423 protein-coding genes, 4 tRNA genes and 15 pseudogenes (2 of these 442 running past the window's edge) are annotated in these 461,373 nt (G+C 45.2%); 134 read left to right on the forward strand and 308 right to left on the reverse strand.

The window, feature by feature from the left end:
• From NQ542_RS04630 to NQ542_RS04650, 5 genes are all read right to left on the reverse strand, one after another.
• On the reverse strand, positions 1-1,645 hold the 5' portion of the coding sequence (locus tag NQ542_RS04630) for a RagB/SusD family nutrient uptake outer membrane protein (protein WP_005641820.1). It extends 47 nt beyond the left edge of the window; the window shows 1,645 of its 1,692 coding nt (coding positions 1-1,645); it begins with the start codon at positions 1,643-1,645; its stop codon lies beyond the left edge, outside the window.
• Positions 1,646-1,663: 18 nt separating this feature from the next.
• Entirely contained in the window at positions 1,664-4,936 is a 3,273-nt protein-coding gene (locus NQ542_RS04635) for a TonB-dependent receptor (RefSeq protein WP_224204509.1), read from the reverse strand.
• Between the two features lie 423 nt (positions 4,937-5,359).
• The gene (locus tag NQ542_RS04640) at positions 5,360-6,388 is read right to left on the reverse strand and encodes a FecR family protein (RefSeq protein ID WP_005641823.1); all 1,029 of its coding nucleotides are present in this window, start codon (positions 6,386-6,388) and stop codon (positions 5,360-5,362) included.
• Between the two features lie 40 nt (positions 6,389-6,428).
• Positions 6,429-7,019 (reverse strand): RNA polymerase sigma-70 factor, encoded by a 591-nt coding sequence (locus NQ542_RS04645; protein WP_005641826.1) that lies wholly within the window; start codon positions 7,017-7,019, stop codon positions 6,429-6,431.
• Between the two features lie 444 nt (positions 7,020-7,463).
• The gene (locus NQ542_RS04650) at positions 7,464-7,598 is read right to left on the reverse strand and encodes a hypothetical protein (RefSeq protein WP_005641828.1); all 135 of its coding nucleotides are present in this window, start codon (positions 7,596-7,598) and stop codon (positions 7,464-7,466) included.
• 195 nt (positions 7,599-7,793) lie between these two features.
• On the opposite strand from NQ542_RS04650, the gene NQ542_RS04655 reads away from it, so the two are divergent.
• Together NQ542_RS04655 and NQ542_RS04660 are read left to right on the forward strand one after the other, a co-directional pair.
• A complete protein-coding gene (locus tag NQ542_RS04655; RefSeq protein WP_005641830.1) occupies positions 7,794-9,671 on the forward strand; it encodes a glycoside hydrolase family 127 protein in 1,878 nt (625 codons plus the stop codon).
• A 135-nt stretch (positions 9,672-9,806) separates the two neighbouring features.
• On the forward strand, positions 9,807-12,119 hold the full coding sequence (locus NQ542_RS04660) for an ATP-dependent helicase (protein WP_005641833.1): 2,313 nt from the start codon (positions 9,807-9,809) through the stop codon (positions 12,117-12,119).
• A gap of 438 nt (positions 12,120-12,557) precedes the next feature.
• On the opposite strand, the gene NQ542_RS17920 is transcribed toward NQ542_RS04660, so the two are convergent.
• From NQ542_RS17920 to NQ542_RS04695, 8 genes and pseudogenes are all read right to left on the reverse strand, one after another.
• On the reverse strand, positions 12,558-12,674 hold the full coding sequence (locus NQ542_RS17920; RefSeq protein ID WP_370686458.1) for a DUF4248 domain-containing protein: 117 nt from the start codon (positions 12,672-12,674) through the stop codon (positions 12,558-12,560).
• On the reverse strand, positions 12,665-12,790 hold the full coding sequence (locus NQ542_RS17925) for a hypothetical protein (RefSeq protein ID WP_370686459.1): 126 nt from the start codon (positions 12,788-12,790) through the stop codon (positions 12,665-12,667). The genes NQ542_RS17920 and NQ542_RS17925 overlap by 10 nt, the downstream gene beginning before the upstream one ends.
• Before the next feature lie 212 nt (positions 12,791-13,002).
• The gene (locus NQ542_RS04670; protein ID WP_005641843.1) at positions 13,003-14,169 is read right to left on the reverse strand and encodes a MalY/PatB family protein; all 1,167 of its coding nucleotides are present in this window, start codon (positions 14,167-14,169) and stop codon (positions 13,003-13,005) included.
• A 126-nt stretch (positions 14,170-14,295) separates the two neighbouring features.
• Positions 14,296-14,472 (reverse strand): annotated as a pseudogene (locus tag NQ542_RS04675) (MATE family efflux transporter); the annotation flags it as partial.
• A gap of 7 nt (positions 14,473-14,479) precedes the next feature.
• Entirely contained in the window at positions 14,480-15,379 is a 900-nt protein-coding gene (locus NQ542_RS04680) for a DUF3737 family protein (protein WP_005641847.1), read from the reverse strand.
• Between the two features lie 38 nt (positions 15,380-15,417).
• A complete protein-coding gene (locus NQ542_RS04685; RefSeq protein WP_154647511.1) occupies positions 15,418-15,567 on the reverse strand; it encodes a hypothetical protein in 150 nt (49 codons plus the stop codon).
• Positions 15,530-16,086 (reverse strand): annotated as a pseudogene (locus tag NQ542_RS04690) (cupin domain-containing protein). Before NQ542_RS04690 ends, NQ542_RS04685 begins: the two are co-directional and overlap by 38 nt.
• Before the next feature lie 7 nt (positions 16,087-16,093).
• Positions 16,094-16,489, reverse strand: a pseudogene (locus tag NQ542_RS04695) (putative quinol monooxygenase); the annotation flags it as partial.
• Positions 16,490-16,742: 253 nt separating this feature from the next.
• On the opposite strand from NQ542_RS04695, the gene NQ542_RS04700 reads away from it, so the two are divergent.
• A complete protein-coding gene (locus NQ542_RS04700) occupies positions 16,743-17,639 on the forward strand; it encodes a helix-turn-helix domain-containing protein (protein ID WP_005649338.1) in 897 nt (298 codons plus the stop codon).
• A 17-nt stretch (positions 17,640-17,656) separates the two neighbouring features.
• Positions 17,657-18,487, forward strand: coding sequence for a helix-turn-helix domain-containing protein (locus NQ542_RS04705; RefSeq protein ID WP_005641856.1), 831 nt, complete (start codon positions 17,657-17,659; stop codon positions 18,485-18,487).
• A gap of 54 nt (positions 18,488-18,541) precedes the next feature.
• On the opposite strand, the gene NQ542_RS04710 is transcribed toward NQ542_RS04705, so the two are convergent.
• From NQ542_RS04710 to NQ542_RS04725, 4 genes and pseudogenes are all read right to left on the reverse strand, one after another.
• Positions 18,542-18,673 carry a hypothetical protein gene (locus NQ542_RS04710; RefSeq protein ID WP_005643406.1) on the reverse strand — a complete coding sequence of 44 codons (132 nt, stop codon included), beginning with the start codon at positions 18,671-18,673 and terminating at the stop codon, positions 18,542-18,544.
• Between the two features lie 4 nt (positions 18,674-18,677).
• The gene (locus NQ542_RS04715; protein ID WP_005641860.1) at positions 18,678-19,169 is read right to left on the reverse strand and encodes a cupin domain-containing protein; all 492 of its coding nucleotides are present in this window, start codon (positions 19,167-19,169) and stop codon (positions 18,678-18,680) included.
• Positions 19,170-19,258: 89 nt separating this feature from the next.
• Positions 19,259-20,934 (reverse strand): annotated as a pseudogene (locus NQ542_RS04720) (carboxymuconolactone decarboxylase family protein).
• Between the two features lie 112 nt (positions 20,935-21,046).
• The gene (locus NQ542_RS04725) at positions 21,047-21,559 is read right to left on the reverse strand and encodes a hypothetical protein (RefSeq protein ID WP_036723644.1); all 513 of its coding nucleotides are present in this window, start codon (positions 21,557-21,559) and stop codon (positions 21,047-21,049) included.
• A 161-nt stretch (positions 21,560-21,720) separates the two neighbouring features.
• Between NQ542_RS04725 and NQ542_RS04730 the strand changes: the two genes are divergently transcribed.
• Entirely contained in the window at positions 21,721-22,620 is a 900-nt protein-coding gene (locus NQ542_RS04730; RefSeq protein WP_005641868.1) for a helix-turn-helix domain-containing protein, read from the forward strand.
• A gap of 139 nt (positions 22,621-22,759) precedes the next feature.
• Here NQ542_RS04730 and thiC read toward each other — a convergent pair whose 3' ends face one another.
• Genes thiC through thiD form a run of 4 tightly spaced genes read right to left on the reverse strand, consistent with a single transcriptional unit; the run spans position 22,760 to position 26,651 of the window.
• On the reverse strand, positions 22,760-24,466 hold the full coding sequence (gene thiC / locus NQ542_RS04735; RefSeq protein ID WP_005641869.1) for a phosphomethylpyrimidine synthase ThiC: 1,707 nt from the start codon (positions 24,464-24,466) through the stop codon (positions 22,760-22,762).
• A 21-nt stretch (positions 24,467-24,487) separates the two neighbouring features.
• On the reverse strand, positions 24,488-25,225 hold the full coding sequence (locus NQ542_RS04740; RefSeq protein WP_005641871.1) for a thiamine phosphate synthase: 738 nt from the start codon (positions 25,223-25,225) through the stop codon (positions 24,488-24,490).
• Positions 25,216-25,815, reverse strand: coding sequence for a thiamine phosphate synthase (locus NQ542_RS04745; protein WP_005641873.1), 600 nt, complete (start codon positions 25,813-25,815; stop codon positions 25,216-25,218). The genes NQ542_RS04740 and NQ542_RS04745 overlap by 10 nt, the downstream gene beginning before the upstream one ends.
• Positions 25,812-26,651: a bifunctional hydroxymethylpyrimidine kinase/phosphomethylpyrimidine kinase gene (gene thiD, locus NQ542_RS04750; RefSeq protein ID WP_005641875.1), complete on the reverse strand. Its 840-nt coding sequence runs from the start codon at positions 26,649-26,651 to the stop codon at positions 25,812-25,814. The genes NQ542_RS04745 and thiD overlap by 4 nt, the downstream gene beginning before the upstream one ends.
• A 436-nt stretch (positions 26,652-27,087) precedes the next feature.
• Here thiD and NQ542_RS04755 point away from each other — a divergent pair, with 436 nt between their 5' ends.
• Positions 27,088-29,643, forward strand: coding sequence for a DUF5686 and carboxypeptidase-like regulatory domain-containing protein (locus NQ542_RS04755; RefSeq protein WP_005641880.1), 2,556 nt, complete (start codon positions 27,088-27,090; stop codon positions 29,641-29,643).
• A 106-nt stretch (positions 29,644-29,749) separates the two neighbouring features.
• Here NQ542_RS04755 and NQ542_RS04760 read toward each other — a convergent pair whose 3' ends face one another.
• Positions 29,750-31,024, reverse strand: a complete 1,275-nt coding sequence (locus NQ542_RS04760) for a BamA/TamA family outer membrane protein (protein ID WP_005641882.1) — start codon at positions 31,022-31,024, stop codon at positions 29,750-29,752.
• Between the two features lie 275 nt (positions 31,025-31,299).
• Here NQ542_RS04760 and NQ542_RS04765 point away from each other — a divergent pair, with 275 nt between their 5' ends.
• Positions 31,300-31,836, forward strand: a complete 537-nt coding sequence (locus NQ542_RS04765; RefSeq protein ID WP_005641883.1) for a hypothetical protein — start codon at positions 31,300-31,302, stop codon at positions 31,834-31,836.
• 419 nt (positions 31,837-32,255) lie between these two features.
• Entirely contained in the window at positions 32,256-32,756 is a 501-nt protein-coding gene (locus NQ542_RS04770) for a thioredoxin family protein (protein WP_005641889.1), read from the forward strand.
• A 134-nt stretch (positions 32,757-32,890) separates the two neighbouring features.
• On the opposite strand, the gene NQ542_RS04775 is transcribed toward NQ542_RS04770, so the two are convergent.
• From NQ542_RS04775 to NQ542_RS04785, 3 genes and pseudogenes are all read right to left on the reverse strand, one after another.
• Positions 32,891-33,172, reverse strand: coding sequence for an AIR synthase-related protein (locus NQ542_RS04775; protein ID WP_005641892.1), 282 nt, complete (start codon positions 33,170-33,172; stop codon positions 32,891-32,893).
• On the reverse strand, positions 33,111-33,347 hold the full coding sequence (locus NQ542_RS04780) for a hypothetical protein (protein WP_005649327.1): 237 nt from the start codon (positions 33,345-33,347) through the stop codon (positions 33,111-33,113). The genes NQ542_RS04775 and NQ542_RS04780 overlap by 62 nt, the downstream gene beginning before the upstream one ends.
• 9 nt (positions 33,348-33,356) lie before the next feature.
• Positions 33,357-33,503, reverse strand: a pseudogene (locus tag NQ542_RS04785) (hydrogenase formation protein HypD); the annotation flags it as partial.
• A gap of 126 nt (positions 33,504-33,629) precedes the next feature.
• Here NQ542_RS04785 and NQ542_RS04790 point away from each other — a divergent pair.
• The 18 genes and pseudogenes from NQ542_RS04790 to NQ542_RS04875 all read left to right on the forward strand — a co-directional run bounded on the left by NQ542_RS04790 (position 33,630) and on the right by NQ542_RS04875 (position 55,318).
• Entirely contained in the window at positions 33,630-35,489 is a 1,860-nt protein-coding gene (locus NQ542_RS04790) for a Kae1-like domain-containing protein (RefSeq protein ID WP_005649326.1), read from the forward strand.
• A 96-nt stretch (positions 35,490-35,585) separates the two neighbouring features.
• Positions 35,586-35,927 (forward strand): annotated as a pseudogene (gene hypA, locus NQ542_RS04795) (hydrogenase maturation nickel metallochaperone HypA).
• Positions 35,928-35,941: 14 nt separating this feature from the next.
• The gene (locus NQ542_RS04800; protein ID WP_005641903.1) at positions 35,942-36,514 is read left to right on the forward strand and encodes a P-loop NTPase family protein; all 573 of its coding nucleotides are present in this window, start codon (positions 35,942-35,944) and stop codon (positions 36,512-36,514) included.
• 79 nt (positions 36,515-36,593) lie between these two features.
• Positions 36,594-38,654, forward strand: a complete 2,061-nt coding sequence (locus tag NQ542_RS04805; protein WP_005641906.1) for an acetate--CoA ligase family protein — start codon at positions 36,594-36,596, stop codon at positions 38,652-38,654.
• A 267-nt stretch (positions 38,655-38,921) separates the two neighbouring features.
• A complete protein-coding gene (gene ppdK, locus NQ542_RS04810; protein WP_005641908.1) occupies positions 38,922-41,642 on the forward strand; it encodes a pyruvate, phosphate dikinase in 2,721 nt (906 codons plus the stop codon).
• Positions 41,643-41,864: 222 nt separating this feature from the next.
• Positions 41,865-42,257: a LytTR family DNA-binding domain-containing protein gene (locus NQ542_RS04815; RefSeq protein ID WP_005641912.1), complete on the forward strand. Its 393-nt coding sequence runs from the start codon at positions 41,865-41,867 to the stop codon at positions 42,255-42,257.
• Positions 42,254-42,907: an FHA domain-containing protein gene (locus tag NQ542_RS04820; protein WP_005641914.1), complete on the forward strand. Its 654-nt coding sequence runs from the start codon at positions 42,254-42,256 to the stop codon at positions 42,905-42,907. The genes NQ542_RS04815 and NQ542_RS04820 overlap by 4 nt, the downstream gene beginning before the upstream one ends.
• A 134-nt stretch (positions 42,908-43,041) precedes the next feature.
• Entirely contained in the window at positions 43,042-43,281 is a 240-nt protein-coding gene (locus NQ542_RS04825) for a hypothetical protein (RefSeq protein ID WP_005641915.1), read from the forward strand.
• A complete protein-coding gene (locus NQ542_RS04830; protein ID WP_005641917.1) occupies positions 43,278-43,793 on the forward strand; it encodes an FHA domain-containing protein in 516 nt (171 codons plus the stop codon). The genes NQ542_RS04825 and NQ542_RS04830 overlap by 4 nt, the downstream gene beginning before the upstream one ends.
• A 14-nt stretch (positions 43,794-43,807) precedes the next feature.
• Positions 43,808-44,611, forward strand: a complete 804-nt coding sequence (locus tag NQ542_RS04835; protein WP_005641919.1) for a PP2C family protein-serine/threonine phosphatase — start codon at positions 43,808-43,810, stop codon at positions 44,609-44,611.
• A 45-nt stretch (positions 44,612-44,656) separates the two neighbouring features.
• Positions 44,657-46,483: a serine/threonine-protein kinase gene (locus NQ542_RS04840; protein WP_005641920.1), complete on the forward strand. Its 1,827-nt coding sequence runs from the start codon at positions 44,657-44,659 to the stop codon at positions 46,481-46,483.
• A gap of 7 nt (positions 46,484-46,490) precedes the next feature.
• Entirely contained in the window at positions 46,491-47,438 is a 948-nt protein-coding gene (locus NQ542_RS04845) for a hypothetical protein (RefSeq protein ID WP_039850246.1), read from the forward strand.
• Between the two features lie 12 nt (positions 47,439-47,450).
• Positions 47,451-49,655, forward strand: coding sequence for a Kelch repeat-containing protein (locus NQ542_RS04850; RefSeq protein WP_005648993.1), 2,205 nt, complete (start codon positions 47,451-47,453; stop codon positions 49,653-49,655).
• 2 nt (positions 49,656-49,657) lie between these two features.
• Complete coding sequence (locus tag NQ542_RS04855; RefSeq protein WP_005641925.1) at positions 49,658-50,545, forward strand: serine O-acetyltransferase; 888 nt, start codon at positions 49,658-49,660, stop codon at positions 50,543-50,545.
• Between the two features lie 223 nt (positions 50,546-50,768).
• A complete protein-coding gene (locus tag NQ542_RS04860; RefSeq protein WP_005641927.1) occupies positions 50,769-51,167 on the forward strand; it encodes a (2Fe-2S) ferredoxin domain-containing protein in 399 nt (132 codons plus the stop codon).
• Between the two features lie 32 nt (positions 51,168-51,199).
• A pseudogene (locus NQ542_RS04865) lies at positions 51,200-52,993 on the forward strand (NADH-ubiquinone oxidoreductase-F iron-sulfur binding region domain-containing protein).
• A gap of 33 nt (positions 52,994-53,026) precedes the next feature.
• Positions 53,027-54,817 (forward strand): NADH-dependent [FeFe] hydrogenase, group A6, encoded by a 1,791-nt coding sequence (locus tag NQ542_RS04870; RefSeq protein ID WP_005648987.1) that lies wholly within the window; start codon positions 53,027-53,029, stop codon positions 54,815-54,817.
• Between the two features lie 12 nt (positions 54,818-54,829).
• Positions 54,830-55,318 carry an NADH-quinone oxidoreductase subunit NuoE family protein gene (locus tag NQ542_RS04875; RefSeq protein WP_005648986.1) on the forward strand — a complete coding sequence of 163 codons (489 nt, stop codon included), beginning with the start codon at positions 54,830-54,832 and terminating at the stop codon, positions 55,316-55,318.
• A gap of 98 nt (positions 55,319-55,416) precedes the next feature.
• Here the strand turns inward: NQ542_RS04875 and aldA are convergent, their stop codons facing one another.
• From aldA to NQ542_RS04905, 6 genes and pseudogenes are all read right to left on the reverse strand, one after another.
• Positions 55,417-56,853 (reverse strand): aldehyde dehydrogenase, encoded by a 1,437-nt coding sequence (aldA, locus tag NQ542_RS04880; RefSeq protein ID WP_005641934.1) that lies wholly within the window; start codon positions 56,851-56,853, stop codon positions 55,417-55,419.
• Between the two features lie 1,173 nt (positions 56,854-58,026).
• Positions 58,027-58,338: a helix-turn-helix domain-containing protein gene (locus NQ542_RS04885; protein ID WP_004295270.1), complete on the reverse strand. Its 312-nt coding sequence runs from the start codon at positions 58,336-58,338 to the stop codon at positions 58,027-58,029.
• An 8-nt stretch (positions 58,339-58,346) separates the two neighbouring features.
• Positions 58,347-58,811: an IS5 family transposase gene (locus NQ542_RS04890; protein WP_005650024.1), complete on the reverse strand. Its 465-nt coding sequence runs from the start codon at positions 58,809-58,811 to the stop codon at positions 58,347-58,349.
• Complete coding sequence (locus tag NQ542_RS04895; RefSeq protein WP_226769917.1) at positions 58,765-59,052, reverse strand: helix-turn-helix domain-containing protein; 288 nt, start codon at positions 59,050-59,052, stop codon at positions 58,765-58,767. The genes NQ542_RS04890 and NQ542_RS04895 overlap by 47 nt, the downstream gene beginning before the upstream one ends.
• The gene (locus NQ542_RS04900) at positions 58,988-59,242 is read right to left on the reverse strand and encodes a type III secretion system chaperone family protein (RefSeq protein ID WP_005650026.1); all 255 of its coding nucleotides are present in this window, start codon (positions 59,240-59,242) and stop codon (positions 58,988-58,990) included. The genes NQ542_RS04895 and NQ542_RS04900 overlap by 65 nt, the downstream gene beginning before the upstream one ends.
• Positions 59,243-59,360: 118 nt before the next feature.
• A pseudogene (locus tag NQ542_RS04905) lies at positions 59,361-59,677 on the reverse strand (helix-turn-helix domain-containing protein).
• Between the two features lie 73 nt (positions 59,678-59,750).
• Here NQ542_RS04905 and NQ542_RS04910 point away from each other — a divergent pair.
• Positions 59,751-59,927, forward strand: a pseudogene (locus tag NQ542_RS04910) (Ppx/GppA family phosphatase); the annotation flags it as partial.
• 128 nt (positions 59,928-60,055) lie between these two features.
• Positions 60,056-60,184, forward strand: a pseudogene (locus NQ542_RS04915) (transposase); the annotation flags it as partial.
• Positions 60,185-60,394: 210 nt separating this feature from the next.
• Here the strand turns inward: NQ542_RS04915 and NQ542_RS04920 are convergent.
• From NQ542_RS04920 to NQ542_RS17835, 14 genes and pseudogenes are all read right to left on the reverse strand, one after another.
• Positions 60,395-60,931 carry a methylglyoxal synthase gene (locus tag NQ542_RS04920; RefSeq protein WP_004295275.1) on the reverse strand — a complete coding sequence of 179 codons (537 nt, stop codon included), beginning with the start codon at positions 60,929-60,931 and terminating at the stop codon, positions 60,395-60,397.
• Positions 60,932-60,985: 54 nt separating this feature from the next.
• Entirely contained in the window at positions 60,986-61,795 is an 810-nt protein-coding gene (locus tag NQ542_RS04925; protein WP_004295276.1) for an arginase family protein, read from the reverse strand.
• Positions 61,796-61,811: 16 nt separating this feature from the next.
• Entirely contained in the window at positions 61,812-64,370 is a 2,559-nt protein-coding gene (gene glgP / locus NQ542_RS04930) for an alpha-glucan family phosphorylase (RefSeq protein WP_004295277.1), read from the reverse strand.
• A 21-nt stretch (positions 64,371-64,391) separates the two neighbouring features.
• The gene (locus NQ542_RS04935; protein WP_004295278.1) at positions 64,392-66,638 is read right to left on the reverse strand and encodes a cation:proton antiporter domain-containing protein; all 2,247 of its coding nucleotides are present in this window, start codon (positions 66,636-66,638) and stop codon (positions 64,392-64,394) included.
• Between the two features lie 13 nt (positions 66,639-66,651).
• On the reverse strand, positions 66,652-67,635 hold the full coding sequence (gene pfkA, locus NQ542_RS04940; RefSeq protein ID WP_004295279.1) for a 6-phosphofructokinase: 984 nt from the start codon (positions 67,633-67,635) through the stop codon (positions 66,652-66,654).
• Positions 67,636-67,660: 25 nt separating this feature from the next.
• Positions 67,661-67,735: pseudogene (locus NQ542_RS17930) on the reverse strand (RNA polymerase sigma factor); the annotation flags it as partial.
• Positions 67,701-68,156, reverse strand: coding sequence for an RNA polymerase sigma factor (locus tag NQ542_RS04945; RefSeq protein ID WP_005641942.1), 456 nt, complete (start codon positions 68,154-68,156; stop codon positions 67,701-67,703). The pseudogene NQ542_RS17930 and the gene NQ542_RS04945, both read right to left, overlap by 35 nt.
• 85 nt (positions 68,157-68,241) lie before the next feature.
• Positions 68,242-68,670 carry an Hsp20/alpha crystallin family protein gene (locus tag NQ542_RS04950; RefSeq protein ID WP_004295281.1) on the reverse strand — a complete coding sequence of 143 codons (429 nt, stop codon included), beginning with the start codon at positions 68,668-68,670 and terminating at the stop codon, positions 68,242-68,244.
• 67 nt (positions 68,671-68,737) lie between these two features.
• Entirely contained in the window at positions 68,738-69,487 is a 750-nt protein-coding gene (gpmA, locus tag NQ542_RS04955) for a 2,3-diphosphoglycerate-dependent phosphoglycerate mutase (protein WP_004295282.1), read from the reverse strand.
• A 13-nt stretch (positions 69,488-69,500) separates the two neighbouring features.
• Positions 69,501-70,550, reverse strand: coding sequence for a class I fructose-bisphosphate aldolase (locus tag NQ542_RS04960; protein ID WP_004295283.1), 1,050 nt, complete (start codon positions 70,548-70,550; stop codon positions 69,501-69,503).
• Positions 70,551-70,578: 28 nt separating this feature from the next.
• Entirely contained in the window at positions 70,579-71,061 is a 483-nt protein-coding gene (locus NQ542_RS04965) for a ferritin (protein ID WP_004295284.1), read from the reverse strand.
• A 50-nt stretch (positions 71,062-71,111) separates the two neighbouring features.
• Complete coding sequence (locus tag NQ542_RS04970) at positions 71,112-71,759, reverse strand: MarC family protein (protein ID WP_039850248.1); 648 nt, start codon at positions 71,757-71,759, stop codon at positions 71,112-71,114.
• Positions 71,760-71,861: 102 nt separating this feature from the next.
• Entirely contained in the window at positions 71,862-72,314 is a 453-nt protein-coding gene (locus NQ542_RS04975) for a ferritin-like domain-containing protein (protein WP_005641945.1), read from the reverse strand.
• Between the two features lie 161 nt (positions 72,315-72,475).
• A complete protein-coding gene (locus NQ542_RS17835; RefSeq protein WP_004295287.1) occupies positions 72,476-72,685 on the reverse strand; it encodes a hypothetical protein in 210 nt (69 codons plus the stop codon).
• A 1,379-nt stretch (positions 72,686-74,064) separates the two neighbouring features.
• On the opposite strand from NQ542_RS17835, the pseudogene NQ542_RS04980 reads away from it, so the two are divergent.
• A pseudogene (locus NQ542_RS04980) lies at positions 74,065-75,087 on the forward strand (site-specific integrase); the annotation flags it as partial.
• 68 nt (positions 75,088-75,155) lie between these two features.
• On the opposite strand, the gene NQ542_RS04985 reads toward NQ542_RS04980, so the two are convergent.
• The 4 genes from NQ542_RS04985 to NQ542_RS05000 form a co-directional block, all read right to left on the reverse strand.
• Positions 75,156-75,695, reverse strand: a complete 540-nt coding sequence (locus NQ542_RS04985; protein ID WP_004295290.1) for a flavodoxin — start codon at positions 75,693-75,695, stop codon at positions 75,156-75,158.
• A 42-nt stretch (positions 75,696-75,737) separates the two neighbouring features.
• Positions 75,738-76,769: an alpha/beta hydrolase gene (locus tag NQ542_RS04990; RefSeq protein ID WP_005641952.1), complete on the reverse strand. Its 1,032-nt coding sequence runs from the start codon at positions 76,767-76,769 to the stop codon at positions 75,738-75,740.
• 7 nt (positions 76,770-76,776) lie between these two features.
• Positions 76,777-77,949 (reverse strand): aldo/keto reductase, encoded by a 1,173-nt coding sequence (locus tag NQ542_RS04995; protein ID WP_004295292.1) that lies wholly within the window; start codon positions 77,947-77,949, stop codon positions 76,777-76,779.
• A gap of 126 nt (positions 77,950-78,075) precedes the next feature.
• Positions 78,076-78,633 (reverse strand): PPC domain-containing DNA-binding protein, encoded by a 558-nt coding sequence (locus tag NQ542_RS05000; protein WP_005641953.1) that lies wholly within the window; start codon positions 78,631-78,633, stop codon positions 78,076-78,078.
• Positions 78,634-78,716: 83 nt separating this feature from the next.
• Between NQ542_RS05000 and NQ542_RS05005 the strand changes: the two genes are divergently transcribed.
• Positions 78,717-78,869, forward strand: coding sequence for a hypothetical protein (locus tag NQ542_RS05005; RefSeq protein ID WP_005641954.1), 153 nt, complete (start codon positions 78,717-78,719; stop codon positions 78,867-78,869).
• Between the two features lie 103 nt (positions 78,870-78,972).
• Here the strand turns inward: NQ542_RS05005 and NQ542_RS05010 are convergent, their stop codons facing one another.
• The 5 genes from NQ542_RS05010 to NQ542_RS05030 all read right to left on the reverse strand — a co-directional run bounded on the left by NQ542_RS05010 (position 78,973) and on the right by NQ542_RS05030 (position 87,867).
• Positions 78,973-79,575 carry a Crp/Fnr family transcriptional regulator gene (locus NQ542_RS05010; RefSeq protein ID WP_004295295.1) on the reverse strand — a complete coding sequence of 201 codons (603 nt, stop codon included), beginning with the start codon at positions 79,573-79,575 and terminating at the stop codon, positions 78,973-78,975.
• Between the two features lie 9 nt (positions 79,576-79,584).
• Positions 79,585-81,201 (reverse strand): RagB/SusD family nutrient uptake outer membrane protein, encoded by a 1,617-nt coding sequence (locus NQ542_RS05015; protein ID WP_005641955.1) that lies wholly within the window; start codon positions 81,199-81,201, stop codon positions 79,585-79,587.
• Between the two features lie 12 nt (positions 81,202-81,213).
• The gene (locus NQ542_RS05020; protein WP_005641956.1) at positions 81,214-83,910 is read right to left on the reverse strand and encodes a SusC/RagA family TonB-linked outer membrane protein; all 2,697 of its coding nucleotides are present in this window, start codon (positions 83,908-83,910) and stop codon (positions 81,214-81,216) included.
• A 1,218-nt stretch (positions 83,911-85,128) separates the two neighbouring features.
• On the reverse strand, positions 85,129-86,688 hold the full coding sequence (locus tag NQ542_RS05025) for a carboxymuconolactone decarboxylase family protein (protein ID WP_004295299.1): 1,560 nt from the start codon (positions 86,686-86,688) through the stop codon (positions 85,129-85,131).
• Positions 86,689-86,712: 24 nt separating this feature from the next.
• A complete protein-coding gene (locus tag NQ542_RS05030; RefSeq protein WP_004295300.1) occupies positions 86,713-87,867 on the reverse strand; it encodes a lactonase family protein in 1,155 nt (384 codons plus the stop codon).
• Between the two features lie 279 nt (positions 87,868-88,146).
• Here NQ542_RS05030 and NQ542_RS05035 point away from each other — a divergent pair, with 279 nt between their 5' ends.
• Positions 88,147-89,067 carry a helix-turn-helix domain-containing protein gene (locus tag NQ542_RS05035; protein WP_004295301.1) on the forward strand — a complete coding sequence of 307 codons (921 nt, stop codon included), beginning with the start codon at positions 88,147-88,149 and terminating at the stop codon, positions 89,065-89,067.
• Between the two features lie 68 nt (positions 89,068-89,135).
• Here the strand turns inward: NQ542_RS05035 and NQ542_RS05040 are convergent, their stop codons facing one another.
• The 5 genes from NQ542_RS05040 to NQ542_RS05060 form a co-directional block, all read right to left on the reverse strand.
• Entirely contained in the window at positions 89,136-90,062 is a 927-nt protein-coding gene (locus tag NQ542_RS05040; protein ID WP_005641960.1) for a site-specific integrase, read from the reverse strand.
• A gap of 7 nt (positions 90,063-90,069) precedes the next feature.
• A complete protein-coding gene (locus NQ542_RS05045) occupies positions 90,070-90,831 on the reverse strand; it encodes a hypothetical protein (protein WP_004295303.1) in 762 nt (253 codons plus the stop codon).
• Positions 90,832-90,860: 29 nt separating this feature from the next.
• A complete protein-coding gene (locus NQ542_RS05050) occupies positions 90,861-91,781 on the reverse strand; it encodes a relaxase/mobilization nuclease domain-containing protein (protein WP_004295304.1) in 921 nt (306 codons plus the stop codon).
• 4 nt (positions 91,782-91,785) lie between these two features.
• Positions 91,786-92,157, reverse strand: a complete 372-nt coding sequence (locus NQ542_RS05055) for a plasmid mobilization protein (RefSeq protein WP_005650044.1) — start codon at positions 92,155-92,157, stop codon at positions 91,786-91,788.
• A gap of 227 nt (positions 92,158-92,384) precedes the next feature.
• Positions 92,385-92,879, reverse strand: coding sequence for a DUF3408 domain-containing protein (locus NQ542_RS05060; RefSeq protein ID WP_004295306.1), 495 nt, complete (start codon positions 92,877-92,879; stop codon positions 92,385-92,387).
• 477 nt (positions 92,880-93,356) lie between these two features.
• On the opposite strand from NQ542_RS05060, the gene NQ542_RS05065 reads away from it, so the two are divergent.
• Positions 93,357-93,668, forward strand: coding sequence for a helix-turn-helix domain-containing protein (locus NQ542_RS05065; protein ID WP_004295307.1), 312 nt, complete (start codon positions 93,357-93,359; stop codon positions 93,666-93,668).
• Positions 93,669-93,711: 43 nt separating this feature from the next.
• Positions 93,712-94,035, forward strand: coding sequence for a helix-turn-helix domain-containing protein (locus tag NQ542_RS05070; protein WP_004295308.1), 324 nt, complete (start codon positions 93,712-93,714; stop codon positions 94,033-94,035).
• A 340-nt stretch (positions 94,036-94,375) separates the two neighbouring features.
• On the opposite strand, the gene NQ542_RS05075 is transcribed toward NQ542_RS05070, so the two are convergent.
• From NQ542_RS05075 to NQ542_RS05085, 3 genes are read right to left on the reverse strand one after another with little or no spacing between them, the layout of a single operon-like run.
• Entirely contained in the window at positions 94,376-94,555 is a 180-nt protein-coding gene (locus tag NQ542_RS05075; protein ID WP_004295309.1) for a hypothetical protein, read from the reverse strand.
• A gap of 4 nt (positions 94,556-94,559) precedes the next feature.
• Complete coding sequence (locus NQ542_RS05080) at positions 94,560-94,952, reverse strand: hypothetical protein (RefSeq protein WP_004295310.1); 393 nt, start codon at positions 94,950-94,952, stop codon at positions 94,560-94,562.
• Positions 94,953-94,983: 31 nt separating this feature from the next.
• On the reverse strand, positions 94,984-95,544 hold the full coding sequence (locus tag NQ542_RS05085; protein WP_004295311.1) for an RNA polymerase sigma factor: 561 nt from the start codon (positions 95,542-95,544) through the stop codon (positions 94,984-94,986).
• A gap of 323 nt (positions 95,545-95,867) precedes the next feature.
• Between NQ542_RS05085 and NQ542_RS05090 the strand changes: the two genes are divergently transcribed.
• Positions 95,868-96,119 carry a hypothetical protein gene (locus tag NQ542_RS05090; RefSeq protein WP_224205373.1) on the forward strand — a complete coding sequence of 84 codons (252 nt, stop codon included), beginning with the start codon at positions 95,868-95,870 and terminating at the stop codon, positions 96,117-96,119.
• 370 nt (positions 96,120-96,489) lie between these two features.
• On the opposite strand, the gene NQ542_RS05095 is transcribed toward NQ542_RS05090, so the two are convergent.
• The 10 genes from NQ542_RS05095 to NQ542_RS05140 form a co-directional block, all read right to left on the reverse strand.
• On the reverse strand, positions 96,490-97,089 hold the full coding sequence (locus NQ542_RS05095; protein ID WP_004295313.1) for a GNAT family N-acetyltransferase: 600 nt from the start codon (positions 97,087-97,089) through the stop codon (positions 96,490-96,492).
• A gap of 5 nt (positions 97,090-97,094) precedes the next feature.
• Entirely contained in the window at positions 97,095-97,262 is a 168-nt protein-coding gene (locus NQ542_RS05100; RefSeq protein ID WP_004295314.1) for a hypothetical protein, read from the reverse strand.
• 33 nt (positions 97,263-97,295) lie between these two features.
• Positions 97,296-97,763: a hypothetical protein gene (locus NQ542_RS05105; RefSeq protein ID WP_004295315.1), complete on the reverse strand. Its 468-nt coding sequence runs from the start codon at positions 97,761-97,763 to the stop codon at positions 97,296-97,298.
• A 4-nt stretch (positions 97,764-97,767) separates the two neighbouring features.
• The gene (locus NQ542_RS05110) at positions 97,768-99,015 is read right to left on the reverse strand and encodes a site-specific integrase (RefSeq protein ID WP_005637871.1); all 1,248 of its coding nucleotides are present in this window, start codon (positions 99,013-99,015) and stop codon (positions 97,768-97,770) included.
• 1,052 nt (positions 99,016-100,067) lie between these two features.
• The gene (locus tag NQ542_RS05115; RefSeq protein WP_005637883.1) at positions 100,068-102,752 is read right to left on the reverse strand and encodes a glycoside hydrolase domain-containing protein; all 2,685 of its coding nucleotides are present in this window, start codon (positions 102,750-102,752) and stop codon (positions 100,068-100,070) included.
• A 13-nt stretch (positions 102,753-102,765) separates the two neighbouring features.
• A complete protein-coding gene (locus NQ542_RS05120; protein WP_005648985.1) occupies positions 102,766-105,582 on the reverse strand; it encodes an NPCBM/NEW2 domain-containing protein in 2,817 nt (938 codons plus the stop codon).
• A 20-nt stretch (positions 105,583-105,602) separates the two neighbouring features.
• Positions 105,603-107,861 (reverse strand): alpha-N-acetylglucosaminidase, encoded by a 2,259-nt coding sequence (locus NQ542_RS05125; protein ID WP_005637887.1) that lies wholly within the window; start codon positions 107,859-107,861, stop codon positions 105,603-105,605.
• An 18-nt stretch (positions 107,862-107,879) separates the two neighbouring features.
• The gene (locus NQ542_RS05130) at positions 107,880-110,156 is read right to left on the reverse strand and encodes a hypothetical protein (RefSeq protein WP_005637888.1); all 2,277 of its coding nucleotides are present in this window, start codon (positions 110,154-110,156) and stop codon (positions 107,880-107,882) included.
• 78 nt (positions 110,157-110,234) lie between these two features.
• Complete coding sequence (locus tag NQ542_RS05135; protein ID WP_005637890.1) at positions 110,235-111,500, reverse strand: mechanosensitive ion channel family protein; 1,266 nt, start codon at positions 111,498-111,500, stop codon at positions 110,235-110,237.
• A 239-nt stretch (positions 111,501-111,739) separates the two neighbouring features.
• Positions 111,740-112,909 carry a mechanosensitive ion channel family protein gene (locus tag NQ542_RS05140; RefSeq protein WP_005637892.1) on the reverse strand — a complete coding sequence of 390 codons (1,170 nt, stop codon included), beginning with the start codon at positions 112,907-112,909 and terminating at the stop codon, positions 111,740-111,742.
• 112 nt (positions 112,910-113,021) lie between these two features.
• Between NQ542_RS05140 and NQ542_RS05145 the strand changes: the two genes are divergently transcribed.
• From NQ542_RS05145 to hisB, 7 genes are all read left to right on the forward strand, one after another.
• A complete protein-coding gene (locus NQ542_RS05145) occupies positions 113,022-115,910 on the forward strand; it encodes a M16 family metallopeptidase (protein ID WP_005637893.1) in 2,889 nt (962 codons plus the stop codon).
• Complete coding sequence (locus NQ542_RS05150; protein ID WP_005637895.1) at positions 115,911-116,366, forward strand: DUF4268 domain-containing protein; 456 nt, start codon at positions 115,911-115,913, stop codon at positions 116,364-116,366.
• A 16-nt stretch (positions 116,367-116,382) separates the two neighbouring features.
• A complete protein-coding gene (locus tag NQ542_RS05155) occupies positions 116,383-118,929 on the forward strand; it encodes a M1 family metallopeptidase (RefSeq protein ID WP_005637896.1) in 2,547 nt (848 codons plus the stop codon).
• Between the two features lie 285 nt (positions 118,930-119,214).
• The gene (hisG, locus tag NQ542_RS05160) at positions 119,215-120,066 is read left to right on the forward strand and encodes an ATP phosphoribosyltransferase (RefSeq protein ID WP_005637900.1); all 852 of its coding nucleotides are present in this window, start codon (positions 119,215-119,217) and stop codon (positions 120,064-120,066) included.
• Positions 120,067-120,123: 57 nt separating this feature from the next.
• The gene (gene hisD, locus NQ542_RS05165; RefSeq protein ID WP_005637901.1) at positions 120,124-121,413 is read left to right on the forward strand and encodes a histidinol dehydrogenase; all 1,290 of its coding nucleotides are present in this window, start codon (positions 120,124-120,126) and stop codon (positions 121,411-121,413) included.
• Positions 121,410-122,441 carry a histidinol-phosphate transaminase gene (gene hisC / locus NQ542_RS05170; RefSeq protein WP_005637903.1) on the forward strand — a complete coding sequence of 344 codons (1,032 nt, stop codon included), beginning with the start codon at positions 121,410-121,412 and terminating at the stop codon, positions 122,439-122,441. Before hisD ends, hisC begins: the two co-directional genes overlap by 4 nt.
• Before the next feature lie 11 nt (positions 122,442-122,452).
• Positions 122,453-123,580, forward strand: coding sequence for a bifunctional histidinol-phosphatase/imidazoleglycerol-phosphate dehydratase HisB (hisB, locus tag NQ542_RS05175; RefSeq protein ID WP_005637905.1), 1,128 nt, complete (start codon positions 122,453-122,455; stop codon positions 123,578-123,580).
• 75 nt (positions 123,581-123,655) lie between these two features.
• Here the strand turns inward: hisB and NQ542_RS05180 are convergent, their stop codons facing one another.
• Positions 123,656-124,768, reverse strand: a complete 1,113-nt coding sequence (locus tag NQ542_RS05180) for a glycoside hydrolase family 43 protein (protein ID WP_005637908.1) — start codon at positions 124,766-124,768, stop codon at positions 123,656-123,658.
• 103 nt (positions 124,769-124,871) lie between these two features.
• On the opposite strand from NQ542_RS05180, the gene NQ542_RS05185 reads away from it, so the two are divergent.
• Positions 124,872-125,273: a lipocalin-like domain-containing protein gene (locus NQ542_RS05185; RefSeq protein ID WP_005648980.1), complete on the forward strand. Its 402-nt coding sequence runs from the start codon at positions 124,872-124,874 to the stop codon at positions 125,271-125,273.
• 3 nt (positions 125,274-125,276) lie between these two features.
• Positions 125,277-125,365 (forward strand): annotated as a pseudogene (locus NQ542_RS17840) (helix-turn-helix domain-containing protein); the annotation flags it as partial.
• A 63-nt stretch (positions 125,366-125,428) separates the two neighbouring features.
• On the opposite strand, the gene NQ542_RS05190 reads toward NQ542_RS17840, so the two are convergent.
• The 3 genes from NQ542_RS05190 to NQ542_RS05200 all read right to left on the reverse strand — a co-directional run bounded on the left by NQ542_RS05190 (position 125,429) and on the right by NQ542_RS05200 (position 129,274).
• On the reverse strand, positions 125,429-126,262 hold the full coding sequence (locus NQ542_RS05190; protein ID WP_039850062.1) for a DUF6261 family protein: 834 nt from the start codon (positions 126,260-126,262) through the stop codon (positions 125,429-125,431).
• 391 nt (positions 126,263-126,653) lie between these two features.
• Complete coding sequence (gene ybaK / locus NQ542_RS05195; RefSeq protein WP_005637917.1) at positions 126,654-127,136, reverse strand: Cys-tRNA(Pro) deacylase; 483 nt, start codon at positions 127,134-127,136, stop codon at positions 126,654-126,656.
• 5 nt (positions 127,137-127,141) lie between these two features.
• Complete coding sequence (locus NQ542_RS05200) at positions 127,142-129,274, reverse strand: Tex family protein (protein WP_039850010.1); 2,133 nt, start codon at positions 129,272-129,274, stop codon at positions 127,142-127,144.
• Positions 129,275-129,400: 126 nt separating this feature from the next.
• Here NQ542_RS05200 and NQ542_RS05205 point away from each other — a divergent pair.
• Positions 129,401-129,571: pseudogene (locus NQ542_RS05205) on the forward strand (ATP-binding protein); the annotation flags it as partial.
• On the opposite strand, the gene NQ542_RS05210 reads toward NQ542_RS05205, so the two are convergent.
• The 3 genes from NQ542_RS05210 to NQ542_RS05220 form a co-directional block, all read right to left on the reverse strand.
• Positions 129,568-130,950, reverse strand: coding sequence for an ATP-binding cassette domain-containing protein (locus tag NQ542_RS05210; RefSeq protein ID WP_005648975.1), 1,383 nt, complete (start codon positions 130,948-130,950; stop codon positions 129,568-129,570). The pseudogene NQ542_RS05205 and the gene NQ542_RS05210 sit on opposite strands and share 4 nt — an antisense overlap.
• A 7-nt stretch (positions 130,951-130,957) precedes the next feature.
• A complete protein-coding gene (locus tag NQ542_RS05215; RefSeq protein WP_005648973.1) occupies positions 130,958-131,872 on the reverse strand; it encodes an ABC transporter substrate-binding protein in 915 nt (304 codons plus the stop codon).
• A 112-nt stretch (positions 131,873-131,984) separates the two neighbouring features.
• Positions 131,985-134,573, reverse strand: a complete 2,589-nt coding sequence (locus NQ542_RS05220; protein WP_005637928.1) for an ATP-dependent Clp protease ATP-binding subunit — start codon at positions 134,571-134,573, stop codon at positions 131,985-131,987.
• A gap of 369 nt (positions 134,574-134,942) precedes the next feature.
• Between NQ542_RS05220 and gyrA the strand changes: the two genes are divergently transcribed.
• Both gyrA and NQ542_RS05230 read left to right on the forward strand, forming a co-directional pair.
• Positions 134,943-137,552: a DNA gyrase subunit A gene (gene gyrA / locus NQ542_RS05225; RefSeq protein ID WP_005637931.1), complete on the forward strand. Its 2,610-nt coding sequence runs from the start codon at positions 134,943-134,945 to the stop codon at positions 137,550-137,552.
• A gap of 41 nt (positions 137,553-137,593) precedes the next feature.
• Positions 137,594-138,820: a tetratricopeptide repeat protein gene (locus tag NQ542_RS05230; protein ID WP_005637933.1), complete on the forward strand. Its 1,227-nt coding sequence runs from the start codon at positions 137,594-137,596 to the stop codon at positions 138,818-138,820.
• Between the two features lie 184 nt (positions 138,821-139,004).
• On the opposite strand, the gene NQ542_RS05235 is transcribed toward NQ542_RS05230, so the two are convergent.
• Positions 139,005-139,634: a recombinase family protein gene (locus NQ542_RS05235; protein WP_005637936.1), complete on the reverse strand. Its 630-nt coding sequence runs from the start codon at positions 139,632-139,634 to the stop codon at positions 139,005-139,007.
• A 215-nt stretch (positions 139,635-139,849) separates the two neighbouring features.
• Between NQ542_RS05235 and NQ542_RS05240 the strand changes: the two genes are divergently transcribed.
• The 3 genes from NQ542_RS05240 (at position 139,850) to NQ542_RS05250 (ending at position 143,120) form a co-directional block, all read left to right on the forward strand.
• A tRNA-Pro gene (locus NQ542_RS05240) sits at positions 139,850-139,924 on the forward strand.
• A gap of 362 nt (positions 139,925-140,286) precedes the next feature.
• Positions 140,287-141,711 (forward strand): 23S rRNA (uracil(1939)-C(5))-methyltransferase RlmD, encoded by a 1,425-nt coding sequence (gene rlmD / locus NQ542_RS05245; protein WP_005637939.1) that lies wholly within the window; start codon positions 140,287-140,289, stop codon positions 141,709-141,711.
• Positions 141,712-141,725: 14 nt separating this feature from the next.
• Entirely contained in the window at positions 141,726-143,120 is a 1,395-nt protein-coding gene (locus NQ542_RS05250; RefSeq protein WP_005637941.1) for an MltF family protein, read from the forward strand.
• 99 nt (positions 143,121-143,219) lie between these two features.
• On the opposite strand, the gene NQ542_RS05255 is transcribed toward NQ542_RS05250, so the two are convergent.
• From NQ542_RS05255 to NQ542_RS05280, 6 genes are read right to left on the reverse strand one after another with little or no spacing between them, the layout of a single operon-like run.
• On the reverse strand, positions 143,220-143,747 hold the full coding sequence (locus tag NQ542_RS05255) for an ATP-binding protein (protein ID WP_005637943.1): 528 nt from the start codon (positions 143,745-143,747) through the stop codon (positions 143,220-143,222).
• Positions 143,744-144,484 (reverse strand): PHP domain-containing protein, encoded by a 741-nt coding sequence (locus tag NQ542_RS05260; RefSeq protein WP_005637945.1) that lies wholly within the window; start codon positions 144,482-144,484, stop codon positions 143,744-143,746. The genes NQ542_RS05255 and NQ542_RS05260 overlap by 4 nt, the downstream gene beginning before the upstream one ends.
• The gene (locus tag NQ542_RS05265; RefSeq protein ID WP_005637947.1) at positions 144,481-144,819 is read right to left on the reverse strand and encodes a DRTGG domain-containing protein; all 339 of its coding nucleotides are present in this window, start codon (positions 144,817-144,819) and stop codon (positions 144,481-144,483) included. The genes NQ542_RS05260 and NQ542_RS05265 overlap by 4 nt, the downstream gene beginning before the upstream one ends.
• Positions 144,806-146,182, reverse strand: coding sequence for a [Fe-Fe] hydrogenase large subunit C-terminal domain-containing protein (locus NQ542_RS05270; protein WP_005637949.1), 1,377 nt, complete (start codon positions 146,180-146,182; stop codon positions 144,806-144,808). The genes NQ542_RS05265 and NQ542_RS05270 overlap by 14 nt, the downstream gene beginning before the upstream one ends.
• A gap of 2 nt (positions 146,183-146,184) precedes the next feature.
• On the reverse strand, positions 146,185-146,610 hold the full coding sequence (locus NQ542_RS05275) for an ATP-binding protein (protein ID WP_005637951.1): 426 nt from the start codon (positions 146,608-146,610) through the stop codon (positions 146,185-146,187).
• A gap of 18 nt (positions 146,611-146,628) precedes the next feature.
• Positions 146,629-146,973 carry a DRTGG domain-containing protein gene (locus tag NQ542_RS05280; protein WP_005637954.1) on the reverse strand — a complete coding sequence of 115 codons (345 nt, stop codon included), beginning with the start codon at positions 146,971-146,973 and terminating at the stop codon, positions 146,629-146,631.
• Positions 146,974-147,069: 96 nt separating this feature from the next.
• Here NQ542_RS05280 and coaW point away from each other — a divergent pair, with 96 nt between their 5' ends.
• The gene (gene coaW, locus NQ542_RS05285) at positions 147,070-147,912 is read left to right on the forward strand and encodes a type II pantothenate kinase (RefSeq protein WP_005637957.1); all 843 of its coding nucleotides are present in this window, start codon (positions 147,070-147,072) and stop codon (positions 147,910-147,912) included.
• Positions 147,913-148,086: 174 nt separating this feature from the next.
• Here coaW and NQ542_RS05290 read toward each other — a convergent pair whose 3' ends face one another.
• Entirely contained in the window at positions 148,087-148,518 is a 432-nt protein-coding gene (locus tag NQ542_RS05290; RefSeq protein ID WP_005637959.1) for a DUF6078 family protein, read from the reverse strand.
• Between the two features lie 195 nt (positions 148,519-148,713).
• Here NQ542_RS05290 and NQ542_RS05295 point away from each other — a divergent pair, with 195 nt between their 5' ends.
• From NQ542_RS05295 to NQ542_RS05310, 4 genes are all read left to right on the forward strand, one after another.
• Entirely contained in the window at positions 148,714-150,090 is a 1,377-nt protein-coding gene (locus tag NQ542_RS05295) for an aminopeptidase P family protein (protein WP_005637961.1), read from the forward strand.
• Positions 150,091-150,328: 238 nt separating this feature from the next.
• Complete coding sequence (gene serB, locus NQ542_RS05300; RefSeq protein WP_005637964.1) at positions 150,329-151,555, forward strand: phosphoserine phosphatase SerB; 1,227 nt, start codon at positions 150,329-150,331, stop codon at positions 151,553-151,555.
• Between the two features lie 40 nt (positions 151,556-151,595).
• Positions 151,596-151,898, forward strand: coding sequence for a Dabb family protein (locus NQ542_RS05305; RefSeq protein ID WP_005637967.1), 303 nt, complete (start codon positions 151,596-151,598; stop codon positions 151,896-151,898).
• Positions 151,899-151,913: 15 nt separating this feature from the next.
• Complete coding sequence (locus NQ542_RS05310) at positions 151,914-152,387, forward strand: C-GCAxxG-C-C family protein (protein ID WP_005637969.1); 474 nt, start codon at positions 151,914-151,916, stop codon at positions 152,385-152,387.
• A 4-nt stretch (positions 152,388-152,391) separates the two neighbouring features.
• Here NQ542_RS05310 and NQ542_RS05315 read toward each other — a convergent pair whose 3' ends face one another.
• From NQ542_RS05315 to NQ542_RS05345, 7 genes are all read right to left on the reverse strand, one after another.
• A complete protein-coding gene (locus tag NQ542_RS05315; RefSeq protein WP_005637970.1) occupies positions 152,392-153,096 on the reverse strand; it encodes an MgtC/SapB family protein in 705 nt (234 codons plus the stop codon).
• Positions 153,097-153,138: 42 nt separating this feature from the next.
• Positions 153,139-155,298, reverse strand: coding sequence for an alpha-galactosidase (locus NQ542_RS05320; protein WP_005637973.1), 2,160 nt, complete (start codon positions 155,296-155,298; stop codon positions 153,139-153,141).
• A gap of 202 nt (positions 155,299-155,500) precedes the next feature.
• Positions 155,501-156,412: a dihydroorotate dehydrogenase gene (locus NQ542_RS05325; protein ID WP_005637975.1), complete on the reverse strand. Its 912-nt coding sequence runs from the start codon at positions 156,410-156,412 to the stop codon at positions 155,501-155,503.
• Positions 156,400-157,179: a dihydroorotate dehydrogenase electron transfer subunit gene (locus tag NQ542_RS05330; protein WP_005637977.1), complete on the reverse strand. Its 780-nt coding sequence runs from the start codon at positions 157,177-157,179 to the stop codon at positions 156,400-156,402. Before NQ542_RS05330 ends, NQ542_RS05325 begins: the two co-directional genes overlap by 13 nt.
• Positions 157,180-157,241: 62 nt before the next feature.
• Entirely contained in the window at positions 157,242-157,691 is a 450-nt protein-coding gene (locus NQ542_RS05335) for a helix-turn-helix domain-containing protein (protein ID WP_005637979.1), read from the reverse strand.
• Positions 157,692-158,537: 846 nt separating this feature from the next.
• Positions 158,538-159,560: a DNA polymerase III subunit delta gene (gene holA, locus NQ542_RS05340; RefSeq protein WP_005637981.1), complete on the reverse strand. Its 1,023-nt coding sequence runs from the start codon at positions 159,558-159,560 to the stop codon at positions 158,538-158,540.
• Between the two features lie 24 nt (positions 159,561-159,584).
• Positions 159,585-160,361: an AMP nucleosidase gene (locus NQ542_RS05345; protein ID WP_005637985.1), complete on the reverse strand. Its 777-nt coding sequence runs from the start codon at positions 160,359-160,361 to the stop codon at positions 159,585-159,587.
• Positions 160,362-160,415: 54 nt separating this feature from the next.
• On the opposite strand from NQ542_RS05345, the gene NQ542_RS05350 reads away from it, so the two are divergent.
• Entirely contained in the window at positions 160,416-160,865 is a 450-nt protein-coding gene (locus NQ542_RS05350; protein ID WP_005637987.1) for a type I restriction enzyme HsdR N-terminal domain-containing protein, read from the forward strand.
• Positions 160,866-161,708: 843 nt separating this feature from the next.
• On the opposite strand, the gene nqrF is transcribed toward NQ542_RS05350, so the two are convergent.
• Genes nqrF through NQ542_RS05380 form a run of 6 tightly spaced genes read right to left on the reverse strand, consistent with a single transcriptional unit; the run spans position 161,709 to position 167,712 of the window.
• On the reverse strand, positions 161,709-162,998 hold the full coding sequence (gene nqrF, locus NQ542_RS05355) for an NADH:ubiquinone reductase (Na(+)-transporting) subunit F (RefSeq protein ID WP_005637994.1): 1,290 nt from the start codon (positions 162,996-162,998) through the stop codon (positions 161,709-161,711).
• 27 nt (positions 162,999-163,025) lie between these two features.
• Positions 163,026-163,643, reverse strand: a complete 618-nt coding sequence (gene nqrE / locus NQ542_RS05360; RefSeq protein WP_005637996.1) for an NADH:ubiquinone reductase (Na(+)-transporting) subunit E — start codon at positions 163,641-163,643, stop codon at positions 163,026-163,028.
• Positions 163,644-163,668: 25 nt separating this feature from the next.
• On the reverse strand, positions 163,669-164,298 hold the full coding sequence (gene nqrD / locus NQ542_RS05365) for an NADH:ubiquinone reductase (Na(+)-transporting) subunit D (RefSeq protein ID WP_005637998.1): 630 nt from the start codon (positions 164,296-164,298) through the stop codon (positions 163,669-163,671).
• A gap of 7 nt (positions 164,299-164,305) precedes the next feature.
• The gene (gene nqrC / locus NQ542_RS05370; RefSeq protein WP_005638000.1) at positions 164,306-165,124 is read right to left on the reverse strand and encodes an NADH:ubiquinone reductase (Na(+)-transporting) subunit C; all 819 of its coding nucleotides are present in this window, start codon (positions 165,122-165,124) and stop codon (positions 164,306-164,308) included.
• 13 nt (positions 165,125-165,137) lie between these two features.
• Positions 165,138-166,340, reverse strand: coding sequence for an NADH:ubiquinone reductase (Na(+)-transporting) subunit B (locus NQ542_RS05375; RefSeq protein WP_005638001.1), 1,203 nt, complete (start codon positions 166,338-166,340; stop codon positions 165,138-165,140).
• 22 nt (positions 166,341-166,362) lie between these two features.
• Positions 166,363-167,712, reverse strand: coding sequence for a Na(+)-translocating NADH-quinone reductase subunit A (locus tag NQ542_RS05380; RefSeq protein WP_005638003.1), 1,350 nt, complete (start codon positions 167,710-167,712; stop codon positions 166,363-166,365).
• Between the two features lie 132 nt (positions 167,713-167,844).
• Here NQ542_RS05380 and NQ542_RS05385 point away from each other — a divergent pair, with 132 nt between their 5' ends.
• Entirely contained in the window at positions 167,845-169,113 is a 1,269-nt protein-coding gene (locus NQ542_RS05385; RefSeq protein WP_005648964.1) for a type IX secretion system plug protein, read from the forward strand.
• Here NQ542_RS05385 and guaD read toward each other — a convergent pair.
• Both guaD and NQ542_RS05395 read right to left on the reverse strand, forming a co-directional pair.
• Positions 169,110-170,420, reverse strand: a complete 1,311-nt coding sequence (guaD, locus tag NQ542_RS05390) for a guanine deaminase (protein ID WP_005638008.1) — start codon at positions 170,418-170,420, stop codon at positions 169,110-169,112. The two genes, NQ542_RS05385 and guaD, sit on opposite strands and share 4 nt — an antisense overlap.
• Positions 170,413-171,324: a cation diffusion facilitator family transporter gene (locus tag NQ542_RS05395; RefSeq protein WP_005638010.1), complete on the reverse strand. Its 912-nt coding sequence runs from the start codon at positions 171,322-171,324 to the stop codon at positions 170,413-170,415. The genes guaD and NQ542_RS05395 overlap by 8 nt, the downstream gene beginning before the upstream one ends.
• A 243-nt stretch (positions 171,325-171,567) precedes the next feature.
• Between NQ542_RS05395 and NQ542_RS05400 the strand changes: the two genes are divergently transcribed.
• Both NQ542_RS05400 and NQ542_RS05405 read left to right on the forward strand, forming a co-directional pair.
• On the forward strand, positions 171,568-174,153 hold the full coding sequence (locus tag NQ542_RS05400; RefSeq protein ID WP_005638012.1) for a DUF5686 and carboxypeptidase-like regulatory domain-containing protein: 2,586 nt from the start codon (positions 171,568-171,570) through the stop codon (positions 174,151-174,153).
• Between the two features lie 18 nt (positions 174,154-174,171).
• On the forward strand, positions 174,172-175,485 hold the full coding sequence (locus tag NQ542_RS05405; RefSeq protein WP_005638014.1) for a Na+/H+ antiporter NhaC family protein: 1,314 nt from the start codon (positions 174,172-174,174) through the stop codon (positions 175,483-175,485).
• Here NQ542_RS05405 and NQ542_RS17845 read toward each other — a convergent pair.
• Positions 175,482-175,697, reverse strand: a complete 216-nt coding sequence (locus NQ542_RS17845; protein WP_005638016.1) for a hypothetical protein — start codon at positions 175,695-175,697, stop codon at positions 175,482-175,484. The genes NQ542_RS05405 and NQ542_RS17845 overlap by 4 nt on opposite strands.
• 449 nt (positions 175,698-176,146) lie before the next feature.
• Between NQ542_RS17845 and NQ542_RS05410 the strand changes: the two genes are divergently transcribed.
• The 9 genes from NQ542_RS05410 (at position 176,147) to NQ542_RS05450 (ending at position 184,902) form a co-directional block, all read left to right on the forward strand.
• Positions 176,147-177,448 (forward strand): phenylacetate--CoA ligase family protein, encoded by a 1,302-nt coding sequence (locus NQ542_RS05410; RefSeq protein WP_005648961.1) that lies wholly within the window; start codon positions 176,147-176,149, stop codon positions 177,446-177,448.
• A 34-nt stretch (positions 177,449-177,482) separates the two neighbouring features.
• Complete coding sequence (locus NQ542_RS05415) at positions 177,483-177,908, forward strand: hypothetical protein (protein WP_005638024.1); 426 nt, start codon at positions 177,483-177,485, stop codon at positions 177,906-177,908.
• A 13-nt stretch (positions 177,909-177,921) separates the two neighbouring features.
• Positions 177,922-178,062 (forward strand): symporter small accessory protein, encoded by a 141-nt coding sequence (locus NQ542_RS05420; protein WP_005638026.1) that lies wholly within the window; start codon positions 177,922-177,924, stop codon positions 178,060-178,062.
• Entirely contained in the window at positions 178,059-179,615 is a 1,557-nt protein-coding gene (locus NQ542_RS05425) for a sodium:solute symporter family protein (protein ID WP_005638028.1), read from the forward strand. Before NQ542_RS05420 ends, NQ542_RS05425 begins: the two co-directional genes overlap by 4 nt.
• 319 nt (positions 179,616-179,934) lie before the next feature.
• Complete coding sequence (htpG, locus tag NQ542_RS05430; RefSeq protein WP_005638030.1) at positions 179,935-181,986, forward strand: molecular chaperone HtpG; 2,052 nt, start codon at positions 179,935-179,937, stop codon at positions 181,984-181,986.
• Between the two features lie 229 nt (positions 181,987-182,215).
• Positions 182,216-184,531 (forward strand): patatin-like phospholipase family protein, encoded by a 2,316-nt coding sequence (locus NQ542_RS05435; RefSeq protein ID WP_005638032.1) that lies wholly within the window; start codon positions 182,216-182,218, stop codon positions 184,529-184,531.
• A 75-nt stretch (positions 184,532-184,606) separates the two neighbouring features.
• Positions 184,607-184,683, forward strand: a tRNA-Arg gene (locus NQ542_RS05440).
• Positions 184,684-184,716: 33 nt separating this feature from the next.
• Positions 184,717-184,793 (forward strand) — tRNA-Arg (locus NQ542_RS05445).
• Positions 184,794-184,828: 35 nt separating this feature from the next.
• Positions 184,829-184,902 (forward strand) — tRNA-Arg (locus NQ542_RS05450).
• A 49-nt stretch (positions 184,903-184,951) separates the two neighbouring features.
• On the opposite strand, the gene NQ542_RS05455 is transcribed toward NQ542_RS05450, so the two are convergent.
• Positions 184,952-185,131: a hypothetical protein gene (locus tag NQ542_RS05455; RefSeq protein ID WP_147295488.1), complete on the reverse strand. Its 180-nt coding sequence runs from the start codon at positions 185,129-185,131 to the stop codon at positions 184,952-184,954.
• Positions 185,132-185,703: 572 nt separating this feature from the next.
• On the opposite strand from NQ542_RS05455, the gene NQ542_RS05460 reads away from it, so the two are divergent.
• The 3 genes from NQ542_RS05460 to NQ542_RS05470 all read left to right on the forward strand — a co-directional run bounded on the left by NQ542_RS05460 (position 185,704) and on the right by NQ542_RS05470 (position 190,613).
• Positions 185,704-186,759: a Gfo/Idh/MocA family oxidoreductase gene (locus NQ542_RS05460; protein WP_005638038.1), complete on the forward strand. Its 1,056-nt coding sequence runs from the start codon at positions 185,704-185,706 to the stop codon at positions 186,757-186,759.
• A gap of 108 nt (positions 186,760-186,867) precedes the next feature.
• Complete coding sequence (gene glyA, locus NQ542_RS05465) at positions 186,868-188,148, forward strand: serine hydroxymethyltransferase (protein WP_005638041.1); 1,281 nt, start codon at positions 186,868-186,870, stop codon at positions 188,146-188,148.
• A gap of 116 nt (positions 188,149-188,264) precedes the next feature.
• Complete coding sequence (locus tag NQ542_RS05470) at positions 188,265-190,613, forward strand: family 20 glycosylhydrolase (protein WP_005638045.1); 2,349 nt, start codon at positions 188,265-188,267, stop codon at positions 190,611-190,613.
• A gap of 145 nt (positions 190,614-190,758) precedes the next feature.
• On the opposite strand, the gene NQ542_RS05475 is transcribed toward NQ542_RS05470, so the two are convergent.
• A complete protein-coding gene (locus NQ542_RS05475; protein ID WP_005638048.1) occupies positions 190,759-193,209 on the reverse strand; it encodes an alpha-L-arabinofuranosidase C-terminal domain-containing protein in 2,451 nt (816 codons plus the stop codon).
• A gap of 200 nt (positions 193,210-193,409) precedes the next feature.
• Between NQ542_RS05475 and NQ542_RS05480 the strand changes: the two genes are divergently transcribed.
• Together NQ542_RS05480 and NQ542_RS05485 are read left to right on the forward strand one after the other, a co-directional pair.
• Positions 193,410-194,528 (forward strand): hybrid sensor histidine kinase/response regulator, encoded by a 1,119-nt coding sequence (locus tag NQ542_RS05480; RefSeq protein ID WP_005638052.1) that lies wholly within the window; start codon positions 193,410-193,412, stop codon positions 194,526-194,528.
• A 6-nt stretch (positions 194,529-194,534) separates the two neighbouring features.
• A pseudogene (locus NQ542_RS05485) lies at positions 194,535-195,398 on the forward strand (transposase); the annotation flags it as partial.
• A 207-nt stretch (positions 195,399-195,605) separates the two neighbouring features.
• Here the strand turns inward: NQ542_RS05485 and NQ542_RS05490 are convergent.
• On the reverse strand, positions 195,606-196,364 hold the full coding sequence (locus tag NQ542_RS05490) for a polyprenol monophosphomannose synthase (RefSeq protein WP_005638061.1): 759 nt from the start codon (positions 196,362-196,364) through the stop codon (positions 195,606-195,608).
• 172 nt (positions 196,365-196,536) lie between these two features.
• Here NQ542_RS05490 and mfd point away from each other — a divergent pair, with 172 nt between their 5' ends.
• On the forward strand, positions 196,537-199,896 hold the full coding sequence (mfd, locus tag NQ542_RS05495) for a transcription-repair coupling factor (protein WP_036723558.1): 3,360 nt from the start codon (positions 196,537-196,539) through the stop codon (positions 199,894-199,896).
• A 5-nt stretch (positions 199,897-199,901) separates the two neighbouring features.
• Positions 199,902-201,809 carry an AMP-dependent synthetase/ligase gene (locus NQ542_RS05500; RefSeq protein WP_005638066.1) on the forward strand — a complete coding sequence of 636 codons (1,908 nt, stop codon included), beginning with the start codon at positions 199,902-199,904 and terminating at the stop codon, positions 201,807-201,809.
• Positions 201,810-201,891: 82 nt separating this feature from the next.
• On the opposite strand, the gene dnaB is transcribed toward NQ542_RS05500, so the two are convergent.
• The 3 genes from dnaB to NQ542_RS05515 are packed head-to-tail and all read right to left on the reverse strand — an operon-like array spanning position 201,892 to position 206,035.
• On the reverse strand, positions 201,892-203,415 hold the full coding sequence (gene dnaB, locus NQ542_RS05505; protein ID WP_005638069.1) for a replicative DNA helicase: 1,524 nt from the start codon (positions 203,413-203,415) through the stop codon (positions 201,892-201,894).
• A 12-nt stretch (positions 203,416-203,427) separates the two neighbouring features.
• Positions 203,428-203,604, reverse strand: a complete 177-nt coding sequence (locus NQ542_RS05510; protein ID WP_224204465.1) for a helix-turn-helix domain-containing protein — start codon at positions 203,602-203,604, stop codon at positions 203,428-203,430.
• Between the two features lie 55 nt (positions 203,605-203,659).
• On the reverse strand, positions 203,660-206,035 hold the full coding sequence (locus tag NQ542_RS05515; RefSeq protein WP_022322106.1) for an outer membrane beta-barrel protein: 2,376 nt from the start codon (positions 206,033-206,035) through the stop codon (positions 203,660-203,662).
• Positions 206,036-206,798: 763 nt separating this feature from the next.
• On the opposite strand from NQ542_RS05515, the gene NQ542_RS05520 reads away from it, so the two are divergent.
• The gene (locus NQ542_RS05520) at positions 206,799-208,235 is read left to right on the forward strand and encodes a sensor histidine kinase (protein WP_005638076.1); all 1,437 of its coding nucleotides are present in this window, start codon (positions 206,799-206,801) and stop codon (positions 208,233-208,235) included.
• Positions 208,236-208,240: 5 nt separating this feature from the next.
• Complete coding sequence (locus NQ542_RS05525; RefSeq protein ID WP_005638078.1) at positions 208,241-208,924, forward strand: response regulator transcription factor; 684 nt, start codon at positions 208,241-208,243, stop codon at positions 208,922-208,924.
• On the opposite strand, the gene NQ542_RS05530 is transcribed toward NQ542_RS05525, so the two are convergent.
• The gene (locus NQ542_RS05530) at positions 208,914-209,171 is read right to left on the reverse strand and encodes a TIGR03905 family TSCPD domain-containing protein (RefSeq protein WP_005648949.1); all 258 of its coding nucleotides are present in this window, start codon (positions 209,169-209,171) and stop codon (positions 208,914-208,916) included. The two genes, NQ542_RS05525 and NQ542_RS05530, sit on opposite strands and share 11 nt — an antisense overlap.
• A 301-nt stretch (positions 209,172-209,472) precedes the next feature.
• Between NQ542_RS05530 and NQ542_RS05535 the strand changes: the two genes are divergently transcribed.
• From NQ542_RS05535 to NQ542_RS05545, 3 genes are all read left to right on the forward strand, one after another.
• Positions 209,473-209,718, forward strand: coding sequence for an RNA recognition motif domain-containing protein (locus NQ542_RS05535; RefSeq protein WP_005638083.1), 246 nt, complete (start codon positions 209,473-209,475; stop codon positions 209,716-209,718).
• Positions 209,719-209,860: 142 nt separating this feature from the next.
• Complete coding sequence (locus NQ542_RS05540; protein ID WP_005638087.1) at positions 209,861-211,168, forward strand: bifunctional folylpolyglutamate synthase/dihydrofolate synthase; 1,308 nt, start codon at positions 209,861-209,863, stop codon at positions 211,166-211,168.
• Positions 211,169-211,189: 21 nt separating this feature from the next.
• Positions 211,190-212,632 carry an MFS transporter gene (locus NQ542_RS05545; RefSeq protein WP_005638089.1) on the forward strand — a complete coding sequence of 481 codons (1,443 nt, stop codon included), beginning with the start codon at positions 211,190-211,192 and terminating at the stop codon, positions 212,630-212,632.
• 63 nt (positions 212,633-212,695) lie between these two features.
• On the opposite strand, the gene NQ542_RS05550 is transcribed toward NQ542_RS05545, so the two are convergent.
• Positions 212,696-216,049, reverse strand: a complete 3,354-nt coding sequence (locus NQ542_RS05550) for an InlB B-repeat-containing protein (RefSeq protein WP_005638091.1) — start codon at positions 216,047-216,049, stop codon at positions 212,696-212,698.
• A 101-nt stretch (positions 216,050-216,150) separates the two neighbouring features.
• Positions 216,151-216,588 carry a DNA-binding domain-containing protein gene (locus NQ542_RS05555; RefSeq protein WP_005638092.1) on the reverse strand — a complete coding sequence of 146 codons (438 nt, stop codon included), beginning with the start codon at positions 216,586-216,588 and terminating at the stop codon, positions 216,151-216,153.
• 410 nt (positions 216,589-216,998) lie between these two features.
• Between NQ542_RS05555 and ispE the strand changes: the two genes are divergently transcribed.
• Genes ispE through NQ542_RS05575 form a run of 4 tightly spaced genes read left to right on the forward strand, consistent with a single transcriptional unit; the run spans position 216,999 to position 221,539 of the window.
• Positions 216,999-217,808, forward strand: a complete 810-nt coding sequence (gene ispE / locus NQ542_RS05560; RefSeq protein ID WP_005638094.1) for a 4-(cytidine 5'-diphospho)-2-C-methyl-D-erythritol kinase — start codon at positions 216,999-217,001, stop codon at positions 217,806-217,808.
• Positions 217,805-218,389 (forward strand): class I SAM-dependent methyltransferase, encoded by a 585-nt coding sequence (locus NQ542_RS05565; RefSeq protein WP_005638096.1) that lies wholly within the window; start codon positions 217,805-217,807, stop codon positions 218,387-218,389. Before ispE ends, NQ542_RS05565 begins: the two co-directional genes overlap by 4 nt.
• Positions 218,390-218,402: 13 nt before the next feature.
• On the forward strand, positions 218,403-220,895 hold the full coding sequence (locus NQ542_RS05570) for a S9 family peptidase (protein WP_005638097.1): 2,493 nt from the start codon (positions 218,403-218,405) through the stop codon (positions 220,893-220,895).
• Between the two features lie 11 nt (positions 220,896-220,906).
• The gene (locus tag NQ542_RS05575; protein ID WP_005648946.1) at positions 220,907-221,539 is read left to right on the forward strand and encodes a chloramphenicol acetyltransferase; all 633 of its coding nucleotides are present in this window, start codon (positions 220,907-220,909) and stop codon (positions 221,537-221,539) included.
• 103 nt (positions 221,540-221,642) lie between these two features.
• Here the strand turns inward: NQ542_RS05575 and NQ542_RS05580 are convergent, their stop codons facing one another.
• Positions 221,643-222,644 carry a malate dehydrogenase gene (locus NQ542_RS05580; RefSeq protein ID WP_005648944.1) on the reverse strand — a complete coding sequence of 334 codons (1,002 nt, stop codon included), beginning with the start codon at positions 222,642-222,644 and terminating at the stop codon, positions 221,643-221,645.
• 205 nt (positions 222,645-222,849) lie between these two features.
• Here NQ542_RS05580 and NQ542_RS05585 point away from each other — a divergent pair, with 205 nt between their 5' ends.
• Positions 222,850-224,664: a YgiQ family radical SAM protein gene (locus tag NQ542_RS05585; protein WP_005638100.1), complete on the forward strand. Its 1,815-nt coding sequence runs from the start codon at positions 222,850-222,852 to the stop codon at positions 224,662-224,664.
• A gap of 111 nt (positions 224,665-224,775) precedes the next feature.
• Here the strand turns inward: NQ542_RS05585 and NQ542_RS05590 are convergent, their stop codons facing one another.
• The 14 genes from NQ542_RS05590 to NQ542_RS05655 all read right to left on the reverse strand — a co-directional run bounded on the left by NQ542_RS05590 (position 224,776) and on the right by NQ542_RS05655 (position 236,535).
• Positions 224,776-225,156 (reverse strand): RidA family protein, encoded by a 381-nt coding sequence (locus tag NQ542_RS05590; protein WP_005638101.1) that lies wholly within the window; start codon positions 225,154-225,156, stop codon positions 224,776-224,778.
• Positions 225,157-225,177: 21 nt separating this feature from the next.
• A complete protein-coding gene (gene rlmB, locus NQ542_RS05595) occupies positions 225,178-225,927 on the reverse strand; it encodes a 23S rRNA (guanosine(2251)-2'-O)-methyltransferase RlmB (RefSeq protein WP_005638102.1) in 750 nt (249 codons plus the stop codon).
• Between the two features lie 108 nt (positions 225,928-226,035).
• A complete protein-coding gene (locus NQ542_RS05600) occupies positions 226,036-226,476 on the reverse strand; it encodes a hypothetical protein (RefSeq protein ID WP_005638103.1) in 441 nt (146 codons plus the stop codon).
• A gap of 2 nt (positions 226,477-226,478) precedes the next feature.
• Positions 226,479-227,255: a hypothetical protein gene (locus NQ542_RS05605; protein ID WP_005638104.1), complete on the reverse strand. Its 777-nt coding sequence runs from the start codon at positions 227,253-227,255 to the stop codon at positions 226,479-226,481.
• Positions 227,256-227,320: 65 nt separating this feature from the next.
• On the reverse strand, positions 227,321-228,985 hold the full coding sequence (recN, locus tag NQ542_RS05610) for a DNA repair protein RecN (protein WP_005638106.1): 1,665 nt from the start codon (positions 228,983-228,985) through the stop codon (positions 227,321-227,323).
• Positions 228,986-228,997: 12 nt separating this feature from the next.
• Entirely contained in the window at positions 228,998-229,903 is a 906-nt protein-coding gene (porD, locus tag NQ542_RS05615; protein WP_005638107.1) for a type IX secretion system protein PorD, read from the reverse strand.
• A complete protein-coding gene (gene coaBC, locus NQ542_RS05620; protein ID WP_005638108.1) occupies positions 229,900-231,102 on the reverse strand; it encodes a bifunctional phosphopantothenoylcysteine decarboxylase/phosphopantothenate--cysteine ligase CoaBC in 1,203 nt (400 codons plus the stop codon). The genes porD and coaBC overlap by 4 nt, the downstream gene beginning before the upstream one ends.
• A gap of 117 nt (positions 231,103-231,219) precedes the next feature.
• Complete coding sequence (locus NQ542_RS05625) at positions 231,220-232,371, reverse strand: iron-containing alcohol dehydrogenase (protein WP_005638109.1); 1,152 nt, start codon at positions 232,369-232,371, stop codon at positions 231,220-231,222.
• 5 nt (positions 232,372-232,376) lie between these two features.
• Positions 232,377-233,147 (reverse strand): 3'-5' exonuclease, encoded by a 771-nt coding sequence (locus NQ542_RS05630; RefSeq protein ID WP_005638110.1) that lies wholly within the window; start codon positions 233,145-233,147, stop codon positions 232,377-232,379.
• Between the two features lie 10 nt (positions 233,148-233,157).
• A complete protein-coding gene (gene dnaN, locus NQ542_RS05635; protein ID WP_005638111.1) occupies positions 233,158-234,282 on the reverse strand; it encodes a DNA polymerase III subunit beta in 1,125 nt (374 codons plus the stop codon).
• A gap of 205 nt (positions 234,283-234,487) precedes the next feature.
• Entirely contained in the window at positions 234,488-234,640 is a 153-nt protein-coding gene (locus tag NQ542_RS05640; RefSeq protein WP_005638125.1) for a DUF4295 domain-containing protein, read from the reverse strand.
• Positions 234,641-234,654: 14 nt separating this feature from the next.
• Entirely contained in the window at positions 234,655-234,843 is a 189-nt protein-coding gene (rpmG, locus tag NQ542_RS05645; RefSeq protein WP_005638127.1) for a 50S ribosomal protein L33, read from the reverse strand.
• 19 nt (positions 234,844-234,862) lie between these two features.
• Positions 234,863-235,102: a 50S ribosomal protein L28 gene (gene rpmB / locus NQ542_RS05650; protein WP_005638129.1), complete on the reverse strand. Its 240-nt coding sequence runs from the start codon at positions 235,100-235,102 to the stop codon at positions 234,863-234,865.
• A 170-nt stretch (positions 235,103-235,272) separates the two neighbouring features.
• Positions 235,273-236,535, reverse strand: coding sequence for a hypothetical protein (locus NQ542_RS05655; RefSeq protein WP_005638135.1), 1,263 nt, complete (start codon positions 236,533-236,535; stop codon positions 235,273-235,275).
• Between the two features lie 168 nt (positions 236,536-236,703).
• Between NQ542_RS05655 and NQ542_RS05660 the strand changes: the two genes are divergently transcribed.
• The 6 genes from NQ542_RS05660 to NQ542_RS05685 all read left to right on the forward strand — a co-directional run bounded on the left by NQ542_RS05660 (position 236,704) and on the right by NQ542_RS05685 (position 244,036).
• Positions 236,704-237,306, forward strand: coding sequence for a nitroreductase family protein (locus tag NQ542_RS05660; protein WP_005638138.1), 603 nt, complete (start codon positions 236,704-236,706; stop codon positions 237,304-237,306).
• Between the two features lie 12 nt (positions 237,307-237,318).
• Positions 237,319-238,668 carry a dihydrolipoyl dehydrogenase gene (gene lpdA, locus NQ542_RS05665; RefSeq protein ID WP_005638141.1) on the forward strand — a complete coding sequence of 450 codons (1,350 nt, stop codon included), beginning with the start codon at positions 237,319-237,321 and terminating at the stop codon, positions 238,666-238,668.
• Positions 238,669-238,670: 2 nt separating this feature from the next.
• On the forward strand, positions 238,671-239,411 hold the full coding sequence (locus tag NQ542_RS05670; protein WP_005638145.1) for a lipoate--protein ligase family protein: 741 nt from the start codon (positions 238,671-238,673) through the stop codon (positions 239,409-239,411).
• A 16-nt stretch (positions 239,412-239,427) separates the two neighbouring features.
• Complete coding sequence (locus tag NQ542_RS05675) at positions 239,428-240,789, forward strand: dihydrolipoamide acetyltransferase family protein (RefSeq protein WP_005638147.1); 1,362 nt, start codon at positions 239,428-239,430, stop codon at positions 240,787-240,789.
• 542 nt (positions 240,790-241,331) lie between these two features.
• Entirely contained in the window at positions 241,332-243,368 is a 2,037-nt protein-coding gene (locus NQ542_RS05680; RefSeq protein ID WP_005638153.1) for an alpha-ketoacid dehydrogenase subunit alpha/beta, read from the forward strand.
• A 161-nt stretch (positions 243,369-243,529) separates the two neighbouring features.
• Positions 243,530-244,036: a flavodoxin gene (locus tag NQ542_RS05685; RefSeq protein WP_005638155.1), complete on the forward strand. Its 507-nt coding sequence runs from the start codon at positions 243,530-243,532 to the stop codon at positions 244,034-244,036.
• 170 nt (positions 244,037-244,206) lie between these two features.
• Here the strand turns inward: NQ542_RS05685 and NQ542_RS05690 are convergent, their stop codons facing one another.
• The 7 genes from NQ542_RS05690 to NQ542_RS05720 form a co-directional block, all read right to left on the reverse strand.
• Positions 244,207-245,499 carry a TolC family protein gene (locus NQ542_RS05690; protein ID WP_036723673.1) on the reverse strand — a complete coding sequence of 431 codons (1,293 nt, stop codon included), beginning with the start codon at positions 245,497-245,499 and terminating at the stop codon, positions 244,207-244,209.
• 5 nt (positions 245,500-245,504) lie between these two features.
• Positions 245,505-248,546, reverse strand: coding sequence for an efflux RND transporter permease subunit (locus NQ542_RS05695; protein ID WP_005638160.1), 3,042 nt, complete (start codon positions 248,544-248,546; stop codon positions 245,505-245,507).
• A gap of 11 nt (positions 248,547-248,557) precedes the next feature.
• Positions 248,558-249,607: an efflux RND transporter periplasmic adaptor subunit gene (locus tag NQ542_RS05700; protein ID WP_039850063.1), complete on the reverse strand. Its 1,050-nt coding sequence runs from the start codon at positions 249,605-249,607 to the stop codon at positions 248,558-248,560.
• A gap of 148 nt (positions 249,608-249,755) precedes the next feature.
• Complete coding sequence (locus NQ542_RS05705; protein ID WP_005638162.1) at positions 249,756-250,748, reverse strand: DNA/RNA non-specific endonuclease; 993 nt, start codon at positions 250,746-250,748, stop codon at positions 249,756-249,758.
• Positions 250,749-250,920: 172 nt separating this feature from the next.
• On the reverse strand, positions 250,921-251,574 hold the full coding sequence (gene trhA / locus NQ542_RS05710; RefSeq protein WP_005638163.1) for a PAQR family membrane homeostasis protein TrhA: 654 nt from the start codon (positions 251,572-251,574) through the stop codon (positions 250,921-250,923).
• 4 nt (positions 251,575-251,578) lie between these two features.
• Entirely contained in the window at positions 251,579-251,785 is a 207-nt protein-coding gene (locus NQ542_RS05715; protein ID WP_005638164.1) for a heavy-metal-associated domain-containing protein, read from the reverse strand.
• Positions 251,786-251,864: 79 nt separating this feature from the next.
• Positions 251,865-254,075 (reverse strand): heavy metal translocating P-type ATPase, encoded by a 2,211-nt coding sequence (locus NQ542_RS05720; RefSeq protein WP_005638165.1) that lies wholly within the window; start codon positions 254,073-254,075, stop codon positions 251,865-251,867.
• A 187-nt stretch (positions 254,076-254,262) separates the two neighbouring features.
• On the opposite strand from NQ542_RS05720, the gene NQ542_RS05725 reads away from it, so the two are divergent.
• Positions 254,263-254,715, forward strand: coding sequence for a YhcH/YjgK/YiaL family protein (locus NQ542_RS05725; RefSeq protein ID WP_005638166.1), 453 nt, complete (start codon positions 254,263-254,265; stop codon positions 254,713-254,715).
• 30 nt (positions 254,716-254,745) lie between these two features.
• On the opposite strand, the gene NQ542_RS17850 is transcribed toward NQ542_RS05725, so the two are convergent.
• From NQ542_RS17850 to nspC, 17 genes are all read right to left on the reverse strand, one after another.
• Positions 254,746-254,931, reverse strand: coding sequence for a hypothetical protein (locus NQ542_RS17850; protein ID WP_005638167.1), 186 nt, complete (start codon positions 254,929-254,931; stop codon positions 254,746-254,748).
• A gap of 317 nt (positions 254,932-255,248) precedes the next feature.
• Positions 255,249-256,364 carry a universal stress protein gene (locus NQ542_RS05730; protein ID WP_005638168.1) on the reverse strand — a complete coding sequence of 372 codons (1,116 nt, stop codon included), beginning with the start codon at positions 256,362-256,364 and terminating at the stop codon, positions 255,249-255,251.
• 113 nt (positions 256,365-256,477) lie between these two features.
• Positions 256,478-256,753: a hypothetical protein gene (locus NQ542_RS05735; protein ID WP_008153583.1), complete on the reverse strand. Its 276-nt coding sequence runs from the start codon at positions 256,751-256,753 to the stop codon at positions 256,478-256,480.
• 115 nt (positions 256,754-256,868) lie between these two features.
• Positions 256,869-257,561 carry a phosphatase PAP2 family protein gene (locus NQ542_RS05740; RefSeq protein ID WP_005638170.1) on the reverse strand — a complete coding sequence of 231 codons (693 nt, stop codon included), beginning with the start codon at positions 257,559-257,561 and terminating at the stop codon, positions 256,869-256,871.
• A gap of 75 nt (positions 257,562-257,636) precedes the next feature.
• Positions 257,637-258,404 (reverse strand): tetratricopeptide repeat protein, encoded by a 768-nt coding sequence (locus tag NQ542_RS05745; RefSeq protein WP_005648908.1) that lies wholly within the window; start codon positions 258,402-258,404, stop codon positions 257,637-257,639.
• 4 nt (positions 258,405-258,408) lie between these two features.
• Positions 258,409-260,223: a BatD family protein gene (locus NQ542_RS05750; RefSeq protein ID WP_005638173.1), complete on the reverse strand. Its 1,815-nt coding sequence runs from the start codon at positions 260,221-260,223 to the stop codon at positions 258,409-258,411.
• A gap of 49 nt (positions 260,224-260,272) precedes the next feature.
• Positions 260,273-261,025 carry a tetratricopeptide repeat protein gene (locus tag NQ542_RS05755; RefSeq protein WP_005642944.1) on the reverse strand — a complete coding sequence of 251 codons (753 nt, stop codon included), beginning with the start codon at positions 261,023-261,025 and terminating at the stop codon, positions 260,273-260,275.
• A gap of 15 nt (positions 261,026-261,040) precedes the next feature.
• Positions 261,041-262,060, reverse strand: coding sequence for a VWA domain-containing protein (locus NQ542_RS05760; protein WP_005638177.1), 1,020 nt, complete (start codon positions 262,058-262,060; stop codon positions 261,041-261,043).
• Positions 262,061-262,073: 13 nt separating this feature from the next.
• Positions 262,074-263,060: a vWA domain-containing protein gene (locus NQ542_RS05765; RefSeq protein WP_005638180.1), complete on the reverse strand. Its 987-nt coding sequence runs from the start codon at positions 263,058-263,060 to the stop codon at positions 262,074-262,076.
• A gap of 1 nt (position 263,061) precedes the next feature.
• The gene (locus NQ542_RS05770) at positions 263,062-264,078 is read right to left on the reverse strand and encodes a hypothetical protein (RefSeq protein ID WP_005638182.1); all 1,017 of its coding nucleotides are present in this window, start codon (positions 264,076-264,078) and stop codon (positions 263,062-263,064) included.
• A 9-nt stretch (positions 264,079-264,087) separates the two neighbouring features.
• Positions 264,088-264,957 (reverse strand): DUF58 domain-containing protein, encoded by an 870-nt coding sequence (locus tag NQ542_RS05775; protein WP_005638184.1) that lies wholly within the window; start codon positions 264,955-264,957, stop codon positions 264,088-264,090.
• Positions 264,958-265,062: 105 nt separating this feature from the next.
• On the reverse strand, positions 265,063-266,058 hold the full coding sequence (locus NQ542_RS05780; protein WP_005638186.1) for an AAA family ATPase: 996 nt from the start codon (positions 266,056-266,058) through the stop codon (positions 265,063-265,065).
• A gap of 158 nt (positions 266,059-266,216) precedes the next feature.
• Positions 266,217-267,371, reverse strand: a complete 1,155-nt coding sequence (locus NQ542_RS05785; RefSeq protein ID WP_005638188.1) for an HU family DNA-binding protein — start codon at positions 267,369-267,371, stop codon at positions 266,217-266,219.
• On the reverse strand, positions 267,364-267,654 hold the full coding sequence (locus tag NQ542_RS05790) for an HU family DNA-binding protein (protein ID WP_005642933.1): 291 nt from the start codon (positions 267,652-267,654) through the stop codon (positions 267,364-267,366). Before NQ542_RS05790 ends, NQ542_RS05785 begins: the two co-directional genes overlap by 8 nt.
• A gap of 83 nt (positions 267,655-267,737) precedes the next feature.
• A complete protein-coding gene (gene rimO / locus NQ542_RS05795) occupies positions 267,738-269,033 on the reverse strand; it encodes a 30S ribosomal protein S12 methylthiotransferase RimO (protein WP_005638192.1) in 1,296 nt (431 codons plus the stop codon).
• A 20-nt stretch (positions 269,034-269,053) separates the two neighbouring features.
• Positions 269,054-270,007 (reverse strand): signal recognition particle-docking protein FtsY, encoded by a 954-nt coding sequence (gene ftsY, locus NQ542_RS05800; protein ID WP_005638194.1) that lies wholly within the window; start codon positions 270,005-270,007, stop codon positions 269,054-269,056.
• Positions 270,008-270,156: 149 nt separating this feature from the next.
• The gene (nspC, locus tag NQ542_RS05805; protein WP_005648903.1) at positions 270,157-271,296 is read right to left on the reverse strand and encodes a carboxynorspermidine decarboxylase; all 1,140 of its coding nucleotides are present in this window, start codon (positions 271,294-271,296) and stop codon (positions 270,157-270,159) included.
• A 288-nt stretch (positions 271,297-271,584) separates the two neighbouring features.
• On the opposite strand from nspC, the gene NQ542_RS05810 reads away from it, so the two are divergent.
• Both NQ542_RS05810 and NQ542_RS05815 read left to right on the forward strand, forming a co-directional pair.
• The gene (locus NQ542_RS05810; protein WP_005638199.1) at positions 271,585-271,944 is read left to right on the forward strand and encodes a BlaI/MecI/CopY family transcriptional regulator; all 360 of its coding nucleotides are present in this window, start codon (positions 271,585-271,587) and stop codon (positions 271,942-271,944) included.
• A 20-nt stretch (positions 271,945-271,964) separates the two neighbouring features.
• Positions 271,965-273,284, forward strand: a complete 1,320-nt coding sequence (locus NQ542_RS05815; protein ID WP_005638201.1) for a M56 family metallopeptidase — start codon at positions 271,965-271,967, stop codon at positions 273,282-273,284.
• A 175-nt stretch (positions 273,285-273,459) separates the two neighbouring features.
• On the opposite strand, the gene NQ542_RS05820 is transcribed toward NQ542_RS05815, so the two are convergent.
• The 7 genes from NQ542_RS05820 to NQ542_RS05850 form a co-directional block, all read right to left on the reverse strand.
• Complete coding sequence (locus tag NQ542_RS05820; protein ID WP_005638203.1) at positions 273,460-275,676, reverse strand: alpha-L-rhamnosidase-related protein; 2,217 nt, start codon at positions 275,674-275,676, stop codon at positions 273,460-273,462.
• A gap of 11 nt (positions 275,677-275,687) precedes the next feature.
• Positions 275,688-278,267, reverse strand: a complete 2,580-nt coding sequence (locus NQ542_RS05825) for a family 78 glycoside hydrolase catalytic domain (protein ID WP_005638205.1) — start codon at positions 278,265-278,267, stop codon at positions 275,688-275,690.
• Positions 278,268-278,284: 17 nt separating this feature from the next.
• Positions 278,285-280,036 (reverse strand): alpha-L-rhamnosidase-related protein, encoded by a 1,752-nt coding sequence (locus tag NQ542_RS05830; RefSeq protein WP_005638207.1) that lies wholly within the window; start codon positions 280,034-280,036, stop codon positions 278,285-278,287.
• 107 nt (positions 280,037-280,143) lie between these two features.
• Entirely contained in the window at positions 280,144-280,944 is an 801-nt protein-coding gene (gene rhaD / locus NQ542_RS05835; protein ID WP_005638209.1) for a rhamnulose-1-phosphate aldolase, read from the reverse strand.
• Between the two features lie 164 nt (positions 280,945-281,108).
• Positions 281,109-282,134: an L-rhamnose/proton symporter RhaT gene (rhaT, locus tag NQ542_RS05840; protein ID WP_005638211.1), complete on the reverse strand. Its 1,026-nt coding sequence runs from the start codon at positions 282,132-282,134 to the stop codon at positions 281,109-281,111.
• Positions 282,135-282,178: 44 nt separating this feature from the next.
• Complete coding sequence (locus NQ542_RS05845; protein ID WP_005638214.1) at positions 282,179-283,435, reverse strand: L-rhamnose isomerase; 1,257 nt, start codon at positions 283,433-283,435, stop codon at positions 282,179-282,181.
• A gap of 4 nt (positions 283,436-283,439) precedes the next feature.
• Positions 283,440-284,918, reverse strand: a complete 1,479-nt coding sequence (locus NQ542_RS05850) for a rhamnulokinase (protein WP_005642921.1) — start codon at positions 284,916-284,918, stop codon at positions 283,440-283,442.
• 101 nt (positions 284,919-285,019) lie between these two features.
• Here NQ542_RS05850 and NQ542_RS05855 point away from each other — a divergent pair, with 101 nt between their 5' ends.
• On the forward strand, positions 285,020-285,907 hold the full coding sequence (locus NQ542_RS05855; protein ID WP_036657699.1) for an AraC family transcriptional regulator: 888 nt from the start codon (positions 285,020-285,022) through the stop codon (positions 285,905-285,907).
• 18 nt (positions 285,908-285,925) lie between these two features.
• Here NQ542_RS05855 and NQ542_RS05860 read toward each other — a convergent pair whose 3' ends face one another.
• Positions 285,926-286,291, reverse strand: a complete 366-nt coding sequence (locus tag NQ542_RS05860; RefSeq protein ID WP_005642918.1) for a GtrA family protein — start codon at positions 286,289-286,291, stop codon at positions 285,926-285,928.
• A gap of 126 nt (positions 286,292-286,417) precedes the next feature.
• On the opposite strand from NQ542_RS05860, the gene NQ542_RS05865 reads away from it, so the two are divergent.
• Positions 286,418-286,969 (forward strand): TlpA family protein disulfide reductase, encoded by a 552-nt coding sequence (locus NQ542_RS05865; RefSeq protein WP_005638224.1) that lies wholly within the window; start codon positions 286,418-286,420, stop codon positions 286,967-286,969.
• On the opposite strand, the gene dapA is transcribed toward NQ542_RS05865, so the two are convergent.
• From dapA to NQ542_RS06000, 27 genes are all read right to left on the reverse strand, one after another.
• Entirely contained in the window at positions 286,966-287,859 is an 894-nt protein-coding gene (gene dapA / locus NQ542_RS05870; RefSeq protein ID WP_005638226.1) for a 4-hydroxy-tetrahydrodipicolinate synthase, read from the reverse strand. The two genes, NQ542_RS05865 and dapA, sit on opposite strands and share 4 nt — an antisense overlap.
• Positions 287,860-287,908: 49 nt before the next feature.
• Positions 287,909-288,424, reverse strand: coding sequence for a DUF6913 domain-containing protein (locus NQ542_RS05875; RefSeq protein WP_005638228.1), 516 nt, complete (start codon positions 288,422-288,424; stop codon positions 287,909-287,911).
• Positions 288,421-290,421: an NAD-dependent DNA ligase LigA gene (gene ligA / locus NQ542_RS05880; protein WP_005638230.1), complete on the reverse strand. Its 2,001-nt coding sequence runs from the start codon at positions 290,419-290,421 to the stop codon at positions 288,421-288,423. The genes NQ542_RS05875 and ligA overlap by 4 nt, the downstream gene beginning before the upstream one ends.
• An 84-nt stretch (positions 290,422-290,505) precedes the next feature.
• A complete protein-coding gene (locus NQ542_RS05885; RefSeq protein WP_005642906.1) occupies positions 290,506-291,468 on the reverse strand; it encodes a PCMD domain-containing protein in 963 nt (320 codons plus the stop codon).
• A 63-nt stretch (positions 291,469-291,531) separates the two neighbouring features.
• Positions 291,532-292,635 (reverse strand): sulfotransferase family protein, encoded by a 1,104-nt coding sequence (locus tag NQ542_RS05890; RefSeq protein WP_005638233.1) that lies wholly within the window; start codon positions 292,633-292,635, stop codon positions 291,532-291,534.
• A gap of 3 nt (positions 292,636-292,638) precedes the next feature.
• Positions 292,639-294,102: a sulfate adenylyltransferase subunit CysN gene (gene cysN, locus NQ542_RS05895; protein ID WP_005638235.1), complete on the reverse strand. Its 1,464-nt coding sequence runs from the start codon at positions 294,100-294,102 to the stop codon at positions 292,639-292,641.
• A 100-nt stretch (positions 294,103-294,202) separates the two neighbouring features.
• Positions 294,203-295,111, reverse strand: coding sequence for a sulfate adenylyltransferase subunit CysD (cysD, locus tag NQ542_RS05900; RefSeq protein WP_005638236.1), 909 nt, complete (start codon positions 295,109-295,111; stop codon positions 294,203-294,205).
• Positions 295,112-295,221: 110 nt separating this feature from the next.
• Positions 295,222-295,887 (reverse strand): adenylyl-sulfate kinase, encoded by a 666-nt coding sequence (gene cysC, locus NQ542_RS05905; protein ID WP_005638237.1) that lies wholly within the window; start codon positions 295,885-295,887, stop codon positions 295,222-295,224.
• Positions 295,871-296,236 (reverse strand): four helix bundle protein, encoded by a 366-nt coding sequence (locus tag NQ542_RS05910; protein ID WP_005638238.1) that lies wholly within the window; start codon positions 296,234-296,236, stop codon positions 295,871-295,873. Before NQ542_RS05910 ends, cysC begins: the two co-directional genes overlap by 17 nt.
• Before the next feature lie 34 nt (positions 296,237-296,270).
• Complete coding sequence (locus NQ542_RS05915) at positions 296,271-297,824, reverse strand: SLC13 family permease (protein ID WP_005638239.1); 1,554 nt, start codon at positions 297,822-297,824, stop codon at positions 296,271-296,273.
• A gap of 189 nt (positions 297,825-298,013) precedes the next feature.
• Complete coding sequence (gene cysQ, locus NQ542_RS05920; RefSeq protein WP_039850064.1) at positions 298,014-298,829, reverse strand: 3'(2'),5'-bisphosphate nucleotidase CysQ; 816 nt, start codon at positions 298,827-298,829, stop codon at positions 298,014-298,016.
• A gap of 134 nt (positions 298,830-298,963) precedes the next feature.
• Entirely contained in the window at positions 298,964-299,830 is an 867-nt protein-coding gene (locus tag NQ542_RS05925; RefSeq protein WP_005638241.1) for a patatin-like phospholipase family protein, read from the reverse strand.
• A 93-nt stretch (positions 299,831-299,923) separates the two neighbouring features.
• Positions 299,924-300,922, reverse strand: coding sequence for a 2-hydroxyacid dehydrogenase (locus NQ542_RS05930; protein WP_005638242.1), 999 nt, complete (start codon positions 300,920-300,922; stop codon positions 299,924-299,926).
• Between the two features lie 368 nt (positions 300,923-301,290).
• A complete protein-coding gene (locus tag NQ542_RS05935; protein WP_005638246.1) occupies positions 301,291-302,469 on the reverse strand; it encodes a sensor histidine kinase in 1,179 nt (392 codons plus the stop codon).
• A complete protein-coding gene (locus NQ542_RS05940; RefSeq protein WP_005638248.1) occupies positions 302,466-303,143 on the reverse strand; it encodes a response regulator transcription factor in 678 nt (225 codons plus the stop codon). The genes NQ542_RS05935 and NQ542_RS05940 overlap by 4 nt, the downstream gene beginning before the upstream one ends.
• A gap of 49 nt (positions 303,144-303,192) precedes the next feature.
• Positions 303,193-303,654 (reverse strand): septal ring lytic transglycosylase RlpA family protein, encoded by a 462-nt coding sequence (locus NQ542_RS05945; RefSeq protein ID WP_005638250.1) that lies wholly within the window; start codon positions 303,652-303,654, stop codon positions 303,193-303,195.
• A gap of 62 nt (positions 303,655-303,716) precedes the next feature.
• Positions 303,717-305,096, reverse strand: a complete 1,380-nt coding sequence (locus NQ542_RS05950) for a cytochrome c peroxidase (RefSeq protein WP_005638252.1) — start codon at positions 305,094-305,096, stop codon at positions 303,717-303,719.
• A gap of 102 nt (positions 305,097-305,198) precedes the next feature.
• Positions 305,199-305,921, reverse strand: a complete 723-nt coding sequence (locus NQ542_RS05955; protein WP_005638253.1) for a tyrosine-protein phosphatase — start codon at positions 305,919-305,921, stop codon at positions 305,199-305,201.
• A 9-nt stretch (positions 305,922-305,930) separates the two neighbouring features.
• Positions 305,931-308,303 carry a GumC family protein gene (locus NQ542_RS05960; protein ID WP_005638254.1) on the reverse strand — a complete coding sequence of 791 codons (2,373 nt, stop codon included), beginning with the start codon at positions 308,301-308,303 and terminating at the stop codon, positions 305,931-305,933.
• A 13-nt stretch (positions 308,304-308,316) separates the two neighbouring features.
• Positions 308,317-309,090 (reverse strand): polysaccharide biosynthesis/export family protein, encoded by a 774-nt coding sequence (locus NQ542_RS05965; protein ID WP_005638256.1) that lies wholly within the window; start codon positions 309,088-309,090, stop codon positions 308,317-308,319.
• A gap of 51 nt (positions 309,091-309,141) precedes the next feature.
• Entirely contained in the window at positions 309,142-310,380 is a 1,239-nt protein-coding gene (locus NQ542_RS05970) for a carboxypeptidase-like regulatory domain-containing protein (RefSeq protein WP_227945664.1), read from the reverse strand.
• Between the two features lie 79 nt (positions 310,381-310,459).
• Positions 310,460-312,004, reverse strand: a complete 1,545-nt coding sequence (locus tag NQ542_RS05975; protein WP_005638258.1) for a YjbH domain-containing protein — start codon at positions 312,002-312,004, stop codon at positions 310,460-310,462.
• A 9-nt stretch (positions 312,005-312,013) separates the two neighbouring features.
• Positions 312,014-312,256, reverse strand: a complete 243-nt coding sequence (locus NQ542_RS05980) for a DUF4248 domain-containing protein (RefSeq protein WP_005638259.1) — start codon at positions 312,254-312,256, stop codon at positions 312,014-312,016.
• Positions 312,253-313,464 (reverse strand): DNA primase, encoded by a 1,212-nt coding sequence (locus NQ542_RS05985; protein ID WP_005638261.1) that lies wholly within the window; start codon positions 313,462-313,464, stop codon positions 312,253-312,255. The genes NQ542_RS05980 and NQ542_RS05985 overlap by 4 nt, the downstream gene beginning before the upstream one ends.
• A complete protein-coding gene (locus tag NQ542_RS05990; protein ID WP_005638262.1) occupies positions 313,461-314,852 on the reverse strand; it encodes a replicative DNA helicase in 1,392 nt (463 codons plus the stop codon). Before NQ542_RS05990 ends, NQ542_RS05985 begins: the two co-directional genes overlap by 4 nt.
• Complete coding sequence (locus NQ542_RS05995) at positions 314,849-315,355, reverse strand: hypothetical protein (protein WP_005638263.1); 507 nt, start codon at positions 315,353-315,355, stop codon at positions 314,849-314,851. Before NQ542_RS05995 ends, NQ542_RS05990 begins: the two co-directional genes overlap by 4 nt.
• A 325-nt stretch (positions 315,356-315,680) precedes the next feature.
• Positions 315,681-316,148 (reverse strand): hypothetical protein, encoded by a 468-nt coding sequence (locus tag NQ542_RS06000; RefSeq protein WP_005638265.1) that lies wholly within the window; start codon positions 316,146-316,148, stop codon positions 315,681-315,683.
• Between the two features lie 356 nt (positions 316,149-316,504).
• Here NQ542_RS06000 and NQ542_RS06005 point away from each other — a divergent pair, with 356 nt between their 5' ends.
• The 3 genes from NQ542_RS06005 (at position 316,505) to NQ542_RS06015 (ending at position 317,831) form a co-directional block, all read left to right on the forward strand.
• A complete protein-coding gene (locus NQ542_RS06005) occupies positions 316,505-316,963 on the forward strand; it encodes an HU family DNA-binding protein (protein WP_005638266.1) in 459 nt (152 codons plus the stop codon).
• A 106-nt stretch (positions 316,964-317,069) separates the two neighbouring features.
• Complete coding sequence (locus tag NQ542_RS06010; RefSeq protein WP_005638267.1) at positions 317,070-317,537, forward strand: glycoside hydrolase family 73 protein; 468 nt, start codon at positions 317,070-317,072, stop codon at positions 317,535-317,537.
• A 3-nt stretch (positions 317,538-317,540) separates the two neighbouring features.
• Positions 317,541-317,831, forward strand: a complete 291-nt coding sequence (locus NQ542_RS06015; RefSeq protein ID WP_005638269.1) for a hypothetical protein — start codon at positions 317,541-317,543, stop codon at positions 317,829-317,831.
• 136 nt (positions 317,832-317,967) lie between these two features.
• Here NQ542_RS06015 and NQ542_RS06020 read toward each other — a convergent pair whose 3' ends face one another.
• The 41 genes from NQ542_RS06020 to NQ542_RS06215 all read right to left on the reverse strand — a co-directional run bounded on the left by NQ542_RS06020 (position 317,968) and on the right by NQ542_RS06215 (position 363,759).
• Positions 317,968-319,212 (reverse strand): DegT/DnrJ/EryC1/StrS family aminotransferase, encoded by a 1,245-nt coding sequence (locus NQ542_RS06020; RefSeq protein ID WP_005638270.1) that lies wholly within the window; start codon positions 319,210-319,212, stop codon positions 317,968-317,970.
• 18 nt (positions 319,213-319,230) lie between these two features.
• Positions 319,231-319,881, reverse strand: a complete 651-nt coding sequence (locus NQ542_RS06025) for an HAD family hydrolase (protein ID WP_005638271.1) — start codon at positions 319,879-319,881, stop codon at positions 319,231-319,233.
• Positions 319,871-320,836, reverse strand: coding sequence for an ATP-grasp domain-containing protein (locus tag NQ542_RS06030; RefSeq protein ID WP_005638272.1), 966 nt, complete (start codon positions 320,834-320,836; stop codon positions 319,871-319,873). The genes NQ542_RS06025 and NQ542_RS06030 overlap by 11 nt, the downstream gene beginning before the upstream one ends.
• Positions 320,826-321,938 (reverse strand): glycosyltransferase family 4 protein, encoded by a 1,113-nt coding sequence (locus tag NQ542_RS06035; RefSeq protein WP_005648862.1) that lies wholly within the window; start codon positions 321,936-321,938, stop codon positions 320,826-320,828. Before NQ542_RS06035 ends, NQ542_RS06030 begins: the two co-directional genes overlap by 11 nt.
• A 13-nt stretch (positions 321,939-321,951) precedes the next feature.
• The gene (locus NQ542_RS06040) at positions 321,952-322,560 is read right to left on the reverse strand and encodes a sugar transferase (RefSeq protein WP_005638275.1); all 609 of its coding nucleotides are present in this window, start codon (positions 322,558-322,560) and stop codon (positions 321,952-321,954) included.
• 10 nt (positions 322,561-322,570) lie between these two features.
• The gene (locus NQ542_RS06045) at positions 322,571-323,698 is read right to left on the reverse strand and encodes a glycosyltransferase family 4 protein (RefSeq protein WP_005638276.1); all 1,128 of its coding nucleotides are present in this window, start codon (positions 323,696-323,698) and stop codon (positions 322,571-322,573) included.
• A 121-nt stretch (positions 323,699-323,819) separates the two neighbouring features.
• On the reverse strand, positions 323,820-324,671 hold the full coding sequence (locus NQ542_RS17935; protein ID WP_005638277.1) for an acyltransferase family protein: 852 nt from the start codon (positions 324,669-324,671) through the stop codon (positions 323,820-323,822).
• Between the two features lie 145 nt (positions 324,672-324,816).
• The gene (locus NQ542_RS06050; protein WP_005638279.1) at positions 324,817-325,878 is read right to left on the reverse strand and encodes a glycosyltransferase; all 1,062 of its coding nucleotides are present in this window, start codon (positions 325,876-325,878) and stop codon (positions 324,817-324,819) included.
• The gene (locus NQ542_RS06055) at positions 325,875-326,429 is read right to left on the reverse strand and encodes a serine O-acetyltransferase (protein WP_005638280.1); all 555 of its coding nucleotides are present in this window, start codon (positions 326,427-326,429) and stop codon (positions 325,875-325,877) included. Before NQ542_RS06055 ends, NQ542_RS06050 begins: the two co-directional genes overlap by 4 nt.
• On the reverse strand, positions 326,426-327,343 hold the full coding sequence (locus tag NQ542_RS06060) for a glycosyltransferase family 2 protein (RefSeq protein ID WP_005638281.1): 918 nt from the start codon (positions 327,341-327,343) through the stop codon (positions 326,426-326,428). The genes NQ542_RS06055 and NQ542_RS06060 overlap by 4 nt, the downstream gene beginning before the upstream one ends.
• Positions 327,340-328,347 (reverse strand): EpsG family protein, encoded by a 1,008-nt coding sequence (locus NQ542_RS06065; protein WP_227945665.1) that lies wholly within the window; start codon positions 328,345-328,347, stop codon positions 327,340-327,342. Before NQ542_RS06065 ends, NQ542_RS06060 begins: the two co-directional genes overlap by 4 nt.
• Before the next feature lie 92 nt (positions 328,348-328,439).
• Entirely contained in the window at positions 328,440-329,180 is a 741-nt protein-coding gene (locus NQ542_RS06070) for a glycosyltransferase family 32 protein (protein WP_005638283.1), read from the reverse strand.
• A gap of 1 nt (position 329,181) precedes the next feature.
• Positions 329,182-330,381: a glycosyltransferase gene (locus tag NQ542_RS06075; protein ID WP_005638284.1), complete on the reverse strand. Its 1,200-nt coding sequence runs from the start codon at positions 330,379-330,381 to the stop codon at positions 329,182-329,184.
• 568 nt (positions 330,382-330,949) lie between these two features.
• Positions 330,950-332,017 (reverse strand): glycosyltransferase, encoded by a 1,068-nt coding sequence (locus tag NQ542_RS06080; RefSeq protein ID WP_005638286.1) that lies wholly within the window; start codon positions 332,015-332,017, stop codon positions 330,950-330,952.
• Complete coding sequence (locus NQ542_RS06085; protein ID WP_005638287.1) at positions 331,998-333,314, reverse strand: UDP-glucose dehydrogenase family protein; 1,317 nt, start codon at positions 333,312-333,314, stop codon at positions 331,998-332,000. The genes NQ542_RS06080 and NQ542_RS06085 overlap by 20 nt, the downstream gene beginning before the upstream one ends.
• 1 nt (position 333,315) lies before the next feature.
• Positions 333,316-334,044 (reverse strand): acyltransferase, encoded by a 729-nt coding sequence (locus NQ542_RS06090; RefSeq protein ID WP_005638288.1) that lies wholly within the window; start codon positions 334,042-334,044, stop codon positions 333,316-333,318.
• Between the two features lie 115 nt (positions 334,045-334,159).
• On the reverse strand, positions 334,160-335,692 hold the full coding sequence (locus NQ542_RS06095) for an oligosaccharide flippase family protein (protein ID WP_005638290.1): 1,533 nt from the start codon (positions 335,690-335,692) through the stop codon (positions 334,160-334,162).
• Between the two features lie 6 nt (positions 335,693-335,698).
• Positions 335,699-336,709 (reverse strand): DUF4407 domain-containing protein, encoded by a 1,011-nt coding sequence (locus tag NQ542_RS06100; RefSeq protein WP_005638292.1) that lies wholly within the window; start codon positions 336,707-336,709, stop codon positions 335,699-335,701.
• Positions 336,696-337,262: a hypothetical protein gene (locus NQ542_RS06105; protein WP_005638294.1), complete on the reverse strand. Its 567-nt coding sequence runs from the start codon at positions 337,260-337,262 to the stop codon at positions 336,696-336,698. The genes NQ542_RS06100 and NQ542_RS06105 overlap by 14 nt, the downstream gene beginning before the upstream one ends.
• 5 nt (positions 337,263-337,267) lie before the next feature.
• Positions 337,268-337,555, reverse strand: a complete 288-nt coding sequence (locus NQ542_RS06110) for an HNH endonuclease (RefSeq protein ID WP_005648851.1) — start codon at positions 337,553-337,555, stop codon at positions 337,268-337,270.
• Between the two features lie 34 nt (positions 337,556-337,589).
• On the reverse strand, positions 337,590-338,651 hold the full coding sequence (locus NQ542_RS06115) for an endonuclease/exonuclease/phosphatase family protein (RefSeq protein ID WP_005638295.1): 1,062 nt from the start codon (positions 338,649-338,651) through the stop codon (positions 337,590-337,592).
• Positions 338,626-340,551 (reverse strand): polysaccharide biosynthesis protein, encoded by a 1,926-nt coding sequence (locus NQ542_RS06120; RefSeq protein ID WP_005638296.1) that lies wholly within the window; start codon positions 340,549-340,551, stop codon positions 338,626-338,628. The genes NQ542_RS06115 and NQ542_RS06120 overlap by 26 nt, the downstream gene beginning before the upstream one ends.
• Positions 340,552-341,550: 999 nt before the next feature.
• Entirely contained in the window at positions 341,551-342,438 is an 888-nt protein-coding gene (locus tag NQ542_RS06125; RefSeq protein WP_039850023.1) for a beta-propeller domain-containing protein, read from the reverse strand.
• A 103-nt stretch (positions 342,439-342,541) separates the two neighbouring features.
• Positions 342,542-343,411, reverse strand: a complete 870-nt coding sequence (lsrF, locus tag NQ542_RS06130; RefSeq protein ID WP_005638299.1) for a 3-hydroxy-5-phosphonooxypentane-2,4-dione thiolase — start codon at positions 343,409-343,411, stop codon at positions 342,542-342,544.
• A gap of 44 nt (positions 343,412-343,455) precedes the next feature.
• Positions 343,456-344,070, reverse strand: coding sequence for a DAK2 domain-containing protein (locus NQ542_RS06135; RefSeq protein WP_039850024.1), 615 nt, complete (start codon positions 344,068-344,070; stop codon positions 343,456-343,458).
• Between the two features lie 7 nt (positions 344,071-344,077).
• Complete coding sequence (locus NQ542_RS06140; RefSeq protein ID WP_005638301.1) at positions 344,078-345,094, reverse strand: dihydroxyacetone kinase subunit DhaK; 1,017 nt, start codon at positions 345,092-345,094, stop codon at positions 344,078-344,080.
• A gap of 39 nt (positions 345,095-345,133) precedes the next feature.
• Complete coding sequence (locus NQ542_RS06145; protein WP_005638302.1) at positions 345,134-345,448, reverse strand: hypothetical protein; 315 nt, start codon at positions 345,446-345,448, stop codon at positions 345,134-345,136.
• 116 nt (positions 345,449-345,564) lie between these two features.
• A complete protein-coding gene (ccsA, locus tag NQ542_RS06150; protein ID WP_005638303.1) occupies positions 345,565-348,000 on the reverse strand; it encodes a cytochrome c biogenesis protein CcsA in 2,436 nt (811 codons plus the stop codon).
• Positions 348,001-348,130: 130 nt separating this feature from the next.
• Positions 348,131-352,126 (reverse strand): SUMF1/EgtB/PvdO family nonheme iron enzyme, encoded by a 3,996-nt coding sequence (locus NQ542_RS06155; RefSeq protein ID WP_005642801.1) that lies wholly within the window; start codon positions 352,124-352,126, stop codon positions 348,131-348,133.
• A gap of 29 nt (positions 352,127-352,155) precedes the next feature.
• Positions 352,156-352,917, reverse strand: a complete 762-nt coding sequence (locus NQ542_RS06160) for a cupin domain-containing protein (protein WP_005638305.1) — start codon at positions 352,915-352,917, stop codon at positions 352,156-352,158.
• Between the two features lie 128 nt (positions 352,918-353,045).
• Complete coding sequence (locus tag NQ542_RS06165) at positions 353,046-354,140, reverse strand: chorismate transformation enzyme, FkbO/Hyg5 family (RefSeq protein ID WP_005638306.1); 1,095 nt, start codon at positions 354,138-354,140, stop codon at positions 353,046-353,048.
• A complete protein-coding gene (locus NQ542_RS06170) occupies positions 354,137-355,912 on the reverse strand; it encodes a YncE family protein (protein WP_005638308.1) in 1,776 nt (591 codons plus the stop codon). Before NQ542_RS06170 ends, NQ542_RS06165 begins: the two co-directional genes overlap by 4 nt.
• Before the next feature lie 6 nt (positions 355,913-355,918).
• Positions 355,919-356,728 (reverse strand): IclR family transcriptional regulator, encoded by an 810-nt coding sequence (locus NQ542_RS06175; protein WP_005638309.1) that lies wholly within the window; start codon positions 356,726-356,728, stop codon positions 355,919-355,921.
• A gap of 150 nt (positions 356,729-356,878) precedes the next feature.
• The gene (locus tag NQ542_RS06180) at positions 356,879-357,049 is read right to left on the reverse strand and encodes a hypothetical protein (protein ID WP_224204891.1); all 171 of its coding nucleotides are present in this window, start codon (positions 357,047-357,049) and stop codon (positions 356,879-356,881) included.
• Positions 357,050-357,129: 80 nt separating this feature from the next.
• Positions 357,130-358,128, reverse strand: a complete 999-nt coding sequence (locus NQ542_RS06185) for a glycoside hydrolase family 43 protein (protein ID WP_022321363.1) — start codon at positions 358,126-358,128, stop codon at positions 357,130-357,132.
• Positions 358,129-359,346, reverse strand: a complete 1,218-nt coding sequence (locus tag NQ542_RS06190; RefSeq protein ID WP_005638314.1) for an L-serine ammonia-lyase — start codon at positions 359,344-359,346, stop codon at positions 358,129-358,131. It lies immediately after the preceding gene.
• 76 nt (positions 359,347-359,422) lie between these two features.
• Positions 359,423-360,553, reverse strand: coding sequence for an acyltransferase family protein (locus NQ542_RS06195; protein ID WP_005638315.1), 1,131 nt, complete (start codon positions 360,551-360,553; stop codon positions 359,423-359,425).
• A gap of 108 nt (positions 360,554-360,661) precedes the next feature.
• Positions 360,662-361,774, reverse strand: coding sequence for an acyltransferase family protein (locus NQ542_RS06200; RefSeq protein ID WP_005638316.1), 1,113 nt, complete (start codon positions 361,772-361,774; stop codon positions 360,662-360,664).
• A gap of 211 nt (positions 361,775-361,985) precedes the next feature.
• On the reverse strand, positions 361,986-362,441 hold the full coding sequence (locus NQ542_RS06205) for a DUF6078 family protein (RefSeq protein ID WP_005638317.1): 456 nt from the start codon (positions 362,439-362,441) through the stop codon (positions 361,986-361,988).
• Positions 362,442-362,552: 111 nt separating this feature from the next.
• Positions 362,553-363,236 (reverse strand): DUF418 domain-containing protein, encoded by a 684-nt coding sequence (locus NQ542_RS06210; protein WP_005638318.1) that lies wholly within the window; start codon positions 363,234-363,236, stop codon positions 362,553-362,555.
• 28 nt (positions 363,237-363,264) lie between these two features.
• Positions 363,265-363,759: a DUF418 domain-containing protein gene (locus NQ542_RS06215; RefSeq protein WP_005638319.1), complete on the reverse strand. Its 495-nt coding sequence runs from the start codon at positions 363,757-363,759 to the stop codon at positions 363,265-363,267.
• A 226-nt stretch (positions 363,760-363,985) separates the two neighbouring features.
• Here NQ542_RS06215 and NQ542_RS06220 point away from each other — a divergent pair, with 226 nt between their 5' ends.
• From NQ542_RS06220 to NQ542_RS06260, 9 genes are all read left to right on the forward strand, one after another.
• A complete protein-coding gene (locus NQ542_RS06220) occupies positions 363,986-364,543 on the forward strand; it encodes a LemA family protein (RefSeq protein WP_005638322.1) in 558 nt (185 codons plus the stop codon).
• 182 nt (positions 364,544-364,725) lie between these two features.
• On the forward strand, positions 364,726-365,514 hold the full coding sequence (locus NQ542_RS06225; protein WP_370686451.1) for a M48 family metallopeptidase: 789 nt from the start codon (positions 364,726-364,728) through the stop codon (positions 365,512-365,514).
• Between the two features lie 86 nt (positions 365,515-365,600).
• Positions 365,601-366,779 carry a M24 family metallopeptidase gene (locus tag NQ542_RS06230; RefSeq protein ID WP_005638327.1) on the forward strand — a complete coding sequence of 393 codons (1,179 nt, stop codon included), beginning with the start codon at positions 365,601-365,603 and terminating at the stop codon, positions 366,777-366,779.
• Positions 366,780-366,813: 34 nt separating this feature from the next.
• Positions 366,814-368,508, forward strand: a complete 1,695-nt coding sequence (locus NQ542_RS06235) for an alkaline phosphatase (protein ID WP_005638329.1) — start codon at positions 366,814-366,816, stop codon at positions 368,506-368,508.
• Between the two features lie 254 nt (positions 368,509-368,762).
• On the forward strand, positions 368,763-369,869 hold the full coding sequence (locus NQ542_RS06240; RefSeq protein WP_039850068.1) for an efflux RND transporter periplasmic adaptor subunit: 1,107 nt from the start codon (positions 368,763-368,765) through the stop codon (positions 369,867-369,869).
• Positions 369,870-369,880: 11 nt separating this feature from the next.
• Positions 369,881-373,075 carry an efflux RND transporter permease subunit gene (locus NQ542_RS06245; RefSeq protein WP_005638335.1) on the forward strand — a complete coding sequence of 1,065 codons (3,195 nt, stop codon included), beginning with the start codon at positions 369,881-369,883 and terminating at the stop codon, positions 373,073-373,075.
• A gap of 3 nt (positions 373,076-373,078) precedes the next feature.
• Complete coding sequence (locus NQ542_RS06250; RefSeq protein WP_005638336.1) at positions 373,079-374,440, forward strand: efflux transporter outer membrane subunit; 1,362 nt, start codon at positions 373,079-373,081, stop codon at positions 374,438-374,440.
• A 407-nt stretch (positions 374,441-374,847) separates the two neighbouring features.
• A complete protein-coding gene (locus NQ542_RS06255; protein WP_005638338.1) occupies positions 374,848-376,155 on the forward strand; it encodes a tyrosine-type recombinase/integrase in 1,308 nt (435 codons plus the stop codon).
• Positions 376,137-376,334, forward strand: coding sequence for a hypothetical protein (locus NQ542_RS06260; protein WP_005638340.1), 198 nt, complete (start codon positions 376,137-376,139; stop codon positions 376,332-376,334). Before NQ542_RS06255 ends, NQ542_RS06260 begins: the two co-directional genes overlap by 19 nt.
• 105 nt (positions 376,335-376,439) lie before the next feature.
• On the opposite strand, the gene NQ542_RS06265 is transcribed toward NQ542_RS06260, so the two are convergent.
• The 45 genes from NQ542_RS06265 to NQ542_RS06485 all read right to left on the reverse strand — a co-directional run bounded on the left by NQ542_RS06265 (position 376,440) and on the right by NQ542_RS06485 (position 411,142).
• Positions 376,440-377,567: a hypothetical protein gene (locus NQ542_RS06265; RefSeq protein ID WP_005638343.1), complete on the reverse strand. Its 1,128-nt coding sequence runs from the start codon at positions 377,565-377,567 to the stop codon at positions 376,440-376,442.
• A gap of 118 nt (positions 377,568-377,685) precedes the next feature.
• A complete protein-coding gene (locus NQ542_RS06270) occupies positions 377,686-378,150 on the reverse strand; it encodes a DUF6808 domain-containing protein (RefSeq protein WP_005638345.1) in 465 nt (154 codons plus the stop codon).
• A gap of 110 nt (positions 378,151-378,260) precedes the next feature.
• A complete protein-coding gene (locus NQ542_RS06275) occupies positions 378,261-378,749 on the reverse strand; it encodes a hypothetical protein (protein ID WP_005638349.1) in 489 nt (162 codons plus the stop codon).
• Between the two features lie 16 nt (positions 378,750-378,765).
• Positions 378,766-379,971: an XRE family transcriptional regulator gene (locus NQ542_RS06280; protein ID WP_005638351.1), complete on the reverse strand. Its 1,206-nt coding sequence runs from the start codon at positions 379,969-379,971 to the stop codon at positions 378,766-378,768.
• 183 nt (positions 379,972-380,154) lie between these two features.
• Complete coding sequence (locus NQ542_RS06285; RefSeq protein WP_039850030.1) at positions 380,155-380,628, reverse strand: N-acetylmuramoyl-L-alanine amidase; 474 nt, start codon at positions 380,626-380,628, stop codon at positions 380,155-380,157.
• A gap of 16 nt (positions 380,629-380,644) precedes the next feature.
• On the reverse strand, positions 380,645-380,992 hold the full coding sequence (locus NQ542_RS06290; protein ID WP_005638355.1) for a hypothetical protein: 348 nt from the start codon (positions 380,990-380,992) through the stop codon (positions 380,645-380,647).
• A gap of 119 nt (positions 380,993-381,111) precedes the next feature.
• Positions 381,112-381,465 (reverse strand): hypothetical protein, encoded by a 354-nt coding sequence (locus tag NQ542_RS06295; RefSeq protein ID WP_039850070.1) that lies wholly within the window; start codon positions 381,463-381,465, stop codon positions 381,112-381,114.
• A 32-nt stretch (positions 381,466-381,497) separates the two neighbouring features.
• Positions 381,498-384,758 carry a hypothetical protein gene (locus NQ542_RS06300; protein ID WP_005638358.1) on the reverse strand — a complete coding sequence of 1,087 codons (3,261 nt, stop codon included), beginning with the start codon at positions 384,756-384,758 and terminating at the stop codon, positions 381,498-381,500.
• 117 nt (positions 384,759-384,875) lie between these two features.
• Positions 384,876-385,391 (reverse strand): hypothetical protein, encoded by a 516-nt coding sequence (locus tag NQ542_RS06305; RefSeq protein WP_005638360.1) that lies wholly within the window; start codon positions 385,389-385,391, stop codon positions 384,876-384,878.
• A gap of 250 nt (positions 385,392-385,641) precedes the next feature.
• The gene (locus tag NQ542_RS06310) at positions 385,642-386,277 is read right to left on the reverse strand and encodes a LamG domain-containing protein (RefSeq protein WP_039850033.1); all 636 of its coding nucleotides are present in this window, start codon (positions 386,275-386,277) and stop codon (positions 385,642-385,644) included.
• 158 nt (positions 386,278-386,435) lie between these two features.
• The gene (locus NQ542_RS06315; RefSeq protein WP_147295492.1) at positions 386,436-387,206 is read right to left on the reverse strand and encodes a glycine-rich domain-containing protein; all 771 of its coding nucleotides are present in this window, start codon (positions 387,204-387,206) and stop codon (positions 386,436-386,438) included.
• Between the two features lie 92 nt (positions 387,207-387,298).
• The gene (locus NQ542_RS06320) at positions 387,299-388,318 is read right to left on the reverse strand and encodes a hypothetical protein (RefSeq protein ID WP_005638368.1); all 1,020 of its coding nucleotides are present in this window, start codon (positions 388,316-388,318) and stop codon (positions 387,299-387,301) included.
• Positions 388,319-388,328: 10 nt separating this feature from the next.
• Positions 388,329-389,231: a hypothetical protein gene (locus NQ542_RS06325; RefSeq protein ID WP_005638370.1), complete on the reverse strand. Its 903-nt coding sequence runs from the start codon at positions 389,229-389,231 to the stop codon at positions 388,329-388,331.
• 16 nt (positions 389,232-389,247) lie between these two features.
• Complete coding sequence (locus tag NQ542_RS06330; protein ID WP_005638372.1) at positions 389,248-390,234, reverse strand: hypothetical protein; 987 nt, start codon at positions 390,232-390,234, stop codon at positions 389,248-389,250.
• Positions 390,227-391,762, reverse strand: a complete 1,536-nt coding sequence (locus tag NQ542_RS06335; protein ID WP_005638374.1) for a hypothetical protein — start codon at positions 391,760-391,762, stop codon at positions 390,227-390,229. The genes NQ542_RS06330 and NQ542_RS06335 overlap by 8 nt, the downstream gene beginning before the upstream one ends.
• A 1-nt stretch (position 391,763) precedes the next feature.
• Positions 391,764-392,687: a hypothetical protein gene (locus tag NQ542_RS06340; protein WP_005638376.1), complete on the reverse strand. Its 924-nt coding sequence runs from the start codon at positions 392,685-392,687 to the stop codon at positions 391,764-391,766.
• Entirely contained in the window at positions 392,684-393,091 is a 408-nt protein-coding gene (locus tag NQ542_RS06345; RefSeq protein WP_005638378.1) for a hypothetical protein, read from the reverse strand. The genes NQ542_RS06340 and NQ542_RS06345 overlap by 4 nt, the downstream gene beginning before the upstream one ends.
• Before the next feature lie 4 nt (positions 393,092-393,095).
• Positions 393,096-397,502 (reverse strand): tape measure protein, encoded by a 4,407-nt coding sequence (locus tag NQ542_RS06350; RefSeq protein ID WP_005638380.1) that lies wholly within the window; start codon positions 397,500-397,502, stop codon positions 393,096-393,098.
• Positions 397,503-397,600: 98 nt separating this feature from the next.
• Positions 397,601-397,768 carry a hypothetical protein gene (locus NQ542_RS06355; protein WP_005638382.1) on the reverse strand — a complete coding sequence of 56 codons (168 nt, stop codon included), beginning with the start codon at positions 397,766-397,768 and terminating at the stop codon, positions 397,601-397,603.
• 38 nt (positions 397,769-397,806) lie between these two features.
• On the reverse strand, positions 397,807-398,220 hold the full coding sequence (locus NQ542_RS06360) for a hypothetical protein (RefSeq protein WP_005638386.1): 414 nt from the start codon (positions 398,218-398,220) through the stop codon (positions 397,807-397,809).
• 42 nt (positions 398,221-398,262) lie between these two features.
• The gene (locus NQ542_RS06365) at positions 398,263-398,790 is read right to left on the reverse strand and encodes a hypothetical protein (RefSeq protein ID WP_005638390.1); all 528 of its coding nucleotides are present in this window, start codon (positions 398,788-398,790) and stop codon (positions 398,263-398,265) included.
• A gap of 2 nt (positions 398,791-398,792) precedes the next feature.
• Positions 398,793-399,182, reverse strand: a complete 390-nt coding sequence (locus tag NQ542_RS06370; RefSeq protein ID WP_005638393.1) for a hypothetical protein — start codon at positions 399,180-399,182, stop codon at positions 398,793-398,795.
• The gene (locus NQ542_RS06375; RefSeq protein WP_005638399.1) at positions 399,179-399,574 is read right to left on the reverse strand and encodes a crAss001_48 related protein; all 396 of its coding nucleotides are present in this window, start codon (positions 399,572-399,574) and stop codon (positions 399,179-399,181) included. Before NQ542_RS06375 ends, NQ542_RS06370 begins: the two co-directional genes overlap by 4 nt.
• Positions 399,571-399,870 carry a hypothetical protein gene (locus tag NQ542_RS06380; protein WP_005638402.1) on the reverse strand — a complete coding sequence of 100 codons (300 nt, stop codon included), beginning with the start codon at positions 399,868-399,870 and terminating at the stop codon, positions 399,571-399,573. The genes NQ542_RS06375 and NQ542_RS06380 overlap by 4 nt, the downstream gene beginning before the upstream one ends.
• Positions 399,861-400,184 (reverse strand): hypothetical protein, encoded by a 324-nt coding sequence (locus NQ542_RS06385; RefSeq protein WP_005638405.1) that lies wholly within the window; start codon positions 400,182-400,184, stop codon positions 399,861-399,863. Before NQ542_RS06385 ends, NQ542_RS06380 begins: the two co-directional genes overlap by 10 nt.
• Positions 400,181-400,495, reverse strand: coding sequence for a DUF6706 family protein (locus NQ542_RS06390; protein ID WP_227945666.1), 315 nt, complete (start codon positions 400,493-400,495; stop codon positions 400,181-400,183). The genes NQ542_RS06385 and NQ542_RS06390 overlap by 4 nt, the downstream gene beginning before the upstream one ends.
• A gap of 12 nt (positions 400,496-400,507) precedes the next feature.
• Positions 400,508-400,873: a hypothetical protein gene (locus tag NQ542_RS06395; protein ID WP_005638409.1), complete on the reverse strand. Its 366-nt coding sequence runs from the start codon at positions 400,871-400,873 to the stop codon at positions 400,508-400,510.
• A 57-nt stretch (positions 400,874-400,930) separates the two neighbouring features.
• A complete protein-coding gene (locus tag NQ542_RS06400) occupies positions 400,931-401,281 on the reverse strand; it encodes a hypothetical protein (RefSeq protein ID WP_005638411.1) in 351 nt (116 codons plus the stop codon).
• Between the two features lie 11 nt (positions 401,282-401,292).
• Positions 401,293-402,414, reverse strand: a complete 1,122-nt coding sequence (locus tag NQ542_RS06405; protein WP_005638413.1) for a TrbJ/VirB5 family protein — start codon at positions 402,412-402,414, stop codon at positions 401,293-401,295.
• A gap of 11 nt (positions 402,415-402,425) precedes the next feature.
• Positions 402,426-403,022 (reverse strand): head fiber protein, encoded by a 597-nt coding sequence (locus NQ542_RS06410; protein WP_005638415.1) that lies wholly within the window; start codon positions 403,020-403,022, stop codon positions 402,426-402,428.
• A 2-nt stretch (positions 403,023-403,024) separates the two neighbouring features.
• Positions 403,025-403,660, reverse strand: coding sequence for a hypothetical protein (locus NQ542_RS06415; RefSeq protein ID WP_005638417.1), 636 nt, complete (start codon positions 403,658-403,660; stop codon positions 403,025-403,027).
• A 168-nt stretch (positions 403,661-403,828) separates the two neighbouring features.
• Positions 403,829-404,203: a hypothetical protein gene (locus NQ542_RS06420; RefSeq protein WP_005638419.1), complete on the reverse strand. Its 375-nt coding sequence runs from the start codon at positions 404,201-404,203 to the stop codon at positions 403,829-403,831.
• Between the two features lies 1 nt (position 404,204).
• Complete coding sequence (locus NQ542_RS06425) at positions 404,205-404,597, reverse strand: type II toxin-antitoxin system HicB family antitoxin (protein WP_005638420.1); 393 nt, start codon at positions 404,595-404,597, stop codon at positions 404,205-404,207.
• Positions 404,598-404,631: 34 nt separating this feature from the next.
• Positions 404,632-404,820, reverse strand: coding sequence for a type II toxin-antitoxin system HicA family toxin (locus tag NQ542_RS06430; RefSeq protein WP_004288889.1), 189 nt, complete (start codon positions 404,818-404,820; stop codon positions 404,632-404,634).
• A 167-nt stretch (positions 404,821-404,987) separates the two neighbouring features.
• A complete protein-coding gene (locus NQ542_RS06435; RefSeq protein ID WP_005638428.1) occupies positions 404,988-406,487 on the reverse strand; it encodes a phage portal protein in 1,500 nt (499 codons plus the stop codon).
• An 11-nt stretch (positions 406,488-406,498) separates the two neighbouring features.
• The gene (locus NQ542_RS06440; protein WP_005638431.1) at positions 406,499-407,767 is read right to left on the reverse strand and encodes a PBSX family phage terminase large subunit; all 1,269 of its coding nucleotides are present in this window, start codon (positions 407,765-407,767) and stop codon (positions 406,499-406,501) included.
• The gene (locus tag NQ542_RS06445; RefSeq protein ID WP_005638433.1) at positions 407,764-408,165 is read right to left on the reverse strand and encodes a hypothetical protein; all 402 of its coding nucleotides are present in this window, start codon (positions 408,163-408,165) and stop codon (positions 407,764-407,766) included. Before NQ542_RS06445 ends, NQ542_RS06440 begins: the two co-directional genes overlap by 4 nt.
• A 36-nt stretch (positions 408,166-408,201) precedes the next feature.
• The gene (locus tag NQ542_RS06450; protein ID WP_005638436.1) at positions 408,202-408,918 is read right to left on the reverse strand and encodes a ParB N-terminal domain-containing protein; all 717 of its coding nucleotides are present in this window, start codon (positions 408,916-408,918) and stop codon (positions 408,202-408,204) included.
• On the reverse strand, positions 408,896-409,585 hold the full coding sequence (locus NQ542_RS06455; RefSeq protein WP_005638438.1) for a phosphoadenosine phosphosulfate reductase domain-containing protein: 690 nt from the start codon (positions 409,583-409,585) through the stop codon (positions 408,896-408,898). Before NQ542_RS06455 ends, NQ542_RS06450 begins: the two co-directional genes overlap by 23 nt.
• Entirely contained in the window at positions 409,578-409,718 is a 141-nt protein-coding gene (locus NQ542_RS06460) for a hypothetical protein (RefSeq protein ID WP_005638440.1), read from the reverse strand. The genes NQ542_RS06455 and NQ542_RS06460 overlap by 8 nt, the downstream gene beginning before the upstream one ends.
• A 76-nt stretch (positions 409,719-409,794) precedes the next feature.
• Positions 409,795-410,247 (reverse strand): hypothetical protein, encoded by a 453-nt coding sequence (locus NQ542_RS06465; RefSeq protein ID WP_005638442.1) that lies wholly within the window; start codon positions 410,245-410,247, stop codon positions 409,795-409,797.
• Between the two features lie 106 nt (positions 410,248-410,353).
• Complete coding sequence (locus tag NQ542_RS06470; protein ID WP_081446985.1) at positions 410,354-410,560, reverse strand: DUF3873 family protein; 207 nt, start codon at positions 410,558-410,560, stop codon at positions 410,354-410,356.
• 12 nt (positions 410,561-410,572) lie between these two features.
• Positions 410,573-410,770, reverse strand: a complete 198-nt coding sequence (locus NQ542_RS06475; RefSeq protein ID WP_005638444.1) for a hypothetical protein — start codon at positions 410,768-410,770, stop codon at positions 410,573-410,575.
• A gap of 12 nt (positions 410,771-410,782) precedes the next feature.
• Entirely contained in the window at positions 410,783-410,965 is a 183-nt protein-coding gene (locus NQ542_RS06480; RefSeq protein ID WP_039850071.1) for a hypothetical protein, read from the reverse strand.
• A gap of 36 nt (positions 410,966-411,001) precedes the next feature.
• The gene (locus tag NQ542_RS06485) at positions 411,002-411,142 is read right to left on the reverse strand and encodes a hypothetical protein (protein WP_005638447.1); all 141 of its coding nucleotides are present in this window, start codon (positions 411,140-411,142) and stop codon (positions 411,002-411,004) included.
• 191 nt (positions 411,143-411,333) lie between these two features.
• Between NQ542_RS06485 and NQ542_RS06490 the strand changes: the two genes are divergently transcribed.
• Both NQ542_RS06490 and NQ542_RS06495 read left to right on the forward strand, forming a co-directional pair.
• Complete coding sequence (locus NQ542_RS06490) at positions 411,334-411,609, forward strand: helix-turn-helix domain-containing protein (protein WP_005638451.1); 276 nt, start codon at positions 411,334-411,336, stop codon at positions 411,607-411,609.
• Positions 411,610-412,231: 622 nt separating this feature from the next.
• A complete protein-coding gene (locus tag NQ542_RS06495; protein ID WP_121955725.1) occupies positions 412,232-413,317 on the forward strand; it encodes a hypothetical protein in 1,086 nt (361 codons plus the stop codon).
• Positions 413,318-413,500: 183 nt separating this feature from the next.
• On the opposite strand, the gene NQ542_RS06500 is transcribed toward NQ542_RS06495, so the two are convergent.
• The 24 genes from NQ542_RS06500 to NQ542_RS06615 form a co-directional block, all read right to left on the reverse strand.
• Positions 413,501-413,905, reverse strand: coding sequence for a type II toxin-antitoxin system HicB family antitoxin (locus NQ542_RS06500; RefSeq protein ID WP_039850043.1), 405 nt, complete (start codon positions 413,903-413,905; stop codon positions 413,501-413,503).
• Between the two features lie 58 nt (positions 413,906-413,963).
• Positions 413,964-414,149: a type II toxin-antitoxin system HicA family toxin gene (locus NQ542_RS06505; protein ID WP_039850072.1), complete on the reverse strand. Its 186-nt coding sequence runs from the start codon at positions 414,147-414,149 to the stop codon at positions 413,964-413,966.
• A 117-nt stretch (positions 414,150-414,266) separates the two neighbouring features.
• The gene (locus tag NQ542_RS06510) at positions 414,267-414,683 is read right to left on the reverse strand and encodes a hypothetical protein (RefSeq protein ID WP_005638461.1); all 417 of its coding nucleotides are present in this window, start codon (positions 414,681-414,683) and stop codon (positions 414,267-414,269) included.
• A gap of 96 nt (positions 414,684-414,779) precedes the next feature.
• A complete protein-coding gene (locus NQ542_RS06515; RefSeq protein ID WP_005638463.1) occupies positions 414,780-415,184 on the reverse strand; it encodes a single-stranded DNA-binding protein in 405 nt (134 codons plus the stop codon).
• Positions 415,181-415,459 carry a hypothetical protein gene (locus NQ542_RS06520; protein WP_005638465.1) on the reverse strand — a complete coding sequence of 93 codons (279 nt, stop codon included), beginning with the start codon at positions 415,457-415,459 and terminating at the stop codon, positions 415,181-415,183. The genes NQ542_RS06515 and NQ542_RS06520 overlap by 4 nt, the downstream gene beginning before the upstream one ends.
• On the reverse strand, positions 415,456-415,932 hold the full coding sequence (locus tag NQ542_RS06525) for a YopX family protein (RefSeq protein WP_005638467.1): 477 nt from the start codon (positions 415,930-415,932) through the stop codon (positions 415,456-415,458). Before NQ542_RS06525 ends, NQ542_RS06520 begins: the two co-directional genes overlap by 4 nt.
• A gap of 2 nt (positions 415,933-415,934) precedes the next feature.
• Positions 415,935-417,557 carry a DNA cytosine methyltransferase gene (locus tag NQ542_RS06530; RefSeq protein WP_005638469.1) on the reverse strand — a complete coding sequence of 541 codons (1,623 nt, stop codon included), beginning with the start codon at positions 417,555-417,557 and terminating at the stop codon, positions 415,935-415,937.
• A gap of 4 nt (positions 417,558-417,561) precedes the next feature.
• On the reverse strand, positions 417,562-418,215 hold the full coding sequence (locus NQ542_RS06535; RefSeq protein WP_147295491.1) for a hypothetical protein: 654 nt from the start codon (positions 418,213-418,215) through the stop codon (positions 417,562-417,564).
• Between the two features lie 2 nt (positions 418,216-418,217).
• Positions 418,218-420,725, reverse strand: a complete 2,508-nt coding sequence (locus NQ542_RS06540; protein ID WP_005638472.1) for a DNA methyltransferase — start codon at positions 420,723-420,725, stop codon at positions 418,218-418,220.
• Positions 420,726-420,992: 267 nt separating this feature from the next.
• On the reverse strand, positions 420,993-421,439 hold the full coding sequence (locus NQ542_RS06545; RefSeq protein ID WP_227945667.1) for a DUF6633 family protein: 447 nt from the start codon (positions 421,437-421,439) through the stop codon (positions 420,993-420,995).
• Between the two features lie 67 nt (positions 421,440-421,506).
• Positions 421,507-422,391, reverse strand: a complete 885-nt coding sequence (locus tag NQ542_RS06550) for a hypothetical protein (RefSeq protein ID WP_005638478.1) — start codon at positions 422,389-422,391, stop codon at positions 421,507-421,509.
• Positions 422,392-422,393: 2 nt separating this feature from the next.
• Positions 422,394-422,561, reverse strand: coding sequence for a hypothetical protein (locus NQ542_RS06555; RefSeq protein WP_005638480.1), 168 nt, complete (start codon positions 422,559-422,561; stop codon positions 422,394-422,396).
• A gap of 4 nt (positions 422,562-422,565) precedes the next feature.
• Positions 422,566-423,738, reverse strand: coding sequence for a DEAD/DEAH box helicase (locus tag NQ542_RS06560; RefSeq protein ID WP_005638482.1), 1,173 nt, complete (start codon positions 423,736-423,738; stop codon positions 422,566-422,568).
• Positions 423,735-424,214: a recombination protein NinG gene (locus tag NQ542_RS06565; RefSeq protein WP_005638484.1), complete on the reverse strand. Its 480-nt coding sequence runs from the start codon at positions 424,212-424,214 to the stop codon at positions 423,735-423,737. Before NQ542_RS06565 ends, NQ542_RS06560 begins: the two co-directional genes overlap by 4 nt.
• A 173-nt stretch (positions 424,215-424,387) precedes the next feature.
• The gene (locus NQ542_RS06570; RefSeq protein ID WP_256445843.1) at positions 424,388-424,513 is read right to left on the reverse strand and encodes a hypothetical protein; all 126 of its coding nucleotides are present in this window, start codon (positions 424,511-424,513) and stop codon (positions 424,388-424,390) included.
• 20 nt (positions 424,514-424,533) lie between these two features.
• Positions 424,534-425,277, reverse strand: coding sequence for a radical SAM protein (locus NQ542_RS06575; RefSeq protein ID WP_227945668.1), 744 nt, complete (start codon positions 425,275-425,277; stop codon positions 424,534-424,536).
• Positions 425,278-425,596: 319 nt separating this feature from the next.
• A complete protein-coding gene (locus NQ542_RS06580) occupies positions 425,597-426,466 on the reverse strand; it encodes a DEAD/DEAH box helicase family protein (RefSeq protein WP_005638491.1) in 870 nt (289 codons plus the stop codon).
• A 2-nt stretch (positions 426,467-426,468) separates the two neighbouring features.
• Entirely contained in the window at positions 426,469-426,906 is a 438-nt protein-coding gene (locus tag NQ542_RS06585; protein WP_005638493.1) for a hypothetical protein, read from the reverse strand.
• Positions 426,903-427,679 (reverse strand): hypothetical protein, encoded by a 777-nt coding sequence (locus NQ542_RS06590; RefSeq protein WP_005638495.1) that lies wholly within the window; start codon positions 427,677-427,679, stop codon positions 426,903-426,905. The genes NQ542_RS06585 and NQ542_RS06590 overlap by 4 nt, the downstream gene beginning before the upstream one ends.
• On the reverse strand, positions 427,669-428,601 hold the full coding sequence (locus NQ542_RS06595) for an ATP-binding protein (RefSeq protein WP_005638497.1): 933 nt from the start codon (positions 428,599-428,601) through the stop codon (positions 427,669-427,671). Before NQ542_RS06595 ends, NQ542_RS06590 begins: the two co-directional genes overlap by 11 nt.
• Positions 428,602-428,625: 24 nt before the next feature.
• The gene (locus NQ542_RS06600) at positions 428,626-428,907 is read right to left on the reverse strand and encodes a hypothetical protein (protein WP_005638499.1); all 282 of its coding nucleotides are present in this window, start codon (positions 428,905-428,907) and stop codon (positions 428,626-428,628) included.
• A complete protein-coding gene (locus NQ542_RS06605) occupies positions 428,897-429,295 on the reverse strand; it encodes a helix-turn-helix domain-containing protein (RefSeq protein WP_005638502.1) in 399 nt (132 codons plus the stop codon). The genes NQ542_RS06600 and NQ542_RS06605 overlap by 11 nt, the downstream gene beginning before the upstream one ends.
• Before the next feature lie 24 nt (positions 429,296-429,319).
• A complete protein-coding gene (locus NQ542_RS06610) occupies positions 429,320-429,517 on the reverse strand; it encodes a hypothetical protein (protein ID WP_005638510.1) in 198 nt (65 codons plus the stop codon).
• 145 nt (positions 429,518-429,662) lie between these two features.
• Positions 429,663-429,854 (reverse strand): hypothetical protein, encoded by a 192-nt coding sequence (locus NQ542_RS06615; protein WP_039850076.1) that lies wholly within the window; start codon positions 429,852-429,854, stop codon positions 429,663-429,665.
• 289 nt (positions 429,855-430,143) lie between these two features.
• Between NQ542_RS06615 and NQ542_RS06620 the strand changes: the two genes are divergently transcribed.
• A complete protein-coding gene (locus NQ542_RS06620) occupies positions 430,144-430,464 on the forward strand; it encodes a hypothetical protein (protein ID WP_005638516.1) in 321 nt (106 codons plus the stop codon).
• Positions 430,465-430,647: 183 nt separating this feature from the next.
• Here the strand turns inward: NQ542_RS06620 and NQ542_RS06625 are convergent, their stop codons facing one another.
• The 4 genes from NQ542_RS06625 to NQ542_RS06640 all read right to left on the reverse strand — a co-directional run bounded on the left by NQ542_RS06625 (position 430,648) and on the right by NQ542_RS06640 (position 432,256).
• Positions 430,648-430,998, reverse strand: a complete 351-nt coding sequence (locus tag NQ542_RS06625; RefSeq protein WP_005638521.1) for a hypothetical protein — start codon at positions 430,996-430,998, stop codon at positions 430,648-430,650.
• A 348-nt stretch (positions 430,999-431,346) separates the two neighbouring features.
• Entirely contained in the window at positions 431,347-431,628 is a 282-nt protein-coding gene (locus NQ542_RS06630; RefSeq protein ID WP_005638523.1) for an SH3 beta-barrel fold-containing protein, read from the reverse strand.
• 66 nt (positions 431,629-431,694) lie between these two features.
• Positions 431,695-431,979, reverse strand: a complete 285-nt coding sequence (locus tag NQ542_RS06635) for a hypothetical protein (protein WP_005638525.1) — start codon at positions 431,977-431,979, stop codon at positions 431,695-431,697.
• A 19-nt stretch (positions 431,980-431,998) separates the two neighbouring features.
• Positions 431,999-432,256: a hypothetical protein gene (locus NQ542_RS06640; protein WP_005638527.1), complete on the reverse strand. Its 258-nt coding sequence runs from the start codon at positions 432,254-432,256 to the stop codon at positions 431,999-432,001.
• A gap of 156 nt (positions 432,257-432,412) precedes the next feature.
• Here NQ542_RS06640 and NQ542_RS06645 point away from each other — a divergent pair, with 156 nt between their 5' ends.
• The 15 genes from NQ542_RS06645 (at position 432,413) to NQ542_RS06710 (ending at position 444,988) form a co-directional block, all read left to right on the forward strand.
• Complete coding sequence (locus tag NQ542_RS06645; protein WP_005638529.1) at positions 432,413-432,727, forward strand: hypothetical protein; 315 nt, start codon at positions 432,413-432,415, stop codon at positions 432,725-432,727.
• Positions 432,724-432,927 (forward strand): DUF4364 family protein, encoded by a 204-nt coding sequence (locus NQ542_RS17940; RefSeq protein WP_081446987.1) that lies wholly within the window; start codon positions 432,724-432,726, stop codon positions 432,925-432,927. The genes NQ542_RS06645 and NQ542_RS17940 overlap by 4 nt, the downstream gene beginning before the upstream one ends.
• A gap of 524 nt (positions 432,928-433,451) precedes the next feature.
• A complete protein-coding gene (locus NQ542_RS06650; RefSeq protein ID WP_005638534.1) occupies positions 433,452-433,799 on the forward strand; it encodes a helix-turn-helix domain-containing protein in 348 nt (115 codons plus the stop codon).
• Position 433,800: 1 nt separating this feature from the next.
• A complete protein-coding gene (locus NQ542_RS06655) occupies positions 433,801-434,163 on the forward strand; it encodes a DUF6864 domain-containing function (protein WP_005638536.1) in 363 nt (120 codons plus the stop codon).
• A 1-nt stretch (position 434,164) separates the two neighbouring features.
• Complete coding sequence (locus tag NQ542_RS06660; protein ID WP_005638537.1) at positions 434,165-434,476, forward strand: hypothetical protein; 312 nt, start codon at positions 434,165-434,167, stop codon at positions 434,474-434,476.
• A gap of 82 nt (positions 434,477-434,558) precedes the next feature.
• Positions 434,559-435,137, forward strand: coding sequence for a hypothetical protein (locus NQ542_RS06665; protein ID WP_005638538.1), 579 nt, complete (start codon positions 434,559-434,561; stop codon positions 435,135-435,137).
• A 386-nt stretch (positions 435,138-435,523) separates the two neighbouring features.
• Positions 435,524-436,243, forward strand: a complete 720-nt coding sequence (locus NQ542_RS06670) for a hypothetical protein (RefSeq protein ID WP_005638540.1) — start codon at positions 435,524-435,526, stop codon at positions 436,241-436,243.
• A 20-nt stretch (positions 436,244-436,263) separates the two neighbouring features.
• Positions 436,264-436,623 (forward strand): leucine-rich repeat domain-containing protein, encoded by a 360-nt coding sequence (locus NQ542_RS06675; protein ID WP_005638541.1) that lies wholly within the window; start codon positions 436,264-436,266, stop codon positions 436,621-436,623.
• A gap of 348 nt (positions 436,624-436,971) precedes the next feature.
• Positions 436,972-437,913, forward strand: coding sequence for a helix-turn-helix domain-containing protein (locus NQ542_RS06680; protein ID WP_005638542.1), 942 nt, complete (start codon positions 436,972-436,974; stop codon positions 437,911-437,913).
• A 133-nt stretch (positions 437,914-438,046) separates the two neighbouring features.
• The gene (locus tag NQ542_RS06685; RefSeq protein ID WP_032537759.1) at positions 438,047-439,165 is read left to right on the forward strand and encodes a tyrosine-type recombinase/integrase; all 1,119 of its coding nucleotides are present in this window, start codon (positions 438,047-438,049) and stop codon (positions 439,163-439,165) included.
• A 245-nt stretch (positions 439,166-439,410) separates the two neighbouring features.
• Positions 439,411-440,259 carry a hypothetical protein gene (locus tag NQ542_RS06690; RefSeq protein ID WP_005638544.1) on the forward strand — a complete coding sequence of 283 codons (849 nt, stop codon included), beginning with the start codon at positions 439,411-439,413 and terminating at the stop codon, positions 440,257-440,259.
• 182 nt (positions 440,260-440,441) lie between these two features.
• Positions 440,442-440,816: an excisionase family DNA-binding protein gene (locus NQ542_RS06695; protein WP_005638545.1), complete on the forward strand. Its 375-nt coding sequence runs from the start codon at positions 440,442-440,444 to the stop codon at positions 440,814-440,816.
• 5 nt (positions 440,817-440,821) lie between these two features.
• Positions 440,822-441,961, forward strand: a complete 1,140-nt coding sequence (locus tag NQ542_RS06700) for an AAA family ATPase (RefSeq protein WP_005638548.1) — start codon at positions 440,822-440,824, stop codon at positions 441,959-441,961.
• A gap of 161 nt (positions 441,962-442,122) precedes the next feature.
• Complete coding sequence (locus NQ542_RS06705) at positions 442,123-443,235, forward strand: DUF6371 domain-containing protein (RefSeq protein WP_005823427.1); 1,113 nt, start codon at positions 442,123-442,125, stop codon at positions 443,233-443,235.
• Positions 443,236-443,521: 286 nt separating this feature from the next.
• Entirely contained in the window at positions 443,522-444,988 is a 1,467-nt protein-coding gene (locus NQ542_RS06710) for a hypothetical protein (protein WP_005638551.1), read from the forward strand.
• A gap of 65 nt (positions 444,989-445,053) precedes the next feature.
• On the opposite strand, the gene NQ542_RS06715 is transcribed toward NQ542_RS06710, so the two are convergent.
• From NQ542_RS06715 to NQ542_RS06750, 8 genes are all read right to left on the reverse strand, one after another.
• Complete coding sequence (locus NQ542_RS06715) at positions 445,054-446,106, reverse strand: DUF3644 domain-containing protein (protein ID WP_005638553.1); 1,053 nt, start codon at positions 446,104-446,106, stop codon at positions 445,054-445,056.
• A 68-nt stretch (positions 446,107-446,174) separates the two neighbouring features.
• The gene (locus NQ542_RS06720) at positions 446,175-449,303 is read right to left on the reverse strand and encodes a type I restriction endonuclease subunit R (RefSeq protein WP_005638554.1); all 3,129 of its coding nucleotides are present in this window, start codon (positions 449,301-449,303) and stop codon (positions 446,175-446,177) included.
• The gene (locus tag NQ542_RS06725) at positions 449,296-449,781 is read right to left on the reverse strand and encodes a restriction endonuclease subunit S (protein WP_005823429.1); all 486 of its coding nucleotides are present in this window, start codon (positions 449,779-449,781) and stop codon (positions 449,296-449,298) included. Before NQ542_RS06725 ends, NQ542_RS06720 begins: the two co-directional genes overlap by 8 nt.
• Before the next feature lie 10 nt (positions 449,782-449,791).
• Positions 449,792-450,892 (reverse strand): PDDEXK nuclease domain-containing protein, encoded by a 1,101-nt coding sequence (locus NQ542_RS06730; RefSeq protein ID WP_005638559.1) that lies wholly within the window; start codon positions 450,890-450,892, stop codon positions 449,792-449,794.
• Positions 450,893-450,899: 7 nt separating this feature from the next.
• A complete protein-coding gene (locus NQ542_RS06735; RefSeq protein WP_005638561.1) occupies positions 450,900-452,093 on the reverse strand; it encodes a restriction endonuclease subunit S in 1,194 nt (397 codons plus the stop codon).
• A 10-nt stretch (positions 452,094-452,103) separates the two neighbouring features.
• Positions 452,104-452,850, reverse strand: coding sequence for a restriction endonuclease subunit S (locus NQ542_RS06740; protein WP_005638565.1), 747 nt, complete (start codon positions 452,848-452,850; stop codon positions 452,104-452,106).
• A gap of 1 nt (position 452,851) precedes the next feature.
• A complete protein-coding gene (gene xerA, locus NQ542_RS06745; RefSeq protein WP_005638568.1) occupies positions 452,852-453,844 on the reverse strand; it encodes a site-specific tyrosine recombinase/integron integrase in 993 nt (330 codons plus the stop codon).
• Positions 453,845-453,888: 44 nt separating this feature from the next.
• The gene (locus tag NQ542_RS06750) at positions 453,889-455,430 is read right to left on the reverse strand and encodes a type I restriction-modification system subunit M (RefSeq protein WP_005638571.1); all 1,542 of its coding nucleotides are present in this window, start codon (positions 455,428-455,430) and stop codon (positions 453,889-453,891) included.
• A 561-nt stretch (positions 455,431-455,991) separates the two neighbouring features.
• Here NQ542_RS06750 and NQ542_RS06755 point away from each other — a divergent pair.
• The 9 genes from NQ542_RS06755 to NQ542_RS06795 all read left to right on the forward strand — a co-directional run.
• Positions 455,992-456,627 (forward strand): leucine-rich repeat protein, encoded by a 636-nt coding sequence (locus NQ542_RS06755; protein ID WP_230199217.1) that lies wholly within the window; start codon positions 455,992-455,994, stop codon positions 456,625-456,627.
• An 11-nt stretch (positions 456,628-456,638) separates the two neighbouring features.
• On the forward strand, positions 456,639-456,965 hold the full coding sequence (locus tag NQ542_RS06760; RefSeq protein ID WP_121955727.1) for a hypothetical protein: 327 nt from the start codon (positions 456,639-456,641) through the stop codon (positions 456,963-456,965).
• Between the two features lie 213 nt (positions 456,966-457,178).
• Complete coding sequence (gene pyrB / locus NQ542_RS06765) at positions 457,179-458,099, forward strand: aspartate carbamoyltransferase (RefSeq protein WP_005638580.1); 921 nt, start codon at positions 457,179-457,181, stop codon at positions 458,097-458,099.
• A gap of 56 nt (positions 458,100-458,155) precedes the next feature.
• Entirely contained in the window at positions 458,156-458,620 is a 465-nt protein-coding gene (pyrI, locus tag NQ542_RS06770) for an aspartate carbamoyltransferase regulatory subunit (RefSeq protein ID WP_005638582.1), read from the forward strand.
• A 75-nt stretch (positions 458,621-458,695) separates the two neighbouring features.
• Positions 458,696-459,262 (forward strand): flavin reductase family protein, encoded by a 567-nt coding sequence (locus NQ542_RS06775; protein ID WP_005638584.1) that lies wholly within the window; start codon positions 458,696-458,698, stop codon positions 459,260-459,262.
• A 2-nt stretch (positions 459,263-459,264) separates the two neighbouring features.
• Entirely contained in the window at positions 459,265-459,990 is a 726-nt protein-coding gene (locus NQ542_RS06780; protein WP_005638586.1) for a porin family protein, read from the forward strand.
• A gap of 39 nt (positions 459,991-460,029) precedes the next feature.
• On the forward strand, positions 460,030-460,374 hold the full coding sequence (locus NQ542_RS06785; protein ID WP_005638588.1) for a TIGR04076 family protein: 345 nt from the start codon (positions 460,030-460,032) through the stop codon (positions 460,372-460,374).
• 144 nt (positions 460,375-460,518) lie between these two features.
• Positions 460,519-461,058 carry a flavodoxin family protein gene (locus tag NQ542_RS06790; RefSeq protein WP_005638590.1) on the forward strand — a complete coding sequence of 180 codons (540 nt, stop codon included), beginning with the start codon at positions 460,519-460,521 and terminating at the stop codon, positions 461,056-461,058.
• A 166-nt stretch (positions 461,059-461,224) separates the two neighbouring features.
• Positions 461,225-461,373: the 5' portion of a GlsB/YeaQ/YmgE family stress response membrane protein gene (locus NQ542_RS06795; RefSeq protein ID WP_039850049.1), read on the forward strand. The gene runs 103 nt beyond the window's last position; only the first 149 of its 252 coding nucleotides appear in the window; it begins with the start codon at positions 461,225-461,227; its stop codon lies beyond the right edge, outside the window.

Genomic DNA, 461,373 nt, shown 5'->3' on the forward strand with positions numbered 1-461,373 from the left:
TCTGTTCCAGGTTCGGATTGTTACTCATCTCGCTGCGTTTCATCGGCAGGAAGTAGATGTTCTGGTTGGTGATCATCGGCGTGTTATCACGGTCGAACAGATAGGTCGTGTATGTATTATCGGCCTGCTTGTTCATCACTAAGGCATGGCGTTTGCCTTGCCCGTTCATCAATTTGTCGTAGATCATCCAGCGGCGCATATCCCATAAACGTTTTTGTTCGAACAACAATTCGATAAAACGTTCTTCGCGAACTGCTTCACGCATTTCCGTCTGGTTCATGTTTGGGTTCAATCCGTAAACTTTGCCTTTCATTTCCGGATTGGAACTAGTTTCATTGATGCCTGCACGCTTGCGGATCTGTTTCAACATATCGAATGCTTCGTTTGTCTTTCCGACCTCGACGGCAGCTTCGGCATAGTTCAGCATTACTTCGGCCAGGCGAATGTCAATATAGTCGGTTCCAGATTTTTGGCAGTCTGTCACTGAAAGGCTTTCGTCAATGGCTTTACGGGAATAATAGCCGGTTTTCGATCCGACGTTTTTGCCGTAGGCATAGTCGTTTTGCGCATTTTCGTTCAGTTCCATTACGGTATTGAAATAAGTCACCCCCTGATAGACGATTGTCGCATAAAAACGTTTGTCCCGATTTTCCCACAAGGCGAAGATATCTTTGCCTTCCTTTTCCCAATCGGCATAGGTGTAAGTCCCTCCGTCTATAGTAGGGAAGCGGTCAATCACTTCCTGTGTCGGGTGGTTACCACCGGTGTTGTTCATCGAGAACGTGATCGGACGGACGGTTGCATCTCTTTTCTGTGTGCGGGTCGGGTTTTCGTAGCGGATGGCAAAAATTACCTCTTTGTTCATCTCATCTAGGAACAGTTTTCCGTAATCATCATACAAGGCATGGCCTTGTCCGATCAGGTAATTCAGTGTCTCTTTGTTGTAGTTGTAGGCGGTTTGCCAATGTTCGTTGTTGTTGTTCGGGTTGAACTGTGGACTAGCACGGAACAAGAATACGCGTCCGAGGAATGCCTTGGCTGCACCTTTCGTCACGCGGCCCAAGTCTTCAGCCGAATGAGAGTCTGGCAACCCTTCTGCACAAGCTTTCAGTTCGTCGATAATGAAATCGAAACATTCTTTTGTAGAGTTACGTTTCACATAGAGGTCGTCCGTCATTTCTTGCGGGATAGTGATCAGTGGGACACCACCGTAACGTTTGACCATTTCGAAATAGAGGTAAGCACGAATGAAACGGGCTTCGTAAGTCAGACGGTCGGCTAGTTCACGGTCTATCGTACAGACTTCGGGATTCTGTGCATTCTGAATGAAAATATTGCAGTTTCGGATGTCAGAATAGGGCCAGTACCAGGTCGGGGCGGAATCTTTCGTGTCACTCATATTGTCCGGTGTGGTGGTTCCCTGTGTCCAGTTGCCTCCGCCCGTCGCTTCGTCGGTCGCATCGGCCGCGGCCGTATCCCAACTTGGGATGGAAACATATAAAGCATTGAGAAAAGCTGTAGTCAGCGTTTTGTCAACCCAAACCTTGTCCTCCGAGATTGAACTTAGGTCTTCCTTATCCAGTACGCTGGTGCAGGAAGAGAATAATGCCAGAATGGCAGCACATGTTATAAATATCTTTTTCATATCTAATTACTCAAATTGTTAGAAACTTACATTGATACCAAAGTTGAAACTTTTTGTCAACGGATACTGATAAGCTCCACGGTCACCGCTGTTTTCGGGATCGTAGATGCCGATGTGGTCGAATACGAACAGGTTTGTGCCTGAAACGTAGACACGGCAACGATCTACACCGATCGAATTCACCCACTGTTTCGGCAACGTATAGCCGAGCTCGATGTTTTTGCAACGGAAATAGTTACCGTTCATCAACCAGAATGAAGAAGCCTGTCCGTTGGCGCCTTTCGAGCCTGTACCACCGACGCGCGGATATTTACCGTCTGTGTTGTCGGGTGAATAAGCGTCCGACCATATGTTCAGAACGGTCTGTTCTGTCCAGGTATCGCCGCGGTTCGGGAACATGATGCTTCGATGGCCTACGCCTTGGAAGAAGGCTGTGAAGTCGATACCTTTCCATTCACCTCCTAAACTGATACCGTAGATGATTTCCGGGTCTTTGCTGTAGAGCGAAAGAACGGCTTGGTCGTTACCGTCGACAACTCCGTCAGGGCCTCCGACGCCGCCTGCACCGTGGATATCTTTCAGGATAATATCGCCTTTCGACCATTCGAATCCGCCGTTATAGAGCGGCAGTCCAGCTAAATCTTCATCCGTACGGGCGATACCGTCGGCGATGTAGCCAGTGATGAAGTTGATCGGGCGTCCTGTCTTTATTTCCCATTCATAGGCGTTTGCCGATTCGTCGATATACGTGTAATGGTTGCGGGCGAAAGAGAAGTTACCGGATACATAATATGTGAAGTTACCGATCTTATTATCGTGGCGCAACATGAACTCACATCCCTGGTTTACCATCTCTGCGTAGTTCTCTTTCGGTAATGTGGCTCCGAAAGTCCCCGGAATCGTACGTTTACGGTCCATCAGGATATCTGAAGTTTTCTTATGGAAGTAATCAAATTCGAGGCTTAGCAGTCCGTTCCACAATCCCAAGTCAAAGCCGACGTCGGCTGTCGTGGTTGTTTCCCAAGTGATGCCTTTGCTTGGATAAACACCCGGTAGAATACCGGTTGCACCTGAACCGAAGACGGCATTGGTTCCTGTTGTAAATTTACTTAAATATTGGTAATAAGCAACATCGTCTCCTCCGTCGTTCCCTAATGTACCATAGGATGCACGTAATTTCAGATTACTGATAAAGTTCAGTTTTTCGTTCTGCTTGAAGAAATTTTCTTCAGTCACGCGCCAACCGGCTGAAACAGACGGGAAAAATCCCCAACGCTTGCCCGGAATCCATTTTACGGACGAGTCGTAACGGAAGTTGGCTTCTAATAGATAGCGGTTGTCGAAACCGTAGTTCACACGGCCGACGTAACCGATGCGTCCAATTTCCGATTCGTGACCATCAGCATCTTTCCACTGGCTGTCCGCACTTCCGGCGAATAGCTGTTCAAGGGAAGATGAAAGCAATTGCTTGCGCTGTGCCCAAAACATATCACCCCATTCTTCGTATTGCTCATAGAGGAACATGGCGCCGATGTCGTGTTTGCCGAATGTCCGGTTATAGTTTAATTGCAAGTTTAGCGTATAAGCGCTCGTTTCGTTGAAGTCTTTTCGGACGAAGTTTCCGTTTTCGGTTCTCGTACGTGTGCCGACAACCGGGGCGTCGTCGCGGATGATGTGGTTATGTCCGCCGCTCGTTTCGTGTATATATAAGGTATACTCTTTTCCTACCTGTTTTTCATTCTCGTAATAACGGCGATAGTTGAACATCGCGTTTGCTGTCAAGCCTTCTACCCAAGGAATTTCCCATTTGGCGCTTAACTTCGTGTTCAGTGTGTTATGTTTTTTGGAAACATGCCCGTTGTTGATTGCTTCCAGAATATTCCAGTTGTAGATGGTTGCGTTCGGCTTTCCGTTTATATAGGCCGGCTCGGTAGTCGGGAAGTTTAGTAGGGCACGATACATATCGTTCATCAAATCTTTATCAGAGTCATGAGGCCAGTAAGGTGTGCGTTGGTCGCTCATATTACCGTCCACATCCAATCCGATCGTAAAGTTATCCGCAACTTTGGCATCTACATTCGAACGGAAACTGTAACGTGTGAAGTCCAGGTTGTTGAATGTTCCGCTCTGGCTGTAATAACCGGCTGACATAAAGTAATTGATACGTTCGCTACCCCCGTTGACACTTAGGTTGTGCTGTGTCGTAAACGGGTTTTTCCAAGCGAGGTCGAACCAGTTTGTACTGTGTGTTTTGAAGTATTCTTGTTCGTCGGCTGTGTAGTAGCGGGAATCTGTTTCCGGGATGCCATTATACATGAATTGGTTATTCAGATATACAGTCCGGTCATAAGCGTTCATCACTTCCGGTGTGCGGGTTGGACGGTCCGTTCCGAATAGACCTGAATAGCTAAACTGAGGCTTTTGGTTTTTACCGCGTTTTGTCGAAACGACAATCACGCCGTTAGAGGCACGAGAGCCATAAACGGCAGCGGATGCTGCGTCTTTCAATACGGAAATGTTCTCGATCGTGTTTGGATCCAAAGCATCGAAGTCTGCTTTTTCACGAACAACGCCGTCGATGACGTAAGTCGGATTTGTATTGTTGGGTGTATTGACGCCACGGATCGTGATCGGGGAAGATACACCCGGCATACCGGATTTATTGTAAGAGAAAATACCCGGCATACGTCCTGCCATCGCATTGGAGATATTGGAAACTGGGATTGTCGCAATGTTATCTGCCGAAATAGTGGCGACCGAACCGGTCAGGTTCATTTTCTTTTGCGTACCGTAACCGATCACGACCACTTCATCCAGCTTTTGTGTATCTTCCGTCAGTGTGACATTCAGGTTGCTTTGTCCTGCAACTTTCACAAAACAAGTATTGTAACCGATAAACGAAATTTGTAAAGTCGCGTTTTCAGGAACTTCGATCGTGAAGTTTCCGTCCATATCAGTAATGGTCCCGACGGTCGTTCCCTGGATTGAAACGTTTGCTCCGGCGATAGGACCAAATTGGTCGGAAACAACACCTTTAACGGTTTTCTGCTCTTGTTGGACCTTGGCAACGATATCCATCTCTTTCGGACGAAGGATAATTTGTTTCTCATTTACCTTGTACTCGACATTGGTGGATTTGAAAACTTTCTTTAGGATGGATTCGATTGTCTCATTGTCGAATTTTACATTGACTTTTCTGTCTACATTTACCAGTTCATTGTTATAAATAAAATGGAATTCAGAGTTTTCCTCTATTTTGTTCAATACCTCTTCTATCGAAACGTTGTTCATTTCTATAGAAAGACGTGCAGATTGCGAATATAGACTATTTGCATTTGCTGCACTAAGAAAGCAGGTTAAACATAAAGCGGCGATTTTCATACGCGTAGGAATTTGAGGAGACAAGTCGAAATATGACCTGAAACCTTTTTGTTTTGATGTAATTTTCATAACTTTACATTATCAAATTTAATTAGGTAGTTATATGACTTAATTAGACAATTATCATTCGTCAGGTGAGATTTTCGGATTGATAATTATTGTTGATCACGGGATGGGAAGATGTTGCAAGCATCTTTCCATCTTTTTGATTCAGATGTGTGTAGCAGCTATGTCTTCATGGTATTTCAATTTTTGTGTTAATCATTCATTTCTGTTTATTACGGCTATTAGACGTAGGAGATAAAAAATCCCCTACGCCAAAATGCAATTTTTTTATCTTGCTTCGATAATAACGGTCCGACGGGTATAAGAATAGTCGCTGGCCTGTTTCGGTTCGATCATTGTGCACTTGATAGGAGCAGTCTTTTCGAGCAGTTGCAGGATCTCTTCAAAGGTTTCGGTCGTAAAGGTTGCAGAATATTTGTAATTGAATATTTTTTTGCTTTGTAAGATGATGTTTACGTTGAAATGGCGTGACAGGCGTTGAGCTATCTCTGCCATTTCGGTCCGGCGGAAGACCATTTTTCCTTCCTTCCATGAAGTAACCATATACAGATTGATGTCTGAAACCTTAGTGTTATCTGTTATCTTATTATATACGGCCTGTTCACCCGGATTCAGAACTTGGGGGATTGGTTTCTTTTCATTTCTGATTTCTATGGAACCGTTTGCCAGAGTGGCTTGTATTTCGTCATCATCTTCATAAGCATTAATATTAAATTCTGTGCCGTAGGCGCTTACCGTAATTCCGTTTGAAAGTGCTACATCGAAGCGGTGCTTTTTATCTGATGAAACCTTGAAATAAGCTTCGCCGGACAGATATACTTTACGATGGTCTCCGACGAACTGTTTAGGATAATGCAGCTTGGAACCTGAATTCAGCCATACTTCGGAACCATCCGGCAGTGTAATTTTAGAAACAAGGCCATAAGCGCTTGACAATTCCACCTGTTCGATCGGCTGATTTTCCAATCTGTAGATACGCTGGTAAAAGTAGATACTGCTAATTAAGGCTGGAATGAGCAATATGGCTGCCGTGTAACGAAAATAGCGACCGATCTTTTGTCGGAATCGGTTTTTCTGCATGGTTCTCGATACATTTTTCCAGTGGTTGTCTACATCTATTTTTTCTTGCAAATATAGCATCTGGCTGGTGTCACAGATAAAACGGAGATCACCGACCTCTTTCCGTAATTCAGGTGAATCCAACATTTGTTTTTCAAAAGCAAGGCTATCTTCTTTCGATAGTTTGCCTTCCAGATAGGCTATGATATGTTCGGTTTGTATATTCACGTTTGTCATGTATTTGTGATTAGACGCATAAAGGGGAGATTCCCCTATGTTAAATATATTTATCAGGAGTTTGAAATAATAAAATAAGGAATGGCAGATAGTCTTTCAGTTCGACGCGTAAAATTTTAAGTGCTTTACTTATATGCGCTTCGACTGTTTTGACTGATATTTGTTGTTCCTCGGCGATCTCTGTATATTTCTTTCCTTCGAAACGATTCTTTTCGAAAATGAGGCGAGTGTTCTCCGGTAGTTTATCCAATGCTTCAGCCAACATCGTTCTAAGTTCGACAATCGAATAGATATCTCCACTTGGTTCGTCCCCCTTGCTTATCTTCCATTGTTTCCAGGCCAACTCGAGTTCCTGTTTTCGGAGATAGTCGATACAATTATTGCGTACGCTTGTGACCAAAAAATTGCGGGCAGATGTTTCGATTCTGATACTTTTTCTGTTTTCCCAGATTTTGAGAAAAGATTCCTGTACGACGTCTTCACATGTTTCCCAACGTTCAATGTACCGGTGGGCAAAGATGCAGAGGGGAGAAAAGAATTGGAAGAATAATGTTTTAAAGGCATTCTCGTCGTCGTTTACAGCGATGTTCCAAAACAACTTGTCGATTGTATGTGGCAGTGTCTCCTTCATGTTTTCGTTTGATGACAACAAATATTTACTAAGTTCTCATAGGACTACGTTAATTAGGCTGTCTGTATATAAAAGAATATCAATTGATTATGGAATTTAATAAGAGAAACACTTCTCCAAATGGAGGCAAATTCGATTTGAATATCATGTCGAATTTAGACCTCACTATTAAAAGTTTATGATAATTTTATTATAACTTTGTACATCTAAATTGAATTAGTCCTATGAGAACTATGTGTATCAAAGAGGCAATGAGGTAGAAATAGGTCAAAAAAATAAGGCGTCCCATCACGAGAAACCTTATCTTTGGTATATTCAAATTCAATAGATGTAGGCTTTACCTCTGTATTCTTGATGTGTCATACCTACATGCTGACATATATGGTTTGTAGGTAAAACACCTATGTTTTAAATTCAGATGTCTTTCCTTAATTATATATTGGTTCATTGGCCATCGGATGAATCCTTTCCACTAATGTCCAGTATATCCTTGACTATGTACCAAATCACGAATAGGACCATGATGCTTCCGATCAGGATACCTCCGACTTTGATGACTGTACCGATGTATTCTTCCATATCTATTAAGTATTATTTGGGGTAAATATAGAAATAAAATAATCGATTCTCGTTTTTTTTTCATGAAATATGTTGGCGGAGTGTAGTAGAGGAGTAGACACTTATCATAATTGACAGGTATTCTGTCAATTTTATAACATAATATCACGGTTAACTCTTTATTTTTGTTCTTATAATTCTTAAATTCTCAATATTATGATGATTCCGTTTAAGGTGAAGACTTTCTCTTTCCTGTTGGCTTGTGCCTGCTCGACGGCAGGGATGGCGCAAGTAGGCAATGACTCTCCTGTAAAGCAGGTAAAAATATCTGGGTATGTAGGGACTCGAATCACAGATTGTATCGAACATCGTGTGAAAGCGCAGGATGTGGACCATTTGGTCGAACCGTTCCGCCACCAGAACGAGAAGTCGCGCTGGCAAAGCGAGTTTTGGGGGAAATGGATACAGGGTGCGATCGCCTCCTATCGTTATAACCGGGACCCCGAACTGTACCAGATCATAAAGGATGCGGCCGAATCGCTTATGGCAACGCAGTTGCCGAACGGTTATATCGGGAATTATGCGCCGGAATACCAGTTACAGCAATGGGATGTCTGGGGGCGCAAGTATACATCATTGGGATTGATCGCTTGGTATGACCTGTCGGGTGATAAGAAGGCATTGGAAGCAGCTTGCAGAGTTGTCGACCATCTGATGACGCAGGTTGGGCCCGGAAAGGTGGATATCGTCTCAACCGGCAATTACATTGGCATGCCGAGCTCGTCCGTCCTCGAACCTGTCATGTATCTGTATAACAGAACGAAAGAAAAACGTTATCTCGATTTTGCCAAATATATTGTCGGACAATGGGAGACACCCGGTGGTCCGCAGCTGATCAGCAAAGCTATTGCCGATGTGCCCGTAGCCAACCGTTTTCCGCATCCGAAAACTTGGTTTTCGAGGGAAAACGGACAAAAAGCTTATGAAATGATGTCCTGCTATGAAGGCTTGTTGGAACTGTATAAGGTAACGGGCAATCCACTCTATCTCTCTGTCGTGGAAAAGACGGTCGGGCATATCGTACGCGAAGAGATCAACGTGGCCGGATCGGGTAGTGCATTCGAATGCTGGTATGGCGGGAAAGAACGGCAGACGCAACCTACTTACCATACGATGGAAACTTGCGTGACCTTTACCTGGATGCAGCTCTGTAACCGTTTGTTACAGATGACGGGTAACTCCCTGTATGCTGATTATATGGAAACGGCTATCTATAATGCTTTGATGGCATCTTTGAAGGCGGATGCTTCGCAGATAGCCAAATACAGCCCGTTGGAAGGTTGGCGTCATGAAGGGGAGGAGCAGTGCGGCATGCACATCAACTGTTGCAATGCGAACGGCCCGCGTGCCTTTGCCATGATTCCTCAATTTGCCTATCAGGTTCAGGACGATTGTGTCCGGGTAAATTTTTATGCTCCCTCGGAAGCGGAGTTGGTATTGCCGGGCAAGAAGCCGGTCCGGTTGAAGCAAACGACCGATTATCCGCGGACTGATCAGATCGAGATAGAGGTCGATCCTGCGAAAGAGACGGCTTTCACCATTGCCTTGCGCATCCCGGCATGGAGCAAGATTGCGGTGGTTTCCGTAAATGGCCAACCCCAGGATGGTGTCCTGCAGGGTGCATATTTGCCAGTGAACCGTAAGTGGAAAAAGGGCGACCGGATCACTGTCAAACTCGATTTACGTGCCCGTCTGGTGGAAAGGAATCAGGCGCAGGCCATCGTGCGCGGTCCGATCGTCTTGGCTCGCGACAGCCGTTTCGGGGATGGCTTTGTCGATGAGGCGTCTGTTGTTGTTAGTAAAGACGGGTATGTGGCGTTGACGCCTGTAAAGGCTCCTGGTTTTGCCTGGTTGGCCTTTACTGCCCCGATGGTGTTGGGTACGGACTTGGAAAGCAACCGGGCTCCGAAACAGATTCATTTCTGCGATTTTGCTTCTGCCGGAAATACCTGGGACAAGACGCAGCGTTACCGGGTGTGGCTGCCGAAGACATTGAATGTGATGCATTCGCCTTATAGGCCGTATAATCAGTGAACGGGGGCATTTTTACACACTTGGTAATCCGAAGAATGAGTACGGATAGTGGCACACATAGCATCGAGAACAGTGACCTGAGGCAGGACAGTAAATAAAAATTCGTACCTTTGTATCCCTAAAAATACAAGATACGTGGAAGAATATCTGAAACAATTGAATGAAAGTCAGCGCGAAGCAGTTGTCTATACAGACGGGCCTTCGCTTGTGGTAGCCGGAGCCGGATCGGGAAAGACACGCGTGCTGACCTACAAGATAGCCTATCTTTTAAGGCAGGGACTGCCTCCCCAAAGCATTTTGGCACTGACTTTTACGAATAAGGCGGCACGCGAGATGAAAGATCGTATCGCCTCCCTGACAGACGAACGGATGGTACGGCGGTTGTGGATGGGGACGTTCCATTCCGTTTTTTCCCGTATTCTCCGTTCCGAGGCGGAGTGCATCGGCTATCCATCTAATTTTACCATTTACGATGCGACAGATTCCAAAAGTCTACTCCGTTCCATAATGAAGGAGATGCAGCTCGATGACAAGGTGTATCGGCCGGGAATGGTACAGGGCCGTATCTCGAATGCAAAAAATGCACTTATTACCTATAAGGCATACGAACAGAACAAGGAGCTGGTGCAACATGATATAGATTCTAAAGTTCCTTTGCTGCGTGAAATATATAAGCGGTATCAGAATCGTTGCCAGCAAGCGGGGGCGATGGATTTCGACGATTTGCTGTTGCAAACGAATATACTCTTCCGCGATCATCCGGACGTATTGGAGAAGTACAGGAGCTTTTTTCAGTTTGTGCTGGTGGACGAGTATCAGGATACGAATTTTGCCCAGCATCTGATTGTACAGCGCTTGTGCGAAGTACACCGACGTATCTGCGTGGTCGGAGATGATGCGCAAAGTATCTATTCTTTCCGGGGAGCCAATATCGATAATATCCTGCAATTCAAGAACCAGTATCCGGGTTGCCGTATTTTCAAACTGGAACGAAATTATCGTTCGACGCAGAATATCGTAAATGCGGCGAACAGTTTGATACATAAGAATACGAAGCAGATCCCAAAAACCGTTTATTCAGAAAAGGAGGAGGGTAGCAAGGTCTCCATTTGTTCGTCCTATTCCGATTATGAAGAGGGATATGCCGTTGCTGGTAAGATTAACGATATGAGGATGCAGAATTACGATTATGCTGATTTTGCCATCCTGTATCGGACAAATGCACAGTCACGCATCTTGGAAGAGGCCTTGCGTAAAAGGGGAATTCCTTATAAGATATACGGAGGCTTGTCTTTCTATCAGCGTAAGGAAGTGAAGGATGTCATTTCGTATCTTCGTCTGATTGTCAACCCGCATGATGAAGAGGCTTTCAAACGTGTGATAAACTATCCGGCTCGTGGGATAGGCGATACGACTCTCAATAAATTGGTCGTTGCCGCTACAGATCATAATGTCAGTTTGTGGACCGTGTTGAACGATCCGATCGGGTACGCTCTGCCGGTCAATAACGGTACGGCAAAGAAGCTAAGCGATTTCCGGGAGCTTATTTCCGGTTTTATCGAACGGAATGTTAAGCTCTCTGCCGAGGAAATCGCCGCTGCAGTAGTGAAGGAGAGCGGCATTGTCAGTACCTTGTTTCAGGATCGCTCGGTGGAAGGAATCAGCAAGCAGGAAAACTTGCAGGAGTTGTTGAAAGGTATTGCCGAGTTTTGCGAGATACGCCGCGAGGAAGGAACGGAGCATGTCTCGCTTGCTGACTTTCTGTCTGAAGTCTCGCTGTTGACAGATCAGGATAATGATAAGGAAGAACAGGCAAACAAGGTGACGATGATGACGGTGCACGCCGCCAAAGGCCTGGAGTTCCGGAATGTTTTCGTTGTCGGGCTGGAAGAGGACCTGTTTCCCTCCGCCATGTCGAAAGACAATCCGAGAGCGGTGGAGGAAGAACGCCGCCTCTTCTACGTCGCCATTACTCGTGCGGAAGAAAATTGTGTATTGACACACGCCAGAAGCCGTTATCGCAATGGCCAGAGTACGATGTGTTCGCCCAGTCGTTTCTTGAAAGATATCGATCCCAAATATATTTATACGTCGGCAGATGCCGTTACTACCAACGGTTTATTGGCTACTCGTCGTTCCTCGGTTTTCCAGCAACCGAAGGCAATGGAAGGAGAGGCCTATGTCTCTCCGGTCGCTCAGGCAGTCGGACGGCAGGCTCGTCTGACACGGATGGAAACGGCTTCTTTGTCTTCGGCCCCGTCTTCGTCTTCTGCGCCGGCTCTGTCGGGTTTGCATGTCGGGGCTAAAGTCCGGCACGATCGTTTCGGAGAAGGTGAGGTAACTGCCATTGAAGGAGAAGGGGGTAATGCGAAAGCAACCGTTTCATTTGCTCATTTCGGTCAAAAACAATTGCTTTTGAAGTTTGCACGCTTGACAATTGTTGAATAAATCGGCTAGAAGTTCGGATATGTCATTCAAGTAGAATAGAAGGCTCTACCGAAGCTATGAATTAGCGTTTGATTCGGCAGATGGAACGGTTAAACTGGCTGCTATAAGATTGTTATTGAGGAAAATAGAAACAGGCTCTAAATCCGACATTTCACATCAAATAAAAACGGTGCAGTCAATAGCTCAATATAAACCATTAATTATGAGTGGCTTATAGAGGTTTTCCGTTCATTGTGGTTCAATCCTACATCTTAAAATAAATATATTAATATATATATATATATAAGCTCATTTCCTTGTACCCCTTTAAACCGGCAAAGACACGACAGGAACGAGAAAAATCCCTTCTTTCGCATCCGGAAGTCCGGTCTTTCACCTCCCGAACTTCGTGGTTTGACACGTCAAAGTCCCTTATTTCGCACACAGAAGTCCCTTGTTTCAAGGCTCACCCAGATATTGCACGATCGTCCTCACCTGCAGGGGAGTCAACATCTTTTTCCCTTCCCTCCAACCGTTACCCTGCAGCTCTGTCTTTAGCTCCGGGTTTACCCCCACCCATTGGGAAACCGTTTCCCTGCCGATGCCGGCATCAAATCCGGACCGTAAAGGACCGCCAATTCCTGCCACCCGTAACTCCTGACTTCGAATTCATCCATCATCATAATTTCCATCGTTTTATTGTCCTGTAAAGATAAGCAATAATTATTGATATTCAAAATATAATGGCGTTTATATTCTACCTGTTTCTGCACCTATCTTCACCGATATTCGCCGATATTCCCCAAACCGTATTCCAACCTGTTGCGAAGCCCTATCTTCGTGTTGTCATCGATAATGAGATTTGCAGGAGGTTGTTGCCAATTGAGCGTTTGGCAAAATTCTCTTAGAAATTTTGTACCAACACATGGGCTATCCGTTCCAGGCCGTCGGCAAGCAACGTCCGGGGACAGGCTATATTCAGACGAATGAACCCCTCTCCACCAGGACCGTACAGTGTACCAGAATTGACCATCAGCTTCTGTTCCTCTTGCAAGCGCAGGGTCGTGGCATCCGAGCCGATACTCGATGCTCGGCAATCTATCCAGACCAGATAGGTTCCTTCGAGTGGCAACACAGGATATTGCGGTAGCCGTTGCTCGAAAAAGCGGCAAAGATATTCGTAATTCTCCCACAAGTATTTCCGCAAAGCATCGAGCCATGCACCGCCTTCATTGTAAGCGGCTATCGTGGCGATAACGCCGAACGGATTAACGTCGCACACTTCGTTGATGTTGATGGCGCGGTCGATACGGCGGCGTACCCCTTCATCGGCAGCGATGATGTTGGCGATTTGCAATCCGGCAAGGTTGAATGCCTTACTCGGCGAAACGCAGGTTACGGAGTTTTGGCGGAAACGTTTGGACAGGGAGGCGAAAGGCGTGTAGTCATGTCCTTCATAGACCAGCTCACAATGAATCTCGTCTGCCACAACGAACACCCCGTTATGCAGGCAGATGTCACCGATGCGCCACAGTTCCTCCGGCGTCCAGACCCGTCCGACCGGATTGTGAGGATTGCACAACAGCAGGATTTTCGCCTTCGGATCGGCCGTCTTTGTTTCGAGGTCGTCGAAGTCAATCGTGTAGCGGCCGTCCCGATAAACGAGGTAGTTGGCCGACAGTTCGCATCCGTTATTGCGAATCGACGAATAGAAACAGTTGTATGCCGGAGTCTGGACGATTATCTTGTCACTCGGTGCAGCCAAAGCTTTGATAATAGCGGACAGAGCTGGCACGACACCGTTCGTATAGATAATCCACCGGGGATCTATCTGCCAGCGATGCCGGTCATCGAACCACCGGACAACCGCGTCGTAGTAGGCTTTGGGGACTTTGGTATAGCCGAAAATACCATGCGCTATCCGCTTTTGCAAGGCTTCAACAATAGCTGGTGCTGTACGGAAATCCATATCCGCCACCCACATAGGCAATACATTCTCCTCTTCGGGAGTATCCCATTTGTAAGAATTCGTCCCGCGCCGCGGGATGATTGTATCGAAATCGTATTTCATAATTTATCTTTTTATTCGTAATTTATAAATCCAGTTACTGCCCTAAAGCCTGACAAGAAAAATCGTTCCCCGGAAGCAAAGCTCGATATCCAATATATTAAAGCTCCCATGACACCCATAATCAGCATCCCCGACCAGCCAACTGGGAAGCATATCACTGATGGTAATACCGGTCACCGCCAGCAGGGAACTGAAAATAAGCGTGGCTGTAACCGACTGGCGCAGTATCTTTCTGGCTTCCGCGAAATCCTCGGCTCCGATCCGGTGTGCTACCTGCACGGAAAATCCTGTTGTGGCTGCTGCTTCAGCGTCATACTCTTCCCTTCGCGGATAAGTGACAACAAGTAATCGGTCTTTCTCTTTTCTCTTCCCAAAGCCTCAATTCACAATCGGCAGGAGCCTTTATATTTTCATCGAGGATGATCTCCCCATAGCTCTCGGCGGTAATACAGCCTGTCCGCGGATTCTTCACTCCGCCTATTGCACCTTTGATGGTTGCCTGCACCGAACTGTACTCGAAAGCCCGGTCACAATCTGGGCCGAAGGTGCAATTCTCCAACACGAGGTCGTGGGCATAGCAGAGCGGCTGTTCGCCGGTAATGTGACAGTTCACTAACCGAAGATTGCGCGAATGCCAGCCCAGATATTCACCGTTGAGTGCGGAATCGTAGATCGTCACATTCTCCACCTCCCAGAAGGCATCCTTCGTAGTGATTTTGGCATTGCGCAACTCCACATTCTTCACATACTGGAAAACGTATTTGCTGTCGCTTTCCAATCCGTCTATACGGATGTTGCTGCTGAACATAAACGGATAAGTTCCTCCATGCAGTTTCAGATTTTTGATGTTCAGATTCTGGCAACGCCAGAACACTTCATCAGCATCGTTCATCTCTACGTTCTCGACTTCGATGTCGTGCATCTCGCGGAACATTTTGGGGGCGTCGATACGTGTATCGGTCATTTTCAGATGGTCGGAGTACCACAGTGCCGAACGTCCGCCTATATCGAAAAAGCAACGGTCAATAACGAAACCATGCACGTGCCAGAAAGGGTAGTTTCCTTCGAACCGGCAATCAATGGCTTCGATGTTGCTGCATTCCTTGATGGCCGACTCCCCGGCACGGATGACGACGTTCTCCAATCTGAGATTATGTGATTCGAACAAAGGTCTTTCTCCGCCGAACTCTGTGTTTGATATTACTTCCATATATTCCGTTCTTTAATTGTTATATAAATTATGTTTTGTCAGCCATGCCCTAATGTCGTTTCGCAGTGAGCAGCCACCGCTGTCATGCGGGCTTCGCTGACTGAAGTCGAGATTCCGCTACTGCCGCTTGTGGCGGACAGAGCGATTCGTTTACCGGCGAGTTTCCTTATTTTGTTCGAGTTTGTCATACTCTTCGTCCGTGACCGGTTCGAGCCATTCGTTGGATGTCTTTTCTCCCGGAACCTCGAAAGCCAGATGTGCAAACCAACTGTCGGCTGCCGCTCCGTGCCAATGCTTCACGTTAGCCGGGATATGGATGACCGTACCGGGTAGAATCTCTATCGCCGGCTTGCCTTCTTCCTGATACCAACCTCGTCCGGCTACACCGATAAGCATCTGTCCACCCCCTTTTGTCGCTTTATGGATATGCCAGTTATTACGGCTGCGAGGCTCAAAAGTTACGTTTGCTATCGGCACCTGTTCGCTCGAAACGGGTGCGAGGTAACCGTTACTAAACTGCGGTCACGCAGGCCCAATTTATTAGTGCGGCTCCACACTTCGCCGAAAAGAACATCGTCGTTGAGTTCCGCAAATTTGGGTGCGAACTCAACGAGTTGGGTGCGTCCTGCTGTCTGTACTATTTTTTCCTGTGCCATAACATTGAGTGTTAAAATGCTGAATACTGAAATTAAAAAGATCTTGTTCATAGTTGTTTTATTGTATGAAATTATTGAGTTTATTAGCCGGATTGAGCGGCGTCTGGTCAGACAATATTAACGACTTGACCATGTGCAGCGTCTCCAGCTTGTACCTCTGAAAGTGTTCCGATGCGATATGTTTTTCATAAGCCGCATGACTCGCATACGTTTCAAGAATCGTTATATTGCAGGGATTCTCCTTTTCACCAATCGCATACATTGTCAATACGCCCGGCTCGTTACGCAGGGATATTTCGCCCACTTCGGTCGCATAGTTTATGTACTTGTCGAGATACTGTGGATAAACCTCTATTTTCGAAAGCCTTATGATACCATCGGCCGTCATTGGCTCTTTGGCACACATACCTGGCAGCTTATCCAGATTCAAATATTTGCCGATGCTCTCTCCTGTAGTACGGGAAGCATCTGTTGTTGCTCCGACTGTGAGCAATGTAAAACTCGATGCCGTCCTTAAGAAATTTCTGCGATCCATCATCTTTTGTTTTTTCATTGTTTTTTCTGATTGCAAATTTATCGCGGTCGAATAAGCTGACTTGTATACGATTTACGGATATTTATACCCGAATCCTCGATTCAGTAATAACGCTGTATGTAATTCAATTCAAATGAATTACTTTTGCTCAAAAGAAATAAAAGAAAAGCTTATGGAAGAAGTTATAAAACTCAATGAGGTAGATAAATACAACAAACTGTTCGGACTCGAAACACGGCATCCGTTAGTAAGTGTAGTCGATTTATCGAAGGCGACGCGGTGGCCGGAACATTTCAAGGTCAACTACGGCGTGTACGCTCTTTATCTGAAAGATACCTACTGCGGGAATATCACGTATGGACGTCAGAGTTACGACTATCAGGACGGTACGATAGTCGGTTTCGCCCCTGGTCAAGTTGCGGAAACCGAGATGCTGAAAAATATCCAGCCGAATGCTCACGGCATTCTGTTTCATCCCGACCTGATTCGAGGAACTGCTCTTGGTCAAGAAATTAAGAACTACTCATTCTTCTCTTATGAAACCCGCGAGGCGTTGCATCTTTCGGAGGATGAGCGTGAGATTGTAATGGACTGCCTGCATAAAATAGAGACGGAATTGAAGCATAGTATCGACAAACACAGCCGCCGGTTGATTTGTGCCAATATCGGACTGTTGCTCGACTATTGTATGCGTTTCTATGAAAGGCAGTTCACGACACGAGAACAGGTAAACAAAGATATTATCGTCCGTTTTGAACGACTATTAGACGATTATTTCGACAGCGATGGTCCCTTACGGGAGGGGTTGCCGACCGTCAAGTATTTTGCCGATAAGGTGTTTCTGTCTGCGAATTATTTCGGAGACATGATCCGTAAACAGACAGGGCAGACTGCCTCGGAATATATTCAAAATAAACTGATCGAACGGGCTAAAGAAGCCTTACTTGGCACAGATAAAACAACAAGTGAAATTGCTTACGGGCTGGGATTCCAATATCCGCAGCACCTGAGTCGGATGTTCAAACGGGTGACAGGTTATACTCCCAATGAATTTCGTTCTCAAAACTAGTCTTTGTATAGTAAACTATGAACGAACTGCAATTTCCTGTGCTTTATATCGACGATACAGCTAACCCTCATGCAATTCTTTCGTTCTTATGTCAGTCGGGATACTATTGTCTGATATTAACGGATTTTCTTGCTGAATTCGAAACAAAGTGTGGTCGGGTGTATTGCGACTACTGCGACGGAACACTCATCAGTTATCGTCCAGATACCGTCTGTGTGGAAATTCCCGCACCTTGCCTATGGATGGTTGCGTTTCACCCTGATCTGTTCAAGGGAAAAATGCTTGAAAAGACTATTGAAGAATACACGTTCTTTTCGTATGCACTCAAGGAAGCGTTGCATGTATCCCTAAAAGAAAAACGGATACTCTCTTCATGTGTTGACGATATTCGTAGGGAATTTCATCATGGTGCAGATTCCTACAAACGGACTATCTTGATACGGCATATTACCCGTCTGTTGGATTATACCACTCGTTTTTATGAACGGCAGTTCATTGTCCGTGAATTGAACAATGAACTGCTGATACGGCAATACGAAAAACTTGTCAAACAATATATTGGAGATGGAAAACTTGCACAGAAACCGCTTACTTCTGCCTATTGTGCCGGACAACTTCATTTGTCGGAAGCCTATTTCAATGATCTGCTCGAATTGCAACTCGGACACACGCACAGCTGCCATCTTCAATTGAAACGTATCGAAATGGCAAAGGAGAAGCTACGTTCCTCAGGAGAATCCCTTTCTCAAATCGTTCATGAACTCGGATTTCCTTCGATACAGTATTTCAGTTTTCTTTTCAAGAAGATAACGGGGATAACGCCAAATAGTTACAGATCATTAAATTAACAATGCTTGATTTATTCAGTCATTCCTATTCGATACTGCCCAGCTTCTGTTCCGTCAGCACTGTCCGGCATATGCAAAGCTACCCTGGCGGGCTATTGTAATCGGGGTCTCGTTGGGAGAAGTTGCTTGTCCGTATCCTGTCACTCCCAGCCATGACATGAACAAAATCAAGATATTTCTATTCATTTCTCTATTCTTTATAATTATCGTATTCTTCGTTTGTTACAGGTTCATACCACTGGGTTGCACCCAAATGAACCTTTGTGTTGATAGCTATATGTGTGAATCCGCTGTCGGAAGCTGCTCCGTGCCAATGCACCACGTCTGCCGGAATAGCGACTACGTCTCCGGGATTCAAAATTTGTATGGGCTTCCCTTTTTCCTGATAGTAACCTTTCCCGGCAGTGGCGATCAGAATCTGGCCACCTGGATGCGAATGCCAACTGTTGCGGGCTTTCGGTTCGAATATCACATCGGAAATCACGACATCGAATGTTCCGCTGTCGGTCATCAACCGTTGGAGATATGCCGTACCGTTAAAATTAGTACCTTCAATGGCATTTCCTTTGGGGAAGATGGAAACAAATGCGGCAGGCTGGATTGTTTCTACCTTGTTTGACGGTTTCGGGGTGCAAGCACCGAGTGCTGCAGCCAGTAAAAATAAGTAAGTTATTTTTTTCATGTTGAATAGTTATTTCTAATTTCATTTGCGATAAACGCTATGCCTCGGCACTATCCGGACAAGTTCGGTCCTCCACTCGGCTTTGCGGTTTATTTTAGATATTGTTTGAAGAAAGTGTCCAGTTTCGGAAGCGTGATTTTCAGATATTCCGGTTGGTCGTACAAATCCACGTGCGTTGCTCCGGGTACGACAAACAGTTCTTTTGGTTCGGCAGCTTTCTCGTATGCGTCTTCAGAAAAATATTTCGATACAGCATTTTCTCCCACGATGAAAAGTAACGGACGCGGCGATATGGTCTCGATTTGCGTGAACGGAAAGAAGTTCATCATCGGTGCAAGGCTCGTGTAGGAGTAATAGCCCGTAGAGTTGGGATGCTGGCCACGCTCAGGATTGTCGTAATAGTCGAGGAAGTCGATTGCAAACTTCGGTGTGTTCTCATCCACTTTTTCGGGCAGGGCGCGAATATCTTTACGTGCAGCTCCACCATATTCAGCTGTGCGCTGACGACCGATTTCATCAAGGATAGACATACGCTGTTGATAGGTCTGCGTCACCTATGCCTTGACGGCGGGCACGTCCTATGTCATACATACTGATTGATGCGGTGATCGATCTGTGTTGCACTGACAGAGTAGCATCCTCCGCCACAGATACCGATCACACCTATCTTGTCAGCTTCGACTGCCGGATGGTTCGTGAGGAAATCGACCGCCGCGCTGAAATCATCCACTCGTACTTCAGGCGATTCCATGCGACGTGGATAACCGCCGCTCTCACCATAGTAGGACGCATCGAAAGCCAATGTCACATAACCTATTTCCGCGAGCTTACGGGCATGAAGCCCCGAAGTCTGCTCCTTGACACCGCCGAAAGGATGACCGACGATGATGGCGGCATATTTCTTTGCTGGACTATAGTTTGCAGGAAAATAAAGATCACCGACCATATCGATCAGAAAACGGTTGTGGAACGTTACTTTCTGTTTCTTCACACCATTTCCTATTGTCACGGCCGGCGCTTCCGGAGCAGTGGTCAAACCTTTGCTTTGCAACACTTCGTTTAAGGCCAGTCTGCCACCGTCAGCTTCGCCGCGTCCGATGTTCTTTTCGACAATAGCCAACACACTGCGTAATTCGTCTGGTGTTATGCCTACGTTCAGTGCAATACCCATGTGCCCTTTCAGCATCGGTTCCACGCCTTTGCCCAGCGAGGCGATTACGGCAACGGTCGTCAGTTCCCGTTCGGCGTATGTCAGCACGTCCCGTTCGAAAAGGTCGGCGAAGAGGTGCTCTTTAAGGAATACTTCGATTTCCGGAGCCAGTATAGCATAATCAGCTTTTGGTGCATCCGCTGGAATACCTGAGATCTCAACAAGAATGTCGCGTCCGCGCTCGTATTTGCTGCGGGTATCGGTTATCGGCGACGCTTTGCGTCCCCAGTCATCTTCGATGCCTTTTGCTTTACGCTCGTCAAGTACCGCAACCAATGTTTGCAATCCGCGCAGGGCACGAGGAAAACCGCAATAAGCATAGGCGTGTACCATTACTTCTTTAAGCTCGCTGACAGCCATGCCGTCATTCAGCCCGTCGATAAGGACGATTTTCAGTTTGTCGAGGTCACCCTTACCCGTAAGGGCTGCGACCTCTGTAATGTGTTGTCGTTTACTGTCCATAGCTTGTTCTGCTTTCGGTGTTTGGGAGGTTACGATTCCGCATCCGAAGAAGACACCGAGTAACGTTGTTATAATTTTCAATTTTATATTCATAATCTCTATTATTTTATTTATCTGTTTTTACTTGGTGCAAAATTAGGCTGAGATTCCCGCCTCGACCAGTCGTGGATTACGGTTTGAAGGATAATTATTACGGTTTTATTATTTACTGATTGCAAAAGCGTATACAGTAGTTGAGTAGCAGTTCGATATGTGAAGCGATGATTGATGCACTATGTCGGTCAATGGCATGATGTAACTCTTCTCCGATTTCCCGCAAGTTATCGGTTATGATGTTTCTTTCGTGCTCCGACAATGTTCCTTTACAGCAACAGCGTTTCGGATAGGTTTCGATACGGTTTTCGAGCGATGTGTCGCATAACAAATCGGGATGAAACAACACGCCCGAACAACATCCGGTATGTCGATGTCGGTTCAAAGGGATTTCGACTGTTTCACCGGGATAAATCAGTCGCAACCACTCTTTTCCCGATATTTTGTCTTGTTCTGGATCGTTGTAATACAACAACCCGTAAAAATCACACATCATCCGGATATCCTCGTTTAGATTTGTTCTTGACAAATCTACCATGCAGATCAACGGATGCAGCGTTTCATGTCCCGTTAATTTATTGAATCGGTCGATGGTCATAAGTCCTGAATTACTCATTTGTATCATTGTTATTTCTTTTATTCAGTTTTCCACGATGCAAAATTATAGGCTGTCCTAGTACCTCATAGGGTATGAATCACGGTTTCATGCATAATTATTACAGATTGGAACGGAGATAAGCCAAAGATATTTTCTACATTTGCACAGAAACAATGAAATAGACTGTTATGGAGAAGATTATAAAGCTAAATACTGTCAAGGATTATAATGACTTTTTGGGTATAGATACTCCGCATCCACTAGTGGGCGTAATTGATGCTTCAAAAATAAAACCACTGCATCATATCCGCAAGAGTATCGGGTTCTATGTCATTTATCTGAAAGATATAAAGTGCGCCGATCAGATAAAGTATGGTCGGAAATTCTACGATTTTCAGGAAGAAACCCTGGTATTCGCAGCACCGGGACAAGTCATCGGCAATGATGATACGGGAGAGCCGTTTCAGCCAAAAGGCTGGTGGCTGACATTTCAACCCGAATTGTTACATGGTACCCCCTTGAACCGTCACATGCAAGATTACACATTCTTTTCCTATGCCGTCAACGAGGCACTGCATCTCTCGAAGCAGGAAAGACAGACCGTGATAGACTGCATGATGAAAATAGACGATGAAATCAAAGGTGCTACGGATAGACATAGCAATCTGATTGTCGTTTCTGCTATCGAGTTGTTGCTCAACTATTGTATCCGCTTTTATGATAGACAGTTCATTACCCGCAAAAAGGAGAACAAGGACACACTCAGTTCGTTTGAAGCATTATTGAACGACTATTTCACTTCGGATAAACCCTCCAAATTCGGTACACCGACCGTAGCTTATTGTGCTGACCAGTTGCATCTGTCTGCAAATTATTTCGGAGACTTGATAAAAAAGGAGACAGGTTCATCTGCACAAGAATATATATTGGCAAAAACAATGGATACTGCAAAAGAGTGGCTGGCAGATCCGGATAAATCGATCAGTGATGTTGCCTATGCTTTGGGCTATCAATACCCGCAGTATTTCAGCAAAGCCTTTAAAAGAATTGTCGGATGTTCTCCGAATGAATACCGAACCTTAAACTGATTTTCCATTTCGTTAAATTCGAACAACCTTTCGTCTCTTTCGTTCTTTTATCCCTTTTGATTAAGAAAAACTTGTACAGCGGCAAGGATATAAGGCACATTGTGTATATATCCTTGTCACTGCACAAAATGAGTGACCTTTATATATCGCAGTTTTCTTTATGTAAATCCTTGCTCAGCCGCATGGCACAGAAGTTGGGGCCGCACATCGTGCAATATTCACCGTCCGTCACGGCACTGTCCTTGTAATATTGAAAGGCGCGTTCCGGATCGAAAGACAGATTGAACTGGTCTTTCCAGCGGAATTCGAAGCGGGCTTTGCTCAGAGCATTGTCACGGACTTGTGCTCCGGGATGTCCCTTTGCCAGGTCGGCGGCGTGGGCGGCGATCTTATAGGTGACGACACCCGTGCGGACATCTTCCTTATCCGGTAAACCGAGATGTTCTTTCGGAGTGACGTAACAGATCATTGCTGTGCCGTGCCAGGCAATCTGGGCGGCTCCGATAGCCGATGTGATATGGTCGTAACCTGGGGCGATATCTGTTGTCAGCGGGCCTAACGTGTAGAACGGGGCATTATGGCAAGCATATTGCTGTTCTTTCATGTTCTCTTGGATCTTATTCATCGGGACATGGCCCGGACCTTCGATGATGACCTGCACAAACTGGTCCCAGGCAACCTGGGTTAACTCACCCATCGTATGTAGTTCGGCAAATTGGGCGGCATCGTTCGCATCGTAGATGGAGCCCGGGCGAAGCCCGTCGCCGATCGAAACGGCGATATCGTACATTTTCAATATCTCGCATATTTCGGCGAAATGTGTATACAAGAAATTCTCTTCATTATGGATTTGCATCCACTTAGCCATGATTGAGCCTCCGCGTGAGACGATACCTGTCAAGCGCGTTTGTGTCAGTTCGATATGCTTTTTAAGCAAACCGGCATGGATGGTGAAATAGTCGACTCCCTGTTCAGCCTGTTCGATCAGTGTGTCGCGATAGATTTTCCAACTCAAGTCTTCTATCTTTCCGTTCACCTTTTCCAAAGCCTGGTAGATAGGGACTGTTCCCATCGGAACCGGACAGTTACGAATGATCCATTCGCGGGTTTCATGGATATTGTCTCCTGTCGAAAGATCCATCAAGGTGTCGCCTCCCCATTTGCAGCTCCATACAGCCTTTTCGATCTCTTCGTCTATACCGGACGAAAGGGCGGAGTTGCCGATATTGGTGTTGATCTTCACTAAGAATTTCCGGCCGATAATCATCGGTTCTGCTTCGGGGTGGTTGATGTTTGCTGGGATGATGGCACGCCCGGCGGCAATTTCTTTGCGGACAAATTCGGGAGTGATATATGATTTCAATCCTAACGCCTCGATCTGCTGGTTTTCGCGGATGGCGACATATTCCATTTCCGGAGTGATGATGCGCCGTTTCGCATAATACAGTTGGGTGATGTTTTTCCCCGCTTTGGCACGATAGGGTAGATGATGTTTTGGGAAACGGATGTGATCCAGTGAGGAATCGGCGAGGCGCTGCCGGCCATAATCGGAAGTCAGCTCTTCCAGGCGGATCAAGTCTTTGCGTCCTGCATACCAGGATTCGCGGATACGGGGAATGCCGTTTTGCGTATTGACCGGGATTTTCGGGTCCGAATAAGGTCCACTGGTATCATACACGATGACGGGATTGTTTTTTTTGTGGACCAACTCTCCGTTCTCATCGCGTGTGACGGTATCCAGTATTTTGATCTTTCGCATACCCACATTTATCTTATGTATCTTGCCGGGTATGTAGATCTTTTCCGATGAAGGATACGTGATGCGTATTCTGTTTTTATTTGCCATAGCTGTATTATTTTATTCTTTTTATATTTCAGAATCGTCCCTGCAAGGGTCCGGTTTATGTTTGTTGATCTCCCGGATGAAACGGCGTGTCTCTTCGACCGGATCTTCAGCATTGATGATCGCTCCGGAAACGGCGATGCCTTCTATTCCTGTTTCCATCAATGGTGCAATATCTTCAAACTCGATCCCTCCGATGGCAAAGATAGGAATTTCAAGGCCAGCTTCTCTGCATTGTTCCATGATTTTTCGATACCCTTCCAACCCCAACACCGGACTCAGGTTCTTTTTGGTCTCGGTGTAGCGGTAGGGGCCCAAGCCTATGTAAGAAGCTCCTTCCCGATCTGCTTTCAGGATATCTTCGAACGTGTTGGCTGTTGCCCCCACCAGGAAAAGATCCTCTTTCCCTTTTTCGATAATACGGTGCCAGGCTTCGGAGACCGGTATGTCGTTTTTACCTAAATGGACACAGTGAATACCGGCTTTGAAAGCCATTTCCAGATCGTCGTCCAGACAGCAGGCGCAATCCGTATCGCAGTCAAACAGGGTAAAATGGGCGATTGCTTTGGCAACTTCCAGGTTCAAATTCTCTTTCATGCGGAGCTGTACCCAAGTACAACCGCCTTTGGTCACCATCTTGACCTCATCCAGTTCTGTGTATTTATTCGTACGGTGTGTGATGAACATCAACCGATTAGTACCGGTAAAACAGGCATACCTTCCTCTACCTGCACTTGTATATAAAAAATCGTCTAATTCCATGCTTGTAGCTTTTTATATTGTGTGATAATAGAATCCTCTTTATCTGCCGAAGGGGAGTTTCCCCAAACTGCTCCCAACACGGCAGCTCCCCCGAAGCGGAAAGGGCGTAGAAGGGGAAGGGTCGTCAGGTCTATGCCTCCTAAGGCTATGACTTTATCATTGATGATCCCGGCATTGGAAGCCTGTCTGAGTGTTTCCGGCTTGAAACCGTTCCCATAACCTTCTTTGGATATGCTTTGAAAAATCGGGCTAAGAAACAGATAGTCGAGTTTCCCGAACTGTTCGAGTTCCTCGATCGAATGGCATGAACAGCTGATTGTGCCTGTAAAACCGTCTGGCGACTGGTTGTTGCGTCTGTTCAGGTGTATGCCGCCTAGGCCATATTCTACTGCCAGGTTGAAACAGTCATGAAGCACGACTTTCGGATAGTAGATATCCGGAATCCGATCCAGCAACTTGCGCAATTCATTTGCTTCGCTATCCGGTTTACGCAGGTGAAGATGTTGCATCCCTTCATCAAACAGATGTGAAAGGATGCAATCCTCTCCCTTGAAAAAATAGGGCGAAGTAATAACGATCAGCTTTTTCATACTTCTATTTTTATGAGGGGAACCGGATCGAAAAAATGATTGAGAGGTCCGTGTCCATGTCCAGTCTCAACATTGGCCCCGGCATGAAGGGCTGCCGTTATGTAATCTTTTGCCGCACGTACAGCATCTGGCAGTTCTTTTCCTAAAGCCATATAGGCGGCGATGGCGGACGAGAGTGTGCAACCTGTACCGTGTGTATTTTGAGTCTGAATGGTCGGCACAGCCAGTCGGAGCGGAGCTTCATCGTGTGTAAACAAAATATCGGCCATTTCTTTACCTTCCAAGTGGCCGCCTTTCATCAATACGGCACGGCATCCCAAGACCAACAGCTTTTGTGCGGCTATTTCCATTTCTTCCTCGTTGCGTATCTGCATACCGGAGAGAAAGGCTGCTTCGTCAATATTTGGGGTGATCAGTGTGACGCGGTGGAAAAGTTCTTTCACGATGACTTCGATGGTTTCATCTTCTATCAGCTTGCTGCCGCTTGTCGAAATCATAACTGGGTCGAGAATGATTTTCGACGGGCAGAAATGATCGATTGAGCAGGCAACGATCCGGGCTGCTTCCCAGTTATGCAACATCCCGATCTTAACGGCATCGACGGTTAAGTCTTCGAATACGGCATGAATTTGCCCTTCGACGATTTCTGGAGAAACTGCGTGTATGCCTCTTACTCCCTGTGTGTTTTGGGCTGTGATCGATGTGATGGCAGAGGTTCCGAAGACTCCTAAAGCCGAAAATGTTTTCAGATCCGCTTGTATTCCGGCACCACCACTACTGTCTGAACCAGCAATAGTAAGTGCCACCGGATAGCGAAACGTCGTGTTTATTTTCATTTCTATATACAAAAGGAGGGAAAAAGCCTAATCTGTTCTTTCCTACGGCGGCATTACCCGCATCAGGTTCATGAGGGTATAATCTCAGCCCGTTAACAGTATGGCACCCCTTTCGGGAGACAAAGGTAGGAAGATTTTTTGTAATTGGAATATAATGTGCGTGTTTTGGAACACTCTGTAAAAAGAATCTGTTATACTTTTGCAGCGGTTTATTTAGAAACTGTTTTGATTTTTTACCAACAGCTTATTTTGCTGTTGGTTTTGTCTATGCTTTGAGTATCTTTTGGTCATATCCGTCCTGCTCCTTCGCTAGATAGCCCGCTATCTTTCTCATTAGGGTGACGAATATGTTCCAAAAAGCTATCTCGAATCATGAGGTAAAAAATAAAAACAGTTTCTTGGGAATAAAGTAAAAATAAAAGGATAAAAAATCGTGATGGGGAAGAAGATTGTTTTTTTGCTGGCATCCTTGTTTACGGTATGGATAGCAAACGGACAGAATACTATTATAAAGGGAGTTGTAACCGATTCAATTACAGGAGAAAGATTACCTTATGTTTCTCTTATATTTAAAGGAACGACAATTGGAACAGCAACTGACGGGGATGGCAACTTTTCATTCTCCGCTTTGACCGATGTCAAGAATTTGGAGGTATCTTATTTAGGGTATGACACGAAAGAAGTGAAGGTCATTCCGGGTAAAACGAATAATCTGAAAATAAAATTGGCTCCGAACGGGATCACGTTGAATGAGGTCGTCGTAAAGCCCAAGAAGGAGAAATACAGCAAGAAAGAGAATCCGGCCGTTAAGTTTGTAAAGCAAGTGATTGCTTCACGGGAAAGCAATGATCCGCGTAACCACGATTATTTCCAATACGATCAATATGAGAAGATGGTCTTTGCGATGAATGACTATCATCCCAAACCCAAAAAGAACGGAAAACCGGGCAAATTCGATTTTCTGATCGATTTTGTCGATACGCTTGATGTCGGTACGACTATTCTTCCGGTGTCGGAAAAGGAAAAGGTGGAATCTGTCTATTACCGTAAAGAGCCGAAGTCGGAAAAGCGTATTGTGAAAGGAAACAAGTCATCAGGTGTGGATGAGATATTCTCGCGTGATGGTATCCAGCAGTTTTTGAATGAGGTTTTCCGGGAAGTCGATATTTTCAAGAATGATATTCCTCTGTTTTTACAGAGATTTGTCAGTCCGCTGTCTACTATCGGACCGAATTATTACAAATATTATCTGCTCGATACGTTAAATGTGAACGGACAGAAATGTGTGGATTTGGGGTTTGTTCCTTTCAACTCGGAAACATTTGGTTTCACCGGCCATCTGTTTGTTACACTTGATTCTACGTTCTTTGTACAGAAGGCAATTTTGAATGTCCCCAAAGACATCAACCTGAACTTCGTTTCCGGAATGACGATCGAACAGACATTCGAACGCACGCCCGACAGTACCCGGATCATTACGAAGGACGACATCAACGTCAACTTCAAATTGAGCGAGAAATCGAAAGGTATGTATGCGCGGCGATTGAATATCTACAGCAACCATTCTTTTGATGAACCCGATGCCGAACGGGCGCTTGTGTTTAAGGAGAGTGCACCCGTCATTACGCTAAAAGACGCTTATCAGCAATCGGAGGATTTTTGGACAAGTAACCGTCCGGAGGAGGCAATAAAGAAGAATCCGAACTCGGTCGAAAAGCTGATGGCTAAATTCCGTTCTGTTCCGATCTTTTATATAACGGAGAAAGTAGTTTCAGTCCTCGTGTCCGGCTATATCCCGACGAATAAGGACCCGCTGAAAAGTAAATTTGAGTTCGGGCCCATGAACACGGCAATCAGTGGCAATGCAATCGAAGGAGCCCGTTTCCGTGTGGGAGGAACAACAACGACGGCATTTAGCAGGAACCTGTTTTTTGACGGATATATGGCGTATGGAACAAAAGATGAAAAGCTGAAATATGATGCTCTTGTCGAGTATTCGTTCAATGATCGTAAAGAATACCGTAAGGAATTTCCGCTGAACTCGATCCGCCTGGAATATATGTACGATATCAACCAGTTGGGACAGCAATACATGTATGCCAGCAAGGATAATATGTTCTTGGCCTGGAAACGCCAGAAAGATACACGGGCCACTTATCTGCGGCAAGCTGAACTGACCTACTACCACGAACATTATAATGGTCTGGCTTATGGGGCTGTCATCCGTAACCGTCGCGAATATGCAACCGAATATGCGGTGTTTGACCGGATCGGACCGGATGGAGCCATTAGCCCGGTCAAGAGCTATGATATGACGGAACTGGAGTTGAAATTCCGTTATGCCAAGGATGAAAAGTTCTACCAGACACGTAACCTTCGCTATCCGATTACTTTCGATGCGCTGATCTTCAATTTCAGCCATGTAATGGCAAAGAAAGATTTGCTGGGTTCATCGTACGATTATCACCGTACGGATATCGGTATTCAGAAGCGTTTCTGGTTCTCGGCTTTCGGTTATGTCGATCTTATCACGAAAGCGGGAAAAGTATGGAACAAGGTTCCATATCCTTTGTTGATCCTGCCGAATGCAAATCTTTCGTATACGATCCAGCCGGAATCTTATACGAACATGAATGCGATGGAGTTCATCAGCGACGAATATGCCTCCTGGGATTTGACATATTACATGAACGGAAACTTGTTGAACCGCCTGCCGCTTGTCAAGAAGTTGAAATGGAGAGAAGTATTCTGTTTCCGCGGCCTATGGGGACATCTGACCGACAAGAACAATCCGATGAATGGGGGAGAGGGGCTGTATCTTTTCCCTAACGGTTCGTACACCTTGGGCAAAGCTCCTTATATGGAAGCCAGTATCGGCATTGAAAACATCTTTAAGTTCCTTCGCCTTGATTACGTATGGCGTTTGAACTATCGCGACCATCCGGGTATCCAGACGAAAGGGGTTCGGTTCATGATGCGAATGTCATTCTGATATTATGTTTTTTCAGGCACGGATTTCACGGACAACTGTTTTCTTTTCGTGGTGGTTTCCGTGTAATCCATGCCTAAATTATAGAAAGTTGGATTTATTTCCCTTCTTAGAAAGCCTCTGTCATATTCATATAGACCTGCATGCCCGGCTGCCCGGGTTCTTTCCCTACGTCCAGTCTGAAGTTTTTTCCCGGTTGCATCTGAAAGCGGAGGCCGGCTCCGAAATTTAGTTTCCATTTATTCCAGTCAAAAGGAGTTTCCCCGATCGTTCCGGTTCCGACCCATGCCACAAAACCGCATTTTGCCCAAAAATTCCCGCTTTTGTATTTGGCCGGAGAGCCGAACATATGACGGTATTCAACGATTCCGTAAGCCATCGACTTGTCCCGGTACTTGCCCATATAGTAACCACGAAGGTCGAAAGGAGAACCGAAAGTCGGGAGTTCCGTAAAAGGAATGTCCCCTAAGCCGATCTGGCTTTTGGCAATCCAGGCAAGCGTACTGCGTGGACGAAATACGTTTTTAAACTGTCGGTATTCAAGCTCGATGATCTCGTAGTTATAAGCGCCTCCCCAATATTTACCGAACAATTTGAAATTAGCTCCTAACAACATACCGCGCGTAGGTGTCGCCACATCATCACGAGTGTCATATTGGATAAGTCCGCCGATACCGACGTTGAAGTATTTCCTTTTGAACTGTTGGAAATAGGGATCTTCCTCCATCACCGGATTAACATCCGAAACCTTTGTGTAGTTCAAGTCAAACAAGCCGCCTAAATAAAAATGTGGGCGGACTTCCCATACGAATCGGGGGTACAATTGAAAATAGCTTCGATGAAACCGAGTAGTGGAATCACCCCTTTCGAGATTCTCCGCCTTTTCAAATCCTTTCCCGTAATAGTGTGAAGGCTCGTTCCGATAACCATAATTCATATAGATACGGAAACGGTTTTCATTGAAGAAAAACGTTCCAGCGCCAGCTACAACAATGGTCCCATTTATAGACAGGTTCAAACCGGCAGGCAGGAAAGAACGTTGGGAAATAGTGTCTTGTTTATTCATTCGGAAGCTGGCAAGGACGGCACCACCCACACCGAACGAAGCTTCTGGTGTATATGAAGGACCGCCCAGTACAGACCACCATATGTTTTTGTGGGCCCGGATGGAATCTTTACGCAATTGACGATAGTAACGTTTCAACTGCTTTTCGTTCAATTCCACTCCGTCTACGATGACAGTCTTCTTTCGAGGCACGGTATCTGAAGGAGTCATTATTTCTTCAGAGGAGAGCGCAACGATATCGCGTTGTTCCTGAGCCTTTGCTGGCAAAGAAATCGCAAGTAAAGAGGCTCCCGCAAATACAACAATATATTTAAGCATTGACTAATCCTATTAATGAGGGCAAATGTAGAAAAAAAATCGGATTTATTTCAGAGGGGCAAACGGAACCAAAAGGTCAGCCTTTCATCTTGCTGTAGATCTACATCTATTATTCCCCCGAATTTGTCGGTAATCATGGCAATATAGCATGGGCTGTACAAAAAACGATTGTTTGTGTAAACAAACCATGTGTATTAATTGTTATTAATTTAGAGATATTGTTTAATAACAGAACCTGGCAACCTTAAGAAGTCCTGACTGGCAGGCACACGAAGATGAAAATTCAGTTTGAAATTAAGGAAAAATTGCCTGAGATTATTGCAGAAATAATGCATTCAGACAAGTGGCAAACGAAAATTCTTGAAAAAATGCATGGACTGGAGCGGATAACGATCAAGGATCCGAACTATAAGTCAGAAGCTTGTATCGAAATCTGGCAACATGAAATCCATATCCGGACAGCATGGTCCAATTATACTTATCGTATTTTTACGCGTGGAAATGCCGTCTGGTGTGAATACATCGGAGCCTATCGCGGTTTACTCGAACAGAAGCTCTTGCCGTCTCTTACCCCCAAAATGAATATTTTGGATTCGGAAGTAGTGGAAAGTTCATTAACTGGGAATAAGAGGCAGACCTTGCGTACTTATAGTTCGGAGAACTTGAAATTGAAGAACTTCCGTCGCGATAATTTCAAAGAAGAATATAATGTCACATCTCCGCAGGATCATCCGACTGTTGTATATGACGAATATATAAAGGAAGGGATGCCAATGCCTTCTCCCTATGGGGACAGTCAGCAAAGTAAATAACTACAAAAAGAAAGCACTTGGCTTCAGAACCAAATGCTTTCTTTTTGTAGTTATTTGTCACTTTCGACAATATCTGTGTCGGTCGGTATCTAAAGTTCCAGCGATGAAATTGTCCCATTGCCATAAGTTCTGGTTTATCGACAGACAGGTATATGTGAAATAAGATTAATGATATGTTGCAAAACATATCATTTTTGATCTGTTTATGCGATAAAACATATAAAAAACCTTGCTTTTCGGCTGAAAAGTGTTATATCATTTGGCTAAATAGGGCTTTTGCCTGTATATTTGCAGCCGTTAAAAATAAGAAAGCGATCCTTTAGCGAAGGTGAAGCCCTTGTTTATTTCCTGAAAATCAGGAGTCGGAGAAAAAGGCAATTAAAGGATGCTCCGATTAAGTTTAACATAAAAATGATGATATGAAAGTAAGAGCTTATGTTCTCTTTGTTGCGGTTGCATTGCTTGCTGTGTCTGCCGGAACTAAAAACGCAAAGCCGACAGTCGGCATTAACCCTGGCGACTTTGCTCCGAGAATAGAGTCTTTAGGAACCGAGAGCAATTTCAGTTTTCAAAATCATTCAGGACGTTACACATTGCTGAATTTCTGGGCAACTTACGATGCTGAATCGCGGGCTCGTAACGTTCAATTATGGAATGAAGTCAACAAGTTGAGTTCAGACAAGATTGCAATGTATTCGATCTCTTTAGACGAGAAAGAATCCATTTTTACTGAAACGGTAAAAGCCGACAAATTGGAAGGTACAAAGCAATTTCATGAAGAACTTGGCAGAAAGTCAGAATTGTTTGGGAAGTATAACCTGCAAAAGGGATTCTGTAACTTCCTGATTGACGACAAGGGGGTTATTATTGCTGCCAATGTAGCCCCGGAAGATCTGACGAAGGTATTGAAGAAGGGTTAATCAGCAGATTATTAGCAAAAAAGAGTTGTCCTTATCAAAAGGGGCAGCTCTTTTTTTATTATATTAGTCTATTTTGTTGATTCTTCTTAGTAAGTAGTGCGGTGCGTATGCACTGTTTAATGGTGCCTTTGTCATCATATCCTCGGCAACTGTTCATCACTGAGCATATCGACGATCCTGTAATTGCCATACAACGTTTTCATTTTAACCAGTGCATAGCCTTTTTCCTGAATACAGCCGATAACAGCTGCGTTCTTTCCTTCCGGATAATTCTGCATGACGGCAAGAGCCTGCTCCGTCTTTTCATCCGGTAAGATCACCAGCACCAGTCCTTCGTTGGCGATATGAAGCGGATCAAGTCCTAAAATCTCTGAAGCGCCGCGCACGGCATCGGGAATCGGGAGCAATGTGGACACCTTTGGGAACGACGCCGATTACGCATCCGCCATGATCTTGTTCCAACAAGGATTTGCGGAAAGCAGGATAGAAGATGCTGCTTATCAGTTGGTGCGTCATTCGTCCGCCGCCACCGTGTGCCAATAACACACAGTCGGAATCGGAGAAAGGAATGGGACAATTTGTCGTTATCATATTCTGTATCTATTTATATCTATAGTAAGCAGCACAAACCCCTTCCGAAGAAACCATCGGTGCACCGATCGGATGCTCGGGTGTGCAAATCGTTCCAAAGAAAGGGCAGTCTTTCGTTTGTTTTGTTCCTCGCATAATATCACCAGCGATGCACTGTCTCTTTTCCACGCTCGACGCAAGATCGTCAAAGCACTTTTTATACGCCTCCGTGTCTGCCGAGAGAAGAAGGTATGAGGCATCCTTGTGAAAGGGATTACATTTGTCAAAACATAAATGAAGAAGATGAAAGAGGAGGAAGTTGTCATATCAGTCCTGACCATTCAAGGTTTGGTACAAAGTGTCGGTTTCCGTCCGTTTATCTATCGGATCGCCAGTGAAATGAATATCTGTGGAGAAGTGGACAACCGGAATAATGGGGTCTGTATCCGTACGGCCCTTACTCCCGTGCAACGGGAACTCTTCATCGAACGCATACGTCGCGAACATCCGAAGGTGGCTTCCATACATAGGATAACCGTTTCGGAAAGGATAGAAGTTAGGAATCCATATATGGGTTTTCGTATTACTCCCAGTCGGTCGGAATCGGACGAGGTGACGCAGGTTGCTCCCGATATTGCCGTCTGTCCCGAATGCTTACGTGACCGGAAGACACAAGCGCAGCGCTTGCAATACCCTTTTGTCAACTGTGCGCATTGCGGACCTCGTTTTTCTATCATCCGTGATCTGCCTTATGATAGGAGCCGAACAACCATGTCAGCTTTCTCGATGTGTCCGTCCTGCCGAAAAGAATATATAACGGTCAGCGACCGGCGTTTTCATGCTGAGCCTGTTGCCTGTAACCATTGCGGTCCGTCTTATTACGCCTTATATAATAAGGTAAAGGTAACAGACTATTCGGAACTGCTCAACCTTTCATCCCGTTTGCTTCGTGAGGGTGAAGTGATTGCCGCGAAAGGGATAGGAGGCTATCACCTGATTTGTGATGCGAGGAGTGAAAAGGCAGTTTCCCGGCTACGGGATATCAAGCAGCGGGATGGCATGCCTTTTGCCGTACTGTTTCGGGATATAGAGAATATCCGCCGATACGTTTTCTCGAATGGGGTGGAAGAAAAGGCTTTGCTTTCCTGGCGTCGCCCGATCGTTCTGTTGAAGCAACTCCGGCTGTTGGCTTCGTCCGTCAATCCGGGAATGGAGACATTAGGATGTATGCTTCCTTATATGCCGCTCCATTCCGATTGGTTTGAACGGTTGGATACACCCGCATTGGTGATGACGAGTGGCAATATCAGCGAATGTCCGATAACCATTACCCCCGAAGAGGCAGAAAAGCAATTGGCCGGTAAAATACCCCTCTTGCTCCACCATAACCGGGTGGATGACTCTGTGTTACAGGTCTGTGGCGGTCAGTCCTGCTTGATACGTCGTTCGCGAGGATATGTGCCGGAACCGTTCTTTGCTGACGTTCCGGTTGAAGGAATCTTGGCTTTCAGAGCCGAAAAGGTAAATACGTTTGCTTTAGGGGAGGGAGAAACGATTCTGCAAAGCCAGTATATCGGTGACCTAAAGAATTGGGAGACCTTTCGATTCTATAAGGAATCACTTGAACGTTTTCAACATCTTTTTCGTTTCCGGCCATCCCTTTTGGTCTGCGATCTGCACCCTGACTATCTTTCCAGTGCGGGCCGGTTATTCGATGCCGTTTCATCTTTACTGGGCGTCTGCGATGTCTCCACGCATCAGGCGGAAGCACCTGTTAAGCTGGAACAACTGGCTTCCGATGAATATCAAAGTCGTTATTCTGTTTTAATAGAAAAGGAGTCTATCTCCATGCGTCCCGTATTGGAAGGAATATTGGAAGATCTGGCAGCCGGAGTTCCGGTAACCTGGTTATCCGCCCGTTTTCATAATACGTTGGCATGGCTTTTGGTAGAGATGGCGAAACAGTACAGGATGCAGACCGGAACGGACAAAGTCGTGATCTCAGGTGGCTGTTTTCAGAATAAACGTCTGACGGAACAGTTGCAGCGCATGTTTGCCGAAGCTGGTATCCCGCTGTTCGTACCGGGACATATACCCTGTAATGACGGAGGTGTGGCGGTCGGGCAACTGGCAATAGCGGCTTCCCGGAAGAGGCAGTTATAGTATGAATGCAAAACATATATGTTTTGAAAACGAATCATATATGTTTTGATTGCAAAACACCTATGTTTTAAATGAAGTAGTTATATCGTTAAAGTTATGCATGAATTGTCGATCGCTCAAAGTATCGTTCAGCTATCCGAACAGCAGGCTCGCGAACATCATTCTTCGCAGATAGAAGAAGTGGAGCTTGAGATAGGGTGTCTTGCCGGAGTATAGCTGCAAACATTGGAGTTTGCGATGGAAAGTGCAGTTAAAGGCACTTTGCTTGAAAAAGCGAAGATAATCCGCCGCTATGTAGACGGAGAAGGGCAGTGCTGCGATTGCGAAACGGTCTTTCCTATCGGGAATTTGTTTTCTCCCTGTCCTAATTGTGGTTCTTATTTGATAAATATAACAAAAGGGCGGGAACTTCGGATTAAATCAATTGTTATAAAATAAAAAGACAAACGCTTATGTGTGGAACTTGCGGATGCGGAGAGCATCATCATCACGATCACCTTCATGACCATGAATACTGGCACGGACATGAACATCACCACCGTCATCACGGTGAAGGGAAAGTAATAACGCTGGAACAGGATATTCTCCAGCGCAATAATCTGTTGGCTGAACGTAACAGAGGCTATTTTGAGGCGAAATATATTTTTTGTCTGAATCTGATGAGTTCTCCAGGTTCCGGCAAAACGACATTATTGGAAGAAACGATACGCCAGTTGAATTCTGATGCCACTCTCGTTTGTCCTGCCATGTTCGATTTGGGAGAAGCGAAGAAAGTCGTTATCGTCAGTACCACCGAAGGGGATGACAAGCCGTTGAAATATCCTCATATCTTCTTGGAGGCAGATATCTGTGTGATCAACAAAATCGATTTGGCGCCTTATCTGGATACGGATGTGGAGACGTTGCGGAATAATGCCTTGAAAGTAAACCACCACTTGCAACTATTCGAAGTGTCTGCGACAAAAGGCACAGGAATGGATGCCTGGTGTGATTGGTTGGTGAAAGAGTGTGCAAAATGTAAATAATTTACCCCAGATTTGATAGATAAACGGAGAAATAGACTATATTTGTTCCCGTTCATTGAATCAATTTAATCAAAATGTCATGATTAACCGAGAATTAATTAATCCTCAGAGCATCGTAGTGGTGGGAGGATCCAATAATGTACATAAACCGGGTGGCCGTTTGGTTCGCAATCTACTAGACGGGAAGTATAAAGGCGAACTATATGTCGTAAATGCTAAAGAAGACGATGTGCAGGGCCTGAAATCCTATCATTCAGTGCATGATATCCCAGAGACGGAACTGGCAATCATTTCTATTCCCGGTCCGGCCTGTCCGGAAGCTGTGGATGTGCTTGCCAAACAGAAAAACGTAAAGGCGTTCATTGTCATTTCGGCTGGTTTCGGAGAGGAAACGCATGAAGGGGCGATTCTGGAAGAACAGATGCTGAAAAGTATTAACGAAGCCGGTGCTTCATTGATCGGTCCGAATTGCATCGGTCTGATGAATATGCATTATCATGGTGTTTTTACTCAGCCGATTCCCGAATTTCATGCAGACGGGGTCGATTTTATTTCCAGTTCTGGCGGTACGGCACTTTTCATTATTGAATCGGCTCTGACAAAAGGACTCCGTTTTTCTTCGGTTTGGTCTGTCGGTAACTCCAAGCAGATCGGAGTGGAAGAAGTGATCGAATATATGGATCGCAACTTTGACCCGGTCCTTGACTCCAAAATAAAGATGCTCTATATCGAGCAGATCAAAAATCCGGATAAGCTCTTGTATCATGCTTCTTCCCTGATTCGCAAGGGTTGTCATATCGCAGCTATAAAAGCGGGTAGTACGGATGTCGGTAAGCGTGCCGCATCTTCCCACACAGGAGCGATTGCCAACTCGGACTCGGCGGTGGAAGCCCTGTTTCGCAAAGCGGGTATTGTGCGTTGTTTCAGCCGTGAAGAATTAACAACCGTTGCCAGTATCTTTACCTTGAAAGAAGTGAAGGGTAAAAACTGTGCGATTATCACGCATGCCGGAGGTCCGGCAGTAATGTTGGCGGATGCACTGGAAAAGGGACGGCTGAACGTTCCTAAGCTGGACGGTCCGCTTGCCGCAGAATTGAAATCCAAACTATATCCGGGAGCTGCTGTCGGCAATCCGATAGATATTATCGGTACAGGTACTCCCGAACATTTGGCCACCGCTATCGATTTCTGTGAGAACTGTTTCGAAGATATTGACCTGATGATGGTTATCTTTGGCAGTCCGGGTTTGGTAAAATTATACGATACTTATGAAGTGCTTCATAAGAAAATGGAGGAGTGCAAGAAGCCGATTTTTCCGGTATTGCCATCCATCGTAACAGCGGGTCCGGAAGTGAAAAGTTTCGTGAAGAAAGGTCATGTGAACTTTTCGGATGAAGTGACGTTGGGTACAGCCCTCTCGCGTGTGCTCAACACGCCGAAGCCCATGAGTACGGATATACAGTTGTATGGTGTTGACGTGCCCGAAGTTCGCCGTATTATCGACCGGTTGCCGGGCAGCGGTTATTTGAATCCTGAAGAAGTCCGTACTTTGCTGAAAGCGGCCCAGATACCGTTGGTAGAAGAGTTCACGTCGACTGACCGCGACGAACTGGTCGCTTTCGCCAAGAGAGTTAAGTTCCCGGTTGTAGCCAAGGTAGTCGGTCCTATACATAAGAGCGATATGGGGGGCGTTGCCTTGAATATCCGAAGTGAGGAGCATCTGATATTCGAATATGAACGGATGATGCGTCTGCCTGATGTGACGGCCGTTATGGTACAACCGATGTTGAAAGGGCAGGAGTTGTTCTTAGGAGCTAAGTATGAAGACCGGTTCGGTCATGTCGTGCTTTGCGGTCTGGGAGGCATTTTTGTCGAAGTGCTGAAAGACGTCTCTTATGGTCTATCACCTCTGTCGTATGACGAAACTTATTCCATGATCCGTTCCCTGCGCGGTTATCCTATTATAAAGGGAACACGCGGCCAGCGGGGAGTGGATGAACAGCAGTATGCGGATATCATAGTCCGCCTGTCCACATTGCTCCGTTTTGCATCCGAAATCAAGGAAATGGACATCAATCCTCTTGTTGCGACTGAGCGGGGGTTGTTTGCCGTAGATGCACGTATACGAATTGAGAAGTGATTGATCTTGGATAAATTTCTGATACTAAATGTCCTGTATTCCGAAAGTCTTATAAAAAACTTTTGGAATACAGGACATTTCTTTTAGGCTTTAAAAATTCCCGCACGCAAATGTAGTTATTTACCGAATATGGATGGTAAAAAATAGTTGTAAAACATCTAAAATTATTTAACCATACATGCGAATGCGATCTTTAAATAGCATATATTTGCAGCATTGCAATCTGGAGATAGCAAAACTAAAATCTAAAATTAAATACTGTCGAATATGGAAAGAAAAAGAGTTTACACATTCGGAAATGGAAAAGCCGAAGGTAAAGCAGATATGAGAAATCTGCTGGGTGGTAAAGGTGCTAACCTTGCCGAAATGAATCTGATTGGTGTTCCGGTTCCTCCGGGTTTTACTATTACCACAGAAGTATGTTCCGAATATTATGATTTAGGAAAAGACAAAGTGGTTGAATTGTTGAAATCAGACGTTGAAAAGGCAATCGCCAATATTGAGACGTTGATGAATTCAAAGTTTGGAGATGTTGCCAATCCGTTGTTGGTATCCGTTCGTTCCGGTGCACGTGCATCTATGCCGGGTATGATGGACACAATCCTGAATTTAGGTTTGAACGATGAAGTGGTGGAAGGACTAAGCCGTAAGACGAACAATCCTCGGTTTGCATGGGATTCATATCGCCGTTTCGTACAAATGTACGGAGACGTCGTGTTGGGTATGAAACCGACCAACAAGGAAGATATCGATCCATTTGAAGCAATTATCGAAGAAGTCAAGGAAGCGAAAGGAGTGAAGCTTGACAATGAACTGGATGTGGAGGATCTGAAAGCACTGGTCGCTAAATTCAAAATGGCTGTCAAGGCTCAGACTGGTAAGGATTTCCCGACTTCCGCCTATGAACAACTTTGGGGCGCCATTTGTGCTGTGTTTGACAGCTGGATGAACGAACGCGCTATCCTCTATCGTAAGATGGAAGGGATTCCTGCCGAATGGGGCACGGCTGTCAGCGTACAGGCTATGGTGTTCGGCAATATGGGCGATACTTCCGCTACCGGTGTATGTTTCTCTCGTGATGCCGGTAACGGAGAAGACCTCTTCAATGGTGAATACTTGATCAACGCACAAGGCGAAGACGTGGTGGCTGGTATCCGTACACCGCAACAGATCACGAAGATTGGTTCGCAGCGTTGGGCGGAACGTGCTGGTATTTCAGAAGAAGACCGCGTCGCCAAATATCCTTCAATGGAAGAAGCCATGCCGGAAATCTATAGGCAACTGGACGAACTGCAAACAAAGCTGGAAAACCATTATCATGATATGCAGGATATGGAATTCACCGTGCAGGAAGGAAAACTGTGGTTCCTGCAAACCCGTAACGGAAAACGTACCGGTGCTGCAATGGTTAAAATCGCAATCGACTTGTTGCATCAAGGTATGATTGACGAGAAGACAGCATTGAAACGTATCGAACCGAATAAACTGGATGAACTGCTTCACCCGGTATTCGACAAGGTGGCCGAGAAACAGGCGAAAGTTTGGGTGAAAGGCTTGCCGGCATCTCCGGGAGCGGCAACAGGGCAGATCGTGTTCTTCGCCGATGATGCGGCAAAATGGCATGCTGACGGAAAGAAGATCGTAATGGTCCGTATCGAAACATCCCCTGAGGACCTGGCTGGTATGGCTGTTGCTGAAGGTATTCTGACTGCTCGTGGTGGTATGACTTCGCATGCTGCCGTTGTTGCACGCGGTATGGGTAAATGCTGCGTATCCGGTGCCGGAGCTTTGGAAATCGATTATAAGAATAAGACCGTAGAAGTCGATGGTATTAAGCTGAAAGAAGGCGACTATATTTCTATAAACGGTACGACCGGTACGGTTTATGTCGGAAAGGTAGAGACGAAGGCTGCCGAACTGTCCGGTGATTTTGCCGAATTGATGACTTTGGCAGATAAATATACGAAGTTACAGGTTCGCACGAATGCCGATACTCCGCACGATGCTACGATCGCACGCAATTTCGGTGCTGTAGGTATTGGTTTGTGCCGCACGGAACATATGTTCTTCGAAGGTGAAAAAATCAAAGCCATGCGTGAAATGATCCTGGCGGAAGATGCGGAAGGGCGTAAGAATGCACTGGCAAAGATCCTGCCTTACCAGAAGGAGGACTTCAAAGGTATTTTCAAGGCAATGGCAGGTTGTCCGGTAACCGTGCGTCTGCTCGATCCTCCTTTGCATGAATTCGTTCCTCATGATCTGAAAGGTCAGGAAGAAATGGCTGAAGCAATGGGCGTATCGGTAAAAGAGATCCAGAAACGAGTTGAATCATTATGTGAACATAACCCGATGTTAGGACATCGGGGTTGCCGTTTGGGTAATACATATCCCGAAATCACAGAAATGCAGACACGTGCCATTTTGGGAGCCGCTCTTGAACTGAAGAAGGAAGGTATTGAAGCTAAACCTGAAATCATGGTTCCGCTGACGGGTATCTTATACGAATTCAAGGAACAAGAAAAAGTGATCCGTAAAGCTGCCGCACAGTTGTTTGAAGAAATGGGAGACAGCATCGACTTCAAGGTCGGTACGATGATCGAAATTCCGCGTGCGGCATTGACTGCCGACCGTATTGCTTCTTCTGCCGAGTTCTTCTCGTTCGGTACAAACGACTTGACACAGATGACCTTCGGTTACTCTCGCGACGATATCGCTTCCTTCCTGCCTGTTTATTTGGAAAAGAAGATTCTGAAAGTCGATCCGTTCCAAGTTCTCGATCAGAATGGAGTGGGACAGTTGGTGCGTATGGCTACAGAAAAGGGACGTGCTATCCGCCCGGATCTGAAATGTGGTATCTGTGGCGAACATGGCGGTGAACCTTCTTCTGTGAAGTTCTGCCACAAAGTAGGACTGAACTATGTATCCTGTTCACCCTTCCGCGTTCCAATTGCACGTATCGCAGCGGCGCAGGCTGCTATAGAAGACTGATCCGGTTATGAATGTTCGATTTCATAATAGTGAAATTGGAGTTCCATGACTATGAAAATAAAGTTCCATGCCTGTGAAACAAAAGTTTCATGGGTATGGAATTCTTATTTTATCGTAGTATCCGATGATTTTCGAGAATAATTTATGAAAAAAAGTACCGAAGAAATCACAAAATAATGTACATTTGTTTTTTGATGATGAACGAATAAACAATATCTACGTATGGAGCGATATTTAATAATTAAGACGAGAGATGAATTATTGCGTATCAAAATAGGGCAGATCCTCTATTTTGAAGCAGATAGAAATTACACTAAACTACTTTTATCTAACGGAATTCAATTCACATTTGCAATCAACATAGGAAAAATTGAAGAAATATTGGAGAAACAAGTCGCAGGTTGTAACACAATCCTGATGCGTGTAGGTAAAAGCCATATCATTAATAAAAATCACATCTTGCAGATAAATTTACCCAAGCAGAAGCTATTATTGCTAACGCAGGATGGAAAACCGAGGGAGTTGGTGATATCCAAGGATCCCTTGAAGGTATTGAAAGATACGCTCGAAAAGGAAATGGGAAAACCTGAAGAACCAAAAGTTGTTACAGAATGATCATCAGAATTGGAAAAGCTAGCGATAATGATTTTGTAGTAAACGACCCTCATGTAAGCCGGTATCATGCAAAGCTGATCCGTGAAGAGGGGGGATGTTGGCTACTTGAAGATTTGGGATCGACAAACGGAACATTTGTCAATGGTGCCCAGATCGTTAAGAAGCATGTTACTCCCAGCGATACGATCAAGCTGGGAGATAATTATGTGTTAAACATTTCCGAAGCCTTGAAGTCCAACAACGATTACAGCGAAGAGTTTGCTGCGCTGAAGCAAGTTTACGATAATTACATTCAAGCAAAGGTTAAGATACAATCTTCTAATCAATTTAAGACCAGATTATTCCAGTCTCTTCCATTTGCTCTTCCCGGTGTAGTGGGGGTTGTGATCGGTTTCCTAGGGAAAGGAAGTCCGGAACTGTTCGGATTGAGTCTGTTTATTACGATCTGTGCTCCGACCGTCGGTATCTACCTGGGTGCGAAACAGTCGGCCAAGATCCCACAGTTGCTGCAAGATCTGACCAATCAATTCAAAATCGATTATGTTTGCCCCAAATGCGGAACGTTTTTGGGTGAAATACCCTGGGAATCATTGCGCAATAGAAAACAATGCCCGATGCCTTCTTGTAAAGCTAAATGGGTGAGCGAATAAGAATCTGTTTCATATACTAAAAGTAATACTTTCGTACAGTAAACCCAAACATTTGATTATAAGGAACTATTTTGTGCTTGGATGTCAGCTCGTTTCCCTACTTTTGTTTCCAGAAAATTTAATTATAACATTTTATGCAAGAAGAGGATTACACATTCGTGACTTTAGACAGCGACGATGCTATACTGACCGACGCTGTTATTGTGGGTGTGGACGGGGAAAACGACTTGTCGGATGTTGTAATGATTGACGAAAGTATTGATGTTTCTGATTTTATTACATTATCCGATGACACTATTATGTTGTCCGACGCAGATATGCTGGATACATATTCAACCGATATTGACGGATCTGATATATCGTTCATTTTATGATTTCCGTTAAATGTCCACATTGCCATGTTGGGTTAAAGGTAGACGAGGGGAAAATTCCCCTCGATATCACCTCTTTCAAATGCCCGAAGTGCAGACAACCGATTCCAGTCTCTTTGCTATCTATGGAGAAAGGAAGTGTCGCATCTGAATCGGAAACGGTTCTGATACAGCCTTTTCGTATGACGACCGGACATCTCTCTGTAATTGCAAATGCTGATACGCCGGAGCAAACTTTCCCTCTTCAGGAAGGTGTCTATATCATCGGACGAAAATCCAAGGCATCTACTGCTACGATCGGTATTGTGACGGCTGATAAATCAATGAGCCGAGAACATATCCGGATCGAGGTAAAAAAAGATGCCAAAGGAGGCTATAAACATTATCTTTCTGACAATAATAGTAAAAATCATACGTTATATAATAGCAATTACTTAGAGAATGGAGAGATTGTCGTACTCAATAATAATGATGAAATTATTATTGGTCGCACAGTTCTCCGATTTAATGAATAAAAATAGTCTATGCTATGAATATAACGATCGGCAACCCCTGGGCAGTCAGTGAAAAAGGAGGCAGATTGAATAATGAAGATTCTATCTTTCCTTTGCCGGAAACGGCAAATTCCAATCAAAACTTATTTTTGGTATGTGATGGTGTCGGGGGGGCTGAAAAAGGGGAGATTGCAAGTTCATTGGCTTGCGAGTCTTTCCAGACTTTTTTCTCAACTTTTCGTGAAGGTGAGCCGAACGCAGATTTTATAAATAAAGCGATTCGTTATACCGAAGCACGTTTTGATGACTATGTAGCAATTCATCCGGAAGCCAAAGGAATGGCAACCACCTTGACCATGACCTTTGTAGGTACGACCGGCATAACCTTGGCGCATGTGGGGGACAGTCGGATTTACCATTTCCGGAAAGGAGAAATCTTGTTCCAGACTGAAGATCATTCATTGGTTAATTCGTTAGTGAAATTAGGAAAAATCACCCATGAAGAGGTTGCACATCACCCACAGCGGAATGTGATCATACGGGCTATCCAAGGGACGGACCGTCCGACAGAGGCTGATGTCGTACTTTTGGATGATATCAAGGCTGGTGATTTTTTGTTCATGTGTTCGGATGGTGTACTCGAACGTCTTAACAATGATGAGCTTTCGGATATATTCAAGCATTTAGGTGGTCCGGAAGAGATTAAAAACGCAATCATGTCCGCTTGTAGCGGGAAAACACACGATAACTTTTCTTTTTATATCATACCTATACAAAATGTGTTAGATTCCGTAGGAATTAAACAAAATATTCTTTCATTCCTTTATTCTTTTATATAAATAACGTAATTTTGGCAGACTAATAGAATTGCGCATAGTATAGTTATGAATTTGCCAAACGGACATGTTCTTCAGAATGGAAAATATCGGATCACTCATGTAATCGGTCAGGGCGGCTTTGGTATAACATACAAAGGCGTCTGGTATACGGAGGTGAAGGGATCGTTAGGAACCGTACAGACAGAGGTGCCTATTTGCATAAAAGAATACTTCTTTAAAGACTATTGTTACAGGGAAGCAGAATCATTTGCTGTCAAGGTGCATTCCGAGACAGGAAGGGTTCTTTTCGATAAATTCAAAGAGAAACTTATCAAGGAAGCCAAAATTCTTTCTGAAGTTCACCATCCTCATATAGTGAATGTGCTGGAAGTTTTCGAAGAAAACGGCACGGCTTATATTGCCATGGAATATATTCCCGGTTGTTCACTCAAATATATGATGGACAGGGAAGGCATATTGCCGGAACCGAAAGTCCTCAGATATGTTCGCCAGATAGGAGAAGCACTCCAGTTTGTACATGAAAAGAACATTCTTCACTTGGATATCAAACCCAGCAATATCCTGATTGACTCGTCAGGGAAAGCACGTCTGATTGATTTCGGTGTGAGCAAGCGATATGACATCGAGCAACAGGAAACAAGTACGACCATGCTTACCTTATCAAAAGGATTTGCCTCGATCGAACAATACGATAACGAAGGAACACAAAGTTTTTCACCCTGTCCGGATATCTATTCGCTCGGTGCTACCATGTATAACCTTTTGACAGGGAAGATTCCGACCGAATCTATTTTGCGGGCAACACGTCCTTTGCAGAATCCGTCGGAACTGAACAGGAATATATCTCCTAAGACAGAAGCCGCTATAATCAAGGCAATGCAAATCATTCCGGCCGATCGTTTCCAAACGGTGGATGAAATGATGGCTGCATTAGATTTTCCTGCGGAAGAAGAAATACCTGCAAATGAGTTGCAAAATACAGACGGGCAGGAGGCGGATGGTGAGACAACGGTCATACATCCGAATGAGCAATCGCCTCTGAATGAGGAGGACGAAGATCGTACGATTATAAATAGCGAAGAAATTATTTCTCAGCCCTCTAAGAAAAAAAGAAAAGGGATGCTGATATCCGTGCTTATTGCTATATTTGCCAGTGCAGGATCTGTTGTCGCTTTTCTGGTGCTGGGGAACAAAACCTCTACGAAACCGGATGTAACGGAGTTGATTAGCCCGGTCGAAGAGGAAAAAGATTCAATAGGCATCTTTCAAGACACAACTGTTTCGGAGGTGAAAGAAGCATCTATGCTTAGCGAGAAGGATAAGAAAACAGAGGCAGCAATGGCCCGACAGCCGGAAAAGGTGACGCCCGTTGTTGTTGATGAACCCCGGAAGCAACCGGATACAAAGCAGGTTCCGGCTGAAGGAAATAAAATAACAATACAGCCAGTACAGCCTACTGCTGAAGAAATTGAGGCGAAATATGTCGCTTTAATAGCTTCTGGCAAGGAGAAGATGGGAAAAGCGGACTTTACGAACGCAAAGAAAGATTTCACGAAAGCGAAAGAAACCAAGTTGACGGAAGAGGTCGTACGTCTTTTGATTTCTTGTGATGAAAAGGAAGCAGCCAAACTTTTGGCCGACAGGAAAGCTCAATATGAGATGAAGAAAACTTTCGGGAACTTTACAATTGTACGAAAGAAATCGACCATGTTATATGGGGCGATCGATTCGGATGCGAACGAGCGTATACCATGTAAATATCGTAATGTCGGGATTGCCGAAAATGGCCGTGCTTTCGAACGTAAAGATGGTTTGTTCGATATCTATAATGCTGATGGCGTGTTGGTAAATGAAGGATCAACGTATTATTAACGTGTTTATGAAAAGACTTTGGATTTTAACTCTTTTTGTTGCGTTGCCGATGTGTTTGCTGGCTCAACAAAAAACAGAATATAACAGAAAAGGTGACGAGGCGATGAAACGCTTGGACTATAGCGATGCAAGGATGTGGTATGAAGAAGGTGTCGTGCAATGTGATCCTTACAGTATCGAGCAGCTCACATCGATTTGGTTAGCCAACCAGAGAATGCGTCCATCAATGCACAGTCTGATGAACAAGTGTCGGGCTTGTCTGGGACTGATGGCCAATAATGAGGATACAACAGCCATTTCGCAGCTGATAATCTATTATACCGAGGGGATAGGAACTTCCAAAAACGAAACTTTGGCCCAATCCTGGCAAGATCGTCTGGAAACACTTCGCAAACCGGTAGAGCCCGTTTTCTATCCTTCTGCCAACCCAATAAAGCCAGATACCCCCAAAGAACCGATGAAGTTCTTTATTGGTTATGCCTACTCCATAGAAGCACCTTATGGCTTGACAGTGGGAGGGGTGAAATCTCGTTTGGGTTGGTTCCTGCGTTTTAAGACCAATCTAGGTTTTAAGGAGTACGACGGGGAATGCCGGGGAACAGATGAGTTTGTCGGTCCTACTCCCGATAATCCGTTTTATTTCACGAATAAGAAAAAGGTGAATAACTATGCCGGTACAGCTGGTTTGGTTGTAAAATGTACATCCTGGTTATATACGTCCGTAGGTTTAGGATATGGCAGTCGGGAATTATTATGCGAATATATCACAATCGATAATTCGGATTATAGAATAGAAAAATCCTATTGGGTGAAGAATTTGGATTATTCTTATAGCGGGTTAGCTGCCGATCTGGATGTAATGGTTAAGTTCGGTCCTGTGTTTGTAAGTGCAGGGTGCAATACGTTGAATTTTAAATATGTTGATTTGAATGCCGGTGTCGGTCTGTTTTTCTAATAAGAATTATTTATGAAACACATATACTCAATCTTTTTATCAGCTGTTTCACTTTTATGGATGCTTTCCGGATGTGTGGAAGATCCGGATATGGATACGCGTTTGCAGAAAGCAAAGGCTCCGGAGGTTTCCGAGACTTCAATGGAAGGAGAAGCATATGCTTCTTCGATCACTTTAAAGGCTCAAATAATGAAAGAGAACGGTTTGCCAGTAAAAGAATGTGGGGTTTGTTGGAGTACCCAAACAGGAACGGAGCCGCTTGAGAACATGCGTAACAAGCGATATACAAAAGCTGATAAAATAGAAAACCACAATTTTACAGCTACCATATCCAATTTGGAAGATAGTACAAAATATTATGTATATGCTTATGCTATTAATGATATAGATACTGCATTTTCAAAAACAGAAGGAGCGTATACGACAATAAATGGTATTGGAGAAGTTGCGACTTTGGATGTGGATAGTGCCACAGTAAAAGCAACTTCCACTTGGGTAAAAGGGAAAGTTAAGAATCGGGGAGTCGGCATTGAGAAATTAGGTTTCTACTATAAGAAAAAGAAACAAACCGGAGATATCGAACCTTCGGATCAAGATTCCGTTATCACATACGAAGGGAGTGACTTGGCAACTGTCGATACTTTCTCCTGCCAGATTACGAATCTGGAGCCGGAAACTTGGTATTATGTCCGTGCTTTTGCCAAAAATCAGTTTGGCGAGTTTGCTTTTAATGTGGACTCTTTTAGGACTACAGATGGCAAACCTTTTGTCGGTAAGTTGAGTCTGATAAAAGACAGTACGACTTTCACCACAGCCGATCTGTCTGCTTTCTTGATCAACGAGGGAGATGCACCTGTCAGTGCCTATGGTTTCTGCTGGAGTGTAGAAGAAGAGCCAACGATAGAAGCCGATACAATCACTTGTACGAATCTTGCGGATAATGGCAAATTTACAGGAAGGATCCGGGGCTTGGAATCGGCCAAAAAATATTATGCAAGGGCCTATGCCATAAATGACTTCGGTACGGTATATAGTGAAGAAGAAATTACGATTTCGACAAAAAGCGAGAAGCCGAATATTATAACATTCCCCATCACCCTTGATTCGATCAAAAGTGATGGAACAGTTCACATTGGCGGGGAGTTGCAGAATGGCGGAAACAGTGCTGCTACAGAGTGGGGAATTTGTTGGTCTTCAAGCAATAAGGAGCCGAGTATCAAGGATAATCATGTTGCTGTAGAAGACTCGATTTTCACATATGCTTTATCGGCATTGAAAGGGGCTACAAATTATTATGTAAGAGCTTACGCTGTAAATGAACATAGCCTTGTCGGGTATGGCCAGACACAAACATTCAAGACACCTGACATCTTTACGGAAAAGAGCATATACATAGGTGAAGACCGTCAATATTCGGCAAGCTTTGTGCTAAACGGACAAGCCTATATCGTTGGTGGGGATTTAGGAGATAAACGCAGTAACGAACTTTTTAGTTATAATGTGGAAACAAATGAATGGAAATCCCAACAAGGATGCAGTGTCGCCTATTCGCACATGGCTGCTACCGTCTACAATAATAGAGCCTATGTCATTGGAGGACTTGACAAACAAGTGGGAATAGAATGTCAAGTGTATACATCTGAAAATAATAGTTGGTTATTCGAATTCCCTTCGTTGCCGAAGGGACGATTTAACTCTGTCTGTTTTGTGTATCGTGATTCCTTGTACGTTTTTGGTGGTACTGACAATAGTAGCAATATGAATGAAATAGTACGTTATGATCTTTCAACTCAAAATAGTGGAGAATGGACTACAATTGCCAAAGTGAACGAAGCAAACCAAAGAGGAGGCGTCGCATTTGTTGTAGAAGATAAAGTATATGCAGGTTTAGGAGAAAAGAGTAATGGTATTCGTAACGGCTTCTACGTCTCTTCGGATAGCTTGACAAAATGGGAGCTGATTCCCTCTATACCTGCACAGCTCGGTGTTATTTCTTCTGGTGTTTATGATGAACAGAAAAAGAGCTTCTTTATGATTGACAACGACGGAAAAATTTGGGAATACAATTTGACTACAGAGCAATGGACTTCACGCTCGTTATGGATTCGTATGAAAAATTATCACATGTTCATGCTGGATGGATCGATCTATATTTTAGGGCAAGATATCTATCAAAAGAATAAATTCACTGTATACAATCCAATATGGGATAATTGAATATGAACAGAGCAACTATCTTAGAAGAAATCCGGAGAAATGTTGATTTGCTGTCAGTGACAGATCAGCCGGAATACCAATACATTCCGCTACACCAGAAACCTTCACCATCGGTGACGGCACTCAGGGAGATCATGACCTTGCTCCGCAAGGTTATTTTTCCCGGTTTCTTCGGAACGGAACAGGAGGCACAGACGGATTCCATACAATATTATACGGGTGTATATCTGGAGCAGGCCTACGACCTGTTGCAGGAACAAATCTATAATGGCTTGTGCTTTGAAGTCGAACGTTGTTGTGATTCCAAAGATCGTGCTTCTGAAATAGCCATTGCTTTTATCAATAAGGTTCCACATATCAAGTATCTTCTATCGACAGACGTGAAAGCTATCTTGGATGGTGATCCGGCAGCCAAAAGCCCCAGTGAGATTATTTTCTGTTATCCGGCAATTCATGCCATTCTTTATCAGCGCGTAGCACATGAGTTACTGAAGCTCGGTGTGCCTGTGATTCCACGTATTATAACGGAAATGGCCCATTCGGATACAGGAATAGACATTCATCCGGGAGCGCAAATCGGAGAATATTTCAGTATCGATCATGGTACGGGGGTTGTGATCGGGCAGACGGCTATAATCGGTAATCATGTCCGCCTTTATCAAGGTGTGACATTGGGTGCAAAAAGCTTTACCTTGGACGAAGAAGGATTGCCTCTGGACGTACCGCGCCATCCGATTATCGAAGATTATGTTACAATCTATTCCAATGCCTCCATTTTAGGGAGGATCACTATTGGTCACGGCTCCGTGATTGGTGGTAACATCTGGCTTACCCATAGCGTTCCACCTAATTCCAAAGTATTGCAGACTCGTGCTGTCGAAGATAAATAGCAGAGGGCGACATATTGTTTTCACTTTCATTTCAAAACCCATAGCTTTAGGCTCCATAACCCATAGCATTAGATACCCTAAAGCTATGCTTTATTAATCCCCTAACGATTTTTGCACAATAGCCTTGGGATTAAAGAGAAAAGGTAGGCTTTATTCCGGAAAAATATGTATGTTTGCAGATATACCTTGTTTGAGCGAATTATACCTTAAAATAGTGTAGACCATGAATAAAGTGAAAACATTGGATGATCTTCGGAAGATGCGTGAAACCTTGCGCTCGACCTTGGATATTAGAGAAAAAAGTAATCATCCTGAACAAATGGTACAGATCCGGATATCTATGGCAACTTGCGGGATCGCTGCCGGAGCCAAAGAGATCATGAATTATTTCATTGAAGCACTGGATCGTGAAAAAGTAGATGCATTGGTGACACAAACCGGATGCATGGGGTATTGCTATGCCGAACCGACTGTCGAGGTTACCCTGCCAGGTAAAGAACCTCTTGTTTTCGGACATGTGAAGAAAGCGAAAGTGGATGAAATCATTGATCGGTATATCCGAAATGGGGAACTGCTGGACGATATTATCCCGGTCACTTACACGGTTGTTAAACCGGAATAACAAAACTTCCTTAAACACTTAATACTTACATAATGGCACAGTACAATAGTTATATACTGGTGTGTGGCGGTACCGGCTGTCGTGCATCACAGAGTGAACTTATACTTTAAAATCTGAAAGAGGCCGTCGAACGACATAAGTTGCAGGATATTGTCCAAGTGATCCGTACCGGTTGCTTCGGTTTTTGTGAAAAAGGGCCGATAGTTAAAATGGTTCCGGACAATACGTTCTATGTTCAGGTAAAACCGACGGATGCCGAAGACATTGTCCGGGAGCATTTAGTGAAGGGACGTAAGGTAGAACGGCTTCTATATGTCAATCCCGAAACTAACGAGCAAGTACCGGATTCCAAGCATATCAATTTTTACAAGAAGCAACTCCGCATTGCTCTCAGGAATTGTGGTTTTATCAATCCCGAAAATATAGACGAATATATCGCCCGAGATGGTTATGTAGCTTTAGGTAGAGCCTTGACCGAGATGACGCCCGAATCGGTGATCAAAGAGATCATGGACAGTGGTTTGCGTGGCAGGGGAGGAGGCGGTTTCCCGACTGGCTTGAAATGGCAGATAACCCGTAAAGTGAAAGCTCCCCAGAAATATGTCGTCTGTAATGCGGATGAAGGCGATCCGGGAGCATTCATGGATCGTTCCATCCTGGAAGGTGACCCGCATTCCATCGTTGAAGCGATGGCGATCAACGGATATTGTACGGGAGCCACGAAAGGGCTGGTTTATATCCGGGCCGAATATCCATTGGCCGTAGAGAGGTTGAAGATTGCAATCCGGCAAGCCAAAGAATATGGTCTACTGGGTGAAAACATCTTCGGGACGGATTTCTCTTTCGATATCGAGATACGCTATGGGGCAGGAGCATTCGTTTGTGGTGAAGAAACGGCGTTGATTCATAGTATGGAAGGGCTTCGCGGAGAAGCGACTGTTAAACCGCCTTTCCCAAGCGAACAGGGTTACAAAGGTTGCCCGACCAATGTGAATAATGTGGAAACATATGCCAACGTGCCGGTTATCCTGTTGAAGGGAGCTGAATGGTTCAGTAGTATAGGTACGGAGAAAAGTAAGGGGACGAAAGTCTTTGCCCTTGCGGGAAAAGTAAACAACGTCGGGCTGATAGAGGTTCCGATGGGGACGACGTTACGCGAAGTGATCTTCGGTATAGGAGGAGGCATCAAAGATGGAAAGAAATTTAAGGCTGTGCAGACAGGTGGTCCTTCAGGTGGCTGCCTGACTGAGAAGCATCTGGATTTGCCGATCGACTATGACAATCTTTTGGCTGCCGGTTCGATGATGGGGTCGGGGGGGATGATTGTGATGGACGAAGACGATTGTATGGTCGCTATGGCCAAATTCTATCTGGATTTCACGGTCGAGGAGTCATGTGGCAAATGTGCTCCTTGCCGGATTGGCAACAAACGGTTGCACGAGATGCTGCAAAAGATTACGTCCGGCAACGGAACGATCGAGGATCTGGAACGGCTTCGTAACTTGGCTGGTGTGATCAAAGACACTGCCTTGTGCGGTTTGGGACAGACATCGCCCAATCCAGTTTTGTCTACGATGGATAACTTCTATGATGAATATCTGGCTCACGTGAAGGAAAAACGTTGTCCGTCTCATCAATGTCGCGAACTGACGCAATATTTTATCAATCCAGAGAAATGCAAGGGATGTACGCTTTGTGCCCGGATGTGTCCGGTGAATGCGATCACGGGAGACAAGAAAGTTCCGCATGTGATTGATCCGCAGACTTGTATCCGGTGCGGTTCATGTATAGAGAGATGTAAGTTCGGTGCTATTTATGTGCACTAAAGTAGTGAAGAATGGACAATGACAATTAAATGTATGGAAACAGTAAAGCTTATTATAGATAGAAAACCAGTGGAAGTCCCCAAAGGAACCACGATCCTGGATGCTGCAAAAGGAATGGGTATCCGCATTCCGACTCTTTGCTATATGAAGTTGGAAGATTTGCACTATGAAAATAATCCGGGTGCTTGCCGTATCTGCGTAGTTGAAATAGAAGGTCGCCGTAATTTGGCTCCTTCCTGTAAAACGGAGTGTATGGAAGGGATGGTTGTGCAAACACACAGCCCACGCGTGATGAATGCCCGGAAAACCGTAATGGAACTGATCCTGTCCAACCATCCGGCAGAATGTCTGACTTGCAGTAGCAATGGACATTGTGAACTACAAGCAATTGCTCACGACCTGGGGATACGTGAGATTCGCTATAAAGGCGAGATGTCCACATTCCAGATAGACCGTTCACCGTCTATCGTGCGCAACATGAACAAGTGCATCATGTGCCGCCGTTGCGAGACCATGTGTAATAATATCCAGACCGTTGGGGCTTTGACTGCTGTCAATCGAGGCTTTAATGCAGCCGTCTCTACGGCTTTCGAACGGGATATTGCCGGTAGTACGTGTTCCTATTGCGGCCAATGCGTATCGGTCTGCCCGGTAAACGCGTTGAGCGGACGGAATACACAACAGCCGGTGTTGGATGCGCTGGCCGATCCGGACAAAATCGTGATAGCCCAGACAGCTCCGGCTGTCCGTACGGCTTTGGGACGCGATTTCGGATATGAACCGGGGACATTGGTAACGGGTAAAATGGTTTCCGCCCTCCGCAGGTTGGGCTTCGATTATGTTTTCGATACGGATTTTGCCGCCGACCTGACTATTATGGAAGAAGGGACAGAACTGTTGCAGCGGATCGGGAAATACTTGAAAGGCGATCAGGAAGTAAAAATGCCGTTGATGACGAGTTGCTGTCCGGGGTGGGTCAGTTTCGTCGAACAGCATTTCCCGGAATTATTAGACAACCTGTCGACAGCTAAGAGCCCACAGCAGATGTTCGGTGCAATTGCCAAAAGTTATTTTGCCGAAAAATTGGGAGTAGACCGAAAGCGGATCGTTGTCGTGTCGATCATGCCCTGCCTGGCAAAGAAATATGAAGCCAGTCGTCCGGAATTTGCGGTCGATGGCAATCCGGATGTCGATATTTCGATCTATACGCGCGAATTGGCCCGCCTGATCCGCTATGCAAACATAAACTTCGCGGAACTGCCAGATAGCGATTTCGATCGTCCGTTAGGCGAATCGACAGGAGCCGGAGTTATCTTCGGAACAACCGGTGGCGTGATAGAAGCTGCTTGCCGTACGGCGTACGAGCTATATACGAAAAAAACTCTTCCTAAAATTGATTTTGAAGAACTCCGCGGGCTGGAAGGCATTCGCAGTGCAACAATAGACTTCGATGGGACACCGATAAAAATAGGAATTGCACATGGTTTGGGCAATGCCCGTAGATTGGTTGAAGAAGTCAAAAACGGCATGTCGCCCTATCATGCCATCGAAGTTATGGCATGTCCGGGCGGTTGTATCGGTGGTGGCGGCCAACCGTTCCACAGGGGCAGGATGGAGGTGCTGCGCAAACGTGCGGCGGCTCTCTATCAGGAGGATCGCAGCAAGACGCTTCGCAAGAGCCATGAGAATCCTTATATTCAAGCTCTTTATGCTGACTATCTGGGAGAACCGTGTGGACCGCGTGCCCACAAGCTGTTGCATACGCACTACTTCGACCGCAAGGAAGCCATTAACATGTTTACGCAAGAAAATCAGGAGGGATAAACGATGGATAAGATGAAGATACATTTGATTCAGATGAAGATCGATGAATTGTTGGCCGTCTGTGATGAACATAATAACGATCCGGGAGAACTGATCAACATATTGCATGCCGCCCAAGGCATATTCGGTTATCTGCCTCGCGAAGTGCAAGAGATCATCGCCGGCCGGTTGTATATTCCGGTTTCCAAAGTATATGGAGTTGTGACGTTCTATTCGTTCTTTACCATGACTCCGAAGGGGAAATATCCTATTTCCGTCTGTCTGGGAACGGCCTGTTATGTACGTGGAGCCGAGAAAGTCTTGGAAGAGTTCCAGCGCCAGTTGGAGATCAAAGTTGGAGAGACTACATCCGACGGCCTGTTTTCATTGGACTGTCTACGTTGTGTGGGGGCTTGCGGACTGGCTCCGGTCGTCACGATTGCCGGAAAAGTTTATGGACGTCTGACACCAGAGAAAGTGCGGGATATCCTTTCCGAATACTACCTGTTGGAGCAAGTATAAGCGACTCGTCTGTTGTGCCAATGCTGTGGCACAACAGACGAGTCGCATTGGCACAATTGTGTCGTAACGATGGCACGGCCATATAATAAAGGCGATCTTTATTCTTTGGTTTCTATATAAACGACATGCGTCTGTAAATATTCTTCAAGACCGTGTTTCCCATCTGCACCACCGATTCCAGACTTACGCCATCCGGCATGGAAACCTTGCATAGCTTCAAAGTTCTCACGATTGATATATGTTTCGCCAAATTTCAGCGAGCGCATGATCTTGAATGCATAGTCCAGATTTTGGGTATAGACGGAAGATGTCAGTCCGTACTCACAGTCATTTGCCCATGCAATCGCATCATCGATATCCGTATATTCGACAATGGGCAGGATAGGGCCGAAGGTCTCTTCCCGTATGATATCCATTTCTTGTGTGGCGCAATCCAGCACTGTAGGTTCGAAGAAATACCCTTTTGTTCCGATCCGATGACCGCCACATAGAAGTTTGGCTCCCTGCCGAACCGCCTTTTCAACTTTTTGCTCCATGGCAGCCAAAGCATTTGCTTCGATCAGTGGTCCCATATCCAAGTCTGCGATCTCGTTCGGATTGCCGACTTTCACCTGCTTCATACCGGCCACAAGCTTTTCCATAAAGATATCTTTGATCTTTTTATCTACATAAACCCGCTCCGCACAATTACATACCTGTCCGGTATTGATAACGCGTGAAGCGATGATCGACTTCACCGCCAAGTCTATATCTGCGTCTTCCATCACGATTGCAGGAGCTTTTCCTCCTAATTCCAAAGATACTTTTGTTATATTAGGAGCTGCTGCTGCCATTGTCTGTTGTCCGGCACTTACACTTCCCGTAAGGCTGACCATGCCAACTTTCGGATTTGCTGCCAACTCATGACCTATCACCGAGCCACGTCCGTTCACTAAGTTGAAAACTCCGGCTGGCAAACCGACTTCTTCTACAATTTGTGCAAAAACGTATGCATTTTCAGGTGTCAGCTGACTCGGTTTTACCACGATCGTATTACCGGTAATCAAAGCCGGGGCTGCTTTGCGTGCAACCAAGAAAAATGGAAAGTTCCAAGGAAGAATACCGGTTGTTACACCAATTGCTTTCTTGAACAGGAATATGCTTTCACGCGGACGGTCGCTGGGGATGATTTCACCTTCATACCGGCGGGCCCATCCAGCCATATAATCGATATAATCTGCCGTAAAAAGAACTTCCACATTAGCCAGGCCTTGCGTCTTTCCACCTTCACGAACAATTATATCAGTCAGTTCCTTTTCTCTTTTGCGGATACCGGCTGCAATTTTGGTCAGATAAGCGGCCCTTTCTATAGAAGGTGTCCTTTCCCATTGACCCTGAGCTTTTTCTGCTGCATCGATCGCTCTTTTAGCATCTTCGACCGTACCGTCCGGCATTAATGATATAACTTCTTCAGTAGAAGGATTTAATACCTTAATCCATTTTCCAGATTCATGTTCTATGAATCTGCCATCAATAAACATTTTCAATTCCTTCATGGTAATATCTTTTTAGGTTGAATTTTGATTTTAAAAGTACAAGAAAGAAAAAATGATCATGTTTAAAAAATGATATTACTTATTACAGAAATGATATATTTCTGTAATACAGGATTATAATGTATGGCTAAGCTGATCGGAAGATAGTTTTTTTCATTATTTCTGAACCAAACTGAATTATGTGCTGTTATATGATAAAATGAATTAGGAATTATATCCAAAGAAATTCCTAAGACGATTAAGTTAGTAGTATTTGTTTTTTCATATAAGTAGAGTTTGTTATTTGTTTGGTCCGTATGTAACTGTGAAGTTGGATACGGGCTTTTTTTGTGTTTCTTAATATGTTTACTTTAAATTCTTATCAATTTGATGGATTAATTTGAAAGACAAACGCTTATGGAAGTTCTGAAAAGTCTAAGGTAACGATTTGGAGATTGTGCTAATTTCAGTACTTTACAGTCTCATACTTATGAACAACTTTTATAGGACAAAGATACTATTTTTTTTGAATAAGAGAATAATTTCACAGGAAAAATAGAAATTTTATGGGGAAGTGTTCTGATAGCATGTCGTTGTAGATTGTAGGGAGGGGATGTAAAACGGCAGGCACATAGAATTTCCGATATTCAGAAAGCCGTATTCCCAAAATAGAGATTATTTTTGAAAGAATCACATAATCCGCTAAGAATAAAAGTTTATGCGGATCATCAAAAAACGAGGTAACGAGTTGGCAACCGTTCTGGTTTCTACATACTTGCATCAATTGCGTTGATGTGCAACTCACTTTATGTAAAGGTACGATTTTTTACGGAACATGCAAAACACCTTTGATTTTTCTTTTTTAGCAACCGTCAAAAACAATCTTTCGGTTTCATATCCCGGTCACAAAGGCGGTACAGTCTCTTTATGAAAAGTAAACAAAGGTCAGGCAGGATTGAAACAGACTGTTACGAGAACAGTCAGAAAAGGATTGCATACAGGAATTACAGTCTGATACCGGGCAGGGGACGACTTTGTGCCAAAGTCCAAAAAGAGGTTCTTTTTCCAGACGGCAAACTCCCTCACCTCTAAAAAACAGTCTGTGGCTGGCGCACGCAAACGTCCAGCCTTTATGCGGACAGTCTTAATGCCCGCAGCCTGTACAAGTGCGTAAAAAACAGGTAAATGGAATCTTCATCCGCTTCCCCGCGCCTTGCCGACACTCCTATATTCCCGTTCCAACACCTGCTCGATCTCGCTCCTCTTGTACAAGACCTTGCCACCAAGTACATAGTAAGGCAGCGTGCCGTTGCTCCGATACTCGCCCAATGTCCTGCGGCTGACTTTCAGCATACACGCCACCTCACTGTCGCACAGGTACACGTCTTCTTTTGGCGGAACCGCGCCATCTCCGAAAATGCCGTCAATCATCGCCGACAGCCGGTCGATACGCTCGTGGATGGACTGCATCCACGCATCGTCTTTCGTTTTCAATTCATTAAACATTATATAGATTAATTTGTTATATGACTCATTTTGTGACTGATTCTGAAGTTGTGTAATCCACAAGCAATAAGAATCACCATATCTTCGAAACCGAATTTATGGCATCTGAATCGTTCTTTGACAATACGGCATTTTTTCATACCACCTATGGCATGCTCCACTTTAATCCTAACTCCGGAAATCCGCTTGTTCTCTTGTTTTTCAACACAAGTAAGCTCTTTCCCTTTAGGTTTCTTTTTGGGCATGCATATTTCAACTCCATCCGGTTTGTGTCCGATGAAACCTGTATCCTGCCAGAGCCTAATACCTTTGGGAAGTAGAAGAGGTTCTTCATCACAAATCTTTTTGTCATGGACATGACCTTTGTATGTGGAGCTCAACCATACAATCCGAAGATTGTTAGTACATAACAGGTTATTCTTTATGCTATGAGTTTTTTTTACCACTATAGCATGCAGACTGCCAGTCTTCATCCAAAGGACGCTGAATAGGTCGCTCGGTTCCGTCCAACAAGACTTCTTCGCACCCTTGAAGAATGTGTATCAGACGTTTGGAGTTACGGTCAGGCAATTCACCAAGCGTTTTCAATGTACGCCGGAGAATCTCAGAAAGAAGGTGAATCCATCTATTGGCCTGGGGCTGGGTCATCTCAAACTGAATAGCATGGAGTTCCTGAAGGGGATTGGTCTTCAGATATACCAATATGAAGAACATTTTGTCCTGAATCAGAGACAACACTGTTGTAAGATATACGTTGGCGCACTTTACCTTCCAAGGTAAAATGGCTGTAATATTCATCCCAATGGTACTTGAAAGTTATTAGCAAAGCGTCAAACTCTGCAGGAGTTAATCCTGTCGCAGCAAGCACTTGGCTATGACGGTGGCGAATCTTGTCGTAATACATCAATTGAACTTTTTAGATCACAAAGATAAATCAAAGAACGCTTTAATCAATTATTCGATATAAACTCTATTATACATACTGCTCATTTGTCTTTTGTTGATACTTCAGTTCAATTCCTTCAAATGGTGTGCCCCCTGTAGCGTGCATCCTTGCGTCTGTCCTCCACTTTCGTGACGATACGCTCCACGTCTTCCGGCAGGTAATAGGTACGGTTGCCTATCTTGGTATAGGCGAGCGTGCCGTTATCCCGCAAGGTCTGCAAGGTGCGCTTGCTGATTTTCAGCTTCAGGCAGACATCCTGGTGGTCGAGCCAGCCAGCCGTCCTCTTCACGCCTTTCAAATCCAGATGGGGATTCCCTCCACCCTATGTATGAACCGTTCGATTTTCATGGCAAATTCCTCGAACGCCTTCCTTTCAAAACATACGGTTTCCATAACAATCCGATTTTATGTTGATACTTCAAATTCATACCATCCGGAGAAACGGTCACTCGTGGTGCCGGTATAACAGCGCATGGAAGAATTTAATCTGAAAACTGACCGTGCAGATGTTATTGTTCCCGCCGCTGAGATATTTCTGATAATTGCAGGTATTGTCAAAGCTGAGTATATCCATGTTCCGGTCATTGGCTTAGCAGATGGTATTATTGACAATTTGTATGCCATATACCTGAAAACGGAATAAAAGGAATTGTGCATAGCTGTTTTAACTAGGGGATATTCAGTAAATCCTATAAAATTAGCCAACTAATTCATACTAAAAGTATTGCGAATTAGTTGGCTTTTTGTATCTTTAGGTATTTCCCCTAAAATTTTGAAGAACGATTGACAAATGCTTCAGCGGAGTCGTTCAATGCTAAAATCAAAGCTCTTCGAAGCCAGTTTAGAGGGGTGGCTGATCTGAAATTCTTCATGTTCAGACTGGCTAGGCTATACGCTTAAAGGAAAGCTTGCCAACCGGAAAAATCCGCTGCCCCTGGAAAAAGCAGCATAGCCAAAAGAAAATATAGCAGAACTGTAAAATATAAAAGAGTTTGTGCCAACGTTTTGACACAAACTTAGCAGATTACTATTCAGCTGATACCTATTCTGAAAGATGTAAACAACTTGTTTCTTAGATAGCCTTATAAATATTCTACTACTTATTACAGTTCATTTAGAAATGTTATTCTCACTTTTATTCCTCCGCTTTTTCACTTGCTCCACTGCTTCAGATATGATTCCCTTGTTTTCAAAACGCTGCGTGTAATTGGTGTAATCCGGGTGAATACGTTCGTAAGTTGGGTCAGTGAATAAGGGACTCGTAATAATGTGGTCCGCAGTCGAACGGTTACAGCAGAAAACAATATTTTCAACTCCAGCCAGTCTGGTCAATGCTTTCACATCCGTATCATGCGGCTGTAGTGTCATCGGATCTGTAAAAAAGAACAGATAGTCTATTTCTCCTTCTACGATCCGCGAACCAATTTGCTGGTCACCTCCTAAAGGACCAGATTTCAGGATTGTGATATCCCATTTGATTTCAGGATGTTTTTCTTCAAGGGCTTTTTTAATTAGTGTACCGGTTGTACCCGTACAATAGAATTTATGTCCTATCAGACGTTCCGAGTTCCAGAGAACCCACTCTATCATGTCTTTTTTCATTGCATCGTGTGCAACAAGTCCAATTCTACGAACAATTGTTTCCATAAAGCTAAATTATTTTATTTTTATATGATAATTATAATAACAAAAAAACTAATTCTATTGAAGGCCGGAGGATGACCGGATAAATCTGAGCAATTCTTTGTTTGCCTGGCTATCCATGACGGTTTCCCGTTTTTCTTCAAAAAGATTGAGTGTTGTGGAGCATTCCCCACAGATGTCAATGCCTACTACCTGTTCTTTCTGAAGAATAACAGCCAGCAGTTTCTCCAATTCCCATAAGCTGAGAGAACCTTGATCCCAGTTTGTTGCTGCCGAAGCCGGATTCAAGACATCCTTGTCTATGGAAATGTAAACCGGTCCGTTGATATGTCCGGAAGAAAAGTTCTGCCAACCCTCTTCGTGCATGAGCGTAGTTTCACTGTAAAACCGAACTTGTCTTTCATATCCTTTCGGCACAGCCTGTATCAGTTTGTCTGAAGAACCTACGATAATTACTTTCTTGCAGTTGTTGTTATGGTCCAATATATCCTTTACCCAACTTCCGCAAGAAAGTATGTTGTCAAACAACGGTGGCTGCATATCGGGATGGTGGTCGAACACAATCAGCGAAAACGGAGTTTCAAGTTTGTCTGTCCAGAATTTAGTCAAATAATGATAATTGCCTGAATCGATGAAATGGACTCCCTCCGCCGGATAATCAGCAATCATCCCCTTCAAAGCCAAAGCCCCCTCCCTGTCACAGTAGCCATCTGTACCATAAAGATGACGACAATCCAGCCATATAAATTTATTGTTCCGGGCAAACGCCTCGTAGTCATACACTCCCGTGAAGTTCATGATGATGATCGGCCATGCTATCCGTTTATCTGTTTTTTGATTTTGCCCGCTCATACGTTGTTTTTGCATATCCTTTTACTGTTCATTAAAACCATCGTACATAACAGAAATCTTGTCGGTGAGGTAACAAAGCATTCTTGGGATACATACGGAAGGCCTGCTTGAAGCTTCCAGCGTTGAAAATGCCGGATGTCGCCTTAAAGGTATATAAATTCCCATTCTTGGAAACCGGCAAAAGGGGAATAACCTCATATATGTGATCCTGACCGTCTTCACGCCTGATAATGACCGATTCTATTCCGATTGCGTCATCCAGGCCTTTCTCATCAACGACAACCGTCACCTCATATTCCTTTCCGGCTTCAACCGTGGCATTCAGCCCATTCCCTGCCTCTATGGATTTGATTTCTATGGCATCCCATCTGCTTCGGACGTTTGCTTTCCAGTCAGCCATCATTTTCGCCTTCGCAAAGTTGTCGGCTGCCAGAATGTGGAAATGCTCTGACAGTTTGTTATAGAACCTGTCATAGTAGTCGTCCAACTGTCTTTTCATGGTAAAATGGGGAGCGATTTGTGCGATTGAGTTCTTGATATACTTGACCCAGTCTTCCGAATAGTTCTTCCCCCCATGCTCGTAATACAGTGGCAGGATGTCATGCTCCAACAAATAATAGATGGCTTCGGCATCCAGCTGGTTTTGGTACTGTTCATTCTGATAAGTCCTTTTATCAGTCAGTGCCCATCCAGCATCCTTACGGTATCCTTCATACCACCAACCGTCCAGCACGGAGAAATTAAGCACACCGTTCATCAATGCCTTCTCGCCCGACGTACCCGAAGCTTCTGCCAACCGCGTAGGGGTGTTCATCCAAATATCCACCCCCGAGATAAGATGGCGTGCCAGGTCCATGTCGTAATTCTCCAAGAATATGATTTTACCTAAAAATTCCGGACGCCGGGATATTTCCACGATTTGCTTGATCAGCCCCTGCCCGGCACCGTCATTGGGATGGGCTTTGCCTGCAAAGATGAACTGTACCGGATATTTCGGATTATTCACAATCCTGGCAAGTCGGTCTATATCCGTGAACAGAAGATGAGCCCTCTTATATGTAGCAAAACGGCGTCCGAAGCCTATTAGAAGAGCATCGGGATTGAATCTCTCAAAAATGGAAACGCTCAATGCCGGATCAATCTGACTCCTGAGCCAGTCCTTGCTGCATTTGCTTTTGATATAGTCCAGCAATTTTGCTTTCTGTTTTAACCGGGTATTCCATATCTCTTCATCCGGGATGCCATAGACGGCCTCCCAGATTTTCTGATTGGACTGGTCGCAGAAAAAATTCTCATCAAAATTGTCCTTGAAAAGCTTTTTCCATTCTGCCGCACACCAGGTAGGCAGATGTACCCCGTTGGTTACATAACCCACATGGTTCTCTTCCGGGAAGTATCCCTTCCAGATCGGCGCAAACATTTGCTGGGATACCGATTTATGCAACTTGCTGACACCGTTTACCTCCTGGCAGGTCTTGCAGGCGAAGACAGACATGCAGAAACGTTCCTCCTTGTCTCCCGGATTGTGACGCCCGAGATCCATCAGGTTATCCCAGGTTATACCCAACTTGCCAGGATATCCCTTCATATATTTATTGAAAAGCCCTTCGTCAAAATAATCATGACCAGCGGGTACGGGAGTATGTACGGTATAAAGTGAGGAAGCACGTACCAGCTCCATGGCCTGCCCGAAATTCAAGCCGCCATTTATGTAATCACAAAGCCGCTGGATATTGATCAGTGCGGCATGCCCCTCATTACAGTGATATACATCTTTCGTTATACCTAAAGCTCTCAGCGTTATCATCCCGCCTATGCCAAGCAGTATTTCCTGTTTTAGCCGATTCTCCCAGTCGCCTCCATACAGATGGTGAGTGATAGGGCGGTCAAACTCGCTGTTGAGTTCATTGTCCGTATCCAGCAGATAAAGGGGAATACGCCCCACACTGGCTTTCCAGACATTGGCATGTACCACAAAACTGTCGGCATAGGGGACGTGGATTACCAGTTGTTTCCCATCCGGTTGCATTACCTTTTCAATCGGGAGCTGCCCGAAATTCTGCGCTTTATAATTGACTGTCTGCTGGCCGTCCATGGAAAGCGACTGGTCAAAATAACCGTAACGGTACAAAAGTCCTATGGCACAAAGGTCCACATTGCTGTCCGACGCCTCTTTCAGGTAATCCCCCGCCAACATTCCCAAACCGCCGGAATATATCTTAAGGACTTCATCCAAGCCGTATTCCATGCTGAAATAAGCTATTGACGGGCGCTGGTGATCCGGTTCCACATCTACGTATTTTTTGAAGGCGGAATAGACGGCATCCATTTTATAGACAAAGTTCTCATCATGTGCCAGCGCTACAAGCTTCTCATAATTTATCCGCTCCAGAAACAATACCGGATTCTGTTCCACCTCTTTCCAAAGTTCCGAATCCAAATCACAATACAGTTTCTTTGCGTCATCATTCCATGTCCACCAGAGATTATGTGCGATTTCTGCAAGTTTTCGCAGTTCTGCAGGAAGATGTGAACCTACTGTAATCTCCCTCCACTGAGGGGTATTTACATTATAACTTGAATATTCCATGACATTTTAATTAAATAAGTCCTAATCTTTATTCAGTCCTTTTATTATTTTTCGTTTACCGACAATCCATACCGTATCATTCTCCTTGAAAATTGTATCAGGGTCTGGATTCATAATATTCACGGTACTCCTCTCTATTCCGATAATGATGCTATCCGATATGTCTGCCTCCCGGATCGTCTTTCCGATCAATGGTGAACCTCCTTCGACAGGAAATTGCCCTATTTCCATCTCATCCTGCGAGGATGTTCCGTTCCCGTTCCTTTCTACCTTCTTTTGCTCCATGGATGTCCGGAAGCTTTCCAACTGTCGGTCCGTACCTACGACCGTAACCTTGTCATATGGATAGAGATGTTCTTCCCCTTGTGGTATATCTAGGCGTTTTTCTCCACGGGTGATTGAAATCACATTTATCTGAAACAAGGTGCGCAAGCTGCTTTCTTTTAATGTTCTGCCCACATATATGGAATCAGGGGATACTGTGAAATCCGCCAAATGTAATTCCTTGAACGGGATATTGCTGCCAAGGGTGGAGCCTGTATCACTTTCTGTAGAAAGTCCATTCCCGTCCGTCCCCTGAAAGTTTGCCATAAATTGTCTCTCTATAGTCAGCGACCGTTTCTTGATCCGCTTGGAAAAATAAATGACGGCAATGATAATGGAAGAGACTACCAACCCGGCTCCCAAGGCAACATTGAAAAGATGGGTAATGATACTCATCATGATAATCGTGCAGATCAGTATTTTGACAAGTACTATTGATACCAAAGGCCCTCTGTTGAACTTGTTGTCCGTCCAGAGTTTACGGAACTCGGTTGAATTGTTCCTTTTCATGATGATGGCCCATAGAAACGGGGATATGACAAGAAAGATGATGATGAAGCCCAACAAGTTCCCTTCCATTCCCGGCAGACTTTTCCTAATCAAAGGATGCACATAGGAAAAATATAAAGTGATGAAAAAAACGCATACGACCAGATAGAGTGTGACAGACACCAGCATAGACCGGATCAGTTTATGCCAAGTACCCTGGTGTTTTACAGTCATTGCCCCGGACGTATAGTGTACGAGATAATCTTTCAGGGATTCAGGCATGTGGATGTCTATAAACCGGTATGCTGGTTCCGAAAGCCGTATCATATAGGGGGTAAGAAAAGTCGTTATGACAGATACTGCCACTATGACCGGATAGAGATACTTGTCCGTAACATTCAGACTGACGCCTAAAGATGCGATGATGAATGCGAATTCACCGACCTGTGTCAGTGAAAAGCCGGACTGTATGGCAATTTTCAACGGCTGGCCGGAAAGCAAGACACCAAAGCTCCCGAACAGTACCTGACCGGACAGTACCAGCAATGTCAGGATGAGAATAGGGACGGCATATTCCCACATCATGGCAGGATCGATCATCATTCCTACCGACACGAAAAATATGGAAGCGAACAGGTCTTTTACCGGCTGTACGATATGTACGATTTTTTCCGCTTCAACGGTCTCTGCCAGCAGGGACCCCATGACAAAGGCTCCCAATGCGGCAGAAAATCCCGCTTTTGTCGCAATCATCACCATTCCCAGGCAAAGTCCCAGAGAGGTTATCAATAAAATCTCGTTGCTGGTGAAACGGCGTATCTTCTTCAGCAGGGTAGGTATCAGATAGATACCCAATGCCGACCAGAAAATCAGGAAAGCGGCCAGCTTCAATATACTTTCCAGCATCTCCTTCCCTTCAAAATGTTTGCCTACCGCCAACGTGGAAAGAACAACCATCATCACTACAGCCACCAGATCTTCGATAACAAGAATCCCCAAGACAATGCCAGTGAATTTCTGTTGGAGAAGTCCCATGTCATTGAAGGCCTTGAATACGATGGCCGTGGACGACATGGACAACATTCCACCCAGAAAAATACTGCTCATGTGGGAGAACCCCATTGCATTCCCCGCTGTATAACCTATGAACATCATGCCACATACAATAGTGACAGTGGCAACGATAGCCGTAATGCCCACATTTATCAATTTCTTGAACGAAAAGTCCAGTCCCATCGCGAACAGCAGAAAAATGACACCGATGTCCGCCCATATTTTGATATTGGCAGGATCGGAAACAGTCGGGACCAAAGAAACGGAAGGACCCGCCATAATACCGGCTACAATGTAGCCCAATATGACCGGTTGCTTCAGCCACTTGAAAATGACGGTTACAATACCGGCAATAATCAGAATTATGGCAAGATCCGATATTAAGGGAGCAACTTCTGACATATTAACGGTTATTTTAGATCGATAATTCGTTAAGGACCCGGATCAGGCTTTTGTCAATAGGCTTGTCCTTTTTGATTGCCTGGACAAAAGGAACATAAACAATCTCGTTGTTCCGTATGCCTATCATAACATTTCGCTGGCCTTCCATTAAGGCCTGGATTGCGGCTTCACCCAGCCGGCTTGCCAGTATACGGTCATTGGCACTCGGAGCACCACCCCGTTGCAGATGGCCCAGGATAGAAACCCTGACATCATACCCGGGATATTCCTTCTTTACCCGGTCGGCGTAATATATGGCACCTCCATTCTTGTTTTCAGGACTTTCGGTCACAATTACGATGCTGCTGTTTTTCGTCTTTCTGAATCCGCGCCCGATGAATGTTTCCAACTGGTCCACGTCCGTCCTGTCCTCCGGGATGATGGCCGCTTCAGCACCGGAAGCTATTGCGCTGTTTTGTGCCAGGAAGCCCGCATCACGCCCCATCACTTCGACAAAGAAGATACGGTCATGGGAGGTTGCCGTGTCCCTGATTTTATCCACGCATTCCACAATGGTGTTCAATGCCGTATCATATCCTATGGTAAAATCGGTACCATATAGGTCATTGTCAATGGTGCCGGGCAATCCTATGCACGTCACATCATACTCCTCCGCAAAGATACGGGCTCCCGTCAGGGAACCGTCTCCACCGATAATTATCAAAGCATTGATGTTCTCTTTCTGTATGACCTTATAAGCTTTCTTGCGTCCTTCGGGAGTGGTGAAAGTCTCGGAGCGAGCTGTTTTCAGTATGGTGCCTCCCCTCTGGATAATGCTACTTACATCTTCCGTCGTGAGTTCTTTCACTTCACCGGCAATCAGCCCCTCGTAACCTCTATAAATTCCTTTCACTTTAAATCCGTTAAAAATGGCGGCGCGGGTCACGGCACGGATAGCCGCGTTCATTCCTGAAGCATCCCCTCCGGAAGTCAGAATTCCAATATACTTGTTATCCATAATTTGTTTTTTATATTTTAATTAATCAGGCAAAATTAGAAAGCAACTGTTTTAGCCTTTTTCTGCTATAAAAGATACGGCTTTTTATCGTACTCAGTGACACTCCTATCTTTGCGGCTATTTCCCGATATTTGACTCCGGTACAACATAAAAACGACATAATGTGCTTTAGGCAATGTTTTAAGGGCTTCCCTTATCTCTTTTGCATCATGCCCGTTATCCACGAAAATGAAAGAGTCATCCCTTAACAGGAAATGATATTCAGGTTCTGATAATACATATAAATTCCCTCGTATTTTCTTTGTCCGGCAATTATTGATAAATGCATTGCGCATGATGGTATACATCCAGCCTTTAAAATTCGTACCGGAATCAAACTTATCCTTATTATCCAACGTCCTCAACATTGTTTCCTGCAACAAGTTTTCTGCTTCATCCTTGTCAGCAGTCAGTTTATATGCAAAACAATGCAGTTCATTCTGAAGGGCTACCAGCGCTTTATCGAAATCAAATCCTCTCATTATATTTATTTTGGAATTCAAATATCCGGGTGAAGGCATTCCCTGATAATAAGAAATGCCTTCTGTAGAGTCTCATCAAGATATCTTATTTGACATCAATAGTTTTGGTGGTTTCCTGAACCTTCTTATCTACGACTTTGGGAATATCGATAAACAGGACCCCGTGTTCCACTTTGGCCGAAATTTTATCTTTTTCCACATTATCCGGCAGCAGGATACTCTGCTGGAATCGGGAATAGGAGAATTCACGGCGCAAGTATTTTCCGTCTTTCTTCTCCTCCTTTTTCTCGTCCTTTTTTTCCATGCAGATTACCAGATTGTTGCTTTCATCCACACTTACCTTAAAATCATTCTTGGTCATTCCCGGAGCTGCCAGTTCTACCTTGTAGTCCTTTTCATTCTCAATCACATTGATGGCTGGAGCCGTAGCGTTTGCTCTTGCCATCCATTCATTGTCAAAGAAATCGTTAAAAATACTCGGTAACCAATTCTGGTTTGTTTTTACAGGTACCATTTTTACCTCCTCTTTAAAAGTTAATAATTAAAACTTAAAAAAAAGCATCTGCTTGATAGACAGATTTTTATTTTTTAGCCATCCCTTGTTTGGCCACAGCTTCTGCCCGTTTCCGTATCTCTTCCGGGTTTCCAAGGTAGTAGTCCTTGACAAGAACCAGCCTGTCGTCAAATTCAAAGACATAAGGAACTGCCGTAGGCAGGTTCAGGTTGGAAATATCCGTATCGGAAATTCCTTTGAGATGCTTGATGATTCCGCGCAGGCTGTTACCATGGGCGACTACCAGCAGGCTGTCCTTATACATCAATGCGGGAAAGATGATGCATTTCCAGTAAGGCATGACACGCCCAATAGTATCTTTCAGGGATTCCGTACGGGGAAGTTCGCTATCTGGTACACCGGCATAGCGGATATCCATGCCCGGATTACGGGGATCATCTTTGCCTACCGGAGCGGGAGCCACGTCATAGCTTCTTCGCCAGATGTGTACTTGTTCTTCACCATATTGGACCGCTGTTTCACTCTTATTCAGTCCCTGAAGCATGCCGTAATGCTTCTCGTTCAGCCGCCAGGTCTTTTCAACCGGAATCCAGTCTTTATCCAGCCGGTCCAAGACACAGTTCAACGTTTTTACGGCACGTTTCAAGTAAGAAGTGTAAGCTGCCTCAAAAGAAAATCCAGCCTCCCGTAATGCATCGCCTGCCTTGCAGGCTTCTTCAACTCCTTTCTCGCTTAAATCCACGTCCGTCCATCCAGTAAAACGGTTTTCTTTGTTCCATAGACTTTCGCCATGACGTAATAACACTATTCTTTTCATGGATACTTCTTCTTTATGCAATGGTTATTGAAGAATCCAGATATACGTCCTGAATGGTGTTCAGAAGTTGAATTCCGTCTTTCATCGGTTTCTGGAAAGCCTTACGACCGCTGATCAGCCCCATACCACCTGCACGCTTATTTACTACTGCCGTTACGACAGCATCATGCAGGTCGGATTCCCCATGGGATTCACCGCCCGAGTTAATCAATCCGACACGTCCCATATAGCCATTCGCCACCTGATAACGGCAAAGGTCTATCGGATGGTCAGTGGTCAGTTCCGAATACATACACTCGTTTGTCTTTCCGAATCCGATAGCCTTGAAACCGCCGTTATTGGATGGGAGCTTCTGCTTCACGATATCGGCTTTAATGGTAACCCCGATATGGTTGGCTTGTCCTGTCAAGTCGGCAGCGGCATGATAGTCGGTACCATCCTTTTTGAAGCTGCTGTTTCTCAAATAGCACCACAGAATAGTAGCCATTCCCAGTTCGTGGGCATATTCAAAAGCCTGTGACACTTCCACTATCTGGCGGCGGCTTTGTTCCGAACCGAAATAAATGGTAGCACCGACAGCTACGGCTCCCATGTTCCATGCCTCTTTCACCGTACCGAACATTACCTGGTCGTAGCTGTTCGGATAAGTCAGCAACTCATTATGGTTCAGCTTGACGATAAAAGGTATCTTGTGTGCATATTTGCGTGCCACGGCGCCCAACACACCGAATGTGGATGCCACGGCATTACACCCTCCTTCAATGGCCAGCTTTATGATGTTTTCGGGATCGAAATAAAGCGGATTGGGGGCGAAAGACGCTCCTGCAGAATGTTCTATGCCCTGGTCTACAGGCAGAATGGATACATAGCCCGTATTGGCCAGACGTCCATGTCCGTATAAAGCCTGCAAACTTTCCAATGTACGGATATTCCTGTCGGAATTCATCCATACCTTATCTATCATATCCGGTCCCGGAATATGGATAAGTTGTTTGTCTATCGTCTTACATGTATGGTTCAGGTAGTACTCAGCCTTTCCTCCCAATAAATCTACTATTTTCATTTTATTTATTTTTATTGATTATTCTGGTTTATGACTCCCGTTCACCCAGTTTTGCATCCATAAAAAGGATAGCACAGTCTCCGGCTTTCCTCAGATGACTAACAATATTGAGTACATTCGCTTCATCTTCTACTTGCTCACGAACAAATTGCCACAAGAAGTCCTGAGTGGCATTGTCTTTCTCTTCGGATGCTACCTGTACCAACTCATCAATCAGTTTGGAAACATGTTTTTCATGCTCCAAAGCATGCTCGAATACTTCAACAGGGTTACCCCAACCTTGTGGAACCACATCGACCTTGTCTACTTTCGGGGTTGCCTCACGCTTAATCATGTACCCGGCAATGGCATATGCATGCCCGGTCTCTTCTGCAGACTGTTTCTGCATCCAGCGAGCCATTCCGGAAAAGCCCTCTCTTTCCAGATAAAAAGACATTGATAAATACAGGTTGGCAGACCATAATTCTGCTGTGATTTGCTCATTCAGAGCATTTTGCAATTTTTCAGTCATGATGAATCAAACTTTTAATGTTAATAATAAATCCAAATTATCTCTCTTCTTTAAGAACAAGCATGGGCTTGTTTCAAGATTTCAATTAATACCGGACGTATCCCGCTGATAAAACATTCCACGGCGATCACCATTAGAATAAGTCCCATCAGTCTCATCATCACATTGTTTCCCGTCTCTCCCAAGATTTTTAAAAGCTGGGTGGACGCGCACAGAATAAAGAAGGAAAGAATGCAGACCAAAGCGATTACGCCAAGCAATACTATTTTGAAAGTATATTCCGAAGCATCTTCCATCAATGTTATTCCACTGGAAATCGCTCCCGGACCGCATAACATCGGAATGGCAAGAGGTGTGATGGTTATATCTTTGGAATATTCTTTTCGTTCAGTTTCATTCAGTTTCACATGGGTAAAATGTGCCTGCAACATATCATATCCGATTTTAAAGATGATGATACCTCCCACAATCCGGAATCCGTTTGTTGAGATGCCGAAAAAATGAAACAGAAACCTGCCCGATAATGTAAAAAGGACTAATATGATAAATGCAATGATACATGCTTTCAAGGCGATATATCTGCGTTCTTTCGTATCCATTCCATCAGTCATTTGCAGGAATACCGGCATTACTCCAAGAGGGTCCATCAAGGTGAATAGCGAAGTGAAACACAATGTTAAATATACAAATATATCCATGATGACATATAGTTTATTATCGATTATTATATCGCAAAAAACATACCAGATAGCATTCTGCAATATTAAATTTTGCATAACATCAATCTTAAATCCATACCGTCAAAAATAAGGTAGTTTCCGTTCGTTTTCCTTGGCGAGGATACGTAACAATTCCATAAATGCCGTACTTACATATATACGGTCTGCATACAGCCCGCTGATGAAAGAATGGAAGGACATGCTTACATTCCAGCATAATATGAGAAATGTGTTTACCTGACGTGATATGTACTGCTCATGTTCAAGCAATTCATTCAAGGCATTCAATGGCGTTGTCCATTCATGTGTATCCCGTTTCATTTCATTGATTACAACACATCCTCCATCATGGCATATCCGATTCATCATCTGATAAACCTTGTTCATATTGTCCTGTGCTTGGGAGTTCAGCCAGGAGCTAAGTATTGGAAGCCGTTCATCTTCAAAATAAACCTGCAATGACAGGTATAAACCGGTTGACCATATTTCTGTATTGATCAACTCATTCATGGCGTTTTCTATTCGTTTATCCATTATCACTCTGAATATTGAAAATCCATTACTAATATCATGTGTTATTCTCAGTATATAAAAATTCCATTCGATTGTGGGTAACCCATAAAACGGAATTCTTAAACGAGGCTTAAATAATAGGATAACTTATCGGCGTAGACAAATTGTCATAAAAAATAGCACTATGATGTCTTTTTGTCTTGCCTCCCTTGCAGAATATCCAATAAGACATCCAGTTCTCTTTCTATTCCTTCAATCTTATCGGAAATACAGTCCAAAGTATTATGGTGCAGACTAGCTTTACACTCCTGCAACTCTCTTGACAGAGAAAGTATCTGTAACCAAAGTTCTTCCTCTATGTGATAGGGGGAGTTACTATTATCTAGTACCATAGCAGGAGAAGGCAGAAAAGTGCTTTGGCATGTAATTTGTATGATAATGAACGGTATGTTCCGAAAGAGACAGGAATGGAAATGAAAGGATAGAATATTCCACAAAAGACAGTAACAAACAAAGGGGGAAAGTCGTTGGAGACAGTTGTCTCGCTTTTAAAACAAGTTGCTTTCATAATGTTTATTATAAGCCAACCCTGTTCCCTGGAGTTGTGTTTATATAAAGTTAAGCGTGGGAACTTTGGTATTACCGTTCAGAAGTATCCCCATACTCAACAACATATAATACACAAAGCCCCACGCCTATATATAACAAAAATCTATATAGATAGAACGTGGAGCGTCCAATGTATTATCCAATTGTTGTTTCGAAATTGGGGATTTCCTGAACTTGGATAATGCCTTAACGCTTTACTATAAATCTTCTATTTTCAAAAGACTAATACAAATGTAATAAAAGAAATGAATTCTTTGAAAGGAAATATCTCTTTTTTTTAAGGGGTGGCTTAATTTTTCTTTATTTAAAGTCTTAGAATTACTGCCCACCAAAGCCCGTCACGAATGTTTTGAAATCCTCAAGCTGTACATTAAGCTCTATATAGTATAGCAGAATAGCAGAAAAACAGATCATGATACCGCAGGTATATAGGTCATAACCCACTCTTCCGTAAGTATCTTATCTATTTGACAATAATAAAAATGTAAAGGAGGATAATGACATGGACAATATTCGTATCCCAATACATATAGGTTAACATATAAGGGAGAATGGTCACGGAGTCCACAAACCATAGAATGAAAAAATATATTTCCATCGTGTACGGTTTATGTCTCTATCCGGATATTTGACCGGTGCCGCAAATGCGCAATGCATACTCCACAAAAAAACACCAGGGAGGAAAAATAAGTCATACTGAATAACGCCTGTCTGTAATGGGCCATGGATACAAATGAACTACAGATAATAGCTGCAATAGATATAACGATACAAGCACAAAATAATGTACGAACGTGTCCATCAGTTGCATTTGGATGAAACAGTACCACTTTATGCAATGTTTGGTTAGATTGAGTCTGAACATAGGACCTTAAAAATTAGACGGATATAAATTTACTAAAAATCTGTGGAAAAGAGGAATAGAAAGGCGGAAATGTTTTTAAAACGGCTATGAATAAAGCGTTTGTGAGGACAAATGAGGACAAAGGCATAAAACGAGGTAACGCAAAAAAAAGTAAATTTATGAAGTAGAAAGGTTGCTAAATCATTACCCCGTGAAAGGTGGTTTTTGATACTCCGTGCTGAATTTTTCTCCGTATGGCTTCGGTTGGTTTACAAGGCATAACTCATTGATACTTAATTTTAAACTTAAAAAACGAGTATGGCAAGAAGTACATTCAAAGTGCTGTTCTACGTGAACGGCAACAAGGAGAAAAACGATATTGTCCGCATCATAGGACGGGTAACGATTAACGGGATTGTGACGCAGTTCAGCTATAAGTAGAGTATCCCGAAAACGCTTTGGGACGTGAAAGGGAACAGGGCGAAAGGCAAGAGTGCGGAAGTACGTGATATCAACCTTGCCCTTGACAACATCAAGGCTCAAATCATCAAGCACTACCTGCGTATATTCGACCGTGAAGCGTTCGTGACGGCTGAAATGGTGAGCAATGCTTATCAGGGTATCGGCAGTGAGTATGAGACACTGCTCAAAGCGTCCGGACGTGAGAACGAAGTATTCAAGAAGCGTGTCGGAAAAGACAGGGTAATGGCAACCACCGTTCACGGGTGGTGGCAAGAAACCATGTGGCAGCGTTCATCAAGTCTTTTTACAGACGGACGGATATGTTCATGCTGGAGATTAAGCCCGACTTCATCAAGGGGTTTGCAGCCTACCTATCAACGAAAGCGGGACTTCACAACGGGACGATATGGGAAAAATGCATGTGGCTGAAAGGCGTTGTCATGTGTGTGCACTTTAACGGACTAATACCGAAAAAAACGTTTGCCCAATTCCACATCAGCCCTAATGTGACGGAACGTGAGTTCCTGACGGAAGATGAACTGAAAACGTTGATGACGCACGAGTTGGGGATGTCCAACTGTTCTATATTCGTGACATTTTTGTTTTCGCCAGCTTCACTGCCCTCTCTTTCGTGGACATCAAGGAACTAACCAATAGCAACATCGTAGAAGTGAATGGTGAGAAGTGGATATTGTCCAAACGGTACAAGACAAAAGTGCCGTTCCAAGTGAAACTGTTGGATACTCCTTTGCAGATTATCGAGCGTTACCGACCCTGTCAGGAAGACAATCTCATATTCCCTAATCTCAACTACTGGTCTATCTGCAAATCTCTGAAAAAGGGGATGAAAGAGTGCGGATAACAAAGGATATTTCATTTCAGTATTAAAACTATTGAACGGGCGTAATTTAATTCGACAGAAAATCCGGCTTCTGACAGCCATTTTTTCACTTCATTCCGAGAGTTTGCAGTTTGACTGCCATAAACAGCAATATTTCAGCATGGGGACATAGTTTGCGGATATTATCCACACTTTGTGCTGTTCCGCTTCCTCCATGTGTACAGAATGGGAGTATCTTTTTCCCGGACAAATCATAACCGGACAGGAAACTTTTTACAGGAGAAGACAGAAGACCACCCCAAATAGGACTACCGATAATCAATGTATCATAATCATCCATATTCTCTACTTTTGTACGCAGAGCTGGAAGAATATGATTGTCTCTTTCATTTTTGAAACGGTCAACCACTTCATTATATTCATCAGAATAGGGTTCTTCCGGTTCAATCTCCACCATGTCGCATCCAATAAGTTCATGGATAATGTTGGCTACAGTTTGCGTATGTCCGCTCCATGAGAAATAGACTATCAATGTTTTCCCCGGCTCTGAGTGAGGCAACGAATCTATCTTATCTTCAACAGCCGGAGTGTTGCTGCACGAAAGGAAGGTTAAGAGCAGCATTGCCAATAAGCACTTCAGTTTCATAACTATTTTTATTTAGGTTTTGGGGTTATCCTCTGTTAATTTCTATCTGTCCAGCTGTTTCTCATACAGCCACTTCGACAGCAGGTCAGCTACTTCCACATTGTTCAAATCCGACATCGGGAAGTGCGTATTCCCATGCAGACCGACATCGGGCAGATGAATGACCGTCACGTCACCGCCCAGCTTATTGAGCATTTCGGCCCACTTGCGCATGAGATGCAGACGGCGTGTCCATTCGTAAAGTTCCGGATGTTCGTCTGTTTCGGGCAGGTTATCCCCATAGTAAATGATGATGGGAATTTCCATGTATCTCTTGAAAACTGCCATAGGGACTTCTATTCCTTCTGTTTTTTTAGACCGTGTCAAGACTTTGCCTTCTTCGGGAACTTGACCGGTTGGGAAGGGTACACTTCCACCGGGTTCGTATGCTACAATGGCTTTGATGTTCTTCGTTTTGAGCAAAGTAAACCAACCCACCGGACCGCCTTGTGAATGAGTGACAAATATGGCCGGACCGATTTTGTCAAAAAGAGCAGCATAGGCATCGGAATAGACATCGAAGTCCAAAGGTCCGATGGTCGGCGTCATCTGCCGGAAGTACTGGTTTAAGGCTTCCCGGTCGCGACTGAACTGTACACCCTCGAAATAATCAGGATAGATTCCCACACGGAAACGGTTGAACCATTCTTCTTCATCGAATACCGGTTCCAGTGTGACAGCTTCCGTACTCCGTCCGGCATTTCCCCGGCGAGGCTGGTCGACAAGATAGGTGGAGAAACCTTTGCGAAGAAATATATTCTGAAACCCTTCGCGTCCGTCAGGAGTGGTCTCCCATGTTTTGGAAAACTGGCCGACACCATGTGCAAAAACAAGCGGATATTTCCGTGCATCAACCGGTTTCTGATAAAATACATAAGCATGGTCGCCGTGGTATTTGTGTCCCAATGAATCGGTCAGTACGGTGCCACCTACGGCAAAACTGCCTTGTTCCTCTATTTGCAGAATATTCCCTTTGTAACAATTACAGCCCGACAGTAAAGCGATGAACGTCATGTAAAATATCTGTTTCTTCATACACGGATTATTTTGGGATTTTAGACTCCTGCAAGGCATCGTAGCGGCTACCCACCACAGGAATGGCAGCTACGGCTGTTTCCAGTTCTTCTATCTCTTCTGCCGTGAAACGGATGTCGCAGGCACGAAGGTTCTCTTCCAGATGAGAGAGTTTGGTGGTGCCCGGAATAGGCACGATAAAAGGCTTCTTGTTCATCAGCCAGGCCAAAGCTATCTGTGCCGGGGTAATGCCTCTTGTACGGCCGAAAGCGTTAAGAACTTCCACAATACGATAGTTGGCGCGTATGGCTTCGGGCTGGAAGCGTGGCAAGGTCTGCCGGTTGTCGTTGGTAACATCAAACTTGGTATATTCATTGATCATACCGCCCAAAAAACCACGGTTCAGCGGACTGTATGGAACGAAACCGATGCCCAAATCCTCGCACAGCTCCAACACTCCGTTCGTCTCTACCATGCGGTGCATCAAGTGATATTCGCTTTGGATTGCCGTAACCGGACATATCTTGTGCGCACGGCGGATGGTATCAACGTTTACTTCACACATGCCCCAATGCAGGATTTTACCTTCCTTGATGAGTTTGCTGCATGTTTCAGCCACCGCTTCAATCGGTGTGTTCGGGTCTATGCGGTGCTGGTAGAACATGCCCAATGTTTCAACTCCGAGATTGCGCAACGAGTTTTCACAAACCCGGCGGATGTTGGCCGGAGTGCTGTCCTCTTCGGTTTTAATCTGCACACCGTTTACAAACTTATGTCCGAACTTCGATGACACAAATACCCGGTCGGTATATCCTTTCAAGGCTTCGCCGACCAATTTTTCATTGATGTGGTAGCCGTAGCTTTCGGCTGTATCGAAAAGGGTCACCCCACGTTCAACAGCTTCATGCACCAGGGCGATTTCTTTTTCCCTGCTCGGGTACTGGCTGCGGTTATGGTTCAAGCCCATACAGCCATATCCCATTGCAGAAACAGTGAATGCCGTATTTCCGTGTCCCAATGTTCGCCGAGTGCGCACCGCCGCCATGCCTGCAGGGATGTTGTTTGCAACTTGTTGTTTCCCCATCCATACCCGTTCTGCTGCCGTTACCTTGTTCAAGGTAGGCCCGACACACATGGCAGCTCCTGTCAATGCCGCCATTTTAAGGAATCTCCGGCGGCTCATATCCTTGTCTTTATCCATATTTGATAGTCTTTAAATTATTTCTGTTGCAAAGTTAACGTGACAGAATTGATAAACTTTTTTTGATATATATCATCTAAGCTGAATGATGTATTATCCTGTATTCCAAGCGATATTTATAGGCAACTATCTTTCAAAATCGTATATATTCAGTCCTAAATCCGGATTATATGTGCGACTTATCCGCTCGCTATAATCTTCCACCACGAACTCCCCTGCACCATTCTGTATTGCGGAAAGTAGATGTCCGGCTAAAGCGGAATAGTCGCTCCTGCCGACGGTTATATGCAAATGAAGATATACCTGCTCATTCATAGATGATATATTCCCTGTAAGGTTGGATATTTCCATTTGCTCCCGGAATGTCTTATCATCATATGCTTTTGTCTTGGGATTGAAGAAACGGAGGGTCAGCTCTCCGATAGCACCAATCCCGTTGATAGAACCCGACAGAATTCCTTTCTCCTTGCAGAAAGCATTCAGGGCTTTCACAATTTCAGTATGATTGTTAATGCTGACAATATACTTGTTGCCAATTTTCTTGTACGAATACATATTCTTTTCGTTTTGTGCGTTTGCCGGAGCAATCAGTACCCCGACAAACAGCAAGATAAACAATAATTTCTTTATAAAATGCCCCATCAGTACACTTATGACTGTCTCTGTTTTGATTAATCTTACCATAATAGATAAAATTATCCCACATCAGTGCTTTCCACTTTTGTTTTTAATCTGCACACCGTTTACGAACGTTACCTTGTTCAAAGTTGGCTCTTCCTTCTTATTTTCCATATTCTAACAATAAAAAGAACTATCATTTTGATTTAACAGGAGCTTTTAGTAACATTATTGAAGAAAGTGAAGCAATAGAATATGATGATGACGATGAGGATGAATTCGATGATGATGACGATGACTAACATCTCATTAATCCATAGCTTTTAAGTTTATTAAAGAAACAGGTCAGGACGCTATATCCTGACCTGTTTTTGATGTTAGTTAAGTCCTAATAGTTAGTTTGCTTTATTTGCTCTCAGCATTAGCTATTGATACACGTACTCTGCTTAATGTTTCCAATGTCATCTGAAGATATGAAGCAATCATTGTCAAAGGTGCTCTTCTAGTTATTTCAGGAAAATGTTGCTGTAATCTAGCGTATCTGTCATTTGCTGATTCGAAACGTAAAATGTCAGCCTTTAATTGTGATAACATTAAGGAATTTTCAAAAAAACTCCGATATAGATAAGCTATATCACCATTAGCATCAGAAAGTTCTTCCATTATATCACGCGGAATTTCCCATAAAACACTGTTTTCTACAGCATCCATCATAAGATGTGTTGGCTCTCGGTTAAAATAGCTGTCAATACACCAGACAACATCTTTTTCACATGCTAAATGTTCTATCACATCCTTATCATGCTTTAGGTAGTGCTGTCTAATAAATCCCTTTTCTATATAAAATAGGCAATTACAGATATCACCTTCATTTAGAATTATATCACCTTTTTGATATTTCTTAGGCTGAATAATATCTGCAAAAAGGCGAATATTCTCCAACTTAAGTTTGCGATTAGGGCATGTTTCAGCTATAATCTGTTTTGCAATGTCAAATTGAATACTCATAGGCTAAAGTTATTTATATCCAACATTTTGTTTCAATTTTGGGTTCAAGTCTATACTTTTTTGTGGAATAGGAAAAACTGTGGTATACCCATTTTTCTCATCAGCCAGTTGGACTCGCTGATCGTATGATTTGTGATAAACTCCAAAACGCACCATATCTTGTCGTCGCCAGCCTTCCCATACTAACTCCAACAAACGCTCTTTCAATATGTTCTCAAGCGTAGCTTCTCGATATGGCATACCAACACGACCTCGGACTTCGTTCAACTCCAACGAGCCATCCTCACCATTACGTACCTTTGCCTCGGACTTCATCAGGAGAGCATCGGCATAGCGGAATAGCACGATGTCGTTATCCGGTTGTCTACCGTCGGAATGTGAGGTCCTATCAACCTCATATTTTGCCATACGAGCACCAGCTGTCTTGACATAGGAGCTTCCCGTAAGATTCAACTTTAGCTCCAATGGGAAATACTCCAACTGCTGTCCATTGTCCATCATTACAGGCTTTCCATCAACCTCTACGATGCCGGCATAGAAGTTCTTTTCAAAGCGAGCATCTACATCATCTGTGCCGTATCCGTTGGCTAAGACTGTTGAGATATTGGCACTGGTACCATTTTCCGATGAGCCACCCAACGCACCGCCATGGTTGTAGTGTCGTGATCGGAAGAGATACCAGAACTGCGCAGCATAGAGGTTCTTATCCAACGGAATGGTGAATATGTTTTCGTTGGAGTTCTCGTTATGCACAGAGAAATTATAGCTATAATCGTCCTCCAACCGATAACCTACCTCGGCAAGTTTATTGCAATATTTGATACAGGTCTGCCAAGCGTTGAGTTTCTCACCATCGACGGTGAAAAATATCTCTTTACCGTTCCGTGGAACGCCATCAGTCCAATTATCATCACAATATATCTCGGCATTAAGAGCCAACTTAGCCAAAAGGAAATTAGCTACAGGTGTTGTTATACGACCATAGTAGTTACCCATCTTATTACTACGCTCATTTGGCAACAACTCGGCAACCTCCTGCAACTCATTCACGATAAAACGGAAAACCTCGCTACGCTCGCTCTGCACAACTTCATCCTGCGGTTGTTCATAGGATGTTACGATGGGCACTCTGCCATACATATCCATAATGTAGTAGTAGAAAAGTGCTCTCAGAGCTCGCACCTCAGCTTCGTAGGCCACTCTCTGCTCCTCAGATAGGTTATGGCTATACTTATCGATGATATGCAGAGATTTGTTCGATAACACAACAACCTTGTAGAGGTATTTCCAAGTATTGTAGAGTGGTAAATCATTAGGACTCCACTTATGCTGATACATATTCGTCCACAAACCTCCATCGTACCAGTCGCCACCACGAATAGGTATCATGGCTTCGTCTGTAGTAAGTGTGTTATAGTCATAAATCCCACGACAGGTCCCCTGTAAACCCTCACTGTCTGCACTGCCACCAATGTAATTGTAGAGCACAGCCACTGCATTAATATATATGTTGTTGGCATTGTTGTAAATGTCTTCTTCATAAAGTTGATCTCTAGGGTCTTCAGTAAGACAAGAGGTCATCATCGTTGCCAAAGCAACCATCAATATGTTTATATATCTTTTCATAACTGTAAGCGGTTAGAATTGAATACTAAGACCTAACGAATAGGTACGATATAAAGGATAGGTGCGTTTGTCGTCAATGCCCAAAGTGTTGCTTACTACATAACTGTTTATCATTGGAGTAAGACCGCTATAGCCTGTGATTGTTGCAAGGTTGCTAATGCCTGCCGAAAGACGCAATGACTTCACAGCCTTGGATTTCATTGGAATATTGTAGCCTATGGTAATATGTTCAATATTTACATAGTCACCTTTTTCCAACCAATAGTCTGAAACATTCTGATCAATAATATTTTTTTCAGGAGCACCCTTCAATACATTGTAGTCAGGGAATATAGACATATTGGTATAAGCCAAGCCCGTGCCATTGAATATCTTATGACCGAAAGCACCATTTATCTGCATGGCAATATCAAAGGACTTGTAACGGAAACTGATGTTTGATCCAATAGTTACCTTGGGGGTTGCCTGACCTGCTATATACCTGTCTCCGCCATCGCTAAAATCAATCTCGCCATCATCATTCAAATCTTCAATATCGTAACTGTAGCCACCAAGTTCATTTTCTTTAAGCCCTTTGCAGTGAGGTAGATAGAATACCCCCAATGGCTGACCTACAATCTGATATACTACATTATTGTCTCCACCGTTCTGACCTGCACCATAAAGCGAGCCAATCGGAGTAATATCTGAAGCTGTCATATGCATACCATTATACTCTCCACTAAGCGAAAGTAACTTATTCTTCTGGTAGGACATATTGAAGTTGATATTCATCTCCATATCCTTTCGTTGAATGGGAACTACCGAGATTCCTAGTTCGACACCCTGGTTAGACATCGAGCCGATATTTGCCATCAGTTTATCGAACGCAAAGGTCGGAACGGGAACATCATACTCATAGAGCATATCAGTTGTCTTTGAGTAATATAATTCCGAGGTAAGCATCAACCGATTATCCCATATACCTAAGTCAAAACCGATATTAAATGTTGAACGAGTCTCCCACTTAAGGTCCGGATTCGTGTTGCGTATACTTCCCATTGTTACGGTAGGTGCACCGTTGATGGATACGATACCATTCTCCTTTACGGTATTAAGTGTTGTATAGGATGTTATACCTCCAAGATTTCCTGACCGACCATATCCGGTTCTTAGTTTCAACATTGTTATAAAGTCAGTATCAGAGAGGAAGCCTTCTTTTTTTACATCCCAACCCAGTGATACTGATGGGAAGAATCCGAAAGTATTGTTATCGCTTACCATTGAAGAGCCATCTCCACGGAGTGCTGCCGCAATAGAATATCTATCCTTGTAACTATATGTGACACTACCCATTATTGAAGCAAGTGACGGGTCTTCATAGCTACTGCTCGTACCACCGAAAGGACGCGATGATGTTGCTCCGATGTTATTATAGGAGAAATCATTTGTTGTTATTCCTTTTGCCTGCACCCATAAACCAGTCCTTACCTGTTTAAGATATTCTGCGCCAACAACAGCATCAAGGTGTGAGTCTCCCCAAGCATTGTTATATGAGAGGGACACATTTGTAAAGTAGTCTTCACCCTTGAACTCTCCACGATAAACATTGCCTTGCGCCCACACCCATGTAGGACAAAATTGAGCATTTCCCGTAGATGAATATGAATAAGAGCCGAAAGCCGACAATATCAAATTGTCAAGGATATTAAATTTCAGCCCCAAATGTGTATTGAAATTCCGTTCTTCGGAGTCATTTTTCTCATAGAGGAGTGCTCCGGGGTGGTTGATGTGTGATGCAGCCGAGTTCTTCACCCAGTTGCCATTAACATCAGTTCCTGCTGGATATGTAGGATTCTGTGCAGCTGTCGAGTAAAACAGCATTCGTGTATCGAAAATGTCGTGTATCTTTGAAGAGTAGCCATATACACCAAAATCGCCAACTAAGCGACCATCGAAAGCCTTTTGTGTAGCATCAAGTTTTACCACTAAATTTCGGTAATCGTTAACTTTGACAATTGTATTATGATCCATAAAACCGAACGATGCTCGATAGTTTGAGTTTTCCGAACCACCGCTAAAAGCCAAGTGATGCTGATGTATCAAGCCCGTACGAGTAATTACATCGTGAAAATTGGTGTTGTAGCCACCATTATTGTAATCTAATCCAAGTGCCTCTGCTGTAGCTATATACTCCGGGCCGTTGAGCATTTGCAGATGTTTATACATTGACTCGAATCCGTAGTTGCCATCATATGATATTTCGAAACCTCGCCCCGTTCCTTTCTTGGTCTTAATCTCAATTACACCTGAAGCACCACGGGAACCGTACATTGCCGTTTCGGTAGCATTCTTCAAAATAGTGAAACTCTCGATGTCTGCGGGATATATGGTAGATAGCGTAGCGATGTCAGATGTCACTCCGTCAATAATTACTAACGGGTCATTGCCACCCATAATGGATGTGGTACCACGCACACGGATACTATTCAGCATAGCGAGCCTGTCAGTCCCATTAGTGGTGACGTTCACACCGGCAGACTGACCACTCAATACATCCAAAGCATTATTCAATGGTCCCTTCTTGATATTCTCGGGCCTGATATGCTCTAATGATTTAGTCGCCGAAATGGTATCTTGTTTCTCTCTGATATTCTGTACTTGTGCATCAATTTTTTGAGCACTACAGATGAAGAACATTATGACAAGACAAAGACTGACTCTTCCCATCTTGATTCGTTAAATCTCTGTAGATTCCCCAGACCAGACAGTTAATAAATCTTATACGCAATGTATTATAAAGAGGGGGATTGGGAATCTGTACTATTTCCCTGCCTGTCCGTCCGCTTAGCCATTGTATATTTTTTTTTGTTATTTCATATCAGTGATGCTGATAATCCAAGCAAGAACAGAGTAAACATCTACCTCTTTTATACATAAATCCTTTCCAAGGACTTTATAAGCGCAACCATTAACTACATTACATTACAAAGGTAACAATAATTTGTCATTTGAAGAAATTTAGAAAAAAGAAAAAGTCATTATGCGTGATATTTTTTATTTAATTACGACATTTATCAAATACAAAAAATCATAGAAGGACAAAAATCTTTAAATGATTTGATTATAAACAAACTTTAAATAGTTAAATTGCAATAATACTATACCATGGTTGTTCTTTACCTTAATGTAATACTACTGTTATATATCTGGTCATTTATCTCCTTTTGTCGGATGCAAAGGTTGCCAAACCTCTTTTAGAAAACGAAAAGTTCAAGCGGTAAACCATTTGGAGCAGTTTCGTCCTCCGTTGGAGAGTAAACAGCTCCAAAACCTTTTCTTATTCATCGGCTTGGCTGAAAACTGCATCCGGCAACGGAGATAAACGACTGACGAAATAATAGCATAAAACAGCATAGCCCCCCCTTAATAAGGCAATTTTATCAATGCTGTTTTCATTCTTTTCAGAGGACTATTATTTTCGACAGAGAGAAATTTGGCAAGCGGCAGATTTCACTCCCTCAAAAATAATAGATTTGAATTGCTGTCCTCTTGCCTTTATTGGAAATTGTAGTACCTTTGTAGTGGCTTGTGCGAACGAGCCAAGCAATGTGGAAAGATGGGAACATCGAACCATCAATAAAGTACCGAAAAGAGGGAAAATACCCTCTACCACCGCTCTTTGAGTGTTAAGAAATAATAAAAAGGTTAAATCTTCACCTTTTAGAATGTACCCCTAAAGGTTATGCCCATATTTCTGACTTATAACTCACAAAATATTGAGTAATAACTGGTTGCAAATACTATAATCTTTAAATTGTTTCTGTTGCAAAGTTACCCTCCTGCGTATTCGCTTTGCTGTATCATAATCACGGATAGCATTACCATTTTCATCTGAATTACCGCAAAGCATACCAGAAGAATTCCGAAATTTTTTCGAACGGTATCTTATCCATCCGGGTCATACAAGTCTACATGATTGGCTCCGGGAACGATATACAGTTCTTTCGGTTCGCTGGCTTCTTGATAGGCATCCTCACTGAAATAGCGCGAATGTGCATGCTCGCCTGCAATGAATAGCACGGGGCGTGGTGAAATCTCTTTAATCATGGCAAACGGATAGAAGTTCATCAATGCCGCCTGACTGGTAAAGCGTATACCTTGATAGCGCGGATGATAGCCACGCAAGGGGTTGCGATAGTAATCGAAAAACTCCTTCTGCACGGCATTGGCATTTCCCAGCAGTTTCTCCGGTGTGCCAAAGCGGATACGTGCTTCTCCCGTTTCTGCTTCCTTCCAACGTTGTTCGGCAACTTCATCCAACAGTTTGCGTCTTTGTTCATCCGTCATCGAATCCCCCAAACCGTTACGGGTGGCACGCCCCATATCATACATGCTCACGGTTGCCAATGCCTTGATGCGGGGGTCGAGAGAAGCCGCACAGACAGAGAACCCGCCGCTTCCGCAGATGCCAATCACACCGATACGGTTGCGGTCAATAAACGGTTGTAGTCCGAGCCAGTCTACAGAAGCACTGAAGTCTTCCACCAATGCGTCGGGCGATACCGTGTGACGCGGTTCTCCTCCACTTTCGCCTTGATAGGAAGCATCAAAAGCCAGAGTCACGTAGCCTCGCCGTGCCATTTCCTGTGCATAGAGTCCGCTACACTGTTCTTTCACAGCCCCGAACGGGTGTCCGATGATGAGGGCTGCATAGTGTTGCGCTTCATTGAAATCCTTCGGGAGGTACATTTCGGCGCAAAGCATGATATCATACCTGTTTTTATAAAAGACCTTACGGACAGTAATTGTCGGATCTGTTTGAAAAGTCTTTGCCGGTTCATCGGATTCAGAAAGCACCATTCCGTTCCGACAGCGTGCCGCCATGATAAGTACTTCGTCTATCTGAGCCTGTGTCACGCCGTTGTGCTTGGCATGGGCAATGTGAGTATTCAACTCATTCTTCACGCCGTCCAACACCGACAAGGCAGCCACAGTAGACAGTTCACGGGTACGCCAGTCGAGATTGTCACGGCTGAATATGTCACCGAACAGATGAGCTTTCAGAAATTGGTCCAATGCCGGAGCAAATGTCAGCACTTCTCCTAGTGCCGGACGACCGAACAGTTTCAGCTGGTTTTGTCCACCGACAACAAACATATCCGAACTCTTTACCGGAGAAGGCTCCCGTCCGGCTTCATCCTTTATGCCTTGTGCTGCACGCTCTTTGGTGAGATTCATCAGCGTAACCAATGCACCCATGCTGCGTGGAAAGCCGCAATAGGCATAGAGCTGGGTAAGTACTTCTTTTTCTTCGCTCACGGTCAGCCCACAGTCAAGTCCTCTGGCAAGGATCACTTTGAGGCTGTCCTGATTGCCACGTGCGGCATACATACTGATGGCGGCAATACTTTGTTCTTTCTTGCTTAACATATTGTCCTTGTTTTGTGCCTGCGTATAAACGATACAGCATATCAGGCAGGCGATGGTTGTAATTAACTTGTTCATATTGCTTTCTGTTTAGTGATGAATTTATAAGAACTTGACAAACGCCGGTCTTTCCAGTCGGATATTTTTTCCCGTATTCTTCAGTAACCCCGTATTTCGGTTTCTTTCGAATATCTGTATGCAGTTGGCATCCCTGCAAACCACTGCCAAATAGCAACCATCCGGAGAGATGGCAAAACTTCGCGGATAAAGACCTGTTGGCTGAAATCCTATTTGAACCAATGTTCCTTTTTGGGAATCAATGGAATAAACAATTATGCCATCTTCTTTCAAGTGCTTGGAAGCATAGAGGAATTTGCCATCGGATGAAACATGGATATCTGCATTTCCCTCTGCAACGAAAGGGTCGCAGACAATTGTTTGTAAACGTTCCAACTTGCCTTCATTATAGGAGAATACAGTTATTTTACCCGAGAGTTCACTGATGAGATAAGCAAATCTGCCATTCGGGTGAAAACATATATGTCGAGGTCCTGAGCCGGAATCCATCTGTATGCGGACTACTCTTGATTCATCCAACAGAGAATGAGCCTTACCTGCTTCCGGTCGTTTGCCTATCGGAAACAGATAGATACAATCTGTTCCCAAATCGGTAGCAAGAAGGAATTTGCCATCAGGTGTAAAGGTCACGCAATGCAGATGCGATTGTTCCTGCCTTTTTTTATTCGGCCCATTTCCAGCAAAACGAATTATTTTTGTATCACGTTGCAACTTTCCTTTCTTATCCTGTGAGAATACCGTGATGCTGCCACCCTTATAATTTGCTGTCAGAACAAAGTATTCCTTTGGACTGAGAGTAATATAAATAGGAAGTTCACCGTCTGTAGATTGCGAGTTAAGCAGAGACAGCAGACCACTTTCCTTATCAAAAAGCAAAGCATTGGCAGTCGAACTTTTCCCTTCATCATCGCCTATGGCATAAATTCGATTACCAGTGCTATCAGATGTAAGGAAAGCAGGATTTGAAATCCCTCTCAGCCCACACGGATAGTCGACATCGGCAGTTTGTCCGTCAAACCGGTACATTCTGACACCTTCTTCGTCTGGCTTCATATAACATCCTACCAACAGAAATTTTGCATAAGTTCCCTTATCCGGGACATCTTCGGTTGACCGCGCTTGAATCGTAGTGAAGCTAAGCCATAAGATTAACATGACAAATAAAGCTTTTGGTTTCATCTTATTTACCTTTTTGGTTTCACTTGCAAAATTACAGCATTCACATACTGAAGATTAGACCTCAATCACTGATAAAATTACCACTTTCATCGGGCTTGGACCGGGTTAAATGTTATCTGTGAAAATGGTAAGACAGTCTGTGATTAGGGTTATATGTTCGTTGATTGAATGAACTAACTTTGTCGTCATGGAATAAAATAAATAAGGGATAGAAAAGAAACAGCTGTTCCTCAGACAGCAATGTCAATATAAATACTTATTTTTGTAAAAAACAAAAGGATGGTTATGGGAGATATAACAAGAATAGATACAGTTCAGCAGTACTGCGACCTTTTCGAAGTCGAAGCTCTGCACCCGTTGGTCAGCGTTGTGAATTGTTACGAGGTGCAGCCCATCAGACACTCAAAGAAACTGTACAACATTTATGCTGTGTTGCTGAAAGATACTGACTGCGGTACGATGAATTATGGACGGAGCCTCTATGACTATGAAAAAGGCTCCATGCTGTTTATCGCTCCGGGGCAGGTAATGGGTTCTGACGATGATGGCAGTCTGCACCAGCCGGCCGGATGGGCCCTGATGTTCCATCCCGAACTATTGCGCGGTACTTCCCTTGCACATATAATAAAAGAGTATTCTTATTTCTCATATAATGCCAACGAAGCACTGCACCTGTCAGAACAGGAGCGCAAAGTAGTCATTGAATGTATAAACAATGTAGCAGAAGAATTGAGGCATCCTATTGACAAGCACAGCCGTTCTTTGATTATTGATACCATGAAGCTTCTCCTTGACCGCTGCATCCGCTTTTATGACCGCCAGTTCATTACAAGGGAAAATGCCAACAACGATTTGTTGGCGCGTTTTGAATTGTTGCTCAATAATTACTATCATTCTGCCTTGCCAACGAGTAAAGGTATTCCGACGGTACAGTATTGCGCTGACCAACTGTGTCTTTCCACCAATTATTTCAGTGACCTGGTAAAAAAGGAAACCGGTATGTCAGCAATCAAGCATATCCAGCAAAAAATTATGGATATAGCCAAAGAGCGCATCATGAACACGCAAAAAAGTATCAGTCAAATCTCAGATGAAATGGGTTTCCAATACCCGCAACATTTCACACGTTGGTTCAAGAAGATGGAAGGTTGCACACCGAACGAATATCGCAATGAAATTATAAAACAAGCGATAAACTAACTGGTCTTATCATCATTTATTCGTAGAGTCTCTTACAAATAATACTCTGGATATAACCAACAAAGCAATTAATGAACAACTTTGAAATCTTGAACCGATAAACAAAAAAGTTTGATGATCTCCTGCATACACTTTTCCCATCGGATGAACAGCTGTTGTCCGGTCTTTTTCCTGCGGTAAGTCAGGATTCCGTTCGCAATGTCTCCCTTTTTCAGATAAGCCATGTCCACAAAGGACATCCCCCGTGTGTAAAAGCAGAACAGGAACATGTCACGTGCGAAATCAAGGTGGGGTTTCAGGGACAAGTCCAGTCTTTTGATACGCCTGATATCATTTAAATGAATGGCCCGTTTCAAGGTCTTTTCCACACCTGTATAAACAGACTTGAACAGGTTCCGCTGTCCGGTCAGTCCGTTCTCCACCGCACGGTTGTAGACCGCTTTCAGAATGCGCATGTAGAACGAGATTGTATTGGGTGAGTTCCCCCTGTTTTTCAGATAAGCCTCGTATTCCATGAGCAAGTCAGAGCTAAGTTCGCCAAACAGTATATCGCTACCTTTCATAAAACTGCTGAAACTTTTGAGCGCGGCTGTATAGGTTTCAGAGGTCCGTATCTTTCCCAAACGTTTCAGCCTTACTATCTGTTGCCGGATATAGTCGTTAAACGAAGGTTCTTGTCCGCTGTCATGGAAACGTATGACGATATCATCCGCTGTAAACGGACCGGATTGGCTTAATGTCCTGATAGCCTTTTCCAGTCGGATTTTGTCCCGTCTTATCCGTTCCCCTACCGATAGAAGATAATTGTCCCGTTCCATCCCTGCAGGGTGTTGACAGGGAATGACCGCTTCGGAACGTTGGTCCCATTCCGAAGCGAAAAGTTTGTATCCGGTACTGATCTGCCTGACCACACGGTTATGAATCACCTGATAATACAGTGCGCCCTCCCTGCCTTCCGCGGACGAGGACCTGAATTTGGTTCTGATTGTTGCCATAGTGCAGTCATTTTGAATTGGGATTGTCCAGTTGCTTCCTGATTTCCTGTGCCTCCCTGAACAGCCGGTGCGCCAGACTGTCCTTGTAGGCTGCCATTTCATGGTTACGGATGCGGTTCCTGACCGAGTCCTCAAAAGCGGTCACCAGCCTTTCCACACGCCGGATCTTTTCCTCGTCCCGCTTGATGGTGAAATGCTTCTCAAGGAAGGCGATGTCGGGATCATCCCCCGGCAGGCAGATCCTGATGGCTCGGTATTTCAAATCGGCATCTTTCAAAAGCCGGTTCGTGCGGTACTGGTTGCAGTTGGTCCAGACGGAAATGATCAGTGCCAGGATCAGTGCTGAAGCTGTCGTTACCACTGCCTTGGATGCGCTTTCCAGACGGTAGGTCACCAGTCTGCGCTCCGGTTCCTTTTTCAGCAGGACCATTCTCTCATCCAGCCGTCTCACTGTCTCCTTTACAGCTTGGCAGTCTTGACTCAGGCAGTATCTAATCTTTTCCATCTCCCCGGCAAACGTTTCGGCAGACAACGGCCAGCCTTCCGACAACCGGACGGTATGGTTACGTACCGCTGCTATTTCCAAGCCGTTTTTCTCCACCGCGGATTGCAGGCGTTCCAGACGGATTTTCAGTTCCGCAATCCCTTCCGGGGAACTGGTCCGGTTTCCAACTGCGGGGCTTGTGCCTTCCACGGGCAGCGTCTCCACTTTCTTCTCGATCCTTTCAAGGCATCCGTAGATGCCTTCCAGATAATTTTCCTCTTTCATCTTTCAAAGTTTTTTGTTATACATATGGTTCACAAACTCCTTCCTTTCCTGCGCTTCTTCTTTCTCCGCAGGCGTTCCGCCTCTTTCTCGTCCTCCGTCGGTGCCACCGACGGCATGAACACGCCACCCGTACCGGTGACTTCGACCAGGTTATCAATAACAGAACCATGACTTTGTTCATGGTACGGTTGCTTTTGGGAAACGTCATTTTCCAGGGACGTGACATGGTTATGGTCCAATGCCGCATCCAGCCTTGACCAGCTGAAACTGCGGTCAATCCCACTTCCCTTGAATGACAGACCGTTCTTTATAAAGCGGATGCCCTGCACTTCATTAGTGTTTCCCTTGTACTTGAATTCCATTTCCACGCCCATTTTTAAGAGCTTATTTTGAAATTCTTTCCATGTATCTGCACTCCTCAAAGCTTCCTTGACCGCACGGTATATTTCGTATTTCACCTTTTCGGAAGCATGCAGCTTTTCCGTTTTAACGGACTGTTTGCCTTCGGAATAGGTGAGCGAATACTTGTCCTTAAGCATTTTTGTCACTTTCTCGTTGCGCCTGAAATCGTTGCTGTCGGAAATCACCTTCCCGTCGAAGTCCACCCGGTTGAAGACGATGTGGCAGTGCGGGTTGTCCGTCCCGTGATGCCTCACCACGATGAACTGCGTGTTCCGTATCCCCATCAGTTCCAGGTATTCCCCCGCCAGCCTTGCCATAAACGCGTCGGTCAGCCTCGGTGCGTCCTCCGGCTTGAAGCTGAGCGCGATGTGTCCCACCGGTTTCGCCACGTCCGGATTCAGCAGGCATTGCCACCGGAAACTTCGCGCCATCTCTTCTGCCGTTCCCAGCAGCACGCCTTCCGAGGCGATGATTTCCGCGTCGTCCTTCTGCGTCACGTAGCGTATGCAGCCGCCGAACGAGCGGCCTTTCCTGATCTTCCCTATCATGAGGCTATCCTCCTTTCGGTCTGTAATCATCCATGATCCGCTTCAGCTTTCCCAGCAGCCCCTCTATCAGCAGCCTTGTCCTGTAAAAGCCGGTCTGGTGCGAGAGCTTTGTCAGCTGGTTCAGGTTGTTAGCCATTCCCGCCAGGCTGCGCAACAGTGCGTTCTCCTCCGGTGTATGCCTTGCCGTAACGGTGGCCGCCAGTGCTGCCTCCCTGATATAGACCGCCAGACTCCGGCCGGACTTCCCTGCCCTGAACCTGAGAGCCTCGTAGCTGACGGGGGAGAACTTCACCGTCACGCCTCTGGTCAATTTACGCGTCCTGCCCAGTGCCGGACGGCCACATTTTTTCTTCATCCCATTCACATCGTTTGTCATATGTTTTTTCTTTTTCGTCCGTACTTCTTTCATTCCAAAATCTGCGACCGGCGGGAGCGGATTTGCCCTCCCAGCAACCGCCGGGCGCGGGGAGCAAGGGTTTTCGGGAATCCGGAAACATACCCTTGCTCCCCCCACAGAAAAATCCCCCCGCATTTTCCACATTGAAGCGGGTACACAGGGGACTGTGCATACATCGGGTATACTCCACGCCCGGTAACAGGCTGTCAGATTTTTCTCCACTGCTCGATGTCCTCACGGTAGGCGGCAAGATGCTCCCTGGCAAGGTTCTCCAGCAGTCCGGAAACGCTCATGCCACGCCCACCGAGCCTGCGGACGATGGCGTCCAGTTCGTCCCTCACATCCTCACTGACGAACACCGTCTTGCGCTTCCTAATCTTCGGGACGGTGAGGTATGTTTCTCGGTACTCCTCCAGCGAGGCCCTACGCTGCCTGCCGCTCGTCCTTCTTCTCACGGGGTCTTCCGGTTCCGGCGGGGTGTCCTTTCTTCCCGCTTCCCCGGACACCTCTTCCGCAACGGCCCCGGATGGAATCACCGGTTCCGCATCCGTACCGGCGGATTCTCCCGAACCGGGTTCCATCATGAGTCTTTCCCACCACTCGTCGTGGCCGGCTCCGGGACTACGGCCGTTCTTTCTGTCTGCGGTTTCGGATACCGCCATTTTCTTCCCTTTCGTTTTTTCAGTCGGTTCACTTTTCATTGTACATGGATTTTAGATGGTTGATACTGTGGGCACAGTCTACCCGTTTGCCCGATTGTCGGAAGCAAATAAAACGATAATAACAAGTGCTGTGAAACGGACGGGTCCGATTGGCGGGGTTTGCCGTGTTATTCATATTGTTGGATCAGTCTGACGGTGATGACTTCACAAATATACGCACCGGAAATTTCCCACTCTTCGGGAACGGATCTGAACGTCTGTTTACTAAAAGCAAATGAATATTAAAATCCGATTTCCATGACATCTGATGACATATAATGACATCTGATGAAGGGGCGGAACCATATCCGGGAACAATCATTTACTTTGCAGATGAAACAAGTACGCATATGGTGTCAAAGGTAGTCATCCTGTCTTGAAATTCAGGACGTTCCGCCGGGATTCACTAAATTGCGGAACGGAATCCGGATCCGAAAAGAGAATGAAACAGATGTCAAACCTGAAATTACAGTGATTATGGAAATAGTGAACATTGAGGCAAGGACCTTCGAGGCGATGCTCTCGGCCTTCCGGACGTTTGCGGACCGGCTGGACACCCTCTGCCGGCTGTACGGCGACATGGAGGAGAAGAAATGGCTGGACAACCAGGAGGTGTGCCTGCTGCTGAAGGTCAGCCCGAGAACCCTGCAGACCCTCCGTGACAACGGCACGCTGGCATACACACAGATCTGCCACAAGACATATTACAAGCCCGGGGACGTGGAAAGTATCATCCGGATAGTGGAGGAGCGCCGCAAGCGGGCTGAAAGTATGGGAAGGTCGATCTGAAAGGCCATGAAAAACGAATGTCGAACAAAAAAAAGATCAAGTCATGATGAATACCGATAACCGTCTGCTCACCCGTGAGAGCAGCGAGCATATAAGAGAGTTCTTCTCCACCGTCGAACGTCTCTCCGTTTCCATGGAGCGTCTCTTTGCCGGCAGGTCACCGGCGATGGCGGGCGAGAACTTCTATACGGACCGCGAACTGGCTGAAAAGCTGAAAGTGAGCCGCCGCAGCCTGCAACAGTACCGTGACAGCGGTCTGCTTGCCTTCACCCGGCTGGGCGGCAAGATACTGTACCGTTCTTCCGACATCGAGAAGCTGCTTGACGGCTGCTACCGGGAGGCGAGAACCAGGCCGGAGGAACTTTAGAAAAGTTCCGTACGGGATCGTGAATGAAGGGGCGGTCGGTTGTCATACCGGTCGCTCCTTCATTTTCTTTCCACCGGATGAACGACTTTAATTTGCTCGTAAAATACTTATACACAGAGTGTTTTTTTCTTTATGAATTATGATCCGGTGACAACATTGGCATAACATGGCGGGACATGGAAACATTTTTCCGATATGGCAATAAGATACGGGGATTCCATTATAAAAAAAGACTCTTATTTTATTATGTCATTATGTTATTCTGAAATTGGGGCGGGCCGTTCGTGTACCGGTGGGACGATCCGTTTCCGTAATGGCGGCACATTCCGTACTGGTATCATTATCCTCCGGCAATGCCGTTTCCCGGTCTTTTCGGAGTGACCTTATGCCGGCCGGTGACAACCGCATGTCCGTGTGTAAACATGGCGGCGCATAAAAACAGGCACATCCTCCGGGCTCCTGTCCCGTCGGATGCACCTGTCTCCGTCATGTCATATACAGCCGGACTCCTCCGGCCCATGCCTCTATCTGAGTATCGGATTCGAGAGCAGTATCTTGTAATAGGCCACTCCGCCAATCTCTACCGGCATCCTCGCCATCATGAACTGCACGCTCTTCCTCTCCACCTTCGCCTGCCGCATGAGTCTCTGCACGATAAACCCCGCCGAGAACCTTGCGCATCTTTTATCCTTCCAGACAATGAACCCCTCGCTATCATCGGCCCGGCAGATGTACCAGTCATCCGTCTCGTCGTCGTGGGCGAAGTTCACCCGTCCGCCACCGAGGATTCCCAATTCGATTGACATCGTCTTTGACAGATAGACGGTCCCCCTGCTGTCAAGGTTGATGGTCCGCTTTCCCTTGTATGTGACTTCCTGCGGACGGGAGTTTTCCCTGTTGTATACTATCAGTGCCATAACTTTCTTACTTTTCCGTTAAACAATTTTTTCAATACATGAAGCTTTCCACCGCCAGCATCTGACTTCTCCATGCGAAACCGCTGTGGGTACGTACCGCGTCCACTATCCTGCATACTTTCTGCGATATGGCCGATGCCGAGATACCCATGCATTCCGCCAGTGCCTTGAACGAGAACTGCGCCTCATAGAACCTGAGCATGAACATCCGGTACTCCTCGTAGGAGAACTTCTGCCTTACGAAACGCAGTATGTCTCTTACCAGCCGCTCGCACCCGTTCAGGTCGTCCTCGGAAAGGAATTTTGCCTCTTCGCCACATCGGAGGAAGAAATCATCTTCAGGGTGTGCATACCGATTCTCCCTTTTAATCTTTACCAGGGCCGCCTTTTTGTAGCATCCGATGAAATACGCGTCATAGTCCGTTATGTCCTTTCCGGGAACCAGCACCTGCCTTCTTACAAAAAGGTAGGTGTCATGGAAATTGTCCTCGTCCAGCATTCCGTACCGGCGTAACGTCCCTCTCAACCTGTCATAGGATGCAGTGAACCACTCGTTGAACAGTCTTTCCTTTTCTGCGCTCTTGTCTGCCATAGCTTTATATTTTTTTGAGTTATACATGGCCTACACGGGTAGGCATTCTTATTTCTTGTGCTTCCTCCAGTTTGTTTTTCGGCGGTCTCCGGCAAGGCTTGCCGTGAAAAAATACGCTCACGCGAAGCGTGAGGAAGATTTTTTCACGTGCAACCAGCCCGAAGGGCCGCCTTGCGGGACCGGCCTGAAAAACAACTATTTTTGCCGCAAGAAATGAGGATGATGGATTCCTTCCTTCTATCTATTGTCTGTCCGGTGAGAATTTAGATTCCATGCAGCTTTTCTGTCTTTGGTATGTTTGGAGAAATATTCAAGGATATGAAATGAGAACGGCAATACGTGATGTTGCGGAAGGAGCAGATATGGGATTGGAAACAGGAAGCGTGCCCGGGCTTTCATGCAGTTTATACGGCGGTGTTGATTTTGGGGAGGATTACAGGGAAGTGACAGGAAAGTCGGCCGTTCCGGAGAAATTGTATGTGTACGTTGTTCCTTCCGAAATACGGAGTCTTTTAAAATCATGGAAGACCTCATTCGGGAGTGTGTCTCGATATTTGCCTGAGACAAAATTATAAGTCGCCTATTCATGGATAAGTATTTGGAATATATCAACGACATGCTACGATGCAATAAAGAGAATCGGAACGGCAGACTGAAACTCGCAATCTGCTGATAATGCGGACTATTCTAAAACAAGTGTGGAAAACTTGAAGACATCCGACGGAAAACCTTGGAAAAAGAAGAACCGGACAAAGTCTCCGCCTTCAAAATAATGCTCTATTATGCCACAGGTGCGGCATTACTTGTCATTCCGGATTGGCTTCCCATGAAATCCACCGCCCGCCATCAAGAAAACGGCCGGTGCCATATGGCAGGTAATCGTAGCGACAGCCTGTCTTTGGAACCCGTTGTCACCCTAAAGGATTTTACTGATATATTATTATGTCAGTCCTTTTTCAAATCAAAATACAGCAAACGGGTTTTCAAAGGTTCATCTTGCGGAATATCATAATATTGCTTTTCTATCACGTCTGTTTTATAGAGTGGAACGAAACCGTTTCTTTCATAATACCTGAGAATCTTTTCCTCATTGTATGCATCCACCACGATAAAACGGCATCCTGTCTTGTTGTCCTCATGACGGAACCAGTCTTTTATGAAAGCCATCAGTTGCCGTCCTACGTGGCTTGATGTACCCTGATATTCCAGGTTGACCCCCAGTCTTCCTATCAGCACGGCCGGATAGCTGCGTCCACGTTTAGGATTTACAATATTGCGTTGCAGCCTGTTTTTATCATTGGGGGATATTAATCTGGTCTTGATACTGTCATTGGACAAGGTAAACAAGGCCACAATACGATGCGGGATTTCAGTCGTCACCCAACAATATGTTTTCCCAAGGAGTTCATCCGCATACAGATCGGCATCATTGAGAAAAAAATCATCAAGGTCATTCTCGCCACAAGTGAAAGGAAGGCAATTCCTCCGTACTTCCTTGTTATAGGCAAGCATGACACAATCATCATATAAAGAAATACCGTCCATTGCTGTTAATTGAACCGGAATGAACGGGATTTCTCCAATACTTTTCGCAACCGTTTCTTTGCCTCCACTGATAACCGGGGTGTTACCTTTGCGGCGTTCTTGTCTGCACTGCGTACGAAATCTTCCGCCGTAACGCCCTCCAAAACCGGAATGTTCTTGATAGTTATAGCCATAATATTATTTTTTGCAAAAATACAACTTTGTTGTTATACAGCCAAATAATAGCCCGTCTTCCACTCTTTTTTCCGGAATGTTCCTCCATATCCGGAAAAGTCTGTGTCACGCCACCCGTTGCGGTAAGCCGTTTTTCTCAAGGAAAGGGCAGGCAATACCGGCGGACGTGGATATGGGCAAAACAACCCGCATATGCAATGCAGAGGGAGCAGGAGAGCCTTCACCACAGCCGGAGAGAAAAGTGGTTTCATGCCGGGGTACGGCATGAAAAGGGGCTCCCGGACAGTTCTTTTCCTTGTCGCACATGCACTACGTCGGTCGCAGTTTTCGCCTTCTGAATCCCTCTTACGTCCGTCCCTGCGCTTTCGGAGCGTTTTTCCGGCAGAAAATTTCGCCGTACGGAAATTTTCTGCCGGAAACCGAAGGGAAAACGCGGAGTCCCGCAGGGACGGACGAACTTTGATGAGGAAGGGGAAAATCATCCGTTTCATAAATACCATTTCCTCAGATGGCATCGCATATTTCCTTCTCCATCTTTTCCAGCTTATGGGACAGGATTTCCATGTCGCTGCTGATCTTCTGGTTGGTTATCCGGGCATATATCTGGGTGGTTTTCAAATCCGTATGCCCCAAAAGACGGCTTACGGTCTCGATGGGTACACCGTGCGAGAGCAGCACGGTGGTGGCGTTCGTATGCCGGGCCACATGATAGGTCAGCCGTATCTTGAAACCGCACTGCCTGCCAAGTTCCTTCAATATGGTGTTGCATCTGCCGTTGCTCGGTACCGGAAATACATGACCGTCCTTGGACAGTCCCTTATACTTCTCTATGATGCGCTTGGGCACGTCCAGCAGGCGGATGTTGGACTCGGTGTTTGTCTTGCGACGGCGGGTGATGATCCAGAGGTTGCCGTCGAAGAAGGTCTGGAGCCGGTCGGTCGTCAGTGCCTTCACGTCCGCGTATGCCAGTCCGGTGAACACAGAGAAGATGAAGAGGTCGCGTACCAGTTCGCAGGTCCCGCTTTTCACCGGGGTCTCCATCAACGTCTGTATCTCACACTCCGTCAGGTAGCCTCGGTCAACGCTCTCGGGGGAATTGATGTACCCGGCGAAGGGGTTGAAGGGAAGCGCACCGCTGTTGCGGGCGATGGAGATGACGTGCTTGAGCCCGATCATGTAACCCCATACGGTATTGGTGCGGCATTTCTTCTCCGTACGCAGGAAATACTCGAAGTTGTTGATGAAGGTCAGGTTGAGTTCCTTCAGGGGGATGTCGTCACGGCGGTATACTTTCGGGACGAACTCGCAAAGGTGCCTGTATATGGTACGGTAGCGGTTGTATGTTCCCTGCACGCGGCTGTGTCCCACTTTCTTGATGAACTCCTCGTTGTGCTGCTCGAAGAGCTTCAGCAGCGTCTCGCGTTTCACGCCCAGCCCGAGGCAGGCGTCCCTCAGCCTGGCGGCGGTGACATAGCCGTCGGACTGCATCAGTTCCTGGTAACGGCGGTTCACGTCCACGCGTATCCGGTCAACCGCCGCATTGATTTTCTGCGCCTCGGCGCTCTTGCCCGTGGCACGTGCCGTTTTCACGTCCCAAAGTTTCGGGGGCACGTCCAGCTTGCAGCTGAACTGCTTGATTTCGCCGTCTACCGTAAGACGGCACATCAGGGGGAGATAGCCGTTGGCTCTCTCGCTGCCCTTCTTCACGTAGAAGAGGATTTTGAAGGTCGATCTGCTCATACTCGTTTTCATACTTTTTTGATCGTTACAAAGTTAATATCAAGCGAGTTGTCCTCAGGTATGAAAAACTGTGCAAATTACTGAAATAGAATCTGTTGTGCCGTTTCTTGTTCCTGTTATATCAGTAACGATATGGGAACTGAAGTCTTTCGCAGCTTTTATCGGACCTCCTTTTTCAGCTTATGCAGTATTATGAGTTAAACACCTAACCACTTAATAGACTGCATTTTTGCTGTATTATCATCAACCTTGCTTTTTCTTTCTGCGTTTACTTTAAATAATCACGATTAGGTTGCGTAGACTAGATTTAGTAGATGATCCCGAAGAACCAGGTAACCGTAAAGACTGCCAGCACAATCAGGTATATCCTTACGATACGTTCACTTTACCGAAATTACTGCACACGGAATCCTTCTAAAATTTAAACATACAGATTTACCATAAGGAAACGAAGACAGGGCAACCGCATCAAAATTTTCCAAGGTTGCGATCTTCATACGGAGTTTTCTACAAATCTTCTATCACTCTATCACTACGAAGGTTGTAGCTATTAATATTCAAGAGTTAGAGACAGTGATACAGGACGTTTCCCTCCATCACTCCTCTATCACTTCTGAAACATTGCATTTTATCATATTATTGAAAAACAGCACATTGTTTTCTTTTGCTTTTGAAAAAGCATATGAAATAATCGAATAAACAAATGTAAAAACGAATATAATAGGTATTAAATTGGAGAAATACGGTTCTTCATTTCACAAAAGTCCTCTCTTTTTTTAGCAGAAACAAGCACATAATTCCGTAAACACCCCCATGTTGCCTTCCTTAACATCCGGGTGTAGAGAGTCGGTACATCCGGGTGTAAGAGGGGGCAACATGGGGGTGTCCGGCAACTAAAGTGCCTTGCCGAGCAATGAAAACCACCCGGTTTTACCTATTTTACAGCCGTTTTTGCATAAAATAATCGAGTGATTTGTTGCGTATTTTGTCATGGTTGTAATATTTATACTTGAAACGTAAGCTGAATGTCCTGTTTCCATACCTTACCTTATAACAGGGAATATTCATTTTTCAAGCAGGATGATCATACCACTTCTCCCCATAATTTCGCATTGTTCCAAGTTGTTCAGCCGGCTACCCCATTGTATGTCCCTTATTTCCGGCAATGAAATCGTAGCTGGGTGGAAACCTAATGCTTTCTCATCGATGGATATTTTTGCCTTTTGTGGTAGATCCGTCCAATTGGCTATCACGAGAAGAGCTTTATTTTCATTCGTATAAACGGTTGCAAGGAGATTTGCATTGTCCGTTTTAACAGGGTTGTTTTCATCCCAATAGCCATGCATGGTTGCTTTATCCATTCCGAACGAATCCCACAATTGCCAGAGTGGGACAGGATTACCGCTCCAGGGTAAACGGGGAAGCATTCCAAATACCATACCCCGAAAAGGATTGCGTGCGTCCAGTGTCTCGCTTAACAAGCCAAACGGAATACCAGACATTTCCACCAACCAGAAGTCTACCGAGTTGTCAGCTTTGAAACCTTCGCCAATCCAAGTGCGATCGATATAAGGGAGAAGCTCTGTATAAAGATGCAGGGAGTTGGCATAACCAGCCCACTGGTTCATGTGGTTCCAAGAGTGAATGTCGATCAGGCGTCGCTTGCCGTCTGCATCGAGGATGCGTCGAGCACGTTGCAGCGTTTTACGGTCAAGAGCGCTATCGTCAATATAAATGCCGTCGACTTCCAAGTTTTTCACCATCCAATCCAGTCCGGCCAGATAATAGTTGTTCCAACGGGAATCGGGAGTCGTTATAACAGAAATGTCCATATCACCTGCATATTTTCCCTCTTCGAAAGCGTTATACCAAGCAGGGATGAAATGCGTGGCAAGGTTCTTGTTCAACCACTCGTTCGGTCCGTTACGATGAATTAATGTACGCGTATCCTTTCCGGGACCGTCATGGATCACTTCTCCGCCCAAACTACGCAAAGCCCATAGTTCGGGGATTTTCACGGTCAGTTCCCGTGTCGTGTAATATAAACGGACACCGAGATTCTTACTATGAGCTTCAGAGATGAAACGTTTCAGATCGGCGACTGATTCGTCATAATACGGATAGTTGATAAAAGGATAAATATCTTTCTTATGATGGACATTGATCAAGTTTGCTCCGGCTTTCAAAGCTGCCGGAATATAACCAGCACTTACGTCGCTGTTCGAGTGGTAGAAACGTTCTGTTGCCTGTGATTTCAAGTCAATCGGTTTAACAGGGGTGATTTGCATATCGAAATTGTAGTGCAGGATTTCGTTTTTGCGTGAACAGCGTTCGCCACTGTAAACGATCATTCGTGTTTCACCATCTTTTTCCGGCTGGATGCGGATACCACCTTTGTTGTTATTTCCCCAGGAAACAGGCAGGTTCAGTTTACCAAGTGCGTAATAGATATTGACTAACGGACGCACAAAATTCTCATCCATGAAATGAAGGTTAAGGCCGGCGTTGACATTTCCCATCCAGATTTTGTCCTGTTGTTTATCGGTGTCCCATTTCCATGATATCAGTGTGTCTGGACGAAATCCGCCTTTGTGCCCCAATCCCATCATATATTTGGATGCATAAGTCGTGTAAGGGACTTCCAAACGTATATCTTTGATTTCGATATCTTGTTTCGGTTTGACTTGAAGACGGATATTACTAATACCGTCGAACCCGAAAGTTCCCCGACATACTACATTGAAGTTTTGGCTCTTTAGTATCGTTTCCCAACTAATGGAAGCGTTATTACGGTTAGTGATACGGAGACTTCCTGGCTTCAAGGCTTCCTGTCCATTGAAAGTTTCGATAATAAATGCCATTTCCTTTGCCAGTACGGCATTTGAGATAGAATCACTGAGTCTGTTATTGGCATCATAACAAGTGGTTATCCTGCAAGGTAGCCCGCTCGAAGAAAGTTCAATTTCGCCGCCCAACCAGGAAAGAGTTTTCTTCCGGATAGTTACAGGTGTATAAGGTGCAGTCGGTTCATCGGCATTTCCCAGTGTGGAGTTGAGCCAGCGCAAACGGGTTTTCCGCCAACCTTCGTTATCTCCATGATTGGCGATCGGTGAGCCGGACACGTTTAGCTCAATTGCTATTTCGACAGGTTGGGAGCTTCCTTCCTTCACAAAAGCTTTTCCTTTATATATCCCTTTGGCTGATGCAGGGATGTCCATCCCGATCCAGAGTGCCTGTACATATCCTTTAGGGATACAGACGGTTTTCCGGAATGTTTGTCCGTCGGTATCGGTGCCTTCCTGGTTGAAACATTGGAATGAGGTGGATTTTATTTTATTTCCATCGGCATTTACCAAGTCGGAGAATGAAACGGAGACACCTTTCAACTCTTTGAAAGGTGTGAAAACACCGATTTGCCACGTATAGAATTCACCAGGTTGACAGTCTCCTTTCAATTGTAGCCAAGTGTCGAAAACGCGTTCCGTCCAACGGGCCGGAATGATTTGATCAAGACGGATATCATGCATCCGATCTTCAGCAAAACAAAAATAGCCTGCTGCCGGTTTCTGTGTCAGCAATTTTTGTAGAGCCGTATCCGAGGTAGCCTGTCGCATTTCGGAGTCCTGTTCATTAACAGTTCCGGTACGCTTCAAGTCGTCGAAAGCATTCGTGATTGTCTCCTGAGCTTTCAAGTCAACATTACTCCAGGCAAGGAGCAATACAACGACTGTTAGGAATGTTTTCTTCATATTTGTTTGTTTTTTATTCTATTATATACCAATTATAACCTTTTGCCGGAATCCTTATTCTCAATAGAATCGTATAATCGCGCGACAAAGTATGGAGAACCCCTTCTTTGCCTTGCTCTTTTACAACCGCCTCCGTGGTCAATCCTGTATAGTAGAGAGGTAGTTTGACGGTACGCTCCATCGGCTCGTCGGTAGGGTTATAGACCATGACAAAACCTTTCTCTTTTTTACCGGGAGCGACATGCATGATTCCGTCCCAATCTTTACCGTCAGGACGGCGTAAGTGGATCACTTCGCTGTTTAGAATATAACGATATCGTTTATACCAGTCGATGATTTCTTTTACCGTCTGTTTTGTCTCCTCGGTATCATAAAGCCGATGTCCCCGGTAACAAGCCTGTACACCGGTTCCATAGTTTTGCATCATGTGTGCCCGATAGTCGGCAAGATGTTCGCTGAGCGGTTCCAATGTAGCGGCTGCTCCACCGCCATGATACTGGGTGAGAGGCACAAAAGTCCAACACATACTCGGAAGCCGTTCCCAAAGACCGTCATACATGACTTGTCTGCCCAGAACCAACTGCCGTTCACGCGGTAAAGACCAGTTGACTTCACGATAACCGATTCCGACTTTATTGCCTCCGTTCAGCAGATAGCCATAATCCGGGATATTCATATAGATACCATTTTCACACATCCATTGGTATAGGTTCTCAATTTGTTTACGTTGTTTCCATTGGGAATCTTTCAGCCCTTCGTGGTGAGCGTGAACGGTTGAAGCACAAACATTCCCCGGATAGGAACCGTCGTTTTCAAACACGGTCATACCTGTCTTTTCGAAAAACTGTTTGATCTTTCGGAAATAGTCATAGCCCCAATCACTGCAAAGACAGGGAGAACTGCCGAAAATCATTCCGCCTCTCTTACCTGTTTCGGGATTTATCACATCCACATCATCGCTGATCCAACGACTCGATAGCAGCGAATATCCCCCCAACTCGATACCGCGGGAGTCGGCATAGTCGCGCAATTCCTTAAACTTGGCATAGTTGGCCGGTGATTCGTCTTCCATGTTAAGGCCAGAGCCAAAGCTAATGATCAGCATTTCGTAGCCGGTATCAGCACATTGATCTATTGCCTGCTTTACGATCTTAGGATCACTGGATGTACAATGCATGAAGATCGGGTTTTCGGTTGTCCAGGGAGCAATCGTCCGGTACATCCGTTTGACAAATAGCCCTTTTCGGTCTCTGTCTTCGCTATCGAAAGGCATCAGCCAAGTATGGAAACTGGAAAAAGAACCGCCATTGCAGATTCGCTCGTCCGGTCCCATTGGCAGTTTGACCTCTAACAGGCAAGGAGTCAGCAGTGGATAATTACACTGCGAAGTGTAGCGCGGATCGGGATTCCAGTGCTCGGTCTTGTCGGCAATCTTTTCGATGAAACCCAGAAAACCCCAATCGCTTTCGACATGGATATTGGGTTTGCGGAACATTTCCGGACTCTTGGCTTCCACCGGAGACTCTGGCTCGGCCATAGCTAACTGTTCTAGGACGAAAGAATCGAGATTGATATCCGCACCTGTCCGGTTTTCAATCTCAAACCATTTGGAAATACAAGGCAGACCGTCATAAAGGGCGTAATGTAGTTTGACTTTTACGCCTTTCAGTTCGTCCGGCCCTTCTAATAGAAAGGTCAGCTGTTTGCCGGACGGGTTCCGTTTTTTTTCCAATGCCCATCGTCTACTTTTCCAGTTAATACGCGGGGTGATTTCTGAAATCCGAAAATCGATGACACGGAACGAATTGGCAAAAGGCTCCATCCGGTCGAGCCATTTGTACTGGGTGTAACCAAATTCGGGTTGACCGTCCAAGCCACCCAGCGAATAGTTTTTGCCATCAAGCGTCAAAATCCCTTCATTGCTCACGGCACGCAGCATATTCTCTCCGGTCATCAGATTTTGGATATCGACTGTCGCCAGGTTTGGAAAAATGCGGAATACGCGACTGACTAGTCCATTGCTCAATACGATATCTTTTCCTTGGTTTGCCTGATAAACCTTTGCTTTGGCTTCCTGGTTACAGATCAGCCAATCGTAACTAGGTGACGGCAAGGGCAGGCAGACTGTTTCGAGTTGTCCGATTTTCTGTTGCAGGGATCGTTCCACTTCTTTAGACATGGAGGCAATCTCTCCTTGGTATTCGGGAGCGACTAGAGACGGTCGAATTTCGAAATAGGTAATGACGGCCTCCAACCAATCAGCATGATCACCGCTAAGTCCATCATTTGCACTTTCCGCTTCCAGTTCCAAGATCTTGATTCCTTCGACGGGAAGAGAGATTGCTCTGGCAGTCTCGCCTCCACGCATGATCCCGCTGTTATACAGTTCTTTCCCGTCTCCGGTGATTTTGAAGACTACACTTCCCTTTTCCACTTCCCCGTTTCCTTTTCCCGTACCGACATATTGTTTGCGGCCGTTTGTCTGGTCGTAAAAGAGCATCGTCCCGTCGGTCAAAGGAATCTTGGCAAGATGGCTGTCCTTGTAATTAACCGACTGGTCGTTGATACCGATCTTGCATGTGAAAAGGGATGATTTTCCCTGAAGTGAAATCTTTATTTTGCTGTTTGCCTGTACACCGATACCATCCGTAAAAAACGTACCAGCTACCCGTAAAGGTTCACCTGTGACTGCTTTGCCGGATGCCGGAGTCCCGTATGGCTGATAGATGGAGGAGAGGTTCATCTCCGATAGTTTTATCTTGCTTGTCTGTGCCGTCAGACAGGGAGTCACACAGCAGAAACAAGCAAGAAGGATTTGTCTTATTGTCATAATATAATCTTTTTGAGGAGTTATTCACCCAAATTCTCAAAGATGTTACCTTCATGAATCTCATCTGCCTCGATTTCATCCTTATAATACTCGGTAGCAAGACGAGCATACTTTTTATACAGGCGGGTAGCGGTTTCCACCTCGTCTCCTTGTGTGATAGGGGTACGGACTTTATCCGGAGTGGAAACAAATTGAAGTTCCCAGTCTCCTAAAGTGCTGTAGAAATCATTGGCACGGAAAGACTCACGGCCGTGCGTTTGCGGTAAATCTTTTTCGCTGTAATTTGTCCCGGCATCGAGATGATCCTGAAGCATAGCGTAGAACTTTTCCCAGCGTTTCAGATAATATCCGTCTATCAATCCCGTCCATTCCCGCCATGAGTAGTCGAAGATAAGCGGATCGCCATCGGCCCCCCACACTGTTACAAGCGCGGTTGCGTCTTTTTCAAATAGATCTTTTTCTTCGCTATTATCCCCCCAGCTACGAGCCTGCGTCAACCATTTGTCAAAGTTGAATTCCGGACGCGTACGCAACAGTTCATCGGCATCGCGCAACATTTCGAGAAAACGGTTGCTATGCAGGGCGAATGCTTCCTTGTCTTTTTTACGGAACGCCTCTGCCGCCTGTTTATGGATAGCCTGTCCGAGGTTGGACATCAGCTGGCGCTGAATATCGACAATATCAAAACGATAAGGATCGGAACCTTTCAGTCTGCCGGCATCTTTCAGCAATAAGCCTTCGGCCTGGACTACCGACAGAGGAGAGTAGGGTATCCCCAGGCCGGCGTTCGGGCCGGATTTTTTTACGTTCACAGCTGGACGGGCGGCGATGATGGAACTGCGTTCTGTCCCGTTTGTTCCGGGGCGATAGGGCCCTTCTAACAGATGCAACCAAGCCTGATGCGCGTTTTCGGACGGTTTTCCGTAGCGACGGTCTGCGTAACGGCAGAGCCATTCTTCGATATTGACTTCATCTTTATGGAGAGGCATTTCAAAAGCCAGATCATAATATACCGGATTTTGCTCGATAGACTCCATAAAGAGACCGGAACCACAAACATTCGGATTCTTTTTCACCGCATTTACATATTGGTTGGAAGCAAGCAGACGCAAATCTCCGTGCAGGTTGATACGTCCCCCGAAGTTATGCAGATTTCCGGCAACAAGCGGATACCCCCAGCAAGCATTTTCCTGCTGGCTTTTGGCCCCGTTCAAGTCCAGGATCAGCAGATTCTCTTTCGGAACAGCTTTCACGATCGATTCGCGAAGACTCCATGCTTGCATGGCCCAAATCGAATTCGGATCAAAATCGTTGAAAAGTTTATGGATAGCGTTACCAACGGCACGCAGATATTCCGGTGTATCGACAGGCGGCTGGCTTTCGTGAAACGGATCGGCCGCATAAACACCGTGCGCTCCGTAGAGTTTCTTTTCTTCTTCCAGGAAGTCACGTCCGATCACTGTGAATAAAGAATCAGTCGGGTCCAACTGTGCAGCCCCGGTAAAACCGCACCAGGAAGGCTGCAACTGTATCTTGGCATCCGGGTATTTTTCTTTCAGTTCACGCGGAACATAGCCGGAGAATCCTTGTTGAATGGGTTGCATCCCCAATTCCAACTCCCGGTCGATAATCTGTTTTCCCAAAACGATATGCTTGTCAATCCAAGATTTGGGGAGTGGCCCTCCATAGCTTTGCAAGTTCTGCATCCATTGCCATGCGAAATGTCCCGGACCGGCCAGAAACTGGCGAGCCTCTTCATCTGTAAACTTATGTTTGAGTAGGGTATTGTACCAAACAGCTTCCAGCCCGACAACAGACAAAGGCATATTAATCGAGTTCATTGCCATAAAGTCAAGCTCTCGCTGCCAGCGTTCCCAATCCCACCAGGCAGCCGAGTAACTGACCGTACAATAATTCATATAGACACGGTATTTGCCGTTGATCGTGTTTTTAACGGGGGCGGGCATGGGCAATTGCTTCGGCAGGTCCAGTTGATTGCCGAACCAGGAAACATGTGCATTACAAGTGTATTTCAAATATTGGTTGAACGCCGTCGCCAGTGAGATCGTGTTATTTCCACGCAGTACGACTTTGCCGTTGTCGGACGTGATCTCGTATGCATCCATTCCGTCGATTGGTTCCATTAATTCCAGTTTGAATTGTTCCCCGTATCCGGGAGTCACACGTTCGATCAAGTCGTAGGCCGCCTGTATCCGCGGGTCATTTTTACATCCTGTACACACCAGGATGAAGGTAAGCAGTAGTAATTTAAGTTTCATTCTGTTTGTTGAATTATGTTATTCGATGATGTACCAATTATAGCCTTTTGCCGGAATCCGTATCTTCAGTGAGATGGAATAATCGCGGGCGAGCGAGTACTCCTTCCCATTTTTGTCCTGTTCTTTTACGATTGCCTTATTTGTCAGTCCCGTATAATATAAAGGAACTTCGATTTCTCTCTCTATCGCGATATCCAACGGATTATAAACGGAAATGAAGGCTTTCCGCTTCGATTGCGGGTTGACATGCATGATGCCATCCCAATCCTGTCCGTCCGGACGTCTCAAATGGATAATGTCCGAATCCAATATTTGGCGGTACTGCTTGTAGAAAGCAACCCATTGGGTCACCAGTTTCCGGGTTTGTTCCGTGTCATAGAGGCGGGGACCACGATAGCAAGCTTGCACACCGGCACCGAACAGGTTACGCAGCCTTGTCTCATAATGAGACAAGTGTTCGTTCAACGGTTCAATAGTGGCAGCCGCTCCACCACCGTGATATTGGGTGAGGGGAACGAACATAAAGCCCATGCTGGGCGTTTTCTGCCAGGTACCATCGTAGATATTCTGCCGTTCGATAATTTCTTGGTAGGACCTTGGCAGGGACCAGTTGGTTTCAACATACCCCATCGGAGTTTTGTTGGAACCCATCAGAAAATACCAATCCGGGACATTCAGATAGATACCTTTTGCCCGGCACCACTGATAGAACGAGCTGATCCTATTCCACTGTTTCCACTGCGAATCCAGATATCCTTTGTGCCCACTGTGGACAGTAGAGGAACAGGGATCACCGGGATAGGAACCGTCGTTCTCGAATACGTTCATACCGGTCGTATGGAAGAAGTTCTTCAGACGCTTGAAATAATCACTACCCCAATCTGAAGCGATACAAGGAGAAAGCCCGAAACGACTGCCTTCTTCGCGTGTCTTTGCCGGATAGCCCGTATGATGGCTAATCGCCGCATCTTTCGGTTTGGCACCACGGCTTGCTAATAGCGAATAGCCACCGATGGCAATGCCTTTGTCAGCAGCATAGCTATTCAAAGCTTTCATGCGTTGGAGATAAGATACCGAATCGTTTTCGATCTGGAAACCGCTACCGAAGGTCATGATTACCATTTCGAAGCCGACAGCCGCACATTGGTCGATTGCCTGTTTGACAGCCTGGTCACTTGATTCCCTTACGTGCATAAAGATCGGATTCTCCTGTGTCCAGGGAGCCATCATGCGCCAGAATCGACACTCGGCAAGTCCTCGTCTTTCCTGGTCTGTCGCATCGCGGAGCATTTCGAAGGCACGGCAGGAGGTGAAACTTTCTCCCGGTGCAATCTCTTCAGCCGGTCCTAACAGAGGTGTTACTTCCAACCGTGCCGGCTTATATTGGCCGTAATAGCGGATACCGGTAAACTCGTATTCCGGATGATCGAATACCCAACGGACGGCGGGATTGTCTTTCATCGCTTCCATATCTCCACCCATCGCATAATCCGTAACGACGAACAGTTGGGTGAAACGGTCGATATAGTCACGCGGAGCATCTGTCTGTACTGGTCTTTTGCGATAATCTTCCGTATAGTATCCCGTTTTTTGTGCCATCATGCGCACCTCATGGGGCTCACCATAGTGGACTTTCGGGGCAGTCTCAACCAACGCAAGAACTTCTGATTTGAATGAATCCAGTGTAACAGCCTTTTGTCCGTTGTTTTCGATCTCGATCCATTTAGACAGGATCGGAGCTCCATCATATAGTTCATAGACGATACGGATGGTTAACCCTTTGCATTCGTCTACAATTTTTCGGGGAGCCCTATAAGTGAAGGTGATGCGTTTGCCGGGCACAGGCCACGGATATCGATTGCTAATCCAGGCCTCGTTCGGTTTCCAAGGAAAGCGTTCTTTTGTTTCGCTAACCGTATAACCAGCCAAGACAAATGCCGAATCGCACAGCTGCATGCCGGACAGGAAATCTTTTGTCAGGAAATTATGGACAGGCTGCCCTTCCAAACCTCCGACTGGATACTCTTTTCCATTGATGACAAGCACGGCTTCCGGTCGCACGGCACGCAATTCGTTTTGTCCCGTCATCAGATTATCCAGTGCGATTGTCGCACCGTTGGGCGTTAGTGAAAAGGAACGACGAAGAAGACCGTTTGTCAATTCAATTTGTTTCTTATCCGATGAAAGATTGACCTCCGTCTTATACGGGCTTCCGTCGATCAGCCAATCCTTGTTTTCGGCAAAGAGCGGTTGCTGTAGTAAGATACAGCAAAAAGCAAGAATCGTGTTTTTCATGTATAACTATTATTTTTTACTGATGTCCTATAGACGAACAAAAAAAGCGTTACCCTATGGCGGGTGACGCTTTTTTTGTTATTGCACTATTTTCAGGCTCCTCAAATCACTGCCAGAGACATTCTGGAATACGCTGAGTCCGAATTCCGGGATTACGGCCAGCACATGGTCGAATACGTCGGATTGAATGCCTTCGTAAGGAACCCAGTCTTTCACGGAGGAGAAGAAATAAAGTTCGATCGGAATACCGGTTTCTGTCGGTTGCAACTGGCGGACCATGCAAGTCAGTTCCTTACTGACCTCTGGGAGGCTTTTCAGATAATTGACCAAGTAGGCGCGAAACACACCGATATTCGTTTGCCGACGGCCGTTTACGCGGATGGAATCGTCGATCCGGTGCGCCTCGTTATAGGCGTTCAGTTCTTTTTCTTTCTCGTCGATATAGTCTGTCAGCAAGGAGATTTTGCGGAATTTGGCCAACATCTCAGGAGTACAGAAACTCACGCTGTTCATATCGATATTGATGGAGCGCTTGATCCGCCGTCCGGGAGATTCTGACATCCCACGCCAGTTCTGGAAAGCATCGCTCACTAAGGCATAAGGGGGAATCGTCGTGATCGTATTGTCGAAGTTCTTGACTTTGACTGCGTTCAGCGTGACTTCGATAACCGTCCCGTTCGCCCCATATTTCTCCATCGTGATCCAGTCGCCCGGACGCAGCATATCGTTGGCGGAAAGCTGTATGCCGGCTACGAATCCTAAGAGCGTATCCTTAAACACCAGCATCAGGATAGCGGCGGAAGCGCCTAGTCCGGCGAACAGCGTCGTTGGTGATTTGCCGATCAGAATGCTGATGATCAGTATAAAACCAATAAAAAAAACGGCTACCTGCAATAGTTGGATGAAACCTTTCAGCGGCTTGTTCTTGAGTGATTCCTTCCGGTTATATATTTCATGCACGACGTTCAGGGAGGCACTGATGAAACGAAGTGAAACGGCAATGATGTAGATCTTGCATATCATTTGCAGGATTCCCAATATCTTGGGCGTCTCATCAACCGGGAAAGCCAGTGGCAACAGCACATACACCAGGATGGCAGGGATCATGTGCATCAGCTTGTTGATAATCTTGCGCTCAACGATCAAGTCGTCCCATTGGTTGCGGGTTCTCTTCGCAAGCCGTTTGAACATATTCAGAAAAATATAGCGGCAAGCATAGTCGATGCCGACCGTTACGGCAATGATCAGCAGCAGGACGATCGTATTGTCCAGTTCATTTGCCGAACTGCTGATAATCCCCCATTCGATCAAATGATTGTTAATCCATTCTTGTATTGCGTGCATATCCTTAAATGATTAGTTAAGTATACTTGTGATAACCTTGAATTTGTATACAAAACTAACTAATAAAAATACAATATTCCCCATAAAAAGCGATAAAAAGGTCATTTTTTGAGATACAGCCGATTACCAAATAAAAATATTACCCCTGTGGGAAAATCAATTTTCATGCTCATGTGTTTCGGTTTGGACCAATGGGTATTTTCACAAATTTGGCAATAAAGTCTGTTTTTTCATTATCCTTACTCCGAATATTGGTAAACCTTTAATTCGAACTTGGGAATCATTGCGAAGAAATGGTCGAAGATGTCCGACTGGATACGTTCGTATTCCTTCCATATTTTATTGCGGGAGAAGAAATAGATCTGGATAGGTACGCCATATTCAGTCGATTGCAACTGGCTGATGATTAAATCAAGATCGGTGTTGACGACCGGAAGGCTTGTCAGGTATTTCTCCACATAGACACGGAACATCTGCGAATTGGTAGGTGTCACGCCTTCGTCCGGCTTGTAGTCGGCAAGCAAAGGGATCTCCTTGCGGAACGTGTTGAGCATGTCCGGAGTACAGAACTTGATGGTATTGAGGTCGAGAAAAATGGACTTCATCACACGGCGGCCTCCCGATTCGACCATGCCCCGCCAGTTCTGGAACGAAGCGCTTACCAACGTATAAGGTGGGATGGTGGAAATGGTATTATCGAAATTCTGAATCTTGACTGTGTTCAGTGTAATTTCCTGTACGATACCGTTCGCGTTTGAACCAGGAACCGTGATCCAGTCGCCCGGCCGAAGCATATCGTTGGCGGAAAGCTGTATGCCCGCCACGAATCCTAAAATCGTATCCTTGAATACCAACATCAGGATTGCTGCCGAAGCACCCAATCCGGCAAACAGGCTGGCTGGCGATTTCCCGATCAAGATGGCTATAATGACGATCCCGCCGATAAAGAACAGTAAGACCTGAAGCACCTGCATGAATCCTTTAATCGGACGGTTCTTGTTCACCTGCCGCATGTTATACATATCGAGGAACACTAAAATAAAACCATTTATCGCCAATAACAAAGCGAACACGATATACACAGCACATATTTTCTGAGACAAAAGCAACAAACCTTTCCCCCGTATAAACGCCAGAGGCAACAAGGCATAGACCAAGATACCCGGTATTGTGTGGACCAAGTGGTGGACAACTTTACGTTTGAGAAGCAACGAATCCCATTGATAATGTGTATGCTGCGCTAGCTTTTTCATGCTGCCGACAAAGATCGCTTGGCATAGGTAATCCAACCCGATCGCCAGTATGACTAGCAATGCTGCAATGATCATTTCGTCGAAAGTATTTGCAATTTTAGGGTCTACGCCCCAACCGATCAGGATGCCGTTCATCCAACTGCCTAGATTTATCATATCGTATTTGCTTTTTATTGAATAACAATTAAATATTCGTTTGGTTTATCGCACGAATCGTAAATATCTGATTAATTCATTATCTTTGCCTGTAATATTACAATTCTGTGGCATGACCGTGAAATTAAAAGTAGTGATGATGGTATTCGCATGTTGTTCTTATCAATCGCAAGCAGAGGACTTGAACGCTCTCAAAGTAAAAGAATATAGACTGGAAAACGGACTGACTGTTTGGCTGAACGAAGATCATAGTCAACCGAAAGTTTTCGGCGCCGTTGTCGTGAAAGCAGGAGCAAAAGATTGTCCGGATACAGGTATCGCTCACTATTTCGAGCATATGATGTTTAAGGGAACAGACCGCATCGGAACGCTTGATTACGAGTCGGAGAAAGTCTTGCTGGATTCCATTGCCATGAAATATGACGAACTGGCCATGACGGAGGATACCGCGGCACGTGCTCGTCTGCAAAAGGAAATCAACGAACTGAGCATCCGCTCTTCCGAATATGTCATTCCAAATGAGTTCAACCGGCTCATCAACCGGTTCGGCGGTTCCGGTCTGAATGCGGCGACCTCATACGATGCTACAATCTATTTCAATACGTTTTCTCCGCAATATATGGTTCAATGGGCGGAGATCAACAGCGAACGCCTGATTAACCCCGTATTCCGTCTTTTCCAAAGCGAACTGGAAACGGTTTATGAGGAGAAGAACATGTATGGTGATTTCATCGGTGGTCAGGTGATGGACACATTGATGGCACGCTATTTCGGTCCACACCCGTATGCTTACCCAATTATCGGCAGCACGAAAAACCTCAAGAACCCGCGGCTGACGGAAATGCACAAGTTCTTCGAGGACTATTACGTGGCATCCAATATGGCACTAATCCTTAGTGGTGATTTCGATGCACAGCAGGTTATGCCTATATTGGAAAAGGCCTTTTCACGAATCCGTTCGGGCAATGCGCCGAAACAGGAGAAAGTGATGCTCCCGCCCTTCAACGGACGGGAGACAATGAAGGTAAAGTTCCCGATCCCCTTTATTAAGGCGATGGGGCTTGGTTTCCGGGGTGTTTCGGCCAACCACGAGGACCAGGTAGCCTTGAATATTGCGGTCAACTTGTTGAATAACGCCAACGGTACGGGCTATCTGGACAAACTGATGGTGGAACATAAGTTGATGGGAGCTCTTGCCATCAACGAGAGCATGAATGAAGCGGGAATCTTGGCGGTCGCTATTATGCCGAAATTGTTGATCCAGTCGTACAGTTCGGCAGAGAAGATGGTCTGGGACGAGATCAACCGAGTGAAGAACGGAGATTTCAGTGATGAAATGTTCAACAGCTTGAAACTGGAACAGAAACGGCAGTATGCTTCCTCATTGGAAAATATCGACTCACGTGCGACAATCATGATGAATCTGTTTTCTCAAGGAAAGAGTTGGAACGATTATCTGAACGAAGTGGCACGGATCGAATCCATCACGAAAGAGGATGTCGTGCGGGTCGCCCAAAAATATTTCAGCAATAACTATTTGTGCGTAACCAAGAGCACAGGGAAATATCCAAAAGACAATTTGCCGAAACCAGCTTTCTCTCCGGTTGTTCCCCGGAATGCAGACGCTTCGTCTTCTTATGCCAAACAGTTGGAGAAGATACCGGAACAACAAGTCGCACCTCGTATCATCGATTTCGAAAAGGATGTGAAGACGTCAAAGTTGACTCCTTTGGTGACGTTGTACACGACACCTAATCCGCTGAACGATATTTTTACTTTGAACATCTCCTACGGGATCGGTGCCTTGGAACAGCCGGAATTGATGCAGCTCACCAACTATCTGCAATTATTAGGGACCGAGTCTTTATCTTTCGAACAGTTCCGCAGCCGTTTGCAATCGATCGGAAGCACGCTTGCATTCGATGTAACACCCGATGCTTTTGTCATGAAGGTGACTGGTTTCGATAACCATATTGACGAAACGATGGAACTTGTGGGTGACTTTATCCGCCATGCAAAGGCTGACGACAAGAAGCTACGTCAGATTGTGGACGATGCCAAAGTCTCGGAGAAAGCCTTTTTCAAGTCGGGCGACAATGTGGCATCAGCTTTGTTAGAACAGGTAAAGTACGGTGATCAGTCCCGTTACCTGCGTAAACTTTCACTCTCGCAAATCAAGAAATTGAAGGGTAAAGATATGTTGGCGATCTACGATAAAGTACGGAGCGTACAGTGCGACCTTCACTACTGCGGCACATTGCCTGTAGAAAAGGTGATCGGGACGATTCGCCAGCATCTCCCACTGGAGCGGACGACCGTTGCCTCCAATTCTCCCTATTACCGTGAGTTGAAACAATACGACCGGCCGACCGTCTTTTTTATCGATATGCCGGATATGGCGCAGAGCATCGTTTACGGCTATGTCAAGGGCGATCCGGTCGATGACAAGGCTTCCCGCCATGCCTCCCAGCTGTTCTCTGTCTACTTCGGAGGCGATATGTCATCGCTGATGTTTCAAGAAATAAGGGAATTCCGTTCTTTTGCATACCGGACAAGCGGTCGTTACCAGTTGCCGAACCATGCACATAAAGGGACTGCCGGATCTTTTACGGCGATGCTGTCCACTCAAAGCGACAAGACGCTGGATGCGCTGGGCGTACTGGATTCGCTGATCCGGGAAATGCCGTTGAAGCCGGAAAGGATGGAGGCGGTCAAGCAGACGTTGGTGAACCGTATCAATAACGATTATCCGCCTTTCCGCAACCTGTCCGAGAAAGTGGCGAGTGCGCGTATGGAAGGTTTCGACCGTGATCCGGCTGAAGAATTCCTGCGGGATATCGCAACGATGGACATGCAGGATATTTCCCGTTTCTACCAGGAGCAGATCAGTGGCCGCCCGGTCGTTTACGTGATTACTGGGAATCGGAAACATATCGATATGAAGAAGCTGGCCGAATACGGTACGATAATAAAAGTGAAAAAGAAAGGCATATATAAATAAATGTATAGTAAAGACGAACTCAAGAACCTGAAACTTGAATTTTGGGAAAGTTTCGCCGCATTTTGTGAAGTACAGCCGTATCTGAGAGGACGCAAGAAAACGTGGGTTTTATATGATACGAAAGTGAAAGGGGTCGAACTCAAATTCGATGCGACAAGAGAGGGTGCGTTTGTCATCCTCGAAGTGAACCATAGGAGCGAAGAGGCCCGGCTGGAGATGTTCGAACGCCTGACGTGGTATAAGGATACGCTGGAAATGGATTTTCCGGAGGGGTTGACTTGGGACATTTGTTTCGTGCGCGATACCGGAAAGCAGGTGGCCCGTATTTATACAGCCAAATCCGGGATTGACTTCCACCGCCGTCAGGATTGGGGAGAGTTTTTCTCTTTTATGGCTAGTCAAATGTATCTGTTGGAACGAAACTTCATGTCCATAGCAGAGTATTTGAGGGAATGAAAAGATTTAAATCATAATGAACACTGGAAATATAAAACAATTTATAGGAGTGGCAGCTATCAGTTTATTGACGGCTTGCGGTAGTCCTACACCCGATGCTGTGCTGTTGAAACCGGGAGTCAGCCGGGAATTGGCTCAGTTCAGGAAAGAACATTTCAAGGAGGTACGTTACAACCTCTTTTTTTCCATCCCGGAATCCCGCGAAGAAGCCGTCACAGGCAAAGCGGATATAACGCTTGCTATCCGCGAAAGACTGCCGGTTATCATAGACTTCCGAGGGGAATCGGAACAGGTAGCCTCAGTTTTGTTGAATGGTAGGAAAGTCCCTTATACGGTTAAGGACGAGCATATCGTGATCGATACAAGAGAGGTGGCAAACGGAGAGAATCGCGTGACTATCGAATTTACGGCAAACGATCAGTCGCTTAACCGCCGGGACGAATTCCTCTATACGTTGCTGGTTCCCGACCGGGCGCGTACGCTCTTCCCTTGTTTCGACCAACCGGACATGAAATCGCTTTTCACCCTGTCGTTGGAGGTTCCGTCTTCCTGGCAGGCGGTCGCCAACGGGGCGGTCGAGCAGGTGGATTCGACATCCGTCGCCGGGTGCAAGCGGATTTCTTTCCGGGAAACAGAACCGCTCAGCACCTATCTTTTCTCTTTTGTTGCCGGTAAGCTGACACGGGAAACGTATTCGCGCGACGGACGAAATATTTCGATTTACCATCGCGAGACCGACCCGAAGAAGGTGGCACAGTGTCCCGATATTGCCTCCGAAGTGTTCGATGCACTCGAATGGCAGGAGGAATATACACAGATACCATACCCCTTCGCCAAATACGACCTGATCATTTTGCCGGAATTCCAGTTTGGCGGGATGGAACATACGGGAGCGACCTTATATACGGACGGGCGGATGTTCCTGAACGAGAACCCGACATTGAACGAGCGTCTGGCACGCAGTTCCTTGATTGCGCACGAGACTTCGCATATGTGGTTCGGGGACTTCGTGACGATGGAATGGTTCAATGATGTCTGGACAAAAGAGGTCTTTGCCAATTATTATGCCTCCCAGATAATCAAGCCTCTGTTTCCGGAGGTGAACCATTCTTTGAATTTCATGCTTGACTATATCCCCGCGGCCTATTCCGAAGATCGTACCGCCGGTGCCAATCCGGTGAAGCAGCAACTGGAGAACATGCGAGATGCCGGATTGATGTACGGTAATATCATCTATGACAAGTCTCCGGTTATCCTGGAAATGCTGATTAAGAAAATGGGGAAGGAGTCTTTCAGGAAAGGGATTCAGGAATACCTGAAAACGTATGCCTACGGAAATGCTACCTGGGAAGGACTGATCGGTATTCTGGACAAATATACGGACGATGATCTGACGGCCTGGAGCCGGGTTTGGGTGAATGAAAAGGGCATGCCGGAGATATGTGGAGTGATATCCGAAGATGGCAAATCGTTGCAGGTCTCGCAGAAAGATCCGTTAGGACGCGGGCTGTTGTGGGAACAAGACTTGTCTTTTCTGGTTGTCTATCCTGACGGAGGGACGGAGGACGTGCAAGTTTCATTTGGAAAAGAGCAGGCGTCATGCCTCAAGGAACTGAAAAGGCAGGCGAGCGAAGGCTGTTTCGTCATGCCCAATGCCGATGGCAAAGGATATGGTTTCTTCCGCCTGCTTGAGAAAGATGCGAAGGCTTGTTTGGGCAACCTTCCCGCTTGTAAGGACGAGGTGTTGAGAGGTTCTTTGTTGATTACGTTGTACGAGAATTTATTGAACCGGACTATCCCTGCAGAGCTTTATATGGAAGCAATGTTGGATTATTTGCCTACGGAAAACAATTCTCTGTTGTTCTCGGCCGCCCTCGGATATATCGGTAATTGCCAACGTTTCTATCTCGCTGATCCGGAGAAACTGGAACTGGTGCTCTGGCGAATCGTGACAATGGCGGAACAATCCCAACAACGTTTGCAGGCGTTCCGCCAATATCGTTCCATAGCCCGCTCGCCGGAAGCGGTCGGAAAACTATACGCGCTCTGGAAAGACCAAAAAGCGCCTGCTGGATGTTCGTTGAGCGAAAACGATTATATCAGCTTGTCGTACGATCTGGCTATCCAGATGCCTGACAAAGCCGATGAAATCGTAGCAACCCAGCAAGCACGGATCACCAACCCGGACCGCAAACGGCAATATGCATTCATCTCACCCTCCGTTTCTCCCCGACAGGAAGTGCGCGACAGTGTGTTCGCTTCTCTGCTCGTAGCCGAGAACCGTCGCGTCGAGCCGTGGGCTTCGGCCGCCTTGTCGAACCTGAACTGCCAGTTGCGCCAGAAAGAAGCGGTCGGTTATATCCGTCCGGCACTGGAAGCCTTGCAGGAAATACAGCGTACGGGAGACATCTTTTTTCCGCGTGATTGGGTACGGGCTTTATTGAGCGGACATACTTCGCCGGAGGCTAAGAAGGAGGTGGACGATTTCTTTGCCGCCCACCCGGACTATCCGGTCCTGCTCTCAAATAAAATCCGTCAGCAGGCGGATCATTTGTACAGATAACCGGAATTATCGGGTTAAAATTGGCCTCATAATAAAAAATCACCCCGATTGGCTAATCTTTTGTAAGTTTTATTTGCTAATTCAATTATTATTGTAACTTTGCAACGTAAAAATAATAACAAATGAAAAGTACGGTTCTGCATCTCCACCATCATCATCATTACAACGGGCAATAGTTCGGTGGGCTGTGTGGTATGTAGGAACATATGATATAAATGAATAAGGCTTGCCGTTTACGGTGGGCCTTATTTTGTTTTTGGAAAAATATATACAAACAAAATAAACATGTTACGAATCGCAGTACAATCAAAAGGTCGTCTTTACGATGAAACAATGCTTCTCTTAGAAGAAGCCGGTATTAAACTAAACAGGGGAAAACGTATTTTGCTGTTGTCGGCAAAAGGTTTTCCGGTAGAAGTCTTATTCTTGCGCGATGACGATATTCCACAATCTGTAGCCAATGGAGTTGCCGACATAGGTATCGTTGGCGAAAACGAATATGTAGAAAAAGGACAGGAGGCCAAGCTGATCAAACGTTTAGGATTCAGCAAATGCCGTCTTTCACTCGCCATTCCGAAAGATGAAGATTATCAGGGGGTGGAATGGTTCGCCGGAAAAACGATCGCAACTTCCTATCCGGAAATACTGAAGGCTTATCTGGCTGAAAAGGGAGTGAAAGCAGACCTTCACGTAATTAGCGGGTCTGTGGAAATTGCGCCGGGCATCGGCCTCGCGGATGCGATTTTCGATATCGTCAGCTCCGGCAGCACGCTGGTGAGCAATCAGCTCAAAGAAGTGGAAGTCATCATGCAAAGCGAAGCCTTGTTGATTGCTAACAATAACCTGTCGGATGAAAAACAGGCTATCCTGAACGAACTGTTGTTCCGTTTTGAAGCGATCCAGGTAGCGGAAGGCAAGAAATATGTATTGTTGAACGCTCCGAAAGACAAGATGGACGAGATCATAGAAGTGCTGCCGGGCATGAAGAGCCCGACCATCACGCCGCTTGCCGACGGGAACTGGGTGTCTGTCCAATCCGTCATAGCGGAGAAACATTTCTGGGAAATCATCGGTAAACTGAAATCATTGGGAGCAGAAGGCATACTGGTGCTACCGATCGAGAAAATGATTTTGTAAATTAAGAAGTAAATTCTTACCTCTTAATTTTTTAATTCTTAATTTTTAATTTATAAAGTGGAAGTAATCAAATATCCGTCAAGAGAAGAATGGGCCTCATTGGCCCTGCGTCCGGCGCTGGATGTCACGACACTGTTCGATACGGTCCGCACGGTGCTGGATGAAGTCCGGAAGGGAGGAGATGCCGCCGTTATCCGGTATGAGGAGAAGTTCGACAAGATAGATCCCGCTACCTTCAAAAGGTTGCAGGTTTCAGAACAGGAATTAGCGGAAGCGAAGGAGCTCGTACCTGAAGAGCTGAAGCAAGCTATCCGTCAAGCAAAGAACAATATAGAGATATTTCACGCCTCACAGCGTTTTACGGGAAAGAAGGTGGAGACGACACCGGGTGTCACCTGCTGGCAGAAAGCGGTAGCGATAGAAAAAGTCGGTTTATACATTCCCGGCGGAACGGCTCCTCTTTTCTCTACCGTCCTGATGTTGGCTGTCCCGGCACGTATTGCCGGCTGTAAGGAAATCGTGCTTTGTACGCCTCCGGGCAAGGATGGAAAGGTACACCCCGCCATCCTGTTTGCCGCGGAAACGGCAGGCGTCAGCAAGATATTCAAGGCAGGAGGTATCCAGGCCATAGCGGCGATGGCCTACGGAACGGAATCGGTTCCGAAGGTCTATAAGATATTCGGTCCCGGTAACCAGTATGTGACGGCGGCCAAACAGTTGGTCAGCCTGAAAGAGGTGGCCATCGACATGCCTGCCGGTCCTTCCGAAGTGGAAGTGATTGCAGACGAATCGGCCAATCCCGCCTTTATTGCCGCAGATTTCCTTTCCCAGGCGGAACATGGAGTGGACAGCCAAGCCATGCTGGTGACGGCATCCGAAAGCATCGTCGAACCGATCATGCAAGCGATCCGGGAACAGCTGGACCGGCTGCCCCGTAAGGAGATCACGGAAAAATCGTTGAGCCACAGCCGTCTTATCGTGCTGAAGGATAAACAGGAAGTGATCGACTTCACCAACCTGTACGCTCCGGAGCATCTGATTATCCAGACGACCGATTATGCAGATATTGCCGGGCAGGTCGAAAATGCAGGCAGTGTCTTCATGGGATCCTATACGCCGGAAAGCGCTGGCGACTACGCTTCCGGTACGAACCATACGTTGCCGACCAACGGATATGCAAAAGCCTACAGTGGCGTGAACCTGGACAGCTTCATCAAGAAGATCACGTTCCAGGAGATCACGGCCGACGGCATCCGGCTGTTGGGCGGGACGATCCGGACAATGGCGGCCAACGAGCAGCTGGATGCGCACAAGAATGCAGTAACAATCAGATTGAACACATTATGAAAGACTTAAAAGATTTAGTCAGACCCAATGTCTGGAACATGAAACCCTACTCGTCTGCCAGAGATGAGTTTCAAGGTAATGCCTCCGTTTTCCTGGATGCAAACGAAAACCCGTTTAACAGACCGTACAACCGCTATCCCGATCCTTTGCAATGGGAACTGAAGAAGAAGATTGCGGAGATCAAAGGGGTGAAACGCGAGTCTATCTTTCTGGGGAACGGAAGTGACGAACCGATCGATCTGATTATCCGTGCGTTTTGCGAACCGTCTATCGACAGCATCGTAAGCATCGCGCCTTCCTACGGCATGTATGAAGTCGCGGCCAATGTCAATAACGTAGAGTTCCGGAAGATCAAGCTGGACGAAAAGTTCGACCTGGATACCGACAGTCTTCTGGAAGCGGCAAACGACTGGGTGAAGGTGATATTCCTGTGTTCTCCCAACAACCCGACGGGAAATAATCTGAGCCGTGACCGCCTTTACAAAGTATTGAATACATTCCAAGGGATCGTTGTGATTGACGAGGCTTATGTCGATTTCTCCATCGAGCCTTCTTTCTTAGGCGAGTTGGAGAAATTCCCGAATCTGATCGTCCTGCAAACCATGTCCAAAGCGTGGGGGGCTGCCGGAATCCGGTTGGGAATGGCTTTTGCTTCTCCCGAAATCATTGCGATCCTCAATAAGATCAAATATCCGTACAATGTAAATCTGCTGACTCAGGAACGTGCCTTGTATATGCTTGAAAACAAGGAACAGATGGAAAAACAGCTTCGTTCGATCCTTTCCGAGCGGATTCGTCTGCAAGCTGCATTGCCGGAGTTGAACTGCGTGCGCAAGATTTATCCTACGGATGCAAATTTTATCCTGGTCGAAGTGACGAATGCCGATACGATCTATAAAAATCTGGTCAGACAGGGTATTATCGTCCGTAACCGGACAAATGTGACCATGTGTAACGGCTGCCTTCGCATCACGGTCGGCAAGCCGGATGAAAACGATGCTTTGCTCGAAGCGCTTAAAAAAATGTAAAGATTTATGAAATGAAAAGAGCCTTATTTATAGACCGGGACGGAACGCTTGTGATAGAGCCGCCGGTGGACTATCAGTTGGACAGCTTGGAGAAGTTAGTGTTTTATCCGAAGGTATTCCGTAACCTGTACTTTATCCGTAAACAGTTGGATTTCGAGTTTGTGATGGTGACGAACCAGGACGGTTTGGGTACGGATTCCTTTCCGGAAGACACTTTCTGGCCGGCACACGACAAGATGTTGAAGACCTTGGAAGGCGAGGGGATCCGTTTCGACGATATCCTGATCGACCGTTCTTTTCCGGAAGAAAACTCTCCGAACCGGAAACCCCGTACAGGTATGTTAGGCCGCTATCTGTCCGGCGAATATGACCTGGCAAACAGTTACGTGATAGGTGACCGGCTGACGGATATGCAGCTGGCAGCCAATTTAGGGGCAAAAGGGATATGGCTTCGTCCGGATGACGTCGAGGCGCGACAGTTGCTCACGGAGAATACGGCTATTTCTCCCGTCCTGATTACAGACGATTGGGACCGGATCACGGAATATCTTTTTGCCGGAGAACGCCGGGGCACTATCCGACGTACGACAAAGGAAACGGATATTTTTGTAGAAGTGAATCTGGACGGACATGGGCGGACGGAGATTTCCACCGGTCTCGGCTTCTTCGACCATATGCTCGACCAGATCGGAAAACATTCGGGTATCGATTTGACGGTACGGGTGAAAGGAGATCTGGAAGTAGACGAACATCATACGATAGAGGATACGGCTATTGCGCTTGGAGAAGCTTTGTTAAAGGCTTTAGGCGATAAGAGGGGGATCGAACGCTACGGTTACTGCCTGCCGATGGACGATTGTCTGTGCAGTGTGGCGCTTGATTTCGGAGGACGTCCCTGGTTAGTCTGGGATGCAGCCTTTCACCGTGAGAAAGTAGGGGATATGCCGACCGAAATGTTCTTGCATTTCTTTAAAAGCCTGAGCGATGCCGCCCGCATGAACCTGAACATTAAAGCGGAAGGCACAAACGAGCACCATAAGATCGAAGGAATCTTCAAGGCTTTGGCCCGCTCCATCAAGATGGCTATCCGCCGCGACATCTACAGGTATGAACTGCCGAGTACAAAGGGGGCTTTGTAAATTAAGAATTAAAAATTAAGAATTAAAAAATTACGGTCGATGATATTTTTTAATTCTTAATTTTTAATTTTCAATTTACTCCGCGTTCGGTCCGTCCACATAGAGCTTGCCGTTCTCATCGATTCCCATCTTGTCGATAAAGACAACTCGCTCGCTTCCTGTTTTCTGAGTGTAACCGTGATAAACACAATACATCTGCTTGCCGTCTTTCGACCAGGTCACGCTGTTATGCCCCGTACCGGTAACGATGCCTCCCTGCTCCACGTTCTTTTGTAGCACAGGATTATCGTTCGATTTGACAAACGGGCCGAGCGGACTTTTTGCCGTTGCATAGCCGACAGCATAATTCTTTCCTTTATAATAGTTGGCCGAATACATCATATAGTAGGTATCGCCTTTTTTCATCGTATAAGGACCTTCCGTCCAACGGCGGTTGATCTCACCGGAAGTAACGGAGCGGCTTTCCCATTCGGATTGCGTGTCGTCCAGTTTTACTGGCGGACGGAGCAGCAGGACCGGTTCACCGATCACTTCTGTCAAATCCGGCTTTACCTCGATGCCATATATCCAGCTTTCCTCTATCTCGTCGAACTTCCCTTCTTTTTTAGCCTTTTCGGCAATTTCGCTTTCCACCGGATGTTTGTAGCAACAACGGGAAAAATATAGGTAGGTCCGTCCATCCTCGTCATCGATCAAGTTCCCGTCGATAACCGGATAGCCCGGATCAAACAAAGGTTTGTCGGATAATTCCTTGAAAGGTCCTGTCGGCTTGTCGGCAACAGCCACTCCGATACGGAAATTTTCCAATTCGTTAGTCGGATTTTCTTTCCAGTCGGCACTGTACAGCATATAGAACTTGCCACCCCGTTCATACACCTCCGGCGCCCAGAAGTTGGCGACTCCCCATGATCCCGGAACATTGCCCCGAAATACCTGTCCTTCGGCTTTCCAGTTGGCCAAGTCGGGAGAGGAATACACACTGAAGCCGTCGACAGCACCTCCGCCTGTTCCATACATGTAGTATATGCCGTCCGAAGCCAGCAGTACATAAGGATCACCAAACTTTACGGGAAGGGGATTGGTATGCACGATACTCTTTTCCTGTTGTTCCTTCTGCACTTTGTGTACGCAGGAAGAAAAAGCTAATACAGCTGAAAGCAGTATTACAAATTGTTTCATTTGTCTCATAGAATGTCTGTAAAATTAAAAACACATAATAAAGTGGTGACAAATATACAAAATTGAAATTATTTCCTTTCCTTTGATGTCCGATTTAAGCAGAAAAAAGAGTATGGTTAGAAATATATTGATAGCATTTTGTGTGATCCTGTTCGTCTCGTGCAGCAAGGACACGGAATCCAAGTTGTTCGGTAAATGGCAATTACAGAAGGTAGAAGCAAGCGGTAACGTGCAGAATGTCGATACGGTTTATTTTAATTTTGAACATTCTTTGTTTATGTACCAGGTGTACGTTACGGAAATCGACTCTTTCCGCCATCAATATGGCTACAACACGTTGGAAGGTGAAAAAACATTGCTGCTGGAATTAGAGAATGATCCGAGGCCGATCAGTAAATTCCTGCCTTATACCGACTGGAATTCTTCCAAACAAACCTATACAATCGATAAACTGGAATCCAAGCAACTGATCTTAAGCCGTGAGGGGAAAACATATACGTTCCGGAAGTTCTAAAGATTAAATAAGAAATGCGAGCCGACTTTGAAAGTTGCTCGTGAGATCAGCCGAAAATTGAATATCGATGCTGAATCGTCTTAGGTGTATAAAATTAAAGAAAGAAGAAAAGAGCCGAGATCGGTAAAAATTACCAGTCTCGGCTCTTTTTTTGTTTAAACAGACAGTTCTCCGGGACGTTCGGAATCGTCAGCCCCGTTGCCGTTTGACCCTGATCTTTTCTTTCGCTGGTTGTTGGCGGTGGTCGTTTCGGTGATCAGCTGATTCAGGTTGTTGACAAATGCCGTTGCCGCCTCCAAAGGTACGGCAACGCTGTAGGATTGTGCCAGCATGACCAGATCTTCATAATATCCGTCGATCCGCTCGCGCAGAACCGCACCGCTTTCCTTCTTGTTGGCTGCCCGGTTCTGTGTCCGTTGGCTCGTCAGGCTGATATAGGCGTTGTTCTCCTTTTCGAGTTCGTCCAAATAAGCCGCCAGTCCGAGCGTCTCCACGTAGGAGATGTTTTCGTCCTTTCTCAAATCGATCAAAAGCCCTTGTATCTTGGCACTTTCCTGTGCTACCGGGAGACGGGCGATACCGATATAAGGCTTGATGACCTTGTATAAATATTTTCCTGCATCTCTTTCAGCCTCAAGTGGCAATGTCCCGGCACGGGAGATACGTGTCGTGATGTAAACAACTAAATTATCCCGATTCTTTTCGTGTAATTCGGCTTTTTCCGTTTCCTGCGAGATACGGCTTTCATCCACAACGTCTGCCAGGGCAAGCACGTCCTTTTCCATTGCATTGACAAACTCTTTTGACAGACCGATGTCCGGAGCTCCTGATGCTTGCACTTCTTTGTCCAAAGAGAGTTCATCCGGACGGTCTTCCTCGCCGCCCGATGGGGGAGGGAGCAAAGCGAGTACGGAGTTCATATAGGCCAGGTACTCGGCGTTATTGAGTGTGTAAAGCATGATTACTTTGATTTTCGTGTATGTTCCCATAGGCATTCGAATTAAATGTTTAAATTGTCCTGCAAGGTAGACAATAATTATTGATTTAGCATTGCTTTCTGCTTTTATTGTCCGGAAAAGTCTTCAAGAAACCTTGAAATGCCGTTCCAACGGTGAAAAATATCTTCAAGAAATCTTAAAGCCGTTTTTGAATGGAAAAAAGTCGTTTCAAGATTTCTCAAAACGGCTTTTCAAAGGTGCAAACCCATTTCAAGATTTCTTGAGACCGCCCTGCACAGTGAGAAACGGCTTCAGGATTTCTTGAAATGGGTTTGCAGGGGTGCGACGGGGGTGCGAGTTTTCTTTGCTTAATCATTCAAAAACACGATCTTTGTGGACGTATTGAAAATAACGTAGAAGCGTTTCGATATACAGTATTGATTCATATTTCACGTATGACATCCGCCACCTCTGCCCGTGCCTCCCGAATCAAATCTCCCGGAGCGATCCGTATCTGCAAACCCCGTTGTCCGGCGCTGACATAAATGTGATCGAACTGTCCGGCGGTGTGGTGGATATAGGTCGGGAAATGCTTTTTCATGCCGATGGGGGAGCAGCCGCCACGGATGTAGCCGGTGAGGGGGAGGAGTTCTTTGACCGGGATCATTTCACAACTTTTGTTGCCGGAGACTTTAGCGGCCTTTTTCAGATCAACCTCGTCGGCGCCGGGAATGACACAGACGAAGTAGCCGCTTTTGTCGCCGTGGAGGACAAGCGTCTTGAATACCTGCGCGACATTCTCGCCTAACTGGTCGGCGACGTGCGTCGCGCTCAGATCGTTTTCATCTACTTCATAAGGAACCAGCTGGTAAGCCACTTTGGCTTTGTCCAGCAGGCGTGCTACGTTTGTTTTGTTAATTTTCATCGCTATTAAGAAACTGTTTCTTCTATTCCTTTCATAGAAAGCTGAACCCGTTTGCGAACGAGGTCGACGCTTAACACTTTTACTTTCACATGTTGATGGATCGAGACGACTTGTGTCGGATCACTGATAAAACGGTCTGCCAATTCGGAAATATGAACCAGCCCATTCTCCTTGATGCCGACATCGACAAAACAGCCGAAATTCGTTATATTGGTGACGATGCCCGGCAGCACTTGCCCTTCTTTCAGGTCTTCGATCGTCTTCACCGTTGGATCGAAAGAAAATACTTGGATGGTCTGGCGAGGATCGCGTCCCGGCTTATCCAGTTCTTCCATAATATCCAACAAAGTCGGCATTCCGACTTTGTCCGTGACGTATTTTTTCAAGTCGAGCTTTTTCTTCAGTTCTTTATTGCTGATCAGTTCGGTGACAGTACATTTCAAGTCCTTTGCCATCAGTTCGACGATCGGATAACTTTCCGGATGGACGGCCGAGTTGTCCAATGGGTTCTTACCATCTTGGATACGAAGGAAACCAGCACTTTGTTCAAAAGCCTTTTCTCCCATGCGGGGTACTTTCAGGAGTTCGCGACGAGACTGGAAAGGTCCGTGTTCGGTTCGGTAGTCGACGATGTTTTGTGCTAACGTCGGGCCCAATCCGGAAATATAGGTCAATAGGTGCTTGCTTGCCGTATTGACATTCACGCCGACTAAGTTTACACAGCTTTCCACCGTCTGGTCGAGGCTCTTTTTCAGGGCACCCTGCTCGACATCATGCTGGTATTGCCCGACACCGATGCTTTTCGGATCAATCTTGACCAACTCGGCAAGCGGGTCCATCAAGCGACGGCCGATACTGACGGCGCCACGGACCGTCACGTCATATTCGGGAAACTCGTCGCGGGCTATCTTGGATGCGGAATAGATGGATGCTCCGTTCTCACTGACCACGAACACTTGTACTTTGCGATCATAGCGGATATTGGTAATGAACTGTTCCGTCTCGCGGCTTGCTGTCCCGTTCCCGATAGCGATGGCGTATGTGGCTACCAGTTGTGCCACTTTGGCAGCCGCTTTGCTTTTTTCGTTCTGGGGCGGGTGAGGATAGATCGCTTCATTATGTAACAATGCCCCCTGCGCGTCGAGGCAAACCAGTTTACAACCAGTACGATAACCGGGATCGACACCCAACACACGTTTTTGTCCCAATGGCGGAGCCAACAACAACTGGCGCAGGTTTTCGGTAAATACACGGATCGCTTCTTCGTCGGCTTTTGCCTTGCTCAAATTAGCAAATTCGGTTTCGATGGAAGGTTTCAGCAGGCGCTTGAAAGAATCGTCTACAGCTATCGATACTTGGTCGGATGTTTCGCCCCGTCCCTTCACGAAACGGCGTTTCAACCGGTCCAGGCAGCCCGTCGTGTCGGGAGAAATGCTTACACGCAGGATACCTTCCGTTTCACCTCGGCGCAGGGCCAACAGACGATGTGAACTTATACGGTTCAGAGTTTCACTGAATTCGAAATAATCGAGGTATTTAGCGCCCTCTTCCTCTTTTCCTTTGATGACTTTGGACGTGATGACTGCCGTGTGTGAGAAAGAATTCCGGACGACATTGCGGGCCTCTTCGTTCTCATTCACCCATTCAGCGATGATGTCGCGTGCCCCTTGCAACGCTTCTTCAGCGTTCTTCACTTCCCCTTTGATAAAGGCTGCCACGCGGGCTGGCAAGTCTCTTTCGTTTTGCATCATCACGATTCTGGCAAGAGGTTCGAGTCCTTTCTTACGGGCAATTTCCGCTTTGGTGATCCGTTTGGGCTTGTAAGGCAGATAAAGGTCTTCTATTTCGGTACTATCCCACGAATCCTCGATCCTCTTTTTCAGTTCGGGAGTCAGTTTGCCTTGTTCTTCTATGGAGGATAAGATACTTTCTTTTCTCTTCTTCAGTTCGGTCAACTTGTCCAACTGATCTTTGATATTGCCGATCTGAACTTCATCCAGTCCTCCGGTCACCTCTTTGCGGTACCGGCTGATGAAGGGGATTGTCGCTCCTTCTCCCAATAGCCCGATGGTTCGTTCCACCTGTCCGGCAGGAATGTTCAGGATACGGGAAATCTGCGCATGAAATGATGTTACCATATGGGTTGTTTCTTTATATTTGAATCGCAAAGATAATTGTTTGGTATTTATTTTGCTCCAGCCGGCGAGTTCTTTATCTAAACATTTGCAATTCACGTTTAAATTCAAGAATTTTGTCAACCTAAATTCGACCGCTTTGTCAAGTTGGATATGTTCAAACAGGGAACAGGTCTCGGACTTTCCATCTGCAAGACAATCATTTCTATCTTGAAAGGGGAAATAGGAGTGGAATCGGAAGAAGGCAAGGGGTCTACTTTTTGGTTTACCATCCCTTGCTCACCGGTAAAAGTCTCTTAATGGCTGGTTGGATCCAAACGAACTGTCTTATCTGCAAACAAATGCAGTTCTCCGGGATTATGGGAAGTGAAGAGAATCGTCTGCCCATTCTCTGTTTGCCGTTCACGGATACGCTTGATAATACGGCGGCTTAAAGCCTCGTCTAAACCTTTAAAAGGCTCGTCCATGAGCAGGAGTGGAGAAGGGTAAGTCAAGGCACGTGCTATCGCTGCTCGTTGTTGCTGCCCGAAACTCAGTTCATTCGGAAAACGGTTCTCAAAGCCGTCCAACTCCATCTTTTGCAATATTGAAATCGCCTGTTCGAAAGCAATTTCTTTTTTCAGATAGGCAGCCAAGGGTAAGGCGATATTTTCGGCAATTGTCAACTGGCTGAGTAATTCGGGTTCCTGGAATACATAAGCTATTCCGGTTTTAAAATCTGTTTCGATTTCCCCTTGTGCGGGTTTTAAAATGTTTCCTATCAGGTTCAACAAGGTCGTTTTGCCAGTTCCCGACGGAGCTGTTATGCCATATATGAATCCTTTTTCGAAAGTATAGCTGAAGTGGGACAGGACCGTATCCGAACCATACCGATATGAAATATCACGAATCCGTATATCGCAATTTCCTTTTGGCACAGGTTGTTTACTGCAATGCTTGTTGTAATGTATAGGGAATCGTTGCTTCGCCAACCAGCTGATTCCTCTATCAAAAAGATAACTGATCAGAATTGCTATAATCGTCCATGCGATCAATTCGGGAACGGCTATAAAAACTTGTGCCTGTTTCATTTCCCCGCCTATACCGGGCGAACATTGCGCCAGTACCTCTCCCATAATGATAGCACGCCAACCAAAGCCCGAAGCAGATGCAAGACCGCTGTATAGGAATGGCTTCAGTTGCGGATAGACCACCTGTGTCAGCTTGTTCCAGCGTCCGATCCTAAATTGACGAGCCATTATCGAAAACTCTTTCCTCTGTCCTCGTATTCCTTTCGTCAGGTTTTCCGTAAGGAGTGGGAACATGGTCAGAAAAGCGATTATCAAAGGAATACTTTCCGCATTCAGGAAAATCAAAGCCAAGAGTATAAATGAAATGACCGGAATGGAACGCATGATGGCCAGTAACGGACGAAATAGTTCATAAATCCACTCGCATTTGTAGAACAAGAGAGAAACTCCCATAGCCGCCATTAACGATATAGACATCCCGATGGTTCCACGCAACACTGTCGCCATGACTGATTGATAGAATGAACCGGATGCGAAAAGTGCAACGAGCGTGCTAAATAGGTGAGGTATGGACGGAACCAAATCCGGCAAACGGACCAGCATGGTCAATAGTTGCCAGGCCAATATGAGGATTGTAATCGACAGGATCGTAAAGATGCTTTTCTTCATTTTCGGATTATTTATAGAATTGCTCATCGGGCATTTTTCCTCCCAATGCTTTAGGTTCATATTGCTCAATCAGTTGCAGGAAGTGAAGTATATTTTCTTGGGCTTCGGAGACTGTTTTATAGTCAATCTTACAACGTTCGATACTTTCGGGCGTCAACATGCCAAATGTAAAAATGTTTTCCTTTTCCAATATACAAATAGCCTGTTCCGGCTGCTCTACGGCAAAACGGCAAGAAGCATTTAAAAGACTGTCCATCGTTTCTTTACTTTTTTTCAAGGTAGGCACATAGAGTATGGCTGTCTGGGCAAATCCTAAAGAGGCAGAATCAGGCTTGTTTAGGTCTGCCAATATTTGCAACGTGCTGTCTTTCCGCAACGCAATACTCAAGAACGGTTCTCCTAAAACGGCATAATCGACTTTCCCGGCCAACAGTCCCTGCATGATTTCATGTGCGGTAGTGAGTGAATAATTCAACGTGTAATTAAGTTTATGTTGCCGGAGATAATGACGGGTAAGAATGTCAGGTGTCGTTCCTGCTCCGAAAATATGTAAAACCGATTTGTTCTCACCGGATATACCTTTGTCGCTTCTACCTACCAAATAGAGGGTACCCCATATCGGACAACCTGCCAGATGATATCGAATGCCTTTATTATACAAGTTGACAGCACTGATCATCGGCAAAACAGCTATATCAGCTTCACCTTTTATCAGAGTAGCTTGCATCAAGTCAGGAGAATCGATTATCCGAACGGAAAGCGGCTTGCCGTCGATAACGGGCGTTTCTTTCATCCAGTGTGCAAAGGCAATGGCGGAAGGACCACGCAGAACTGATACACGTATCATTCCCGCATCTGTTTTCGGTTTACTATTGCAACAGCATAAAATAAATAGCAAGCAAAGGCATCTGAAGAATGTCATAGCATAAAAAGTTTAGGCAAACTTAAGAAAAAAGTCTCGATTTATGGCAAATCACATAAAAAATGCCGTTGTGGCAAAAACCACAACGGCACTCCAATCACATTTTTGAAAATCAAGCTTCGGCAGCAGACTCGCTTTTCTTTATATTCGTAACAATCTCTTGTTTGTCCTTGTCGAAGTCGACAACAATCGTATCACCTTCTCCGACAGACGCTCGGATAATCATTTCTGCCATTTCGTCTTCCAGATATTTCTGGATGGCACGCTTCAGCGGACGTGCACCGAACTGAATGTCATAACCTTTGGTGGCAACAAAATCTTTGGCGGCGTCTGTCAGTTCCAAAGAATAACCAAGACCAGCCACGCGTTTGTAAAGACCTTGCAATTCGATGTCAATGATCTTATGGATTGCTTCCTTATCCAATTGATCGAACATAATGATGTCGTCCACACGGTTCAAAAACTCCGGAGCGAATGCCTTGTTCAGTGCTTTCTGGATAACGCTGCGGGAGAAGTCCTTATCTGGCTCGCCGGCAGCCTGCGAACTGAAACCGACACCACGGCCGAAGTCTTTCAACTGGCGTGTACCGATATTAGACGTCATGATCAGAATTGTATTCTTAAAGTCGATCCGTCTGCCAAGACTGTCAGTCAGACGACCTTCGTCCAGGACTTGCAGCAGCAGGTTGAACACGTCCGGATGCGCTTTCTCGATCTCATCCAACAAGACAACAGAGTAGGGCTTACGGCGGACCTTCTCGGTTAACTGACCGCCTTCTTCATAACCTACATATCCCGGAGGCGCACCGATCAGGCGGGACACCGCAAACTTTTCGAGATACTCGCTCATATCGATACGGACCAAAGCGTCGGCCGAGTCAAACAGATATTCCGCCAACTTTTTGGCCAGATGAGTCTTACCGACACCTGTCGGCCCTAAGAACATGAATGTTCCGATCGGCTTGTTCGGATCCTTTAAGCCAACGCGGTTGCGCTGAATTGCTTTTACGATCTTCTGAACGGCATCATCTTGGCCGACTACTTTCTTCTTTAGGTTCTCCGCCATTTCGAGTAATTTCAGGTTTTCAGCTTTTGCGATACGTTGGACAGGGACACCTGACATCATGGCTACAACTTCAGCCACCTTATCTTCATCCACCGTTTCGCGATGCTCCTGCAATTCTTGCTCCCATTTGGCTTTGGCTGCTTCCAACTGTAAGAGGTACTGACGTTCCTTGTCACGGAAGCTGGCAGCCAATTCAAAGTTTTGTGACTTAACGGCAGCAAGCTTCTCTGTTTTGGTTGCCTCGATCTTGGCTTCCAGTTCTTCAATGCTTTTCGGAACCGTTATGTTAGATATATGTACGCGAGAACCGGCTTCATCCAACGCATCAATTGCTTTGTCCGGGAAGTTGCGGTCACTGATATAACGTTCTGTCAGTTTTACACAAGCTTGCAGGGCTTCGGGCGTATAGATCACATTGTGATGTTCTTCGTAGCGGGCCTTGATATTTTGCAGGATCTGCAAAGTTTCTTCCGCTGTTGTCGGATCGACGATCACTTTTTGGAAACGACGTTCCAAAGCTCCATCTTTCTCGATATTTTTACGGTATTCATCTAATGTCGTAGCACCGATACATTGTATCTCACCACGGGCCAGAGCCGGCTTCAGCATATTGGCGGCATCCATTGAACCTGAAGCTGAACCTGCACCGACGATCGTATGGATCTCATCGATAAACAGGATGATATTCGGGTTCTTCGACAGTTCGTTCAGAATCGCCTTGATACGTTCTTCAAACTGACCGCGATATTTGGTTCCAGCCACGATAGATGCCATATCCAAGCTGATCACACGTTTGTCGAACAAAACGCGGGAAACTTTGCGCTGGATGATACGCAGTGCCAAACCTTCCACAATTGCCGATTTGCCGACACCTGGCTCACCGATCAAGACAGGATTGTTCTTTTTGCGACGGCTCAATATCTGAGCTAAGCGTTCGATCTCCTTCTCACGTCCGACAATCGGATCGAGACGGTTTTCAGCGGCCGCACGCGTCATATCTGTACCGAAGTTGTCCAATACAGGCGTGTCGTTTGGTGATTTTGGTTGTGCAGAGCCGGCTCCGGAAGAGGAGCGGGGAGACTCCCGGCGGGAAGAGTAATCATCGTCATCATCTTCATCATCATCGGTGTAGCCATCACTGATTCCTTCAAAATGTTCGGCATCTTCTTCTCCAATAAAATCATCCATGTGCTTCAAACCTGTGCCGCTTATCAGGTAATTATATATACTGCGATACGTTATGCCCACTTCGTTCAGCACCTTTGCCGCAACATTAAACTCTTCTTTCAAAATGGCCAGAAGCAAATGTTCCGTTCCGGTTTCTTTTTTCTTGAACAAGCGCGATTCAAGCATACTCATACGCAGTACGCGCTCGGTTGTTTTACTAATAGCGATATCATGCTGGACAGCATCTTCGGCATCGATTGTATTTTTAATTTCCTGTTCGATCTTTCTTTTGATATCCCATTCGTCGACATTTAGTTCGCGCAGGGCCTGCACGGCTTTCCCTTCGCCGTCGCGGATAATTCCAAGCATTAAGTGTTCCGGTCCAATATAACTGTTCTGAAGCCTTGCTGCTTCTTCACGGCTATATTCAATAACGTCCATTAATCTCTTTGAATAGTTATTTTTCATATTATAATAATGTACTATGATAGTGCAAATGTAATAAACTCTCGTCATATATCTAACAAAATCCATGCCATTATTCCTTAAAAGAAAATAAAGTATTGAAGGCAGGCTTGTCATATATTACAAAAAACAGCTTTATCTTGTTATAAAGAAACATTAAAAAATATTACCCGTAAGTGTAATTCCAAATACATGTACTACTAATCCCATTTTCATAGGGTGGCAGTTTCATTTTGATGGTTTGAAACCGGATGCCTTCTGACAAGTAAATTCTAAAATTTCGAGTCAAAAGCTTTCGTGATACACGGAAAAGCCTTACCTTAGTGCACTTTTTGAAAGGTGAGATATTGAGTGTAATTAATATAAGACTAAATGGTTGATCAAGACAGAATTATTAAGATTAACATCGAGGAGGAAATGAAATCGGCATACATTGACTATTCAATGTCTGTCATTGTTTCACGTGCCCTTCCGGATGTTAGGGATGGTTTTAAACCGGTTCATCGTCGTATTTTGTTTGGAATGAATGAATTGGGTAATACATCCGACAAACCTTATAAAAAATCTGCGAGAATTGTTGGTGAAGTTTTAGGTAAATACCATCCACACGGTGACTCGTCTGTTTATTTCGCAATGGTTCGTATGGCACAGACATGGTCTATGCGCTATACGTTGGTGGATGGACAAGGAAACTTTGGCTCGGTGGACGGTGACAGTCCTGCTGCCATGCGTTATACAGAAGCAAGATTAAGTAAACTTGCCGAAGAAATGCTTCGCGATATCGACAAAGATACGGTTGATTTCCAGCTGAATTTCGATGATACACTGAAAGAGCCGACCGTATTGCCGACTCGTATTCCGAATTTGCTGGTAAATGGAGCATCTGGTATCGCCGTTGGTATGGCGACAAATATGCCAACACACAACCTTAGCGAGGTGCTGGACGGCTGTATGGCCTACATTGATACTCGTGGGGAAATGGAAGTAGCTGATTTGATGCAATATATCAAAGCTCCTGATTTCCCGACAGGTGCGACTATCTACGGATATGCTGGTGTAAAAGACGCCTTTGAAACAGGTAAGGGACGTATTGTTTTGCGCGGTAAAGCAGAAATCGAGACGGAAAATAATCATGAGAAGATTATCATTTCGGAAATCCCTTATGGTGTAAATAAAGCCGAACTGATCAAGTATATTGCCGATTTAGTGAATGAAAAGCGCATAGACGGCATATCGAATGTAAATGACGAGTCGGACCGCCAAGGCATGAGAATCGTCGTGGATGTAAAAAGGGATGCAAATTCGAGTGTTGTGCTCAACAAGCTATATAAGATGACGGCATTGCAGTCTTCCTTCAGCGTCAATAATATCGCGTTGGTGAATGGGCGTCCCAAACTGCTCAATCTGAAAGATTTGATCAAAGCGTTTGTCGACCATAGACATGAAGTTGTGATTCGCCGTACGAAATACGATTTGAAGAAAGCCGAAGAACGTGCCCATATCTTAGAAGGTCTGATTATTGCTTCCGATAATATTGATGAAGTCATTGCAATCATCAAATCATCTAAAAGCCCTGCTGAAGCTATCGAACGTTTGATGGAACGTTTCTCCCTGTCGGATATACAGTCTCGTGCCATTGTAGAAATGAGACTTCGCCAGTTAACTGGCCTGGAACAGGATAAACTTCGTGCAGAGTATGAAGAAATCGAAAAATTAATCGCATATTTGAAGGAAATTCTAGAAAATGACGATCTTTGTATGAAAGTCATCAAAGACGAGTTGCAGGAAATCAAGGACAAGTACGGAGATGAACGTAAAACAGATATCGTTTATGCCTCCGAAGAACTCAATCCTGAAGACTTCTATGCAGATGATGAGATGATCATTACCATCTCCCACATGGGATACATCAAGCGTACGCCGCTTAGTGAATTCCGTGCTCAGGGACGCGGCGGAGTAGGGGCCAAAGGTTCTGAAACGCGTGACGAAGATTTTGTAGAATATATCTATCCGGCTTCCATGCATGCTACCTTGCTGATCTTTACGGCAAAAGGAAAATGTTATTGGTTGAAAGTGTTCGAAATTCCGGAAGGAGCGAAGAACTCAAAGGGTAGAGCGATCCAGAACTTGTTGAACATCGAACCGGATGACAAGGTCAACGCTTTCATTCGCGTAAAGAAGCTGACGACAGACACCGAGTTTATTAATTCGCACTATCTGTTGTTCTGTACAAAGAAAGGTGTGATCAAGAAGACGTTACTGGAAGCATATTCTCGTCCTCGTCAGAATGGTGTAAATGCCATCACATTACGTGAAGACGACGGTCTGATCGAAGTTTGTATGACAAATGGCAATAATGAAGTTCTGATTGCAAACCGTAACGGACGTGCTATCCGTTTCCATGAAAATGCAGTGCGCGTTATGGGCCGTACAGCATCCGGTGTAAGAGGTATGACACTTGATGACGATTCTAACGACGAAGTTGTAGGAATGGTTTGCATTAAGGACAAAGAAAAAGAAACTGTACTGGTTGTGTCCGAACAAGGTTACGGCAAACGTTCTAATATCGAAGATTATCGTATTACGAATCGCGGAGGTAAGGGTGTCAAAACCATCAACATTACGGAAAAGACCGGTAAACTGGTTGCCATCAAGAATGTTACGGAGGAAAACGATATTATGATCATTAATAAATCCGGTATCACAATCCGTATGAAGGTATCCGATCTGAATGTCATCGGACGTGCAACACAAGGGGTACGCCTGATTAATTTAGGAAAACGTAATGACGAAATCGCCTCTGTATGCAAAGTGCTGTCACAGACCGAAGAAGAGATCGCTGAAGAAAAAGCACAGCGTGAAGCTTTAGAAGATGCGGCAATTCATGAACATCCAATAGAGAATACCGATTTCGAAGATGTTTCTGATGATGTCGAAAGCAATGAAAATGCGGACGATACAGAAGGAACAACTGAGGAATAATTTAAACAAATAGAAATATTAATCTCAAATCACTATCACAAATGAAACGAGTATTATTGACAGTTGCACTATGTGTTGCAGCATCTGCCTCTTTCGCACAGAAAAAAGTTGTGAACGAGGCACAGAGTATTGCGAAAGGAAGTAACGCAGATTTCGGAGAAGCCAGAACCTTGATCAAAGGAGCGTTGGAAAATCCGGAAACTAAAGACGATGCTAAAACTTGGTATGTAGCAGGTTTTATCGAAGATCAGCAGTTCAATGCTGAAAGAGCTAAACAAATTCTGGGACAGCAACCCAACGAGCCGGTTATGTACGAAGCTTTGTATGGTATTTTACCTTATTTCCAGAAAGCCTACGAACTGGATCAGTTGCCTAATGAAAAAGGTAAAGTGAAACCTAAATACACAAAAGATATCAAAAGTATCTTGAGCGCAAACCATGTATATCTGTTCAATGGTGGTGCATATTATTTCGATAAACAAGAGTATAAAAAAGCATACGATTTCTTCAACCAATATGTAGAAATATCCGAACTGCCAATGTTCGCAGGGACTCAGACTGCGGAAAAAGACTCTACATTCATGACAGTTCAGTTCTATGCAGCAGCAGCAGCTTCTTTAGCTAAAGATTCCAGATTGGCTATTGCCGCTTTGGAACGTGCTAAAAATACTCCTTATCGTCAATATGATGTTTATCAGTATCTTTGCTACGAATACGGAGAGGCAAGAACTGCTCAGGATTCTGTTATGTTGGAAAAAACATTCGAAGAAGGCATGCAGGTTTTTCCAGATTCGGCATTCTTCTTGAATAACTTGATCAATACATACATCTATTCCAATAGAAATGAAAAAGCATTGGAAATGTTGAATGTTGCAATCCAGAAAAATCCAAATGATGCAAACCTTTACAATGTAATGGGACGTGTTTATGAAACCGGATTAAAAGATTATGCCAATGCTGAAAAGAATTTCCAGATTGCTTTAGAAAAAGATCCGAATTTGACAGATGCGCTTTCTAACATTGGTCGTATCTATTACAATCAAGGAGTGAACAAATTAAGCGAAGCCAATATGATTAATGATAGTAAGAAATACCAGGAGGAATTAAGCATGGCAAAAGATTTGTTCAAAAAAGCTCTTCCTTATTATAAAAAAGCTCATGAAGCTGAACCTGAAAAAATGGACAACATGATCGCTTTGAGAGGTATCTATTACAATCTGAACATGGGGCCGGAATTAGAAGCTATTGAAGCAGAAATGAATAAATAATAGATCGGATAAGATTTATTTGATAAAAGAAAATATATCATATAATGAACCCCGAAAGTTAGACAAAAAACTTTCGGGGTTTTTATTATGTCTGCGCAAAAAAGAAATTCAACAATCTTATTAAACATAATCGTAATTATCTTTAATTATCTTTAAGTATATCTAAAAATCCCGCTTTTTATATTTATTCGGTATCGTTTTTCTTTTTCCTTCTTGAAGGTAAGTTCGGTATATTTTCCCGAATGAAGCGCTTGAAACCGCTTAAAGAAACCTTATAATAATCGGCTAATTCGGCATATGTTGCATTTTCTTCTTTCAATTCTCTTTCGATCTGGCTTTTCTGGGAAAGGAGAAATTCGGTTTTGGGGCTTCCCAAAGGACGTCCTAATTTTGTTCCTTTGTTTTTACTGGCTGTCAATGCTTCTTTCGTACGGGCAGAAATAAGTTTGCTTTCAATCTCAGAAACAAGCCCAAATGTAAATGCCAACGTCTTGCTGTTCACGTTATCTTCAAATGAATAACCTTCCTTGATACAGTAAAGTGCCACTTTCTTTTCAATACACAACAAAATCAAATGCATTATCTCCATTAGTTTCCTGCTGAGTCGAGTGACATCGGCGACGATAAGAATATCGCCTTCTTGTAAATTTTTTATTACGTCTTCGAGTCGGTTTTTCTCTTTGGAAGAATTTTTAGCATCTTTCAACCATTTGTCAATCTCAATTTTTTTTGCTTTTGCAAATTGTTCGATTGCGTTTTTCTGGCTCTCTGTTTGTTGTTTATTTGAATATGTACGTATATAAGCGATTGTCATATTTTTTATTATTTAAATTTTGTTTTATCATTTGATATATAACAGATTGGTTTGCAATATGTTCATTCTAAAAGTTGATAAAGGGGGTATACATGTTGTAATGATCTCCTAAACTGATGCGAATGTACGTAAATAAAAAAAACAATGAAATATTTGGTAGTTAAAAAAAAATACCTACCTTTGCATCGCAATCAAAAATAAAAGAAATTGCAAAACGGGGTGTAGCGCAGTCCGGTTAGCGCACCTGCTTTGGGAGCAGGGGGTCCCAGGTTCGAATCCTGGTACCCCGACATAAATAAGAGGTCGTAATTAGCTGATCAAAGTCATAACGAGTTGATACATATATTGTATCAACTCGTTATGACTTTTGAATCTTTCTCATATACTCTTATCGGGCAAGACGTGAAGCTCCGGAAGAAGTCTTCTGATCTCTTTTTCTTGCCTTTATTCTTGAGAGCGAGTAATAAGGCTTCAAGTACCTGAGACATCATTGTCCAGATACTATTTTCATCTTGGGCCGTATAGATATTTCCATCGGACAGCCGGGAAAAGGCCGGACAACCATGCGGATAGTCAAAATCTTTTACACAGAAGTATTTTACGATATATTTTTATATCTATCTTTGCGCCATAAATTAAAAAATTAATCATCTTGGCAAGAAATAAGAAGCAGTTGCCTTTATTAGAAAAGGTAACAATAACAGATGTAGCCGCAGAAGGAAAGGCTATCGCACGCGTGAATGACATGGTCGTATTCGTACCTTTTGTTGCGCCCGGAGATGTTATAGACATACAATTGACACGCAAGAAACATAGTTATGCGGAGGGAAAAGCTGTATTTTTCCATGAATATTCCTCCCTGCGTGCCATTCCGTTCTGTGAACATTTCGGCGTATGCGGTGGCTGTAAATGGCAACATCTACCCTATGAGGAACAGATTCGCTACAAACACAAGCAGGTGATCGACAACCTGACCCGGATCGGTAAGATCGAAATGGAAGAAATACTCCCGATCAAGGGTTCCAAACATACGACTTTCTATCGTAACAAACTTGAATTTACATTCTCTAACAAGAAATGGTTGACGGAAGAGGAAGTGAAAACCGAGGCCAAGTTCGATTGCATGGATGCTGTAGGCTTTCATATTCCGGGAATGTTCGACAAGGTGCTCGACATTCACAAATGCTGGTTGCAGAACGACATATCGAACCGCATCCGTTTGGCAGTCAAAGAATACTGCCTGACACACGAAGGCTATCCGTTCTTCGACCTTCGCAATCAGGAAGGATTTGTGCGTACGTTGATGATCCGTACGGCTTCAACGGGCGATCTGATGGTAGTGCTGGTATTTTTCTATGAAGATGTGGAACGCCGCGAAGCGCTTCTCTCCTATGTGGCTGAACAGTTCCCGGAGATCACTTCGCTGATGTATGTCATCAACGAAAAATGCAACGATACGATTACCGACCAGGACGTCCTTGTGTTCCGCGGAAAAGACCATATCATCGAGGATATGGAAGGACTTCAGTTCAAAGTAGGGCCGAAATCGTTCTACCAGACCAACAGTGAACAGGCTTACGAACTCTATAAAGTTGCCCGCGAATTTGCCGGACTGACCGGAAACGAGATGGTTTATGACCTGTACACCGGAACCGGCACGATCGCCAACTTCGTCTCCCGCCAGGCAAAGAAAGTGATCGGTATCGAATATGTGCCCGAAGCGATCGAAGATGCCAAAGTGAACTCCTCGCTGAATAAGATCGAGAATACACTGTTCTACGCCGGCGACATGAAGGATATCCTGACACAGGATTTCATCAACCAACACGGCCGTCCGGATGTTATTATCACAGACCCGCCTCGTGCCGGTATGCATGACGATGTGATCAACACGATTCTTTTTGCGGAACCGGAACGTATCGTTTACGTGAGCTGTAACCCCGCGACACAGGCACGCGACCTGAGCCTGCTCTCGGTGAAGTATGCCGTTAAGAAGGTACAGCCGGTAGATATGTTCCCACATACGCATCATGTGGAAAATGTCGTCCTCCTGGAGAAATTAAAAGTTAAGAATTAAAAGCTTAGAAAATAATGAACAAGATCATCCTCCTGTTTTCATTTGCTTTGTTGTTGTCCGGTTGTAATCGTGCGAGGCAGGAACAAGGACAGGAGGATGACGATGTAACAATTGACCTGCCTCAACTGAAAGCGCAAGGCGAAATAACGGCCGTCACGCTATATAGCTCGACTTCCTATTTTCAGTATAAGATGCAGCCGATGGGTTACGAATACGAACTGATCAAGGATTTCGCCCGTTCGGAAGGTCTTAAACTGAATATTAAAGTTGCCGAAAGTCCTGCCAAACTGATCGAAATGTTGGAAGCGGGAGAAGCCGATGTCGTCGCCTACCCGATTCAGATCAGCAACCGCATGAAAGAGAAACTCATCTATTGCGGACGGGAAGAGCAAGATTGCCAGGTGCTGATCCAACGTGCCAACAAAGGCGACAAGGTGATCACCGACGTGACGGAGCTGCTCGGAAAAGATGTCTATGTAAAGCCGGGAACCAAATATTTCGAACGGTTGAAGAACCTCGATGTCGAATTAGGAGGCGGTATCCGGATTCATGAAGCGGATGCCGACACAGTGACAACGGAGGATCTGATCGGCATGGTTTCGCAAGGAGAAATCCCTTACACCATAAGCGACGAGAATATAGCCCGCCTGAACAAAACTTATTTCTGGAACCTGAACGTTTCGCTGAAGATCAGTTTTATGCAACGCTCCTCATGGGTCGTACGCAAAAGCAGCCCCGAACTGGCTAAGGCCATCGACGCGTGGGCATCCGACAAGGCGGGAACGCATGTCTACAAGGCTTTGACGAAACGCTATTTCGAACTGAGCAAACAACCCGTCACGACCGAACTGCCGGAAGTCAAAAACGGACATGTATCGCCCTACGACGAGCTGTTCCGCAAACATGCCAAAAACATCGGCTGGGACTGGCAGCTACTTGCTTCTATCGGCTACCAGGAATCCCGTTTCAATCCGAACGTCGTCTCATGGGCCGGCGCAGAAGGGCTGATGGGAATCATGCCGAACACGGCAAAGGCTTTAGGGGTAACGCCTCACGAACTGAAAAATCCGGACACGGGAATCCGTACGGGTGTGGATTGCCTGCGCCGTTTCCGTCAGGGATTTGGAAAAATAACGGACCCAGTCGAAAAGATCAAGTTCACCTTAGCGGCTTACAATGCCGGGATCGGGCATATCTACGATGCCCAACGACTGGCAGAGAAATACGGCAAAGACCCATACGTCTGGGATGATAATGTGGCCGAATATATCCGGATGAAGAACGATCCGGAGTACTACAATGATCCGGTCTGCAAACACGGCTACCTGCGTGGTTCGGAAACCTTCAATTATGTGCGCGAGGTGATGGAGCGTTACAATTATTATCTTCATAAAACAGGAAAGAAATAAAGAGGTGCGTATTGCTTATAACCAATGGTACCCCAATAGCCCCCATTCCTTCCAAGCAATGGTACCCTATTGTTTATAACCAATCGGACCATCTTATTTTCAAGACCGGATATTTTCTTTTATCATCTCCTTAATAAGCAACATCACCTTCGGATAGCTCAGTGGGACGCCGTCCAGAATCTCTTTTATTTCATTCGTGCTGATTGAATATCCGGTTTCTCCCGAACGGTATTCAAAGCAAACGTTTATTTCCGGATTGCCGGTGATCAACAAGGCGACTGTACCCGGAAGATCTCCCCAAGGCGGGCAATCGATATGATCCGAATGAAAGACAGCCCTCACTTCCGTTCCCTTTCCCGGCTCGGATGTCAGGGTGACACTGCCGCCGGTCTGCTCCGCATTCTGGATCAGGAAGGGAAGGCCGAGTCCGACTTTGCGAGTCGTGCGGGTGGTGTAGAACGGGTTCGTGACACGCCGGGCGGTTTCCGCATCCATCCCTGAGCCGTTGTCCGTGATGCGGATGACGATGCGGGTATCCTGCTCTTCTACGGACAGCCCTATCTCCGAAGCATTCGCCCGGATACTGTTTGCGGTGATATCGGTGATATGAAAAGATAGATTATTCATGCTGTTACAATCGTATGACCGTTTTCCTTCCGGAAAGCCATTGCTAAATGTTCAAAATCAAGCACATCTGCCCTTAACAGGGAATATTTCGTGCCGATCTGTCCGGGATCATGCGCATCAGAAGCGCTATAGATCGTGTAATGCTTCAAATAAGCATGTGCCGCCAACAGCCTTTCATAGCGGGCAGCATCCTTGAACTCGATTGCATCCAGCGGCAACGAAGGATCTATAAACCCCAACTGGCTGATCAGGCTGAACGAAGGACGTTCGACATGGGCCGCAATGAACAACCCGCCCAGACGATGCACCACTGCGGCAATCTGTTCCACACTCCGGTCGAGGGCCGAGATAAGCAGATAAGGGGCTTCCCCCACGATCTCGTTCCGGGCGTTCACCCAGACCTGGTCGCCGAATCGTTCAGGGTCGTTCGGGACAGGCGGCAGATAGTCATCCAGATACATCTGGAAAGCGGCACGGGTCCGGTCATCTGCAAAAAGTGCCACGCAGTGCGCCTCTTCGCGTGTCGTCACCTCCGCACCGGCAAAGACCATGAGTCCCCGCTCCTCCCCTAAAGCCTGGATTTCGGGACATTGCAGCGTGCTGTTATGATCCGTCACAGCAATGGCATCCAACCCCCGTTCGAGGGCCGTTTCCACAATCCGCTGCGGGCTCATCTCCAAGCTTCCGCAAGGCGAAAGACAGGTGTGCAGGTGCAAATCTACCCGGTACTCCTTCATGCCTGTTGCAAAAGGCTGTATATTTTTCCCGTTACTTCGAATGCGGAAAGCGGCGTTCCGAGCAAAGGCACGTCTTCCTCTTTTCCTTTCTCAAGCGTCTCCTCGTCCGGCGAAGCCCCGTTCACGATCAGGACGGCAGCCGCATCTTTCAGGGTGGCGACCGCCACGATGTTCTGGTGTGTCTGCATCGTGACCCACAACATTCCTTCGTCTATATGTCCCATTACGTCACTCAACAAGTCGCTGGTGTAGCCGCCGGAAATCTCCGCGTCCAGTCCTGCCTCTCCGCAAAAAACGGTTAAGTTCAATTCTTTCACTAAATCACTGACCTTCATATTTGGCTCCTTTCTTATAACAATCTTTATTCAACCGGTCTTTCCCCCACGTCTTTTCGATCAGGCGGAAAGCATGTTCCTTGTCCAGCTTCCCGTGCTTCTCCATATTGCGCTGCATGAAGACGCAATCGCTGAACTGCGCCTCATGGCGGACAATGTCTTCCGCCAACGCCTGGCAGTTGGGCGAACCACAGGCCCCGCAATCGATGCCGGGCAGGTAGCACATCAACTTGCGCACCTGCTCCATCTTTTTCAGGACTTCTTCGATATTTCCTTCGTATCGCAACTTCGGGTTGGGTTGAAGCGGACGAATGGTGATGTGTTGTTTCAGATAGGACAACGCCTCCAACCGGTCGGAATAGATCAGCGGGGCTTTGTCGCGTTTCATCGAACGCTTCATCACCCGCTCGGCTGTCAGGAAACGGTTGGCGACTGCCAGCACGCCACCGGCACAACTCCGGTCGCAGGCACGCAGTTCGAGGAAGTCCACATTGCGGACTTCGGTGGTCGACTCCATCCGTTCCAAGAATTCGATGACATTGTGTATCTCGTCTATCGCCAGGCAGCGGCCGGAGAAATGTTTGGTTTCGCCTCCCGTCTGGCTCCAACGCATCTCCTTCTTGGTCAGGGAGGGCGGAAGGACGCATTCGGGCGTGTAGTTCTTCGGACGGTTTTTCAGGATATGATATACCTTATTATATAGGGTATCCATATTGATCACGCCTTTGATCGTGGACGAATATCCCTCCGCACCTTTCAGGGAGGCGATCTTCGCCGCACAGGGCGTCACATAAAAAATACCGATTTCTTCGGACGAGAAACCATCTTCTTCCAATACCTTATGATAGTAAGTGGCTGTCGCATTGACCGGCGGCTTCACCAACAAGATATTATCGACCAGGGCCGGGAAGCGCACCTGTATCAGCCGGACGATAGCCGGGCAAAACGAACTGATGACAGGTTTATCCTCCGCCAGCTCCATCTGCCTGAGCATCTCGCGATGGATCATGTCTGCCGTAAACTCGACCTGGAACACATGCGTAAACCCCAGTTCGTACAGCGCACTGAAAATATCTTCCTCCGTCGTATATTTGGAGAACTGCCCGATAAAGACCGTCGGAACCAGCACGACACGGGCCTTGTAGTCGAATATCTTCTGGAAGTCGTCCTGCTCCACATAGATGGCTTCCGTCGGGCAGGCTTTCAGACATTCGCCGCAGTCCACACACCAACCTTTACGGATGGAGGCTTTCCCCTCGCGGATACGAATCGCACCGGTCGGGCACTTCGTCATGCAGTGGGTACAGCCGACACAACGGTCATTGTCTATTTTCAATGCGTGGTAAAACTTTGTCTCTTCCATGGCTATCTGTCGTTTGCGGAGAAGTAGGTCAGCATACGGACAACCGTGCCCTCTCCTACTTTGCTCTCGATCGTTAATTCATCTACATTCTTCTTCATATTGGGCAACCCCATGCCTGCACCGAACCCCATCTCGCGGACGGCTGCCGATGCGGTGGAGAAACCTTCCTGCATGGCCTGTCCGATATCGGGAATGCCGGGACCTTCGTCTTGCAACAGAAGGCTGATCCTGTCGACTTCGATATCGGCCAGAACCGTCCCCCGCCAGGCGTGTGCCACAACGTTGACTTCGGCTTCATAAAGAGCGACGACCACCCGCTTGATGATGCGCGGATCGACGGACAGTTGCTTCAACACCTTCTTTATCTGGCTCGAAGCATAGCCGGCTTTTGAGAAGTTGCCTCCTTCCAGTTCAAATCTGAATTGCATATCTTCACCTCCTTTTGCTTAATAGATCGGCGGAAGGCCGTTACAATAAAGTTCACCGACTGTATGGTACATCGAGTGGTCCGTTTCCATCAGGATCATCTCGTTTTCTGCCGCCAGTTGTAAAATATCGGGAGTCGCTTTCTTTCCCCTGACGAACAGGATGCAGGAAACATCCGCCATCTCTGCCGTCCGGATCGTCTGCATGTTGCACAGACCCGTGACGAGGAGCACGCCGTTGCAATCCAATGTCAGGACATCGCTCATCAGGTCGCTGGCGAAGGCGCACTGCACTTCATGGTCTTCCCGGCCGTTACCACACACGACTGTCGCGCCGGTAAGTGCCATTATCTGCCGTATCTTCATTATTATATAAAGGTTATATTTGCCGGGACAATGTAAGAAATAGTTATAACTTTGCAAGCGAAAAGATACGGAAAGTTATAACTAAATCATGAAAATATGGGCGTAGTAATAGGTATTGACGTAGGTGGAAGCACAACCAAGATTATCGGAGTGGAAAACAAGAGCATCCAGTCGCCGATGTTCGTCAAGGCGACCGATCCGGTCACCTCGCTCTTCGGAGCTTTCGGCAAGTATATCTATGACAACGGGATCACCTTGCCGGAGATCGAGATGGTGATGCTGACGGGTGTGGGAAGCGCTTTCATCGACCAACCGCTATACGGCTTGCCGACAGCCAAGACCGATGAATTTCTGGCCAACGGCCTCGGAGCCAAATATACCGCTTCGCTGGAAAACCTGATTGTCGTAAGCATGGGGACGGGAACTTCTTTCGTAAAGGTTGAAGGACCGCATATCCAGCATATCGGCGGCATCGGCATCGGAGGCGGAACCTTGCTCGGACTCTCCCGCCTGCTCCTGAAAACGCAGGACATCCATCTGATCGCTGAAATGGCCCGGAAAGGGACCCTGACGAATATCGACCTCCAGATACAGGACATCTGCAACAGGCCCCTGCCCGACCTGCCGTTGGACGCCACCGCCTCCAACTTCGGAAAGGCGGACGGCAACGCCTCTCCCGAAGACATTGCTTCCGGGATTATCCACATGGTCTTGCAATCGATCGGCCAGGCTGCCATCCTGTCGGCTCTCAACAGCCCGATCCGCAATTTCGTCCTGATCGGCAACCTGACGCAACTGCCCCAGTGCAAGGAAATCTTCCCTAAGCTGGAAGAAATGTATGGCGTCCGTTTCCTGATCCCCAAATATTCGGAATACAGGACAGCCATAGGCGCCGCCCTCACCTATATGGACGGGGCACCGATTCATCCGATCAAATAAAGCGGTAAAAAGATTATCAGTTAACTGTCAGCTCATTGCATTTACATGTCATTTACCTGTCGATGTAAAAGTATTTACGCTGCCATGTAAAAACATTTACATCGGCAGGTAACAACATTTACATCGGCATGTAACGTCTTTTACCTGGGCATGTAAAAGACAGCAGATGCCCGGTCACCAGTCGTATTCCTCCACATATCCGTCAAAGTATTCGTCCAACCGCACGCCTAACTTCCTGGCAAGCGCAACCACCTGCTGCTGCTCGGCCGGTGACAGCAACGTTTCTCCTTTCCGCTTCTGATAATATCTCCTGACTCCCCAACTACCGATCAGACGATACCTGAACGTACCCGACACACTGACCGCCAAGGCTCCGACCGTACACAGGAACCCTTTGGCATAACGCACTTTCTCGTTGGAACGGTAATACTTGCACTTCCCCGCCATCGCTTCTATCGCTTTCAGATGCAATGTCGGAGGAAAAACAACATTTGCCGGAATACGGTCGTATGCGATCCGCCTGAGACAAGTGTCGCCGCGAGGACAGTCTGCCGCACATAAACCGTAATTAGAAGGAATTTTAGAATAAGATGTGTCTTTCATCATAGTTCTTGTATTTTAATGATTACATAGCAAAGGTACGATAATTCGTTCCCGCCGCAAGCCGGCAGGCGGAAATCGGTGAAACTTTCCAAAGGCTGACAAAAAGATACGAGTAACGACAAAAATAATAGGATACGAATAGGTTAGGATTCCAATTTATGCTTACCTTTGGTTGCATTAAATTAAATTTATAATATCATGTTCGCAAAAGAAACTTATATCGCCCGCAGGGCTAAATTAAAACAGACGATAGGTTCCGGCCTGCTGTTATTTTTGGGTAACGATGAGTCAGGCATGAACTATGCCGATAACACATACCATTTCCGCCAGGATTCCACTTTTCTGTATTTCTTCGGGCTTCCCTACGCCGGGCTGTCCGCCATCATCGATATAGACAACAACCGCGAGATCATTTTCGGCGACGAACTGACGATCGACGCAATCGTCTGGATGGGAACACAGCCGACGCTGAAGGAAAAGAGCGAAGCAGCCGGTATCACCGAAGTACGTCCGTTCAAGGAAATCGAAACCTATCTGAAGAACGCGCAGCAGAAAGGCCAGCCGATTCATTACCTGCCGACTTACCGCGCCGAACACCAGATCAAGCTGTTCCAGTGGTTAGGCGTCGTTCCGGGAGCCGAAAAACCTTCCGTACCTTTTATTATGGGCGTTGTCAACCAGCGTAACTATAAGAGCGAAGAAGAAATTGCCGAAATAGAAAAGGCTTGTATCGTGACAGCCGACATGCATCTGGCCGCCATGCGCACCGTTCGTCCGGGCATCCGCGAAAGCGAAGTGGCCGCCGCCGTTGCCGAAGTTGCTTATGCCAACAATTACGAACTCTCTTTCCCGATCATCGCGACGATCAATGGGCAGACGTTGCACAACCATGATCATAGCAATTTGATCAAGAGTGGCGATATGCTTCTGCTCGATGCCGGCGCCGAAACGGAGATGGGATATGCCGGCGATATGTCGTCAACGATTCCTGCCGATGCCAAATTCACCACTCGCCAACGTGAGATCTATGATATCCAGGTGGCTGCCCACGAAGCAGCTGTTGCAGCTTTGCGTCCGGGTATCCCGTTTGTCGATGTATATGAATTGTCCTGCAAAGTGATCATGGAAGGCCTGAAAGAGTTGGGCTTCGTGAAAGGCGATCCGATGGAAGCAGTCAGAGCCGGTGCTCATGCCATGTTCATGCCTTGTGGCCTGGGACACATGATGGGACTGGACGTTCACGATATGGAAAACTTAGGCGAAGTCTACGTCGGATATGACGGTCAGCCGAAGAGCACGGAGTTCGGACGCAAGTCTCTCCGCCTCGGACGTAAGTTGGAACCGGGCTTTGTCCTGACTATCGAGCCGGGCGTTTACTTTATCCCCGAACTGATGGATCTCTGGAGAAGCCAGAACAAGTTCACCGAATTTATCAATTACGACAAGCTGTTCACATATAAAGATTTCAGCGGTATCCGCAACGAAGAGGACTATTTGATCACCGAAAACGGCGCCCGCCTGTTAGGTAAAAAGATCCCCGTCCGTGCTGAAGAGGTCGAAGCGATAAGAAAATAAAAACAAAACAGAAATGACGAGAGTGCCCCTGTTGTATTAACGGGATACATCCTCGTCATTTCTGCCTGATTTTTTACAACTTTTATCCCTTGATCTGCCTATTCGTGCAGGATCAGGACAAGCGCACCGAAGGCATGAGGGACGATTGTTCCATATCTCTGATAAAACGGTATTATTTTAAGAAAACACTTTTTACTTAAAATAATTATTCGTTCCTTCGCCTCACAATTACAATCGTATGGGACAAAAAGACGAAATAATACTGATAAACATAAATGGTACGGATCGTCCGGGGGTGACCGCCGCCCTTACCGAGATACTGGCCAAGAACAACGCGGTTATCCTGGACATCGGTCAAGCTGATATCCACAACAACCTCTCTTTAGGCATCTTATTTCAAAGTAGCGAAGGCAATTCGGGGGATATTCTGAAAGAGTTACTCTTCAAAAGTTATGAGCTTGATGTAAATATCCGTTTCAACCCGATCACCGAGGAAGCTTATAACCAATGGGTTTCCATGCAAGGCAAGAACCGATATATAATAACGATTCTAGGCCGGAAACTGACTGCCCGACAAATCGCAGGTGTTACACGCATTGTTGCCGACCAGGACATGAACATCGACGACATTAAGCGTTTGACGGGACGTATCCCTTTGGACGAGAATGCCCGGACGCCGAAAGCCAGTGTAGAATTCTCCGTGCGCGGTACGCCGAGGGACAAGGAACAGATGAAGGCCGATTTCATGAAACTCTCTGCCGAGCAGGAGATGGATATATCTTTTCAGGAAGAAAGCATGTATCGACGCATGCGTCGCCTGATCTGCTTCGATATGGATTCGACATTGATTGAAACGGAAGTAATCGACGAACTGGCTATCCGAGCCGGTGTCGGTGATCAAGTGAAAGCCATTACCGAAGCGGCCATGCGGGGAGAAATCGACTTCTGCGAAAGTTTCCGTCAACGTTGTGCCTTGTTGAAAGGCTTGGATGTCTCCGTTATGCAGGAAATAGCCGAGAACCTGCCGATTACCGAAGGGGTGGACCGTCTGATGCGTATATTGAAAAAGGTAGGCTTCAAGATTGCGATCCTTTCCGGAGGATTTACTTATTTTGGCAACTATCTGAAACAGAAATACAACATTGACTACGTCTACGCCAACGAGCTTGAAGTGGAAAATGGAAAGCTGACCGGACGTCATGTCGGCGACATTGTGGACGGGAAACGCAAAGCGGAACTGCTCCGTCTTATTGCACAAGTCGAGAATGTGGATATCCGCCAGACGGTCGCTGTCGGAGACGGAGCCAACGACTTGCCGATGATCAGTATTGCCGGTCTTGGAATCGCTTTCCATGCCAAACCAAAAGTAAAGGCTACGGCCAAACAGTCCATTTCAACGATCGGGCTTGACGGTATCCTGTATTTCTTGGGCTATAAAGATTCCTATCTGGATGAAAAAATGTGACATTGATTTATTATATAGATAAATAATCATAAATAGTAAAATGATCAGACACATCGTAATGTTTAAATTGAAGGAGTTTGCAACTCCGGCCGACAAGCAGGCTAAAATGCAGGAAATCAAAACAGGATTAGAAGCATTGATCGACAAAATCAACGTCTTGCGCATGATCCGCGTAGATTTTAACGTGAATCCGGCAGAGACATGGGATATCATCCTTACTACGGAGCTGGATACACTTGAGGATGTCGGAACGTATGCCAACCATCCCGAACATGTAGCCGTATCCAAAGGCATCATCGGTCCCGTCAAGGCAGACAGAGCTTGCGTCGATTATGAATATTAACAAGCGAAGAGTATCATGAAAGACTTTGATCTTGAAGAACGAGTAAACCGTGCAGTTCAGAATTTCGAAGCAGGTTATAATTGTGCACAATCTGTCTTTCTGGCTTACTCGGATATCTTTGAATTGGATATGGAGACAGCCAAGAAAATGTCTGTCTCTTTTGGAGGAGGTGTAGGTCGTATGCGCGAAATCTGCGGAACAGTCAGCGCAATGGCTATGTTAGCGGGATTCAAATATCCGGTTCAGGACATTTCCGATCAGGAAGCCCGCACCAGGAATTATGCAATGGTACAGAAAATGGCTGACATGTTCAAGGAAAAAAACGGGACAATCATCTGCCGCAACCTTTTGCCTCCTGAAGACGCAGCAGCTACGACACCGGCACCGGCCGCCCGTACGCAAGAATATTATAAGAAGCGCCCCTGCGGAAGATTCGTTGGAGATTCGGCTCGCATTGCAGGAAGAATGCTGAAAGGAGAATTGGATTGATGGCTTATGCCATCAATCTGATTTGTGTAACAATACCTAAACTCCGTATTTCATTGAATAAGTTCGTATAGGAAGAGATCGCCTTTACATTCACTTTGTATGTGATAACAGATCGATCCTCTTTATAAAACGTCTCGAAAGAGACACTTACGATAAAAACGCCTTTACTTTCCAATATCTTCCGGACAGCCTTCAAATCGGGGGTCGCCGTAGAACAGGTGATAGCCAGGATCTTATTGACACCATTCAAGAACATTCTTTTCTCCAAACGTTCCAGACTGACCAGAATGAAAAGTGTTATGACAGTTGCAATAGCAGCCGGAATATACATTCCGGCTCCCACTGCCAAACCTATTACCGCCATTACCCAGATACAGGCTGCTGTCGTCAGCCCATGAACACTTCCGTGACTTTGGATAATTGCTCCCGCTCCAAGAAAACCGATACCCGAAAGCACTTGTGCCGCAATACGTCCCGGATCGCCATTCAAGAAGTTAGGATAACATTGCGGAATCCAGATAGAGACCAGCATAGCGGCAGTCGAACCCATACAAATCAATGTAAAGGTACGCATTCCCGCCTCCCGTCTTCTGAACTGGCGCTCTATCCCGATGACAGCTCCCAAGAGAAAACTGATCAACAACTTTACAGTTGCCGTATAAGGGGTAATAACCGTGTTTTGTAATATGTCGTTTATCTGTTCTAACATACTTATTGCTTTAGTAACACACAAATATAGCAATTTGTTTGATTACTTGACCTCTGTAATTTCAATCACATGACTATTTGTCGGCCGACTTGAAAACACAGGAATGCCTACATTCATCAGAAACTCTCCGGAGAACGTTTTACCGTTGCAGGCCAATCTGGATTGCGTACCCGGAACCAAATTGATTTCTTTCAATTCGTAACGGGCATCCTCCTTCAAGCCCTGTAAACGAAGGGGTTGTATCGACTCTGCGTATCTCGGATGGATATCGAAGGCAAACAGAACAGCTTTGTCTGCATTGTCGTTGGCATACATAACAGCAGCATGCTGGCTTTCATAAGGCGACTGCAAACGGTATTGGTCACCGTCCAAAATAACATCATCCAAACGTTTGAAGTTAGCCACCGCCTCTTTACAGTATTGCTGGTCTGTCTGGCTCATTTCGTGAATACGGATGTCGAAACCTAACTTACACATACTAGCTACGTCTGTGCGGAACTTAACCGGCTGTTTACCCCAACTCGTTACGTGGGCAGCCATACTTTTAGCGGGAAAGAAGTAAGAATAACCCCATTGGATAAAAATACGCTCTACGGCATCCGTATTATCGCTCGGCCAAAACTCGGTGAAATATTTCAACGCTTCATAGTCACAACGTCCACCACCACCGGAACACAGCATCATCGGCAGATTCGGATATTTCTGTTTGATCCGTTCCAGCACATTATAAAGACCGCGTACATACTCAATGTATAAATGGGACTGCTGATCTTTCAGATACGGAGAGTAGATATTCGTTATCGGGCTGTTGCAATCCCACTTGAAATAGGCGATACCCGGATATTTCGTCATCAGATTGTCTACCACACCATATACATAATCCTGGACTTTCGGATTAGTCAAATCCAAAACCATCTGATTTCTAAAGTAATACTCGTCACGATTCGGCAAATGAATCACCCAGTCCTTATGTTTCTCATACAACTCGCTTTTCGGATTTACCATTTCCGGTTCGATCCACAAACCGAACTTAATGCCTCTGTCCGTCGCTTCCTTCACCAACTTTCCGATACCGTTAGGCAGCTTGGTAACGGTTTCTTCCCAGTCTCCCAATCCCTGATGGTCACTGCTGCGGGGATACTTATTGGCAAACCAGCCATCGTCAAGCAAGAACATATCAACTCCTAATGCAACAGCTTCATCCATAATATTGACCAACTTGTCTTCATTAAAGTCAAAATAGGTCGCTTCCCAGTTGTTCAGCAATGTCATACGGGATTTCTCACCGTCCTTCAACTGATATTTGCGTGCCCAACGCTGGAAATCGCGGCTGGCTTTCCCCTTACCTTCCGTGCTGTAAGTGAAAATGAACTCCGGTGTGCGGAACACTTCATTCGGTTTCAACGAGTACTCCGATGCATACGGGTTGATACCGGAAAGTACGCGCAAGCCATTTTCATTATCCACTTCAAACGTAAAACGGTAATTTCCTGTCCATCCGATAGTTCCGAATAATACATCTCCGGCATTCTCTTCCGCTTTCCTGTCCAGAGCAAGCAAAAAAAATGGAGAACAAAACATGTTGGCACGACTCCCCAACTTGGTATCCAACATCTTTTTACCGAAAGCCAGCTCGGTTTCCTTCATATTGACTTCATGTGCCCAGTCTCCTGCAAATTCGGTCAGAAAATACTTGCTGCCGTTCAGATGCAACAAAGAGGAAGCATAGTTATAAAGGGTGACAGGCTTCTTCTCCTGATGCGAGATCTCCGCATATTCCTTGATGATGTTTTCCTTCGGATAAGCGATGAAATGCAACTTCACTTCGACCGGATATTTATCATCTTTCAAAAGAATTACCGTCTCGTCAACTCCCGGCTGAAGCTGTTTGTTTTCATGGGAGATATATTTCAGGAGCAGTGACGGGTTACCGTCATTATGCAAAACACGGATAGCCGGCTCGAAATAATCTTCCATGCCATGTGTCAGATAGGCTTCATTACCGAGAGGTAATTGTACGATATCCGAATCGAATGACAGTTTTTGTCCCAGATAAGATTGATACAGGCGGCCATTTTTATCATCAACCTTATAAATAAGGCTAATGTCATCGGTTGTAATTGGAATTACAGTTTTTCCATTTGCACTCAGCGTCGCTGATATCGCTATTAGACATAGCAAAAAAAGATGTCTGATCTTCATGTTTTTCTTCTATAATTTATTAATTTAGATATTACAAATTCAAGGTTTATTTTATATACGAACAAAGATATTATAATTATTGGAATAATGATAGTCCAAACGAATAAAAATTACAAGAAAAAGCCTGTAAAACGCATAAAATAAGTCGTTTTACAGGCTTTTCTTTAATTTTTATTCCGAAAAGGATTATCTCATCCTGTTTTTATACTTCCAAAGCTCCGATCAGTTCGCGGACAGACGAAAAACCATGTCTGTCACAATAGTCGTTCATCCCTTCGATAACCTTTATACCAACAGCTGGATCTACAAAATTGTAGGTTCCGATCTGGATTGCTGTAGCTCCGGCCAGCATGAACTCCACCGCATCTTTCCAGTTCGAAATACCTCCCAAACCGATAATAGGAATCTTTACAGCCTTATAAGTCTGCCATACCATCCGCAAGGCAACCGGCTTTACACAGGGACCGGAAAGACCACCGGTTATTGTAGATAATACTGGTTTACGCTTCTCCGCGTCAATGGCCATCCCCAGCATAGTATTAATCAATGAAACGGAATCTGCTCCTTCGGCTTCGACCGCTCTGGCAATCTCCGTAATGTCAGTCACATTAGGGGAAAGTTTTACAATAAGGGTCTTCGGATAAACCTTGCGGACAGCCTTCACCACTTCACTTGCCCCACAAGTCGTCACTCCAAAAGCCATACCTCCCTGCTTTACATTCGGACAAGAAATATTTAGTTCGATCGCCGGAATATTGTCCAAATCTGCAATCTTCTCAGCACATTCCACATACGTTTCCACAGAGGAACCACTCACGTTTACAATCATGTTCGTGTCGATATTCTTAATCTCCGGATAGATATGATCGACGAAATATTGTGCACCCTTATTCTGCAAACCTACGGCATTCAACATTCCCGAAGGAGTTTCCGCCATACGGGGATACAAATTCCCTTCGCGTGGCTGGATCGTTGTTCCTTTCACAAAAATACCACCCAAGCGGGAGATATCCATAAAGTCCGAATACTCAATGCCATATCCGAAAGTACCCGACGCCGTCATGACCGGGTTCTTCAATTGCAAATTACCAATGTTTACGTTTAATTCAGCCATGTCAAATTTTCAATATTAAATACAGGTCCTTCAGTACATACACACACATGATGCTCATCTTTGGTCTTCTCCACACAACATAAGCAAGCTCCTATACCACAAGCCATTGTATTTTCAAGAGAGACTTCGCATATAATAGAGTTTGCATGGGCATATTTGGCAACAGCCACCATCATCGGTTTAGGTCCACAAGTGTAAATCCGGTCGAAATGTACATCTTTCAAGATGGAATGGTTGGTCACATATCCCTTTTCGCCCAATGAGCCGTCTTCTGTTGTAACATAGACTGTTCCAAACTGTTCGAACTGTTCCAATTGTAACACATCTTCCTTTGAACGGGCTCCCAAAAGGAACGTAGGTGTGTAACCGGCTTTTTTCAGGATGGATCCCAAATACAACATCGGGGCTGTCCCGACACCACCACCGATCAGCAGTAATTTTTGTTCTTTATCGGCAGGCAACGTGAAACCGTTTCCCAAAGGCAACATGATGTTAACAACATCACCCGGTTTATACTCAGCCATCCGGCGTGTTCCGTCACCGACCAACTGGACGAGCAACCACAGTTCATTGGTCGCTCTGTCGACATAATTAATTGAGATCGGACGACGAAGAAATGTTGTAGGAGAGTTATCCACACGTACCTGTACGAACTGTCCCGGCAACATTTCCGGCAGGATCTGATCAGATGTTAGTTTAAGCAGGCAATAATTTTTGTGAAGGCTACAGTTTTCAGTCACCTTCATGTCAAGCATGTACTTCTTCATATAATATGATTAGTCTAATTCTATACAAAGATACATGAATATGGTATATAAACCAAAACAAGCTATTCTTTCTTATTTTTTTCAGAAACAAAAGTGTCAAATGTATTATCGGAATAGAATACCATTATTTTACTTACTTTTCTAGTTGTTGTTTCTTGCTGTATAATTTGCTCAACAACAGGAGGTTTTACAGTGTTTACAGGTGTATCAACCCTCATTTCCTTGCGATATTCAAGAGCAGCTTGCCCTCCGGACGGATTTATCGCCGTATTTGAGAACAAATCGGGTTGTGTTGACATATGATCTCGCACCATTTCGCCTTTACCGAAAAGGAGCCAGTCGGAATCGACATAAGTGAACCGATCCAGAATTTTTATAAGGACATCCAAGCTTACATTATTTCTTCCGTTCAAAATATGCGACATTGCTGAACGCTGGATACCGATTGCTTCTGCAAATTTAGAAGGGGTCAAGCCTTCACGCTCCATTATTTGAGTAATACGTCCTATCATTTTTGTAAATCCTAATTTGTTTATAGAAATACTGCCATTATGTCTGTTTACATGGGAGGAATGTATACAAATCAATAACGATACAAATATACACAATGATTCTCAATTGTGCAATTTAATTATATAAACTTAAACCAATACTTTTGTATCATATGGATAACAATTGTTTCCGTTAAGATTGTGAACAGGTTGTTTTAATGCAAAAATCATATTAAAGTATTACTTAATATATAGGCTATATTTTACTGTTAATCTTTTAATTAATAGAAAATAATATTGAGATAATACGCCTATTTAGCCATAATTGTACGCATATGTAACAAAATAGTTAATGCATTAAATTAATAATCCTGTATAATCATTTGGTATATGATTACTTATGCTAAAAATATAAAGTAGAGATGAAATTGTTACTTTTGTCGGTTTATGATAGTAATGTAAACATAAACAAATGTTACACCCCTGTTATATGTTTACAAAGTAGAATCATGTAATGGCTATCTTTTGTACAAAAAGGGTTGTTTACATTTCTAACAAGCGCTATTCCGTTCACAATTCAATACCGAACTGAAAATACTTGATTTCATAAACTGACAAAGTGTCTCTAATTTGTACTTGTACGATTTATGGACGAACATACTTTTATGCAGCTAAGGTTTTCCCTCTTCATTTTTGTGATTTTTGTGAACAGATATTCAGGAAAAGGCAAATATTAAAATCTAAGTAGGGTAAAATCAACGATAAAAGATTGAGAAACAATAAGAAGAGGCTTTTTATCCGGTTCAATTTTTCTGTTGTTCCAGATAAAAAGCCTCTTCTTTAGGCCAATCAAGTATAAAAAACGGTTTAATGCAGGATTTTGTAGAGTAATTCCTTTAAAAGTTCGGCATCGGAAACAGAAGTGTTTTCCACTCCCTTCGAACGGGCATCCGTCATACGGATATCGCTGATCAGATTGAACACTTTCATCGCCGAATAGTTTCGCATCCCTAAAAGATAATCCTTAACCTGGAATGTCCCCCGAAGTCCGAGTGCCGTCATCAAGCCGGCTTCGGAACGATCCTTCGTATAATAACAAATCAGGAGGTTCGAGAAATAATTAAATAATACAGGAAGGGTCATCTGGATCGGATTGCTTTTCGGGTTCTTCTCGAAGTATTGGGCAATACGGTTCGCCTTCAAGACATCTTTCATGGCAAGTGCCTTTATCAGTTCAAAGTTATTGTATTCTTTACTGATTCCGATATTTTGCTCCACCAGTTCCGGCGTGATGCGTTTTGCGCCTTTTTCAGGCAGGATCAGTGCCAGCTTATCCAATTCCTTACTCAGACGGCTTAAATCGTTTCCAAGGAAGTCAGAAAGCATCTGAGACGCCTTTCCGTCTATCCCTATGGAACGCATCTGCATAAAAGAGGCGATAAATGCCGGCATCTTGTAGTCGGGAATCTTTTTGGACTCGAACAGCACCCCGGTTTTGTCTGTTGCGGAAGCCAGCGCCTTACGACGATCTAAGTTTTTATATTTATAATTGATGACCAGAACTGTCGACATTAAAGGGTTCTTAACATAGTTCGACAGAAGCTCGATATCACGAATTAATTGAGCCTCCCGAACAACCACTAACTGATATTTTGACATCATCGGGAAACGGCGGGCTGCGTTAATTATAGATGCTGCATCCGTATCTGCTCCATACATGATAATTTGGTTAAAATCCCGTTCGGATTCTTCCAATACATTTTCGAGTAGCAAGTCTGTTATCTGATCCATAAAAAACGGTTCGTCACCCATCATTATATAGACAGGAGCGAATTTTTTTGCAACGATATCCCGACATATTTCCTCGTATGTATATTCTTTTTTTGCCATATTTGTGTGCGATCTCAATTAAAATTACCAACTGAAACGGATGTGACGGATCGTCTTCTTTCCATCAATAATCTGACGAAGCGCTTCCACTCCCAACATTACATGCTCTTTCGCAAAATTCCGGGTCACCTCGCGATCGCTGGCTTCCGTTTTCACCCCGGCTTCTTCCATAGGTTTGTCGGAAATCATCAACAAAGCTCCTGTCGGAATCTCGTTTGCAAAGCCTGCCGTAAACAAGGTTGCCGTCTCCATATCGATACCGGTAGCGTGTGTACGGCGAAGGTAGTTTTTGAAATCGCTGTCATATTCCCATACCCGTCGGTTCGTCGTGTAGACAGTCCCGGTCCAGTAATCTTTCCCCCGGTCACGTATGGCGGACGAGATGGCGCGCATCATCGAGAAAGCCGGGAGCGACGGTACTTCTGCCGGCAGATATTCGTTCGAAGTGCCTTCTCCTCGGATAGCCGCAATCGGCATGACATAATCTCCCAGGTTGTTCGCCTTCTTCAATCCTCCGCATTTCCCCAGAAAGAGGACGGCAGTCGGCTTTATCGCCGATAGCAAGTCCATAATTGTCGCCGCATTCGCGCTCCCCATCCCGAAGTTGATAATCGTGATGCCATTGGCCGCTGCGTTCGGCATGGAGTTTTTCAGTCCCAGGATCGGCACGTTAAAGTGGTCGGCAAACAGTTCCACATACTTCGTGAAGTTGGTAAGCAGGATATATTTGTCGAAGTCTTCCAGCTTCCGCTCCGTATAGCGCGGCAACCAATTCTCGACAATTTCTTGTTTTGTTTTCATAAATCACTACCTTTGATGGTCTATTTTCACAGAATAAAAGAACAAATATAGTAAATGCTTGCATTAAACTTACCTGGTTTTGCGCCTAAAGTAGCAGAAAAAGATGGAAAACGTACGATCTTCGATCCCGTACGGCAAAAATATGTGGCTCTCACTCCTGAAGAATGGGTACGTCAGCATTTTGTCAATTATCTGATCACTCGGAAAAGCTACCCGAAAGAACTGCTGGCAAACGAAGTGCTGGTCAAGCTGAATGGAACCTCCAAACGTTGCGATACGGTTGCTTACAACCGTTTTCTTGAACCTCTGGTCATCGTCGAGTACAAGGCTCCCCATATAAACATTACCAACACTGTTTTCGACCAGATAGCCCGTTATAACATGGTGCTACGTGTCGAATACCTGATTGTTAGCAATGGCTTAAACCACTATTGCTGCAAAATCGACTATAACAACCGGGCATACACTTTTTTGGAAGGAATACCCGCATACAACGAATTATAAACATCGTTTTTACCGATATTAACATCCGATATACAAACCTTTACATCCAAATGTCAGGACCTTTTTTGTCAAAACAGGGCGGAAAAAATCCTCTGCATCCCCATCTTCACGCCTGTACACCCGGATGTAGGCTCCTTGAACATCCGGGTGTCCGTCCTCGCTACACCCGGATGTTTACGGACAAATGTAGTTAGTTTGCTAAAAATAAGACCGTTAGTTATACAAACGAATCCCTTTATTTCTCTCAAAAAAGAAACGGATGTCTTGTGATAGGGTGTGATAGAAGTGTGATAGAAGTGTGATAGAGAAAACAAAATAGTATCACTTGTTATCGCCATTGAAAAACAAAGGCAACACCCGGCCGGGTGATAGAGTGATACTACAAAAGCAAAACAACACAGGTAAACAACAAAGCTCTAACTAAAACTTACAGAACGGATGCGGTCTGATCCCTATATATCATAATGGAATCGGACATCTGCATATTGGCCGGTCTGTCGACATACACGGAATTACTATCCTTTATGACAGGTTGGTCAGTTGTTTTCTTCTCATCGAAGATTAGTGAATAACCTAAGATTACTGCAAAAAAAGATAATATCAATGCTTTCATATTCTATTACAATTTTAATATCATATATAAGTATGATGTATTCAAAACGCAAAACGCTGCACTATATTACAAAAGAAATGTATTTTCTTTGTAATTCTTTCGTAACAACTCGTCCTTATCCCTTGATTTTTATGGATAACAGGTTAATACACAGAATAGTTCAAAAAAAAATCGGGGAAAGAATAAATATCCTTCCCCGATTCTATTATTGTCATGTTTCGAATGATCTGTTACGCGCCGAAATCGTCGAAATGCAACATTTCACGCGGCACGCCCAGATTGTCCAGCATATTTTCCACTGCCTTTGACATCGGGCCCGGACCACACATGTAGTATTCGATATCTTCCGGAGCTTCGTGATCCTTCAGATATGTATCGTAGATTACTTGGTGAACGAAACCGGCCGTGTACTTCACTCCTGCCGCATCGGCTGCCGGATCCGGACGGTCGAGTGCCAGATGGAATGTGAAGTTCGGGAATTCCTTTTCGATTTCCAGGAAATCTTCCAGATAGAACACTTCGTTCAAGGCACGGGCGCCATAGAAGTATGACATCTTGCGATCCGTAGTCTTGAGTGTCTTCGTCATGTGCATGATCTGAGCACGAAGCGGAGCCATACCGGCACCACCACCGACCCACATCATCTCTCTCTTCGAATCGAAGATCGGATGGAAATCACCATAAGGACCGCTCATCGTCACCTTATCACCAGGTTTCAGGGTAAAGATATAAGAAGAAGCGATACCCGGCATCACATCCTGGAAGCCCACTTCGGGTTTCGGTTTGAACGGCGGAGTGGCTATACGAACCGTCAACATGATGCGGTCGCCTTCTGCAGGATAGTTGGCCATAGAGTAAGCACGGATGGTCGGTGTGTCGTTCTTGCATTTCAACGTGAACAAACCGAACTTTTCCCAAGCCGGCAGATATTCTTCGCCGATCAGCGACTTGTCGATATCCTTGTTGTAATCCATTGCGTATGCCGGAATCTTGATCTGGGCATAAGAACCCGGCAGGAAGTCCATGTGTTCACCCTTAGGCAACGCCACGATAAACTCTTTGATGAAAGTAGCCACGTTCTTGTTGGAGATGACTTCGCATTCCCATTCCTTTACACCGAAAACTTCGTCCGGAACCTGAACGACCATATCTTCCTTCACTTTGCACTGACATGCCAGACGCCAGTGTTCCTTAATCTGTTTACGAGAGAAAAAGCCCTTTTCTGTCGGCAGGATTTCCCCGCCTCCTTCCAATACCTGTGCACGGCACTGGCCACATTTACCACCACCACCACAAGCAGAAGACAAGAAGATACCACCACTTTGCAAACCAGCCAGCAAAGTGCTTCCTATAGGAGTCTCAATATCTTTTTCTCCATTTACCTTCAGGTCTACATTTCCTGACGGTACCAATTTTGCTTTGGCCGCCAACAACGCACCCACCAGGATCAGCGTAATCACCAAGAAGATCACGGCACCTGCTGCGATTGTAAGACTGCCAGTCGTCATTAATAAAGTCATTTCTGTAATAAGTTTAATGCGTTAATATTATATCTTAAGACCTGAGAAGCACATGAATGCCATACCCATCAAACCTGTGATGATAAAGGTGATACCAAGACCTTTCAACGGTTTGGGGATATCCGAGTATGCCAGCTTTTCACGGATGGCAGCCATACCGACGATAGCCAGCATCCAACCGATACCAGAACCTAAGCCATAAACAGTTGCAACACCTACGTTAGGAAATGCCTTTTGTTGCATAAACAGAGAACCACCCAGGATAGCGCAGTTTACAGCGATCAGCGGCAAAAAGATACCCAGAGAAGCGTACAGAGCCGGAGCAAACTTTTCCACTACCATTTCCACCAACTGCGTAAACGAAGCGATGATGGCGATAAAGATAATGAAAGCAAGGAAGCTCAGGTTTACACCAGCGAATTCAGCACCCAGCCATTGCAGAGCACCTTCCTTCAATACATAATTTTCAAGCATATAGTTGATCGGCAACGTACATGTCAGAATGAACGTCACAGCCATACCTAATCCCAAAGCAGTCTTTACGTTCTTGGAAACAGCCAGGAAAGAACACATACCCAGATAGTATGCGAAAATCATGTTGTCTACAAAGATCGAGCGGACAAATGTGCTTAATAATTCTTCCATTCTATTATTTTTTTAATAGTTAGCATTAATTTTCCTGAAGTTCCTTGTTACGAGAACGGTGAACCCAAATAATCACGGCGATCACGATCAATGCCATCGGAGGCAGGATCATCAAACCGTTGTTCACATAACCGAAGTCATAGAATGCCTGCGGAATAACCTGGAATCCCAGCAACGTGCCGGAACCTAACAGCTCGCGGAAGAAACCGACGATCACCAGGATCAATGCATAGCCTAAACCGTTACCGATACCGTCAAGGAATGATTCCCACGGACCGTTACCCAGTGCAAATGCTTCCAGACGTCCCATCAGGATACAGTTGGTAATGATCAGACCCACAAACACTGAAAGCTGTTTGTTTACGTCATAAGCAAACGCTTTCAGCACTTCACTCACGATAGTCACCAATGCTGCCACCACCACCAGCTGCACAATGATACGGATACGGTTTGGAATCGTATTACGCAGCAGTGAAATGATCACGTTGGCAAAAGCCACAACAGCCGTTACTGAAATACCCATTACAATAGCCGGCTCCAGTTTTGATGTTACAGCCAGCGCAGAGCAGATACCCAACATCTGGACGATGACCGGGTTGTTTACGCTAAGCGGGCCTAACAGAACTTCTTTATTCTTTTCAGATAATAATCCCATTTTCTACTTAATTTTGTGAGGTTAAAAACTTAACATAACCATTCAAACTATTAAATAACATCGCCTGTACTCCCTGGCTTGTAATCGTACCGCCGGAAATACCGTCTACATAATCCTGACCGGCAACGCTCTTGCCAGGCTTAACGACCGCAATAGACTTGAATGTACCGTCCATGAACAGTTTCTTACCCTTGAATTCATTGCTGAATGCAGGTTTTGCTATTTCAGCACCCAATCCCGGAGTTTCACCCTGGTGGCTGAAATCAGCACCATAAACCGTATTCCTATCGCTGTCTACAGAAATATATCCCCACAGCGGTCCCCACAAACCGGCACCATGCAAAGCCATGATGTATTTAGGCTGGCCATCTACATTTGCAACGAAAACCGGATACTGGTGTTCGGCAGCAGCCTTCACCACATCGGCGGCAAAAGCGTCACCTTCTACTTTTTCACCATTTTCATTTACCAGAAATGCTTCTTTGATCAATTCCGAATATTTAGCTTCGGCTTCATTTGCCGGAACCGTCACGTTGATGGAGCGCAGGATCTGCTGTCTCTTGTCGTTTTCCTCGTTTTTCTGCTGGAAAGTTCTAAGCGATTGCGAAGTAAAGGCCAGCACGACTGCGACCAGAACAACCATTACGGAAGCATAAACAACAGTATACACGTTACTGTCTCTGTCCAATCCCTTTTTCTTGTCGGCAGCAGCCTCGTCTTTCATTTCTTCGAAATCGGAAGCGGGAGCTGCACATACAGGACAAACATCCGGAGCTTTATTTCCTTCGTGGATATATCCACATACTTTACATTTATATTTTGCCATACTCCTTCTTACTTTATTTGATTACACGTTTCAATCTGCGGTTGATGTTAGCTTCCACTACATAATAGTCGATCAGCGGAGCAAATACATTCATCAACAGGATAGCGAGCATCATACCTTCTGGGTAACCCGGATTCAATGCACGGATAATAATAGCCATAGCTCCTACCAGGAATCCGTAGATGTACTTACCTGTTTCCGTACGGGCAGAAGTGACAGGATCGGTAGCCATAAACACGGCACCGAATGCGAAACCACCCAGGAACAAATGATCCAACGGAGATACGCACATGGCCACCGTCGTTCCGATCATATTGAAGATAAGCGACATGACCGCACCACCCACAAATACGGAAACCATTGTTTTCCAACTTGCGATCTTTGTGAAAAGAAGGATAACCGCCCCGATCAGGATCGCCAATACAGATGTTTCACCGATCGAACCCGGAATCAGACCTAAGAACATGTCCCATGTGGAAATCGGATGTCCGAGAACATCGACTGCCTGGAACGAACCGATCAGTTCCTTGCCTGCGATAGCAACCTGTCCCAGCGGAGTCGCGCCAGAGAAGCCGTCTACCACCTGTCCGCCACCGATACCGAACGTATCAGCCGTACGAACAAACACCTGGTCACCGGACATAGCCGCCGGATATGCGAAGAACAAGAATGCACGTGTAACCAACGCTACATTAAATACATTATAACCTGTACCGCCAAATACTTCTTTGGCAAAAACAACTGCAAATGCAGTAGCTACGGCGATCATCCACAACGGAGTGTCAACAGGGACGATCATCGGGATCAGGATACCGGAAACCAGAAAACCTTCCTGGATTTCTTCCTTCTTCACCTGGGCAACAGCAAACTCGATACCCAAACCTACCACATACGAAACAATGATTTTAGGCAATACAGCCAGAAAACCAAAAATAAAAGTCATGAGAAATCCCGGATCAGCTCCTATTGCAAGGTTATGCTGATAACCGACATTGTACATACCAAAAAGCAAAGCGGGCAACAAAGCAATGATGACCACGGTCATCGTACGCTTCGAGTCAATATAGTCATGAATGTGTACGCCTGATTTGGAAGTTGTGCTCGGAACAAACAGGAATGTTTCGAAACCTTCAAAAACAGAACGGAACATCGCCAGCTTTCCGCCTTCCTCAAAGTTAGGCTTAATCTTGTCGAGGTAATTCCTTAACGCTTTCAATGTATTCTAATTTTTAATGTTATTAATTCATTTCCTTGTATAATACATCCAGACCTTGACGAACGATCTTCTGAATTTCGAGTTTGGACGTATCGACGAATTCGCAAAGGGCAAAATCTTCGGGCGCTACTTCATATATACCCAGGTTTTCCATCTTATCGATATCGAATGCGATAATAGCCTTCAACAGGTATTCCGGCATGATATCCATCGGAAACACGCTATCGTATTCGTTGGACATGATCATAGCACGCTTGCCTCCCTTGATACGGGCGTCTATCACATATTCCTTGTTCTTGCCCATCAACCAGGCGGGGAATGAATGGCTCACACTGAATTTTCCGAAACCGGGAGTCGCCCAGCCGAAGAAGTCGTGTGTTTCGTCACCTTCCGGGATAACCGTAATCTGATTGTCATAGGCTCCCAAATAATCGTTTTTTTCTACCTTCGTACCAGTCAACACGTTACCGCTGATAATGCGGATATCTTCGTTACCTCTCATGATCTTTCCGTCAACCAGACTGGCGATCGTACAGCCGGCAATTGCCTTAACGTATCCTCTCTCTGTCGTTTCGGAACCGGTTATCACAACCAGGCGGCTGAAATCGGCGATGCCCTTATTGAACAAACGGCCGATAACGATCACGTCGGCAGGATTTACCGTCCAGACCACTTCACCCTTATTGATAGGTTTAATGTGATTAATCTGTACTCCCACATTGGCCGCAGGATGCGGACCTTCCACTTCTACAGTTTCAACACCTTTCACACTAACGGAAGAACCTTTGCGGATGCCGACATACACCTTGCCGTCGGTAAGTTTTGCAAGCGCATCCAATCCCGTCTGAAAATCAACTTCCTGTCCTTTCACGACGAAATCGAAGTTCGGAGCTAACGGTGCGGAATAGAATGCAGAAACAAAGATGTCACGTGGTTCGTCAGCCGGCGAGGCGACGATGTCGTACGGACGTTGTTTGATAAACGGCCACATACCAGCGTGCAAGATTGCCTCCTTCACCTCTTCTCTCTTGAGGGAAGCTACATTTTTCTTACCGAAATCTTCATACTCGATCTGCGCTTCCGGCTTGACAACCACGCTAAGCACTTTACGCTTCTCTCCTCGATTTACGGCAGTTACTTCGCCACTGACAGGCGAAACAAACTTGATCTCCGGGCGGTTCTTATCGATCATCAATACAGAACCGGCTTTGACTTTTTCTCCTACTTTGGCAACAACTTTGGGTACAATACCGTTATAATAATCGGGAACGATAGCGTAACTATCGCTTTTCCCTCCGTTTAACAGTACGTCCGAAGCTTTGCCCTTCAGATTAATGTCTAAACCCTTTTTAATCTTAATCACATTTGCCATGATACAACTAAAATTGTTTATATGTAATTTTCCCGCAAAAGTAAGCAATTTTTTATGCTTTAAAGCAGGGAATGGAAAATAATTAAAGAAATAATTCCATAATTTTGCACCGACAAAGAAAGAAATATGAAAATGAGAGTGTACAGTTTACTATTTATGATGCTTTTTGCCCTTTCCATCGGGGCAAACGCACAGGTAAAGTTCTTCACCGATGTCAATAGCAAGCAGATAAAAACGCTTCAGGTGAAAGTTGCCGGAGAGTTGATATCCGAACCTTACATAGCGTTGGGAGGAGAAGAGCAAATTGAAATCAATTTCGACGGTTTGGGGAGTGGATACACACGATATGCCTATAACGTGGTGCATTGCAACGCCGACTGGACGCAATCGCAGTTGAGTCCGATCGAATATATGAATGGTTTCCAAGGAACAACAATCGACGATTTTGCCAATTCCATCGGGACTACGACTCAATATTCGAACTACCGGCTATTGCTTCCGAACGACGATGTCCAGTTTAAAGTTTCCGGCAATTATGCCATCCAGGTCTATAACGAGGATACGCCGGACCAGATCATTTTTACAGCCTGTTTCTCTGTGGTAGAACCGGTTGTCAATATCTCGGCTTCGGTGAGCGGGAACACGGACATCGACACCAACCAGAGCCATCAGCAGGTAAGTTTCAACATCAACAACAAAAATTTTCCGATCACTTATCCGCAAACGGACCTGAAGATATTCGTTTACCAGGACAACCGGCGCGATAATGCCGTAACGGACTTGCAACCTATGAGCATTCTGGAAAACCAAATATCTTACACGTATAACCGCAACCTTATTTTCCCTGCCGGGAATGAGTATCGTCGCATGGAGTTCCTAAGCAACAAATATAATGGAATGCACGTCGAAAATATCTCCTTCCACAATCCTTACTATAATGTGGAACTTATGACCGATTACAGGCGGGATAAAGGCACTTACCAATATGACCAGGATCAGGACGGCCGTTTCTTCATTCGTTGCAGCGACTGTAACGATCCGGATACGGAAGCGGATTATTATATCGTGCATTTTACACTTGCATGCGATCCGCTGCCCGATGGGAGTGTATATCTGAACGGTGAGCTATTTAATAATGTATTGGATGAAAAGAGCAAAATGGGCTATAACTTCGAGACGAAGCAATACGAAAAAGCCGTACTTCTCAAACAGGGAAGTTACAATTACCAGTATTTGTTTGTCCCGACCGGTTCCTCTGTCGGTCAGACAGGTCCGATAGAAGGTAATTACTACCAGACACAAAATGAATATAGCATCTATGTTTATTATCGTCCGATGGGTGCTCGCTATGATCGGCTAATTGGTGTCACGACTGTCAGGAACGAGATGCAGGTATTCTAAGCAAGGGTGAATACTCTTTTCCCCATCACATAGGTGGCTTGAATATTCCTTTCATCTCCAGCTGTTTGCAGGCCGAACAGTTTATTTTCCAACGTCCACTTCCCGTGGCGTTTCAGATAGTCCATGCGTACCTGCTGGGAAGGTGTGGCGGCATAATCCATAACAATGAAATCCGCTTTCCGGCCTTTCCCGAAACAGCCGATTTCATCATCCAAATGAAGTGCTTTAGCTGCTCCCAACGTACATTTATATAATGACTCGAATACAGACATCGGATATCCGCCAAGTTGCTGCACTTTATACGCCTCTCCCATCGTGCGCAGCATAGAAAAAGAGGTTCCGGCTCCGATGTCCGTCGCCAATACGGTTTGCATACCGACACGATTGGCTTGTTGCATATCAAACAAGCCACTTCCCAAAAAGAGGTTGGATGTAGGACAATGGGCTACGACAGAACCGGCTTCGACCAACCGACGGCATTCCGAATCAGACAGATGAATACAATGTCCGAAGATGGAACGGTCTGTAACCAATCTTGCCCGCTCGTATACTTCCAAGTAATCTTGGCAGTCGGGACACAAGGAAAGCGTGCTGTCGATCTCGTCTTTATTCTCGGAAAGATGCGTCTGTATATAAGTGCCAGGATATTGTTCGTGCAAACGTCCAGCCGCAATCAGTTGTTCCGTCGAACAGGAAATGGCAAAACGGGGCGTGATGACATAGCGGTTCCGCCCTTTTCCATGCCAAGATTCGATCAAAGAACGACTTTCGGATTTCCCCTGTTCCGCCGTATCGGTCAATCCTGCCGGAGCATTCCGGTCCATCAGCACTTTTCCGGTCAGCATACACATATTATATTCCGACGCAACGGAGAAGAGAGCGGTGACGGATGTTGGATGTACCGTTGCATAAGCCATGCAAGCTGTCGTTCCGTTCCGGAATAGTTCCTCTACAAAGAAGTGGGCCATCCTATCCGCATGCTCTGAAGAAACAAACGCCTGTTCTGCTGGAAAGGTATAGTCCTCCAGCCAATCCAGCAACTGCCTTCCGTACATCCCGATTATTTCAGCTTGCGGATAATGAATATGGGAATCTATAAATCCAGGCATCAGGAGTTTACCGGAATAATCAACCAGTTCATAATCGGTATAACGGCCTTTAATATCCTCAAAAGGCCCACAATCGACTATCTCTCCTTCCCGTACGACCAATGCTCCATCGGGAAAATATCGGTAAGCATCTTTTCTATTTAACGGAGAATCGATAAAATCAAAAACTTCTCCCCGGTATAATGTCAGTTCACTCATCTTTTTTCTCTTTTATCGGTTCGACATGCAAGACGATATGGGTTGCAGGCCCAAATTTCAAACGTAACTTACTTTCTATCTCCTTCGTCAGCTCATGCGCACGGCTTACAGTTATTTGTCCATCGACCCGGATATGCACTTCTATTGCAAAATCATTACCGATTCTGCGGGTACATAGATTATGCGGGTTCCTGACCTCCGGCGTTTCATTTATTATAGAGAGAATCTTATCTTCGACCTCAGTCGGTAAAGATTTCTCCAGCAAATCATTAATTGCAGGTATGACCAACTGAAAGGCTACCTTTACAATCAATATGCTGACAATCACGGCTGCTATCGGATCCAGCACACGCCAGTTATCACCTAAGAGGATGGCTCCTCCAATACCCAACGTCGTCCCGATAGAAGAAAAAGCATCCGAACGATGATGCCAGGCATTCGCGATAACAGCCTGGCTATTTTCTTTTTTTCCGACATATAGCGTCAGACGATACAGGGTTTCCTTTATCAAAATAGAGATAATGGCGGCAATAAGTGCGATCTTGCCGGGACTTTCCAACTGTTCGCCTCCAAAATAAAATCCAAATACCTTGTTCGCACCATCCCAGAAAAGGCCGGCTCCTACACACATCAGGACAATCCCAATGATCGTAGTAGCCAAAGTTTCATACTTTCCGTGCCCATAGTCATGGCCTTCGTCTTTCGGTTTGGACGATATATTAATGAAGAGCAAAACAATTACATCCGTCACAAAATCGGATAGCGAATGGACGGCGTCCGCGATCATGGCGCTACTGTGCCCTAACACACCTGCTACAAATTTGAAAACCAATAGCAGAAAGTTGGCAAGAGATCCGGTCAAGGTCACAGCCATGATTTTTCTTTTTCTAATATGTTCTTTCATTTCTTTAGGACCTGTTTTTTACGTTTTCAAGCAGAACAAATATAAGGATAAAAACCGTTAGCGGAATTAAAAGCAAATAAAAAGAAATATGTTTCGGATTTTGTACGTATAATTGATATTTAGCCCCCCCATTTAATCAGCAGACTATCTTTCGATTAAAGATTATTAATATCGCCAGTAAAACTGTAACCAAAAAAACCTTATCTTTGTTGTCCATATCCGAGAAGGAACAACGTTAAATACATGGTAAGATTTATCCGTTATATCATATTAATAGCTCTGTTACAAGCTGTAGCAGGAATTTTTCTATCACACGCTCAGAGTTTTACCTCGGCATCCGGTATTGTCAAAGATTCTATTACCGGTGAACCGCTCCCATTCGTATCCGTCTATTTTGACGGGTCAACTATCGGAGCTATGACAGACGACAATGGAACATTCACCCTTCAAAACAATCAGGGCTATACCAAACTGGCCGCCGCCTCATTGGGATACGATACTAAATTCATCGATCTCAAGCCCGGTAAAAAGAATGACAATTTGGAAGTATTGTTGAAGCCGACTGCTTTCGAGATTTCGGAAGTCGTGGTCAAACCCAAAAGAGAAAAATATACCCGCAAGGATAATCCGGCTGTAGAGCTTATCAAAAAAGTAATTGCACATAAGAACGACAACCGGATCGAGGCAAAGCCGGAATATCAAACGGAAGTATACGAAAAACTAAGTCTGTCGCTGGATAATTTCAATCCGAATCTCGACAAGAACAAATTTCTGAAAAAGTTCAAATTTATCAAAAACTATCTGGACACGTCTGAGTTTAACGGCAAACCGATCCTGACCGTCTCCGTGCGTGAAAACCTATCAGACTTCTACTACCGGAAAAGTCCCAAAGCGGAAAAGACAATTGTCAGAGCCAAACGCATGCAGGGGATCGATAAGACATTAGACGACGGTGGCGGCATAACCTCCAACTTGGAAGAGATTTTTAAGAGTATCAATATTTTCGATAACAATATTCCTATTCTATTGAATCGGTTCGTCAGCCCATTATCATCGACATTGGCGACCACATATTACCATTATTACATCATGGATACGCTCGATGTAGGAGGAGATAAATGTGTGGATCTGGCTTTCGTTCCGGCAAACAGCGAAAGCTACGGTTTTACGGGACGGCTTTATATCACGCTTGACGGTAATTATGCGGTCAAGAAAGTATTGCTGAACACCCCTGCAAACATCAACCTAAATTGGGTGGACAAACTCCGTATTGAGCAGGAATTCAAGCAGATGCCAGATAGTACCTGGGTGCTCGACCAAGAGAATACTTTCGTCAATTTCTATGTGGTAAAGGGGACGCAACAGCTCTATGCGCACCAGCTCAGGAATTACGACAATTATAATTTCAACGTGCAAAATGCAGATTCCGTTTTCGGGCTCTTAGGGGCATTGCATGTCTTGCCGGAAGCGACGGCACAGCCGGATACGTTCTGGACGCACAACCGCCCTATTCCATTGAAAGAGAAGGAAGATGCGCTAAAAGATTTATTGGGACAACTGCGGAAAGTTCCGGCTTTCAATGCCATTATCAAAACCGCAGAGATCCTGATAACGGGCTATATCCCGACAGCAAATGACAAGAAGGTGACCAAATTCGACTTCGGTCCGATGAATACGACCTTCAGTGCAAACCATCTGGAAGGTTTTCGTATGCGTGTGGGAGGAATGACGACTGCCAACCTCAATCCGTATTGGTTTGCAAGCGGTTATCTGGCTTACGGTACAAATGACCGCAAGATCAAATACAATTTGAAGTTAACACACAGTTTCACTAAAAAAGAATATCACGAAGGTGAAAATCCGGTTAATAATCTGTCGTTCATCCAAGAATATGACGTGTATACCCCAGGCCAAGATTTCCTTTTCACAAGCAAAGATAATATATTCGTTGCCTGGAAAGTAGGTGAACCGGTGACCAAGATGCAATATATCCGCAAAAGCGTATTGCAATACGAAAAAGAATGGCTGAACGGCCTGACATGGAAGTCCTGGATAATGAATCAGAACAACGAGGCGGCAGGAACGCTTCAATATATTAAACGGGACGAATCCGGGAATTTATACCATATAAAAGATTTTACGACATCCGAAATCGGGACACAGTTGCGTTTCGCTCCGGGTGAACGCGCTTATAACGGGCGTTCGGGGAAAGAATCCGTATTCAACCTGTCTAAAGATGCCCCTGTATTCAAGCTCTCCCATCAATTAGGTATTAAAGGCGTGTTAGGCGGCGATTACAATTACAACCATACGGAGATCAGTGCCGAGAAACGTATCTGGCTTTCTTCGTTTGGGCATATCGATGCACAGATTAAAGCGGGCAAGGTCTGGGACAAGGTACCTTTCCCCCTGTTGATTTTGCCGAATACGAACCAATCTATCACAATTCAGCCGGAAGCATTCCACATGATGAACGCGTTGGAGTTTGTGACCGACCAATATGTATCGTTCAATGCTACTTATTATCTGAAGGGCTGGATCCTGAACCGTATTCCGGGCATCAAGTGGTTGCGTCTGCGTGAAGTCCTATCCTTTAATATGATCTATGGTGGACTGACGGACAAAAATAATCCGACCTTGACGCCGGGACTTTTCCTATTACCAGATGGGACGCAGCCATTAGGTAGCACTCCATATATGGAATGCAGCGTCGGTTTGGAAAATATATTCAAGATCCTGCGCATTGATTATTACAGACGCTTAACTTATTTGGATCATCCTGATATTAAGAAGGGAGGTATCCGTATTGCATTAAGATTCACTTTCTAACATGCGGTTTAATTAAGAATGACAGATCTGAACAGTTCACGTTTACACCATGCCCCTAATCCTTGGGCACTGACACCTTTGGTTGTTTTTTTATTGTCTTACCTTGTAGTGTCCATCATCGCAGGCGATTTCTATAAGATGCCTATTACCGTAGCCTTTGTTATCGCCTCAGTTGTTGCCATCGCCATGTCCAAAGGGGGTAAGATCAGCAATCGGATCGAGCAATTCTGCCGGGGGGCAGCCAACAGCAATATCATGCTGATGGTATTGATCTTCATTCTTGCCGGTGCTTTCGCCCAAACAGCCAAAGCGATGGGAGCAGTCGATGCTACCGTGAATCTGGCCATGTCCATCCTACCTGGCAATTTGTTGGCAGCCGGAATATTCCTTGCTGCCTGTTTCATTTCCATTTCTGTCGGGACATCTGTCGGAACAATCGTTGCCTTGGCTCCTGTTGCCGTAGGAATCGCCGACAAAACCGGAATGCCAGATGCCCTGATGCTGGGTGTCGTAGTAAGCGGAGCCATGTTTGGAGACAACCTGTCTTTCATATCGGATACCACTATCGTCGCCACCCGCACACAAGGTTGTAATATGAACGACAAGTTCAAAGTGAATATTCGAATTGCTCTGCCGATCGCCATCCTGACCGGTCTTCTCTATGTGCTGATCGGGAGTGGGGTCGGGAGCGGATATGAAACAGGGCCGATCGAATGGATCAAGGTCCTGCCCTACCTAGTTGTCCTGGTAACAGCTATCTGCGGTGTGAATGTCATGATGGTCCTAATAGCCGGGATCATTCTTTCCGGTATCGTCGGATTGCTTACAGGCGGATTCGATATCTGGGGATGGAATGCATCAATGGGGTTAGGCATCACAAATATGGGTGAACTTATCATCGTGACTTTATTGGCCGGTGGAATGCTGGAAATGATACGATATAACGGAGGTATCGATTGGATCATCTTGAAACTCACTTCCCGCATTCGTTCCACCAAAGGAGCCGAAGGGAGTATTGCCGCACTAATCAGCTTTGCAAATCTTTGCACCGCAAACAATACCATCGCTTTGATCATGGCAGGCCCAATAGCCAAAGATATTGCCGATCGTTTTAAAATCGATCCGAGACGCAGTGCCAGTCTGCTGGACATTTTTTCCTGCTTCGTACAGGGTATCATCCCTTACGGCGCGCAATTATTGATGGCGGCAGGTTTAGGGCATGTCTCTCCCATCGAGATCATGCAGTATTTATATTATCCTTATTTGTTGGGTGTCGGAGCTTTGCTGGCTATCACATTCAATTATCCCCGTAAATATGCGGGAGACTGTTAAGACAGGAGAAATGGGCGAATGAAGGTTATTTTAATCAGAAACAGTGCATAAAATCTCCTCAAACAAGGCAGATAAACAGCTCCACATCCCCGTCCCGGTTTCACGAAGATCCGGGTCTCCACCTCCTCCACACCCGGATCTCCCATGCCCTTCCACCCGGGTCTGAAGAAACTTTTCAAGTTGTTTTTGGTAAAAGAACAGCTTGTCTTCATGAAAAAACGAGCCTATTTAATCTATTTTGTATCAGCTTCAGAACATATCTGAAATTTGACGGGATATTGATATACAATGCTTTATTGCTTTTGCCCATGATAGTTATGATAGATGAATGATAGTTGAAAACAGGAACTATCATAGAATAATATACTGTTTTACAGGTATATAAATTCAATTATGATAGTATGATAGTTGTTTTGCACAAAACGCAAGTTCTTTGTTACCCAGCCTTATTGAACATTGTCCTTTTAATAGTTTTTACTCTGTTTACCGTCCCTTCGAGTAAGGCATTACTGTAGTTTGTGTCAACAGCCGCCTGTACCGCTGCCTTGTCGGCCTCTATGTTGTATACGAATCTGACCGGGCTGATCTTTGATTTCTCCAAAATTAACAATACATTTGCAGTCTAATTTCATGAATCAAACACATTATAATGCAAAAAACGATGGAATATTGGCAGAAAGATATTGAAACCATGAATCGCGAAGATTTGAAAAAGCTACAGTTTGAGCGATTGAGAAAAACAATTGAAGCAGCCGGAAATTCTCCTTTCTACAGCAAAGTTTTCAAAGAAAACGGCATCACAGCCGACAGTATACAATCACTGGACGATTTGCAAAAGATTCCTTTTACGACGAAAGACGACCTTCGCAACAATTATCCGTACGGCATGGCGGCTATTCCTATCAAGGACTGTGTCCGTATCCATTCATCGAGCGGCACGACAGGTAACCCAACAGTCGTATTGCATTCGGCCAAAGACTTGGACCAATGGGCTAACCAGGTGGCACGCTGTATGTATATGGTAGGCATTCGCGACACAGACGTATTCCAGAACACTTCCGGTTACGGAATGTTTACCGGAGGATTGGGATTCCAATACGGAGCTGAAAAATTAGGTTGCCTGACCGTACCGGCAGCAGCAGGAAATACCAAGCGGCAGATCAAGTTCATTACGGATTTTGGGACGACTTGCCTCCATATCATTCCCAGCTATGCTACTCGCCTGGCGGAAGTGATGTATGAAATGGGCCTCGATCCTCGTCGCGACACCAAACTGCACACCGTTTGTATCGGTGCTGAGCCTCACTCGGAAGAACAACGCCGCCGGATCGAACAATTGTTAGGCGTAAAAGCATACAATTGTTTCGGAATGTCAGAGATGAACGGCCCCGGCGTCGCATTCGAATGTACGGAACAGAACGGGCTCCATATCTGGGAAGATAATGTAATCGTAGAAATTATCGATCCAGTCACACTGCAACCGGTAAAAGAAGGTGAAGTCGGCGAAATGGTCCTGACGACCATCAACCGAGAGGCAATGCCTTTGCTCCGTTATCGTACCCGTGACCTGACCTGTGTCCTTCCGGGTGAATGTCCCTGCGGACGAACGCACAAACGCCTTGCACGTTTCAAAGGCCGTAGCGACGACATGATCATATTGAAAGGGGTCAACCTCTTCCCTATCCAGATCGAAAAGATACTGATGCAGTTTAAAGAACTGGGTAGCAATTATCTAATTACAATCGAAACGGTAGGAAACAATGACGAGATGCTGATTGAAGTGGAATTGAGCGACCTGTTTACCGACGATTACAGCGTTTTACAACGCTTGACAAAGGAAATCACCCGCCAGCTGAAAGACGAGCTGCTTCTGACTCCCCATCTCAAACTGGTCGCCAAAGGCTCCCTGCCGGTACAGGATGGAAAAGCTGTCCGGGTGAAAGACTTGCGTAAACTTTGCTGAACTCATAATTCATAAATCTAAAATCATAATCAACATGACAGTCAATCAGATTTCTATTTTTCTGGAAAACAAATACGGTAAATTAAGCGAAATCCTCGCTTTGCTGGCCGAAGAGAAGATACGAATCATTGCCGTAACGGTAGCAGACACATCCGAATACGGTATTCTGCGCATTATAGTCAGCGATCCGCAAAAGGCTTATAAAATCCTGAAAGGCAACAATGTCAGTGCAAACCTGACCGATGTGCTGGCAATCGTCACAAACTCCTGTGCAGGCAGTTTTGCCCAGACTTTGTCTTGTTTCACGAAAGCCGGTGTCAGTATCGAATATATGTATTGCTTCTCAGCCAATGAGAAATCAATTTTGATCTTACGGACGAATAACCGGGAAGCCGCTCGCGAAGTGATCCGTCGTCAGAATCTGGAATATATTTGTGAAAGTGATTTGATCAAATTATAAACAACAACAATACATGTTCGGAATAAGCGACCCTGGCATCTGGCTGGCCTACCTGTTAGCCCTCGTCTGCCTGTTTTATTCCATCTGGTTCGGAATAACCCATTGGAATAAAGACGACGAGGAGAGTACTAACCCACAACAGCCGGAAAAATGAGCACACTGACTTTAGGTATCGTAGTAATTATCTATATGTTCATCCTGGCTTGGCTGGGATATATCGGATACAAACAAACGAAAAATGCTAGCGATTATTTGCTGGGGGGACGGAAAGTAAATCCTGTTATCATGGCCCTTTCATACGGGGCAACCTTTATTTCCGCATCGGCCATTGTCGGTTTCGGAGGGGTTGCGGCCACGTTCGGTATGGGAATCCAATGGCTTTGCTTGTTGAATATGTTTATGGGCGTTGTCATCGCTTTTATCATATTCGGGCGGAACACCCGTAAGTTAGGCGAAAAGTACAATGCCCGCACATTCCCGCAATTATTGGGGTTGCACTATAATTCGCGTGCCATACAGATATTTATTGCCGCCATCATCTTTATCGGCATGCCTTTGTATGCAGCAGTCGTAATGAAAGGAGGTGCAGTGTTCATCGAACAGATGTTCCACATAGACTTGCATCTGGCACTGCTTATTTTCACGCTTATAGTAGCGGCCTATGTTATCACGGGAGGTATTAAAGGCGTGTTATATACGGATGCTTTGCAAGCCGTCATCATGTTCGCCTGCATGCTGTTCTTGCTATTCTGGTTCTATCGGGTGATGGATATGGGCTTTATCGAAGCCAACCGGAAACTGACGGAAATCGCCCCGCTTGTTCCTGAACGGTTTAAGGAGGTAGGACACCAAGGATGGACAGCCATGCCTGTGACTGGGTCTCCGCAATGGTACACCCTCGTAACCTCGCTGATCTTGGGAGTCGGCATCGGTTGCCTTGCCCAACCTCAGTTGGTCGTACGTTTTATGATGGTGGAAAGCACCAAGCAATTGAACCGGGGCGTTCTGATCGGTTGTGTTTTTCTGATCGTGACCGTCGGAGCCATTTATCATGTCGGGGCATTATCGAACCTCTTTTTCCTGAAAACAGAAGGCGTGGTTGCATCGGAAGCCATCAAGGATATGGATAAGATTATCCCGCTGTTTATCGACCGGGCAATGCCGGAATGGTTCAGTGCCGTTTTCATGCTCTGTATCTTGTCGGCAAGTATGTCTACGCTCAGCGCCCAGTTCCACACGATGGGAGCTTCTTTCGGGGCAGACATATTCCCTAAACTGGGACATCGAAAGAATGCCAACTCGACGATGGGTGTACGCATCGGAGTACTTTGCTCCATTCTGGTAAGTTATATAATCTGTTATACGCTGAGCGCAGGAGTCATAGCACGCGGGACAGCCCTGTTCATGGGGATTTGTGCCGCCACTTTTCTCCCGGCCTACTTCTGTTCCCTTTTCTGGAAAAAGGCGACCAAGGAAGGAGCACTGGCTAGTTTATGGACGGGGGCACTGGCAAGTTTGTTTGCCATGCTGTTTCTTCACAAGGCGGAAGCCGGAGCAGTCGGCTTATGCAATATGCTGTCTGGACGTGATGTTTTGATCGATATCTATCCCTGGTTCGCCATCGATCCGATCCTGTTCGCATTGCCTTTATCCACCGTTGCGATGGTTCTCACAAGCCTAATAACGTATAAAAAGCAAGAGATCTGAAGATATTAGATTTTATTAAAACCAAAAGAACAAAATTTAATATTTTATCTATTGACAATTATAGAAGTATCCGTACATTTGCAATGTGGTTTTTTCATAATAGTATTAGATTTAAGGTTAACAAAGTTGGTTAGGGGTTGTCGTGAGACAGCCTTTAATTTTTTATATACATTCCACTTCTTTCCCTCTCCATACTGATAACTTGTCAGTCAAAATGTCATTTTGTTTGTTTGGCATTGTTTTTGTAACTGAACATTGCGTAAATAATTATAGTTATAGGAAACAATAAGTATAACATCAAAATATTTTATATCGGATTATGGCAAAACAAGGAAACATCGGTGTTACGAGTGAGAACATCTTCCCTATCATCAAAAAGTTTTTATATAGTGATCACGAAATTTTTCTTCGTGAATTGGTATCTAACGCAGTTGATGCAACACAGAAGTTGAAAACACTGGCTTCTGTCGGCGAGTTCAAAGGAGAACTGGGAGATTTGACCGTACATGTCAGCTTCGATAGCAATACGATCAAAATCTCCGACCGCGGTATCGGTATGACTGCCGAAGAGATTGACAAATATATCAATCAGATCGCCTTCTCCGGCGCAGAAGAGTTCGTTGAAAAATACAAGAACGACGCAGCCGCCATCATCGGCCACTTCGGACTTGGTTTCTATTCTTCTTTTATGGTTTCCAAGAAAGTGGAGATCGTCACCAAATCGTATAAAGAAGGAGCCGTTCCTATGAAATGGAGCTGCGACGGCACACCCGAATACACATTGGAAGAGACGGAAAAAGAAGATCGCGGAACAGACATCATCCTGTATATTGACGACGAGAACAAAGATTTCCTGAACAAAGACAAGATCAACAGCCTGTTGACTAAGTACTGCCGTTACCTGCCAGTTCCCATCGCATTCGGAAAGAAGCAGGAATGGAAAGACGGCAAATATGTCGATACCGACGAAGACAATATCATCAACGATATCCAACCGGCATGGGTTCGTAAGCCGACCGATATGACAGATGAAGATTATAAGAAATTCTATCAGGATCTGTATCCGATGTCCGACGAACCTCTGTTCTGGATTCATCTGAATGTGGATTACCCGTTCCATCTGACCGGTATCCTGTATTTCCCGCGCATCAAGAGCAACATCGATCTGCATCGCAATAAGATCCAATTATACTGCAACCAAGTGTTCGTCACCGATTCGGTTGAAGGTATCGTTCCTGAATTCCTGACATTGCTGCACGGTGTGCTCGATTCTCCGGATATACCGCTGAACGTGTCCCGTTCTTACCTACAGAGCGACCAGAACGTGAAAAAGATCTCCAACCACATTATGAAAAAGGTGGCAGATCGCCTGGAAGAAATGTTCAAGAACGACCGTCCTCAATTTGAAGAAAAGTGGGACAGCCTGAAACTTTTCATCCAGTACGGAATGTTGAGCGAAGAAAAATTTTACGATCGGGCAGCCAAGTTCGCCCTATTGAAGGATGTAGACGGCAAATATTACACATTCGAAGAGTACAAAGCCCTGACGGAAGCCAACCAGACAGACAAGGAAGGCAACCTGATCTACTTGTACACAACAAATGCCAATGACCAGTACAGCTATATCCAGGCTGCAAAAGACAAAGCCTACAGCGTGCTGATCATGGATGGTCAGCTGGATGTCCATGCTATAAGCCAGATGGAACAGAAGTTCGAAAAAACACGCTTCGTCCGTGTGGATAGCGACACGATCGACAATCTGATCCGCAAGGACAATGTCAACAAGGTAACACTGAATGAGGACGAAAAAAATGCTCTGCAGGAGATGTTCAAAAGCCAGTTACCGAAGATCGAGAAGACAGATTTCATTGTCACATTCGAGGCGTTGGGAGAAAACTCAAACCCGGTCATGCTGACACAAAGCGAATATATGCGCCGTATGCGCGAAATGTCTGCCATGCAACCAGGTATGTCGTTTTATGGAGAACTGCCGGATAACTACAATCTGGTGCTGAACACAGACCACGAACTGGTTAAGAAAATCCTGAGCGAAGAAGAAGCGGCTTGTGCCGAAAAGCTGAATCCGATCCTTTCTGACCTGAAAGGCTGGAAAGCCCGCCAGTCCGACTTGCGCGAAGCCCAGAGCAAGAAGAAAGAAGAAGAAATCACTTCTGAAGAGAAGGAAGATATGACGAATACGAACAAAAAGATTGACGAACTGGTAGAACAGCGCAACAGCATCCTGTCTGAATATGCTGGTGGAAATAAACTGGTCAGCCAGTTAATCGACCTTGCCCTGTTGGCAAACGGTATGTTGAAAGGTGAAGCATTGAGCCAATTCATCAAACGCAGCGTTCAGATGATCGGTTAAACCGAAGCCGGAAAAAATAGCAAAAGGGTGTCAAAGTCCCCATTCCCGCACTTGATATGGGAATGGAAAGTTTGACACCCTTTCTTATTTTGACCAACGGCCGACACCAAGTTTCTTCGCAAGATTAACAAAACGAACTAATTTTATGTTGTATTTTATATATCTCAAACTCTTGTATTCTGAGAAATAACGACTACATTTGAATTCATTAAGCAGAGAAGATACAAGTATGAAAAAAATAGCTGTACTGACAGCCCTGTTGTTTGCGGCCTTACAAATAGGATATGCCCAGAAAGTAGGCTTGGTTCTGAGCGGTGGCGGTGCGAAAGGTGCCGCCCATATTGGGGTAATCAAAGCTCTGGAAGAAAACGGAATACCTATTGATTACATAACGGGAACATCTGCCGGCGCGATCGTCGGTAGTCTCTATGCAATGGGATATACACCCGAAGAAATGGTTGAACTGATGCTCTCCGAGGAGTTCAGCTACTGGCAAACCGGAACGGTGGAAAACGAATACAAATATTATTTCAAACGCCCCGACCCGACACCGGAATTCGGACACTTTTCCATAGACATGACCGATTCGTTACAAGTGAAAGCTAGTTTCCTTCCACAAAGTCTGATCAATCCGATCCAGATGAATCAGGCGTTTATGGCCCTGTTTTCACAAGCGACAGCAAAAGCCGGCTGGAATTTCGACAATCTCTTTGTCCCATTCCGTTGCGTGGCCTCGGATATCTACAGCAAAAAAGCTATTATCTTCAAAAATGGAGATCTCGGAGACGCTGTCCGTGCATCAATGACATTCCCCTTCTTTTTCCAGCCGATCTGGAAAGATAGCGTCCCCATTTTCGACGGCGGTATCTACGACAATTTCCCGGTAGGCCCGATGAAGGAGGCTTTCCATCCGGACTTCATCTTCGGTTCGACTGTGGCAGGCGGTAACAACAAACCTTCGTCCAATCCTTATAACCAGCTTGAAACAATGATCATGCAGAAAACGGAATACGACGTACCCGAAGACGAAGGTATGATGATAAAATTTAGCTTCCCTACCGTCTCCCTGCTCGATTTTCAAAAAGCACGGGATTTGATGAATATTGGCTATAAACGGACGATGGCGATGATCGACTCCATCAAGGCGCGTGTCCCCCGGCGTGTGGAACTAAGCGAAGTCAACAAACGCCGTGCGGCCTATAAGCAAGGCCTACCTCCGCTGATTTTCCAGAATATATATGTGACAGGCGTAAATGAATCGCAAAAGAAATATATTGAATCTCAACTCCATCGTGATATCAATCATGAGTTCTCCATGGAAGAGTTCAAGCGTGCTTATTTCAAAATGCTAACCTATTCCAAGATTAAAGAGATATTGCCCCATGCCGTTTATAATCGGAAGGAAAAGAAGTTCGACCTGTATCTTGATGTCAAAATGAAGGAAGAAATCACGGTTGGATTCGGAGGCAACGTCTCCTCCTACCAGGCCAACCAACTGTTTCTCGGACTGGGATACCAGTATTTGAGACGATATGCCGCCGATGTAAACGCCAACTTCCAGGTCGGCAACTCGTTCAGCGGCGTGATGTTGAACGGCCGTATCTATTTGCAGACGAGAATACCGACCTACCTGAATTGGCAAGGCGTATTCTCAGACAAAAAATACTCCGAAAGCCAGTCTTTGTTCTACGAAGACGTACTACCGGCTTTCATCCACCAGAAAGAATTGTACACGAAGGTCAAGTTAGGATTCCCATTCCTGAATCGTGCCAAAGCCGAGATCGGTTTTGCTTATGGCCGGCTGAATGATTATTATTTCCAGACCTCCAACATGACATTCCCGAACGCGACCACCGATCATAGCAGGTATGATCTGTTTGCCGGTTCGCTCAGCATCGAGCGTAACTCACTGGATTATAAACAATATCCGATCTCCGGGCGAAAACAATTCTTAGTGGCACAATATGTAACGGGTACAGAAAAGTATATGCCGTCTCCCATTACAGATATGGGCTCATTCGACCGGAAAGTCCATAGCTGGCTGCAAATGAAAGGTGAATGGGAACAGTACAAGACGATCAGTCCATATTTCAACCTCGGTTTTATGAGTGAACTAGTGCTCTCCAGCAAGAATCTGATGAACAACTATACGGCTTCCGTTTTGCAAGCACCAGCCTTCACACCGACGCCACATAGCCAGATTGTCTTCAACGAGGCGTTCCGCGCCAACCAATACGTGGCATTCGGTTTGTCACCGATCTTGAAATTCAGCAAGCTGCTGCACTTTCGCCTCGACATGTACGGTTTCGCACCATTATACGAAATAAAAAAAGAAGAAGTATGGAACAATAACACATACACGGCAATCCCCTATTACGGGAAATTCCTTCATTCTTTTAAATATATGGGAGAAGCAGCCCTTGTTTTACAACTGCCTTTCGCTAGCATCAGCCTGTATGCAAACGGATACAGCTATCCAGCTAAAAATTTTAATTTTGGCTTGAATATTGGTTATCTGATATTTAACCCAAAGATGCTTGATTAGTCAAAAAAAAGATACCGAAAAGGCTTGCGAATATAAAAGAAAGTGCTACCTTTGCACTCGCAATCACGAAATAATGGCCGCGTAGCTCAACTGAATAGAGTAGCTGACTACGGATCAGCCGGTTACAGGTTTGAATCCTGTCGCGGTCACCATTTCAAGATGAAGTTTAAACGAAAATGAAGATTGGCCGCGTAGCTCAACTGAATAGAGTAGCTGACTACGGATCAGCCGGTTACAGGTTTGAATCCTGTCGCGGTCACCATTTTAAGATAAAGTTTAAACGAAAATATAAAGATTGGCCGCGTAGCTCAACTGAATAGAGTAGCTGACTACGGATCAGCCGGTTACAGGTTTGAATCCTGTCGCGGTCACAAAAAAGAGAATGTTATTAATTAACATTCTCTTTTTGTTTTTGAAAAATCATAAAAGTTCACTCTGCCCTTCACTATTTCCTGTTCCTGCATTCTTTTGCGCATCCATAAACTCCTGATGCAATTCATAGAGCAAGTCGATATCTTGTATGTCTTTCACCCCCAATATTTCCTGCATTAAGGCAACCTTCCCGTTTTCAGCGTCCGTGTACGACATCATACTTTTCATGTTTTTTAGATTATTTGAATTTATATTCTTCATATACCTCAACTAAACAGTCTTGTTTTTTACATTGTTCACAAACTGCTGATATTTTTTCACTTCAATTATTCTGCTGTCACTCTGAGTAGAAATATCAAATTAGCAATGTCTCAATTTTCTTACGGGAAGAATAAGGAACTGGCTTTGCATAACCTATTCTGAGTATCAAGACTGGGAATTCCCTATTGATCGGCAACCTATCTTGTAAGGCAGAAGCTAACGTCGTAATCTCACATGGCTGATTCAGAAATGCATAAGAAATCCCAATCTCGGCAGCTTTCAATAAAAACGTGAGAGTTCACCTTACGTCAATACATTCTTTAAACGTATTCTGTAGCTACGATTTGTCTGCCGTTTCTCTATTTGGTAGAATAAAATATCTTCAATCATAATAGCATTATCAGCAATGCGAAATTTCCAAGGTTGCGTGTTATGTCCCGAAGGCATTAGAAACATAACTCGCTATTTGTTTTCTGTAAAAATCGTAAGCCATCGTAATCGATAAATTCATATCTTCGCAAAAATAAACTTTCATAAAAATGGAAAAGATAAAAACAGGATTGGCAGCCTTCGGCATGTCTGGACAAATATTCCACGCCCCATTTATCAGTACAAACCCAGCTTTCTGCCTGACAGCAATCACGGAGCGCAATAAGAATCTGTCGAAAGAGCGTTATCCTTCAGCCCGTATTGTGCGCAGTTTTGAAGAGCTCGTTGCTTTGGATGAGCTGGAACTGGTCGTTATCAATACGCCAGACAGTACGCATTACGAGTATACACGGAAAGCACTGGAGGCAGGAAAAAATGTGATTGTCGAAAAACCTTTCACGGCAACAGCAGAGCAAGGACAGGAATTAGTCGACCTCGCTCGGTCCAAAGGCCTGGCTATAAGCGTATATCAGAACAGGCGTTGGGATTCGGATTTCCTTACAGTTCGGGAAATACTGAATAAAGGGCTGTTGGGACGTCTTGTTGAGTTCGAGTCAACTTTCCCTCGCTATCGCAACTTTATAAAACCGGGAACATGGAAGGAAACCGGAGAGTTGGGCGGCGGCTTGACCTATAACCTAGGGGCTCATATAATCGACCAAGCTGTTCAATTGTTAGGTGTGCCAGATGCGGTTTTCGCCGATATCGACACCATTCGTACAGGCGGCATGGTAGATGATTATTTCGTGATCCATCTACTTCGTCCGTCTAAGGCGCCACGTGTCAAAGTCACCCTGAAATCCAGCTATCTGATGTGCGAACCAGAACCCCGTTTCATCTTACACGGTACGGAAGGCTCATTCGTCAAATACGGCCTGGACCGTCAGGAAGCGGATCTGAATGACGGACAAATGCCCGGTACTCCCTACTGGGGAGTTGAAGACGAAAGTACCTGGGGACTTCTTCACACAGAGAAAGACGGCAACGTCGTCCATTACAAATATCCCAGTCTTGCCGGAAATTATGCAGGATTTTACGACAACATCTACCGTCATCTCCGCCACGGAGAACCGCTCTTGACGGATGCCGCCGACGTATTGCTTGTCATCCGCCTGATCGAGGCAGCCTGGAAAAGCAGTAAAGAAGGAAATGTGGTGAAGTTATAAGGATATTTCGATATTATTTATCCCTGCTATAGATTTTTTATCGTAAATTTGCCAACGATCCCCCCAAAAGAAGAAGGGGACTCATTGCAATAACCAATTTTACATGTAATGAAAAGAGACAATATCATTTTCGACATCATTGAGAAGGAACATCAGCGCCAACTGAAAGGTATTGAACTGATTGCTTCCGAAAACTTTGTCAGCGACCAGGTGATGCAAGCCATGGGTAGCTGTCTGACCAACAAATACGCAGAAGGATATCCCGGTAAGCGCTATTATGGAGGTTGCGAAGTAGTAGACCAGAGCGAAACTATCGCCATCGAACGGTTGAAACAGATTTTCAATGCAGAGTGGGCCAACGTACAACCGCATTCAGGAGCACAGGCTAACGCAGCCGTATTTCTGGCAGTCCTGAATCCCGGCGATACATTCTTAGGCCTAAACCTGGCACACGGTGGCCACCTTTCTCACGGTTCTCCTGTAAACAGTTCTGGTATTTTATACCACGCTACAGAATATAATGTAAAAGAAGACACCGGTCGTGTAGACTACGACCAGATGGAAGAAGTCGCTTTACGAGAAAAACCGAAATTGATCGTAGGTGGCGGTTCCGCTTATTCCCGTGAGTGGGACTACAAACGGATGCGTGAAATAGCCGACAAGGTCGGTGCCCTTCTGATGATCGATATGGCTCACCCTGCCGGACTGATCGCAGCCGGACTACTGAATAACCCGCTGGAATATGCCCATATTGTAACTTCCACAACCCACAAGACCTTGCGCGGTCCGCGTGGCGGCATCATCCTGTTAGGTAAGGATTTCGAGAATCCCTGGGGCAAGAAGACACCGAAGGGAGAGATCAAGAAGATGTCCCAACTGCTGGATTCCGCCGTATTCCCAGGCATACAGGGCGGTCCGCTGGAACACGTGATCGCCGCCAAAGCCGTGGCCTTCGGCGAAGCGCTGGAACCGGAATACAAGACCTACCAGGCTCAGGTAAAAGCCAATGCGGCTGCTATGGCAAAAGCATTCATGGACAAAGGTTACAAGATCATCTCCGACGGTACGGACAACCACAGCATGTTGATCGACCTGCGCAAGAAGTTCCCCGAACTGACCGGCAAGGTGGCAGAAAAGGCATTGGTAGCCGCCGATATCACCGTAAACAAGAATATGGTTCCGTTCGACAGCCGTTCGGCATTCCAGACTTCCGGCATCCGTGTCGGAACTCCGGCTATCACGACCCGCGGCGCTAAAGAACCGCTGATGGCCGAGATCGTCGAACTGATCGACACTGTACTGGCAGCACCCGAATGCGACAAGACTATCACGGCTGTTCGCGAAAAAGTGAACGGCATCATGAAGGAATATCCTATCTTCGCTTGGTAACACTATAGATTTATGATTTTTGATTTATGATTTATGCGGCACGGAAATAAATCGTAAATCAAAAATCATAAATTTCTTCCTTCTTTCTAAATCAATCAAATTACATAAATTCCAAAATGAAAACTTTTTTATCACTTTGTGCCGGCGCAGCATTTTGTATCCTTGCGTCGTGCAGCGAAGGGCCAACTAAACAGATGCCTTACAACCAGGGCATCAATGTAATCCCGACGCCGGTAAGCCTCGTCCAGAACGAGGGTAGTTTTAAACTAAGCAAAAACACAGCCTTCTCCGCCTCCACTCCGGAAGCTAAAACTGTTGCCGAATATTTTGCCGCCCAGATGAATCTTGCCACCGGTTACCAGATAACGGTCAGTGACAAGGCCGCCTCAAACGGCATTGCACTGGCGATCGACGAGGCACTGGATGTAAACGACGAAGGCTACACGCTGGATGTCACTCCGCAAGGCGTGACGGTTAAGGCTAAGACCCCGCAAGGCTTGTTCTACGGCATGCAAACGTTCATGCAGTTGCTTCCAGCCGAGATCCAAAGCCCGGCAGTCGTAAACGGTATCGCCTGGACTGCATCCTGCGTGACAGTGAAAGACGAACCGCGTTTCGAATATCGCGGCATCATGCTGGATCCTTGCCGTCATTTCATCCCGGTAGAGAACGTAAAGAAACATCTCGACGTATTAGCTTTGTTCAAGATCAACCGCATGCATTGGCATCTGACGGACGACCAGGGCTGGCGTATCGAAATCAAGAAATACCCAAAACTGACAGAAGTCGGTTCCAAACGCATAGATGGCGAAGGAACGGAATATAGCGGTTTTTATACGCAAGACCAAATCAAGGAAGTGGTAAAATATGCAGCAGACCGTTTTATCACGATCGTTCCTGAAATCGAACTTCCGGGACACGAGTTGGCTGCAATCTCCGCATATCCCGAATTGTCTTGCAAGGGCGAACCGACCACCCCGCGTATCATCTGGGGGGTAGAAGACATCGTATTGTGTGCCGGAAAGGAAAAACCGTTCGAGCTCCTGCAGGATGTTTTCGACGAAGTCGCACCTCTTTTCCCCGGCGAATATATCCATATCGGTGGTGACGAATGCCCGAAATCAAGCTGGAAAGAATGCCCGCTCTGCCAGAAGCGCATCCGCGAGGAAGGTCTGAAAGCCGACAAGAACCATTCTGCCGAAGAAAAGCTGCAGAGCTATTTCGTTCAGCGCATGGAGAAATACCTGTCCGAAAAGCATGGTAAAAAGATCATCGGATGGGATGAAATCCTCGAAGGCGGCCTCGCTCCTTCCGCAACCGTCATGTCTTGGCGTGGTGAAGAAGGCGGTATCGCTGCTGCAAACATGGGACATGAAGCGATCATGACTCCAGGAAGCGGTGGCATGTACATTGACCAATTCCAAGGTGATCCGAAGATCGAACCGGTTTCTATCGGCGGTTACGATCCGTTATCAAAAGTGTATGCATACAACCCGATACCCGATACTTTGGTCGCTACCGGAAAAGCTAATTTGATCAAGGGGGTACAAACAAACCTGTGGTCCGAATATATGTACAACACAGACCTGCTGGAATACCGCGCCTACCCGCGTGTGCTGGCATTGGCTGAAATCGGCTGGACTCCATTGGCACGCAAGGATTATAAAGACTTCGAACGTCGCTTGGATAATGCTTTGGTCCGTCTGGATGAACTGAACATCAACTACCATATCCCGCAACCGGAGCAACCGAACGGCTCATGCGATTTTGTCGCTTTCACCGACAAGGCTTCTCTGGAATTCAAGACTACCCGTCCGGTCAAGGTGGTTTATACGATCGACGGAACCGAACCGACTCCGGAATCAACCGCCTATTCCGCTCCGATCGAATTCACGGAATCCGGCGTTCTGAAGATCCGTTCCGTATTGCCTTCCGGCAAGATGAGTAAGACTCGTACGATCACGGTTGAAAAGCAAGCTTTGGCCCCCGCTAAAGAGGTTGCCAAAACTACTCCAGGATTGGAAATGCAAGTGACCGACGGCATGTTTTTGAATTCTTCCAAACTGGGAGACGTAAAAGAATGGAAGAAATCGGTTATCAAGGATTTGCGTGAAATCACCAGTGTTGTCAAGTCAAGCGAATCTATGCGCGGTGTCAAACAATATGCTGCCATAGCAACTGGTTACGTCAACATCCCTGAAGATGGCGTTTACTACATTTCTTCCGACAACGAAGAAGTATGGATCGACGGCAAATTGTTAGTGAACAATGCAGGTGAAGTGAAACGCTTCTCCCGCCACGACAGTTCGGCTGCATTGTCGAAAGGCTTGCATGAAATCAAGGTGGTATTCTTAGGACATATCATTGGCGGCTGGCCCTCAAACTGGAACGATGGCAGCGTGAAACTTCGCAAAGCCGACTCCGACAAGTTTGTCAAGATCACTCCTGAAATGTTAGTCCATTAATCAATGCGATACTAAACGGAAAAAGGCTGCTTCATTACTGAGGTAGCCTTTATTATTTCATCCGGCAGGCATCCGGCAGTCAATGGATCGGCATCGGTTGGACGCGCGACCGGCATCGGTTTTGAATCCGATGCCAGTCGCCCTGTCAGTCGATCTTCAATTTCATTATCGTAATCGAGTTGGGAGGGAAATTGTACACTTTGGAACCGCTCAACGAGAAGGATATTTCTTTTGTCTCCGGTACGACCACGCCGGGGTGGTCGTAAGTGTTACGCGCTTCGGGATCTCCTGTGAGCTGAATAATTTCCGCCGTATTTTTGACACTGACGCCTTGCAGGTTCAACTCCGTCTTCTCTTCGTGCTGAGTCGTATTGATCACCTTCAGTATAATCGTATGAGCCTCCTTATCCAACGCCGCAGTAGAAACCAATGAAGGTATGCCGGGAAGTATCGTCTCATGAACCAGCGTGTCATTCACAAAACAACCGATTTGTTCGCCTTTGCAAGCGATCTTCACGTTATACCAACGATTACTTTGGAACGGATAAAGAACAGGTGTACGTAACGTATCCCTCACACCTCCCGCCTGGCGATAGAACTCTACAACACCAGAACCAATCGTCAACCCGATATAGTCATTTCGTTCTCCAGACAGCCCGTTGTCACGCACACGGAATTGGACTTGCCCGCTCCCCTTCGTCCGCCTGATATCCGCCGAGAACGTATAGTCATAGGCAGACGGATCGCCTAAAAGGATATAGTTCCACCTGTTTGCAACCGGCGTCAACGTACCCTGTCCGACCGTCCAGCCTCCGGTCATGACAGCCCCTTCCGTAACCGGCGAATTGTCTATTTTCACCTCCTTGAATTCATAGCTGTTATCGAACATTTCGATACCGGCGCGTCCGAAGGTCACCTGGGGTTTCTGATAGGTGCGGACTTCGGTCTTCAGCACTTCGTCTCCCCTATTGCTGCTAAACATTTGCAACAGATAGTAAGAAGGAGAAAGAGCAATCTGTTCACCGTCAAAAAAGATGACCGGATAACGTTCTATTTTGTATTTTGTATTTCCCAAAACAGGGGCATAAGCCAAACACCTCACAATCTCCTGTCCGTTTTCTACCCCTGCAAGAAAGCAAGCCTCCCCAATAGCCGCCCGCAAACTTCCGGGAGCTGCCCCACCGGACAAGCCGAACTCTCCGATAAAGACAGGAGGCATCCGGCGCGTATACTGTCCGGCAACAAAACGGTTGTGATTAGAGATCAAAAATGATTCGCTCGAATAAAAATGAGTATCTGACCATTCATTTCTGTTCTTTCCTCTTATGTCGGAACTGCTTATCACCATAACCTCCGGATAAGCCTCTTGGATCGCTTTTTTAAACAACTCGAAACGCTTCGTATATTCTAGTCCGTAATTTTCACTGCCGATCTCCACATACTTCAAATCAAAAGGTTCCGGATGTCCGTGACTAGCTCGCAAAGTTCCCAGAATGGAATCGGCCGGTTCATTAGCATAAGCGATGGCATCCAAGGCATCTTGTACTAGTTTCCCCATTGCCGTTATGTCTTCATAACGCGGACGACGACTTTGATTGGTCACACCGCTATTAATGACATAGACCGGTTCAGCATCCAAATCTTCACACATCTGGAGATATTCATGATAGCCGATGCCGTTCGTCGTACCGTATGCCCACACATTCCAAAAATGTTTGCGTTCGGCAATGTCTCCTACGGTTTCACGCCAGACCGGATAGGTTCCCGCCGTATACCCTTCTACAAAACTTCCACCGGGGAAGCGAATGAAAGCAGGTTTCAATGCTGCAATCAGTTCCATCAGTTCCGGACGTAATCCATTCGGACGGCCTTTCCATGTATTTTGCGGAAACAGAGAAACAACATCCAGCCAGAAAACAGCCGAACTGTCAGTCGTTATCGTCAACACGGCTTTATTCGTATTCGAGGTTGCGGTAAAAGTGTGCTTGTACTTCCTCCACTCATAAGCTGGTGCTACCCGAAAAACTTCGCTTAGGGCCGTTTTTCCAGTAGAATCGGCCAAAGTCAGACTTACGGTCTTCGAAGCCATAGAGGCTCCTTTCATATAAAAAGACAAATCATATTTCTCACCTTTCCGAAGCGGTATTCCTCCATATCCTTCGGCAATGACACCTCCTTTTCCTGATTCGGCTGAAGCAGACACCGAAACCAGCAGAGAACGCCGGTTCTTGTCATTAATCAATTCCTTAGTATCGGGATACATATAAGACGTCGCAGAAAAGCAACGCCATCCCGGTACCGAATCAGAACGCAGGAAAGGAATAGTCCATCCATTCGGGGTAGTCAGAACCCGGCGGACAGGGTCGTACGGGCAATTCAAGGGAGGAACTCCATCTTCAAAGCTCCGGTTTTGTATAAGTTCCGCATAAATACCGCCATCCACCGCATGGTTGATTTCCTCAATGGTCAAACCATATAGTTCCTTGTTAACAGGGACTGTCAAACCATCTCCCTTTACCAGAATAGAGGAGGTTACAGGCATTTCCGGCTGACAGCTGGCTAATATGAGCGCTAAAAGAACTAAATTCGATTTCATGGTGCAAACTTAAATAATAATTTTAATAAAAAGCCCCATCTCATCCTATATCAAGCGTTTTAGTTGGACACATTTAATATATAAAAGAATTATTCTTCAGAAATGGAATTTATTTTAGGGGAAAAGACGATTATGTCGACAGAATTAAATACATTTGTATCATTGATAGTATTTGAATATCAAGAAAAGTACAGAATCAAATGGAAAACTTAGCATCACAATATACTGTATTAGTGGTGGACGATGTGCCAACTAACGTTATGCTTGTGCAAGCGATACTAAAAAAAGAAGGTTATACGCTACTGACGACAGATAGCGGAGCTAAAGCGCTACGCATTGCCCAAGAAAGGCATCCCAATCTTATTCTGCTTGATATTATGATGCCAGAGATGGACGGATACGAGGTACTGCAGCATTTGAAAAGCAATCCGGAAACCAACAACATCCCCGTCATTATCATGTCAGCTTTGAGCGATATGCAAAGTATCGTAAAAGGTTATCAGTTGGGAGCAACAGAATATGTAACAAAACCTTTCCAACGGGAAGAATTGGTGAAACGTGTCGCCCACCGTTACGAACTGTTCAGTATCAAACGTATCAAGCAGGAACTTGAAAATACAATCGAATCCCGCGACACGCTCTATTCCGTTATTGCACACGATTTACGCTCTCCGCTTGGTTCTTTGAAGATGATGAATAACGCCATCCTGATGATGGTCGATAAGAATCAGGTTAGCGATGAGGTATACGAAATGCTTCAGATGATGAACAAGACATCGGAAGAGATATTCCAGCTTCTCGACAACCTCTTGAAGTGGGCAAAGAATCGCCTGAACAAACAGAACATTTATAGACAACAAGTCGACATCAACAGCATAGTCAACAGCACTGCCGAGATATTTATTCCGATGGCTACCCAGAAAGGCATATCCATCATGCTTGAAGGTCTGGATAAAGAACTGATGGGATCGACAGACATTGATATGGTAAAAACTATCGTCCGTAACCTGATTTCCAACGCAGTCAAGTTCAGCTACGAAAAAGGTTTGATTACGGTATCAACCAAAACAGACGGGGATTTTGTCGTTGTCAGTGTAAAAGATTCTGGTAAAGGGATCAAAAAAGAAGATCAGGGTAAGCTGCTGAGGCCAAACACTCATTTTACTTCTTATGGGACAAATAACGAAAAGGGGTCTGGCTTGGGATTAATGCTGTGTAAAGACTTTGTCGAACAACTCGGTGGCAAGCTCTGGTTCGATTCCGAAGAAGGGAAAGGCACCACCTTCTATTTTTCCTTGAAAGTGTCAAATCAAGAATAATAAACGAAACTCCTTTGGGAAAGCATCGAATGGCTCTACAGCCATATATGCCGGCATTGCAGGGATCTCTGGGCATAAGGCGTCCGCGCAACAAATACAGGAATGTGGCGGAATCCTATCTGTCTTACTGCAAGAAAAGAAAGAGGAGAGCTTCAAGGACTAGAATGCTTAAGCGCCGTATGATCAAGCTTCTTGAAAAGCTCCTCAGTCAAAGGGATGGGATCCATAGCGAGTACGGTGCTTTACTCCGATATACACAGGATTACCAGAAGCGTCTTTCCATCATCAGAAAGGTGCTTGTATAGGAAAAGGAAATGTTTGAAGGGCGGAAAGTCAGTGACTGCATCGTCAGCATCGACCGTTATTATGTATGTCCCATCGTCAGAGGCAAGGAAACCAAGTCCGTCGAGTTCGGTGCAAAGGTCAATAATATACAGATAGACGGCATATCGTTCATTGAACACCTCTCGTTCAAGGCATTCAATGAGAGTATACGCTTGAAGGACTGTATCCATATGCAGCAGAAGCTGATGAATGTAAGGGTAAGATGTGTGGCTGCCGATTCCATATATGCCAATAATGCCAACAGAAAGTTCTATACAAAATATGGGATATCCACATCCTTTGTGCGCAAGGGAAGGGCGGCCCAAGATGAGCCTTTGAGGAAGGTGGCTTAGAAGCGAACTCTCAAAAGAAAGGGCCACCCGGCTTGAAGGAAGCTTCGGTACTCAAAAACAACACTACTCGCTCGCAAGGATAAAGGCAAGGAACAGAAAGACGGAAATCCTGTGGATTTTCTTCGGAATACATACGGCAAATGCCATACTGATGATAGACAGGATCAGGAACAGAACGGGGAAAGCTGCATGATATGAGTTTACTGAAAGAATCAGAAGAGGTCAGAAGACTTCTTCCGGAGCTTCATGTCTTGCCCGATAAGAGTATATGAGAATATACAAAAAAATGACAATAATAATGGCATATGAAGTGATTATACTCTATCATCTTCATATGCCATGGTATGATGTGGAGACATTTACTGAATATCCCTTTTTATTGCTTTTTACAATAATGGCATTATCCGGCAATCGCTTTCCGATTCTCTTTTTGGGGATATTTACGGAACAGACTCCACCATTTCAATTTCAATACGCCAAACAGTGCTTCCCCGAAGATAGAGGAGTTCATCTTGGAAGTGCCTAATACACGATTGATAAAAATAATGGGGACTTCCACGATTTTATAACCACACTTATATGCCGTAAACTTCATTTCTATCTGGAACGCATATCCTTTGAAATGGATACGATCCAAATCGATCGTCTCAAGCACCTCACGACGATAGCATTTGAAACCGGCTGTCGTATCCTGTACTTTCATTCCAGTAACAAAACGAACATATACGGAAGCATAATAGGACATCAACACACGTCCCAACGGCCAGTTCACGACATTCACACCGTTACAGTAGCGGGAACCGACTGCGACATCACCACCCTGTTCCATACAGGTCGCATATAATTTGGGAAGATCATTCGGGTTATGACTGAAGTCTGCATCCATTTCGAATATAAAATCATATTTATGTTCTATTGCCCATTTAAATCCGCAGATATAAGCCGTACCCAATCCTAACTTACCTTTACGTTCCACCATGAAAAGGCGTTCGGGGAACTCTTTTTGCAACCGTTTTACAATACCTGCCGTACCATCGGGCGATCCATCATCTATAATCAAAATATGAAATTCTTTCTCCAACCCAAATACAACCCGAATAATATTTTCTATATTCTCCTTTTCGTTATACGTGGGAATAATAACAATACTGTCTGACATAATCCACTGTTTAATTGAAAAATGAGAATTGAGAATTGAAAATGAGAAGATCCTGCTCATTTCAATTGACAACCCAAGCGCGAAGGTAGATATTTTCATTGGTTTTAGGAAGATTATTGTAACATTTTCCGTAATTTTGCGCATATATAATTATCAATTTTCAATTCATCCGTTGGAGGTACAAGATTTACTAAAACAATATGCCGCCCATCCGCAAGTGGCGGCATTAAATACCCTGTTAAAAAACAAAACGTCCCGCAATATATTTCTGAAAGGACTGAACGGTTCAGGGGCCGCAATGACAATAGCTTCTCTTTTTTCAAAAAGAAGAGGAAGTTATGTGTGTGTGTTGAATGACCTAGAGGATGCCGGCTACTTTTATCACGATCTGGTGCAACTCACAGGAGGTGACGGAATCTATTTCTTTCCTTCTGCTTACCGACGTGCTATCAAGTACGGACATGTGGATCCAGCCAACGAAATCCTGCGGACAGAAGTTCTCAGCACGCTGCAGGATCCGACTGCTCCCTTCATCATTGTCACCTATCCGGAAGCATTGGCGGAGAAAGTAATTTCACGGGAGGTCTTGAAAGAAAACACGCTGAAGATCAGTGTCGGCGAAAGGTTGGACAATATGTTTGTTTCTGACGTACTGGACGAATACGGCTTCGAGCAGGTAGATTATGTTTATGAACCAGGGCAGTATGCAATGCGCGGCAGTATCTTAGATGTGTTCTCGTTCTCGTATGAATTTCCCTATCGTATCGACTTCTTTGGAAACGAGGTAGAGACGATCCGTTCGTTCGATGTGGAAACACAGCTATCCAAAGAAAAACTGGACAGCATCTATATCGTGCCCGAAATGACAAAAGGAAACCGGACCAACTCATCCTTACTAGATTCATTGCCATCCGAGACACTGCTCGCTAGCAAAGACATGGCATGGGTAAAAGAACGTATCGGCAGTATCTGGAATGAAGAACCAATCATCGGGGACGAAGAATCGTTTGCCAACATCGAGCAACTGCGGGCCAAATTAATTACCGGAGAGGATTTTCTACATGCGGCACTTGGTTTCTGCCGGCTCCATTTTGGTACGCGGCCTATGGAAGTAGCCGATGCCACCCTGACTTTCTCAATGGAAGCACAACCGATTTATCATAAAAATTTCGATTTGGTAAGCGAGTCTTTCCATAAATATTTAGAAGACGGCTATACATTATATATACTGAGCGATGTAGAAAAGCAAGCAACCCGTATCAGGGCCATTTTTGAGGATCGGGGAGACGACATACCTTTTACCTCCGTCAACAAGACCATTCATGAAGGTTTTGCCGATGAGACCTTGCGTGTCTGCCTTTTCACGGATCACCAGTTGTTCGACCGCTTTCATAAATTCAACTTGAAAAGCGATAAAGCAAGAAGTGGAAAACTCTCTCTGTCGTTGAAGGAGTTGAACCAATTCACGACCGGCGATTATATCGTACATATCGATCATGGTGTCGGACAATTCGGCGGGCTAGTCCGTACGGAAGTAAACGGAAAAATGCAGGAAGCCATCAGGCTGATCTACCAGAACAACGACATTATATTCGTCAGCATTCACTCTCTCCATAAGCTATCCAAGTATAAAGGCAAGGACAGTGGGGAACCGCCCAAGCTGAGTAAACTCGGAACAGGGGCCTGGGAGAAGATGAAAGAACGCACCAAGTCAAAAGTAAAAGATATCGCCCGCGATTTGATTCTCCTCTACTCCAAACGAAAACAGGAAAAAGGTTTCGCTTACAGCCCAGACAGTTTCATGCAGCACGAACTGGAAGCCAGCTTTATCTACGAAGATACCCCTGACCAAATGAAAGCAACAGCCGATGTCAAAGCCGATATGGAGAACGACCGTCCGATGGACCGACTGATTTGCGGAGATGTAGGCTTCGGGAAAACGGAGGTAGCCATTCGTGCCGCTTTCAAAGCCGTTTCGGACAACAAGCAAGTTGCCGTGCTGGTCCCGACTACAGTATTAGCATTCCAGCACTATCAAACATTTTCCGAACGGTTGAAAGATTTTCCCTGCCGAATCGAATATATCAGCCGGGCACGTACGGCGAAAGAGATAAGGGAAACTTTGAAAGACTTGAAAGAAGGAAATATCAACATTATCATCGGCACCCATCGAATCGTCGGAAAAGATGTCACATTCAAAGATCTCGGTCTGCTGATTATCGACGAGGAACAGAAATTCGGCGTATCCGTCAAAGAGAAGCTACGCCAGCTGAAAGCCAACGTCGACACGCTCACCATGACCGCCACTCCGATTCCTCGTACCCTGCAATTCTCGTTGATGGGAGCCCGTGACTTGTCGAGCATCACGACTCCCCCACCCAACCGCTATCCGGTTCAAACAGAGGTAGAACGTTTTAACCCGGACATCATCCGAGAAGCCATCAATTTCGAGATGAGCCGTAACGGACAGGTTTTTTTCATCAACAATCGCATCCAAAATATTTATGAAATGGAAGCGCTTGTCAAACGTGAAGTGCCGGATGCCCGTATCGCTGTCGGTCACGGGCAGATGGAACCGGAGAAGCTGGAAAAGATCATTCTGGATTTCGTCAATTACGAATACGATGTACTGATCGCCACGAGCATTGTGGAGAGTGGCATCGACGTACCGAATGCAAATACGATCATCATCAATAATGCACAACAGTTCGGATTGTCCGATCTGCATCAACTACGCGGTCGTGTCGGGCGAAGTAACCGGAAAGCCTTCTGTTATCTCCTCTCTCCACCCTTGTCAAGTCTTACGCAGGAAGCACGCCGCCGTCTGCAGGCGATCGAGAATTTTTCAGAGTTGGGAAGCGGCATCCATATCGCCATGCAGGACCTTGACATCCGGGGTGCCGGTAATATGTTAGGTGCCGAACAAAGCGGTTTCATCGCCGACTTGGGCTACGAAACGTACCAGAAAATCCTGGAAGAAGCCGTTGACGAACTGAAAGCGGAAGAATTTGCCGACCTGTATTCCAACGCTACCGAAAATCGCCCCGACACCGGTAGCGAATATGTCCGTGAAACCTATATCGAAAGCGATTTGGAACTGATGTTCCCTCCGACCTACATCCCGAATGACTCCGAACGTGTCTCCCTCTATCGTGAACTGGACAAGATGGAGGAAGAGCGTGATATACTTGCTTTTACCGAGCGTCTGAAAGACCGTTTCGGAAAAGTGCCGAAAGAAGGGAAAGAACTGATCCGTGTCGTTCGCCTTCGCCGTATGGCAAAGACGTTAGGTATGGAAAAAGTAATTCTGAAAAAAGGACAGATGAGCATTTTTCTCGTCACTAATCCCGAAAGTCCTTACTACGAAAGCGAGGCCTTCGACAAGCTGCTCGGCTTCATCCAAAAGCATCCACGCGAATGCACGCTTCGCGAACAGAACGGAAAACGCAGTATCGTGATCAAGAATGTACCAACGGTAGAGGTGGCTTGTAATTACCTGGATGAAATCGGGAAAGTACAAATACAAAAATAAATAATATGAAGAAGACAATTATAGACCTTTTCGAAAATTCGGTAAAACAATATCCCGACAATCCCTTCCTGTGGGAAAAAACCAGGGATGCCTTCGAACCGACCACTTATAAAGAAGTTCAGCAACAAGTCTACGCTGCCGGTGCCGGACTGATAGCTCTCGGAGTGAAGAAGGGCGACAATATGGCGCTCCTTTCGGAAGGCCGTAATGCTTGGATCATCGGCGAACTGGCCATGTTCTATGCCGGCGCGACCAACGTCCCGCTTTCCATCAAGCTCGAAGAAGCGAACGACCTGCTGTTCCGTCTTGTGCATGCCGATGTGAAATATATCCTGGTTTCCGGCAACCAACTCAAAAAGATACGGGCTATCATGGATAAATTGCCTTTAGTCGAAAAAATAATTGTGATAGACGAACTGCCGGAATATAAAGAAAAAGAAATATCCTGGTCCGAAGTATTCCGGATGGGGAAAGAATATCTGGCATCTCATTCTCTGGAAGACTTCCTTGCTGTTGGACAATCCTTACAGAATAACGACTATGCGACGATTACCTATACCTCAGGCACGACGGCCGACCCGAAAGGTGTCATCCTGACGCACCGTAACTATACGGCGAACGTGGAGCAAGCCCTATCTTGTGTCGATATCGACGATACATGGCGCACATTAATAATCCTCCCACTCGACCATTGTTTCGCGCATGTGGTCGGTTTCTATATCTTCATGTCGAAAGGAGCATCCGTAGCAACAGTACAAGTCGGACGGACAGGGCTGGAAACATTAAAGAACATTCCGGTCAACATCAAAGAGTTCAAGCCCTACTTGATCCTGAGCGTCCCGGCACTGGCCAAGAATTTCAAAAAGAATATCGAACAAGGTATCCGTGCCCAGGGCAAGAATATAACCCGTTTGTTCGACTTTGCCCTCAAAGTAGCTTACATCTATAACGGAGACGGCAGAGAAGACAAGGGACGTGGTGTCCGATTCCTGCTGAAACCGCTCGTGAGCCTGTTCGACCACATGCTTTTCACGAAAGTCCGTGAAAACTTCGGCGGACAATTGAAGTTTTTCATCGGCGGTGGCGCACTGCTCGATAAAGACTTGCAAAAGTTCTACTACGCAATCGGACTTCCTATGTACCAAGGGTACGGACTAAGCGAAGCGACTCCCGTAATTTCCACCAACGGCCCGCACCGGCATACCTTCGGCAGCAGCGGTATGTTGGTCCGTCCGCTCGACCTGAAAATATGCGATGCCGACGGAAAAGAACTCCCGGCAGGCGAAAAAGGAGAGATCGTCATACGGGGCGAGAATGTGATGGCCGGCTACTGGAAGAACCCGGTATCAACTGCCGAAACCGTACGCGACGGGTGGCTCTACACTGGGGATATGGGATATATGGGGCATGACGGTCTGCTCTACGTCCTCGGACGTTTCAAAAGTCTGCTGATCGGTAGTGACGGGGAAAAATACAGTCCGGAAGGGATCGAGGAGGCACTCGTCGAACATTCTTCCTGCATCGACCAGCTGATCCTGTATAACAACCAGAGTCCCTATACCGTTGCCCTCGTCGTCCCTAACAAAGACCGGCTGAAGAAGCATCTGACGCACCAGTATCTTGATCTTTCATCCGATAAAGGACGCGAAGAGGCAATCCGGATCATCCAATCCCAGATAGACCGTTTCCGCAAGGGAGGCGACCTGTCCGCCCTTTTCCCCGATCGCTGGCTGCCTGCAGCTTTTGCTATCCTGCCGGAGCCTTTCACCGAACAGAACGGCATGGTCAACAGCACGATGAAGATCGTCCGCGGGAAAATAGAAAAAGCATATGCCTCTCGCATCGACCATCTCTACACACCGGAAGGAAAGAACCCGGTTAATGAAGAGAATAAAAAGGCATTAAATTGCTGAAAACACAAATTGCCATATCACTCCATTAAACTAAATAATTATTTATACTAAACACCTATGTTTTGAAAAGAGGATAGAATTATTAAAACGGAACCTCATTATTGCCGGGAGCCAAGAAATCGGTACCGGCCGGTGGTATGGGCGGCATTGTTTCCATCGGGCCTGAACTATTCATATTAGAGGAGAACTCGCGAACCGGAACATCTTCGTCCACATTCATGAACTTGGCGAACTCGCTCTTGAAACGAAGACGTACATCTCCGACCGCACCGTTACGATGCTTGGCGATAATAATCTCCGCCAGACCGATCAAGGAATTACCACGTTCGTCTTCCGTTATCTTATAATATTCAGGACGGTGGATAAAACAAACCATATCCGCATCCTGTTCGATAGCACCGGATTCACGCAAGTCGGCCAACTGCGGGCGTTTTCCTTCCGCTCCTTGACGTGCCTCGACACCACGGTTCAACTGAGACAAGGCAATGATCGGAATGTTCAGTTCCTTCGCCAATCCTTTCAACGACCGTGAAATAGTACTTACTTCCTGTTCACGGCTGCCGAAGCTCATACCGCTTGCATTCATCAACTGAAGGTAGTCGATAATGATGATCTTAATACCATGCTCACGCACCAGACGACGAGCCTTCGTACGCAGTTCGAATACCGAAAGACTCGGCGTATCGTCTACATAAATCGGTGCATCATACAATTCTTTTATCTTAAAGTCCAACTGTTCCCATTCATAGTTTTCCAAACGCCCGCTCTTGATCTTCTCGCCCGGAATCTCACATACGTTCACGATCAGACGGTTGACAAGCTGGACGTTACTCATTTCAAGAGAGAACAGAGCCACCGGCGTGTTATGGTTTACCGCCATATTCTTAGCCATCGAAAGGACAAAAGCCGTCTTACCCATCGCAGGACGGGCGGCAATGATGATAAGATCGGAATTTTGCCATCCGGACGTCATTTTGTCCAATCCTTCGAAACCGGTGCGCAGACCGCTCAACCCTTCTTTTTGATTGGCAGCCTTCTCAAGCATAACCATCGCTTCCTTGATGACAGGATTGATCTGGGTAACATCTTTCTTCACATTGCGCTGAGAAATCTCAAAGAGCTTTCCTTCCGCTTCCTGCATAAGGTCTTCCACATCGATCGACTCATCAAAAGCCTTGCCCTGTATCATAGCAGTGAAGGAGATCAACTCACGCGCCAGATATTTTTGGGCGATGATACGGGCATGATATTCGATATGGGCACTACTGGCCACCTTGCTGGTCAGCTGGGAAATATAGAACGGGCCACCTACCTCTTCCAATTCGCCTCGCTTCTTCAGTTGCTCAGTGACGGTCAACATATCCACCGGACGTTGGCTGATCGCCAGATCTACGATAGCTGCATAAATTTTCTCATGTGCCTTCTCATAGAAACTCTCCGGTTTCAATATTTCACTAACGATGGAGTAAGCATCCTTTTCAAGCATCAGAGCACCTAACACCGCCTCTTCCAACTCGCGGGCTTGTGGTTGCAAACGTCCCATATCGGGTACTACAACCTGTTTCTGCCTCCCTTTTCCTCCTGTATTTTTTCCTCTTTCTGCCATTTGTTCTAATTGTTATCGGGCATCAAATGTACTACTTTTTATCCGGTTCTCCGAACCTTGCAAAAGAGAAATACGATACTCCTTTGGAGTTTGCCGGGTTATACTTTCAAATTGCTTGATAAAGTATGGAACATTACCATAGCCTGATTCGTAGGCTATTTGAGAGACACTCAAATTAGAATACGACAATAATATACAAGCATGTTCAACCCTCTTTTCCCTATCTAAATGTCAAAAGAACAGATCACATCGATTTGCCGAATCGGGAAGCATCCACCGCTTCATGTTGCTTTTTCTTATAACCGCCGAACTTCCAGACAAAAGAAACCGTTACACAACGTTGGTCGTCCAGTTTCCAGAGGCGGCTGTATTGGCCGGACTGGTTGATTTCCATCGTATGAGGCATATTGCTACGGAAGATGTTGTTACATTTCAGAATCAGAGTAGCACGATCGTCGGCAAACTGCCATTTCAATGCAGAAGACACATCATAGAGATGACCGAGATCATAGATTCCCTGCACGGCTCCGGTAACGAAATAGCCATTCAAATCCAGCTTCAAATTCGGACGAGACTTGGAAAGGGTAAACGTATTATCCATCTTGAACTGCCCGGTGTATTTCTCATTATGGAAAGACAGATCATGAAAATGGTCCAACTTCTCCTGCATACGCTGACCGGACAAAGTCACTTGGCTGTTCCAGAACTCGCCGACCCGGAAAGGAACGATCACCCCTACACCGAATTGCAACTGGTAGTCCATGTTCTCATACCGGAAAACGTTTTTCAGTTCCGAGGTATTCTGATAAGGCAACTGGGCGAAATAATCGGGCACATAGTCACAAAAAGCCAGAATCGTATATTTCTGCTTCAGGATATAAATCAACTGCCCGCTATAAGAACGGTAAGGCTTCAGGGAAGGATTGCCCAAGATAACGGAATAAGAGTTGATCGGGCTTTCCTGCGGCGTCACATCCCAATAGGACGGATAGGTTTTGTCGCTGCTTATGTCCAATTGGATGATGTGCATCGGATTGACCGTATAGCTGAGTGTCGCATTCGGGAATAAGGTCCAATCATTCCAAAGTGTGGATTTCATCCCGTTAGAGGTATAATCCGATTTAAAGTATTCAACTTTCAGAGAAGCTGTTGCAGAGAAATGCGAACCGAAATCCTTGGACACCTCCAAGAAGGCATTTCCACTATACTCTTTCTGGCGGTTATTTTCAAGTTCATCAAGAGCCGATTCATAGCCGTTACCTTTATTATATAGATAATCGATATAAGTCTTCGAAGAGGTGAAACCGCCGTGGACACCGTAATTCAGTGCCCACCCGGTTTCAAAAGTGTGGCTATGGTTAATAAATAGTGCTCCTTGTGAAATATCCTGCTTGGAATTATTCTGCATATCCGTCACTGTCGTTTCATGGCTTTGATCGACAAATGTCTGGAAGCCGGGTGAATGATAACGCGTAAAATCCGCACCCGCCATCAGTCCGGAGTTACCGTCATATTGAATACGGACATTGTGCAACGCACTGTTTCCCTCTATGTATGTACGGCTCAGGCGTTCTTCCACCGGCTGTCCGGATTTCAATGCCTGGAAGGTTGTAACGGCCGTCCGCTCAAGATCGGATTTGCCGGCCGTAAGATAGTAGGCGGCAGAGAGCCTGTCGTCATTTTTGAAAGTATAGTCCATACCTAAACGCATCGTTCCATCTATGCCGCTCCGGGTGCCACGTCCCGATTGGTTGACCTCCGTTACCTGATCTTTCAGGGTATGGAGGGCCTGGATCTCCTCTCCCATATAGTTCCGTCCCTTAGCCCCATTGGCTAAGAAATCTATATTGAAACGGGATGTGGAGTAAAGCAAGTTGCCATGGACTTTCCCCTCCGCATAATGGCGCTGCAAATAATCGACACCGGTTTCTCCTTGCAAAGTATTCCTTTCGACAGTTTCCTTATCTAATACGACATTGATCATAGCTCCTTTGATATTATACTTGGCTGGTGCATTATACATGATCTCTACGTTACATACCCGCGAAGCAGGAATTGTCTTCAGCAAACCGACTAACTGATCGACCGACATCGTGGTCAACTGCCCATTGATCACAATGCTCGGACTACCGGCTCCCAACAGTTGGACAGCATCGTCCGTACTGATCACACCGGGTATCTGTTTCACCACCTCGAACGCATTACTGACCGCCTTATCTTTCATCAATTGGGGCACGTCGTATCTCAAAGCGCCGTTTTCCACTTTGACCTGCGGACGTTCGGCTTTTACCACAACGCCTTCCAGTTCATAATCTTTTTCAGTCAGGCTTATCGTACCGGCATCAGCAGTCGAGATTTTTTTACAAACCGGCTCGTACAGCAGATGCTGGAACAACAAACGATAGTTCGGACCGGCTTCCTTGTTCAACATGAATGCCCCGAGACTATCCGTAACGACTGCATCTATATAAGTAGAATCCAATGTTTGCAACACGACAGCCACCCCGTCTACCGGTCGTTCTTCTTTATCGACCACTTTTCCATGAATCCAGTTCTGCGCTTGTAACATCCCATTACCGGCAGTAAGTAAAACCAGAGAGTAATAAAGTATTCGTTTCATTTTCATTCGTTTTTTTATCAACACTGCAAAGGAAAAGACTTCAAAGGAGAAACTATGTTATCACTCGCTTACGGAGTGTTATTTAGTATTATCGCCGAGATAAGGAGCAATAAGACCGGTAGCTTATCCGATTACCGACCCCGTTTTGTCAGCCAAACTGAGGGAAACAGGAAAATGCGATAAACCTCAACTTCCGGAGAGTCTAATTATTCTAATATACTAAGAGCCTGTTTAAATTTTGCATTTGTTGGTTGTGAGAGTTGTATTGAGGATGTTTTTCTGTAGGAGATGCCGTCTTTTTTGTTGAAACACGTGGCTTATTTTGCTTCAAACAGGCAGAAAAAGTGCCGAAGATTCCCGTTTACAGGCTTTTTACACCCGGATGTGAACGGTCTTGACACCCGAGTGTGAATGATGTCGAGACCCGGGTGTCAATGGGTTTATCTTATTATGTTATTGAAAATAAGTCATGTGAAGAAGAATCTTAAACAGGCGGTTAGTGATAGTATGATAGATGGAATAGGCATCCATCATACCTACTATCATTGCTTGTGTTTATTGATATTCAATTGATAAAAGGAAATTAGTGATAGTATGACAGTTGTTTTTCAAAATAATCCTATAAAGAGATAAAGCAGGCCGATGAGGGCTATGCAAAATTTATTTCAGAGAAATTTAAACAGGCTCTAAGTGTTATTTAGTCTTACCGGATTCGCAATAAATTGAATCGGAACATATACTTTTGTTGTAAATATAAAAGGATATGAAAACGCGCCTCCGATTTAAGATAATAGCTGTGCTTATTTGCCTTTCGCTTGCCGGACTCTTGATTTCACAAGGATACTGGCTGAAAGGTTTATATGTGTCTAGTAAGAAAAGCACGTGGGATAATATAGAGGAAGCCATGCGGATGGCCGACTATATGGAACTGTTCCTGCGCCTGGACTCTCTAAGCAATAACAATTTTCACAGCCAGATAAATCCTCAATTCAGCTTTAGCCAAGACACGGCATGGGAAAAGAGGAAAGATTCCCTTTCAACAGATAATATGCCGATATCATCGCCGAATTCGACAATCCAATATATAGAAGCTGCCCAAACTCTAAATGAATATTTGCAGATTATCGGTACACTGGAAAGGAACGTGCAGATGCTCATGCATCAAAAGATAGACACGTTACTTCCCGTCAATTACGCACAATTCAATACACTATTAAAGAACGGATTAAAGAAACAGGGCATCACCGTCCCGTACCGCCTGCAGGTAATCCGGAAAGAAGCGAAAGACTCCGTATTATATGCCTATACGGATGCTTCCGAAAAAGGGGAATCCTGGAAAGACGCTGTCCACTTCACACATGTGATCGAACCGGAATATTATTACGAATTGGAACTCCAATCTCCTGACCGGGTTGTATTCCGGCAGATGGCAGGTATATTGATTTCATCTTTCCTGCTTTTTATGGTTATCCTGGTCGCTTTCGTTTATTTGCTCTACACAATACTGAGACTAAAGACGGTGGAAGAACTTAAAACGGATTTCACCAATAATATGACGCATGAGCTGAAAACCCCGATCTCCATTGCCTATGCCGCCAATGATGTATTGCTGAACTACAGCAGTACGACAAACGAGAAGCAAAAGAAATATCTGGATATCGTGCGGGAGCAATTGAATCATCTATCCGGTTTGGTCGAACAAATCCTCACTCTTTCCGTTGAGAACAGAAGTACTTTCCGCCTTCATCTCGAAACGATACAGGTTGCAGAGCTACTGACTCCGCTTATAGAACAGTTCAAGCTAAAAACAGATAAACCGATCGACATCACGACAGAAGTACCGGAGCATATGACCGTAACGGCCGACCGTACCCATCTGTATAACATGCTCAGCAACCTGATCGGGAATGCAATCAAGTATTCCGGAGAAAAGACCTGCCGCATTATCCTCAAAGGAACAGTATCGTCCCAGGAAATGACTCTCTCGGTCACAGACGAAGGGATCGGTATTAGCGAAGCTAACCAAAAGAGGGTGTTCGATAAGTTCTACCGCGTGCCCAGCGGCAACCTGCATGACGTGAAAGGCTTCGGTCTAGGTTTGTACTACGTCAGCGACATGATGTCTAAACACAACGGGAGCGTAACGGTTAAAAGCCAGCTGGGGAAAGGTTCCACATTCACCCTTCATTTTAAAAATTAACGACAATGGATAAGATCAGAGTATTATTGGTAGAAGACGAGCCGACACTCGCCATGATTATAAAAGACACTTTGGACGGTGAAGAATTTGAAGTGATTCTCGCCGCAAACGGAGAAGAAGGATTGTCACGATATAGAGAAGCAAAGCCGGACATCATCGTCACAGACATCATGATGCCGAAAATCGACGGCTTCACGATGGTCCGGCACATCCGGAAAACGGATCGACAGATACCGGTTCTTTTTCTTTCCGCCCGTTCCGCAGCCAACGACGTGGTCGAAGGTTTCGAACTAGGGGGTAACGATTACCTGAAAAAGCCGTTCGGCATGGCGGAACTTATTATCCGTATCAAGGCATTATTGAACAAAATAAGTGTCCGTAAGGAAGAAAGCAGCAACTTCACGCTCGGACAATATACATTCGATTCCATCACACAAACGCTCCAGTACTGCGGAGAAAAGCAATTGCTGAGCAACCGCGAATCCGAAATACTGAAACGCCTATGTGAAAACAAAGACCATGTGCTGCCCATGAAAGACGTCCTGTTGGAACTTTGGGGAGACGATTCGTTCTTCAATGCCCGCAGCCTGCACGTATTCATTACTAAGTTAAGACATAAACTGTCGAAAGACGAATCAATCAAAATACTGAACGTACGCGGGATCGGTTATAAGCTGATCATCGACTGATCTGTTTCAATGCCTGTGCCAACTGGTCCGGGCATGACGTTCCACGCTCGCGGCAATCAATGCCTTCCAGACGCCGGATAGCCTCGCCGATTTCCATTCCGACCAGCAGTCTGGACAAACCTTGTGTATTTCCTTGGCAACCACCAATGATCTGTACATTTTTAATCACGTTGTCCTCCGAGTCGACAATCATCATTTTAGAACATACCCCACCAGTCGGAGTATAAGTAACACGTTGTCTATTCATCCTTTTCTACTTCCATTATAATTCATGTAACGGGGCACAAAGATAGAATAATTTAAGACAACTACCAATCCTTAAGTATTGACCTAATTTCACAAAAGAAATAAATTATTCAATATATATCGGGAAGCATAGTGCATTATCCGAAAAGAATGCTTTCCTTTGTACCAACAAACAATGAGAGATTATATCGATTTGATTTTTCACATGTATCTTCTCAATTACATATTGAGCATTTTCATCTCTGATAAATAACTTCCTTACATTCGATTATTGAATTATTAATTTTTTTATTTTTATATTTATGAACATGTATATTGGTAACCTTAGCTATAACGTTAGGGAATCGGATTTAAGAGATGTAATGGAAGAGTTTGGAACAGTTGATTCTGTAAAACTTATCATCGATCGCGATACAAGAAGGTCTAAAGGTTTTGCATTTGTCGAAATGCCGGAAGATTCCGAAGCACAAAACGCAATCAGAGATTTGAACGGAGCCACTTACGAAGGCCGTCAGATGGTTGTAAAAGAAGCACTTCCAAGAAATTAAATTCACAGAATTATAAAAGTTAAATCAAAAAGGATACCCGGAACCGGATATCCTTTTCTTGTTTATTCCATCTATCATTTTAAGTAATTCCTTTTTTCCTAAAAGATTTGTACCTAACTTTGCGAAAATAAATAACAACAGCATGACATACGAAGAGACGCTACACTATCTATATACCAGTATTCCCGTTTTTCAGAATGCCGGACCTTCAGCCTACAAACCCGGATTAGGAACCAGCATTGCACTGGACGATCACTTAGGCAATCCGCATAAAGCATACAAAACAATACACGTAGCCGGTACGAACGGGAAAGGCTCCGTCAGCCATCTCTTGGCCGCGATCCTGCGCCAATCGGGATATAAGGTCGGGCTTTACACCTCTCCGCACCTGGTCGACTTCCGCGAACGGATACGGGTAAACGGACAAAAGATACCGGAAGAATATGTCATCGACTTCGTAGAACGCCATCGTTCTTTCTTTGAGACTCTCGATCCTTCCTTCTTCGAACTGACTTCCAGTATGGCATTCGACTATTTCCGTGCCGAGAAGGTGGATTATGCCGTAATCGAAGTGGGCATGGGCGGCCGTTTGGACAGTACCAATATCATCACTCCCATCCTAAGTATCATTACGAACATCAGCCTGGATCATACCCAGTTCTTAGGAGATACGGTCGAAAAGATTGCCTTTGAGAAAGCCGGAATCATCAAAAAGGATGTCCCGGCGTTGGTCGGAGAAATAGACCGGCACAGTGTGGCACAAGTTTTTGCAGACGCAGCAGTCAAAGCCGGCACATTGGTTTATTTCGCTCAGGACGAAGGGCTGCTGAAAGAGTCATATCTGATGGATACAGGCGAATGGTATCTGGATTCTGCAGAATACGGACAGCTATTCGGTGAACTGGGTGGCGTCGTGCAGTTCAGGAATGCCACAACCGTATTGGGGGCCATTAATTTGCTGAATACAGTAGGTGTAAACATTCCGACCGAAGCGGTACGGGAAGGTTTCGAACATGTGGTCGAATTGACAGGGCTGATGGGGCGTTGGCAGGTTTTACAGGAGAATCCGAAAGTCGTATGCGACACTGGACACAACGTCGGAGGATGGCAATATCTGAACATCCAACTGGAAGAAGAACTGAAGCGGCATAAGCACCTCTTTATGATCGTCGGCATGGTCAACGACAAAGATATCGACGGCGTGTTGGACCTGATGCCGGAAAAAGCCTTTTACTTCTTCACGCAAGCATCCGTGCAACGGGCAATGCCTGCGGAAGATTTTGCAACAAAAGCAATCTTCCACGGTTTATCGGGCACAATCTGCAATTCCGTGCAGGAAGCCGTGGAAAAAGCATTGGCGCGAGCCGGACAAGACGACATCATCTTTATCGGCGGAAGCACTTTCGTCGTGGCGGACGCCCTACCCTTGTTCTTGAAAAGAGACAAATAACATAATTCAAAAACAAATATCATGACAGAACAAATTCAGAGAAAACTGAGCGAATCGAAGACGGCAAGATGGTCCGTACTGGCGCTCGTCGCATTCACAATGCTCTGCGGATACTTCATCACGGACATGATGGCTCCGCTACAGGACTTACTACAAACCCCCGTCGAAGGCGGCGGACTGGGATGGACAGCCAATGAATACGGTAAATTCACCAGTGCTTACGGTTGGTTCAATGTATTTTTCCTGATGCTGATCTTCGGAGGTATGATCCTAGACAAGATGGGCGTACGCTTCACTGGTTTGATGGCGACCAGCATCATGCTTATCGGCGTTTTCATCAAATGGTTCGGTATATCACACAACTTTGACGGTGCAACCGTTACCGTTTTCGGTTCGGAGTATGGATATCCATTGGTAATTGCGTCATTAGGATATGCTTTGTTCGGCGTAGGCGTTGAGATCGCCGGTATCACCGTTTCCAAGATCATTGTAAAATGGTTCAAAGGCAAGGAAATGGCCCTGGCAATGGGGTTGGAAATGGCTTGTGCCCGTATCGGTACGGGGTTAGCTATTGGTGTTACGCCTTTGTTGAGCCGCGCATTCGGCAATTCCATCAGCATGCCAATCTTCATCGGCCTGATTCTGCTTTGTATCGGCCTGTTATCCTTCATTGTATTCGTAATCATGGACAAGAAACGTGATGCAGAAGATGCAGCCGGTGCTACCGGAGAAGAAGAAGCAGAAGAGCCGTTCCGTTTCGGTGATATCTTGGATATTATTACATTAAAAGGCTTCTGGTATATGGCACTCCTTTGCGTACTGTTCTATTCAGCCGTCTTCCCCTTCTTGAAATATGCCCCGAACCTGATGATTAACAAATTCGATATCGATCCCGAATGGTCCGGTGTCATTCCGGCTTTGCTGCCATTCGGCAATATTCTCTTAACTCCGTTCTTCGGAAACTTGTACGACCGTAAGGGAAAAGGAGCCACTATCATGATTATCGGTTCCATTATGCTGATATTTATCCACTTCACATTCTCCATTCCGATGCTGGACAACTGGCTGGTCGCTCTGATACTGATCCTGCTGTTGGGCATCGCATTTTCGCTGGTTCCTTCCGCCATGTGGCCTTCCGTTCCAAAGATCATCCCGGAAAACAAATTGGGAACAGCCTATGCGCTGATATTCTGGGTACAGAACTGGGGATTGATGGGAGTTCCGTATATAATCGGTATCGTTTTGGATCAATATTGTATTTCCGGAGAGATCAACGGTAAACCGACCTACGACTATACGATCCCGATGTTGATCTTCACTGGTTTCGGAGTCCTGGCACTCGTAATCTCCCTGTTGCTGAAACGTGAAGACCGTATCAAAGGCTACGGCCTCGAACTCCCTAACATTCAGAAAGATGCAGACAAAGTATTGGCTGAAGAAATGATTGGCGAAGGGCAGAGATAAGGATAAATCCTTATCTAAAAGATTATAAGGAAGGAAGGTGTTTTGGAACACCTTCCTTTTTTATTACCGAATTACGATTTTATACGTACCCTCTCCGATCTTCACAAGATACATACCTTTACTCAAATGTATCTGCGTACTTCCTGCGGATACATCCTGTTGCTCGTACAGAAGTCCGGAAAGCGTATAGACGCTGATGGTTTCCGCTTTCGGGAGATAGATATGCAGGGTAGAACCGATAGCTTGAACCTTTGTCTCTCCTTCAATCGTTGCATTGCCCGTCGGATCGTCTTTTATGATGCCTTCAATCGTTATTTCCGTATCTTCCTCTATATTCCGGATGATGTATTTGCCATCGCTTTCACGAGGTTCCACAACTATGCCGTTGGCTTTTACTACTGGCTGTGAACTTTCGTAACCTTCATGAAGCGTCAGGGCAAAGCTGAACGAATAGCCTTCCTCGACGGTCCGCGTACCGGCTTTCGGATTGGTGGTGACACCTTCCACTTCGGGGAGGGTAACGGTATAGTAAGTCGGGACAGGCGGAACATACGTACTTTTGAAGGTAGCCTTGAAGGTCACTTCATTTTCAGGCATCACATAGGTTCCGTTGTTTACCAATGCCACAGTCAGCCCATCTTTGGGAATGGCAGTGATTGTTTCCAACCGATAGCCATTTGCCGGAGTTGCCTGGACTGCCAATACCGTCTTATCGGCTACTTTGTCGTTAGACTTGACTTCGATATCTCCGGCTTTTACCGTAAAGGTATGGCCGTTGCCCGGATCGACGACCGTAACCAGGTAGGTCTTTTGTAAATCCTGTCCTCCATCGGTTTTGGCTTCCGCACCCTCTTTCACGACAACAGTCCCTTCATTACTCAGGCCGGAAGTGGTAAGAGTAGTGCCTGTCTCGGACACAATGACCGCACCATTGCCGACTTGAATCCCTTTATCGCTACTTCCATTCGTATTGGTCGATGTGATCGTTGTCGATGCATCTGTAATGGTCAGGATTCCGTCGTTCCGGATAGCGTATTGGTCGGCATTTCCTGTCTTTACTTCCAAGTTGCCGCTAAAAGAGACGTTCGCTCCGTTCTCGATTGTCAGAGCCGGAGCTGCGGTCGATGTCGAGTTGATCTTTGCGCTCTCGAAGATCAAAACACCCTGTGCGGTGTTATCGATCAACATGCGTTTACCATCGGCAAGGGTGTTCTTGATTGTACCGTTGAAAGAGGTTGCTGCCGTAACGTTTTTTGTAATGGTGGCTTCCGTATATTTCCAATCATCACCATCCTTCGAGATCGTGACATCATTGCTCCGCTGGGACAAATCCAACGGTTGGACTTCCGTTTCCACCGTTATATCAGCATCAGCGGACAAGGTCAGTTTTTCACCGCTCGTTATCGTTTGACCGTTATTTTTGAGAATGGCAGTAATACCCGCATCTGCGGGAGCGACAGTAACGGTCAACTGGGTATTCTCCGGAGCCTGGTCGCCATCTTCCAGCTTGACATCTTGCTCTTTAAACTTATCCCATATGACAGACAAAGTTCCGAGTTTCCGGTCCGGTTCCGTGATGTTTACCGTATAAAGGGTTTCGCCATCCTTTTTCAGACGATAGGTTTTTCCGGCTTTGTAGACAGGGGCAGTAATGACACTGCCAGCTTCCATCTTTACATATTTGGCGAATGTAGTGGTTTTGGGAAGATTGCTTGCAATTACCAACGGTGTGTTAACCGAGAAATCCTCCCTGATTTTGTGAAGCAGGATTCCGGTCCCGACCAATTTGCCATTCCCGCTTATGTTTACCGGATGTGCGGGATCAAGACTAAAACCATGCAAAAGGAACATTCCGTTCTCTATGGCCTGAGGTTCTTTAAAGTTGACAACCGAATTATTGAGGACGATATCTGTAAAACCCTCAATCATAGGAGTTACATATGGAGTGCTTTCATTCCCTACTCCATCAAACGTCAACGTACAGCTTTCGTAGACATTCTCTGAAACAGAAGCTCTGTTCCCAGACTGAAGGCCAGCCGTGACCGTACCTCCTTTTATGACGATATTCATACTTCCTGCAACAACGCCATCCAAAGCACCTGCAATTTGATCATTTATCGCTCCTAAGATCTGTGTTTCTCCATCATTGAACGTGACAGTCACATCACCTCCGATATGGGCTGGATTATAAGGGCTTTCCACATACCCGCTACCATATATATGATTGTATTTTCCTGTATTTATCGTAACTTGGGTATTCCCTGTCACATCCGCATACAAACCTCCTCCAAAAACCGAAACTTCTCCATTCGTCAACCCAGACACATGTACTTCCGTTTTTCCGACTTTGCCGAGATTCGCATCCCTGCTATCGCCTTGCCCACATTTTTTCCCAAATCCCCCTCCGTAAATCGTACCGGAAAAATTGCCTCCGGTCACGATCACTTTAGAAAATCCTGTTACCTGCCCAGTAAAACAACCTCCATATATGCCATACGCAAAAGTTCCACCGGAAACATTTACTTCCGTATTTCCACAAGTACCGGAATCACTACCTCCAAATATATTTTCAGTAATGGCAGCCGTGTTGGAAATAGTCAGTTTGGAAGTGCCGGTCACATTCCCTTTTTCACCCCCTCCATAAATCCAGCAGGTAGTACCTCCCGACATAACGACTTCCGTATTGCCACATGCACCTTCATACCCCCCTCCGAAAATAGATCCGTTAACCGTTCCGCCACTCATTGTTATTTTAGCAGTTCCAATGACTGCTCCGGTAGAACCGCTACCGCCACATATCCAGCCGAACTGGCCACTTTTGATCGTAATATCGGAACTTGCCACATCACTCGATGAATCTGTTCCTCCCCAGATATTCCGAATACCGGCAATATCATTTCCTCCAGAAGTATATTTACTCACAACAGTAACTCCTTCGTCAAACGTTAACGCATGCCCGTTCGCAGCTATCTGCCATACCTGAAGCGTAATGTTCTTAAACGTCAATGGAGCCAACATTTGCAATCTCGTAAGATAGCTATCTTCATTAATGTAGGCGAAATTGATCAAAGACGTACTCCCACTAATCGTACACGCTTTAGATGGCATTATCTTTGCATCCATTACATGATTCAACAATACGATATCGAACGAAGTCTCTGTCGCATTTGAATTGATCGCCGCAACAGCATTAGCCCAAGTATCGTATTCCGTACCATTTACCGAAACAGCATTACCTCCGCTTTTAGTCATACGGGGCATTACCGGCTTTTGTGACGACACAACACTGGTTGAAGAGCTGTTCCTTCTCTCCATCGGGATTTGTGCCCCAGCTCCCTGGCTTCCTGCCAGACATAAAAAAGACAGCATCAATATCGTCACACGCGCTGTCAAACTCTTTAAGTACCTATTTTTCATATGCTATAATTATTATGTAGTTTATACTTGTTTTATTACGGCCATCGTATAAAAAAGGGAACATCAGAGTTCGCCCGGCCTTTCTTCATCCTCACCTACCCTCAGTTTATAAGGGAAGCGATTACGGCGTACCTCTTTAAGGACGGTTTTACTAACGGGGTGAGTTGCGAGTTGACCTTTGCGGTCACGACATCTGTAACGGCAGTGATTGTGGGTAGATTTTCCTCCTTTGCAGGATCAAAAGTGGCTCCCGGCCCGATAAACGGCCCGTCGACTCCGAGGGAGTTGTTCATAAAGCCAAATTCCACGGTAGAACCAGAGTACATCTCTTCTTTCGCCGTCTCTTCTAGATCGTTGCACATGCTCTCATACTCGGCAGCAGTGTACTTGCTCCCTTTGGCTGCCCTTATCCGGCAAAGGTCTTTGATAGAGCGGTTTGCGACATAGGTTACATTGCATGTGAAGTCATCCTCACGTTCGGTCAGTACGTTGGCTACCAATTTGCCTGTGATACTGCGCTTTTTAGGTTCGTTTACCATGATATTTTAATTTAATTAGTTCGTTATGAACTAAGTCGATTACTAAAATTCAAGACCTGATATGACTCTTGAAATCGGCTACAGTAAAGAGAATGGCGATAAAAAGCCAACGGGTGATCACCCTTATTTATACCATAACCGGCGATTCTAAGTATAATTTAATTCGCCCATAGGTAAAGTAAATTCAAAAAATGCCTGATAAATAACAACTATATATAAGTAGTTACAGGATATTTAGTATCTTTGTCAACCGTATAACCATAGTTCATAACGAACTAAGTTATCATTCCACCATCTGTAAACTTACCAGATTTACATCCACCAGCCATAATTTGACACAGTTGCCCCATGATTTGTATGGAAAAGTTTGTATTAATACTTACATTTGCCAATCATTAAAAAAGAAACGTATGATCAGTTTTCCTAATGCCAAAATAAATCTGGGGCTGAATGTTGTTAGCAAACGTCCCGATGGCTACCATAATATCGAAACTATCTTCTATCCGATCCCGGTGAAAGATGCGCTGGAAATAGTCAGAGCCGATACATTCTCTTTCACACAAACGGGAATACCGGTAGATGTTCCAATAGAAAAAAACTTGGTTGTCAAAGCACTGAATCTGCTGAAGTCACGGTACAAAATCCCGGAACTGGAAGTCCATCTGCTGAAAGCCATTCCCTTCGGAGCCGGACTTGGCGGAGGCTCGGCCGATGCTGCCTTTATGCTGAAGTTGCTGAACGACTATTGCGGACTTCATATCCTGGAAGACAGCTTGGAAGAACTTGCCTCCTCCATCGGAGCGGATTGCCCGTTCTTTATCCGCAATACGCCGGTATTCGCATCCGGCACGGGAAATATCTTCGAAACGGTGGAATTGTCGCTGGCAGACTACCATCTCTGTCTAGTCAAGCCGGATGTTGCCGTCTCGACACCGGAAGCCTATTCGATGGTGACGCCCGCAGCTCCGGCAATCTCTTTGAAAGAAATCATTCGGAGACCTGTCGGAGAATGGAAAGAATTGATGATAAACGATTTTGAAAAAAGCGTATTCCCGAAACATCCAGTCATTGCAGGGATTAAAGAAACGCTGTATGAAAAGGGAGCCGTCTATGCATCTATGTCCGGCTCCGGCTCTTCCGTGTTCGGACTGTTCAAAGAGGCGACAGACCTCAAAGGCTTGTTTGCCGATTGTTTTGTCTGGGAGGGACAACTGCCATGAACAAGGTAGCGGATTTCTCCGACACCCTTGCCGACCGGTGGGACGAGCTTTGCTACCATGATCCGGAAAAGCTGAACGACATCCTGCGACGGACCGGCCTGCGGAAAGGACTCCGTATATTGGACATAGGATGCGGGACAGGCGTATTGGAAAGTTATCTCCTGCCCTATTCCCCCTTACAAATCGTGGGAGTGGATATCTCTCCGGGGATGATCGAAAAGGCACGAAGCAAATACGCGACACCTATCGTCGACTTCCGTTGCCAGGACGTACGGGACATACGAGGAAAATCTTTCGACTATATCATCGCCTACAGTGTTTTCCCCCATTTCCAGGAACCAGAGAAACTGATCTCCCATTTAGCCGGACTACTGCCGGTTGGCGGCAAACTGGTGGTCTGCCACAGCGAAAGCCGCGACAGGATCAACGGACACCATGACAAGCATGCCGGAAAACTCTCGGAAGGATTGCCTCCCGTGGAAGAATTGGCACGCATGTTATCCCCTTTCTTCACTGTCAGCACGATGGAAGACAGTGACCGACTCTATATGATTAGCGCCACCCGCAAACAGACATTCTAAATATACATGATACATGAATCAGAAGATTAAACTTATCCCGTTACTCCTCTTTTCGGCTTTCGCCACACAAGCGGCAAAAGACGTTAAAGTGATGCAGTACCTCCATGCCGGGCCGATTACGGTCAACAAACCGATCCTGACAGACAGCTTGAACGTCGATGGCAAACCTTTCGAAGCGAAAAACCTGGTCAAGTCGACTATCCCGTTCGGCCGTGCCCTCGGCAATGCAGCCGTTATCGACGCGGATACCGCCGGACTGATTACCGTCCCGACGCCCGAAAAAGGATATGCCTTGCATCTCTATTCGTTCTACCTAAACAGCGACCGTTACACGAAAGGTTCGCTGGAGGTTTCCGGGGCGGGTACATTCGAAGTGTTCGTCAACAATAAACCGGTCGGCGCCACTTCCGAGTTGGCTTTGGAACCGCACCGTTATGAAGTGGTAATCAAATATCTGACAGCCGACACCGATACCTGTCCGTCCACGCTGACAGCCAAATTTAAGAGCGAAGAGGAAGCAAAGGTCATAGCCTCCCTCGATCCTGAAAAGCGGTACACGCCACGCGATATCCTGGAAGGAACGCAATTCCGGGGAACGAGCGTTTCACCTGATGGAAAATATGTATTGGTAAAATATTACACCCGTATGGAAGGTGGGAAAAGCGAACAATACGCCCAATTGCGGGATGCTGCGACCGGACGGATTTTATTGCAGGACAAAGGGTTTATCTTAACTGCCGACTGGATGCCGACGAGCAGCAAGATGTATTTCACCCGTACCGGAATGAACGGGAAAGAGTTGGTAACCGTTGACCCGGCTACCATGCAGGAGGAAATCTTGGCGGAAAATCTGCCGGAAGGCAGCTTCAGCTTTACTCCGGATGAAAAGACATTGCTCTATACCATCCAGGAAGAGGGACCTAAAGACGGACCGGATATGCTCCGTATTCTGGAACCGAACGATCGTCTGCCGGGGTTCCGCAACCGTTACTTGATCTGGCGCTACGATCTTCAAACCGGTTTATACGAGCAGTTGACATACGGGCATAACAATACCTTTATCAATGATGTCAGTGCCGACAGCCGTTACCTGCTGTTCAGTACCAATGAGCAGGATTACACTTCACTGCCCCACTCCAGCAATTCCATGTATAAGTTGGATTTGCAGAGCATGGCGGTCGACACCTTATGGGAAAGAGCCAAATACATCAATGGGGCGACCTTCTCACCGGACGGCAAGCGGTTGATGGTATTCGGTTCCGGCAATGCCTTCGACAATATCGGCCTGAACATCAAAGAGGGGCAGATATCCAACACCTACGACGGACAGCTTTTCCTGTACGATCCGGCAACGCGGAAAGCGAAAGCGCTTACCAAAGACTTCAACCCGAACGTCACAAGTGCACAATGGAACAAATTCGACGGACAGATCTATATGTTGACGGAAGACCAGGATTACCAGCGTGTCTATACCTGCAATCCGGCCAACGGGAAAATCCGCCGCCTCGACCTGCCGGAAGACGTCATTTACAATTACTCGCTAGCCGAAGCCGCTCCGGTCATGTATTACTACGGACAGAGCGTATCCAACGCCAACCGCCTGTACAGCTACAACACCAAGAGTAAGAAGACACAACTGATCTACGACTTGTCGGCTGACAAACTGAAAGACATCCAATTCGGAGAAGTGCACGACTGGAATTTCACCTCTACCGACGGGACCATCATTCAAGGGCGCTATTATCTCCCGCCCAACTTCGACGCATCCCGGAAATATCCGATGATCGTCTATTATTATGGCGGAACCTCTCCCACTAACCGTGCGTTGGAATTCAGCTACTCCATGCACATGTATGCAGCCCTCGGCTATGTGGTCTACACTCTGAACCCAAGCGGCACGACCGGCTTCGGACAAGAGTTCGCCGCCCGTCACGTAAACGCCTGGGGAGACAAGACCGCCGATGAAATCATCCAGGGAACAGAACAGTTCTGCAAAGAACATTCGTTCGTCAACCCTAAGAAAATCGGTTGCGCCGGTGCCAGCTATGGCGGTTTCATGACACAATACCTGCAAACAAAGACCGACCTGTTTGCAGCCGCTGTCAGTCATGCGGGCATCAGTGCCTTGAGTAGCTATTGGGGTGAAGGTTACTGGGGATATGGATATTGCTCGGTTGCCAATACAGGCACTTATCCGTGGAATAATCCGGAGTTCTATACCAAACATAGTCCGTTATTCAATGCCGACAAGATAAAAACACCTCTCCTCTTGCTTCACGGAAATGCAGACACGAACGTGCCCGTCGGGGAAAGCATCCAGATGTTCCTGGCTTTGAAACTACTTGGAAAAACAGTCGAGTTCGTACAGGTAGACGGAGAGGATCACGGCGTTGCGGATTATAAGAAACGTCTCGAATGGCAGAACACCATCTTTGCCTGGTTCGCCAAATACCTGAAAGACGAACCGCAATGGTGGGATGCGCTTTATCCGGAAAGGCATTTATAAAAAAGGATGAGATGAAGCAAGTTATCGATTTAGACAATTGGAACAGAAAAGAGCATTTCGCTTTCTTTTCTGCATTCGACGACCCCTTTTTCGGGGTTACAACTCTTGTGGATTTTACTAATGTCTACAGACAAAGTAAAGAACAGAATGTTTCTTTTTTCCTTTATTCCCTTCATTTCTTACTGAAGTGTGTAAACGAAACCGATGCATTCAAATTACGAATAGAAAAAGACTCGGTAGTCCGTTATGATACGATCCATATCTCTCCGACTATTGGGCGTGAAGACGGGACTTTCGGTTTCGGCTTTTTTGAATACGATCCGGATATCGATCTGTTTATCCAAAAAGCAACACAGGAAATAGAAAGGGTTAAGAACGGAACAGGATTGTCTTTTTCCAAAAATACAAGTAGACAAGATGTTATTCGCTATTCGGCATTACCTTGGTTCGCTTTTTCCGAAATGAAGCATGCCACATCTTTTAAGAACGGAGATTCCGTTCCGCGTATTTCTACAGGGAAATTGATGCAGGAGAATAGCAAATACTTGTTGCCCATTTCGGTCTGTGCACATCATGGACTTATGGACGGACGAAACGTTGCTGAACTTATCCGGAAATTATCGGATAATCAAACTGCACTGTAATCAATAAAAAAGAGTATGCCAAAGGAGGAATGGAAAATCCTTTCGGCATACTCTTTTAATAAATATCTATAACCTGATAACCTAAATCTTTTTACCTATCCCTTCATTTAATATTCGGATTCAATGCGTGCCACTCGGAGATCGGAGGCAAAACACCCATTGCGATCACTTCGTCGCGCAATGCGCAAAGATGTTTGTAGCTCTTTTCCAAAGCAGCTTCTTCTTCCGGAGTTCCTTTTACTTCTTTCAATGCTACGCCGTCTTTTGTAATGGAAGTTTCCCACGCCATCATGATATGGTCGAACTTGCCATTGGAGACATAAGCGCCGGCAGGCCAGCGGAACGGTTTACCGCCCATAGCGGCAGCAATCATCTCGATGGAAACATAAGACGGGCTTTGGAAAGAAGAACGGCCGCGCAAAGCAATGATATTGGCGCCACCTTTCGTCACCTTCGTCTGGATTTCAGCCCACCGGTCTTTAGTCAAGGCATCCGTGCCGATCATGCCAGCCAACGGTTTGCCTTCCACTTTCGCAGTAGAAGCGTAAACAGCCATTTGTTCGCCATGGCCGCCGTATGTACGGCAGTTCTCTACAACATCCATAGATACGCCGAAATGTTTAGCCAGTTCGCTACGCAGGCGGGTAGAGTCCAAAGCAGCCAAAGTCGTCACCTGCGAAGGTTTCAAACCTGAATACAACAGTGTGATCAAACCGGTGATATCGGCCGGATTGAAAATAACTACGATATGCTTGACATCCGGACAATAAGCCTTTACGTTCTTACCGAATTCTTCGGCGATAGCGGCATTTCCTTTCAGCAAGTCTTCACGGGTCATTCCTGCCTTACGGGCAGCCCCACCGGAGTTTACGATATATTTAGCACCAGTCAACGCTTCTTTGATATCGGAAGTAAAAGTGATATTAACACCTTCGAAACCGCAATGGAACAACTCTTCAGCCACCCCTTCCAAACCAGGAGCGTACGGGTCATACAAACAAATATTAGAAGTAAGTCCCATCATGATGGCTGTCTGAGCCATATTCGAACCAATCATACCTGCTGCCCCTACGATCGTGAGCTTTTCGTCTGTCAATGTTTTCATATTGTATTGTTTTTTAATGATATGTTTTCTATTAAAACATTTCCGGCTACTATAAAGTTCGCTTGCAAACTTTATTTTTCCTTTTATTTGCAAAGGTAAAAGATTTCCATACCCCTTGTACATCATTAATTCCTATCACCCATAAGCAAAAGTTATAACTTGAGCCCGTCATGACAGACAGAATATAATTTGTATCTTTGCAGTCATGAGAACATTCAAACCGGAGGCATGGCTGCCTACAACAAAGAAAGAAGTTGAAGCCCGCGAATGGGACTATATAGATGTGATACTTTTCAGCGGTGACGCATATGTGGACCATCCTTCATTCGGAGCCGCCGTCATCGGGCGGACACTCGAAGCGATGGGACTGCGTGTAGCAATCGTTCCGCAACCGGACTGGCGTGGAGACTACCGGGATTTCAAGAAGTTAGGAGCCCCTCGCCTGTTCTTCGGAGTTTCTGCCGGAGCGATGGATTCGATGATCAATCACTATACGGCCAACAAACGCCTACGCAGTGACGACGCTTATACTCCGGACCGTCGTGCCGGCATGCGCCCGGATTATCCCAGCATCGTTTACACGAAGATACTGAAAGAAATCTACCCGGATGTTCCCGTCGTATTAGGAGGTATAGAGGCTTCCCTGCGCCGAGTCACGCATTACGATTACTGGCAGGAAAAGCTGCTCCCCGGAATCCTGAAAGACAGCCCGGCGGATTTACTGATATACGGCATGGGAGAACTTCCCCTGAAAGAACTGGTCAGTCGGTTACAAGCCGGAACTCCCTTCCATGAGATCAAAGATATACGGCAGACCGCCTATTTAACTGATACGGTAGAGCCGCTACCTGACGATATCAATCTCTTTTCCCATGAAGAATGTCTGCGCGACAAGCTGAAACAGGCCAAGAACTTCAAACATATAGAGGAAGAATCCAACAAGCAGCAGGCTTCCCGCATCCTGCAAAAGGTAGGCAAACAGACAATAGTCGTCAATCCTCCTTTCCCACCTATGACGGAAGAAGAGATAGATGCGTCGTTCGACCTGCCCTACACCCGCCTGCCCCATCCTAAATACAAAGGGAAGACGATACCGGCTTTCGAGATGATCAAGTTCTCGGTAAACATCCACCGGGGATGTTTTGGGGGCTGTGCTTTCTGTACGATCTCGGCGCATCAGGGAAAGTTTATCGCCTCACGAAGTAAAGAGTCCATATTGAAAGAAGTTAAGGAGATCACCCAAATGCCGGACTTCAAAGGATATCTGAGCGACCTGGGCGGCCCTTCGGCCAATATGTACCGGATGAAAGGGAAGAATCCGGATATCTGCGCCCAGTGCAAGAAACCTTCTTGCATCTCCCCTGTCATCTGCAAAAACCTGAATGCAGATCATACGCCGTTGTTAGATATATACAAAGAAGTGGACAGCATGCCGGAAATCAAACGTTCGTTTATCGGTAGCGGCATTCGCTATGACCTGCTCTTGCACCGGTATGCGGATGACAATCTGAACAAGGCAGCCCATACCTATATGGAGGAACTGATAGCTCACCATGTCTCCGGCCGCCTCAAAGTCGCACCCGAACATACGGAAGACAATGTCCTGAAGATGATGCGCAAACCTTCATTCGAGCTTTTCGGGCAATTCAAAAAGATATTCGACCGTGTAAACAAACAACACGGATTGAACCAGCAATTAATCCCTTATTTCATATCCAGCCACCCCGGTTGTACCGAGGCGGATATGGCAAACTTGGCTATCCAGACCAAGAAGCTGCATTTCCAACTCGAACAGGTACAGGATTTTACACCTACCCCTATGACACTGGCAACGGAGATGTACTACACAGGGTATCATCCCTATACATTGGAAAAGGTATATACGGCCCGCACGAAAGAACAAAAACTGGCACAACGTCAATTCTTTTTCTGGTACAAGCCGGAATTCCGCCGCCAGATAACACAAGCATTGCAACGAATCGGGAAAAAGGATTTAATAGGCAAGCTGTTTGGGAGGTAAGTCGCCAAGCAAGCAATAATAAGCATAAAGAGCCGGGTATGCAGATGACACGGAAAGAACGGATAAACATTCCATCCTATCCGCGTCTTGGCTCTTTTCCCTAAATACAACTTATTCCTTTACGGCAATCACTTCAATCTCCACCAGACCGTTCTTCGGCAATGTCTTGACTGCGACAGCAGAACGGGCCGGGAAAGTACCTTCGAACTGAGAAGCATATACTTCATTCATAGCAGCGAAATCACTCATATCGGCCAGGAATACGGTTGTCTTTACGACATCGTTGATGCTAAGGCCGGCTTCTTCCAGAATTGCATGTACATTCTTGAATGCCTGTACGGTCTGTTCTTTCACTCCTCCTTCTGCGAAATTGCCTGTTGCGGGGTCAAGACCCAACTGGCCGGAAGCAAACAGCATATTTCCTACTTGTACTGCCTGACTGTACGGACCGATAGCGGCAGGTGCGTTTTTTGTTGCGATAACTTTCTTCATTGTTTCTTTATTTTAATAACGTTATTGTGCTTGTTCATTCATCCGCTGGCGAACCACTTCATAGATCAGGATGGAAGAGGCGACCGATACGTTCAGCGAACCGATCGTACCGAACTGCGGAATCTTCACCATGCTGTCGCAGATACGAAGATTATCCATCGAAACTCCCGTATCTTCGGCTCCCATCACGATCGCCACAGGTCCGTCATATTTAATAGCCGTATAATTCTCAAAAGCTTTTTCACTGGCTGCATAGACTTTTACTCCGGACGCCTGTAAAAAACGGATGGCCTCCGTAATGCTTTTTTCCTTGCAGACAGACAATACATGGAGCGCACCGGCCGAGGTCTTAATCGCATCGGCATTCACCGTTACGCTTCCCCTTGAAGGAATCACGATCGCATCCACACCCGCACATTCGCAAGTACGGGCAATCGCACCGAAGTTACGGACATCCGTAACCCCATCCAACAACACGATAAACGGATTCTTTCCCTGCTCATATACAAACGGAATAATATTTTCCAGCCGTTCGTATGTGATAGCCGGGATAAAAGCTATTACTCCCTGATGATTCTTACGTGTCAAACGGTCGAGACGTTCGGCAGGCACACGCTGTACAGGTATATCACGTCCTTTCAGAACTTCAAACAATTCACGAGACAAGTCTCCCTGCAGTTCACGTTTCACCAATATTTTATCAATCTCCTTATCGGCCTGGATTGCCTCGATCACGGCACGGATGCCGAACACCATTTCGTTTTCTTTCATTATTCTATATCTTTTCCGTTTTCATCACCGGACTATTTCGATTTTTCCCGGCTTTATGCGGACAAAGATACAAAAGATTTACGCTTTTATTATATACTCTCGTATATATTAGCTATTGCTTTTCAGCTTATGCCGTGACGATGAATAAGCCCGGATCAAGAATAAAATACCGGTAATAATCAAAGCAGATGAAAGTCCGGTATAAAATACCGAAATAAAAGAGTTGGGAAGCAATTGGAAATGACGGATCGTAACACCGAAAGTAATCATAAAGATCATCACGATCCAGCCTTTCACATCAAAAAATGAAAAAGGACAGTTCTTTTCCCCTTTCTGGGAAATCCGCTCGGAATGTTTAACAAACAAACGGCGAAAGACAAACTGGAAGAAAAGCAGGAAAACAACAATTGCCTCTCCGACTTTAAACAGCCAGTAATGGGCATCGTTCAACCACGTGATGATGCCGATCCTTAAGATATTGATGCCAGCTATGATCCAAACGCATCCGGCTATCAAAAGCAGGGTGCGTCGGTTTACTCTAAATTCCATTATCAGATACTTTTCTCTATGCTCCGCCTGTCACTCGTACGTTGGCGGCTATTCGTGCGATCCTTGTCAGACCGTTTGTCCCTATCGTAATGCCTGTCTTTATCCCGATCCGGACGTTTCTTGTCAAATTTGTCCTTATCGTGCTTATTCTTGTGATGATCGGAACCGGGACGGCCTCCCTGATGGCTCGGACGATCGTATTTGCCGGGCTTCCACTGCCCATTGTCATGATGTGGACGGCCATTGTTATGATGTGGTTGAGGACGATCATATTTACCGGGATACCATTTGCCGTCGTCGAAACGGTCAAACCATCTATTGTTTGTATATTCCCATTGGCAATGCCAATAATGATCTTCATAACGATGGCACGCATTGGACGGACGGTAGTGCGGATAATGCGGATTATTGTACCAACCTCTCCAGTCATGGATGCGTGTCGGTGCCTCACGGACGAAACGCACATACAAACGAAACTGCGAAGGCGAAAGGATACGCTGTAATTTCCGGTCCCGTTCCATACGCAACTTATATATCTTCCGGGCAGACTGATCCCAATAGCGATAATGCTTGCGTGCTTCACGCTCGATCTTCTCTCCGTACCGATGAATGATCTTATGATACTCGGCAGCTTGACGGTTCGTCATGCGGATTGCCTGTTCCATCCAGAGGCAGTTCTGGCAATGGGGTTCATTCCATCCGAAACTGATCCAAAATTGTGCATGTCCCTGCAAGCTGCAAAAAAGGATCGCTATTAATAGAATACTCAATTTCTTCATGTCTCTCAATTTTAAATTAGCACTTACACTCTGTTGCTATTATGACCGGATCGCGATGAAAAGGTTTAAATCTTTGATTTCAACAGCTCTTTCGCATTTGCAATAGAAGCACTGGTCAACGAAGCACCGCTCAGCATACGCGCAATCTCTTTTACACGCTCTTCTTTATTCATTTTCCTGATACGGGTTACGGTCCTTTCATCCGTATCCTCCTTATAAACAAAATAATGGTCTTTCCCTTTTGCTGCGATCTGGGGGAGATGGGTAATGGCAAAAACCTGCATCTTCGTACCTAGTTCCTGCATGATATCCCCCATTTTATCGGCTATATCCCCGGAAACCCCCGTATCCACTTCATCAAAGATAATGGCAGGCAACGCCGTAAATCCGGCAATCATCGCCTTGATACATAACATCAGGCGGGAGATTTCGCCTCCGGATGCCGTCTGGGCCACCGGTTGCAGTTCCGCACTCTTATTGGCGGAAAACATAAACCGGATTTCATCCATTCCATCGCTTTCCGGTTCCTGTTTAGGTACGAAATCGATCGCAAATCGCATATTCGGCATGCCTAACGGGACAACCATTTCTACCAATTGGGAAGCGATGGCTTTCGAGGCGATCTTACGCTGCTCGCTCAATACGGCTGCCTGTTGAAGCAGTTCCTGGTGAGAGACTTCCAACTGCTTTTTCAACGATTCGATCTGTTCATCAAAAGAATCGATCTCCTTCAGCTGCTTATTATATTTATCCAGCAACTCCATCAGCTCTTCGACTTTGGAAACCCGGTGTTTCTGTTCCAAGGTGTATAACGTATTAAGACGTTCGTTCACCCAATCCAAGCGCTCAGGATTAAATTCTATGTCCTCCTTCAGGACTTCCGTTTCGGAAGCCAGGTCGTTCATATCGATATAGGCAGAACGCAGACGCTCGGCTATTTCTTTCGCTTTCGGATAATAACGTTCCAGACTGTCTGCGGTGGAAAGGGCCTCTTTTATCAGTTGGACAGCTCCTTGTTCCTCCCCGTCCAGCAATCGGGTTATCTTATAAAGAGAACCTTTTATCTCTTCGGCATGAGAAAGGGTTTCCAGCTCCTGTTCCAGTTCTTCCTGTTCACCAGCAACCAAACCGGCATCGGCCAACTGCTCCAACTGAAAACGTACATAGTCTTCCTCCTGCTTGGTCTGGAGAGCCTTTTCGGTCAACTCTTTCAGTTCCTTTTTCAGAGACAGGTATCGGCTGTATTCCTTTCGGTAAAGAATCAACAGGATATCGTTTTCGGCCATTACATCGATTACTTTCAGCTGAAACCGGTTATCTCCCAACAAAAGATTCTGGTGCTGCGAATGGATATCGATCAGCCGGCTTCCCAATTCCTTCACTACAGAAAGCGGGACAGGCGAATCGTTTACGAAAGCACGGGATTTACCTGATGCAAACAATTCCCGGCGAAGAATGCAAATCTCCGCATCATACTCCAAGTCATTCGTAAGAAAAAATTCTTCCAATTTATATCGGGAGACATCAAAGACTGCTTCTATCACACACTTTTCAGAACCGTTCTTAATACTCTTTCCATCCGCACGCTGTCCCAAGACCAGGGATAGGGCCCCCAATATAATAGACTTTCCTGCACCCGTCTCGCCGGTTATCACAGAAAAACCTTTATCAAACTTAATGTCCAAGCTGTCTATCAGAACAAAGTTACGTATAAATAAAGACTTCAGCATAGCTATTCCAGATTACTTTTTAAGCGATTCCATACGCGTCGTGAGAGCAGGATACAGATTGGACAACATTTTATAACCTTCCTGCTTTTCCTGTGTAGTTGCTTTCGAATAGATCAAAACGACTTCATCCAGTTTGGAATCAGCGAACATCTGAAGCAACGGAGATGTCGGCCGGGCACTTTTCACCTGTTCCAGAACCGGGAGCAGACCGATTATAGTCGTACGTCCACGATCCGGATTTGCAGCCATTTCATCGAGCCCCTTACGATGATAATTATACCACATGTCCCGGAACAGTTCCGAAGTATTGTCCGTCAGAGCCGTTGCCAAAGCATGGCGGTTACGGTCGTTTTCAAAAGCTTTCCACCCTGTCCATGTAGGTTGCGCCTGTGCCAGGCTCACAATCTGCATGGCCTGTTCGAGGAAAGCAGTGCCACCTTTCGGAGAAAAACTGTCGAAATCCAGTCCGAGGATCGTATAGATATAAAAAACAACCGTTGCAATCAGATTGCTGTTCAATGTATTTTCCGTATATTCCAACGGTTCGAATTCGGTATAGTCGAAAGAGAGTTCCGTATCACGATAATTCAGCAACGTAGTCGTATAGCTGGAATTATATACCGGACGGCGGGCCTGCACTTGTATCTCGCCTTTAAAACTATTGTCCGATACCATTTCGTTGATGATGAGAGTCATGGAACAGTCGATACGTTCGTTCATGGCAAAAGTAGCATCCGTCCACTTTTTGTTATTGACGAAATCATTCAATGCATCCTGCAAGGTTTTGAATACCTGTTTATTCGTACTCTGTACCTTATCACTGTTTATAGTGATGCGGGCATTCAGCTCCTGCGCCTTACCTATAAAGGGAGCAGCTCCCAACAAGCATATGCATAACAATTTCTTAATCATTCTCATTTTAATAATGTTGCCAATTTATTTACAATATCAACGGCCACCTCCTGTTTGCTCTTCAACGGATAAGCAATCGTCCCGCCTTCCTTGTCGATGATCGTGATCTTATTCGTGTCGCAACGGAAACCGGCACCTGCATCCTTTAAAGAATTCAACACGATAAAATCGAGGTTTTTCCGCTTCATCTTTCCTTCCGCATGGGCCATTTCATTATTTGTTTCCAATGCGAAACCTACCAAGATCTGGTTTTCACGCTTGATCGCCCCTAACGAAGCTGCGATGTCCTTATTCGGAACCAGACGGAGCGACATTTCTCCTTTCGTTTCCCTCTTGATCTTTTCGCTTGCCTGCTCATCCGGGCGATAATCCGCCACAGCGGCACAAAGGATACCGGCATCCGCCTCCGGAAAAGCAGTTATGGCCGCCTGATACATCTCTTCGGCCGACTCGACATCGATCCGTTTGATATTCGGATGAACTACCGTCAAAGACACCGGTCCTGCGATCAATGTCACTTCCGCTCCCTGCTCCGCACACGCTTCCGCCAATGCAAACCCCATCTTTCCAGAAGAATAGTTACCTATAAAACGCACAGGATCTATCTTTTCATATGTCGGACCGGCTGTTATTACAATCTTTTTTTTTTCAAGCCGGGTTTGGGAAGCGAAGAAATCTTCCAGGACCGCCACGATCTTATCAGGTTCTTCCATACGCCCCTTACCCACCAGATGGCTGGCAAGTTCCCCTTCGGCAGGTTCGATAATACGGTTGCCGAACAAACGGAGCCGGTCTAAATTCTGCCTTGTGGAAGGATGTGCGAACATATCCAAATCCATCGCCGGAGCGACAAAAACCGGAGCCTTGCATGACAAGTATGTCGTGACCAGCATATTGTCAGCAATGCCATTCGCCATCTTTCCGATCGTCGAAGCAGTAGCCGGTGCTACCAGCATGGCATCAGCCCAGAGACCAAGATCGACATGGCTGTTCCACGTGCCGTCGCGATTCGAGAAAAACTCGCTGATCACCGGATGGCTGCTCAACGTGGATAATGTAAGCGGCGTAATGAATTCCTTTCCCGCAGGGGTAATGACAACTTGCACCTCCGCCCCTTTCTTCACGAGGGCACGGATAATATAGGCAGCTTTATAGGCAGCGATGCTCCCTGTTATCCCCAATATGATATGTTTACCTTTCAGCATTTTATTCGATATGTAGTACCCCTCTTTTAAAACATAGGTGTTTTGATTTTAAAACATAGGTGTTTTGAAAACGAAACATATATGTTTTGAAAGAGAAGTTCCTTGTTCCATGTTTTATTACAAGCGTAACGCCATTATCTCACGCGCCACACGGCTATCTATATTGTGATGTTCACCCAATTTCCACCCCTGTTTGTCCACAGGAACGGCAAGGGCATCCAAATCCTTTTCTGCAATGCCACATTCACCGAGGCGCGTTTTCAGTCCCATCCGGCGGAAGAAATCCTCGCAGGCGACGATTGCCTTACGCGCCCTTTCCTCTTCCGTTCCATCCGTAATACCAAAAACTACTTCCCCCATACGAGCCAGTTTGACCTGCTTCTCCTTAAACATATAAGTCATGACACCCGGCAAGAGAATCGCCAATGTTTGTGCATGATCCAGGCCGAACTGCGCCGTTAGCGCATACCCCATGCGGTGGGAAGACCAGTCCTGCGGAACCCCCTGCCCGATCCAGACATTCAACGCATTGGTTGCCGCCCACATCAGGTTGGCACGGATATCATAATCGTTCGGATTATCCAAGACCTTCAACCCCTCTTCATGAATGACACGCATCAGTCCTTCCGAGAAGGCATCCTGCACTTTTGCATTGACCGGATAAGTCAAATACTGCTCCACTACATGAATAAAAGAGTCGACCACCCCGTTTGCCACCTGACGCGCAGGGAGCGAATAGGTCACTTCCGGGTCCAGTACAGAGAATTTCGGGAATACCAGCGGACTGGCGAAATTCAGTTTCTCACAAGTCGATACACGGGAGATGACCGAACGTTCGTTCATCTCCGAACCGGTCGCGGCCAATGTAAGTACCGTACCCAAAGGCAGGGCATTCTTTATCTCGCCACCTTTCGAAAGAATATCCCACGGATCGCCTTCGAAACCGACAGACACCGCGATGAACTTCGTAGCGTCGATCACCGAACCTCCGCCTACAGCCAACAAAAAATCGATCTTCTTCTCTTTGACGACCTCCACGGCCTTCATGCAGGTTTCGTAATGCGGATTTGCTTCGATTCCCGGAAACTCGGTCACTTCAAATCCTTCCAACGCCTTCGTCACCTGGCCGTAGATGCCGTTTTTCTTTATGCTACCGCCGCCATACACCATCAGCACTTTACTTCCTTCCGGAATCAAAGCGGACAAACGGGCTATGGAACCTTTGCCGAAAACAACCTTTACAGGGTTACAAAACTCAAAATTATTCATGGTCCTTATTTCGAATTAAAACCTCTCAATTTTATCTCAGTCAGTATTTTCTTGGTGTTCAGAGGGAAGTCGCCATTCATTATCCAGGAATAATATCCGGGATCGTTCTTCAGCACTTCCTCTACCAGACGGCCTTTATATTTACCGAAGTTTATCACTTCTTCCCCCTTGTCGTTATATACCATACGTCCGGCAAAGTCCACATTATTCGTATAGCTCGAATATTGGGAAAGGAAATTAATGTCATTCTGCAACTCCGGATACCGGTCCAACTGCGCTTTCAACACTTCATAAGTCGCCATCGTATCGGCCTCCGCCGTATGGGCGTTTTCAAGGCTCTTGTCACAGTAGAACTTATAAGCGGCCGCAAGCGTACGCTGTTCCATCTTATGAAAAATGGTCTGTACGTCTACAAACTTGCGTTTGTTCAAATCGATATCGACACCTGCACGCAGAAATTCTTCTGCCAACAAAGGGATATCAAAGCGATTGGAATTATATCCTGCCAAATCACACCCCTCTATCTGGGCTGCCAACGATTTGGCTATTTCTTTAAAGGTAGGACAGTCTTTTACGTCTTCGTCGGTGATGCCGTGAATAGCGGTCGACTCCGGTGGAATGGGCATTTCCGGATTGATCCGTCTCGTTTTAGATTCTTCTTTTCCATTCGGGTAAACCTTGACAAAAGAGATTTCCACGATACGGTCTTTGACAATATTAATACCCGTCGTCTCCAAGTCGAAGAAGACTAACGGATTTTTCAGGTTTAACTGCATTTCTTATATTTTAATCATTCAACATCATAGGCATCAGCAGCATCAGCAAATCCTCGTTTTCTTCGTTTTCAGAAGGAACGATCAGACCGGCACGCGAAGGATCAGCCAATTCGAGTATCACCTCTTCCGAATTGATGTTGCTCAGTATTTCAATCAGATAAGTTGCCTTGAAACCGATGCTTAATTCGGTTCCGTCAAAACTGCAAACAATTTTCTCTTCTGCGGAAGTAGAAAAATCGATGTCCTGTGCGGAAACAAGCATTTCGTTCTCCTTCAGCTGCAACTTGACAAGGCTGCTGGCCGGATTGGAGAAAACGGAAACACGCTTCAAGGCATTCAGGAAAGAGATACGGTCGATTGTCACCTTGAAAGGATTTTCCTGCGGAATCACACTGTTGTAATTCGGATAACGACCTTCGATCAGGCGGCATACCATTTCGAAATTAGCACAGTTGATATAAGCATTGTTATCATCAAACTTGATGCTGACCATCTCTCCTTCCTTTGATAAAAGGCCTTTCAACAGGTTCGCGGGCTTCTTCGGCAAGATGAAAGAAGCTCTTTCCGGTGATTTTACCGAAAGATTGCGCAGACGCACCAGCTTATGACCGTCGGAAGCCACGAATGTCAAATCGTCCGTGTGAATATCGAAATAGATACCGTTCATTACCGGACGAAGCTCGTCGTCAGCCGTTGCAAACAACGAACGGCTGATACCGTTCAACAACATCTGCGCGTCCATCATGATAGAGATTGCATTCTCATTCAGAGGTTTCTGCTGCGGATATGTATCTCCCTTCTGTCCGATAAAATTATATTTACCATTCTGGAAATGGATAAAGATTTCCAGGTTATCGTCGTTAATATCAAAAGTCAGCGGCTGTTCGGGCAACTCCTTCAACGGGTCGAGCAAGATTTTTGCCGAAACCGCGAAAAGTCCGCTTCCTTGTGCATTCATCACGTCAACGGATGTAACCAGACGTGTTTCAGCATCCGAAGCTGTTATAGTAAGTTTATTACCTTCCAGGTTGAAAAGGAAACTGTCCAGGATCGGTAATGAATTCTTAGAAGCAATAACTTTGCTAATAGATTGCAAACGTGATAACAACGCTGTGCTGGATACATCAAATCTCATGGTTCTTAATTATTAATTTATTTCTATTTATTATTTATCAACGTGTTGTAGGTTCGATTCACAGACTGCTCCCAATCGGACAGCTGCAGATTCGCCCACACAAAAGTATGAAAATATTCCATATAACCACCCGAATGAAGACAAAAAAAGAGGTCCTTCCCGCTATGGAAAAGGACCTCTCTTCGTATCTTGATATTACGCTCCGTTATTTAGCGAAATAATCTTTAACAGCTTCGTTAGGAATCATTTCTTCCTGGAAGATGTAAGCACCAGTCTTCGGGGACTTAACCATCTTGATTACTTTAGAGTAGGTACGACCGTCACCTTTCTTAAATGTTGCAACCGCTTTTTTTGCCATTGTTTAATCTCCTCTTACTTAATTTCTTTGTGTAACGTCATCTTCTTCAGGATAGGATTATACTTCATCAGCTCCAATCTCTGAGTTGTATTCTTTCTGTTCTTTGTTGTAATATAACGAGATGTACCCGGCATACCACTGTCTTTGTGCTCGGTGCATTCAAGAATCACCTGAACTCTGTTACCTTTTGCTTTCTTTGCCATTTCTTATTTCCTCCTCAAATTAAGCGTTTAAATAACCTTTTTCAGCAGCTTTCTTAATTGCTGCATCCAAACCAAGTTTATTGATAGTACGCAAGCCAGCGGCTGAAATATTCAGGCTAACCCAACAATCCTGTTCTACCCAGTAGAACTTTTTAGTAAACAGGTTCACATCAAACTTACGTTTCGTTCTTCTCTTAGAGTGAGAAACGTTGTTGCCAACCATTGCTTTTTTTCCGGTAATTTGACAAATTTTCGACATTGCTAATTTTACTTTTTAATATTACGAAATTAAGTCAACTCCTGCTATGTGTCTTCCCTTTTTGAACTGCATCACGAACAAAAACAAAGATTCTAATAGAGTTTCTCTTCTTTTACGGGGCACAAAGGTACAAATTATTTTGATTCACACACAAGAAATCTACAAATAAATCAACACTTTCTGCTATTTTTCCTTAATTCATTCTGTATAAAGGCGTCAAGACCCGCTGCCGCATAGATTGTTATCGCAAACAAATAAGGATAATGATAACGGGAAGTGATCACGAACAAAACCGTTACTGCTGTGCCTAAAACAGGGATCAGAAGATAGAGATTCCGCTCTCGTAACAGATCGCGCCGGTTCGTCCAAACGTAATAAAAGAATAGTAAAAGCACCGTGTAATAGACAATGCTTTTCAACGCCAGGGAAACGATTAACTCCATTATCTTCAGATTATTACCCTCCACATTTGAAAGAACTACTCTAAATCCCATATCCGGCTTTACACGCTCCGTCCAGGTATCTTCACAATACAAAGCAGCCAACTTGAAGGGCAGTTGGGAAACATACTTAAACGGATGCTCCGATATCCAGCGGACTGACGCACGCTTCAGCAGGCTGTCCCGCTCCATGTAGGTATAATCTCCGGGAGGAAGGCAAATATAATTGTCCGGATCACCGAAGCCGTTAAAATTGACTAAACCGTTTGCTTCATCAAAAGAACTCATCGCTAAGTTATAGCCTCCGGACACCGCTTGATAGACAAAATGGCCGGTTCTCTCCTTCGCACTCCGCCCGATCAGGAAAACAGTCAAGACAAGCGGCAAGGCCAATGCTGCATAAGACTGCCACCGGCGCTTTTGCACGATGAAAAGGAGCAAAATCACGAATAAAAAGACAATTGCCAGAGGACGGAACCAGTTAGCCACAGCGATCAGCACGCCGGCGACAGCCACAGGAAACAGCCGGCGAACGTTGCATAGCAGCAGGGCTGTCAATAGTAGGAAAGTAAAAGGCAAATCAGTCAATACAGCTATCGGAGCATATAGGTTCGAAAAAATCAACATATATAAAATAGCAGCGTAATACCCCGTTTTATTCGAAAACATCCGTCCGGCCAACTTCCGTATTTCAAATACCATTGCAATATTCATCAATAAATTCAGCAACCGGACAAAGGAGAAAGATCCGCAAAGATGATAGATCCCGATCAAAAGGTTTACATACCCCGGACCGAAAATAAAATCCTCATATTGGTTATGCACGTCCGGATACCAAGTGCCCCTCGCGATGCATTCCGAAGCCAGTTTCACATAAGCTTGGGCATCATCGTGGTTGGGCATATCCCAGTATTTTATTACCAGGCAAACCTGTAGGATCACCCATATGACAAACATGATCCGAAAAACGACCGGTATTTTTTTCCCTATCATTTCTTTTGCTCTTTTTGGGAGACAAAGATACAGCCTTTTCACCGGTAATCCGCCCGTGATAAATTAATTCTATCTGTACATTCGAGAAACAACGGGACGTATTTGCAACAAAATCAAACTCGGGATGGTTTCATTTTTAAAGAAACATAAAATAAAAACGCATTTAATATGACACGAGATTTTAAAGAAGCATTGAGACACCGCAGAACTTATTACCACATCACGAACAGTTCTCCGATATCAGACGAACAGATCAAAGAAATCATAGACTTCGCAGTCATGAACGTCCCTTCTGCCTTCAACTCGCAATCTACCCGCATCGTATTGCTGTTAGGCAAGAATCATAAAAAGCTTTGGGAGATAACGAAAGAGACATTGAAGAGACTTGTTTCAGCGGAAGTCTTCAAAGGGACGGAAGCTAAAATAGACGGAAGTCTGGCTGCCGGCTACGGAACGATCCTGTTCTTCGAAGACAAAGCGGTAGTTGAACAGCTGCAAGACTCCTTCCCTACTTATTACGACAAATTTCCGGTTTGGGCACAGCAAACATCTGCCATGCACCAGCTGGCGATCTGGACAATGTTGGAAGATGCCGGCTTAGGCGTGTCCCTTCAACATTATAATCCGCTGATCGACGAAACGGTATATGCGGAATGGAAACTCGACCCGAAATGGGAACTGGTGGCACAGATGCCTTTCGGAACGCCGACGGAAGGACCCGGACCGAAAGAGATCAAACCGTTAGACAAAAGAGTCCTGGTTTTCAAGTAAAAGAGCACAAGCATGAATTACGATATTGCAATCATAGGAGGAGGACCGGCCGGCTATACCGCAGCCGAACGGGCAGCCGAAGGAGGCCTGAAAACCGTCCTCTTTGAAAAGAACGCCATTGGAGGCGTCTGCCTGAACGAAGGCTGTATTCCCACAAAAACGTTATTATACTCCGCCAAGATATTGGACAGTTTCAAAACATCCTCCAAATATGGCATTTCACCGGAAGGAACACCGTCTTTCGACATGGACAAGATCATCAGGCGGAAGAACCGGACTGTCAAAAAGCTAACATCCGGTGTGAAGATGCGGCTCACTTCGAGCGGGATCACGATCGTCGAGGGTACTGCCGTGTTGAACGGGGAAACGGACGGAAGGATCCGCTTAGACTGCGGAAACGACCTTTTCACCGTCAAAAACGTACTCCTCTGTACCGGTTCCGAAACGGTAATCCCTCCCATCAAGGGCCTCTCGGACGTAGACTACTGGACTTCGCGGGAAGCGCTCGACAGCAAAGAACTTCCTAAAGAACTTGCCATCATAGGCGGCGGTGTCATCGGGATCGAGTTTGCTTCATTCTTTACCAGCATGGGAGTAAAAGTAAAGGTGATCGAGATGATGCCGGAAATACTCGGCGCGATGGACAAAGAGGCTTCCGCCATGCTCCGGAGCGAATATGCCAAGAAAGGGGTGGAATTTCATCTGAACACAAAAGTGACCGAAGTCAACCCGAAAGAGGTCATTGTCGAAAAAGACGGCAAGACGAATGCGATCTCCACAGACAAAATCCTGGTCAGCGTAGGCCGCCGGGCAATTACCAAAAATTTAGGCCTGGAAAGCCTTTCCATCGAGACGGACCGCCGGGGCGTCCGAGTGAACGAATATATGCAGACCTCCCATCCGCACGTTTATGCAGCCGGAGATATCACAGGATTCTCGCAACTGGCCCACACAGCCTATCGGGAAGGTGAGGTTGCTGTCAACCATATTCTGGGGAATGAGGAACGGATGGACTACAGGGCTATTCCCGCCGTCGTCTACACCAATCCGGAAGTGGCTGGTGTCGGCAAGACGGAAGAGGAATTGAAGGCAAGTGGAGAATATTACAACCTTGTCAAGATACCGATGACCTATTCCGGCCGCTTTGTCGCCGAAAACGAAACCGGCAACGGGCTATGCAAGCTCCTGACAAACGTGAACGGCCAGATCATCGGTTGCCATCTGGTGGGAAATCCGGCATCGGAGATCATCGTCATTGCCGGTATCGCCGTCGAGCACGGTTATACGGTCGATGAATTCAAGAAAACCGTATTTCCCCATCCGACTGTCGGAGAGGCGATACATGAAAGTCTCTACCTCTGATAATGCTTTATATCAACAATCCATACACGGATGCCTGGTTCAACCTGGCTGCCGAGGAGTATCTGCTCAAGAACTTTTCGGACGACATCTTCATGTTGTGGCAGAACGAACCGTCCGTCATCATCGGCAAGCACCAGAACGTATGGGACGAGATAAACCGAAACTATATTCAAGAGAAGCATATCAAAGTCGTACGCCGTTATTCCGGTGGCGGAGCCGTCTATCACGATTCCGGCAACCTGAATATCACTTTTATACAAAACAGCAAGGAACTCGCATCCGGCACATTCACAGCCCGGCTGATCGCCTTCCTTGCCACATTCGGCATCCGGGCAGAGGCTGACGAGCGGCAGGCACTCACGATCGACGGGTTGAAAATATCGGGCAGTGCGCAATCCATCCACAAAGGAAGGATCTTGCACCACGCCACCCTCCTTTTCTCCACCGACCTGTATCGCCTGACGACCGCCCTCAAAAATACAGAACGGAAACCGGAAAAAAAAGAAATGAAGCCCGCTCCTTTTTATGTCAAATCCGTAAGAAGCCCGGTCACCAACATATGCACCTATACCCGTAAAGCGGTATCTATCGGAGAATTCAGAGACGCACTCCTGAACTATTTTACAGAAAACAAGACGGACACCCGTCCCTATTCATTCACTGAAGACGATTTGAACGCCATCCGGTCCCTACGTGACAACAAATACGCGACGTCGGCCTGGAACTTCAATATCAGAACATAAAATACACATTTAAACTATGTCGACATTTGAAATAAAAATGCCCAAACTGGGCGAAAGCATCACGGAAGGGACGATTGTCTCCTGGTCCGTCAAAGTAGGCGACGCTGTTCAAGAAGACGATGTCCTCTTTGAAGTGAGCACCGCCAAAGTCAGTGCGGAAATACCCTCTCCGGTTGCAGGAAAGGTGCTCGAACTGCTGTTTTCCGAAGGCGATACGGTGGCCGTCGGTACAACCGTCGCCCTGATCCAACTGGAAGGCGAAGAGGGAGAAGCACCCGAAAGTACCACTCCTGCCGCAGCTAAAAGCGACGAAAGCACAATGGTACAGTCTGTACCGGCAGAACCCGCCCAGCCCGTCAAATCATCCAAGGAAGAAGACGGAAGATGGTATTCTCCCATCGTGCTGAAATTAGCACAGGAAGCCAAAATATCGCAAGCCGAACTGGACGCGATTCCGGGAACCGGCTATGAAGGACGACTCAGTAAAAAAGATATTAAAGATTATATCACGACCAAGAAAAGTGGCATCACCCCACAAAGTGATACCGAAAACTTGCGTCAACCGTCGACGCAGCCCACCATCTCCGATCGACGTAACCCACCTTCTCCGGTCGATGGTGTCCACCATCACCAACCGACGCAGCCCACCATCGACGATCGACGCAACCCGGCATCTGTCACCGAAGACGAAACGGTCGAAATGGACCGCGTTGCCCGTATCATATCAGACCATATGGTCATGTCGAAAAAAGTGTCTCCCCACGTTACAACTGTTGTCGAAGCCGACGTCACCCGTCTGGTAAAATGGCGCAACCGCACGAAAGACGCATTTTTCAAACGTGAAGGTGTAGCACTCACTTTCATGCCTGCCATAGCGGAAGCTACAGCAAAGGCACTGGCTGAATTCCCGCACGTGAACGCTTCGGTCGACGGCTACAAAGTCATTCTGAAAAAGCATATTAACCTGGGTATCGCCGTGTCGCTACCCGACGGTAACCTGATCGTACCGGTTATTCATGATGCAGACAAGTTGAATCTGAACGGCCTTGCTGCCAACATCGACACTCTTGCCGCCAAAGCACGCACGGGTAAGCTGATGCCAGACGATATACAAGGCGGAACTTTCACGATCACCAACTTCGGTTCGTTCAAGAGCCTGTTCGGTACGCCGATCATCAACCAGCCACAGGTAGCCATCTTAGGCGTCGGCTTCATCGAAAAGAAACCGGCCGTCGTGGAGACACCCGAAGGAGATACAATCGCAATTCGCCACAAGATGTACCTGTCCCTGTCGTACGACCACCGGATCATCAACGGAGCACTGGGTGGAGAGTTCCTGCGACGCGTAGCGGATTATCTGGAGAACTGGGATAAATGATGATTTATCTGTTACTTTTGGCTTGATCCAAAAGTAACCAAAAAGTCAAGGCTTAAGCTGCTTCGCTACTTCGTTCCCTCCGTTCGCTGTCGCGTCTGAAACTCGCTTCGCTCAAACAGCAGACGCTCCGGACGCTCACTGCGGTCTCTGCGCTTTACGCTCACCAGCTTAGGCCGGAGATAGAGCCTAACGGCTCTTCAGGGATTGCCAATGCTGCCTGCTCCTTTGTGATCCCGCATCAAGTGCGGGAACAGGCTTGTCCCCGTGCCCCGCACGGGGCCGCAAAAGAACGATCAGTATCGGCAATCCCAAAAGAAAGCGGAGCTTTCTTGGAAAGGCCTAAGCGGACGGGCGTCAAGCGGAGGGTAAAGACGAAGCGTCCGGAGCCTGCCCTGTTTGAGCGAAGCGAGTTTCGCAGGCGACAGCGTAGTCTTTGCCCGGAGTAGACCGGACGGTTAAGCCTTGACTTTTTGGTTACTTTTGGGTCAAGCCAAAAGTAACAGATCACAAAACAATTAAAACAACACACAAAATAATCAAGTATGAAACGATACGATATAAAAACGACCGATACCGAGACCCTTCGCAAATGGTATTACCTGATGAGTCTCGGCAGGGCGCTCGATGAAAAGGCGCCTTCTTACCTGCTCCAGTCCTTAGGCTGGTCCTATCATGCCCCTTATGCCGGGCATGACGGCATCCAGCTCGCCATCGGGCAGGTATTCCACCGGGGAGAGGATTACCTCTTTCCCTACTACCGCGATATGCTGACCGTCCTGTCTGCCGGAATGACGGCGGAAGAAATCATCCTGAACGGTATCTCGAAAGCGACCGACCCGTCCAGCGGCGGACGGCATATGTCCAACCACTTCGCCAAGCCGGAGTGGCATATCGAGAACATCTCCTCGGCGACCGGGACACACGACCTGCACGCCGTAGGTGTCGCCCGTGCAATGGTTTATTACGACCATAAAGGCGTTGCGATCACTTCGCACGGCGAGTCCGCCACTTCCGAGGGCTACGTCTACGAAGCCATCAACGGGGCAAGCAACGAGCAGCTCCCCGTTATCTTTGTCTTGCAGGACAACGGCTACGGCATCTCCGTCCCCAAAAAGGATCAGACGGCCAACCGCAAGGTAGCCGACAACTTCTCAGGCTTCAAGAACCTGCGCATCATCCACTGCAACGGAAAAGACGTTTTCGACTCGATGAACGCCATGACCGAAGCCCGCGAACATGCGATCAATACGCATAATCCGGTGATCGTCCATGCAAACTGCGTGCGCATCGGCTCCCATTCGAACTCCGACAAGCAGACTTTGTATCGCGATGAAAACGAACTTGCCTACGTGAAAGCAGCCGATCCGCTGCAAAAATTCCGCCGTATGCTGCTCCGTTACAACCGCTTGACCGAAGAGGAACTGAAGCAGATAGAAGCACAGGCAAAAAAAGACCTGAGCACAGCCAACCGCAAAGCGATGGCGGCTCCCGAACCCGATCCTGCAACGATCTTTGACTATGTCTTGCCCGAACCTTACCTGCCGCAGAAATATACAGACGGCACACACAAAGAAGAAAATGGCGAAAAGAAAACACTGGTAACCGCAATCAACGAAACACTGAAAGCAGAATTCCGCCATAACCCGGATACATTCCTGTGGGGACAGGACGTGGCCAACAAAGACAAAGGCGGCGTGTTCAACGTCACCAAAGGCATGCAACAGGAGTTCGGACCGAAGCGTATCTTCAATGCTCCCATTGCCGAAGACTACATTGTAGGCACGGCCAACGGCATGTGCCGCTTCGACCCGAAAATACATGTCGTGGTGGAAGGAGCCGAATTTGCCGACTACTTCTGGCCGGCCATCGAGCAGTATGTCGAATGTACACACGAATACTGGCGAAGCAACGGACAGTTCACCCCTAACCTGACACTCCGCCTGGCATCGGGCGGTTATATCGGCGGAGGGCTCTACCACTCGCAAACGATTGAAGGGGCGCTGACCTCCATTCCGGGAGCCCGCATCGTCTATCCTTCGTTTGCCGATGATGCGGCAGGACTGTTGCGCACCAGCATACGTTCGAAGGGTTTTACCGTCTTTCTCGAACCGAAAGCGCAATATAACTCGGTCGAAGCAGCCGGTTTTGTGCCGGAAGACTTCGAAGTTCCTTTCGGGAAAGCCCGTATCCGCCGGCCGGGCAGCGACCTGAGCGTGATCACATATGGCAATACCACGCATTTCTGCCTCAGTGTCGCCGAGAGGTTGAAGAAAGAGCATAACTGGGACGTGGAAGTCATCGACATCCGCTCGCTGATCCCACTCGATACGGAAACGATCTTCGCTTCCGTGAAAAAAACCGGCAAGGTGCTGATCGTACATGAAGACAAAGTGTTCTCAGGTTTCGGAGCGGAAATAGCCGGTATCGTCGGCACGGAAATGTTCCGATACCTGGATGCTCCGATCCAACGCGTCGGTTCTACCTTTACCCCTGTCGGTTTCCATCCGGTCCTCGAAAAGGCGATCCTGCCCGGAGAAGAACGGATCTACAACGCAGCAAAAGCATTATTGGAATATTAATGAAGAGGGTATATCAAAATCTTCTTGTCCCCGCGCTTGATGCGGGGCCGCAAAAGGACAGACCTTATCAATCAGATTTTATAGGGCCGGTTTTAATGCGATCCCGCGAGGGGCGCGGGAACAGGATAGTTTTGACACACCTTCTATAAACAACATACAAAATGAAGAAAATAGGTTTATTCTATGGTGGCACAACCGCTAAAACAGCCGTAGTCGCTTTGAAAATACAAGAAGCATTCACAGAAAACGAAGTCGTCCTGATCCCGATAGAAGGGGCGACACGCAAGGAGTTCGAATCGTTCGACAATATCATTGCCGGAACTTCCACCTGGTTCGACGGAGAACTGCCGACTTACTGGGACGAGTTCATGCCGGAAATAGAATCCATCGACATGACGGGCAAGAAAGTCGCACTATTCGGGCTCGGAGACCAAGAACGCTATCCCGACAATTTCGTCGATGGGATCGGCATTCTGGCGGAAGCCTTTACCAAAAGCAATGCGGAGCTGATCGGTTTCATGCCTGTCAGCGATCACCACTTCACCCAATCACGGGCCGTCAAGGAAGGACATTTCCTGGGACTTCCCCTCGATATCGAGAACCAGTCCGAACAAACGGAGGAACGGATACTGAAATGGGTGGCGAAACTGAAAAAGGAGTTTCAATAATATTTGCATTTGTTTCTGCTCTTGACAGGGAGCTGTGTCGAAGCAAAATTTTGCTTACTAATAGATATAATTTAGGCACGGATTTCACGGAAAACACGGAAAAAATAAATTCATCCGTATAAATCCGTGAAATCCGTGCCTAAAAAGATTGTGATAAAGGTGTTTTCCGATTACTGCAAGCGACGAATACCCACCGCCTTGTTATACTGGGCGAGAGACGCTTTCTGCTGATACCAAGTCTGAATCAAGCTGCTATAGGACTGAATCCAGGAAAGCTGGGCGGAAAGAACATCGAGGATCGGAAGTTTTCCCTCTTTATAGCTGAACGTATTCAGGTCGAGATTTTCCTCAGCGATCTTGCAGGCCTCTTCGGCAACATCGATCTGCTTCGTGTTTTCCGTCAGGCTGGTCCAGGAATTGGCTACCTCCTGGGAAATCTGGTCGCGGGTGTAATCCATAACATATTCCTTACTGCGTAAGATAGCTTTCTGAGAATTCACCTCTTTGAAACGGGCTCCCCAACGAAACAAAGGTATCTTCAGGGAGGCGAACACGGCAGGTGTCCAAAGCTGGTCGGACCCTTTCACGTTCAACATCGGAGTGCCCCAGGTTCCCTGAAAACCGATAGCCAGTGTCGGATTATACTTTGCTTTTGACAAGTTGATCTGCCGCTTCTGGTATTCAACATTCAATCGGGAGATCGTAAAGTCCGGCCGGTTCTGCAAAGCGGCCTCTTCCCCTATGTGCATCGGCAACGGCTGCACCGTCGTGATGGCATCGGCAATCTCCACCGGTGTCATAGGAGGAACACCCATTAGCACATTCAGGTTCTGCAAGGCGATCTGATAATCTTTGTACGCAGCGCTTTTGTTCAATTCCGCTTCTTTCAAACGGGACTGTACCTGCAAGAGGTCGGTCTTACTGATCTGCCCGTCATTGAAACGGGTTGTCAGCACGTTTGCCAATTCCTGCACAATATCGACATACTGGCACATGACATCGTACATGCCTTTACGGGCAGCAGCAGACCAGTAGTTCAGGTCGGCGGCATACACGATATTATCCGTCGTCAGGTCTTCCGCCTCGGAAGCGATCTGTCCCTGTATCTGGGCGGCCTTGTAATTGTTGTAGATTTGTCCGCCGGCATAGATCGGCTGACTTACGGTAGCTCCCAAACTATAGGTGTTATGATCCATTTCGACAGCCATGCCGGGGCCGAAATCCAAATCGTACTTATTGATACGGTACTGGTAGCTGCCGGAGAAATCGACAGCCGGGAAGAAAGCGGTCTTGGCCGCCTTGATAGCATGCTGCATCGCAATACGTTCTTCCGCACTCTGTTTGATCTGGCGGCTATATTCAAGCACTTTCTGCTTGTAGTCCGCAGCCGTGACGGGCTTTTCCTGTGCTCCCACCGATAAAGCCCCCAACAGCATACAACCGATAATTATTTTATTTCTCATACTCATTATACCGATTTAATCTTAAAGAATATACAATAGGTCACCGGAAGCACGAAGATGGTCAGGATGGTCGAAACGAACAGACCTCCCATGATCGTCGCCGCCATACCGGCAAACATGGCATCGCCCAACAATGGCAACATACCCAAAATCGTTGTCCCCGATGCCATCGTCACCGGAACGATACGCGTCTTGGTTGCCTCGATCACCGCATTGACCGGCGCCAGGCCACTGTCAAGCTGCAATCCTATTTCGTCCACCAGCACGATCGCATTCTTGATATTCATACCGATCAGACCTAACAGACCTAACATGGCAAAGAAATCGAGCGACTTGCCAAACACCAGCAACCCCAATACCACACCGATGAAGATCAGAGGCAACATACACATAATCAAGACCGGCTTCCGGTAGTATTTCGGGAAGAGGAACAACAGGGTGAGATAGATCAGACCGAACATCAACGGAATATTGGCAGCAATCGCCTTGTTACCTTTATCCTGTTCAGACTGTTCGCCGAAGTATTGCAGTTTGTATCCTTCGGGAACCTGCACCTCTTGCTGGATATCCTGCCACAACTGGCTGAAAGCAGCCATCGTATTGGCTCCGCGTTTCGGCTCGCACTGCATCATCATATAACGCTGACGATTATAACGCTTCACGACACTGTACTCATAATCAAGCGAGAAGTCGTCGATCACCTGCTCCACTTTGACAGAACGCCCCTTGGCGCTGTAGACAGGCAAAGTCTTGATATCGTTCAGGTTCATCGAATCGCGATCGGCATCTTTCAGCAGGATCGGCATAAACACATCTCCTTCGCGATATTCGCCTAAAGGCACGCCATTGGTTGCCGAACGAAGCGAATAAGCCATCTGCTGACGGGTGATACCTAAACGGAGACCTTTTTCCTGCGAGTACAACGGCTTCCATACCGGAACCTTGTTTCCCCAGCTGTTGCGCACTTCCATCACCATGTCGTTCTTGCGGGCGATTTCTTGTGCACGCTGTGTCAGAGCCACCAACGTATCGATATTATCGCCAACAAACCCGATTTCAATTGCAGCATCAGGCACAGGAGACAAAGCAAACAAAGCTGAACGAGTCAAAATATCCGGATAGTTGGCGACCATATATTCATAGAACTTGTTTTCCTCGCTCTGTGCATCTTTCGCGTCCTTGGTTTCGATCAGGACATTGGCGAAGTTCGGCTTCGGACCGATAGACGAACTTGCCAGATAATAACGTACCGGCGAACCTCCCAGCGTGAACGAATAGGATTTGATCTTATCATTATTCTTGAGATACTCTTCTATCTTGATCACATTCCTTTCCACATCGTCGATCCCATACCCTTCCGGGAAGATCAGGTCGGCACGAAAATAGGGCTTGTTCATGATCGGGAAGAAGCTCTGCGGCATAATGCTCATGATGAACAAAGACAAGAACAAGGTTGCCACCACCGAAGTAAGCGTGAGATAACGACGTTTGATCAGACGTCCCAGCACATTTTCAAACTTATGGTACAGTTTGGTGTCATAGGGATCTTTGGATTCACCCGGTTTCGCCTCCTTCAAGATGAAATTCCCGAAAGTCGTCGTTTGCGTCAAAGCCAATATCCAACTTAACCCCAAGGATACACCAAGCACGATAAACAATGGCTTGACAATTTCGGCCACCGAAGCTGGCGCCAAATACATCGGCAAGAAAGAACAAACAGCGATAAAGGTCGCACCCAACAATGCCCACTGCGGTTTGGTGGCCCCATCGACCAACGCCTGATAGCGTGACAGACCGCGCTTGATACCGACCTGCGCATTATCGGTCACCACAATCGCGTTATCCACCAGCATACCCATCGCAATGATGAAAGCAGCAAGAGACGTACGGTTCAGCCCGACACCCCAGATCAGCATAATCAGCAACGTTCCGCCAACCGAGAATAGCAGTGAACTACCCACCAGCATACCTGCACGCGATCCCATCACAAGGAAGATAATCACGATAACGATGAGCAACGATTCGATCAGATTCAGGATAAATCCGTTATTCGCCTCGTTGGCAATCTGATTTTCCGGATAGATGGTTTTCAGTTCCATACCGATCGGGAAAAGCTGTTCCATCTCTTTCAAATGTTCGGCAACAGCGTCACCGACAGCCACCACATCATCTTTCGCACCCGTAGCCACACCGATACCGATGGCCCGTTTGCCATCCACACGCATCAGGTTGGAAGGCGGGTCCATATAGCCTCGTTCGATGGTTGCGATATCACCCAGGCGTACTTCGCCTCCACCCTTTGTCACGATCAGCTGGTCGCGTATATCCTCTATACTTTTATAAGTACCTTCGGCACGTACACGAAGCTGGTAGGTCCCGGTCATGATCTCACCCGTATTGACCAGCAGGTTCTGGGTTTGCAGGACTTGCTGAATCGAATTCGGATCGATCCCCAAGTTCGCCAGCTTGGGAACCGAGATACGCACATTCACGACCTGCGTCTGTTCCGCAAACAGATAGACCTTCTGCACACCCTGAATAGGAGTCAGCTCGGTCTTGATCTTCTGCGCCCAATCGCGCATATCGTCGTAGGTAAAACCTTCGTCGGCTGTCAGGGCGTAATAGATACCGAACACGTCCCCGAAATCATCACTCACATTGATGGCAGAGGCACCACTCGGAAGGCGAGGCTGTATATTAGCCACCTTACGACGCAATTCGTCCCACTTGACCGGCATATAATCCGGGGCCAAAGTCGGCTGCAACTCGATCGAGATCTTCGACATGCCGAAATAAGATTCAGACTTGATCTGAAAAACATCCGACATGGACTGAATTTCCCTCTCGATAGGTTCCGTTATCAATTTTTCTACCTCCTGAGGAGTAGCACCCGGATATTGCGTAACCAAAACAGCCTGCTTGATTACGAAAGGCGAGTCCTCCTTCTTCGGCAATTTAAAGAAAGAATATATACCTCCTATCAGCATGATAGCCAAAAAGAAATATATAATCTTCTTATTCTCTAAAGAATATACTGGAAGATTCATTATTTATCAGCTTAATCTGTTAATACTTTTACCTGTTGTCCTTCAACCAGGCGGGTAGCCCCGGCGGAAACGACCAGGTCACCGGCTTTCAGCCCTTTGGTTATTATAACATTGTCTTTTCCTACCAGTCCGGATTCTTCGATCTGGCGACGTTCCACCTTTTGCGACTGGGCATTATAGACAAAGACAAATTTGTCGTTATTTTCTTCACTCGCTACAATAGCGGAAAGAGGCGCCAACACTGCTCCCTCGTTAAAGCTTGCACTCTCGATATGCAGCACCACGCGACAGGAGAAGCCGACAGCCACTTTGTATTTGTTCAGATTAAATTCGGGATCGTCGATATATAGGAAAACGGGAACGCCGGAACCATCGGGAGACGCTTCCACATATTCCTTCACTTTCGCTTTGAAACGGATTCCCTTGTAGTTATCAAACTCCACATAGATCTGATAAGGAGTCGAGAAATAGGTAATGTTCGTTTCAGGCATCGTATACTGGATCTGCAACTTGTTCGGGTTAATCAAGCAAACGATCCCTTGCCCGGCCTGTACCTTCTGATAATTCTCGACATATTTCTTCTGGATAAATCCATCGAACGGAGCACGCAGTTTCGTTTGTTCCAGCTGATTCTGCGCATATTCGAATGCAGCCTTTGCATTCGAATAGGAAGCTTCGGTCGTTTCATATTCCTGCTTCGAAATAGCCTGTTTGGATAACAGCTTCTTCGCACGTTGCAACTGTGCTTCGGCAGTTTGAAAAGAGGCTTTTTTCGCTTCATATTCCCATTTGAAATCCTGAGGGTCGATCTCTGCCACGACCTGTCCCGTACGGACTTTTTGTCCTTCATCCACCTTCAGCGAAATCAGCGGTCCGGACATTTTAAAGGCCAGATCACTGAACTGATCCGGCGATACGACACCGCTAAACGACTTTTCCACAAGATTCAATGAGGTCACTTCCGCCAACTTTACCGGACGGGGACCTTGCTCCTTCACCGGCGGCTGACTACACGACATCAATGCTGCCAATACAAAAACAGGGATTAATTTACCATTCATGATAACTTGCATTTAGTTATTTATTATTACTATTATATTCTGACTATTAATTGCATACCCAGAGAATACAACATTCTTTTAAAATCTATTGTTCCGGTTCCGACCGGATTTCAAAGTGTACCCTCCGATAATTTTTCGGATATACGCATTAAAATGACCAACGGCTCCAATCAACCGCCGCTTCCATTTCGTTTTCCTGATCGTCGGGGATAGACGGGAAGAAGTCAATACCTGTTGCCTTCTCCACGCTGTCGATAGGTATCGCCATCGATTTCAGCGAATTATCTTTATAATCCCTATTCTCGAAAAGAAATCCGATACCCTTATAGCCTTTCTCCGTATGATAACACAATACCTTATAAAAGGCTTTGGGTATCGCAACCCTGTTTTTTCCCAACCGTTTCATATCGCCTGTAATAACGGGGCCCGTAACAATCAAAAGCGAACCGTTATCCAACGCCCACAAGCGGCACTGTTCCTCCAGGTCTTTCCATATGCCCCGGTTTAATTTCGGTTTTTGCGGGCAGATATTGCTCAGGTAAAAAGACTCGCGCATGGCTTTTGCAGACCATTTCATATCGCCTGCCGGAGCTAAATGGCCACGATCGTAGCCGGAACGCGTATAATCTTCGTTCATCGCCGTCGAACCTTTCACCTGCGGGTCGGGTACAAACTTATTAGAACGTTCCGTCTTTTTGCTTTTGGCTTCCGTTGCCGTCAATTCGTACGCGACCCAGTTAGCTATACGGTACTCGGAATTATAAGAAACCGTATATCCTTCGTGCTTGATAACCTGCTCCTGGCGTTTCTCCTTTAGGCGGGGTATCTCTGTATTTGCGGGGATTTTAAATGTTTTTGTGGAAGACTTGGCAAGAGTCTTATAGGCAGATGTTTTGTCCTGTATCTTTTGTTTCGGAGCGGTTGCAGCCTTTTTTGAAGAAACGACTTCCTGTCCCTTTTTCTCCAGAGCCGCCGGTTTGTGTCCGGCCATCGGAACAAAATAATCATATATAAACAGAACCCCTATAAAACAAGCCACTACAATAAAGGCGCCAATAAACATTCGCTTCACTGTGGAAAGGAAAGACGAAGTCTTTTGAACTTTTTTCCGCGGTTTCCTTGCGCTTTTTCTCTTTGCCATCTCTCTTGATAAAACCTATTCCTACTTAGGCGCAAAAGTAGACAATATAAAGATGCTATACAACACATATGGAGGGAATGTATTGGTTTGAATTGTTAGAAAAAAGTGCCCCAATGCATACAATCCTCTATAAACATGTTTTCAAATCAATCCTAAGTAAAGATGGAACATATTATACCAACAAGTATATCGATATAAAATGACAGATACTACCGCCCAATACGAAGAAATGCCATACTGGATGCATATATTTATATTTGTCTAAAAAGAAAAACAGGCAGCCTACCGTATAAAATAGCCCTCCTCCGATCAACCAATACAGAACATCCATCGAACCGGTTTCACGAAAGACATGCAACAAGGGTTTAAAAGCAATTATGACTACCCAACCCATTGCCAGATAACAAACTGTTTTCAGATGGTCTTTCTTTCTCATCTTCCTGAAACTCAGCCAGACACCTGCCACTGCCGCGATCCATATGACGGCGAATAGTGACCAACCCCAATAACCTTCCTGCCGGAGGGCCAGCAACGTAAAGGGCGTATAAGTTCCCGCAATATGCAAATAAATCGCACCATGATCGAACCGCCGCAAGAGTCTTTTCTGTCGTGCACGGGTCGAAGCATGGTAAAATGTAGACGTCACATACGAAAGTGTCATACAAACGACATAAACAGCAAAACTGCCGATCGCCCAAGGATTTCCACTTCGGATAGCCGCCATCATCAAAATAATGATAGCGGTCATTCCAAAAAGCATTCCGGCACCATGTGTCAAGACATTGGCAACCTCTTCACCATATGTTTGTCGTTGCCTGGCAGCCATCCGCTTATAATTGTTCGGCCTTGAACCCGGCCTCTTTTACTGCTGCAATCACAATAGCAGGAGCAAGATCAACTTTCACTTCCAACACCTTATTCGGATCGGCCAAATCAATCGACCAGTCATCCGAAGCCATCAATGTATTGAGCTTTGCACCTATTGCCGCTACACATCCACCACACTTTGCATTCGTTTTAAATTTTATTGTTGCCATAGCTGTTACGATTTATGATTTATGAATACAAAAATAGGGATATTGCCATGAAATTATAATTCATAAATCATAATTTTTTTCATTTCATGAATTTCAATCTTAAACTATTCAATACCACTGAGACGGAACTGAAAGCCATTGCTGCACTCGCCAGCATCGGATTCAACAGCAGTCCGTTTATCGGGAACAAAACGCCCGCAGCCAATGGGATACCGATTACATTATATATAAATGCCCAAAACAAGTTCTGATAAATCAGGCGGACTGTCTGTTTGGACAAACGGATCGCACCGGGAAGCAGCAACAGGTCGGACGTGATAAGCGTAACCATAGCCACATCCATTGCAATATCAGTTCCTTTTCCCATCGCGATGCTGACATCGGCCCGTGCAAGCGCTTGCGAGTCGTTAATGCCATCGCCGACCATCGCCACTTTCTTACCTTGCTGCTGTAAAGATATGATATATTCCTCCTTATCGTTCGGCATCACTTCCGCCTTATAATAACCGATATCCAAGGTTGCGGCAACCCGTTCGGCTGTCCGGACACCGTCGCCCGTCAGAAGATGTACTTCTATTCCCTGCTTTTTCAGTTCCTTAACGGCTTCTGCAGAAGTCGGCTTGATACGGTCCGAGATCGCCAGAACTGCCAATAGGCGGGTTTCCTGACCATAAAAAACAACACTTTGCCCATCTTCCTGCCATTGCCCGATTTGCTTCCGTACCTTTTCCGGAATACCAGCCTGAAATATGTCAAGCAATCCCTGGCTCCCCACCCAGTAGGTAACTCCTTCGACCTGAATGCGTACGCCACGTCCCGTCAGGCTCTCGAAATTTTCTGCCTCACAGACCTTTGCACCGGATTCTTCCAACCAACAGAGAATAGCGGATGCCAGAGGATGTTCGGATTTCTGCTCCGCTGTGTACAAGACATCCAAATAACGGATATTGTCATCTGAAATCCAATACGAATCCGTGACAACCGGCACACCTTCCGTCAATGTTCCGGTCTTATCCAAAACAACCGTATCAACCTTGCATAGATTTTCCAAAGCGAAGGCATCCTTAATCAGGATATGCTGTTCGGCCCCTTTTCCCATTCCGACCATTAAGGCAGTCGGCGTAGCTAATCCCAACGCACACGGGCAAGCAATAACCAGCACCGAAACGGCAGATAGCAATGCATATGAAAAATAACTTTCTCCTCCTATCACCAACCAACAAACAAAGGTGAGAAACGAAAGCAATACGACGACCGGTACAAATATACCACTTATTTTGTCTACAATCCGCTGAACGGGGGCCTTACTTCCCTGCGCCGATTGAACCATCTGCACGATCTGGGCCAATACGGTCGTACCTCCGACACTTGTCGCTTCCATCGTAAAAGCGCCTTTCTGGTTGATCGTTCCGGCCAACACTCGGTCACCGGCATTTTTCTCCACCGGAATCGGCTCTCCGCTTAGCATACTTTCGTCCACCGAAGAGCTCCCCTGTAAAAGCGTCCCGTCCACTGGAATCTTTTCGCCCGGCCGTACACTGACTACATTACCGACCTGAAGATTCGAAATAGGCACCTCCTCTTCTCTACCGTCCGTTACCAAACGAGCTGTTTTAGGCTGTAATCCCATCAATCCTTTTATGGCTGAAGAGGTACTGTTCTTAGCCCGCTCCTCCATCAGTTTGCCTAACAAGACGAACGCGATGATCACACCTGAAGCCTCATAATAAACATGTGGTTCCAGTCCTTTTCCCAGCCAAAATCCGGGACATAAGGTGTTGAAAAGGCTGAACAGGAAAGCTATCGAAGTACTAAGTGCGACCAATGTGTCCATATTGGCTTTTCCCTTGAGGGCATGCCGCACACCGTTCACATAGAACGAACGTCCGAAAAAGATCATAATAGCCAAAGCCAACACCATCATGATCCAGTTTCCAAACGGTACATGCATGAACACCATCCCTAAAAGCGCCAACGGGATAGACAACGTCCATGCTCCTATGGTATTCCTCCTCAATATCTTATAATGCATTCGAGCTTTCTCTTCCTGCATGGCTACAGGGTCCTCGGCTTCGACTATCAGATCATATCCAGCAGCCTGCACAGCAGCTTGCATAACCTCCAAAGTGATAACGGACGGATTATAAGTTACCGTCAATGTACCAGCAGCGAAATTCACGCTTGCCTTCTCCACACCAGATAATGCCTGCACCGTACTCTCCACGTTGCCCGCACAGACGGCACAACTCATTTCAAGAACAGGCAATACCTTCGTTTCTGTTTCTCTCATATCGTGTTTAAATGTCAAATTTGTTTCATTAGTATAACAAAGATACGGTTTATTCGGTTATTTTGTAGCCAAATAAATATTCTTTGATTTTAATAGAATTATTTGCAGATAAAGGCTATTATTTAACATTCGAATATACGACCTTTGCCAGTAATCAAACGAATGAACGAATTAAATAATAAGACGTATGATACTTGATTCATTAAACAACACAAAAAAAATCGAATGCCTGCATCCTCTATTCAAAAAAGCATTCGACTATCTAAAATCTACAGACTTCTCTAAAGTGGAAGATGGTAAGCATGAACTGGATGGTTCTCGCTTATATGTAAGCGTTGTCAGTATCTTTGGCAAGGAAAAGAAAGATGCCGCTATCGAAACACACAAAAAATACATCGACATCCAAATGCCTCTGTTAGGTGTGGAGAAAATCGGTTGGAAACCGGGATGTGAGCTGCAGGAAGAATCAACTCCTTATAACGAGCAAAAAGACATCGCTTTCTATATCGACCGTCCTACAGCCTACACCAAGATCTATCCGGGACAGTTCGCCATCTATTTCCCCGAAGATGGCCATGCTCCCGGTATCGGCCAAGGTAATATCCGCAAAGTGATTGTAAAGGTGCAAGTGGAAGAATAAAAATGAAGCCGACCCTTAAAAGAGTCGGCTTCATTTTTTGAGAAACAGTGCATAAAATCTCCTCAAACAAGGCAGATAAACAGCTCCACATCCCCGTCCCGGTTTCACGAAGATCCGGGTCTCCACCTCTTCCACACCCGGATCTCCCATACCCTTCCACCCGGGTCTGAAGAAACTTTTCAAGTTGTTTTTGGTAAAAGAACAGCTTGTCTTCATGAAAAAACGAGCCTATTTAATCTATTTTGTATCAGCTTCAGAAGATATCTGGAATTTGATAGAAGATTGACATATAATGCTTTATTGTTTTTAACTATGATGGTTATGATAGATGAATGATAGTTGAAAACAGGAACTATCATAAAATAACATACTGTTTTACAAGCATATAAATTCAATTATGATAGTATGACAGTTGTTTTGCAAAACTTTTATATAGATTACCCGGATAAACGTAGATCCCTAAAATCTACGTTTATCCGGGTGTCCCGTGTCATCTACCGTTTAGTAGTAAACACCAACTGTTTCACCATGACCTATGCATGCATCACCAGCAACGGCGTGTCGGTATGGAACAGCATCTTACGGGCGATCGAAGGATTGAACATACGTGCCAGGATATTCCGGCGATAGGTACTGAGCGCTATCACGTCGATATGTTCGTCCCGCACAAACTTTTCGATTGCCAGCAACAGGTCGCCGTCGGCCAGCACCGTATGGGTGATATGTGCTTGCGGATACTGCTTCTTGAAATACTCGTTGACTCCGGTCAGCCGTATTTCATTCCATTCGTTCTTACTTGTCGAGATATTGAACAAATGAATGTGGGCATTGTACGGTTTGATGATTTCCATAAACTCATCGAATGCCACCAAGTCGCGTTGATTGAAGGAAGTGGCAAAAGCTATATTTTTAGCTTCGCTCAAATCTTCAAAAGGCACATTTTCGGGAATGGCCAGGACAGGAACCTTATTCACCTCGATCACTTCACCCGTGACACTGCCGATCAGGTCCATATCTTTCTGGCTCTTTCCACGAGTCCCCATCACGATCAATGACGGATGATATTCCTTGCTATAGGCAATGATCTCTTCTTCCGGCAAACCTTCGCGGAGCACATAATTGTATTTCACTTTAGGAAGTTCACCAGAGTGTATCTTGCGGTTGATCAATGTACAGATGTTTTCCATATCGATCTGGACACGCTTCAGGACATTCTGCGCCGTCTCTTCCTCGTTCACCTGATAAGCCAACGTGTCGCCCATCGGAATAGCAGACGGGAAATAAGGGCTGAAATAAGCGTGCATGATCATCACTTCGGCTCCGACTTTATGGGCATAGTTGATTCCCAATTCACACGCTTTGATAGAATAGTCGGAAAAGTCTATCGGTATCAATATCTTCTTTTCCTGATGACCGGCTTTTTCCTCTTGTTCGGCATCCTCGCTAAGCCATTTACTGTCTTCGATGATACGCAAGGCATGAGGCAGATCGCTTTCTTTAATTCGCACACGTACACCAGCCGAAACTACCGGTTGGATTTGGTTCACATTGTGTATGTAAACTTCAATCCCCTCTGTTTCAAGCATCGTTTTGAGAATCTGAGCTTTCTCAAACGTGTGAATCGCTAACGTTACTAATTTATCTTCCATACTCGTGTGTTTTTATAAATTAAACAATCGGAAATCACTAAATGTTGAGAAAAAAAAATCCCACAGCGTCTTTTCAGATTCAGCTATGGGATTTCTTTGTAAAATGAATTTCTTTACGCTTGCTGTGCTTCCGACACTTCCTCGTTTTCAGCAAGTATCTGCAAAGCACGCTCGAATATTGTGGTATCGTCCAATACTACCAAGCCTCCGTCTGGTCCCGGTTCAATATGTATTCCACAACTTTTGCCATCTTTAAAATTATGCCCGCCGAAATAGTTGCGAACTGTTTCAACAGAGATTCCCAGTTCATCAGCAATACGGTGAGTACTTCCGTCAGGCAGGCTGTCTTTCAGTCTGCGAAGTTCATTAAATGTAATAGTTTTTGTCATGGCTTCCTTATTTTGAAGGTTAATTACTTTGTTTAATTTCATGCCACTAACTTAGTCATTATAAATTACAGCAACAAAATTATTCCATATAAATAAATATGCTTTACGACATGTATCATTTTTGCAAACAAGCCGCAAGCGGTACATTAAAAACGATAATAATCAGGATCGTCACATATATTGCATAGACGATGAGACGGATACGTTTCTTCGAGTACAGTGGTTCCCCATTATTCACCTGCACAGGAAGCAACTTCGAACGGCTGAAAGAATAGAGCCTGTAGACCAGATAACCGAAGAACACACCCGAAATGGCTCCCGGCACGATATCCGAAATGAAATGAACCCCAAGATAAACCCGTGTATAAGCAGTAAGAGCCGCCCAGAAAAAGATTGTCCAGCCGAACAACTTATCCCGCATGATCAATGCCATAAGAGTCGCGAAACCGAAAGCGTTCGCAGCATGGCTGGAAATAAATCCGTAAAGTCCTCCCCGGTATCCGAAAACAGTTTTCACCTGATCCATAAAATCAGGATGGTGAGTCGGGCGGAAACGGGTGAAGACAGGCTTACAGACGTGAGAGGCAAACTGGTCGCACAGCGTAACGACCAATACGATCGCCAATAGGATCAATAATGACTCACGCCAGTTCTTTTTATAGATCAGAACCAACAGGATCAGAAAGGCTAACGGCAGCCAAACTGCCTTTCCTGTGAAAATCCACATAAAACGATCCAGAAAAGCAGAGTCGCTGCCGTTAAGCGCAAAGAACGCGTCGCGTTCGTAAATTAATATTTTCTCAACCATTGAAAAAGGAGATTTGTGATTTGTGATTTATAATTTATGCGTCAATGATAAATCATAAGTTATAAATCACAAATCCTAAATGATTTCCATGTCTTTGCTGGGCATCCATCCTACATTTCCATCTTCCATTTCTATTTCATTCCAGTCTCCCAACTTGCTCTTGATAGAGACCTTCGTTCCTTCATGCAGAATAAACAAGTCGGTTCCGCTTGCATCGGGAGAACTTTTCACTGTCACTGTCGGAGCAAACACGATCGCGCTCTTCCGGTTTATCAGCTCGTCCTTCTGGTTGCCGGCAAAGATATTGGCAAAGATGACCAACACCAAGAATACCAGCCCCAGATAAAACCCGATCTTCTTCAAATGAATCCACTTGGAGAAGAAGAACAGGATCAGACAGCCGATAAAAAGGATAAAACAAACAATACCGATTTGCGCCCACGAATCGGCAGCCCCCATGTTCTGAACCTTGTCGAACCAACGGTGCAGGAAGAAATCGCCCACCGGCTCGATCTTGTCTACAGACTTCTGACGTGCCAGCTGCAAATTGAAACGGATATCCCCGTCTCCCGGATCCAACAGCAAAGCCCGCTCGTAATTCAAGATGGCCGGGGCAATCTTGTTCTCCTTATAATAGGCATTCCCTAAGTTATAGTAAATCTCAGCCGATTCGCCATGCGTTTTCAGAAGCCCTTCGTAGAGTTCGATAGCCTTGCCATAGTCTTCTTTCGTATAGGCAACTTCCGCCTCTTTAATCGTCGCCTCTTGAGCAAATGCCCCTAAGGTAACGAATTGAACCAGCAGAAAGAATACGATCTTTTTCATATTTATATTCATCTTCATCGCGTTACTTTTTAATTGTATTTTCCATTTTACCAATGGCATCCACTGTCTGTTCATATAGCTTATCCATTGCATCCGAGGCCTGTGCCGGAGCATAGCGAGCAAACTCGCAAGTGTTCAGGATATCCATAAATTCTTTGATCAAAGCGTCATCCACACCATACTTTGCCAGTTCCGTTTCGACATTATCCTTTGTCAAGTTGGCCTGAGGTATACTCAACTTGTCGCTTAAGTAGCCCCACAAGGCACGAAGCACTTCGTCATAGAATTCTTCTTTCTTGTTTTCCTTCATCAGCTTGCCGGCATTTTTCAGACGTCTTACCGCCATCTTATTGGCTTTCTTCGTACGGACCAATGCCAGATTGGAATTTTCCTTCACCTGCTTGCGGTAGATGAAGAAGAAAACAATGAACAGGATTGCCGGAATCAGATAGCACATATAGTACATGAATGAGCCGAAGAACAGTTCATTATTCGGAACAAAATGAATGCCGTTCACTTTCAGGTAACGGATATCCTTACCCAGATATTTAACACTTTCCTTGTTACTGAAATTAGAAACAACAGGAGAAGATGTTCCCCCTCCCTTGCCCTGCTCTACGTGCAGTTTGTATGGTTCGGATGTAATTGTCTTATAGGAACCGGTCTTCGTATCGAAATAAGAGAATGCGATAGCCGGAATTTCGAAATCGCCTGCGTAACGCGGGATAGCCATATATTCGATCGTCTTCGTACCGGAAGTTCCTGCCGCGGTAGTCTTGATGTCCACTTCCACCTTCGGATCATAAACGTCGAAATCGTTCGGGAAAGCGACTTCCGGATTCTTTACCAGCTTGATGTTTCCATTACCGGAAATCTTCACCTTCACGGTAACGGCATCATCTGTCTTTACATTATTGGAACTGATGCTGGAGGTCATTGTGAAATTGCCTACCGCACCGGAGAATGACGCCGGTTTACCCGACGGCAACGGCTTGACATCGATCGTTACAGGGGGCGTTGTCAATTCTTTCTTTACATCTATATAAGACGACGAACCGAAGAAATCATCGAATACACTGCTTCTCTGTCTGGCCGGTCCGGGCACACGCAAAACAATATCCAATTTCCCGGAAGGAATCGTAATCTTCCCTGAACGCTGAGGGTACAGCACCGTCTGTTTTATAATGGCAGTCCCGTAGTTCTTTCCCTTATAGTTCTCCATTACCAGTTGCTTATTTTGCGGCAATTCTACCTCTTGGGCAAGGAAACCTGTAAATTCGGGGAATTTAGGCTGGTCGATCCCTCCGATATCTTTTCTTACATACAATTTAAATGTAACCAAAATACCTTCCTGTTCATATACATTCCGTTTAGAAACATCGATTGTCAGAAAAGCATCGTCCTTACTGATACCAGTACCGGTCGAACCGCCTTTGGTTGCCTCTTCCGCCTTATCGGGAGGAAGCACTTTTATCACTAATGCGTTAGAAGTGTAATTGGCGCCTTTGACCTTGATTGTTGCCGGTGCGATATTGAAAGTACCCTCTTTCTTCGGTTGGAGAATATAGGTGAACGTCAATGACGTTTCGGTTGTCATTTTACCGTTAATGATCTGGGTACTCATATTTGTGGAAGTAGACGGACCTATCAATACCTCAAAGTCCGGTATTTCCGGTACACGTATATCCTTACCTTCCGCATTCACCGTGTACGACAATCTGAAAGTTTCTCCCATAACAACAGCTTCCGGAGCAGAAGCCTTGAACGTCACATCCGCCGCTCTGGCTACCACTCCGAAAGTTGCAAAGAGAACAAATAAGAAAACTAATTTCCTCATTCCTCAATCCTTATTTTTTAATTTTTAATTCTTAATTTTCAATTTCCGTTTACCACTCCTTATCCGTGCGACGACGCTGTTGCTGTTGAGCCTGCGCTTTCTTCACCTTCTCCTGAGTGTCTTTTTCATCCTGCAGGAAGGCATCCAACATCTGTTGAGCGTTATCCTTGCTCATCTGTTCCTGCTGCTGCGGCTGTTGTTCCTGTGTCTTATCCTGCTTCTTATCATCCTGCTGTTGTTGCTGATCTTGGTTCTGCTGCTGTTGATCCTGTTTATCCTGATCTTCCTTCTTGTCCTCGTTCTGATCCTGATTTTGATCTTCATTCTGCTGATTCTGCTGATCGTGCAACAACTTTTGTGCCAAAGCCAAATTATAACGTGTTTCATCATCTTTCGGATTCAGGCGCAAAGATTGTTTATAAGCTTCGACACTTTTGGCATACTCTTTACTCTGCATGCCAATATTTCCGACATTATGGTAAATCTCAGCCAAGCGGGCTTTACCTTCGGGCGTTTCGATCATCTTCTCCCCCTGTCCGGCTAGCAACTGGTACTGCTCAGCAGCTTCAGGGAATTTCTTCTGCTTATACAAAGCGTTCCCCAAGTTATAAGTTCCTTCGGACGAACGCGGGTTCACTTCCAAACTTTTCCGGTAGGCGATTTCCGCCTCGGTAAACTTTTCCGTCTCATAAAGTTTATTCCCCTCCCGCACATTCTTACGTTCCGCCTTCTGGGCAAACACAGCCCCGCAGCAGAACATGAATGCCGCCATCCATATAATCGATTTTCGCATACGTTTCATCTTATCCATAGCATTTTAAGAGAATAATTTTACTTTTTTGAATACACGGTTCTTGCGGTCCAGCGTCATGAAATCCACTAAAAGCAGAATCAATGCGATCCAGGCAAACGTCTGGAAACGTTCGTCATATTCCGAATAGACTTTGCTGTCCAGTTCCGATTTATTCATTTTATCGATCTCTTTTTGAAGTGCACGAAGCGCTGAATTGGTGTTGTCGGCACGGACATACGTCCCATGGCCGGCAGCCGCAATCTCCTGACACATCTCTTCATTTAGTTTCGTGATCACCACATTCCCATCCTTATCCTTCATGTAGTTGTTGCTGCCGTCTACCGGGATCGGAGAACCTTTCGGGTCGCCCATGCCGACAATGTTCACATGAATGCCTTTTTCTGCTGCTGCGGCAGCTGCTTTCACGGCATCGTCTTCGTGGTTCTCGCCATCGGTGATCAGGATAATCGCCTTGTCCGATGTCTCGCTCGGTGTAAAGGAACGCATCGCCAGGTTGATAGCTGCGCCGATAGCCGTACCTTGTGTCGACACCATCGACGGGTTGATGGATGAAAGGAACATCTTGGCCGAGACATAATCGGAAGTGATAGGAAGCTGCGTGAAAGCATCTCCTGCGAAAACGATCAGTCCGACCTTATCATTAGAAAAGCCGTCAGTCAGCTTAGACAACATCTGCTTGGCCTTGGACAGGCGATCCGGCGAGACATCTTCTGCCAACATCGAATTGGATACGTCCAGACAAACCATGATCTCCACTCCCTGACGCTTCACTGTCTCCAGTTTGGAGCCGAACTGCGGTCCGGCCATAACTATGATAACCATCGTGATGGCTCCGAACAACAGCCAAAACTTCAGATGCTGACGCTTGGGAGAAACCTCCGGCATCAACTCTGCCAACAATTCGGGATTACCATATTTCTTGATTGCCTTCTTTTTCAAGACGATTGCATACACATAGAATGCAACCAGTACGGGAAGCAAGAAGAGCAAGTATAAAAAGTCCGGATGTGCAAAACGAAACATAAGCCTTTTATATTTACGGTATATTTCTTAACAATGTATTTCTCAATAATATCTCGACCAGCAACAGCGAGAACAGCAGGATCGCCCAATTCTTGTACTCTTCCTGCTTTTTACTGTATTCCTGCACGCTGATCTTCGTCTTCTCCATCTTATCGATTTCCGAATAGATCTCCTTCAGGCTGGCATTATCCGTCGCACGGAAATACTGTCCGCCGGTCGTAGCGGCAATCTGCTTCAGGGTCGGCTCGTCGATCTCCACATCGACATCCATATACTGGACACCGAAGGCCGTCTGGAACGGATAAGGAGCCTTGCCCTGCGTTCCGACACCGATCGTATAGACACGGACCCCGAACGTCTTGGCTATCTCGGCAGCCGTCACTGGAGCGATCTCGCCCTGGTTGTTCACACCATCCGTCAACAAGATAATCACTTTCGACTTGGCCTGGCTATCCTTGATACGGCTGACAGCATTCGCCAACCCCAGACCGATCGCCGTCCCATCCTGGATTATACCCGGCTGGACATCCTTGAAGAGGTTCAACAAAACCGTATGGTCGGTTGTCAACGGGCATTGCGTGAAACTCTCCGCCGCAAACACGACCAAACCGATATTATCGTTCGGACGGCCGTTGATGAAAGCGGACGCCACATCTTTGGATGCTTCCAGACGGTTCGGTTTCAAGTCCTGCGCCATCATACTGGTCGAGATATCCATTGCCAGCACGATGTCGATACCTTCCGTCGAAGAGTTCTGCCAACTGTTGGTCGACTGCGGCCGCGCCAATATCACGATCAGGACAGCCACCGCCGCCATACGCAAAATGAAAGGGATATGCCTGAGCCAGACTTTCCAGGAGCTTGCTCCCGGAGCATCGAAACCTTCTGTAGACGATACCTGCAAACTTGCCTGATTCTTGCTCAGTTTGTAGACGTACCATCCGATCATCGGGATCAGCAACAATAACAAATACAGATATGTAGGATTTGCAAATATCATCTTATTCTTTACTTATATTTGAATCATTCTTTTCTACAGACTTTACTTCACCTTCAGCCTTTTCACCTTCTCCGGGAACGGGAATCTCTTCCTCCTTCGTCTGGTTAATGAACAGATAAGCGTTCATCAAACTCAAGTCGTTTTCATCGGGCAGCGGATTCATCTTCGCGAACTTCACGAAATCGGCCAGTTGCATGATCTGCTTCAGGCTTTCATAGACAGAAGTCGCCTCCTGCTGCTTACGGATGATATCGAGTATCTCACCGGAAGTCATTTCCATCGCATTGATACCGAAACGATCCACAATATAACGACGCAACGTATCCGTAATCAATGTATAATACTCCTTGCTACGCCCCTGTTGCCAGAGCTTCTGCTGCTTGATCTCGTCAAGTTCCTTGATCGCCTGTTCGTGAGGCGGAAGTTTAGGTTCCGGCTTCTTGAACGGCAGGATGGACTGACGGTTACGCATACGTTTGATCACATAGGCAACCACACAGATCAGGAACAGAGTCAGCAACACGCCGAATATCCAGGGATAGTAATCGGCCAATACAAAAGGCGGCTTCCAGACGTTTTTAATATCGTAAAACTCCTCCGGTTTGTCGGCATTGACAGGAACCGTCGACACCTTCAAGGCCACCTGGTTGGAGTAAACGGTATCCGCCCCGTCGATCACCATAAACGGGGGCAACAAATATAGAGAAGAGTCGAAAGAGGTCACCAGCAAGTCCTGCTCGATCAGCAGGCGGTCGTTTTCGATCAAGGTGGAGTCCGCTTTCGGAATTTCCAGCACCTCCACTCCTGCCATCAACGTGTCACGTGGGATGACAAGCTGGACGGCCTTATCTTTGTCTGCCGTTACCGTCAAATGTAAAACAGTCTGCTCTCCGATCAGTATGGCGGCAGAGTCGACACGAACGTCAACGAGCGTCTGCTGCGCATATGCTTTCCCGCCGGACAGGAATGTTCCACCGGCAAGTGCAAGTAACAGAATGCTTTTCTTTATTAATTTCATTTGTTTGCTTTAATTACGTTTGTCAAAAAGAGCAATCAATGCTTTCACATAATCATCTTCCGTACGGATGGAGACCGAATCGACACGACATTTCTTGAATGAATCGCTCATGGCAGCCTGTCGGCGGTCCCACCATTCCTTGTAGGCGGCCCGTACACGGGCAGACGAGCTGTCTATCCAGCGTTCCTGTCCGGTCTCCGCATCCTTGATCTTCATCAACCCTACAGCCGGTAGTTCCGTCTCGCGGCGGTCATACACCTGTATGGCCACCACGTCATGCTTGCGGTTGGCAATGGTCAAGGCATCCTTGAAACCATCCTTGTCGATAAAGTCGGAGATCAGGAAAGCCGTACAGCGCTTCTTGATCGCATTGGTCAGATATTTCAATGCCTGTGCAATGTTGGTCTGTTTTTTATCCGGCTGGAAGTCGATCAGTTCGCGAATGACATACAAGATGTGCTTCTTCCCTTTCTGAGGAGGAATGAATTTCTCTATCTTGTCGGAGAAGAACACCACACCGATCTTGTCGTTGTTCTGGATAGCCGAGAAAGCCAGTGTCGCCGCAATCTCCGTAATGACTTCTTTCTTCATTACATTCACGGAACCGAAGTCCCTGCTGCCCGACACGTCGATCAGCAACATCACCGTCAGCTCCCGTTCTTCTTCGAACACCTTCACGTATGGGCGGACGTAACGTGCGGTCACGTTCCAGTCAATATCACGGATATCGTCTCCGTATTGATACTCGCGCACTTCGCTGAACGCCATACCGCGCCCTTTGAACGCCGAATGGTATTGCCCAGCAAAAATATTGCGTGACAAGCCGCGCGTCTTTATCTCAATCCGTCGAACCTTCTTTAATAGTTCACTTGTTTCCATATTATTCAGTTGAAAGTTGAGAGTTGAAAGTTGAGAGTTAATAAGGAGAGCTAAAAACGGGCTGCTTACGCAACTTTCAACTCTCAACTTTCAACTTTCAACTATTTAAGGGACTTCGACTTTGTTCAGGATTTCGCTGATCACCTCTTCGGAGGTCAGATTATTGGCTTCCGCTTCGTAGCTCAAACCGATACGGTGACGCATCACGTCGTGGCATACGGCACGGATATCTTCGGGGATCACATATCCTCTGCGTTTGATAAAGGCATACGCACGGGCAGCCAGCGCCAAACTGATGGACGCACGCGGAGAGGCTCCGAAGGAGATCATGTTAGCCAGGTTTGCCAAACCATGTTCCTGCGGGAAGCGGGTAGCAAACACAATGTCTACGATATAGCGTTCGATCTTTTCGTCCAGATAAACCTCACGGACAACCTTACGGGCTTCGAGGATCTCTTCCTTCGTCAGGATCGGTTTAATGTCCGGCTTCACTCCGGAGATATTCTGACGGATAATCAACTTTTCTTCTTCTTTCTTCGGATAGTTGATGATGACCTTCAGCATGAAACGGTCTACCTGTGCTTCAGGCAGCGGATAGGTTCCTTCCTGCTCGATCGGGTTCTGGGTCGCCATTACCAAGAAAGGAGACGGTAATCTGTATGTATTTTCGCTGATTGTCACCTGGCGTTCCTGCATTGCTTCCAGAAGGGCACTCTGCACCTTTGCCGGAGCACGGTTGATTTCATCCGCCAATACAAAATTAGCGAAGACTGGACCTTGTTTGACTTGGAATTCTTCGCTTTTCTGACTATAAATCATCGTACCGATCACGTCAGCCGGCAGTAAGTCCGGCGTGAACTGGATACGGCTATACTTCGCATCGATCAATGATGCCAGTGTCTTAATGGCCAATGTCTTTGCCAATCCCGGCACACCTTCCAGCAGGATATGGCCATCTGAAAGCAGACCGATCAATAATGATTCAACCAAATGTTTCTGTCCAACAATTACCTGGTCCATACCCATCGTAATCATGTTCACAAACGAACTTTTACTTTCAATTCGCTCGTTCAACTCACGAATGTCTACTGTCTGACTCATAGATTTTTTTCAATTATATTGTTACTATTTTTTACTTGCTTTTTTTAAGATGCACAAAATTAGAAATGTTAAATTCGTATTCTGCACTTTCGCAGTTAAATAATACTAACCTGCACAGAACTATTTTGTTTTATTTTACTTAAAAGAGAGAGTTTTTATTACAGTTTGCCACTCAGTATCTCAGTCTGGCGGGCAGCGGCTTTTTCAATGGAAGAACGATCACGACGGTCGATGCCGTACATTTCCGGTGCAGGCACCTCGATCACAGTGCCGATAGGCACGTTATTCGGGTCCGTTATGACAGCTCTATTATATTCATACAGATATACCCAGAACAATTTGCTTCCGTAATATTTCAACGAGATCAGCGTCAGGCGGCTTCCCGGCTCGATCTTGACACGGGCAATGACTTTAGGCGAAACGGCTTCGGGTTCAACTACCGGATTTTCCACCGTTGTTTCACCCACAGTCTGGGAGGAATCTTCATTGGCAAAAACGATTGTCGTATCCGGAACGGCTTCGGTCGCAACAGTCTCTCCTTTGGGAAAGACCGTATCAATCCTCAAGGGCTCTTTTTCCTTTTCGAAAAAGTACGTGCGATTCAGGTAAAGCCCGATATTGAATAGCATAAGAAGGAATACAAACATAGAAACAACGGCAATCCGCTTCGTGCGGGGCTTCTTTCTTTCCGCATCCGGACCAGTTTCTACCTCTTCGATCGGACTGTCAGGTCCGGAACTATCTGAACGTTCGTCCACAACCGGTTCAAGGGTATCCATCCCTTCATCTTCGGGCTGCCCGGCAGGTTCTTCTTCTGAAAAGACAACCGGGTCTTCTTCCGGAGGAACAGCAGATCCCTCTTCCGAGAAGACAACAGGTTCTTCTTCGGGAAGATGTTTCTCTTCCGGTATCATCTCCTCAATCGATTCGTCTTCCGTCTCTTTTATGTCCGGTTCGTCCAACACGACATCCATATCGGTAAAATCGACATTCTCCCGCAGTTCGGTCGTTTCAAAAAAAGAGAACGGTTTATTAACAAGCTCCCGCAGTTCCTTGTCCGGCAGGAAGGAAAACTTGTAATGTTCCGGGATTACAAAACGTTCACCCGTATTCACATGAATGCTTTCACGCTTCTCCACCGGAATGATCTTAAAAGTACCGAGCCCTTTGACCTTTACCAGTTTATCCGTATAGACACCTTCCGACACGACCGCTATGAATTCTCTCAAAAAGCGCTCGGAACTATTCTTGTCCTTACCTGTATATTCGGCCAACAGACCGGCCAGATCCTGTATCGCCAGCCGGTTATTCATGGTCGCCTAATTCTTTTAGTTTATTCTTGACGGTCGTTCCGGGTTTGAACACCGGGACAAGTTTGGGAGGAACTAAATACCGTTTTCCGTTTGAAGGATTGACAGAGATCCGTTCCGCTTTTTTTTTCACCTCAAACTGACCGAAGCCCTGCAAATATATGGTGTCGTTATCTACCAGACGCGAACTGACGACGGAACTCAGGACAGAAAGCGTTTCAGCAACTTCCTGCGCAGTCCAACCCATACGGGCGGCAAGTTCAGTAACCAGTTCCTTATTTTTCATATCCGCGTCCATTAATAGATTATGCAGCTATATTAGTTATTTTTTCGTAAACCGACAAACATCTTTGCAGTTTTTATGTCAAATTAAAGTACGCTTCCATACAGGTCGAAAGCTTGCGCATCGTCAATCCACACGTTATAAAACATTCCGGGAATCAACAGCTTCTCTTTAGAAACAAGTATTTCCGGGTCGACCTCCGGCGAGTCGAATTCCGTACGGCCGACATAGAAATCTTCTTCTTCCCGATCGATCATCACCTTGAATACCTTTCCGATCTTGGAACCGTTCACTTCGGCCGAAATGCCTTCCTGTATACGCATCAGATAATCCAAACGGTCTTGTTTGACTTCCGGATCGATATCATCGGTATAATGTTTAAACGAATAGGTCCCTTCCTCATGACTGTAAGCAAAGGCGCCCATACGTTCGAAACGGGCTTCTTTTACGAATTCGACCAGTTCTTCAAAATCCTGCTCGGTTTCCCCTGGATGGCCGACCATCAAGGTCGTACGCAAATGGATGCCGGGTACTTCTTCCCGCATCCGGCGTATCAAGGCATATGTTTCTTCTTTCGTGATGTTACGGCGCATTTTCTTCAACATCGGGTCGCTGATATGCTGAAGGGCAATATCCATGTATTTGCAAACGTTATCGCGTTCGCTCATCACCCTGAGCAGATCATAAGGGAAATGGGACGGATAACCATAATGCAAGCGGATCCATTCCACTCCCGGAATATCGGAGATGCGTTCCACCAGTTCCGGCAACGCATGGCGTTTATACAAATCCAAACCGTAATAAGTCAAATCCTGGGCGATCACCTGAAATTCTTTCACACCCTGTTTCACCAGCAGGCGAACCTCTTTCTCGATCTCTTCCATCGGTATGGACTGGTAACGCCCCGTACTGATCGGAATGGCACAATACGAACAGGTACGGTCACACCCTTCGGCGATCTTCAGGTAGGCGTAATGCCGGGGAGTCGTCAAAACACGGTCGGCAGCCAATTCCCGGTGGTAGGATTTACCCAAATCGTTCAACAGTTCTTTCCAATTGAACTTTCCATAGAAACGGTCGACTTCCGGCAACTCATTCTCCAAGTCTTTCAGGAACCGTTCGGAAAGACATCCCATGACAAACAATTTACCGATCTTCCCTTTCTTCTTGGCCTCTCCCAGATCGAGTATCATATTAATCGACTCTTCCTGGGCATCTCCGATAAAACCGCAGGTATTCACAACAACGATTTCACCATTAATCTTATGGGGGTCATGTTCGACGGTATACCCGTTCGCCACGAACTGGCGCATAAGCTGCTCCGAATCCACCAGGTTCTTTGAACATCCCAGCGTTATAATATCTACCTTATTTTTCCTCATATATTATGGTACAACTCCCTTTATTCTCCGAAAAGGGAGTTTACAAATTCTTTTCTATTGAAAACCTGGAGATCCTCCATTCCTTCTCCCAAGCCAATGTACTTGACAGGGATACGGAAATGATCCGAAATACCGATCACGACGCCACCTTTGGCCGTTCCGTCCAATTTGGTAACCGCCAAAGCATTCACCTCGGTTGCAGCCGTAAACTGCTTGGCTTGTTCAAATGCGTTTTGTCCGGTAGAACCGTCCAATACCAACAAGACTTCGTGCGGTGCATCGGGAACCACTTTCTTCATCACATTCTTGATCTTGGTCAGCTCGTTCATCAGATTGATCTTGTTATGCAGGCGACCGGCGGTATCGATAATCACCACATCCGCCCCGTTCGCCTTTGCCGAACTCAACGTGTCAAATGCCACTGAAGCAGGATCAGAACCCATCTTCTGCTTCACGATAGGCACTCCTACCCGTTCGCTCCAAATCACCAATTGCTCTACAGCTGCGGCGCGGAACGTATCGGCTGCTCCCAAATACACATTTTTACCGGCCTTCTTGAACTGATAAGCCAGTTTGCCGATCGTGGTCGTCTTGCCTACCCCGTTCACGCCTACGACCATAATGACATACGGCTTCTTGTCTTCCGGAACCGTAAACGACTCCAGGTCTTCCGTATGATTTTCTGTAAGCAGGGAAGCGATCTCTTCACGCAGGATCGCAGTCAGCTCACTGGTCGTCACATATTTGTCTCTGGCTACGCGGTCTTCGATACGGGATATGATTTTCAGTGTAGTATCTACTCCGACATCGGAAGTAATCAGTACTTCTTCCAGATTGTCCAGCACTTCGTCGTCCACCTTGCTTTTACCGGCAATGGCTCTGGTAATCTTAGAAAATACATTTTCTTTTGTCTTAGATAACCCCTTGTCCAGAGTTTCCTTTTTTTCCTTACTGAAAAAGCTAAAAATACCCATACCTTAATTATTGCTTAATTATTTCTTTTCTGAATGAGTGCGCTAAATTACTAAATAATTGACAATTGACAATTGACAATCGACAATTTTATTTGCACAACCTGATTTACAATCCAGACATTCCTCTTCTTTATTAATTGTCAATTGATTCAGTCCATTCTTCCCTTGTAATCTTCGTAGCCGAACTCCTTGTACATCACGAGCCGGTCCTCCTTGCTCCACAAAGCCAAGGATGGATGCGGGATTCCGTTGAACATGGTCGTTTTGACAATGGTATAATGGATCATATCTTCGAATATCAATTTATCACCCACTTTCAAGGGTTGCTCGAAAAACCAATCGCCCATATAGTCACCACTCAGACAGCTGTTTCCTCCGATACGATAAACAGGCTTTCCTTCTTCCGGCTCTATAGCCCCGCGAATCACCGGTTTATAGGGCATCTCTAGACAATCCGGCATATGGCAAGTGAAAGAGGCATCTATGATCGCGGTCTTGATACCATGATTCTCCACGATATCCACCACCGTCGTCAGCAGAAATCCGGTTTGCCACGCAAATGCGCTTCCCGGCTCCATGATGATTTCGAGGTTCGGATATTTGGCCTTGAACGCCTGCAACAGCCCGATCAGATGTTCCGTATCATAGCCTTTTCGTGTCATCAGATGCCCGCCTCCCATATTCAACCATTTGATATGCGGCAGGAAACGGCCGAAACGCTTTTCTACTTCTCCCAACGTCTTTTCCAGATCATACGAACTCGATTCGCAAAGCGTATGAAAATGCAAGCCCTCGACACCGTCGGGCAACAGACCATCCAAAAGGTCGCTAACCACTCCCATCCGGGAGCCCGGAGCGCAAGGATTATACAAATCCGTTTCGACATCCGAATATTCAGGATTGATGCGCAGACCGCACGATACCCGGTTTCCGTCCGCCTGCACCATCGGATAGAAACGTTCGAATTGCGTAAGCGAATTGAACGTCACATGACTACTGTATCTTAAAATCTCCGGGAAATCCGCTTCCGTATATGCCGGCGAATAGGTATGTGCCCGGCTACCCATCTCTTCAAAAGCCAGCCTGGCCTCAAACTTCGAACTTGCTGTCGAATACGGAATATATTCACGCACGATCGGAAATGCTTTCCACATCGCAAACGCCTTAAAAGCCAGGATTACATTAACTCCCGCCCTCTCCTTCACGCTCTTGATCAGTGACAAATTACGGCGGAGCAACTCTTCTTCCATCACATAACAGGGAGATGGTATCATATTGAAGTCTATCATCCGGTAAGTATTTTTCTTTGATTCTGTCGGGCAAAGATACATAATAAAAAGCGAAAAACAAGAACAGGGCTTATCGCCTCCCTTCTTCTTATCGTACTTTTTCCTAAAGATCCGTTAGTCCAAATCAAAACACACAGGCATGAAAATGAAATCCTCCACAACACCGGAAGCAAGAAGCCCTTTTTTCCTCATTAACAATTATTACCATAAGACACGTACCCTTATCTACTAAAATAAAGTAGATTTGCGAAAAGATAGTAATCTGAAATTCAAAAAAACAACAAGACAATGGAAAGACTGACTGCACAAGAAGAAAGCGTAATGTTGTATATCTGGAAATTAGGATCATGTTTCATCCGTGACATACTGAACGAAATGCCCGATCCGAAACCGCCCTACACCAGCGTGGCATCGGTGGTCCGGAACCTTGAAAAAAAGAAGTACGTCACCCCGAAGAAATTCGGAACGATTACACTCTTTTCTCCACGTGTGAAAGAAGCGGAATACAAGCGTACTTTCATGTCGAATGTCGTACAAAATTATTTCACCGGTTCTTATAAAGAAATGGTTTCCTTCTTTGTCCGCGATCGTAAATTATCCAAAAGCGATTTGCAGGACTTGATGGATCAGATCGAAAAGGAAGAATAATCAATTATAAAGATATCAATATGATAACTCCGATACTAATCTATTTTCTAAAGGTAAATCTGGCGTTGGCATTTTTATATATCTGTTATCGCCTATTATTCCGTGACGATACGTTCTTCAGGTTACGCAGAGGGGTGTTATTGTCGATTTACCTGATCGCATTCCTTTACCCTTTACCGGATTTAAGCGGCTGGTTATCCACCCAGACAAGCGTAGCAGGTATAGTCGGCTACTATTCAGGGTTGCTACCTAAAGAAACAGTCCTGACAGCAAGCAATGAAATAGCCGCCTCCGACTGGAAAGAAACCGGGCTCAAGGTTATGCAAGTTATCTGGCTGGCAGGAGCCGGCCTGTTGCTGTCCAGATGTCTGGCGGAGCTGTTCACTGTTTCTCGTTTACACCGGAAATGTAGGAAAATCACTTTGAACGGCATCGAAGTTTGTATCCTTCCGGAAGCGGAAGCCTCCTACTCCTTTTTCGGCTGGATTTTCATTTCATCCGATCCGCATCAACGGGAAAGGCTTGATGACATTTTGATCCATGAACAAACACACGTCCGCCAATGGCATTCGATCGACATGATGGCTGGTGAAATCATCTGTATCGCCTGCTGGTTAAATCCGTTTGCCTGGTGGCTAAAGAAAGAGATCGGTATAAATCATGAATTTATCGCAGATGAACAAGTCATGCTTGCCGGATTCGACAAAAAAGAATACCAGTACCATCTGATCGGAGTAAAACATCCCAATACGGCTATTGCAAATTTATATAACAATTTCAGTGTCTTACCACTTAAAAAGAGAATTACTATGTTAAACAAAAAAAGAACGAACAACGCCAGAAAAGTGAAATACCTGGCACTGGTTCCAATGGCCGCAGGCTTGCTATTGCTCAATAATATCGATGCGATGGCACGTGTTTTGAATGAAAAGGTAGCAGAGGTTATCCAACAGCCGACTGCTCTCGCCACCACTACTGTTTCCAAAATGGAAGCAGCCAATCCGCTTCCACCGGAAAAAGACAAGATTTATGACACATGTGATATCATGCCGGAATTTCCGGGCGGGCAAAATGCATTATTGCAGTTTCTTGCTAAAAACATAAAATATCCGACAGAAGCCCAGCAACAGGGAAAACAGGGAAAAGTAGTCGTCACATTCGTTATCGAAAAAGACGGAAGCATCACAAACGCCAAAGTGACACAGGCTTTATATCCCTCATTGGATGAAGAATCCTTACGGATTGTCAAGTCGATGCCCAAATGGACTCCGGGAAAGATGAAAGACGGAAAAGTCGTCCGCGTACAATATACCGTCCCGTTAACTTACCGATTGCAGTAGCCTGACAGTATTTCCCTTTTTGAGCAGGACACAAAAAAGGCATGCAATCTTCAAAAATGCTGCCAGGCGATATACGAAGATCACATGCCCCACGCTCCTCTCGAAAAGGGAGATGTTTTTATAAATTACCACGGCTTACCCGCAGAAGAGTAATAGAAAGAATGATACAAAAGTACTATTTTTTTCCTTTAAGGCCTACATGTTTCGCCTGATGGCGCCCCGGATCGAAATTCTTGCGGGAGCCATCGGGCCAGATGACTTCGGCTGTCGTTCCTTCGGGAACGGAAAGGGTGGCCTGTATCTTTTTACCTTTGCGTTTCAGCGACACCTCTATCTTGCCGAAATGCGTATCTACTGTAGCAGAGGCTTCGGTCAAAGTGCCCATTTGGGGACAAACCTTGAAGGAACGAAAACCTGGAGAGGTAGGTTCTATACCGCACACTTTCTGACTCAGCAACGTAAGAGGGCCACCACTCCATGCATGGTTGATCGTACCGCCTCCGAAACCGTCCGGACCGATTCCCCATCCTTCGAACAAGGTCGTATATTCAGGATAATCCATCATTTTCGCATAGCGTTGCTTCATCCTCTCTAAAGCAAAGGCCGGTTCATTCATTTGGAACAAGGCTTCGAGCACATACTTTTCCATATAGGGACTGGCATGGCATTCCTTCTTCAGGACTTTTACCAGAGCAGGATATTTATCAGCGGAAGCTAAACCGGAAACGACAGCCATCGCCTGTGCACGGTCGTCCGTTTCTCCCTTATAGCCGGGAGAGCGATATGCTGATCCTGTCCAAAACTTTGTGTCGAAGCATTTCCCTATACTGTACATCATACGGCCGATCTCATCGGCATCGGCTGTTTTTCCAAGTTGGAGGGCAAAAGCTTTCTCTGCTTTCAAGGCCAAATAATACCAGCAATTTACCAACACGCCCATATCGATGTTTTCTCCCCAGTCACCCCAGCTCCAATCGCCGTCACGCTCGATAACCAGGCCGCTCTTATCTACTTGCCATACTTCGTGCAGATAGTGGTGCATTCGGTCATAAATACCGGCGACAAAGCTACTGTCGCCACTATAATAATACTGGGTATAGAAACCGTACCAACCTACCGAAGCCAACATTTGCAATGGCAACTCTTTCCGCCAGTTACCAGCCGGGGCCGGAGCGAAAATCACACCGTCTTCGCGTTGCCAGTTCATCAGTTCGTAGATGCCTTTCAGCGCCAGTTTATGGCTAGAGGGAGAAAGGGCATAGAAAGCCTCGCCCAATTCGTTCACCTCGTCACCCCACCATTGCGCCCGTTCGCGGTCCGGACAGTCCATATAACTATCGCGCATCGTTATATATAAGGTGCGGGCCGAACGTTTCCAAAGTTCGTTCATGAACGGATCATTGCAACTGAAAGAACCTGTAAATTCGGTATCGTAACCGGTTTCCCGGAATTTCACATCCAGCACCTTCACGCCTTCCGGCAGGATATATTGCATCTCGTGACCGTTCATCCAGCCTAAACTCTCATATTCCTGCACGCCGTCGCGCGTGACATATTCAGCGCGGACGTTGTATTGAGAACCGCCCTCATAGTTGTCCGTCCGGATATGGATCACCTTGCCGGCAGGAGCTTCCACTTTCAGATAAGGAGTCACTTGGCTGTTATAAGGCAGACGACAATAAAGCGTATCGCCGGCAGACGACCGGCGGACACTGACATACGGTTTCAAGCCATAGTCTTTCCATAGGGGTACCGGACGCTCGACCAATTTACCTAAAGGGGCGACCCCGACAGACGAAATAATTTCGGCATTCGGCATCTTGCCTGTGTAGCCGGGCTGATTCCAGCCGGACATTTCCATCCTGGCATCGAAACGGATATTGCTTTCCGGCAAACGATAATTCGGATAGGGCGCCTCAGTATCCTGATAGGCATCATATACGGTGCATTGCCAGCTCTTGTCGGAAACGATCTCGACACCAGGAGCGACAGCTTCAAACAGCAAGGCAGCCAGACCACTGTTCACATGACTGAATCCGCTTTTACCGAAATGCCAGACCAGCACAGCAATCGTATTCTCGCCATTTTGCAAATAAGGAGCTATCTCTACCGGATCGTAGTAGGTGTCATACGGAGAAGGTCCCCGTTTAAGCCCGCCTTCAAAGACGACCAGGCGACCGTTTATCCACAACCAATATTTGCTATCGGCAGCGATGCGGGCGGTAAGAGTTTGCGGAACCTTGTCTATATGGACGGTTTTACGGAAAGCCAACCAGGTGTTCGTCTCGCTCTGACAACGTTCCGTATTGATCCAATGGGCTTTCCAGCCAGATTCAGCATGGCCGGAAGCGATACATCCGATTAACAGTAACAACAGAAAATAATGTTTCATGGTATTCTCGTTTAATAAGTTTTCACATGTGTACCAGACCCGACTGTTTCCGTCTTATCGCCGACACGGATATCCGCCGTACAGCCGGACGGGATCGTCACGGTAAGAGTAACTTTGCCTCCCTCCCGTTTCCATTCGCTCGAAATCAAGCCCCGTACAGAATGATACTCACCTTTCGCCCAATTCACTCTTTCCACGAAATGAGGCGTAATCAGAATATGGCGGAAACCTGGTTCAACAGCATCGTAGTTGATACCAGCAAGCTGATTCATCATCCAAGCAGAGACATCTCCCATAAAGACATGATTCAGGGAGGCGTCGCGGAACTCAGGACTTAACGTCCAGGTTTCAGGCAACGTCGTATATCCCATCGTTTCCACCCAATAGCCCCAAGAGGGAGCTTCCGTCTTCGTAATCATCTTCATAGCATCCTCGACATAGCCGTAGCGGGTCAGCATGGCCGGAACAGACTTGCTTCCGAGCAGGCCGAAATCGAGGAAATGGTTGTTGGCACGCACGACCTCGCAAAGTTTATCGGCGACCAACTGCTCCTTACCTTCCGGTACGATTCCTAAATAGAGGGCAATCGCCTGTGCCGTCTGGGTTCCTTCAGCATAGACCCCCGTTTCGGGATTGAAGAACTTACGGTTGACCAAGGCCTTCAACTCGTCGGCTCTCTGCCGATAAGGGGCGGCATCTTTACCCAACAGTCCGGCGAAACGGGCCATCAAGGTGTAATCCAAATAATAATAAGCAGTAGAGGTATAAGTGTTATTGGTCGTAGACTTCCAGTACACCCAATCTCCTAAACCGAAGGTCAGGTAACCACCGTCCTTCTCTTTTGCTTTCAAATAATCCAAATAGCGCAACATCGTAGGATACAGGTTCTCGATACTGCGTGTCTCACCATAATAATTATACAAAGCATTTGGGATGATAAACATGGCGGCATCCCATACCGGGCCGGGCCATTCACCATATCCCCAGCCGCTGGAGGGGATAATACCGGAGATCTCACCGGCTTCGCGCTGGTTATCAATGAAGTCGTTCATCCATTTCTCATACAAGGTGATGGCGTCGAAACCTAACAGGCCGAGGTCGATTGCTACATGCGCATCGGCCGTCCAGCCGTTCTTTTCACGCTGCGGGCAATCGGTCGGAATACTGTGCAGGTTACTACGATAGGCTTCCATTGTCGCCTTCCATATTTTGTTCAACAACGGATCGGAGCAGGAGAAGGAGCCTACGGGCTCTACCGCTGTGTGCATGAACAGTCCGGTCAGACTCTCTTTTGTCAGGACTACGGGAGCCGAACTTTCAACTTCCACATGCTGGAAACCATGATAGGCGAATGAAGGCATAAAGATTTCCTCTTCACCTGTTCCTTTCAGTGTGAACACATCCATCTGGAAAACCTCTCCCGGTTTCACAGGATGATAATAGACATCTATATTTCCCTGTTCCAGACGACCGTCTGTTTTCAGCAACTCTCCATGCTTCAAAGTGATCCGCGTACCGGGAGCACCTTTCACCTTTAATCGGGACAGACCGGCAAAATTCTTTTCGAATGAAAATACATAAAGTTTATCGCTGAACTTCTTCATCGAGACAGGCTGCAATTCTTCCGTAATCCGGATACCCGGCATCTGCTGGGCGGCCAATAAGGGAGCCGGAGCTTCCGTAACTTGTACCGGATCCCACTTGCTGTCATCGAACCCTTCCGCGTTCCAACCATTTTCTTCCAACGTGGCATCGTATTTGTCACCGCTGTAGATGTTGTTATAGGTATAGGGACCGGTCGCGGTACGCCAACTTTCATCGGTGGCGATGACTTCAGTCGTACCATCGGTATAGCGTAGGCGCAATTCACAGAGCATCCGGGGACGGTTACGCCAACGGGCAGTCTCGAAATTCCAGACAGCTTTGGATTGTACATTGTGCCAGCCGTTACCCAAAACGGTAGCGATAGCGTTGCCACCCGGTTTTAAAAGAGAGGTTACATCATGTGTCACATATAGGATACGTTTGTCGAAATGCGTATAGCCCGGATCAAGATAGTTCTCTCCTACCCGCTTACCGTTGATAAACAAATCGTAATAACCAGCGGCAGCCACATACACGCGGGCTTCTTCAATCTCTTTTCCCAATGTAAAAGCTTTGCGGAACATGGGGGCCGGCTCGAACTCCTTATCGTGACTGTCGGTTATCCATTTTCCCGACCAGTCGGACGACTTGAATTTGGCAGTCTCGAAAGTAGCCGTTTCCGAAGTCTCGCAAATGTCTCCATCCTGATCCCATACCGTCACATTCCAATAGTAACGGGTATGCGGTTCCAATGTCATATTATCGGTATACGGTTGCAGGTTATCCGGCGAGGTCCCGATACGGATTTCCGAACGGGAAGCCAAAAAGTTCTTCTCACTTCCTTTGTATTCCCAAGTGAAACGGGGACTTTTCGTATCCAAACCGATCGGTTCGCGCAGGTATTCTGTTCGCAGGTTCACCGGAACCGTAAGCTCGTTTTTACCTTTGCAACCCATCAGCGAGAAGAAGGCAAGTGAGCAGATCAACAGCGTGTTTTTTTTTACCATATCTTTATCTGATTTGATTATCGTACAACTTTTACTTCGGACGGAGCATCGATCCGACTCCGTACTTTCCCGTCAGCGCCTTTTTCGTGACGGATAGTGATCACACCGTAAGGAGTCGGGAACGTTCCTTCCACCCACTCCAAGTCACCTAAATGCGGTGTGATCCGGACAACGCGGCAACCCGGCTCCACAACCTGGACACCCAACACATATTCACTCAGCCAGGAAGTCGGACCAGAAGCCCAACCGTGACAAAGGCTATGGCGGAAACCTTTATAACAATAAGCCCCGTAATCGCCATGAATATCTTTCTTGCCTACCGGAACCAATTCATCGATGCGAGAAGCGCCGGGCAACCAGTCTAAGTTGAAATCTTCCCAAAAAGTAGTTGCACCCAAATCGAGCATCGCACCCCAGAATTGGCGTATCACGTCGATCGCCCCTTGATAATTGCCGGCAGCAGCCATCGCTCGAAGCATATAATAACCATAAAAAGTAGAGAATCCATGCCCTCCATTAACTGCGAGATATCTCCGATCGGCCTCTTCCGGCTTCATCAGTCCGGCCAACGCCAACAGGGAAGCTGCCTGTTTCGATCCAGGAGCATCCGGAGCAACACCTGACTTCAGGAAAGGTTTTATCACCTTCGAAGCGGCCTTGGTCATCCTGTTTCCTACAGCCTCGCATTCTGCCGCCAACGCATCTTCGCCCAACACCTTACAAAGTTCGTTTCCGGCTTTCATCGCCTGTAGCATCAAGGCTTGCAAGCCGGCATCGATGGCAACCGGATTTTCACTGGACGGCCAATCGAGGAAACGTCCTCCTCCGTCGAGCTTCTCGACGCCGTCGTCACCGACTTTGGAGATCAAAAGACGGAGCAAACCGGTCAAATAGTCTTTCTGTTCCTTCAAGTAAGCCAAGTCCCCCTGATAGTAATACCAGTCGCGCTGGATCAGCAACCACCAGATGGAGTAACTGCACATCCCGTTCATCCAGCCAGGCAACGGCGTTGCATCGCGGATAAAATCAAGGCTTTTCGGTATCACCTCGTTATATCCGAAAACAGTGTTGACCGTCATCACTTCCGGATGCAAATCACCAATCCAGACCAAACGGTCACGTTTGATGCCGTCCCAAATATACTCCTGCATATTCAAATGTACCGTATAAGCACCAGTCTGCCAAATCCGGTTCAGCCGTTCGTCGTTGCAACGAAATGAGCCTTTATATGGGATGTCCCGAAAAACGGAAATGGCACGTATTTCTTTAATATGCAATTCGACGGAATCGTCCAAAAGATCAATCCGAGCAAACCGAAACCCAGAATTACCCACTTCCATAACCCCCAACCAGGGTAGGCGAATAGTAAAATCGCGCATGGCATGATCGTTGGAAGCACCGTTCACCCCATCTATATCGCACATGGCTTCACTTACCGACTCACCCAAACGGATCCGGACGGCGACTGGTTCGTGCGAAGCCGGCATGCCGGTTACTATTTGCAAGCCGCCTTGCAGTTCTTTTCCAAAATCAAGAAGGATGGCAGGATGCTGCCGGTCGGTGCTCGAAAGCTTACAGATGTTATGATTCACAAGATTGGATTGTCCGTTTCCAGAAAGAAGCAAATGGTTTGCACCCTGTATCAACTGGCTTTCCTGTTGCCAGACGATGCGTGCGGGAGGTAGATATTCGCGTACACGACTATCGCGCTGCCGAGCGGACAATGATACGGCAAAGAATAGAGATATAAGAATAAATAATGTTTTCATGGTATATGGTATTTATATGAATGATGATTTACCGGTGTAGTGACAAACAAAGCTATACCTCGTTGCTATAAACACACCTATAAATCATCATTTACGATCGTAACCTATCACAAACCGAAGGCCGGAACCAAATCATCCAACTGCTTGTCAGTCATGCCGGCGGGTTCGTATCCTGCCATGCGTGCGCTGAAATAGATTTGGGCGGACTTGCTTAGCGTGTCGATTGCGTCAAAACATTCGATCAGGTCTTCACCGACTGCCAAAATACCATGTTTTTCCCAGAATACGACATCGTGCTTTTCCAATTGTTTAATGGTTGCACGTGCTAAATCCAGTGTCCCAGGTATTTCATAGGGAACAATACCGACTCCTTTCGGGACAATGATACGACATTCGGGAATCATGCTCCACAACGTACGGGTGATGACATCCGAATCCAAGAACGGTTTACAATGCGTCATGCCGATCAGGTCGGTCGGGTGCGTATGCAGAACGACTCTGTTATCACGGCCCAGGCCACGCAGATAATTATGCATCATCAAATGCGAAGGCAACTCGGAAGTAGGCAAAATCAATTGTTCAGCAATAATATCATAACTTTTTCCATCCCCGGCGATACGGATCAAGGAACCGTTGGCCAACGGTTCCTGTGCTACATAACGCATCCGCTTTCCTGTACCGGTGACATAGAAAATATGTCCGGCAAGAGCGGTCATCGCTTCTTGTAAAGGAATAGCCGGTCCCAGTGCGGGAAGTGCTTTTTCGACATCGTTCATCAAGTCGGTCAGGTTTACGGAAATGTTACCACCGTTACGTTCCGCCCATCCTTTTGTCCAAAGATAGCCGGCCACTTCAGCGATACGGCCAATCTCGGCCATCAATTTTTCATTGTTTCTGATTGTTTTCATTTTACTTATATATCTTTTTTATGAGGGACACGCCCCCGGCTCAAAATTGTTCTTCACCCGGCAAAAAACAGACAAGCACGGGAGCTTAATTTCATACCTATGGAAATTAAGTTCCATACCTATCGAACTAACGTCCCATGCCTATCTCCAATCCGATCATTATCTTAAATCAAATTAGGCAGCAAAAGTGAGAATATCAGGAGACACATGCCGCAAACCAAAACGACGATCGTCTGCCGGCTCACCCCTTTCCACTCTTTCAATATAATGCCCCACACATTGCTGAAGATCACATTCAGCGACATCAAGATGCTCCATGAAAAGGCCAGCATCACCGGAGATTCGGCAAAATAGCTCTTTCCCATTCCCAGCCCGAAGAATTGCGAATACCACAAAACACCTGCCAGCGCACAAAATAAGACATTATTCAGCAAAGTACCGCCTGATACGGAGAAATAATCTCTCCCCGTCTTGTTCCTTACATTCTGGAAAAGGCAATAAGAGGCGTTCGTGATAAACCCCCCGATCGTCACCAACAGGATGACCGGATTCAGTGCGAACAATTCGCTTGCGCCGGACTGTTTCGCCTTCTCAAGGATCGGAGCGCCGGATTCCAGGCCCAGATTGAAGCAGGCACTCATCACACCGGCCAAAAGAGCGACAAGCAAACCTTTCGTCAACGCGAAATCCTTTACAGCCGCTTTCTTTTCCTCCTCGGTCATATTACGGGCGCGAAGACTTCCGGCATACCCGATCACGGCGATACCGGCAAGCGTGATACACACACCGATCAGCAAGACCAGGCCATCGCCATGAAACAAATCCGTTCCGCCAAAAACTGCCGGGAAAAGCGTCCCGAAACCGGCACACGTTCCAAGCGCGATGCTCTGGCCGAGCGCAACCCCCAAATAACGCATGCTCAACCCGAAGGTCAACCCGCCGATCCCCCACAAGATTCCGTAGATAACGGCCCCCGCAGCTCCGCCGGCACTCCACAGTTCCAAGAGGCTGCTCCCATTGGGAATGGCAAGCTGCGCTCCTAAGAATGGGAAGACGAGCCAGGCAAAAATGCCTTGCACCAACCAAAAACTTTCCCAGCTCCAATCCTTGACTTTGTTGATCGGAACGTAGGAACTGCTCTGCCCGAAACTACCGATTGCGATTATGATCAATCCGATGATTATTTCCATATATGTTATTTTTAGAGGGCGAACCTGTGTGTTCGCCCCTAAGGTTAACGTTTACTTGTTACTTCCGCTTCGTATTTTTCTATCTCGGCGATATAATCCTCACCTACCGGGACGTCGTTTTGCAGGCAGAACATATCCCAGACGGCTGTCCACGGAAGGCTCTTCATTTCCTCCTGCAGAGCTAAACGCTGGAAATATTTGCCTTCGGCTTCGTACTGCTGCAAAGTTGCCGATGGTTCAAGAAGGGCTTGCATAAAAGCCTTCTGCGTTGCACGGCAACCGATCACGTACGCCCCGATACGGTTGATCGTCGCATCGAAGTAGTCCAAGCCGATATGCACACGGTCCAATGCCTTGCAACGGATGATTTCGCGTGCCAGATCGAGCAAGTCGTCGCTCAGGATCACCACATGGTCGCTGTCCCAACGAATCGGACGGCTCACGTGCAACATGATCTCCGGTGTAAAAAGAAGCAGGGCCGAAACCTTGTCGGCGATACTTTCCGTCAGATGGAAATGGCCCGTGTCGAGCGTCACAATCTTATTCTTCTTCGCACCGTAGCCCAAGTAAAAATCATAGGAACCGACCGTATAACTTTCCAGACCGATGCCGAACAGTTTTGCCTCGATACAATCCTTCATGTTCTTATATTCAGTTGCAAAAATCTCGTCGAGCGACTGTTCCAGTATCTGACGATATTTGAGACGGCTGGCGGGAACTTCTTTACTGCCGTCGTGAATCCACAGGTTCATAATACAGGGATCGTCCTGGTATTTGCCCATCTCCTCGCTGATCCAGCGGCAGCGTTTCGTATGTTCGATCCAGAAATTGCGGATCGCATCGTCGGGATTCGCCAACGTCAGGTCGCCGCTCTTCGGATGCGAAAAAGAAGTGCTGTTGAAATCCAGCTTCATCCCGTTCTCTTTCGCCCACTGCATCCAGCTCTCAAAATGAGCAGGTTCCACTTCGTCACGGTCGACCTTCCTGCCCTGGAAATCGCCATATATTTCATGCAGGTTCAAGCGATGTTTACCAGCGATCAGAGAAGCCGCTTTCAAGACATCGGCACGCACTTCGTCGATCGTGCGGGCACGTCCCGGATAGTTGCCTGTCACCTGGATTCCGCCCGTCAGCGAACCGCCCTGGTTCTCGAAACCGCTCACATCGTCCGCCTGCCAGCAATGCATCGAAAGAGATATCTTCTGCAATTTGTCCATTGCCTCCCTTGCATCCACACCGACAGCTGCATAGCGTTCAACAGCTGCCTCATACGCTTGTCTGATAATGTTTTCTTTTGTCATGGTCTTATTTTTTTGAGGTTACAGATTTATATTTCCTAAAAGCCTCTTCCCACTCTCCACTACCTTCCGGCAGAAAGACAGCCGGCGAAAGGAAAGAGTTGATCAAACGGCGCATCTCCCAACGGTCGGCTACCAATCCCGCCGCCCTCGCCTGCACCATGCAGTTGCCGATTGCCGTCGCCTCCGAAGGCCCTGCCACAACCGGCATGTTTATTACATTTGCCGTAAATTGATTGAGAAGATTATTCATCGAGCCTCCCCCGATCACATGCAATTTGCGGATCGGGAAAGGAGCCATTTCGGATAACAATGCCAGCACCTCCTTATACCGGAATGCCAGACTTTCAAAAATACAGCGGATAAACTCGTCGTCCTCGACCGGTTCGGGCTGCCCCGTCTCGCGGCAATAAGCCTTGATTGCCTCCGTCATGCTCGGCGGATTGGCAAAACGCGGATCGTCAGGATTCACAAAACGACGGAAAGGCGTCGCCCGTTCCGCCATCTTGACTATCGCCGGATAGGAATAGTCGCGCCCGGCCTTCTCCCACTCTTTCCGACACTGTTCGAGCAACCACATCCCGGTAATATTTTTCAGGAAACGGGTCGTCCCGTCTATACCGCCTTCGTTCGTAAAGTTATGCAGGAAGGATTCTTCCGAGATAATCGGTTCTTCCGTTTCGATCCCCATAAGGCTCCATGTGCCGCTGCTAAGATAGGCAAACTCCCGATCCGCCGCCGGAACAGCCGCGACAGCCGAAGCCGTGTCGTGGCCGGCAACTGCTATGACAGGCACTTTGCCGATCCCCGTTTCCCGTGCAAGCGCATCGGTCAGCTCCCCGACAAAAGTTCCCGGCATCACTACCGGACGCATAATGGACGGAGCTACCCCTGCCGCTTCCAACAAGGACGCCTCGAACTCTTTCGTCACCGGATTCAGCAATCCGGAGGTGGAAGCATCCGTATATTCACAAACCTTTTTACCCGTCAACAGGTAAGAAAGCAGATCGGGCATAAACAGTATCTCTTCGGCAGCCTCCAACGGCCCGAAACCTTCCTTTTTAGCCCTAAATAACTGGAAAACACTATTAAAATTCATGATCTGTATACCGGTAAGCCGGTAGACTTCCGACCGGGGAACACGCTGGAAATATTCTTCCGGCGCACCGTCCGTATAAGGATCGCGATACGCACGCGGTAGCCCCAACAGTGTGCCGTCTTCCGCCAGATACCCGAAATCCACCCCCCAGGTATCGATCCCGATAGAGTCCGGGAGCAGGTTCCGGCGTGCACAAATCGTAAGGCTTTCTTTCAAGGCATCATATAACCGGTATATGTCCCAGTAATATTTCCCATGCAACTCCATGATCGCATTCGGGAAACGGTGAAGTTCCTGCATTTCAAATTTGTCACCAACCAAAGTGCCTAACACGGCACGTCCACTGGTCGCTCCTATATCAAAGGCTAAAAAGTTATATTTCTTCATGGTACAACAAAGTTGTTTGTTTTATGATTGCAAAAGTAAACGGTAAATTACTATCTTTGCTTTTGAAAATGATTTTAAACCTTTCAAATCTGACAGAGGAGATGGAGAAACGACTAAGCGATCAATTGAGATACCTGACGATAAGTGCGATAGACGAAGAGTGGGGAATTGTCGTCACGACCGTCGGCTACCAGTTTATTCCCCCGAAAGGGAACTATCCTCTTTCGAAGCATCCGGACAATTATAACTTCAAGCCGCAGACCGGACGAATCCTGAACGAATACCAGCTGGTCTATATCACGAAGGGAAGCGGTTACTTCTCTTCGCAATCCTGCAAGATGCAAAAGATAAACGCCGGCACGATGATCCTGCTTTTTCCGGGAGAATGGCACAGCTACTATCCCGACAGCGAGACAGGCTGGGACGAATACTGGGTCGGTTTCCGCGGTGTCCACATCGACCGGCGCGTGGAAAAACGCTTTTTTACCCGCGAGGAACCGTTACAGCACATCGGGCTCAGTGCGACGATCGTCGGACTATATGAAGACATACTGAAATTCGCCTCTCAGGAAAAGACGGGCTACCAGGAGATGATTTCGAGTATCGTCCTTCATATATTGGGTACGGTCTATTATAAAAGAAGAAACAACTCCTTCACGAATACCTACGTTGTGGATAAGATCAACGAAGCCCGCATCCTGATGAAAGAGCAGGTGGAAAACCCGCTGACACCGGAAGAAATAGCTTCCCGCCTGGGGCTCGGCTACTCCTGGTTCCGCCGTATGTTCAAAGAATATACAGGCGTATCGCCCGCCCAATATCAATTGCAGCAAAAACTCCTGAAGGCAAAGGAACTGCTTACCAGCAGCAGCATGAATATCTCGGAAATAGCCTACAGTCTCAAATTCGAGAATGCCGGACAGTTCTCCACCTTCTTCAAGAAGAAAGAGGGCGTGACACCGTCGGAGTTTCGTGAACGGGCGCACTGAGGAATTAAAAATTAAGAATTAAGGGGTGAGTTGGAAGGTGATTTTTTTGTTCATCATATAGTTGACTGCACCATAGATAAACAATCCTAAGAACTGGGCGAGATATTCGTTCAAGTCAAAGATTTCCACCATGATAAGCAAAGCGAGGAATTGGGAACAATAAGCACATCCGAAAGCGATCAGAAAAAGGGGAATCTCACGGCGAAACTTACCGGTGCGGGATGAAAATATCCAATATTTGCTCCAGAAGAAATTATTGATCTGCGCAATCACATAAGCGGTGATATTGGTAGCGATATAGTTACAACCAAGCTTGTCCATCATCAGCCAGACAATCAAGACCGTAATTAACGCATTCAGCGTACCGACCAGTATAAACCGCATCACGCGCACCATATTTTTAGATTGTATGACCAAGTGTATTTCTTGCTGTTTTGTTCTTTGATATCTGAAATTCCGGTACAAATATACAGGATAATATGCAAATATCCATGCAAAAAGTCACAAAGTATGGCGAACAACCCGTATCTTTACCCCATGAAATATTTATTGTTTTACATAATCAGTCTGTTATCTCTCACCGCCTGCATCCACGAGGAATTGCCGCCTGAGGGTGGCTTTGCTTTGGAGGAAGGCGATCCGTTACCCGAATTCAGCATTTCCAATCCGGATGGAACGGTATCGAAAAAAGACTTGGAAAATAAATTTGCCCTGATTATTTTCTTCAGTACGACCTGTTCCGACTGCCAGAAGGCCTTCCCGGATATTTCCACTTTATATCATACATACAAAGACGATCCCTCCGTCTGTGTGCTTCTGATCGCACGTGGAGAAACCGAAGAGCAGGTAGCGGCCTATTTCCGGGAACATCAGTACAATATGAAGTTTTTCGCCGATCCGGACCTGAACGTCTACTCCCTCTTTGCCGACAACACCATACCCCGCGTATTCCTTGCCGACAAGGACGGTACGATTATCCTGACGCAAACGGAAAAAGTAGATGCGGGATTACTGATATCGGGCGGAGTAGAACCCCACCCCTACAAGCCTGAAAAATCTTAACATTTAATGCTCAACTGACGTAATACATCACGAATCTTTTCGAATGTGGTGATACGGGTCGGAACCAAAGGCAAGCGTAATTTATTTTCAATAAAGCCCATCGCATTCAGCATGCTCTTCGCTCCCGCCGGATTACCGTCGATAAACAGCAAACTGAACAGCTCCGTAAAACTATGGTGGATCGTGCGGGCGCTATCGTAGTCACCAGCCAATGCCAGACGCACCATACGGCTGAACTCACGCGGGAAAGCATTGCCAATTACGGAAATCACGCCGACAGCTCCCAACGTAATAAGCGGGAAGGTGATACCGTCGTCTCCTGAAATCACATTGAAGTTCGCCGGTTTGTTCTTGATGATATCGTCCATCTGGGTGATATTGCCGGAAGCCTCCTTGACTGCAATCACGTTCTTGAACTCACGAGCGATACGCAGCGTAGTCTCGGCCGTCATATTCACACCGGTACGTCCCGGAACGTTATACAGGACTATCGGTAACGTAGTCGCCTCCGCAATCGCTTTATAATGCTGATAGATTCCTTCCTGGGATGGTTTGTTATAATAAGGTACGACAGACAGGATCGCATCTATACCGTCAAAATTATCGTTTTTCAACTTCTCGACAACCGAACGCGTACAGTTTCCGCCAACCCCCAACACGATGGGAATGCGTCCGTTTACCTTCGTCACGACCAAATTGATTATATCCTTCTTTTCTTCTTCCGTGAGTGTAGGGGTTTCAGCGGTGGTACCTAACACAACCAGATAATCGGTTCCATTCTGCAACTGATAATCTACGAGCCGGGCCAACGCCTCATAGTCTACACTTTCATCTTCTTTAAAGGGAGTGATCAACGCCACACCCATTCCTTTTAAATTTATGTCTGCCATGATAATAATTGTCAATTGTCAACGGTGCTGCAAAAATAAGGAATTTATATCATTTTGAGCGTATCGCCTGCAAATAAAATAATATATGTTCGAATAAATGCTTGATATCTTCACGCTCTGTTACCGATATGGACAAATCATACAAATCTATATCGGCATGCTTCACTCCCACCTTGAATCTGCAAGGATGCTGTAGCATAAGATATTGCATCGGGTAGCAATCGGGGCGCGTAAGATCGATCAGGATATCCGCCTTGACCGTCTTGAACCGTTCCAGCACGACATCGGAAGGAACCTGCCAGACGTTCACATCCTTCTTGGCATGGACCGGGATGCACGAGGCATCTGCCTCCGGATCGCCGGTTACATAGACACACGCCTGCACCTTCTTGTTCTTCTTACGCAGGACGTCCAGACAAGGCTCGACAAGCTCGCGATCGTTTGCCTGATAAAGGACCAGGATATGGCCTGCGTCTTCCAGCGCACAAAACTCATGCTTGCGGCCGGCAGCCCCGGAAGCTAAAGACTGCACTTTCTTTTTAATAAAATAATTCGTCAGTCTCATTCCGCTATCATATTTAAGAATTCGTCTTCGTTTATAATCTTCACACCCAACTTGGCCGCCTTTTCGAGCTTGGCCGGTCCCATATTATCTCCCGCCAGGATATAATCGGTCTTACCGGACACCGAGCCGCTGTTCTTCCCGCCATGCTGCTCGATCATGGCCTTGTACTCGTCGCGGGAATGCTTGGCGAATGTCCCGCTGATAACGATGCTCAAGCCTTTCAGCTTCTCGGAACGGTTGGCCAGCTTTTCTTCGGGCACGGACATCTGCAACCCGTATTCCTTCAAACGGTTCACCAACGTCCTGTTACGCTCGTCGGCAAAGTAAGCGATGATACTTCGGGCGATCCGCTCACCGATCTCGTCCACGGCAGTCAAGTCTTCGAAAGAAGCCTGTTCCAACTGCTCCATCGAATGGAAAGCGGATACCAGGCGTTTTGCCACCGTTTCACCCACAAAACGAATCCCCAATCCATAAAGTACCCGTTCGAAGGGAACCTGTTTGGATTCTTCGAGGCTCGCCATCAGGTTACGGGCGCTCTTGTCAGCCCAACGTTCCAAGCGCAGCAGATCGGCTATTTCCAACGTATAGAGATCGGCCGTGTCCTTGATATAGCCGGCTTCGTACAAATCTTCGACTGTCTCCGGCCCCATATTGATGTTCATGGCCCTCCGGGTGACGAAATGCTCGATCTTCCCCTTGATCTGGGGAGGACAGCCGGCTTCGTTCGGACAATAGTGAGCCGCTTCTCCTTCAGGACGCATCAACGGTGTCCCGCATTCGGGACAAGAACGGATGAAACGGACCTTATCGCCCACCAGCAAACCGCGGGCTTCGACATCGACACCGACAATCTTCGGGATGATCTCGCCGCCTTTCTCCACAAACACCTTGTCACCCAAATGCAGGTCGAGTCCTTCGATAATATCCGCATTGTGAAGGGAAGCACGCTTTACGGTCGTTCCGGCCAGCAATACCGGCTCCAGATTGGCAACCGGAGTGACGGCTCCTGTCCGCCCGACCTGGAAAGACACGGAGTTAAGGCGCGTCACGGCACGTTCGGCCTGGAACTTGTAGGCAATCGCCCAACGTGGGCTTTTGGCCGTGAATCCCAAATTGCGTTGTTGGCGCAATGAATTCACTTTCAAAACGATCCCGTCTGTTGCAACCGGCAGGTTCTTGCGTTCGACATCCCAATAGGCGATATAACCGTATATATCCTCCAAGCTGTTGCATACGCGGATCACATTCGGGATCTTGAACCCCCATGAACGGGCCGCCTCCAAATTATCGAAATGCGTTTCCGCCGGCAGCTCCTCTCCCAACAAATAATAGAAATAGGCATCCAGCTTACGAGCCGCCACGACAGCCGGGTTCTGTTGCTTCAGCGTACCCGAAGCAGCATTGCGCGGATTGGCAAAAAGAGGCTCCTCCTGTTCTTCACGTTCCTTGTTCAAGCGGTCGAACTCGGCCCAGGGAAGCAAGATCTCCCCCCTTATCTCAAATGTTGCCGGGTATCGGTCGCCCATCAGTTTCAAAGGGACCGAACGGATTGTCTTCACGTTGGCCGTCACATCGTCGCCACGTGTCCCGTCGCCACGCGTCACGGCTCGGACCAGACGTCCGTCCTCGTATGTCAGGGAAATGGAAGTTCCGTCATATTTCAACTCGGCAACAATCTCGAAAGGCTCGTTCAGGTCACGGGCTATGCGCTCGTAAAAATCCTTCACTTCATCTTCCGAATAGGTATTGCCCAACGAAAGCATCGGATATTTATGCACTACTTGTTCAAACTCTTTGGAAAGGTCACTCCCCACCCGCTGGGTCGGCGAATGAGGATCGGCATATTCGGGATGCGACTCTTCAAGGACCTGTAACTCCTTCATCATCTCATCGAACTCACGGTCCGATATCGTCGGTGCCGAGAGCACATAATAATTGTAATTATGTTGCTCCAGCGCTTCGCGAAGTGCTTTTATTTTATCTTTTACCACCATTTTTTCAGTTGAAAGGTGAAAGTTGAAAGGTGAAAGTTAAAAAGAAAAATTCATCACTTTCAACTTTCACCTTTCAACTTTCAACTAATATATTAGTTCTACATTATCAATCCACATCGTATTGCCCGGTGAGCCGATATAGGCTCCGCCGTGGCTGGAAGTAAACTGCAGGACGATATGAGTCGGCAATTCACCTTCCGCCGCCCAGCCCACTTCCTGAATAGGGACACTTTTACCCTGGCTGTTCAAGGCATAACGCTCTTCCACCTGAATCCGCATATAAGGCTTATACTCCGGATGCTTCGTAATATCGCCGTACAAGATAGGGTAGGTCGCATCGTTCACCCAACCGTTGCTGGATTCCGTATAACGCTGCACCATTGTCCCGACACGTTTGGAATAAATATTTCCATCTTTATCTTCCCAACGTTTCTGGAGCAAAAGAATGGCTGCGATCGAATCCTGTCCGGCAACGGTCGTCTTGCGGCTGAAGCCGGTACTGCGGATACGGTCCTTTTCCGGAGCCAGCTTCACCTTATAGTCAAAACGCAAAGCCTTTGGCTTCTTGGTAAACGCCACTCCGCTGTTCAACATGGCCTGCGGGTTCTTGGTCCCCTTGATCGGTTCGTGCACCGTTCCGAGAAAAACAGAACCGGCGGCTACCACTTCAATATCGACCAAGCCGAAAACCTTCACACTTTCCATGCGTGTCTCCAGACGTGCACACCAACCGTCATCCCGTCTTTCAGGGAAGACAGATGTATTCGTCTTCACCACACCTGCCACCTTCGCCATCACGTTGGAGTTCGCCCACGGCGAACCGCCCCGGTTCGTATAGGCTGTATTGCCGATGATCGTATCTGTCGGCCCCAGCTCGTAAAGATGCTTCGTATTTCCTCCGATAATGCCGGATTCATGTATCTCGCGAACGACCCAATGATCCATATCTCCAAAACTGAACGGCACTACGTGCTCTTGGGAACTGACAATTGACAATTGACAATTGACAATTCCCAAGAGAAAGAGGAATTTTGCTTTCTGTTTCATTTCAAATTCTGTTTTTTCTAAAATCCCTAAGTCGGCAAAGCCGGCAGAGCCGACAATTGTCAATTATAAAGAATATCCCCACTCCTTGAGAGCCATTCCCCAATTTTCTTCCACAAGCCGTACCGTGCGGTCGTCATACTTGTATTGGTTCTTCTTATAGCCCTTCTTTTTCCCGAGGTATTTCTCGATTTCAGCTTTAGACTCTTCAAAACCGGGGAGGTTTAATTTCTTGTATATATCCTCTGTCATGGCGAAAGCATCCTGTTCGAAATCCTCAAACTTCACCTCTACCAGGTTTCCTTCGGGTATCAGATGCTTTTGTTCTTCATATTTATAGAACAAACGGCGGTATACTTCGATAAAATTGCTTTCGATCTGCTCGTTGGAGATGTCCTGCAAGCGGAGCGGCTGGATCGTATTGGTAAAGAAGCTGCGCGTGCTCTCGAACACCGTATACGGATTTCGTTTCAGATAGATAAATTTAGCATTCGGGAACATTTCCACCAAAGTCTTCACACGTCCCGTATGAGGCGGATTCTTGCTCAAGAACTGACTTCCTTTCGTATTCCAGAGGGAAATCTTGATCAGTTTGAGGAACGTTTCCTTAAACACTTCCCGCTCGTGTTCGCTGATATTGTCGAAAAGCAGATAACGGTCGCAATATTCGAGCATATGCTTCGGGAAGAACCAGAAATTATAATACGTGTAAGGCATCATATTTGCCAAGGCAAATTCCTCTTCCTGGGGAAGATCCACCTTCAACTCCATATTATCGGTCGGACGCTTGTCGGGCATCAAGAACGCCATGTTCTTCTTGAAGAAAGGCTGTCCCCAAAGCATCAGGTTCGGAAATACGGTCTGATAGGTCGTATTGTAGCCGAAATGCTTGTCACACGAGAAGACATTGTGCATGAATGTCGTCCCGCTACGCCAATGTCCGAGAATGAACACCGGGTCCATCTCCAACGGCTTGTCCGCAATCTTACGGTAACGCGCATCTTCGAAGGGTTGCAACAGGCTGAGCAGACGGCAAACGGATTTAGTCAGGAAATATTTATTACGAAATCCTTTGTCGATCGTTTTATTGGCTGTCACAGCCTTGAACGTTTTCCAGTCAGCACCCACTAAAGTATTGATCGGTAGTTTGTCAAATTCCAGTAATCCCATACCTTATTTATTTTCTGTTATACACTTGACGGAAACCCCTTGCCGTTCGAGCTCTTTACAAACGGAACGGATAGCTTCGTAGTGCTCGGGGCCGATACCCAATTCCGGAAGATTCAGTACAGCCAACGCGTCTTCCGTCACCATGTCGCGAGCATCTACCCGGTCGATAATCATGCCGACAGCCGATGTATTGTTCGTGATCGGGTCGATCAGGATAAAGGCGCCTGTCTGTTTGTTCTTCTGATACGGATCGAAGAACAGTTCCTTTCCGGTCGTGAAGACGACACGGGCGATCTCGTTCAGCTTCATCGGCAAATCGTCAGTTGTCAGTTTTCCATTGTCAACCGACAACTGTTCCATCGTATTGACATTCACTTTATAACGGATGCTGTCCACACGGGCGCGTGTAAGATTGGTCGTATGCTTGATATAAAACTGCTTGCTTGCGTCCATCGGTTCTTCGTCCATCCACACCAGCATAGCCTCGAAGTTACGGTCCGCAATCGGCAGGTTATCCGGATGGACGAGCATCTCACCGCGTGAAACATCGATCTCGTCTTCCAGCGTGATGGTGACGCACTGGGGAGGGAATGCATAATCCAGCTCTCCGTCGTATGTCACGATACTTTTCACTTTGGATGTTTTCCCGGAAGGTAAAGCCATCACCGTATCGCCTTTACGAACGATACCACTGGCCACTTTCCCACAGAAACCGCGGAAGTCCAGGTTCGGACGCAGGACATATTGCACCGGATAGCGGAAATCCTCGAAGTTGCGGTCCTGGTCGATAGGAACCGTTTCGAGGAAGTCCAACAACGACGGCCCTTCGTACCAAGGCGTACGGTCGCTCTTCTCCACCACATTGTCGCCATCCAGAGCGGACAGCGGGATGCAGGTGATATCCGGGATATTCAACGGAGCGACAAACTCCTTATAATCGGAAACGATCTTGTCGAAAATATTCTTGTCGAAATCAACCAGGTCCATCTTGTTGACCGCCAGCACCACATGCTTGATACCTAAGAGCGAAACCAGATAGGTATGGCGGCGCGTCTGCGTAATCACTCCCGTGCGGGCATCCACCAGGATGATGGCAAGGTTGGCAGTCGAACCGCCGGTGATCATATTGCGGGTGTACTGTTCGTGTCCCGGAGTGTCGGCAATGATGAACTTACGGTTATTCGTACTGAAATAGCGGTAAGCCACATCGATGGTGATCCCTTGTTCGCGTTCGGCTTTCAGGCCGTCCAGCAACAGAGCGTAGTCGATATGGTCGCCGGCATTCCCCATGCGCTTGCTGTCGCGTTCGAGGGCATCCAGCTGGTCTTCGTATAACTTTTTGCTGTCAAACAACAAACGACCGATCAGCGTCGATTTGCCATCATCCACCGATCCGGCAGTCAGAAAGCGAAGCAAATCCTTTTGTTCATCTCTGTCGAGGTATTCTTTTATATTTAATGTTGCCATATATTTTAAGTTGAAAGGTGAAAGTTGAAAGATGAAAGGTGAAAGTTGAAAATAGTGACACGAAGCCACTTTCAACTTTCAACTCTCCACTTTCAACTAATTAAAAATATCCTTCTCTCTTTTTCTGTTCCATGCTTGCCTCCTGGTCGAAGTCGATCACGCGTGTCGTGCGTTCGCTCTTGGTCGTCGTCATCATCTCTTCGACGATCTTTTCAATCGTGTCGGCATTGCTTTCCACAGCCCCGGTCAACGGCCAGCAGCCTAAGGTACGGAAGCGTACCATGCGCATCTTGATTTGATCGCGGTACTGCTCCGGCAGACGGTCGTCGTCCGCCATGATCAGGTTGCCGTCGATCTCTACGCACGGGCGTTCCTTGGCAAAGTACAACGGTACGATCGGAATATTCTCCAGGCGGATATATTGCCAGATATCCAGCTCCGTCCAGTTGGACAGCGGGAACACACGGATGCTCTCCCCTTTATGGACACGGGCGTTGTAGATGTCCCACAACTCCGGACGCTGGTTCTTCGGGTCCCACTGGTGGAACTTATCGCGGAACGAATAGATACGTTCTTTCGCCCGGCTCTTCTCTTCATCGCGACGAGCGCCTCCGAAAGCGGCATCGAACTTATATTTATCGAGCGCATGCAACAACGCCTGCGTCTTCATCAGGTCCGTATGCACCTTGCTTCCGTGCGTGAAAGGCCCTACACCGGCATTGAATGCCTCCATATTGGATTCCACGATCAGGTTCCATCCGAATTTCTTCGCATAGTCGTCGCGGAACTGAATCATCTCCTTAAACTTCCATTTGGAATCGATGTGCATCAAAGGGAAAGGAACTTTTCCCGGAGAAAAAGCCTTTTCTGCCAGGCGAACCATGACGGAAGAGTCTTTTCCGATAGAATAAAGCATCACAGGATTCTCAAACTCGGCAGCTACCTCCCGGATGATATGGATAGACTCTGCTTCCAACTCCTGTAAATGGCTTAATTTATAATCTGACATTGTATGTTATTTAATGTTGTTATTATTCTTACCTTTCTATTCTAATATAGTTCCATGCCCATGAAACTATATTTGCATGCTGCAGGAACAAAAATTTCATGCCGGGGAAACTATTGTTTCCCGCCAAGGGAAACCTTCGGCAATATCAGTTCGAGCAAACGGGTTACGGATTCCTCCAGGCTCAACACGGAAGTGTCTAACGTCAGGTCAGGATGTTCGGGTGCTTCGAAAGGAGCGGAAACACCCGTGAAATCCTTGATCTCGCCCCGGCGTGCCTTCGCATACAACCCTTTGACATCGCGCCGCTCGCACTCTTCGATCGGAGTGCTGACATATATTTCCAGGAAGTTCTCCTTCCCGACAATAGATGCCGCCATTTCCCTCAAATCGTTATTCGGGCTGATAAAAGCCGCTATCGTGATAACTCCCGTATCGATAAAAAGTTTGCTTACTTCGGCGATACGGCGGATATTCTCTACCCGGTCTTCAGCCGAAAAGCCGAGATTGTTGTTGATCCCGCTGCGGATATTGTCGCCGTCCAGGATGCGGCACAGCAAACCGCACTTGTGCAACTCGCGCTCAAGCGCTATCGCCACCGTGCTCTTCCCGGAACCGCTCAACCCGGTAAACCACACCATCACACTGCGCTGCTTCAACAAACGCTCCTTATCCTCCCTTGTCATCATCCTATCGAAAATAGGATAGATGTTAGTTGAAAGTTGAGAGTTGAGAGTTGAAAGTTTCTCTTCGATATTATTATTATTTACTTGTTCCATTCATATTTTGTTTACTTGTTTTCACAATACTGACCGTCAGTTTAATCAATTCACGGCAGTCTTCTATAATCGATTCGTATTCTTTTTCAGATAAATAATCCGTTTCTTTCAATAACATAATCCAATATTCCGTTTCATTTGCTTCCTTCAAAGCAATATTCACTTTGCTTATAAAATCGGCTTTGGACTGCGCATGCTCAGCTTCTTTCAAAAGAGCGCCAATGGCAGTTCCACTACGCAACATCTGTTTTGACAGAACAAATTCTTTTCTTTCATATAATATCTTATATAGTCTAACGATACGGATCGCAAAACCAAAGGACTTTTCTGCCGTCAAACTCTTCCCCATCACTTTCAACTTTCACCTTTCAACTTTCACCTGTTTAGAATTTCCAGATCATCGGTATCACGAACACCGAGATCAAAAAAGTGATCAGGTTAAGGGGTAAACCGATTTTCACGAAGTCCGTGAACTTATAACTACCGATACCTTGCACGATCAGATTGGTCTGATAACCGATCGGCGTACTGAAACTGGCAGATGCCGCCATACAGATCACCACAAAGAACGGCGTCGGGTCCACACCGAGCTGCGTAGCGACCGACAAGGCAATCGGGAAACTGAGCGCCGCAGCCGCATTGTTCGTAATCAGTTCCGTAAAGATATTGGTGATGATAAAGACTATCGCCAGTAAAGCATACGGTCCCATGCTGCTGGACATACCGATAATATGACGGGCTATCAAAGCGGCGAAACCGGAATTCTCCATCGCCTTGCTGATAGCAAAGGCACAGGCAATCGTAATCAGAATATCCCAGGATATATATTTGGTATACTTTTTCGGAGGGAAAATCTTGGTCCACGCCATGATGATGGTCGTAATGCAGACAAAGAAAAACATATCCAGCCGTATTTCAGGGAACGCCTCTTTCACCACAGGCAACTCCCCTATCGTGGCGCCTACGATCATAAAGATCAGCAAGCCCAATGCCAGCCAGCGTTTCTTGCGGGAAACAGGTTCCGTACCGTCCTTGCCGTTGGCAAGCAAAAGGAAGACGCTGGATTCGCCCCATGTCGGCACGAACGTATCGTCCGCCCAGAGAACCAGCGTATCGCCCTCGTGCAACGTCACCTTATCGAGATCGCGGGTAAACCGCTGTCCCCCGCTCTTCACCTCTTTCACGATCGCACCGTAATGACGGGTAAAATTGAACTCGCCCAATGTCTTGTTGATACCCGGAAAACGGGAGCCTAACACCGCTTCCACCCGGTGCAGGTTACCGGGGTTGCCGTCTTCCTCCTCTTCCTCGTAGCGATCGGTGCGGGAATCGGGCAGCAGCTTGTTGGAGAACACGAAGAGGTAAATGATGCCGGCCAGCGCGATAAAGATCCCCACCCTTCCCAGCTCGAACATTGTAAACCCTTCATATCCGGCATCGAGGATCATGCCATGTACGACCAGGTTGGTCGATGTCCCGATCAGAGTACAGATGCCGCCTAAAATGGTCACATACGAAAGAGGAATCAGGAATTTCGTCGCCGGCAGCTTGACCGACTCCGCCCAACGCTTGATGATAGGAGCGAAAATAACGACAACAGGCGTGTTGTTGAGAAAAGCGGATACAAAAGCGACAGGCGGAAGCATACGCAACTGCGCCTTGAAAACGGTTGTCTTCCCCTCCGGCAACAACTTCTTTATAAGTTGTCCCAATGCTCCGCTCTGGCGAATACCCTCGCTTACCAGAAAAAGCATTCCGACAGTTATCATCCCTTTATTGCTAAAACCTTCGAGCATTTCTTTCGGCGTCAATATTCCAACACAGAGGAACAGCACCACAACCGTGAGTAACACCATTCCGGGCCTCAGCCCATCCCATATCAACGCCCCGATCATGCCGACCAATGCCAGCAATACAAATATTATTTCAAAGTTCATCCTTTCAATTGACAATTGACAATTGACAATCGACAATTAAGAACAGAGACCATTAATTATCAATTGTCAATTATCTGTTAGGGTTGCAAATGTAATAAGAATATTAAATCTAATCTTACTACGATAACCAATTTTAGGGATAATCTTGCTTACAGACCAAAAGTTTCAGCAAACGGAACAAACCGCCCGTCAGAGCGGTTTGACGATGAACCACGGATTATGAAGGTCTTCCTTATTGTACTTTAAAGGTGTTTTGCCATCGATATGATAAACTTCGCATCCGGCCGCCCGTGCAATCGCATGTCCGGCGGCGGTATCCCACTCCATCGTCGGTGCGAAACGGGGATAAACATCGGCCGTTCCTTCCGCCACCAGGCAGATCTTCAAGCTGCTGCCGCTACTGATCAGGGTAACCGGCTGTCCCTGCTTGCGCAGGTTCTCGATAAAGGCCGTCGTTTCTTCCGTCTGGTGCGAACGCGAGGCGACCACCACGACTCCCTGGTGTCCCATCGGCATAGGCAGGCGTATGGCTTTCGTTTTTATCTCGTCCATCGAAGGCTGATATCCGTAGTCTATCTCCGCCAGCTTGAACGCTCCCAACGAGTCAGCCGCGAAATACAGCTCTTTCCGCACGGGCACGTAGATCACGCCCAATACCGGAACTCCTTCCTTCACAAGGGCGATATTAACCGTAAATTCGCCGTTTTTCTTGATAAACTCCTTCGTCCCGTCCAACGGATCGACGATCCAGAGCATGTCCCAGCCTGAACGTTCGGCAAAAGGCTTCTCTTTTCCTTCTTCGCTCAACACGGGGAAAGGCGTCACGGACAGGGCCATCGAGATAATCGCATGGGCCTTCTTGTCGGCTTTTGTCAACGGGGAGTTATCGGCTTTACGTTCGATGCCGAAATCGGATTCCGGATCGGTATAAATATCCATGATCGCTTTGCCTGCATCGAGGGCGGCGCGAATAGCTATATACAGGTAATTTGCATAATTATTCATCATCACTTATTCTTTTAGTTGTGTTAATATACAAATATAATCAATTTCCTCGAATAATCCGAATTTTAAGCCCTCATTTTCACTCGATGTCCAAAACATATATGTTTTGAATTCAAATCACCGGTGTTTCGTTTTCAAATCACCGGTGTTTTGAAATCGAACCGGTTGTTTTCGACGATGGATCGGCCGACGGCATAGCCTTCGTCATACAAGGCGGACAGCTTCTTGCGGTCGTTGGTGGTGCGGCCGACTTCCATTTTCTTTTGCGGACGGATGACGATCGCGTCTCCTTTCGCTTCCAGCTCGTCGATATAATCCAGCACTTCGTTATAGTTGCGGTAGCGCAACTTCAACTGCTTGCGGATAGCGGGATACCGGCGGTAGATGAAGCCGGGCAGCCAGAAGTCCTTCTCTTCCTTACGGTAGCCTTTGTTGCGGGTCAGGATAATCACGTTCTTGCGGAAACCGTCGTCGATGGCGTGCCGGATCGGGATGGCATCGCAGACACCGCCGTCGACCATCGGGACACCGTCGACATACGCCACCGGACAAAGCACCGGAAGCGTACAGGAGGCACAACAGATATCGACCAGGCGGTCTGCATCCTGCTTCTCCTCGAAATATTCGGCTTTACCCGTCAGGCAATTGCTGGTGACCATGACGAAGCGGTTCGGCGACTTGAAATACGTCTCGTAGTCGAGCGGATAATATTTTTCCGGATAAATATAAAAAAGGTATTTCATGTCGATATATCCCCGCCCCCGGAGGAAATGCCTGAAACCGATATAATCATATTTTTCCAGCAGGTCGATATTGCTGAAACGGGAACGCCCGCGCTGCCGGGAGGCATACGAAATACCGTTGCTCGCCCCGGCGGACACACCGATCGTATAAGGGAACCAAATGTCATGGTCCATAAAGCAGTCCAGCACTCCGACGGTGAAGATGGCACGCATCCCTCCTCCTTCAAGCACCAGACCTGTGCGACTGTCTATATCCATATCTGTTTACCATAAAAATAATAGCCATTGCCTGGCTCACACCGGACAATGGCTACAAAAATATAATAAATCAGCGATATAAACATCGTCTTTTTACAGAATAACTTCGTTCACCAAAGGACGGTGGCAGCGGAAGTCTTCGATATTCTGAAGGGTGGTCTCTGCAATGTTATGCAGGGCCTCTTTCGTGAAAAAAGCCTGATGCGAAGTAACGATCACATTATTAAAAGAAAGCAGACGGGCCAATACATCATCGTCGATAATTTTATCAGACTTGTCTTCATAGAAGTATTCGCCCTCCTCCTCGTACACGTCCAGACCGGCCGCCGCGATCTTCTTTTCCTTCAGGCCTTCGATCAGGTCATTGGTGTTGATCAGTTGGCCCCGGCCTGTATTGATGATCATTACGCCTTCCTTCATCTTGTCGATGGAGTCTTTGTCGATCATATATTTTGTCTGGTCGGTCAGCGGACAATGCAAGGAGATGATGTCCGACTCGCGATACAGTTCGTCTAACGAAACATAAGAAATACCTTCTTCTCCGGCAAACTTCATGTCCGGGTAAAGGTCATAAGCCAGAATGCGCATTCCGAACCCTTTCAACAGGCGGATCAGGATCTTGGCAATCTTTCCCGTGCCGATAATACCGATCGTCTTGCCGTGCATATCGAACCCCATCAGGCCGTTCAGCGAGAAATTACCGTCTCGCGTACGCCAGTAGGCACGGTGTATCTTACGGTTCAGCGACAGCATCAGGGCAAGCGAATATTCGGCTACGGCGTAAGGCGAATAGGCCGGTACGCGAACGACCGGCAGCTTTCCTTTGGCCGCTTTCAGATCCACATTATTAAAACCGGCACAACGAAGGGCCAGCAGTTTGACACCATTGTCCACCATCGCATCGATCACAGCGGCATCGGCGGTGTCGTTGACAAAGATACAGACCACGTCCGTATCTTGCGTCAGGACTACATTGTTCGGATTCAAATGTCCTTTGTAGTAACGAATGTCGTAATTGTACTTTTCATTTACTTTGTCGAATGAAGCTATATCGTACGGTTTAGCTCCAAAGAATGCAATTTTGTATGCCATATTATTTGTTTTTATATCTAACAATCAAAACGGCCTAAATGTTGAAAAGAAAAGGTGGGTAGTAGAAAAGGAAAGGTCCGGCTAAAGAGTGCTTAACCGGACCTCTACCCATATATAGTTTTTATAATGAAGTATATCGTTCAGCCTTCCTTTGAAGACTGTCCTTTTTTATTCGCAGCTGCATTACGCTTATTATCCCGATGAATAAAAAAGCCACCTATAATAACTGTCGATAATAAGCACATCCCCATAAACCACATCATATTCATAATATTCATACAGTCTCTCCTTTCTGTTTTGTGTTTGTGTTATCTAATAAAACAAAGATAGCCATTCTTTCCATCCGTCCAAGCGTAACAATCTAAAATTTACGGGAATTCGATTTCCACCGTCGTTCCCTTCCCGACCTCGGACGTAATCGTGATTTCCGCCCCGTAGCTTCTTAGGATACGCATGGAAAGACTAAGTCCGATACCATGCCCGGCGAACTCCCGTGTGTTGGAGGCACGATAGAAAGGCTGGTACACACGGGCGATCTCCTCCTCCGGAATACCGATCCCCATGTCCGTAATGGTCAGGACAGCACCTTTCAGCTGCATCTCGACAGGCGCATCTCCCGAATATTTACATGCATTATTCAAGATGTTGCCGATAGCGATCTTCAGCAGATGCGGATTCGCCTCGATAGCGAAAGCGAAATGGTCGGTTGTAAAACGAACGCGGTTACCCACGAACTGCATCAGGAAGTCGGCCAGCAAAACCGTCTCACGTGCATTCTTCAGGATCTCCTTATCCCCATGAGAAAGGAAAAGCAGGTTCTTCATCAATAGGATGATGCGTTTCGTTTCGGAAGCGATACGCCCCAATGCTGCCTGGTATTCGGCCGACGTACGTTCCTTCAGCAAGCTGATCTCGCATTCTCCCTGGATGGCCGTAAGCGGATTATTCAGTTCATGAGATGCATTGCTGATAAAAGACTTCTCACTCTGGTAAGCCGCATCGATACGGTCGACCATGCGGGTCGCATACAAACGGCCGACGAAATAGACCAGGACGGCACTGATCACCAGCATCCCCAACAACAGCCAGCCGATCCGGTGCTGGATATCCCCGCCGTACTGGTTGCTCGACACAACCAGTACGATAAAATTGCCCTCATTATCCGGATAGTAGACAGCCGCTCCTAATTCTTTCCCTTCATGGAAACGAACCACATTGCCTGCATACAGGGAAGCGATCTTCTCATCGGTCAGGTAACGGGACAAGACGCTATGCGCCTCCGTTATGCTGTCGGCGTTCAGCAAGATTTCCGCTGCAACAGGCAACGTCTCCTCATAATGCTGCTGGATACGGGCATAATCTTCCTCGTCCAACTCATCCTTCTCCCAATGCTTCTGTGCCGTCGCGTATGCCTTCTCCGTCAGATAGGAATAGTAGAGGCGGCTGATATAGTCGGTCGCCACAAAATAGAAAACGACTGTCACCACCGAAATAATACCGATCGTGATAGCCGTATAAAAAAGAGCAATCTTATTCCCGGTCTTCATGCTTCCATCATATAGCCCACTCCCACTACGGTGCGGATCAGTTTGCGGTCGAAATCCTTGTCGATCTTGCTACGCAGGTAATTGACATAGACATCCACCACATTCGTATTCGTATCGAAGTTCTTGTCCCAGACATTTTTCAGCAAGGTCAGCCGGCTCTGTGCCGTCCCCCGGTTCCGGATCAGATATTCGAGCAGGCGGTACTCCTTTACGGTCAGGTCGATCACTACCTTGCCACGGATCGCCCGGTGGCTGGACGGATCGAGTGTCAGGTCTCCACAACTCAGAAGCGGTACGGCAGGTTCCGCCCCCGTACGCCGTAAAAGGGCTTTGATACGGGCTTCCAGTTCCTGGAAACTGAAAGGTTTCACCAGATAGTCGTCGGCACCGGCATCCAGTCCGTTCACGATATCGTCCGTCGTCCCTAAGGCGGTCAGCATGATAACGGGCGACTGGTAGCCATACGTCTGGCGATACTGTTTACAGAGTTGCAGACCGTTCATCTTCGGCATGATGATGTCGAGTATCAACAATTGGAAATCCTCCTGCTGAACCAACTCCCAGCCGGCCTGCCCGTCATTGGCCACGCGGACTTCATGACCAAACTCCTGCAAGCCCCGCTCGATGAAAGAGGCGATGTTTATTTCATCTTCTACTAATAATATCTTTGCCATTACATGTTTTTGTGTATCGGACTACAAATATAGGATAAAAATCATCAGATCATTTGTTCTTTCCGATCCTGTAAGGCGGCCTCACCCGAAGATGATCCACTTCCAAAAAAGGAATCTTGGGATAGAGAAGGTCGAGGAGGCTAAGATCTATCTTGCCCGGAACAACCTCGATACGGACACGGGCAAGACCTTTCTTCTTAAAATCCAGAAGTTCGGCCGCACCGGCAGAGACATCGATGATACGTCCTTTGCGGAAAGGACCGCGATCGGTGACACAGACGATCACCCGCTTCATATTGGACAGGTTGGTGACACGCAGGAAAGTGCCGAAAGGATATGTGCGGTGGGCAGCAACCAGCTCATCCGCATCATGGACCCGCCCGCTGGCGGCCTTACGGCCGTGGAAACGGTTGTGGTAATAAGAAGCAAGCCCTTCCTCCTGGCCCCACACATCCCCCGTGCCCGCGAAAGCGACCAACAGAAGGATGATATGTACCAGGCGGAAGGGCATACACGTTATCGTTTTACTTTACAATAACGCAAGGCTCTTGATTTTATTGTAGCAGCTCGATTTTATTGTAACAACTCACCCTTATATTCTCCGGTGAGCGTGTTCAGGAACGCCACGAGGCTCTTGGTATCCGCGTCCGAAATGTTCTTACCGATCTGGAACTGGTGCATGATGCGGATGGCATCTTCGATCGTCGCGATCGAACCGTCGTGCATATACGGCGGGGTAAGCATCACGTTACGCAGAGTCGGCGTCTTGAAACGATGGCGATCCTGTTCGTTCTTCGTGACGGAATAACGTCCGTTGTCACCATCCGTCAGCCCCGTGCCGCGATAATCGAAATAATTATCCTTGATACCCATGTATTCGAAAGACTGTCCACCCAGGTTCACCCCCGTATGGCAAGTAGCGCATTTATTCTCCTTAAACAATTCGTAGCCTGCGACCTCCTCGGCAGTCAGAGCCGTCTTGTCACCCATCAGATACTTGTCGAAGCGGCTCGGCGTGAGCAACGTCTTTTCAAACTCGGCGATAGCATCGGTAATCGTAGACTGGTTGAAACCTTCCGGATACACTTCGAGGAAACGTTTGCTCAACTCCTTGTCTTCCGCCAGCTTGGCCGATATCTCGTCAAACGAGTGGCTGCCCATTTCAACCGGGTTCAAAGGAGGCCCGGCAGCCTGTTCCTTCAGGTCGGCAGCACGTCCGTCCCAAAACTGCAGGATATTCAAAGCCGAGTTATACACAGTCGGAGCATTCACGCCGCCGAACTGTCCGTCTATCCCCTCGGAATATTGTTTGCGGTCCACACCGGCAGTAGCCAACCCGTGGCAGGTAGCACACGAGATCGTGTTATCGCCGGAAAGACGGGTGTCATGATAAAGATCGAACCCCAACGCTACCTTGGCCGAATCGGTCGGAATGGAAGCCATCAACGGTTGCACAGGCTCATTGGCAAATTCTTCGGCGACGGTAGGTGTCGAATAGTTCTTCTTACGGACATCCTTCGCCCAGGAAAGCAAGACCGCCTTTTCGTCGCTATCGAGGTTTGTCCCCCAGTGCATCGGCATGTGCGAATACTTGGCGGGAGGCATGGAACCTGAGAGAGCGGCATCTTCCACCTTGGCCAGGTCGGCTTCGGAAACGAGTTTGCCATTGTCGAGCGCCTCCAGCATCGCCGTCAGATCCAGATAACGCGTACCTTCCCGCATATCCGCCTTGACAGTCGGACCGATCAGAGGAAGATTACCGTAGAAAGGAGTCGCCGCCGTAGCCGAGTGACACTGCATGCATCCGTTCTCACGAAGGATGGAAGCAACCTGTTTTGCCTGATTGTCCGCATACTTCTTGTATTCGGAGGAACCACACGAAGGCAGAACCAGAGCCAATGAAAGCAGCCCTAAAGGTAATGCCGTCCTCTTACAAAGAATAGTGTTAAGCATAATTATTGGTTTATTTAGATTTGTTAAATGCAAAGGTATGCAGAATTATCAAGAGGCATATAGAAAGCTCATCAGTTTTATCTATGGCATGATAAATAAAAACTATAGTCCCTTGTTATTCTCCAGCACCTCTCTGAGACCGTCGAGCATTTTGCCCGAAAGTTTCAGGCGGGCAAGGTTTCTCTTGTAATCGTCGGGATGATGCAGGTCGGAGCCGGCATAATCGTAGAAGCCTTCCTTCATCAGGTATGCGGCATATTTGGCAGGACGGGCGCCATACATGCCGGCAAGTGAGAACAGGTTCAGCTGGAACTTGTACCCCTTGTCCTTCAGCCGGAAATAATCCTCCTTCGTCATATACATATACCGTTCCGGGTGAGCCAAGACAGGCGTGTAGCCCTCCAAGCTCAGTTCGTAAAGCAAGTTCAGATAGTCGGGAGGAGGCGAGAGATAGGAAGTCTCGACCAGGACTTGCCTGTCCTCATACGTCAAGAGGCCGTCCGCCATCTGCAAACGGAAACCGGCATCCAACATATACTCCGCCGCCAGCCTCAACTCGATCCCTTCCGGGGCAAACTGTTTCATACAAGCAAAACGATCCTGCAAGTAACTGCGCCGGTTGTCAGGCAGGTCCGCCATTACATGAGGAGTCAGGAAAACACGTTCCACACCAGCCTCCTGCATCGCATTCAGAGCCGCCTGCATATCATCGGCGCTCTGCACACCGTCGTCCACACCGGGCAGCAGATGTGAATGCACATCTGCCGTCCCCCTCAACAAATCGGTGTGAACCGCGTTCTTCTTTGGAAAAAGTAGGGAAAACATCTTTTCTATTTATTTTTTATGTTGTCCGTAACCATACCCATAGCCGTAGGAATAACCGTAGCCATACCCGTAACGGTAGCCGTACGCGCCATGCTTGTAAACCGTCCCGTTCAGGATCAGGCTCATGTTACGCAGCTTGCCTTCCTGGTAGAGTTTCTCCACTTCGGGAAGGGCACGGCGGTCCATTCTGCCCGCACGGACGACATAGATCGTCAGGTCGGCCACCCGGTTGACGATCACTGCATCGGCAACCACACCGGCCGGTACGTTGTCCAGGATGATATAATCATACCGCTTACGCAGCTCGGCGATCAAAGTCTCCAACCTGTCCCCCAGCAAGAGTTCAGCCGGGTTAGGCGGAACAGGACCGGCATGGATGATATCCAGCTTGTCGCACAACTCGTTCTGCCGGATGATCTCATCGACATTGTCGATACGACCGGACAGATAATTGGTGACACCCTTGTCCGATACATGGACATGCGAACTGAGCGTTCCCTTGCGGATATCGAGGTCGACCAAAACGACCTTCTTGTGCGTAAGGGCGAAACTCATCGCCAGGTTCATGGAGACGAACGTCTTGCCGGCTCCCGGATTGAACGAGGTGAACATCACCACCTGCATCTTCTTATCCTTCACCCGCATGAAGTCCATATTGGTACGCACGATACGGAACGCCTCCGAAACCGAGTCGCGGCCGTTCTCATGCACCACCACCTCGCTCTTGTCCTTCTTGTCGCGCATCGGGATCTCGCCCAGGAACGGCACGGAGAGTACCCCCTCCACATCCTTCCGCGAGCGCACCTTCGTGTCGCTGACCGCCAACAGCCACAAGACACCTGCCGGTATCGCACATCCCAGCACGATGGAAGCCAACAGGATCATCATCGACTTCGGAGCCACCGGGGCATTGCTTCCCGCCGCCGGGTCGATGATACGTGCGTTGCTTTCCGTCATCCGCTGCGTCAACTCGTTCTCCTCACGCTTGTTCAACAGGTAGAGATACAGTTCCTCTTTGATCTTCTGGCGGCGTTCCACCGAAAGGACCTCCTTCTGCTGGGTCGGCACAGCCGAGATACGGCGGCTCGTCTGTTCCTCCTGCGCCCGGATATTCTTGATCTTGATGTTCAGCCCGACGATCAGGTTATCCACCGAACGGATGATGGTCTGCTTCATCGCGATCAGCGAATTGTTCAAGTCCTGCACCACCGGGTTCTTGCTACTGCTGTTGCTGATCAGCTTGTCGCGTTTCAGCAACATCTCGTTGAACTCCCCGATCTGCGACTCGATGTTCACATCCGATATGCCCGTGTTCGCCGGGATCAGGTCCGAACTCTTGCCGGGGTCCGTCAGGTAGTTCTTGATGTATTTCGCCAGGCTCAACTGGTTCTCCAGACTCAATCCCTCCTGGCGATATTGGCTGGAGGTCTGCAGGTACATGCCCGTCTCGGACGAGATATCCGTCAGCTGGTGTTCCCGCTTGTACGACTCGATATCCGAATCCACATCCCCCAGTTCTTTCTCGATCACGATCAGACGGTCGTTGATGAAGTTGGAAGTGTTCATCACGATCTGGTTCTTGTCGTTGATCGCATCCGTGTTGTAGACGGAGATCAGCGTGTTGATCACATCCTCCGCACGCGGGATGGAGACATCCTGAAGCGTCAGGTTGATGATCGTCGACGCCTTGTTCGCCAAAGTAGCCTGCAAGCCTCCCTGGAAGCGGAGCGCCACATCCTGCAACGGCGATTTCGTCACCTGCACGACCGTATTGAAATACTTGTCGCCGTAATAAAGCGACGGAACCACCACCACCCGGCCGACAGGCGTCGTGACCGTGTCGTTCAGCGCCACCTTCACCGGCTTGCCGTCCGCCACCTCCTGTCCGCCGAGGGTGAATCCGGACAATATCACCTCCTTTCCGGAGACAGGAACCGCCTTCAACGAAAAAGCCTGTGCCTCTTCCGCATCCGGGAAAGAGAGCTGTACGGGCGACTGGGTGTACAGTTCCACCGTCCGCAGCCCGTCTTTTACCGTGTAGCTCACATCCAGATGCAGGTTACGCGCCACTTCGGTCATCAACCGCCTGGACTTGAATACCAGCACCTCGTTATCCACATTCCGCTTCGAACCGAAAAGCCCCAGATCCTCGAAAGCGGCCGACTCGCTCATCGCACCGCCCTTCGCATCATCTTTGATCAGTACCGAAGCCGTCCGGGTATATACCTTGGGCGCCCACTTCAGATAGAGGAACGCCGTCCCGGCACATACCACGACAGACAGAACAAACCAATACCAATTAGCCAACACCGTTTGCAGGATGTCCCCCAGGTTCAATTCGTTCTCTTCCATGCGGATGTTCGTTTCTTGTTCTGTGTTCATAGGTTCTCTTTTTTTACTTTGTTAATGTCACAATCAGAGACGCGATGGAAACCAAAGCGGAAATCGCGCCAAACCAGACACCCAACGATTTGTTCTGGTTGATATCCGTCTGCTCGGCCTTCGCCTTATTCGGTTCGACATACACGATATCGTTCTGCTGCAAATAATAGCAAGGAGAATTGAAGATATCGGACGAACGGAGATCATGCATCAGGATCGTCCGCTTCCCGTCCTTCTCGCGGATCACGGCCACCCGGTCGCGTCGTCCGTAGATCGTCAGGTCGCCCGCCATACTCAAGGCCTCCAACAGGGTGATACGGTCGCCGGAGATATTGAAGGACCCCGGACGGTTCACTTCACCCATCACCGACACCTTGTAGTTCAGGAACTGTACCGTCACGATCGGGTCTTTGATCAAGTCTCCCTCTATCAGGCGTTGCTTGATCATTTCCGTCAACTGCATACGCGTCAGTCCCGCCACATGCAACTTGCCGAGGATCGGGAAATCGATATCCCCATTACCATCCACCAGATAGCCTAACACACGCTGGCTTCCAGAATTGGTCGAACCACTTCCCAACTGGTACGATACCATCGGCATATTGAACGGCAACGCCAGTTCCGGGTTCTTGCTGTTCACCATGATCGCCAGCAAATCGTCGTTATGGACATACACCTCGTACTTCTGCTCGATATCCTGCTGCTTCAGCGGGACGACATCCTGCAAGTAAACCACTTTCTTCGAAGATGCGCAGGAGGTACAAAGTACCACCACGCACATCAACATATAATTCCAGATTTTCACTCTTCTTTCCTGATTAAAATAAGTAATTACGGTTTATTGGATAACACCGCCGGAATGTCCCGGATGGCTTGCGCCGCCTTCCTTGGTGATCGTCGTGCTTACACCGGCATAAGTTGCCACCTTCACACTAAACGGAACGACGCGGCCCTGGTAGTTGAAGTTGACAGAGAAGGAAGAGAGGTTCTTCTTGGCCTTCATGTCGATCGTCACTTTCTGGTCGCCATCAGCCTTGGCCGTACCTAAAGAGAAAGGAATTTCTTCCACACCGGCAGTCGAACCTTTGGTAGACGTGATAGCCGCGTTCAGCTGGCTTGCCAGTTTGTCAACATCAGAACTGCTCAAAGCGGAGAACGCGCTACTCAACTGCTGTTTCAGGTCACCTTCGATCTCCCAACCGATCTTCTGCTTACCGTTCACTTCCTGCTCGGCAGCTTCCATCTTGCCCAGGTTGTCGATTGTGACGGTAGACAAGTTTTCCGTCGAGCTTCCGGCAGCGGATTCCGAATAAACCGTTCCGAAAGAGTGGTTAGAGAAACCGTCCAACGAGCAGACATAAGCGTTGCGGTCCGCATCAAAATCAGCCGTTCCTATTTCTTTCCAGTCATTGCCTTCTTCCACGAAATGCTTCACGTCGGCGAAGCTGATCGCATTGCTGGTCGTGTTCTTGATCACCACTTCCACATCCTTTCCAAACTCCAGACCGTCAGGCGTGCAGTTGATAGTCGACAGACTGGCATGATCGCCTTCCACTTTTACCCCTTTCACATACTCGGTCATCGTGATATCGGTATCTTCCGGAACTGCCCCGGCCGGGATATGCAGTTCGGCCACATGAGTACGTTCATCATATACGACCGCGTCCTTATCAGCCGATACGGTCACCGAAGCAGCCAAAGATGTCAATGTCTGCGACAAAGCCACACTGCCATGTTTCGGCGTGCCCGAAAGGATTACCGCATCGGCTGTAACTGTCACATATCCATCCTTTGCAAACGTCACAACATAGGTTCCGACCTTGTCCATCGCCAACTGGTACGTCCCGTCGGCAGCCGTCTTGACCGATTTGCCCGACGTGCTGACCTCGACACCTTCCAGCGACTTGCCTCCTTCCGTCACCTTACCTGCGATATAGTAGACCTCCTTATCCAATGGATTATCGGTCACGATTTCAGGTGTCGGTTCGTCATCATCGCTACATCCTACAAATCCCACACTCAATGTCGCAGCCAAGCCCATAGCCAGCACTGCGCTCCAGAAATTTTTCTTTTTCATACTCATTAAAAATAAAACATTATATTATTTATTATACAATATTCATCCCCCATCTCTCTTTTCAGCAATAATTCATAAATTATAAATCATCCCTCCTCCTATCATAAGGAACACTATTGCTCTCATCCGGCCGAGTCTCGTAGTCCTGTCCGAGTTTCCGGCGGAAATATTCAAGGCCGCTCTGTCCCGAATATTCCATCTGGTAATATTCCGGCAGGCGCACCCTCACCTTGCGCGACTTGCCCCATTGCGGCAACGGGACGGCAAAATGGAAACCGCCGTTCGCCTCGCCCCCCGTGTACATGGCATACAAGCCGGCCGTCGTCCGTCCGAAATGGCGGATGCAGTCCACCCGCACCCCATAGTCGCCATAGATATACCGGTGCACGCCCAAGTTGAAATCCATATTGAAATGCCTTTCGCGGAAACGAACCTCCGCCGCCCCGCTCACCCGCTTCCAATTCGACACCTGCCATTTGCCCTCGTAGAAGGTGGACGATCCGGTCACACCGCCTTCCAAGCCGAACATCCAACGGTCGTCCGGCGTCGCATAGCGCAGTTTCAGGTCCGCCCCCATCCGGTTGTTCGTGAAGTTGCCGACCGTCACCCGTCCGAACGCCCCTCCGGGCAATCCGAACTCTTGACTCAAGGTCAGCACCCCGGCCCGGATATAGTCCATCTGCCCGACCATATTGTTCCAAACCGGCAGGATCACCTGCCCCGTGAAAGCCGCCCCTTTCCAAAGCCGCGCCTCCACCGCCGGAGCGATATTGATCACCGCCCCGTATATCTTGTCCAGCCACGAATTGCTCAGCGAGATCTGCGGATACAGCACCAGCTCCACCCGTCCGTCCCAGGGCATACGGACCTCGTCGGGGTTAAACACACGCTGACGGGGCGTCAGCTCATACCGGATTCCACCCGCCACCGTCTTGAAATCGTAGCAATAGGCATACAAGGAAAAATGGTCGAACAGCCGTGCCGACACTCCCATGTTCACCACCTTCGAGTCATATTCCGCCATCACCTCAAGCGGCTTCAGGAACGCCGGACGGTAGCTCACCCCGCCGAACACCCCCTTGTTCTCGCTCCTGCTGCGAAACGGCACATGCCCTCCCACCGTCACGCCGATATCATGGCCGTAGAAACCGAAATGTTTCGTCCCGACCGCATAGACGGAAGAGAAATAACGATTTCCGCCCGAATCCAGGAAAGGATTCAATTCGCCGGTCGTCAGCAAGTCATTCGAACCGATCACGACCGACGGCCACCATTTCCCCTCCTTCAACGGACGCAGACGCAGGGAGACCGAACGGTCCTGGTTCCATTTGCCGGTACTCTCGACCTTCAGCAACGTGCACCGGTAGGCCACCTCCATAAACGGCAGGAACGTCAGGTTCACGAAATAGTTTCCCGAATTATATCCCCACTCCTGAGGCAGCATCTCCTGAGGCAGGTAATTGCCTCCTGCCATGAACGTACCGTCCTCCTGCATATCGGCCGAAGGGATGTTCAGCAGACCGGAAACACCCAACGAGCGTTGGGCGATTGACAAATGAGAATTGACAATCGACAATGAAATGCCGATTGTCAATAGGGTTTTCTTTATTATTTTATGTTTCATATTCTGTTTTCAAGGTTCCCCAAGGACCCGCACAATCTGTTCCACCTGCTTTGGCGTCAGCACCCGCCGCGAAGCCGTCCAGCCGTTCTCGTGCAAGAGTCCGAGCAGGACGGGATTGCCGACGATCCACTGTTTCAAGCGCCTGGAAGCCACTTCGGGCGTGACATCCGGGCTATATTGCCGTCCCAGCCTCCGGAGCGTGGTGGAACGGTTTTTCCATTTTCCTTCTTCATCATCCGACGTCCCGGTCATACCCACCTCCAGTCCATTGTCGCCGGACGGCAAGCACCGACGGACAAGCCCTTCAACTGCGTCAGGCAATCCTCCAGCACCCGTAACAAGCGTTCCCGTTTCTCCGCTTCCGCCACACCGGACAAAAGCCCGATGCCTTTCCGGATGCGTCCGAGCAACACCTGTTCTTCCGAAGGCCGGGTCTGCCGCACCGCCTCACGGACGTAAGCGGCAAACGCCTCTCTCCCCAGCCGGCGAAAGAGCGAGTCCGGATCGTCCCCTTCCGGCAGCCCGATCCTCACCGCCTCCATCCCTTCGCCAGCAAGTACCGGGACAATCGCATCCGCCGCCTTGCGCCCCGCCTTGTCGGCATCCAGCATCACACGGACAGATGTCGTATATCGTTTCAACAAAGCAATGTGCCCCGTACAAAGCGCCGTCCCGCACAACGCCACCGTATGCCTAAATCCCGCCGCATGCATCGCCAGCACATCCTTATATCCTTCCACCAGAAAGACGCTCCCCTCCCGGCGGATCGCCTCCCGTGCCTCATACAACCCGTACAACAGTTCACTTTTCCGATACAGCCCGCCCGTTTCCGAATTGACATATTTCGGTTTATCCCGATCTTCGTCCGACAACCTCCGCGCGGCAAACCCGGCCAACCGGCCCTCCTCATCGCGCACAGGGAACACCAACCGGTTCCGCATCGCCTTCCAGCGCTCGGGAACCAGACAGGGCGACTGCCCCACCCCGAAATCCAACCAGGTAGGCGTCAGTTCCGAACATCCGCTACCCGCGGGCAACAACAAAGCCAGGAAAGCTTCGTTTTCAATTGACAATTGAGAATTGACAACGGGCAATTGCTCCGCGTCGCTATTTTCTTTTTTCTCCTTGATTGCCAACCGTTCCGGCAACAACCTCGCCTCCTTATTGTCTTTCCCTTCAATAGCCAACTGTCCACTGTCAATCGACAATTTGTTCGCCGCCTCGACAAAGCCGACGTTCTCGATCTTGCTGACAAAGGCGAACACATCTCCCCTCTCTCCGCAAGCATAGCAAACAAAGCTCCCCTTCTCCTCATTGACGGAAAGGGAAGGATGCCGATCCCCGTGGAACGGGCAAAGCCCCATCCATCGGCGACCGACACGGTTCAGTTTCGTATAACGCCCGATCACCTCCCTGATCGACAGGGAGGCTTTCAGTTCTTGTATCTCTTGCTTCGTCATAACCCTAAAGAGGTTTGCGTACCAGGCTGTATATAGTCCGTGATACGGGTGAACGAAGGGTTGTACCGGAAACGGGCGATCCCCGTCGAACCGTTACGGTTCTTCGCGATATAGATCTTGCCGACCCCCACCAGGCTATGCCCCGTCTTTTCGTCGCGGGTGAAGCCATAGCGTTCGGGACGGTAGATGAACGCCACGCAATCCGCCACCTGCTCGATCGTCCCCGAATCGCGCAGGTCGCTCATCACCGGCAGATACGCTTTGTCGGCACGCGCCTCGCAGGCACGATTCATCTGCGAAACCGTCAGCACCGGACAATTGCTGTCCAACGCCAGTTGCTTCAACGCCCTTACATTCCGTCCCACCATCTGTTCCTGTGTCTCCCCCTTCCGGCGGTCGCCGCCGAGAAGGTGCAGGTAGTCCACGACCACCAGGTCGCATTTTCCCAGGCGGCATTGCAGCAGCACTTTCGCCCGTATCTGCTCGACGGTAGCCCCTACCGTATAGTCGAGATAGAAAGGCAAGTCCTTCAACCGGAGGGCAGCCTCTTCCAACTGTCCCAACTCGCGTCCGGTCGGCTTGTTGATGCGCAGGTGATCCGGGTTCACGTCCGTCATCCCTGCCAGCACACGGTTCAACATTTGCAGGCTCGACATCTCCAGGCTGAAGAAGCAGACCGATTTCCCGGCACGCGCCGCGTTCAGGGCCATCTGCAACGTCACCGCCGTCTTCCCGTCGCTCGGCCGTCCGGCGACGATCGTCAGCTCCGTATTGTGGAACCCTCCGGTCACATAATCGAACTCGGCAAGCCCGCTCTTCACCTGTTCGGCCTCCAGCTCACCGCCAAAGCGGCGATAATGCCAGGACACCGCCTCGGCAGCCAGTTCGCCGATCGTACGCACCGGAGCGCCCTCGGCCGTCTTCTGGCGGAACTGCATCAGAAGGCGCTCCGCCTCGTCGACCAGTTCCTCCGGGACGGACGATACCTTGCCAGCCTTGAACGCCATCGTCCCGAACAACGTGACGAGGCATCTCAGCTTATATTGTTTCTTGATTCCTTCCACATAGGCCGCCACGTTCCCGGCGTGGCGCACATTCAGCATGTAGGGCAACAGGAACGACAAACCGCCCAGCTTGGCAGCCAGTTCCTCGTCCGCTTCGCGCATTCCGCGTTCCACCAGCACCATGTCCGGCCGTACCCCCGTTGCATAAATTTTCATGATCACTTCATAGACGAATCCCAACGAAGCATCCGCAAACATTTCCTGAGTCAGCCCTGCAGACTCCGCCTGCACCGGCGCTTCCATCGAGGTCATCAACAGGCAGACCAACGCCTTTTCCATATCGCCCAAAGAGATTCCTCCGTCCGTTTCTTCACCGTTCATCATTGCAAGCCTCCTTCCCCGTCTGCGGTACAACAATCGAACTGCATGCTTCGTCCGCCCATACGGCGTTCGGCCTCTTCCAGGGAGAGGAAAGCGGATTGCTCCGGCGCATCCTTCCCTGCTTCCTTACGACGGATCCCCATGATCGAATCGTATCCGCAGACACAAACACGAATCCCGCCGTTAAGTCGCTTCAGTCCGATCAAATCCTTTTCTTGCAACCAAACAAGACTTCGGTTCAGAGTTTTCGTACACATCCCGCATCTTTTCGCCAGTTCTTCACATTGTCCGACAAACTCGCCGCGCTTACAGACATAATAACGCTTGTTCAAAAAAACCTTCCCGTCCTTGAAAAACACTTCCGAGAACAAAGCCAAGTACACCATGCCGACCGATCTTTCCCGGCCTTCGCCACGAAATAACATCTCCAACACTTTTCGCGGAATGAGGACATATGACTGTCCCAGGAATCCCACAATCCTTTCGTTGTTTAAATTCTGATCCATAATAGATGGATTTAATAATGAATAAATTTGTTATGGCTTGTCGTTTTGCAAATCGGTCCGAACGGATTAATAAACAAATATTTACGACAGCAAATAGACAGCAGGTGTCCATTTGCCCTGTCCGTTCCCTAATATATAATAACTAAAACATACTTCTTATAACTAATTATAAAAAGCGATTTTCGCATTTTTTTCAGAAGAGCGATCTTCAACTTTCAGCCATCACAAAGGTAGAGTCAAATCCATTATTAAAAAAAACTATTTTATGCAGAATTTCAATTCCTTTCACCCTTTAAAAAGAAGCCATATAATACCGCCGATCGGTTTATTTTTTATTACGTGATTTGAAATTCTTAAATTCCGCTTTCATTCCGTCCACGATCGAATCGGCCTCCGGAAGTTGCTCCTTCAACTTGTTCAAAACGGTGTTTTCCGTATTTCCCGTGTCGAAGATGCGGTCCACATGACCGGCCATCCGGGCGAACGAGCAGTCCTCGATAATGCCGGCCCTCATCATCGCCCCCATATAGACCATGAACAAGTCGGGACGGGCCACCCATACCCGGGCAAACCCCGGAGTTTCCGTCTCGTAGCCGCAATAGCGGTACAACTCGTCACTGTAAACTTTGAAAAAACGATCCGCCAAACGATTCCACGATTCGTTTTTCTCACCCCTCAACCCTTTGAACAGGAAAGCGAGTGCAAACAACTCCACCTCCCGGTCCGCCTTCAAGTTGGCGATATAATCCTGCAGAAGCGGAAAAGACAGATATTTACCCGTTATCGCCCTCACTTTTTTTTATCACATCTTAGGAAATCCTTCATGAAATTTTCCCTTTTGTTTTTTTGATCTTTCATTAATTCTAATGTTTTTCAGACCGTAGTATTATATGACATTCTTCCTTTTTTCCCTTCCTTTCAAAACATATATGTTTTGATTTTAAAACACCTATGTTTCGTTTTCAAAACACCGGTGTTTTGAAACTGAACAATCGGATGCAAATATACGAAAGATTAATCGACTCTATTCGACTCTAATCGACTCTAATCGACTTTGCGTTTTTTCCCTGCCGTATCTTTGTATAGTCAAAAGGGACATCTCCCTAATTTTCAATCTTTTAATTTTTAACTTTTAATTTTTCAATCCCTATGCCATTAATTTACACTCTCGTCAAACGCAAAGACATGAGCAAAGACGCAGCCTCAGGCGCAACTCTTTATCATGCACAGACCAGCATCACGAAAAAACTGACGCTGAACAAGATCTGTACCCGTATCGAAAACATCTGTACCGCCAGCCGCGGTGAGATCATCTTGGTGCTCGACGGCCTGATCAAAGTCATGAACGAAGCCCTTTCCGACGGCGAATCGGTTCACTTGGGCGAATTCGGCAGCTTCCGTATGGTTGCCGGCAGCAAAGGTTCGGCCACCGTCGACGGTTTCACCACCGCCCTGTTCAACCGTGCCCACATCGTCTTTTACCCCGGCACGATGCTGATCAACCTCGTCAACAACGTCTCCTTCGAACGCTACGTCCCGAAAAAGGACGCCTCCAGCGAATCGGCCGGCGGTGGCGGTGGCACGGATGATCGCCCGGGAGAACTGTAAATCAAGTGAAAGTTGAAAGGTGGAAGTAACTCCACGTTGCTATTTTTCAACTTTCAACTTTCAACTTTCACCTTTCAACTAAAAAATCACCTTTCAACTAAAAAAAATGAAGCAAAGCGAATTTTTTTCCTCCCTCCTTCCCCTCGCCCGAAAGGCGGGGGAAGCATTCCGGATCAATCCGGTGGTTATCCTGGCACAAGCGGCTATCGAGTCGGGCTGGGGACAAAGTGATCTCGCCAGCGAGCATCACAACTATTTCGGCCTCACCGCCTACGGCCGCTCCAACGTCTGGTGGAAAGGCGCAAGCATCGAGTTGGGCGCCCATTCCCTCCGTTTCCGTACCTACGACAGTCCCGGAGACTCGTTCATGGACTACGCCCGCCTGATCCGTTCGGTCTACCCGTTCGCCGCCGACGTCAGCGACGACCCGAAAGCCTTCGCCCGCAAGATCGCCTACAGCAAATACATCAGCGAAGTCAACGGCGACAACCGTGCCGCCTATCAAGCGTTGTTGGTCAAGGTTTGCAGAAAAATCAGTAAACTCATTCCCCACCCCATAAATCATAATTCATAAATCATGAACGTCCTTGAAACCATCCTCAGCTTCCTCACCACCCTCGCCCGGATCATCTTTCCCCGGCGCAAACGCCCGGTTGCCGGTGACGACCTTTGTCCTTATCCTCTGCCTGAGCCTCCTATCCCTCCTCTCCCTGTGGAGAGGGGAAACGGAAGTAACCCTCGCCGCTCTCGGAGCGATTCTCTCCCTCCTCTCTCCCCACCCCCCGAAGCCGACTGGCTCGGCCTCTCCGGCTACACCCTGATGCTGGCAGGAGGGATCGGGAGTCTTTATAAGGTGCTGGCGGGATAAAGGGGCTACAGCACGAAACTGCTTTCCAAGACTTTCAATATATTGCGATGCATTGCGGAATATTATTTCCCGCTCCAAAGTGTTCCACAAACGTTGTGCTTTTGCATTATAGAAGTCTTGGAAAGTTCACAATCTATTATTTCTTCACCGAATTTTTGATCTCCTGCACGATATAAGCTACATCCTCGTCCGTCACACACGGGCCACTCGGCAAGCAAAGTCCTTGTTTGAACAAAGATTCGCTCACTCCGTTCACATAACGGGGATTGTTCTTATATACAGGTTGCAAATGCATCGGTTTCCATAACGGACGAGATTCGATGCCGACAGCATCCAATGCCATACGCATGGCTTCCACATTCCGGTTCGGTTCCGAGTCGGTATGCAAGGAAGAAGCAACGTGTGTCACACCGGCTGCGCCTCCTACCGCTCCCTGAACAGCCGTTTCGTAGGCATGTTCCTCGCCTTTCACATGCAAGGACGGATCGAGCAGGATCGTATTCAGCCAATAGTTACTGTCGAAACGGGAAGATGGATTCTCGTGCAATACGATCCCTTCCACTCCGGCAAGCAGTTCCTTATAGAGTTGGCAGGTATGCTGATGGTGGGCGATATGTTCATCCAACACCGTCATCTGGCCACGTCCGATACCGGCACAGATATTCGACATACGATAGTTGTAGCCGATCTCCTCATGCTGATAATAAGGATAAGACTCACGGGCCTGCGTAGCATAGAACATGATCTTCTTTTTCGTTTCTTCGTCCGGACAGATCAAAGCCCCACCACCTGAAGTAGTGATCATCTTGTTGCCGTTGAACGAAAGCACCCCGTATCGTCCGAACGTACCGCAAACCTGTCCGTCATACCGGCTTCCCAGCCCTTCGGCAGCATCTTCGATAACCGGAATATCATATCTGTCGGCAATCGCCATGATCTCCTCAATCTTCGCTGGCATCCCGTACAGATAAACCGGAACGATCGCCTTTGGCTTTTTACCTGTCTTGGCAATGCGGTCTTTGATAGCCTCTTCCAATAACACCGGGTCCATATTCCAAGTATCCGCCTCCGAATCAACAAATACCGGAGTAGCCCCCAGATAGGTCACCGGGTGCGAAGATGCACAGAAAGTAAAACTCTGCACAATCACTTCATCCCCCGGTCCCACACCACAAGCCAATAAGGCCAAATGAACAGCTGCCGTACCGGCGGAAAGGGCAACGACTTCTTTATTATTACCTACAAAATGTTTCAGATCCTCTTCAAACCCGTTCACATTCGGTCCTAAAGGCACAACCCAATTGGTATCAAAGGCTTCCTGGATAAAAGCCTGTTCTTTGCCGCTCATATGGGCAAGGCAAAGATAAATTCGTTTGTTCATTATAATTTATGATTAAATCTACAAAGACAATAATTCTTTCAGAGTATGTATCTTTACATTAGGCAGGTACTCTTCCGGACAGGAAAAGTCCTGACGGTGGATATTTCTTCCATCATCCAACAGGCAGATCGTTTTCCACCCCAACTTATTAGGTGTAATAAAATCTTTCCGAAGGTTATCCCCGATATAGACAAACTCCGCATCAGCATATTTATCCTGAAAAAACATGAAATTCCTCTCTGATGGTTTTTCAGAGCCAAACTCTTCGGATATAACCAAGTTCTCGTTTTCGATAAATTGTTCAAGCCCCAATGCCTGGAACTTATTTCGTTGGGTGATAGAACGACCATCCGTGATCATCCCCAGTATAAAATCCTGCTTCAAAACCTCCAATGCTTTCAAGGTGTCAAGCTCCAACCGGATATTAGGACGATGAGACCTGTAGATGGACAGTAAATCAGCTTTCGTCAACGACAAATCGTAAGTATCAATCAAACGAGAAAAAACATCCGCTTGCTCTTTATAAGTTTCCAACATAAAAGCATAGATCCCTTTCAAAGAAAACTTCAATTCTATCCATCCGGCAATTTCCCGATAAGCAGAGTATAAGAAATCGATTTCCTTATACAACGTATCATCCAGATCAAAAATGAAAATCTTATTTTTCATATACGATTACCTCGCTGTCATACCGGAGCATCAAGGTATTGTCCGCCCAAGTATCCACATAGGACAACGTTTCATCCAACATGTACTCCCTTACGATATATTCCGGAAAGTTGGCTCCCGCATAATAGGAAAGCGGATATCCCCCACCGAACCGTGGATTGATCTCGATCCCGACCACATCATCGTCCGACTCTCTATAAAACAATTGGATGCAGATACAGCCAACCACACCCGGCAAATAGTCCAGCCGTTCTTTCAAAAACCGAACCAGATAGTTTTTACGGGTAAATCCCTTATTGATCTCACCGGCACGGATCTCTATCCTTTCACGAGGCACGATAGCCTTCACTCTATTATCCTTGCCATAATACATATCGACCGTAAATTCCTTGTATTCCTGTTTGTCGATATATTCCATAAAAATCAACTTCGGATGATTCAATATTTCCGATGTCAGTTCCTCCTTACCCCTCACGACATACAGATCCTTACTTAAGGAACCATCATATGGTTTGGCGAAAAGTGGAAAAGTCGGATGGTATTTATCCACTGGAGCCGGAACGCGAATATCATGGCTATTCAAGAATGTACCGGTATTCCGCTTATCCCGGCAAGCTTGTATGAAAGGCAATTCCGATACCATCGGTTCTATCCCATTCTCTTGAAACAGTTCCTTATTCTCCGCCAAAACCAGCAACTCGGTATCGATAGTCGGCACAATAATCCGAATTCCTTTTTCTTTACATATTGTCAGCAACATTTCTATATAACCGGAATCGGTTACCCTCGGTACAGCTATACATCCGTCTGAAACAATCCCGGCAGGAGCCATCGCAGGATTCATATCTGTCGTGAACACCTTCGCTTCTGGATAAAAACGTCTCAATGTTTCTTGAAACTGCTTTGTCAGTGTAACCCGCTTTCCGGCGGAGGTGATTAAGATATTAGTATTCATTTATTACCTTTTTATATACGTCTATTGTTTTTTTAGCCATCACTTCTGATGTAAATTCTTTCAATGCTTTTTCACGCCCAGCTTTGGCTACTTCCGTTCTTCTATCTGGATTTTCAATCAAAAACTTTAAAATCGAACTTAATTGTTCTACATTCTCATTCTCAAAAAGAAATCCCGTTTTTCCATCATCAATTTGGTCATAAGCTCCTTCTACATTACTTCGGACGCAACAACAACCACTAGACATAGCCTCTATAACAACTACAGGAAATCCTTCTAAGCGAGAGGGAAGGACAAACACATCAAATAGTTTATAGAAAATATCAGAAGATTGATACTCAAACCTTGAAACTCTTCCTTCCATATTTGTCTTTTCAATTAAAGTATCCAACCACTCCTTTGTTTTACCATCCTTTGAACTTCCTAAAAATACTATATGAATTGTTGCCAAAAGTTCTTTAGGCAACAATGCTATAGCATTTAGTAAAACATCATGTCCTTTTCTTTTTTCTATACTTCCAACCAAGCCTATAATCAATTTATCGACAGGTAAATTCCGTTTCAGTTTCTCTTCATTTTTCTGCTCCGCTGATAATAAAGTTGCAAAAGATGAAGATACTCCATGATTTACGATTGTAATATCCTTATCATTATAACCAAAAATTCTTCTTGCATAATCTTTAGTTTCCCTACTTATCGCAATCAAGTGAGTTGCATTCTTATAATAAAAACAACGAATCAAATCATTTACATGCAATGTCGAAACAAACTTTTTATGCAAAAGCCAAGGCATGAAAGACAAATATGGAGACTGAATATGAATTATATCAAACCGATGCCAAATAATAAAAAATAGCACATCCAAAAAAGATATTATTTTCAAATGTAAAGAATTATTAATCGCTTCACGAAAAGAAACAACTTGAACACCCACTTCCAAAAATTTTTGATATAATATTTCTGATTCCGGCAAATTTTTCTTCCTCCGCCCAACCAATAGTGTAACACGATGTCCTAAACTTACCAAAGCTCTTCCCAAGTCTAAAGTGTGCGTAGTCATCCCTGTTTGATCACAACGAGATAACAATAATAATATCTTCATAACATTAAATTAATCAATTATTCCCTGTAAAAAATTCCATCGTAGCCTGTCCCTCTTGTGAAATACCTTCCCGGACAAACACTTTCTTTATCGTCAAAAAGATGATCTTCACATCCAGCCAAAACGAACAATGATCCACATACCAAACATCCAGTTCGAATTTCTTCGTCCAACTAATTGCATTACGTCCGTTCACCTGTGCCCATCCGGTAATACCCGGTCGCACGTCATGACGACGCGCCTGCTCCTTACTATATAATGGCAGATATTGAACCAATAAAGGACGAGGTCCAATCAACGCCATATCCCCTTTCAAGACATTTATCAATTGGGGCAACTCATCGATCGAAGTCGAACGGACAAAACGCCCTACGTTCGTCAACCGATCCGCATCAGGAAGTAAATTACCGTCAGCATCCCGTTCATCCGTCATAGTTTTGAACTTGATCACCTTAAACACTTTTCCCCCTTTACCGGGCCGTTCCTGTGCAAAGAATGCACCGGCTCCCTTGTTGGCAAAATGCAGCCACAAGGTAATAATCAACAATATCGGCCAAATCACGACCAATACACAAAAGACGATGATAAAATCAATCAATCGCTTAAAAAAATACTTATACATGGATTACCCCTTAAATTATAGACTTGTATTCATCCAACAATGCATTCCACACTATCCGCTGTTCATAACGGGAAGCGATCAGCGGACGAGCATTGGCAGCCATCCTTTCCACTTCCACCGGATGGGAAGCAAAATATTTCATCGATTCATATAACGCTTGTTCATCTTTCGAAGGAATGATCACCCCGTTCAGATCCGGCAAGACAATCTCATTACATCCGTTTATATCTGTCACAATAGCCGGAAGTCCCATAGCACCTGCCTGTATGACCACATTCGGGAATCCCTCTCGATAACTGGGAAACACCAACGCATCCGAAGCCACTAAGAAAGGACGAACATCATTTTGATACCCCATATAGCAAATCCCCGGATGGTGCAAGATATGTTCTTCCACCTCCGGCAGAACCGGATCCAATTCTTTTTCGAAAGGCCCGACTAATAACAGACGCACCCGTTCATCTTTTTGATATAATCGCAAAAAAGAATGTACCAATTCGTTTATCCCCTTATCTCTCACCATACGCCCGACAAAACAGAAAGTAAAAGTTCCTTCTTTTTTATAAGAGCAAGCCTTTTCCACGACCTCCGGGGTCTTGTCAAAATATTCAAGATCGATCCCGTTCACATTACCATTAGCAATAATATGAAGAGGTTTAGATGTAATATTGTAATTGACCAAATCCCGCTTTACCCCTTCCCCTTCCGGATTGATGTGCGTTGCACAGAAACAAGTCAGGCGATCCATCGCAATCAGCAACTTCTGCATCTTCCCTGTAGCCGTAGGAAATACCAATCCTGTAAACGTATGCATACGGACGGGAACCCGTGTAATCCAAGCAGCCAACATAGACAGTAATCCAGCTTTCGGCGTAATGGAATGCACCATATCTGGCCGTTCCTTAGCAAAGAGAACTATCAACCTGATTAATGAAATAAAATCTTTTATCAAAGAGATACGCCGTTCCATCGGGATAGCGATTGTACGTACACCTTCCCGTTCTTCTATTGTTTCCATATCGTCTCCCGGAGAAGAGACTGCAAGCACATTATAATACTTGGAAAGCATTTTGAGTTGCCCTTTCAAAAGGTTTTCAAGGGAGGCTGGAATGGTAGAGGTACGGATGAGTTTCAGCATGGTTATTTACCATTAAAAATTAAGCACTTATGATCAATAATTAAGTTCAAATAGCCTGCGCTCTCCTTTCGAATCAATCCCATATTCAAAAACCCACTACAGATATTAATTTTATGTAATATTATCTCCATTTTTGTGTTATTAATTGTTGAAGTGGCTGATAAATCCGGTCTATCACTAAGGCGAAAAGATAACTAACCACCAATAAGACACTAAAAATCAACAATGGATATTTAAAACCATAGATAAAATCCTTGAACAGATAATAACAGAAATAAGTATGAACAAACCACATGGAAGTGGAACGGCATCCCATCTCATATAAAAAGGTATCTAACCAAACTGGTCTTTTTATTTGCACAAACAAAACAATAAACGCAACGGAATAAAGTACATGAAATACCCCTGTCTCCAAATACATCCTGACAACCATTAGTAACAATAGGATAAACAAGGATTTACACCTCCACAATTTACATTTATTAATAATATCGTATTTTACTAACATGGCTCCCAACATAAAAGGGAAAAGTAAACTCATATACAACACCGGCATATAAGCCAACTGATGCGAATACAAATAAGATTGACCAAATAAATGAATCAATACATAAGCCAATAAGTAGAGTGTACCTGTAACTATAAATACAGATAAAAGCCTCATCTTGTTCAATATATGAAACAAGAATGGTGAAGAAATAGTCAATAAAACATACGGAAACAAAAACCATATTTCCCCATTATACGAAGTATTCCAACCTGTTACATTTTCTAAAAACTTAGAAAAAGAACCAGGATATACTTGACTGCCTATCACCCTACATCCTAAAGGAATAAAAAGAATCAAAGTAATCCAATAATGAACATAAAGTTTCAAAATTCTTTTCAATGAATTTTGTTTTCTTCCACTCTTGGAAGAAATATACAAGCCATATCCACTCAAAATAAGGTAAAAGGAACCGGACCAGTACATCGACTAAACAAATGCACAAAAGGAACACCTCTTATTGATAAATAAGTCGTGCATAAATTCACATTCGCCATTTGATTAAATAAATGCAGATAAAGCATAAAAAGTATCGCCACACCTTTTAGAATTGTGGTTTCACGTATTGACATCATACCAACTGTTTATATATTTCCAGATAAGCAGTCACCGTCTTCCGTATATCATACTTAGAAGCTCTCTGCTGGCACCGATCTGCTATTTGCCGATAATACGGTTCTTCTTTCAGTCTTAAAATGATATTTGCCAGAGCTTTTGCATCACCATGCGGAAAAAGGATGCCGGCATTTTTTGTTATCTCATGCAAGCCATCTACGTCACTCGCTATAAAAGGCCTATCAACTGCCATTCCTTCTATGCTTGATAAAGACAAACCTTCAAAATGAGAAGACATTACAATTATATCGGACGATTTCAAAAGAACCGGAATATCGCTCCGAATCCCCCAAAAACGAACATTTTCCAAAATACCTAACCGGCTTACCAAATCTTCCAACGTAGAACGCCTTTCCCCATCTCCCACCAACCATAACTCATACTGCTCAGTCGGCAAATACTGAAAAGCCTTTATTAATGTATCCTGATCTTTCTGATAGCGGAAACCAGCCACCATCGTAACCACTGTTTTACCATTACGGAAAGATGCATCTGCCTGCACCTCTTGGAAACGCATCAAATCGATCCCATTATAAATTGTTTTGATAGATTTACTTGTCCCTAAATAATGACAAAGATTTTCATGTGCTTTATCAGAAATACAAATTATAGACCTATACCTACTATACATCCACTTATCTAATAATTTATAACACTTCCAATCACGTCTTCGATTGGAAGTGTTATGCTCGGTGGTGACAAGCACCACCGAGCATAACACGCTGCCAATAGCAGCAAATAACTGACAGGCCGTATTATGTGTATGTACAATATCATACTTACGCAAAAAAGGAATCAATCTGAATATATATAACGGATTATACACTGATCCACCCTTACCTAATTCATAAATGGTCACTCCCTTGTCTTGTAATTGCCTTTTAAAAGGCGTTTCCGTACCATCAAACAACAGGACATCTACTTGGTATCCAAGTTCTTGATACAAAGGAACCATATCTACGATTAGTTTTTCTGCACCACCTATATGAAGAGAAGTAATTACTTGAAGGATTCTCATAATATCGGATTTACTATATATTTAGAAGTGGGAGATTCTCCTCTTTCTACAATTTTACCTGGATTACCAATGACAATGGAATTATCCGGCACATCGAAATTAATAAAAGCTCCCGGAGCAATCAAAACATTATTTCCAATACTTACTCCCCCTATAATAATTGAATTTGCATTCATACAAACGTTATCACCAATGATAGGGGTCCCCGCATGCTTTCCTTGTGAATTTCCAATTAAACATCCCTGACTAATATTGAAATTTTTTCCAATTTTTGTATTTGGATTAATTACAATATGACCAAAATGAACAATTCTAAATCCTTCACCAATTCTTGTTCCTAACGGGATTTGTATACCAGTTCTATACATGCACATTCTCATAAAAAAATGCCAGAGAAGACGTATAATACGTCTTCTCGCAAGGGATCCCTTGCGAAAAAAATAAATATATCTAAAACCAGGAGTAAAAAAGAAATATCGTAACTGTACCAATAAAGAACTATTAGTTTTTCCAACATATCGATACAAATCGCTTTTTATTATTTCATTCATAGAAGACCTTTTATATTCATATAAGCTGTTCGTTTCACTTTGTAACGAATCAAACAATAAAGCAATATACCCCCAGGAAGAGCCATTAAAGTTGTCCACTTACAAGGAGATTCCTTTATAAAGGAAATATTTTTTGCAATTATAGAACTTGAAACATAATGCACACATTCTATAAATCTTCGTTTATAAGAAGAAACCAATCGCATACGGACTTTCCTATAAAAAACAAATCCTTTCGGATTTCTCCAATATTGTTTATACATATTCATACTGGAACCATCCGTTTGATATTCAACTATACAAAAAACATCATTACAAGTCAACAATGTATAATCTTGATCTATTAAATAATATTTATATGCCAATCCTACATATTTTTCTCCATCAAAAATCGGATACTCCGGATATTTAGTTATCACATCAGTACGATAAACCAATTTCTTATCACCTTTTCCTCCATGCTCATAATATCCTAATAGAGTTGTTTCTTTTACATTTTCAGGGAAAACTGTCCCTATAATATCACCACTATCCGCTCTATCCAATCCTATAAATCCCGCATATTTATCCGATCCATATTGATTCCAGAACGAAATAATTTTTTCCACTGCATCATCCGGCATATAGTCATCCGAATCGATACAAGTATTCAACTCTGTATGAATATTTCTATATGCTGTATTATGTGCTCCGTGCATTCCTTGATTATTTTGGTAAATATAGCGGATTGGTATCTTATTTTCCTTTATCCAACCTTCTACCAATTCTTTCGTATGGTCGGAAGATCCATCATCTATAACCAACCACTCAAAATCCTGACAAGTCTGTCGACATAGACTTTCATACGTTCGCCCAATCGTATGCGCCCGATTATAAGCCGGAGTAAATACTGTCAACATTTTTTTCCCAATCATCCTCTGATCCACATTAAGTAAGTAAATAATATATGCCCCACCAATATCATTCCAACCTTTTTCCCTTGATCTTTCCAAATCGGCAATGTCAACAAGGGATACGCCAAAACAACTGGGTACATGAACCAAGACAAATAAGCAAATCGATTTGAATAAGATGCCCGAATCAACATTACCCAAAAAGCATTAGCCAAAACGTATGTATGCAACAACAACAAATACTGGCTATTAAAAATTTTCCTCTTCAGAACCACATACCATCCTAACCACATCGGCATCGCACTATAAAGAAGGAAATCCCAACGGAAACCAGTATGACTAAACATATAATCATCTTCCATATTATGGAGGTAACCATCCAGCCGATCATCAAATCCCAACCCAGTAAAAATAGATTCCACAAAGCTACTGGCCACAGCACTGATAACGATAGATCCCAACCAAAACAAATATATCATTTTTGTATTTCGATAGTACAAAGAAACGACCATACAGAGAATCGGCAATGCAGTAGAATGATGAATATTATATGCAGCAAAAGATAAAATTCCAGCCACGACTTTCTCCCTTGTCTTTCCATTGATATAAGAAAAAGCCAATAACATCAAACTACAAGCCAAACCGTTGCGAATACCATTCACCCCATATGTAAAAAAAGAGAAAGCACCGAAACAAAAGAGCATAGCAACAGTTACATTATTGGATATCAACCGTCTACAAGCCCATAGCATTAACCCGACATATCCTATTTCTATAATCAAAAAGAAAAACTGCACATCCATTACTTTAGCGCAAGAAGCCATCAACCCATTAAACAGCCATTCCGAAGAATCAGGGTCATAAGACATAATTCCATTTTGATAAGCATAGAATGTCTGTGCATAATTCACCGTATCTCCAAAATAATGCCAAGAAATGGGACGCAATCCCACAAAAACAATAAATAAAATAGCAAACAGGGTAATAGCTGCACTTTTCCTCCTATAATTCAATAATGTCGACACATTTTTCTTTGAACATTCAAAATATTGAACAAACGACCATATTAAAATAAGATAGATATATACAGGATAATAATATTGAGGAGGGAACATGCTTATTTATGAATTAGCTTTTTCAACCATTTCAAAGAATTTACACCAAAAATTCGATGGATCCAACGAGTGATTTTAATCCGAACAGGACCATAATTGTCTACCCATGTTTTACTATACCAATGAATACTTCGCGTATTCTTTGTAATATTCAGACGTCCCGTAGCATCATCAAGCGGATTAAAATAATCCTGCGGATAAATCCAAACGCCGGCTACTTCTTGTATTTCGTCTGTAAAACACAAGCCATAACGAACTAACACATCCGTCGTATGTTTAACGACAGTGCCCGGAATTATATTTCCACCTACATCAACAAAATGGAGTGCTCCGTAATAATCCAATATCGATTTGTAAAGTCTAAGACCTGGATTAACCCCAAGCCCTAGCCCAGGATTAACCTCAGGTTCAAAACCTACCTTGCAAGGAACTTCCACACCCATGAAGGGACCTCGTTCGATAATATCGTCCATCGGCTTGATAACCTCTACGTCTGTATCGAAATAGAGTCCTCCATGATGATATAACACCCAAAAGCGAGCATAATCACTCACAAAAGCATATTTCTTTATACGGTACGCCTCTGCTGTATAAGGGATACTCTCTACATCAAAATTATCTTCATTCCATTCCCTAATTTCATAATCAGGAAAAAACTTTTTCCAGCTATTAATACACTTGATTGCCGAATTAGGCAATGGATTATGCCCAAACCAACAATAATGAATTATTTTAGGTATCATATTATTTTAAGTGATAAATTTTTTCGACTTCCACTTCATTTCCATAATCATGCGCTTGCAAATAAGCGATCAACGATTGCCTCAATTCATGATCCTTAATTACCTTTACAATCCCCTCAGCACATGCTTCGTTCTCCAATGGAACGATTATTCCATCTACTCCGTCAGTTAATTGACTACAAGCAGTAGGAAAATTGGTTATAACAACCGGTTTACAAAGCATTTGAGCTTCACGAACCGTCACAGCTTTCCCCTCGTAACGAGAAGGCTGAATATATATGTCACAAGTTTTCATATAGGGATAAGGGTTCTCTTTTTTTCCTAAAAGGAAAACATAATCCTCCATCTTAGCTTCTGTTATCCGATCTCGTATCAATTGCTCATCACCACCAAAACCGATTAAAAACCACTTCACCCGTATTCCCTTTTCCACAATAGATTTACAAATCAAAGGGACATTGTCGAAATTTTTTGCAAAAGAAAAACGTCCCACCGAACAAAGCCTAATCTCTCCTTCCAATATTTTCATTTCATCCGAAACGTCCAACAACACAGCTTGTTCACGAACAAAAGCAGGAGAAAGGATATTCTCAATCAAGAAAATCTTTTCCTTTACCTCTGGGAAAACCTGCAAGAATGTTTGTGTAACATTTTCCGAAATAGACGCAATATAATCATATCGTCCCCAAACTTTCAATTCACGCTCCTTGTCAACTTGTATAGCCGAATAATCCGTATGAATCCAAGCAATTTTCTTTTTAGCTTGAACTTTCTCCAATACGATATTATGAGGACTCAAAAAACTAATAGCCAAATCATACACCCCATACCGATATAAAGAGGGTAGCAACCCAATCGTATAGTCCGCCACATATTGGAAAATAGCAGAACCTTCTGTTTGCTTGGAACGCTTCATATATCTCCAACACAACCACTTCGCCCTTAACCGTGCAAAAGCAATTTTCCAATGCCCATTTTTGACTATCTCCTTGAGCGGACGTTCCAATGCCGCATATTGGGGTATTTCTGGTAATAAACGTATTTTTTTCGGTATCATACGCATAAATTCACCTTGATGGCTATAGATAAACAAATCTATATCATACAAAGCGACATCTAACGCATTAAGTAACCCTAAAAGACTACGTTCTGCTCCCCCTATTTCTAGGTAATGGATAGCTATGAAGATACGTTGCTTCATTCTATTTTACTTTTAACAATACCCTTGTCACATACAAAAACTTCAATTGAATCGTCCAATACAAACATTTATAATAGATTGGAAAAGAATTACAACATTCCCTTGACAATACATTTCTGAACATTTCATTATTAACTATATATTATTCAACATTTTATCACATTTGTTTTTTTACACATAAGAGATAAATATGGAATTATACCACATTCCAAATTCAGAATAATTAACACAAATATAGTATTTAATTACCATATCTATTAAAAACCTTTGACAGTAGCACATCAATTCAAAATATTCTTCCCAATAAGTAGATATGACCGATCCAAAATTCTATCTTATGTAACTATATAAAAAAATGCTCCACTATTAATCTCCTATATAATTTATTTCACATGGAATATAAACCGCTTGTTTTGAAATAAATGATTTTAATTCACGAATCTTTCAATTATTAATCCTAATAACAGCCAGATAACCAACTATATATTAGTAATTAATAAACAACAAATCCTAATAAAATTCAATTACTTTTTCTACACATACCTCATTATATACGGGCATTATCACACTAACAAATGACATTTTTTATTCTTCTTAATAATGATAAAACAGATATATACACTCTCAATAATTTCAAATTACCGCTTATATAAACAGATTGATACAATAGTCCTTCCAAACTAAAACGCTCATGATCTTTCATGTAGCAAAACACTTCCTTTGTGATAGGATTAGAAATGATTCGATACAATTCCTTCTTTTTCTCCTCCAACGTCCAAGTACAATCTTGATGAAACATATTGAAACTAAGACATTGTTTGACACTATAATAAAAACGATGATACAAATAATCATCAAAACGGGGATCAATCAATTGCCAATATGTTTTCAAAGATTTAAAATGATCATATACAGAAAGATATATATCAAACCTATCCGGAATGAATCGAACACGCGTGTTACCCTTATCATATATATAATATGTATATAATATTTTCGGAGATATATACGCTTTTTGAAGATAAAAATAAAGGTTCAGATTGAAGACCTCATCTTGTTGTATACGCTGATTTTCAAAAAAAAGATTATATTTCAATAAAAAAGATCTACGGTAGAACTTATTCCACGGAAATCCATTTCCATGTCGACTCAATACGAAAGTATCCACATAAACAGCACGCAAATCCTCATTTGAACATATTTCTTTTTCGTCAAATCTGATTTCGTCACAAAGATTATTCAATGAAGGAGTAATGACACGAAAGCCAAATAAGATATAATCAACCTCCTTTTCTTCCATTATTCTCACATTGTAAGAGAGAAGTTCTGGATCAGGCTCATCATCAATATCGAAAAAATAAAGATACTTCCCATAAGCATTTAATATACCAACATTCCGTGCACTACCTGCCCCTTCGTTCTCTTTATGAAAAACCCTGATATTCTCTTTCTTTTCAGCCCAAAAGTCACAGATTCTTCCACTTCCATCTGTAGAGCCATCGTCAATCAATAGAACTTCAAAATCCGTAAAATCTTGTTTAAATAAGAATTCTATCCCTCTATTTATAAAATCTACCACGTTATAAATAGGAACTATTACAGAAACTAATGGTTCTTTATTGCCCGATTCCCTCATACACAAAGCCCATTGCTTCTAATTCTTCTCGATTATAGATATTCCGTCCATCCAAAATCAAAGGATGAGACATCACTTTGCTCACTACATTCCAAGCTGGCAAGCGAAATGCTTTCCATTCTGTCACCAACATTAATGCAGAAGCACTATCTAAAGCATCATACAAATCACTCGCATAATAAACAAGACCACCTAAACGACGCTTACCTTCATTCATGGCAATAGGATCATAGACACGTACAAAACATCCAGCATCGACCAAATCACGAATCAGAACTAAAGCTGGTGCCTCACGCATATCGTCCGTCTCCGGTTTAAACGCCAATCCCCATAAAGCAACTGTCATTCCACGCAGCTCGTCATATCCAAAGTATTTCTTCAATTTGTCAAACAAAAGATGCTTCTGTCTTTCATTAACTTTTTCCACACCTTTAATAACTGACATTTCATAGCCATACTCTTCACCTGTTTTCAAAAGGGCCTTCACATCTTTCGGAAAACAACTTCCTCCATATCCACAACCAGAGTAAAGAAACTTATTTCCAATACGAACATCAGCCCCAATCCCCTTTCGAACAGAATTTACATTTGCACCCACCAAATCACAAAGATTAGATATATCATTCATAAAACTGATACGAGTTGCTAGCATTGCATTTGCTGCATATTTAGTCATCTCAGCCGAAGGGATATCCATGAAAATAATACGATAACTATTCAACAAAAAGGGACGATACAAACGTTCCAATACAATTTTAGCACGCTCGCTATCAACTCCGATAACAACCCGATCCGGACTCATAAAATCTTTAATTGCCGCCCCTTCTTTTAAAAATTCAGGATTAGAAGCGACATCAAAGTCTATATCTACCCCACGTTTATCTAATTCTTCTTGAACAACAGTTTTAACTTTTTGAGCTGTACCGACAGGAACCGTACTTTTAGTGACCAAGACCAAATAATGATCCATCATCTGACCGACAGAGCGAGCAACATCCAATACGTATGACAAATCGGCACTACCATCTTCATCTGGTGGAGTTCCTACCGCACTAAACACAATATCTACATCATGTAAACATTCACCTAAGTCTGTAGAAAAGTGTAAAGTATTATTTTGAATATTACGCTTTACCATATCTTCTAAACCTGGTTCATAAATAGGAACAATTCCATTCTTAAGATTCTGAATCTTATTTGCATCAATATCAACACAAGTAACATCAACTCCCATTTCTGCAAAACAAGTACCACTCACTAAACCGACATATCCGGTTCCCATTATCGCTATTTTCATCTCACAAAATTCTCAAATTAATATCTTGAACAACTCTTTTATTACTTTCAATTATTTTATTCAAAAGCATTGTATTATATCCAACAATAACATTATCTCCTATCTGTGTCCCCTTCATAATAGAAGAACGTTCACCTATCCAACAATTATCTCCAACTACAATAGGAGAAGTCAAAGGTTTCTCTATCTCATAACCAAAATAAGGGAAATATTTCCGCGTAATTTCAGACCTTTTTTCAGACTTATAAATTGTATGAGTATTCGTATCCCATATATTTACATCATAAGAAATCTGATTGTAACTCCCTATGATAACCGATTCATCCGAACGAATTTCAGAACCAGAATTAATATTCGTATAAGATCCTATTTCCACATTTCCGCCAAATCGAATCCAAACTCTATCACACTGTATTTTAGTATGATGATTGACATGAAAATTTCCATTACTAATAATATACATTGCTTTATTAATCGGTTTTTCCGAAATTAAAATAGCATAATCATCAATAATGACACATCCTTTTTCTATATAAATATCAACATTTTTCAATATACAATGAGCACCTATAAAAAAACAGGCATCCCTCCCTACAAACACATTACTATTTTGTATAGTACTGCCTTTTCCTATCACAAACCCATCAGAATTAGAAATACGGACATTGGAACCTGAGAATTTATATTGCCAATATGTTTCCGAAAATTTATTCCATAAACGTGTTATCATAAATTATCATTCTTTTTAAACAATACTTCATAATAATAAATTTTACTATTTGACAATATTTTTCAAATAATTTATCCTATATACTAATAACAGAAATCTAATATTCTGTACATGTTTATTGCAAATTCTTCTGCAGTCGCCCCACAAACCTTCGAACCGGAGAAACAAAAAGTTCTTTTTCATAGGCATTCATTCCGAAAAACCAAAACAAAGGGACGTAGATACATGAAAACGCAAAAATACAAACAATAAATATCTGTACTGTATGAATTTCATAAATACAAAACAAATAAAATGACAAAGAACCAATCGCGAAAGGGACAAGCGACATTTTCCCTATTTCTTTCCAAAAATCTAAAATATCAATATGAATAACTCGATGATAATAAATATTCATCACAATAATCTGGCCAGTAGTCAAAGCCAACGCAATGCTAATCGCACAACCTATCCCTCCATACTGTTTTGACAACGGGATAGAAATAACTAAACTCACAAATGCGATCACGACATAAAGCGTTGAACGGAACTTCATCTGATTACGAGCTTGCAAAATGATTATTCCCAAATTTTGAATTAAAGGGACTGTCATGGGAATAAAAAAGCAAAGAGTTATCCCATAAGCATCTTCATAATCAGAGCCCGCCCACAATCGAATAAAGGATTTTCCGAAGACTACAAATCCGGTTAAAATGAATGCTATAATAATATATTGGATACGTCCAGTACGAATAAAAAGATCAGAAATGGCCTTTTCATTGTTCTCTTTCGTCACCATAGCAGTAACTTTCGGAAGGAACACACCTGATATTGCTGTAGAAAATCCCATATAAATTGCTTGTAACTGGATAGCAACCGCATAAACTGCTACTACTGCCGCTCCCTTGAACATGCCTAACACAAACTGTCCGGTACTCCAATAAATACGGTCCATGATGGCATTCAGAAAAATCCAAAAAGAATAAACAGATACTTCTTTAAAAAAACCCCATTGAAAATGTCCGAAACGCACTTGGATCTTCAATCGCTTTTTACAATACCAATAATTGATCAATAGTGTAACTACATTAAAGATTGTTGTAACCACCACCATTCCTATAGCTCGATAACCAATTAAAAGCATAGCTATCATTACTAATGGATTCAATATAATTCGTACGATTCCTACTAATTTTTGAAATACAAAATTTTCATATGCTGTGATAATCGATCCCCAAATACTCATTGGGAAGGTAAAAGCTAAATTAAAGACCATTAGTAACATCATGACGCGAATTTTATATAGTTCGCTATCATCCATAGTTGCATCAAATAAATAGTCGACATTAAAATAAAGACCTAACCCTACCAACAATGCTAAAACTCCGATTCCTATATAAAGGAGAAAAAACATTCCGAACATTTCATATTGTTCACGAATTTTTCCTTCTGCACGAAATTTTGCTGTATAACGAACTATGGCATTTCCAAAACCTAAATCTAAAACGGTCAAATAGGCTACCACCGAAGCGACAAGGGAATATAAACCATATTCCGACTGCCCCATCATACGCAGCATGAATGGGGTGTACAACAAGCCTACAATATTATTTAAACCGATAGAGACATAAGAAAGGAATGCCCCTGCTTTGAGTTGATTTATTGCCATATAAAATTACCCCTCTTTTTGTTTATTCAAAAGAGACAATTCTGTATTTCTCAATGTTTCCGCTTTTATTCTAAGCTGATGTTCTACAACCAAATCATAATCACATTTACTATCTCCTGTTTTACTTGTTACTACCAATAACTCCAAACAGAGTAAAAACAAAAACAGAAAAATATAAAAAGCTAATGCATATGGATCTTCCCGTAAAATGAGAACAAGTGCTTTCAATTCTTCCAAAAAACCTGTTGCTGCATTTTCAAATTCATCACGAGTTTTATCAGCCACCTCAATTTTTTCCTTTTGATATGTATCTAGTTGATTTTTATATAAATTCAGTGCTTCTTCATTAGCCTTTGCTTGAGCATTAAGAGGATTCTCTACACTTCGTTTATTCACACTAGTTATTTTTTCTACAACAGGATTTCCTTCTTCATCTACTCCAGTCTGTTTAGTAGTCGTACTGACATCAGTTGCCGTAATAATCGGTTGTTTCGATAATTTATCATAAATTTGGATATTTGCTAAGCCTATAGAATCTATTAGTAAAGAAACACGCTTTATATCACTATCAAGATAAGCCATACGTTTAGGTATTTCTTTATTGATTTGTTCAGTTCGTACTTCTTTCATCTTCACCGTAACATCATTTTTAAAAATGATTTGATCAAAAACAGCAGAACCCAAAACAGCCATTAAAAAAGCTAATACATATCTAAAGAATCCCATTATACCTAACTTACCTACTGTAAGAATAATAAAACGTTCAATACACAAAATCATAATGACAAATACAGAGGATACTGCTAACTGCTGCCATAAAGAAGAAACACCCATATATCGTTCGGCAAAACAAAAACCAATAGCTCCCCAAATAACAGAAAGAATAATAATGGCGGAAATATAGCGTCGAAGAGTTCTTCTACTAGCTTCCCCACACTGTTTTAGAAGAATAGGATTCCAACCTATCAAAAAACAGCCAATTCTAGCACCTATACCAACTGTATTAATTGTTTCCATGATTATTACGCAATAATAAATCTGATTTAGCAGCCAAGCCTTTTAAAAAACCTCGTTCATACGATTTGACCATACTCATCATCTGGGGTTCTTCTTTTTCAAGGGATTCAACCATATCTTTCATTACACTCATATGTTCAATATAAGTATCCTTCCTTGCTTTCAAAGAACTGGCAGTATTGATAAGACCTTGTTGCTCCACAATCTCTATCTGAACCTCAATATCTCGGAGATCATTACGATAACGCAATGTCACCTGTTCAAAAAGACGTCTCAATTCATTTTTAATAATATTCTTTTTTGAATCTTTATAAGTACTGTCAGCATTAACCATCGCATCATCATAACCGGATTGCTCATAATCTCGATTAATATAGGCATAAATAGCATCGATAGGCATTTTCGTCCCATAATGCACCGTATATAAATCTTCATTTGGATCAGAGTTATCCACAAAATCTTCCTCTTTAATTTCTGGCAATATTTTAGAACTTACTTCTTCCTGTACAGGAACATCTTTTTTTGAACCGAATAAAAATGATAATAACCCCATAATATTTATTGATTAATAATTTTCATTGGTATTTGATATTTTTGATGCCCACGGCAATGACAACTTTCACACAAAGTCACCAAATATTTATCATCATAATCCCATGGTAAACATTTTTGATTAGATTGCGCATTTTTATGATACTGCTTATGATGGACTATTAGCTTTGTAGTTGATCCACAAATAACACATCTAAAATTATCTCGCTGAATAATATGCGCACGTTTTTTTAACCAACGCTCATCAAATAACAATTCTCGATAAGAACCATTTTTTTCTTTATCATCATACATACATATATTTCTATTAATCATAAAGTTTTCAAGACTATTTGAGTAAAATACCTCTCCATACAACCATATTATGATCACTATAAGGCGCATCCGGAGAGAAACAATCCTGTCCTTTTAAGAATTCCGAATAGAAAACGTAATCAATCCGCCAGAGTTTGTACAACTGACGGAAGGTATATTGGTAGCCGCTTCCGCAATCACGGAAACCATCTGTCAGACCTTTCCGTAACTGATGGTACGTATAAGAAGCGGGCGTATCGTTGAAGTCGCCACAAACCAATACCGGATAAGGAGAACGTTCGATCTCGGCATGGATTGAATCGGCTTGTTCTGCTCGTTTCAGATAATTATTTTTCATTTTCAAGATCAAATCTTTAACTGCTTTTGCACGGACTTCCAAGCTCTTGCCGGGAGCGGTAATGATACCGCGATAGGCATTGACGCTTGTTGTCTCGAAGTGGTTGTTGATCACGCGGATGTATTGGTTGTTTATTCTTACATCGGCTATTAATGACATATTACTGGAATTCTTATAATACAGAGCTTTTACCGAATGGATCGGATAACGGCTGTAGATCGTAGTCGGTAAATGGTCTGTACGCCGGCTGATATATTTATACAGTACATAATCGAAAGCGTACCGGATGCTGTCCCGATGGTAATATCCGTCACCGGGAGCTTCCTGGAAGCAGATGATATCGGGTTGTAGCTGCTTGATATAAGCGGCGGCTTCGTTCATAGTGTACTTTCTGTCCCAATAGAAATGGCTGGCGTTGTAGGTGACTACGGTCAGAGGGGTTCCTGCTTGTTCAGATGCAGCCGGTTTATGCCAACACGAGGGTTGATAAACGGCTGACAGATAATCCGCATGAAGCAGGATCGCCAGCAAAGGAACCATACCTTTCCATTTCTTTTTTGTGAATAATTGTATTACCAGCAACAACAGGTTGACTGCCAATATCGGCCAAACCAACAATGTAAGGAAAGACAGCCAGATACAGATTCCATCAGCGTAATAGCCTCCGGTCAAACAGAGGGCGGATAATACTGCAAAAAACAGGAGCAGGGTATTATTCAGCCTTGTCCAGCGCCTCATATACCGAATTCTTGCTCTTGAACTCAGGCACGATTCCTTTCATCATTCGGACGGTTCCCATTTTGTCTACTTTGATCGCGAGGTCGATCAAGGGAGACATGACCGTACAGATGTCTTCGTAATCGTATTCCCGGACTTGGGCACGGTAGATCTTTTCGTTTTCCGTTGGCAATGTATTTTCTTTCGTTGCCAACAGTTCTTCATAGAGCTTTTCGCCCGGACGGAGACCGGTATATTTGATCTCGATATCCTCGCCAGGGATAAGGCCTGCCAGTTCGATCATGCGGCGTGCCAGATTGGCGATCTTCACAGGGGTTCCCATATCGAAGACGAAGATTTCGTTTCCTTTGCCCATAAAGGCGGCTTCCAAAACCAAGCGGCAGGCTTCGGGGATCGTCATGAAATAGCGGATGATGTCGGGATGGGTGACGGTCAGAGGACCGCCTTTTGCCAACTGTTCGCGGAAACGAGGAATGACGGAACCGTTGCTGCCTAACACGTTGCCGAAACGGGTGGTGATAAAACGGGTTTTACCGGAATGCCGGCCTTTGCTGATAGCGATGCTCAAGCTTTGCACATACATCTCCGCCAAACGTTTGGACGCTCCCATGACATTGGTCGGGTTGACGGCTTTATCGGTCGAGACCATGATGAACTTGTCTACGTCGTACTTGACTGCCATATCGGCTACGTTACGCGTACCGTAGACATTCGTATGGACGGCTTCGCAGGGGTTCTCTTCCATCAGGGGCACATGCTTGTAGGCGGCGGCATGGAAGACCAACTGGGGATGGAAACGCTGATAGATGCTTTCGACACGATGGATCATGCGAATGTCTCCCATGACCGGGGTAAACTCGACATCGGGGAATTTTTCTTCCAGCTCCAGCCGGATGTTATGCATCGGGGTTTCGGCACTGTCGAACAAAACCAATTGCTTCAGCCCGAAATGGCAGAGTTGGCGACAGAGTTCGCTACCGATGGAACCGGCGGCTCCGGTGACCAAAACGACTTTGCCTTTCAGGGAACCTGCGATCTCCTCCATGTTGATACGGATCTCTTCGCGTCCTAACAGGTCTTCGATGCGGACTTCGGGAAGGGCGCGCATCTTCAGTTTGCCTCCTTTCAGTTCGTCCAAAGAAGGAAGGAGCAACATACGGACTTTCTCTTTTTCGCAGAAACGAACCAGACGTTCGCTTTCTTCCTTCACCGCCTTATAGTCCGTAAAGAGGATCGCCTTGATATTGTAGCGGTTCACCAAACGGCTGAATTCCTCTTGGTCGGTAATGAAATAGACCTTATACAAACCGATGCGCATGGAAACACGCTGGCCGAAACGGAGGAAGCCTTCCACCTGATAGGATGAGTTTTCACGCAGAAAGGAATCGTTCAATAGGGCGGGAGAAGAATCTTCATGCCCGAATATGAAAAGCTTGTCTTTCCGGTTGGATGCAATGCTGCTCACCATAAAGGTATAGAGCGTGATCAGGAAAGCACGGAATATCGTCAGGATAAAAAAAGTGAGGAAGAAATCCACCACACTTCCCAGCAGGAAACCGCGAAAGGAAAGAAGGCCGGTCGTAAACAAAAGAACCGGCAGGATGGTCGCCACTTTCAGTGAAGAGGACATGGCGATGCGTCCGGTTTCAGTAAAGGCGGAATGGCGAATAATGCCTTTATAGGTCTGGCAAACAAGAAAGCTGGCAGGGCTACAGAACAACGACGCCAGAAAAACCGTCAGAATGATCTGGTCGGTATAGTTCCAATCCAGAATATAACTGACCAAAGCTAAAGAAGTAACGGTCGAAAAGACGGAAAGGAACAGGTCAATCAAAAAAATTATCCAGCGATTGAGGTATTTCTCTTTCGTTAATCTTAATAGTAAATCATTGATTTTCATATAATTAAAGAATTTATTACCCTACAACAAAGTTCGTCAGTCCCAATAGTGGAATAACGAATAGAAATCGATTTTGGCAGCAAAATATCTTAATAAAATATTAAAAGGGTTACTGCACGTTGTTTATTTTGTGCTATATAGCACAAAATAAAAGCTGTTCAAACAGCTTTTATACACTGAATATATATTTTCCCAAGAGCGCACAAAGATAGTTAATTTATTTGAAATTCAAACCTTTTATTTTTTTATATACCTAATAATCAATAGTTTGACATCATTATAAATATCCAATGATTATCAAGGATTAATTCTATTTTGCTCTAACTAAAAAAATCAAATAATATATAGATTAGAAAGCGGTATAGCACATCTTATCATATATAATATTTATTGAATATCAAGCATTATCAAAATCATATCGATTTTATACTAAAATTATACTGTTTCTAAATAAGTAGATTGTCTATCCTTCTCTTTCCGATAGAACGGGCAAAAGAACGGGATATATTTTTTCACTCTGTTAACCTATTTTTGAAACAATATGATTTACAACAACTTAACAAACAATATATTCCACACAAAAGCTCGTCAGTCCCAAAGCAGAAAAAGACATAACAGTCTGGACATATGAAGATTAAGTGTCTACAAAATGACTAAAAGAAACGTACGTTTCTTTTAGTCATTTTGATGGGGCAAATATACTTAAAATATTTGAAATTCACACATCTTCGTTTATTTTTTATTTTCCTGTCTGCCAAATATATCGAGTCTTTTGCACGCTATTTTCCGAAAGCCAACAGTTAACAATCTTTCGTAAATGGAATGACTAAAAGAAACGTACGTTTTTTTAGTCATTTTATTGTTATGGGAATCTGCATGGATAGAGAGCGTCACTATTTTTTTCAAAGAGACACAGGAAGGGAAAGATATAGGCAGATATGATTCAGGCACGAATTTCAAAGAAATCCGTGCCTGAAAAAACGTGATGAAACCAGTGACCTATTCGATCGTGCTAATCGTAGAAATCATACCGAACCTTTCGTTATCGTTCAGATTCCAGATCACTTCACCTTTATCATTGATTTCGAATACCTGGGGGCTGTTGGCCTCTACGGCATTCTTGTCATGTCCCTGCCAGTTGCAGACGTACAGGCCGCCATCCTTTGCAGGAAGCAAGCCGGCGACGAAGAACAGGCGGGCTCCTTTGATATCGTTCTCACCGTAACGGCGGGCTACTTCGCCGTTGTCGAGGTTCACTTCCATCAGGGAGTGACCGTCACCACAGGCAACCCAATGGTTCCCGTTAGCCAATGCCAATGTCGTGAAAGGCGTTCCTTCGAGACGGGTGATCTTCACGACTTCGCCTCGCGGAGAGATCTCGCGCACGTCGGAAGTAGCAAAGAGGGGCATCAGGTAGTTACCGCGGGCATTCTTGTTCAGCTGGCGGAACTGGGCATGCGGATGTTCGATGCCTGTCTCATATTCGGTACGCGACAGGATTTCTCCCTTCGGGCTCACCTCCATGATGACAGCCGGATGGCCTACCCAACCCAAAAGATAGTTACCGTCGGGCAACACGCGGGCGGTCTGCATCTCACAGGTATCGGGAGCAGCAATATTCCAGATCTCCTGATGGTTGCGGTCGATCAGCTTCGCACCTCTGGCATAGGCAAAGAGGATATTCCCGTCGGGAGTGGCAACAGCGGAGTTGCATTCCCAACCTTTTTCGAGGGGATGCTCCCACTCTACCTGCTTGGTGTTCTTATCGATGATCACGATCTTGTTCCAGCCGGAACCACCCAACAGCAATTTTTCTGTCTTCTTCTCGCAGGATGTAGCGGTTACCAGCAACAATGCGGAACAGAGATAAGTAAATAATTTATGCATAACTAATAATTTATCAATTTGCAAATGTGCCAATATGCCGGTGAAATACTCCAAATGGAACATTCATTCCATTGGTGCATTGGCATATTGACCCATTAGCACATTATTGTAAATCCTTGAACATTTCGAAACCTTGTTCCGGTGTCAAGCCTTCGTGTACGACAGCGTGTACGGCCTGAATCATGGCGGCAGGGTTTTCGCTCTGGAAGACGTTACGTCCCATATCGACACCGGCAGCACCGTCGTTAACGGCGTTGTAGCAGAGTTCGAGTGCTTCCTTTTCAGGCAGTTTCTTACCTCCGGCGATCACAACGGGAACCGGACAGGCGGCAGCTACCTTTTCGAAACCGTCGCAGTAGTAAGTCTTCACGATAGAAGCACCGTTCTCGGCGCATACGCGCGATGCGAGTGCGAAGTAACGGGAGTCGCGTGCCATCTGTTTGCCGACAGCCGTCACACCCATGACGGGGATGCCATAGCGGTTCCCCATATCGACAGCTTCCACCAGGTTGGCTGCCGTGATGGCTTCCTGTTCGCCGTCGCCGGCAGAGAACATGACTGCCATAGCGGAAGCATTGTAACGGATCGCATCTTCGATATCGATCAAAACGTTACGGTTCAATTCCGTCAGGATCGTAGAACCGGCATCCGAACGGAGGCAGACGGGCTTGTTGATGTTGGCGGGAATGGAAGTCTGCAAGATACCGCGCGTACACATGATACAGTCGGCATATTGTACGAGGGGAACGATATTCAGGTCGATACGTTCCAAACCTGAAGTCGGACCCATGATAAACCCGTGGTCGAATGCCAACATAACGGCACGGCCTGTTTTCGGGTTGAAGATACGAGAGAGGCGGTCTTTCATACCCCAAGAGTAGTTAGACGCACCTTTTACATGAAAATTGTCGAATTGGGAAGTTTGTCCGAAGCCGAAATTATTCGCTTCTCTGAACCCATCCATATCTGCCATAGCTTTTTTCCTTTCTTAATTTTTAATTCTTAATTCTTAATTTCTCAAAGCGCTTGCGCGAACGATTCAAACATGCAACTCCAAGAGGTAGCACCGCTGTCGGCATAACCGACGGAGCGTTCGCCGTAGTTACGGGCACGGCCGAAGTTGGCTTTCATTTCTACGGTCGAAGCAGCACCGGCAAGGGCAGCTTTCGCTCCGGCTTCGAGGATTTCCTTGATATCGTCCGAAGAACATGCCTGGATCGCTTCCACAGCCGGGATCAGGGCGTCCATCATGGTCTTGTCGCCTTTCTGGGCTTTCGTCTGTTTCTGCACGTTGGCAAGACCGCCGGCAAACATAGCTTTCACTCCAGCTGCATCCAGTTCCGTACCGGAAGCATGGTCGCTCATACCTAAGAAGAAAGCCCCCAACAGCGTACTGGTGGAACCGCTTACCTGCAACATGACGTCAAAACCCATATCGTTCAGCATGGTTTTGAACTCCGTTCCTTTCTGGGCCGTAGCCACGATAGCGGACATGGCTGTCACGATTGCCTGGCCGTGGTCGCCGTCACCGATAACAGCGTCCAGTTTAGAAAATTCGTCTTCGCGTTCTTTGATGTTCTTCAAGGCGTTGTCGAGCATCGCCTTGAAGTTTTCGATAGTCAGTTGTTTCATATCTCGTTTATTTACCGATTGTTGTCCAGTAAGGTGCATCAGCACGTTTGTTCTTCAGATAGTCGATATGATCTTCGTCGAGGATAGCCATGATCATCTGGAAACCGGCCTGTTCCTGTACGGTCAGGATTTCCTGAATACGGCTTACGACAACTTGAAGGCCACGGGCTTCCAGTTCCTTGTAGGCCTTACGGAAGATGATGTTCAACTCCATGTGGGTAGTCGCTCCTACGCCGTTGATGATAAGCATCATCTTGTCGCCAGCCTTCGGCTTGAGCTGCTGGCAAAGCAGGTCTACCATCTCGGCAGCCGTATCGTCGGCAGATACAAGCGGTTTCTGTCCGCCACCGCCTTCGCCGTGCTGTCCCATACCGATCTCCATGATGCCCTGGGGCAGGTCGGTGATCGTACCGCCGTTCTGCGGATGCGTACAAGAGCGCATGGCAACGGCCAGAGTAGCGACGTTGTTGTTATAGCGTTCGGCGATTTCGACCAGCTCGTCAAGCGTCTTGCCTTCTTCGGCTGCAGCACCTAATATTTTATACAAAGGCACACAACCGGCCAAGCCGCGACGGTCGTTGATGTCGGCACCGATACCGGCACTGATATCGTCGTGAGTCAGCACTTGTTTCACCTTGATGCCTACACGTTCTGCCAACTGGCAAGCCATGTTCGCACTCATCACGTCGCCGGAGTGGTTCAGGACAACCAACAGGATACCGGCTTCACGCTTCATCAGCTGCAAAGCCTGGAACAGACGCTGTGCACCGGGAGCGGCAAAGATGTCGCCCACGACAGAGCAGTCCAGCATACCTTCGCCTACGAATCCGCTCAATGCGGGTTCATGACCGGAACCGCCCAAAGTCACGATAGCCACTTTGTCTTCGCTCTTCGGATTGGCACGTACGACGATGTTTTCACCACCTAACTTGACCTGGTCCGGATATGCCAATACATAACCTTCCAACAATTCGGGTGTTATCTGTTCGGGATCATTTATAAATTTTGTCTTTATGTCTGACATGGTATATTCCTCCTTTATTTAAGTATGTTATTAATGTTATTATTTGATTTCCATGATTTCGATAGCGATGCCTTCTTCTTCGATGAAAGCGATCGTCAAGTGTTCGTCGCATACGGCCGGGCCGAAGATCACCTTCTTGCCTTTCAACTCTTCCTCCAAAGAAGGAACGGTGTAGGCAATGTGTCCCTGTTTCTGTACCAGTTCGGGCAGACAGCTGCCTTCCTCGAATTTCAGGAATTCGATGCGATTCGGACTTTTGCTATAGTCTGTCAACCATACTTTCAGGCCTTCGTTAAACATAGCCCCTTCTACTTGTTCTGTCGTTACGATACCGACATGATTAAATGTTCTCATGACTAATTAATTTTAAGTGTTCGTACTATTTTTATTCGTTATCAGTTCTCTCAACCTCAAAACATAGATGTTTCGCATTCAAAACACCCATGTTTCGTTTTCAAAACATATATGTTTCACACCTTCGTCTTCCATCTCCTGTACGAAAGGACAGCCAGGACAACGACTACCCCCAAGGCGATATAAAGATAGGTGAATATTCCATGCACATTATCATTTTGACCGTATGAATGCATTCCGCTCAGGAAATAATTGACACCGAAGAAAGTCATCAGCACGGAAGCGAACGCGATCACGGATGCCAGATTGAACAACCAAAGACTATTCCAGCGTTTCACCAAGTGGAGATGAGTCACTACGGCATAGACGACCATCGTGATCAGCGCCCAGGTCTCCTTCGGGTCCCACCCCCAATAACGACCCCAGGACTCATTCGCCCAGACAGCACCGAGGAAAGTGCCGACAGTCATCAGGGCAAGCCCTACCCACAACGCCATCTCACCCACAATACTCAGTTCGGTGATACGGGCTTTCAATATCTCTTTGTTCTTCTTTCCGGCGACGGACATCATCACCATATTGGTCAGCCCGATCAGGCAACTGATACCGAAAAAGCCGTAAGCGGCAACAATGACCGCCACATGGAACATCAGCCACGGCGATTTCAGGACCGGTACGAGCGGATTGATCTCAGGGTCCATCCAGTTCAGACCGGAAACGAAGAGGATGATACCGCCGAACAGGGTGGCCAGCGCGAAGGTGATCGTACTACGGCGCACGAACAACAGTCCGGCAAAGACAGTCGCCCATCCCACATAGACCATCGTCTCGTAGGAATTGCTCCAAGGAGCATAGCCACCGATATACCAGCGCATCCCCATTCCGAACATATGATAATGAAAGACGACCAGTACGCCGGCTCCTAACAGCCATACGGCGACCTTCATCCAGCGGGTCCGGCGGAACAGCATCGCGAAAGAAAGGACCAACAACAGTCCGCCCAAGACCAGATAGCCGATCTTGCAATAGCGGAAGACATCCATCTTGTTATATTTCAATTCGGCCTGCATGCGCTTCGGACTGATATCGAGTGTCTTGTTCTTGGCTTGCTGATAGGTGTCGATCATGCCGACCACTTCATCGGCTTTCGCCCAATCGCCACTCTTCAAGCCCTCCTGCACTTCGCCTAAATACCAGTCGAAAATACGGGAGACGAACATGGAGTCTTTGCCAGTAAAGGCAGAGAGGTCGTCGCCGGGTGCATACCATTTATGATTCGGATCGTCTTCTTTCGGAAAAAGGTTCAGCATCTGGTGATTGATCAGCTGATGGAAGATGTTCAACTGCTCGTCCAGTTTCATCAGGTCCTTGTCGAAACGCGTACGCTGGGCAGGCATCTTGTTATAGGCTTCTTCCAACTTCTCTTGCAACTTGTAGCTGCCGTTACTGTCGAAGGCCTGGATATAGGCACACTCGCCGTCCGTCAGGTCATAATAGGCGGCCAACTCCGGATTGGACAGAGCGATAAAGGGAACGCGCATCCACATATCGGGCATGGCTAAAAGGCTCAAAAGGAACTGGTCAGAGTTCAACTGACCGATCTTATCCGACTTATGGAGCTTACGTAGAATCTCCGAAGAGAAGGTATTGACCGGCATCATACGGCCGCTACCCGACTGGATCGGAAGGGCTCCGAAGAGGGCAGCATGTTCCGGGCTCACCGCATATTTCTGCACGGCATCGAGCATCGGGGAAGCCTTCCCGCCGGCATTTACGGACAGGGGAACGGCAAGGAGCGCAAGCAACAGGACCGTTACGTTGGTCGCCTTGCGCAATTCTTTCAGGCGGCGGCTCTGACGCATGAAGCGGGAATCCTTACCGACCAGGCAAAGGATCAGGCCGATGACCAGCAACAGATATCCGGTGTAGGTGATGTTCCGCCCCGCCACGTCGCGGTTGACGGAAAGGATGGTCCCGTGTTCGTCCTGGTCATAGGAGGCCTGGAAGAAACGGTAGCCTTTTACATCCAATACGTTATTCATAAAGATCCGCTCTTCGCGGTCTTCCCCATCCACATGGACGATCACTTCACTCTCGTAGGAAGAGGGACTGGCGGAACCGGGATAGCGGGTTAAGGTGAATTTCTTCAGTTCAACGGAAAAAGGCAGGGTATGAAAGGTCGTGTTATCGGAAGTGCGGACAGCAATCTGGTTGCTTGTCTCCCCTTCACGCAGATGCAAAATTCCTTCTTCGCCGAAAAGGAAAGAGGTCAAGGCGCCGAGAAGGATGATGATAAAGGCGAAATGAGTCAGCATCAGTCCCCATTTGCCGCGTTTCAGGTATTGGTGTTTGATCGTAGCCGCAATAAAATTAACAACTAAAAGGAATTGGAGCAGAAAAAACAGGGGGGAATAATAAACCATTGCTTTGGCTGTCGCTGTACCGTGATACTTTTCGATGAAAGTGGCAACGGCCAGGCCAAAGGCATAAATCAGTAACAGGACGATCGTCGTTACAAAGGAGGAGAAAAATCTTTCGAGATTTGTTTTCATTTACTTTTTTATTAGAGTTCACAGATGCGGCAAATGTACGCAGATTAATCGTTTGATGAAATAACCGGTGGCAATCTGCCACATCTGTGTCCTCTATTAGTTGATAGATATCATCTATACCTTTTCATTATCAATCTTCAATGATCATACGGAAGCCGACGTTGAACACACGCTGGTACGGATAGTAAGCCTTACGCGTATGGGAAGCCGCATATTTCGGACGGTCGATATAAGAACCGCCGCGGGCCACCTTGTATTCGGATGTCTCTTTCGTCTTCTCATTGTACGGATACGATACATAGTCGGAACGGGTCCATTCGGCTACGTTTCCGTGCATGCTGTACAGACCGAAGGGATTGGCCTCATAAGCCTTGCCGCCGACCTGGACCAGGTTACCGTCGTCCACGCTCTCTTCTTTCGGAAGGAAGGTATAGTACTTGTACCACGGGTTGGTCTTCGCCATCGGCTGCGGGTCTACACCGTAAACGGCAAACAACAGCGTTGTCTTGTCCGCCAAATTGTCCTTCTTGCCGAAGTCCGCATGCATGTCGCCATACCAGAAGTCCTGGTCGCTACCGGCGCGGCAAGCCCACTCCCACTGTGCTTCTGTCGGAAGCGTGATCTTGAGACCGGTCTTTTCGCTCAGTTTCCGGCAGAATTCCATAGCATCGTTGTAGCTGACACGGATAACAGGCTGTTCCGGTTTATTGGCCGGATATCCCTGAACCACGTGGTCTTTCCACTGCTGATCGACGAAACGGCTGTCGTGATCCGGGAAGACAACGTTGAACTGTTCGTTCGTCGTTTCCAGCTCGGCCATCCAGAAGGCTTTGTCGATCTTCACCTTGGCAGTCGGATAAGCATCCGGTTCGCCACGGTAACTACCCATCACGAATTCACCGGCCGGGATACGGACGAAATTGACTTTCACACCCGGAGCGATCTCAACCACCTTACGGGTTTCCTTCTCCTTAGCCAGCATTTCCTTGATCCGGTCAGCACCGAAAGGCCAACCTTTCACCTTCAAGGTCTTTTCCTTTACAGGAGCGGCCTTTTCAGGCATTACCGGGGTGATCGGGCCTTGTTTCTTCAGGTAGTCGGCATAGTCGGCGATTTCTTTCTTCCAGTCGACACCGGCTCCGTTCGCATACTTGTCGGTCAATTCCTTACGACGCTTGATCTGGTCGAATCCCTTATAAGGAAGATCAGTCAATACGTTCGCATTGAAATAACCCTTGTCGGGAGCGTTGTAGTCGATCCAGTTATAAAGCGTCTTCCATTCCTTATCGGTCAGTTTCACGTTGTGATGGCCTTTCTTCAGCAAGCGTACCAATTCGCTCGTGTTGGGATGATATTCGTACGGCTGCAAAACGACCATGTCGCCTTCGCCTCCCTGACGATGCACATACGGATGCAAGTTCAGATAAGACGTGCCATAACCTAGCTTGTCTTTCTTTCCACCCCGCAGGTCGAACGCTTTTCCTTCACCGTTATGACAAGCAATACAAGCGCGGTCCAGGATCGGCTGCACTTCCAGGTCAAACGTGAAAGAGCGTGTACCGCCTTCGGGCAGAGTCAAAGCAGACGGAGCTTTCTGCGAAGCGATCACACGTTTCGGGATCGCGATCTGGTTCTGGTCTTCATGACAACCGATACAGGAAACCACTTCGCCCGGCTGACCGGTCACCCAGCTTCGCATCCACTGGATAGCCACGCCGTCCTTATCCAAAGGCTGGATGGAGATCGGTGTATTGGCAGGAGCCTTGAAGATCACGGAACCGTCTTCTTCGACAGGAACCGTCCCCAACATACGCTTGATATCCCAACCGGACTGGATTCCATGCCAGTTATGGTCGGAACGAGTCTTTACATACGCATATTCGTAAGCATGCAGACGCAGAGACTTGACCGTTCCGCGAGGAATACCTTTCAGACCTTCTCCTTCGTAGATATCCTGAATAAAGAAGGTCGCTTCCTTTTCATTCAGTTTCACACGGTCGGGAATGGACGGAGGAGTCTTTGTCTTGCGCACCAGGATCGGGCTGATATAGCCTTCGCCTTCTGCCTGCATCAGACAGGTCACGTTGTCGTAGACGTCCACCAGATAGAGTCCCCACAAGGCATGCGGGTCCAACTTGGCTGCAACCAGGAAGTATTTGTCGTTCAGCGGAGTCGGTTTGATGAACTGCGGCCATACACCGTTTACCAGCTGGTCCTTGATTTCTTCTTTGATCGGACGGTTACGGTGAGGGATTTCCTGTACCATACCGGCTGTGCTCTTACGTCCCTTGGTCGGATCGAAGATGATCATACGGCCTGAACGTGCCACACCGTGGTGGCCGGAGATGATACCGACGAACGCCGAACCGTGGCCGGGCAACGGCTGCACGTCGAACGTACTGTTCGGGAACATCGCACCGCTACCGTAGAGGGCTTTGTTTTCCGTTCCGTCCGGGTTCATGTGCATTACGATACGGGAATAGTAGTGGGTCAGGTCGGTGTACTCCCAGCGGGTGTACATCACGCGGCCGTTATTCATGATGACCGGATTCCAGTTGGCATCCTGGTCGAATGTCAGGCGGCGCATGCTCTTGTCCTTCGGGTCATACAGCACCATGTTACCTACCGCATCGCTACCGTTCACACAAGGAACACCCTGGTAACCGATGTTGGAGATAGCGATCACACGACCGTCGGGCAGGTAAGTACCATCGTAGAACTCCAGATCCGGCTCGTCGTTTTCCACAAGCGGCTTGAAGCCTGTCCCATCCAGATTCACTTCATAGATGTTCCAGCGCTTGTCGTCCTGTGTCTGTGTGAACATCACACGGTCACCGTCCCAATGCAGTTTCAGGTCAGCGATGGAAGAACCGTTTTTCGGTTTGTAGACCTGACGCATCTGTATATCGCCACGCAGATTGGAGAGTTCGACGATCTCGGCATCGAAGCCCTCACGACCGGCAGATTCCTGGTTACTCCAGTTATTGGCCTGAGTCCCCAAGGAAGGAGTCATGATCTGGTGTGCCTTTGAACCTACCTTGAAACGGGCTGCCACGATCTTGTCGGCATCCAGCAACGGGTTAGCCAGCAAGATGGCACGTTTGCATTCCAATGCTTTCTTGGCATCGGCGATAGCCTGTTCGTCACCGTTATAGATGCCTTTGAAACCTTTCTTTTCGAGCCGTACCAGTTCGTTCAGCATCGGTTCGTATTTGGCGGCGTCGTAGCCTTTCTGCTTTTTCATATCGGCGAAAGCCAATTTGACAGCCTCGACGTTCAGCCATTCCAAATCGCTCTGAAGCGTGTACAGCTCCTGTACTTTCTCAACCAGTTCGAGATATTTGCGTATCTGTGTATTGAGATCTTTTTCGTTTGCGATCTGCTTTGCCACATTCGAATAGTAGGCTCCGTCCTTCAATCGGGCGATCGCATTATCCGCAGCCTGCTTTTCGACTGAGGCATCCGGGGTGATCAACCAGGTATCCAGGCCGTCCAGTACCGCACCCAGCATACCGATTTCTTCCGGATACTTGTTGTTCAATTCTTCCGCCACAAAGGTCGGAACCGTATTCAATGCCTGGAAAAACACACTTCCGCCACTTGAAGTATCATCGATACCGACTTCGGCTTCGAAACGGACATACTGGCCACCCACCGGGTATACCAACGTGCCGTTCGCATGGCAGAACACACCGTGTTTGTATTCCTTTCCAGCAATAACGATCTCATGATCGTATGCATTCGTGTTCATCTTGGGTTTTGCCCAACCGGCAACACCGTATTCATAAGGAACTTCGTCCAACCATACGGCTGTACCATCGGCTTTGATCAAACGGGCATTCGCCCATACAGCCTGGTCGTAATCCGTACCATCGGGACCACCGGCCGTTACAAGCACCAGCTTATCCACGCCTTTCAAGTCTACCACGAAAGGTTCGGCTTTCGCCTTATGCTTCATCCAGGTAGAAACGATCGGCATTCCGGATTTCTTCAGCTTTGCCTGTAATTCCGTTTTGGCTTTGACTGAAGCATCAATCCACGTTTCCGCCTTCTTCTGCTTGGGGCCGGCAGACACCATAACAGAAGAGGACAGAAAGAGTGATACTAATAAATAGTATTTGTTCATGTAATAAATTATAAGGTGTTTATTACTTATTATAACGCAGCTTTCGTGTTGGTGAAGCGCAAGCCGTCATTATCGTGGTAGCATGCCCATTCATCAACAATAGCACCTTCAGGACCAGCCATCATAAAGTGGAATGTTTCCAGTTTTTTCAGGCGAAGAACATCACCTACATTCTGTACGACGAAATTTTTGCTCTTGATCGCACCGTGGGTAGCGGGGATAGCAGGAGCGTTCGGAGTCTCGTCGCCTACTTCAGAGAAGTTGTAAACCCATCCCTTTTCTACCATCCAGGATTCATGTTTAGCCGGGAATTTGGTCTTTACATGCGCATGTTCGGGGATCATCTGTCCCGGAAGCAGGTAGATCGCGTGAGCGAAGTAGCCGTATTCAGGATCGTTGACCCAGAAAATACCACCCATACCCACGTTTTCAAAATCACCCAGACCGAAATCAGTCACCCACATGTCCTTAGCCATCAGTTCGGTGAAAGGAACACCGTAGAAAGCGAACATGTCTTTCATTGCTTCCATAGCAACATCCTGTTGGAACTTGCCGTCTTTGTAGAAATCGGCATTTGTGTACTTCTTTGAATACTTCATTTCTTTATTAATTTTACAGTTAGCATTGTTGTTACATTCATTCTTGCAGTCGTTTCCGCACTGTTCGGTGCATTGTCCTTCGCCTGCCGCTGCGCAACAGGTAGCCTCGCCAGTAGATGTTTTGCCGTTACATGCAGCCATCGAAAGCAGGAGGGCTCCCATAGCGGCCGATTTCATAAGATTCTTTTTCATTTTTTCTCTTGTTTATTTAGTTAGTAATATTTGTTCTGTACCTATTTCCTACCGGAGAAACTTTGTTTCCATAGGGTGAAACGACTGTTTCCATACGAGGAAACTTTTGTTTGATGCCTATGAAACGTTTACTCGATGGCGATCCCTTCTATTTCGATCAATAACTCATCCCGGCAAACGTCCGCCCACATATAAGATATGGGGATATTCAAATTATATCCTTCCAGCAGTTCGCGTGCCTCTTCATAGAAGGATTTCTCTTTCAGATAGACACGCAGCATTTTCAGTTTCGCCTTACCAATCAGCTGGCCGATGTTTTCCATCGTGATATGGAGCTGGCGTCCGAGCCCTACTCCAACCAGGCTTTCCTCCCCGCGGATAGCTGCCGTACCGGAAATATAAACGATCCGCCGGTCATCGAAAGTCATGCTTTTGGCCCGTTCGAACTTCGGAGTGGCTTTCTTCTGCTGGGCAGCTTCGAGGACCTGGTCCGAATAGGCGTGGGCGGCTATCTGCAATTTATTGTCGATCGGGGTGGCATAGCATTCGGAACGGGCGAACACGGCCGCATCCAAATCGACCAGTATGCCTCCCAAGTTGGCCCCGATACCGGTAGCAGCCGGATAACCGTTGCTCCAGTCCGTCTTTCCATAGAAATCGGCACGGGCGTTGTTGAACATCTGGTAATGCTGGTCCGGCCCGTCGAAGCGGGTGATCTGCTCGATGTAGTTCCACTGACGGATGATGCAGTTTACGGGGAAGCCTTCCCGGCGCATCACCTCTCCCATCATGTGGAATACTTCGGCGGACTGTTGCTGGATACCGAAGTTTATCACATCCCCATGGAGGCCACCGGCAAAGAGGAAACGGCCATCGGCATTTTCCAGTACGACATACGGGAAGCCGCCGTGACGGCGGAAGGTGATATGATCGTCTTCGTCCGCTTTGTAGCTATGGACTTCCAAGATAAGTCCGGCATTCAGAGGTGGCTGGGAAACATAACTCAATACCGGTTCATGATTCCCATAAAACTTACGGATTTTCTCACGCAGCATGATGCGACGGGAAACGTATTGTTCGTTGTCGTTCGGCATGCCGAAGAATGCCAAACGGAGAATCTGTTCGTCTTGAGGCAACTGTGCCAGCAGGGCGTCTACCATTTCACCGAAAGTAGCCAGTCCGGTCGTATAAATATTATAATGTATTTTATCGCAATAGTTCATAAAGAGTTCACATATTCGGTTAATGCTTCGATATCTTTCTCTGAAACTTTCTTCTCGATGCCGTGTTTATGGACACTGAACACTTCCTTCATGGTAACGGCACGTCCGTCGAACAAATAAGGAGCCGTACGCCACACTTCACGCAAAGTCGGAGTATCCCAACCTTTTTCGAACTCTATATCCTCACCTATGCGGTGGTATTTCATATCCGTATAATAAACACCGCTATGGCATTCCCCGCATTTCAGCTTTTCGAAAACCTTTTGCCCTTCCTTTGCCAAATCAGACAGCTCGCCATTCACCAAGTAAGGACTGGGCACGGGACGAAGTGATTTCAAATAGGCATCCACACAAACAGCATCTTCTTCCGAAACTTCAAAAAACTGGATGAAGTTGAATCCTGCCCGCACAGCCCGTTCCGCATGTTCACGGATACCGGAAATCATGTTGGGAGGAGTCACATGACTAAAGAGCATGCTCTTGCAGTTCTTGGAGTTGCCGACACCGTCGTTCATCAAGTCCCAGTTCATGCCATCCGTTCGTCCGTCTCCCGGATGGCAGCCATTACAACTCTGCCAATTCTGGAAGCAGTGCGAAGCATCGTTGAAGTAGCGTTCACCCTTGTTTTCAGCCGTTTCTTCACGTCCGGGATTCAGTTCGACAGACGTCACTTCGTTCGTATTGATATCCATGATGTTCAGGATATCGGCAAAGTAAGTCGGGATAATCAGCTTGTCACCGTTCAGGATCATATTGCGAGGACCGTTCCCCTCCAGCGGGATACGTTCGCGGAGGCCATACAAGAAAGTCAGGTCGTAGTCCAACACCGCCTTATTGGGATAGTTCAGGAATTTCTCCAACATCGCCTTATGGTCAATCACGCTGATCTCGTGCGTTCCCGAATGGGAGATGAAAACAGACTCGTCGTTGCAGGCAATGCTCCAGATACCGGCCGCACCCCGTTCGGGTTCATCCACGACGATGGCTCCCAGGAACTCCTGCTTGTCGACATCGATCACGCTAAAAGCACTCGTGTTCATCCATCCCTGCTGCAATTGAGATGTAGGGACGGTGAAACGCCCCAAGTTGTGCGATACATATATATATTTGCCGTCGGGAGTTATACAGATTCCCCGAAGGGCATTGCTTCCGTTTGCCAACTGGATGTCCTTCACCTTCGTGAAGCCATCCATTTCGATGACGGATACACAGGCGGCCACATAATCGAGATCAGCCCGCTGTGCAGGAAGGAAGTTCGTGACGAACATATATTTGCCGTCCTTGCTGAACACGGCGGACTTCGGTTCGCGCAATACCTTCACCGTACGCATCACCTTCCGCGCAACCGGATCGATTTCGGAAATCGTGGTCTGGAACTGGTTACATACATATATATGCTTCTTGTCCGGACCGAACATCGGATGACATGCTCCCGAACCGGTCGGAATAGAAGCCTCCACCCTGCCCGATTCGAGCGAGAGGATCTGTAAATGGCCTGTCGTTCCGAATGTAGTCACATATGCCTTGTCGCCATCCAAAAGGATACCCGTAGGCGCTTCGTCCATCGGGAAAGAACGCAACAATGTCTTGCCATCAGGCGAAAAAACATCCACCCGCTTTACTCCTTTATCTGTCATCAGCAACTCACCTTTGGCGTTCGCCACGACATCTGTCGGGAAGAACGGTGGGTTGCCTGCTGAAGCAAAGGAGATGCAACAGCAGGCAAAACAAGCCACCAGTGAGTTTTTAAACATGTATTTTCGTGTGTTCATGGTATATTATATTTTTTTTGCTTTACTATATCCCAACTCAAGAGAAATCGTCTGGGCCACTTTCCTTATACAGTCTGCCGAAACACGTACGACCTCTTTCGACAGCCGGTCCTTAGGGCCTGAAATCCAAATTGCCCCGCAAGGATAACCCGTATAATTAAAGATAGGCGCTCCGATGCAAATCACACCGTTCAGTTCTTCCTCATTATCCATGGCATAACCCAATTTCCGGACCTTTTCAAGTTCCTCCAGATAAGCGTCACGTGTAGTAATAGTCCGGGCGTTGTAGCGTGTAAATTCCATATAAGACAAATATCGGTCCCGGACTGTATTCGGCAAATAAGCCATGATCGCCTTTCCCGGAGCCGAACAATGCAAATCGAAAGGTTTTCCCGGCGAGAGGATAAAACGGAACGTATGATGTCCCTGCGCCTGCTCGATAAAGATACCTTTCCGGTCCCCCAGCACGCCGAAGCATGCCGTCTCTTTCACTTGGTCGCGCAAATCGCGCAAACGAGGCAAAACAGTTTCCAGCAAATTGTGTTCATTCAACGATCTGAATCCCAAAGTTAGTAATTTACGGGATAACTTGTACCTTTTTGTGTCTTCATTATAGATCAAATAATCCAGACGGACCAACGTATTTAAAATACGGTAGGCCGTAGTCTGTGAAATATCAAGGGCGGACTTGATATCCTGAAGCGTCTCACCCTGGGTGTGAAGCGACAAGTACTCAAGTACAGCGATCCCTTTTTCGAGATTCGGAACCTTGTAGTTCTCTTCTGCTTTTTCCATATTTGGAATAACGCTTTCCATATTTGAAATATTGTTTCAGATTTGAATCAAATATAAAAGAGAGCGCATAAATGCAAGCAGGATGTTTGTAAAAATTAGTTAAGTATGTCGTAAAACACATTATAGTTGAAAGGTGAAAGTGAAAATGCAAATAGCAACGCGAAGCAACTTTCAACTCTTCTTGTAGCTGACGATGGCCAGTATGTTAAAGAACACTACGAACAGGTAGATGATCCCCCTATTGCCCACCGACATCAACCCATATACAAGCCAGGCGATACAGGTACCTGTCGTGAGCAGGATAAAACCAATAATCCAATAATGTTCCAATATGTCTGACACACGCATCAAAAGCAATATAAAAAAACAGGAGCGCAACAGCTACACTCCTGTTTTAATATCTTTTAGAGATAAACCAAATCTTACTTATCTATTGTACGGGAAGGAACACCTTCGAAAGTCATTTTAACAGGATTTATAAATCCGTTCTCATCGAAAGTCATCCGGTCGATACAAGTCACACGGTGGTCGCGAGTATTGTCGTTCAGCGGGCGGCGATGGTAGACGATATAATAATCTTCAGTATTCGGAACATGCAATACGGAATGATGCCCGGCTCCTCGCGCGATTGTCGAATCCTGCTGGAGAATCGTGGCGATACGATTGAAAGGTCCGAAAGGCGAATCGGCAATCGCATAAGCGACACAATAATCGGGACCTGTCCAGCCCCCTTCGCTCCACATAAAATAGTACTTACCGTTCTTCTTGAACATGAACGGACCTTCCACATATTTATCCGGTGTCACTTCCTTGTAGACCGTCCCGTCTTCAAAAGGAACCAACCCGGTGAAATCGTCGTTCAGGCGAACGACATTACAATGTCCCCAACCGCCGTAATACATATAGTAGCGGCCATCATCGTCACGGAAAACGAACTGGTCGATCGGCTGTGCCCCGTTTACGATCTCGTTGATAAGCGGTTTGCCTAACAGGTCCTTATACGGACCTTCCGGGCGGTCGCTGACGGCAACCCCGATTCCTCCTACTTCACCTTCATGCACGTCGTTGGCCCCGAAGAAAAAATAATATTTGCCATCCTTATGGATGATAGACGGCGCCCACATGGCTTTCTTCGCCCATTTCACGGCGGAGGTATCGAGCACAGACGAATGTTTCGTCCAGTTCACCAAATCCTTGGATGAAAAACAGTCGAAATAAGTCTGCTTCTCATACGCATCGCTCCAGGTCGGGAAAACCCAATAGGTATCACCATAAATGATCCCTTCCGGATCGGCATACCAGCCCTCGAATATCGGATTACCACTGGTCACGACATCAGCAACAGCCTTCTGTTGCTGTTTCGGCTGTCCGCACGAAACTAATGCGGCAGCACACAATAGCACATATAAACTTTTTTTCATTTATGAGTTAGATTTTTTCTGTTCCATATTCTTAGCCAACCCCCCTTCGGATGTTTCCTTATAGAGACTCGGCAGGTCGTTTCCGGTCTGACGCATCACTTCCACCACCTGGTCGAAACTTACACGGTGCTTGCCATCGGAGAAATTGGAGAAGGTGTTCGCATCCAGCGCACGGGCTGCCGCAAAGGCATTGCGTTCGATACAAGGAATCTGTACCAACCCGCAAACCGGGTCGCAAGTCAGTCCCAAGTGATGCTCCAGCCCCATCTCGGCCGCATACTCGATCTGTGCAGGCGTCCCCCCGAACAACTGACTGGCCGCAGCAGCAGCCATCGCACAAGCCACACCGACCTCTCCCTGGCATCCTACCTCGGCCCCGGAAACGGATGCATTCGTACGGACCACATTACCGAACAACCCGGCTGTCGCCAACGCACGCAAGATACGGGAGTCACGGAAGTCGCGGGACTCTTTCAGATGGTAAAGCACAGCCGGCATGACACCGCACGAACCGCAGGTCGGGGCCGTCACGATCTTGCCTCCGCAAGCGTTCTCCTCGGAAACGGCCAGAGCATACGCATAGACCATCCCACGGCTTTTGATACTGCTGCCGTAACCTTTGGCACGGATCATATAGTCGGATGCCTTACGCCGGATTCCCAGACCGCCGGGCAAGATGCCTTCGGCTTCGAGGCCATTACGGACTGCTTGTTGCATCACTTCCCATACTTCGGCCAGATAGTCCCATATCTGCGGACCTTCGCACTGTTCGACATATTCCCAGTAGGAATGGCCGGTTTTTTCACACCAGGCCTGTATATCCTTGATAGTATGCATTTCGTAAACCTGGCCCTGCGTCAACTCGTTGTAGGTTTCGTTTGCCAACGTCCCTCCCCCGATACTGTAAATCGTCCAGTTATCCAGTTCCTCTCCGCTTTCGTCAAACGACTGGAAGAGGATGCCGTTCGGATGAAAAGGCAGGAACACCTTCGGTTCCCAAGTGATATTGGTCTTGGCCACCGGGCTCAACACTTCGAGAATTGCCGCATCCGTCATGTGGCCTTTGCCTGTAGCCGCCAGGCTCCCATAGAGCGTAACATTAAAACGTACGGCTCCCCGATTGCGTTCCAGGAACATCCGGGCAGCACGCATCGGCCCCATTGTGTGGCTACTGGACGGCCCGTGACCGATCCTGTATATTTGCTTGATCGATTCCATTGTTTTGAGATTTATGAGTTATCATTTGTAATTTATGATTTATAGTTTATGCATTGATGATAAATTATAAATCTTTTCACACTTTCAAAAATATATTCCGCTTATAAAGCAGCCACAAAATTACATAAATAATCAATGCGTTCGACGCTGCAATCAAAGCCGGATAATAATTTCCTGTATATTGTTCGAGGCCATGAAAAAGAGAAGTTCCTATACATCTGAAACTAATCACGTTAGCCAGCATATAGGCCACGATCGAATTCATGCCGTAGACTTTCAACCAAGTCAGGTTCTTCCGGTGTCCCTTATAATCGATCCAATAATAGAACAAGCCCATCAACAGGAAACAATAGCCGCTGCTGACCAACACCATCGAGCTCGTCCATATCTTCTTGATCACCGGCAACTGCAAGCCCCACAGCCAGCCCAGCGCAACCATTATCGCACCGATTCCTAACAGCCATTGCCATTTGTGCTTCCGGTCCATTCCGCTCTTCAAGATATGCCCGGCAAAAACTCCGGTCAGCACCGTCACGCCAAAGTTCAGGCTGCTTAATATCCAGGTATAACGATAAGATTCGGCAAATACGATCTGTCCATTCTCCACAACAGCAGCATCGCGGAATCGCCCCAGGACCGTACGGTCCACCCATTCCGCCAGGTTACCGTCCGGCGTGTAGTTGCCACCTCCATAACCATCGACCGTAATAAATTGCATGGCTCCCCAATAGGCTAACAACAAGGCGACCACCGTCCCGATCTGCACGGACAGACGCACATGCAGGAACAGCATTGCCGAAATCAGATAGCCCATCGCAATTGCCTGCAATGTGTTCGAATAAAGATAAATCCGGTCCGGGTCCAATCCTAAAAGATTTCCCTGGCACATCATACCGAAGATCCAGAGCAAGGCCACCCGCTTGACGATACGACGGTAGACCGCCCATTTATCCGGCATCACTTTATATCGGGAAAGGGCGAACGGCATCGACACGCCCGCCATAAACATGAAGAGCGGCATCACCAAGTCCCACGAAGAGAACCCATCCCACTGCACATGCGAGAAGCACCACAAAAAATCGTTATACCAAGGCGCATCTATCGCACGTCCGAGAGGATGCAGAACCCCTTCCAGCGCCACCAGGCAAAACAAATCGAAGCCACGTAACACGTCGAGCGACTCCAGGCGTTGATAAGATGGTTTCATGATGATTTATGATTTATGATTTATGATTTGTATAAAAAAAGATTTCAGATTTATGTTTAATGTTATGTTTTCTGGTCATAAATCATAAATCTGAAATCACAAATTTCTTCACACTTTCAGGAAAATTCGTTGACGGTACAGGAAGTACAGGAATCCCCAGCAAACGGCAATGTAGCCGATCGAACTGGCTAAAGGCTGCGCGGCTTCCGGCATCCATCCGACAAGTCCACCAAACAGGCCTTGGGATGTATAAGAGAAATCGATGAATTTTTGCGCCAAATAGATCGTAATCGAATTAACCCCGATCACCTGGAAGAAGAAAGTCCATTTCCGCCATCCCAACACATCGACAATGTAATAAAACAGGGCGAACATCCAAACCGAATAGGCTCCGACAACGCAGACAAACGAACTGCTCCACAGCTTTTTGTTGATCGGGAACACCAAACTCCACAACACCCCCACCAATAGTAACAGCACACCGGCCAACACCAAGCCTGCCACCTTCCGCTTGTCCGTCAATCCCTCTTTACGCAACTTGATAAACTCGCCCGTAAACATTCCCAACATAGCCGTCACAATCCCCGGCAACGTGGACAACAATCCTTCCGGGTCAAAAAATCCTTGATGCAAACGCCCCGGCAACAACAAACGATCCACATAGCCGACCCAGTTGCCTTCCAGCGTGAATGGTCCGGCCTCCGCACCCGGCACAGGGATAAAAGCTATCCAAACCCAATAGCCGACCAAGATCGTCCCGGCTATCCACGCCCTGACTGAAGTCCGGAAATGCACGAACAGCAAGGCGGCAAACATCCATCCCAACCCAATACGCGCCAAGACGCTGGCGCAACGAAGGTTCGCAAAGTCAAACTGTAGCAATCCGTTATAGACACATCCCAGCAACACCAGCGTAATTCCTCTGCGGACAATCCTTTTATAGATATCCGACTCGCTCTTCCCCTGTTCGCGCTGCTTTTCCAACGAGAACGGAAACGAGATGCCGGCAATGAACAGAAACAGCGGAAAAATCGTGTCGTGGTGTGTCAACCCGTCCCACTCCACATGATCCATCTGTCCACCTATCGCCTGAAAAAAAGAATTCGGAAACAACGTTGCCAACGCAACGAAAAGAGAAGCCCCTCCCATAATAAAGAACATATCAAACCCCCTCAGGGCATCCAGCGACAGCAGTCGCCGGGACTGTTTTTGTTTTTCCATATATACAATATCTTTTTAAGTTTACTTTGTCGATCAAGTTTGCAAAGATAGGTCTTTTTTCAACACAAGCAATTTATACAAGAAACCTCGTTTCTTCAGATACCCTAAAAATTTTCATTCTTTCCCCAACAGTGAAAATAAATTTTCCATCACATGAAAATTTATTTCCCCACTATGGAAAATTTATTTTCATGCGATGGAAATTTCTCTTTCATGCAATGGTATCAGAACAACGTTCCCAACCGAAATTTTCTTCATACCGGTCGAAGAGGGGTTCCTCTTCGATATTGTATTGACGGAGCAAATCGCGTACGTATAACTGGTCTTCGGGAGTAAAACAACGCTCCTTACGTTTCAAACGGTAAAAATGAGTCGTCCCGAAATATTCTCTCATCTCCCGCCGTATTTCTTTAGCCTGACGATAAGGGATATTGTCCAACAGGTGCTCCATGCCATAGGCATTTTTCAACGGGCTGTCGTCCATAAACCCGGAACAATCGCCATCGGGGACAACACGTTCCGGGTTGATCGCTCTCACCGCCCAACGTTCTTTCGGGATATGCCGCGACACCTGATGACGCAGACAGGTGGAAGCATGTAGGCATTTCCCGTTAAAACAAAGTGCAAAGTCGTTCGGAACCAAAGAATAATCTAATTTGTCTAACATGGTATTAATGTATTGATATTAGACAAAGGTACTCACAGATCCGGCGGAAAGCAAACATTTACACTCAAAAAATGATCACAACAACAATGACTATAGGCGAGATGAGGGAGTTCACCGTGCCAACGGCTGCCATTTCATATAAGTTCCGGTTCTCCACAACCACTCCATCGGTCCATAACGGAACTTCTTCAGCCAATAATGGCTGAACACTATCTGAACACCCGTATAAGCAAGACAAACCAATACGCTCAAGAAAACACCCAGATGGCTCCAATCCAACCCGAAACCGGAAAAAATAAAGACACCGATCACGGACTGCGCGATATAATTCGTCAGGCCCATACGCCCGTAACTGACTAACGGTGCCATCGCCCGCTGCACCTTCTGCAAACGGTATCCCTCCATCACCACAATTACCCATAGATAAGCAGTCAACAGGTTAATCAGATTAGTCGTCGTCGAACTCATCCACGAATAAAAAGAGACCTCTCCCCAAGCCACAGGCGGAAGATAAGAACGCGCCACATAGAGCAGTCCCAATCCTGCGAGGGCAAGCAAGGCCCAGCGGTTCAGCCGGCCACGAAACTCGTCCATACGTTCGAATAGACGGATGCGTCCTACGATGAACCCTAAGATGAAAAGTCCCAAGGTCAAGTAAATACGCCCGCTCGACACCTGGAAGCGCATTTTTCCGACGATCCCGTCCCAAGCGTTACTCTCGATCGTTTCAGACAAGGTCGGGACTTTCCGAGGACCTGCCGGACGGGAAGCAGGCCTTTCGGCAACACGTTCCACCTGCTCGACCGCCGGAGCCGTCAGGCTTTTATAAGCTACCGGGACAAGTGTCGCCCCCCCCTAAGAAAAGAAACAGCGTAATCCCTGCCAACAGCTTGGTCGGCCATTTATACATCAACACCAAAACAAACCCCAGTATCGCATATATCAGCAAAATATCCACCCGGACAATCAAGCCGTGTAAATAACCGATCGCCAACAAAAGAACCAGCCTCCACAAAAAACGTGGACGGAAGTCAAGTCCTTTCTTCGCCGCCCGATCCATCTGGATAAAGAAACTTAAACCGAACAGGCAAGAGAAGATAATGAAGAATTTCCCGAAAACCAGATAATTGATAAGCCAACTGAAAATCTCGTTCATCGTTCCCTCCCACGGGAACACAGCCTGAGACGTCATCGTCCCCATAGCTCCAAAATGTTGCATAGAATGAATCAGGCAAATGCCGATAAGAGAAAAGCCACGCAAGGCATCGATCACTGTAATACGCTCTCCGGGAGCAAGCACTGTTTTTGTTGTTTCCATATTTTCAAATTTCAGATTTGATTTTTATTCGTTTTCTTCCGGGAACAAAATTACAGGGCATCACTCGAACAGAAGGAATACAAATTACGGTTTTGTGGATATTTTTTACTGTAGAACGGCTCTTGGTTCGGAATGAATCACATAGTGACCTGTTTTAGGATTCAAGAGAAACAAGATTGTAAATTAATTCGTATGTTTGCAGCCGTAACCTAAAAAAATAAAGACAATGACAGTAATCATTTTAATAGCAGTGATCGTGATCCTGGCAATCTGGATCGTTTCTTTGTATAATTCGTTAGTGAAATTGCGCAACAACCGCGAGAACGCATTTGCCGACATCGACGTACAGCTCAAACAACGCCATGACCTTATCCCACAGTTGGTCGAAACGGTCAAAGGCTATGCCTCACACGAGAAAGAGACCCTGGAACGCGTCATTAACGCCCGTAACGGAGCGATCAGCGCCAAAACGATCGACGACAAGATCATGGCCGAAAACGTCCTGACTTCCGCTCTTGCCGGATTGAAGATCACGCTCGAGGCCTATCCCGATCTGAAAGCCAACCAGAACTTCTTGCAGTTGCAGGAAGAAATTTCCGACCTGGAAAACAAACTGGCTGCCGTGCGCCGTTATTTCAATTCGGCCACGAAAGAGTTGAACAACGCAGTCGAGACATTCCCGTCCAACCTGATCGCCGGTATGTTCGGTTTCAAGAAGGAAGTGATGTTCGACCTGGGCGAACAACGCGCGACACTCGAAGAAGCACCTAAAATCAAGTTCTAAGGATGCAATACGTCGGTATACAAACCCAACAGAGCAGGAACAATTTCCGGTCCCTGCTCCTGCTTTGCTTGTTTCCCTGCCTGGTAATGGGATTGCTTTTTGCGTTCTGCTACCTGCTCCACCTGTTGGCAATGAACGACGACGGCCTGACGGGGGCCGAACTGCTCGGATATTCCACCGGGATGTTCATCCATTTGGCGCCATACGTATTGGGAGGTGTACTCATATGGTTCATCATCGCCTATTTTGCCAATACAAGCATCATCAACTCGGCAACCGGCTCCGAACCTTTGTCGAGAATGGAAAACAAAAGGGTATACAACTTAGTGGAAAACCTATGTATGAGCCAGGGAATGAAAATGCCCAAGATCAATATCATCAACGACGATTCTCTGAACGCTTTTGCAAGCGGCATCAACGAAAGGACTTACACCGTCAGCCTCTCACGGGGGATCATCGACAAGTTGAACGACCAAGAACTGGAAGCGGTCATTGCACACGAGCTGTCGCATATCCGCAACAAAGACGTGCGCCTGATGATCGTATCGATTGTCTTTGTCGGCATCTTTGCCATGCTCGCACAGATGGCCATGCGTTCCGTCTACTACTCGTCGATGAGCCGCAGGAGAGACGAGAAAAACAACACTGCGATCATCATCGTCTTAGTCATGGTTGTTGCAGCCATCGGTTATTTCTTCTCCATGCTGATGCGTTTCGCCATCTCGCGCAAACGGGAATACCTGGCCGACGCCGGGGCTGCCGAGATGACCAAGAATCCGCTCGCCCTCGCCAGCGCACTACGGAAAATCTCGGCCGATCCCGACATCGAAGCCGTCAAACGAGAAGACGTAGCCCAGCTTTTCATCCAGCATCCGGGCCAACAGGCCAAAAGCGCACTGAACGGTTTAAGCGGACTTTTCGCCACTCATCCACCCATTGAAAAGCGGATACAAGTACTCGAACAATTCTAAATTTAATCAAGATTTAATATCCCTAATCATTCCAATCCCGGCATTAATTTAATATCTTTGATGCCGGATAAAAATAAGTGTTGGAAATGATACAAAAAGAATTGACCGGCGATCTTAAGCTGAAATGGGATCGCATACAACAGGCGATGCGGAAGATAAATGCCGACGGATGCCTGCTTACCGTGGATGTAAATCTGTATTACACAACCGGACGTATCTATAGCGGCTATTTCTATCTTCCTGCGGAAGGTGCTCCGTGGTTCTTCGTGAAACGGCCGAACGGACTGGCAGGCGATCATGTCGAATACATTCGCAAACCGGAACAGATGGCCGAGCTCTTCGCGTTCTACGGACTGGAAATGCCGGAAAAGCTTCTGCTCGAAGCCGACGAACTGACATACAACGACTATATACGTCTGCAAAAGATCTTCAATCCGAAAGAGACCGGAAACGCAACCGCAATGATGCGTGAACTGCGCCGGATAAAGACACCGTACGAGATCGAAATGTTCCGCATCTCGGCCGAACGCCACGCCAAGACATATGCCGAAATTCCCGAATGTTTCCGCCCCGGAATGACTGATCTCGAATTCCAGTATGAAATAGAAAAACGGATGCGCAAGAACGGTTCCATCGGACTGTTCCGCGCCTTCGGAGCTAATATGGATATCTTTATGGGAAGTATCCTGGCGGGAGAAAACGCCGAAGTCCCCTCGCCTTTCGACTTTGCCTTAGGTGGTAGTGGTATCGACGCTTCCTGCCCGTTAGGTGCAAACGGAACGCCTCTGAAAGAAGGGACAGCCATCATGGTAGACATGGCAGGAAATTATACGGCTTATATGACGGATATGACACGTGTGTTCTCCGTCGGCCACCTGACCGAGCTTGCTTACCGGGCACATCAGACAGCCCTCCTTATCGAAAGCGAGATCGAGAATATCGCCCGGCCGGGCACACCTTGTGCCGAACTCTACGAGATAGCCGCCAAAATCACCGAAAGCCAGAGACTTGGCGCATACTTCATGGGGACCAAGCAACAAGCCAAATTCGTAGGGCACGGCATCGGCATCCAGATAAACGAGCTGCCGGTACTTACGCCCCGCTCGAAAGACATGCTGGAACCGAACATGGTATTTGCACTCGAACCGAAATATGTGATACCGGGTATCGGCGCCGTCGGCATCGAAAATAGTTTCCTGGTTACGGAAACCGGACTGGAGAAGATCACGCACTTCACAGAAGATATCATACAATTAGACAAATAAATCATAAATCATAAATCATAAATCATAAATCATAATGAAAAAAACAATCTCACTTCTCCTGTTACTGTCTGTCATCTTCATGCCGGTAAAGGCACAAGATGTAGAAAACGTAAAGCCGGTGAAGAATGTCATTCTTCTAATCCCGGACGGGACATCACTGGCTACAGTCTCTATGGCGCGTTGGCTGCAATGGTATACCAACCCCGACAAACCGAAATTGAACATCGACCCGTATCTCTGCGGAACAGTCCGCACGCATTCTTCGAATGCCCCGATCGGCGACTCGGCTCCTACGACTTCCTGCTACATGACAGGACAACCCAGCCGTACAGGCTACGTTTCCACCTACCCGGAGAACGACGGTGACAACGATATCTACCCGACCGATCCGGCACGCGCTTTCCAACCGCTGACAACCGTCCTGGAAGCTGCCAAAATAAAACAGGGCAAATCAACGGGACTGGTTTTCACCTGCGAATTCCCGCATGCAACACCGGCCGACTGCTCCGCCCACAGCTACAACCGTGGCAAATATGAATGGATCGCTCCGCAGATGGCTCACAACGACCTGAACGTCGTGATCGGTGGCGGCGCCAGCCTGCTTCCCGAAGAGAGCGAAGCCTACCTGAAAGGTAACGGATACGGTATTTTCAAGAATGACATCGACGGTATGCGTAATTACAAAGGCAACAATATGTGGGCTTTGTTCGGAGATCGGGAAATGGCTTACGACATCGACCGAGATCCGAGCCAACAGCCATCCTTGGAAGAGATGACACGCAAGGCAATCGAAAAGTTATCCCAAAACCCGAACGGTTTCTTCCTAATGGTGGAAGGCAGCAAGGTCGACTGGGCTGCCCACGCGAACGATCCGGTCGGCATGGCCACGGATATGTTGGCTTTCGACCGTGCTTGCGGTGCTGCCCTCGAATTTGCCCGTCAGAATGGCGAGACTGCCGTAGTGATCGTTCCCGATCATGGTAACAGCGGTATCAGTATCGGCCGTGCCGACTGTAAAGGTTACGATAAACTGAGCAAGGACCAGTTGTTTCATCAGCTTTCTTTGTATAAATTGACAGCCGAAGGCTTTGCCAAGAAAGTGAACAGTGTACCGAATTCCGAAGTGCAAAACGTCTTCCGGGAATATGCCGGCTTCGAACTGACACCTGAAGAACTGGATGCCTTGAACCATTGCAAGAATTACAAAAACAGCCCGATCCCGGAAAATGAACGCTCGATCGAAGGCAAAGGCTCTTTATACAGCAGTTCGCTGACGACTTTCATGTCCAAGCTGCTTACCTCCAGAACCTGTTTCGGTTTCACAACTGGCGGCCACACAGGCGAAGAGGTGTTCCTTGCAGCTTACCATCCCGACCGTACAAGCTTACCTCTCGGTATGCACACGAATATCGAACTGAATCATTATCTCTGTGCCCTGTTCGGCATGACACACGACACGCTGGAAGAACTGACAACCGGAAACTTCGCTCCTCACACGGAAGTATTCAAAGATTTCAAATGTGAAATCGTTCCGGCTAAAGACGAGAAAGGTTCTCCTTCACTGGTCGTAAAAAACAAAAGGAAGCAGATCAACATCACGCCGTTCAGCAACATCGTGACGATCGGAAAGAAAGGCCGGGAAGAAATCCGCCTGAATTCGGTAATCGTATACGTTGACAAAAACAATACATTCTACTTGCCGACCAAACTGGCAGAATATCTGCAATAAAAATAGAGAAGAGGGTGGTGTGCACACCACCCCTCTCTCGTGAAATTTATCTTCCCCATAAACCTGTCTTCCTCCTCCAAACGCCCTATTTACATAATACACGGCAATAAGTTATAGTTATTTGTTTTTTTTCAATCATTCTTTTCTTAAAATATCTATACTGTATAAATATGGAAGATTTATATAGACATTCAGACAAATAAAACCGCTCTTTTTAAGGTACATTTGCGTCATTTTTAATGAATAAAACGAATATGACAAGAGCAAATGCAAAATGGATACGGCTGATGGCAGTTATCGGCTGTACGACTATGTGGATGGCATCCTGCAAACATGCACCGGATGCACAGATGAAAGCATCTTACGCGACGATGAAAGTTTCTACGGCAAACAAAGAGCTGACAACCCCTTATTCGGCCACGATCCGCGGTCGCCAGGATATAGACATTTATCCGCAAGTATCGGGAACGATCGAAAGGCTTTGTGTAACCGAAGGAGAGGTCGTACGGAAAGGACAATTACTTTTTGTTATAGACCAAGTTCCTTACAAAGCTGCTTTAAAGACAGCCCAGGCAAATGTGGAAGTGGCAAAAGCAGCTTTAGCTACAGCCGAACTGAACTACAACAGTACTAAAGAATTATTTGCGAAAAAAGTCGTTTCCGCTTTCAACCTGAAAACAAGCGAAAACAGCTATCTGACGGCCAAAGCACAACTGGCGCAGGCGGAAGCACAAGAAGTGAACGCCCGCAACAACCTGTCTTATACGGAAGTCAAAAGTCCGTCCGACGGAGTTGTCGGTATGTTGCCTTACCGCGCCGGAGCATTGGTCAGCGCCAGTATTCCCCAACCGTTGACAACTGTTTCCGACAATTCGAACATGTATGTTTACTTCTCCATGACCGAAAATCAATTACTGGCTATGAGCCGCCAGTACAAAAGCATGGACGAAGCGTTGAAAAACATGCCGGAAGTGTCGTTGAAACTGAATGACCAGTCTATTTACGAACAAAAAGGAAAGATCGAATCGATTAGCGGAGTGATCGATCGGAAGACCGGGACAGTCGGCGTACGTGCCGTATTCCCCAACGAATCCCGCCTACTTCATAGCGGAGCCTCCGGCAATGTGCTCATACCGCAAACTTATAAAGACTGTATCGTAATTCCTCAAGGTGCAACAGTCCGTTTGCAGGACAAGACGCTTGTCTATAAAGTGGTGGATGGGAAAGCTGTTTCCACATTGATTACTGTAGCTGAAATCAACGACGGTCGCGAATATATCGTACTTGACGGATTGAAGGTTGGCGAAGAAATCGTATCCGAAGGAGCCGGGTTAGTACGCGAAGGAACGCAAGTTAAATAAAGGATCGAAGTATGAAAGGAAATATATTTATCAAACGGCCTGTTATGGCCATCTCCATCTCCATTCTTATTTTGGCGATCGGACTAATTTCGCTCTTTACCTTGCCGGTCGAGCAATATCCTGACATTGCGCCGCCTACGGTTCACGTATCGGCAACCTATACCGGAGCGGATGCCAATGCGGTGATGAACAGTGTTATCATGCCACTGGAAGAAAGCATCAATGGTGTAGAAAACATGATGTACATGACTTCAACAGCAACCAATGCCGGTTCGGCAACGATCGAGGTATATTTCAAACAAGGGACAAACCCCGATATGGCAGCCGTCAACGTACAGAATCGTGTAACGAAGGCACAGGGTTTATTGCCTGCTGAAGTAACCCGTATCGGTGTCAGCACTCAAAAACGACAGACCAGCTTCCTGCAGATCGACGCACTTGTCAGCACTGACGGACGATTTGACAAGACCTTTCTCGGAAACTACCTCGACATCAACGTCATCCCACGTATCAAACGTATCGAAGGCGTAGGTGACGTAATGGAGTTGGGTGATACCTATAGTATGCGTATCTGGCTGAACCCCGAACGAATGGCCCAATACGGCTTGGTTCCATCGGATGTGACTGCTGTATTAGGAGAACAGAATATCGAGGCTCCGACCGGTTCGCTGGGTGAAAACTCGAAAAACGTTTTCCAATATACGATGAAATATCGTGGACGCTTGAAGAGCGTAGAAGAATTCCAGAATATCGTCGTCCGTGCTCAGGAAGACGGTTCTGTCTTACGCCTGAAAGATGTCGCTAAGGTTGAGTTGGGAACATTGAGTTACGGTTTCGACAGCCAAATGGACGGCAAACCAGCCGTGACATTCATGATTTACCAGGTAGCCGGTTCCAATGCTACGGAAGTCAACGAACGTATTGCCGCCGAATTGGAAAAGATGAAAGAAGAATTGCCTACAGGTATGGAATTCATCACGATGATGAGCTCCAACGACTTCTTATTTGCTTCTATTTATAATGTAGTCGAAACACTGATCGTGGCGATCATCCTCGTAATCCTCGTGGTGTATTTCTTCCTGCAAGACTTCAAGAGTACCTTGATCCCGTCTATTTCAATCATCGTTTCGTTGATCGGTACATTCGCCTGTCTGACCGCAGCCGGATTCACGATCAACATTCTGACCCTGTTTGCCCTGGTGCTTGCCATCGGTACGGTAGTGGATGACGCGATCGTAGTGGTAGAAGCCGTACAGGCGAAATTCGATGCGGGTTACACCTCGTCCTATCAAGCAACGAAAGATGCGATGGGTGACGTGACGATGGCCGTTATCTCTTGTACCTGTGTGTTCATGGCCGTGTTCATACCGGTAACTTTCATGGGCGGTACTTCTGGTATTTTCTACACACAATTCGGTGTGACGATGGCAACCTCCGTAGGTCTTTCCATGATCTGTGCATTGACGCTCTGCCCCGCCTTGTGTGCTATGATGATGCGCCCGAGCGATGGAAACAAGAGTGCCAAAAGTTTCAACGGACGTGTACGTGCAGCCTACAATGCCTCTTTCAATGCCGTGTTGGGCAAATACAAAAAAGGCGTCATGTTCTTTATTCACCACCGCTGGATGGTATGGGCCGGAACGATCGCATCCATTATTCTGCTGGGATGGCTTATCAGCAATACCAAAACAGGTCTTGTCCCGCAAGAAGACCAAGGGACCATCATGGCAAACGTGGCCATTGCTCCGGGTAGCACATTGGAAGAAACGGGCAAGGTGCTGGACAAAGTAGAGAATATCCTGAAGAACACGCCCGAAGTAGAACACTACGCCCGCGTAGCTGGCTACGGCTTCCTGGCTGGTCAAGGTACTTCCTACGGTATGGCAATCATCCGTTTGAAAAACTGGGATGAAAGAAAAGGGGCCGAACATGTTTCCGACGCAGTAGTAGCCCGCCTAAACGCACAATTCGCCCAAATCAAAGAAGCGCAGATATTCTGCTTCCAGCCGGGTATGATTCCGGGCTACGGTCTGGGTAACTCTATCGAGTTGAACTTGCAGGACCGTACAGGTGGAGATATGAGCACTTTCTACGGCAACGCCATGCAGTATATCGGAGCTTTAAACCAGCGCCCAGAAGTTGCAATGGCTTATACTTCTTATGCAATGAACTTCCCGCAGATATCGGTCGATGTGGATGCAGCCAAATGTAAACGGGCAGGCATTTCACCTTCGATGGTTCTCGACGTATTGGGTAGCTATTGTGGTGGTGCATACGTTTCCAACTACAACCAATTCGGGAAAGTATACCGTGTGATGTCACAAGCCTCACCTGAATATCGTCTTGACGAACAAGCCCTGAACAACATGTTCGTCCGCAACGGGACGGAAATGGCTCCGCTCAGCCAGTTCGTAACCCTGAAACGGGTACTCGGACCTGAAGTATCCAATCGTTTCAACCTCTTTAGCTGTATCACGGTCAATGTGAACCCGGCACCGGGATATTCCACGGGTGAAGTACAACAGGCCATCGAGGAAGTGGCTGCCCAAATGCTGCCGACAGGATACGGGTACGAATATGGCGGTATGGCACGTGAAGAGGCCAATACGGGAGGCTCGCAGACACTCTTTATCTATGCGGTCTGTATCTTGCTTATCTACTTGATTCTGGCTTGTCTGTACGAAAGTTTTCTTGTGCCCTGGGCCGTTATCCTGTCTGTTCCGTTCGGTTTGATGGGTTCATTCCTGTTTGCCAAACTGTTTGGATTGGAAAATAACATCTACTTGCAGACCGGTGTAATCATGTTGATCGGACTTTTGGCCAAGACGGCAATTTTGATTACTGAGTTCGCCATCGAACGCCGTCGTAAAGGGATGGGGATCGTCGAATCGGCTTATTCGGCCGCACAAGCCCGTTTACGTCCGATTTTGATGACCGTACTTACGATGATCTTCGGTATGCTTCCGCTTATGTTCGCATCCGGAGCCGGAGCCAACGGTAACAGTTCATTAGGAACAGGTGTTGTCGGCGGTATGGCGGTCGGGACATTGGCATTACTGTTCGTCGTGCCGGTATTCTACATCATTTTCGAATACATGCAAGAAAAAATCCGTCCGCCGATGGAAGTTGAAACCGATATGCAAGTTGCGTTGGAAAAGCAAAAGAGCCAAACCGAACGTGACGGTTTAAACAATGAAAATAAATAAGGTATGAAGAAAATAATCGTATTAACAACCGCAACCGCCCTGTTGAGCAGTTGCGGCATATACACCAAATATCAACCGGCCGAGACGACTCCGGACAACCTGTACGGAGAAGAGGTGGCTGTCGATGATACGACCAACTTCGGTAATGTGAACTGGCGGGAACTTTTTACGGACCCGCAGTTACAGGCTCTTATCGAACAAGGGTTACAAAACAACACCGATCTCCGGTCCGCCCAATTGCAGATCGAGGAAGCGGAAGCGGCGTTAATGTCGGCAAAACTTGCTTTCCTTCCTTCGTTCGCACTTTCCCCGCAAGGAACGATCAGCAGTTTCGACGGTGGGAAAGCGACAAAGACATACACGCTGCCAGTCACAGCCAGTTGGGAACTGGACATCTTCGGACGTCTGCGCAATGCCAAGCAACAGGCCAAAGCACTGTATGCCCAAAGCAAGGACTACCAGCAGGCTGTGCGTACCCAGTTGATCGCCGGGATCGCCAACGTATACTATACATTGTTGATGTTAGATGAACAGTTAGCCATTTCGCAACAGACAGAAGAAGCCTGGAAAGAGACGGTGGCTTCTACCCGTGCATTGATGGATGCCGGATTAGCTAACGAGGCGGCCACTTCCCAAATGGAAGCGGCTTACTACAGCGTACAGACTTCCATTCTTGACTTGAAAGAGCAGATCAACCAAGTCGAAAATAGTCTCGCCCTATTGCTCGCTGAGACACCGCGCCGCTACGAACGTGGAAAGCTGGCCGACCAGCGGCTCCCGGAAGACGTAGCAGTCGGCGTACCGATGCAAATGTTATCGAACCGTCCCGATGTACGTGCTGCCGAACGTTCGCTGGAACAAGCATTTTACGCGACCAACCAGGCTCGTGCCGCTTTCTATCCTTCCATCGTACTGAGTGGAAGTGCCGGATGGACCAACTCGGCAGGGAGTATGATCGTCAATCCAGGCAAATTCCTGGCTTCGGCAGTCGGCTCACTCACACAACCGTTGTTCAATAAAGGACAGATCATGGCCCAATACCGCATCGCCAAAGCACAGCAGGAAGAAGCAAGCCTGTCTTTCCAGCAAGCCTTGCTGAATGCCGGCAGCGAAGTCAACGACGCTTTAGTCGCCTGCCAGACAAGCAAGGCCAAGACCCTTTTGTTCGAAAAGCAAATCCAATCCTTGGAAAAAGCATTGGAAAGCACCTCGTTGCTGATGGAACATGGTACGACGACCTATCTGGAAGTGCTGACCGCCCGCCAGTCCTTGTTGAGTGCACAGCTGTCACAAACAGCTAACCGGTTCACCGAGATACAAAGCGTGATCAACCTTTATCAAGCTTTAGGCGGCGGTAGAGAATAAGAAAACATTTTTTATCCATAAAAGCCAAAAACCTTCTAAACCGGACCTTTTACCTATTCCATAGGACCTGTTTCAGAAAAAGTATCCAAACTTCAACGAAACAGGTCCTTTTTTATCAAATGAAAAATAAGCGGAGCCATGACATTGTCTATTCATTTTTTTATACTTTTGTGGGCATAAGACAGAATATACACAACAATGAAAAGTAAAAGTTATTGTTCAATTATTAGCTAATACACCGTATTTTCACGTGAACAAAATATCAATAATTTACTAATAACCAAACATTTAATTATACAATTAAAATCTTTCAGCTAATTAAATAATCCAAACACGTACATATAAAATATCTTTTTGACGTACTTTTGTGTACTATTTTTTTTACAAATGTTTTACAGCGCACGATTATGGCTACATTCAAATTTTTGGTACTCCCGCATCAACGGAAAGAAGATGGTACATATAACGTAAAAATCCGTATTACACAGAAAGGCAAGTCCAAATACATCAAGACCAGCCACAATGTATCAGCTTCAGATATTATAAAAAAGAAAGACAACGGAAAAGAAAAAATCAAGATCAAGAATCAAGCCGTAATCGACCTAATGGAAGAGATGATATTAGGATTTAAGAAAAAATTGACATCCGCAGGTGTTGAAGCAGAACACTGGGATGTTGATCGAATTGTGGAGTACTTGACTACAGAGGAAAAGAATTTCAGTCTGAATTTCATTTCCTATGGACGAAAAATAGCGGATGATCTTGAGCAAGATGGAAGGTTGGGTACGGCAAAGAACTATCGGATAGCCATAAATGCGCTTGTCAGGTTTATCGGAAAAGAAGAACTCGACATAAACCTTATTACAGCATCTTTTATGAGGGCGTTTGAGAAGTTTCTGAAAAACGAACCTTCTTTTAAGGGGTGTCGCGATGGTGGATCAAAACCTACTGATAAGCCTAAAGGTAAACGGAGCATATCTCTTTACACATCACAAATCAAAACACTACACAACCTCGCTAAAAATGAATATAATGACGAGGACAGAGGAATCATACGCATCCCATTTTCCCCGTTCTCAAAATACAAAATCGCACCAGTTCCCAAAAGTGAGCATCGAACATTGTCTATAGACCAAGTGCAGCAAATAATAGATCTTCCGTATAAACAAAATGCTCGCAATGGAGGTCAGCCTGTTTTCAATTTAGCGAAAGACCTATTTATCTTATCATTTGCGATGATGGGCATGAATAGTGCTGATTTCTATAATGCTCCTACCGCCGAAAACGAAATTATTACCTATCAAAGGACTAAGACACGCACAAGGCGTGAAGATAAGGCAGAAATGAAGGTCAGGATTGAACCGGAAATAAAAAGCCTGTTTGAGAAATACTCCGACCCATCTGGAGAGAAAGTCTTTATTTTTCATAAGTGGTATAGAAGTTCAGAGAATTTCAATAAATCAATAAATAAAGGATTAGATGAGATAGGAAAAATAATAGAGGTTCCAGATCTGAATTATTATTATGCCCGCCATACGATGGCAACGTTAGCAGCAAATAAGGCTGGAATTGATATTGCCAGAGTTGATGAAATGCTAAACCACTCCGATTCAACTTTAAAGCTGGCTCGTGTGTATATCGAACGGGACTACAGTGTGCTTTGGGAAGCCAACAGGAAGTTGTTATCCTTGTTTAAATGGGATGGCCTAAAATAAATCAGATCGATCAATTAGGCTTATCCGAAAAAGCTAAACGTATCTTTGCTTGGAAATTTTTTGCAGGAGAGTCTTTTGCTGATTGGCCGGGAGCAGAAAACAGGAAAGAACTATATGAGGTTTACCAAAAAGTTTTTAATGCTATCCTCGATCAAAAGAAAGGAATGTTACTGTTTTAAATGGCATTGATTATCAACATATAAGACAATAAAACTTTAAGATTCAAATATAAAATCTGGATCTTAAAGTTTTTTATTGATACAAAATTGCAAAAAAATTTCATTTCACAACTTAAGCCATTCTTCATAACTTATAACTTTATAGTTATCCGATATTTGTTTTTCATAATCATTATCTTTTATCGTTTTATATTGATTCGTAAAAACATCAACTTTTTTTCTTTGCTTGATAAACATTTGATACAAGTTAGCAAATCCTTCCTTATTTAATACGTTTGTATATTGAGCATGGTTCATAAATCCTACAGTCAATCCATCATCGCCATAAGATATTGTTTTATATTTAAATAACCTAGCGTCTATAAATATGGGGTAAGGTAGTTTTATCTGTTTATACACCTTTCCTGCATTAGCTATATCAAGACAATACTCAAACTCTGGAGAGATATAATAGTTTATGCCTATAGAATTTATATCAAAGTCTACTTTATCTAATATTGAAATCTCAAAAGTTTTTCCCCAAGGACTTACAAATCTAGCTATTAAAGACTTATCTATTTGCAATATAAAATAAACTGAATTATAAGAAGTTCCTTGATGAAAAGATATTATATTCTTAGGTTCCTCTAGTTTATTATATCGTATTCCAAACTCAAAACAATAAGACCAATTTGATAGCGGTCGTATCACTTCCCACGCTAAGTGTAATAACAATTCGCTTAATTGGATAAGAGCATTGTCCAAAACCTTAACATTAAACACTTGCATATTTTTTAGATCAAAATTCCACTTTTCAATTTTAGAATCATAATGTGCACCACCGAATCGATCAGATATTAACCTAATTAATGATTTTGAAGACAGTTCCTTACCTTTAACTTGAAGTATTGGAAGATCGAGCCATTCTTCAATGGATATTGATTTTGTATGCCATCTCGTAGGACGGAGTTGGGGATAGTTTATACCATATTTTAAAACTAATCCTTCAATTGGGAATTTTTGTTCTGATAAAGAATTTATATAAACAATAGGAGCTAATCTAAAATAATCCATCACTTCAAAAAATAATGCTTTACGTTTCTCTTTATCTGTATCCAAGAATATCCCCCTTAATTGACCTGAGATAGTAATTATATGATAATCTCTACCTTCGGATATTAGTTTCAGACAATCTTTCACGATAAATAAACCATGCAATAGTTCTAAATAACGAGTAGCTGATGTTTTTTTCATACCTTTATATTTATAGCTCAAAGATAACAAAATTATACATAATCATTTTACATATTAGAAAAAAGTCACATGTGATTCTTTATTAAAGACGCTGTTATTCTGATTTCTACATAACCATCTACCAAATTTTATAATAAAAACCAATACCAATATAGGAAGACAAACCAAGTTGACCGACACCATACCCACCAATTACTCCGAGTCCCCATCTACGATCGGGTATCTTTTTCGTAACATAAACCGTCTTAGGGAACACATCTATACTATCCAAGGCAGCGTTATATCCACTTATCCAAGCATGATAATTCTCCGTCAAGTATTCCTTCTGGTTGATTGGGACAGGTACAACGATCGGCTCTCTCACAGTATCCCCATCGAGAGTGATGTAGATAGGAAACATCTCCGGCACTGTCTGAATTACTGTTTCGTAGACAGGATAAGGGATACTATCTCGAATAGTGTCATACAGGATCAACGTGTCGTTTTTTCCAACAAGTACACCTCCTGCCCTATTCGTGTGCCGACCGGCCAGGAAGCAAAGAAGGCAAAAAACTAAAACTAATATGATATGCCAAGTTTTCATGACTAATTATTTCATTGCCATATCCGTATTTAGACTTCGCCCGGATATAAAAAAGGCGGTGAACTCCAACTTCGTGAGGACACCACCTTGATATTATTAATAAAGTCAAGTCAGGAGTTTGTATTTGCTGGCACGTAATCGTTCAATCTCCTTTCTTGTGGTACATATCCTAATTCTTTACACTTATCCAAAAGGATTGTAGCTAACTTAAGATAATCCGTTGGAGTTTCTGACCATTCAGATAGGACATCTATCATATTCTCCATATCTTCCGTCTTTGACATACGAGAATCCGCGCCTCGTATTCCATACGTTAACCCAGATAGTTCTTTATGAGCAAGTAAAATACAAACTAAATTACGGATAACCCTAGTTATATCTTCACCTTTCGGCAAAAACTTTCCTAAAAATTTTTGGATATTAGCATAATACAATTCATGTGAAAGGTTTGGATTCTGTTCCGAGATACCCAGTATTTCTCTAACTGCTTCTGGATTTTGTACTTCCCCAAATAAGTCATTTTCCGGACTACTGTTCGCTTCAATAATTTTATCAGCTGCACTGATCAAATCGTCTAATGATTTCTTTGATAATTCCATATAATGTAATTTTTAGTTATATAGCTTTCTTTTCTAAAATTGATTTCATCTCGTCTATTGCGACTTTCAAGGAACGTTTGGAGATAGGATCAAACAAAATATTTTTAGTCGCTATTTCTGAAGCAATCAACATTTTTTCATTATTGAACTTCGCAAATTGCTGACTTTTCATTTTTCCATTAGGCAAAGATTCCAAATACACTCCGTAAATAATAGAAGGAGAAATATGTAATTCATTAGCTAAAGCCTTCACTTTTGCAGGAAATGATACAACCCTTCCAAGTTTTTCTTGGATAACCGGATTAATTAGAATATCTAATGCAAATTGATCAGCTTTTTGTTCATTCAAAAGCAAATCAGGCATATCTGGAGTTGAAAAATGATAGTTCAAAGTTTCTATTATTTCAAAGTCATTAACAACATGATAGAGTTCATGGAGTAAACTAAGCCATAGTTTATGGTATTTTTTACCCATATCTGTAATGATTATACAAGGCTTGCCATTTAAAATAAGAGTGGCACCATGGGCATTCGTCCCAGTGGCATAAGATTGCGTTAGTACAATAATACCAATCTGGTACAATACAAGGACAAACCTATAATACCCATTCTTCTCATCTTTCGTAAATTCTGCTGACCGACGGAGTAATTGCAAAAGCAAATCTTTATCAAAATCATTTGGGTTCCCAATTTTAAGAAACGACTGAATAGCACACTTTAACCAGAAAGAGGTCATTTTTGATTCTTTCTCCTCCAACATCCTCCGTTTTGATTTACTAAAAAGAGCGGGCATTAAAGAAGTGTCATCATATTCATAAATAGAATTTATACCAAGAAAATTACAAATACACTTCTCATACTCTTCTACTTTCACTTTTGGTATAATTCCCAGCTTTTTTAATGCCGCCAAATCAAAATTCTTGGAAATATAAGAAATTCTTTCAAGTCTTTCGAGAGAATCTTCTTCAGCATCCTTGCCCTCACAATAAGCAGTCACATAGTCAGTCTCAGGAATACCTAAAACTTTCATTAATCGAACGGCTTGCATAAATTTTAATTCCGATTCCCCTTTTAAGAATTTACTTAAAGTCGCCCTTGTTACCCCAACCTCTTCAGCGATAGCGGAATCTGTTATCTCATTCTCTTTCAAAAATCGAGATAAGACATCTCGCAAAGGCAAAATTTCGCTTCTCAGGTTACTATTGTTTTTAATCAAATACATATACTGATGCTATTTTTGTACAAAAATAGGAAAAATCACGTATAAAATAGTATTTTCAATGCTAAAAATAGCATCAGCATAAAAATAATGTCCCCACTATGTCAAAGAACACATCGCACAGCTCTTATGCCGTGCCAACATACAACATATTCCAACCGTCCATCACATCCGACATCACGGCTTTCATGGCCGTACAATTATCAGTTTCAAAAATGATTTGTATTCTTCCCGAACGTCAAAACAAGGACACACCTTGATAAATTCAAACGGCTCAACTATGCCGTTATCGTTTAGGTCCGGTGACGTATCTCGATGGCCGAGAAGTTCTGCAATCTCATATTCTCTCGTTAACTTGTTAATTAGGTCGTCCATTGCCGTCTTTTGCACCGGAGTCCGGGTATCAGCCGGTTTTCCGGAAGTGTCCAGTCCACCAATATAGCAAATCCCGACGCTATGATCATTGTAACCGATACAATGAGCCCCAGCTATCGTGAGTGGCCGACCGGCTTCTATGGTTCCGTCCAAGTCGATTACATAGTTATAACCAATTTGGCTGAAACCGCGTGCACGGTGCATACGATCAATATCCTTAGCTTTGATATCCTGTCCGGCACGTGTGGCCGAACAATGGATAATGATTGAATCTATCTTTTTCATTTTTATCCTCCTATTATTAATACCCATTCTGCGGTTCACGATCACCGCATTTCTTTCTCTCACACCTTTTCATAGCAAGTTCAAGCTTGACATCCGAATAGCTCTCTTTCAAAGTAAAAAGCTCATCCTGTACCTGTCGAAGCCTTCCGGTTTGTTCTACAAAACGTTCTTCTTTTTCTGATAGCTGTTTCTGCAGGAACTCGTTATACTCACGTAAAGCCTTGAACTCCTCCACATCGGCATGGGCGTCCTCAATACGGGCGTTTGTCTTCCGGTTCGTATAGAAGCTAATCCCCCATTTTATCGCCTCGAATCCTCCCAATGTTCCGATGATTGTCAGGATGTCAGTTAATTCTACATTCACTTTACACCTCCTTCCGTTTTTATTTGATCATCTTTGTTACGAGTTTTTTCATTGCCATAAGGCAGTGTTTGTTATTTCTCCGCCTCCGGTCTGTGATAGATGGGAGGCGGATTTTTATATTATTCAGCCTGTTGCTCCTCTTTTAGCGGTTCATCCAAAATTTTGACATACGTCGGCATCGTGAACTCAGAGAACATGCCGTTGCGATCTATGAAGTCAACACGTTGTTTGAGGTATTGAAGTTCTTCATCAGTCAAAGCTATATCTGTTGTTTCTGTTATGGCCGCTGCATCAGTAAATCCGATATTGATTTGACCACTCCCCATATCCTTGATAACGATACGCTTCTGATCAACCTCCGAGATCGCTATCTTACTGTCTATCGATACTTTCAGTTCCATGTTTTTTCTCGTGTCAAACTGTGGTAACACGGTGTTGAGTATTAATACTCTGTCTTTTAATGTCAGTTCCATATTGTATGTTTTTATGATTGTTTGCATTGTAATTAATAATGTCTATTGAATAGATACCATCCCTGGTTAAAATAAGCGAACGTTGCACAGTCACCCTTATTCATGTCAAGTGTCATGCTGTTGCCGTTATTGTCCAACAATGGTGTATCAGAGTTTTCTGGTTCTATTCTGATACCTTCGGAAGAGAACTTCGCCACGATCACATGCACAAAAATCACGGAATTGAAACCGACTTCGCTCCACGAATCTCCGTATTCCGGGTGGACTTCTCCCATTTTCTTTGTGATCGTCGACCGGGAAGGGAGATAGACGCTAAGATACGTACTGGTACTGAAGACGAACGTGTCCCGATAACCGATGTTCAGGACGATTGTATCACTCTTGTCCGACGAGGGTGCATAACGGGCAGTCGAGATCGATCCGTTGACCTTTAAACCTCCAATGCAGTATAACGCATAGTTGCGCCGTCCACCATGAACATCTATCACAGCCCCATAATTTATATCGTTGTGATTAGTTGTATACTCAAGGCGCATCAAAGCACTTGTTCCCCCAAGCGTAGACGGCAAGGTATTTAGACCTAGGCCGGCCCATTTACCGGAAGATGAAAATCCCAAAAACGCATTACTTCCTGATGAATAAAGGAAAAATTTAGAAGACGATTCACCGGAATAGCGGTTATCCGAGAATAGTCCTCCAGACTCCATCCTAAGTCCTCCGATGTAGGCATCCCCATTTTGATAAACTTTAAACGGAGCATTTGCAGGTGTTGCATTTCCAGCCCAGATTCGAACAGAGTTTCCGGCAGTTCCACCTCCCGATAACCCGGCAAGTTTTTCTCCATTTGAATTTGCTATATAGATACTTCCTCTACTTTCCACGTTTCCATTGCTTTCTACCCGGAATGTCGGATCAGTGGGTGGTTGCCCTTTCGCCCCGGCTGTTCCTCCCGACCAAATACGGATTGTACCAGACGCCGACATTCCACCTGTGCTTCCAAAAGCGATCGCACCCGTAGTTATGAGTCCGCCATTGATCTTCGTTATTGTATTGTCATATTTTGAGGCAAGAACCCATTTAGAACCGCTATATCTATAGATATTCTCCCCATCCACCCATAAGTCATTTGTCCGCATACCCGATGTTGGATCCGTCGTTTGATAAAATACCCTTGCCTTGTTATTTGCAGTCAATTGGGCGTTGTTGGCTGCATTCGACGCATTCTCTGCATCCGTCAGGGCATCATTTACCCCATCATACAACGGTTGAAGGTTAGGACGGTCGGAAATGTTATTATAACCGGATGTTCCGGATTTGAATATCACAGGTCCGGTTATAGTCCCATTCACCAGATCAATCACCAATCGGGCTAACTTGTCCTTTATCAATCCTGTCGTGATCGTCTGGCCGGCAATCTCAGTGTATCCATAATTCGGAAGCCAAGAGCGTACGCCATCCTCCGGAGTATTGAGCACCCCTACCCAGAAATGATAGAACCCTGTTTCATCCTCTAACTTTATCTGCCGTTCACTGACATATATTGAGCCATTTGTTCCTTCTTTTGGACATTTGGCATAAACATAATAGGCAAGCGAATTATTCAGCCGGAAAGAAGCCGCCGGAATAGCCCATTCACGGATTTCCTCGCTAACGGTAAAGTGTACTAACTTTCCTGTCGTATTCTTGAAATAGTTGGCATCATTGTCCGCATTCGGAATAAACTTCATCCCTATAAGCTCCATCTGCTGGGAATTGGTGCCGACGATAAGTTGAGCCGTATGCACGGCCAACGGCTTGATAAGTTCAGTGAAATAATCCCCTTCCGGGTCAAACATCATGCCCAAAGTTTCCATCACGTCCCGCCATGAGCGTTTCGTATGCTCCCGGACCGGCTTAACCGCATCCTCAATCTCTTCCGGCACTTTATTCACATCATCCACCAGATCCTTAAAACCATTCGATTCAAGGAAATCGGACAAGGTAAGTTCATACCGGTATGAAGGTGTACCGTCTTTCTCGATATACCTTTTTATTTTGGTAACACGAATCTCTCGATCGATATCTAACTGTTCGGAATATACGCCAACCATCTGGCCACAGGCGATAAAGATGTTTTGCAAACGAAAAACAATTTCATCACATTTTCCTCGTAACTGGATGCGTTTCTCACACTTGCCATCCAACCATGCTTGCGCCTCTTCCTGTAGCTGTAATGAAGCGTTATCCCTATAGCTTTGCGGCATTTTCAGGCCGGTAAGGATAAACTTGTCACCGACAGAAAAATTAATGTCACCGGGAACTTTCAAGGCGTTTTCCTGGTCATTCTGCTTTAGTTTGAACTGTTTCAAGTCATTGTCCCAACTGTCTTCAACGATTGCAAGGTCATAGCCAGCCAAGCCGCCATCCTGGAATGTAACGATCACTTCCACCCCGTCCAACAGGCAATCGGTAAGATTGAAATCCATATCGGCAGCTCTCAGAGTGTAATCGTCGATCTTTTCTGTTACGGCAAACTCTCCTTTCGGAAAGATATGGTCGAATTGCATGGACTTTTCTATCCGGCCGTACTTCTCTACATTCTTTTCGATAGAAAGCAGACCATCAGGCAGAAGAAGATAATCAGTGCCATAATCAGGACCGAGATTCTTGTCTGAACCGTATGGATAAAAAACCGTTACTGGTGGCGTATCATCAACAGCAGACACTTCCAGTTCGGTAAAACCCATTCCTTCGCCCTGTGCCAAGACAAGGCCGTTGCTTGAATACTCCCTCCTGCCGATATTTATTGTCTGGCCGGATATCCAGTATTCCGTATTCAATTCTTTAATGAGTTCGTCAAGTACCGTCCCGACTTTCTTATCTTTGAAAGAAAGGGTAACCATCCGGGATTCGATACAGGATCCGGCCACCCAACCAGATCCTGTACGGTTCATGTTTTTGACAAATAGGGTTAGCCAGTCACGGGCGGTACCGGTGTAATAGTCGAAGTTCTTTTTCCGCTCCGGTGTACCATGAAGGAAAAACTCTGCATCCAAAAGGTCGTACCGACTTGAATAGAACTGAACGGTATATTCCCAACCAAGAGATGTCTCCTTTTTCGTCACCTTCTCATTATGCCGGATCTTGTATTTTGTCCCTTCAAAGTCTATATAGTCGTTGATTTGAAGGTTTACCACATTTCGGGAAAGAAAATTCAGGGTAAGAGTGTCCTCACCCATAATCTCTTCGACCGTATAACTATTATCCTTCAGATAAACGTCACAAACTACCGTATTTCCGCGCTTTATTTCCATACTGCTAAATAACCTACTTATTTTTAGGCAATAAAAAACACGGCAACCGGATATATGACATTTTACCGGTTGTCGTGTTTTAATATATAAGGTAGATGTTCTGTTTATGGTAGATTTCTAAAGCGCAAGTCCACACGCGCCAAAAGTCGTAGACAACGCTGCAATCTCACACCAGAACATCGGCTTCGTTGATACAAAGTCCTGCCATATATTACCACTCAACCGTTTACTCATGCCTATTACCGTGTAAACGATAAAAGCCAGCCACACCGGAATAAGAACCCACCAGAAAGACGTGCAGCCAACCCATAGCTGAGAAGAAAGCAACGTCAATGCCGCCGATCCACAATGAATGCGGTTTATCCAAGTGTCTTTGAAATCAGGAGCCAAACCGACACCAATCAAACCGATACAGGCTGCGATCGCCAGCAACCGCATAGTAAAGGTTGTACTCATTTCCCAAATGACCGGGAATAGGAACATAGCCGTCAGTGCCATGCTTGCTCCAAAGATCAATTTATGATCAAGAGTATAATACGTCGCACTAATTGAGTACGGTACACCTTTTGCCTTTATACAAACTGCTGCCATATAAACTGCGATAACCAAAAAAGAAATAATTAATAATAACATGATTTTCAAACTTTATTGTTTAACTTTGTTTCCGGAGACCCTCGGTCCCCCTAATTTTCTTTTTTTACAGCCTCCAATCTGTGATAGCCTGGAGGCTGTTTTATTATTCTTTCGCCACCGAACATTTTATATCTCCATTTGTTTTAAAAGAAAATACCCAACCTGGGGTTGGCGATTATCAATAATTTTTTCTGAATATACATTTGCTGTCTTTCTGCTGTGACAGCCCAAAGACAGTGTCACTAATTTATTAATACGGCCTTGCAGGCGGAGTGAAGTTTGATGTCCAACGGGCAATATTACTGATGCGAAACTCGTCAATCATACCGTTCAGATACAATCCATAATCCCGATATTTTCCGATCATTAAAGAACTATAGTACCCTGAAACCATCGTTGATGTGAAACCAGACGCATACACTCCATTTACATACACTTTCCAATATCGAGATTGTGACCTGACGATCGCAAGATGAACCCACTGATCCCGTGGCATCGTAAAATAGCATATTGCATCCCCTCGGGTTCCACCATACTGCAATCCAAAGAAAATGCGTCCGTCAGATTCCTCCATTATATCAAAGCTGTAACTTCCACCACCATTGCCTTTTGACATTATACCGTTTCTCACACCACTTTTCAGTTTAATCCAAAAATCGACGGTATAGTTTGGATATAGGGACTCGTTTATGGCATTCGTTCCACTTATCTTTACATACCCGTTTCCTGAAAACGAAACGCAATTCTTGAATTTTCCCACTACATAGGACATATTACTACCAACATAAGGCTTGCCTGAGGCTTCATCTTTCAATGATCCATCAAAATGTAGCAACAGCAAAGTATTCCTGTCTACTTTCTTTCGTCCCATCATCGATCTTATCATACCAACCTCCTTTCCGCCGAAAGTCGGTCAGATACTTTAGTTAAGAGGTGTTACCCCCCCCCCCCCCCCCCATTAACATTTGTAAACAATTATTTCTCATGACTTTATCTCCTATTTTTTAGTCGTTAATATCTTGTTTCATCTTTTTCAACGGCAGATCATTCTTCGTAAGCCCAATAGCGGATCAGGACAGTGCCATCACCGCCGTTACCGTAAGTACCACAACCGCCACCACCGTAACCGCCACTTTTTCTATTGCCATTTCCAGTTCCGCATCCTTTGTCGTAATCGGATTCTCCACCCATGCCCCCATTTATATTTCTGTCTGAACCACCACCTCCGGCATTTCGTTTCCCAGTAGGTTCGCCAAAATCGCGGGTTGTATGCCTTTGACCCTTTCCTCCGCCATATAGGGAACCAGCTGGATAGAGAGAGCCATTTTCATTGCGGCTGCCGATTCCGTTAGATCCATCAGAACCCGCTTTAGCCGTATCTGAATCATCTCCTGCTCCGCCACTTCCGCCGTTGCCACCAGTATATGCTCCGGCATCACTTCCGCCTGGATAACCATTACCCGCACCATTTCCGCCATTAGCTCTATAACTTGAATTTAAGAATTGAGAGTATCCACCGTTGGGGGCAACTTCAGAATACCCTCCAATTCCTCCTTTCCCAACTGTTATCGGAATTGACTGACCCGGTGCAACAGAGATAGCATCACCGTCTCTCCATCCGGATGTATCTTTTTTGAAGGTTTTAGTATAGCCGCCACCTCCACCGCTTCCATTATGTCCTGCACCCCCTCCTCCGACAAGAAACACATCAACCTCCCTACATCCTTTAGGTACGATCCAGGTATAATTCCCGGCAGGATAGAACCTCTTGGTGAACAACTGCAACTTCTTCCGTCCCATCATCGACCGTCTCATCTACGCCCTCCTTTCTTACGATAAGAGGTCGTAACTTCTTTATTTATAGAGCATTTACCCCCCCCGTTTAACTTTTAATAACATAACCTGTTTCATTGCTTTACCTCCTGTACAATTGTGGGCAAGTCTTTCAAGTCGTTCGGATAACCTGTAACGGTTGTCAGAATGCAGAGATAGATCACACCGTATTGTTCATAATATTTGTCTTTCTCGAATGCCATACCCTGCACGTATGGAATAGGATCATCAAGCGTGCCTGCGTGCTCAGCTTCAACGATCTTATACAGTGAAGCAGTTTCTATGCCCGGTTTCCAATCGGCTTGCAGCTTGTGCTTTTGTATCACTTCAAACAAAGTGTCGCTTTCTCCTTCCACTACTCGAAGCCGGAAGCCTATTTCAACTTCCTTGCCAAACTCCGCATCTTTCTCACCCCAAATGGGGAATAAGACCTGCATCTCCAACGCTTGGCTGGCTGTGAGAGACACGCTGTTCATCATCGCACGGGCAAAGGTCACTGCCTGCGCTTCCGGGGATTTAGCGATTGCCTTATCTGCTTTAGTTTGCAAGGCTGCCGTTGTTGTATGGATCATTTCAGGATAGCCTTTTACTATGATAGCTTCGACCTCCTCGGCTGTTTGGGCGGCATCGATACGGGATAGCAAGCCGTCTGTCACCTTGGCGCACTGCTCCGAATAGTCCGCTATTTCGTCAAGAGCAACCGTTAAGATATTCGAGGCGTACAGATGACCGCCTACTTCGACTTCTTCCTGCCGGCCACACTTGTCTTTCAGACGAAGCGTATCACCGGCATAGGCATCCTGTTCGTCGATGTAGTAATGATGGATGTCTTTGTCGTAGATTTCCTGCCGTTTGGCATCACGGGCACGCCAGAGCAGTTCTTCCGGTGTCGGTTCTGGTTCCGGAGCGGGCTGCATGTGCCAACACTCCAACGGGGTTGCATCCGGATGTTCGTTGTGGTACTGTTCCTGTTCTTCTGAGAGCGGAAGATAAGCCCCAACCTCATAATCGTCTATATCTGTACTTATGAGATAGGAATCAGGAAGTTTTACTTTCGTTTTCCAAAAATTAATGTCTTTATGAATGTATATCATATTGCTATTCTTAATTGTGATAATATAAACAAATTATACCCTGTCCTCCTTTTCCTCCTTTACGTGACAGACCACCACCTCCTCCGCCACCAGCTCCAATGCCACCATTTCCGCCATTCGTAGGATTGCTTGAGCCTGAATTTCCACCATTTCCACCTGATTCAAGACCTGCCGCCCCACCACCTGCTCCAGACCCATCCGAACCAGATCCGTTCGAGCCTTTCCCCGAAGTTCCACCTCCTCCAAATAGGCCAATAGGAATAAGTACATTGTTATATTTATATCCTGTACCACCTTGATAAGATTGACTATTTCCACCTTTATAACCGCCCATACCATCTGCATTACTTACACTGTTTCCACCGGTCATTCCTGACGATGAATTTCCATTACCCGACATAGATGCGCCTGAACCACCAGCATAACCGTAAGAACCATTCCAATAACCAGGAGAGCCTCCACCATTATTACAAATCGCGATATCGGAAGATGGGTTTTCTACCAACTTTGATAGAATGGTATATATACTGTCTGGTATTTTAGAGCCATTACCAAGCCCTCCTGCTCCCTCACTATTACCTCTTTGCCCTCCAGCACAGATTATCGTATCCCCGTTTATTTCAAGAGTTGTACTATCCCCATCAGTTTGTGCATTTACAGGCTTTGCAATTTTACAAGTCAAAGTTTTCGGTAGCAAAGAGATTTTTATATTACGAGCAAATGCTATTGTTCCAGAAGCTCCACCGCTACCACTGTTTGTGCCACCTCCGCCGCCACCTCCAACGATTAGCAAATCCACAAACTTATATTTTTTCTCTATTATATAATTCTGTTGGATACCTAAAGGACTTACCAGCTTTACCAATTTAGGCACTGTATTATATAGATTACCTGATATCAATCTACGTTTCATCTCTTCCTGTTTTGAATTATACCCTAACTACTATTATCCCGTGTTCTTTCTTCAAGGATACACCTGTCGGTTTCCCGTTCGGTAACGTTACACTTGATTCCTCGGACTGCCAGCCAGAACCATTAGGGACCGGTTGGTCAAAGTCCGACCCGGAACTGTTCAAGATCGACAGATAGAATTCCTGCATTTCCGGTACGCTGGCGATATCGGCAAAGTTGATCGCTTGCGGGGATTTGCTTGTGTATTTGAAGCGAAGGTTATACGGTGATGACGGAAGAGCCGCCAGAGACTCGACATCGACATACTCTTTCAACCTCAAAGAGTCCGATACCTTCGTTTTCTCTTCATTGCTGTAATTATTGTCGGTATGGACATAAGCAGCGTCCTTGACCGTATGGTCGTCATTCTGTAACTGGGATAGCCTTGTCGGAATCGCCTGCTGGACGTTTGTGATGCTCTGGTTCAGCCCGGCAATGATCCCTTGCAACGTCTGTGTGTCCTCTACGTTGGCAAGAAAAGCGATGATCTCGTTAAATGACTCGATGGCACTCGATGCGTCACCCGAAACGAGCGTGTTGACCTGCTGCTGCAAGGCTGTCAGCGCGTTCCTGATTTCCGTGTCGTCGTAGCTTTCCCCGTCCTGTCCTTCGGCCACCACACCCGTATCCTCTTCGCCTATTTTCCAATGCTTGGTTTCCGGATCGATCGAAGGAACCGGAGCATTGTTTCCCCGAAGGTTCGGGGTGTCGAACTTACCTTCAGCCGTCGTGATCGTCAGGATATAGGTCGTGGCATCATTCGTTTTAACCGTGACCTTCACCTCCTGCATGACGGCCGGCAGCTGGGCAAACGTATGAACGCCATCAGCCAGCTTCATGTTGAATTTACCGTTTTCCAAACGTTCAAATAACCAGACTGATGCAGGGTAAACGGTTGCGTTATCGGCCCATTCGGCGGTCGTCAGTTCGATCTGTTGATAAATAAATGCACCTTTCTTACTCATTGCTTAAATATCCTTGTTTTATCGTTCGTACTGATTCATTGTAATAATTGGCTCCTGTCAGATAAACATTACCGGGCAAGGCTGTACCGCTGCCGGATTCCTGCCACGAGGCTTTTCCCCCGGCAAGATCATAAAGCCGGTAGAATACATATTCGCCATCTTCCGCTACACGCACATCATCACCGATACGAAAATTGATGGTTGTACCGTCGGTATTGACATAGCTCAATGTATTTTCGTCCGGGATAGCCTCTAACGTCGGGATCTCCGGTTTGTTCTTGATGTAGTTCTTATTGACAGGATCGATAACGTTCCAGTCGGGTTGCAGTCCACTGATGACTCCTTCGGCGGCTTCGGCTGCACGATTGGCGCGGTCGGCGGCTGTGTTGGCCTTGCCGGTTGCGACTATGGTATCTTCCTTTGCCGTATTAGCAGCCAAAGCTGCCGTATCCGCCAGTCCTGCCTTTTCATTGGCCAGAGTAGCGGCAGCTTTGGCTGTATTTGCCGCCTTGTCTGCATTTTCTTTTGCCGTGTTTGCGGCCAAAGCTGCATCCGTCGCCGATTTTGTAGCAGTCTCGGCAGAAGCTATGGTATCATCCGCACGCTCTACAGCCGCATTAGCATTTTCGGCGGCAGTTGTAGCCGAGGATGCTGCTTCATTCGCTTTATCCGTTGCGGTATTGGCATTTAATGTTGCCGTGTCAGCCTTTCCTGCGGCATCATTGGCCTTTCCTGCGGCTATATTGGCTTCAACAGTTGCTTTATCTGCTTCTTCCTTTGCCATATTGGCTGAAGCTGCTGCGGTATCGGCATTCTCGGCTGCGGTATTGGCTATACCGGCTTTTTCCTCCGCCAATGCAGTGGCAGCAACAGCCAATTTGGTCGCTGCATCAGCATCTCCGGCAGATTGAGTTGCTTGACCAGCTGCGGCATTTGCTAAAGCTGCGGCATCATTTGCAGCCTTGGTTGCCGCCTCTGCGCTCACTTTTGCGGTGTTTACATTCGATATAGCAGTATTAGCTTCCTCCTTAATTTGGGACATCTGTTCACGAACCTCTTTTGCCGCATCCGTTGCCGGCTTCATAAGTTCGGCCTTATCAGTCTCTGTCAGATCAGAAAAATGCAGTTTCAATTGATCCACTTCTGCTGGTGTCAGATCGGAAAACTTCATTTTCAATTCTTCACGGTCGAAAATATCCACGTATGCACTATCCGGCTCACCTTCGTATTTCATTTGAAGCGTACCGTTCAACTTTCGAAAAACCGGCTTCTCTCCTTTCGGCCCACGAATTTTCTCAATTTCCAACAGATTCTGCCAAGCACCATTAGCTCCTTGTTTCCAAAGGATGTATTTATCGTTTATCCCTAAAAACGCACTAAGGCCGGGATCGCCCTGTTTACCTTTCATTGCAGAGGGCAAAGCACGCTTAGGTCTCCCACCCTGAATGATCAGGATCATATCATTATCGGTTATTGTTCCGGCTGCCGGAAGCAAATTAGCCCTGATTATTTCAAATTCTTCTGCCATATCAATTGAAAACTATTATTCTACCTTGCTCGTCTGCCAATAACCCCAAATCCGGATCCTTCAGCACACGGTAACGAACATCACCGCCGGCATCTATCCAACTCACTACGGGAACAACAACAGAAATAGTGAATCTTGCCCCTATCCGGTTCTCCTGCCAGACTTCCACAGAAAAGGACGGGCAATCAGTATAGTACACCTGAATGATACCATCCAACGTCTTAATATATAATTCCTGATTTCCTACACCGGATATCTGGCTAAAGAATGCCCGATAATTATTCAGAAACTCTTCCACACTGCCGGCCAACATCCAAAGGGACAGTTTTATTTCCCTATGCTGGGTTTTGATTGTCGAAAGGTCTACCGTACGGCCATCGGTGAACGGCGCCTTAACCGCAGGATATTTCAAGATGTCCTCCTGGTTATCGTCCGATCCTATACCGAAGTCTGCAAAGTCTATCCCATTAATCGCATACTGCCCGCGAAGCCCGATACCGCCGGCCGGAGTTGCCGGATAAATGGCATGATTGTCCTCGACAAAAGAAAGTTCAAACACAGATACGTTCTCCCCTGCATTAAATGGCACAGGCTGTTCGTGAGAAGAGCCGACATTGAATCGTAAGCGGTTGGTCATACCGGCAATAAGATTGAATTCCCGATAGCCCGGTGCGGACAGATCAGCAACAAACTTTCTATACCCAGACCAGAACTGCTCAAGCGTTTCTGCCTTCATGAGGAATTTCAACTTGACGGTCTTAGGTTCGAACTCCACAACCGAGAGATCGGGATCGATTCCGTCGGCTTCCGCCCAGTTGTTATATTTGACTGCCTTACGTTTGGGGTATTTCAGAAGATCATCAAAAGAACCTTCCAATAATTTACATCCCCATTCAGTATATACGTCTTTTCCATCTATTGTCATAATACACGTGCTGTATGGTCTTTATGAGTTATTACCTTACCGCCAGCGTTCTTTACGAACACCACGGCATAGTTACTCGCATGGATCTCGGCTTCCGCCCCGTGCATCAGGATCACGTTGTAGCGGCCGATCGTATCAAAATGAAGGATTGCCTTGGAACCGGCCAAGAATACCTTCACCGGATTCGTCAGTTTCACGTCCGTCTCGATATAGATTCCCATGCTTTCGGCCTTCTTGCCCCGGAACTCTCGTAATTGTTCCATAGACGGGAAATTATTCTTCGTGCAGAACTCCGTACCCTGCGGTGTCAGCAGAAGGCGCATAAGCTCTTCTTTGTTTTCCGTGCCATGCAACAACCGGCAGGCACCTAACCGGTTTGCTATCTCAAAAAACTCTTTATCCATAATGCTACATTTTTACTTTTACGTTAATAGTACCTTCCAAGGCATCAACCGTGCCTCTGGTGTTCTCCGATATCTTACCGGCAACCTCTTTGATCTCTCTCGTATTCTCGGCGATCCGATCGGTATTCTTTTCCACTTTATCTGATAGTTCGCGGATGGCCTTCACATCTTCCCAACCTCTGGATTGCATATCATAGATCAGCCTCATTTGTTCACGGATCGGTTGCATACTGCCGCGGATGTCTTCCAACAGAACACGGACGGCTCCGGTCTGACCGGCCAACAGGTTTATGCTTTCTTGGGAGGCTTTGGCATACGCGCCTTTCAGGGAATTTTCAGAAACTTCTTCTTTCTCCGGTTCTTCCACCTCATCTTTCATCAGGCTATCAGCCCAACCGAACTGCCTGTCAATCTCTTTTTGCAGTTCTTCCGCCATATTATAGATATAATCCTGTTCCCAACCGGAAAGGACATTGTCGGCATAGAACTCCTTCAGTTTGTCACGAATCTTCTCCATCGCACCGGAAGATTCCGTTGCTGCCTTGATGGATTCTGTGACCATCTGGCGCATCATTTTTTTGACGGTATCTTTCGCTGATTCTGCCCGGTCCTCACCGGAAGCCCACGCTTCGGCTTGTGCGTTAGCGAAGTTGTCAATGGCGGATTTCAGGTCTTCCCCGAAGATGGCATCTTTGGCCTTCTCCTTGTTTTCTGCTATAACGTCGTTGATTTCCTCGATTTGTTCCTGCCACTCCTTGATACGGCTGTCATCAGTTTTTTTCTTGTCCTGTTCCTCTCTGATCTGTTGCTGGATAAGGATCTTCTGTTGCTCCAGCAGCTTGTTGTTCTGCTCAATCATTTTGGAAGCATCCTTTGAATAGGCCTTCTCGATTGACTTTTCCAACTTACCGTAAGATTTATCCAATGTATCAATTTGATCCTGCAACCGCTGGATACGTTTCTCGTTCTTCTTGTCATGGATTTTGGCGATGGCACCGGCCAAAGATGTAACGACACCAATGGCAGCACCGGCAGACGCACCGAGTGGACCGAACATGGAACCGGCTTTCGCACCGTTCATTGCAGAACTTACAGTGTCCATAGCCACACTGAAACCTTCAGCTATCCCACCGAATACACCACCAAACGAATCTCCGAGCTTCGAAAACGTGTCAGAGAGGAACTGTCCGGTCTGCATAATTTCACTCATGCCCTCTTCTATTTCTGCCAAACCTTCTTTTAACTTCCTGGCATCACTTTCAGAGATAAAGACTTTTTTCAGGCCATTTGAAACTTTATTAAAAGAGGTTTCCATTTGGTCGGCTTCATGGCGGACATTGGCTATTTCATCCTTGATGGCCTTCAACTGATCCGGTGATTTGCGAAGCACATCAAACTGTTCTTTGGTAATACCGAATGAATTATCAGAGGAATATTCCCCTCTTTCAAGAAAAGACAAGAATTTTTCTGCTTCATCCGCAATGGCACGAATAGAGGTGATATTCTTTTTACTCATATCATCAAACAGCCGGGTGATGATGGAGGTGCTCTTTTGGGCTTCATTATCCACGTCCGCCAGCTCTTTCTTCATACCTTCTGCAAGGGAAAGCCGTTCACCTTCTGTTGTGGCCCTTGCTATCTTCTCATTATAAAGCTCCGTGATAGCCTGACGCTTTTCCAAATATGAACCATATTCTTTCAGGTATTCGTTCATGGCGCGTTTCTCTTCCTCCAGTTGTTCCTTATTCACATTGGAGGTCGATTGCTCTCGTTTAACGTATGAATTGACCAAAGCGGTATGAATCTCGACCGTCTGCTCTTTGCTTAGTTTGCCGCCTTGCGCGTCTTTCCACTCTTTCTCTTTGGCGAGTATGGCTGCAATCTCATTGTCATAATCGAGGTTTATCTGGGCGATCTTCTTGTCGGAACCTTCTTTCATCAGGTCAATTTCGGATTGCTGGTTTTGACGACGGAGGGATAAAAGTTCGTTATGAATCGTTTTTTGCTGTTTGAGTTGCTTATCCGCCTCTTTCTTTTCTTGTTTTTCGCGCTTGGTCGAATCAGAATATTTGTCTATTTGCGTTTGCGCCTCTTGTATCTGTTTTGTATACTTGCTCCAATCTTCAGAGTTCTTTTTTGATACATCCAAGGCATTACGAGCAGCTTCTGCATCCTGTTTCTGCTTCTCCCAATAGGATTTATTCTGTACAACAGAGATACTATTCCTCGTTAATGAATTGATCTTTCCTGTTGTCTCATCTATCTGCTTATTCAAAGCATCAAGCCTGATACTACTAATGATATCAGGAACACCCACCCACACAGAAGCTATATCCTCTGATTCCGTCAAAGTTTTATCAAGTTCATCCCTTTCCTCGATAAGTTTTCTTTTCACATCCTCATAATGCTTAACCTTCTCTTCAACAGGAGTGTTAGCCTCCCATTGGGCTTCTTTTATTTTATCTATTTCTTCCTTATGGAGTTTTGCAAGATTATTAGCAGTATCAAGTTGCTTATTAAGTCGTTCTACATCATGAATCCATGAATTACCAGATTTATTGTACGGAGAAGATTCTGTCTCTTGTATTTTCTTTTTAAGGTCCTCTATTCTTTTCAGATCAGCCTCATAAGCCTTAACCGCATTGTCTATTTCTCTCTTCTCATTGACAGATGATAACATCTTATTTTGCTGATCCTGAGGCAAATTCTTAAACTCTTCGAGACTCACATTTCCAAGTTCGGGAAACAGTTTTATCAGCTCTTTGTATGCCTTAACCTGCGAATAAACAGATTCAGTCTCACTATTTATTTTTGAAATCAGACTGTCTGTTTTAGAGGTAAGTTCCTGTTTCCTGTGCGCGGCTTCTTCTTGTTCTTTACTAAGTTGCTTTTGGGCTTTCTCGACAGCGGTTGTACTATCATGAAGAACCCACATAGTAGCGGTAAAACTGGCTACGATGGTGGCAAGTAAAACATAAGGATTAGCTTTCATTGCCGCATTTAAAGCCAATTGAGCGACAGTCTGCGCTTTTGTCATAATTGTTTGGATTCCTTTTGCGGCCGCATCTACCCTTGCGGCAACAGCCCAACTACGAGTTAATGTAATACTGGCTATCAAAGCAGTCCGATAAACTCCATAAGTAGCAGCCAACCCAGCCAATACCTTACCTATCGTTTCATAGTTTTCTATCAACGAAGTGGTTGTTTGGATACCCTTAATTATGACACCCTCCGATTTCTGCCCCAATTCATTGAATACTGAATCCATCGCATCTTGCATCATGGATAGCTGACCGTTAATAGTTTTTGAAGCGTTCTCAGACATATTATAAAACTTACCACCAGCGGAAGTGGCGTCTATGAATGCTTGCTGTACCATTTCTGCGGAAATAGCCCCCTTAGACATCTCATCTTTGAGCGTAGCAATAGATTTTCCGGTCTTATCTGCCATGATTTGTAATGGATTGAATCCGGCATTAATCATCTGATTAAGATCTTGCCCCATCAACTTTCCTGCCGCCGACATTTGAGAGAAAGCCAACGTAAGCGAGTTAAACCTTTGGGTATCTCCCATAGAGACATCGCCAATAGCCTGTAAATAACGTGGTACTTTCTCAGCCTCGATATTAAAGCCTAACATCATCTGCGTAGCTTGGGTTACATCCGAAAACTCTAACGGAGAAATCTTAGCATATTCACGTACTTGCGACATAAGCGCATCCGCTTTTTCCTTGCTTCCCAACAAGGTTTGAATAGCCGTATCTGCGGCTTGGAACTCGCCACGCACACGGATAATTTCAGAACCCAACGCTTTCAACACACCTACCCCACCGATAACAGCCAATACCTTCTTCCAAGAAATAGCAATACCGTTATTGCTATCTACTACCTCTTTAGCATCGTCTTTATAAAGGGCATATTCGTCACGAAGTTTCTTTACAGACAGACGTGCCCCAGCTTGTTGTTGTGTCAAGTCGAACAAAACTGCCTTCTCTTCATCCAAAGCCTTACGTACAGCATTATATTCTTCCAATTTCTTATTAGCGGACAATGGATTTCTTTTCAATGCGATGCGATAGGCTTCACCAAGGCGTTTTACATCCGCTTCTATGCCTTTAATTACCGACTTTTGAGCGATAATCTTTTCTGAGAACCCGTTTACAACTTGCGAGGCATCAAATATTTTCTTTTTAAAACCTTGATTTATCTCATTACCAGCACGTACAGCTGAAACGACAAGAGAATCCAATTCTTTCGTGTTTTTAGCTAATTGGGCTTCCATCGCACGGAAAGTAGCTGGAGATGTATTGCCATCCATCCCAGAAATAGTAGATTTCAGCTTATCTATCTCTTCCCGTAACTTAATGACTTTTTGATAGTCTGCTTCTATGTGAAACGCTAATTTGGGCATACATCAATGTTTTGGATAAAAGTACATTAGACAAATGAAGTAGTAGAATTTTATGAGAATAGATACATGACAATGGAAAGATTGTCGTGAATATAGAATCATGCTCCTCTTTTTTGTCTCATAAGATCCTTTCCCGACATCTTCTTTACTTCTGTTCCATCTTTATCCTCATGGATATCGATAGGTTTATCAGCACTCATCAAGAGCAAAAGAAGATAAGGAAGATCCTCATACACCTCCCTGTAAGAAAGATGCAAATTTTCCATAAATAAGGTAATACTTCCTACGATGGTATTTCCTCCTACTATTTGGGTTTTACTGTTAGATTTGCCAGCTCCATCGCTAACTGGCAGACTACGAAAAAATCACGTCCAGTTATTAACTCAAAAGCGACAAAATACGCTTGCAATAATTCTTCTTTAGAACCTGAAAGCATCTGCCGTTCGAGGCTTTCAGCTCTTTTTTGATAATTCGGGACATCACCAACCACCAAGAATGAAAGTCCCTTGACGATATTCTCCAAATTGACAGGAGCGACCTTCATTAATTCCCGCACAGTGCCATTTTCCGGTAAATCGACCTTACTTAAATATTGGGTAGCCCTCATTATCACTTTGATAGAAGGAGCTTTGATTACATATACTGTTCCCCCTACAACAATAGCTTTTCCATAAGTACCGGAAAGTAACTCTGATATGTTTTTTGAAACCTCACTCATAGTTTAAATATTAGAGGGTGATTGCTCACCCTCGTCATTAACTTATCCACCCAAAGTTGTATCCTCCCCGTCTTCCCAGCGCTCAATAGGAACGCCGGCTTTGGTTGGTTTCAACGCCGTAAAAACAAGGGCTAAGCCAATTGCCTTTTCATTCGCTTTACCAGAAGCAGAAACACCGGCACGAGGAAAAATAATTTTCACACCATCTTCAGTTGTGGCACGGACGGTAAACTCTTTACTTTCTACATGATCGGCACGTTCCCATGTACCCGGCTTACTTTCTGAACCCGCAGTAAACTTACCTCCTTGGAATTTAGCCTTAGTTTCAAGATCATACATACCAATAGAAGCATTGATCTTAACCGCACCCGGCTTTTTAGAGGAATAATAGGTATTTCCAGCTACATCTTTGTAATCCTTAACCTCCGGATCTTCATCCTCATAAGTGAAGGTGTCCTCATGAACTACCGGGACTTCTTCAAAAACAGAACCTTCGGCACCACCAGCCCCGATCGGCGCAACCTCCAGCTTCTGAAGGTTTACCACCACAATTTTTTTATTCTCTGCCATAACTATTTTACATTTAAAACTTCAAACAAAACACTAACATTCACATAATGACACTTTAAAGCAGTATCCGCTTCCGTTCCTATATTATAGATAGAATAGCGATAAAAAGAACCATTATAGGAACCTGTACTCCTTAATATCTTCATAGCTTGTCTTTCAAGCTCATTCAGTCGGATAGAGTTGGCTTCATTCTTGCTCAAATCGGGCACACAAAGATTCACTTCTGCGAAAGACTTCTTCCAATAAGTCCCCGGCTGTTGCTTCTTCGTGTGAATGACAATCCTTTCGGACTTCAATTCACCCGTCAGCGTTTCCCCGTTGGGTACTATGCTTATTCCGAAAGCCTTGCAATCCCGGTAGAGAATGTTTCCTATGTCGGTAGTTACTATCATCCCAATGCTTTGATACGTTGATTGAGAATGTTCAAATACTCGCCCATATAATCACGCTGTTGCAGAAGCAAATCACGTTGGTGTTCATTTTTTACAACTTCTTCAAACTTGGGAGTATCTACAAAAGCACACAGCTTACTAAACTTTTCGGCTAAATCCTGCTGCTCAATAAGCAAACGGTCAAGGAAAGTATCAGCGCACTTATATGTTTCCTCAAACTCATCTTTAGGAAGCCATGATTCTATATCATTATCATACTTCACATGATAGCCATTTATAGACCGTTCTTCTTTTGTTAGCTTTCCACCTACTGCAATCAAGCATTTTTCGTCAGCTTCGCCCATTTTCATAGGTTCAGCTTCAATCTGTTTTGTTCCAATGTACTTTTTCATTTTTCAAATTCTTCTTTTAATCGTTTCTCCGCATGAAGAGCGGCACCACTTAAAACATCATACCCTTTAGATTCTACGAATGATGCGTATTCCGCTTCGTTTTTCAGTGTCAAACCGTCTTTATCGACATCGTAATCATTGGACGTTCTCAAAGTGAGTGTATGGTCTTGATAATCCCCATGTTCCTCTGCGTACTTCACAGCTTCATCGCCTACATCAATCATCTTCTTTTCGACCTCCCATTCTCCTTCATCGAAAAAGGAGTCGACATCTGAGAAATCGAAATCTACATCCATAATTCCGAGTAGTTAAAGTAGTTTGTACTCTTTACCGTGTAGACTTCGCCTTGACCTCTTACGCCATCACCATCCATGCAACGTACTTCATCGCCAGCCTTGACAGTAATTCTTTTCTCACATACTACATGATAATTCGGACGATACACAGAGCCGTTATCAGATGAAAACTCTTTGGTAGTGTTATCATCACAACGGCATTTGCCTACCTCCTGCCAGCATTCACCACCTGTACCGGGAATGGGTCTTCCGAACTCATCCTTAGCCATCGGGGTGATAACTTTAACCTGCAATATGTGTGGAGCGAATATCATAAGAAAGTCACTTTAGGTTTGTTACCCAGTTCGTCTTTCAAACCGTACTGTTTACACAGCCATGAGTACAATTTCATTAGACTATCAACATAATTAGACCAAGACACAGAAAATCCGCTTTCGCTGACCGAAGATGGATTTTGTATCATCCACGGAATTTGCTTTGCACAAGCGACCTCTAATCTTGCCCGATTTTCCTCGGCAAAAGGTTCTTCACCATCCAATCCCGTTCTTGAAAGTATATTTTCAACTACAAGATTAGACGGGGTGTTCTTATCAAATACGCTTAGTACAAACTCCTTGTTACTCATGGCTGCTATCATTCAATATGGTGTAATCAGTTTACTATATGCGGTATAGCTATAATGCGTACAATGTTTAGATTTATAGATGTATCTGAACGGACATTTGGGAACATTAATTCGTATCCCTTGAATAGCCGCTTCCTCTTTCATCGAACACATCATAGCCGGGTTATTTGCAACCAAGAAGACGGGAGGTGTCATGGTCAGTACAACACAATCAGCCGGAACCGTTTCCAAAGTGATAAACTGAATATCCGGCAGACCAACATCAACCGATGGATTCACGTATTCACACTTAGGAGATTCCACACTTGCTGCCTGCACGCTCAACGAAACCAAAGACATCATTAAAAAGCCACACATGGCAAAAATAAAATTCTTCATTTCTTTTCTGATTTATAAAATTAGACAATGGAAGGGTAGAAGCACTACCCTATCCTTTTACTCGATACCTAATGCTTCTTTCAGTTTGGCTGTTGATTCTTCATCCAGTTCTGCAACCTTAGCCAAAAGAGTTTCCTCTTTCATATTGCCGGAAGCCTGCGCACCGATAGATTTCAAAGCATCAATCAAAGTTTTCTTCTCAAACTCCTTTTCAAAGAGGGAAATTTTCACCTCTTTCTTTTCTTCAGGGGCTTTCACTTCGGGATTTTTTGCCTCAATCCGTTCAGCAAGTCTGCGGCTTTCCATATCCAGCACACGGGCTTCCTCACCGACTTCAATCACTTCACCGGGAGTATAATACTTTCCGGTGAACTTGTCGCGGAAAACTGATATAACCTTTACTTTCATATCCTACCCCCTTATGCTGATTGGATGGATGCAATTTCGCTCAAATCGAAATTGGTAATCAAATCTGGATTGGAAATCTGCGGAATCCACTCTGCCGTATATTCCATGTAGCGACCGTTTTTGTCACGGTAGTTAGAGATAAGCATCTGCCCCTCTGACGGGGTATAAGTACGTCCCTGTACCGGGTCTGTCGCTTCATACGGGGTATGATGGCGCATATAACCAATGTTGTCAGAAGGTAACAGAGTAATACGGTTATCCGCGTAAATCTGCACGTTTTTTCCCGTCTGGTCTTTCACATAGTCCTCCTTGATTTCGATGCGAGGCAGACCGATGCCGGTGAACACTTCGGAAGCCAAAGAAGAGGAAACCAATCCCGTACTCAACTTCATTTCGTTGCTGCCGAGAATCATCTTGTACTGCTCACCAAATTCAGATGAACCAAGAACAAGCTTGTTGAAAGATGCACGAGTCATAACCATCTTGGCATAAACGCCATAGTCCGGTGCCAAGGAATGAAGTTCCTCTCTCAAATAAGAGATAAACATATTCTTTCCGTCCACAACCACATCTCCACTTTTCGGCTTGATAAAATTGAACGGAAGGGTAATCTCCAGCAGTTTATTATTGGTCTGACCGGAAGTGATTGCAGCATCCTTGTTGTAAACGGTGGCTTCACCAAGCATCAACAGCGCACCGACAATAATATCCATACGCTTGTGGGCGGCAAGGGTAATCTGACGGTAGTCGTCTGCCAGGAAGTTTACAATCTCTTCCATTGCAGCCTTTTGGTCGGCTGGCTTAGCGGCATTGAACTTGTCAATCAAATCCTGCAATTCAGAAAGACGGTCAATAGACATCTGATAAGCATCACCCAAATAGGCAATCTCACCATATCCGGAACCGATGTTCCGACGTTCACGGATGGGTTTCTCTCCAAAACGCGAATTGATGGAGCCGGCCATAACTCCAGTTACAGAACCGATATAGTCTTTGAACACACGAGTAGTCACTCTGCGGAAAGTAAGATACTGCTGCCAATAGATTGTGTCCTTGCGTGTCTGGTTCACACGTCTGATGATAGCGGAAACAATGTTCGCATCATCGAATAATGTTTGAATCGTTAAAAACATATCCTACCTCCTTACTCGTTAAATTCAAACCATCCCTTCATGTTGGCTTTATCGTTCTCGGAGAACGGCATAACCAATTTTGAGGGTTCAATTTCTGCGGCTGTACGAAGCAATGAAACCAATGTGATTCCGTCCTCAACCTTTGTACGGTTAAACAGAGCCGAATTAGCTACATGCTTTTGTTTTAAACCATCAACTGCAACCGCATTGAATAATACGGCATCTTTGGCGATATTCTCACCAAAAGCAGCCTTAATAGTCAATACATCATAACCGGCATTAGATTTATCAATTGCCGTTACTTCTGCGCCTTTCTTGCCGCTTCCGACAAACATACCCACATAAGCCAAAGAGTTCTTGGCTACTTTGATAGACAAAGCCTCTCCACCAGTGGTATAGGCTTCCACAACTCTCACATTGATTACCGCATAAGCGAACTTGTTTTTCAAGTCCGCACAAATCGGTGTAAATCCGGGAAGAAAACTTCCCACTACCAGGTTCTGCGTATCAAGTTTGAACGGACCACGTCTACGAATGCCGGTCTGGACATCGTAGCGTTCCTCTTGCTCAACGGGCGGAACCAAGTCATACTTAAATCCTGCTGACATAATTAATTCTTGTTTTGTTCAACAATAGTTTTCGTCCCCTCATCAATCATCTTAGCGATAGATTCAGATTCTTTCTCAATCTTCGCTTCCGCTGATTCGGGAGGGGTTACGCCTTTGAAGCCGTCATTTGCGAACTCCTGCTTCAAATCCTTGAAGTATGCGTCCAAGTCCTCATCGTCCTTGATGGCGCATCGTTTGGCGTAGTTTTCGGGAATACCATACTCCTTTGCCTTTGCCAAAATCTGCTGGCTACGTGTTGCTTGAGCCTTCTCCGTTTCAAACTGTGTTAGCTTATCAGAAAGGCTCTTGTTGGAATCAATTAAAGCTTGCGCCCATGCAGGCACATCGTCTTTATTCTCTTCCGTTTTAGTGGTTGTGGTAGTCTCGATTGGCTTACCGTCTTTAAGGTTATGTTTCTTCTCGTAGTTGGAAACTGCGGTCTTGGAAGCATCCCCGGCACGGAAATCACCATAGGAATTAAGCACGTCCGAAAAATTGATACCCTCAATAATGGAGTTTACCTTTGTCTCGTCCGTTACACCCTCTGCCTTCTTAGTGGCAATGCGGGTAAGAATAGCAGTGTCCACCCCTGCGAATTTCTGTTGTAGCCCTGCTAAGATTTGTTCTAAGATTGTCATACCGTATGAATTTGATTTATAAATTTCTACGGTAAAATTCGATCTTAATAAAGAGAATGAGAAATAATCAGGATAGTTATATACGACAATCAGACTATTGTCATAAATATGACAAAAAAAGGCGTGAAACCGAATGAATCACGCCTAAAATATAGTAAGATAGTATGCCTAAAGTTTTACTTCTAATTTTTGACCTGTCAAATCAAAATACAGGTTTTGAAGTTGATGGAGGGATTTCACTTGTATATTGTAATCGACTCCCTTCAAATGGAAATCTGCGTCCAACTCAAACAAGGGACTATAATAAGTGACAACTCCCCATTTATGCTTTTCAAATCCACACTTCAACAACAGTTCTTCTGTAAGAGGAATGGGATTAAGGTTCTCTACATAGGTACGAAATACCGCTTCTGATGATATTCCACTCGCTTCATATTTTGGATATTCAATCTCACTATATCCTATTTCTGTTATCTTATATGGAGTTTTGCTATTTTGTAAATAGACATAATTACCAATTTTCAATTCTCTAACATCCACCATACTATAACAAATTTATAGCCGATAACTCCTTTGTCAATGATTGAATACCCCTCTGAATTTTCTCTAACTGCTGCCTGCGAGGTTTGTGAACTCCGGCAGCATAATGCCACAACTGGCGTTCATTGATTCCTGTAATACGGCTCAATGCAGCCTTAGTAAAGATATTACTGTAATAGTTGATAAAAGTAGCAGCATCAATCTTAAACTTTAACTCAAATTCTCCAGAAAGCACCTCACAAGGATTAGAGTTATCTTCCAAATACAATTCGATAGCCTCCTTCATGTTATCTTCCAACTCCTTCATGTCGTTACCGACTGTAATGACAGGAGCATCTTCAATATAAGCACTTAAGTTCTTTCCTGCGTGTTCTACAATAACTTCTACTGTTTTCATATTACCTCCTTTTTTAATTAAGAGAACAAGGGGGCTACTTTAGCCCCGCTTGTCTCAAAATGCTGTAATAAGTGCCTTTCTCAACGCCTTTGCTGTTATGATTCGGTACAATAACCACTTTGCCGTCTTTCTCAAACTTCATGTGACTACCTTTCTGACTCTTTAGAACAAAACCGTTTTCTTGCAACATAGTTACAACGTCTTTAACTGATTTGTAACTCATAACGCTTTGGACTTAATTACCATGCAAATATAGTAATAATACGAATATTATCAAAGCATTTATTCGTTATTTTACTATGAATATAAAAATAGCGGTAACTCCGAAGAATTACCGCTAACCATTCTATTTTTCTTATACTAAAATTATAAACCTCGTAATTTTTCTGACTAAGAAGCATTTTTCTGTTCTTTATTTCCGATTTGCTCATTCTTTGCTGCTTGTTCTTCTTTTATCTCTGCAATTTCTTCTTCGATGCGGTCAATATTTCCAGCGAACATTACCCCATGTCGTTGTGACCATACACCACCCGACACAGCTTTTACAGCTACATTGACTTTATCTTCTAAATTGTCAAGGCGATACGGAACAACTTCTGTACCAATATCTATCGTTTCAGATGCTTTGTTAAATTCAGATGGATTTATAGAGCCTAAAGCAGAGACAATGAAGTTTACACGTCTTTGCAAGAACTCACCTATCACCTCGGCATGATTTTGAACTTGCAAATGTGTCGAAAGGAATACGTAATCGAAAGCCACTCCCGACAAGGCATTTCCAGCACCGCTCAACTTTTCAAAACTGATTTGCGGTGTATTCGTCATAGAATATGCTTTCTCAAAGAGGGTTTCTACCTCAAATTTTACGGTGTCATTTGCCTGATTCCATGTCAGATACTGAGCATCCGCACCCTCACCTGTAAGTTTAACCATTCTATCCTTAACCTTACCCATGAAACCCTCTACATCACCAATTAGCTTCAACAGCGGAAAGAAATGGTAGTCTATACAATCAGCATAATTGGATAATAATTTCTCCAACCGGACCCGAAAAGTCTTTATCTTTTTGCAATAAGGTTCGGGACGATAAGCGTAGATAACCGGCAGTTTCGAGAATCCATGGACGAAAGAAGTTCTTTCCTCGTAACCCTTAGACAGATCCCATTGATAGACCATTCTGTCTGTGATAGTCATAAAGCAGGTAATTTCCGAGTCATCCATGAGTTTTTTCTTGTACTCACGAGAGAAAGCAACCAAATCACCTTCATCATTGAAGAACGGATAAAGTTTATCACCTCTGAATGGTGACCACAATACACTTTTCAACTTCTTGGTAGGCTTAACCTTGCCCCCGAAAGTAGTCTTTACTTTCTTCCAGAACTTCGCCCAGAACGAATCATCATCAGTGACATACCAATACTCGGCAACTTCCTGTTCGGATAACCAGGCACGGACAATCTTCTTGTTCTGATATTTGATTTTGTTGGACTTGAATACAGCCTTTACCGCATCCAGCAGCTTCTTTTCATCATCATCAGTCGGAGTGCAATCCATAGACGGTTCTGTGCCGACCGTAAAAGCTGTTTGAATGTTGACAATATCTTGCTCCAAAGGGATAGAAATACGGTTTACCGGTTCAGTCTTATATTGTGCTTCGATTTCATAGGTCTTACCAGTCTTTTCATCAAAGACCTTTTCTGCATCCTTTTCAAGAACCTTTCTATCCGGGTATTTCTCTTTATCAACCATGATTTCATGGCGTTCGGGATTCCAGTCGTCCCAAAGTTTACAACGGTCTGGGAGTTCGGTCTTCCTACCTTTCTTCAGGTAGTTTATCTTCTGCCCGATGTCGGACAATGCTAATATTTCTTCTAAACTCAACAATGGCATAGCTTATATTTTTAGTGTGTGAATATTCCTGTTAAATCTTTCGGTTTCTGAATCTTGCCAAGAAGCTCACCCAAGACATAATAACGTACCGCGTCTATACCGTGATTGTCATGGTCTTCTGGATCGTTGATGTAATTCCCATCCTTGTCCTTCGCCCAAACATATTTTCTAAACTCACTTTGTAAGTTATACGAGCGTTTGGTAATGTATATCTCCATGCTCTTCATCTTGTCAAGGCCAGCGTTTACAGATCCGGCACCCTTTTCGACAGCATATATTCTAATGCCTCCGTTATGTACCTCTTGAATCAAACGAGGGTCTGCACTATCGGCAATTACCTTCAAGCCCCACGGACGAAGAGTCTTGATAATGTCAGAAGATAGCAGTCCTGTACGGTAATCCACTTCATCCAGATATAGGGCATTATCCACAATTCCGCACCGTATGGAAGCGGACGGATCATGTGTATAACCGAAGTCTTGCCCGATAGCCACTTTCTTTGCCCAAGCTGGAAACTCATCCACAATTCCCCACTTCTTGAACACAGCACCTGCCGCGACATCAGCCCACCGCCCAATAACTACATGAGCATACTTTTCTGGGTTATTCGCCTTCATGTCCTCAACCTCCTTTAAGAACTCCGGTGATAGGTTCTCCAAGTTGTCAAAATACGTGGTATGGATATGAAGTACGTTCGGATGAGTGGATATTTGAACTTGTACGCCATCAATCTCTGCCAATTTGTGAGTTTTCTCGATATACTTTTTATAGATGAAGTGGTTGGAATCACAAGGATTCATTATAATGATAATCCGGTTCTGAATGCCTTTCTTACGAATGGATAGCATTATCTTGTCAAACTCTTCTTCGCTTGTCCACTCCTCAGCTTCATCACATACGAAAGTTGTAATACCCTGAATGGATTTCAGCTTTGCCGTTTGGTTCCCTGAAGAGGTCTTGATACCCCGGAACATGATACGGCTTTTAGTCATATTGTTGACTATGTCCGTCTTGGTAGTTTTGAAATACTTTGTTGTTCCGTCAAGTTCTATCTTCTCCATCATTTCGGGGATGATAGACATACCGGCAGAAACCATCGTGTAACGGGTGTAAAGAATCTGATGAACTATCTTCTCTACAGGAGTCATTTCAAAAGTAAGACGTTCTATGAATGTAGAAGCATTGAAAGACTTACCGCTACCACGCCCACCGGTGATAAGAATTATAAATTTTTCCTTATCCTCATATAATGGATGGTAAATTTCTTGAGGTACTATCATTTCAACTTGTCTTTAATCCATGAATCAATGTTGATGCCGTGCTCTATGTCTGTTGGAATATCAGCGTCTTCTGATTCTTCCCCAAAACCTTCGCTCTTTCCTAATGTAGAAAGCAAATAACGAATCATATAGCCATCTGGACGTTCACGCCAGCCAATAAAATTTCCTTTTTCATCCTTTTCGGGAATACCCAATGCAAGAACACGGGCAGAAACCAAACATTCATCAACCAAAGCTCCACGCTCATCTGATATGGCATCTTTAAACTCAACATCCTCTTTCGCCCATTGGTATATTGTTTTCCGAGCTACTTTAAACGTAGCCGCAACCTTGGTTAGATTTCCACCAGATTTGCGGAGAATCTTCCTAAAATCGTCTATATTAGGTTTCTTTGCCATATCTTTACGTACGGGCGCGCGTATTTGTTACTTTCGTCACTTAATCAATTTCAACACTTCCTCTCCTTTGACAAACTTATCATCTGTGCTAATGCCAAGTAAGTCACAAAAGTTATCTTTAGCTTCATAGGAAGAAAAAGATAATGTTATAAAAGCTTCTTCATTCTGTTGTCTTTCTATTGCGGATTCTTTTACCTGCTGTTTGATGAATTTCATGTGTTCTTTTTTAGCTTCGTACGTCTTTTCATCCATTACAGGATTTTCTATTTCATCGAACGATGATACAGGAGATAATAGATCATCTAAAGAATCTGAGAAAGAAGGAATAGCTGTATTTATAGAAAGAATATCGTTGAGCTCCCCAATATCCAATCCCACATCCGTATAATCTATATCAGAGATATAACCAGCTATAAGGTCTATATCCGGTTTCGTGTTCCCTACTGCCATATATGTAAGCTGTTCCTTCTCAGCCTTATCGTCAAGAGCTACGACTTCAACCTTTACATCATAATCCGTTTTAGATGTACCATCGTATTTGTAGTGCAAGTCCATAGCCTTAATCCTTCGATGCCCGTCAATCAGATTCCCGGATTTCTCATTCCATACAATACCACCAAGAAAACCAACTTTCTGCAAATTTTTCTTTTGCAGCTTTACTTTCTCGTCCGAATGCCTTTTAGGGTTAATCGGATTAAGATTCATTTGAGAGCGTTTTATAATCCTTGTTTCACTTTGTTTTAGCTCTTTCATAGTCATATTCAAATAATTTCCGTTCTACCAAAGGATATTCATCTATAACTTTTTGTAAATCAACTGGATATTTAGAACGAAGAAATAACAAGTAATTAATATCCGTTATGTCAGTGCCGGATGATTGATGTTTCCCTCCGTATGATTCGGGTTTGATTAGACCTTTTCGACTAATGTACTCCAATACATCTTTGTTCCGATACTCAGATAAGGGATAACACTTCTTTTGCACTTCGTTAATACCGTTCAACCTATATGTACGCAACATTAAACGCCTATTCATTGAATCAGACTGCTTAAATCCAAAGAAGGCCCATTCGATATTATATTTCTCCCTTACAATATCCGTAAGTTGCGCCATATTGTACAACTTCTGCTTCTCATTTTTGATACATCCTAGATATCCTATCCGTCTAAATGAATAGACCGCAAAGTGAGGTATCTGAATATACTTCACGTTTGGATATTTACTGCAAGCATAATTTATATAACGATTGATATGAGATAAATCTTTTATAACATACATATAGGTACAAACGACCTCTTTGAAATAAGGTGATATTAGGTCCAAAAGGGCTATACTGTCCTTGCCCGATGCCGAGTGAAACAATATAACCCTGTCAGCCTTTAAAGCAACTTCTTTAATTATGTCTATTGCTTTATCCATTCTTAGACAACTCTACCGCCTGCTCTACGATTAATTCCTGCTCGCTGAGCTGCATTTCGCCCCATAGATTGAAATCGTCCGGCTTCATAATCTTTTCGGGTACGATACTTTCGACCACTTGCATCTGTTGCATACGTTTCTGGCATAATCTTAAATTTTAAATTAAACAATCCTTTTACTAATAAGCAAAGCCACCCAAGTGGTTTATATTATTTCAAACCTGAATGGCTTATGATTTCACAAATATGTAAGTAGTAAAATAATGGCAACTCTTTCGGTGGATTCTTCTTGAACTCTTTTAATTGTTCATCAAAATCATGGAAATCAAATTCATCATGCATGAACTTAATACCTTCTTCTGTTATTTCGCCTATACCAATTTCATCAATAGCGACATCAAGTGTCCATGGTGCACCAGTACTGTAAAAATGAATAGCTTCTATATCAGTCCTTAAAATAGGTTGACATTCTTGCTCGCGTCCAGCTTTTCTCAATTTCTCATTTTCGTCAACTTGAGCAAAGTCTGTGAACATCTTCTCATATTTGACGCTAAGCATACGTGTTTCTATGCTCTTTTTGCCATTCAAAATATCTAAAGCGTTTTCTTTTGTCATTATGAGCGAATACGCTTCTATCTCTTGACCATTATAATCAATTTTCATATCACTATATCGTTATAAAATTTATTCTATAAAAGATAGTATCCCAAAGGTACTACCACAACCAAAGATAACGAAATATCTTCAACCGCTATACGCAACAATCGACTTATTGTTGCGAATTGAGCCATTTGTCCCGTCTTTCTCTGCATGCTTCTAAGGTAGGTGCACAACAAGAAAACAATTCACCGCTTTCAGTACGGTAGTCGTACTGATACATTCTCACTCTCTTACCTCGCAACTTGGTGTTGTAGGTAGTATAATTCTCTTTACCGGGCTGGCATACGCTGCAACCGTTTTCGTTTATTGAGTTCATAATCAATCTTATTTAATGTTTCACATTCAACCGTTCTTCACTCGTATAAGCCACTACAAGCCCGGTTTCATCATGTTGTATCGTGACATACTTTTCGCCTCTTTCTATGGTAGAAAAATCACACATAGAACATAACTTGCCTAATACTTTGCCCAATTGTTTCATCAGTGATGTTTCTGGGCTAATAACTAAAACTAAATCTGCTTTCATAATCGTATGTATTTAAGCGTTAATACCTATTGCCTTTCTTACGAAGTCACCAGCCTGTTCTACTGACATATTCAGCTTCTTCTGAATCAAGATAATCATACAGGCTACTTGTTCTTGTGTATCTAAGTTACCTTGTGCAAATTCTGACATGATGAACTTTTCTATTGTTCTCTGTTTAATTACTGATGTTGCCATAATCATATATCTTTTAATTGTTATTACTATCTGTTCTCAAGCTATGCAAGTCCAATAATCAACTATATACTGAATAGCCTCGTCTTTGTAGTCTACATTGTAGAGCTTACAGGCTTCTGCCTCACTCATGGCGGCTAACGCTGCCAGTTCGTTGTTCATGTTATCAATGTTTGTCATAACCTTTATATTTAATTGAATTATCCAAATCGTTTAATTTTACACCGCAAATATAACAGATTGTTTAATTCACAACCAAATCTATTTGTGTAATATATGTTAATAAATAAACTTTCTGTATATTTTTGTCGCATTTCTTATACAGATATGGAAAAATGAGATATTTTTGCACTTAAACAATATGTATAATTATGGATTTAAGAATAAAGGATATTTGTCGAGAGCAAGGTATCATGTTGAAAGACCTTGCAAAGCAACTTGGATTAACAGAGGTTGGATTGTCTAAGTCTATAAATGGAAATCCGACCATCGGACGTTTAGAAGAAATCGCCAACGCCCTCGGTGTTCCTGTTACAGAGCTATTCGATAAGTCTTCTGACGAAGTAGTCGGAGCCGTCCGGATCGGTAAGGATACACATGTGATTAATAGTAAAGATGATATTAAGAAGTTAGCAGATAAATTATAAACCTAATAAAATAGGAGGTGATTATGTATAGTGATAGAGGTGAAGGAAAGTGCCCTCATTGTGGCGCGACAATCAAGGTTTCAGAATATAGGATGGGAGTTCCTGGAGGTAAAGAACGTGAGGAAGCGGTATGTCCTATATGTAAAACGGTATTGTTTAACGAAGTTACAGATGGTTGGTTTGACGTATCTGTTATTTCTACGGAACATTTGGTAGAACCTTATAAAAGCCGATACAATAAATAGCCATATATTAAAGTAAGCCGGATTTCTCCGGCTTACTTTCTTTGACACAGCTACAACTTTATTCATCAACACTTTACATCATTCACTGACATACCCCAATAAAAAAGCGACACAGTAAACGACACAGATAAGCACCTGTATTTTAACAATTTACCTTCAATGTTGACACAGCAAACGACACAGAATAGACACAGATAACGCTTTAAAATACAGCCCATTACACAACAAAGTGACACAAGGTAGACACAGCAAGCGACACAAATAATAATAATAAATATAATATACTTCTTTCTTGCGTGTACAAATTTTCAAAGGATCTGCTTGGTTGAGTCATACAAAATAAGTACTTTTGGGAACTTGTTAAACTTATTACTATCATGAGAATATTATTATCACTTTTAATCTTTGTTTTTACACTTGTCTTTTCCATACATGCAGATGTCTCCACCCCATTAGACATTGAATGCTGTATTTCGATCAATAAAAAACTCGACGAACAGACTGACATTCTTAAACAGCAATATGAATTAAGTGCAAAAAATAAACAGGTTATAAATAAAATTTATGAGAAAGTAACAGATACTCCAAATGCTGATATGACATATAAAGATTGGCTTAATATAATAGGCACATTATTTGGATCACTTTTAGGGGCTGGAGTCGCTATATTTGTCTTTAAGAGAGGAATAAAACATGAAAAAGAGAAAGAAGAAGAGAAAAAAAGATCATTACTTAAAGCCATCGCCCTTACTTTAGATAATATTGAGAAAAAATGTAGAACAAAGGTTCTATATATTAAAGAATATAATGAATCTGTTCATAAAAGACCGTGGGAACATAGTATTTTAAAAATCAATACCATAGACGAAGCTATTAGGATTAAGAGTTTAAATGTTGATTATGTTTTTGACGCTTTCTACGAGTTTAAAATCGATGAAAAGTATTACATCAAATTACATCCTCATTTAGATTATATATCTGATCTATTCAAAAGTTTCGATAATGATTACTCAAACCATTCACATCAATATATAACCATGCCATCAAATGAAATACTAAAAATAAATGAACAAATACAAAATGAAAGTGTATTTTTAGCAATAGATCTAGAAAAGAATCAACGATTAACGATATTGGCTAAACCCATTTGGGAAATTATAAACTCCTATAACGAAAAAATCAAGGAAAACAAAACCAATATTGATTTTATAATAAAAAAATCTATAGATCCCCTTCTTCATTTATATATAAAAAAAGAATATTTAAATATAAAATCCATCAGAGATTTTTTGCCCCTTTTGAAGCACTCGAAAGCTCTATACGATAGTATTTGTGAATACAACATTCTTTTTGCAGATCAAGTACTGTCAAAAAATGAAAGTCTCACAAATTGCGCCAACATATTCCATGAAATAAAAATGCAAATCAACAAACAGACTGGAAATCAAATTACATTTAATTAAAATTAAAACAGGTAGTTCTGATTAACTATTCCCTCATTCTCTATGACTAACCCTTATTTTACTTGTATATATTTATCCGAAAGCAATACCTTAAACAAACAATAAATAAGGCGCACCCAAAACGATGCGCCTACTTTTGTCAATTAGTTCTCGATTTTATATCAGAGCCTCACGGCTGGAATATCAGAATCTGACAGCTTCCATTCTTTTGAGGATATTATTATACCCCTCTTGGATTATAGCCTTTTGCTTTTCGGAAGCTGTAACGATCTTTCCTTTGTATTTTCGCATAACGGACTCGTTCAATCCAATTTCCTTTGCAAACTTACTGGCATTTATGAAAGGGAATGCCTCGAAGAATCCACTCAAATCATAAATATACGAAACAGAATAGCCAGACTTATACCACACAGGAAACTCACCATGTTTCTCTTTGTAATATTCAGCCTGTTCTTCCAGTACAGACAGGAAATCATCTTTGGCTTCCTGCTCCGTAAGACCGAAACCATACGCGCCGTTCACGTCTTCCGAATAAATAGAAATACCTCCATCATTCGCCTTTTCGATAATCGCCTTAATCTTCTTCATAATCGTGCCATTTTTAATTTCGTCAATTAAAGCACCCACCGAAGTGGGTGCAGTCCTTTTACTTCTTTAACCCCGCCTTTTTCATCATACTATCAAGAGTACCGTTTGGAATCTCTTTTGCCGGATGCCTACCGACAGGGATAAAGTAGTCAAAGTCGGGATGAACATATTTGTAATGGTTCGTCCCCTTTTTGATTGTCCAGCCTGCTGATTCAATCAATTTGTAAAACTCTGAATACTTCATAAAATCAAAGAACTTTTTAATTGACGCCACAAATATAACGTTTTTGTTACAACCACAAAAGTAACCACAAAGAAAACAGTAACATATTTGTTGCTTTTAACAATTAACGAAGCCGACCTACTTCTCCGGCTTTATCCTTTCCATCATCTCCCCATATATCCAATCCACATCTTGCCGGAAATACTTGTACAGCTGGTAAGAGAAAACCAAGTTATTACGGTTATTGGATATGGTTGTCTGGGCATTTACACCTAAAACCTCCGCCAGCTTATCTCGAAGGCCATTTTTCATCTTTCCTCCGGCAAGGGTACTCGGAGAATACAAAAACAAGATGATAAAAATGAATTTCTTTCGTTGGGTAACATTCCCTGACCTAAATATCTCCTTTTGAGAAATAATCTCTTGGAACCACCGATATAACATTCCTATCATATCAAGGTCCGTCAATATAGGTTCTGTCAGCTCTTTTTCCCTTTCCGATAACTTTGATTTCTGCTCTCTAATTGATTTTATTTCCGCAATTTCTGAAAACATGGCACAATTATTTAGAAGTAAATAGTATATTTGTACTAAATAATCGTGTGGGGAGGTAACGTTACTGGTGGTTCGGGGCGTTGCCTCTTGTATTTTTTAGAATGGAAGATCTTCTCTTGATTGTTCAGGTTGATAGAGTTTCGATTGTGGACTGGCTTCTTGCTGGGCAAGTCTACTTCCCAATAACTCCAGCTTATCAACAAATATTTCTGTCACATACCGCTTTGATCCCGTTCTATCCTCATACTGCCGGGTCTTGATCTTGCCCTCGATATAGATTTGAGAACCCTTCCTGACATACTTTTCTACGACCTCGGCCAGACCTTTCCAAAAGATAAGACTATGCCATTCCGTGCGGTCTGGAACCTGGATCCCGTTTTGAAGGGTATAGCCCTTCTCCGTGGTAGCAAGCGATAGATTGGCGACCTTTGTCCCGGCAACATCTTTCACTTCAGGATCCTTGCCGGTATAACCGAGAAGGATTACTTTATTTATGCTCATTCTTCATTCTTTTTTTGTTTTGCAAATTCTATAACATATTCAACGCCGGCATGAAATCCTTTCTTATAGCCATCTTTGTATTGGTTATTTGAGATTCCATAGTAGTACGCTGATCCGATACACAGGGTAAGCCCTATGGCGGTCAATACAATTCCTAATCCGAAATATGGATAAGTAATGTCTATACGAAATGGTTTGAGCTGAATAGATATTCCAGATGTCATGACAAATAGCATCAAAAGCGATATTATCGCCCATATTAAAGCCTTAATCATTTCGTGCCTCCTTTCAGTAGTTCTGGGTTGTCGTATATGTTACCAACGACTTCATAATCAAAATTATCAATAATACCATTATCTATATCTTTTTGCTTAGGCATCCGAGTTATAAACTCCTCCCCAAAGCGTATTTCTGGACACATTTTTATAACTCCCGTTTGAGATTCAACCCATCTTTTTGTCTCATGTTGTTCCTTTATGTGAGGCATATATTGTTCAGGATAGAAATCACTTTTTATAATTTTTCTTTTAACAATATCCCCCTCATATACTTCTTGTCCATTTTTGTCATACAAGCCCGTGAACTGGCCAACGGTTTGTTTATCAACGCACCAATCATCCATCTTAGATGAATTTTCTTTTCGTTGAGAAAGTATGTTGTATTCCCCATCAGGATAAACAATAAGAGACCCATAAACCCATTCGGTTGATTTAGTTATACGCCCTCTGAATTTGATTTTCCGGTTCATAATTATGCTAATTGTTTGATTTTACGATTGTATATTTCTTCACATAGTGCTTCGCACCACTTCCTGGCAATAGTCACTTCAACTGCGTTGCCGATGAATTTCTTTTGGTCTGCCTGTGTGCCAATAAGTTCGTAGTCTTTCGGGAAACCCATTATCAGCTTCAGTTCATCAATCTTCAGCATACGCATAGTGATGTCTATGATGTTGTAAAGTGCCATAAATTCTTTGATTTTGACAGTCATAGGACTGTCTGTTTCATAGACTTCAATAGCGACTTCGCCGGTTTCAGTCGTGACAAGATATGGCGGCATTTTATCCATTCTTGCGATGAGCGTGAAACACGGTTTATCGACAGAACCGCCATTTGACGCAAATTGTGGGTTCATCAAGTAGTGCTGCTTCACGGTGACAAGTTTCTGCTTCGGGTTCGTCAGCACAGCCGGGTTGGGCTGTTCGATGCTTGAAAGCTGACCACCGCCCGAATACTCATTTGCGATGAAACTGCAAGATGCAACACCAATTTGACCTACCGTGCATATCGTTTGTGCTGGGTCTTCAATAGAATGGCCTGTATTATTGAAGCGATAGTTTACAATAAATTGCGCTTTCACAAATGCGTGGTGGTCAATAGTCGTTATTGTTCCTGCCGGTTCTTCGACAGACACGTTCTTGCTGTCAGGCTGACCGCTGAATTGCTTTGACAGAAAAGACACTGATGCAAGTGCAAGACGCTGTTGTGTCGCGATAGTGGGGCAGGGTTCATCAAGTGACGGCGGCACATACTTTCCGCGTTGGTTCATCGAATTGTATTTCACCATAAAGGCATCTTTGCCACCTGCGACAAACTTAATCAGTCCGGCATATATGCGTTCAAGCGTTTTTTCTGCAAGCGGTTTCTTTCGGCTGAAGATTGATTTGCCTTCATCTTCAAAGTCAAGAACTTCACGCACTGGCTTCCACTTCGGCATTGTGCCGAACAAACTTGCTGCACCTGTCTTGCAATGTGTCTGTTTCGGGAACACAACCGGCAGACCATTCTTCGCAAAGATGCCGAAGAAGCGTTTGCGCGATGTGTATGCGCCGAAGTCTGCTGCGTTCAGTATGCGATGCGTGAAGTTGTAGCCGTATTTCTTCACGTTGTTCACCCACTTGATATATGACTTGCCACGGTCTTTTGACACCGGCTTTCCGTTTTCATCAAGTTCACCCCACGACATAAATTCTTCGACATTCTCGATTTGAATATAATCGGGGTCTATTGCTTCGATGTATCTGAAAAGATGTTCTGCAAGTGTCCGGCTGTCTGCGTCACGTGGCTGACCGCCTTTTGCACGGCTGAAGTTCGTACATTCAAGCGATGCCCATAGCACAACAAGTGCGTCAGGGTTCTTCGTGCGACACTTCTGAAGATGATGCACAAGTGGTGACAGTTCAAGCGTTCTGATGTCTTCTGTGAAGTGAAGCGCGTCCGGATGATTTGCAGCGTGTGACGCAATGGCATTCGCATCGTGATTGACACACGCAATGACTTCTGCGCACTGTTCGCCATGAAGACGCGCTGTGTTCACGCCGGTAGAAGTTCCACCGGCACCGCAAAAAAGGTCTATGTATAATAACTTTTTCATTTCACTATCTTGTTAGGCATTCATTAAACGCCTTTTCAAACACATCCGGACTTAACATTTTATTGGCAATAGCTTGAAATGCCGTAGATATAGCAGGTATATCGTTCAAATTAATGCTTACATCCTTTGGGGTTAGATTATCCGTTATCATTCTTGCGTAAAACATGGCTTTGTCAATAGACAGCCAAGCCAAAGGATTCACAGCTATTGGGACCAATTTTCGCATTGATATGTAAAAATCACGTATTGTAATCTTGGATGTTTGGCATAACATATCAATAGTAGAAGCGATTGATATTAGATGGTTCAGTTCTCCTGAACATCCATTATTTAAAAGCGTCTGACTTATGGCAAACCCGTATTTGTCGATATGAGGTTTAATATCGTCTTCCATGCTTTGCGTTATAACCGCAAGCGTTTCAACATTGACATTCGCAATCCTGCAAATGTTTGTATTGTACGATTCCATGAATCTTTTCAATTCGTTTATGTTCTTCTTTACTCCACGCCTGTAGTATGGAGTATTACGGCAACTATCGTAAATATTAAGTGCGTAATTATAAACTTGATCATTTACGAAGAGGACAATGTAAGTCAATGAAGTAACAAGTCCGTCTGTGTCTTTGTCTATTTCTTCCCAATTATTGTATTGTTTCATAATCATATAGCCATTAAATCAAACAATGTAGGAGCACTTACTTCGTTCTCCGCTTCCCGCAGATAAGAAAGCCCGTCTTTCCAATAATCATAATTGAGTTCTGTTGAAAGTCCCCTACGACCTAACTTGATAGCACAATAAGGGACAGTACCGATACCTCCGAACGGGTCAAATACCAATTCTCCTTTGTTCGAGTACCGTTCAATCAGCCTTTCAACGATATCTAACTGAAGAGGACAAATATGATTTTGTCGTTTCTTTTGTGATTGCTTTGTGTTAAGCGTTCTCATACGGGCCACATCATCCCATATCCAATCCTTCTTGCTTACAGGGTCGACAGCCATAAATGTTTTTGGAAGTTTTCCGTATGCTTCTAACTCTTCCGCAAAAGACACGTGTTCTTCATAATTGTAGATATGCTCACGTTCGTAGTTACGGAACAAATGCCGAATCTTATCTATTCCAGCACCTTTCATATCTTCGTATGACAACAATGAATTGCCAGAAGACTTCCAACTTGCATGGGCATCGATCTGCCAACGGGCCAGCGAGTATTCGCTCTTGTCCTTCTTAACAGGCTGGTCGGCATAAGCGCGGGAGGTATCGGTAGGCAACTTGCGAAAAAGCAATACATATTCAGGGCATCCGATTCCCATCTTGGAACCATCCTTGCACATCTCGGTATAGCCCAAACGGTAGGTCTGATTGTTTTCCCTCACCACGTCGGTATCGACCGTAATGCGTCCCATATATCGGAAGCCGTGCTTCATGTAATGAAATACAGTTATTTCGCTGAACGGATCGATAGTTGGCATACCGTCCCCCGTGGCGTTGCCGAACAAAACACGATCTTTCACATGGATGCAGGCCAACCGACCCGGTTTCAAAATGCGCATTAACTCTGGTGTAAGATAATCCATCTGTTCAAAGAACTTATCGTTATCTTCATTGTGCCCAAAGTCATTGTATGTAGGCGTGTATTCGTAATGATTTGAGAACGGGATACTGGTTACGATCAGATCTACAGAGTTACTTTCCATCTTCTGACATTCCAATACATTATCGTTATTGATTGCTTTCCACAACTTGCCGGATTTTTCTTCCCGACTGGCGAACATCCAGCGCATCATCTTTTCCTCGGCCTGCAAACCGAACAAACCGTTATGCCGGACAATTTCAGTCATATTTGCGACCATTTCCCGGTGTTGTGCCCATTTCTGCATGAAGCTCTTAAATATTTCACCCTCGCTTTCGGCATAGACCAGATAGAGATCAACGGGATGCTGCTGCATAAAGCGGTATATACGGGCTATCGCTTGGAACTTATCGTTGAAGCGGTAGTCAATGAACATGATTGCTTTATGACAATGATACTGGAAGTTCAGACCTTCACCAAGCATCTCCGGTTTAGCTGCAAGGTATTTCAGCCGGCCATCTTTGAAGTCGGATATTACCTTGTCGGCTTCTTCATCGTCTTGTGAACCATAGACAGCCTTACAACCTGGAATCGCTTTGCATAGTTCCAGCCGTTCAGCTTCCAAGTCATGCCATAAAAGGAAATGGTCGTCCTTGTTTTCCGGGCGATTGATTATCTCTACCACACGGGCAATCTTTTCCTGCATGTTATCTCGGCGTTCTTTTGCCGCGTCAGCAAGTCCGAGAGCAGCCTCACGAAACATTTTCACCTGTCCGTCACGATCAGCTCCAGCCGTAGAATTGTCCACATTCACAATCTCTTCATGTACACGGAGTTCAGGCAACTCATAGCCAGTATCCGGATAACCGAGGTCGGAAGGCTTGGTTAGGAACAACGCCCATGTAGATACCCACAACCAAAATTCTTTTTCCTTATGCGGATAAAGTGTCAAGTTATTCGCTTTCGTGCTGTCTCGCTGAAAGAATCGAGTAAGAGCCTGTCCGGTGTCCATCACACCAAGATAACCAGCATAATGTATAAGTTCCTTGTATCTGTTTGGCGAAGGTGTAGCCGTAGCGACAAACCTGTAAGGGACACCCGAGAACAACGGTAGAAACTCCTGATAGGTCTTGGTGCCGAATCCGCGCAACACGCTGGCTTCATCCAATGATGTTGCAGTAAAATAGGACGGATCTATTCTCACTCCATCCTCACCATCACGCACACGTTCGTAGTTTGTTACCATGATGTCGGTAGGACATATCATCACATCTGCCATAGTTCGGACATAGGTTACTTTCATGTGCAAGTGTTGTTCCGCTTGTGTTAGGAACTCGACTACCACACGCTTAGGGCAAACGATCAATCCCTTGCCTCCTTTATGGTTCAAGATTACCCGAAGTATTTCCAGCTGGGTGACTGTCTTTTGCATACCGAAGCTGGAGAATATAGCACGGCATCCACCGGCAACCGCCCAACGAACGGTATCTTTTACATGAGGGTATAATGTCGGGGTAATTTCTTCCGAATTAATATAAAACCCCGTTTGATGACTGATAGCCATCTTGTTTCTTAGAAATTCTATATATTCCATGATAATTTTAATTATTTCAATTTTGTATCCACCTCCTCAAACACCACACTCTCACTATCCGGTCTATATTTGGCAAAACAAGCCGTCATATACTTGCAACTATTCGCACCACCCTTGCTACGGAAAACGCATCCGCGACAAATTACCATTTTACCCTTTACGATAGCTCGGAAACGCTTTATTATCAGTGTCCGATCTGCGAAGTTTACAATGGTGCCAATAGGTGCTATTCTTAACTTTTCTACTGTTTTCATTTTCTTAGCTTGATTATTCTGATTCCATAATCTTTTTCAGAAACTCCAAATGATCCGGAAATGGTACGGAGTTCTTGTCTTGCTTCTCGTATCTTTTTTCTCGTTGTCTTTCCTGTTCTTCCCGGTCGTATTTCTCCAGTTGCCTTTTTCTGTATGCTTTGAACTCAATTAGAGCAGACATGATCACCATAGGATCCACAACACCGTAAAAGGTGCCATATTCGCCAGTTTTCAACTTGAAGAAAAAAAGCAACAATTCGGAAGCTTTCAGGTAATAGTATTCCACACGTATCATCACGGAAAGCTCCAAAACCTGTTGGAATGTAGGCTTCTCTTTTACACCGGCAAACTTGTACAAGTCCATCAGTTGAGCAATTATCCAAGTATTCACCTGTTCATCTGGATAGGTTTCTCCGAGCAAAGCCAATGAAGGCGCATTCCCCTTGAACGAACGTTCCACATTTTGAGCACATACAACCTGTAATGAAGGATTGAACTTTTTAGCGAAACTTTCACCGTCCCCGTATCTATTTACTACTAACCGTGTCCTTTCCGAAAGCTTTTGCGGCATATTCGAGGATTTCACGGTCTGTTTGTTCCTCTCGTGATTTTGCCCCGTTTGGAATTGCCGGATAGTTTCTGCTATTATTGTTGTCATAATTACCTGATATTACTTTCTCAAAATTCGTTGGTTTGATAAGCCAATCGAAAGATGCTGTCCAGCCTTTTTTGTTCTGACCTTTCAAGAAATCGCTTTGATATGCCCTATGAATCATGTCGGCAAACGTCTTTTTGCCATAAGATTTTATACGTGCGTTAATCATCCCTTTACGGCTATCAGAAAGCGGAGTCCTGACCGTACCAAATACACCTTTTGTTTCTTCATTGAAGAATTTGACAAGTTCGGAGTAATCGATATGTTCGGCGTGGGGCTGCGAAGTCCCACATACAAGAGATTCGTCAGAATCTCCTATATTATTTTCTTTCTTATCTTTATTAACTTTGTTTCCTTGCTGTTTCCGAGGTGTTTCCTTAGTGTTTCCTTGCTGTTTCTTTTCCGTTTCCTCTCGTATTATTTGCGAATTGTATTTATCGTAATTACAGATAGTTATAACGGTTTGTCCTGTTTCCTTTGGTGTTTCCTTTATTATCATTTTGTCCTGTATCAGTAGATCCAAGAATGAATTTACCTTCTTTGTAGACCACTGCCAACGACCAGCTAAAAACCGCAATGAAGCAAGAATCTGGCCCCTCTTAACCTCTATAAACCTATTGCCGATAAGTTGTTTCGTGTCTTCAAATCGTGCGCTCTGAATCAAATCAAGCCATGCTTCAAACCTCGAATATATGCGCTCTTCGCACCACAATTGGTGCTCAAATAGTCGCCTGCTAATAGGTATGTAATATTCCATAATCAAATCGCATAATCACAGTTTCGTTTGCTGTCGGCAACGAAACGCCTGTTGAAAAAACTACATAGAACCACTTTGGGATTCCCCATTGATACCTTGACCGGCTTCCCTCTCTTACATTTTGAGCAGGTATCCGGACGGATGGCCTGTCGTTCGTTCTTCTTTACCATATCTTTAGAATCTTACGTTTGTCAATTGTCTTCCTCTTGAAAACACAGCCCACTTTCCGTTACCCGTGTCTTTCAAATGCAAATCGGAAACTTCACCGAAACGGTTGATGTTACCGCATAAATCCACAAACCATGCGGCTTCCTTATCTTTATGAGGACGGATGCAACGACCTACAATCTGGTAATACATCGCAAGTGACATGGTAGGTCTGGCCATAACAACTGTGTCAAGTTCTGGGTAATCAAAGCCGGTAGTAAGTACACCAACATTGGCTACTACAGGTATTTCCCCGACCTTGAACATTTCGAGTATTCTTTCACGTTCCTTCTTTGGAGTATCACCGGAAACAATGACACATCCGGGTATGGACATCGTCAATCGTTCCGCTTCTTTCAAAAACCGGGTAAATACCAAAATACCCTTCCTCTTGCCTCCTGCTTTCGGATTCATCAGCCTTTGGACGATATGAACGATGTAACTATAAAAGTCTATCCGTTCATATTCCTTTTGGACTGACTTATCGGTATAGTCGGCTCCGGTAGTGTTTATCTTCAAATTGAGTTCGTTCCATCCGGTAGGATTCATCGGATAGTAGTTCACCTTTGAGAGATAGCCCATATCAAGCAAGGTCGATACCTGTACATGATAAATGACCTCTGAAAACACATGGGGCTTTGTCCGGGTTATGAATTTTAGCATAGAGCCGAAGTCACGGCTGGAACTCAAACGATATGGCGTTGCCGTTAATCCAAGAACCTTGCACTTCACAGCATCGAAGAAATCCTTGTACATTCCCTCTATCGGATTCACAAGGTGACACTCGTCCACGATGATATTCTTGAAGTGGGCAAAAAGTTCCGGATGGCTTTTCACGCTACCGATGGTTGCGAATGTTATCCGGCTTATCTCTTTTGAATTGAAGGAGGCGGAATAAATGCTACAATCGAGAATCCCGTAAGAACAAAGTTTCTTGAAGTTCTGTTCGACAATTTCCTTGCTCGGCTGGAATACCAATGTATGACCGTCAAGTCTTGAAGCGATGTCAGCTATGATAAGGCTCTTTCCGCTTCCTGTAGGCAATACCATGATAGCATTTGTTTTCTTCGCCTTGTTATTGAAGAAAGAAACGGCAGCATCAGAGGCTTTCTGTTGGTAATCTCGTAATACATAACTCATAGCCCTTTCTCCTTTCGTAACTTCTTATTAAGTGCTTTGTAATACTTGATTAATTGTTCGTACTCAAAATCAGTCATTTTAGTAGTACCAGCAGCTTTCACTTTTAGTAAAGCAAATTTCTGTTGTCCGATTTTATCAATCAGATTCACCCGATACCCTTCTAAATGGTCGGCTTTGAATCTATTGCAGTGTCGGCATTCGGCATGACAATTGTTTTCATCAAAACGGGTCGCCAAATGTGTACGACTGAAATAGTGGCCACAATCAGCTTGTTCAAAGGGCTTTATTTGCCCGCAACTGATACATCGAAAAACCCCATTAGGCATACAATCACGAAGCCGGATGAAAAGGGAAAACTCTTTATCAAGTTTTGCCTTCAAATCCGGCTTCTTCTTTACTGTTATACCAGCTTTGTCAAACAGTGGCAAAGGCTTGTCTTTCTTCTTTGCCTTTTTTCTTTTTATGTAGTACGGCATATTTAGAATAATTTATTTGTTGCAGCGACCGGACTCAAACCGGCATCTAAAGTGCAACCCTTACGGGTGTGGCTGCCATTTCCACATTATGCAACACACCGCCATGTAAGCAAGCCATATCTTCACAGACCGAGCTTGCCGAATTAAATGAATCTATTGAATCAAATTTATTATCACTCTGTCTCAACGATGATAGATAACTGGCCACAAGCGGCCCCGTTTTCAATTTCTGACTTTGTTGCGATTGCTACTGCGTAATCGTAACCCATTTGTTCAAGTTGTTCTTTAATCTTTTCCATAACTCTGAAAATTAAAATGTTCATACTAAATTCACTCCCTCGATAATTCCGTTACCGAGATTGTTTTTCTCCGATATGTTGTTTGGATTTATTGGGGATAGCTTAACAAAGAAGTACTCTTTATCAAAATATTTCTCCAGTTTTTCCGTATCAAAATCTGATTCATTCACCAACGTAAGATTGATAGTAGTTTTCAGGTTACTTTCGGTTCGAATCCGACCAAGTTCTTCTATACTCATCTTCTTTGGATAAGGAATAAGCCAGTTTCGTTTCTCTTCATCAAAGCTATGCAGACTGATTTGAAGCGTCACATTGCCTTTAACGAAAGAAAAATCGCTCCCCTTGATTCCAATCGTTGAAACATAATGGTGAGTGTTCGGATATATTTCAGAAATACGCCCGATAGCTTCCTTTACGGCTTCAATGTTCAAGAATGGTTCTCCCATACGGGTATAGTTTATCTTGAACTCATTGGCATCGCAAGGGTCGAATCCAGCCTGCTCAATGGCAAATTCCACCTGACCGACAATCTCATCAGCCGTAAGGTTGCGATAGCGTTTCATATTACCTGTAGCACAAAACTTGCATCTTACAGGACATCCGCTCATTGTCGAAACGCCAATCATCCAGCGTTCGGAACGACTTCCCAAGTTATCATTGTCAAGGAAGTTTTGTTTCCTTCCTATCGCATCTTTCGTGTAGTACGGAAGAAACGTATCAGTCGTCTCTACAAGCATACCGTCTTCAAGACGTAAACAATACACTGTTCGCGAGTTAAAACTCTTACTTTTTACTATATTCATAATCAATCAAAGTTATAGTTGTCAAAATCATCACTATCTACAGGTATATCATTACCAAAATCCATTGAGTGATACCAGTATTCCATATAATCCATGCTATCCATAATGTTTTAATTTTTATTATTTGTTGATTTGGTGGGAAGCCGGGGAATCGAACCCTAGAAACACATATACATATCATGGCTACTTACCTTTCTTCCCATTTGCCCCGACATATCCTCACGGACGGAACAGGGCTGTTTCTACTCTAAAACTAATACCATGAAAAAACAATATGCTATTATTCTATATAGGCTATTGAAAATTCTTTCGGGATGAATCGTCCTACCGGAATAGGTTTTGCCGATTCTATAGCTGTATGGATTTCCCTCTTTCTAAACTCATGTCCATTTTCTTTGGCTTGTTTCTCACATTCTTCCTCTTTATTTTTGAGGTAGTGAGTAATAAGCATCATCGCCCTATCAACGTTAAAAGTGTTCACGACAAAAGTTTGAACTCTTTCATCTTCATTTTCTCCATTCATGAAGGTAATTTTCGTCTCAATTTGGTAGAACTTCCTTTCGTCAGGCTTGGATTCTTCATCTTCCTGATTCTCTTCATCCATCTTATCAAGATATTCTTCTGTAGTAATCTCTTCTTTGAGGTAGGCTATCGAAGCGTCGTCCACCTTGCGTTCTTTCAAAGTATCGGTGAGAATTACACAGGAATCGAACTCTTTTACCATAGTCAGAGTGAATCCGAACAAATAGTTTAGTTCGATATAGTCTTTCAAGATAAGGCAAGCATTCTCCAACCCTGTTGCGTAAAGCAGGAACTTGCTTTTCTTACCTCCTATTTCCGCTTGGGCAATATGCGGATATAACACATTATTTTCATTCTCGAACGCCAAACGGTTCTGATTGCTGACTTCCACTTCCCTGATACCGTCAGCTTCCATGCTGAAACGAATTTTCGCCAAAATGTCTTGGTCTATCAGCGTACCACGGTCGAAAAGAATTTCATTCCGTTCAATCGTTACTGTTTCACCGGTATCTTCATCAATGAAAGATTCCTCCCATGTTTTGAGGACGCGTTTTGCAAGATACATGTTGAGCATCTTCTTTGGGTCAGATGTCACATACCGGATTTCTGTTTTTCTTGTTTCTATCATAACTAAATAAATTCTTGATTTCTTTGTATTTCCTGCTGGGCGTATATCAGCATTTGATGTTCATTTGCAGCCGGCAGATAGATACCTGCCACTGATGCACTCCAATTACGGAAACGGTCAATACTCAGGGTCATTTCACCTGTTGTCAGTTCGGCAGAACTGCGTAAATAGGTTACTTCATTGCCTTTCTTGTTGACCGTCTTACGTTCAAACAAATCACGGTTGCAAGTCCTCTTATAAAAATCAATTTTTGCTTCATCGAGGCTGCAACCGTATTCACTACCGAAATACCCTAAAAGAAGATGCAAGTAGCTGTTTTGGGCAAGCGTGCGGTTAGGAAGCTTCTTTTTTACTTCCACAACGGCCCGCTCCTTGAACAGTTTATTTACATACTCCTTAAACTTGGGTATTTGGTATTCATTTTTCAAGTCGTATATCATCCATTTCCAAAGATTTTAGTATCGGTTATAAGTGCTCTGTTTTCTTCCAAGAACCGGATAAACTCCTCACAATGATTAGTAAGAATAGGAATATCACGTTCAGGATTGAAAACGTATGTTTCTGTATAGGTATCTACCACATAGCCGCCTTTGTTGAACTCTACAATGTTATACTCAAATGTCCGTACATCAGAACCGTTCTTCATTAAAGCGTATGGATATACTAAATGCTGGTGGTGATCTTTGAACTTTCCCACGGTATAACTACCGGTTGTTTTGATGTCGTGAACACTGGTAGGCATCAGTTCGTCAATCAGACCGTAAACCAATACATTGCCGTATGCAGTCGGAAGGATTGCCTCTACACGTTGCTGCGTCAACGCCCCTTTGTAGTAATTTGCGAACTCACGACAAAGGGATATAGGAAAGACAAATGAACGATTGTTATAAACGGCTTTCAAGGCTATAACCTTTTGCTCGCCATTCCCTATATCAGAATATATCTTTTCTACCTGCACCGTTTCAGATTTCCGGTTCTCAATCATACAGTCAATGACCTCATTAAAAGCCGTACCCTTGTCGGCAGCTTCGCTGTCAAACGGTTTACGGTTAATACGGTCTATCAGTTCTTGAAACTGCTTCTGCCGAAACTCTTCTTCCGTACATGGTGGATTCTCACTCCACCCATAATAACGCTCATATATGACATCGCTATTAAGGTAATTGAAGTAAGAATCCAATAATGTTGCATATATCTTATACTTAGGCTGCATCTGAATAAGTTTTAGTCTCTTTGTTAAAAATCAGTCCTAATTCTTTCGCCTTAGCTGCCAACATCATTGAGGCTTTCATCTTTGAACTTCCCACATGGTTGAAATCATCAATATGGGCGATAAAGTCATTCGCTGAAGCTGCGTCGGCAACTAATTCTAAACAACCTGTTATATCAGATAGCACTTTGTTATATGCTTCTTGTTCAGCCTTTTTTGATTGCAACATAGTAAGATATGGAGCAATAATCCGAGTAGAGATAAAATCATTCTTGGTCGTCGGATTGCCGTTTTTGTCAAGGATGGTAGGTACTTCCATCACTGAAGGCAAGTTACAAGTATTCTTTCCGTCATTCCTTGATGTCGGATCGAAAGTAATAGTACGTCTCTGCACTCCTCTCTCACTCTTCATTTCCAAGTAACCTAACAAATCAAGTTCGGTGACGATGGAGTTGTAGGACTTCTCACGTAAGGCAGGAATAAACACCGTATCATCACCCTCTTTTCTTGTGTCACGATGGGCAACAAAAATGATATGTTTCTTCAGACTTGATAGCGTTCTTGTCATCCAAGAAAATTCAGCATTGATACCGCCCCAATCTCGAATAGATGGCTGCCTGGTTCCACATTTATAAGTGATGATAAAATCCATCATCTTACCAATGGTATCAACCACAATAGTCTGATAAACAGACAAATCTTCTTGCAAAACCAGCTGAACATCATTCCAAGAAGTGACCTGTACAGTGTCAATATTCTCCAAATGAGCCATATTCATACGCTTAACACCATTGTCAAAATCCAACAACAGAGGCTTTGGTGCACTCAAAGCTACTGTGCTCTTACCCATACCTGCTTGACCGTAAATCATCATCTTTACGTTTGTTGGAATATTCAATTCCGTTGATTTTCTGATTAAACTCATGATTGTTATATTTTTAGTTAGTAATTATATTAGAGACTTCAATAAAGGATCTATACCATCCTTCAATTCTTTAAGTTTCTTCAGCGAATAAACTTTAGGACTATTCCTATGTACACCAGCCCTTTTCCAAGTCAATGCTCCCGTAGCGCACTGATGAGCCAACCACCTTCTACCAAATCCAAGTCGTATAGCTTGCGTTTCCGTAATCTCATCAATGACCGGATCCTTGGAGATCGCATATTCGCTGACAGCTTCTTTCGCGGCCGCTTTTATTATTTTCTGTAATTGCCAAACGTCAAGTTCCATATAATAAAGGCATATTACGCCCTCTAATTCTTACACGAACACGGGCGATAAGTTCTACATTGGCATTAGAACGGGTTCGGATTTGTTGCCGTTTCATGTCTAAATGACTATCAACACAAAGAATAATCAAAAGTACACAAGCAACAAATGATCTCATGGCCGGCGAAAAGTCCAGCGTCAACCGGATACCTGATATCCTCTCGGCTAACTTTAATGCCAACTCCCTCCCATTCCGAACACCCAAAATTAAAAATGCTGTCTGAAGCTGGTTATTTATCGTACTTACTGCACGATGCTTCAATACGGCAATCTCCTTTTTTTCATACCCGGCTGCGTACATTTGTGCTGTAATGTCACATTCGGGCGTTAACTCGGTAAATACTTTCATAATCGTGTGTATTTAAAGTTTGAATCAGGAATCTCTAAATACTGTAACTATCCCTTTCGGAACATTAGTTTCCGATCTCCACTTATGTCCATTTTTGTACCCTTGTGCATTAAGCAATGAAACATTGTTGCGCACTGTGCAGACTTTATCGATAGGAAATTCTACTTTCTTCCCTTTCTTTAAGTCTCTCATACGAGGCATAATTTCCACTTTTTTCTCCATAAACTGATTATATTTAATTGAATGTGGACGGAACCGGTAACGATCCGGCATACACACTTCCGGCTGTGTGCAGAGCATTCCATACGCCCGCCCGTTTGCCGGGGTTTTCACCCGGCTGCTTTTGCTAATCTAAACACAAAACGAATTAAACAACTTCAAGAAAAGCCTTAATAGCCAACATTTTCTTTTCAGCTAACACTTTGGCTGCTTCTTCTCGATTTTTCCAATCTTTATAAAGTTCGAGGTCCTTTTTTGTACTTTCGAGGTCTTTATTAAGAGACGACACCAATTCAATCAGTTCCTCTCTTGTCATTTCTTCAATACCTTTTGTTTCCATATACATTATTATTAATAGTTACCAACTTTTTTCTTTATAAATGGCGATCGTTAGAATAACCGACATCACGAATGTTAATACGTGAAACGGATTAAAGAACATGCCAACAAAACAGGTAGCCGACATCAGTACTGCGCAGATGAATAAAATTAGCTGCACTCTTGAATAAAAAATTACCTTCATGACTGTTTGATTTGATTTGTGCCCTCCGGCTGATTCGATCAGTAGCTTCGCGCCTCTTCAGAGGGTTTTCTTAACTTTGTGGTGCAAACTTTAAAAATTAAGAAGTATGAAATCAGAAAAGTACCTGAGCATGGCTAAAGACATTCGTTCTAAAGTCGAAGATTTACTTGACGAGTATAACACCTTTGAACCATCAATAAGCAAGATGTTTCTTGATGGACAACCGTTATATGAACAAGCTATAAAATTTACCCACTTGGTTTATTCATTTGATCCAAATCTGCCTTTAAATAGAGAGTTGGTAGATCTGCCAAATAAATGCAAAGGGTGTATAATTAAAACGTTTCCGCAAGAAAACGATGTCTTTAAAAATTTCTTGTTCCTTTTGAAATGCTTCACTGATTATCTGGAGACTTTTCATGACTAACTTTCTCTCCGCGTAAAAGGTCCAAGTAAGAAGTAACCGCTTTCTCGGCATCTTCTTTTATGTACTCCAAATTTTTCAGACAATTGATTGGCAAATCTTCAACATGTATGGATATTGTCAATTGATTGTCTTTTTCTTGATGTTTTAGTTCAATGTTGTAATTCATGTGCTATGATATTTTAATTATCTTTTCTTCTTGCTTATTATTTCAAACCTCACAACGCCAAGTTCTGTATATGCGCCGTATTCAATCCAATATGTCCCACGAGCCGCGTTTATTTTAGGATCATATTTACTATCAAATAATAGCGTCTTTGTGCTACCATCAATATAATGCGCACTTACTTTATATTCATAAATAGGCATTTTGGAGTACCTATAAAGGCCTATAGCAAAAACTATAAGACCTGATATAGCGACAGCTATTAAAAAGTTTCTTATAATAAGATAAGGTTTGTAACCATCGGCATATTGATGAAAAAAAAGTGCTCCAAAAGCACCACCTGCGAATATAAATACACCTAAAACTTCCATATCATTTATTTTATTTGTACCCGGCAGCCCATCCGATAGGCAGCGTCACGCTTTCAGAACCAGGTTGTATTTTGAAAAGAGGCAACGGTTAACCAATGTCTGACACATAACACCGCAAGGAACTTGCCCCTTTGACAATTCTTTTATCTATAATGTATCCCTGTGGGTCATGGCTCAAAGCTCACCACGTTTATACATTATACTTTGTAATCCTTTCGCTTAAACTCCATTTCTGCGAGTGCTAAGGTTGAAATAAGACAAAGAACTTACTGTGGGCATCCGGGAATCGAACCCGGTCAGAAACGCCTTTCTTCACCAGCCGAACACTTTCGGCTCATGCCCTTTGCTTTAGTAAATCGTTATGAAGTTTTCTACTTTGAACGATCTGAATCCGTTCGCCTCAATATCGAAATAGCGAACCGTCTTGTAGTTTTCAGAACCAGTACCTTTGATAAGATTCTGAATGTCTTTAAGCGTACCTTTGGCTTTGCGAAGTGAACCATCAGACTTTTCATAGGCGAATGATACGATACCTTTGTGCATTTGTTTTGTCAAACGGTACAATGCCCATGCGCGTGAAAGACATACCGCGAACGCTTTACCTGTTGCTTTCATAAGTTCGTAAGCCATGCAAAATACTTTGTGTCTAAAATTTGAAGTTTTCATAATCGTGTGTATATTAAAGTAGTCCAAAGACTACCGGTTAAAACTTGATACAATGTGGTGAAACTTTGCTTTATCCACCCCTCTAAATGAGGCTTCATTAAGAATGTGATCAGCGACATTATCATTAACCTTGATTGCTTTTAGCGTATTAATATCAATATGATAAGGTTCGTCGGTTGGCTTTGCGAGAGGCACGTAGCCTGTAAACGGAAAATTTCGTCTGCCGATTGGCCAAACTATATAACCATGAGGATATTCATCTACAATCTCGAAAATATCTTTACGATTGTAATTCTCAGTAACTAATATATTCATAATCGTGTGTGTTTATGTGTTAGTATAAATAGTTGTTCATTGCTTCGTAGCCACCAAATATTTCGGCAACAGGATCGTTAGACCAATCCAGTGGGGTGAGATATTCAACCTCTCTTTCGAGAGTTTCTATTTCATCAGAGAGGATTTTCACGATCTCTGACTTGCTGTCTACATTATATACATAGCAGACTTCTTCTTCGCTAATCGTGCTCAACGCTTCTAACTCGCCTCTTTTGTTTTCGAGTTCTGCTAATGCTGTTTCATAAGATCGTGCCATAATCGTGTATTTTAATATGTTTATCCTATTTACTTTATTAAATCAATCTTGTATCTTTGTCGTGATTGATTGTTTGATGATGCAAATATAATACTATTTGGTATCATCAAATACTAATCAGTATTAAATATTATACCATTTAGTATTTTTAACTATATGACAATAAATGAAAGATTTGCTGAGATACTTAAAACAAAGAATATCAGCGTTAAAGAAGCATCCGTATTAATAAGAAAATCAGAGGTATATGTTCGCAAGTTAATGCGAGCAGGCGAAAGCTTTGGTATAGAACCCGTGCTTCTAATACTAAACAGTATAGAAGATATTAATCCTGATTGGCTTCTTAGAGAAAAAGGAAGTATGTTTAGAAGTCAATATAACACCGAAGAACCAGCCCCCATCACCTCCGAGCGTTTACTTTCTATCATTGAGAGCCAGCAGAGAACTATCGAGAACCTTTCAAAGAAATGAAAGAATACACACCAATAGAGAAAGATACTATACTAAGGTGCTTTTATCTTGGAGTTTCCGTAAACTACCAATCATGCCAAGATATTATCAACATTCTTGTATCTGATGGATATGTAGTGCTACGTACATCCGTAAACGGAAGGGCATATCATATCACAGACAAGGGAAAGGGATTCATCTTGCAAGGCCGGGTATGCTAAACAAGACAACGAAAGGAAACAAGAAAAAATAGAAAAATGGAAAACAAGTACCATTAATTGGATAATGGCACTTGTAATAGCCATCGCCAGTTCAATAATAACGCTTATCGTAACAAAACTGCTATCGTAATAAGACTACCGAATATGGCGCCTAACATACACATGGATACGAATAACCGGCTATTCATTTTTACCAATTCATTCGTGACCTCGTTTCTTGTAACCCTTAGTATAGCCTTGATTTCTTCAAAATGACAGTTTGAATCTTGCCAATAATCTTCATCCATAACCTATATAGTTTAAAATTTGCATCACCAATATTTCAAAGAACGACAAAATAGGATGTTCGTCCTATTTACTTGTTTCAATCATCTTTGCATCTTTGTTGCGTGATTGATTGATGATGCAAATGTAATCAAATATATTACATGTAATACTTTTAGATTACATTATTACAATTAATTAACACTTTAAGTATTACACGCAAATTTCTGCTAACAAAAAACCTTTAATAATTTTAAAATATGAGAATCAATAGACTAAACATTGGAGAAGAAGTCCGCAAAAAGGTGGATGAGAACGGCTTATCAAAGGCTAAATTCGCTGAATTACTGGGTATTGCAAGGCAAAATATAGAAAAAACCGTATTTCAGAAGCATAGTCTTGATACAGATTTACTTTGTAATATAAGTGAAGTGTTGAATTGTAATTTTTTTAATTACTACAGACCAGACAATTCATGTAATAAAAAAGATTACACGGAGCAAAAGGAGATAAAGGCAACATTGTCTATAGAAATGGGAGCTGAGAAAAAAGAACAGGTGCTTAGATTCGTATTCGGAGATAATAATATTGAAATATTGAATAAATGATATGGTGGATTTTATTGAGAGCATAGGCGATTTTACAATTTTAAAACAAAGTGAAATCATTGTTTATAACGATAGTGAAATAAATATAGAACTAAGAGAAAATGATAAACCTCTTGTTCTTAAAATTTATTTTGTAAACAAGGGTGGTAGAAAATCCTCTGTTTTGGAAGAGGTTAACGATAATACGTTAAGCCTCAAATTTGTGAATTTTGAGAAAGAAAACTCATTGGGTGGAATTTTTGAGCCTTTAAGAGTAGGGATACTTGATAATGGTGAAATATTATATTTCAATTGTGTAATTTATACATTGAATGCGAGTGAAGGCAATCGACTTTTAAAATATTCTTTTTTAAAAAAGAAATGATATGGAATTTGACAGTAATATTCATATACCTGAAAATAAAGAACGATCTCTTAACGAGTGGAAAGTTGGAACCATAAATAACATTGTAGGATCGGGTGATAACGCAAAACATTCAATCGTAACAATTACTATTATGTGTGGATTTGTATCAATCTTAATTGTAACAGTATTAGTCGTTATAAACTATTGGTGTTTTAGAGATTGTGAAAATAAAGTACCTGATATAGTAGGCGATTTAAAAAACATATGGGAGATTGTTATCCCACTAATAACATTGGCTTTAGGATATGAGTTCGGAAAATCCGAAAAATAGTTTTACAAGAAATAAAATCAATGTTTGCACTTAAACATTATTTAACCTTAGTGCGATTTCGCGTACATTATATAGAGTGGTTATGAAGAAAGAGAGTTGGGCGTTATTATTAAGTTCTGTAGCTGTACTTATTAGTTTAGTTGCAATATGTGTAGCTTGTCCGCATAAAGCAGAATTGGGATTTGATTACCAAGGAGTGATAGTAGGAGTATTATCATTGTTAGTGACAATTCTAATAGGATGGCAGATATATACATTTATAGATATAAATAAGAAAAGCAAGGAATTAGAAGAAGCTAAGACCGCGGCACTCATAAGCACGGAAAGAAATAACGCTTTAACAACCAATGCTATTTCTGATTTTTATTATTACATTTTACTTAAGTCTGATCCTTTAGGAGTTGAGTATCGATTTTTAGATTACAGAATAAGCTCATTATACCACTTTTCGAATATCGGAGAAATTGAGACTTGTAATACAATAGTTAAGGTGCTTTTGGAGATGATTGTTGTTCCAGAAGATATCAAGGTTTTAGAGAGTGGGAAAAATAGAATACTTATGTTGCTCACAAAAGTAAAAGATACAGATAAAATTATAGGATATGAAGAATTAGTTTCGAGAATTGCACGATTAGGTATTATGCCTAAGCAATCAAAGTAATTTATGTAAGCTTTCAATTATCTCATCTTGGACTTTCTTATACTCTTCGGGAGATAACAGTTTTAATCCCGAATATTGAAGTAGATGGTTCAAATGACATGGAAAAGAAGCGTTAACATTGCGTCTATTCCAAATATCACATTGAATTTGTACATCTGATTTATAGCGTTCAATTGCTAAATTCAGAATAGACTCTTTGGTAGCCTGTTGATACGGAAGTTTATTATTGTCATCCATAGTGATAAAGCAAAGACGACAACCCCAAAGTTGCGGTTTGAGGAAGTCGCCTATATAGTCCCTTACGGGAACAGTTTAACAATTTAGTCGGTATCATCCGCAACTTGATTCCGACACAAAGATAATAAAAATGATATATCATTGATGTTATGTATAATTTAAAAGGCTTAAGAAAAGAAGTTAATAAGACACAATCTGAAATTGCTGTTTTATTTGGTTGCAAGCAAAACAATATTTCTATGCAAGAAAAAAGCGATAGAGATTTAACGACTGAGCAAATGGATGTTCTACGAAAGAATTTTGGAGAAGAAATTGTAAATAAATATTATTATAAAATCTCCACTTCTAATGTAGAAACCATAAACAACGAAAGAGAATCTACTTTAAAAAGTAGTTCAGATTCTTTTCGTGAAAAAAAACGAATCCCTTTTTATGATGACGTTGCAAGCATTGGAGGTGTCAACACAATGGTCGCAGATAATTCAGGTCACATAGCTCCTTCCGAATTGATAGACGCCGGCGACTGGTTCCCAGAAGCAACCGCAGCAATCCGTCATTATGGAGATAGCATGATTGAGTATCCAAGTGGTAGTATCCTTGCATTAAAACGAGTAGAAGATAATAGATTGATAATATGGGGACGCAATTATTCTATTGAGACTACAGAGTTTAGGATAACAAAAAGACTTCAAGATGGAGGAGAAGACTACATTCTCGCGTACAGTAGCAATGAAAGTACATATTCAGACGGAAGATTGATTCATTCTCCTATCCGGATTCCTAAAGAAACCATAAGACATATAGACCTGGTATTAGGATGCGTAACAAAGGAGTACAGCAATGGTCCTATAAAAATCATCAAACAATAAACAAACTAATTACAAACAAAATGAAGAAAACACTATTTTTTCTATTTATTTTTATTTCTGCAAATGCACAGAATAAACGAACTATAAATCTTGAAATAGCCGGTACTCTTTTCTCTAAGATTAATACAGAAATCAATAATATTTCAGACATTACATTAACTGGCAACATTAACAATGAAGATATTATTGTACTTAGGAATATGGTGCAAAATGGATCTTTAGAATATGTAGATATGTTCGATTCTTATATTCACGGAGAAGGAGATGAAGACAATGTCATACCGGAAGAAGCCTTTAAGAATTGCACTAATCTAAAATCTATCATACTGCCACAAAAAACATTGGCACTTGGATACGAGTCTTTTTACATGTGTATTTAGAAGCGTAGAACAACCAAAAATAACCAGAAACATCCAAGCATAAATCTTTATCTATCAGTATATTCTAAAAATTAACACTTTTCGGCTGCTTTTTGATGCTTCCCAAATTTCCACATATTTTTGAGACGTATTTCTGACGTGGAGAATTTGCGGAGCTTGTTTTTTGTCACATCGTGCAGACAGTTTACAAGGGTTTACAACCGTTTACGACAAGCGACAGCAACCGCTCCTACTTGCAGCGATGGTAACACCGTGTAGAAAGGCGACAACGATTGACTACTGTTTACCTCCGTTCACCGTTTCAGAGATACACGATTGAAGGAATGAACCAGTAAACGATAAAGCAGCATGAAAACAACCAGAAAATGCAGTTTTTGCGGCAAGTCATTTGTAACCCGGAGCGGGGTACAGAAATATTGCAGCGAGGCTTGTCAGGCAGAAGCCAAACGAGCCAGAACGGAACAGAAGAACAACCTCTTCAAAACCGCCCGGCCAATCATGGAGATACAGCATCAGGAGTATCTCACCTTTTCCAAAGCAGCCATACTCATGGGTTGTTCCCGACAGTATGTTTACAAACTCGTAGCCCTCGGCAAGCTGAAAGCCTCACGTATCAGCAACCGCATGGCATTCATCCGCAAGGCGGACATCGAGCGGATGCTGGAAGGCAACCCCTACCACCGCATCCTGCCCGGCAGCACTTCCGCACAGAAAAAGTTCACTCCATCGTCTCCACTAGCCAAAAAAGAAAAAAGGGAAAAGGAAACAGACGAAGTGATGGACTTCTATTCGGGCGAGGAGGTAATGTTGCTCTTCAAGGTCAAGCAGTCGTGGCTATACACCACCGCCAAGCGCAACCGCATACCTATCTGCCGCATCGCAGGGAAGAACTATTACAGCAAAAAACACATTGACGAGTTTTTCGGTGTGGCAGTTGATACCAGCAATATCACCGACTGGCTCCTGATTGAAGAAGCGGAAGAACTGTTCGGCATGAAGCCGACCGCACTCCGGGCATACACCCATCGCCACAAGATACCGACCAAAAGAGAATACGGGCGTACCTACTACTCCAAATCCCATCTGAACGAACTCCGCAGGACAGACCTCGTGAACGATGAACGCTACTACACCGTGGAGCAAGTCCGGCAGATTTACGGACTTTCCTCCGCCAACATCTGCCATATCGTCAAGGTGAAACACATCGAAAAGATAAAGGTAGGTGTGAAAAACCTGCTTTTACGCTCTGATGTTGAGCGTGTTATGGCTGAGAGGGAGAAACAACCGTGAGCAACCGACATTGCCGGAAAATTATTTCAAAATGATTGCCGTGGAGGTATTCACGGTTGTTTCACGTTGTTCCTTTGCCACCGTAAACACGGGGAACACCTCCGAAAACGTACAACTTAAAAACATCATCAATATGAGCAAATGCAAGACAGTAACCTTGCGCAAGCGCAAGATTAAGAACGGGACACAGTATTCGCTGTGTCTGGACTATTATCCCGGCTATCGTGACAACGCCACCATGAAAGTGATAACACGTGAAGCACTGGGAATTTACATTTTCGCCAAACCTGCCAACCAGCAGGAGCGTGACTTCAACGCACGCATGATGAAAAAGGCGGAGATACTCCGTAACCGACGTTACGAAGCCATCTTCAACGAGAACAACGGCTTCTTTGACAAAGCCAAGATGAAAGGGGATTTCCTCGCCTACTTCAAGGAACTGGCAGATAGGAAGAATATCAAGTGGCAACACGTCTATAAGCACTTTGAGCGTTTTGTAAACGGCAAATGCACCTTTGAGGAGGTGGACGTGGACTTGTGCCGCAAGTTCATGGAATACCTGCTAAACGCCCCGCAGTCCATACACACCAACCAAAAGCTGCATATCAATTCTGCGGCAGGCTACTGGTCGGCTTTCCGTGCGGTACTTCACACCGCCTACCGGGACAAGAAGATAAAGGAGAACCCTAACGGATTCTTAGACCGCATCGAGTGCATCCCCACCATGAGGGAGCATCTGAGCCAGGAGGAACTGATACGGCTTGCCGAAACGCCATGCGAAGAAGATGTCTTGAAAAGGGCGTTCCTTTTCGCCTGCCTGACCGGACTGCGGAAGAGCGACATTAGGCAGCTCACTTGGCAGCAGATACAACCGTACACCAACGGCAAGATGTTCGTGACCACCCGTATGCAGAAGACGAAGCAGATTGTACACAATCCCATCAGTGATGAAGCCTACGGACTGCTCGGGGAACGGCATGAAGGGCTTATCTTCGAAGGATTCAAGGATAAGATGCTGCAGGGTCCCCTAAAACGTTGGCTGTTGGCGGCAGGCATAACCAAGAAAATAACCTTCCATTGTACCCGGCATTCATTCGGAAGCCTGCACGTGGAAATGGGTACGGACATGGCTGTCATACAAGCCTATATGGGACACAAGAACATTACCACCACACAGATTTATTCCAAGATGGCGGCACAGCAGATGTGCGAGGTCGTGGACAAGATAACCCTGAAACGCAAGGAGGCATAAGGCATCCTCAAAGTCCGGGATATTCAGAGGGAGCGGTTATTGCGTGGAGCTTTAACCGCTCCCTCTGTTTTTTGCCCACCATTCCTTAAAAAGTCCTTAAAGTACGATAATCGGGTGCGATTCCGGACATTTGGTGAAAAACATTGAAAAAGAAACCGCTAACCAAGGATAATGAGTAATAATTGGAAGAAGACTATTAAATTTGCAAAAACAGCAACAAGTAACAACCGAATAAGACAAGAAACATGGAACAGTCCGTAAAAGACAAACATATCATTTTAGGATTTGTCGGCTTTGCCATCCTCCTAATATCTTCCATAGCGACACTGATTGTCGCAGAGAAATTTAATCAGGACAACTTTGTACGCCTGATAGTTTTTGTATGCAGCAACCTCCTTGGCTGGCTGCTCTATCTATCTTTCCAGACAGTCATCTTCGACACATACGAAATCTACAGAATCAAGTTCGGCAAGAAAAAGACACCTGCCGAAATTACAGAAATTCGGGAAGACCAGCCCCAAGATGCACACAAGCCTGTAACCCCGGCATCAATGGCGACAGGTGGGGAAGCAACCCCGGATATAAGACCGACAGAGATTGCCATATCCCCGGAGCTTCACGAGAAAAACCGTGCCGATTACGAGGACAGGGAGCAACGGGAAAATGAAGAGCGCATCGCTATGGTCATGGAATACATCCATTTCATCATGCCCCGTATCGCAGACAAGGAGACAGTGAACCACATCTGTGGCGAGGTCAACAACTGGATGCGGCTTCACAGTTACAAGCCCAAGCCGATAAAAGGACGGCTGACCAAAGACATTTCAAATATTCCGCTCCGCCATTTCGTGTGGAATATCTCCGAGCGTTTCATGTACAAGAAATACTATACGGGGGACAACCGTGCCCGCTTCATCAGCACCCTTTTTCCACGGGAGTTTGCCGATACGGACATAGCGACCATCAAGAACTTCAAGGTAGAGCCGTTAAAGACACTGATTCCCATTGACGAGCCTGAAAACGGCAGACTGGATTTCCATTATCCGGCAGATTATGTACGGGAAAAGTATAACCAGCCTTTCAATAACCAATAATCACGGGTAATCAATAACAGATAACTGTCTGTATCACACCGTTTCCCGAATAACTTTACCCATCATTCACGGTTGGGCATCGTTATTCGGGAATTATTTTGCAATGACCTTTCGTGGAGATATTCACGGCTGTATCATTCCGGTCCTTTGCGCCATGCCTTACAAAAGAGGCGAGTACGCAAATGGAAAAAACAATGATTACATTCAACGACCTCCCGGAGGTTGTGGCTCAGCTTCGGGACGAGGTGATGAGCCTGAGAAATCTGCTTACGGAGCAGCGCAGTGAGAACAATGCAAAGGCGGTGGACACCCATGTGCCAATGTCAGTGGAAGAGGCGGCGGAATATCTGGGCATTCCCAAGGGAACACTCTACATGAAGCTGTCGGAGGGAAGCATTCCTGCCACTAAGCCCGGCAAACGCTATTGTCTTTATAGAGACGAGCTGGACAAATGGCTGGAATCCTCCCGTAAGAATCCCGTACCCCTGTCCGATGAGGAACTCTGCGAATCCATATCCTCCTCCCACCGCCGCAAGCCCGGTCAACGTAATTGGTAAACGTCATGGAAGAGGACAAGAATTATATCAGTCTGATACATGGCGACCTGACGAGGGCGACCCAAGTGCAGCACGGGATGCCGGACAGCATCGGTGCAATGAGTATCAAGACCGCAAACCGGACGATACTTGAAGCATCGCTGCTGCCCATGCCCCGTGCGCTGTGGGACAGTTTCTGGTATGAGGGGGAACTGTCCTGCCTCTTTGCGGATTCCAATGTGGGCAAGTCCATCCTTGCCGTGCAGATAGCCGACCGTATCGCCCGGACGGACAATGTGCTGTATCTGGACTTTGAACTGTCCGAAAAGCAGTTCCAGCTCCGCTATACCAACGAGCATGGAAAGCCCTACACTTTTCCCGAAAAGCTGTACCGGGTTTCGCTTGACTGCAATTCGTTGCTGGAAGCCGATTTCGAGGAAGCCATCATGGGAGGCATTGAGCAGATGGCTCTGCAAACCGGGTGCAAGATTTTCATCGTTGACAATCTTACCTATTTGTGCTGTGCTATGGAGAAAGGCGATGCGGCAGGACGGCTGATGATACAGCTCAACAACCTCAAAAAGAAATACGGGTTGTCCGTCCTTGTGCTGGCGCATACTCCAAAACGCTCTTTGGACTGCCCCATCACGTCCAACGACCTTGCTGGCAGCAAACGGCTTTACAATTTCTTTGACAGCGTGTTTGCCATCGGAAAGAGTGCGCAGGACGGAGGGCTTCGCTATGTAAAACAGCTCAAAGTCCGATATGGGACATTCTCCCACGATGCGGACAATGTAATCATCTACGAGATTGAAAAGATGGATGCTTTTCTGCAATTTGTGTTCAGGGGCTATTCAACGGAAAAGGAACACTTGAAAAAACTTGGCGACAATGAATCCAGCCAGAGGGATTACCAAATATTACAACTGTCCCAGTCGGGGAAGTCCGTCAGGGAAATAGCCTCACAGGTAAATTGCGGAAAATCCACCGTCAGCCGGATAATCCAGCGCAACAGGAAAGTGGAGGAATCAGCCGCCCCAAGTGTCCCGCTGTCCCAACCCGTAGGAAACGGGACGGTGGGACAATATGGGACAGGTGGGACAACGGAGGAAACAAGGCAGACGGGGCTGTTTATCGGTCAGGAAAGAGAGGAGGACAAGCAATGAAACAGCCTGTACATATCTGTATGAAGGATAACCGCCTTGTTTATCGGAGCGGTAACTTCCAGAGTGTCCCAAGGTGTCCCACTGTCCCGACCCACAGGACGTGGGACAATGGGACAGGACGGGACGGTAATAATTTCATTGAAAAATAGAGGAGGCAAGCAATGGGTAATTATACATTACAGAAATATAAAGGAACGGCAACACGGCATACCTGTCCGAACTGCGGGGACAGGCGTTCTTTCACATACTATGTGGATGAAAGCGGTACGCCCCTGCACCCGTCTGTCGGCAGGTGCAACCACGAAAGCAGTTGCGGGTATCATTACACTCCAAAGGAGTATTTCCATGACCACCCCGAATGCCGTACTGCCAACGGTTTCTCTTTTGACAGGCAAAAGTCGGAACAGAAGTCCGTACAGAAACCACGGCAAGCAGCCATAGGCTACATACCGCCAAAGTATGTGGAGAGGTCGCAAAGCGTGCATAGCAATTTTTTCCGCTTCATTTCATCGCTCCTTGATTCTTATTACGGCAGCAAGGCAAAGGAAGTGTTGAAGAGGTTGCTGGAAGAGTACCGTTTGGGGGCTACCCGTGACGGGGCAGTCATCTTCTGGCAGATAGACCGCACAGGCAGGGTACGCACGGGCAAGGTGATGCAGTACAATCCCAATGACGGACACCGTGTCAAGGACGGACAGGCATCGGCAGTGGACTGGATACACAGCCTGCTTAAAAGGCGGCATGAGCTGGCAGAGGAATGGCAACTGTCCCAATGCCTGTTCGGTGAACACCTGCTGGGCACTTATCCCGATAAGGTCGTGGTCTTGGTGGAATCCGAAAAGAGTGCCGTTATCGGCTCTGCCATCTTCCCCGGTTATGTATGGCTGGCGACAGGCGGCAAGAGCCAGCTGAGAGAGGAAAAGCTCCGTGTGCTGACCGGGCGCACCGTGCTCCTCTTTCCCGATGCGGACGGCTATGCGGAATGGAAACAGCGTGCCGGGAGCATGACCTATTGCAAGACGGTCGTGTCTGACATCATTGAGAAGAATGCCACCCCGGAGCAGAAAGCGGCACATATTGACATAGCCGACTGGATTGTCTTCCAGATACGGGAAAGCAAAATAAATTGTACAGCCGACCACTTGGTCGAGGCGGAAAGAATCCTCTGCCGGATGATAGAAAAGAATCCCGTCCTGCAAAAGCTAATAGATGATTTTGACCTTGTACTGGTCGGTGCATCCCCAATCGGCAACAGCGGTGAAAACCCTCCTTAACGGAGGAGAACGGAAGCCGTAGGCTGTGGGTAACAGACAATGGCTTGCCATTGATATAGCCCACTATAACTACACGCTCCGCTTCCGTAGTTGTGGGCTCTCCCGAGGGGATTAAGGCTTTGCCCTAATAACCCACTCAGGGCGTTTCACCCCTGAGAACCCAGAGCAAAGAGTGACCCTCTCTTTGCAATCTCCGCTTATGGGTGGTTGTACCCCTAAGAACCCCGTGCGGTTATGAGCGGACAGCAATAAGTTTAATCAACAACCCAAATCATATTTTGAAAATATGGCTACAAAAAGCAGTATACACATCAAGCCTTGCAAGACCTCGTCAAGCGAGGCTCATAATCGAAGGAGTGCCGAGTACATGCGTAATATCGGCAAGTCCCAAATTTACATTGTGCCCGAACTCACTGCCAATAATGAGCAGTGGATAAATCCCGGCTTCGGCAATCCCGACCTGCAGGCGCACTATGACTACATTAAGCGGATGGTCAAAGAAAAGACAGGTCGTGCCATGCAGGAAAAGGAGCGTGAACGCAAGGGAAAGAACGGAAAGATAATCAAGGTGGCGGGATGCTCACCAATCCGTGAGGGTGTGTTGCTCATCCGACCGGACACGACACTGGCAGACGTACAAAAATTTGGCGAGGAATGCCAAAGACGCTGGGGCATCACACCGCTCCAAATCTTCCTGCACAAGGACGAGGGGCATTGGCTGGGCGGACAACCCACCCAAGAAGACAAAGAAAGTTTCAAGGTGGGCGAAAAATGGTTCAAGCCAAATTACCATGCGCATATCGTGTTCGACTGGATGAACCATGACACAGGCAAGAGCCGCAAGCTCAATGACGAGGATATGACCGAAATGCAGAGCTTGGCATCCGATATTCTCATGATGGAACGTGGACAGTCAAAGGCTGTTACAGCTAGGGAACATTTGGAACGTAACGACTTTATCATTGAGAAACAGAAGGAGGAAATGAAGCGGCTTGATGCCACAAGGCAATACCGGGAATATCAGTTGGAAATGGCTAATCAAAAGATGCAAGAAACTGAAAGCATTACCAACGCCCTTATCGAAAAAGCAAATGAGAAAGAACGACAGAGCGAAGACCTTGACCGGGCTATCAGCGAAAAACGCTCCAAGCTAAACAGGGAAAAAGGGAGCGAACTTCTGAATGCCGCTGTCGGCTGGGCTACCGGGAAATCGAAAGCCCTGAGAAATGAAATAGAGGATTTGCGCAATGAGATTTCCACGCACGAGGAAACCATTGAGCGGTTACAGGATAAAATCCAAACCATACAGAGTGACCACCATCGGGAACTGATGAAACTGGAAAGTAGGCATCAATCAGAGTTGAGCCGCAAGGAAGCGGAACATACGCAGGAGACCACAAGGTTGAAAAACCGGATTGCATGGCAAAGCCATATCATCGACTGCCTCAGTTTCCTGCTGCTCAAAACAAACGACATCTTCCGCAAGGCTGTTTACTGTGTCGTCCGTTTTGCCCGTGATTATTACAAGTCCCGTTTTGATACGGAACAGGTGTCGGACATCAAGAGTGCCCTTAACCTGTTCGGGGAGGACAGACAATCACTCCGGGCTGCCAGAGATTTCCTGTATTTCACCGCCAAGCAAAAGGGCGGGTTTGACAATCGGGAACAAATCAAAGCCAGACGGGAAGTTGACAATGTGGTGGAAGGGAATTATGACCAACAGCCGAAAAGAGGTTTTTCGATGAGAAAATAAAAGCCATAATGTAAAATAGTCAACTAAACAATTAAAAGGGATAGTGTCTATCCTCTCCCCTTTAATTACTTGAATAAAGACTGATATTCATCATCGTCTTGCATCTTTTTAACTAAAAACTCAACCCATTTTTCTGTATATAGATAACTATTATTAGGTTCATCATATAAACAGTATTCTGGCTTTGTTTTTTCAGGGTTATCTGAATTCCTTTCTGGACGAACTTCATATTTTTTCCAACACCTCGTATGAGTATCGGAATTAAATTTATTAACTTGTTTTTTCCCTCTTATAATCTTAGGGTTACCTAACCGTTCCTGAACTTGTTGTATTACGGTGGCAGGTTTTAATGTCCCTTTATTTACAACTGGAATATGCTTTTCCTTGATTAGTCCTGCGATTCTTTCAACTTTCTTTTTTTCATCATCTGTCAGTTTATCATATGGGAAGAACTGAACAGGAAGAGCATCTACTGACTTATGGTTGGCAACTTGAATCAAGAATGCTTTAAAAGAATACTCTCCGCTCTGCATAATATCTGTACTTATTGACGCTCTATATTTATCAATAAATCGAGTAATTTTTTGAGCATCTTTGCTCATTTTTATCCCCATTGCAAGAGTTCTCGAAGAGGGAAATAGTTGCAATGCAAAGGACAAAGACTCTCTTAGGCAATAATCTTCACCAAACTCTTTCTCTACAATCTTATCAAAATTTAGCAATAGAGCTTGGCACTCTGCGAAAATATTAGCATCTAATTCTGGTAAGAATTTATGCTCCAATTTATTTCTTAATGGAATAAAGAGTTCGATGTTTTTCCTTATTGCACAATCTTCTCCTTTGAAGTATTCTTTTACACATGTGGCTAACTCCCAAAATTGAATTTCTCCATCAACTCTTTTAAATCGTACTTTATTTTTTTCTCGATAAAATGGTTTTATCCCCCTTTTGAAAAATATTGCATGAAACAATGATGTCCATGCGATACACATTAAAACAATGTACCCACCTGATTTAAATTTCACAGCAGGTTTATTATATGTTTCAACTGACAACAAAGCAGAATCCAATGCTTTATCCAAACATAATTTAACATTTAAAGGTAATCCTCTACTCATAATATATTTTTGCGTACAAATAAATATAATCAAAAAATGATAACCAGATAGGATATGAAACTTTATAGCTAACTTTCGTTATCCGAATCCGCATAAAGTTCACATTGCCGGATAACGGTTTCGAGAGCAGCCTCTTGTTCCTCTGGTGGGTATTTGTACTTTTTCAACAATCGCTTCACCATAGAGCGCATCTTGGCACGGGCTGATTCTTTCTGTCGCCAATCAATGGTCTTGCTACTACGCAGGGCTTCAGTCAGTTCTTTTGCCATAGCAACAAGTTGGCTGTTTTCATAGAAATCTCTTACGGCTTGCGGCTTTGTCAAAGCATCATAGAAAGCCTGTTCTTCCTCGGTCAGTCCCAATTCAGATGCTTGTCCCGCATTGGCTTTCAGTTCTTGCGCCATTTTGAGAAGCTCCTTAATCACTTCCTCGTTGGAGATAAGCCCACGGAGGTATTCAGCAAGCCGGGCATCAAGCATTTCACTGAATTTCTCGGCTTCAACCATTCTTTTTTTAGCATATTTCTTGATGTGTTCTTCAAGCAGCCGTTTGAGCAATTCGAGAGCAAAATTCTTCTCTTTCATCTCGGCTATCTCTTTCAGGAAATTCTCATCAAAGAGTGAAAATTCCGAGCCTTTTGTATTGAGAATTTCCACAATTCCCTCTGCCTTGATTGCAACTTTCAACAGTTGTGTGATGCGTTCGTCTATAATTTTACGGGTAATTTTATTGTTTCCCGAAAGGCGCAAGAGCAATGTCCGTACAGCTTCAAAATATGCTTCTTCAAAACGTTCTGCAGGGGTGAGCAAACTGCGGCAAAGCGAAGCAGCCTGTGACAAGCGTTTGCTTTCTTCCATAAAGACTTTTCTCGCCTCGGCAGGAACGGCATCCACAAGAATAATGTTACCATTTTCATCAGTTTGAGTGGTAGGTTCGGACGAGACAAGGTTATCCTTATCAAGCAACACGTTCACACCACCTCTAATGAGGTTAGCACGCTGCAGATTGGAACAATCGGAAAAAGAGGAATAATCGTAATCGTTCATACATTCCCGGCAACGCTTGAGTGCGGCGACGAACTGTTGATAGGCGGTTGTCTTGATGTTCGGGTCGCCGTAGTTTTTCTTGTCACGTCCTGTATAGTCGTGCATGGCCTTTTTGAGAGCCTTGGCAATGCCGATGTAGTCCACTACTAAACCGCCGCTCTTTTCGGGAAACACACGGTTTACACGGGCGATAGCCTGCATAAGATTATGTCCTTTCATCGGCTTGTAAACATACATTGTGGCAAGCGATGGAACATCAAAGCCTGTGAGCCACATATCGACTACGATAGCGATTTTTAGCGGTGAATTGTTATCTTTGAACTGGCGAGCCAGTTCTTCTTTACGTGCGGCAGAGCCAATGATGTCGTTCCATTCTACAGGGTCTTGGTTTCCTTGCGTCATAACTACGCAGATAATATCTTTCCATTGAGGACGAAGCTCCATCAACTTTTTATATATGTCTATACCAGTAGCACGGTCAATCGCTACTATCATGGCTTTTCCGGTGAGCAAGTCGGCACGGTTGTTTTCATAGTGATTTATGATGTCCTTGCAAAGTGTGTCGATGGTTTGTGGGGCTGAAAGCAAGGCGCGTAGCCGTGCATTTTCACTCTTTGAACGTTTGATGTCCTGTTCGTCAGCACCTTCTTCCGCCAGTTTATCATACTCGTCATCCAACAATTTGAGCGTGTCCTCGTCCAAATCCAATTTTACCAAACGACTCTCGTAATAGACAGGCACGGTAGCACCATCTTCCACGGCTTGGGTCATGTCGTAGATGTCAATGTAGTTGCCAAACACCTCTCTCGTGTCGTTGTCGTCTTGTTCAATAGGCGTACCGGTGAAGCCAATAAAAGCCGCATTGGGCAGGAGTTTGCGCACGATAGCCGCAAAGCCGAGTTTCAGTTCTCCAGTTTGTGTATCAATCTTTGTCTTGGTGTTTGATTGTGTGCGGTGGGCTTCGTCGCTAATCACAATCACATCCGAACGGCTGGTGATGAGCTTATCACGGTCTTTGAACTTTTGGATATTGGCAAAGATTATCCCGTGGCTCTTGCGCTTTTCGAGCAATTCATAGAGGTTTTCGCCATCAGTAGCTTTGATTGGTTTTTGGCGCAAATAGTCGCTGCACGATGCAAAAGTGCTGTGCAGTTGGTCGTTCAAGTCAAGACGGTCGGTTAGCACAAGCAAGGTCGCACTAAGCAGATTTTTCAAGAGTTGGTGGGCATAGAACACCATCGAAAGGCTCTTGCCCGAACCTTGTGTGTGCCAGAATACGCCGATTTTTCCATCATTGCGTTGCAGGGCTTGTTTGGTACATTCAAGGGCTTTCTTCACGGCAAAATACTGGTGATAGCCAGCGAGTATGCGTATCTTCTTATCGCCACCCATTGTAAGGGTAAAGTTAGCAATTATATCAATGACCCGATGCTTCTCAAATATGCCGTTGAAGAATGTTTCAAAGTCGGCAAACGCCGTGCTTTCATAGCTTCCATCCGTGGTTTTCCATTCCATATATCGGTCAAGCGGTGCGGTAATCGTGCCTACTCGTGTGTCTGCCATATCACTTATCACGAGCATTTGGCAAGCAGTGAAAAGTTGCGGAACAATGCGCATATAGTTCTGCAACTGTTGGTGGGCTTCCTCCGAGTTCGTCACTTCACGGGAAGGGGATTTCAACTCAACAACGGAGATTGGCAGTCCGTTGATGAATACCACTATGTCGGCACGTTTGGTGGATTTGCCATTTGTAACCGTCCATTGGTTGGCAACCACAAAAGAATTGTTGTTGATATTGTCTGTGTCGATTATCTTGATATGGTCGCTACGCAATGAGCCTTGAGCGGTTTTGAAGGTCACATCCAGCCCATTTTGCAGCCAATCGGTGAGGGTTATGTTTGCACTTACCAAAGGTTGGCTGAATTGTTCTCTGATTTTGCGGATGGCTTCATCCACGGCGGCGACTTTGTCCGCTCCGTTTATAGCCAACATTGCCTTACGCAATGCTCCCGGTATGGTGGAATCGGTAAGTTCCCTGCTGGTATCTGCGTCAAGTTCCGGGCTATAATGGTATTCATAGCCCATATCCTTGAACAATGAGATTATCGTTTGTTCGTATGAATCTTCTGTGAAATGAAACGTCTTAGGCATAATAGGTTGGCATTAAATTATCATTTATCCGGCGGTTCAGCTCGATTTTATAATCAATAGAGGAAAGAATCTCCGTAATACGTTTCTGTTCTTCAAGAGGAGGTAGTTTTAATGACAATCTCTTTAAATCATCAATAGTAATTTGAGATTGAGCTGAACCAGTATCTAAATACCTTAGATTTGATAATTTGTATTTATAGTAAAAATATAGTGGCTCGCATATCTTATTATCCAATTCAACTGCTATCGATAAATTCGTTAGGAAACAATCCTCGCTGGAAATTTTAACATCGCCTGTTCCACCTACGCCACGAGCAACCACAATGATAGTTCCTTTGCGACAATTATAAGTTGTTGCAAATCCTACATTTCTATATCCAGACCAAATTGGATATGAACCGTTATTTTGCTTTGGAGGTAGTTTCCCATATTTCATATTGGAAATATCTCCTAATTTATATTCTTTCCACTGTTCCATAAATGAGAATTTAGCTATTGGTTTGACCATCTAATTTAGCTTCTATCTCCTTGATGGACGGCATTGTGCCTTCCACCTTTTCGGGATATAGCTTTTCAAGCTCATATTCGGATATTCCGAGGGGCTGACTGCTTGATTCAAGCGCATATTGAGCCAGAGTGTTGCTCTTTTGTTTGCAAATAAGCAATCCTATCGTAGGATTGTCACGCCCTTCTTTGCGGAGAAGGTGATTGCAAGCCACAACATAACCGCCTAACTGCCCGACATCGGCAAAGTCAAACTCGCCTATCTTAACCTCTACCACCACATAACAGGACAGTTTTAGGTTATAAAAGAGCAAATCGATAAATTTTTCTTTTTCAGCAATTTGCAAGCGATACTCTTTGCCTACATAAGCAAAGCCTGTACCAAGCTCCAGCAAAAAGTTTGTGATGTTGGTAAGCAATGCGTCTTTAAGGGCACGCTCGTTGTATTTTCCTCGTAATTTAGTAAAAGAGAAGTTATAAGGGTCACGTGTTATTTCCTGCGCTAAATCACTGTCTGTATTAAGAAGTGTACTCTTGAAATTGGTCTGCGCTTTGCCGCTGCGTTCATACAGGTCTGTTCCCAGCATATTGAGCAACATATCCCTGCTCCAACCATTTTCCAAAGTCTGGCGGACATAGAACAGAGCCTTGTCGGACTCGTCCGAGCATTTGTCGATTATATAGCGATGATGCCCCCAAGGTACAGAGAATAAATCCGATTGCAATCTTTCCACAAGCTGTGGAAGATTTGCCTTTTTAGATTCTTCCACAAGTTGTGGCAGAATTGTAATCTGTTGGTTATAAAGCGAGTAAAAGCGTTTTGCGTAGCGGATTGAGGTTTCAGATAGTCCTTCAACATTGGGTAACTCATGGCGCAAGTCACGGCTCAATGTGGCGTAAAACTTACTGCCATACTTGTTGTCCGCTTGCTTTTCCTCAATGTCTTTGCCAAGCTCCCAATAAAAACGGAGCATTTCATTGTTTACCTTTACAGCCGCCTTGATTTGGCTACTGCGATAACGCTTTACGAGTTCCTTGACCCATAGCGTGTAATCTTTATCTAATATGCCGATTGATTTATCCATAACCTTATTATATTTCGTTTATTGTCAGTTCGCCAGACATCAGCTTCGGGAGAAGCGCATCGCGAATATTCTCTAATTTAGTAATTTCCAATCGTCTATCAATGATAGATTGAAACAACGGATTTATTCGAGCGTTAATTTCCAACATATTCAGATTTGTAGGAATAGCAACTTCTGCATTTTCAAGGTCACCACGCCTTATATGCCCCATTGTTACAGCTTTATCTTTTGCAATGAGTTTGAATTTCTTTAAATGACGGTTTGTCCAATAATAAACAAACCACCGTGGATAGTTTTTCAACGGAGTAACTTTAAATAAATGTTGGTTTAATCCACATTTACCTCCACACCAAACATCAACCATAAGAGTTCCAGACCATGAGAATATAATATCCTCATTGTCTATAATGTAATCTGCATCTATGGAATCCGAACAGCGGTCGCTACAATCATCGCATTTACGTTGTCCCAATTCTTTTATTTTAAGTACTGGTAAACTTCGTTCAATATCAGTTGCCGGAAATTTCTGCATTGCCAACCCGTTTAGATAGACGGCTATATCAGTCAAACATCCCATAATAGAATCTTCAAGATATATGCTTCCACTGTCAAAGTAGTGGTCGAACAATGCCTGCGCCTGCTGCTCTAAATTATCATTTATCCGGCGGTTCAGCACGATTTTCATTTCAATATCCCAGAGCAATTTGCTTATTTGATTACGTTGCTCCTTACAAGGGCACATGAAAGCATAGTCTTCTATATTTGCTTTCGTTATCATCCTAACAGTAGTTCCTGTTTGGCACGACCGTATGTGACGAATGTAGGCAGGGGTTTTAAGAAGCCAATATATATAGTCGATTGGAAACTCAGGAGATTTGGGAACAACTTTATAGAGATTTGCGCCAAAAACCATTTTCTTCCCCTTGAATTTTTGAGGTACGATAGCTGGCATACCTAAAATTGGAAGATTGTCGGATTGTTGCCGTGTAGCTAAAACTATATCACCAGCTTCAACCGAATACCTTTCGGGAAATTCTCCTGCGTAAGGGCGCATTCCTTTTTCAAGGAATAATTCAGAATAAGACACACAGCCCATGCCAAGCAATAATGACTCTCCTTTTCCAAGATACTCCCCTTTATAGGCAAAGCCACTGACAATGCTTAGTATATCTGACAATTTGTATTCTTTCCACTGTTCCATAAATGAGAATTTAGCGGTTAAAATTATTGATTTTTAGTTCACCTGACATCAGCTTTGGGAGAAGTGAATCTCGCAAAGTGGTCAATTTGTTATTTTGAATGTCATTCCGCGTTATAACCTCCTTCATTTTCAGATAGAGGTTATTAAATTCGGCTACAACATCAGGTGTTGGATATATTGTTTTAATCAAAGAGAAATCGTCATATCCCAATGATTGTCTAACACCGCCAATAGCTCTTAATGCGACCTCATCTTTAAATACCGCAGTCCTTTTATAAAAGTCAAAGAAATAGTGGTAATTCGGTTCACACTTAAAGACAACATAAACCGGGCTAACGCAGCCGACAAAATCATATTCGTTTAATCCAATAGAACCGATGTTGATACGAGCTGGATTATAGGCAAACGACAACGGATTAACTATCAAATATTTCGACAAGTTTTTGCTAAACACTTGCTTTGTGAAATATTCCTCTGATAGAACCAATTCACCTGAATTTACAGGAGAAAGAACGGTTACATCTTCTCGATTACCAACTTTCTCAGTAACTTGTTTCGTAACTTCGCCCAAGCAAACAACCCTCCAACCTTTTGGTATCATTCCAAGTTCCGAATCCACAAATTCGCCGTCCTTGAATGGCTCGAAATCCACAAACCACGACTTGAACAACGCCTGTGCCTGCTGCTCTAAATTATCATTTCCACGCTTATTTTTGGGAAATGATGTTCTTCTGCCGTATGTCGAACAACACCACATGCTAATTTATGAATTTACGGTGTGAGAGTTTTACGTTGCTTTGATTAACCATAGCATAGTGCATGGTCGTGTCAATCTTGACATGACCAAGCAACCGTTGCACTTGTTCGACAGGCATACCTTTGTCGATAGCCATTGTAGCCAATGTGCGCCGGAACTTATGAGGATGAACACGTACAATCTTAGCCGAGCGGCCAAGTTTGCGCAGACGTGTTTCCACGCCCGAAATACCCAAACGCTTGTGCGGCTTAGCCAATGAAACAAAGAGTGCCTTATTTCGGTCTTTGCGAGAAGCCAAGTATTGTTGCAGATGTATCTTTGCCCGGGCATTAAAGTAAACGATACGTTCCTTGTTCCCTTTGCCGAAAACAATACATTCACGCTCGTTGAAGTTGATGTCCTCACGGTTAAGTTTCACCAACTCGCCCACACGCATACCAGTGGAAGCCAATATGTCAATGATGGCAAGGTCGCGGATTTCGGTGCAACTGTCACGGAGCTGTTCGATATTCTCATCGCTCAATACCTCTTTTACTTGTGTTCCGGTCTTAACCTTGTGTATTCTGCGGACGGGGCTTTTGATGATGTAATCTTCTTCTTCAAGCCAAGCAAAGAATGAAGAAAATATCCGGCGGATGTTGTCGATAGTTACACGGCTTGACTTGTTCTTCCGCTGGAACACGGCAAGATAGGCCCTGATGTCCTCGGTGGTGTAATCTGTTACCTTTTTAGGCATCTTTTTGAACAACTGCCGAATGGTAGAGCCATAGTATTTGATAGTCGGAGTGGTGCAGCCCTCCACTTGTTTTGCAGACAAGAAGATGTCAAGCAGACGGTCATTCGACACTGCATTTTCATGCAATGTCTCGCCGTCCTCGGTAATAGTGTACTGGCTTACAACCTGAAGCAATACGCTATTAAGGTGAGCTACTTGTTCAAAACTTAACACTTCTGCCATTGCGGTGCTGATTTCTTGGATTAATTTCTCTTTCATATCTTCGTTATTTTTGGGTGAACATAACGAAGAGTAGAAGTTTTTTACTTAACGGTAAAGCCAATTCTTGCCAACTGCTTGCGGATTTCATTTTCAAGTGTATGCGATTGGGCGAACAAATCCGACAGTTCGGAAGTAAGCCTCTCCATCTTCTCTTGGAACGGTTCACCGTCATCCTCCACTTCCGCAATGCCAACGTAACGACCGGGAGTAAGGATAAAGTCTTGCTTTTCTATATCCTCAATGGTTGCAATTGCAGAGAAGCCTTTTTCAGTTTCCAGCGTTCCGGCACGGAACTGTTCAAAGGTTTCTGCAATCCGTCCGATGTCATTACCGTGGTCTTCGGTTTCTTCACCACACGACAGTTCACGGTGTGTACGGTCTTTCATATAGCCCATGTTGCGAGCGTCAATGAAAAGCGTCTTGCCCGGTTGAGCCTTTTTCTTCGTCAAGAACCAAAGGCAGCAAGGTATCTGCACATTATAAAACAACTGCGACGGCATAGCTACAATGCCCTCTACCAAATCTGCATTGACAATGTTTTTGCGGATTTCGCCCTCTGTGCCTTGCTGTGAGGAAAGCGAGCCGTTGGCAAGCACTAATCCGATGCGTCCGTTGTCCGCCAAGTGATAAAGCATATGCTGCATCCAAGCAAAGTTGGCGTTGCCCTCCGGCGGTATGCCATATTGCCAGCGAGGGTCGTCACGCAGTTGGTCGCCGCCCCATTTGGAAATGTTGAACGGTGGATTAGCCATGACGAAATCCGCTTTGAGGAACGGATGTTTGTCATCGTGGAATGAATCGCCGAAGCTGTCGCCAAAGTTAGCCTCAATGCCACAAATGGCAAGATTCATTTGTGCCAATTTCCATGTGTTGCTGTTGAGTTCCTGCCCGTAAACAGAAATTTGGTTGATATTACCTCGGTGACGTTCGATAAACTTACTACTCTGTACAAACATACCTCCCGAACCACAAGCCGGGTCAAAGATTTTTCCTTTGTAGGGTTGGATAACCTCAACAATGGTGCGGACAACACATGATGGAGTGTAGAACTCACCGCCTTTCTTACCTTCTTCACGAGCGAACTCTCCAAGGAAGTATTCATATACACGCCCGAGCACATCACGGGCTTCTGTTCCTGTGAAATGCAGGTTGTTTTCAAAAATATCAATTACATTGCCCAAGCGGCGTTTGTCGAGTTCTGGACGGGCATAGTTTTTCGGGAGAATGCTTTTAAGCTGCCTGTTCTCCTGCTCCAACGCTTCCATTGCTGTATCAATGACAACTCCTATTTCAGCAGTAAGCGAAGCCTTGACGATTTTATCCCAACGGGCATCTGTAGGAACAAAAAAGATGTTGTCACCGATATATTCATCAGGGTCTTCCTCAAAGCCGGCACCCTCTGCTACAAGTTCATCGTGCTTAACTTTGAAGCAGTCGTTGATGTATTTTAAGAATACAAGTCCGAGCACTACACTTTTGTATTCGGCAGCATCAAGGTTGCCGCGTAATTCGTTTGCTGAATCCCACAAAGTTTGCTCGATGGTCTTCTTTGCTACATCTTTTGTTTTTGCCTTTTTTGCCATGGTCGTATATAAAAGTAAAACTCCATCACTATCCCTGCGAGGCAGACCAAAGCCTATAAGACAGCGAAGGAGTTTCGTATGTTATTTATTCTTATTCTTCAGGTCATTAGCGCAGTTGCTTTTTCAGTCACAAAGGTAATGCCTTTTCGTGGATTTTCTTGTATAATTCAAAAAAAGTGTATGTATGCACAAAATATAAACACTTTGCGATGTAGGTTTGGTGTCTGCTTATTTCAAGATTGCTCATTAGTATTTTGGTAAGATTACTTCAGAAAACCACACTAAATTCTATAAATATACTATATTTGCGAAGGCTTGTATAATGAGCCCCAATTAATGTGGAACATAGAGCGCAGATAGCACTGGAATGTGAAAGAACAGCCTATATTGAAGTTCCAAGAGAGTTAAGAATTAATAAAAGCGTTAAATATTCGCCCTTCAGAATGTACCATTAAAGATTAAGGCCATATTTCTGATTTATTACATACAAGATATTGAGTAACAATCGGTTGTAAATACTAGAACTGTACAAATCTTTCTGATATCACTTTACCTGAACAAATAACGACATTTTCAGGTTCGGTATTTTGGGGGTGTGAAAAACTAAATAAAATAGATATTCCAAACTCTGTAACATGGATAGGGCCATACTCTTTCTATGGATGTATAGGAATTAATAAATTAACTATAAAAAGCAAATGCGCTATATTAAAACATTCATTTGACAATTGTAAAAACTTACAAGAAATCATATTCCCAGAATCAATGGATTATATAGAAAGTGATGCTTTTAGAGGTTGTCATATAGATAAAATATATTGTACAGGAGTTCCATTTTCAATCAAAGATGACTCATTTGATGAACGAACCAAAACTGAATGCAAATTATTTGTTCCTAATGGAATGTATAATAAATATGCCTGGGAATCAAAATATTGGAGTGAATTCAAAAACATTAAGGAATATAACCAAAACACTGTTGACAACGAATGTGTTTCCTTTAATAATGTGAATATAAGAGTTATTAGAAGAAATATTGTTTTAGAAACAGTTCAAAATACTCATGTTTCAATCTACAATATAAACGGCACATTAGTATTTAGTTCATCAGTGAAAAACAATGTATCAATACCACTCCAATCTGGATTTTATATTGTAAAATACAATGATGAAACAAAAAAGATAGCAATACTCTAAAATAAATGATTATGAGAAACATCCTATTTTCATTAATTCTAATCATTGCTTTTTCATGCGGAGAAAGCAAGACAGAGGTAACTGGTGCAGATAAATACATCGAAACCATCACAGGATTCACCTGCGAAAAGGCTGTTGTTACCGATAACGGCTATTTGATTATTGCCATTGACGCTGAATCAGCTTCCGGATATGACGCACTTGCTTCGCAATTTCTTGAAGAAGCTAAAAAAGAAGGTGTATCTGGACTAAAAGGAGTATTGATCGTCGATATAAAAAACTCGAAGTTTGAACAAGGAGCTGTTGTTGGCAAAAGAATAGGGAAAGCTTATGAATAACCAGAAACAATCACAGCTATTCTTAATTCGTAGCAATAAAATCCCGGCATATTTTTTTAGTCATGCCGTGCGACAGCGTATAGAAAAAAACTATCTTTGCCAAACGAGAAACGTTATATCTATGAATAAACGACTAACTTTTTTACAAATATTTTATAGAAGTCAATTCATAAATATATAAATATCAGATAATAAACATATTACAGCATATAAATGAAAAGTAAAAGTTTAGTTTCTATCGATCAATGCTCCAAAGAGGACATTCTTCGTATTCTGGATAACGCCAGGAAGTTTGAAGCAAATCCGAACCGTAAGGTACTGGAAGGCAAAGTTGCAGCGACCTTGTTCTTCGAACCCTCCACCCGCACACGTCTGAGTTTCGAAACTGCGGTGAACCGGTTGGGCGGCCGTGTGATCGGTTTCTCCGACGCTTCCACGACTAGTTCCTCCAAAGGCGAAACACTGAAAGATACCATCCTGATGGTAAGCAACTACGTCGATCTTATCATTATGCGCCACCATTTGGAAGGCGCCGCCCGTTATGCATCGGAGGTTACGGACGTGCCTATCATCAATGCCGGTGACGGAGCAAACCAGCATCCCTCCCAGACAATGCTGGACCTCTATTCCATTCAAAAGACACAAGGCAAGCTGACCGATCTCAACATCACAATGGTAGGCGACCTGAAATACGGACGTACCGTACACTCACTGATAGTAGGTATGTCTCATTTCAACCCGACATTCAACTTTATCGCACCAAACGAACTCCGCATGCCGGACGAACAGAAAAACTTCTGCGACAAACATGGCATCAAATACAACGAATATACCGAATTTACGGAAGACATCATCAACCAGACGGATATTCTGTACATGACTCGTGTACAACGCGAACGTTTCACCGACCTCGAAGAATACGAACGTGTAAAGAATGTGTATATACTGAAGAATGACATGCTGAAAAACAGTCGCGAGAACTTGCGCATCCTGCATCCGCTGCCTCGCGTGAACGAAATCGCTTATGATGTGGACGATAATCCGAAAGCCTATTATATCCAGCAGGCACGCAACGGACTGTTCGCCCGTCAAGCCATCATCTGCGAAGTGTTGGGCATTTCCGTTGAAGATTAAGAATCCCGTTTCCTGATTTTCAACTTTCAATTATCAATTTTCAATTATCAAAAGTTATGTCAGCAGAAAAGAAAAAAGAATTGCAGGTCGCCGCTTTAGAGAACGGTACTGCCATTGATCATATTCCCCCCAGCCAGTTGTTTAAAGTAGCCAAATTACTGGGGCTGGAAAACATGGACAATACGATTACGATCGGCAACAATTTCCACAGCAATAAAATGGGCAGTAAAGGCATGATCAAAATCTCCGACAAGTTCTTCTGTGACGAAGAGATCAACCGCATCGCCCTGATCGCCCCAAACGTGATCCTGAACATTATCCGCGATTACGAAGTGGTGGAGAAAAAGACCGTTACCTTACCAGACGAACTGGTAGGGCTCGTAAAATGCAACAATCCGAAATGTATTACCAATAATGAACCAATGCCGACTCGTTTCGATGTAATCGACAAAGAAAAGGGTACGATCAGATGCCATTATTGCGAACGTAAGATTAATAAAGAAGACATCATCGTTAAATAATTAACAATCGACAATGGACAATCGACAATTATTTGTCGCAGTCTTTTAATTGCCCATTGTCAATTATCAATTGTCATGAAACACGACTGGAAGCCCGGCACGATGATCTATCCGCTGCCAGCAGTAATGGTTAGTTGCGGCTCTGAGCCTTCAGAATACAATATTATCACTGTCGCGTGGGTGGGTACGATATGTACTAACCCACCGATGTGTTATATCTCCGTCCGTCCGGAACGTCACTCCTACCCGATCTTGAAAAAGAACATGGAATTTGTGATTAACCTGACAACCCGCTCTTTAGCATACGCAACAGACTGGTGTGGTGTCAATTCCGGCAAAGATCATACTAAGTTCGAAGAGATGAAACTGACGCCAGGAAAAGCCTCAGTCGTAAATGCTCCAATCATCGAAGAATGCCCGCTCTGCATCGAATGCCGGGTAAAAGAAGTAATGGCATTAGGCAGCCATGACATGTTTATCGCCGATGTGGTAAACGTGCAGGCCGACGACAAATATCTGGACCCGGAAACGGGAGCTTTCGATATGCAGCGTGCTGACCTGCTGGCTTATTCACATGGCAAATATTACGGATTGGGCGACTTTGTCGGTAAATTCGGCTGGTCGGTCAGAAAGAAAAAATAGTCATGAAGAAAATTTACCTTATATTGCTGATACTTCCATTCTGTTTCTCGGCCAACGCCCAGAAGTTTATCAAGATCGAAGACAAGACATTCAACTGGGGAGGAAAAGTTGGAGTCAATGCCGCGCTCCCGATTGTCAAATCGTTGACGATAGACAATCAGGAGATGGAAGACATACGTCTGCAATATAAGGTAGGTTACCAAGCAGCTGTGTTTGCACGAGTCAATATCGATCGTTTCTATATTCAACCCAGCTTGGCATGGCAATATACGGAAGGTGACATACGTTTCAACATACCACAGACAGAAAACAGCCTGCCTGACGGGACAAACACCCAAATGCCTATCGGCAAGAACCGGATTACTTATAAGTCCGCCACGCTCGAAGTTCCGGTGATGATCGGTTATTATCTGGTAAAAGAAGGTCCGTACGCATTAAGCATGATGTTCGGCCCCAATATCAAATACAACTACAAAACGCGCTACAGTACAGATATGACAGACAGACCCCGCGAGTTTGAAGACGACAATACCCCTTTCGGCATCAGCATAGCCGCCGGGCTGGGAGTCAGTATCTGGCGTCTGTTTCTTGACTTCAGTTATGAATTCGGTTTGAACGAGGTAGCTTCCGATTTCCGTGAGATAGGTACCGAGGCCAACCAGAAAGGGACTCTCAACATTGAAAAACGAACAAACATAATGAGTTTCTCACTCGGTTTCCTGTTCTGATTCAGATTTTCATTGTTAAACCATCAAAAAACATATCAGATGAAAAAAGTCAAGATTACGGTATTAAAAACTACTTTAGATGAACAACTGGCCCGCGAATACGGCGCCGAAGGACTGACCGCCTGCCCCATGCTGAAAGAAGGACAAGTTTTTTATGCTGATTATGCCAAGCCGGAAGGTTTTTGTGACGAGGCTTGGAAAGCGATTTACCAATATGCTTTTGCGTTGTCACATGGTGCCGGAAAAGAAGTATTCTATTATGGAGACTGGATCAGAAAACCGGGAGTTGCCATCTGCAGTTGCAATGACGGATTACGCCCTGTCATATTCAAGCTCGAAGCGACGGACGAAGAGTCCGAGATAGACTACACGCCTGTCCGTTGACCAAAAATCAGGATGTATACCCTTATCCTGTAAAAATGGTACTTATCCCCGTAATTCATATACAATCCGAACCAACCTGTCACAGTAACTTTGTATCTGTTCCTCCGGAACATTCTTAATAGCGATTTAAACTAATATACAAGTATGGCAAAAAAAGTATTGATCTTATCATCCAGTCCTCGCCGAGGCGGCAACTCAGACACGCTCTGTGACGAATTTATGCGTGGTGCGGCAGAAAGCAATCATGAAGTGGAAAAGATTTTCCTGAGAGACAAAACAATCCATTACTGTACGGGATGCAGTACATGCAGTCTGTACCAGAAGCCATGCCCTCAAAAAGACGACGCGGCAGAAATCATCGAAAAAATGGTGGATGCCGATGTGATCGTAATGGCTACCCCAGTCTATTTCTACACAATAAGCGCTCAAATGAAAACCCTGATAGACCGCTGCTGTGGAAGATACACGGAGATGAACGGCAAGGAATTTTATTTCATCGTAACGGCAGCCGAAGACGACCGTAAGAAAATGCTCCGCACGATCGACACTTTCCAGGGATTCCTGGACTGCCTGGAAGATCCCGTAATAAAAGGAACCGTGTTCGGATTAGGCGTTTGGCACAAAGGAGAGATCAACGGAAATCCCGCCATGAAAGATGCCTATCAAATGGGAAAACAGGTTTAAGCGATTGCAATGACAGCCCTTTTCAAAGCATATATGTTTTGAATGCAAAACATATATGTTTCGTTTTCAAAACACCGGTGTTTTGAAAAAGGAATCCTTTACTGCAATAAACTTCATGCCTCCATGAGCGGTTATATATACAATAACAACATAAAATTTAAAAGCTATGGGATTTTTATGGTACATTATCATAGGTATAGCAGCCGGCTTTTTGGCCGGTAAAATCATGCGGGGCGGTGGCTTCGGAGTAATAATCAATCTGATTTTGGGAATAGCCGGCGGTGTATTGGGCGGCTGGGTATTCGGATTACTCGG

Origin of the sequence: Parabacteroides merdae ATCC 43184, from assembly GCF_025151215.1 — a bacterium.
GTDB lineage: Bacteria > Bacteroidota > Bacteroidia > Bacteroidales > Tannerellaceae > Parabacteroides > Parabacteroides merdae.

Coding starts and splice junctions, on each gene's coding strand:
- NQ542_RS04635 (WP_224204509.1), bottom strand. CDS start 4,936: ATGAACAACGTTTCGATAGAAGAGGTATTGAACAAAATAGAGGAAAAC.
- NQ542_RS04640 (WP_005641823.1), bottom strand. CDS start 6,388: ATGACAAACGTGAATATACAAACCGAACATATCATAGCCTATCTGGAA.
- NQ542_RS04645 (WP_005641826.1), bottom strand. CDS start 7,019: ATGAAGGAGACACTGCCACATACAATCGACAAGTTGTTTTGGAACATC.
- NQ542_RS04650 (WP_005641828.1), bottom strand. CDS start 7,598: ATGGAAGAATACATCGGTACAGTCATCAAAGTCGGAGGTATCCTGATC.
- NQ542_RS04655 (WP_005641830.1), top strand. CDS start 7,794: ATGATGATTCCGTTTAAGGTGAAGACTTTCTCTTTCCTGTTGGCTTGT.
- NQ542_RS17925 (WP_370686459.1), bottom strand. CDS start 12,790: ATGGAAATTATGATGATGGATGAATTCGAAGTCAGGAGTTACGGGTGG.
- NQ542_RS04670 (WP_005641843.1), bottom strand. CDS start 14,169: ATGAAATACGATTTCGATACAATCATCCCGCGGCGCGGGACGAATTCT.
- NQ542_RS04680 (WP_005641847.1), bottom strand. CDS start 15,379: ATGGAAGTAATATCAAACACAGAGTTCGGCGGAGAAAGACCTTTGTTC.
- NQ542_RS04685 (WP_154647511.1), bottom strand. CDS start 15,567: ATGACAAACTCGAACAAAATAAGGAAACTCGCCGGTAAACGAATCGCT.
- NQ542_RS04700 (WP_005649338.1), top strand. CDS start 16,743: ATGGAAGAAGTTATAAAACTCAATGAGGTAGATAAATACAACAAACTG.
- NQ542_RS04705 (WP_005641856.1), top strand. CDS start 17,657: ATGAACGAACTGCAATTTCCTGTGCTTTATATCGACGATACAGCTAAC.
- NQ542_RS04710 (WP_005643406.1), bottom strand. CDS start 18,673: ATGAATAGAAATATCTTGATTTTGTTCATGTCATGGCTGGGAGTGACA.
- NQ542_RS04715 (WP_005641860.1), bottom strand. CDS start 19,169: ATGAAAAAAATAACTTACTTATTTTTACTGGCTGCAGCACTCGGTGCT.
- NQ542_RS04725 (WP_036723644.1), bottom strand. CDS start 21,559: ATGATACAAATGAGTAATTCAGGACTTATGACCATCGACCGATTCAAT.
- NQ542_RS04730 (WP_005641868.1), top strand. CDS start 21,721: ATGGAGAAGATTATAAAGCTAAATACTGTCAAGGATTATAATGACTTT.
- thiC (WP_005641869.1), bottom strand. CDS start 24,466: ATGGCAAATAAAAACAGAATACGCATCACGTATCCTTCATCGGAAAAG.
- NQ542_RS04740 (WP_005641871.1), bottom strand. CDS start 25,225: ATGGAATTAGACGATTTTTTATATACAAGTGCAGGTAGAGGAAGGTAT.
- NQ542_RS04745 (WP_005641873.1), bottom strand. CDS start 25,815: ATGAAAAAGCTGATCGTTATTACTTCGCCCTATTTTTTCAAGGGAGAG.
- thiD (WP_005641875.1), bottom strand. CDS start 26,651: ATGAAAATAAACACGACGTTTCGCTATCCGGTGGCACTTACTATTGCT.
- NQ542_RS04755 (WP_005641880.1), top strand. CDS start 27,088: ATGGGGAAGAAGATTGTTTTTTTGCTGGCATCCTTGTTTACGGTATGG.
- NQ542_RS04760 (WP_005641882.1), bottom strand. CDS start 31,024: ATGCTTAAATATATTGTTGTATTTGCGGGAGCCTCTTTACTTGCGATT.
- NQ542_RS04765 (WP_005641883.1), top strand. CDS start 31,300: ATGAAAATTCAGTTTGAAATTAAGGAAAAATTGCCTGAGATTATTGCA.
- NQ542_RS04770 (WP_005641889.1), top strand. CDS start 32,256: ATGAAAGTAAGAGCTTATGTTCTCTTTGTTGCGGTTGCATTGCTTGCT.
- NQ542_RS04780 (WP_005649327.1), bottom strand. CDS start 33,347: ATGATAACGACAAATTGTCCCATTCCTTTCTCCGATTCCGACTGTGTG.
- NQ542_RS04790 (WP_005649326.1), top strand. CDS start 33,630: ATGAAAGAGGAGGAAGTTGTCATATCAGTCCTGACCATTCAAGGTTTG.
- NQ542_RS04800 (WP_005641903.1), top strand. CDS start 35,942: ATGTGTGGAACTTGCGGATGCGGAGAGCATCATCATCACGATCACCTT.
- NQ542_RS04805 (WP_005641906.1), top strand. CDS start 36,594: ATGATTAACCGAGAATTAATTAATCCTCAGAGCATCGTAGTGGTGGGA.
- ppdK (WP_005641908.1), top strand. CDS start 38,922: ATGGAAAGAAAAAGAGTTTACACATTCGGAAATGGAAAAGCCGAAGGT.
- NQ542_RS04815 (WP_005641912.1), top strand. CDS start 41,865: ATGGAGCGATATTTAATAATTAAGACGAGAGATGAATTATTGCGTATC.
- NQ542_RS04820 (WP_005641914.1), top strand. CDS start 42,254: ATGATCATCAGAATTGGAAAAGCTAGCGATAATGATTTTGTAGTAAAC.
- NQ542_RS04825 (WP_005641915.1), top strand. CDS start 43,042: ATGCAAGAAGAGGATTACACATTCGTGACTTTAGACAGCGACGATGCT.
- NQ542_RS04830 (WP_005641917.1), top strand. CDS start 43,278: ATGATTTCCGTTAAATGTCCACATTGCCATGTTGGGTTAAAGGTAGAC.
- NQ542_RS04835 (WP_005641919.1), top strand. CDS start 43,808: ATGAATATAACGATCGGCAACCCCTGGGCAGTCAGTGAAAAAGGAGGC.
- NQ542_RS04840 (WP_005641920.1), top strand. CDS start 44,657: ATGAATTTGCCAAACGGACATGTTCTTCAGAATGGAAAATATCGGATC.
- NQ542_RS04845 (WP_039850246.1), top strand. CDS start 46,491: ATGAAAAGACTTTGGATTTTAACTCTTTTTGTTGCGTTGCCGATGTGT.
- NQ542_RS04850 (WP_005648993.1), top strand. CDS start 47,451: ATGAAACACATATACTCAATCTTTTTATCAGCTGTTTCACTTTTATGG.
- NQ542_RS04855 (WP_005641925.1), top strand. CDS start 49,658: ATGAACAGAGCAACTATCTTAGAAGAAATCCGGAGAAATGTTGATTTG.
- NQ542_RS04860 (WP_005641927.1), top strand. CDS start 50,769: ATGAATAAAGTGAAAACATTGGATGATCTTCGGAAGATGCGTGAAACC.
- NQ542_RS04870 (WP_005648987.1), top strand. CDS start 53,027: ATGGAAACAGTAAAGCTTATTATAGATAGAAAACCAGTGGAAGTCCCC.
- NQ542_RS04875 (WP_005648986.1), top strand. CDS start 54,830: ATGAAGATACATTTGATTCAGATGAAGATCGATGAATTGTTGGCCGTC.
- aldA (WP_005641934.1), bottom strand. CDS start 56,853: ATGAAGGAATTGAAAATGTTTATTGATGGCAGATTCATAGAACATGAA.
- NQ542_RS04885 (WP_004295270.1), bottom strand. CDS start 58,338: ATGTTTAATGAATTGAAAACGAAAGACGATGCGTGGATGCAGTCCATC.
- NQ542_RS04890 (WP_005650024.1), bottom strand. CDS start 58,811: ATGAAGACTGGCAGTCTGCATGCTATAGTGGTAAAAAAAACTCATAGC.
- NQ542_RS04895 (WP_226769917.1), bottom strand. CDS start 59,052: ATGTTCTTCATATTGGTATATCTGAAGACCAATCCCCTTCAGGAACTC.
- NQ542_RS04900 (WP_005650026.1), bottom strand. CDS start 59,242: ATGTATTACGACAAGATTCGCCACCGTCATAGCCAAGTGCTTGCTGCG.
- NQ542_RS04920 (WP_004295275.1), bottom strand. CDS start 60,931: ATGGAAACAATTGTTCGTAGAATTGGACTTGTTGCACACGATGCAATG.
- NQ542_RS04925 (WP_004295276.1), bottom strand. CDS start 61,795: ATGCAAAAACAACGTATGAGCGGGCAAAATCAAAAAACAGATAAACGG.
- glgP (WP_004295277.1), bottom strand. CDS start 64,370: ATGGAATATTCAAGTTATAATGTAAATACCCCTCAGTGGAGGGAGATT.
- NQ542_RS04935 (WP_004295278.1), bottom strand. CDS start 66,638: ATGTCAGAAGTTGCTCCCTTAATATCGGATCTTGCCATAATTCTGATT.
- pfkA (WP_004295279.1), bottom strand. CDS start 67,635: ATGGATAACAAGTATATTGGAATTCTGACTTCCGGAGGGGATGCTTCA.
- NQ542_RS04945 (WP_005641942.1), bottom strand. CDS start 68,156: ATGAGAGGATTTGATTTCGATAAAGCGCTGGTAGCCCTTCAGAATGAA.
- NQ542_RS04950 (WP_004295281.1), bottom strand. CDS start 68,670: ATGGTACCTGTAAAAACAAACCAGAATTGGTTACCGAGTATTTTTAAC.
- gpmA (WP_004295282.1), bottom strand. CDS start 69,487: ATGAAAAGAATAGTGTTATTACGTCATGGCGAAAGTCTATGGAACAAA.
- NQ542_RS04960 (WP_004295283.1), bottom strand. CDS start 70,550: ATGAAAATAGTAGATTTATTGGGAGGAAAGGCTGAGTACTACCTGAAC.
- NQ542_RS04965 (WP_004295284.1), bottom strand. CDS start 71,061: ATGACTGAAAAATTGCAAAATGCTCTGAATGAGCAAATCACAGCAGAA.
- NQ542_RS04970 (WP_039850248.1), bottom strand. CDS start 71,759: ATGGATATATTTGTATATTTAACATTGTGTTTCACTTCGCTATTCACC.
- NQ542_RS04975 (WP_005641945.1), bottom strand. CDS start 72,314: ATGGATAAACGAATAGAAAACGCCATGAATGAGTTGATCAATACAGAA.
- NQ542_RS17835 (WP_004295287.1), bottom strand. CDS start 72,685: ATGGTACTAGATAATAGTAACTCCCCCTATCACATAGAGGAAGAACTT.
- NQ542_RS04985 (WP_004295290.1), bottom strand. CDS start 75,695: ATGAAACTGAAGTGCTTATTGGCAATGCTGCTCTTAACCTTCCTTTCG.
- NQ542_RS04990 (WP_005641952.1), bottom strand. CDS start 76,769: ATGAAGAAACAGATATTTTACATGACGTTCATCGCTTTACTGTCGGGC.
- NQ542_RS04995 (WP_004295292.1), bottom strand. CDS start 77,949: ATGGATAAAGACAAGGATATGAGCCGCCGGAGATTCCTTAAAATGGCG.
- NQ542_RS05000 (WP_005641953.1), bottom strand. CDS start 78,633: ATGGTAAGATTAATCAAAACAGAGACAGTCATAAGTGTACTGATGGGG.
- NQ542_RS05010 (WP_004295295.1), bottom strand. CDS start 79,575: ATGAGTATTCAATTTGACATTGCAAAACAGATTATAGCTGAAACATGC.
- NQ542_RS05015 (WP_005641955.1), bottom strand. CDS start 81,201: ATGAAAAGATATATAAACATATTGATGGTTGCTTTGGCAACGATGATG.
- NQ542_RS05020 (WP_005641956.1), bottom strand. CDS start 83,910: ATGGGAAGAGTCAGTCTTTGTCTTGTCATAATGTTCTTCATCTGTAGT.
- NQ542_RS05025 (WP_004295299.1), bottom strand. CDS start 86,688: ATGAACAAGTTAATTACAACCATCGCCTGCCTGATATGCTGTATCGTT.
- NQ542_RS05030 (WP_004295300.1), bottom strand. CDS start 87,867: ATGAAACCAAAAGCTTTATTTGTCATGTTAATCTTATGGCTTAGCTTC.
- NQ542_RS05035 (WP_004295301.1), top strand. CDS start 88,147: ATGGTTATGGGAGATATAACAAGAATAGATACAGTTCAGCAGTACTGC.
- NQ542_RS05040 (WP_005641960.1), bottom strand. CDS start 90,062: ATGGCAACAATCAGAACCAAATTCAGGTCCTCGTCCGCGGAAGGCAGG.
- NQ542_RS05045 (WP_004295303.1), bottom strand. CDS start 90,831: ATGAAAGAGGAAAATTATCTGGAAGGCATCTACGGATGCCTTGAAAGG.
- NQ542_RS05050 (WP_004295304.1), bottom strand. CDS start 91,781: ATGATAGGGAAGATCAGGAAAGGCCGCTCGTTCGGCGGCTGCATACGC.
- NQ542_RS05055 (WP_005650044.1), bottom strand. CDS start 92,157: ATGACAAACGATGTGAATGGGATGAAGAAAAAATGTGGCCGTCCGGCA.
- NQ542_RS05060 (WP_004295306.1), bottom strand. CDS start 92,879: ATGAAAAGTGAACCGACTGAAAAAACGAAAGGGAAGAAAATGGCGGTA.
- NQ542_RS05065 (WP_004295307.1), top strand. CDS start 93,357: ATGGAAATAGTGAACATTGAGGCAAGGACCTTCGAGGCGATGCTCTCG.
- NQ542_RS05070 (WP_004295308.1), top strand. CDS start 93,712: ATGATGAATACCGATAACCGTCTGCTCACCCGTGAGAGCAGCGAGCAT.
- NQ542_RS05075 (WP_004295309.1), bottom strand. CDS start 94,555: ATGGGCCGGAGGAGTCCGGCTGTATATGACATGACGGAGACAGGTGCA.
- NQ542_RS05080 (WP_004295310.1), bottom strand. CDS start 94,952: ATGGCACTGATAGTATACAACAGGGAAAACTCCCGTCCGCAGGAAGTC.
- NQ542_RS05085 (WP_004295311.1), bottom strand. CDS start 95,544: ATGGCAGACAAGAGCGCAGAAAAGGAAAGACTGTTCAACGAGTGGTTC.
- NQ542_RS05090 (WP_224205373.1), top strand. CDS start 95,868: ATGAGAACGGCAATACGTGATGTTGCGGAAGGAGCAGATATGGGATTG.
- NQ542_RS05095 (WP_004295313.1), bottom strand. CDS start 97,089: ATGGACGGTATTTCTTTATATGATGATTGTGTCATGCTTGCCTATAAC.
- NQ542_RS05100 (WP_004295314.1), bottom strand. CDS start 97,262: ATGGCTATAACTATCAAGAACATTCCGGTTTTGGAGGGCGTTACGGCG.
- NQ542_RS05105 (WP_004295315.1), bottom strand. CDS start 97,763: ATGGTATTTATGAAACGGATGATTTTCCCCTTCCTCATCAAAGTTCGT.
- NQ542_RS05110 (WP_005637871.1), bottom strand. CDS start 99,015: ATGAAAACGAGTATGAGCAGATCGACCTTCAAAATCCTCTTCTACGTG.
- NQ542_RS05115 (WP_005637883.1), bottom strand. CDS start 102,752: ATGAAGAAAACATTCCTAACAGTCGTTGTATTGCTCCTTGCCTGGAGT.
- NQ542_RS05120 (WP_005648985.1), bottom strand. CDS start 105,582: ATGACAATAAGACAAATCCTTCTTGCTTGTTTCTGCTGTGTGACTCCC.
- NQ542_RS05125 (WP_005637887.1), bottom strand. CDS start 107,861: ATGAAACTTAAATTACTACTGCTTACCTTCATCCTGGTGTGTACAGGA.
- NQ542_RS05130 (WP_005637888.1), bottom strand. CDS start 110,156: ATGAAAAACACGATTCTTGCTTTTTGCTGTATCTTACTACAGCAACCG.
- NQ542_RS05135 (WP_005637890.1), bottom strand. CDS start 111,500: ATGCACGCAATACAAGAATGGATTAACAATCATTTGATCGAATGGGGG.
- NQ542_RS05140 (WP_005637892.1), bottom strand. CDS start 112,909: ATGATAAATCTAGGCAGTTGGATGAACGGCATCCTGATCGGTTGGGGC.
- NQ542_RS05145 (WP_005637893.1), top strand. CDS start 113,022: ATGACCGTGAAATTAAAAGTAGTGATGATGGTATTCGCATGTTGTTCT.
- NQ542_RS05150 (WP_005637895.1), top strand. CDS start 115,911: ATGTATAGTAAAGACGAACTCAAGAACCTGAAACTTGAATTTTGGGAA.
- NQ542_RS05155 (WP_005637896.1), top strand. CDS start 116,383: ATGAACACTGGAAATATAAAACAATTTATAGGAGTGGCAGCTATCAGT.
- hisG (WP_005637900.1), top strand. CDS start 119,215: ATGTTACGAATCGCAGTACAATCAAAAGGTCGTCTTTACGATGAAACA.
- hisC (WP_005637903.1), top strand. CDS start 121,410: ATGAAAGACTTAAAAGATTTAGTCAGACCCAATGTCTGGAACATGAAA.
- hisB (WP_005637905.1), top strand. CDS start 122,453: ATGAAAAGAGCCTTATTTATAGACCGGGACGGAACGCTTGTGATAGAG.
- NQ542_RS05180 (WP_005637908.1), bottom strand. CDS start 124,768: ATGAGACAAATGAAACAATTTGTAATACTGCTTTCAGCTGTATTAGCT.
- NQ542_RS05185 (WP_005648980.1), top strand. CDS start 124,872: ATGGTTAGAAATATATTGATAGCATTTTGTGTGATCCTGTTCGTCTCG.
- NQ542_RS05190 (WP_039850062.1), bottom strand. CDS start 126,262: ATGGGAACATACACGAAAATCAAAGTAATCATGCTTTACACACTCAAT.
- ybaK (WP_005637917.1), bottom strand. CDS start 127,136: ATGAAAATTAACAAAACAAACGTAGCACGCCTGCTGGACAAAGCCAAA.
- NQ542_RS05200 (WP_039850010.1), bottom strand. CDS start 129,274: ATGGTAACATCATTTCATGCGCAGATTTCCCGTATCCTGAACATTCCT.
- NQ542_RS05210 (WP_005648975.1), bottom strand. CDS start 130,950: ATGAAGAAAAGCATCTTTACGATCCTGTCGATTACAATCCTCATATTG.
- NQ542_RS05215 (WP_005648973.1), bottom strand. CDS start 131,872: ATGACATTCTTCAGATGCCTTTGCTTGCTATTTATTTTATGCTGTTGC.
- NQ542_RS05220 (WP_005637928.1), bottom strand. CDS start 134,573: ATGAAAAATAACTATTCAAAGAGATTAATGGACGTTATTGAATATAGC.
- gyrA (WP_005637931.1), top strand. CDS start 134,943: ATGGTTGATCAAGACAGAATTATTAAGATTAACATCGAGGAGGAAATG.
- NQ542_RS05230 (WP_005637933.1), top strand. CDS start 137,594: ATGAAACGAGTATTATTGACAGTTGCACTATGTGTTGCAGCATCTGCC.
- NQ542_RS05235 (WP_005637936.1), bottom strand. CDS start 139,634: ATGACAATCGCTTATATACGTACATATTCAAATAAACAACAAACAGAG.
- NQ542_RS05250 (WP_005637941.1), top strand. CDS start 141,726: ATGAACAAGATCATCCTCCTGTTTTCATTTGCTTTGTTGTTGTCCGGT.
- NQ542_RS05255 (WP_005637943.1), bottom strand. CDS start 143,747: ATGAATAATCTATCTTTTCATATCACCGATATCACCGCAAACAGTATC.
- NQ542_RS05260 (WP_005637945.1), bottom strand. CDS start 144,484: ATGAAGGAGTACCGGGTAGATTTGCACCTGCACACCTGTCTTTCGCCT.
- NQ542_RS05265 (WP_005637947.1), bottom strand. CDS start 144,819: ATGAAGGTCAGTGATTTAGTGAAAGAATTGAACTTAACCGTTTTTTGC.
- NQ542_RS05270 (WP_005637949.1), bottom strand. CDS start 146,182: ATGGAAGAGACAAAGTTTTACCACGCATTGAAAATAGACAATGACCGT.
- NQ542_RS05275 (WP_005637951.1), bottom strand. CDS start 146,610: ATGCAATTCAGATTTGAACTGGAAGGAGGCAACTTCTCAAAAGCCGGC.
- NQ542_RS05280 (WP_005637954.1), bottom strand. CDS start 146,973: ATGAAGATACGGCAGATAATGGCACTTACCGGCGCGACAGTCGTGTGT.
- coaW (WP_005637957.1), top strand. CDS start 147,070: ATGGGCGTAGTAATAGGTATTGACGTAGGTGGAAGCACAACCAAGATT.
- NQ542_RS05290 (WP_005637959.1), bottom strand. CDS start 148,518: ATGATGAAAGACACATCTTATTCTAAAATTCCTTCTAATTACGGTTTA.
- NQ542_RS05295 (WP_005637961.1), top strand. CDS start 148,714: ATGTTCGCAAAAGAAACTTATATCGCCCGCAGGGCTAAATTAAAACAG.
- serB (WP_005637964.1), top strand. CDS start 150,329: ATGGGACAAAAAGACGAAATAATACTGATAAACATAAATGGTACGGAT.
- NQ542_RS05305 (WP_005637967.1), top strand. CDS start 151,596: ATGATCAGACACATCGTAATGTTTAAATTGAAGGAGTTTGCAACTCCG.
- NQ542_RS05310 (WP_005637969.1), top strand. CDS start 151,914: ATGAAAGACTTTGATCTTGAAGAACGAGTAAACCGTGCAGTTCAGAAT.
- NQ542_RS05315 (WP_005637970.1), bottom strand. CDS start 153,096: ATGTTAGAACAGATAAACGACATATTACAAAACACGGTTATTACCCCT.
- NQ542_RS05320 (WP_005637973.1), bottom strand. CDS start 155,298: ATGAAGATCAGACATCTTTTTTTGCTATGTCTAATAGCGATATCAGCG.
- NQ542_RS05325 (WP_005637975.1), bottom strand. CDS start 156,412: ATGGCTGAATTAAACGTAAACATTGGTAATTTGCAATTGAAGAACCCG.
- NQ542_RS05330 (WP_005637977.1), bottom strand. CDS start 157,179: ATGAAGAAGTACATGCTTGACATGAAGGTGACTGAAAACTGTAGCCTT.
- NQ542_RS05335 (WP_005637979.1), bottom strand. CDS start 157,691: ATGATAGGACGTATTACTCAAATAATGGAGCGTGAAGGCTTGACCCCT.
- holA (WP_005637981.1), bottom strand. CDS start 159,560: ATGGCAAAAAAAGAATATACATACGAGGAAATATGTCGGGATATCGTT.
- NQ542_RS05345 (WP_005637985.1), bottom strand. CDS start 160,361: ATGAAAACAAAACAAGAAATTGTCGAGAATTGGTTGCCGCGCTATACG.
- NQ542_RS05350 (WP_005637987.1), top strand. CDS start 160,416: ATGCTTGCATTAAACTTACCTGGTTTTGCGCCTAAAGTAGCAGAAAAA.
- nqrF (WP_005637994.1), bottom strand. CDS start 162,998: ATGACTTTATTAATGACGACTGGCAGTCTTACAATCGCAGCAGGTGCC.
- nqrE (WP_005637996.1), bottom strand. CDS start 163,643: ATGGAAGAATTATTAAGCACATTTGTCCGCTCGATCTTTGTAGACAAC.
- nqrD (WP_005637998.1), bottom strand. CDS start 164,298: ATGGGATTATTATCTGAAAAGAATAAAGAAGTTCTGTTAGGCCCGCTT.
- nqrC (WP_005638000.1), bottom strand. CDS start 165,124: ATGGCAAAATATAAATGTAAAGTATGTGGATATATCCACGAAGGAAAT.
- NQ542_RS05380 (WP_005638003.1), bottom strand. CDS start 167,712: ATGGCAAATGTGATTAAGATTAAAAAGGGTTTAGACATTAATCTGAAG.
- NQ542_RS05385 (WP_005648964.1), top strand. CDS start 167,845: ATGAGAGTGTACAGTTTACTATTTATGATGCTTTTTGCCCTTTCCATC.
- guaD (WP_005638008.1), bottom strand. CDS start 170,420: ATGAGTGAACTGACATTATACCGGGGAGAAGTTTTTGATTTTATCGAT.
- NQ542_RS05395 (WP_005638010.1), bottom strand. CDS start 171,324: ATGAAAGAACATATTAGAAAAAGAAAAATCATGGCTGTGACCTTGACC.
- NQ542_RS05400 (WP_005638012.1), top strand. CDS start 171,568: ATGGTAAGATTTATCCGTTATATCATATTAATAGCTCTGTTACAAGCT.
- NQ542_RS05405 (WP_005638014.1), top strand. CDS start 174,172: ATGACAGATCTGAACAGTTCACGTTTACACCATGCCCCTAATCCTTGG.
- NQ542_RS17845 (WP_005638016.1), bottom strand. CDS start 175,697: ATGAAGACAAGCTGTTCTTTTACCAAAAACAACTTGAAAAGTTTCTTC.
- NQ542_RS05410 (WP_005648961.1), top strand. CDS start 176,147: ATGGAATATTGGCAGAAAGATATTGAAACCATGAATCGCGAAGATTTG.
- NQ542_RS05415 (WP_005638024.1), top strand. CDS start 177,483: ATGACAGTCAATCAGATTTCTATTTTTCTGGAAAACAAATACGGTAAA.
- NQ542_RS05420 (WP_005638026.1), top strand. CDS start 177,922: ATGTTCGGAATAAGCGACCCTGGCATCTGGCTGGCCTACCTGTTAGCC.
- NQ542_RS05425 (WP_005638028.1), top strand. CDS start 178,059: ATGAGCACACTGACTTTAGGTATCGTAGTAATTATCTATATGTTCATC.
- htpG (WP_005638030.1), top strand. CDS start 179,935: ATGGCAAAACAAGGAAACATCGGTGTTACGAGTGAGAACATCTTCCCT.
- NQ542_RS05435 (WP_005638032.1), top strand. CDS start 182,216: ATGAAAAAAATAGCTGTACTGACAGCCCTGTTGTTTGCGGCCTTACAA.
- NQ542_RS05455 (WP_147295488.1), bottom strand. CDS start 185,131: ATGAAAAGTATGATGTCGTACACGGACGCTGAAAACGGGAAGGTTGCC.
- NQ542_RS05460 (WP_005638038.1), top strand. CDS start 185,704: ATGGAAAAGATAAAAACAGGATTGGCAGCCTTCGGCATGTCTGGACAA.
- glyA (WP_005638041.1), top strand. CDS start 186,868: ATGAAAAGAGACAATATCATTTTCGACATCATTGAGAAGGAACATCAG.
- NQ542_RS05470 (WP_005638045.1), top strand. CDS start 188,265: ATGAAAACTTTTTTATCACTTTGTGCCGGCGCAGCATTTTGTATCCTT.
- NQ542_RS05475 (WP_005638048.1), bottom strand. CDS start 193,209: ATGAAATCGAATTTAGTTCTTTTAGCGCTCATATTAGCCAGCTGTCAG.
- NQ542_RS05480 (WP_005638052.1), top strand. CDS start 193,410: ATGGAAAACTTAGCATCACAATATACTGTATTAGTGGTGGACGATGTG.
- NQ542_RS05490 (WP_005638061.1), bottom strand. CDS start 196,364: ATGTCAGACAGTATTGTTATTATTCCCACGTATAACGAAAAGGAGAAT.
- NQ542_RS05500 (WP_005638066.1), top strand. CDS start 199,902: ATGAAGAAGACAATTATAGACCTTTTCGAAAATTCGGTAAAACAATAT.
- dnaB (WP_005638069.1), bottom strand. CDS start 203,415: ATGGCAGAAAGAGGAAAAAATACAGGAGGAAAAGGGAGGCAGAAACAG.
- NQ542_RS05515 (WP_022322106.1), bottom strand. CDS start 206,035: ATGAAACGAATACTTTATTACTCTCTGGTTTTACTTACTGCCGGTAAT.
- NQ542_RS05520 (WP_005638076.1), top strand. CDS start 206,799: ATGAAAACGCGCCTCCGATTTAAGATAATAGCTGTGCTTATTTGCCTT.
- NQ542_RS05525 (WP_005638078.1), top strand. CDS start 208,241: ATGGATAAGATCAGAGTATTATTGGTAGAAGACGAGCCGACACTCGCC.
- NQ542_RS05530 (WP_005648949.1), bottom strand. CDS start 209,171: ATGAATAGACAACGTGTTACTTATACTCCGACTGGTGGGGTATGTTCT.
- NQ542_RS05535 (WP_005638083.1), top strand. CDS start 209,473: ATGAACATGTATATTGGTAACCTTAGCTATAACGTTAGGGAATCGGAT.
- NQ542_RS05540 (WP_005638087.1), top strand. CDS start 209,861: ATGACATACGAAGAGACGCTACACTATCTATATACCAGTATTCCCGTT.
- NQ542_RS05545 (WP_005638089.1), top strand. CDS start 211,190: ATGACAGAACAAATTCAGAGAAAACTGAGCGAATCGAAGACGGCAAGA.
- NQ542_RS05550 (WP_005638091.1), bottom strand. CDS start 216,049: ATGAAAAATAGGTACTTAAAGAGTTTGACAGCGCGTGTGACGATATTG.
- NQ542_RS05555 (WP_005638092.1), bottom strand. CDS start 216,588: ATGGTAAACGAACCTAAAAAGCGCAGTATCACAGGCAAATTGGTAGCC.
- ispE (WP_005638094.1), top strand. CDS start 216,999: ATGATCAGTTTTCCTAATGCCAAAATAAATCTGGGGCTGAATGTTGTT.
- NQ542_RS05565 (WP_005638096.1), top strand. CDS start 217,805: ATGAACAAGGTAGCGGATTTCTCCGACACCCTTGCCGACCGGTGGGAC.
- NQ542_RS05570 (WP_005638097.1), top strand. CDS start 218,403: ATGAATCAGAAGATTAAACTTATCCCGTTACTCCTCTTTTCGGCTTTC.
- NQ542_RS05575 (WP_005648946.1), top strand. CDS start 220,907: ATGAAGCAAGTTATCGATTTAGACAATTGGAACAGAAAAGAGCATTTC.
- NQ542_RS05580 (WP_005648944.1), bottom strand. CDS start 222,644: ATGAAAACATTGACAGACGAAAAGCTCACGATCGTAGGGGCAGCAGGT.
- NQ542_RS05585 (WP_005638100.1), top strand. CDS start 222,850: ATGAGAACATTCAAACCGGAGGCATGGCTGCCTACAACAAAGAAAGAA.
- NQ542_RS05590 (WP_005638101.1), bottom strand. CDS start 225,156: ATGAAGAAAGTTATCGCAACAAAAAACGCACCTGCCGCTATCGGTCCG.
- rlmB (WP_005638102.1), bottom strand. CDS start 225,927: ATGAAAGAAAACGAAATGGTGTTCGGCATCCGTGCCGTGATCGAGGCA.
- NQ542_RS05600 (WP_005638103.1), bottom strand. CDS start 226,476: ATGGAATTTAGAGTAAACCGACGCACCCTGCTTTTGATAGCCGGATGC.
- NQ542_RS05605 (WP_005638104.1), bottom strand. CDS start 227,255: ATGAAGAAATTGAGTATTCTATTAATAGCGATCCTTTTTTGCAGCTTG.
- recN (WP_005638106.1), bottom strand. CDS start 228,985: ATGCTGAAGTCTTTATTTATACGTAACTTTGTTCTGATAGACAGCTTG.
- porD (WP_005638107.1), bottom strand. CDS start 229,903: ATGAGAATGATTAAGAAATTGTTATGCATATGCTTGTTGGGAGCTGCT.
- coaBC (WP_005638108.1), bottom strand. CDS start 231,102: ATGCTGAAAGGTAAACATATCATATTGGGGATAACAGGGAGCATCGCT.
- NQ542_RS05625 (WP_005638109.1), bottom strand. CDS start 232,371: ATGAATAATTTTGAGTTTTGTAACCCTGTAAAGGTTGTTTTCGGCAAA.
- NQ542_RS05630 (WP_005638110.1), bottom strand. CDS start 233,147: ATGCAGTTAAACCTGAAAAATCCGTTAGTCTTCTTCGACTTGGAGACG.
- dnaN (WP_005638111.1), bottom strand. CDS start 234,282: ATGAGATTTGATGTATCCAGCACAGCGTTGTTATCACGTTTGCAATCT.
- NQ542_RS05640 (WP_005638125.1), bottom strand. CDS start 234,640: ATGGCAAAAAAAGCGGTTGCAACATTTAAGAAAGGTGACGGTCGTACC.
- rpmG (WP_005638127.1), bottom strand. CDS start 234,843: ATGGCAAAGAAAGCAAAAGGTAACAGAGTTCAGGTGATTCTTGAATGC.
- rpmB (WP_005638129.1), bottom strand. CDS start 235,102: ATGTCGAAAATTTGTCAAATTACCGGAAAAAAAGCAATGGTTGGCAAC.
- NQ542_RS05655 (WP_005638135.1), bottom strand. CDS start 236,535: ATGATAGGGAAAAAAATACCGGTCGTTTTTCGGATCATGTTTGTCATA.
- NQ542_RS05660 (WP_005638138.1), top strand. CDS start 236,704: ATGACACGAGATTTTAAAGAAGCATTGAGACACCGCAGAACTTATTAC.
- lpdA (WP_005638141.1), top strand. CDS start 237,319: ATGAATTACGATATTGCAATCATAGGAGGAGGACCGGCCGGCTATACC.
- NQ542_RS05670 (WP_005638145.1), top strand. CDS start 238,671: ATGCTTTATATCAACAATCCATACACGGATGCCTGGTTCAACCTGGCT.
- NQ542_RS05675 (WP_005638147.1), top strand. CDS start 239,428: ATGTCGACATTTGAAATAAAAATGCCCAAACTGGGCGAAAGCATCACG.
- NQ542_RS05680 (WP_005638153.1), top strand. CDS start 241,332: ATGAAACGATACGATATAAAAACGACCGATACCGAGACCCTTCGCAAA.
- NQ542_RS05685 (WP_005638155.1), top strand. CDS start 243,530: ATGAAGAAAATAGGTTTATTCTATGGTGGCACAACCGCTAAAACAGCC.
- NQ542_RS05690 (WP_036723673.1), bottom strand. CDS start 245,499: ATGAGAAATAAAATAATTATCGGTTGTATGCTGTTGGGGGCTTTATCG.
- NQ542_RS05695 (WP_005638160.1), bottom strand. CDS start 248,546: ATGAATCTTCCAGTATATTCTTTAGAGAATAAGAAGATTATATATTTC.
- NQ542_RS05700 (WP_039850063.1), bottom strand. CDS start 249,607: ATGAATGGTAAATTAATCCCTGTTTTTGTATTGGCAGCATTGATGTCG.
- NQ542_RS05705 (WP_005638162.1), bottom strand. CDS start 250,748: ATGGCAAAGAGAAAAAGCGCAAGGAAACCGCGGAAAAAAGTTCAAAAG.
- trhA (WP_005638163.1), bottom strand. CDS start 251,574: ATGGCTGCCAGGCAACGACAAACATATGGTGAAGAGGTTGCCAATGTC.
- NQ542_RS05715 (WP_005638164.1), bottom strand. CDS start 251,785: ATGGCAACAATAAAATTTAAAACGAATGCAAAGTGTGGTGGATGTGTA.
- NQ542_RS05720 (WP_005638165.1), bottom strand. CDS start 254,075: ATGAGAGAAACAGAAACGAAGGTATTGCCTGTTCTTGAAATGAGTTGT.
- NQ542_RS05725 (WP_005638166.1), top strand. CDS start 254,263: ATGATACTTGATTCATTAAACAACACAAAAAAAATCGAATGCCTGCAT.
- NQ542_RS17850 (WP_005638167.1), bottom strand. CDS start 254,931: ATGAAGACAAGCTGTTCTTTTACCAAAAACAACTTGAAAAGTTTCTTC.
- NQ542_RS05730 (WP_005638168.1), bottom strand. CDS start 256,364: ATGGAAGATAAATTAGTAACGTTAGCGATTCACACGTTTGAGAAAGCT.
- NQ542_RS05735 (WP_008153583.1), bottom strand. CDS start 256,753: ATGACAAAAACTATTACATTTAATGAACTTCGCAGACTGAAAGACAGC.
- NQ542_RS05740 (WP_005638170.1), bottom strand. CDS start 257,561: ATGGTTGAGAAAATATTAATTTACGAACGCGACGCGTTCTTTGCGCTT.
- NQ542_RS05745 (WP_005648908.1), bottom strand. CDS start 258,404: ATGAAGATGAATATAAATATGAAAAAGATCGTATTCTTTCTGCTGGTT.
- NQ542_RS05750 (WP_005638173.1), bottom strand. CDS start 260,223: ATGAGGAAATTAGTTTTCTTATTTGTTCTCTTTGCAACTTTCGGAGTG.
- NQ542_RS05755 (WP_005642944.1), bottom strand. CDS start 261,025: ATGAAACGTATGCGAAAATCGATTATATGGATGGCGGCATTCATGTTC.
- NQ542_RS05760 (WP_005638177.1), bottom strand. CDS start 262,060: ATGTTTCGTTTTGCACATCCGGACTTTTTATACTTGCTCTTCTTGCTT.
- NQ542_RS05765 (WP_005638180.1), bottom strand. CDS start 263,060: ATGATATTTGCAAATCCTACATATCTGTATTTGTTATTGTTGCTGATC.
- NQ542_RS05770 (WP_005638182.1), bottom strand. CDS start 264,078: ATGAAATTAATAAAGAAAAGCATTCTGTTACTTGCACTTGCCGGTGGA.
- NQ542_RS05775 (WP_005638184.1), bottom strand. CDS start 264,957: ATGGAAACAAGTGAACTATTAAAGAAGGTTCGACGGATTGAGATAAAG.
- NQ542_RS05780 (WP_005638186.1), bottom strand. CDS start 266,058: ATGAGTCAGACAGTAGACATTCGTGAGTTGAACGAGCGAATTGAAAGT.
- NQ542_RS05785 (WP_005638188.1), bottom strand. CDS start 267,371: ATGAATAACCGGCTGGCGATACAGGATCTGGCCGGTCTGTTGGCCGAA.
- NQ542_RS05790 (WP_005642933.1), bottom strand. CDS start 267,654: ATGAAAAATAAGGAACTGGTTACTGAACTTGCCGCCCGTATGGGTTGG.
- rimO (WP_005638192.1), bottom strand. CDS start 269,033: ATGAGGAAAAATAAGGTAGATATTATAACGCTGGGATGTTCAAAGAAC.
- ftsY (WP_005638194.1), bottom strand. CDS start 270,007: ATGGGTATTTTTAGCTTTTTCAGTAAGGAAAAAAAGGAAACTCTGGAC.
- nspC (WP_005648903.1), bottom strand. CDS start 271,296: ATGATAGACTTCAATATGATACCATCTCCCTGTTATGTGATGGAAGAA.
- NQ542_RS05810 (WP_005638199.1), top strand. CDS start 271,585: ATGGAAAGACTGACTGCACAAGAAGAAAGCGTAATGTTGTATATCTGG.
- NQ542_RS05815 (WP_005638201.1), top strand. CDS start 271,965: ATGATAACTCCGATACTAATCTATTTTCTAAAGGTAAATCTGGCGTTG.
- NQ542_RS05820 (WP_005638203.1), bottom strand. CDS start 275,676: ATGAAACATTATTTTCTGTTGTTACTGTTAATCGGATGTATCGCTTCC.
- NQ542_RS05825 (WP_005638205.1), bottom strand. CDS start 278,267: ATGGTAAAAAAAAACACGCTGTTGATCTGCTCACTTGCCTTCTTCTCG.
- NQ542_RS05830 (WP_005638207.1), bottom strand. CDS start 280,036: ATGAAAACATTATTTATTCTTATATCTCTATTCTTTGCCGTATCATTG.
- rhaD (WP_005638209.1), bottom strand. CDS start 280,944: ATGAAAACAATCAGAAACAATGAAAAATTGATGGCCGAGATTGGCCGT.
- rhaT (WP_005638211.1), bottom strand. CDS start 282,134: ATGGAAATAATCATCGGATTGATCATAATCGCAATCGGTAGTTTCGGG.
- NQ542_RS05845 (WP_005638214.1), bottom strand. CDS start 283,435: ATGACAAAAGAAAACATTATCAGACAAGCGTATGAGGCAGCTGTTGAA.
- NQ542_RS05850 (WP_005642921.1), bottom strand. CDS start 284,918: ATGAAGAAATATAACTTTTTAGCCTTTGATATAGGAGCGACCAGTGGA.
- NQ542_RS05855 (WP_036657699.1), top strand. CDS start 285,020: ATGGAGAAACGACTAAGCGATCAATTGAGATACCTGACGATAAGTGCG.
- NQ542_RS05860 (WP_005642918.1), bottom strand. CDS start 286,291: ATGCGGTTTATACTGGTCGGTACGCTGAATGCGTTAATTACGGTCTTG.
- NQ542_RS05865 (WP_005638224.1), top strand. CDS start 286,418: ATGGCGAACAACCCGTATCTTTACCCCATGAAATATTTATTGTTTTAC.
- dapA (WP_005638226.1), bottom strand. CDS start 287,859: ATGGCAGACATAAATTTAAAAGGAATGGGTGTGGCGTTGATCACTCCC.
- NQ542_RS05875 (WP_005638228.1), bottom strand. CDS start 288,424: ATGAGACTGACGAATTATTTTATTAAAAAGAAAGTGCAGTCTTTAGCT.
- ligA (WP_005638230.1), bottom strand. CDS start 290,421: ATGGTGGTAAAAGATAAAATAAAAGCACTTCGCGAAGCGCTGGAGCAA.
- NQ542_RS05885 (WP_005642906.1), bottom strand. CDS start 291,468: ATGAAACAGAAAGCAAAATTCCTCTTTCTCTTGGGAATTGTCAATTGT.
- NQ542_RS05890 (WP_005638233.1), bottom strand. CDS start 292,635: ATGGGATTACTGGAATTTGACAAACTACCGATCAATACTTTAGTGGGT.
- cysN (WP_005638235.1), bottom strand. CDS start 294,102: ATGGCAACATTAAATATAAAAGAATACCTCGACAGAGATGAACAAAAG.
- cysD (WP_005638236.1), bottom strand. CDS start 295,111: ATGTCAGATTATAAATTAAGCCATTTACAGGAGTTGGAAGCAGAGTCT.
- cysC (WP_005638237.1), bottom strand. CDS start 295,887: ATGGAACAAGTAAATAATAATAATATCGAAGAGAAACTTTCAACTCTC.
- NQ542_RS05910 (WP_005638238.1), bottom strand. CDS start 296,236: ATGGGGAAGAGTTTGACGGCAGAAAAGTCCTTTGGTTTTGCGATCCGT.
- NQ542_RS05915 (WP_005638239.1), bottom strand. CDS start 297,824: ATGAACTTTGAAATAATATTTGTATTGCTGGCATTGGTCGGCATGATC.
- cysQ (WP_039850064.1), bottom strand. CDS start 298,829: ATGAATAATTATGCAAATTACCTGTATATAGCTATTCGCGCCGCCCTC.
- NQ542_RS05925 (WP_005638241.1), bottom strand. CDS start 299,830: ATGGATATAGACAGTCGCACAGGTCTGGTGCTTGAAGGAGGAGGGATG.
- NQ542_RS05930 (WP_005638242.1), bottom strand. CDS start 300,922: ATGGCATACAAAATTGCATTCTTTGGAGCTAAACCGTACGATATAGCT.
- NQ542_RS05935 (WP_005638246.1), bottom strand. CDS start 302,469: ATGAAGACCGGGAATAAGATTGCTCTTTTTTATACGGCTATCACGATC.
- NQ542_RS05940 (WP_005638248.1), bottom strand. CDS start 303,143: ATGGCAAAGATATTATTAGTAGAAGATGAAATAAACATCGCCTCTTTC.
- NQ542_RS05945 (WP_005638250.1), bottom strand. CDS start 303,654: ATGCCCTTCCGCCTGGTACATATCATCCTTCTGTTGGTCGCTTTCGCG.
- NQ542_RS05950 (WP_005638252.1), bottom strand. CDS start 305,096: ATGCTTAACACTATTCTTTGTAAGAGGACGGCATTACCTTTAGGGCTG.
- NQ542_RS05955 (WP_005638253.1), bottom strand. CDS start 305,921: ATGTTTTCCCTACTTTTTCCAAAGAAGAACGCGGTTCACACCGATTTG.
- NQ542_RS05960 (WP_005638254.1), bottom strand. CDS start 308,303: ATGAACACAGAACAAGAAACGAACATCCGCATGGAAGAGAACGAATTG.
- NQ542_RS05965 (WP_005638256.1), bottom strand. CDS start 309,090: ATGTTGATGTGCGTGGTGGTACTTTGTACCTCCTGCGCATCTTCGAAG.
- NQ542_RS05970 (WP_227945664.1), bottom strand. CDS start 310,380: ATGAAAAAGAAAAATTTCTGGAGCGCAGTGCTGGCTATGGGCTTGGCT.
- NQ542_RS05975 (WP_005638258.1), bottom strand. CDS start 312,004: ATGAAACATAAAATAATAAAGAAAACCCTATTGACAATCGGCATTTCA.
- NQ542_RS05980 (WP_005638259.1), bottom strand. CDS start 312,256: ATGACCGGGACGTCGGATGATGAAGAAGGAAAATGGAAAAACCGTTCC.
- NQ542_RS05985 (WP_005638261.1), bottom strand. CDS start 313,464: ATGACGAAGCAAGAGATACAAGAACTGAAAGCCTCCCTGTCGATCAGG.
- NQ542_RS05990 (WP_005638262.1), bottom strand. CDS start 314,852: ATGATGAACGGTGAAGAAACGGACGGAGGAATCTCTTTGGGCGATATG.
- NQ542_RS05995 (WP_005638263.1), bottom strand. CDS start 315,355: ATGGATCAGAATTTAAACAACGAAAGGATTGTGGGATTCCTGGGACAG.
- NQ542_RS06005 (WP_005638266.1), top strand. CDS start 316,505: ATGCCATTAATTTACACTCTCGTCAAACGCAAAGACATGAGCAAAGAC.
- NQ542_RS06010 (WP_005638267.1), top strand. CDS start 317,070: ATGAAGCAAAGCGAATTTTTTTCCTCCCTCCTTCCCCTCGCCCGAAAG.
- NQ542_RS06015 (WP_005638269.1), top strand. CDS start 317,541: ATGAACGTCCTTGAAACCATCCTCAGCTTCCTCACCACCCTCGCCCGG.
- NQ542_RS06020 (WP_005638270.1), bottom strand. CDS start 319,212: ATGAACAAACGAATTTATCTTTGCCTTGCCCATATGAGCGGCAAAGAA.
- NQ542_RS06025 (WP_005638271.1), bottom strand. CDS start 319,881: ATGAAAAATAAGATTTTCATTTTTGATCTGGATGATACGTTGTATAAG.
- NQ542_RS06030 (WP_005638272.1), bottom strand. CDS start 320,836: ATGAATACTAATATCTTAATCACCTCCGCCGGAAAGCGGGTTACACTG.
- NQ542_RS06035 (WP_005648862.1), bottom strand. CDS start 321,938: ATGAAGATATTATTATTGTTATCTCGTTGTGATCAAACAGGGATGACT.
- NQ542_RS06040 (WP_005638275.1), bottom strand. CDS start 322,560: ATGTATAAGTATTTTTTTAAGCGATTGATTGATTTTATCATCGTCTTT.
- NQ542_RS06045 (WP_005638276.1), bottom strand. CDS start 323,698: ATGCTGAAACTCATCCGTACCTCTACCATTCCAGCCTCCCTTGAAAAC.
- NQ542_RS17935 (WP_005638277.1), bottom strand. CDS start 324,671: ATGTACTGGTCCGGTTCCTTTTACCTTATTTTGAGTGGATATGGCTTG.
- NQ542_RS06050 (WP_005638279.1), bottom strand. CDS start 325,878: ATGAGAATCCTTCAAGTAATTACTTCTCTTCATATAGGTGGTGCAGAA.
- NQ542_RS06055 (WP_005638280.1), bottom strand. CDS start 326,429: ATGAATGAAATAATAAAAAGCGATTTGTATCGATATGTTGGAAAAACT.
- NQ542_RS06060 (WP_005638281.1), bottom strand. CDS start 327,343: ATGATTGGGAAAAAAATGTTGACAGTATTTACTCCGGCTTATAATCGG.
- NQ542_RS06070 (WP_005638283.1), bottom strand. CDS start 329,180: ATGATACCTAAAATAATTCATTATTGTTGGTTTGGGCATAATCCATTG.
- NQ542_RS06075 (WP_005638284.1), bottom strand. CDS start 330,381: ATGAAGCAACGTATCTTCATAGCTATCCATTACCTAGAAATAGGGGGA.
- NQ542_RS06080 (WP_005638286.1), bottom strand. CDS start 332,017: ATGAGGGAATCGGGCAATAAAGAACCATTAGTTTCTGTAATAGTTCCT.
- NQ542_RS06085 (WP_005638287.1), bottom strand. CDS start 333,314: ATGAAAATAGCGATAATGGGAACCGGATATGTCGGTTTAGTGAGTGGT.
- NQ542_RS06090 (WP_005638288.1), bottom strand. CDS start 334,044: ATGATAACACGTTTATGGAATAAATTTTCGGAAACATATTGGCAATAT.
- NQ542_RS06095 (WP_005638290.1), bottom strand. CDS start 335,692: ATGGCAATAAATCAACTCAAAGCAGGGGCATTCCTTTCTTATGTCTCT.
- NQ542_RS06100 (WP_005638292.1), bottom strand. CDS start 336,709: ATGGAAACAATTAATACAGTTGGTATAGGTGCTAGAATTGGCTGTTTT.
- NQ542_RS06105 (WP_005638294.1), bottom strand. CDS start 337,262: ATGGGGTTATTATCATTTTTATTCGGTTCAAAAAAAGATGTTCCTGTA.
- NQ542_RS06110 (WP_005648851.1), bottom strand. CDS start 337,555: ATGTATGATGATAAAGAAAAAAATGGTTCTTATCGAGAATTGTTATTT.
- NQ542_RS06115 (WP_005638295.1), bottom strand. CDS start 338,651: ATGAGGCGCTGGACAAGGCTGAATAATACCCTGCTCCTGTTTTTTGCA.
- NQ542_RS06120 (WP_005638296.1), bottom strand. CDS start 340,551: ATGAAAATCAATGATTTACTATTAAGATTAACGAAAGAGAAATACCTC.
- NQ542_RS06125 (WP_039850023.1), bottom strand. CDS start 342,438: ATGCATAAATTATTTACTTATCTCTGTTCCGCATTGTTGCTGGTAACC.
- lsrF (WP_005638299.1), bottom strand. CDS start 343,411: ATGGCAGATATGGATGGGTTCAGAGAAGCGAATAATTTCGGCTTCGGA.
- NQ542_RS06135 (WP_039850024.1), bottom strand. CDS start 344,070: ATGAAACAACTGACTATCGAAAACTTCAAGGCGATGCTCGACAACGCC.
- NQ542_RS06140 (WP_005638301.1), bottom strand. CDS start 345,094: ATGTCAGACATAAAGACAAAATTTATAAATGATCCCGAACAGATAACA.
- NQ542_RS06145 (WP_005638302.1), bottom strand. CDS start 345,448: ATGAGAACATTTAATCATGTCGGTATCGTAACGACAGAACAAGTAGAA.
- ccsA (WP_005638303.1), bottom strand. CDS start 348,000: ATGAAAACAAATCTCGAAAGATTTTTCTCCTCCTTTGTAACGACGATC.
- NQ542_RS06155 (WP_005642801.1), bottom strand. CDS start 352,126: ATGAACAAATACTATTTATTAGTATCACTCTTTCTGTCCTCTTCTGTT.
- NQ542_RS06160 (WP_005638305.1), bottom strand. CDS start 352,917: ATGAAAAAGAATCTTATGAAATCGGCCGCTATGGGAGCCCTCCTGCTT.
- NQ542_RS06165 (WP_005638306.1), bottom strand. CDS start 354,140: ATGAACTATTGCGATAAAATACATTATAATATTTATACGACCGGACTG.
- NQ542_RS06170 (WP_005638308.1), bottom strand. CDS start 355,912: ATGAACACACGAAAATACATGTTTAAAAACTCACTGGTGGCTTGTTTT.
- NQ542_RS06175 (WP_005638309.1), bottom strand. CDS start 356,728: ATGGAAAGCGTTATTCCAAATATGGAAAAAGCAGAAGAGAACTACAAG.
- NQ542_RS06185 (WP_022321363.1), bottom strand. CDS start 358,128: ATGAAAAAAAGTTTATATGTGCTATTGTGTGCTGCCGCATTAGTTTCG.
- NQ542_RS06190 (WP_005638314.1), bottom strand. CDS start 359,346: ATGGAATCGATCAAGCAAATATACAGGATCGGTCACGGGCCGTCCAGT.
- NQ542_RS06195 (WP_005638315.1), bottom strand. CDS start 360,553: ATGAAACCATCTTATCAACGCCTGGAGTCGCTCGACGTGTTACGTGGC.
- NQ542_RS06200 (WP_005638316.1), bottom strand. CDS start 361,774: ATGGAAAAACAAAAACAGTCCCGGCGACTGCTGTCGCTGGATGCCCTG.
- NQ542_RS06205 (WP_005638317.1), bottom strand. CDS start 362,441: ATGTTAGACAAATTAGATTATTCTTTGGTTCCGAACGACTTTGCACTT.
- NQ542_RS06215 (WP_005638319.1), bottom strand. CDS start 363,759: ATGGAAACAACAAAAACAGTGCTTGCTCCCGGAGAGCGTATTACAGTG.
- NQ542_RS06220 (WP_005638322.1), top strand. CDS start 363,986: ATGACAGTAATCATTTTAATAGCAGTGATCGTGATCCTGGCAATCTGG.
- NQ542_RS06225 (WP_370686451.1), top strand. CDS start 364,726: ATGTTCATCCATTTGGCGCCATACGTATTGGGAGGTGTACTCATATGG.
- NQ542_RS06230 (WP_005638327.1), top strand. CDS start 365,601: ATGATACAAAAAGAATTGACCGGCGATCTTAAGCTGAAATGGGATCGC.
- NQ542_RS06235 (WP_005638329.1), top strand. CDS start 366,814: ATGAAAAAAACAATCTCACTTCTCCTGTTACTGTCTGTCATCTTCATG.
- NQ542_RS06240 (WP_039850068.1), top strand. CDS start 368,763: ATGACAAGAGCAAATGCAAAATGGATACGGCTGATGGCAGTTATCGGC.
- NQ542_RS06245 (WP_005638335.1), top strand. CDS start 369,881: ATGAAAGGAAATATATTTATCAAACGGCCTGTTATGGCCATCTCCATC.
- NQ542_RS06250 (WP_005638336.1), top strand. CDS start 373,079: ATGAAGAAAATAATCGTATTAACAACCGCAACCGCCCTGTTGAGCAGT.
- NQ542_RS06255 (WP_005638338.1), top strand. CDS start 374,848: ATGGCTACATTCAAATTTTTGGTACTCCCGCATCAACGGAAAGAAGAT.
- NQ542_RS06260 (WP_005638340.1), top strand. CDS start 376,137: ATGGGATGGCCTAAAATAAATCAGATCGATCAATTAGGCTTATCCGAA.
- NQ542_RS06265 (WP_005638343.1), bottom strand. CDS start 377,567: ATGAAAAAAACATCAGCTACTCGTTATTTAGAACTATTGCATGGTTTA.
- NQ542_RS06270 (WP_005638345.1), bottom strand. CDS start 378,150: ATGAAAACTTGGCATATCATATTAGTTTTAGTTTTTTGCCTTCTTTGC.
- NQ542_RS06275 (WP_005638349.1), bottom strand. CDS start 378,749: ATGGAATTATCAAAGAAATCATTAGACGATTTGATCAGTGCAGCTGAT.
- NQ542_RS06280 (WP_005638351.1), bottom strand. CDS start 379,971: ATGTATTTGATTAAAAACAATAGTAACCTGAGAAGCGAAATTTTGCCT.
- NQ542_RS06285 (WP_039850030.1), bottom strand. CDS start 380,628: ATGAAAAAGATAGATTCAATCATTATCCATTGTTCGGCCACACGTGCC.
- NQ542_RS06295 (WP_039850070.1), bottom strand. CDS start 381,465: ATGGAACTGACATTAAAAGACAGAGTATTAATACTCAACACCGTGTTA.
- NQ542_RS06300 (WP_005638358.1), bottom strand. CDS start 384,758: ATGGAAATAAAGCGCGGAAATACGGTAGTTTGTGACGTTTATCTGAAG.
- NQ542_RS06305 (WP_005638360.1), bottom strand. CDS start 385,391: ATGTTATTATTAATTATTTCTTTTTTGGTTATCGCAGTTTATATGGCA.
- NQ542_RS06310 (WP_039850033.1), bottom strand. CDS start 386,277: ATGATAAGATCGATGATGGGACGAAAGAAAGTAGACAGGAATACTTTG.
- NQ542_RS06315 (WP_147295492.1), bottom strand. CDS start 387,206: ATGAGACGGTCGATGATGGGACGGAAGAAGTTGCAGTTGTTCACCAAG.
- NQ542_RS06320 (WP_005638368.1), bottom strand. CDS start 388,318: ATGATATACATTCATAAAGACATTAATTTTTGGAAAACGAAAGTAAAA.
- NQ542_RS06325 (WP_005638370.1), bottom strand. CDS start 389,231: ATGAAACGTAGATTGATATCAGGTAATCTATATAATACAGTGCCTAAA.
- NQ542_RS06330 (WP_005638372.1), bottom strand. CDS start 390,234: ATGAGTAAGAAAGGTGCATTTATTTATCAACAGATCGAACTGACGACC.
- NQ542_RS06335 (WP_005638374.1), bottom strand. CDS start 391,762: ATGGCAGAAGAATTTGAAATAATCAGGGCTAATTTGCTTCCGGCAGCC.
- NQ542_RS06340 (WP_005638376.1), bottom strand. CDS start 392,687: ATGACAATAGATGGAAAAGACGTATATACTGAATGGGGATGTAAATTA.
- NQ542_RS06345 (WP_005638378.1), bottom strand. CDS start 393,091: ATGGATAAAGAGTTTTTTGAGATAGCAAACCGGTTAGGTGCCTGCCGG.
- NQ542_RS06350 (WP_005638380.1), bottom strand. CDS start 397,502: ATGCCCAAATTAGCGTTTCACATAGAAGCAGACTATCAAAAAGTCATT.
- NQ542_RS06355 (WP_005638382.1), bottom strand. CDS start 397,768: ATGGAAAATTTGCATCTTTCTTACAGGGAGGTGTATGAGGATCTTCCT.
- NQ542_RS06360 (WP_005638386.1), bottom strand. CDS start 398,220: ATGAGTGAGGTTTCAAAAAACATATCAGAGTTACTTTCCGGTACTTAT.
- NQ542_RS06365 (WP_005638390.1), bottom strand. CDS start 398,790: ATGGCAGAGAATAAAAAAATTGTGGTGGTAAACCTTCAGAAGCTGGAG.
- NQ542_RS06370 (WP_005638393.1), bottom strand. CDS start 399,182: ATGATAGTAACTACCGACATAGGAAACATTCTCTACCGGGATTGCAAG.
- NQ542_RS06375 (WP_005638399.1), bottom strand. CDS start 399,574: ATGAAAAAGTACATTGGAACAAAACAGATTGAAGCTGAACCTATGAAA.
- NQ542_RS06380 (WP_005638402.1), bottom strand. CDS start 399,870: ATGGATGTAGATTTCGATTTCTCAGATGTCGACTCCTTTTTCGATGAA.
- NQ542_RS06385 (WP_005638405.1), bottom strand. CDS start 400,184: ATGATATTCGCTCCACACATATTGCAGGTTAAAGTTATCACCCCGATG.
- NQ542_RS06390 (WP_227945666.1), bottom strand. CDS start 400,495: ATGAGTAACAAGGAGTTTGTACTAAGCGTATTTGATAAGAACACCCCG.
- NQ542_RS06395 (WP_005638409.1), bottom strand. CDS start 400,873: ATGAAGAATTTTATTTTTGCCATGTGTGGCTTTTTAATGATGTCTTTG.
- NQ542_RS06400 (WP_005638411.1), bottom strand. CDS start 401,281: ATGAAAGTAAAGGTTATATCAGTTTTCCGCGACAAGTTCACCGGAAAG.
- NQ542_RS06405 (WP_005638413.1), bottom strand. CDS start 402,414: ATGTTTTTAACGATTCAAACATTATTCGATGATGCGAACATTGTTTCC.
- NQ542_RS06410 (WP_005638415.1), bottom strand. CDS start 403,022: ATGTCAGCAGGATTTAAGTATGACTTGGTTCCGCCCGTTGAGCAAGAG.
- NQ542_RS06415 (WP_005638417.1), bottom strand. CDS start 403,660: ATGACAATCTTAGAACAAATCTTAGCAGGGCTACAACAGAAATTCGCA.
- NQ542_RS06420 (WP_005638419.1), bottom strand. CDS start 404,203: ATGGTGGATGTTAGAGAATTGAAAATTGGTAATTATGTCTATTTACAA.
- NQ542_RS06425 (WP_005638420.1), bottom strand. CDS start 404,597: ATGAAAACAGTAGAAGTTATTGTAGAACACGCAGGAAAGAACTTAAGT.
- NQ542_RS06430 (WP_004288889.1), bottom strand. CDS start 404,820: ATGAGTTACAAATCAGTTAAAGACGTTGTAACTATGTTGCAAGAAAAC.
- NQ542_RS06435 (WP_005638428.1), bottom strand. CDS start 406,487: ATGCCATTGTTGAGTTTAGAAGAAATATTAGCATTGTCCGACATCGGG.
- NQ542_RS06440 (WP_005638431.1), bottom strand. CDS start 407,767: ATGATAGTACCTCAAGAAATTTACCATCCATTATATGAGGATAAGGAA.
- NQ542_RS06445 (WP_005638433.1), bottom strand. CDS start 408,165: ATGGCAAAGAAACCTAATATAGACGATTTTAGGAAGATTCTCCGCAAA.
- NQ542_RS06450 (WP_005638436.1), bottom strand. CDS start 408,918: ATGAAAGAGCTAAAACAAAGTGAAACAAGGATTATAAAACGCTCTCAA.
- NQ542_RS06455 (WP_005638438.1), bottom strand. CDS start 409,585: ATGGATAAAGCAATAGACATAATTAAAGAAGTTGCTTTAAAGGCTGAC.
- NQ542_RS06460 (WP_005638440.1), bottom strand. CDS start 409,718: ATGCAACAGATGCAAGTGGTCGAAAGTATCGTACCCGAAAAGATTATG.
- NQ542_RS06465 (WP_005638442.1), bottom strand. CDS start 410,247: ATGAAAATTGATTATAATGGTCAAGAGATAGAAGCGTATTCGCTCATA.
- NQ542_RS06470 (WP_081446985.1), bottom strand. CDS start 410,560: ATGAACTCAATAAACGAAAACGGTTGCAGCGTATGCCAGCCCGGTAAA.
- NQ542_RS06475 (WP_005638444.1), bottom strand. CDS start 410,770: ATGAAAGCAGATTTAGTTTTAGTTATTAGCCCAGAAACATCACTGATG.
- NQ542_RS06480 (WP_039850071.1), bottom strand. CDS start 410,965: ATGGCAACATCAGTAATTAAACAGAGAACAATAGAAAAGTTCATCATG.
- NQ542_RS06485 (WP_005638447.1), bottom strand. CDS start 411,142: ATGACAAACATTGATAACATGAACAACGAACTGGCAGCGTTAGCCGCC.
- NQ542_RS06490 (WP_005638451.1), top strand. CDS start 411,334: ATGGATTTAAGAATAAAGGATATTTGTCGAGAGCAAGGTATCATGTTG.
- NQ542_RS06495 (WP_121955725.1), top strand. CDS start 412,232: ATGAGAATATTATTATCACTTTTAATCTTTGTTTTTACACTTGTCTTT.
- NQ542_RS06500 (WP_039850043.1), bottom strand. CDS start 413,905: ATGAAGAAGATTAAGGCGATTATCGAAAAGGCGAATGATGGAGGTATT.
- NQ542_RS06505 (WP_039850072.1), bottom strand. CDS start 414,149: ATGAAGTATTCAGAGTTTTACAAATTGATTGAATCAGCAGGCTGGACA.
- NQ542_RS06510 (WP_005638461.1), bottom strand. CDS start 414,683: ATGTTTTCAGAAATTGCGGAAATAAAATCAATTAGAGAGCAGAAATCA.
- NQ542_RS06515 (WP_005638463.1), bottom strand. CDS start 415,184: ATGAGCATAAATAAAGTAATCCTTCTCGGTTATACCGGCAAGGATCCT.
- NQ542_RS06520 (WP_005638465.1), bottom strand. CDS start 415,459: ATGATTAAGGCTTTAATATGGGCGATAATATCGCTTTTGATGCTATTT.
- NQ542_RS06525 (WP_005638467.1), bottom strand. CDS start 415,932: ATGAACCGGAAAATCAAATTCAGAGGGCGTATAACTAAATCAACCGAA.
- NQ542_RS06530 (WP_005638469.1), bottom strand. CDS start 417,557: ATGAAAAAGTTATTATACATAGACCTTTTTTGCGGTGCCGGTGGAACT.
- NQ542_RS06535 (WP_147295491.1), bottom strand. CDS start 418,215: ATGAAACAATACAATAATTGGGAAGAAATAGACAAAGACACAGACGGA.
- NQ542_RS06540 (WP_005638472.1), bottom strand. CDS start 420,725: ATGGAATATATAGAATTTCTAAGAAACAAGATGGCTATCAGTCATCAA.
- NQ542_RS06550 (WP_005638478.1), bottom strand. CDS start 422,391: ATGGAATATTACATACCTATTAGCAGGCGACTATTTGAGCACCAATTG.
- NQ542_RS06555 (WP_005638480.1), bottom strand. CDS start 422,561: ATGGTAAAGAAGAACGAACGACAGGCCATCCGTCCGGATACCTGCTCA.
- NQ542_RS06560 (WP_005638482.1), bottom strand. CDS start 423,738: ATGAGTTATGTATTACGAGATTACCAACAGAAAGCCTCTGATGCTGCC.
- NQ542_RS06565 (WP_005638484.1), bottom strand. CDS start 424,214: ATGCCGTACTACATAAAAAGAAAAAAGGCAAAGAAGAAAGACAAGCCT.
- NQ542_RS06570 (WP_256445843.1), bottom strand. CDS start 424,513: ATGGAAAAGATTAAAGAACAACTTGAACAAATGGGTTACGATTACGCA.
- NQ542_RS06580 (WP_005638491.1), bottom strand. CDS start 426,466: ATGATAGAAACAAGAAAAACAGAAATCCGGTATGTGACATCTGACCCA.
- NQ542_RS06585 (WP_005638493.1), bottom strand. CDS start 426,906: ATGATATACGACTTGAAAAATGAATACCAAATACCCAAGTTTAAGGAG.
- NQ542_RS06590 (WP_005638495.1), bottom strand. CDS start 427,679: ATGCAGCCTAAGTATAAGATATATGCAACATTATTGGATTCTTACTTC.
- NQ542_RS06595 (WP_005638497.1), bottom strand. CDS start 428,601: ATGAGTTTAATCAGAAAATCAACGGAATTGAATATTCCAACAAACGTA.
- NQ542_RS06600 (WP_005638499.1), bottom strand. CDS start 428,907: ATGGAACTTGACGTTTGGCAATTACAGAAAATAATAAAAGCGGCCGCG.
- NQ542_RS06605 (WP_005638502.1), bottom strand. CDS start 429,295: ATGAAAGTATTTACCGAGTTAACGCCCGAATGTGACATTACAGCACAA.
- NQ542_RS06610 (WP_005638510.1), bottom strand. CDS start 429,517: ATGGAGAAAAAAGTGGAAATTATGCCTCGTATGAGAGACTTAAAGAAA.
- NQ542_RS06615 (WP_039850076.1), bottom strand. CDS start 429,854: ATGGAAACAAAAGGTATTGAAGAAATGACAAGAGAGGAACTGATTGAA.
- NQ542_RS06620 (WP_005638516.1), top strand. CDS start 430,144: ATGAAATCAGAAAAGTACCTGAGCATGGCTAAAGACATTCGTTCTAAA.
- NQ542_RS06625 (WP_005638521.1), bottom strand. CDS start 430,998: ATGGAAGTTTTAGGTGTATTTATATTCGCAGGTGGTGCTTTTGGAGCA.
- NQ542_RS06630 (WP_005638523.1), bottom strand. CDS start 431,628: ATGGCTTACGAACTTATGAAAGCAACAGGTAAAGCGTTCGCGGTATGT.
- NQ542_RS06635 (WP_005638525.1), bottom strand. CDS start 431,979: ATGAATATATTAGTTACTGAGAATTACAATCGTAAAGATATTTTCGAG.
- NQ542_RS06640 (WP_005638527.1), bottom strand. CDS start 432,256: ATGGCACGATCTTATGAAACAGCATTAGCAGAACTCGAAAACAAAAGA.
- NQ542_RS06645 (WP_005638529.1), top strand. CDS start 432,413: ATGACAATAAATGAAAGATTTGCTGAGATACTTAAAACAAAGAATATC.
- NQ542_RS17940 (WP_081446987.1), top strand. CDS start 432,724: ATGAAAGAATACACACCAATAGAGAAAGATACTATACTAAGGTGCTTT.
- NQ542_RS06650 (WP_005638534.1), top strand. CDS start 433,452: ATGAGAATCAATAGACTAAACATTGGAGAAGAAGTCCGCAAAAAGGTG.
- NQ542_RS06655 (WP_005638536.1), top strand. CDS start 433,801: ATGGTGGATTTTATTGAGAGCATAGGCGATTTTACAATTTTAAAACAA.
- NQ542_RS06660 (WP_005638537.1), top strand. CDS start 434,165: ATGGAATTTGACAGTAATATTCATATACCTGAAAATAAAGAACGATCT.
- NQ542_RS06665 (WP_005638538.1), top strand. CDS start 434,559: ATGAAGAAAGAGAGTTGGGCGTTATTATTAAGTTCTGTAGCTGTACTT.
- NQ542_RS06670 (WP_005638540.1), top strand. CDS start 435,524: ATGTATAATTTAAAAGGCTTAAGAAAAGAAGTTAATAAGACACAATCT.
- NQ542_RS06675 (WP_005638541.1), top strand. CDS start 436,264: ATGAAGAAAACACTATTTTTTCTATTTATTTTTATTTCTGCAAATGCA.
- NQ542_RS06680 (WP_005638542.1), top strand. CDS start 436,972: ATGAAAACAACCAGAAAATGCAGTTTTTGCGGCAAGTCATTTGTAACC.
- NQ542_RS06685 (WP_032537759.1), top strand. CDS start 438,047: ATGAGCAAATGCAAGACAGTAACCTTGCGCAAGCGCAAGATTAAGAAC.
- NQ542_RS06690 (WP_005638544.1), top strand. CDS start 439,411: ATGGAACAGTCCGTAAAAGACAAACATATCATTTTAGGATTTGTCGGC.
- NQ542_RS06695 (WP_005638545.1), top strand. CDS start 440,442: ATGGAAAAAACAATGATTACATTCAACGACCTCCCGGAGGTTGTGGCT.
- NQ542_RS06700 (WP_005638548.1), top strand. CDS start 440,822: ATGGAAGAGGACAAGAATTATATCAGTCTGATACATGGCGACCTGACG.
- NQ542_RS06705 (WP_005823427.1), top strand. CDS start 442,123: ATGGGTAATTATACATTACAGAAATATAAAGGAACGGCAACACGGCAT.
- NQ542_RS06710 (WP_005638551.1), top strand. CDS start 443,522: ATGGCTACAAAAAGCAGTATACACATCAAGCCTTGCAAGACCTCGTCA.
- NQ542_RS06715 (WP_005638553.1), bottom strand. CDS start 446,106: ATGAGTAGAGGATTACCTTTAAATGTTAAATTATGTTTGGATAAAGCA.
- NQ542_RS06720 (WP_005638554.1), bottom strand. CDS start 449,303: ATGCCTAAGACGTTTCATTTCACAGAAGATTCATACGAACAAACGATA.
- NQ542_RS06725 (WP_005823429.1), bottom strand. CDS start 449,781: ATGGAACAGTGGAAAGAATATAAATTAGGAGATATTTCCAATATGAAA.
- NQ542_RS06730 (WP_005638559.1), bottom strand. CDS start 450,892: ATGGATAAATCAATCGGCATATTAGATAAAGATTACACGCTATGGGTC.
- NQ542_RS06735 (WP_005638561.1), bottom strand. CDS start 452,093: ATGGAACAGTGGAAAGAATACAAATTGTCAGATATACTAAGCATTGTC.
- NQ542_RS06740 (WP_005638565.1), bottom strand. CDS start 452,850: ATGTGGTGTTGTTCGACATACGGCAGAAGAACATCATTTCCCAAAAAT.
- xerA (WP_005638568.1), bottom strand. CDS start 453,844: ATGAAAGAGAAATTAATCCAAGAAATCAGCACCGCAATGGCAGAAGTG.
- NQ542_RS06750 (WP_005638571.1), bottom strand. CDS start 455,430: ATGGCAAAAAAGGCAAAAACAAAAGATGTAGCAAAGAAGACCATCGAG.
- NQ542_RS06760 (WP_121955727.1), top strand. CDS start 456,639: ATGAGAAACATCCTATTTTCATTAATTCTAATCATTGCTTTTTCATGC.
- pyrB (WP_005638580.1), top strand. CDS start 457,179: ATGAAAAGTAAAAGTTTAGTTTCTATCGATCAATGCTCCAAAGAGGAC.
- pyrI (WP_005638582.1), top strand. CDS start 458,156: ATGTCAGCAGAAAAGAAAAAAGAATTGCAGGTCGCCGCTTTAGAGAAC.
- NQ542_RS06775 (WP_005638584.1), top strand. CDS start 458,696: ATGAAACACGACTGGAAGCCCGGCACGATGATCTATCCGCTGCCAGCA.
- NQ542_RS06780 (WP_005638586.1), top strand. CDS start 459,265: ATGAAGAAAATTTACCTTATATTGCTGATACTTCCATTCTGTTTCTCG.
- NQ542_RS06785 (WP_005638588.1), top strand. CDS start 460,030: ATGAAAAAAGTCAAGATTACGGTATTAAAAACTACTTTAGATGAACAA.
- NQ542_RS06790 (WP_005638590.1), top strand. CDS start 460,519: ATGGCAAAAAAAGTATTGATCTTATCATCCAGTCCTCGCCGAGGCGGC.